At 61.9% G+C, this 447,272-nt stretch carries 436 protein-coding genes and 8 tRNA genes (2 of these 444 running past the window's edge); 242 read left to right on the plus strand and 202 right to left on the minus strand.

Annotated elements, in window-relative coordinates; translation table 11 throughout:
* Positions 1-1,320: the 5' portion of a serine protease gene (locus ACR3EL_RS05705; RefSeq protein ID WP_170337899.1), read on the minus strand. Its footprint begins 426 nt before the window's first position; 1,320 of the gene's 1,746 nt are visible here — the first part of the coding sequence; its start codon is at positions 1,318-1,320; its stop codon lies beyond the left edge, outside the window.
* Positions 1,321-1,526: 206 nt separating this feature from the next.
* On the opposite strand from ACR3EL_RS05705, the gene ACR3EL_RS05710 reads away from it, so the two are divergent.
* The 10 genes from ACR3EL_RS05710 to glmM all read left to right on the plus strand — a co-directional run bounded on the left by ACR3EL_RS05710 (position 1,527) and on the right by glmM (position 14,789).
* The gene (locus ACR3EL_RS05710; RefSeq protein ID WP_093962505.1) at positions 1,527-2,456 is read left to right on the plus strand and encodes a glycine--tRNA ligase subunit alpha; all 930 of its coding nucleotides are present in this window, start codon (positions 1,527-1,529) and stop codon (positions 2,454-2,456) included.
* A 31-nt stretch (positions 2,457-2,487) separates the two neighbouring features.
* Positions 2,488-3,012: a DUF6446 family protein gene (locus ACR3EL_RS05715; RefSeq protein WP_480720772.1), complete on the plus strand. Its 525-nt coding sequence runs from the start codon at positions 2,488-2,490 to the stop codon at positions 3,010-3,012.
* A 9-nt stretch (positions 3,013-3,021) separates the two neighbouring features.
* A complete protein-coding gene (gene gltS, locus ACR3EL_RS05720; RefSeq protein ID WP_480720774.1) occupies positions 3,022-4,233 on the plus strand; it encodes a sodium/glutamate symporter in 1,212 nt (403 codons plus the stop codon).
* Between the two features lie 9 nt (positions 4,234-4,242).
* Positions 4,243-6,477, plus strand: a complete 2,235-nt coding sequence (gene glyS, locus ACR3EL_RS05725) for a glycine--tRNA ligase subunit beta (RefSeq protein ID WP_480720776.1) — start codon at positions 4,243-4,245, stop codon at positions 6,475-6,477.
* Between the two features lie 66 nt (positions 6,478-6,543).
* On the plus strand, positions 6,544-9,105 hold the full coding sequence (locus ACR3EL_RS05730) for a putative PEP-binding protein (RefSeq protein WP_170337907.1): 2,562 nt from the start codon (positions 6,544-6,546) through the stop codon (positions 9,103-9,105).
* A 186-nt stretch (positions 9,106-9,291) separates the two neighbouring features.
* On the plus strand, positions 9,292-9,933 hold the full coding sequence (locus ACR3EL_RS05735) for a cell wall hydrolase (RefSeq protein ID WP_170337909.1): 642 nt from the start codon (positions 9,292-9,294) through the stop codon (positions 9,931-9,933).
* Positions 9,934-10,012: 79 nt separating this feature from the next.
* Positions 10,013-11,389 carry a multicopper oxidase family protein gene (locus tag ACR3EL_RS05740; protein ID WP_170337911.1) on the plus strand — a complete coding sequence of 459 codons (1,377 nt, stop codon included), beginning with the start codon at positions 10,013-10,015 and terminating at the stop codon, positions 11,387-11,389.
* Between the two features lie 102 nt (positions 11,390-11,491).
* Entirely contained in the window at positions 11,492-12,412 is a 921-nt protein-coding gene (locus ACR3EL_RS05745) for a dihydroneopterin aldolase (RefSeq protein WP_170337912.1), read from the plus strand.
* Positions 12,409-13,407 carry a dihydropteroate synthase gene (gene folP, locus ACR3EL_RS05750; protein WP_170337914.1) on the plus strand — a complete coding sequence of 333 codons (999 nt, stop codon included), beginning with the start codon at positions 12,409-12,411 and terminating at the stop codon, positions 13,405-13,407. The genes ACR3EL_RS05745 and folP overlap by 4 nt, the downstream gene beginning before the upstream one ends.
* Positions 13,408-13,442: 35 nt before the next feature.
* Positions 13,443-14,789 carry a phosphoglucosamine mutase gene (glmM, locus tag ACR3EL_RS05755; RefSeq protein WP_170337916.1) on the plus strand — a complete coding sequence of 449 codons (1,347 nt, stop codon included), beginning with the start codon at positions 13,443-13,445 and terminating at the stop codon, positions 14,787-14,789.
* Here glmM and ACR3EL_RS05760 read toward each other — a convergent pair.
* Positions 14,783-15,685, minus strand: a complete 903-nt coding sequence (locus ACR3EL_RS05760) for a DMT family transporter (RefSeq protein ID WP_170337918.1) — start codon at positions 15,683-15,685, stop codon at positions 14,783-14,785. The genes glmM and ACR3EL_RS05760 overlap by 7 nt on opposite strands.
* Positions 15,686-15,757: 72 nt before the next feature.
* Positions 15,758-16,780 carry a ketol-acid reductoisomerase gene (gene ilvC, locus ACR3EL_RS05765; RefSeq protein ID WP_093962496.1) on the minus strand — a complete coding sequence of 341 codons (1,023 nt, stop codon included), beginning with the start codon at positions 16,778-16,780 and terminating at the stop codon, positions 15,758-15,760.
* A gap of 131 nt (positions 16,781-16,911) precedes the next feature.
* Here ilvC and ACR3EL_RS05770 point away from each other — a divergent pair, with 131 nt between their 5' ends.
* Together ACR3EL_RS05770 and ACR3EL_RS05775 are read left to right on the plus strand one after the other, a co-directional pair.
* Positions 16,912-17,367, plus strand: coding sequence for an Lrp/AsnC family transcriptional regulator (locus ACR3EL_RS05770; protein ID WP_170337919.1), 456 nt, complete (start codon positions 16,912-16,914; stop codon positions 17,365-17,367).
* Positions 17,364-17,822, plus strand: coding sequence for an Lrp/AsnC family transcriptional regulator (locus tag ACR3EL_RS05775; protein WP_170337921.1), 459 nt, complete (start codon positions 17,364-17,366; stop codon positions 17,820-17,822). Before ACR3EL_RS05770 ends, ACR3EL_RS05775 begins: the two co-directional genes overlap by 4 nt.
* 3 nt (positions 17,823-17,825) lie before the next feature.
* Here the strand turns inward: ACR3EL_RS05775 and ACR3EL_RS05780 are convergent, their stop codons facing one another.
* Complete coding sequence (locus tag ACR3EL_RS05780) at positions 17,826-18,527, minus strand: GntR family transcriptional regulator (protein WP_170337923.1); 702 nt, start codon at positions 18,525-18,527, stop codon at positions 17,826-17,828.
* A 231-nt stretch (positions 18,528-18,758) separates the two neighbouring features.
* Here ACR3EL_RS05780 and ACR3EL_RS05785 point away from each other — a divergent pair, with 231 nt between their 5' ends.
* Positions 18,759-19,886 carry an aminotransferase class V-fold PLP-dependent enzyme gene (locus tag ACR3EL_RS05785; protein ID WP_170337925.1) on the plus strand — a complete coding sequence of 376 codons (1,128 nt, stop codon included), beginning with the start codon at positions 18,759-18,761 and terminating at the stop codon, positions 19,884-19,886.
* A 13-nt stretch (positions 19,887-19,899) separates the two neighbouring features.
* On the opposite strand, the gene ACR3EL_RS05790 is transcribed toward ACR3EL_RS05785, so the two are convergent.
* The 3 genes from ACR3EL_RS05790 to ACR3EL_RS05800 all read right to left on the minus strand — a co-directional run bounded on the left by ACR3EL_RS05790 (position 19,900) and on the right by ACR3EL_RS05800 (position 22,195).
* Positions 19,900-21,096 carry a UbiH/UbiF family hydroxylase gene (locus tag ACR3EL_RS05790; protein ID WP_170368694.1) on the minus strand — a complete coding sequence of 399 codons (1,197 nt, stop codon included), beginning with the start codon at positions 21,094-21,096 and terminating at the stop codon, positions 19,900-19,902.
* Positions 21,097-21,170: 74 nt separating this feature from the next.
* On the minus strand, positions 21,171-21,419 hold the full coding sequence (locus tag ACR3EL_RS05795) for a hypothetical protein (RefSeq protein WP_170337928.1): 249 nt from the start codon (positions 21,417-21,419) through the stop codon (positions 21,171-21,173).
* Positions 21,420-21,550: 131 nt separating this feature from the next.
* Positions 21,551-22,195, minus strand: a complete 645-nt coding sequence (locus tag ACR3EL_RS05800) for a pyrimidine 5'-nucleotidase (RefSeq protein WP_170337930.1) — start codon at positions 22,193-22,195, stop codon at positions 21,551-21,553.
* A 101-nt stretch (positions 22,196-22,296) separates the two neighbouring features.
* Here ACR3EL_RS05800 and ACR3EL_RS05805 point away from each other — a divergent pair, with 101 nt between their 5' ends.
* Positions 22,297-22,944, plus strand: coding sequence for a GntR family transcriptional regulator (locus ACR3EL_RS05805; protein ID WP_093962488.1), 648 nt, complete (start codon positions 22,297-22,299; stop codon positions 22,942-22,944).
* On the opposite strand, the gene ACR3EL_RS05810 is transcribed toward ACR3EL_RS05805, so the two are convergent.
* Complete coding sequence (locus tag ACR3EL_RS05810) at positions 22,901-24,820, minus strand: glycosyltransferase family 2 protein (RefSeq protein WP_170368691.1); 1,920 nt, start codon at positions 24,818-24,820, stop codon at positions 22,901-22,903. The two genes, ACR3EL_RS05805 and ACR3EL_RS05810, sit on opposite strands and share 44 nt — an antisense overlap.
* Before the next feature lie 89 nt (positions 24,821-24,909).
* Positions 24,910-26,076, minus strand: coding sequence for a glutamine-hydrolyzing carbamoyl-phosphate synthase small subunit (carA, locus tag ACR3EL_RS05815; protein ID WP_170337934.1), 1,167 nt, complete (start codon positions 26,074-26,076; stop codon positions 24,910-24,912).
* Positions 26,077-26,259: 183 nt separating this feature from the next.
* On the opposite strand from carA, the gene ACR3EL_RS05820 reads away from it, so the two are divergent.
* Complete coding sequence (locus tag ACR3EL_RS05820) at positions 26,260-26,745, plus strand: GatB/YqeY domain-containing protein (RefSeq protein WP_170337936.1); 486 nt, start codon at positions 26,260-26,262, stop codon at positions 26,743-26,745.
* Positions 26,746-26,751: 6 nt separating this feature from the next.
* Here the strand turns inward: ACR3EL_RS05820 and ACR3EL_RS05825 are convergent, their stop codons facing one another.
* The 3 genes from ACR3EL_RS05825 to ctaD form a co-directional block, all read right to left on the minus strand.
* Positions 26,752-27,243, minus strand: a complete 492-nt coding sequence (locus ACR3EL_RS05825) for a DUF2244 domain-containing protein (RefSeq protein WP_170363158.1) — start codon at positions 27,241-27,243, stop codon at positions 26,752-26,754.
* Between the two features lie 43 nt (positions 27,244-27,286).
* Positions 27,287-27,886, minus strand: coding sequence for a 2-hydroxychromene-2-carboxylate isomerase (locus ACR3EL_RS05830; protein ID WP_170358614.1), 600 nt, complete (start codon positions 27,884-27,886; stop codon positions 27,287-27,289).
* Positions 27,887-28,041: 155 nt separating this feature from the next.
* Complete coding sequence (gene ctaD / locus ACR3EL_RS05835; RefSeq protein ID WP_170337942.1) at positions 28,042-29,700, minus strand: cytochrome c oxidase subunit I; 1,659 nt, start codon at positions 29,698-29,700, stop codon at positions 28,042-28,044.
* A 292-nt stretch (positions 29,701-29,992) separates the two neighbouring features.
* Here ctaD and ACR3EL_RS05840 point away from each other — a divergent pair, with 292 nt between their 5' ends.
* The gene (locus ACR3EL_RS05840; RefSeq protein WP_093962481.1) at positions 29,993-30,412 is read left to right on the plus strand and encodes an HIT family protein; all 420 of its coding nucleotides are present in this window, start codon (positions 29,993-29,995) and stop codon (positions 30,410-30,412) included.
* Here the strand turns inward: ACR3EL_RS05840 and ACR3EL_RS05845 are convergent.
* Positions 30,393-30,839, minus strand: coding sequence for a MerR family transcriptional regulator (locus tag ACR3EL_RS05845; RefSeq protein ID WP_480722455.1), 447 nt, complete (start codon positions 30,837-30,839; stop codon positions 30,393-30,395). The genes ACR3EL_RS05840 and ACR3EL_RS05845 overlap by 20 nt on opposite strands.
* A 78-nt stretch (positions 30,840-30,917) precedes the next feature.
* On the opposite strand from ACR3EL_RS05845, the gene ACR3EL_RS05850 reads away from it, so the two are divergent.
* The gene (locus tag ACR3EL_RS05850) at positions 30,918-31,871 is read left to right on the plus strand and encodes a cation diffusion facilitator family transporter (protein ID WP_480720790.1); all 954 of its coding nucleotides are present in this window, start codon (positions 30,918-30,920) and stop codon (positions 31,869-31,871) included.
* A gap of 314 nt (positions 31,872-32,185) precedes the next feature.
* Here the strand turns inward: ACR3EL_RS05850 and lipB are convergent, their stop codons facing one another.
* Positions 32,186-32,842: a lipoyl(octanoyl) transferase LipB gene (gene lipB, locus ACR3EL_RS05855; protein WP_170368686.1), complete on the minus strand. Its 657-nt coding sequence runs from the start codon at positions 32,840-32,842 to the stop codon at positions 32,186-32,188.
* 39 nt (positions 32,843-32,881) lie between these two features.
* Positions 32,882-33,541, minus strand: a complete 660-nt coding sequence (locus tag ACR3EL_RS05860; RefSeq protein ID WP_480720792.1) for a DsbA family oxidoreductase — start codon at positions 33,539-33,541, stop codon at positions 32,882-32,884.
* A 142-nt stretch (positions 33,542-33,683) separates the two neighbouring features.
* Between ACR3EL_RS05860 and ACR3EL_RS05865 the strand changes: the two genes are divergently transcribed.
* From ACR3EL_RS05865 to ACR3EL_RS05910, 10 genes are all read left to right on the plus strand, one after another.
* A tRNA-Leu gene (locus ACR3EL_RS05865) sits at positions 33,684-33,770 on the plus strand.
* 139 nt (positions 33,771-33,909) lie between these two features.
* Positions 33,910-34,755 carry an arsenate reductase/protein-tyrosine-phosphatase family protein gene (locus ACR3EL_RS05870; protein ID WP_170337951.1) on the plus strand — a complete coding sequence of 282 codons (846 nt, stop codon included), beginning with the start codon at positions 33,910-33,912 and terminating at the stop codon, positions 34,753-34,755.
* A complete protein-coding gene (locus tag ACR3EL_RS05875; RefSeq protein ID WP_170337954.1) occupies positions 34,752-35,750 on the plus strand; it encodes an ArsJ-associated glyceraldehyde-3-phosphate dehydrogenase in 999 nt (332 codons plus the stop codon). The genes ACR3EL_RS05870 and ACR3EL_RS05875 overlap by 4 nt, the downstream gene beginning before the upstream one ends.
* Positions 35,747-37,024 carry an organoarsenical effux MFS transporter ArsJ gene (arsJ, locus tag ACR3EL_RS05880; RefSeq protein ID WP_254437748.1) on the plus strand — a complete coding sequence of 426 codons (1,278 nt, stop codon included), beginning with the start codon at positions 35,747-35,749 and terminating at the stop codon, positions 37,022-37,024. Before ACR3EL_RS05875 ends, arsJ begins: the two co-directional genes overlap by 4 nt.
* Positions 37,021-38,064, plus strand: a complete 1,044-nt coding sequence (gene arsB, locus ACR3EL_RS05885) for an ACR3 family arsenite efflux transporter (protein WP_170337956.1) — start codon at positions 37,021-37,023, stop codon at positions 38,062-38,064. Before arsJ ends, arsB begins: the two co-directional genes overlap by 4 nt.
* 108 nt (positions 38,065-38,172) lie before the next feature.
* Positions 38,173-39,210 carry a tRNA dihydrouridine(20/20a) synthase DusA gene (gene dusA, locus ACR3EL_RS05890; RefSeq protein WP_480720798.1) on the plus strand — a complete coding sequence of 346 codons (1,038 nt, stop codon included), beginning with the start codon at positions 38,173-38,175 and terminating at the stop codon, positions 39,208-39,210.
* A 33-nt stretch (positions 39,211-39,243) separates the two neighbouring features.
* Positions 39,244-40,068 (plus strand): sulfite exporter TauE/SafE family protein, encoded by an 825-nt coding sequence (locus ACR3EL_RS05895; RefSeq protein WP_170337959.1) that lies wholly within the window; start codon positions 39,244-39,246, stop codon positions 40,066-40,068.
* A gap of 59 nt (positions 40,069-40,127) precedes the next feature.
* Entirely contained in the window at positions 40,128-40,847 is a 720-nt protein-coding gene (locus ACR3EL_RS05900; protein ID WP_367646635.1) for a hypothetical protein, read from the plus strand.
* A 33-nt stretch (positions 40,848-40,880) separates the two neighbouring features.
* A complete protein-coding gene (locus tag ACR3EL_RS05905; protein ID WP_170337963.1) occupies positions 40,881-41,609 on the plus strand; it encodes a SpoIIAA family protein in 729 nt (242 codons plus the stop codon).
* Between the two features lie 352 nt (positions 41,610-41,961).
* Positions 41,962-42,180, plus strand: a complete 219-nt coding sequence (locus ACR3EL_RS05910; protein ID WP_170337965.1) for a hypothetical protein — start codon at positions 41,962-41,964, stop codon at positions 42,178-42,180.
* 3 nt (positions 42,181-42,183) lie between these two features.
* On the opposite strand, the gene ACR3EL_RS05915 is transcribed toward ACR3EL_RS05910, so the two are convergent.
* The 3 genes from ACR3EL_RS05915 to ccmI are packed head-to-tail and all read right to left on the minus strand — an operon-like array spanning position 42,184 to position 44,126.
* The gene (locus ACR3EL_RS05915) at positions 42,184-42,417 is read right to left on the minus strand and encodes a DUF1289 domain-containing protein (protein WP_170337967.1); all 234 of its coding nucleotides are present in this window, start codon (positions 42,415-42,417) and stop codon (positions 42,184-42,186) included.
* Between the two features lie 18 nt (positions 42,418-42,435).
* Positions 42,436-42,900, minus strand: a complete 465-nt coding sequence (ruvX, locus tag ACR3EL_RS05920) for a Holliday junction resolvase RuvX (RefSeq protein ID WP_170337969.1) — start codon at positions 42,898-42,900, stop codon at positions 42,436-42,438.
* Positions 42,897-44,126, minus strand: coding sequence for a c-type cytochrome biogenesis protein CcmI (ccmI, locus tag ACR3EL_RS05925; protein ID WP_170337971.1), 1,230 nt, complete (start codon positions 44,124-44,126; stop codon positions 42,897-42,899). The genes ruvX and ccmI overlap by 4 nt, the downstream gene beginning before the upstream one ends.
* A 175-nt stretch (positions 44,127-44,301) precedes the next feature.
* On the opposite strand from ccmI, the gene ACR3EL_RS05930 reads away from it, so the two are divergent.
* Positions 44,302-45,546, plus strand: a complete 1,245-nt coding sequence (locus ACR3EL_RS05930; RefSeq protein ID WP_093962465.1) for a sarcosine oxidase subunit beta family protein — start codon at positions 44,302-44,304, stop codon at positions 45,544-45,546.
* 2 nt (positions 45,547-45,548) lie between these two features.
* On the opposite strand, the gene ACR3EL_RS05935 is transcribed toward ACR3EL_RS05930, so the two are convergent.
* A complete protein-coding gene (locus ACR3EL_RS05935; RefSeq protein WP_170337973.1) occupies positions 45,549-45,710 on the minus strand; it encodes a hypothetical protein in 162 nt (53 codons plus the stop codon).
* Between the two features lie 50 nt (positions 45,711-45,760).
* Here ACR3EL_RS05935 and ACR3EL_RS05940 point away from each other — a divergent pair, with 50 nt between their 5' ends.
* From ACR3EL_RS05940 to ACR3EL_RS05950, 3 genes are all read left to right on the plus strand, one after another.
* Entirely contained in the window at positions 45,761-46,090 is a 330-nt protein-coding gene (locus ACR3EL_RS05940) for a sarcosine oxidase subunit delta (protein WP_170337974.1), read from the plus strand.
* 67 nt (positions 46,091-46,157) lie between these two features.
* Positions 46,158-49,172 carry a sarcosine oxidase subunit alpha family protein gene (locus ACR3EL_RS05945; protein WP_170337976.1) on the plus strand — a complete coding sequence of 1,005 codons (3,015 nt, stop codon included), beginning with the start codon at positions 46,158-46,160 and terminating at the stop codon, positions 49,170-49,172.
* Positions 49,165-49,731, plus strand: coding sequence for a sarcosine oxidase subunit gamma (locus tag ACR3EL_RS05950; protein ID WP_170337978.1), 567 nt, complete (start codon positions 49,165-49,167; stop codon positions 49,729-49,731). The genes ACR3EL_RS05945 and ACR3EL_RS05950 overlap by 8 nt, the downstream gene beginning before the upstream one ends.
* Positions 49,732-49,786: 55 nt before the next feature.
* On the opposite strand, the gene ACR3EL_RS05955 is transcribed toward ACR3EL_RS05950, so the two are convergent.
* Both ACR3EL_RS05955 and ACR3EL_RS05960 read right to left on the minus strand, forming a co-directional pair.
* The gene (locus ACR3EL_RS05955) at positions 49,787-49,951 is read right to left on the minus strand and encodes a hypothetical protein (protein WP_170337980.1); all 165 of its coding nucleotides are present in this window, start codon (positions 49,949-49,951) and stop codon (positions 49,787-49,789) included.
* Positions 49,952-50,281: 330 nt separating this feature from the next.
* The gene (locus ACR3EL_RS05960; protein ID WP_170337982.1) at positions 50,282-51,040 is read right to left on the minus strand and encodes an FkbM family methyltransferase; all 759 of its coding nucleotides are present in this window, start codon (positions 51,038-51,040) and stop codon (positions 50,282-50,284) included.
* Between the two features lie 97 nt (positions 51,041-51,137).
* On the opposite strand from ACR3EL_RS05960, the gene ACR3EL_RS05965 reads away from it, so the two are divergent.
* The 3 genes from ACR3EL_RS05965 (at position 51,138) to ACR3EL_RS05975 (ending at position 53,301) form a co-directional block, all read left to right on the plus strand.
* Positions 51,138-51,737 carry a superoxide dismutase gene (locus tag ACR3EL_RS05965; protein WP_093962459.1) on the plus strand — a complete coding sequence of 200 codons (600 nt, stop codon included), beginning with the start codon at positions 51,138-51,140 and terminating at the stop codon, positions 51,735-51,737.
* Between the two features lie 3 nt (positions 51,738-51,740).
* Entirely contained in the window at positions 51,741-52,622 is an 882-nt protein-coding gene (locus tag ACR3EL_RS05970; RefSeq protein WP_254437749.1) for a metallophosphoesterase, read from the plus strand.
* Between the two features lie 217 nt (positions 52,623-52,839).
* Entirely contained in the window at positions 52,840-53,301 is a 462-nt protein-coding gene (locus tag ACR3EL_RS05975; RefSeq protein WP_170337984.1) for a host attachment family protein, read from the plus strand.
* Positions 53,302-53,349: 48 nt separating this feature from the next.
* On the opposite strand, the gene ACR3EL_RS05980 is transcribed toward ACR3EL_RS05975, so the two are convergent.
* Positions 53,350-53,901 (minus strand): LOG family protein, encoded by a 552-nt coding sequence (locus ACR3EL_RS05980; RefSeq protein WP_170337986.1) that lies wholly within the window; start codon positions 53,899-53,901, stop codon positions 53,350-53,352.
* 126 nt (positions 53,902-54,027) lie between these two features.
* Between ACR3EL_RS05980 and ACR3EL_RS05985 the strand changes: the two genes are divergently transcribed.
* Together ACR3EL_RS05985 and ACR3EL_RS05990 are read left to right on the plus strand one after the other, a co-directional pair.
* Positions 54,028-55,443, plus strand: coding sequence for a LysM peptidoglycan-binding domain-containing protein (locus tag ACR3EL_RS05985; RefSeq protein ID WP_480720807.1), 1,416 nt, complete (start codon positions 54,028-54,030; stop codon positions 55,441-55,443).
* A gap of 76 nt (positions 55,444-55,519) precedes the next feature.
* Positions 55,520-57,325, plus strand: coding sequence for an ABCB family ABC transporter ATP-binding protein/permease (locus tag ACR3EL_RS05990; protein WP_480720809.1), 1,806 nt, complete (start codon positions 55,520-55,522; stop codon positions 57,323-57,325).
* A 61-nt stretch (positions 57,326-57,386) separates the two neighbouring features.
* Here ACR3EL_RS05990 and ACR3EL_RS05995 read toward each other — a convergent pair whose 3' ends face one another.
* Together ACR3EL_RS05995 and ACR3EL_RS06000 are read right to left on the minus strand one after the other, a co-directional pair.
* On the minus strand, positions 57,387-61,163 hold the full coding sequence (locus ACR3EL_RS05995; protein ID WP_170337992.1) for an efflux RND transporter permease subunit: 3,777 nt from the start codon (positions 61,161-61,163) through the stop codon (positions 57,387-57,389).
* The gene (locus ACR3EL_RS06000) at positions 61,160-62,386 is read right to left on the minus strand and encodes an efflux RND transporter periplasmic adaptor subunit (RefSeq protein WP_170337994.1); all 1,227 of its coding nucleotides are present in this window, start codon (positions 62,384-62,386) and stop codon (positions 61,160-61,162) included. The genes ACR3EL_RS05995 and ACR3EL_RS06000 overlap by 4 nt, the downstream gene beginning before the upstream one ends.
* Positions 62,387-62,612: 226 nt before the next feature.
* On the opposite strand from ACR3EL_RS06000, the gene ACR3EL_RS06005 reads away from it, so the two are divergent.
* The 5 genes from ACR3EL_RS06005 to ACR3EL_RS06025 all read left to right on the plus strand — a co-directional run bounded on the left by ACR3EL_RS06005 (position 62,613) and on the right by ACR3EL_RS06025 (position 67,927).
* Complete coding sequence (locus ACR3EL_RS06005) at positions 62,613-63,284, plus strand: hypothetical protein (RefSeq protein WP_170368667.1); 672 nt, start codon at positions 62,613-62,615, stop codon at positions 63,282-63,284.
* Between the two features lie 46 nt (positions 63,285-63,330).
* Positions 63,331-64,653, plus strand: a complete 1,323-nt coding sequence (locus ACR3EL_RS06010) for a PQQ-like beta-propeller repeat protein (protein ID WP_170337998.1) — start codon at positions 63,331-63,333, stop codon at positions 64,651-64,653.
* Positions 64,654-64,701: 48 nt separating this feature from the next.
* Entirely contained in the window at positions 64,702-66,156 is a 1,455-nt protein-coding gene (gene der, locus ACR3EL_RS06015; RefSeq protein WP_170338000.1) for a ribosome biogenesis GTPase Der, read from the plus strand.
* A 163-nt stretch (positions 66,157-66,319) separates the two neighbouring features.
* Positions 66,320-67,306: a fatty acid desaturase gene (locus tag ACR3EL_RS06020; RefSeq protein ID WP_170338002.1), complete on the plus strand. Its 987-nt coding sequence runs from the start codon at positions 66,320-66,322 to the stop codon at positions 67,304-67,306.
* A 90-nt stretch (positions 67,307-67,396) separates the two neighbouring features.
* Positions 67,397-67,927 carry a helix-hairpin-helix domain-containing protein gene (locus tag ACR3EL_RS06025; RefSeq protein WP_170338004.1) on the plus strand — a complete coding sequence of 177 codons (531 nt, stop codon included), beginning with the start codon at positions 67,397-67,399 and terminating at the stop codon, positions 67,925-67,927.
* Positions 67,928-67,984: 57 nt separating this feature from the next.
* Here ACR3EL_RS06025 and serS read toward each other — a convergent pair whose 3' ends face one another.
* Together serS and ACR3EL_RS06035 are read right to left on the minus strand one after the other, a co-directional pair.
* A complete protein-coding gene (gene serS, locus ACR3EL_RS06030; protein ID WP_170338006.1) occupies positions 67,985-69,277 on the minus strand; it encodes a serine--tRNA ligase in 1,293 nt (430 codons plus the stop codon).
* 85 nt (positions 69,278-69,362) lie between these two features.
* Positions 69,363-71,024 (minus strand): mechanosensitive ion channel family protein, encoded by a 1,662-nt coding sequence (locus ACR3EL_RS06035; RefSeq protein WP_170338008.1) that lies wholly within the window; start codon positions 71,022-71,024, stop codon positions 69,363-69,365.
* 203 nt (positions 71,025-71,227) lie between these two features.
* On the opposite strand from ACR3EL_RS06035, the gene yajC reads away from it, so the two are divergent.
* The 10 genes from yajC to ACR3EL_RS06085 all read left to right on the plus strand — a co-directional run bounded on the left by yajC (position 71,228) and on the right by ACR3EL_RS06085 (position 78,163).
* Positions 71,228-71,515 (plus strand): preprotein translocase subunit YajC, encoded by a 288-nt coding sequence (gene yajC / locus ACR3EL_RS06040; RefSeq protein ID WP_093962445.1) that lies wholly within the window; start codon positions 71,228-71,230, stop codon positions 71,513-71,515.
* A gap of 33 nt (positions 71,516-71,548) precedes the next feature.
* Positions 71,549-73,210: a protein translocase subunit SecD gene (secD, locus tag ACR3EL_RS06045; protein ID WP_170338009.1), complete on the plus strand. Its 1,662-nt coding sequence runs from the start codon at positions 71,549-71,551 to the stop codon at positions 73,208-73,210.
* 1 nt (position 73,211) lies between these two features.
* Positions 73,212-74,180, plus strand: a complete 969-nt coding sequence (secF, locus tag ACR3EL_RS06050) for a protein translocase subunit SecF (RefSeq protein ID WP_170338011.1) — start codon at positions 73,212-73,214, stop codon at positions 74,178-74,180.
* On the plus strand, positions 74,173-74,919 hold the full coding sequence (locus ACR3EL_RS06055) for a TSUP family transporter (RefSeq protein WP_480720815.1): 747 nt from the start codon (positions 74,173-74,175) through the stop codon (positions 74,917-74,919). The genes secF and ACR3EL_RS06055 overlap by 8 nt, the downstream gene beginning before the upstream one ends.
* Positions 74,920-74,927: 8 nt before the next feature.
* Positions 74,928-75,281, plus strand: a complete 354-nt coding sequence (locus ACR3EL_RS06060; protein ID WP_170338015.1) for an Mth938-like domain-containing protein — start codon at positions 74,928-74,930, stop codon at positions 75,279-75,281.
* 94 nt (positions 75,282-75,375) lie between these two features.
* Positions 75,376-75,990 carry a heme ABC exporter ATP-binding protein CcmA gene (gene ccmA / locus ACR3EL_RS06065; protein ID WP_480720818.1) on the plus strand — a complete coding sequence of 205 codons (615 nt, stop codon included), beginning with the start codon at positions 75,376-75,378 and terminating at the stop codon, positions 75,988-75,990.
* Positions 75,987-76,643 carry a heme exporter protein CcmB gene (gene ccmB / locus ACR3EL_RS06070; protein WP_093962439.1) on the plus strand — a complete coding sequence of 219 codons (657 nt, stop codon included), beginning with the start codon at positions 75,987-75,989 and terminating at the stop codon, positions 76,641-76,643. The genes ccmA and ccmB overlap by 4 nt, the downstream gene beginning before the upstream one ends.
* Before the next feature lie 59 nt (positions 76,644-76,702).
* Positions 76,703-77,476, plus strand: a complete 774-nt coding sequence (locus ACR3EL_RS06075) for a heme ABC transporter permease (RefSeq protein ID WP_005982368.1) — start codon at positions 76,703-76,705, stop codon at positions 77,474-77,476.
* The gene (gene ccmD / locus ACR3EL_RS06080; RefSeq protein ID WP_005982370.1) at positions 77,473-77,631 is read left to right on the plus strand and encodes a heme exporter protein CcmD; all 159 of its coding nucleotides are present in this window, start codon (positions 77,473-77,475) and stop codon (positions 77,629-77,631) included. The genes ACR3EL_RS06075 and ccmD overlap by 4 nt, the downstream gene beginning before the upstream one ends.
* Positions 77,624-78,163 carry a DsbE family thiol:disulfide interchange protein gene (locus tag ACR3EL_RS06085; RefSeq protein WP_093962437.1) on the plus strand — a complete coding sequence of 180 codons (540 nt, stop codon included), beginning with the start codon at positions 77,624-77,626 and terminating at the stop codon, positions 78,161-78,163. Before ccmD ends, ACR3EL_RS06085 begins: the two co-directional genes overlap by 8 nt.
* A gap of 8 nt (positions 78,164-78,171) precedes the next feature.
* Here ACR3EL_RS06085 and ACR3EL_RS06090 read toward each other — a convergent pair whose 3' ends face one another.
* Both ACR3EL_RS06090 and acnA read right to left on the minus strand, forming a co-directional pair.
* Positions 78,172-78,873, minus strand: coding sequence for an SDR family NAD(P)-dependent oxidoreductase (locus ACR3EL_RS06090; RefSeq protein ID WP_480720821.1), 702 nt, complete (start codon positions 78,871-78,873; stop codon positions 78,172-78,174).
* A 110-nt stretch (positions 78,874-78,983) separates the two neighbouring features.
* The gene (acnA, locus tag ACR3EL_RS06095; RefSeq protein WP_170338022.1) at positions 78,984-81,674 is read right to left on the minus strand and encodes an aconitate hydratase AcnA; all 2,691 of its coding nucleotides are present in this window, start codon (positions 81,672-81,674) and stop codon (positions 78,984-78,986) included.
* Positions 81,675-81,900: 226 nt separating this feature from the next.
* On the opposite strand from acnA, the gene ACR3EL_RS06100 reads away from it, so the two are divergent.
* A complete protein-coding gene (locus ACR3EL_RS06100; protein ID WP_170338024.1) occupies positions 81,901-82,602 on the plus strand; it encodes a DUF1223 domain-containing protein in 702 nt (233 codons plus the stop codon).
* An 8-nt stretch (positions 82,603-82,610) separates the two neighbouring features.
* Here the strand turns inward: ACR3EL_RS06100 and ACR3EL_RS06105 are convergent, their stop codons facing one another.
* The 5 genes from ACR3EL_RS06105 to purB form a co-directional block, all read right to left on the minus strand.
* Positions 82,611-83,534 carry a lysophospholipid acyltransferase family protein gene (locus ACR3EL_RS06105; RefSeq protein ID WP_170338026.1) on the minus strand — a complete coding sequence of 308 codons (924 nt, stop codon included), beginning with the start codon at positions 83,532-83,534 and terminating at the stop codon, positions 82,611-82,613.
* A gap of 118 nt (positions 83,535-83,652) precedes the next feature.
* Entirely contained in the window at positions 83,653-84,753 is a 1,101-nt protein-coding gene (locus ACR3EL_RS06110; RefSeq protein WP_170338027.1) for a flagellar motor switch protein FliG, read from the minus strand.
* A 66-nt stretch (positions 84,754-84,819) separates the two neighbouring features.
* Positions 84,820-85,359, minus strand: coding sequence for a tetratricopeptide repeat protein (locus ACR3EL_RS06115; protein WP_170338029.1), 540 nt, complete (start codon positions 85,357-85,359; stop codon positions 84,820-84,822).
* 101 nt (positions 85,360-85,460) lie between these two features.
* The gene (locus ACR3EL_RS06120) at positions 85,461-85,613 is read right to left on the minus strand and encodes an adenylosuccinate lyase (protein WP_141138470.1); all 153 of its coding nucleotides are present in this window, start codon (positions 85,611-85,613) and stop codon (positions 85,461-85,463) included.
* Between the two features lie 127 nt (positions 85,614-85,740).
* A complete protein-coding gene (purB, locus tag ACR3EL_RS06125; RefSeq protein ID WP_170338031.1) occupies positions 85,741-87,045 on the minus strand; it encodes an adenylosuccinate lyase in 1,305 nt (434 codons plus the stop codon).
* An 87-nt stretch (positions 87,046-87,132) separates the two neighbouring features.
* On the opposite strand from purB, the gene ACR3EL_RS06130 reads away from it, so the two are divergent.
* The 3 genes from ACR3EL_RS06130 to ACR3EL_RS06140 all read left to right on the plus strand — a co-directional run bounded on the left by ACR3EL_RS06130 (position 87,133) and on the right by ACR3EL_RS06140 (position 88,501).
* Positions 87,133-87,465 carry a hypothetical protein gene (locus tag ACR3EL_RS06130; RefSeq protein ID WP_480720825.1) on the plus strand — a complete coding sequence of 111 codons (333 nt, stop codon included), beginning with the start codon at positions 87,133-87,135 and terminating at the stop codon, positions 87,463-87,465.
* Between the two features lie 111 nt (positions 87,466-87,576).
* Positions 87,577-88,131, plus strand: a complete 555-nt coding sequence (locus tag ACR3EL_RS06135) for a hypothetical protein (RefSeq protein ID WP_254428878.1) — start codon at positions 87,577-87,579, stop codon at positions 88,129-88,131.
* Between the two features lie 10 nt (positions 88,132-88,141).
* The gene (locus tag ACR3EL_RS06140) at positions 88,142-88,501 is read left to right on the plus strand and encodes a hypothetical protein (RefSeq protein ID WP_170338034.1); all 360 of its coding nucleotides are present in this window, start codon (positions 88,142-88,144) and stop codon (positions 88,499-88,501) included.
* A 21-nt stretch (positions 88,502-88,522) separates the two neighbouring features.
* Here the strand turns inward: ACR3EL_RS06140 and ACR3EL_RS06145 are convergent, their stop codons facing one another.
* Positions 88,523-89,761: a bifunctional alpha/beta hydrolase/OsmC family protein gene (locus tag ACR3EL_RS06145; protein ID WP_170432047.1), complete on the minus strand. Its 1,239-nt coding sequence runs from the start codon at positions 89,759-89,761 to the stop codon at positions 88,523-88,525.
* Positions 89,762-89,998: 237 nt separating this feature from the next.
* Here ACR3EL_RS06145 and ACR3EL_RS06150 point away from each other — a divergent pair, with 237 nt between their 5' ends.
* Positions 89,999-90,193, plus strand: coding sequence for a hypothetical protein (locus tag ACR3EL_RS06150; RefSeq protein ID WP_170370681.1), 195 nt, complete (start codon positions 89,999-90,001; stop codon positions 90,191-90,193).
* Positions 90,194-90,196: 3 nt separating this feature from the next.
* Here the strand turns inward: ACR3EL_RS06150 and dddP are convergent, their stop codons facing one another.
* On the minus strand, positions 90,197-91,540 hold the full coding sequence (gene dddP / locus ACR3EL_RS06155) for a dimethylsulfonioproprionate lyase DddP (RefSeq protein ID WP_480720829.1): 1,344 nt from the start codon (positions 91,538-91,540) through the stop codon (positions 90,197-90,199).
* Positions 91,541-91,663: 123 nt separating this feature from the next.
* On the opposite strand from dddP, the gene ACR3EL_RS06160 reads away from it, so the two are divergent.
* Positions 91,664-92,407 (plus strand): heme-dependent oxidative N-demethylase family protein, encoded by a 744-nt coding sequence (locus ACR3EL_RS06160; RefSeq protein WP_170338042.1) that lies wholly within the window; start codon positions 91,664-91,666, stop codon positions 92,405-92,407.
* Between the two features lie 37 nt (positions 92,408-92,444).
* On the opposite strand, the gene ACR3EL_RS06165 is transcribed toward ACR3EL_RS06160, so the two are convergent.
* The 5 genes from ACR3EL_RS06165 to ACR3EL_RS06185 all read right to left on the minus strand — a co-directional run bounded on the left by ACR3EL_RS06165 (position 92,445) and on the right by ACR3EL_RS06185 (position 97,118).
* Positions 92,445-93,353, minus strand: a complete 909-nt coding sequence (locus tag ACR3EL_RS06165) for a hypothetical protein (protein ID WP_367646345.1) — start codon at positions 93,351-93,353, stop codon at positions 92,445-92,447.
* 198 nt (positions 93,354-93,551) lie between these two features.
* On the minus strand, positions 93,552-94,346 hold the full coding sequence (locus tag ACR3EL_RS06170; protein ID WP_170338044.1) for a lytic murein transglycosylase: 795 nt from the start codon (positions 94,344-94,346) through the stop codon (positions 93,552-93,554).
* A gap of 16 nt (positions 94,347-94,362) precedes the next feature.
* A complete protein-coding gene (locus ACR3EL_RS06175) occupies positions 94,363-95,199 on the minus strand; it encodes an amino acid ABC transporter substrate-binding protein (RefSeq protein WP_480720833.1) in 837 nt (278 codons plus the stop codon).
* A gap of 142 nt (positions 95,200-95,341) precedes the next feature.
* On the minus strand, positions 95,342-96,748 hold the full coding sequence (gene glnA, locus ACR3EL_RS06180) for a type I glutamate--ammonia ligase (protein ID WP_093962421.1): 1,407 nt from the start codon (positions 96,746-96,748) through the stop codon (positions 95,342-95,344).
* Between the two features lie 31 nt (positions 96,749-96,779).
* Positions 96,780-97,118: a P-II family nitrogen regulator gene (locus tag ACR3EL_RS06185; protein ID WP_093962420.1), complete on the minus strand. Its 339-nt coding sequence runs from the start codon at positions 97,116-97,118 to the stop codon at positions 96,780-96,782.
* 169 nt (positions 97,119-97,287) lie between these two features.
* Between ACR3EL_RS06185 and ACR3EL_RS06190 the strand changes: the two genes are divergently transcribed.
* The 3 genes from ACR3EL_RS06190 to tig all read left to right on the plus strand — a co-directional run bounded on the left by ACR3EL_RS06190 (position 97,288) and on the right by tig (position 101,828).
* Positions 97,288-98,880: an NAD(P)H-hydrate dehydratase gene (locus tag ACR3EL_RS06190; protein ID WP_480720836.1), complete on the plus strand. Its 1,593-nt coding sequence runs from the start codon at positions 97,288-97,290 to the stop codon at positions 98,878-98,880.
* A gap of 308 nt (positions 98,881-99,188) precedes the next feature.
* The gene (locus tag ACR3EL_RS06195) at positions 99,189-100,310 is read left to right on the plus strand and encodes a porin (RefSeq protein ID WP_170338049.1); all 1,122 of its coding nucleotides are present in this window, start codon (positions 99,189-99,191) and stop codon (positions 100,308-100,310) included.
* A gap of 186 nt (positions 100,311-100,496) precedes the next feature.
* On the plus strand, positions 100,497-101,828 hold the full coding sequence (tig, locus tag ACR3EL_RS06200) for a trigger factor (RefSeq protein WP_480720839.1): 1,332 nt from the start codon (positions 100,497-100,499) through the stop codon (positions 101,826-101,828).
* A gap of 226 nt (positions 101,829-102,054) precedes the next feature.
* Here the strand turns inward: tig and ACR3EL_RS06205 are convergent, their stop codons facing one another.
* The 6 genes from ACR3EL_RS06205 to rpsF form a co-directional block, all read right to left on the minus strand.
* Positions 102,055-102,918, minus strand: coding sequence for an acyl-homoserine-lactone synthase (locus ACR3EL_RS06205; protein WP_170366325.1), 864 nt, complete (start codon positions 102,916-102,918; stop codon positions 102,055-102,057).
* Positions 102,919-103,013: 95 nt separating this feature from the next.
* Complete coding sequence (locus tag ACR3EL_RS06210) at positions 103,014-103,715, minus strand: helix-turn-helix transcriptional regulator (RefSeq protein WP_170338055.1); 702 nt, start codon at positions 103,713-103,715, stop codon at positions 103,014-103,016.
* 226 nt (positions 103,716-103,941) lie between these two features.
* Positions 103,942-104,424 carry a lytic transglycosylase domain-containing protein gene (locus ACR3EL_RS06215; RefSeq protein WP_170338057.1) on the minus strand — a complete coding sequence of 161 codons (483 nt, stop codon included), beginning with the start codon at positions 104,422-104,424 and terminating at the stop codon, positions 103,942-103,944.
* A 149-nt stretch (positions 104,425-104,573) separates the two neighbouring features.
* Positions 104,574-105,194, minus strand: coding sequence for a 50S ribosomal protein L9 (gene rplI / locus ACR3EL_RS06220; protein WP_170338059.1), 621 nt, complete (start codon positions 105,192-105,194; stop codon positions 104,574-104,576).
* A gap of 12 nt (positions 105,195-105,206) precedes the next feature.
* Positions 105,207-105,434, minus strand: a complete 228-nt coding sequence (gene rpsR, locus ACR3EL_RS06225) for a 30S ribosomal protein S18 (RefSeq protein WP_005608650.1) — start codon at positions 105,432-105,434, stop codon at positions 105,207-105,209.
* A 28-nt stretch (positions 105,435-105,462) separates the two neighbouring features.
* Positions 105,463-105,816 carry a 30S ribosomal protein S6 gene (rpsF, locus tag ACR3EL_RS06230; protein ID WP_093962413.1) on the minus strand — a complete coding sequence of 118 codons (354 nt, stop codon included), beginning with the start codon at positions 105,814-105,816 and terminating at the stop codon, positions 105,463-105,465.
* A 280-nt stretch (positions 105,817-106,096) separates the two neighbouring features.
* Here rpsF and ACR3EL_RS06235 point away from each other — a divergent pair, with 280 nt between their 5' ends.
* Together ACR3EL_RS06235 and ACR3EL_RS06240 are read left to right on the plus strand one after the other, a co-directional pair.
* On the plus strand, positions 106,097-106,606 hold the full coding sequence (locus tag ACR3EL_RS06235; protein WP_244952357.1) for a hypothetical protein: 510 nt from the start codon (positions 106,097-106,099) through the stop codon (positions 106,604-106,606).
* Positions 106,607-106,733: 127 nt separating this feature from the next.
* Positions 106,734-107,306: a YceI family protein gene (locus ACR3EL_RS06240; protein ID WP_170338063.1), complete on the plus strand. Its 573-nt coding sequence runs from the start codon at positions 106,734-106,736 to the stop codon at positions 107,304-107,306.
* Between the two features lie 66 nt (positions 107,307-107,372).
* On the opposite strand, the gene ACR3EL_RS06245 is transcribed toward ACR3EL_RS06240, so the two are convergent.
* Entirely contained in the window at positions 107,373-108,602 is a 1,230-nt protein-coding gene (locus ACR3EL_RS06245; RefSeq protein WP_170338065.1) for a cytochrome b/b6 domain-containing protein, read from the minus strand.
* A gap of 172 nt (positions 108,603-108,774) precedes the next feature.
* Here ACR3EL_RS06245 and fabD point away from each other — a divergent pair, with 172 nt between their 5' ends.
* The 7 genes from fabD to mltG all read left to right on the plus strand — a co-directional run bounded on the left by fabD (position 108,775) and on the right by mltG (position 115,104).
* Positions 108,775-109,713 (plus strand): ACP S-malonyltransferase, encoded by a 939-nt coding sequence (gene fabD / locus ACR3EL_RS06250; RefSeq protein WP_170338067.1) that lies wholly within the window; start codon positions 108,775-108,777, stop codon positions 109,711-109,713.
* Positions 109,714-109,754: 41 nt separating this feature from the next.
* Entirely contained in the window at positions 109,755-110,492 is a 738-nt protein-coding gene (fabG, locus tag ACR3EL_RS06255; protein ID WP_170338069.1) for a 3-oxoacyl-[acyl-carrier-protein] reductase, read from the plus strand.
* Between the two features lie 210 nt (positions 110,493-110,702).
* A complete protein-coding gene (locus ACR3EL_RS06260; RefSeq protein ID WP_005982462.1) occupies positions 110,703-110,936 on the plus strand; it encodes an acyl carrier protein in 234 nt (77 codons plus the stop codon).
* A 138-nt stretch (positions 110,937-111,074) separates the two neighbouring features.
* The gene (locus tag ACR3EL_RS06265; RefSeq protein ID WP_480720845.1) at positions 111,075-111,614 is read left to right on the plus strand and encodes a GNAT family N-acetyltransferase; all 540 of its coding nucleotides are present in this window, start codon (positions 111,075-111,077) and stop codon (positions 111,612-111,614) included.
* Between the two features lie 124 nt (positions 111,615-111,738).
* A complete protein-coding gene (locus ACR3EL_RS06270; protein ID WP_093962407.1) occupies positions 111,739-112,482 on the plus strand; it encodes a 1-(5-phosphoribosyl)-5-[(5-phosphoribosylamino)methylideneamino]imidazole-4-carboxamide isomerase in 744 nt (247 codons plus the stop codon).
* 195 nt (positions 112,483-112,677) lie between these two features.
* On the plus strand, positions 112,678-113,943 hold the full coding sequence (gene fabF, locus ACR3EL_RS06275) for a beta-ketoacyl-ACP synthase II (RefSeq protein WP_170338075.1): 1,266 nt from the start codon (positions 112,678-112,680) through the stop codon (positions 113,941-113,943).
* A complete protein-coding gene (gene mltG, locus ACR3EL_RS06280) occupies positions 113,944-115,104 on the plus strand; it encodes an endolytic transglycosylase MltG (RefSeq protein WP_170338077.1) in 1,161 nt (386 codons plus the stop codon).
* Between the two features lie 115 nt (positions 115,105-115,219).
* Here mltG and ACR3EL_RS06285 read toward each other — a convergent pair whose 3' ends face one another.
* Both ACR3EL_RS06285 and ACR3EL_RS06290 read right to left on the minus strand, forming a co-directional pair.
* Positions 115,220-116,470 carry a DEAD/DEAH box helicase gene (locus ACR3EL_RS06285; RefSeq protein WP_480720848.1) on the minus strand — a complete coding sequence of 417 codons (1,251 nt, stop codon included), beginning with the start codon at positions 116,468-116,470 and terminating at the stop codon, positions 115,220-115,222.
* A gap of 309 nt (positions 116,471-116,779) precedes the next feature.
* A complete protein-coding gene (locus ACR3EL_RS06290; protein WP_480720850.1) occupies positions 116,780-117,079 on the minus strand; it encodes a hypothetical protein in 300 nt (99 codons plus the stop codon).
* A gap of 592 nt (positions 117,080-117,671) precedes the next feature.
* Between ACR3EL_RS06290 and ACR3EL_RS06295 the strand changes: the two genes are divergently transcribed.
* Entirely contained in the window at positions 117,672-119,042 is a 1,371-nt protein-coding gene (locus tag ACR3EL_RS06295) for a DNA-packaging protein (RefSeq protein ID WP_480722456.1), read from the plus strand.
* Here ACR3EL_RS06295 and ACR3EL_RS06300 read toward each other — a convergent pair whose 3' ends face one another.
* Complete coding sequence (locus ACR3EL_RS06300; protein ID WP_480720852.1) at positions 119,043-119,885, minus strand: SDR family NAD(P)-dependent oxidoreductase; 843 nt, start codon at positions 119,883-119,885, stop codon at positions 119,043-119,045.
* Between the two features lie 192 nt (positions 119,886-120,077).
* Between ACR3EL_RS06300 and ACR3EL_RS06305 the strand changes: the two genes are divergently transcribed.
* From ACR3EL_RS06305 to ACR3EL_RS06380, 16 genes are all read left to right on the plus strand, one after another.
* Entirely contained in the window at positions 120,078-121,250 is a 1,173-nt protein-coding gene (locus ACR3EL_RS06305; RefSeq protein WP_480720854.1) for a phage portal protein, read from the plus strand.
* The gene (locus ACR3EL_RS06310; protein ID WP_093962401.1) at positions 121,243-121,467 is read left to right on the plus strand and encodes a GTA head formation protein, RCAP_rcc01685 family; all 225 of its coding nucleotides are present in this window, start codon (positions 121,243-121,245) and stop codon (positions 121,465-121,467) included. The genes ACR3EL_RS06305 and ACR3EL_RS06310 overlap by 8 nt, the downstream gene beginning before the upstream one ends.
* 26 nt (positions 121,468-121,493) lie before the next feature.
* Positions 121,494-122,039, plus strand: coding sequence for an HK97 family phage prohead protease (locus ACR3EL_RS06315; protein WP_480720857.1), 546 nt, complete (start codon positions 121,494-121,496; stop codon positions 122,037-122,039).
* Between the two features lie 34 nt (positions 122,040-122,073).
* Positions 122,074-123,252: a phage major capsid protein gene (locus ACR3EL_RS06320; protein WP_170368637.1), complete on the plus strand. Its 1,179-nt coding sequence runs from the start codon at positions 122,074-122,076 to the stop codon at positions 123,250-123,252.
* Between the two features lie 177 nt (positions 123,253-123,429).
* The gene (locus ACR3EL_RS06325) at positions 123,430-124,029 is read left to right on the plus strand and encodes a head-tail connector protein (protein WP_170338091.1); all 600 of its coding nucleotides are present in this window, start codon (positions 123,430-123,432) and stop codon (positions 124,027-124,029) included.
* On the plus strand, positions 124,026-124,364 hold the full coding sequence (locus ACR3EL_RS06330) for a phage head closure protein (RefSeq protein ID WP_170338093.1): 339 nt from the start codon (positions 124,026-124,028) through the stop codon (positions 124,362-124,364). Before ACR3EL_RS06325 ends, ACR3EL_RS06330 begins: the two co-directional genes overlap by 4 nt.
* Positions 124,361-124,774: a DUF3168 domain-containing protein gene (locus tag ACR3EL_RS06335; protein WP_170338095.1), complete on the plus strand. Its 414-nt coding sequence runs from the start codon at positions 124,361-124,363 to the stop codon at positions 124,772-124,774. The genes ACR3EL_RS06330 and ACR3EL_RS06335 overlap by 4 nt, the downstream gene beginning before the upstream one ends.
* A 20-nt stretch (positions 124,775-124,794) precedes the next feature.
* A complete protein-coding gene (locus ACR3EL_RS06340; protein ID WP_170338097.1) occupies positions 124,795-125,208 on the plus strand; it encodes a phage major tail protein, TP901-1 family in 414 nt (137 codons plus the stop codon).
* On the plus strand, positions 125,208-125,528 hold the full coding sequence (locus ACR3EL_RS06345) for a gene transfer agent family protein (RefSeq protein WP_170338098.1): 321 nt from the start codon (positions 125,208-125,210) through the stop codon (positions 125,526-125,528). Before ACR3EL_RS06340 ends, ACR3EL_RS06345 begins: the two co-directional genes overlap by 1 nt.
* A complete protein-coding gene (locus ACR3EL_RS06350; protein WP_170338100.1) occupies positions 125,525-125,743 on the plus strand; it encodes a rcc01693 family protein in 219 nt (72 codons plus the stop codon). The genes ACR3EL_RS06345 and ACR3EL_RS06350 overlap by 4 nt, the downstream gene beginning before the upstream one ends.
* A complete protein-coding gene (locus ACR3EL_RS06355; RefSeq protein ID WP_480720861.1) occupies positions 125,721-126,383 on the plus strand; it encodes a phage tail tape measure protein in 663 nt (220 codons plus the stop codon). The genes ACR3EL_RS06350 and ACR3EL_RS06355 overlap by 23 nt, the downstream gene beginning before the upstream one ends.
* 15 nt (positions 126,384-126,398) lie before the next feature.
* A complete protein-coding gene (locus tag ACR3EL_RS06360) occupies positions 126,399-127,031 on the plus strand; it encodes a DUF2460 domain-containing protein (protein ID WP_170338102.1) in 633 nt (210 codons plus the stop codon).
* Positions 127,031-127,918, plus strand: a complete 888-nt coding sequence (locus tag ACR3EL_RS06365) for a DUF2163 domain-containing protein (protein WP_093962394.1) — start codon at positions 127,031-127,033, stop codon at positions 127,916-127,918. Before ACR3EL_RS06360 ends, ACR3EL_RS06365 begins: the two co-directional genes overlap by 1 nt.
* Entirely contained in the window at positions 127,918-128,361 is a 444-nt protein-coding gene (locus ACR3EL_RS06370) for a C40 family peptidase (protein ID WP_170338104.1), read from the plus strand. Before ACR3EL_RS06365 ends, ACR3EL_RS06370 begins: the two co-directional genes overlap by 1 nt.
* A complete protein-coding gene (locus ACR3EL_RS06375) occupies positions 128,361-132,326 on the plus strand; it encodes a baseplate multidomain protein megatron (protein WP_480720864.1) in 3,966 nt (1,321 codons plus the stop codon). The genes ACR3EL_RS06370 and ACR3EL_RS06375 overlap by 1 nt, the downstream gene beginning before the upstream one ends.
* 7 nt (positions 132,327-132,333) lie before the next feature.
* A complete protein-coding gene (locus ACR3EL_RS06380) occupies positions 132,334-132,630 on the plus strand; it encodes a DUF7742 family protein (protein ID WP_170338107.1) in 297 nt (98 codons plus the stop codon).
* On the opposite strand, the gene ACR3EL_RS06385 is transcribed toward ACR3EL_RS06380, so the two are convergent.
* Positions 132,611-132,949, minus strand: a complete 339-nt coding sequence (locus ACR3EL_RS06385; protein WP_170338108.1) for a TraR/DksA family transcriptional regulator — start codon at positions 132,947-132,949, stop codon at positions 132,611-132,613. The genes ACR3EL_RS06380 and ACR3EL_RS06385 overlap by 20 nt on opposite strands.
* A gap of 86 nt (positions 132,950-133,035) precedes the next feature.
* Here ACR3EL_RS06385 and cysE point away from each other — a divergent pair, with 86 nt between their 5' ends.
* Positions 133,036-133,845 carry a serine O-acetyltransferase gene (gene cysE / locus ACR3EL_RS06390; protein ID WP_093962389.1) on the plus strand — a complete coding sequence of 270 codons (810 nt, stop codon included), beginning with the start codon at positions 133,036-133,038 and terminating at the stop codon, positions 133,843-133,845.
* A 69-nt stretch (positions 133,846-133,914) separates the two neighbouring features.
* On the opposite strand, the gene ACR3EL_RS06395 is transcribed toward cysE, so the two are convergent.
* From ACR3EL_RS06395 to pdhA, 3 genes are read right to left on the minus strand one after another with little or no spacing between them, the layout of a single operon-like run.
* The gene (locus ACR3EL_RS06395; protein ID WP_480720868.1) at positions 133,915-135,222 is read right to left on the minus strand and encodes a pyruvate dehydrogenase complex dihydrolipoamide acetyltransferase; all 1,308 of its coding nucleotides are present in this window, start codon (positions 135,220-135,222) and stop codon (positions 133,915-133,917) included.
* A 14-nt stretch (positions 135,223-135,236) separates the two neighbouring features.
* Positions 135,237-136,610 (minus strand): pyruvate dehydrogenase complex E1 component subunit beta, encoded by a 1,374-nt coding sequence (locus ACR3EL_RS06400; RefSeq protein ID WP_170599510.1) that lies wholly within the window; start codon positions 136,608-136,610, stop codon positions 135,237-135,239.
* 15 nt (positions 136,611-136,625) lie between these two features.
* On the minus strand, positions 136,626-137,615 hold the full coding sequence (gene pdhA / locus ACR3EL_RS06405) for a pyruvate dehydrogenase (acetyl-transferring) E1 component subunit alpha (RefSeq protein WP_093962386.1): 990 nt from the start codon (positions 137,613-137,615) through the stop codon (positions 136,626-136,628).
* Between the two features lie 83 nt (positions 137,616-137,698).
* Here pdhA and ACR3EL_RS06410 point away from each other — a divergent pair, with 83 nt between their 5' ends.
* Positions 137,699-138,316, plus strand: a complete 618-nt coding sequence (locus ACR3EL_RS06410; RefSeq protein WP_480720871.1) for a hypothetical protein — start codon at positions 137,699-137,701, stop codon at positions 138,314-138,316.
* On the opposite strand, the gene ACR3EL_RS06415 is transcribed toward ACR3EL_RS06410, so the two are convergent.
* The 3 genes from ACR3EL_RS06415 to ACR3EL_RS06425 form a co-directional block, all read right to left on the minus strand.
* Positions 138,313-138,612: an FtsB family cell division protein gene (locus ACR3EL_RS06415; protein ID WP_170338112.1), complete on the minus strand. Its 300-nt coding sequence runs from the start codon at positions 138,610-138,612 to the stop codon at positions 138,313-138,315. The two genes, ACR3EL_RS06410 and ACR3EL_RS06415, sit on opposite strands and share 4 nt — an antisense overlap.
* 165 nt (positions 138,613-138,777) lie before the next feature.
* Entirely contained in the window at positions 138,778-139,122 is a 345-nt protein-coding gene (locus tag ACR3EL_RS06420; RefSeq protein ID WP_170599513.1) for a lysozyme inhibitor LprI family protein, read from the minus strand.
* Between the two features lie 59 nt (positions 139,123-139,181).
* The gene (locus ACR3EL_RS06425) at positions 139,182-140,372 is read right to left on the minus strand and encodes a phosphoglycerate kinase (RefSeq protein WP_480720874.1); all 1,191 of its coding nucleotides are present in this window, start codon (positions 140,370-140,372) and stop codon (positions 139,182-139,184) included.
* Positions 140,373-140,506: 134 nt separating this feature from the next.
* Between ACR3EL_RS06425 and ACR3EL_RS06430 the strand changes: the two genes are divergently transcribed.
* The 3 genes from ACR3EL_RS06430 (at position 140,507) to ACR3EL_RS06440 (ending at position 142,636) form a co-directional block, all read left to right on the plus strand.
* The gene (locus tag ACR3EL_RS06430; protein WP_093962382.1) at positions 140,507-141,013 is read left to right on the plus strand and encodes a peptidylprolyl isomerase; all 507 of its coding nucleotides are present in this window, start codon (positions 140,507-140,509) and stop codon (positions 141,011-141,013) included.
* Entirely contained in the window at positions 141,006-141,551 is a 546-nt protein-coding gene (locus ACR3EL_RS06435) for a peptidylprolyl isomerase (protein ID WP_170338115.1), read from the plus strand. Before ACR3EL_RS06430 ends, ACR3EL_RS06435 begins: the two co-directional genes overlap by 8 nt.
* A gap of 122 nt (positions 141,552-141,673) precedes the next feature.
* Positions 141,674-142,636, plus strand: coding sequence for a DUF3179 domain-containing protein (locus tag ACR3EL_RS06440; RefSeq protein WP_170338116.1), 963 nt, complete (start codon positions 141,674-141,676; stop codon positions 142,634-142,636).
* Positions 142,637-142,652: 16 nt separating this feature from the next.
* On the opposite strand, the gene ACR3EL_RS06445 is transcribed toward ACR3EL_RS06440, so the two are convergent.
* The 6 genes from ACR3EL_RS06445 to ACR3EL_RS06470 form a co-directional block, all read right to left on the minus strand.
* On the minus strand, positions 142,653-143,876 hold the full coding sequence (locus tag ACR3EL_RS06445) for an isoprenylcysteine carboxyl methyltransferase (protein WP_170338118.1): 1,224 nt from the start codon (positions 143,874-143,876) through the stop codon (positions 142,653-142,655).
* Positions 143,877-144,110: 234 nt separating this feature from the next.
* A complete protein-coding gene (aqpZ, locus tag ACR3EL_RS06450) occupies positions 144,111-144,800 on the minus strand; it encodes an aquaporin Z (protein WP_170338120.1) in 690 nt (229 codons plus the stop codon).
* Positions 144,801-144,979: 179 nt separating this feature from the next.
* Positions 144,980-145,483: a bactofilin family protein gene (locus tag ACR3EL_RS06455; RefSeq protein WP_170338122.1), complete on the minus strand. Its 504-nt coding sequence runs from the start codon at positions 145,481-145,483 to the stop codon at positions 144,980-144,982.
* Positions 145,473-146,798 (minus strand): DUF5930 domain-containing protein, encoded by a 1,326-nt coding sequence (locus ACR3EL_RS06460; protein ID WP_170358803.1) that lies wholly within the window; start codon positions 146,796-146,798, stop codon positions 145,473-145,475. The genes ACR3EL_RS06455 and ACR3EL_RS06460 overlap by 11 nt, the downstream gene beginning before the upstream one ends.
* Before the next feature lie 175 nt (positions 146,799-146,973).
* Positions 146,974-147,792 carry a ferritin-like domain-containing protein gene (locus ACR3EL_RS06465; protein WP_170339424.1) on the minus strand — a complete coding sequence of 273 codons (819 nt, stop codon included), beginning with the start codon at positions 147,790-147,792 and terminating at the stop codon, positions 146,974-146,976.
* A gap of 77 nt (positions 147,793-147,869) precedes the next feature.
* Positions 147,870-148,331, minus strand: a complete 462-nt coding sequence (locus tag ACR3EL_RS06470) for a peroxiredoxin (RefSeq protein ID WP_170338126.1) — start codon at positions 148,329-148,331, stop codon at positions 147,870-147,872.
* Between the two features lie 68 nt (positions 148,332-148,399).
* On the opposite strand from ACR3EL_RS06470, the gene ACR3EL_RS06475 reads away from it, so the two are divergent.
* The 4 genes from ACR3EL_RS06475 to ACR3EL_RS06490 all read left to right on the plus strand — a co-directional run bounded on the left by ACR3EL_RS06475 (position 148,400) and on the right by ACR3EL_RS06490 (position 154,941).
* Positions 148,400-151,786, plus strand: a complete 3,387-nt coding sequence (locus ACR3EL_RS06475) for a YhdP family protein (protein WP_480720878.1) — start codon at positions 148,400-148,402, stop codon at positions 151,784-151,786.
* Positions 151,787-151,830: 44 nt separating this feature from the next.
* Positions 151,831-152,877: a tRNA preQ1(34) S-adenosylmethionine ribosyltransferase-isomerase QueA gene (gene queA, locus ACR3EL_RS06480; RefSeq protein WP_170339427.1), complete on the plus strand. Its 1,047-nt coding sequence runs from the start codon at positions 151,831-151,833 to the stop codon at positions 152,875-152,877.
* A gap of 108 nt (positions 152,878-152,985) precedes the next feature.
* Positions 152,986-154,257: an MFS transporter gene (locus tag ACR3EL_RS06485; RefSeq protein WP_480720881.1), complete on the plus strand. Its 1,272-nt coding sequence runs from the start codon at positions 152,986-152,988 to the stop codon at positions 154,255-154,257.
* Positions 154,258-154,365: 108 nt separating this feature from the next.
* Positions 154,366-154,941 carry a DUF924 family protein gene (locus tag ACR3EL_RS06490; RefSeq protein ID WP_170368622.1) on the plus strand — a complete coding sequence of 192 codons (576 nt, stop codon included), beginning with the start codon at positions 154,366-154,368 and terminating at the stop codon, positions 154,939-154,941.
* On the opposite strand, the gene ACR3EL_RS06495 is transcribed toward ACR3EL_RS06490, so the two are convergent.
* The gene (locus ACR3EL_RS06495) at positions 154,938-155,369 is read right to left on the minus strand and encodes a hypothetical protein (protein WP_170368621.1); all 432 of its coding nucleotides are present in this window, start codon (positions 155,367-155,369) and stop codon (positions 154,938-154,940) included. The two genes, ACR3EL_RS06490 and ACR3EL_RS06495, sit on opposite strands and share 4 nt — an antisense overlap.
* A gap of 211 nt (positions 155,370-155,580) precedes the next feature.
* On the opposite strand from ACR3EL_RS06495, the gene lpdA reads away from it, so the two are divergent.
* Complete coding sequence (lpdA, locus tag ACR3EL_RS06500; protein WP_170338136.1) at positions 155,581-156,975, plus strand: dihydrolipoyl dehydrogenase; 1,395 nt, start codon at positions 155,581-155,583, stop codon at positions 156,973-156,975.
* A gap of 158 nt (positions 156,976-157,133) precedes the next feature.
* Here lpdA and ACR3EL_RS06505 read toward each other — a convergent pair whose 3' ends face one another.
* The gene (locus tag ACR3EL_RS06505; protein ID WP_480720884.1) at positions 157,134-158,519 is read right to left on the minus strand and encodes a dipeptidase; all 1,386 of its coding nucleotides are present in this window, start codon (positions 158,517-158,519) and stop codon (positions 157,134-157,136) included.
* A 341-nt stretch (positions 158,520-158,860) separates the two neighbouring features.
* Here ACR3EL_RS06505 and hemA point away from each other — a divergent pair, with 341 nt between their 5' ends.
* The 4 genes from hemA (at position 158,861) to ACR3EL_RS06525 (ending at position 163,303) form a co-directional block, all read left to right on the plus strand.
* The gene (gene hemA / locus ACR3EL_RS06510) at positions 158,861-160,084 is read left to right on the plus strand and encodes a 5-aminolevulinate synthase (RefSeq protein ID WP_170338140.1); all 1,224 of its coding nucleotides are present in this window, start codon (positions 158,861-158,863) and stop codon (positions 160,082-160,084) included.
* A 129-nt stretch (positions 160,085-160,213) separates the two neighbouring features.
* Positions 160,214-161,434, plus strand: coding sequence for a helix-turn-helix domain-containing protein (locus ACR3EL_RS06515; protein WP_093962367.1), 1,221 nt, complete (start codon positions 160,214-160,216; stop codon positions 161,432-161,434).
* Positions 161,435-161,506: 72 nt separating this feature from the next.
* Positions 161,507-162,628, plus strand: coding sequence for a flavodoxin-dependent (E)-4-hydroxy-3-methylbut-2-enyl-diphosphate synthase (gene ispG / locus ACR3EL_RS06520; RefSeq protein WP_170368617.1), 1,122 nt, complete (start codon positions 161,507-161,509; stop codon positions 162,626-162,628).
* A 279-nt stretch (positions 162,629-162,907) separates the two neighbouring features.
* Entirely contained in the window at positions 162,908-163,303 is a 396-nt protein-coding gene (locus ACR3EL_RS06525; RefSeq protein ID WP_170368616.1) for a hypothetical protein, read from the plus strand.
* 43 nt (positions 163,304-163,346) lie between these two features.
* Here the strand turns inward: ACR3EL_RS06525 and ACR3EL_RS06530 are convergent, their stop codons facing one another.
* Together ACR3EL_RS06530 and ACR3EL_RS06535 are read right to left on the minus strand one after the other, a co-directional pair.
* The gene (locus ACR3EL_RS06530) at positions 163,347-164,105 is read right to left on the minus strand and encodes a DsbA family protein (RefSeq protein ID WP_170338145.1); all 759 of its coding nucleotides are present in this window, start codon (positions 164,103-164,105) and stop codon (positions 163,347-163,349) included.
* Positions 164,102-165,484: a M48 family metalloprotease gene (locus tag ACR3EL_RS06535; protein ID WP_170368615.1), complete on the minus strand. Its 1,383-nt coding sequence runs from the start codon at positions 165,482-165,484 to the stop codon at positions 164,102-164,104. The genes ACR3EL_RS06530 and ACR3EL_RS06535 overlap by 4 nt, the downstream gene beginning before the upstream one ends.
* Here ACR3EL_RS06535 and ACR3EL_RS06540 point away from each other — a divergent pair.
* The 3 genes from ACR3EL_RS06540 (at position 165,483) to ACR3EL_RS06550 (ending at position 170,517) form a co-directional block, all read left to right on the plus strand.
* Positions 165,483-166,646, plus strand: a complete 1,164-nt coding sequence (locus tag ACR3EL_RS06540) for a pyridoxal phosphate-dependent aminotransferase (RefSeq protein ID WP_170338149.1) — start codon at positions 165,483-165,485, stop codon at positions 166,644-166,646. The two genes, ACR3EL_RS06535 and ACR3EL_RS06540, sit on opposite strands and share 2 nt — an antisense overlap.
* A 65-nt stretch (positions 166,647-166,711) precedes the next feature.
* Positions 166,712-167,932: an N-acetylmuramoyl-L-alanine amidase gene (locus ACR3EL_RS06545; protein WP_480720888.1), complete on the plus strand. Its 1,221-nt coding sequence runs from the start codon at positions 166,712-166,714 to the stop codon at positions 167,930-167,932.
* A 95-nt stretch (positions 167,933-168,027) separates the two neighbouring features.
* The gene (locus tag ACR3EL_RS06550; RefSeq protein ID WP_170338152.1) at positions 168,028-170,517 is read left to right on the plus strand and encodes a penicillin-binding protein 1A; all 2,490 of its coding nucleotides are present in this window, start codon (positions 168,028-168,030) and stop codon (positions 170,515-170,517) included.
* Here ACR3EL_RS06550 and ACR3EL_RS06555 read toward each other — a convergent pair.
* Positions 170,511-171,344 (minus strand): aminoglycoside phosphotransferase family protein, encoded by an 834-nt coding sequence (locus ACR3EL_RS06555; protein WP_170338154.1) that lies wholly within the window; start codon positions 171,342-171,344, stop codon positions 170,511-170,513. The genes ACR3EL_RS06550 and ACR3EL_RS06555 overlap by 7 nt on opposite strands.
* Before the next feature lie 78 nt (positions 171,345-171,422).
* Between ACR3EL_RS06555 and prfB the strand changes: the two genes are divergently transcribed.
* The 3 genes from prfB (at position 171,423) to ACR3EL_RS06570 (ending at position 174,884) form a co-directional block, all read left to right on the plus strand.
* Complete coding sequence (gene prfB, locus ACR3EL_RS06560) at positions 171,423-172,550, plus strand: peptide chain release factor 2 (protein WP_170338156.1); 1,128 nt, start codon at positions 171,423-171,425, stop codon at positions 172,548-172,550.
* Positions 172,551-172,655: 105 nt separating this feature from the next.
* Positions 172,656-174,056 (plus strand): amidase, encoded by a 1,401-nt coding sequence (locus tag ACR3EL_RS06565; RefSeq protein ID WP_170338158.1) that lies wholly within the window; start codon positions 172,656-172,658, stop codon positions 174,054-174,056.
* 24 nt (positions 174,057-174,080) lie between these two features.
* Positions 174,081-174,884, plus strand: coding sequence for a DUF2189 domain-containing protein (locus ACR3EL_RS06570; RefSeq protein ID WP_170338160.1), 804 nt, complete (start codon positions 174,081-174,083; stop codon positions 174,882-174,884).
* 10 nt (positions 174,885-174,894) lie between these two features.
* On the opposite strand, the gene ACR3EL_RS06575 is transcribed toward ACR3EL_RS06570, so the two are convergent.
* The 6 genes from ACR3EL_RS06575 to ACR3EL_RS06600 all read right to left on the minus strand — a co-directional run bounded on the left by ACR3EL_RS06575 (position 174,895) and on the right by ACR3EL_RS06600 (position 181,006).
* Complete coding sequence (locus ACR3EL_RS06575) at positions 174,895-175,116, minus strand: hypothetical protein (RefSeq protein WP_170338161.1); 222 nt, start codon at positions 175,114-175,116, stop codon at positions 174,895-174,897.
* Positions 175,113-176,270 (minus strand): aromatic ring-hydroxylating oxygenase subunit alpha, encoded by a 1,158-nt coding sequence (locus ACR3EL_RS06580; protein ID WP_170338162.1) that lies wholly within the window; start codon positions 176,268-176,270, stop codon positions 175,113-175,115. Before ACR3EL_RS06580 ends, ACR3EL_RS06575 begins: the two co-directional genes overlap by 4 nt.
* Before the next feature lie 111 nt (positions 176,271-176,381).
* Positions 176,382-177,098 carry a helix-turn-helix domain-containing protein gene (locus ACR3EL_RS06585; protein ID WP_254432897.1) on the minus strand — a complete coding sequence of 239 codons (717 nt, stop codon included), beginning with the start codon at positions 177,096-177,098 and terminating at the stop codon, positions 176,382-176,384.
* 278 nt (positions 177,099-177,376) lie between these two features.
* Positions 177,377-177,937 carry an acetolactate synthase small subunit gene (gene ilvN / locus ACR3EL_RS06590; RefSeq protein ID WP_093962354.1) on the minus strand — a complete coding sequence of 187 codons (561 nt, stop codon included), beginning with the start codon at positions 177,935-177,937 and terminating at the stop codon, positions 177,377-177,379.
* The gene (locus ACR3EL_RS06595) at positions 177,934-179,190 is read right to left on the minus strand and encodes a glycosyltransferase family 87 protein (protein WP_170338164.1); all 1,257 of its coding nucleotides are present in this window, start codon (positions 179,188-179,190) and stop codon (positions 177,934-177,936) included. The genes ilvN and ACR3EL_RS06595 overlap by 4 nt, the downstream gene beginning before the upstream one ends.
* Before the next feature lie 64 nt (positions 179,191-179,254).
* Positions 179,255-181,006: an acetolactate synthase 3 large subunit gene (locus ACR3EL_RS06600; RefSeq protein WP_170338165.1), complete on the minus strand. Its 1,752-nt coding sequence runs from the start codon at positions 181,004-181,006 to the stop codon at positions 179,255-179,257.
* Positions 181,007-181,424: 418 nt separating this feature from the next.
* Between ACR3EL_RS06600 and ACR3EL_RS06605 the strand changes: the two genes are divergently transcribed.
* Together ACR3EL_RS06605 and ACR3EL_RS06610 are read left to right on the plus strand one after the other, a co-directional pair.
* Positions 181,425-182,270 (plus strand): HalD/BesD family halogenase, encoded by an 846-nt coding sequence (locus ACR3EL_RS06605; RefSeq protein WP_480720895.1) that lies wholly within the window; start codon positions 181,425-181,427, stop codon positions 182,268-182,270.
* A 44-nt stretch (positions 182,271-182,314) separates the two neighbouring features.
* Entirely contained in the window at positions 182,315-182,689 is a 375-nt protein-coding gene (locus ACR3EL_RS06610; protein ID WP_480720897.1) for a bleomycin resistance protein, read from the plus strand.
* 30 nt (positions 182,690-182,719) lie between these two features.
* Here the strand turns inward: ACR3EL_RS06610 and ACR3EL_RS06615 are convergent, their stop codons facing one another.
* The gene (locus ACR3EL_RS06615) at positions 182,720-183,364 is read right to left on the minus strand and encodes a response regulator transcription factor (protein ID WP_170338171.1); all 645 of its coding nucleotides are present in this window, start codon (positions 183,362-183,364) and stop codon (positions 182,720-182,722) included.
* The gene (locus ACR3EL_RS06620; protein ID WP_170368605.1) at positions 183,364-184,797 is read right to left on the minus strand and encodes a cache domain-containing protein; all 1,434 of its coding nucleotides are present in this window, start codon (positions 184,795-184,797) and stop codon (positions 183,364-183,366) included. The genes ACR3EL_RS06615 and ACR3EL_RS06620 overlap by 1 nt, the downstream gene beginning before the upstream one ends.
* Positions 184,798-185,044: 247 nt before the next feature.
* On the opposite strand from ACR3EL_RS06620, the gene ACR3EL_RS06625 reads away from it, so the two are divergent.
* From ACR3EL_RS06625 to ACR3EL_RS06635, 3 genes are all read left to right on the plus strand, one after another.
* Positions 185,045-186,127, plus strand: coding sequence for a TRAP transporter substrate-binding protein (locus ACR3EL_RS06625; protein WP_170338175.1), 1,083 nt, complete (start codon positions 185,045-185,047; stop codon positions 186,125-186,127).
* Between the two features lie 124 nt (positions 186,128-186,251).
* Complete coding sequence (locus tag ACR3EL_RS06630) at positions 186,252-187,178, plus strand: TRAP transporter small permease subunit (RefSeq protein ID WP_170338177.1); 927 nt, start codon at positions 186,252-186,254, stop codon at positions 187,176-187,178.
* 17 nt (positions 187,179-187,195) lie between these two features.
* Complete coding sequence (locus ACR3EL_RS06635; RefSeq protein ID WP_170366234.1) at positions 187,196-189,550, plus strand: TRAP transporter large permease; 2,355 nt, start codon at positions 187,196-187,198, stop codon at positions 189,548-189,550.
* A 74-nt stretch (positions 189,551-189,624) separates the two neighbouring features.
* Here ACR3EL_RS06635 and ACR3EL_RS06640 read toward each other — a convergent pair whose 3' ends face one another.
* From ACR3EL_RS06640 to ACR3EL_RS06655, 4 genes are all read right to left on the minus strand, one after another.
* Positions 189,625-190,014: a VOC family protein gene (locus ACR3EL_RS06640; RefSeq protein WP_480720902.1), complete on the minus strand. Its 390-nt coding sequence runs from the start codon at positions 190,012-190,014 to the stop codon at positions 189,625-189,627.
* A 6-nt stretch (positions 190,015-190,020) separates the two neighbouring features.
* Positions 190,021-190,845, minus strand: coding sequence for an arginyltransferase (locus ACR3EL_RS06645; RefSeq protein WP_480720903.1), 825 nt, complete (start codon positions 190,843-190,845; stop codon positions 190,021-190,023).
* A gap of 74 nt (positions 190,846-190,919) precedes the next feature.
* On the minus strand, positions 190,920-191,351 hold the full coding sequence (locus ACR3EL_RS06650; protein ID WP_093962341.1) for an RDD family protein: 432 nt from the start codon (positions 191,349-191,351) through the stop codon (positions 190,920-190,922).
* 66 nt (positions 191,352-191,417) lie between these two features.
* Positions 191,418-191,837: a DUF2852 domain-containing protein gene (locus ACR3EL_RS06655; protein WP_170338185.1), complete on the minus strand. Its 420-nt coding sequence runs from the start codon at positions 191,835-191,837 to the stop codon at positions 191,418-191,420.
* A gap of 141 nt (positions 191,838-191,978) precedes the next feature.
* On the opposite strand from ACR3EL_RS06655, the gene ACR3EL_RS06660 reads away from it, so the two are divergent.
* From ACR3EL_RS06660 to ACR3EL_RS06680, 5 genes are read left to right on the plus strand one after another with little or no spacing between them, the layout of a single operon-like run.
* Positions 191,979-192,368: a nuclear transport factor 2 family protein gene (locus tag ACR3EL_RS06660; protein WP_170338187.1), complete on the plus strand. Its 390-nt coding sequence runs from the start codon at positions 191,979-191,981 to the stop codon at positions 192,366-192,368.
* Between the two features lie 13 nt (positions 192,369-192,381).
* A complete protein-coding gene (locus ACR3EL_RS06665) occupies positions 192,382-195,174 on the plus strand; it encodes a [protein-PII] uridylyltransferase family protein (RefSeq protein ID WP_480720907.1) in 2,793 nt (930 codons plus the stop codon).
* On the plus strand, positions 195,161-195,433 hold the full coding sequence (locus ACR3EL_RS06670; RefSeq protein ID WP_170338191.1) for a hypothetical protein: 273 nt from the start codon (positions 195,161-195,163) through the stop codon (positions 195,431-195,433). Before ACR3EL_RS06665 ends, ACR3EL_RS06670 begins: the two co-directional genes overlap by 14 nt.
* A gap of 52 nt (positions 195,434-195,485) precedes the next feature.
* Positions 195,486-196,694, plus strand: coding sequence for an RSP_2647 family RNA methyltransferase (locus tag ACR3EL_RS06675; RefSeq protein WP_170338192.1), 1,209 nt, complete (start codon positions 195,486-195,488; stop codon positions 196,692-196,694).
* Positions 196,691-197,233, plus strand: a complete 543-nt coding sequence (locus tag ACR3EL_RS06680) for an RSP_2648 family PIN domain-containing protein (RefSeq protein ID WP_170338194.1) — start codon at positions 196,691-196,693, stop codon at positions 197,231-197,233. The genes ACR3EL_RS06675 and ACR3EL_RS06680 overlap by 4 nt, the downstream gene beginning before the upstream one ends.
* A 54-nt stretch (positions 197,234-197,287) precedes the next feature.
* On the opposite strand, the gene ACR3EL_RS06685 is transcribed toward ACR3EL_RS06680, so the two are convergent.
* Entirely contained in the window at positions 197,288-197,974 is a 687-nt protein-coding gene (locus tag ACR3EL_RS06685) for a M48 family metallopeptidase (RefSeq protein WP_093962334.1), read from the minus strand.
* A 203-nt stretch (positions 197,975-198,177) separates the two neighbouring features.
* Here ACR3EL_RS06685 and ACR3EL_RS06690 point away from each other — a divergent pair, with 203 nt between their 5' ends.
* A complete protein-coding gene (locus tag ACR3EL_RS06690) occupies positions 198,178-199,662 on the plus strand; it encodes an inorganic phosphate transporter (protein ID WP_170358865.1) in 1,485 nt (494 codons plus the stop codon).
* 19 nt (positions 199,663-199,681) lie between these two features.
* Here the strand turns inward: ACR3EL_RS06690 and ACR3EL_RS06695 are convergent, their stop codons facing one another.
* The 5 genes from ACR3EL_RS06695 to ACR3EL_RS06715 all read right to left on the minus strand — a co-directional run bounded on the left by ACR3EL_RS06695 (position 199,682) and on the right by ACR3EL_RS06715 (position 203,833).
* Positions 199,682-200,866, minus strand: coding sequence for a vWA domain-containing protein (locus ACR3EL_RS06695; protein WP_170418393.1), 1,185 nt, complete (start codon positions 200,864-200,866; stop codon positions 199,682-199,684).
* A 4-nt stretch (positions 200,867-200,870) separates the two neighbouring features.
* The gene (locus ACR3EL_RS06700) at positions 200,871-201,041 is read right to left on the minus strand and encodes a hypothetical protein (protein ID WP_170338198.1); all 171 of its coding nucleotides are present in this window, start codon (positions 201,039-201,041) and stop codon (positions 200,871-200,873) included.
* A 26-nt stretch (positions 201,042-201,067) separates the two neighbouring features.
* On the minus strand, positions 201,068-202,417 hold the full coding sequence (locus ACR3EL_RS06705) for a DUF2927 domain-containing protein (RefSeq protein WP_480720912.1): 1,350 nt from the start codon (positions 202,415-202,417) through the stop codon (positions 201,068-201,070).
* Positions 202,414-202,863: a GNAT family N-acetyltransferase gene (locus ACR3EL_RS06710; RefSeq protein ID WP_170338202.1), complete on the minus strand. Its 450-nt coding sequence runs from the start codon at positions 202,861-202,863 to the stop codon at positions 202,414-202,416. Before ACR3EL_RS06710 ends, ACR3EL_RS06705 begins: the two co-directional genes overlap by 4 nt.
* Positions 202,864-202,987: 124 nt before the next feature.
* Positions 202,988-203,833: an AAA family ATPase gene (locus ACR3EL_RS06715; RefSeq protein ID WP_170368598.1), complete on the minus strand. Its 846-nt coding sequence runs from the start codon at positions 203,831-203,833 to the stop codon at positions 202,988-202,990.
* A 364-nt stretch (positions 203,834-204,197) separates the two neighbouring features.
* On the opposite strand from ACR3EL_RS06715, the gene dksA reads away from it, so the two are divergent.
* Positions 204,198-204,620, plus strand: coding sequence for an RNA polymerase-binding protein DksA (gene dksA / locus ACR3EL_RS06720; protein ID WP_093962986.1), 423 nt, complete (start codon positions 204,198-204,200; stop codon positions 204,618-204,620).
* A 71-nt stretch (positions 204,621-204,691) separates the two neighbouring features.
* A complete protein-coding gene (locus tag ACR3EL_RS06725; RefSeq protein WP_480720916.1) occupies positions 204,692-205,843 on the plus strand; it encodes an FAD-dependent monooxygenase in 1,152 nt (383 codons plus the stop codon).
* Between the two features lie 4 nt (positions 205,844-205,847).
* On the opposite strand, the gene xth is transcribed toward ACR3EL_RS06725, so the two are convergent.
* Both xth and ACR3EL_RS06735 read right to left on the minus strand, forming a co-directional pair.
* Positions 205,848-206,627: an exodeoxyribonuclease III gene (gene xth, locus ACR3EL_RS06730; protein WP_170432200.1), complete on the minus strand. Its 780-nt coding sequence runs from the start codon at positions 206,625-206,627 to the stop codon at positions 205,848-205,850.
* 242 nt (positions 206,628-206,869) lie between these two features.
* Positions 206,870-207,193 carry a HesB/IscA family protein gene (locus tag ACR3EL_RS06735; protein ID WP_093962326.1) on the minus strand — a complete coding sequence of 108 codons (324 nt, stop codon included), beginning with the start codon at positions 207,191-207,193 and terminating at the stop codon, positions 206,870-206,872.
* A gap of 76 nt (positions 207,194-207,269) precedes the next feature.
* Here ACR3EL_RS06735 and ACR3EL_RS06740 point away from each other — a divergent pair, with 76 nt between their 5' ends.
* The 7 genes from ACR3EL_RS06740 (at position 207,270) to ACR3EL_RS06770 (ending at position 214,161) form a co-directional block, all read left to right on the plus strand.
* A complete protein-coding gene (locus tag ACR3EL_RS06740) occupies positions 207,270-208,427 on the plus strand; it encodes a deoxyguanosinetriphosphate triphosphohydrolase (protein ID WP_170338720.1) in 1,158 nt (385 codons plus the stop codon).
* 95 nt (positions 208,428-208,522) lie between these two features.
* On the plus strand, positions 208,523-210,268 hold the full coding sequence (gene argS / locus ACR3EL_RS06745; protein WP_170338212.1) for an arginine--tRNA ligase: 1,746 nt from the start codon (positions 208,523-208,525) through the stop codon (positions 210,266-210,268).
* Between the two features lie 88 nt (positions 210,269-210,356).
* Positions 210,357-211,418, plus strand: coding sequence for an SPOR domain-containing protein (locus ACR3EL_RS06750; protein ID WP_170338214.1), 1,062 nt, complete (start codon positions 210,357-210,359; stop codon positions 211,416-211,418).
* The gene (gene nagZ / locus ACR3EL_RS06755) at positions 211,415-212,422 is read left to right on the plus strand and encodes a beta-N-acetylhexosaminidase (RefSeq protein ID WP_170338216.1); all 1,008 of its coding nucleotides are present in this window, start codon (positions 211,415-211,417) and stop codon (positions 212,420-212,422) included. Before ACR3EL_RS06750 ends, nagZ begins: the two co-directional genes overlap by 4 nt.
* A complete protein-coding gene (locus ACR3EL_RS06760; protein ID WP_170338218.1) occupies positions 212,412-213,206 on the plus strand; it encodes a segregation and condensation protein A in 795 nt (264 codons plus the stop codon). The genes nagZ and ACR3EL_RS06760 overlap by 11 nt, the downstream gene beginning before the upstream one ends.
* Positions 213,199-213,858 carry an SMC-Scp complex subunit ScpB gene (scpB, locus tag ACR3EL_RS06765; RefSeq protein ID WP_170338220.1) on the plus strand — a complete coding sequence of 220 codons (660 nt, stop codon included), beginning with the start codon at positions 213,199-213,201 and terminating at the stop codon, positions 213,856-213,858. The genes ACR3EL_RS06760 and scpB overlap by 8 nt, the downstream gene beginning before the upstream one ends.
* Before the next feature lie 63 nt (positions 213,859-213,921).
* Positions 213,922-214,161 (plus strand): hypothetical protein, encoded by a 240-nt coding sequence (locus tag ACR3EL_RS06770; protein WP_093962319.1) that lies wholly within the window; start codon positions 213,922-213,924, stop codon positions 214,159-214,161.
* A gap of 3 nt (positions 214,162-214,164) precedes the next feature.
* On the opposite strand, the gene ACR3EL_RS06775 is transcribed toward ACR3EL_RS06770, so the two are convergent.
* From ACR3EL_RS06775 to ACR3EL_RS06810, 8 genes are all read right to left on the minus strand, one after another.
* Complete coding sequence (locus ACR3EL_RS06775; RefSeq protein ID WP_480720925.1) at positions 214,165-215,244, minus strand: 2'-deoxycytidine 5'-triphosphate deaminase; 1,080 nt, start codon at positions 215,242-215,244, stop codon at positions 214,165-214,167.
* 61 nt (positions 215,245-215,305) lie between these two features.
* Positions 215,306-215,382 (minus strand) — tRNA-Pro (locus ACR3EL_RS06780).
* Between the two features lie 61 nt (positions 215,383-215,443).
* On the minus strand, positions 215,444-216,058 hold the full coding sequence (locus ACR3EL_RS06785; protein WP_170370614.1) for a MerR family transcriptional regulator: 615 nt from the start codon (positions 216,056-216,058) through the stop codon (positions 215,444-215,446).
* Between the two features lie 18 nt (positions 216,059-216,076).
* Positions 216,077-216,379, minus strand: a complete 303-nt coding sequence (ihfA, locus tag ACR3EL_RS06790) for an integration host factor subunit alpha (protein WP_093962316.1) — start codon at positions 216,377-216,379, stop codon at positions 216,077-216,079.
* A gap of 96 nt (positions 216,380-216,475) precedes the next feature.
* The gene (locus tag ACR3EL_RS06795) at positions 216,476-217,447 is read right to left on the minus strand and encodes a beta-ketoacyl-ACP synthase III (protein WP_093962315.1); all 972 of its coding nucleotides are present in this window, start codon (positions 217,445-217,447) and stop codon (positions 216,476-216,478) included.
* 23 nt (positions 217,448-217,470) lie between these two features.
* Entirely contained in the window at positions 217,471-218,556 is a 1,086-nt protein-coding gene (plsX, locus tag ACR3EL_RS06800; RefSeq protein ID WP_170338227.1) for a phosphate acyltransferase PlsX, read from the minus strand.
* A gap of 24 nt (positions 218,557-218,580) precedes the next feature.
* Complete coding sequence (rpmF, locus tag ACR3EL_RS06805; RefSeq protein ID WP_093962313.1) at positions 218,581-218,787, minus strand: 50S ribosomal protein L32; 207 nt, start codon at positions 218,785-218,787, stop codon at positions 218,581-218,583.
* A 205-nt stretch (positions 218,788-218,992) separates the two neighbouring features.
* A complete protein-coding gene (locus ACR3EL_RS06810; RefSeq protein ID WP_480720931.1) occupies positions 218,993-219,529 on the minus strand; it encodes a YceD family protein in 537 nt (178 codons plus the stop codon).
* Between the two features lie 83 nt (positions 219,530-219,612).
* On the opposite strand from ACR3EL_RS06810, the gene ACR3EL_RS06815 reads away from it, so the two are divergent.
* From ACR3EL_RS06815 to ACR3EL_RS06825, 3 genes are all read left to right on the plus strand, one after another.
* A complete protein-coding gene (locus tag ACR3EL_RS06815; protein ID WP_093962985.1) occupies positions 219,613-220,086 on the plus strand; it encodes an outer membrane protein assembly factor BamE in 474 nt (157 codons plus the stop codon).
* A gap of 98 nt (positions 220,087-220,184) precedes the next feature.
* Entirely contained in the window at positions 220,185-220,925 is a 741-nt protein-coding gene (locus ACR3EL_RS06820; protein WP_222456790.1) for a GNAT family N-acetyltransferase, read from the plus strand.
* A gap of 69 nt (positions 220,926-220,994) precedes the next feature.
* A complete protein-coding gene (locus ACR3EL_RS06825) occupies positions 220,995-222,803 on the plus strand; it encodes an ABC-F family ATP-binding cassette domain-containing protein (protein WP_480720935.1) in 1,809 nt (602 codons plus the stop codon).
* Positions 222,804-222,914: 111 nt separating this feature from the next.
* Here ACR3EL_RS06825 and ACR3EL_RS06830 read toward each other — a convergent pair whose 3' ends face one another.
* Positions 222,915-223,670, minus strand: coding sequence for a 3-hydroxyacyl-CoA dehydrogenase (locus tag ACR3EL_RS06830; RefSeq protein ID WP_480720937.1), 756 nt, complete (start codon positions 223,668-223,670; stop codon positions 222,915-222,917).
* Between the two features lie 76 nt (positions 223,671-223,746).
* Positions 223,747-224,697 (minus strand): GlxA family transcriptional regulator, encoded by a 951-nt coding sequence (locus tag ACR3EL_RS06835; protein WP_170528805.1) that lies wholly within the window; start codon positions 224,695-224,697, stop codon positions 223,747-223,749.
* Positions 224,698-224,809: 112 nt separating this feature from the next.
* Here ACR3EL_RS06835 and ACR3EL_RS06840 point away from each other — a divergent pair, with 112 nt between their 5' ends.
* The gene (locus tag ACR3EL_RS06840; RefSeq protein WP_480720941.1) at positions 224,810-225,511 is read left to right on the plus strand and encodes a GntR family transcriptional regulator; all 702 of its coding nucleotides are present in this window, start codon (positions 224,810-224,812) and stop codon (positions 225,509-225,511) included.
* Positions 225,512-225,558: 47 nt separating this feature from the next.
* Here the strand turns inward: ACR3EL_RS06840 and tyrS are convergent, their stop codons facing one another.
* Complete coding sequence (gene tyrS, locus ACR3EL_RS06845) at positions 225,559-226,809, minus strand: tyrosine--tRNA ligase (protein ID WP_170338239.1); 1,251 nt, start codon at positions 226,807-226,809, stop codon at positions 225,559-225,561.
* Between the two features lie 63 nt (positions 226,810-226,872).
* On the opposite strand from tyrS, the gene ACR3EL_RS06850 reads away from it, so the two are divergent.
* The 3 genes from ACR3EL_RS06850 to ACR3EL_RS06860 all read left to right on the plus strand — a co-directional run bounded on the left by ACR3EL_RS06850 (position 226,873) and on the right by ACR3EL_RS06860 (position 229,065).
* On the plus strand, positions 226,873-227,994 hold the full coding sequence (locus tag ACR3EL_RS06850) for an anhydro-N-acetylmuramic acid kinase (RefSeq protein ID WP_480720944.1): 1,122 nt from the start codon (positions 226,873-226,875) through the stop codon (positions 227,992-227,994).
* A 76-nt stretch (positions 227,995-228,070) separates the two neighbouring features.
* Positions 228,071-228,583, plus strand: a complete 513-nt coding sequence (locus ACR3EL_RS06855) for an aggregation factor core (RefSeq protein WP_170338243.1) — start codon at positions 228,071-228,073, stop codon at positions 228,581-228,583.
* Between the two features lie 29 nt (positions 228,584-228,612).
* Positions 228,613-229,065, plus strand: coding sequence for a TspO/MBR family protein (locus ACR3EL_RS06860; protein WP_170338245.1), 453 nt, complete (start codon positions 228,613-228,615; stop codon positions 229,063-229,065).
* Between the two features lie 12 nt (positions 229,066-229,077).
* On the opposite strand, the gene ACR3EL_RS06865 is transcribed toward ACR3EL_RS06860, so the two are convergent.
* Both ACR3EL_RS06865 and ACR3EL_RS06870 read right to left on the minus strand, forming a co-directional pair.
* Positions 229,078-230,619, minus strand: coding sequence for a phospholipase D family protein (locus ACR3EL_RS06865; RefSeq protein ID WP_480720947.1), 1,542 nt, complete (start codon positions 230,617-230,619; stop codon positions 229,078-229,080).
* 90 nt (positions 230,620-230,709) lie between these two features.
* The gene (locus tag ACR3EL_RS06870) at positions 230,710-231,129 is read right to left on the minus strand and encodes a cupin domain-containing protein (RefSeq protein ID WP_170338248.1); all 420 of its coding nucleotides are present in this window, start codon (positions 231,127-231,129) and stop codon (positions 230,710-230,712) included.
* A 66-nt stretch (positions 231,130-231,195) separates the two neighbouring features.
* Here ACR3EL_RS06870 and ACR3EL_RS06875 point away from each other — a divergent pair, with 66 nt between their 5' ends.
* From ACR3EL_RS06875 to ACR3EL_RS06905, 7 genes are all read left to right on the plus strand, one after another.
* Positions 231,196-232,614: a protein adenylyltransferase SelO gene (locus ACR3EL_RS06875; protein WP_480720949.1), complete on the plus strand. Its 1,419-nt coding sequence runs from the start codon at positions 231,196-231,198 to the stop codon at positions 232,612-232,614.
* 86 nt (positions 232,615-232,700) lie between these two features.
* On the plus strand, positions 232,701-233,405 hold the full coding sequence (locus ACR3EL_RS06880) for an endonuclease/exonuclease/phosphatase family protein (protein ID WP_170358914.1): 705 nt from the start codon (positions 232,701-232,703) through the stop codon (positions 233,403-233,405).
* 81 nt (positions 233,406-233,486) lie between these two features.
* Complete coding sequence (locus ACR3EL_RS06885; RefSeq protein ID WP_093962302.1) at positions 233,487-233,900, plus strand: Fur family transcriptional regulator; 414 nt, start codon at positions 233,487-233,489, stop codon at positions 233,898-233,900.
* A gap of 148 nt (positions 233,901-234,048) precedes the next feature.
* Positions 234,049-234,933, plus strand: coding sequence for a DMT family transporter (locus tag ACR3EL_RS06890; RefSeq protein WP_480720952.1), 885 nt, complete (start codon positions 234,049-234,051; stop codon positions 234,931-234,933).
* A 135-nt stretch (positions 234,934-235,068) separates the two neighbouring features.
* Complete coding sequence (gene eno / locus ACR3EL_RS06895; RefSeq protein ID WP_480720954.1) at positions 235,069-236,346, plus strand: phosphopyruvate hydratase; 1,278 nt, start codon at positions 235,069-235,071, stop codon at positions 236,344-236,346.
* Between the two features lie 45 nt (positions 236,347-236,391).
* Positions 236,392-236,934 (plus strand): GNAT family N-acetyltransferase, encoded by a 543-nt coding sequence (locus ACR3EL_RS06900; protein WP_480720956.1) that lies wholly within the window; start codon positions 236,392-236,394, stop codon positions 236,932-236,934.
* A gap of 134 nt (positions 236,935-237,068) precedes the next feature.
* Positions 237,069-237,239: a hypothetical protein gene (locus ACR3EL_RS06905; protein ID WP_170338259.1), complete on the plus strand. Its 171-nt coding sequence runs from the start codon at positions 237,069-237,071 to the stop codon at positions 237,237-237,239.
* Here ACR3EL_RS06905 and ACR3EL_RS06910 read toward each other — a convergent pair.
* The 3 genes from ACR3EL_RS06910 to mazG all read right to left on the minus strand — a co-directional run bounded on the left by ACR3EL_RS06910 (position 237,236) and on the right by mazG (position 239,542).
* Positions 237,236-237,685: a GNAT family N-acetyltransferase gene (locus ACR3EL_RS06910; protein WP_170338261.1), complete on the minus strand. Its 450-nt coding sequence runs from the start codon at positions 237,683-237,685 to the stop codon at positions 237,236-237,238. The genes ACR3EL_RS06905 and ACR3EL_RS06910 overlap by 4 nt on opposite strands.
* Positions 237,682-238,623: a nucleoside hydrolase gene (locus ACR3EL_RS06915; protein WP_170338262.1), complete on the minus strand. Its 942-nt coding sequence runs from the start codon at positions 238,621-238,623 to the stop codon at positions 237,682-237,684. Before ACR3EL_RS06915 ends, ACR3EL_RS06910 begins: the two co-directional genes overlap by 4 nt.
* A 61-nt stretch (positions 238,624-238,684) precedes the next feature.
* Positions 238,685-239,542, minus strand: coding sequence for a nucleoside triphosphate pyrophosphohydrolase (gene mazG, locus ACR3EL_RS06920; protein WP_170338264.1), 858 nt, complete (start codon positions 239,540-239,542; stop codon positions 238,685-238,687).
* Positions 239,543-239,608: 66 nt separating this feature from the next.
* Here mazG and ACR3EL_RS06925 point away from each other — a divergent pair, with 66 nt between their 5' ends.
* From ACR3EL_RS06925 to ACR3EL_RS06940, 4 genes are all read left to right on the plus strand, one after another.
* Positions 239,609-240,772, plus strand: coding sequence for a M20 aminoacylase family protein (locus ACR3EL_RS06925; protein WP_480720960.1), 1,164 nt, complete (start codon positions 239,609-239,611; stop codon positions 240,770-240,772).
* Between the two features lie 34 nt (positions 240,773-240,806).
* Positions 240,807-241,784: an agmatinase gene (gene speB / locus ACR3EL_RS06930; protein ID WP_170438999.1), complete on the plus strand. Its 978-nt coding sequence runs from the start codon at positions 240,807-240,809 to the stop codon at positions 241,782-241,784.
* Between the two features lie 69 nt (positions 241,785-241,853).
* Entirely contained in the window at positions 241,854-242,801 is a 948-nt protein-coding gene (speB, locus tag ACR3EL_RS06935) for an agmatinase (RefSeq protein ID WP_170358932.1), read from the plus strand.
* Between the two features lie 66 nt (positions 242,802-242,867).
* Positions 242,868-243,275, plus strand: coding sequence for a DUF1499 domain-containing protein (locus ACR3EL_RS06940; RefSeq protein WP_480720964.1), 408 nt, complete (start codon positions 242,868-242,870; stop codon positions 243,273-243,275).
* On the opposite strand, the gene ACR3EL_RS06945 is transcribed toward ACR3EL_RS06940, so the two are convergent.
* Positions 243,201-243,503, minus strand: coding sequence for a hypothetical protein (locus ACR3EL_RS06945; protein ID WP_480720966.1), 303 nt, complete (start codon positions 243,501-243,503; stop codon positions 243,201-243,203). The genes ACR3EL_RS06940 and ACR3EL_RS06945 overlap by 75 nt on opposite strands.
* 62 nt (positions 243,504-243,565) lie before the next feature.
* Between ACR3EL_RS06945 and prfA the strand changes: the two genes are divergently transcribed.
* The 3 genes from prfA to ACR3EL_RS06960 all read left to right on the plus strand — a co-directional run bounded on the left by prfA (position 243,566) and on the right by ACR3EL_RS06960 (position 246,275).
* Positions 243,566-244,621: a peptide chain release factor 1 gene (prfA, locus tag ACR3EL_RS06950; protein WP_170339442.1), complete on the plus strand. Its 1,056-nt coding sequence runs from the start codon at positions 243,566-243,568 to the stop codon at positions 244,619-244,621.
* The gene (prmC, locus tag ACR3EL_RS06955) at positions 244,618-245,463 is read left to right on the plus strand and encodes a peptide chain release factor N(5)-glutamine methyltransferase (RefSeq protein ID WP_170338276.1); all 846 of its coding nucleotides are present in this window, start codon (positions 244,618-244,620) and stop codon (positions 245,461-245,463) included. The genes prfA and prmC overlap by 4 nt, the downstream gene beginning before the upstream one ends.
* Before the next feature lie 239 nt (positions 245,464-245,702).
* Entirely contained in the window at positions 245,703-246,275 is a 573-nt protein-coding gene (locus ACR3EL_RS06960; RefSeq protein WP_170338278.1) for a DUF4167 domain-containing protein, read from the plus strand.
* A 68-nt stretch (positions 246,276-246,343) separates the two neighbouring features.
* Here the strand turns inward: ACR3EL_RS06960 and rsmA are convergent, their stop codons facing one another.
* The 5 genes from rsmA to lptG form a co-directional block, all read right to left on the minus strand.
* The gene (gene rsmA / locus ACR3EL_RS06965) at positions 246,344-247,186 is read right to left on the minus strand and encodes a 16S rRNA (adenine(1518)-N(6)/adenine(1519)-N(6))-dimethyltransferase RsmA (RefSeq protein ID WP_170368575.1); all 843 of its coding nucleotides are present in this window, start codon (positions 247,184-247,186) and stop codon (positions 246,344-246,346) included.
* Between the two features lie 84 nt (positions 247,187-247,270).
* Positions 247,271-248,236, minus strand: coding sequence for a 4-hydroxythreonine-4-phosphate dehydrogenase PdxA (gene pdxA / locus ACR3EL_RS06970; RefSeq protein ID WP_170338282.1), 966 nt, complete (start codon positions 248,234-248,236; stop codon positions 247,271-247,273).
* A complete protein-coding gene (locus tag ACR3EL_RS06975; protein WP_367646308.1) occupies positions 248,233-249,348 on the minus strand; it encodes a peptidylprolyl isomerase in 1,116 nt (371 codons plus the stop codon). Before ACR3EL_RS06975 ends, pdxA begins: the two co-directional genes overlap by 4 nt.
* A 128-nt stretch (positions 249,349-249,476) precedes the next feature.
* The gene (locus ACR3EL_RS06980; RefSeq protein ID WP_170338285.1) at positions 249,477-251,645 is read right to left on the minus strand and encodes an LPS-assembly protein LptD; all 2,169 of its coding nucleotides are present in this window, start codon (positions 251,643-251,645) and stop codon (positions 249,477-249,479) included.
* Positions 251,645-252,745: an LPS export ABC transporter permease LptG gene (lptG, locus tag ACR3EL_RS06985; RefSeq protein WP_170338287.1), complete on the minus strand. Its 1,101-nt coding sequence runs from the start codon at positions 252,743-252,745 to the stop codon at positions 251,645-251,647. The genes ACR3EL_RS06980 and lptG overlap by 1 nt, the downstream gene beginning before the upstream one ends.
* 228 nt (positions 252,746-252,973) lie before the next feature.
* Between lptG and ACR3EL_RS06990 the strand changes: the two genes are divergently transcribed.
* Genes ACR3EL_RS06990 through ACR3EL_RS07000 form a run of 3 tightly spaced genes read left to right on the plus strand, consistent with a single transcriptional unit; the run spans position 252,974 to position 256,009 of the window.
* Entirely contained in the window at positions 252,974-254,440 is a 1,467-nt protein-coding gene (locus ACR3EL_RS06990) for a leucyl aminopeptidase (RefSeq protein WP_480720971.1), read from the plus strand.
* Positions 254,441-254,444: 4 nt separating this feature from the next.
* Positions 254,445-254,906 carry a DNA polymerase III subunit chi gene (locus ACR3EL_RS06995; protein WP_170338291.1) on the plus strand — a complete coding sequence of 154 codons (462 nt, stop codon included), beginning with the start codon at positions 254,445-254,447 and terminating at the stop codon, positions 254,904-254,906.
* Positions 254,907-254,962: 56 nt separating this feature from the next.
* The gene (locus ACR3EL_RS07000; protein WP_170338293.1) at positions 254,963-256,009 is read left to right on the plus strand and encodes an aldo/keto reductase; all 1,047 of its coding nucleotides are present in this window, start codon (positions 254,963-254,965) and stop codon (positions 256,007-256,009) included.
* A 78-nt stretch (positions 256,010-256,087) separates the two neighbouring features.
* Here the strand turns inward: ACR3EL_RS07000 and ACR3EL_RS07005 are convergent, their stop codons facing one another.
* Positions 256,088-257,074: a GlxA family transcriptional regulator gene (locus ACR3EL_RS07005; protein ID WP_480720974.1), complete on the minus strand. Its 987-nt coding sequence runs from the start codon at positions 257,072-257,074 to the stop codon at positions 256,088-256,090.
* A gap of 133 nt (positions 257,075-257,207) precedes the next feature.
* On the opposite strand from ACR3EL_RS07005, the gene bcoG reads away from it, so the two are divergent.
* The 3 genes from bcoG to ACR3EL_RS07020 all read left to right on the plus strand — a co-directional run bounded on the left by bcoG (position 257,208) and on the right by ACR3EL_RS07020 (position 260,425).
* The gene (gene bcoG / locus ACR3EL_RS07010; RefSeq protein ID WP_170338297.1) at positions 257,208-258,122 is read left to right on the plus strand and encodes a 3-dehydrocarnitine:acetyl-CoA trimethylamine transferase BcoG; all 915 of its coding nucleotides are present in this window, start codon (positions 257,208-257,210) and stop codon (positions 258,120-258,122) included.
* A gap of 81 nt (positions 258,123-258,203) precedes the next feature.
* On the plus strand, positions 258,204-259,667 hold the full coding sequence (locus ACR3EL_RS07015; protein WP_170338299.1) for a carnitine 3-dehydrogenase: 1,464 nt from the start codon (positions 258,204-258,206) through the stop codon (positions 259,665-259,667).
* Positions 259,664-260,425, plus strand: coding sequence for an SDR family oxidoreductase (locus tag ACR3EL_RS07020; RefSeq protein ID WP_170338301.1), 762 nt, complete (start codon positions 259,664-259,666; stop codon positions 260,423-260,425). Before ACR3EL_RS07015 ends, ACR3EL_RS07020 begins: the two co-directional genes overlap by 4 nt.
* Here the strand turns inward: ACR3EL_RS07020 and ACR3EL_RS07025 are convergent.
* Both ACR3EL_RS07025 and ACR3EL_RS07030 read right to left on the minus strand, forming a co-directional pair.
* Positions 260,422-260,604: a hypothetical protein gene (locus ACR3EL_RS07025; protein ID WP_093962276.1), complete on the minus strand. Its 183-nt coding sequence runs from the start codon at positions 260,602-260,604 to the stop codon at positions 260,422-260,424. The genes ACR3EL_RS07020 and ACR3EL_RS07025 overlap by 4 nt on opposite strands.
* A 90-nt stretch (positions 260,605-260,694) precedes the next feature.
* Positions 260,695-261,561: a helix-turn-helix domain-containing protein gene (locus ACR3EL_RS07030; protein ID WP_170338303.1), complete on the minus strand. Its 867-nt coding sequence runs from the start codon at positions 261,559-261,561 to the stop codon at positions 260,695-260,697.
* A 109-nt stretch (positions 261,562-261,670) separates the two neighbouring features.
* On the opposite strand from ACR3EL_RS07030, the gene ACR3EL_RS07035 reads away from it, so the two are divergent.
* Genes ACR3EL_RS07035 through ACR3EL_RS07045 form a run of 3 tightly spaced genes read left to right on the plus strand, consistent with a single transcriptional unit; the run spans position 261,671 to position 263,693 of the window.
* Entirely contained in the window at positions 261,671-261,874 is a 204-nt protein-coding gene (locus ACR3EL_RS07035) for a DUF2061 domain-containing protein (protein WP_170338305.1), read from the plus strand.
* Positions 261,867-262,769, plus strand: coding sequence for a fatty acid desaturase (locus tag ACR3EL_RS07040; RefSeq protein ID WP_480720977.1), 903 nt, complete (start codon positions 261,867-261,869; stop codon positions 262,767-262,769). The genes ACR3EL_RS07035 and ACR3EL_RS07040 overlap by 8 nt, the downstream gene beginning before the upstream one ends.
* A gap of 21 nt (positions 262,770-262,790) precedes the next feature.
* On the plus strand, positions 262,791-263,693 hold the full coding sequence (locus ACR3EL_RS07045) for an EamA family transporter (RefSeq protein WP_170338309.1): 903 nt from the start codon (positions 262,791-262,793) through the stop codon (positions 263,691-263,693).
* Positions 263,694-263,752: 59 nt separating this feature from the next.
* On the opposite strand, the gene ACR3EL_RS07050 is transcribed toward ACR3EL_RS07045, so the two are convergent.
* The 3 genes from ACR3EL_RS07050 to ACR3EL_RS07060 all read right to left on the minus strand — a co-directional run bounded on the left by ACR3EL_RS07050 (position 263,753) and on the right by ACR3EL_RS07060 (position 267,961).
* A complete protein-coding gene (locus ACR3EL_RS07050) occupies positions 263,753-265,183 on the minus strand; it encodes a DEAD/DEAH box helicase (protein ID WP_170339444.1) in 1,431 nt (476 codons plus the stop codon).
* A gap of 185 nt (positions 265,184-265,368) precedes the next feature.
* The gene (locus ACR3EL_RS07055) at positions 265,369-266,310 is read right to left on the minus strand and encodes a glycosyltransferase family 2 protein (protein WP_170338311.1); all 942 of its coding nucleotides are present in this window, start codon (positions 266,308-266,310) and stop codon (positions 265,369-265,371) included.
* A gap of 43 nt (positions 266,311-266,353) precedes the next feature.
* Complete coding sequence (locus ACR3EL_RS07060) at positions 266,354-267,961, minus strand: peptide chain release factor 3 (RefSeq protein ID WP_170402693.1); 1,608 nt, start codon at positions 267,959-267,961, stop codon at positions 266,354-266,356.
* Between the two features lie 109 nt (positions 267,962-268,070).
* Between ACR3EL_RS07060 and ACR3EL_RS07065 the strand changes: the two genes are divergently transcribed.
* The 7 genes from ACR3EL_RS07065 to ACR3EL_RS07095 all read left to right on the plus strand — a co-directional run bounded on the left by ACR3EL_RS07065 (position 268,071) and on the right by ACR3EL_RS07095 (position 274,343).
* Positions 268,071-268,433 (plus strand): nuclear transport factor 2 family protein, encoded by a 363-nt coding sequence (locus tag ACR3EL_RS07065; RefSeq protein ID WP_170338820.1) that lies wholly within the window; start codon positions 268,071-268,073, stop codon positions 268,431-268,433.
* A gap of 75 nt (positions 268,434-268,508) precedes the next feature.
* Positions 268,509-269,288 (plus strand): SDR family oxidoreductase, encoded by a 780-nt coding sequence (locus ACR3EL_RS07070; RefSeq protein WP_170439025.1) that lies wholly within the window; start codon positions 268,509-268,511, stop codon positions 269,286-269,288.
* Between the two features lie 2 nt (positions 269,289-269,290).
* Entirely contained in the window at positions 269,291-270,403 is a 1,113-nt protein-coding gene (locus tag ACR3EL_RS07075; protein ID WP_480720980.1) for a hypothetical protein, read from the plus strand.
* Positions 270,404-270,489: 86 nt separating this feature from the next.
* Positions 270,490-271,575, plus strand: a complete 1,086-nt coding sequence (locus tag ACR3EL_RS07080) for an ABC transporter ATP-binding protein (protein WP_170338320.1) — start codon at positions 270,490-270,492, stop codon at positions 271,573-271,575.
* A gap of 123 nt (positions 271,576-271,698) precedes the next feature.
* Positions 271,699-272,481, plus strand: a complete 783-nt coding sequence (surE, locus tag ACR3EL_RS07085; RefSeq protein WP_170338322.1) for a 5'/3'-nucleotidase SurE — start codon at positions 271,699-271,701, stop codon at positions 272,479-272,481.
* On the plus strand, positions 272,478-273,128 hold the full coding sequence (locus tag ACR3EL_RS07090; protein WP_170338324.1) for a protein-L-isoaspartate(D-aspartate) O-methyltransferase: 651 nt from the start codon (positions 272,478-272,480) through the stop codon (positions 273,126-273,128). The genes surE and ACR3EL_RS07090 overlap by 4 nt, the downstream gene beginning before the upstream one ends.
* Positions 273,129-273,191: 63 nt before the next feature.
* Positions 273,192-274,343 carry a M23 family metallopeptidase gene (locus ACR3EL_RS07095; protein WP_170338325.1) on the plus strand — a complete coding sequence of 384 codons (1,152 nt, stop codon included), beginning with the start codon at positions 273,192-273,194 and terminating at the stop codon, positions 274,341-274,343.
* A 43-nt stretch (positions 274,344-274,386) separates the two neighbouring features.
* Here the strand turns inward: ACR3EL_RS07095 and ACR3EL_RS07100 are convergent, their stop codons facing one another.
* Positions 274,387-275,058, minus strand: coding sequence for a helix-turn-helix transcriptional regulator (locus ACR3EL_RS07100; RefSeq protein WP_170338327.1), 672 nt, complete (start codon positions 275,056-275,058; stop codon positions 274,387-274,389).
* 21 nt (positions 275,059-275,079) lie between these two features.
* Positions 275,080-275,385: a hypothetical protein gene (locus ACR3EL_RS07105; RefSeq protein WP_170338329.1), complete on the minus strand. Its 306-nt coding sequence runs from the start codon at positions 275,383-275,385 to the stop codon at positions 275,080-275,082.
* Positions 275,386-275,604: 219 nt separating this feature from the next.
* Here ACR3EL_RS07105 and ACR3EL_RS07110 point away from each other — a divergent pair, with 219 nt between their 5' ends.
* From ACR3EL_RS07110 to ACR3EL_RS07125, 4 genes are all read left to right on the plus strand, one after another.
* Complete coding sequence (locus ACR3EL_RS07110; protein ID WP_170338331.1) at positions 275,605-275,820, plus strand: twin-arginine translocase TatA/TatE family subunit; 216 nt, start codon at positions 275,605-275,607, stop codon at positions 275,818-275,820.
* 6 nt (positions 275,821-275,826) lie between these two features.
* Complete coding sequence (gene tatB / locus ACR3EL_RS07115; protein WP_170338333.1) at positions 275,827-276,285, plus strand: Sec-independent protein translocase protein TatB; 459 nt, start codon at positions 275,827-275,829, stop codon at positions 276,283-276,285.
* Entirely contained in the window at positions 276,282-277,163 is an 882-nt protein-coding gene (gene tatC, locus ACR3EL_RS07120; protein WP_480720986.1) for a twin-arginine translocase subunit TatC, read from the plus strand. The genes tatB and tatC overlap by 4 nt, the downstream gene beginning before the upstream one ends.
* Positions 277,164-277,278: 115 nt before the next feature.
* A complete protein-coding gene (locus ACR3EL_RS07125; RefSeq protein ID WP_480720988.1) occupies positions 277,279-278,121 on the plus strand; it encodes an ATP-binding protein in 843 nt (280 codons plus the stop codon).
* A 57-nt stretch (positions 278,122-278,178) separates the two neighbouring features.
* Here ACR3EL_RS07125 and ACR3EL_RS07130 read toward each other — a convergent pair whose 3' ends face one another.
* The 7 genes from ACR3EL_RS07130 to ACR3EL_RS07160 form a co-directional block, all read right to left on the minus strand.
* Entirely contained in the window at positions 278,179-278,826 is a 648-nt protein-coding gene (locus ACR3EL_RS07130; protein ID WP_480720991.1) for an SDR family NAD(P)-dependent oxidoreductase, read from the minus strand.
* Between the two features lie 42 nt (positions 278,827-278,868).
* Positions 278,869-279,117 (minus strand): hypothetical protein, encoded by a 249-nt coding sequence (locus ACR3EL_RS07135; protein ID WP_093962257.1) that lies wholly within the window; start codon positions 279,115-279,117, stop codon positions 278,869-278,871.
* 184 nt (positions 279,118-279,301) lie between these two features.
* Positions 279,302-280,762, minus strand: coding sequence for an amidophosphoribosyltransferase (purF, locus tag ACR3EL_RS07140; protein WP_093962976.1), 1,461 nt, complete (start codon positions 280,760-280,762; stop codon positions 279,302-279,304).
* Positions 280,763-281,259: 497 nt separating this feature from the next.
* A complete protein-coding gene (locus ACR3EL_RS07145) occupies positions 281,260-281,829 on the minus strand; it encodes a CvpA family protein (RefSeq protein WP_093962256.1) in 570 nt (189 codons plus the stop codon).
* Positions 281,830-281,869: 40 nt separating this feature from the next.
* A complete protein-coding gene (gene radA, locus ACR3EL_RS07150) occupies positions 281,870-283,234 on the minus strand; it encodes a DNA repair protein RadA (protein ID WP_170366113.1) in 1,365 nt (454 codons plus the stop codon).
* A 133-nt stretch (positions 283,235-283,367) separates the two neighbouring features.
* Complete coding sequence (locus ACR3EL_RS07155) at positions 283,368-284,150, minus strand: kinetochore Spc7 family protein (protein ID WP_170338343.1); 783 nt, start codon at positions 284,148-284,150, stop codon at positions 283,368-283,370.
* A 149-nt stretch (positions 284,151-284,299) separates the two neighbouring features.
* Positions 284,300-284,752, minus strand: a complete 453-nt coding sequence (locus ACR3EL_RS07160) for a paraquat-inducible protein A (protein WP_170338345.1) — start codon at positions 284,750-284,752, stop codon at positions 284,300-284,302.
* Positions 284,753-284,858: 106 nt separating this feature from the next.
* Between ACR3EL_RS07160 and ACR3EL_RS07165 the strand changes: the two genes are divergently transcribed.
* The gene (locus ACR3EL_RS07165; protein ID WP_170338348.1) at positions 284,859-285,281 is read left to right on the plus strand and encodes an acyl-CoA thioesterase; all 423 of its coding nucleotides are present in this window, start codon (positions 284,859-284,861) and stop codon (positions 285,279-285,281) included.
* 2 nt (positions 285,282-285,283) lie between these two features.
* Here ACR3EL_RS07165 and ACR3EL_RS07170 read toward each other — a convergent pair whose 3' ends face one another.
* The 9 genes from ACR3EL_RS07170 to ACR3EL_RS07210 all read right to left on the minus strand — a co-directional run bounded on the left by ACR3EL_RS07170 (position 285,284) and on the right by ACR3EL_RS07210 (position 294,047).
* A complete protein-coding gene (locus ACR3EL_RS07170) occupies positions 285,284-286,030 on the minus strand; it encodes an ABC transporter ATP-binding protein (RefSeq protein WP_170338350.1) in 747 nt (248 codons plus the stop codon).
* Positions 286,027-286,809: an MlaE family ABC transporter permease gene (locus ACR3EL_RS07175; RefSeq protein WP_170338351.1), complete on the minus strand. Its 783-nt coding sequence runs from the start codon at positions 286,807-286,809 to the stop codon at positions 286,027-286,029. The genes ACR3EL_RS07170 and ACR3EL_RS07175 overlap by 4 nt, the downstream gene beginning before the upstream one ends.
* A complete protein-coding gene (alr, locus tag ACR3EL_RS07180; protein WP_170338353.1) occupies positions 286,806-287,840 on the minus strand; it encodes an alanine racemase in 1,035 nt (344 codons plus the stop codon). Before alr ends, ACR3EL_RS07175 begins: the two co-directional genes overlap by 4 nt.
* Before the next feature lie 231 nt (positions 287,841-288,071).
* Positions 288,072-289,562 (minus strand): replicative DNA helicase, encoded by a 1,491-nt coding sequence (locus ACR3EL_RS07185; RefSeq protein WP_170338355.1) that lies wholly within the window; start codon positions 289,560-289,562, stop codon positions 288,072-288,074.
* A 201-nt stretch (positions 289,563-289,763) separates the two neighbouring features.
* A complete protein-coding gene (locus ACR3EL_RS07190; protein WP_170338357.1) occupies positions 289,764-290,441 on the minus strand; it encodes an orotate phosphoribosyltransferase in 678 nt (225 codons plus the stop codon).
* 146 nt (positions 290,442-290,587) lie between these two features.
* On the minus strand, positions 290,588-291,769 hold the full coding sequence (locus tag ACR3EL_RS07195; protein WP_093962246.1) for an ammonium transporter: 1,182 nt from the start codon (positions 291,767-291,769) through the stop codon (positions 290,588-290,590).
* Positions 291,770-291,949: 180 nt separating this feature from the next.
* Entirely contained in the window at positions 291,950-292,426 is a 477-nt protein-coding gene (locus tag ACR3EL_RS07200; RefSeq protein WP_170338359.1) for a CinA family protein, read from the minus strand.
* Entirely contained in the window at positions 292,423-292,920 is a 498-nt protein-coding gene (locus ACR3EL_RS07205) for a phosphatidylglycerophosphatase A family protein (protein WP_170338361.1), read from the minus strand. Before ACR3EL_RS07205 ends, ACR3EL_RS07200 begins: the two co-directional genes overlap by 4 nt.
* A complete protein-coding gene (locus ACR3EL_RS07210) occupies positions 292,917-294,047 on the minus strand; it encodes a bifunctional 2-C-methyl-D-erythritol 4-phosphate cytidylyltransferase/2-C-methyl-D-erythritol 2,4-cyclodiphosphate synthase (protein ID WP_170368556.1) in 1,131 nt (376 codons plus the stop codon). Before ACR3EL_RS07210 ends, ACR3EL_RS07205 begins: the two co-directional genes overlap by 4 nt.
* A gap of 152 nt (positions 294,048-294,199) precedes the next feature.
* Between ACR3EL_RS07210 and dusB the strand changes: the two genes are divergently transcribed.
* The 7 genes from dusB to ACR3EL_RS07245 all read left to right on the plus strand — a co-directional run bounded on the left by dusB (position 294,200) and on the right by ACR3EL_RS07245 (position 303,308).
* Positions 294,200-295,216 (plus strand): tRNA dihydrouridine synthase DusB, encoded by a 1,017-nt coding sequence (gene dusB / locus ACR3EL_RS07215; RefSeq protein WP_170338364.1) that lies wholly within the window; start codon positions 294,200-294,202, stop codon positions 295,214-295,216.
* Positions 295,213-296,292 (plus strand): two-component system sensor histidine kinase NtrB, encoded by a 1,080-nt coding sequence (locus ACR3EL_RS07220; protein ID WP_170338366.1) that lies wholly within the window; start codon positions 295,213-295,215, stop codon positions 296,290-296,292. Before dusB ends, ACR3EL_RS07220 begins: the two co-directional genes overlap by 4 nt.
* A gap of 16 nt (positions 296,293-296,308) precedes the next feature.
* Complete coding sequence (locus ACR3EL_RS07225; RefSeq protein ID WP_170338872.1) at positions 296,309-297,676, plus strand: response regulator; 1,368 nt, start codon at positions 296,309-296,311, stop codon at positions 297,674-297,676.
* Positions 297,677-297,775: 99 nt separating this feature from the next.
* A complete protein-coding gene (locus ACR3EL_RS07230; protein WP_480721001.1) occupies positions 297,776-300,064 on the plus strand; it encodes a sensor histidine kinase NtrY-like in 2,289 nt (762 codons plus the stop codon).
* On the plus strand, positions 300,061-301,470 hold the full coding sequence (gene ntrX / locus ACR3EL_RS07235) for a nitrogen assimilation response regulator NtrX (RefSeq protein WP_093962238.1): 1,410 nt from the start codon (positions 300,061-300,063) through the stop codon (positions 301,468-301,470). The genes ACR3EL_RS07230 and ntrX overlap by 4 nt, the downstream gene beginning before the upstream one ends.
* 40 nt (positions 301,471-301,510) lie before the next feature.
* A complete protein-coding gene (locus ACR3EL_RS07240; protein ID WP_254437751.1) occupies positions 301,511-302,083 on the plus strand; it encodes a helix-turn-helix domain-containing protein in 573 nt (190 codons plus the stop codon).
* Positions 302,084-302,126: 43 nt separating this feature from the next.
* A complete protein-coding gene (locus ACR3EL_RS07245) occupies positions 302,127-303,308 on the plus strand; it encodes an MFS transporter (protein ID WP_170338372.1) in 1,182 nt (393 codons plus the stop codon).
* Between the two features lie 10 nt (positions 303,309-303,318).
* On the opposite strand, the gene ACR3EL_RS07250 is transcribed toward ACR3EL_RS07245, so the two are convergent.
* Complete coding sequence (locus ACR3EL_RS07250) at positions 303,319-303,798, minus strand: hypothetical protein (RefSeq protein ID WP_093962235.1); 480 nt, start codon at positions 303,796-303,798, stop codon at positions 303,319-303,321.
* Positions 303,799-303,894: 96 nt separating this feature from the next.
* Here ACR3EL_RS07250 and trkA point away from each other — a divergent pair, with 96 nt between their 5' ends.
* The 4 genes from trkA to hflX all read left to right on the plus strand — a co-directional run bounded on the left by trkA (position 303,895) and on the right by hflX (position 308,453).
* Positions 303,895-305,271: a Trk system potassium transporter TrkA gene (gene trkA / locus ACR3EL_RS07255; RefSeq protein WP_093962234.1), complete on the plus strand. Its 1,377-nt coding sequence runs from the start codon at positions 303,895-303,897 to the stop codon at positions 305,269-305,271.
* Positions 305,271-306,809, plus strand: coding sequence for a TrkH family potassium uptake protein (locus ACR3EL_RS07260; protein ID WP_170338373.1), 1,539 nt, complete (start codon positions 305,271-305,273; stop codon positions 306,807-306,809). The genes trkA and ACR3EL_RS07260 overlap by 1 nt, the downstream gene beginning before the upstream one ends.
* 133 nt (positions 306,810-306,942) lie before the next feature.
* Entirely contained in the window at positions 306,943-307,182 is a 240-nt protein-coding gene (hfq, locus tag ACR3EL_RS07265; protein ID WP_005982826.1) for an RNA chaperone Hfq, read from the plus strand.
* A complete protein-coding gene (gene hflX / locus ACR3EL_RS07270; protein ID WP_093962232.1) occupies positions 307,182-308,453 on the plus strand; it encodes a GTPase HflX in 1,272 nt (423 codons plus the stop codon). Before hfq ends, hflX begins: the two co-directional genes overlap by 1 nt.
* Before the next feature lie 3 nt (positions 308,454-308,456).
* Here the strand turns inward: hflX and ACR3EL_RS07275 are convergent, their stop codons facing one another.
* The 4 genes from ACR3EL_RS07275 to hemB all read right to left on the minus strand — a co-directional run bounded on the left by ACR3EL_RS07275 (position 308,457) and on the right by hemB (position 313,292).
* A complete protein-coding gene (locus ACR3EL_RS07275; RefSeq protein ID WP_170338375.1) occupies positions 308,457-308,852 on the minus strand; it encodes a nuclear transport factor 2 family protein in 396 nt (131 codons plus the stop codon).
* A 108-nt stretch (positions 308,853-308,960) separates the two neighbouring features.
* Complete coding sequence (locus tag ACR3EL_RS07280) at positions 308,961-311,423, minus strand: penicillin acylase family protein (protein ID WP_480721006.1); 2,463 nt, start codon at positions 311,421-311,423, stop codon at positions 308,961-308,963.
* Between the two features lie 153 nt (positions 311,424-311,576).
* Positions 311,577-312,149, minus strand: coding sequence for a lipid-binding SYLF domain-containing protein (locus ACR3EL_RS07285; protein ID WP_093962230.1), 573 nt, complete (start codon positions 312,147-312,149; stop codon positions 311,577-311,579).
* Positions 312,150-312,293: 144 nt separating this feature from the next.
* The gene (gene hemB / locus ACR3EL_RS07290) at positions 312,294-313,292 is read right to left on the minus strand and encodes a porphobilinogen synthase (RefSeq protein WP_170338380.1); all 999 of its coding nucleotides are present in this window, start codon (positions 313,290-313,292) and stop codon (positions 312,294-312,296) included.
* Positions 313,293-313,411: 119 nt separating this feature from the next.
* On the opposite strand from hemB, the gene ACR3EL_RS07295 reads away from it, so the two are divergent.
* A complete protein-coding gene (locus tag ACR3EL_RS07295; RefSeq protein ID WP_170338382.1) occupies positions 313,412-313,936 on the plus strand; it encodes a component of SufBCD complex in 525 nt (174 codons plus the stop codon).
* Between the two features lie 21 nt (positions 313,937-313,957).
* Positions 313,958-317,416 (plus strand): transcription-repair coupling factor, encoded by a 3,459-nt coding sequence (gene mfd, locus ACR3EL_RS07300; protein ID WP_480721008.1) that lies wholly within the window; start codon positions 313,958-313,960, stop codon positions 317,414-317,416.
* A 9-nt stretch (positions 317,417-317,425) separates the two neighbouring features.
* Here mfd and ACR3EL_RS07305 read toward each other — a convergent pair whose 3' ends face one another.
* The 5 genes from ACR3EL_RS07305 to ACR3EL_RS07325 all read right to left on the minus strand — a co-directional run bounded on the left by ACR3EL_RS07305 (position 317,426) and on the right by ACR3EL_RS07325 (position 323,278).
* A complete protein-coding gene (locus ACR3EL_RS07305; RefSeq protein WP_480721010.1) occupies positions 317,426-318,103 on the minus strand; it encodes an SH3 domain-containing protein in 678 nt (225 codons plus the stop codon).
* Entirely contained in the window at positions 318,100-319,764 is a 1,665-nt protein-coding gene (locus ACR3EL_RS07310; protein ID WP_480721012.1) for a hypothetical protein, read from the minus strand. The genes ACR3EL_RS07305 and ACR3EL_RS07310 overlap by 4 nt, the downstream gene beginning before the upstream one ends.
* A gap of 55 nt (positions 319,765-319,819) precedes the next feature.
* A complete protein-coding gene (locus ACR3EL_RS07315) occupies positions 319,820-321,028 on the minus strand; it encodes a multidrug effflux MFS transporter (protein WP_170338390.1) in 1,209 nt (402 codons plus the stop codon).
* A 76-nt stretch (positions 321,029-321,104) separates the two neighbouring features.
* Positions 321,105-321,764: a DsbA family oxidoreductase gene (locus ACR3EL_RS07320; protein ID WP_170338392.1), complete on the minus strand. Its 660-nt coding sequence runs from the start codon at positions 321,762-321,764 to the stop codon at positions 321,105-321,107.
* The gene (locus tag ACR3EL_RS07325) at positions 321,761-323,278 is read right to left on the minus strand and encodes a class I adenylate-forming enzyme family protein (RefSeq protein ID WP_480721015.1); all 1,518 of its coding nucleotides are present in this window, start codon (positions 323,276-323,278) and stop codon (positions 321,761-321,763) included. The genes ACR3EL_RS07320 and ACR3EL_RS07325 overlap by 4 nt, the downstream gene beginning before the upstream one ends.
* Positions 323,279-323,343: 65 nt before the next feature.
* Between ACR3EL_RS07325 and ACR3EL_RS07330 the strand changes: the two genes are divergently transcribed.
* A complete protein-coding gene (locus ACR3EL_RS07330; RefSeq protein WP_093962221.1) occupies positions 323,344-323,967 on the plus strand; it encodes a helix-turn-helix domain-containing protein in 624 nt (207 codons plus the stop codon).
* Here ACR3EL_RS07330 and ACR3EL_RS07335 read toward each other — a convergent pair.
* Both ACR3EL_RS07335 and ACR3EL_RS07340 read right to left on the minus strand, forming a co-directional pair.
* Positions 323,964-324,191 (minus strand): hypothetical protein, encoded by a 228-nt coding sequence (locus ACR3EL_RS07335; protein WP_093962974.1) that lies wholly within the window; start codon positions 324,189-324,191, stop codon positions 323,964-323,966. The genes ACR3EL_RS07330 and ACR3EL_RS07335 overlap by 4 nt on opposite strands.
* Before the next feature lie 477 nt (positions 324,192-324,668).
* The gene (locus ACR3EL_RS07340) at positions 324,669-326,495 is read right to left on the minus strand and encodes an extracellular solute-binding protein (protein ID WP_480721017.1); all 1,827 of its coding nucleotides are present in this window, start codon (positions 326,493-326,495) and stop codon (positions 324,669-324,671) included.
* 314 nt (positions 326,496-326,809) lie between these two features.
* On the opposite strand from ACR3EL_RS07340, the gene ACR3EL_RS07345 reads away from it, so the two are divergent.
* Positions 326,810-327,583, plus strand: coding sequence for a 3-hydroxybutyrate dehydrogenase (locus ACR3EL_RS07345; protein ID WP_170338398.1), 774 nt, complete (start codon positions 326,810-326,812; stop codon positions 327,581-327,583).
* Between the two features lie 28 nt (positions 327,584-327,611).
* A complete protein-coding gene (locus ACR3EL_RS07350) occupies positions 327,612-328,640 on the plus strand; it encodes a patatin-like phospholipase family protein (protein ID WP_170338400.1) in 1,029 nt (342 codons plus the stop codon).
* On the opposite strand, the gene ACR3EL_RS07355 is transcribed toward ACR3EL_RS07350, so the two are convergent.
* The 3 genes from ACR3EL_RS07355 to ACR3EL_RS07365 all read right to left on the minus strand — a co-directional run bounded on the left by ACR3EL_RS07355 (position 328,641) and on the right by ACR3EL_RS07365 (position 331,193).
* A complete protein-coding gene (locus ACR3EL_RS07355; protein ID WP_093962217.1) occupies positions 328,641-329,318 on the minus strand; it encodes a DUF502 domain-containing protein in 678 nt (225 codons plus the stop codon).
* Positions 329,319-329,388: 70 nt separating this feature from the next.
* Complete coding sequence (locus ACR3EL_RS07360; RefSeq protein ID WP_170338402.1) at positions 329,389-330,303, minus strand: pseudouridine-5'-phosphate glycosidase; 915 nt, start codon at positions 330,301-330,303, stop codon at positions 329,389-329,391.
* On the minus strand, positions 330,300-331,193 hold the full coding sequence (locus ACR3EL_RS07365; RefSeq protein WP_093962215.1) for a PfkB family carbohydrate kinase: 894 nt from the start codon (positions 331,191-331,193) through the stop codon (positions 330,300-330,302). Before ACR3EL_RS07365 ends, ACR3EL_RS07360 begins: the two co-directional genes overlap by 4 nt.
* A 143-nt stretch (positions 331,194-331,336) precedes the next feature.
* Between ACR3EL_RS07365 and ACR3EL_RS07370 the strand changes: the two genes are divergently transcribed.
* On the plus strand, positions 331,337-332,473 hold the full coding sequence (locus tag ACR3EL_RS07370; protein ID WP_170338404.1) for a HupE/UreJ family protein: 1,137 nt from the start codon (positions 331,337-331,339) through the stop codon (positions 332,471-332,473).
* Here ACR3EL_RS07370 and ACR3EL_RS07375 read toward each other — a convergent pair.
* The gene (locus tag ACR3EL_RS07375; RefSeq protein WP_170338406.1) at positions 332,470-333,099 is read right to left on the minus strand and encodes a thiamine phosphate synthase; all 630 of its coding nucleotides are present in this window, start codon (positions 333,097-333,099) and stop codon (positions 332,470-332,472) included. The genes ACR3EL_RS07370 and ACR3EL_RS07375 overlap by 4 nt on opposite strands.
* A gap of 162 nt (positions 333,100-333,261) precedes the next feature.
* Here ACR3EL_RS07375 and ACR3EL_RS07380 point away from each other — a divergent pair, with 162 nt between their 5' ends.
* From ACR3EL_RS07380 to ACR3EL_RS07390, 3 genes are read left to right on the plus strand one after another with little or no spacing between them, the layout of a single operon-like run.
* Positions 333,262-334,005, plus strand: coding sequence for an RNA methyltransferase (locus tag ACR3EL_RS07380; protein WP_170338408.1), 744 nt, complete (start codon positions 333,262-333,264; stop codon positions 334,003-334,005).
* 60 nt (positions 334,006-334,065) lie between these two features.
* Positions 334,066-335,211 (plus strand): heme A synthase, encoded by a 1,146-nt coding sequence (ctaA, locus tag ACR3EL_RS07385; protein WP_170338410.1) that lies wholly within the window; start codon positions 334,066-334,068, stop codon positions 335,209-335,211.
* 4 nt (positions 335,212-335,215) lie between these two features.
* Positions 335,216-336,685 (plus strand): carboxypeptidase M32, encoded by a 1,470-nt coding sequence (locus ACR3EL_RS07390; protein ID WP_170338411.1) that lies wholly within the window; start codon positions 335,216-335,218, stop codon positions 336,683-336,685.
* 38 nt (positions 336,686-336,723) lie between these two features.
* Here the strand turns inward: ACR3EL_RS07390 and ACR3EL_RS07395 are convergent, their stop codons facing one another.
* From ACR3EL_RS07395 to gyrA, 3 genes are all read right to left on the minus strand, one after another.
* Positions 336,724-337,170 (minus strand): YqfO family protein, encoded by a 447-nt coding sequence (locus ACR3EL_RS07395; RefSeq protein ID WP_170442874.1) that lies wholly within the window; start codon positions 337,168-337,170, stop codon positions 336,724-336,726.
* Positions 337,171-337,262: 92 nt separating this feature from the next.
* On the minus strand, positions 337,263-337,952 hold the full coding sequence (locus ACR3EL_RS07400) for an ArsR/SmtB family transcription factor (RefSeq protein ID WP_480721024.1): 690 nt from the start codon (positions 337,950-337,952) through the stop codon (positions 337,263-337,265).
* A gap of 138 nt (positions 337,953-338,090) precedes the next feature.
* Positions 338,091-340,793: a DNA gyrase subunit A gene (gene gyrA, locus ACR3EL_RS07405; RefSeq protein ID WP_093962207.1), complete on the minus strand. Its 2,703-nt coding sequence runs from the start codon at positions 340,791-340,793 to the stop codon at positions 338,091-338,093.
* Positions 340,794-341,017: 224 nt separating this feature from the next.
* Here gyrA and ACR3EL_RS07410 point away from each other — a divergent pair, with 224 nt between their 5' ends.
* The 5 genes from ACR3EL_RS07410 (at position 341,018) to ACR3EL_RS07430 (ending at position 347,113) form a co-directional block, all read left to right on the plus strand.
* Positions 341,018-341,287 (plus strand): usg protein, encoded by a 270-nt coding sequence (locus ACR3EL_RS07410; RefSeq protein WP_093962206.1) that lies wholly within the window; start codon positions 341,018-341,020, stop codon positions 341,285-341,287.
* 293 nt (positions 341,288-341,580) lie between these two features.
* On the plus strand, positions 341,581-343,035 hold the full coding sequence (gene zwf / locus ACR3EL_RS07415) for a glucose-6-phosphate dehydrogenase (protein WP_170338419.1): 1,455 nt from the start codon (positions 341,581-341,583) through the stop codon (positions 343,033-343,035).
* Positions 343,032-343,703: a 6-phosphogluconolactonase gene (gene pgl / locus ACR3EL_RS07420; protein ID WP_170338420.1), complete on the plus strand. Its 672-nt coding sequence runs from the start codon at positions 343,032-343,034 to the stop codon at positions 343,701-343,703. Before zwf ends, pgl begins: the two co-directional genes overlap by 4 nt.
* Before the next feature lie 4 nt (positions 343,704-343,707).
* A complete protein-coding gene (gene pgi / locus ACR3EL_RS07425) occupies positions 343,708-345,318 on the plus strand; it encodes a glucose-6-phosphate isomerase (RefSeq protein WP_170338423.1) in 1,611 nt (536 codons plus the stop codon).
* A gap of 175 nt (positions 345,319-345,493) precedes the next feature.
* Positions 345,494-347,113, plus strand: coding sequence for a long-chain-fatty-acid--CoA ligase (locus tag ACR3EL_RS07430; protein WP_480721027.1), 1,620 nt, complete (start codon positions 345,494-345,496; stop codon positions 347,111-347,113).
* A gap of 21 nt (positions 347,114-347,134) precedes the next feature.
* Here ACR3EL_RS07430 and ACR3EL_RS07435 read toward each other — a convergent pair.
* A tRNA-Asn gene (locus ACR3EL_RS07435) sits at positions 347,135-347,209 on the minus strand.
* 256 nt (positions 347,210-347,465) lie between these two features.
* Between ACR3EL_RS07435 and ACR3EL_RS07440 the strand changes: the two genes are divergently transcribed.
* Positions 347,466-348,788, plus strand: a complete 1,323-nt coding sequence (locus tag ACR3EL_RS07440) for a metal-dependent hydrolase family protein (RefSeq protein ID WP_480721029.1) — start codon at positions 347,466-347,468, stop codon at positions 348,786-348,788.
* A gap of 258 nt (positions 348,789-349,046) precedes the next feature.
* Here the strand turns inward: ACR3EL_RS07440 and ACR3EL_RS07445 are convergent.
* Positions 349,047-349,121, minus strand: a tRNA-Asn gene (locus ACR3EL_RS07445).
* 74 nt (positions 349,122-349,195) lie between these two features.
* On the minus strand, positions 349,196-350,110 hold the full coding sequence (locus ACR3EL_RS07450; RefSeq protein ID WP_170338426.1) for an MBL fold metallo-hydrolase: 915 nt from the start codon (positions 350,108-350,110) through the stop codon (positions 349,196-349,198).
* Between the two features lie 44 nt (positions 350,111-350,154).
* On the opposite strand from ACR3EL_RS07450, the gene ACR3EL_RS07455 reads away from it, so the two are divergent.
* Positions 350,155-351,474 carry an ATP-binding protein gene (locus tag ACR3EL_RS07455; RefSeq protein ID WP_170338428.1) on the plus strand — a complete coding sequence of 440 codons (1,320 nt, stop codon included), beginning with the start codon at positions 350,155-350,157 and terminating at the stop codon, positions 351,472-351,474.
* Positions 351,475-351,487: 13 nt separating this feature from the next.
* On the opposite strand, the gene ACR3EL_RS07460 is transcribed toward ACR3EL_RS07455, so the two are convergent.
* Positions 351,488-351,564 (minus strand) — tRNA-Ile (locus ACR3EL_RS07460).
* Positions 351,565-351,670: 106 nt separating this feature from the next.
* Here ACR3EL_RS07460 and purM point away from each other — a divergent pair.
* The 3 genes from purM to rnd all read left to right on the plus strand — a co-directional run bounded on the left by purM (position 351,671) and on the right by rnd (position 354,581).
* Positions 351,671-352,717: a phosphoribosylformylglycinamidine cyclo-ligase gene (purM, locus tag ACR3EL_RS07465; RefSeq protein WP_480721032.1), complete on the plus strand. Its 1,047-nt coding sequence runs from the start codon at positions 351,671-351,673 to the stop codon at positions 352,715-352,717.
* Positions 352,714-353,310: a phosphoribosylglycinamide formyltransferase gene (gene purN / locus ACR3EL_RS07470; RefSeq protein ID WP_170338432.1), complete on the plus strand. Its 597-nt coding sequence runs from the start codon at positions 352,714-352,716 to the stop codon at positions 353,308-353,310. The genes purM and purN overlap by 4 nt, the downstream gene beginning before the upstream one ends.
* A 113-nt stretch (positions 353,311-353,423) precedes the next feature.
* A complete protein-coding gene (gene rnd / locus ACR3EL_RS07475; RefSeq protein WP_093962192.1) occupies positions 353,424-354,581 on the plus strand; it encodes a ribonuclease D in 1,158 nt (385 codons plus the stop codon).
* Positions 354,582-354,589: 8 nt separating this feature from the next.
* On the opposite strand, the gene ACR3EL_RS07480 is transcribed toward rnd, so the two are convergent.
* The gene (locus ACR3EL_RS07480) at positions 354,590-355,114 is read right to left on the minus strand and encodes a hypothetical protein (protein ID WP_170338433.1); all 525 of its coding nucleotides are present in this window, start codon (positions 355,112-355,114) and stop codon (positions 354,590-354,592) included.
* 137 nt (positions 355,115-355,251) lie between these two features.
* Here ACR3EL_RS07480 and ACR3EL_RS07485 point away from each other — a divergent pair, with 137 nt between their 5' ends.
* Positions 355,252-355,662: a SufE family protein gene (locus tag ACR3EL_RS07485; protein WP_170368495.1), complete on the plus strand. Its 411-nt coding sequence runs from the start codon at positions 355,252-355,254 to the stop codon at positions 355,660-355,662.
* Between the two features lie 25 nt (positions 355,663-355,687).
* Here ACR3EL_RS07485 and ACR3EL_RS07490 read toward each other — a convergent pair whose 3' ends face one another.
* Entirely contained in the window at positions 355,688-356,359 is a 672-nt protein-coding gene (locus ACR3EL_RS07490) for a DUF1638 domain-containing protein (RefSeq protein ID WP_170368494.1), read from the minus strand.
* A 175-nt stretch (positions 356,360-356,534) separates the two neighbouring features.
* Complete coding sequence (locus tag ACR3EL_RS07495) at positions 356,535-357,233, minus strand: corrinoid protein (RefSeq protein ID WP_093962188.1); 699 nt, start codon at positions 357,231-357,233, stop codon at positions 356,535-356,537.
* 277 nt (positions 357,234-357,510) lie between these two features.
* On the opposite strand from ACR3EL_RS07495, the gene ACR3EL_RS07500 reads away from it, so the two are divergent.
* On the plus strand, positions 357,511-358,581 hold the full coding sequence (locus ACR3EL_RS07500) for a PA0069 family radical SAM protein (protein ID WP_170338438.1): 1,071 nt from the start codon (positions 357,511-357,513) through the stop codon (positions 358,579-358,581).
* A gap of 38 nt (positions 358,582-358,619) precedes the next feature.
* Here ACR3EL_RS07500 and gltA read toward each other — a convergent pair whose 3' ends face one another.
* Positions 358,620-359,915, minus strand: coding sequence for a citrate synthase (gene gltA, locus ACR3EL_RS07505; protein ID WP_170338439.1), 1,296 nt, complete (start codon positions 359,913-359,915; stop codon positions 358,620-358,622).
* A 114-nt stretch (positions 359,916-360,029) separates the two neighbouring features.
* Entirely contained in the window at positions 360,030-361,436 is a 1,407-nt protein-coding gene (gene gltX, locus ACR3EL_RS07510; RefSeq protein WP_480721036.1) for a glutamate--tRNA ligase, read from the minus strand.
* A 78-nt stretch (positions 361,437-361,514) separates the two neighbouring features.
* Here gltX and ACR3EL_RS07515 point away from each other — a divergent pair, with 78 nt between their 5' ends.
* The gene (locus tag ACR3EL_RS07515; protein WP_480721038.1) at positions 361,515-363,557 is read left to right on the plus strand and encodes a ComEC/Rec2 family competence protein; all 2,043 of its coding nucleotides are present in this window, start codon (positions 361,515-361,517) and stop codon (positions 363,555-363,557) included.
* On the opposite strand, the gene lexA is transcribed toward ACR3EL_RS07515, so the two are convergent.
* The 6 genes from lexA to ACR3EL_RS07545 all read right to left on the minus strand — a co-directional run bounded on the left by lexA (position 363,541) and on the right by ACR3EL_RS07545 (position 368,368).
* On the minus strand, positions 363,541-364,239 hold the full coding sequence (gene lexA, locus ACR3EL_RS07520) for a transcriptional repressor LexA (protein WP_093962183.1): 699 nt from the start codon (positions 364,237-364,239) through the stop codon (positions 363,541-363,543). The two genes, ACR3EL_RS07515 and lexA, sit on opposite strands and share 17 nt — an antisense overlap.
* Positions 364,240-364,319: 80 nt before the next feature.
* Positions 364,320-365,492 (minus strand): molybdopterin molybdotransferase MoeA, encoded by a 1,173-nt coding sequence (locus tag ACR3EL_RS07525; protein ID WP_480721041.1) that lies wholly within the window; start codon positions 365,490-365,492, stop codon positions 364,320-364,322.
* Positions 365,489-365,962, minus strand: a complete 474-nt coding sequence (gene moaC, locus ACR3EL_RS07530) for a cyclic pyranopterin monophosphate synthase MoaC (protein WP_170338443.1) — start codon at positions 365,960-365,962, stop codon at positions 365,489-365,491. The genes ACR3EL_RS07525 and moaC overlap by 4 nt, the downstream gene beginning before the upstream one ends.
* Positions 365,962-366,774 carry an indole-3-glycerol phosphate synthase TrpC gene (gene trpC, locus ACR3EL_RS07535; protein WP_170338444.1) on the minus strand — a complete coding sequence of 271 codons (813 nt, stop codon included), beginning with the start codon at positions 366,772-366,774 and terminating at the stop codon, positions 365,962-365,964. Before trpC ends, moaC begins: the two co-directional genes overlap by 1 nt.
* Positions 366,771-367,790 carry an anthranilate phosphoribosyltransferase gene (gene trpD / locus ACR3EL_RS07540; RefSeq protein ID WP_170338445.1) on the minus strand — a complete coding sequence of 340 codons (1,020 nt, stop codon included), beginning with the start codon at positions 367,788-367,790 and terminating at the stop codon, positions 366,771-366,773. The genes trpC and trpD overlap by 4 nt, the downstream gene beginning before the upstream one ends.
* Positions 367,787-368,368, minus strand: coding sequence for an anthranilate synthase component II (locus tag ACR3EL_RS07545; RefSeq protein ID WP_170338446.1), 582 nt, complete (start codon positions 368,366-368,368; stop codon positions 367,787-367,789). Before ACR3EL_RS07545 ends, trpD begins: the two co-directional genes overlap by 4 nt.
* Positions 368,369-368,564: 196 nt before the next feature.
* Here ACR3EL_RS07545 and ACR3EL_RS07550 point away from each other — a divergent pair, with 196 nt between their 5' ends.
* Positions 368,565-370,028 carry a divergent polysaccharide deacetylase family protein gene (locus tag ACR3EL_RS07550; protein ID WP_170338447.1) on the plus strand — a complete coding sequence of 488 codons (1,464 nt, stop codon included), beginning with the start codon at positions 368,565-368,567 and terminating at the stop codon, positions 370,026-370,028.
* A gap of 45 nt (positions 370,029-370,073) precedes the next feature.
* Here the strand turns inward: ACR3EL_RS07550 and trpE are convergent, their stop codons facing one another.
* From trpE to fabI, 5 genes are all read right to left on the minus strand, one after another.
* Positions 370,074-371,585: an anthranilate synthase component I gene (trpE, locus tag ACR3EL_RS07555; RefSeq protein WP_170338448.1), complete on the minus strand. Its 1,512-nt coding sequence runs from the start codon at positions 371,583-371,585 to the stop codon at positions 370,074-370,076.
* 11 nt (positions 371,586-371,596) lie between these two features.
* Complete coding sequence (locus ACR3EL_RS07560) at positions 371,597-373,438, minus strand: peptidyl-prolyl cis-trans isomerase (protein WP_170338449.1); 1,842 nt, start codon at positions 373,436-373,438, stop codon at positions 371,597-371,599.
* 81 nt (positions 373,439-373,519) lie between these two features.
* Positions 373,520-374,695: an aminotransferase gene (locus ACR3EL_RS07565; RefSeq protein WP_170338451.1), complete on the minus strand. Its 1,176-nt coding sequence runs from the start codon at positions 374,693-374,695 to the stop codon at positions 373,520-373,522.
* A gap of 40 nt (positions 374,696-374,735) precedes the next feature.
* Complete coding sequence (gpt, locus tag ACR3EL_RS07570; RefSeq protein WP_170338452.1) at positions 374,736-375,245, minus strand: xanthine phosphoribosyltransferase; 510 nt, start codon at positions 375,243-375,245, stop codon at positions 374,736-374,738.
* 4 nt (positions 375,246-375,249) lie between these two features.
* Positions 375,250-376,056 carry an enoyl-ACP reductase FabI gene (gene fabI / locus ACR3EL_RS07575; protein ID WP_170338454.1) on the minus strand — a complete coding sequence of 269 codons (807 nt, stop codon included), beginning with the start codon at positions 376,054-376,056 and terminating at the stop codon, positions 375,250-375,252.
* A gap of 135 nt (positions 376,057-376,191) precedes the next feature.
* Between fabI and pdxH the strand changes: the two genes are divergently transcribed.
* The 4 genes from pdxH (at position 376,192) to ACR3EL_RS07595 (ending at position 378,040) form a co-directional block, all read left to right on the plus strand.
* Positions 376,192-376,797 (plus strand): pyridoxamine 5'-phosphate oxidase, encoded by a 606-nt coding sequence (gene pdxH, locus ACR3EL_RS07580; RefSeq protein ID WP_170338455.1) that lies wholly within the window; start codon positions 376,192-376,194, stop codon positions 376,795-376,797.
* A gap of 121 nt (positions 376,798-376,918) precedes the next feature.
* The gene (locus tag ACR3EL_RS07585; RefSeq protein ID WP_093962172.1) at positions 376,919-377,446 is read left to right on the plus strand and encodes a cold-shock protein; all 528 of its coding nucleotides are present in this window, start codon (positions 376,919-376,921) and stop codon (positions 377,444-377,446) included.
* 12 nt (positions 377,447-377,458) lie between these two features.
* Positions 377,459-377,920, plus strand: a complete 462-nt coding sequence (locus ACR3EL_RS07590; protein ID WP_170339450.1) for a DUF192 domain-containing protein — start codon at positions 377,459-377,461, stop codon at positions 377,918-377,920.
* Positions 377,921-377,963: 43 nt separating this feature from the next.
* A tRNA-Pro gene (locus ACR3EL_RS07595) sits at positions 377,964-378,040 on the plus strand.
* A gap of 6 nt (positions 378,041-378,046) precedes the next feature.
* Here the strand turns inward: ACR3EL_RS07595 and ACR3EL_RS07600 are convergent.
* Positions 378,047-378,487: a hypothetical protein gene (locus tag ACR3EL_RS07600; protein ID WP_367646342.1), complete on the minus strand. Its 441-nt coding sequence runs from the start codon at positions 378,485-378,487 to the stop codon at positions 378,047-378,049.
* Between the two features lie 522 nt (positions 378,488-379,009).
* Between ACR3EL_RS07600 and ACR3EL_RS07605 the strand changes: the two genes are divergently transcribed.
* A complete protein-coding gene (locus ACR3EL_RS07605; RefSeq protein ID WP_170338456.1) occupies positions 379,010-382,636 on the plus strand; it encodes a vitamin B12-dependent ribonucleotide reductase in 3,627 nt (1,208 codons plus the stop codon).
* Positions 382,637-383,178: 542 nt separating this feature from the next.
* Entirely contained in the window at positions 383,179-383,424 is a 246-nt protein-coding gene (locus tag ACR3EL_RS07610) for an EF-hand domain-containing protein (RefSeq protein WP_093962168.1), read from the plus strand.
* A 51-nt stretch (positions 383,425-383,475) separates the two neighbouring features.
* Here ACR3EL_RS07610 and ACR3EL_RS07615 read toward each other — a convergent pair whose 3' ends face one another.
* Positions 383,476-385,020 (minus strand): trimethylamine methyltransferase family protein, encoded by a 1,545-nt coding sequence (locus ACR3EL_RS07615; protein ID WP_170368482.1) that lies wholly within the window; start codon positions 385,018-385,020, stop codon positions 383,476-383,478.
* A 416-nt stretch (positions 385,021-385,436) separates the two neighbouring features.
* On the opposite strand from ACR3EL_RS07615, the gene ACR3EL_RS07620 reads away from it, so the two are divergent.
* The gene (locus ACR3EL_RS07620; protein WP_170338459.1) at positions 385,437-385,955 is read left to right on the plus strand and encodes an outer membrane protein; all 519 of its coding nucleotides are present in this window, start codon (positions 385,437-385,439) and stop codon (positions 385,953-385,955) included.
* A 17-nt stretch (positions 385,956-385,972) separates the two neighbouring features.
* Here ACR3EL_RS07620 and ACR3EL_RS07625 read toward each other — a convergent pair whose 3' ends face one another.
* Entirely contained in the window at positions 385,973-387,160 is a 1,188-nt protein-coding gene (locus ACR3EL_RS07625) for a pyridoxal phosphate-dependent aminotransferase (RefSeq protein WP_170338460.1), read from the minus strand.
* Between the two features lie 265 nt (positions 387,161-387,425).
* Between ACR3EL_RS07625 and cysS the strand changes: the two genes are divergently transcribed.
* From cysS to ACR3EL_RS07640, 3 genes are read left to right on the plus strand one after another with little or no spacing between them, the layout of a single operon-like run.
* The gene (gene cysS, locus ACR3EL_RS07630) at positions 387,426-388,826 is read left to right on the plus strand and encodes a cysteine--tRNA ligase (RefSeq protein WP_170338461.1); all 1,401 of its coding nucleotides are present in this window, start codon (positions 387,426-387,428) and stop codon (positions 388,824-388,826) included.
* A complete protein-coding gene (gene cimA, locus ACR3EL_RS07635) occupies positions 388,823-390,457 on the plus strand; it encodes a citramalate synthase (RefSeq protein WP_170338462.1) in 1,635 nt (544 codons plus the stop codon). The genes cysS and cimA overlap by 4 nt, the downstream gene beginning before the upstream one ends.
* Positions 390,458-390,459: 2 nt before the next feature.
* On the plus strand, positions 390,460-391,236 hold the full coding sequence (locus ACR3EL_RS07640) for a squalene/phytoene synthase family protein (protein WP_170339454.1): 777 nt from the start codon (positions 390,460-390,462) through the stop codon (positions 391,234-391,236).
* On the opposite strand, the gene ACR3EL_RS07645 is transcribed toward ACR3EL_RS07640, so the two are convergent.
* Positions 391,237-392,463 (minus strand): MFS transporter, encoded by a 1,227-nt coding sequence (locus tag ACR3EL_RS07645; RefSeq protein WP_170338464.1) that lies wholly within the window; start codon positions 392,461-392,463, stop codon positions 391,237-391,239.
* Between the two features lie 97 nt (positions 392,464-392,560).
* Here ACR3EL_RS07645 and ACR3EL_RS07650 point away from each other — a divergent pair, with 97 nt between their 5' ends.
* Together ACR3EL_RS07650 and ACR3EL_RS07655 are read left to right on the plus strand one after the other, a co-directional pair.
* Entirely contained in the window at positions 392,561-393,193 is a 633-nt protein-coding gene (locus tag ACR3EL_RS07650; protein ID WP_480721055.1) for a DNA-3-methyladenine glycosylase family protein, read from the plus strand.
* Positions 393,190-393,855: an alpha/beta hydrolase gene (locus ACR3EL_RS07655; protein ID WP_170368478.1), complete on the plus strand. Its 666-nt coding sequence runs from the start codon at positions 393,190-393,192 to the stop codon at positions 393,853-393,855. Before ACR3EL_RS07650 ends, ACR3EL_RS07655 begins: the two co-directional genes overlap by 4 nt.
* A gap of 10 nt (positions 393,856-393,865) precedes the next feature.
* On the opposite strand, the gene ACR3EL_RS07660 is transcribed toward ACR3EL_RS07655, so the two are convergent.
* Positions 393,866-394,291: a VOC family protein gene (locus tag ACR3EL_RS07660; RefSeq protein WP_480721058.1), complete on the minus strand. Its 426-nt coding sequence runs from the start codon at positions 394,289-394,291 to the stop codon at positions 393,866-393,868.
* A gap of 31 nt (positions 394,292-394,322) precedes the next feature.
* Positions 394,323-394,928 carry an rRNA large subunit pseudouridine synthase E gene (locus ACR3EL_RS07665; RefSeq protein ID WP_170338471.1) on the minus strand — a complete coding sequence of 202 codons (606 nt, stop codon included), beginning with the start codon at positions 394,926-394,928 and terminating at the stop codon, positions 394,323-394,325.
* Positions 394,929-395,141: 213 nt separating this feature from the next.
* Here ACR3EL_RS07665 and ACR3EL_RS07670 point away from each other — a divergent pair, with 213 nt between their 5' ends.
* Positions 395,142-395,726, plus strand: a complete 585-nt coding sequence (locus ACR3EL_RS07670) for an HNH endonuclease (protein ID WP_170338473.1) — start codon at positions 395,142-395,144, stop codon at positions 395,724-395,726.
* A gap of 5 nt (positions 395,727-395,731) precedes the next feature.
* Here ACR3EL_RS07670 and ACR3EL_RS07675 read toward each other — a convergent pair whose 3' ends face one another.
* The gene (locus ACR3EL_RS07675; protein WP_170338475.1) at positions 395,732-396,196 is read right to left on the minus strand and encodes a disulfide bond formation protein B; all 465 of its coding nucleotides are present in this window, start codon (positions 396,194-396,196) and stop codon (positions 395,732-395,734) included.
* Complete coding sequence (locus ACR3EL_RS07680; protein WP_093962156.1) at positions 396,193-396,771, minus strand: YqaA family protein; 579 nt, start codon at positions 396,769-396,771, stop codon at positions 396,193-396,195. The genes ACR3EL_RS07675 and ACR3EL_RS07680 overlap by 4 nt, the downstream gene beginning before the upstream one ends.
* A gap of 143 nt (positions 396,772-396,914) precedes the next feature.
* On the opposite strand from ACR3EL_RS07680, the gene ACR3EL_RS07685 reads away from it, so the two are divergent.
* From ACR3EL_RS07685 to ACR3EL_RS07705, 5 genes are all read left to right on the plus strand, one after another.
* Positions 396,915-397,000 (plus strand) — tRNA-Leu (locus ACR3EL_RS07685).
* A 573-nt stretch (positions 397,001-397,573) separates the two neighbouring features.
* A complete protein-coding gene (locus ACR3EL_RS07690) occupies positions 397,574-398,992 on the plus strand; it encodes a UbiA family prenyltransferase (RefSeq protein ID WP_170338476.1) in 1,419 nt (472 codons plus the stop codon).
* Positions 398,989-399,411: a GtrA family protein gene (locus ACR3EL_RS07695; RefSeq protein WP_170338477.1), complete on the plus strand. Its 423-nt coding sequence runs from the start codon at positions 398,989-398,991 to the stop codon at positions 399,409-399,411. The genes ACR3EL_RS07690 and ACR3EL_RS07695 overlap by 4 nt, the downstream gene beginning before the upstream one ends.
* Positions 399,408-400,733: an FAD-binding oxidoreductase gene (locus ACR3EL_RS07700; RefSeq protein ID WP_170338478.1), complete on the plus strand. Its 1,326-nt coding sequence runs from the start codon at positions 399,408-399,410 to the stop codon at positions 400,731-400,733. Before ACR3EL_RS07695 ends, ACR3EL_RS07700 begins: the two co-directional genes overlap by 4 nt.
* Before the next feature lie 2 nt (positions 400,734-400,735).
* Entirely contained in the window at positions 400,736-401,467 is a 732-nt protein-coding gene (locus ACR3EL_RS07705; protein WP_244952411.1) for an SDR family oxidoreductase, read from the plus strand.
* Between the two features lie 23 nt (positions 401,468-401,490).
* Here ACR3EL_RS07705 and ACR3EL_RS07710 read toward each other — a convergent pair whose 3' ends face one another.
* Entirely contained in the window at positions 401,491-402,561 is a 1,071-nt protein-coding gene (locus ACR3EL_RS07710) for a hypothetical protein (RefSeq protein WP_480721064.1), read from the minus strand.
* A gap of 392 nt (positions 402,562-402,953) precedes the next feature.
* On the opposite strand from ACR3EL_RS07710, the gene ACR3EL_RS07715 reads away from it, so the two are divergent.
* The 3 genes from ACR3EL_RS07715 to ACR3EL_RS07725 all read left to right on the plus strand — a co-directional run bounded on the left by ACR3EL_RS07715 (position 402,954) and on the right by ACR3EL_RS07725 (position 407,071).
* Positions 402,954-403,922 (plus strand): TAXI family TRAP transporter solute-binding subunit, encoded by a 969-nt coding sequence (locus ACR3EL_RS07715; RefSeq protein ID WP_170338481.1) that lies wholly within the window; start codon positions 402,954-402,956, stop codon positions 403,920-403,922.
* Between the two features lie 111 nt (positions 403,923-404,033).
* The gene (locus ACR3EL_RS07720) at positions 404,034-406,643 is read left to right on the plus strand and encodes a TRAP transporter permease (protein ID WP_480721067.1); all 2,610 of its coding nucleotides are present in this window, start codon (positions 404,034-404,036) and stop codon (positions 406,641-406,643) included.
* Entirely contained in the window at positions 406,640-407,071 is a 432-nt protein-coding gene (locus ACR3EL_RS07725; protein WP_480721069.1) for a universal stress protein, read from the plus strand. Before ACR3EL_RS07720 ends, ACR3EL_RS07725 begins: the two co-directional genes overlap by 4 nt.
* A gap of 6 nt (positions 407,072-407,077) precedes the next feature.
* Here ACR3EL_RS07725 and ACR3EL_RS07730 read toward each other — a convergent pair whose 3' ends face one another.
* Genes ACR3EL_RS07730 through ACR3EL_RS07740 form a run of 3 tightly spaced genes read right to left on the minus strand, consistent with a single transcriptional unit; the run spans position 407,078 to position 411,160 of the window.
* On the minus strand, positions 407,078-408,112 hold the full coding sequence (locus ACR3EL_RS07730; protein WP_170338485.1) for a lipocalin-like domain-containing protein: 1,035 nt from the start codon (positions 408,110-408,112) through the stop codon (positions 407,078-407,080).
* Positions 408,102-410,516, minus strand: a complete 2,415-nt coding sequence (locus ACR3EL_RS07735) for an ABC transporter permease (RefSeq protein WP_480721071.1) — start codon at positions 410,514-410,516, stop codon at positions 408,102-408,104. Before ACR3EL_RS07735 ends, ACR3EL_RS07730 begins: the two co-directional genes overlap by 11 nt.
* Positions 410,513-411,160, minus strand: coding sequence for an ABC transporter ATP-binding protein (locus ACR3EL_RS07740; protein WP_170338488.1), 648 nt, complete (start codon positions 411,158-411,160; stop codon positions 410,513-410,515). Before ACR3EL_RS07740 ends, ACR3EL_RS07735 begins: the two co-directional genes overlap by 4 nt.
* A gap of 171 nt (positions 411,161-411,331) precedes the next feature.
* Here ACR3EL_RS07740 and ACR3EL_RS07745 point away from each other — a divergent pair, with 171 nt between their 5' ends.
* Positions 411,332-411,766 carry an ion channel gene (locus ACR3EL_RS07745; RefSeq protein WP_170338490.1) on the plus strand — a complete coding sequence of 145 codons (435 nt, stop codon included), beginning with the start codon at positions 411,332-411,334 and terminating at the stop codon, positions 411,764-411,766.
* On the opposite strand, the gene cls is transcribed toward ACR3EL_RS07745, so the two are convergent.
* From cls to ACR3EL_RS07795, 10 genes are all read right to left on the minus strand, one after another.
* Positions 411,763-413,175 carry a cardiolipin synthase gene (cls, locus tag ACR3EL_RS07750; protein ID WP_480721075.1) on the minus strand — a complete coding sequence of 471 codons (1,413 nt, stop codon included), beginning with the start codon at positions 413,173-413,175 and terminating at the stop codon, positions 411,763-411,765. The genes ACR3EL_RS07745 and cls overlap by 4 nt on opposite strands.
* Positions 413,176-413,198: 23 nt before the next feature.
* On the minus strand, positions 413,199-414,173 hold the full coding sequence (locus ACR3EL_RS07755) for an HAD family hydrolase (RefSeq protein ID WP_170338493.1): 975 nt from the start codon (positions 414,171-414,173) through the stop codon (positions 413,199-413,201).
* 75 nt (positions 414,174-414,248) lie between these two features.
* Complete coding sequence (locus ACR3EL_RS07760) at positions 414,249-415,859, minus strand: arylsulfatase (RefSeq protein WP_093962145.1); 1,611 nt, start codon at positions 415,857-415,859, stop codon at positions 414,249-414,251.
* Positions 415,860-416,117: 258 nt separating this feature from the next.
* Positions 416,118-417,344 (minus strand): BatD family protein, encoded by a 1,227-nt coding sequence (locus ACR3EL_RS07765; RefSeq protein ID WP_170338495.1) that lies wholly within the window; start codon positions 417,342-417,344, stop codon positions 416,118-416,120.
* Positions 417,341-418,843, minus strand: a complete 1,503-nt coding sequence (locus ACR3EL_RS07770) for a vWA domain-containing protein (RefSeq protein WP_170338497.1) — start codon at positions 418,841-418,843, stop codon at positions 417,341-417,343. Before ACR3EL_RS07770 ends, ACR3EL_RS07765 begins: the two co-directional genes overlap by 4 nt.
* Positions 418,840-419,823, minus strand: a complete 984-nt coding sequence (locus ACR3EL_RS07775; protein WP_170338499.1) for a vWA domain-containing protein — start codon at positions 419,821-419,823, stop codon at positions 418,840-418,842. Before ACR3EL_RS07775 ends, ACR3EL_RS07770 begins: the two co-directional genes overlap by 4 nt.
* Positions 419,823-420,296 (minus strand): DUF4381 domain-containing protein, encoded by a 474-nt coding sequence (locus tag ACR3EL_RS07780; RefSeq protein ID WP_170338501.1) that lies wholly within the window; start codon positions 420,294-420,296, stop codon positions 419,823-419,825. Before ACR3EL_RS07780 ends, ACR3EL_RS07775 begins: the two co-directional genes overlap by 1 nt.
* Positions 420,293-421,240, minus strand: a complete 948-nt coding sequence (locus tag ACR3EL_RS07785) for a DUF58 domain-containing protein (RefSeq protein ID WP_480721079.1) — start codon at positions 421,238-421,240, stop codon at positions 420,293-420,295. The genes ACR3EL_RS07780 and ACR3EL_RS07785 overlap by 4 nt, the downstream gene beginning before the upstream one ends.
* A 20-nt stretch (positions 421,241-421,260) precedes the next feature.
* The gene (locus tag ACR3EL_RS07790; protein WP_170338505.1) at positions 421,261-422,238 is read right to left on the minus strand and encodes an AAA family ATPase; all 978 of its coding nucleotides are present in this window, start codon (positions 422,236-422,238) and stop codon (positions 421,261-421,263) included.
* Between the two features lie 141 nt (positions 422,239-422,379).
* Positions 422,380-423,456 carry an AI-2E family transporter gene (locus ACR3EL_RS07795; protein WP_170338507.1) on the minus strand — a complete coding sequence of 359 codons (1,077 nt, stop codon included), beginning with the start codon at positions 423,454-423,456 and terminating at the stop codon, positions 422,380-422,382.
* Between the two features lie 171 nt (positions 423,457-423,627).
* On the opposite strand from ACR3EL_RS07795, the gene ACR3EL_RS07800 reads away from it, so the two are divergent.
* The 3 genes from ACR3EL_RS07800 (at position 423,628) to ACR3EL_RS07810 (ending at position 426,717) form a co-directional block, all read left to right on the plus strand.
* Positions 423,628-424,494: a YihY/virulence factor BrkB family protein gene (locus ACR3EL_RS07800; protein WP_170338509.1), complete on the plus strand. Its 867-nt coding sequence runs from the start codon at positions 423,628-423,630 to the stop codon at positions 424,492-424,494.
* Positions 424,491-426,413 (plus strand): multiheme c-type cytochrome, encoded by a 1,923-nt coding sequence (locus tag ACR3EL_RS07805; protein ID WP_170338511.1) that lies wholly within the window; start codon positions 424,491-424,493, stop codon positions 426,411-426,413. The genes ACR3EL_RS07800 and ACR3EL_RS07805 overlap by 4 nt, the downstream gene beginning before the upstream one ends.
* A gap of 97 nt (positions 426,414-426,510) precedes the next feature.
* On the plus strand, positions 426,511-426,717 hold the full coding sequence (locus ACR3EL_RS07810; protein WP_093962135.1) for a hypothetical protein: 207 nt from the start codon (positions 426,511-426,513) through the stop codon (positions 426,715-426,717).
* Here the strand turns inward: ACR3EL_RS07810 and ACR3EL_RS07815 are convergent, their stop codons facing one another.
* The 3 genes from ACR3EL_RS07815 to ACR3EL_RS07825 are packed head-to-tail and all read right to left on the minus strand — an operon-like array spanning position 426,718 to position 428,951.
* The gene (locus ACR3EL_RS07815) at positions 426,718-427,434 is read right to left on the minus strand and encodes an RlmE family RNA methyltransferase (protein WP_170338513.1); all 717 of its coding nucleotides are present in this window, start codon (positions 427,432-427,434) and stop codon (positions 426,718-426,720) included. It abuts the gene before it with no gap.
* 52 nt (positions 427,435-427,486) lie between these two features.
* Positions 427,487-427,867 (minus strand): hypothetical protein, encoded by a 381-nt coding sequence (locus tag ACR3EL_RS07820; RefSeq protein ID WP_170538529.1) that lies wholly within the window; start codon positions 427,865-427,867, stop codon positions 427,487-427,489.
* Entirely contained in the window at positions 427,839-428,951 is a 1,113-nt protein-coding gene (locus ACR3EL_RS07825) for a Ppx/GppA phosphatase family protein (RefSeq protein ID WP_170338517.1), read from the minus strand. The genes ACR3EL_RS07820 and ACR3EL_RS07825 overlap by 29 nt, the downstream gene beginning before the upstream one ends.
* 237 nt (positions 428,952-429,188) lie before the next feature.
* Between ACR3EL_RS07825 and ACR3EL_RS07830 the strand changes: the two genes are divergently transcribed.
* From ACR3EL_RS07830 to ACR3EL_RS07890, 13 genes are all read left to right on the plus strand, one after another.
* Positions 429,189-429,485 (plus strand): virulence factor, encoded by a 297-nt coding sequence (locus tag ACR3EL_RS07830; RefSeq protein ID WP_093962131.1) that lies wholly within the window; start codon positions 429,189-429,191, stop codon positions 429,483-429,485.
* Between the two features lie 26 nt (positions 429,486-429,511).
* Positions 429,512-430,438: a methylenetetrahydrofolate reductase gene (locus ACR3EL_RS07835; protein WP_480721084.1), complete on the plus strand. Its 927-nt coding sequence runs from the start codon at positions 429,512-429,514 to the stop codon at positions 430,436-430,438.
* 9 nt (positions 430,439-430,447) lie between these two features.
* Positions 430,448-431,512, plus strand: a complete 1,065-nt coding sequence (locus tag ACR3EL_RS07840; RefSeq protein WP_170338520.1) for a methyltetrahydrofolate cobalamin methyltransferase — start codon at positions 430,448-430,450, stop codon at positions 431,510-431,512.
* Positions 431,513-431,621: 109 nt separating this feature from the next.
* Positions 431,622-431,695 (plus strand) — tRNA-Gly (locus tag ACR3EL_RS07845).
* 237 nt (positions 431,696-431,932) lie between these two features.
* Positions 431,933-432,115 (plus strand): Flp family type IVb pilin, encoded by a 183-nt coding sequence (locus ACR3EL_RS07850; protein ID WP_093962121.1) that lies wholly within the window; start codon positions 431,933-431,935, stop codon positions 432,113-432,115.
* A 162-nt stretch (positions 432,116-432,277) separates the two neighbouring features.
* A complete protein-coding gene (gene cpaB, locus ACR3EL_RS07855; RefSeq protein ID WP_480721087.1) occupies positions 432,278-433,102 on the plus strand; it encodes a Flp pilus assembly protein CpaB in 825 nt (274 codons plus the stop codon).
* 19 nt (positions 433,103-433,121) lie between these two features.
* Complete coding sequence (locus ACR3EL_RS07860; protein ID WP_170338524.1) at positions 433,122-434,603, plus strand: pilus assembly protein TadG-related protein; 1,482 nt, start codon at positions 433,122-433,124, stop codon at positions 434,601-434,603.
* Positions 434,600-435,091 carry a TadE/TadG family type IV pilus assembly protein gene (locus ACR3EL_RS07865; RefSeq protein ID WP_170338526.1) on the plus strand — a complete coding sequence of 164 codons (492 nt, stop codon included), beginning with the start codon at positions 434,600-434,602 and terminating at the stop codon, positions 435,089-435,091. Before ACR3EL_RS07860 ends, ACR3EL_RS07865 begins: the two co-directional genes overlap by 4 nt.
* A complete protein-coding gene (locus ACR3EL_RS07870; protein WP_170338528.1) occupies positions 435,088-435,726 on the plus strand; it encodes a TadE/TadG family type IV pilus assembly protein in 639 nt (212 codons plus the stop codon). Before ACR3EL_RS07865 ends, ACR3EL_RS07870 begins: the two co-directional genes overlap by 4 nt.
* A gap of 11 nt (positions 435,727-435,737) precedes the next feature.
* A complete protein-coding gene (locus ACR3EL_RS07875; RefSeq protein WP_093962116.1) occupies positions 435,738-436,943 on the plus strand; it encodes a CpaE/TadZ family protein in 1,206 nt (401 codons plus the stop codon).
* 46 nt (positions 436,944-436,989) lie between these two features.
* Positions 436,990-438,384, plus strand: coding sequence for a TadA family conjugal transfer-associated ATPase (locus ACR3EL_RS07880; RefSeq protein WP_170339076.1), 1,395 nt, complete (start codon positions 436,990-436,992; stop codon positions 438,382-438,384).
* Between the two features lie 11 nt (positions 438,385-438,395).
* On the plus strand, positions 438,396-439,424 hold the full coding sequence (locus ACR3EL_RS07885; protein ID WP_480721091.1) for a type II secretion system F family protein: 1,029 nt from the start codon (positions 438,396-438,398) through the stop codon (positions 439,422-439,424).
* 15 nt (positions 439,425-439,439) lie between these two features.
* The gene (locus ACR3EL_RS07890) at positions 439,440-440,426 is read left to right on the plus strand and encodes a type II secretion system F family protein (RefSeq protein WP_170338533.1); all 987 of its coding nucleotides are present in this window, start codon (positions 439,440-439,442) and stop codon (positions 440,424-440,426) included.
* A 75-nt stretch (positions 440,427-440,501) separates the two neighbouring features.
* Here ACR3EL_RS07890 and ACR3EL_RS07895 read toward each other — a convergent pair whose 3' ends face one another.
* The 4 genes from ACR3EL_RS07895 to ACR3EL_RS07910 are packed head-to-tail and all read right to left on the minus strand — an operon-like array spanning position 440,502 to position 445,023.
* Positions 440,502-440,996, minus strand: a complete 495-nt coding sequence (locus ACR3EL_RS07895) for a prepilin peptidase (protein WP_170338535.1) — start codon at positions 440,994-440,996, stop codon at positions 440,502-440,504.
* On the minus strand, positions 440,993-442,051 hold the full coding sequence (locus tag ACR3EL_RS07900; protein ID WP_480721093.1) for a helix-turn-helix transcriptional regulator: 1,059 nt from the start codon (positions 442,049-442,051) through the stop codon (positions 440,993-440,995). Before ACR3EL_RS07900 ends, ACR3EL_RS07895 begins: the two co-directional genes overlap by 4 nt.
* 47 nt (positions 442,052-442,098) lie before the next feature.
* Positions 442,099-442,956 carry a class I SAM-dependent methyltransferase gene (locus tag ACR3EL_RS07905; RefSeq protein WP_170338538.1) on the minus strand — a complete coding sequence of 286 codons (858 nt, stop codon included), beginning with the start codon at positions 442,954-442,956 and terminating at the stop codon, positions 442,099-442,101.
* Between the two features lie 24 nt (positions 442,957-442,980).
* A complete protein-coding gene (locus tag ACR3EL_RS07910; RefSeq protein WP_480721096.1) occupies positions 442,981-445,023 on the minus strand; it encodes an ASKHA domain-containing protein in 2,043 nt (680 codons plus the stop codon).
* 215 nt (positions 445,024-445,238) lie between these two features.
* Here ACR3EL_RS07910 and guaB point away from each other — a divergent pair, with 215 nt between their 5' ends.
* Both guaB and ACR3EL_RS07920 read left to right on the plus strand, forming a co-directional pair.
* Positions 445,239-446,687, plus strand: coding sequence for an IMP dehydrogenase (gene guaB / locus ACR3EL_RS07915; RefSeq protein ID WP_170338542.1), 1,449 nt, complete (start codon positions 445,239-445,241; stop codon positions 446,685-446,687).
* 28 nt (positions 446,688-446,715) lie between these two features.
* Positions 446,716-447,272 carry the 5' end (the start) of an RsmB/NOP family class I SAM-dependent RNA methyltransferase gene (locus ACR3EL_RS07920; protein WP_170338544.1) on the plus strand. The gene runs 604 nt beyond the window's last position, so 557 of the gene's 1,161 nt are visible here — the first part of the coding sequence; its start codon is at positions 446,716-446,718; its stop codon lies beyond the right edge, outside the window.

The following is a 447,272-nucleotide window of genomic DNA, read 5'->3' on the forward strand; positions in this document are numbered from 1 at the left end:
TGCCAGCGTTTTGTTGGGGCGCAGGACCGCCACGCCCAGTTCGGGATCGCTCCACGCGGTTTGCAGTTCCTGACCGTCCTCAAGGGTGACGCGGGTGCAGTTCTGCACAGCCTCGGCCACGGTCAGGACCAGACCGTTGGGATCGGCAAAAAAGCCCGACCGAGACAACCGTGGCCTTCTGAGTTGGAGACCGGACATCAAGTCGATGCTTTGCTCGGCATTGGCGCCAGCCGCAGCATCAAGAACACCATCGGTGGTTTCAAAGCTGGCAGTCATTGCGGCCAGAACCCGGGCGCGGCGTGCGTCATCGCCTTCGGGCCAGACAAGGGTGAAGCCCTTGATCTTGCCGTCGCTCAGATTGGCCTGTGTATAGGATACGATCCCGTTGCCGCGGCCTTCGATGGTAAACCTGTCGCCACGCAGCTCACGCGGGCCGTTCAGCGGCACGATCTCAAGCGATTGCATCGCCTCGAACAGCGCGCGCAAAGTGGTTTTGCTGCCCTCCTGGCTGATCAATACGACCCGTGCGTCCAGATCCCCGCTGGAATTGAAATGCGCGAACGGCGCCTCGTATCGGTCGAAGGCAATTACCCCAAGCGGCAGGTCGACGGAAATCCCGGCGCGATCATCGACGTGACGCGCCATGCCGACGCTGATCAGCGGGGCATTGTAGTCATCCATCAAAGCCTTGCGCTGTGCCGTCGTCAGGACACCGGTCGGTTCAAAGCCGTTGAACCGCTGCCATTCCGCCATCGACCGGCGTGTACCTTGGCCGAATGCCCCGTCAATGGTCGAACTGTAGAACCCGGCAGCCTGCAATGCGGTTTGCAGGTCTTTTCGTTCCTGTCCGCTCAGCAGCCGCTCGGACTGCAGGGCCTGTGATCTCGTCTCGTCCGAAGGTTGCGGTGTCAGACCGGCCTGAGGCTGCTCTGGCTGCGGCTCGGGCTGAACGGGCGCTGTGATTGCGCCGCGGTTCAGGACATTGGCGCCGATTGGCCAGAACTGCTGCCCCAGGGCGCCTGAAAATGTGATGAAACTGTCTGAGGGGATCTGCCGTTCGGCCCGGTAGACGCGCAGCACCTGCTCGGCGTCGGCCCGCAGATAGGGGCCGATCACTATGGCGTACCAGCCGCTGTTCAGGCGGAACCCGTTCACGTCGGGCAGGGCATTGGCATAGACTTGCGCCCGGTCCTGTGCCTCGCGCAGCGATGGCTGCGCTTCGACCTGAACCCAGACGCCTGCGTCAGCCCCCTGTTGAGCATACGCAGCGCGCATGCCGACTGTAATCAGTAAAAGAATTGCAACGAATATGCGTGTCATTTTCTGCCCGTTTTATGCAGTGTTTTGGCTTTGCCTCAACTTACGCGATTCAGGGGTGAAAACGCTATGCCCACGATACGGGGAATTTCTGGTGTGGCGGCACAGTGACAGCAGGCGGGCATTGGCCCGTTGACGCCCCTTGGCCCCTTGCATAGGAAGGGCAAAACCGACCGAAACCGGGCAAATCCGCGCCCAAAGGGAATGTCATGACCGAACCGTCCAGCGCACCACGTTCATTTCAGGAAATCATCCTGCGGCTTCAGAACTACTGGGCCTCGAAGGGCTGTGCCATCCTGCAGCCATACGACATGGAGGTCGGTGCCGGTACATTCCACCCTGCAACCACCCTGCGGGCTCTGGGGTCCAAACCCTGGGCTGCGGCCTACGTTCAGCCGTCGCGCCGTCCGACCGATGGGCGCTATGGCGAGAACCCCAACCGCTTGCAGCATTACTATCAGTACCAAGTGCTGATCAAACCCAGCCCTCCGGACCTGCAGGAGCTGTATTTGGGCAGCCTTCAGGCCATCGGCATCGACATGGACCTGCACGACATCCGTTTCGTCGAGGATGACTGGGAAAGCCCCACCCTGGGCGCATGGGGCCTGGGATGGGAGGTCTGGTGCGACGGCATGGAAGTCAGCCAGTTTACCTATTTCCAGCAGGTCGGCGGCCATGACTGCGCGCCTGTCTCGGGCGAGCTGACATATGGTCTGGAACGTCTGGCGATGTATGTGCTGGGCATCGACCACGTAATGGACATGCCCTTCAACGACCCGCAATCACCCAGCCCGCTGACATATGGCGACATCTTCAAGCAAACCGAAGAGGAATACGCCCGTTGGAACTTTGACGTGGCCAACACCGAGGTTCTGTTGCGCCACTTCGAAGAGGCCGAGGAAGAATGCGCCGCGATCCTGAGCCAGGAAAACGTTGACCCCAAAACGGGCAAGCGCATCATCATGGCGCATCCTGCTTATGACCAGTGCATCAAGGCCAGCCATATCTTCAACCTCCTGGACGCGCGCGGCGTGATTTCGGTGACCGAGCGGCAGGCCTATATCGGGCGGGTGCGCGCGCTGGCCAAGCAATGCGCCGATGCCTTCGTGCAGACCGAAGCCGCAGGTTTTGAGGCCTGATGGCCTGTCGCACCCCACAGGAGGATCGCGCATGACCGGGAAAATGCTGGCAATTCTGTTGGTCGCTTGCGCCGTCATCGCTGGCGTCAGCATGTATTACCTGCAGGTCTACGGCTACTACTACGAGGTCGAACCCTCACCCGGTCAGGATGTTGTTCTGACCGAAACCGCGACCGGCCAACCTGTGCCCATAGCCTACAGCGCGTTTCAGGCGATCGACGCCGACAGCTCTCCGATCCGGTATCGGGCGTGTTTCCAGACAGATCTGAAGCCGGAACAGCTGGCCGTCCGCTACATGAGCGCCGAAAAGGCCGAGCCGCTGACGGCCCCGGGTTGGTTCGACTGCTATGATGCGGCTGCTCTGGCCAAGGCGTTGGCGAACGGATCCGCCCGCGCGTTCATAGGGGTCAAGAACATCCACTACGGCGTTGATCGGATCGTCGCGGTGACGCAGGACGGCTCGGGCTTTGCCTGGCATGCCCTGAACAACTGCGGCGAAAAGGCCTATGACGGAACGGTTGTCGGCGAAGAGTGCCCGCCACGACCGGAAAACTGAGTGGGCGGGATGGGGTTCATCGTTGAAATCCCCGGATTTCTGACGGCAACGCTGGGCTTTGCCGTCTACCTGATGGGCGCCGAGATCAACGCCCGCGCCGAGGTTCTGCGCCGATTCAACATTCCCGAACCCGTGACCGGAGGTCTGTTGGCCTCGCTGGTGGTTCTGACGCTTTATCTGTTGTTCGGGATGGAACTGGAGTTCGACCTGACCGCGCGGGATTTCCTGCTGGTGCTGTTCTTTGCCGGGATCGGCCTGAACGCCCGGCTGTCCGACCTGATCGCAGGCGGAAAGCCACTGGTGCTGCTGCTGATCCTGACGTTGGTGACGATCGTGGCGCAGAACCTGATCGGCGCAGCGGGGGCGGCGGCCTTCGGCTATCCGGCGCAGGCCGGCGTTCTGTTCGGGTCGGCCGCCCTGATCGGCGGCCATGGCACCGCCATCGCCTGGGCGCCCGAGGTCGGGCAGGTGACCGGGCTTGAGGGTGCGACCGAACTGGGGGTGGCCGTTGCGACCCTCGGGCTTGTTCTGGCTGCACTGGTCGGAGGCCCCATCGCGCGTCTGTTGATCGAAGGGCGCGACCTGACGCCAAACCGACCGGACGAGGAACACACGATCGGCGTACCCGACGAGCCGTCAGACGCGGCCGCGAAGATCGACCACCTGACGGTGATGCGGGTGCTGCTGTACCTGAACATAGCCATCATCGCGGGCTATGCTCTGTCCGAGGTGATCCTGGCCGCGGGTTTGAAACTGCCGCTGTTCGTGCCTTGCCTGATCATGGGCATCGTAATTGGCAACCTACGCCCGCTGCTGGCCCCGCGCGCCGCGCCGGTGTCGCGCACACCGTCGCTGGCGCTGATCTCGGAATTCGCGCTGGGCGCGTTTCTGGCCATGTCGCTGATGAGCCTGCAGCTGTGGACCATCGCCGATCTGGGCCTGTCCATCGTGGTGATCATGACGGCGCAGACGTTGTTTGCAGTGGCTTTCGTGATCTGGGTTCTGTTCCCGGTCATGGGCGCCAATTACCGCGCAGCCGTCCTGGCGGCGGGGTTCGGCGGCTTCGCGCTGGGCGCGACACCGACCGCAATTGCCAATATGACCGCCGTAACCAAGCGATACGGGCCTTCGCCTATTGCCTTTATTGTGCTCCCCCTTGTATCCGCATTCTTCGTGGATATCGCCAATGCCATCGTCATCCAGACGATCGTCTATTTCTAAGGATCGAAAATGCCCGACCTGCTGATCGAACTGTTTTCCGAGGAAATCCCCGCGCGCATGCAGACCCGCGCCGGCGAGGATCTGAAAAAACGGATCACCGACGGTCTGGTCGAGGCCGGTCTGACCTATGCCCATGCCCACGCCCTGACCACGCCGCGCCGCCTGACGCTGGCGATCGAGGGGCTGCTGGCCGAAAGCCCCACCATCCGCGAGGAACGCAAGGGCCCCAAGGTCGGCGCGCCCGAAAAAGCCATCGAAGGCTTCTTGCGTGGCGCTGGGATCAGCCGCGACCAATTGGAAGAGCGCGAGACGCCCAAGGGCGCGGTCTATTTTGCCACCATCGAGAAACCGGGGCGCCCGGCGGCCGAGATCGTGGCCGAGGTTCTGGCCGACACGATCCGCAACTTCCCCTGGCCGAAATCCATGCGCTGGGGCAGCGGGGCCCTGCGCTGGGTGCGGCCGCTGCATTCGATCCTGTGCATCCTCAGCGATGAAAGCGGCGCGCAGGTCGTGCCGATGGAGGTCGACGGGATCACCGCCGGTGACACCACCGAGGGCCACCGCTTCATGACGCCGGGCCGGTTTGCCGTGACCGGGTTCGAGGACTACGCCGCCAAGCTGAAACGCGCCTTTGTCGTGCTGTCGCCCGAGGAACGGGCCGAGCACATCTGGAACGACGCACAGAACATGGCCTTTGCCGCCGGTCTGGAGGTGGTCGAGGACAAGGGCTTGCTGGCCGAGGTGGCCGGGCTGGTCGAATGGCCGGTGGTGCTGATGGGGCAGATCGACGATGAATTCCTGGACCTGCCGCCCGAGGTACTGCAGACCTCGATGAAAGAGCACCAGAAATTCTTCTCGGTCCGCAATCCCAAGACGGGGCGGATCGAGCGGTTCATCACCGTGGCCAACCGCGAGACCACCGACAATGGCGCTACCATTCTGGCCGGAAACCAGAAGGTGCTGTCGGCGCGTCTGGCCGATGCGAAATTCTTTTGGGAGAACGACCTGCGCGTCGCCAAGGCCGACATCACGCAATGGACCCGCGCGCTTGAGAACGTGACCTTCCACAACAAGCTGGGCACCCAGGCGCAGCGGATCGACCGCATCGCCGCACTGGCCCGCGAACTGGCCCCGGTGACGGGCGCCGACCCGGACCAGGCCGAGAAAGCCGCGCGGCTGGCCAAGGCCGATCTGAGTTCGGAAATGGTCTATGAATTCCCCGAACTTCAGGGGCTTATGGGGCGGTATTACATCGAGGCCGCTGGTGAAGACGCCGCCGTGGCCGCCGTGGCGCAGGAGCATTACTCGCCGCTGGGCCCGTCGGATGACGTGCCGACCGCGCCGCTCTCGGTGACCGTGGCGCTGGCCGACAAGCTGGACACGCTGACTGGATTCTGGGCGATCGACGAAAAGCCCACCGGCTCGAAAGACCCGTTCGCGCTGCGCCGCGCGGCGTTGGGGGTGACCCGATTGATCCTGAACAATGATCTGCGACTGAAGCTCGACCGTTTCTTCGACGCGCAACTGGTTCGGGCCGAAGCGGCTTCGAACGAGGCCTTGCACGACGAGCATGTCGCAGAGCTGTTGGATGAAATCGCCGATCACGGTGTTTTCGGAGCGGCGTTCCGCACGGTGAAGGAGAAGCTTGCGGGCGACGAGGCCGGGAAACACCAAGTGACGGACTTTATGCATCTTGAACGGAAGGTGCCCGATGCGTCGGAGGATCTGCTGACCTTCTTCCACGACCGCCTCAAGGTCTTCCTACGTGACGAGGGCATTCGCCACGACGTGATCGACGCCTGTATCGCGATGGACGGCAATGACGACCTGAACCTGCTGGTCAAACGCGCCCGCGCGTTGAATACGGTGATCGCGACCGAAGATGGCGAAAATCTGGTGCAGGGGTTCAAGCGCGCCAACAACATCCTGACCCAGGCCGAGGAGAAGGACGGGGTCGAATACTCGTTCGGTGCCGACCTGAAATTCGCCGATACCGACAGCGAAAAGGCCCTGTTCGCCGCACTGGATCAGGCACAGGCCAAGATTGCACCGGCACTCAAGGCCGAGGATTTCCCGGCGGCGATGGCGGCCATGGCCGCGCTGCGCGGGCCCATCGACGCGTTTTTCGAGGACGTGCAGGTCAATTCCGACAATGCCGTGCTGCGCCGCAACCGCCTGAATCTGCTGAGCCAGATCCGCCAGATCTGCTCGAGCGTCGCGGACCTGACCAAGATCGAAGGCTGACCCAAAGGGCGCGCTCTGGCGCGCCCACAAGGCCCTTGCGCGGAAGGCTGGGGCGCTTATGCTGCGGTGAAACCAAAAGGTGCCGCAGTGCAGAATAATCCGCATACCACGCTCATCACTCCTGATGCTCCTGTCGCCGCCGACACCCATGGCGGCCGGGCGAAATGTCTGCAGCGCCTCGTGCGGTTGGACCTTCCCGTACCGCGTACGGTGGCCCTGTCCTTCGATCAGGTGCGGCGGATCGCTGACGGCGATATCCCGGCAATCGAAGCTATACTTGAACAGTTCGACGCATCGGCGTTGCTGTGCGTGCGCCCCAGTTCCGAGGACCCTGACTGGGGTGGCCCCGGCGCGGTTCTGAACATCGGGATGAACGATGCCCGTTTCGTGGAATTGTCCGACAAGATGGGTCCCGAGGCCGCCGCCGCACTGTATCTGCGGTTCGTCCAAAGCTATGCGATTCACGTCGCGCGTCTGGACGCGGATGTTTTCGACGACATCGAAGCCGATGGCCGCGAAGGCCTGCGCCAGACCCTGCGCGCCTATGAAGACGAAACCGACGAAGCGTTCCCCCAGGATCGCGGCGAGCAGTTGCTGGCGGTCCTGCGCTCGATGGCGCGGGCGTGGGACGGTACGTCCGCCCGCCTGTTGCGGCAAGCCAAGGGCGCTCCGGCGGATGCCGGGTTGGGCCTTGTCATTCAGGAGATGATCCCGGGCGTCGGTCAGGGCGAATGCGGATCGGGGGTGTTGCAGCTGGTGGATTCCTCGACCGGCATGCCGCAGATCACAGGCCGCTACCTGAGCCAAAGCCAGGGGCGTGATGCGCTGGGCGAGGGGGTTGCGGCCCTCTATCTTGAAAAAGACCCGCGCGGGCAGGCGCTCGAGGATGTTGCGCCTCAGGCCTTTGCCGACCTTAAGGCCCATGCGGCGTTGATGCGGCGCAAATTGCGCGAAGAGATGCAGGTCGAATTCGTGATCGAAAACGGCAAGGTGCATATTCTGGACGGGGTCCGCGTTCAGCGCAGCGCCCGCGCCGCCATGCGGATCGCTGTTCGATTGGCCGAGGATGGCATCATCACCCCGCAGGAAGCCGTCATGCGGATCGACCCGCATTCTCTGAATGAGTTGCTGCACCGTCAGGTGCATCCCGAGGCCAAGCGTGACGTGCTGACCACGGGTATCGGGGCCAGTCCCGGGGCGGCCACCGGCCGGATCGTGTTCACTTCGGCCGAGGCACAGGCCAGCGCGGCGCGCGGCGAGCCCTGCATTCTGGTGCGCCGTGAAACCTCGCCCGAGGATGTGCGCGGCATGCACGCCGCGGTCGCCGTACTGACCGAAAAGGGTGGCATGACCAGCCATGCGGCCGTGATCGGGCGCGGGCTGGGGCTGCCCTGTATCGTCGGCGCGTCCGAGATGCGGTTCCAGACCAAGAAAAAGCAGCTTACCGTTCCGGACGGCCGCGTTTTCACCACAGGCGACATTCTGACGATTGACGGAAGCTCGGGCCAGGTGTTGGGGGGCGAGCCGGCGATGCTCGAAGCTGCACTGGATGACTGTTTTCAGACTTTGATGAGCTGGGCCGACGCCGAGCGTGACATATCAATTCGTGCCAACGCCGACACTCCTGCCGACGCGCAGGCTGCGCGGAACTTCCAGGCGCAGGGGATCGGGTTGTGCCGAACCGAGCATATGTTTTTCGACCCCGGTCGTCTGATCGTGATGCGCGAGATGATTTTCGCTCAGACTTCATCGGGACGCGCGGCGGTTCTGGAGCGGTTGCTTCCGATGCAACGCGATGATTTTGTGCAGCTTTTCCGGATCATGGAAGGGCAGCCCGTCTGCATCCGACTGTTCGATCCGCCTCTGCACGAGTTTCTGCCGACCACGCGCAGCGGGCAGCGCGAACTGGCCGAAGCGCTGGATCTTCCGGTTTCGGATGTGGAGCGTCGGGTGGACGAAATGAGCGAATACAACCCCATGCTGGGGTTGCGGGGCGTACGCCTTGGTATCACGGTGCCCGAGATCTATGACATGCAAGCCCGCGCGATCTTCGAGGCGACGCTCGAAGCCAGCAAAAATGGCGCGCCGGTGGTGCCCGAGGTCATGATTCCGCTGGTTTCGGCCAAGCGCGAGGTCGAACTGATCAAGGCGCGGGTGGACACGGTTGCCGCAGCCGTTGCGGCCGAGCGTGGTCAGGAGTTCGAATACCGGTTGGGTGTGATGGTCGAAACGCCCCGGGCCTGTTTGCGCGCCGAGGAAATCGCTCCTCATGCCTCGTTCCTGAGTTTCGGCACCAATGACCTGACGCAGATGACCTATGGTCTGTCACGCGACGACGCGGGACGCTTCATGTCAGCCTATGTTCGGCAGGGGGTGTTCACCGAGGATCCGTTCCATGTTCTGGACGCCGATGGGGTCGGCGAACTGCTCAAGCTGGGCTCGGAGCGGGGGCGTACAGCTCGGCCCGATGTCACGCTTTCGGTCTGTGGTGAACATGGCGGCAACCCCGAATCAATCGCCCTTTGTCGGGATTTGGGGTTCGATTATGTGTCCTGTTCACCCTTCCGAGTCCCGGTCGCTCGGCTGGCTGCCGCTCAATTGGCGATTTCGTCAAAACTTGGGGGTTGACAGGCCGTCAAAGCCCTAGGAATAGTGGTTTCGGGATGGACCTGTGGCTGATTAATTTTGGCCCCGCGGGCAAGATTTTTCTTGCTTTTTCCTCAGAACTGGACCTTTCGCGCCTTCTGCGTTAAGACCCCGTCGCGCCCGCCGGGGGAGGGTATGGCGCGTGAAGTGCCTGTGCGAGGTTATCTGATGCTACGATATATACTGGCTGTTGCCATTGCGGCGGCAACCGTGATGCCGAGTGCGTCCGTTGCCGAGAGGGAAGCCACCGAGACTGCCAAGCGCGAACTGGTGTCGCGCAACGAGGTGCCGGGACAAAGCTTTCGCGACTATCTGAAGCTGTTCCAACCTAGGAAAGAGGTCCAACCGGTTGAGATTTCCTACACCAAGGCCTGGCTGGACCAACAGCCCAAAGCCAGCGGTGGCGAAGATCTGAAATGCTTGGCCGAGGCCCTGTATTTCGAAGCGCGCGGAGAGAGCGTGCGCGGCCAATTCGCGGTTGCCGAGGTGATTTTGAACCGGGTGGAAAGCACCCGTTTCCCGAACACCGTCTGCGGCGTGATCCGTCAGGGAACAGGCAAGAAATATCAGTGCCAGTTTACCTATACCTGTGACGGCCGCAAGGAAGTCATTCACGAGAAGAAAGCCTATGAGCGCGTGGCCAAAGTTGCCAAGGCGGCGATCGAGGGGGTCAGCGATCCGCTCACGTCGGGGGCCACGCATTACCACACCAAGGCGGTGCGCCCGTCGTGGTCGCGCGTTTACAAGGAAACTGCGCGCATCGGTGTGCATATCTTCTACCGCCACAACTACCGCACTGCGAGCAACTAGCGCGCATTGACGCACCCGCGCTGGAACGTTGATGGCGCGGGTGAAACCAGGGGCTATATTGCGGGCAAGGAGACCCGCAATGAATCTGAGCCGCCGAAGCCTTTTGAAATCTGCCGCCGCGCTTGCGGTGTTTCCAACGCCAGCGCGCTCCGCGCCGCTGACCCTGACTGCGCGCGAGGGCGCTCAGTTGATTGCCCCTCCGGGGTTTCCGGAAACCGCTATCTGGGGCTTTGATGGGCAGGTGCCGGGCAGCCCCATCCATCTGCGGCAAGGCGAGCGTGTTCAACGCCGCTTGGTGAACGAATTACCGAAAGCCACTTCGGTTCATTGGCACGGTATCCGCATCGACAACGCTATGGATGGCGTTCCGGGGCTGACTCAGGATGCGGTTCCAGGCGGCGCGACCTTCGACTATGATTTCATCGTGCCGGACGCCGGAACCTATTGGTACCATGCGCATAACAAGTCAGTCGAACAGGTGGCCCGTGGCCTGTATGGCCCATTGATCGTGCACGAGTCCGAGGCGCCGGATGTGGAGCAGGATCTGGTGCTGATGCTGGATGACTGGCGACTTGATCCGGAAACGGCCCAGATTACCCAAGATTTCGACAACGGCCATGACCTCAGCCATGCTGGACGGTTGGGAAACCTCATCACGGTCAATGGTGCATTCGACCCATCCTTTCCTGTTCAACAAAACCAACGCCTGCGCCTGAGGTTGGTCAACGCCGCAAATGCGCGTGTCTTCACTGTTGGCCTGGACGGAATGACCGGATGGATCGTCGCGCTGGATGGAATGCCTTTGGCCGAGCCGATCCCGATTGAGGACACGTTCCCGCTGGCCCCGGCACAACGTGCGGATTTGTTGGTGGATGTGCTGGCTGCGAATGCGGAAACGGCCAGCCTGTTCAGTCAGGAACGTGACGGCGCCTTTGGTTTGGCCCGATTTTCAGTGGCGGGGCAGGCGGCTTCCACTCCCCGGTCGGGAGTTCGGCCATTGCCGCCGAACCCGCTTCCGGAATTGACGGACCTCAACAACGTACCGCGGCACGAGATGAGGCTGCAGGGCGGTGCCATGCGCTGGCTTGAAAGCGCGCGGATTGGCGAAACCGAGCTCTCGGGCCGGGAACTGGCTCAGCTGGGGCGGTTCTGGGCGCTGAATGGCTACGCCGAGCGACCGGATGACCCGTTTCTGGACGCGCCCTTGGGAAGCGTTCACCGGATTGCCTTCGTGAACGAAACGGTATTCCCGCACGCGATGCACCTGCATGGCCACCACTTTCGGCTGATCTTGCCGGACGGGACCCTTGGCCCGTGGCGCGACACGGTTCTGGTCGAACGCGGCGAAACCCGCGAGATCGCGCTGGTCACCGACAACCCGGGCAACTGGCTGCTGCATTGCCATATGCTTGGACACGCCGCATCGGGTATGATGAGTTGGTACCGCGTCACCTGACGCCGCATTCGGCGGCTGGAATGGCGTTTGCTTGAATGCTATAGCCGCGCGGAACCAATAATTTGGGCAAACCTGTCCAATCTGCCCGAAAAGGCCCGTGCCATGAGTACTGAAATCCGCCTTGCTTTTGCGCACCCGTCCGAACGGTCCGAGGCGACCGCGCCACGCGGGCCGCTGGATCGTATCTCGCTGCGCGACCACATTGTCGAGGTCGAGATCGGCGCTTTTCAGGCCGAGCGGGGCACCACCCAGCGCATCTGTTTCAACATCGTGGTCGAAGTGCGGCCGCTGACCGAAAACATCGACGATGATGTCGATCGCATCCTGTCCTATGACCGGGTGACCGAGGCCATTGCCTATGAACTGGCGGCCGAGCGTCTGAACTTGCTCGAGACGCTGGCGGATCGAATAGCCGAGCGGATCCTGCTTGAGCCTCAAGCGGTAAGGGCTTTCGTACGCATTGAAAAACTGGATCGTGGTCCGGGCGCTTTGGGAGTCGAGATCGTGCGTGGCAAGGATGGCGTCCATCACGATGTCATCGAGGAAGAGCGTCCACATCCCCGGCTGGTCTTTCTGTCGAATGCAGCGATTGAGTCGGCCAATTTGTCGGGCTGGATCGACCAGTTGGAAAACCGACAGCGACCGCTGATTCTGTGCGTGGGTGCTTCCGAACTACCGGTGCCGCAGACCGGGCATGCCATGACCCAGCGCCGGATCGACCTGCTGGCGATCGAGCAGAATGCCTGGGTGCTGGCCGCGCGTGATCATCGCTGCGTCGTCGTCTCGACCCGGACCGAACTGGACTGGGCCATGAAGAACGGTCAGATCTGTGTCTGGGCACCGTCCAAGATCGTGTTGGATGCGGTCGATGGGCCTTCGGCGGCGCCGTCCGATGCGGTGGCCTTGGCCGCCTGGTTCGCCGCCACCTTTGAGGCCAGCGAAATGCTGGTCATTGGCGGGGAACTGCCCGAGTCGCCCAAAACGCCGCTCCGTGCGGTTCCGGTGGAGCAGGCGCAACTTTGACCAGTTACTATCGCCCATTGGTGCAACACGGGCTTGTGCGCCCGGACGGGGCCTTGCCACTGGCCGGGCAGGGCCTGTGGTTCACCCATGCCGAATGCCTGCAACGTGACGCGGCACCCCGGATCGTTGCGGCCGCCGAAATCCCTGAATCGTGGCAGGACCGGCTGACACGACCGCGCGCCGCGATTGCCGGTCTGGACATGACACAGCCGCAGATCATGGGCATCCTTAACGCCACGCCCGACAGCTTCTCCGACGGTGGCCAGCACAACACCCCCGACGCCGCGTGTGCGGCGGCCCGGGAAATGGTCGCGCACGGTGCGACCATTCTGGACATCGGCGGTGAATCTACCCGTCCCGGTGCGGATTTCGTGCCCGAGGACGAAGAGATCGCCCGCACCCAGCCCTTGATCCGCGCGATCCGGGCCGAGACACCGGCGCTGATTTCGATCGACACGCGCAAATCCGCCGTGGCAAGGGCCGCGGTCGAGGCGGGGGCGGGGCTGATCAACGACGTTTCGGGCTTTACCTTCGATCCCGCGCTTGGCGCTTTCTGCGCCAAGATCAACGTGCCGGTCTGCGTGATGCACATGCAGGGCGACCCGGCCACGATGCAGGACAACCCGACCTATGATGACGTTCTGCTGGACGTTTTCGATTTCCTGTCGGGGCAAGTGGCCCGGCTGGAAGGCCTCGGGCTGAATCGGGGCCGGATCATCGTCGATCCGGGTATCGGGTTTGGAAAGACCGAGGAACACAACCTGACCCTACTACGCAATCTCAGCCTGTTTCACGGGTTGGGCTGCCCGATCCTTCTTGGCGTGTCACGCAAGGGCTTCATCGGCCGGATCGGCGCGGAACCGCGCAAGGATGCCCGCGCGCCGGGATCAATTGCCGTTGCGTTGGCCGGATTGTCGCAAGGTGTGCAGATCATCCGGGTGCATGACGTGGCAGAGACCGCTCAGGCCTTGCGCCTGTGGGCCGCTGTCCGGTAATCGGGTCGCAGGCAGGACTTTGTGGAGTAACAGGTATGCGCAAGCTGTTCGGAACCGACGGGGTGCGGGGCACCGCCAACACCTATCCGATGACGGCCGAGATGGCGTTGCGGATCGGCGCGGCCGTGGGGCGGTACTTCCGCCGGGATGGCTCGGGCGTTCATCGGGTGGTGATCGGCAAGGATACGCGCCTGTCGGGCTATATGCTGGAAAACGCGCTGACGGCGGGTCTGACGTCGACCGGCATGAACGTGCTGCTGCTGGGGCCGGTGCCGACACCGGCGGTCGGGCTGATGACCCGGTCGATGCGGGCCGATTTGGGTGTGATGATCTCGGCCAGCCACAACCCGGCCGAGGACAATGGGATCAAGTTCTTCGGCCCCGATGGATTCAAACTGTCCGACCAGGCCGAACTTGAAATCGAACAGCTGATCGAAGAGGGGGTCAAACCCGCGCAGGCGCAGAATATCGGGCGCGCCCGGCGTGTCGATGACGCCCGATTCCGCTATGGCGAGCGGGTCAAGTCATCTCTGCCGCGCGAGCTGCGTCTGGATGGCCTCAAGGTGGTGATCGACTGCGCCAACGGCGCCGCGCATCGCACCGCGCCCGAAGTGCTGTGGGAACTGGGGGCCGAGGTGATCCCGGTGGGAACCGCGCCCAACGGCAAGAACATCAATCTGGGCTGCGGCTCGACCCAGCCGCGCGTGGCGGCCGAGGCCGTCGTGGCGCATGGGGCGGATGTGGGCATCTGCCTCGACGGTGATGCCGACCGGGTGGTGATCGTTGATGAAACCGGACAGGTCGCCGACGGTGATCAGCTCATGGCCCTTTTGGCCACCGCCTGGGCCACTTCCGAACGGCTGAAAGGCGGCGCGCTTGTTGCGACCGTTATGTCGAACCTGGGGCTCGAGCGGTTTCTGGGCGCGCGCGGGCTGCGGCTGGAACGGACGGCGGTCGGTGACCGCTATGTGGTCGAGCGTATGCGGGAAGGCGGGTTCAACCTTGGCGGTGAACAATCCGGCCACATCGTCATGAGCGACTATGCCACCACGGGCGATGGCCTGATGGCGGGGTTGCACTTCCTGGCCGAGATGGTGAATTCGGGGCGCAAAGCCTCGGATCTGGCGCAGCAGTTCGAGACGGTGCCGCAACTGTTGAAGAACGTGCGCTATGGCGAAGGGCAGGCCCCGCTGGAAGCGGAAACGGTCAAGGCCGCGATTGCTGATGCCGAGGCGCGGCTGAACGGGCAGGGGCGGTTGCTGATCCGCAAGTCGGGCACCGAGCCCTTGATCCGCGTGATGGCGGAATGCGAGGATGACGCCCTTTTGGCACAGGTGGTCGATGGGATCGTGGCCGAGGTCGAAGCCGCCGCGCGTCAGTAGCCCAACAGCAACTTGCGCAGGCTGAACCATTGGCTGATGGCCATGCCTGTCAGGATCAGCGCCAATGCTATGTAGAACCGCAGCGGCAGTGCCTCGGACAGGATCCACGCGCCGAAGATCATCGACCAGACCGGCACCTGATAGTTCACCAGAGTCATGAAGACCGACCCGGCGCTGCGAATGATCGACACCCGCAGCAGGGTGGCAAAGGCCGTGGGCACAAGGCCCAGCACGATCAGCGCAAGCGTGGGGCGCAGGCCTTGCGGTGCGGGCACGCCCTCGGTCACCATCATGATCGGCAGCAGGATCACCGCACCCACCACCAATGTCAGTGCGGCCAGTACCACCGGGTCGATCGGCGGGCAGCGCCGGGTCAGGATCGACGCCACCGAATAGCAGAACGCCGCCCCGATGCAGGCCAGCTGTGCCAGCGGCTCGGCCCCGCTGCCCAGTTGCGCCAGCCCTGGGCCGATAAGCACCAGCGCTCCGGTGAAGCCCAGCGATACCCCGACGAAACGACGTGGGTTCAGGGGTTCATCCGAGAAGAAATGCGCCAGCGGAAGAACCATCAGCGGAATTGCGGCCATGGACAGCCCGGCAAAGGCCGAGGGTACATATTGCTGCCCCCAGCTGAGCAGCACGAAAGGCAGCGCGGTGGACAGGATGCCGATCAGGATTACCGACCACGCGAGACTTGGTGTCAGGCTGGGAATGCGCCGCCGGGTCAGCCCCATCAAGGCCAGCAGCATCACCGCGCCCAGCGTCGTCCGCGCCGTGGCCACCGTGATCGGGCCATAGCCTTCCAACGCCATCGCGACGACCATGAAGGTGCCGCCCCAGATCAGGCCCAGGGCAATGACGCCGCTCCAGTCGCGTATGTTGGGTTGAGGCACCATCGCTGGCCGTTCATCCGTTCTGCATGAAAAGGGCGGCCACCGGGGCCGCCCTTGGGTCCAAGCCGTTTGGGCTTAGTTCTTTTCCTGATCGACCAGCTTGCCGGCCGAAATCCAGGGCATCATGCCCCGCAGCTTTTTGCCGACTTCTTCGATCTGGTGTTCGTCATTGGCCCGGCGCGAAGCCTTGATCGTGGGCTGACCGACCTGGTTTTCCAGCATGAAGTCACGCACGAACTTGCCCTGCTGGATGTCGTTCAGAACCTCTTTCATCGCCTTCTTGGTCTGCTCGTAAGGCAGGATGCGCGGGCCGGTCACGTATTGACCGTATTCCGCGGTGTTCGAGATCGAGTAGTCCATGTTGGCGATGCCGCCTTCATAGATCAGGTCCACGATCAGCTTCACCTCGTGCAGACACTCGAAATAGGCCATCTCGGGTGCATAGCCGGCCTCGACTAAGGTTTCAAAGCCGCAGCGGATCAGTTCGACCAGACCGCCGCACAGAACGGCCTGCTCGCCGAACAGGTCGGTTTCGCATTCCTCGCGGAAGTTGGTCTCGATGATGCCCGAACGGCCGCCGCCGATGGCCGAGCAGTAGGACAAGCCGATTTCCAGCGCCTTGCCGGTCGCGTCGGTGTGGACCGCCACAAGGCAGGGCACGCCGCCGCCTTTGACATATTCGCCGCGCACGGTGTGGCCGGGGCCTTTGGGGGCCATCATGATGACGTCCACGCCCTCTTTCGGCTCGATCAGGCCGAAATGCACGTTCAGGCCGTGGGCAAAGGCGATGGCCGCGCCGGGCTTGATGTTGTCATGCACGTATTTCTTGTAGGTCTCGGCCTGAAGCTCGTCGGGCATGGTGAACATGATGACGTCGCACCAGGCCGCGGCCTCGGCAATGCCCATCACCTGCAGGCCTTCGGCTTCGGCTTTCTTGGCCGAGGGCGAGCCTTCGCGCAGGGCGACGACCAGGTTCTTGGCACCCGAGTCGCGCAGGTTCAGCGCGTGGGCGTGGCCTTGAGAGCCATAGCCCAGGATGGCCACTTTCTTGTCCTTGATCAGGTTGATGTCGCAATCGCGATCGTAATAGACGCGCATTTTGCCGGTCCTTTCTGTTTCGATTGCTGCGGTTCTATCTGCAGTGATTGCTATTGGCGAGAGCGATGACATTGGATATTGACGAAAGAAGTGAAGAATAATTCTTAGAAACCGGAAAACTTGAAAAAGTAATGCTTGACGACATCGACCGCCGCATCCTGCGCCATTTTCAGGCCGACCCAAGCCTGAGCACCGCCGAACTGGCCGAGCGGTGTCGGATCAGCAATGGCGTGTGCTGGCGGCGGATCGAGAAGATGCAGGCCGCCGGGATCATTCAGGGGCAGGAGGCCGTGATCGACTGGTCCGCCATGGGCTATGCGGTCGAGGTGTCGCTGCGGGTGACCTTGGACAAGACCCAGCCGCGCGCCTTCGACGAATTCACCGATGCCGCCCGCAAAGTGCCCGAGGTGATCGAGATCCAGACCTTTCTGGGGCGGGTGGATGTCCGCCTGTCCGTCATCGCGCGGGACATGGCGCATTATCAGCAGGTCTATCGCGACCGTATCCTGACCCTGCCGCATATCGCCGACATCGAGGCCCTGATGCACATCGCGCGGGTCAAGCGGGACGAGGTGCTGCCGGTATGATCGAGCTGGATGATCTGGACAGGAAGATTCTACGGGCCTTGGCTCAGGACGCGACGCAAAGCGCGGGGGCGCTGGGGCGGCGTTTCGGGCTGTCGCAGCCCGCGACATGGCGCCGGATCCGGCGGCTGGAGCAGGCGGGTGTCATCAAGGGGCGCCGGCTGCGCTTGAACGCCGAGGCGCTGGGGTTCGGCGTCACCGTATTTCTGGGCGTCAAGCTGGCGCGCAAAGGCCAGGTCAGCCTCGAGGATTTCGAACGCGCCGTCAGCGCCATTCCCGAGGTGCAAACCGTGGAACACGTTCTGGGCCTGTACGACTATCGGCTGCGCGTGGTCGCGCGCGACCTGGCGGACTTCGAACGCGTCCTGCGTCGGCGTATCATGACCCTGCCGGGGGCAGGGGATGTCGAAGCAAATGTACTGCTGAGCGAGGAACGCCTGCCCGGGCCGATTGGCTAGCGGTCAGTAGCGGGTACGGATGCAATAGCCCGGATGGTGGGTCAGGCGGGCAAACGAAACCGGCTGTCCGTCTTTCCATGTCATGCGCTCAAGCTGAATCATCGCGGCCCCGGTCGTTGTTCCCATGTAATCTGCCAGATGGCTGTCGGCGGAAATGGCGTAGAGTGCAAGCTCGGCGTCAATGAAGGGGTTCGCGTTCAACAGCCATTCATGCGGCCCGACCTCTTCCAGATTGGCATCTTCAACCTCGGGGACGGCCGAAATGTTGATCCAGCGTTCTTCGTGTTGAAACGGGCGGTTGTCGGCATAGTGCATACACACCAGATGCAGGATCTGCGACTGCGGCGGCAGACCCAGTTGCGAGCTGAGCCAGCCGGGGCTCGTGTCAACGCTGCGCTCGACCAGGGCATAGCGGTAGGTTTGGTTCTGGTCTTCGACGATCTGACGGGCCAGCGACAGTTCCAGCTTGGCCTGTTTGCTGGGTGATTTCTTGACCCGCGTTCCGCTCTTGCGCTTGCGCTCGACGAACCCTTGCTCGGCCAGTTCGCGCAGCGCACGGTTGACGGTTGCGCGCGCGCAGTTGAACTCTTCGGCAAGCTGGGTTTCGGTCGGCAGCAAGGAACCCTGGGGCCAGACCCGTGTCTCGATCCGCCGCTTCACTTCGTCCCGAACGAATTGAAAACTGATCCGCTTTTGAACGTTCACGGTCTAAAATATCCTTTCAAGCTCAAGATGTGCGTATCTGTTCAGAAACACGTCAAGGTGTAAAGAGAGAGGTGACACTAATTGGCGTCAATTCGGTCTCTCAGGCTGTTGAAACGGGTGTCCAGCCGAGCTTCTGACCGTTGACCTACGGGAAGCGCATGAGGGTCAATGAGCACTTTACCAACAGATGCAAAGCCTTCAGAAAGTGAGCAACCCAGAAAAGGAGACAACATGCCGGCATTGTTGAATACAGTCGATCCGGACGGGCTCGAAGAATTCTCGGTCGTGTTCACCGACCGCTCGCTCAACCACATGTCGCAGGCGTTCCAGCAGGTGATGCGCGACATCTCACGGATGCTGCGTGAGGTCTATGGCGCGGAAGGCGTAGCAGTGGTGCCAGGTGGCGGAACCTATGCGATGGAGGCCGTGGCCCGCCAGTTCGCCCGCGGTGCCGATGTGCTGGTGGTGCGCAACGGCTGGTTCTCGTATCGCTGGAGCCAGATCATCGAAACCGGGGGGCTGACGGCGTCAGCCACCGTGTTGAAGGCCCGTCAAACGGGGAATTCCAGCCCGTCGCCCTTTGCGCCAGCGCCGATCGACGAGGTGGTCGAAACCATTCGCAGCCAGCGACCCGGCGTGGTGTTCGCGCCGCATGTGGAAACCTCGGCCGGGGTCATTCTGCCGGACGACTATGTATCGGCGATGGCCGCCGCCGCGCACGAGGTCGGTGCGTTGATGGTGCTCGACTGCATCGCCTCGGGCTGTGCCTGGATCGACATGAAGGCCACCGGCGTGGACGTTCTGATCTCGGCCCCGCAAAAGGGTTGGAGCGCCTCGCCCTGTGCCGGTCTGGTCATGCTGTCCGACCGCGCCGAGGCGCGGCTGGCCGAGACCGCCTCGGACAGTTTCGCGCTGGACCTGAAGAAATGGCGCCAGATCATGCAGGCCTATGAGGGCGGCGGCCATGCCTATCATGCCACCATGCCCACCGATGCGCTGCGGGCGTTCCGGGACACGATGCTGGAGACCCGTGACTATGGGTTCGACAAGTTGCGCGATGCGCAATGGCGGCTGGGCAATGCGGTGCGGGCGATGCTGCGCGACAAGGGGGTCGTTTCGGTCGCGGCCGAAGGCTTTGGCGCACCGGGGGTGGTGGTCAGCTATACCGACGATCCCGAGGTGCAGAACGGCAAGAAATTTGCCGCGCTGGGCATGCAGATCGCCGCCGGGGTGCCGCTGCAATGTGACGAGCCCGAGGGGTTCAGCACCTTCCGCCTCGGCCTGTTCGGGCTGGACAAGCTGTATGATGTCGATGGCACGGTGGCCCGGCTGAAGCGGGTTCTGGATCAGGTGCTGTAGGCCGGTACGGGCCTCAGCGCACGCCGAGGCCCATCTGCATCAGCGTCTTGCGCACCACCGGCATCGAATAAAGCGCGTTCAGCCCCGCAGCGCGCGCATCGCGCAACGGCCGTGCCTCGACCATCGAGGCACGGTTCAGCAGGTCGATCCCTTTGACGCGCAGTTCGATTTCGGTGTGGCGGGCCATGTGATAGGCCTCGAGCATCTGGGCATCTCCCAGACCCTCGGGCCGGGCTTGGGCCAGGTCCAGCAGGCTGCGTAGATCCCCCAGTGACATGTTCAGCCCCTGCGCGCCGATCGGGGGCACCACATGGGCGGCCTCGGCCATCAGGGCCACGCGCTGCGCCGACAGGCGCTCGGCCGATTGGCTGATGATCGGCCAGATCGTCCGGCGCGAGGCCAGTTTCAGCGGCCCGAACAGGCCGCAGGACCGCTCGGTCATCGCGGCCTCGAATTCGGCCTCGGGCAGGTTCAGTAGTTCGACCGCGCACGGGCCGCGCTCCATCCAAACGATCGCCGACGAGGGCTGGCCCTCCCAGTCGGGCAGGGGGACCAGAGTGAACGGCCCGCCGGACCGGTGGATCTCGGTCGAGACGTTTTCATGGGCGATCGGATGCGTCACCGCAAAGGCCAGTGCCTTCTGCCCGTATCGCGTGGTGTGGACCTTGATCCCCGCAGCCTCGCGCATGGGCGAGTTGCGGCCGTCGGCGGCGATCACCAGCTTGGTGCGGATGCGCGTGCCGTCGGACAGGCCCACACGCGCCTCGGCGGTGCGGGTGAACAGGCTGACGGTGCCGGTGCCGGGGCGGAAATCGACATTCGGCAGTTCGTGCAGCCGGGCCACCATCTCGCGCCGCAGCAGCCAGTTGGGCAGGTTCCAGCCAAAGGGTTGATCCGAGATATCGGCGGCGTTGAAATCCCGCACCACGCGCGGTTCAGGGATGTCGCCGCCCGCGTCCACGATGCGCATGATCTGCAGCGGCGCGGCGTGGGGTTCCAGCCGGTCCCACAACCCGCAGTGCTGCAGCTGGCCGTGGGCCGGTTGCAGAAACGCGGTGGTGCGCAGGTCGGACCCGTCGGCGTCGCGGTCGGTGACGGGCGGGGTCGGGTCCACGCAGATCACGTCGAACCCTGCGGCGCCTAATACGGCCGCCGCAGTCAAACCGGCGATGCCACCGCCGGAAATCAGGATGTCACAACTGTCGGTCATCGCGTCACTCTCCGTTGCCTGCGGACCCTAGTGCGGTTCTGGGGCCTGCGCCAAGTGACATCCTGTCCCGTAGTCTAGCCGCGTGAAATCAGGACCAGAATCAGGAACATCACCGGCACCATCGCCAAGGCCGGCAGATACAGGCCCGGCAGGCCGAACAACAGGGCGGAACAGCCCCACATGCTGAGCAGTGCCGCAACGGTATAACCCAGATCCTCGGGCTTGCCATTGGCCGCATCGCGGGCCAGCCAGCCAAACAGTGGAATTGCAAAAAGCAGGCGCTGCCAGAAGGGCAGGCGGCCGGGCATCTCGATCGCGGTCATCGGGGTCTCCAGTTCTGTTCGTCGCTGAGCCTGATGTAGGAACGACTTTGCAGCTGCAGAATGCGCGGATCGTCGCAGTTTCAGGCTGCACGCAGGCGCATTTCGTCGCAGTCTTTCGGCGGAGGTCCGGTTCAGATCAGACGGGCCAGAAAGGCTGTCAGGTCATCGGTATGGTGGTGGATGTGATCCGCGTCATGCGGATCGGGCGCGACATGCACCGTACGCATGCCCATGTCATACGGGGCCTTCAGGTTGCGCGGCTCGTCCTCGAACATCGCGGCGCGGTCGGGGTGGATGCCATCGCGGGCAAACACCGTTTCAAACGCGGCCTTGTCCGGTTTGGGCCGATATCCCGCATGTTCGACCCCATAGATCGCGTCGAACAGCCCATCCAACCCGCGTGAGGCCAGAACCCGCTCGGCATAGGGCGCGCTGCCGTTGGTGTAGACGATACGCCGCCCGGGCAGGGCCCGGATATGCGCGGCCAGCGCAGGGTCGGGCTCCATGTGGCTCAGGTCGACCTGATGAACCGCGTGCAGATAGGGCTTGGGGTCCAGATCATGTTCGGCCATCAGCCCGGCAAGCGTGGTTCCGTGTTCGCGCCAATAGTGCTGGCGTAGCCGGTCAGCCTCGGCCCGGTCGACGCGCAGGGCTTCGACCACGTATTCCGTCATCAGCACCTCGATCTGATCGAACAGGCGCATCTGTGGCGGATAGAGGGTGTTGTCCAGATCGAACACCCATTGGGTGACATGTGAAAATGCAGGCTTGACCATACGCTTGGGTTTAGGCCGCGGCCACCCGGTTTTCAATGGCGCACTTGATTGCAGACCCATGGCCCGGATAGACAGGTCCGAACGAGGAGAGACCTGACCCAATGAACCAGTCCCGACAGCCCCAGACCGATGCCTACAGCCTGATCCTCGAAGCGATCGACGTGGGGGTGTACAAACCCGGCGACCGGCTGGTGGAAAGCGAACTGGCCGAGCGGTTCGGCGTGTCCCGCACCCCGATCCGTGAGGCGCTGCAGCGGCTCGAGACGCAGTCGCTGCTGGAACGTGACGGGCGGTCGCTGATCGTGGCCTCGCTGGACCACAACCAGATGGCCGAGCTCTATGTCGTTCGACGTGAATTGGAAGGGCTGGCGGCCCGGCTCGCCGCGCGGCATGCCACGGATGAGGAAATCAAAGTCCTGCAGGATATGGTCGAAGCCGATGACGCGCTTGTGGATGATCCCGTGGCGCTGTCCCGGGCCAACCGACGGTTCCACGAGCAGATCCACCTTGCGTCGCACAACCGCTACCTTGTGCAGCAATTGGACCTTGTCCATCGCACCATGGCTCTGATGGCAACGACTTCATTGGCCGCGCAGGGCCGCGGTGAAATCGCTCAGAGTGAGCATAAGGGGATCGTCGAGGCGATCGCGGCTCATGACGAAGAAGCCGCCGACCGGGCCTTGAAGGAACATATCTCGGTCGCGTTCATGACCCGGCTGAAGCAGGATGCAATCCGGCGCGAGAAATAGCTGCCTCATCTGGCTGCGCTTCTTCGCTGGCGTGCCCGTGCTGGGTCTTGTCCCAGAAGAACGGTCTGACCGCCAGTTCCCACAGCGCCTTGTATGCTGCTGCCACACCCAAGGGGTAGTAGAGTGCCATGGTCGGGACCCACGGCAACAGAAAGCGGCGCCCTCCGGCCACCACGCCCAAGCCTCCAACAAGGATGTTCGCGGCCTCGGCGGTCAGGAATAGGTAGACACAGGCGTTCAAGATCTGCGGCGCCAATACAGCTTCAAATGGGTTCATCAGCCCCAAAAAGGTCAGCCAGAAGACCCACAGCACCGGGGCAAGCAGGAATTGTCCGACCGTCCCCAGGAAAAAGGCTTGGACACCCAGAAAGCGCCACATCCCCAGATCGCGCATCAATGCCAGGGGCGAGCGCATGTGGACAAGGTATGTGACCATGAACCCTTTGAGCCAGCGCGAGCGTTGCTTCACCCAAGGCCAGGCGCGGAAATTGGCCTCTTCATACGTGGCGGTATTTACGATTTCGGTGCGATAGCCCGCGCGGCTGAGTCGAACCCCCAAATCCGCGTCCTCGGTCACATTGTGAGCGTCCCAGCCCCCCAATTCCAACAGCTTGTCCCTGCGGAAGAAGAACGTCGTCCCGCCCAGGGGCACCACAAGACCCAACCGTGCGATTCCGGGCAGGATCACGCGGAACCAACCGCTGTATTCGATGGTGAAGCAACGCGAGCGCCAGTTGGTGCGCGGGTTGTAGTAGTCCAGGACACCCTGCAGGCAGACCACATCATCGGGCGCGCGGGCGAATTGCTCCACCACGGTCTCGATTTGGTCTGGCAGAGGCGCATCCTCAGCATCCCAGACGCCCAAAATCTCTCCTCGGCAGAAATCCAGCGCATAGTTCATCGCCCGTGGTTTGGTGGTCAGGTTGCCAAGATCGGGCACCTCCAGCGTTCGGATCCAGCTGGGCAGGGTGGTCTGCGCAAGCGCTGACCGGGTGACGTCATCATGCTCTTCCAAGACCAGGATCACGTCCAACAGCGCCTTTGGATAGGTCAGGCGTGTCAGCCGTTGGATCAGCGCACCGGCGATTTCCCGTTCCTTGTGCAGCGGCACCAGAATGGACACGCAGGGCAGGCGGTGTTGCGCAAGCAGACCGTCTGGTTTCTCGGCCTTTTTGGGGAAGAGATACGATATCAACCCGGCCAGCCGAAGAATCAGGAAAAGGATCAGCGTTGAAACTGCTGCCCAGAACAGCAGGGATAGCCCGGCATTCGGTTGCAGACCCAGGCCCACAAGCGCGGCCAGCGCCAAGAGGGTCGGCAGGAGACGTGAACTCGCAGTCCATGAGCGGCAGCTTTGCGATAGCGGCGCCCGTGTTTCCGCCGCCTCAGCCAAAGGTTTTGCGTAATGTCGGGCAATGGCTTGGTCGATGTCATCGGGTGCGGCTAGCACCGGAAGGACTGTCTGGGCGCAATCCGCCAACCCGGACCTTATTTCATCAAAGCGGTCTGGGTAGGCTGTCGCGACCAAGAGCACGGGCCCGACTCGCAGCCACGGAATGGCGTTGTGCGTCAGCCAGAACTGCATTGGGCGCAGCGCGCAAAGGTCATCGGGTGGCGGCGTGCTTTCCAGATCGGCGATCTGCAGCCCATGTTGTTGACCCAGCGCCAACAGCACATCGCTGCGCGCGGCCATTTGCTCGCCAACCATAATTTCGCCCAGAGGAGCGTTCTGCCGCTCCTGTAGTTTCAGGGCGTGATCCAGTTGAGCGGGGGTGATCACCCCCAAGTCGATCAGGCAAGTGCCCAAAGGTTTGCGGGGGCCAATTCCGGAAACCGGGGTCGCGGGTCCGTGACCCAGAAAATTCAATTCAACCATAAGAAAACCCTGCCCGAAGTGTCGGGTCAGAGTTGCTCAATCAAGGTTAATTCCGGGTTAACGTTGACGCGGTCCGCAAACCTGCGGGATTAAGCGCGCACTTTTCGGTCGGCCATGGCCGCGGCAAACCGTTCAAAAAGGTAAAAGCTGTCTTGCGGGCCGGGCGAGGCTTCGGGGTGATACTGAACCGAATACACCGGGCGATCGGACATGCGGATGCCGCAGTTCGAGCCATCGAAGAGCGACCGGTGGGTTTCAACCACCCCGGCAGGCAACGATTGGGCGTCGACCGCAAAGCCGTGGTTCATCGAAGTGATTTCGACCTTGCCGGTTTCCAGGTCCTTGACCGGGTGGTTGGCGCCGTGGTGTCCGTGGTTCATCTTGATGGTCTTGCCGCCCAACGCCAGTGCCAGCATCTGGTGACCAAGGCAGATCCCGAAAATCGGCAGATCCGTGGTTTCAAGAATTTCCTTGATCATCGGCACAGCATAAGTGCCGGTAGCAGCCGGGTCTCCCGGGCCGTTGGACAGGAACACGCCATCAGGGTCGTGCGCCAGCACCTCAGCCGCGGTTGCGGTTGCGGGCAGTACCGTCACGTCGCAACCGGCCGAAGCCAGGCAGCGCAGGATGTTCCGTTTTGCGCCGTAGTCCAACGCGACGACCTTGTGCACGGGCGCTTCCTGACGCCGGTAGCCATCCGGCCAGGCCCAGCGCATCTCGTCCCAGCGGTAGCTCTGGGCGCAGGTCACATCCTTGGCCAGATCCATGCCCTCCAGCCCGGCGAAACCACGCGCCGCAGCAACCAGGGCTTCGATGTCGAAGTTGCCTTGCGGGTCATGGGCTAACGCGACATGCGGAGCGCCTTGCTGGCGGATCGCGCGGGTCAGCCGTCGGGTATCGACCCCACCGATGGCGATCCGGCCGCGGCGGGCCAGCCAGTCGGTCAGCCGCTCGGCCGAGCGCCAGTTCGACGGCTCGGTCGGATCCCACTTGACTACCATGCCCGCGGCGACAGGATCGGCGGTTTCGTCATCGTCGGGATTGACGCCGACATTGCCGATATGCGGGAAGGTGAAGGTCACGATCTGCCCGGCATAGGACGGGTCGGTCATGATCTCCTGATATCCGGTCATCGCGGTGTTGAAACACAGCTCGGCCACGGTTTGTCCCGTGGCGCCGAACCCGGTTCCGAAGAAGAGCGTTCCGTCGGCCAGAGCCAGACATGCGGTGGGCTTGGACGTGGCTTGATGGGCCATGGCGCGACTCTCCTATCGGGTAAATCGGCGCATAACTAAGGGGGTTGGGGTCTCGGGTCAACCCTGTTCAAATTTTGGGCTATTGTTGTTTTTCAATGATTTAGCCTTATGTGTCTCCTGTTGTGCCTCGGATTTTGTTTAGATATGTTCGGGGTTCCGTTGCCATGGGGATGGACAGAACAGATGGATATGCGAACTCGGGTGACCACTGCCCTGAAGCAAGCAATGAAGGACAAGGATGCCGAGCGTCTGTCGACGCTGCGGCTGGTCAATGCCGCGATCAAGGATCGGGACATCGCGCTGCGTGCGGTTGGAAACGAAGAGGCCAAGGGCTGTGATGACTCAGATGTTCTTGAGATTCTTGGGAAAATGAGCAAGCAGCGCAAGGAAAGCGCGCGGGCCTATGAGGAAGGTGGTCGTTTGGACCTGGCCGAGCGCGAACTGCGCGAGGTGAAGATCATCGAGGAATTCCTGCCCAAGCAGTTGGATGATGATGAGGTCGCAAAGGCCATCCAGACGGCGATCACGGCGACCGGTGCCGGGTCGATCCGGGACATGGGCAAGGTCATGGGCGAGCTCAAGGCCAACTACACAGGCCAGATGGACTTTGGAAAGGTAGGGCCGCTGGTCAAAGACCACCTGTGCGCCGCGTCGAACGGCGACTGCTGACGCACTTTATTCGGGTGCCGGTTCGCGCAGCCGCTTTACCAGATCATCATACAAGGCAATGCGTTCCTCCTCTGAGAGGAACGCGCCAATCTCGACCACCCGTCCTTCGCCCGACAGGGTCACATAGTTCGGAACCGGACCGCCGGCCTTGTGCATTTCCGGACGGGCCCAGTATCGATTGCAACTCCATTCCTGCTGCCCGGTCCGGGCGCTGTGATGGATCAGGCGTGCTTGGGTTCCGGTAAGGGTCAGTACCTCAAACACGTTTCGGGACCGATAGTTCGCCTGGATCGCAAGCCATAGGCCCGCCACCGTCAACAGAAGGAACGGCAATAGCCCCCACAGCAGAACCGATCCCAGAACTGCCAGCAGGGGTATCAGTCCAAACAGGAAAACCGATAGCACGACGGCTATCGCGCCGCGCGGTGGCAGTGAATTGTGCGGCCAAAGGCGCAATTCCTGTTCCGAGTTCGAGCTGTCGTTCCAATGGTAGGGCATATTGCAAAAATAGCGCCTGCTGATCCGGTGTCGATTGCCAATTTCAAACGACGTGTCCGACCCTCGCCCAGGACAGCGCATCCTCAAGCCGGTCGTCGCCCCAGAACACTTCGCCCCGCGTGACAAAGCTGGGCGCGCCGAATACGCCCAGGCCCACCGCCGTTTCGGTTTCAGCTTTCAACGCGGTTTCGATTTCGGGGCTGCGCGCGCGGGCTAGGACCGGCAGCGGGTCCAGCTGGCAGCGGAACAGAGCCTCGGACATGGCGGTTTCACTGCCGGCTTCGATACCGTCCTCAAACCAGATCCTGTAAAGGTTTTGGGTAAAGCTCTTGCCCCATCCTTCCCGGATTCCCAGCAGCGCGACCTGGTTGGCCAATTCGAGGTTCGAAATCGGATAGGGGGCCGGCAGCTTGGCGTGGATATGGTACTTGGCTGCCCGGCGTTCGATGTCGCGCCACATATAGGCCGACTTGACGGGTTTGCCCGCAAACGGAATGTTCTTCTGTTCAGACATGACCGCGCGCACGTCGAAAGGGCGCCAGTTAACCTGTGCCTGGTGTTCTGCGCACCAATCGTCCAGACGCATGATGGTCAGGAAACTGTAAGTGCTGCCGATGGAGTACCAGAAATCAATATCGGGCATGGTGACCTCGGAGATTGGCCGGACATGCGGCGCCCCAAGGATACCCGATTTTCAACGATATTGCGACCGCCCGCGGAATGCGATGGCCGATAGAGCGCGAACAGTAAAAGAAAAACCCCGCCGTGAAGGCGGGGTTTCCTGTTTTCGGGAAGGGATCAGTGCGCGTGGCCTTTGTCCCAGTCTTCCTGCTTGGGCAGCTGCTCGAACGTGTGCTCGGGCGGCGGCGAGGGCAGGGTCCATTCCAGCGTATCCGCGTATTCGTTCCACGGGTTCGGGCGTGTTTCCTTGGCGCCCCGGAACAGGGCGTAGAACACGATCCCGAAGAACAGCAGGAACGAAGCGAACGAGACGAACGCACCGATCGACGAGACGAAGTTCCACTGAGCGAAGGCTTCGGGATAGTCGATATACCGGCGCGGCATGCCCTGACGGCCCAGAAAGTGCTGCGGGAAGAAGGTTAGGTTTGCACCGATGAAGAACATCCAGAAGTGCACCTTGCCCCAGAACTCCGAGTACTGACGGCCCGTCATCTTCGAGAAGTAGAAGTACACCCCGGCAAAGATGGCGAAGACTGCACCCAGGCTCATCACGTAGTGGAAGTGCGCGACGACATAGTAGGTGTCGTGGTAGGCACGGTCGATACCGGCCTGCGACAGAACCACACCGGTCACACCGCCGACGGTGAACAGGAACAGAAAGCCGAAGGCGAACAGCATCGGCGTCTTGAACTCGATCGAGCCGCCCCACATGGTGGCGATCCACGAGAACACCTTGACCCCCGTCGGAACCGCGATGACCATCGTGGCCAGCATGAAGTACGCCTGCTGGCGCAGCGACATTCCGACGGTGTACATGTGGTGTGCCCACACGACGAAGCCCAGTGCGCCGATTGCGATGATCGCCCAGACCATCGGCAGATAGCCAAAGATCGGCTTGCGCGAGAAAGTGGCGATCACGTGGCTGATGATGCCGAAGCCTGGCAGGATCACGATGTACACTTCGGGGTGTCCAAAGAACCACAGGATATGCTGGTACAGGATCGGGTCACCGCCACCGGCCGGATCAAAGAAGGTGAAGCCGAAGTTGCGGTCCATCAGCAGCATGGTGATCGCGCCCGCCAGAACCGGCAGCGACAGCAGAATCAGCCACGAGGTGACGAAGATCGACCAGCTGAACAGCGGCACCTTGAACAGGGTCATGCCCGGGGCACGCATGTTCAGGAAGGTGGTGATCATGTTGATCGCGCCGAGGATCGAGGAGGCGCCCGATACGTGCACGGCAAAGATCGCCAGGTCCATGGACATGCCGCCTTCGGTCGTCGACAGCGGCGGGTACAGAACCCAGCCCACGCCCGAGCCGGCCTGGTCGTTGCCGCCGGGGGCCAGCAGCGACGCGATGCCCAGCGAGGTGCCGGCGACATACAGCCAGAAGGACAGGTTGTTCATCCGCGGGAACGCCATGTCCGGCGCACCGATCTGCAACGGCATGAAATAGTTGCCGAATCCGCCGAACAGCGCGGGGATGACCACGAAGAACATCATCAGAACACCGTGATAGGTGATCATCACGTTCCACAGGTGTCCGTTGGGCGTGCAGGGATCGGCCATGAAGCCTTCCAGGCACATGTACTGAACGCCCGGATGCATCAGTTCAAGCCGCATGTAGATGGTCATCGCGACCGAGATGAACCCGGCAAAGGCCGAGAAGATCAGGTATAGGATCCCGATATCCTTGTGGTTGGTCGACATGAACCACCGGGTAAAGAACCCGCGCTGGTCTTCATGATCGTGACCATGAATGGCTGCGTCTGCCATTTAGGTGCCTCCTGTTGCAAATAGACCGCGCAGCCGGACCTCTCCGGCGCGCGGGATTCCTGCTGGTTTTAGAATGCAAGGGGGCGGCCTTCAATGGCCGAGTTTGATCTGGATCAAGATTAATTGTCGCGGGGCAGGAGGACACCCGTGCGATTTCAGCCTTGGATGACCGGTATCTGGGGATGATCAGGCGAATTGCAAGGACAGGGGCTTCGCAAGGGCGGAATCACGCCTTGACCCGCTGCGGGCTTGGACGCAGAACAGCACGCAGCCCCTTTGTCGGAGACCCACCATGACCGCTTATGATCCCGAAAACATCTTTGCCAAGATCCTGCGGGGCGAGATCCCCTCGACCCGCGTCTACGAGGATGAGGACACGCTGGCTTTCATGGATATCATGCCGCGCGCGGACGGACACCTCCTGGTGATCCCGAAGACGCCTTGCCGCAACGTGCTGGATGCCACACCCGAGCAATTGGCCGCAGTCATGACCACGGTTCAGAAACTGGCGCGTGCGGTCATGCGCGCCTTTGACGCCGAAGGGGTGACCATCCAGCAGTTCAACGAGGCGGCCGGAGGGCAGGAGGTGTTTCACCTGCATTTCCATGTCCTGCCCCGGCACGAGGGCGTCTCTCTGCGCCCGCCCGGCAAGATGGGCGATTTCGACGAGATCGCCAAACACGCCGAGCGCATCAGGGCTGCGCTGGCGTGACGGGTGGGGGAGCCTGATGCGCCCCTGAACAGGCATCGTGATCCCCAAACGCCTGCAAGACTGAGCAGACGTGGTCGTGCTGCCCGTCGCAGGCGGCTGCGATCCGGGCAAGCTCGGTCTCGAGCCGACGCAGCTTTGCAATCCGATCCTGCAGGTCCGTCAGCTGCCGCTCGGCGATTTCGTGCGCCCGGTTCAGATCGGCGCCTTGGGCGCCTTCCAATGACAGCAGGGCCTCGACATCGGCCAATGGCAGTCCAAGATCGCGGGTGTGTTTGACAAAGTGCAGCCGCTCGAGCGCGGCGCGGTCATAACGCCTTTGGTTGCCAGCGGTCCGTTCCGGCGGTGGCAGCAGGTCCCTTTCTTCGTAAAACCGGATCGTGGCGACTTTGACGCCTGTGAGCCGGGACAAATCCCCGATCGAGAACACTTTCTGCAATCCTCCCTTGAACCTCTAGTCACTAGAGGAATTAGGTATGGACCATGACCCAGACAAGGACACTACATCATGGCGCATGATCATTCCCACGCCGGACACAAACACCACGCCCAAATCGACGCCGATGCCGGAGACGCGCGGGTGGCATGGGCCATCGCGGTCAACATGTTTCTGACGCTGGCACAGGTGGTCGGCGGAATCTTTTCGGGGTCGCTGGCGCTCATCGCTGACGCGCTGCACAATTTTTCCGACGCGATTGCACTGATCATCGCGTTCTTTGCCCGCAAGATCGCGCGACGCCCAGCCGACCCGCGCATGAGCTTCGGATACGGTCGGGCCGAAGTTGTCGCGGCGCTGGTCAACTATACCACACTGTTCGTCATCGCCGCGTACCTGATGTACGAAGGGGTGGCCCGGTTCTTTCAGCCCGAGCCGATTGACGGCTGGCTTGTGGTCTGGATAGCCATGCTGGCGTTGGTGGTGGATCTGATCACCGCGCTTTTGACCTATAGCATGGCCAAAACCAGCATGAATATCCGCGCGGCTTTTTTGCACAACGTTGCTGATGCGCTGGGATCGGTTGCAGTGATCGTGGCCGGGGTGGCTGTGATCCTGTTCAACTGGACCTGGGTCGACCCGGCCGTCACCATTCTGATTTCGCTGTACATCCTTTGGCATGTCCAAAGCGAAATCGGAGGAACGATCCGTGTTCTCATGCTTGGCGCGCCGCCCGATCTGGACCCCGAGGAGGTCGCCTCGGCCATTGAGGCAACGGACGGCGTGCGCGAGGTTCACCATGTCCACTTGTGGAGCATGCAGGAAAACCAGCCCGCTCTTACCGCGCATCTGGTGGTCGAAGACTGCGCCTGGTCGCAGGCTGAACAGGTGCGCGGTCTGGTGAAACAGGCAATGCGCGACAGTTTTGGGATCGGCCACCTGACGCTTGAGGTGGAAATGGCCGCTCGGTCCTGCCCAAAGACCATGCGGTTCGGCCATGCCGCGGACCAATCAGGCGAAAACTGAGGCCCCAAAAACGAGAATTGCCGTTCCGATATGGGGTCGGAACGGCAGACTCGTAACCAAACACTTGATCGATTTTCGCGGGCTGGCCGCGATCACCGGTTAACATACCACTCACTCTTGAACGGTATATTCATGATACCTCAAACTGCGGCTGTTGTGTGGAAGGAAGAAGGAGATTCCCTAAATTTTAAGGCAATTCGCGGCAATCTTCGGAAATTTGCGACCGTATTGAGAAACAGAAGAAGCCTGCATCGAGGATTGTCGTTCCGCAGGGTCAGATTCTGCGATTCGAGAACATGGTCGATGCGTGGGGGTCAGACCACCTCGGGGCCAAAAGCGTCAGTAAAGGTTTTGCGCAGAGCCACATCGACATCGGCCATTGTCACCGGCAATCCCAGATCCACCAACGAAGTCACGCCGAACTCCCGGATGCCGCAGGGAACGATGCCCGAAAAATGCTCCAGGTCCGGTTCCACGTTTATCGAGATGCCGTGGAAGCTGATCCATTTCCGCAAGCGGATGCCGATCGCAGCGATCTTGTCCTCGGCCGGTTCGCCACTGACGGTCAGCGGCTTGTCCTTGCGCGGCACCCACACACCGACACGGCCTTCGCGGATTTCTCCGTGGACGTTGAACTCGGCCAGTGCCGAGATCACCCAGGTTTCCAGCTGTTTGACAAAGCGGCGGACATCATGGCCGCGCTTTCCGACATCCAGCATGACATAGACGACCCGCTGGCCAGGTCCGTGATAGGTGTATTCGCCCCCGCGCTTGCTGGCATAGACCGGGAATCGATCCGGGTCGGTCAGGTCTTGGGGTTTGGCTGATGTTCCGGCCGTATAGAGCGGCGGATGCTCCAAGAACCAGATGCACTCGTCCGCGGTTCCGGCCGCAATCTCGGCCACCCGCGCCTCCATGAAGGCGACGGCGGTGTCATAGTCGGTCAGTCCGTCGGTGATCTTCCATTCCATGCGCGCCTCATAGCCGTCCTGCTGTCCAAGCGAAAGAGGTTAGGCGGCCTCGGCCCGGCATCGCTGCAGGACCTGAGCGTAGGTCTCGGTGCCCTGCGCACCCGCCAGCAGGTACTTGCCGCCAAAAACCATTGCCGGAACTCCGGTGATGCCTCGGCTGGTCCAGAATTGTTGCTTTTGCCTTACCGGGCCTGCATGCGCGCCCGATTCCAACGCCGCGCGGGCGGCGTCTGGGTCGAGGCCAGCCGTCTGAGCGGCATCCAGCAACACCTCAACTTTCGAAACATCCCGCTGATCTGTGAAATAGGCCTTGAACAAGGCCAGCTTCAGCGGGTGTTGCCTGCCTTGCGTTTCGGCCCAGTCCAGAAGTTGATGCGCAGCAAAGGTGTTCACTATACGGCTGTCATCATTGAAATTGAACGTGAAACCCAAATCTGCACCGAGCGCTGTCAACCGGTCTCGAGCCTGCTGGCTCTGCTCGGCGGTCGAGCCGTACTTTTCCATGATGTGCTCTCGCAGGCTCTGGCCGTCCGGCCCCATAGTGGGGTTCAGCTCGAACGGGTGCCACCGGAGCTGCGCCATCACGTTCTCCTGCTCCAGCGCCAGATCAAGCTGACGAAACCCGACGATGCACCACGGGCATACGACATCGGATACGATGTCGATTTGGATGACGGGGCGGGGATCGGGTGTGGGCATCGTATGCTCCTGCTGCGATGTGGCATCGGGTTTCGTGACCCCACAGATATGGTTGCGGGCCGGGAATTCCAATGCGGTTGCTTTTGCCTCTTCACATCCTTTTGCCAAGCGTCTATACGCCGCCTACCAAGTCACAGGCAGTGCGGCCGTGGCGGAATTGGTAGACGCGCAGCGTTGAGGTCGCTGTGGGGTAACACCCGTGGAAGTTCGAGTCTTCTCGGCCGCACCATTTTCTTCCTTGTCAATTCACCCGTCGTTCCGTTTTGGGCGAGGGGCGGCATTGTGGCTAATCGCGAATTCTTGCGAGCGGTTTCAGCACGCCAAACACGGGCACTTGATTCCGCTGTTAATTCGAATATCCATGAATTATGGAAAAAGTGATTCCCGACCGCCTGTCCACCTTGGGTCATCCGTCTCGGTTGGCCGTTTTTCGGCTGTTGATGCGCCGGTATCCCGATCGCATACCCGCGACCGAGATTGCCATCGCGTTGGACCTCAAGCCGAATACGCTGTCCAACTACGTGAATGCGCTGATGCAGGCGGGACTTGTGACGCAGGAAAGGGTCGGGACGTCCTTACGCTACTCGGTGGATATGAAAGCCGTGCGGGAGACGTTCGATTACCTTCTGCTGGATTGCTGCCGTGGGCGTCCGGAACTCTGCGCGCCCAGTCCGCTCAACGGCGTTGACGCGCATGCGGCCAATGCCGCGCGTACCTACAACGTTTTGTTCATATGCACCGGGAATTCCGCGCGCTCGATTTTCGCCGAGGCCCTTTTGAAGCAGCTTGGCGGCGACCGGTTCCACGTGTTTTCCGCCGGTACACGTCCTCAGTCCCAGTTGAACCCAGCGGCGCTTGAGGTGCTGCGGCAGAATGGGCACGACATCTCGGACCTGCGCGCCAAGAATGTAGGCGAGTTCCAGGCCCCGGGCGCGCCGAAATTCGATTTCGTGTTCACCGTATGCAATCAGGCTGCGAACGAAGATTGCCCCGCCTGGCCCGGGCAGCCGATCAGCGCGCACTGGGGTATGCCCGATCCGGTGAAGGCCGAGGGGACAGAGGCCCAAAAAAGCCTTGCCTTCCAGCAGGCCTACGGCGCGTTGCGCAACCGGATCCTGACCTTTTCCTCGCTGCCGTTCGAAACCCTTGACCGCATGTCCCTTCAGAAGGCCGTGGATGACATCGGCCAGATCCATACCGGAGAAATCGCATGACCGTTTATGCTCTCAACGGCCTTGGCCGCATCGGCAAGCTGGCCTTGAAACCCCTGCTTGAGAAAGGCGCGCAGATCGCCTGGATCAACGACGCGGTGGGCGACCCGGCCATGCACGCACATCTGCTGGAGTTCGACACCGTGCATGGCCGCTGGGACGCCGAGTTCCGCCATGATGAAAGCTCGGTCACCATCGACGGCGTGCGGCTGCCCTTCATCGGAACCCGCAACCTGTCGGAGCTGCCGCTTGAGGGCGTCGACGTCGTCATCGACTGCACCGGGGTCTTCAAGACCGATGCAAAGCTGGCCCTTTACTTTGACGCCGGTGTGAAAAAGGTGGTGGTCTCGGCTCCGGTCAAGGATGGCGATGCGGCCAATATCGTCTTTGGCGTGAACGAAGGCACCTATGACCCGGCCCGCCACCGCATCGTGACCGCGGCCAGTTGCACCACGAACTGCCTGGCCCCGGTGGTCAAGGTCATCCACGAGAGCCTGGGCATCCGGCACGGCTCGATCACCACGATTCATGACGTGACCAACACGCAGACGATCGTGGACCGTCCGGCCAAGGACCTGCGCCGTGCCCGGTCGGCGCTGAACTCGCTGATCCCCACGACCACCGGCAGCGCCACGGCGATCACCCTGATCTATCCCGAACTGACGGGGCGGCTGAACGGGCATGCGGTGCGGGTGCCGCTGCTGAATGCCTCGCTGACCGATTGCGTGTTCGAGGTTGAACGCGAAACGACGGCCGAAGAGGTGAACGCCATGTTCAAGGCCGCGGCCGAGGGGCCTCTGGCCGGCATTTTGGGCTATGAGGAGCGTCCTCTGGTCTCGACCGACTATACCAATGACACCCGGTCCAGCATCGTGGATGCACCCTCGACCATGGTGGTGAACGGAACGCAGGTAAAGGTCTATGCCTGGTACGACAACGAGATGGGCTACGCGCACCGTCTGGTGGATGTCGCGATGATGGTCGGGGTATCGCTTTGACAAGCGCTTCCCAGCGTCCGGACGGGTTGTCGGCCTATATGGCCGTCACGGCTGCCTATTGGGCCTTCATGCTGACCGACGGCGCCCTGCGGATGCTGGTGCTGCTGCATTTTCACACGCTGGGCTTTTCACCGGTTCAGCTGGCCTATCTGTTCGTGCTGTACGAGATCGCCGGGATGGTCACCAATCTGGCCGCCGGGTGGATCGCCGCGCGGTTCGGGCTGACCGCGACCCTGTATGCGGGGCTGACGATACAGGTGCTGGCATTGCTGGCGCTGGCGCAGTTGGATCCGGGCTGGACCATCGGTGCGTCCGTCGCCTTCGTGATGGTCGTGCAGGGCGCCAGCGGCGTGGCCAAGGACCTGACCAAGATGTCGTCGAAATCGGCGGTCAAGCTGTTGGCCCCCACCGAAGGCGGCGGGTTGTTCCGCTGGGTCGCGGTGCTGACCGGGTCGAAGAACGCGGTCAAGGGGCTGGGCTTCCTGCTGGGGGCGGCCTTGTTGGCCGGGCTCGGCTTCACGGGCGCCGTGCTGGGCATGGCGGGGGTTTTGTTCCTGATCCTGGTGGCGGTGCTGCTGGCGATGCCGCCGGGGCTGCCCAAGGGCCGCAAGGGCGCGAAGTTTTCCGAGGTCTTCTCAAAATCGGCAAATGTGAACTGGCTGTCCGCGGCGCGGGTCTTCCTGTTCGGGGCGCGCGACGTCTGGTTTGTCGTCGGCATCCCGATCTATTTCTACGCCGTGCTGTCGGATGGCAGCGAAGCGGGCAACCGCTCGGCCTTTTTTCTGATCGGCGGGTTCATGGCCTTGTGGATCATTCTGTACGGCATTGTTCAGGCTGCGGCCCCGCGCCTGCTGCGGGCAGGGTCGCGGGATGAGGCCGACCTGGTCGCGGCGGCGCGCAGTTGGGCCTGGGGGCTGGCCTGCGTGCCGGCCGTCCTGACGGTGGCCGCGCTGATGTCCTCTGGTCCGGCGCCGTGGCTGACGCTGACGCTGGTAGGTGGCCTGCTGGCCTTTGGCGCGGTCTTTGCGGTGAATTCCTCGCTGCATTCCTATCTGATCCTGGCCTTCACCCGGGCCGAGCGGGTGACGATGGATGTGGGCTTCTACTACATGGCCAATGCGGGCGGGCGGCTGTTGGGCACGCTGCTGTCCGGGCTGACCTATCAATGGGGCGGGTTGCCCTTGATGCTGGGGACGGCGGCCGCCATGGTCTCGCTGTCCGCCGTGGCGGCGGGGCGCTTGCAGCCCCAAACAACTTCGGAGATCTCGGCATGAGCGTATTTGAACGGTATCTGTCCCTGTGGATCGCGCTGGCCATGGCCGCTGGGATCGCCATCGGCTCGTTCGCGCCGGGTTTGGTTCAGGCCATCGCGGCGGCCGAGGTGGCCAATGTCAACCTGGTGGTGGCGGTGCTGATCTGGGCCATGGTCTATCCGATGATGGTAGGGGTGGACCCAGGCAGCCTGCGCGACGTGGTGAAACAGCCCAAAGGGCTGGCGATCACCCTGGTGGTCAACTGGCTGATCAAGCCCTTTACCATGGCGGCGCTGGGCGTGCTGTTCTTCGAATACGTCTTCGCCGACCTGATCGCGCCCGCCGATGCCCAGCAATATATCGCGGGGCTGATCCTGCTGGGTGCGGCACCCTGCACGGCAATGGTGTTCGTCTGGTCGCATCTGACCAAGGGGGACGAGAACTATACCCTGCTGCAGGTGTCGGTGAATGATATTGTCATGGTCTTTGCCTTCGCTCCGATCGTGGCCTTCCTGCTGGGCGTGACCGACATTTCCGTTCCCTGGCAGACGCTGGTCCTGTCGGTTGTCCTGTTCGTGGCACTGCCCCTGGCGGCGGGTGTCTGGACGCGCAACCGGCTGGGCTCGGCCGAGCGGATCGAGGCGTTCCGCGACCGGGTCAAGCCGTGGGGCGTTGTCGGCCTGATTGCCACCGTCGTCATCCTGTTCGGCCTGCAGGGGCAGGTGATCCTGGACCGCCCGATGGTTATCGCGCTGATCGCCGTCCCGATCCTGATCCAGTCCTACGGGATCTTTGCAGTGGCCTATACGGCGGCCTTTGCCCTGCGCGTGCCGCACCGGATTGCGGCGCCCTGCGCACTGATTGGCACGTCGAACTTCTTTGAACTGGCGGTGGCCGTCGCCATCAGCCTGTTCGGCCTAAATTCGGGTGCGGCTCTGGCCACGGTGGTGGGTGTTCTGGTCGAGGTGCCGGTGATGCTTTCGCTGGTGGCTTTCGCCAACCGGACGCGCGGCAGTTTTGCCGAGCGCTCGGAACAATCTCCAGAGGACGTCCGGGCCTAGCAATCCGACGGTGGATATCCGGCGTCAAACAGTGGTAGACGCCTAGCGCGGACCCGGCTTGGCCGGGCGCCGCAGATTTGTCTGGGCCACAAAAAGGAACGTGCACTGATGGCGGGGTCTCAATCTCGGGCACTTGCTGATCGCAGCGAAGTCACTCGCGCTGCGCGCTTGTCGGTTGCGCCGATGATGGATTGGACCGATCGGCACTGTCGGTATCTGCATCGTTTGCTCAGTGCTGAAACGCTGTTGTACACGGAAATGGTGACGGCCCCTGCTCTGGTACGGGGTGGAGCGCTGCATCTTCTGGACCACAGCCCCGAGGAACATCCCGTCGCTTTGCAATTGGGCGGATCTGACCCGCAGGAGCTGGCTCAGGCGGCCGCATTGGGGGCTGAGGCAGGGTATGACGAGATCAACCTGAACTGTGGCTGTCCGTCAGACCGGGTTCAATCGGGAACGTTTGGGGCCGTCCTGATGAAAGAGGCGGGCCGGGTCGCCGAATGCGTGGCCTCCATGCGGGAAGTTGTAGATGTCGATGTCACGGTCAAATGTCGGATCGGCGTGGATGACCAAAACCCCGAGGACGTATTGCCCGAGTTTCTGGATCGGATTCGCGCCGCCGGCTGTCAGCGCGTGACGATCCACGCCCGCAAGGCTTGGCTTCAGGGGCTTAGCCCCAAAGAAAACAGGGATATACCGCCGCTGGACTACGATCTGGTTCACCGGATGAAAGCAGATTTTCCAGATCTCCACATCTCGATCAACGGAGGCATCACGACACTGGCCGAAGCCCAGGTGCATCTGGACGCCGGACTGGACGGGGTGATGATCGGCCGGGCTGCTTATCATCAGCCAACCGATATTCTGGCCGATGCCGACCCGCTGATCTACGGGTCGGGGCAAAAGGCGGATCCGGTTGAAGTCGTGATGAAAATGCTGCCCTATATCGATCGGCATCTTGCCGGCGGGGGGCGGTTGCACCAGATCACCCGACATATGCTGGGATTGTTCGCAGGACGCCCGGGTGCTCGTGGTTGGAGGCGCGCTTTGTCCGAAGGCGCGGTCAAAGACCATGCCGGACCCGAGGTGGTTCTGGGCGCGCTGTCCCGCGTGACACCGGATGCCGAGGCGGCGCAGGTAGTTTAAGACGGCCCAAGGGCCGGGGACCAAGGGGGACGGATGCCCGATACGATGTTGCTGGCCCAGATGCTGGGCCTTTTGCTTGTGATCGGCGCGCTGGCCGGTGTTTTGGCTGGCCTTTTGGGAGTCGGTGGCGGGATCGTTCTGGTGCCGGCCTTCTTCTACGCTTTTCAAACGCTGGGATATGGTGGCCCGCAGCTGATGCAGCTGTGTCTTGCGACGTCACTTGCCACGATCATCGTGACTTCGGTTCGTTCGGTGCTGAGTCACAACAAGAAAGGCGCCGTCGATTGGGATATTCTACGCGGTTGGGGTCCGGGTATCGCAGTCGGTGCGATTGTTGGCGTACTGGTCGCCTCGGCCCTGCGCACGGAAGCGTTGCAGGCGCTGTTCGGTATCCTTGGAATGGTGATTGGCGCTTATCTGGGACTTGGCAAGTCCGAATGGCGATTGGGTGATGCCATGCCCGGCGGGCTGAAGCGGTTGGTGATTTCGCCGTTGGTCGGGTTTCTGTCGGTGCTGATGGGAATTGGCGGCGGCAGCTTTGGGGTGCCTCTGATGAGCCTCTACAACACACCGATCCATCGGGCCGTTGCGACGGCCGCGGGGTTTGGCGTGATCATCGCCGTACCCTCGGTACTGGGCTTTCTGTTTCTGCCGATCGCAGCTGAACACCGTCCGCCGCTGACAATCGGCGCCGTCAATCTTGTGGCCTTTGGTGTGGTTGTTGCGATGACGATGATCACCGCGCCCTGGGGGGTGAAACTGGCCCATGCGATGGACCCCAAGCCGCTCAAACGGGTGTTTGCCGTGTTCCTCACGCTGGTGGCCCTGAATATGCTGCGCAAGGCAGTAGGGTGGTAAGGCATTTCTGGTCGCGGGGTTGGGAAGTATTCCCCTACGACCAGCCCATAGCAGACTGGGTGGCCCACGCCCTACCACTGGCGCAGCAGGCCGCCAGTGACCCAGCCCACCGGCAGTGGTTGGATTGCGAAGGCACCTGGTTCATCGGCGTCGATGCTCTGCCCAATGACGGGGCAGGGCGTGTCGTCGCCTCAGCTCCGTTGAGCGGGCAGGCTGTCGCGTTTCTGGTTGAACACTATGGTTCGATCGAATTGCACAAGGGGCAGGTCTCGGTCGTCTATCCCGGCTATCCGCGCCCGCGCAGGGGCGAGAACGAGGCGGCGGCCCGATACCGGGCCAAGCGCGACGCGGCGCATGTGGATGGCCTGAAACCCGGCGGCCCGGACCGTCGGCGCAAGATCGACGAACCTCACGCATGGGTCCTGGGTATCCCACTGACACAGGCGAGCGCAGATGCTGCGCCTCTGGTTGTTTGGGATGGCAGCCACAGGACCATGGGCGCGGCATTCCGGGCTGCGTTGGCCGGTGTTCCTCGCGCTCAGTGGGCGCAGACCGATATCACCGAGGCCTATCAGGCTGCTCGTCGCGAAGTGTTCGAAACCTGCCCGCGTATCGAAGTGTCGGCTTCGCCCGGCGAAACCTACGTGTTGCATCGCCATTGCCTGCATGGGGTCGCGCCTTGGGGGGCAGGGGCAACGGCGGGGCCGGACGGACGGATGATTGCCTATTTCCGGCCCGAGCTGCCGGGCGGTGTGGCCGAATGGATCGAATCCCCGTAACCTTCTGCCATTCTTTGGCTTTGGAGGCTCAAAATGATTACGGTCCACAAGAATTCCGACGGTGCATTGATCGAAATCGAATTGTCGGGCGAAGTAACAAGCGCCGATTACACAAGCACTTTGGTTCCCGCAATCGAGGCTGCGCTGGCGGAACATGACGCCGTCCGCCTCCTGGTAATCGTCGGCCCCGAGTTCAAAGGCTATGATCTGGGCGCTGCTTGGGAAGATACCAAGCTGGGCCTAAGCCATTGGCGCGGGTTCGATCGCGCCGCGGTCGTCGCAGACAAGGGCTGGGTCCAGACCAGCGTGCGCCTGGCTGCGCCGCTGATGCCCTGTCCGGTGCAGGTGTTCGAGCTGGCCGAGCTGGAAGAAGCGCGCCGCTGGATCCGTGAATCCCTGGGCGCGATCCACATTGTGGATTTGGGCGGGCCATGCGTGCAGGTCAGCCTTATGGGTAAGCTGGACCCCGAAGAATACGAAAAGGCCGAAGCCGATTTGGATGCCATCCTGGGTGACAGGGATGCGTTCCGGTTGCTGATCGATCTGAGGGAGTTCGATGGCTGGCAAGGGCTGACCGCTCTGGCCGCGCATTTCCGTCTGGCCCGCGGTCACGTGGGAATGCTGGATCGGGCAGCCATCGTCGGCGACAAGGCATGGCAGAACATCGCGCAGCGCGTGGGTGGCCACATTCTGGGTACACGTACCCAGTTTTTTCCGTCCGAAGAGATTGAAAACGCCAAAGCGTGGCTGGCTGCCGGATGACGGTGGCGCGCGGCCCGAATGATTGGGCCGCGCTGCGCGTCCGGGGGTAAATCCTGGATTGACACCTGACGCTGTCGCGGGCCGGTCCAACTTGTTACGTTACGTCCTTTTCGCCCAGCCGCGGGGCGCGAAAGCATTGTAACTGTTGAGTCTCTCCGGCTAATTTGTCTAATTGGTAAAAAAATTGAAGCGCGACGGCAGGTTTTCCCCCTTTCTCAAAAGCCTGACTCCGGTATGCGCAAATCGTCGCTGCGGGCCGCCACTCACTCACGCATAGTCATACGGCTCGATCCCCCTTTTCCCGAGCTCTCGACCGGCCCGCAGCGACGCAGATTTATTCAGGAAGGCTCGTATGCGGCTGATCAAGTTTTTGAAAAGAAAATCCATGACCAGTGCGGCTGTCGAAGTTGATTTCCACGATTCTACTCTTCGACGCGCGCAGACCAGCAAGTCGGAAATCACCCGTTTGTTCCGCAGTGAATTGAAGGCCGGGAAACGGTCCGGTGTGAAGACATGCGCAGACACTGCGAAAGATGAAAAAGACGGTCGGAAGACCGACAAAGCCCTTTGAAAGTCAGGATTTGTCCAGACGGGCCGCGCGACCACCCCGTCTCTTGGCCAAGCGAGGCTTGCGGGCAGGCAGGTCATTCATGATTTCGGCGCGTTCCGAGCTGTCCATTTTCGACCAGCGCGTGATTTCGTCGATGGTGCGATAGCAGCCGGTGCAGATACGCTCGGTCGGATGCACGACGCAGATCTGGACACAGGGGCTTTCGACCTCGTTCCTTTTCCAAATCATGTTCGTCATCGCCGGTCTCCGGGCTCGTTAAAGAAAGCGCAGCCTGTCCAGCGCTCCTTGCAGGATATAACCCGCCGCGACGTGGTCGATAACCTGTCCGCGACGTTTTCGTGTCGTATCCGCCTCCAAAAGTGCCTTTTCTGCCGCAACTGTGCTCAGACGCTCGTCCCAGAACCCGATCGGGATGTCGGTCAGTTGGGACAGGTTGCGGGCAAACGCGCGGGTTGATTGGCACCTTGGACCCTCGGATCCGTCCATATTCATGGGCAGGCCAAGAACGATCCCTACGATCTCGCGGTCGGCAGCGATTTCCAGAATCCGGGCAGAGTCCAGCTTGAATTTCTTGCGGCGCACGGTCTCAAGTGGGCTGGCTACGCCGCGCATGCGGTCGGAAACAGCCACGCCGATCGTCTTTTCGCCCAGATCCAGACCCATCAACGCCTGCATCGGGGGCAGTGCGGCTGCGAAATCATCGAACACGTCCTGGATCATTGCGACAGGCCAGCCTGCTGCGCGGCCGAGTTGATCAGTTCAAGCGCGGCAGGGTCTTCGGCAAACTTGGTCGCGGCTTCATCCCGGATCGCGGCGGCCTGCTCGGTTTCTCCCAGCACCCCCAGCGCCGAGATCAGTCGGGCCCATTCCTGCGGAGAACCACCTTCGGTCGCCAGCCGGTCCGATAATCCGTCAACCATGCCGCGGATCATCTCCTGACGCTCCTCGGGCGTCATTTCTGCCGCGGCTTCCATATCCGACTGGCTGGGGCCCGCACCTGCCGGAGCAGCTGCCATTTCGGGCGCGTTGAAGACGCCGGCGCGCCAGGCAAGTTCGTCGATCTGGGCGCGAATGGCGTTGGCCCAAGGCGCCCCCGGTGGCGACGTGCGCAGCGTGTCCATCCAGACGCGATAGGCCTGGTCCGGCCGTCCGATCTGCAGCAGCATCTGGCCCCAGTAATAGCGCGCCGGTCCCGATTGCGGGTCGCGTTCCAGTGCCTGACGCAAGGCCGCTTCGGCTTCGGGCGAGACATAGCCCCCCGCCGCGAGGATCAGCATTTCTGCCAGGTTAGAATAGGCGTCCGCCGGGGCCTCGTCCCCCATCAATTCGATTGCACGGCGCTGGGCTGCATAACCGGCCTGAAAATTACCCGCGTTGGTTTCGTGCTGCGCCAATAGAATGTGACCCTGAAGATCGTCCGGTCGGTCTGCCACGGTCGTGCGCAGCTGGTTCAGAAGGTTGGCATAGCTGTCTTCAAGCTGAGGCGCTTCGACGGGCGGGGCCATCTGCTCGGCCTCTTCCTGGCCGGGCCTGCTCTCACGCAGTTCGGCGGCCATCTCCATGCGCGCTGAAAGCGGCTGATCAGGGTATCCGGCGGCACCCAGTTGGCGGTACAGAGCAAACGCTCCGCCGATCAGAACCAGGGCAACGAACCCGATGGCGGCCAACCGAACAGTGGTCGATGGCCCGGTCGTCGCGTCACCGGTACGGATTTGCGCGTCGGCGGCCAGTATACGGCGCGAAATCTCGGTCCGAACCCGCTCGGCGTCGGCCTTGGCGATCACTCCGCGGGCCAGATCGCGATCAACGCTGGCCAGTTGTTCCTTGTAAACCCGCAGATCGTAGGCCGCCGGATGTTCCTGTCGCCGGCGGGTTCGGGTCAGGCCAAAGGCCAGAAATGCGGTGATCGACAGCGCAAAGAGCAGAAGCAGAACCCAGAATGTCATGATCTCTCCGGAATTGTTGCCCTCACTTAGACCTGCGCGCGCCCGGAAAAAAGGGACAAATGGCCGCGAATGGCCTACATGTCGCAATAGTGCGATATTGCGGCGCTGTACGGCAGGGGTAATCTGTCGCCGCACGGCATATCTTCGGCCAATCACGAACCGGACGGATTCGCTCATGAAACACTATTCAGCCTTTGCCGTAGCGCGAGAGGCGCTGCGCTATCACACCGGATGGGAGCGCGCCTGGCGTTCGCCAGAACCCAAGAAACGGTATGACGTGATCATCGTCGGTGCCGGCGGACACGGTTTGGCGACGGCGTATTATCTGGGCAAGAATTACGGTATCCAGAACGTCGCAGTGATCGAAAAGGGCTGGCTGGGCGGCGGCAATACCGGGCGGAACACGACCATCATCCGCTCGAACTATCTGCAGGACCCGTCGGCGGCGATATACGAAAAATCGCGCAGCTTGTACGAGGATCTGAGCCAGGATCTGAACTACAACGTGATGTTCAGCCCGCGCGGCGTGATGATGCTGGCGCAAACCCAGCACGAAGTGCGCGGCTATCAGCGTACGGCGCATGCCAACGCCCTGCAGGGGGTCAAGACCGAATGGATCGAGCCCGAGCGCGTAAAGCAGCTGGTCCCGATCATCAACATCGACGGCCCGCGCTATCCGGTCCTTGGTGCGCTGTGGCAAGAACGCGGAGGCACCGCACGCCACGATGCGGTGGCTTGGGGCTATGCGCGTGCCTGTTCGAATATGGGTATGGACATCATCCAGCAGTGTGAGGTCACGGGCGTCCGGTCTGAGAACGGTCGCGTCACAGGGGTCGAGACGACTAAGGGCGCCATCGAATGTGACAAGTTGGGCATCGTTGTCGCGGGCCATTCGGGCCAACTGGCCGAGATGGCGGGCTTCCGCCTTCCGGTCGAGGCGCTGGCCCTGCAGGCGCTGGTGTCCGAGCCGATCAAGCCCTGCATGGACGTGGTGGTGATGGCCAACACCGTACACGGCTACATGTCGCAATCCGACAAGGGCGAGATGGTGATCGGGGGTGGCACCGACGGGTTCAACAACTACACCCAGCGCGGTTCGTTCCACCATATCGAGGAAACCGTCCGCGCCCTGGTCGAGACCTTCCCGATGATCTCGCGCCTCAAGATGCTGCGGCAATGGGGTGGGATCGTCGACATGACCGGCGACCGTTCGCCCATCCTGTCCAAGACGCCCTTGGGCGGTTGTTTCATCAACTGCGGTTGGGGGACCGGCGGGTTCAAGGCCATCCCGGGCTCGGGCTGGGGCATGGCGCAGCTGATGGCCACCGGGCATTCCCCGTTGACCGAGGCGTTCTCGCTGGACCGGTTCAAAGAGGGCCGCTTCATCGACGAAAGCGTCGCCGCCGGGGTCGCGCACTGATGTCAGTCGCCCCAATGTGCTCCGTGAATGGTTTCGGAACTGTTCGCCCTGTCGGATCTTGGTTTGATCGTTTTCCTTTCTTCCGATCGGAAAATGACGAAGGCGATCAGTCCAAAAACGGCAAGCGTGCCAGCAACGGTCAAAACAATGGTCAAAATATCCATGCGCTAAATCTGGGCGTGTGGTCCCTATTTTTCAAGCGAGGAGTGGCATCATGCTGATCCTGAGTTGCCCCTATTGCGGCGTCGACGCCGAAGAGACCGAACTGACTGCCGGCGGCGAAGCGCATATGAAACGCTTCGGTCCCGGCTCGACGGACGAAGAGTTCCATGACTATCTGTTCATGCGCGAAAACCCCAAGGGCGTGCACTTCGAACGCTGGCGGCACAGCAACGGCTGCGGCAAGTGGTTTCATGTCGCGCGGTGCACCGCGACGCTTGAGGTGTTCGGCACCTATTCGGCCCAGGTCACCGAGCCGCCAAAGGAAATCCGCGATGCGATTTCGGCCAAACGGCCGGGTTGGACGTGGAGAGAGTTCTCCTGATGCTTCGTCTTTTTAAGAACACATCTGCCGGAGGCCCTGACGCCTCCACTTGCGAAAGGTCCGCAAAATGAGCACCCGTCTCGCAAATCAAGGTCGCCTGATCGACAGGTCGAAACCGGTCACGTTTTCATTCAACGGTACCTCTATGCAGGGCTATCAGGGCGACACGCTGGCCTCAGCCCTGCTGGCTAACGACCAGATGATGGTCGGCCGGTCCTTCAAATACCACCGTCCGCGCGGCGTCGTCGCCAGCGGTGCCGAGGAGCCCAACGCTCTGGTCGGTCTAGGGCAGGGCAACCGGTTCGAGCCGAACCAGCGCGCCACCACGACCGAGCTGTTCAACGGCCTGACCGCGATCTCGCAAAACCACTGGCCCAGTCTGGAGTATGACATCGGCGCGGTGAACACGGCGCTGGCACGGTTCCTGCCGGCGGGGTTCTACTACAAGACGTTCATCCACCCCAAACCGTTCTGGAAACATGTGTACGAGCCGTTCATCCGCCAGTCGGCCGGTTTGGGCAAGGCGCCTGACAAGGACAGCCGCGACGCGGACACGTATGAACATTTCTATGGCTTCACCGACGTTCTGGTGATCGGCGGCGGTGTTGCGGGCCTGCAGGCGGCCAAGACCGCGGCGCAATCGGGTGCCAAGGTCATGTTGATCGAACAGACCGCCCATTGGGGTGGCCGCGCGCCTGTCGATGGCGGCACCGTCAACGACGAGCCTGTGGATAAGTTCGTGGAACAATTGGTTTCCGAACTCGAAACAATGGACAATGTCACCCTTCGGTCGCGCTGCATGGGGGCCGGGGTCTATGACCACGGTTACGTGCTGGGATACGAGCGTCTGACCGACCACAAACCGGGCACCCAGGGTCCGCGCCACCGCCTGTGGCGCATCCGAGCCAAGCAGGTCGTCACGGCCACCGGCGCAATCGAGCGCCCGTTGTCCTTTGCCGGCAATGACGTGCCGGGGGTGATGCTGGCCTCGGCCATGCGCGACTATGTGGTCAATTGGGGCGTGACCCCGGGCGAGCGCGTGATCGTCGCCACCAACAATGACGACGCCTACCGCACCGCGATCATCCTGAAACAGGCGGGCGTGGATGTGCTGCGCGTCGTCGATGCCCGTCCCTCGGCCGGGCCGCTGGCGGACGAGGCGCGCAGCCTCGGCATCCGGGTCGATCCCGGCAAGGCGATCGCCAATGTCAAGGGCGGCAAGCGGGTCAAGAAGGTCGCGATCTGCAATCAGGAAGGCATCGGCGGCGCTCGGGAAGAGGTCGAATGCGATGCGGTTGCCATGTCGGGCGGCTGGTCTCCGGTGGTGCACCTGTGGTCACATTGCGGCGGCAAGCTGATCTGGGACGAAGCCAACGCCCATTTCCGCCCCGACCCCGACCGTCCGCCGCTGGGCGCGGATGGCGCAGGCTTTGTTGTGGCCGCAGGCTCGGCAAGCGGGCCGATGGCGCTGGGCGAGGTTCTGGCGGATGCCCACGCCGCGGGCAAGTCCGCGGCCAAGGCAGCCGGGTTCAAGCCGAAGAACACCAAGGCACCGCAGGGCGAGGCCGAGACCGAAGCGCCCGTGCAGGCCGTTTGGCTGATGCCCGCCAAGGCCGACGTTCAGCTGCGCATGAAGTCGTGGCTGGACTTCCAGAACGATGTGAAGGTCTCGGATGTGCAACTGGCCGCGCGCGAGGGCTATGAAAGCGTCGAGCACACCAAGCGTTATACCACGCTAGGCATGGCGACGGATCAGGGTAAGCTGAGCAATATCAACGGCCTGGCGATCCTTGCTGATGCTCTGGAGTCGGAGATTCCCAAGGTCGGCACCACCACGTTCCGCCCGCCCTACACACCCATCTCGATGGGAGCCATCGCGGGCGAGGCGCGCGGCGAGGTGTTCCAGCCGATCCGCCGCACGCCGATGCATGACTGGCATGACCGGAATGGCGCGGATTGGGAGCCGGTGGGCCACTGGCGTCGTCCTTACGCCTATGTCCGAGCCGGGGAAACCGTGCATGACGCGGTGAACCGCGAGGTCCGGAACACCCGTGAAAACCTCGGGCTGCTGGATGCCTCGACCCTGGGCAAGCTGATCGTCAAGGGCCCGGACGCGGGCAAGTTTCTGGACATGATGTACACCAACATGATGTCCACGCTGAAGGTCGGCAAATGCCGCTATGGCCTGATGTGCTCGGAAAACGGCTTCCTGATCGACGACGGCGTCGTCGCCCGCATCGACGAGGACACCTGGCTGTGCCACACCACCACCGGCGGGGCTGAGCGCATCCATGCCCATATGGAGGAGTGGTTGCAGACCGAGTGGTGGGACTGGAAGGTCTATGTCGCCAACGTGACCGAGCAATACGCCCAGGTCGCCGTTGTGGGCCCCAACGCCCGCAAGGTGCTGGAGAAGCTCGGCGGCATGGATGTCCGCCGCGAGGCGCTGCCCTTCATGGAGTGGCGCGACGGCCAGATCGGCGGCTTTGATTGCCGGGCCTACCGCATCTCGTTCTCGGGCGAACTGTCCTATGAAATCGCGGTGCCCGCCAGCCAGGGCCAGGCCTTCTGGGATGCCCTGATGGAGGCCGGGAATGAGTTTGGCGTGATGCCCTATGGCACGGAATGTCTGCACATTCTGCGGGCCGAGAAGGGCTTCATCATGATCGGGGACGAGACCGACGGCACCGTGATCCCGCAGGACCTGGGGCTGCACTGGGCGATCTCGAAGAAGAAAGAGGATTTCCTGGGCAAGCGCGCGCAGGAACGCACTCACATGACCGACCCGGACCGCTGGAAACTGGTGGGTCTGGAAACTGTGGATGGATCGGTTCTGCCCGACGGTGCCTATGCGGTGGGCGAAGGCGTGAATGCCAACGGCCAGCGCAACGTGATCGGGCGCGTCACCTCGACCTATTACTCGGCCAACCTGGGCCGGGGCATCGCCATGGGGCTGGTCAAGAATGGGCCGAACCGCATGGGAGAAGTGATCGAATTCCCGGGCACCGACGACAAAAACTACAAGGCCAAAATCGTGGACCCGGTGTTCTACGACAAGGACGGGGAGAAGCAGAATGTCTGAACCCATCAGCGCACTGAACCACGCAAGCTTTGACGGCATCGCCCGGATTGAGGAATGCGGCCTGCAGGGGATGATCACCCTGCGCGGCGATCTGTCCGACAAGCTGGTGACCAAAGCGGTCAAGGATGCCACCGGCCAGAAGATGCCCGGCCAGCGCGAGGCTTTCGTCGATGGCGAAACCGGCGTCTGCTGGATGTCGCCGGACGAGCTGCTGGTGCTTGTTCCCTACGCCGAGGTCGAGGCCAAACTGGCCGCCATGCAGGGCGCGCTGAGCGGCGTGCATGCATTGGCGGTCAATGTCTCGGACGCGCGGGCGGTGTTCCGGGTCTCGGGACCGACCGCGCGTGAGGTGCTGGGCAAGGTTGCGCCCGTCGATTTCTCGTCCGATGTCTTCCAGCCCGGTCAGATCCGGCGCACGCGCCTGGCGCAGGTTGCGGGGGCGTTCTGGATGGACGACGAGGAATCCTTTCGCGTGGTGTGCTTCCGATCAGTTGCGGATTACGTTTTCAAGCTGCTGAAGGTTGCGGCGCAGCCCGGCAGCGAGGTCGGATACTACTGAACCCGACCCCACCTTGGCAGACAGAAAAAGCCCCGGACATCACCGGGGCTTTTCATTATTTGACGACCTCGCATCTGCCGGTTCCGTAGGGTTTGTTCGATGCCCCGACATTCACGAAACTGCCGCTCACCTTCAGCCCACCGTCTGTTGCAAGATTCGCCTGATAGCGCATGCGAATGGCCTGACCTTCGGTACTTTTGAGCGTCACGTTCCAGATCATCCGACAGCTCTTGGCCCCACGATCCCGAAGCTGCGCGTTGGTCCAGTCATGGTAGTTGCTGGCGGCTTGGGCCGTGCCGGCCTCGGGGTCGATTTGAAAGGCATATTCGGGCGCGATCTAGCCGTGGCTATCCCTCTTTGTGATCGTGCACTTGTAAGCCATGGGGGATGCGGCAGCCGCCTGTGCCGTCAGGGCCGCGGCGAGGAATAGAATAAGTCGCGAGTCAATTTTCCTGTGACTTCAGTGGTCAATACAGGAAAATGAACACCGCGTCGCTGGGTGTACAAGGGCAAATTCTCGTTTGAGTAGAGTTTCCGTGACGGAACTCTATTACGTGAACAGGACGCTGCGGTACTGGGTCAAAGCGCTCGGGCCCAGCAAGTCCTGGGCTGAGATTGGGCGCCCGGTTTCATCGTGCATGTTCGAGTATAAAGACAACGTCGCAAGCAGGGCTTCGACCCGTTCGGCGCGGTTGTTTTCGTCCAGCAGGGGCGCGTGCAGAGACAGATACAGGGCTGGCTTCTGATCCTGCAGCCAGTCGGCGAGCGTCGGCAGAACCGCAAACTCCGCTCCTTCGATATCCATCTTGACCAGCGAAATGCCTGACAGGTCCGTCGCTGTGGCGAACTGGTCCCAGGCGATGGTCAGGGCGTTGGTTCCATGCGCGCCGTCATGCAGCAGAGAACTGGTGGAGTCGCCGGGCTCGCCCCGGACAGAGGCCATGCGGGCCACGCCAAACCGGTCGGACAAAGCCACGCCAAAGGCCGAGACGTTGCGGATGTCGTTCAGGTCGAGGTTCCAAGCCAGATGGCGAAAGGCGGTGGGGTCGGGTTCGAAACACCAGACATGCCGGGCTTTGCGCGCGCCATACAGAACTGTCGGGCCGATCCACGCGCCGATGTCCAGATAGTCGCGGTCGGGCGACAGGTGCTGGTCCAGCACCGCGAATGTCTCGGGCTCCCAGTCGCCGGCCGAGGCCTTGCGCCAGAATTTCGAATGGTATGGGTCCAGCCGGAACGCCTCGCCATTCAGGTTGCCTGCATAATGACCGCGGGCACGGTAGAACATCTTGCGCGCCTGCGTCAGCATAGCGGACCTCCGGGTTTTCTGCGCTCGGGCCTTGACCTGCGGCGGTTGCCAAAGCATTTAACCTTGGGAACGCAACACAAATTTACAGGGGGCCGAGATGGCTTTTGAACTTCCTGATCTTCCTTATGCACATGACGCGCTGGCAGCCAAGGGCATGTCGGCGGAAACGCTGGAATATCACCATGATCTGCACCACAAGGCCTATGTCGACAACGGCAACAAGCTGATCGCCGGGACCGAGTGGGACGGCAAGTCGCTGGAAGAGATCATCGTCGGCACCTATGACAAGTCGGCCGTCGCACAGAACGGTATCTTCAACAACATCAGCCAGCTTTGGAACCACAACCAGTTTTGGGAAATGATGGGTCCGGGCGAGTCGAAGATGCCGGGCGAGCTGGAAAAGGCGTTGGTTGAAAGCTTCGGTTCGGTCGAGGAATTCAAATCGCAGTTCAGTGCGGCCGGTGCCGGTCAGTTCGGTTCGGGCTGGGCGTGGTTGGTCAAGAATGCCGACGGCTCGCTGGCGGTTACTAAAACCGAAAACGGCGTGAACCCGCTGTGTTTCGGCCAGACGGCGCTGCTGGGTTGCGACGTATGGGAACACTCCTACTACATTGATTTCCGCAACAAGCGTCCGGCTTACCTGTCGAACTTCCTCGACAACCTGGTGAACTGGGAAAACGTTGCATCGCGGATGTAAGACTTGACCCGACGAGGGTTTATCAAGGGCCTGCTGGCGGTGACGCTGGCAGGCCTTGTTGTTTCGCTGTACGGGTTCTTTATCGAACCGGCTATGCGGCTGCGGGTTCGCAAATGGAAGCTTAAGCGTGCGGACTGGACGGCGCCTCCGCTGCGGATCGCGGCCATCGCCGACCTTCATGCCGGCGAGCCATTCGTTACCATAAAGCGTATCAAGCAGGTCGTAAGGCGCACAAATGCGCTGGATGCCGATCTGGTCTTGCTGCTGGGGGATTTCACCGCCAGCCACAGGATGGTTTCGAAACCTGTCGCGATGGCGGACATCACCCCGGTTCTTGCCGGACTAACCGCGCGCCATGGGGTTTTCGCGGTGCTGGGAAACCATGACTGGTGGGATGATACGGCCGCTCAACGCCGGGGCGGTGGGCCCAACTTATATGCCGATGCGTTGGCCGCGAGTGGCATCCCGGTCCTATCCAATTCTGCGCAGAAACTCGATGACCCGGGAATCTGGCTGGCGGGCCTCGAAGACCAACTGGCGATTGTGGAGGGCAATGGGCGATACCGCGGCCTGGACGATCTGTCCGGCACATTGCGGCAAATTACAGATGATGCGCCCGTCGTCCTGATGGCGCATGAACCGGACATATTTCCCCAAGTGCCAGATCGCGTTGCCTTGACACTGTCCGGTCACACGCATGGTGGGCAAATCAGACTGTTTGGGTGGTCGCCCGTGGTGCCCTCGCGGTTTGGCAATCGCTATGCCTACGGCCCGGTGCGCGAAGGTGGGAAGGATCTTGTAATTTCCGGCGGCATCGGGTGTTCGATCCTTCCGGTCCGGTTTGGTGTTACACCCGAGATTACGCTTGTCGAAATTTCTGCCTGATCTGTGCCTCGGGTGCAAACTTGCCGAAACGTCAACTTTTGCGCGCATGCGCCGTTGCAAGACGCCAAAGAGTGATTAGCTGATATATGCGGGAGGAGAGAACCGCCAAAACCAAAACAATGAGGGAATAGCTGCCGAATTGTGCCGTGGGTGCACGAACTTTGGCTATTCTTGTCCGGGCGGGGGACGGCCACGAAAACCACAACGGGAGATCGCAATGGTCGCACTTGCACAGGGTACTTGGGTCATCATCGCCGACGGGGAAAAAGCACTGTTCACTGAAAACGTGACGGATGCCGAGAATCCCAATCTGGTGGTCGTAGCGGTTGAGGAACAGGATCATCTCGCCGCGCGGGGCAAGCCCTCGGATCGGGCGGGACGGCGAAATGATACCGGGCCGAACCAGAAATCTGCCGTGGAAGAAGACACCTGGCGCACCCATGCCAAATCCCTGTTTGTTCAGGATGTGGCCAACCTGCTCAACAAAAAAGGGCTGAAGGGCGCGTACAAACGGCTTGTTCTGGTCGCCAGCCCACAGGTCCTGGGCCTGCTGCGCCGGCGCCTACACAGCGAAGTTCTGGCCAAAGTCGTAGCCGAAGTCGACAAGACCCTGACCAATCATCCACTGCACAAGGTCGAAAAGGTGCTGCAACGCCAGCTGCGCAGCTCGACCGCCTGATCTTGCTGGTTCGGGACCCACGGGCGGGGAAGCCGCCCGTGACGTCTATTATTTCAATAACCTGCGCAATTCGTCCATCGCGGACTCGGCGTCGTCGACCCATGTGATGAAACTGGCCAAGGAGGCATCCGCAAAACCTGCGTCGATCACCTGATCCAAAAGAGTGTGAAGCGCGTCCCAGTATCCGTCCACATTCATCACCAGAATGGGTTTGTCATGCAGGCCCAACTGGCGCCAGGTCAGCGCCTCGAACAACTCGTCCAACGACCCGGGTCCGCCGGGCAGCACGACCACGGCATCCGCATTCATGATCATGACTTTCTTGCGTTCGTGCATCGTTTCGGTGACCACGAAACGCGTCAGATCTGTTTTTCCCACTTCCCGCCGCAGCAGATGAACCGGTATCACGCCGAAGGTTTCGCCTCCGGCGGCTTGCGTGGCCCGGGCGACTTCGCCCATCAGGCCCACGTCACCCGCACCGTAGACCAGCCGCCAGCCTTCGGCGGCCAGCAGCCGTCCAAAGGTGCCTGCGGCCTTTGTGTAGGCCGAATTCGCGCCATTGCGTGACCCGCAATACACACAGATCGATTTCTGGGACATCAAACAGCGACTCCGGGGTTGTGTCAGAGGTTTTGACCCGTGATAGCGGGATTGATAAATTGGCTCAACCGTTCGGCGGAAAGCTTTTGAGTGAAGGCATTTGCGCTGCGGAGTAAAGGAAAAAACATGGACGCCAAATCGGGAAGCGGTAGGTCGGGTGCATTCGTTTGGGGTATCCTTGCGGGTATCTTGGCTGTGATTGGCGCCGGGGGCTTGTATCTTTCGGGTGTCTTTGGTCCTGCGCCGCAATCTGAACAGTCCACTACGAAAGAGGTCGTCGCCGAAAGCGCCAGCGAAGAGACGACTGAGCCAGCCGCCGCACCGGCACCAAACCCCGATGCTGGGGACTCGCAGGTCATTGCGGAACCTGACAACGCGGATGAGGTTCATATTTCGACCGAGACCGAAGAAGCAACCGCGCCGGAAGCCGAAGAGACAACTGCGACCGACGAGCAGACTGCGCAGGACGCGACGGTTGAAGAACAGCCGGCGGAGGCGGCTCCCGCACCCGAGGCTACCGCGGCCGCAATTGCTCCGACGCTCGACCAGATATTCGTGGAGCCCGACGGCAATGCGCTGCTGTCCGGCAAAGGCGACCCGGGCAGTCAAATTCGTATCCTGCTGGATGGCGAGCCGATCCACAGCTTCACGGTCGATGGCAGCGGCCAGTTCGCCGAGTTCGTCACCATCCCCTTCAGCGAGGCCGCGCGAGGTCTGGTCCTTGAAGCCGGTGACGGTACCCGGTCTGCGCAATCGGATGACTATCTGATTGCCGCGTTGCCCAAGCCGCCTGCGCCACCCGCTACGGACGAGCAAGTCGCCAGCACGGACACCGAAGCGCAGGACGAAACGGCGGAACAGCCGTCTGCGGCCGCAGTCGCAGAGGACACCGAGGTCGCGCAAGCGGACGAGACCGTTTCCGGGGCGCAGGACGAAGAAGCAACCTCACCCGAGGCCACGACCGAGACTCAATCCAGCGAAAGCCAGCAGGTGGCCGTTTTGCGGTCCGGTGAGGAAGGGGTTGAGCTTGTCCAGTCGCCGTCGTCCGAAGACGCGTCGCCTGAGCAGGTTGCGCTTGATACGATCGGCTATTCCGACGCTGGCGATGTCCAATTGTCCGGCCGCGTATCCGAGGGTGCTGCGGTTCGGCTCTATCTGAACAACAAGCTGGTGGCCGACATCACGCCAGGACAGGACGGTGATTGGCGCGGGGAAATCCAGGAAGTCGATCCCGGTGTCTATACTCTACGCGTTGACGAAGTCGACACGGACGGAACGGTGCTGAGCCGTCTGGAAACGCCATTCAAGCGCGAACCGGTTGAAGTTTTGCAGGCGGCCGAGGCGCAGGATGCGGTGCCGGGTGCTGACCAGAGCACGCCGATCCGGTCTGTTACCGTGCAGAAGGGCGATACCCTGTGGGCGATCTCGCGAGAGCGTTTTGGCGACGGTGTTCTGTATGTCCGCCTGTTCGATGCGAACCGCGACCTGATCCGCGACCCTGACCTGATTTATCCAGGCCAGGTCTTCACCATCCCGGAATAAAGGCTTAGGTCTTGCGGGGCCGGGTTTTCGCCCGGCCTCGAAGCTTTCCGGGTCAGACATGAGAAGACTTGCGCCTATGCATTCCGCAGACATGCCACAGATGGACGAACGCAAGTCGGGTTGGCTGACCATCCGAAAAGTGGCTCCGTACCTGTGGCCCGAAGATGAGCCGTGGGTCAAACGGCGGGTGGTCTTCGCGATGGCCATGCTGGTTCTGGCCAAGCTGATCGCGGTCTATACGCCGATCCTGTACAAGGGCGCGGTCGATGCCTTGGCGGGCGAGGGCGTGCCGCCGCTGGCGCTGGGCGCCGTGGGGCTGACCGTGGCCTATGGCGTGGCGCGGATGTTGACCGTGGGGTTCCAGCAGTTGCGCGATGCGCTGTTCGCGCCGGTGGGTCAACGCGCGCTGCGGGCACTGGCGCTCGAGACCTTCCAGCACATCCACCATCTGTCGATGCGCTACCATGTGACCCGGCGCACGGGCGGCCTCAGCCGGATCATCGAGCGTGGGGTCAAGGGCGTGGAGTTCCTGCTGCGCTTTCTGCTGTTTTCGATCGGCCCGTTGATGCTGGAACTGCTGCTGGTTGCGGTGGTTCTGATGTGGCTGTTCGACGTCTGGTATCTGGTCGTGGTGGCCGTCACCATCGCGCTGTACATCTGGTTCACCTTCACGGTCACCGAATGGCGGGTGAAGCTGCGGCGCGAGATGAATGACCAGGACACCGAGGCAAACCAGCGCGCCATCGACAGCCTGCTGAATTTCGAAACCGTCAAGTATTTCAATGCCGAGCGGCGCGAAGCTGAACGATATGACGTGTCGATGAAGGCCTATGCGCAGGCCGCATTGAAAACGGCATATTCGCTGGCCTTCCTGAATTTCGGTCAGTCCTTCCTGATCACCTGCGGGTTGATCGGGGTGATGGTTCTGGCCGCGATAGGCGTGCAGAACGGGTCGCTGACGGTGGGCGATTTCGTGATGGTCAACGCCTACATGATACAGATCACCGTGCCGCTGAACTTTCTGGGCACCGTCTATCGCGAGATCCGACAGGCTCTGGTTGATATGGGCCAGATGTTTCAACTGCTGGAGCAACCCGCCGAAGTGGTGGACAAGCCAGACGCCAAGCTCCTGCAGATCACCGAAGGCCGGGTCGAACTGGACGATGTGCATTTCGGCTATGACCCGGACCGCGAGATCCTGCGCGGTGTCTCTCTGGTGGTGCCGGGGGGGCAGACCGTGGCCATCGTGGGCGCGACCGGCTCGGGCAAATCCACCATCGGTCGGTTGCTGTTCCGGTTCTACGACGTGACCGAAGGCGCGTTGCGGATCGACGGGCAGGACGTGCGCGACGTGACGCAGGAAAGCCTGCACGCCGCCATCGGGGTGGTGCCGCAGGATACGGTGCTGTTCAACGATACGATCCGGTACAACATCGCCTATGGCCGCGAGGGGGCCTCGCAGTCCGATATCGAAGCCGCCGCAAAGGCCGCCCAGATCCACGACTTCATCACCTCTCTGCCCGAGGGGTACGAGACCAAGGTGGGTGAGCGTGGCCTGAAGCTGTCAGGTGGAGAGAAGCAGCGCGTGGGCATCGCGCGGACGCTGTTGAAGAACCCGCCGATCCTGCTGTTGGACGAGGCCACCAGCGCGTTGGATACCGACACCGAGCAGGACATCAAGGATGCCCTGGCCCGCGCCGGCGAGGGGCGCACGGTGATCACCATCGCCCACCGCCTGAGCACGATCGCCGAGGCCGACCAGATCGTCGTTCTGGAAAAGGGCGAGATCATCGAGCGGGGCACCCACGACGAGTTGCTGCGCCGTGAAGGGCGTTATGCCCAGCTGTGGAACCGCCAGCAATCGGATACGCAGGCAGCCTGAAACCTCTGCGGCTAAGGTCTCAAACAAAAAACGGGCCGGCAGGACCGGCCCGTTTCCTTTGTTACTCTGCCGCTTTCAGCGGATGTCCCGGTGTGTCGCCCGGGCTTTCCTCGGCATCGGTGGCCTCGACCTCGGTCCAGATGATCACGGTTGCCTGCATCCGGCGGGCCGAGTCTCCGATCGCCATGTCCTGCGCGATCTGGCTGGACTTTCCTGCAGTGACCCGCGCCATCAGTTTGCCCAGCCATATGGCATAAGTGGTCACCCACACCCGCAACGCCAGGAACGAGGGCGTCACGATCAGGGTCAGAACCGTGGCGATGCCCAGGCCGAACACCACCGCCGTCGCCAGCTGTTTCCACCACAGCGCGGTGGGGCTATTGATCGAATAGCCGCCGTTGATGAAGTCCAGTGACAGGCCGAACATCATCGGCGTCAGGCCCGCCATCGTGGTCAGCGTGGTCAGCAGAACCGGACGAATCCGCGCCTCGGCCGTGCGCACGATGGCGTCGATCCGGGGCATGTAGCGGCTGTATTCCTGGTAGGTGTCGATCAGAACGATGTTGTTGTTCACCACGATCCCCGCCAGCGCAACGATGCCCGTCCCGGTCATGATGATCGAGAAGGGTTGTTGCATCACCATCATCCCGATCAGCACGCCAGTGGTGGACAGAACCACCGCCAGCAGCACCAGCACCGAGTTGTAGAACGAGTTGAACTGCGCCAGCAGGATCACGAACATCAGACCCAGCGCGGCCAGGAAGGCGCTGGAGAGGAAGGCCTGGCTCTCGGCTTGGTCCTCCTGGTCTCCGGTCCATTCCCAAGTGATCGTGTTAGCAAAGGGCTGAGTGTCCAGCCACTCGGTCAGTACCGCGATCCGCTCGTTCGGGTTGATCAGCGTCAGGCGGGCGTCGCCGTCATCAATGGCGGCCTGCACCTCCTGGAGGGTTTCGGCGCCGGTCAACTGAACCAGAGAATAGGCCGTACCATCGGCACCGTTGACCGTCGCACCTTCAGGTTCCGAGCCTTCGGTCACTTCGCGCACCACGGCCAGCCGCTGTTCTCCGTCCGGGGTGGCGATCACCACTTTGCTCAGGCTGGGTTCCACATCGGCCTTGACGTCGTAATAGCGCTCTTGATCCACACGGTTGATTTCGGCCAGCTTTGCCACCGGTTTGCGGGTGATGAAGTTCGACAAGGGCACCAGCCCGTCCGGTGTACGCACTTTGAGCGTATCCAACGTTGACAGGACCCGATCCTGATCGGGCAGGCGAACGCGGATCTCGATCTCTTCATCCACGCTTTCGGGGCGCATTTCGCCCAGCAGGATGCCACGGGTCACCAACTGCACCATCGCGCCCACGGTTGCCACGTCGGCCCCGAACCGGCCGGCCTTGGCCACGTCGACGTCGATCTGCCAATCGATGCCGGGCAAGGGCAGGGTGTCCTCGATCTTGATCAGGCCTGGGGTGTTTTCGAACACTTCGCGCGCGGTCAGCGTGGCGCCGGTCAGGTCGTCCCAGTTGTCGCCCTTGATCCGCAGGTGCACGGGCTTGGCCGATGCCGGACCCTGTTCCAACGGCAGGATCTCGACAACGAAACCCGGCAGCTTGGCCAGTTCGGCGTTCAACTGCTCGATCACGAAGTCGCCGTCATACTCGGGCGCGACGGTGTGCTTGTCGAACAATCCGCCTGCGACAGGTTCTGACACGTTCGGGCGATCCTCCCACGGGATGATCTCGAACTGCACGCGGCCCACCGTGTCCGCCGGAGCCTGCGCCCCGCCGTTGTTCTGGTTCAGGCCGCCTTCACCGGCGAACGAGAACACGTTGATCACCGCCGGATGCTGGCTGATCACCTGTTCAGCCTCAAAGACCAGCGCGTCTTTTTCGGCTAGAGACAGGTTGCCCCGCGCACGGACATAGGCGGTGGCCTGTTCCGGCTCGCTTTCGACGAAGAATTCAACACCGCGGTTGTTCTGACCGTACATGGTCATCACCGTCATCACCGCAAAGCCTACCGCCACGATCGAGACGATCGGCATGATCGGATTGCCGACCAGGAACTTGATGACATAGCCGAAGGGCGTATGCTCCTTGGCTGTGTGGACACGTTCGTCCGGCTTGCGCTCGATCCGGGCTGCGCTCAGCGTGACCGATCCGGCGAAGGCGCCGAACAGGAACAGAACCGCGCCCAGCAAGAACCCACCGCCTGCGCCTTCCGGCAACAGATACGTGGGGTTCAGCAGCTGCATTGCGCCCAGGAAGATCATGTAGACCGAGGGTGGAACCATGATGGCACGCACCCACCAGGGCGTCCGCGCGCGCAACCAATCCGAGCTGCGGTCGAACACGCGGCTCAACCGGCCCGAGACACCGCCCATCACCGGCAGGTAGATCAGCGCCACGATCAGCGAGGCCGACAGAACGAAGATCAGCGTGACCGGCAGCATACCCATGAATTCGCCCGGAATGCCCGGCCAGAACAGCATGGGAAGAAATGCGCACAGCGTCGTGGCGGTTGACGAGACGATGGGCCAGAACATCCGCTGGGCTGCCTCGACATAGGCGTGCATCGGGCCGACGCCTTCCTTGATGCGTTTGTCGGCATACTCCACGACCACGATCGCGCCATCGACCAGCATCCCCACAGCCAGGATCAGGCCGAACATGACGATGTTCGAGATGCTGACGCCCATGATGGCCAGGAACGCGAAGCACAACAGGAACGAGGTCGGAATCGCGAATCCCACCAGCAGCGCCGCGCGGGTACCCAGCGAAGCCAGTACCACGATCATCACAAGCGCGATGGCCGTCAGAACCGAACCTTCCAGCTGGCTGACCATCGAGCCGACGATGCGGCTCTGGTCATTAGAAGTGCCGACATTCACGGCAGCCTGCAGCTCGGCCGGCCACTTGGTCTCGGCCTTGGCGACGGTCTCTTTCACCTGGGCCACGGTGTCGATCAGGTTGAAACCCTTGCGTTTGACGACCTGCAGCGCCACGGTCGGTTCGCCGTTGAAGCGGGCGGTCCCTTCGCGGTCTTCGAAGGTATAGTTGATCTCGGCCAGTTCGCCCAAGGTCACGACCCGGTCGCCATTGACCTTGATCGGCAGTCCATAGACATCCTGTGCGGTCTTGAAGGACGAAGGAATCTTGACCGAAAACGCACCCTGTTCGGTTTCGACCTCACCAGCGGCGATCAGCTGGTTGTTGTTCTGCACGACGTTGATCAGCTCGGCCGCGGTGACGTTGTACGCCTCAAGCCGCAGCGGATCGATGACCACTTCCAGCATTTCATCGCGGTTGCCGGCGATCCCGGCCTCAAGGACCGAATCCAGCGCCTCGAGCTCGTCCTGAAGGTCCTTGGCGACCCGCGCCATCGTGCGTTCGGGCACGGCACCCGACAGGTTCACGATGACGATCGGGAATTCCGAGAAGTTGATCTCGGTCAGCGTGTATTGCTCGGCGCCTTCGGGGAAGTCGGCCTGCGCGCTGTTCATCGCGTCGCGCACGTCAGCGGTAATGGCTGTCTTGTCCCAGCCAAAGTCGAACTCCAGTGCGATCCCCGCATAGCCCTCGGCGGCGGTGGCGGTCATCTCCTTCAGGCCGTCCAGATCCGCAAGCTCGGTTTCCATCGGCTTGATCAGCAGGTTTTCACTGTCTTCGGCCGAAATGCCCGGAAACTGAACCGACACGAACAGGGCCGGAATCTCGATGTCCGGTTCACCTTCTTTGGGCAGGCTGACATAGGCAAACCCGCCGATGATCAGCGAGATGGCAATGAATGCCAGAACCATTCGGGCCCTGTCGGCGGCCCAGCTGACTATGCCCGTCATTGGGAAACGTCCTTATAGGTGGGCGCTACGACCACACCCGCAGTCACGAACTCTTGTCCGACCACGATAATGTCTACGGTTTCCGCAAGACCGCCGACCCAAACACCGTCGGCCGTATCGCGCAACAGGCGGATGGGTACGAAATCGACGATATTACCGGCTCCGACCGTCCGAACGCCTAGCTGGCCTTCGTTGTTCAGCGTCAACGCCGATTGCGGCAGCAGGTGAGCCTTGGCGCCTTCGGCCGCGATGCGGATGCTTGCGGTCTGCCCGTCCCGGATCAGAAGCTCGGGGTTCGGGATGGTAACTTCCACCTCGAATGTGCGGGTTGTGTCGTCCGCCGAACGGCTGAGGAAGGTCACACGGCCCTCGACCTGCAATCCGGTCACCAATTGTGCCTGCGCCGGAGCGCCGACGGTGACACGGTTCACTTCGGTTTCGGGAACAAAGCCAACCAGCTTGATCGGATCAAGCTGGATCACGGTCGCGCACAACGATCCGGGCTGCATCAGACTGCCCAATTCGGCGGCATCGCTTTCCAGAAGGCCCTGAAACGGGGCCTCGATGGTGATGCGGTCCAATTCCAGTTCGGCAGCCGCAACCGCCGCCTCCGCCGCCTCGATGCCCGCCTCCGTAGCCTTCAACTCGGCCTCGGCCGCCTTGATACCGGCCTTTGCGGTACTCATCTCGGCCTCGGCCGCGATCCGCCGGGTTTCGGAGCCGAAGCCAGTTTCCGACAGTTTGCGGGCTGCAATCAGGTTTATTTCGGCCTCGGCAACGCGCGCATGCGCTTCCTCCAGCCGTGCTTCGGCTTCGGGCACACGGCTTTCCGCCTCCAGCTTGGCCGCCTTGGCTTGGGCAAGCTGTGCCGGGCGTGAGCCGGGATCCAATTCGCACAGCAGATCGCCGGCCTCGACGAAGGTGCCCTTACGCTTGGGTTCCGAAATGACGGTTGACGTCGTTTCCGCCAGAACTTCGACCTGACGGATTGCTTTGGTTTCACCGCGCAGCAAAACCGCGCTGTCGATTTCGCGCGCAGTGGAGCGCAACGCAACAACCCCAACGGCCTGCACGGCCGAGGCGTCGTTTGCTTCAGCGCCAGCGTCAGACTGGCTCGCAGCATCTTCGCGACCGGCAAATGCAAACAGGGCATCGCGCTCGAAAACCACGAAATACAATGCAACGATGACCAATGCGGCGTTGACGAGGGATATCAATCGCATGCCGTCATTCTCCTTAAAATATTATGTCCGCACAAATGCCGATGAGCACGCAATGACATGGGGGCGTGCGTGCGCGAAGTCCATACTGAACTGAATAGTTCGGTTTGTTTTTTTTCGCAAGAGCGCCCTGACGCTGAGCAATTGTGCATTTCGGGTACTTGGCTTGCTGATGGTGCCGGGGTATGACATGGCGCCAGAAAGCTGAATGCAACGCCCGGGGGCAGGAATGAGCGACGTCGACAGTTTCATTGATGAGGTCACCGAAGAGGTGCGCCGCGACCGGCTCTACCTGCAGCTGCGTCGATGGGGCTGGGTCGGTGTTCTGGCCGTTGTTCTGATCGTGGGCGGCGCCGCTTTCAATGAATACCGCAAGGCGCGCGATGCCAGTCAGGCCCAGAAGCTGGGCGACGATATTCTGGCCGCGATGCAGCTTAACGACGCTGCCGAACGTGCGGATGCGTTGGCGCAGGTCACGGCCAATTCGGCCGGCGAACAGGCTGTTTTGGGCTTTCTCCTCTCGGGCGCATTGTCCGAGTCGGGATCGGTCGAACAGGCCGTTGAACAGCTGAACGCGATTGCGGTTCAGGGTGATCTTCCGGAAATCTACCGCTCGATCGCTGCCTTCAAGGCCCTATTGTTGCAGTCCGAAACCATGCCCGCCGCCGAGCGCCGGCAACAGTTCGAGGCACTGGCCGCTCCGGGCGCGCCGCTGCGTCTACTGGCAGAAGAACAACTGGCCCTGATCGACCTCACCGATGGTGACACTCAGGCCGCGCTGGAACGTCTGCAGTCCATCCGTCAGGATGCAGAGGTCAGTGCCGACATCCAGCAGCGTGCAACCCAATTGATCGTCGCGCTGGGCGGAACGCCCGAACCGATCACCGCACAGCAGGGTTGATACGCGGCCCATTTCAGTGAACCAAGACAGGCGAGTTCGGAGTTTCATGGCAAAAAGACTATTTTCCCGATTTGGTTTGCCGGTCGCAGCCCTGGCGCTGACGGCGCTGAGCGCCTGCGAGGAACCCGAAGTGATCCTGCCGGGCGAGCGTGAAGACATCCGCCCGGCCCAGGATCTGGAAACCGTTCAGACGACCGGTGCCAAACCGATCAGCCTGCCGGCCGCAAAGCGCAACGCCGAATGGGCGCAGAGCCCGGGAACCGCGGCTTTCCGTACCACCAACGCGGCGCTCAGCCCCGCGCCGCAGCGCATCTGGTCAACCTCGATCGGGGCCGGCGACGGGCGCAAACAAAGGATCACCGCTGATCCGGTCGTCGCAGGTGGCCTGATCTACACCCTGGACGCGGCGGCAACCGTTTCCGCTGTCTCTCCCCAGGGGCAACTGGTCTGGAGCACAAACCTCGTCCCCGCCACGGATGGCGAAGAGCAGGCAACCGGGGGCGGCATCGCCTATGCAGACAACACGCTGTACGTTTCGTCCGGTTTCGGGCGTCTGACCGCTCTGGATGCGCGCACCGGCGGAATTCGCTGGCAAAAGAAGCTGAACGCGACGGGTAGCGGAGCGCCGCTGGTTTCTGGCGGCCTGCTTTACCTTGTGGCGGGGGATCAGACTGGCTGGGCGGTTGATGCAAAGGACGGGCGCATTGCCTGGCAGATCGAGGGCACGCCCAGCGTGGGCAATGTTCTGGGCGCTCCGGCACCAGTATTGGCGAACGAGTTCGCAGTCTTTGCGTTTGGGTCCGGTGATGTGGCGGCCGCTTTCCGCAAAGGCGGTATCCGTCGCTGGAACGCGTCTGTCGCCGGCGGCCGCAGGGGGCGGGCCGCAGCGCAGATCGTGGATGTGACGGGCGGCCCGATCGTATCCGGAAACTCGATCTATATCGGCAACCACTCGGGACGCACGGTCGCCTTCGACGCCAGCTCGGGGGAACGGATCTGGACCGCTTTCGAAGGCGCGGTCGATACCGTCTGGCCAGTCGGCAACAGCGTTTTCCTGATCAGCGACCGCAGCCAGTTGGTGCGGTTGGACGTGTCAGACGGGTCTGTGGTCTGGGCCATCGACCTGCCGGGCTTCGTCAAGGACAAGCCCAACCGTCGCGGACCGATCTTTGCGCATTACGGCCCCATCATGGCGGGCGGACGTATCGTCATCGGCTCGAACGACGGTTATCTGCGGTTCTACAACCCAGTCGACGGCACGCTGGTGCATCAGGTCGAGGTTCCGGGCGGGGCGACAACGGCACCGGTCGTCGCGAACCAGACCCTCTACGTGGTTTCGACCAAAGGGCAACTGCACGCTTTCCGTTGACGACAAGATGCGTTAAAGGGCGCGTCTGAGTCTTGAAAGTTGAGTATCATGTCTTTGACCCTCGCCATCGTGGGGCGCCCCAATGTGGGCAAATCCACCCTGTTCAATCGCCTTGTGGGCAAGCGCCTTGCGCTGGTGGACGACCAGCCCGGCGTTACCCGCGATCTGCGTGAGGGCGAAGGGCGGCTGGGTGACCTGCGCTTTACCGTGATCGACACGGCCGGGCTGGAGGATGCCACCGACGACAGCCTGCAGGGCCGGATGCGGCGCCTGACCGAGCGTGCCGTGGACATGGCCGATGTCTGCCTGTTCATGATCGACGCCCGTGTGGGCCTGACCCCGACCGACGAGATGTTTGCCGAGATTCTGCGCAAGCGGTCCAAGCATGTGATCCTGGCGGCCAACAAGGCCGAGGGGGCGGCGGCGGATGCCGGTGTGCTCGAGGCGTACAACCTGGGTCTAGGCGAGCCGATCCGCCTGTCGGGTGAGCATGGCGAAGGCATGACCGACCTTTACGCGGCGTTGATGCCTTTGGCTGACGCCATGGAGGAAAAACAGCCAGAGGACGTTCCGCAAACGGATATCGATCTGGACGAGGATGGGGAAACCGAGGGCGAAGCCCCTGCAATTACGCCGGACAAGCCGTTGCAGGTGGCCGTTGTCGGGCGTCCGAATGCGGGCAAGTCCACACTGATCAACAAGATCCTGGGCGAAGATCGTCTTCTGACCGGTCCCGAGGCCGGCATTACCCGTGACGCCATCAGTCTGAAGTTGGATTGGGGTGGCACCCCCATGCGCATCTTTGACACCGCCGGTATGCGCAAGAAGGCCAAGGTACAGGAAAAGCTCGAGAAACTCTCGGTGTCGGACGGCCTGCGCGCCGTCAAGTTCGCCGAAGTCGTGGTTGTCCTGCTGGATGCAGCGATCCCGTTCGAACAGCAGGACCTGCGCATTGCCGATCTGGCCGAACGTGAAGGCCGTGCCGTGGTGATCGCGGTGAACAAGTGGGATGTCGAGGATAACAAGCAGGAGAAGCTGCGCGAGCTCAAAACCTCGTTCGAACGCCTGCTTCCCCAACTGCGCGGCGCACCTCTGGTGACCGTGTCGGCAAAGACGGGCAGGGGGTTGGAGCGGCTGCGTGATGCGATCCTGCGCGCCCACGATGTCTGGAACCGTCGGGTTCCCACCGCGGCCCTGAACCGCTGGCTGACCGCCATGTTGGAGCAGCACCCACCGCCAGCCCCCCAGGGGCGCAGGATCAAGCTGCGCTACATGACCCAGGCAAAGACGCGCCCGCCGGGCTTTGTCGTCATGTGCTCGCACCCGGACAAGATGCCGGAAAGCTACTCGCGGTATCTGGTCAACGGTCTGCGCGAGGATTTCGATATGCCCGGAACCCCGATCCGGCTGACGCTGCGCGGGCAGGGGGACAAGAACCCCTACAAGGGGCGCCGCAAGAAAAACGCGGGTGCGCTGGCCAAACATCTCAAGGGCAAGGCGTAACTGCGCCAATTTTCAGCATTTTCGGGCTTGGGGCGTGACAGCCCTCAAGCATCGCGCTAGCATTCGCATGCGTGCATTCATTTCGCGCGCGATTTGCGCGTGCCAGTGACGTGCAAAATTTCGCAAGGACTATTGAACCGGACCATCGTGGGGAGCGGGCTGGATGGACCTGAGAGAATATACGAGACAGTACGCGGTGCAGGACAATCGGCTGGCCGCGCTCAGCTATTTCGGGACGTTCGTGGTGTATTTCGCATCGCTGACGCTGGCGATCGTCTATGAGGATCAGTGGTTCATCATGATCCCGGCTGGGATCGTGTTCGCCTTTTCGGCAGTGCGTCTCTATGTTCTTCAGCATGATTGCGGTCATCATTCATTGTTCGAAACCCGACGGCAGAATGAATGGGCTGGCCACGTGCTGTCGCCGTTCACCTTCGCTCCGTTCGAAGTGATGAAACAGAACCACAATCTGCATCACGCGGGCATCGGCAATCTCGAGCATCGGGAGACCGGGGAAATCAACACGATGACCTTGCGGGAATGGAATGAAGCGGATTGGAAAACCCGTCTGTTCTACAGGCTTTACCGCAATCCCTTCATCCTGGTGCCGGTCGGGGCCCTGTTCACCTATTTCATCCGCTATCGCTGGCCCAAAAACACGGTGCGGTTCGGCGTCCGTGGGGTCGTGCTGCACAACTTGTCCATCGTGGTTTTCCTCGGGCTGTTGTATTGGATTGCTGGCATGACGGGCATACTCGTCTGGCTGGCCTTCTCGTTTCTCGGTGGAATGCTGGGTGTGTTTCTAGTGTATCTTCAGCACAATTTCGAGGACACCTACTGGGATCGCCGCCCGGATCTGGACCCGCAACTGGCTGCGCTTCAGGGCTCGTCAGCACTGGATTTCGGATGGTGGTTCGACAATGCGGTCGCCTGCATCACGCTGCATGACATCCACCATTTCAATGCCCGCATCCCGTCCTACCGCCTGCGCGCCTGTCACTACAACCTGCCACCTGAATACACACCCCGCCGGATCAAGTTTCCCGAGGCGGTGGCCGCGCTGAACCTGAAACTGTGGGATGAAGATGCCAAGCGGCTCGTTCCCTTTCCGCGGCAAGGTGAAACCGGTGAGCTGGCCCGGGGCAGTTAAAGGTGGTTTTCCGAAGGTTGTGCAGAGCAAAGCCTTGCCTTGCTGCCTGTCGGACGTAGTTTTTGAGTTGGATCGTTTAGGAGTTTTGGAATGACAGCGGTGACCAAGGTTCGCGGCATCGGAGAAGCACTTGGCCGCGCTCTCAACGACAATGGCATCAAGACGGCCGAGGAACTGGCCAAGGCCAAGCCGGCTGCGCTGGTCGCCGTTCCCGGTATCGGAGCGCGCCGGGCGCCCGGATTGATCGCCGCCGCCAAACAGGCCACCTCCGGCGCTGCGCCCGTCGCCAAAACCCGCTCGCAGAAGGCCCCTGCGCGGAAGGCGGCGCAACCTCGGACCTCAGCTGCTGCGCGCAAGGCCGACGCAGAAGCCAAGGTGGCAGCCGAGAAAGCCGAAGCAGAGGCCAAGGCCCGGAAGAAGGCCAAGGCCAAAGCCAAGGCCGAAAAGGCAGCGAAGAAAAAGAAAGAGATGGAAGCGGCGATCTCGAAGGCGAAGGAAAAGATAAAATCCAAGGCCAAGTCGAAAAAAGACAAGAAATCCAAGAAGGAAAAAGAGAAGGCCGGCGGTGAGTCCAACAAAGACAAAAAGGACAAGAAGGCCAAGAAAAAGGCAAAGAAGTAGTCACTTCTTTGCCTTGATCCGAAGCAATGCGGTCGCGGCTGGCGTGACCGCTAAAAGTTACGCCAGCGTGCCGTCAGCCTGCAGGGTCAGCTTGCCGCCAAGATACGGCGAAAGAACCTCGGGCAAGGTCACGGTGCCATCGGCGTTCTGGCCGTTTTCCAGAACCGCGATCAAGCAGCGCCCCACCGCCAGGCCCGATCCGTTCAGCGTGTGCACGAATTCAGGTTTGCCACCGCCCTCAGGCCGGAAGCGCGCATTCATGCGACGGGCCTGGAAATCTCCGCAGGTCGAAACCGAGCTGATCTCGCGATAGGTGTTCTGGCCGGGCAGCCAAGCCTCGATGTCGAAAGTCCGCCGCGCGCCAAACCCCATGTCGCCGGTGCACAAGACGACGGTACGGTAGGGAATGCCCAGCTTTTCCAGGATGCCTTCGGCACAGCGCAGCATGCGCTGCTGTTCGTCGTCCGATTTGTCGGGATGCGTGACCGAGACCATCTCGACCTTTTCGAACTGGTGCTGGCGCAGCATGCCGCGCGTGTCCTTGCCGGCCGAGCCCGCCTCGGAGCGGAAGCACAGCGAATGTGCCGTGTAGCGGCGCGGCAGATAGCTTTCCTCGATGACGCAACTGTTGACGATGTTGGTCAGCGACACCTCGGAGGTCGGGATCAGCCACCACCCCTCGCGGGTTTGGTAGCTGTCCTCGCCGAACTTCGGCAGCTGGCCGGTGCCCTGCATCATCTCGGAGAGCACCAGAACCGGACCATTCACTTCGGTCAGACCGTTCTCGTTGGTGTGCGTATCCAGCATGAACTGCGCGAGCGCCCGATGAATGCGCGCCACACCGCCCGACAGCAGCACGAAACGAGATCCTGCCAGCTTGGCGGCAGTCTCGAAATCCATGCCGTTCTGTACCGAGGCGATCTCGAAGTGTTCCTTCGGTTCAAAGTCATAGTCCCGCGGCGTGCCCCAGCGTTTGACTTCGACATTGTCATTCTCGTCTTTGCCGTCGGGTACGTCCTCGGCCGGCAAGTTCGGGATGCGAACCAACTGGTCAGTCAGAAGGGCGTCGATATCCTTGGCCTCGGTCTGCATACGGGCGATTTCGGCCTTTTTCTCGGCCACAAGTGCCCGAAGACGCTGGAACTCGGCTTCGTCGCCGCGCGCCTTGGCTGCGCCGACTTCCTTGCTGGCCTTGTTCTGTTCAGCCTGCGCCGTTTCGGCTGCCAGGATCTTGGCCCGACGGCTTTCATCCAGGCGCAGCAGGTCTGACGATACCGGAGCTTCCCCCCGGCGCGCGAGCGCGGCGTCGAAAGCTGCTGGGTTTTCGCGAATTGCGCGGATGTCGTGCATAGGTCAGATCCTTGGCAAGTGAATCACTAGGCCCGCTTATGCACCATCTGACCGGCAGGGTGTAGCACCGGGTTGGAAAATCGGCCTAGTTGTCGGTGTCTTCAACCGCTTCATGTGCCAGTCGACCGTCCCAGGGATGGTTCGGGATCTTCAGCGCGGGCGGGTCGGCAACGTAGGACGGCGTCATGATCTGAACACCGTTCTCGTTGAACACCTCGACGATGTTGCGGTGGAGGTCGGACTTGATCCGCGGGATCGAGTTGCCACGGGTCGTGTAGGCGTTGATCTGGTAGTTGATCGCGTAATCGGCCAGCGCGGTCCACAGGACAAATGGCTCGGGGCGGGCGCGAAGGCCATCGGTACGGCGGGCTGCCTCGATCAGCATGGCTTCGACCTTTTCGGGGGGCTCTTCATAGCCGATCCCGACCGTCGTGTGCAAAAGCAGGCCCTTGCCGTCGGTCTGCTTGGAAAAATTGACCACGTCCGAGTTCATCAATTGGGCGTTGGGAATCGAGATCAGCTCGTTCTTGATGGACTTCAGGTGGGTTTCCATAAGTTTGATCTGCACGACATCACCGATGTGGTCACCGATCTGGATGCGGTCACCGATCGACGTCGACCGGCGATAGATTACGAACAGTCCAGCCAGCATGTTGCTGACAACCGAGTTCGCGCCCAGCGAGAGCATTGCACCAACCAGGATGGTCAGCCCCTGAAAGGCCGCCGAGTCCGAGCCCGGGATGTACGGAACCGCAAAGACAAGGGCGATCAGGATCACCACGACACGCGCGATGTTGAACGTGGGATTGACCCAATGTTTCTCGAAATCGCCCATGTCGAAAGTGCCGGCCTCGACCGCGTCGAAGAACACCCGCATGCCCTTGATGATGTACATCGTCACCCAAGCGATCAACGCCAGCATGATCATGTTCGGGATATAGCTGAGAATACCCCGGAAAATCAGCAGAACCGGTTCGGTCAGGTAGGTCAGCAGCAGCTGCGCAAAGTACCGCGACTCGGCAAATGCCAGCAGGACGAACGACAGATAGTAATAGAAACCCAGAAAGAAGATGATCAGCAGGCCAAAATTCAGCCCGTATCGGATCAGTGCGGCAATCGCCTCGGCCTGTACGCTCTTGGCGGTAGCTTCCTCAACGTCCCTCAAGTATCGCCGGACAAAGATCAGCGTGCGTCGCCGAACGCGCCTGTGCAGCCACAGGATCACCAGGACGAAGACGATGAACCCCAACGTCCACGCCGCCGCTTCGATCGCACCCGACACACGCGCCTCGTCCGTGCGGTTTGCCCGGTAAGCCATGATCGCGTCCCTGATGGCGTCGCCATGCAAGACCGTCAGGACGCTCAGTTCCATCTGCTCCAGCTCGGCATCGGCCTCGGTGACGATGGTGACCATCTGCCCGTCCGCCAGAATGCGGGTGCCTATCTCGGTGTCCTGATAGGTGATGTCGACATCCGTGGCATCCGAGGATTCGGCGACCTTGATGATCGCGTCCTGAATGTTTTCGGCCCTTTCCGGAGCGGGCAGGGCGCTGGAGCCTCGAATGTGAAACAAGGTGTCGCCGTCAACGATGACCGGAGCCATGAAGGTCTCGGCGGCGGCGCTGTCGGCTTCGGGTACGTCCTGCGGGGCATCCTGTGCCATGACAGGCACCGAAAAGGCCCAAGCCGCAAACAGCATGGACAGCAAAACACCCAATGGAAATGGGGCCTTGACGAAACTCCGCATGGGTCCTCCCTGACTTTGACTATACCCAAAGCCCCGTACCATCCTAGTGGATATCTGCGGTGTAATTCATCATCTTCGGGGATCGTGACACTGTCGCACGGCATGCCAAGTCGGGCATCGCTTGCAAAGGTTGATTTCAAAGCATAGTTTCCCGGCAAATTCGCGGTGCTCACTCCGCGACCTCAAGAAAAAAGGAATGTCCCATGGAAGGTGGCGCAATCGCCCAGTTTCTCCCGCTCATCCTGATCTTCGCGATCATGTACTTTCTGCTGATCCGTCCGCAGCAGAAGAAGATGAAGGAACATCAGGCCATGGTCGAGGCAGTGCGCCGCGGCGATCAGGTCGTCACTCAGGGTGGCCTCATCGGCAAAGTGTCGAAGGTCAAGGAAGGCGAAAACGAGATCGAGGTCGAGATCGCGGACGGTGTCCGGGTTCGTGTGGTCAAGTCGACCATCGCTCAGGTGCTGAACAAGACCGAACCGGCGAAGTAATTTCGCGTCGCAACTTCCTGAAAAGGCAGGGTAATGCTGCAAATTGATACCTGGAAACGGGTCCTGATCTGGCTGGTCTGCGTGGTTGGCCTGCTGATGGCCCTGCCGAACGCGTTTTACACGCGGGTCGAACAATCGAACGACGCCAAGGCCGCCATCGAACTGGGCATCGACACGCCCGAGATGCAGGCGCAAGCAGAACAATGGCCCGACTGGTTGCCGTCGTCATTGGTCAACCTGGGGCTTGATCTGCGCGGTGGGGCGCATCTGTTGGCCGAAGTTCAGGTTGGCGATGTCTACGAGACACGGATGGAGGCCATGTGGCCCGAAGTTCGTGATGCCCTGCGGGACGAACGGGCGACGGTCGGAACCATCCGCCGTCAACCCTCGGCCCCGGATGAGATTCGCGTTCGCATCAGCCAGCCGGACGGGATGCCAAGCGCTCTGGAAGCGGTGCGCGGGCTGGCCCGTCAGGTGCAGACGCTGACCGGCGTCGGTGCCACGGATATCGAAGTCAGCGCCGACGGCGACACCCTGATCGTAAAGCTGTCCGAGGCGGAAAAACTGGCCTCGGATGATCGCACGGTGCGTCAGGCTCTGGAAATCGTGCGCCGCCGGATCGACGAGGTTGGCACTCGTGAGCCGACCATCCAGCGTCAAGGCACCGACCGGATCCTGATTCAGGTGCCCGGGATCGGCAGTGCCAGCGAGTTGAAGGACATCATCGGTACCACGGCGCAACTGACCTTCAATCCGGTCGTGGCCCGCGGCACCGATCCGGACGTCGTGCCCGGCGTCGGTGAAGAGGTCGTGCCGTCGATCGACGAAAACGGCGTGTACTACACCATCGAATCCGCACCCGTCGTGACGGGCGAGGAATTGGTCGACGCGCAGCCTTCCTTCGATCAGAACGGACGCCCGGCGGTCAGCTTCCGGTTCAACACATCCGGCGCCCGCAAATTCGGCGATTACACCCGTGACAATATCGGTGCCCCTTTTGCAATCGTGCTGGATGACGAGGTGATCTCGGCTCCGGTGATCCAAAGCCATATCCCTGGCGGTTCCGGCATCATCACCGGCAACTTCACCGTCGAAGAAAGCACGAACCTCGCTGTTCTGCTGCGTGCCGGCGCGCTGCCGGCGGGTCTTGAGTTCCTCGAAGAACGTACGATCGGCCCCGAACTGGGCCAAGACAGCATCGACGCGGGTAAGGTCGCGACCACCGTCGCTTTTGCAGCAGTCTTGATCTTCATGGCGCTCAGCTATGGTCTTTTTGGCGTCTTCGCCAACATCGCTTTGCTGATTAACGTCGGGCTGATCTTTGGGCTGTTGTCATTGATTGGCGCGACATTGACCTTGCCAGGCATTGCCGGGATCGTCTTGACGGTCGGTATGGCGGTGGATGCCAATGTGCTGATCTTCGAACGTATCCGCGAAGAGCTGAAATCGGCCAAAGGCCCCGCTCGGGCAATCGATCTGGGCTATGAAAAGGCCCTGTCGGCCATCCTGGATGCCAACATCACGACCTTCATCACTGCCGTCATTTTGTTCGCCATCGGCAGCGGCCCGGTTCGCGGCTTTGCCATCACTCTTGGCCTGGGCATTCTGACGTCGGTCTTCACCGCGATCTTCGTGACGCGGCTGATGATCATCATGTGGTTCGAACGGCGCCGCCCGAAAACGATCGAGGTTTGACATGAGACTGAAACTCGTACCCGAAAACACCTCGTTCGATTTTTTCAGCCGCTGGCAGCTGTGGCTGGGCATCTCGGGCCTGATGATGGTTATCGCATTCGCCTCGTTCATGCTGCAGGGTTTGAACTTCGGGATCGACTTCCGGGGCGGTACCACGATCCGGACGCAGAGCACGCAGGAACTGGACGTCGGAGTTTATCGCGACGCCATTGCGCCGCTGGGCCTCGGGGATGTCACCATCACCGAGATCTTCGACCCGACGTTCGGGCCTGATGAGAACGTGGCCATGATCCGCATTCAAGCGCAGGACGGTGCCGAGTCTGTCACGGCCGACACCATCGCGGCAGTCGAAGGCGCCTTGCAGGCGGTAATCCCAGATATCCAGTTCGTTTCGGTGGAATCCGTGGGCCCGAAAGTCTCGGGCGAGCTGATCCAAACAGCTGTGATTGCTGTGGTTCTGGCGATCGGAGCGGTGCTGGTCTACATCTGGCTGCGGTTCGAATGGCAGTTTGCGCTGGGAGCGGTCGCCGCGCTGGTGCATGACGTGTTGCTGACGATCGGTATTTTTTCCGAGCTGCAGATCCGGTTCGACCTCGCGATTATCGCCGCGCTTCTGACAATCGTCGGTTACTCGCTGAACGATACTGTGGTCGTGTTCGACCGGGTGCGCGAGAACCTGCGAAAATACAAGAAGAAGGACCTGAAAGAAGTTCTGAACATCTCGATCAACGAAACGCTCAGCCGAACCGTCATGACGTCGGTCACCACGTTGCTGGCACTTGTCTCGCTGTATGTGCTCGGCGGCGACGTGATCCGCGGGTTCGTCTTCGCGATGATCTGGGGCGTGATCGTAGGGACCTATTCGTCGGTTTTCGTGGCCTCGACCATCCTGCTGTGGCTGGGGGTCAAACGCGATTGGTCCAAGCCATCGAACACGGCCGGCAACCAGTTTGCCAATATTGATGCCTGATGTGTTCGGCCAATCCCCAACGGGATTGGCCGTCATCATTTTTGCAGCCCTCGCGGGTGGAATCGTTCGAGGGTTTTCCGGGTTCGGCACCGCGCTGATCTTTCTGCCGCTGTCGACGCCTTATCTTGGTCCGTTCGGGGCTTTGATCGCGTTGACCTGCATGGATGTCTTCGGGCCACTTCCCAATCTGCGCCGCGCCTGGGTTGATGTCGACAAACGCGATCTCGTGCGACTTGTCGTCGGGTGTGCACTTTTGCTGCCGGTCGGACTGTCGATATTGACCCGAGTCCAGCCTGAGGTTTTTCGCTACGCCGTCAGCCTCGTGACCCTGTTCATGCTGGTCGTGCTGATTTCGGGGCTGCGGTACAACGGCGAAGTCCGGCGCAACATGGTAACTGCCATCGGCGCTGCGGCCGGCTTTTTGGGGGGCGTTGCAGGCATCCCGGGTCCGGCGGTAATCCTGTTCTACATGTCTCGCCCGTTGCCTGTGGCAGTTGTTCGGGCCACGATCCTGATGTTCCTTCTGGCCTTTGATTTTCTGATCTTCGGATATCTCGCTGCGTTCGGGCAATTGACCTGGTCAACGGTTGGGTTGGGGCTGGCGCTTGCCGTTCCGAATCTGGCAGGAAATTGGCTGGGCGGCTGGATGTTTCAGCCTGCCAGGGAACGGGTCTACCGCGTGATCGCGTATGCAGTCATCGCTGCTGCGGCCTTGTCGGGCTTGCCGCTTTGGGGATAGAAGATCACATGCGTCTGAACGAGATCACATATACCAACGCAGTTCCGATTGATGGCTATGGGCCGGGATTTTTTCGGATAGGCGGCGAGGTTCACGAAGGCAGTGTTCTGACAGGCCCCGGAGGGACCGGACCTTGGGGCGGTTTTGCGGACAGCGAGAGCCTTCTAGGGCTGGCCAATCAGGTTGACGTTCTGTTCATCGGCACCGGCGCTGATCTTTCTCACATACCATCTGATTTGCGGTCGACCCTCGAAGAGGCCGGCATCGGGGTCGAGATCATGAACTCGCCCGCCGCCTGCCGCACCTACAACGTGCTTTTGTCCGAGGGGCGCCGTATCGCTCTGGCCCTGTTGCCGGTCTGACCGCTTCATCTGACCCCTAACATCCCACCCCGCCAAAAGGCCCTGCGGCAAATCCGTCCTTTTTCCCCCGCAACCAATCGGATAAGCGGGTCTCATGACACTGACCGTGACCGACCTTGCCATCGCCCGAGGGGGTGTGCCCGTGCTCGAAGGCCTCAGTTTCGCGCTGCCCCCGGGCAAGGCGCTGATCCTGCGCGGCCCGAACGGGATCGGCAAGACCACCCTTCTGCGCACGCTGGCCGGGCTGCAACCGCCGCTCTCGGGCCGGATCGAGGGGGCCGAGGACCGGATCGCCTATGCCGCCCATTCCGACGGGCTGAAACCCACCCTGACCGTAACCGAGAACCTGACCTTCTGGGCCTCGGTCTTTGGCACGCGCGACATCCAGCCCGCGCTGGAGGCCTTTGCCCTGAGCGAACTGGCCGATCGTCACGCAGGCAACCTGTCGGCGGGTCAGAAACGCCGGCTGGGCCTTGCGCGGATGCTGGTGACCGGCCGCCCGATCTGGATGCTGGACGAACCCACCGTGTCACTTGACAAGACTGCCGTGGCAATGTTCGCCGATGCGGTGCGGGCGCATCTGGGGCAGGGCGGCTCGGCCCTGATTGCCACTCATATCGACCTGGGTCTCGATGGTGAGGTCCTGGATGTCGGCCCCAACAAGGCGCGCCCGAAGGCGCTGGATGACTTCGACGGAGGCTTCCTGTGATCGCCCTGCTGTTGCGTGACCTGAAACTGTCCTTCCGCGCGGGCGGAGGGTTCGGCCTCGGGCTGGCCTTCTTCCTGATCGTCACCGTTCTGGTGCCGTTTTCGGTGGGTCCGCAATCCTCGCTGTTGGCGACCATCGCGCCGGGGGTGCTGTGGCTGGGCGCATTGCTGGCCTGCCTGCTGTCGCTGGATCGCCTGCTGGCACTGGATTGGGAGGATGGGTCGCTCGATCTGCTGGCCACCGCGCCGCTGCCGCTGGAATCGGTGGTCACGATCAAGGCGCTGGCGCATTGGATCACCACCGGCCTGCCGCTGGTGCTGGCCGCGCCGGTGCTGGGTGTGCTGCTGAACCTGCCCGGCCCCGGTTTTGGCTGGCTGGTCGTCTCGCTGCTGATCGGCACGCCCGCGCTCAGCGTGATCGGCACCTTTGGCGCAGCCCTGACCGTGGGGCTCAAGCGCGGCGGCCTGCTGCTGTCGCTGCTGGTGCTGCCGCTATATGTGCCCACGCTGATCTTCGGGGCCGAGGTCGCGCGCCGTGGTGCCACCGGGATGGAGGTCCAGACCCCGCTGCTGATGCTGGCCGGGATCACCGCCGCCACGGTCGCCCTTCTGCCTTTTGCCAGCGCGGCGGTGCTGCGCATCAACCTCAGATGATTGGGGCACGTTGACCGATGTCAATTGAGAACGCCCCCGACTCGGACTAGATAAGGCCCATGTCGATAGCAGCCAAAGCCAACGCCCTGTGGGAATACGCCAACCCGCGCAAGTTCCTCGCCACCAGCGAGCGGGTCCTGCCGTTCTTCTGGATCAGCTCGGCCCTGTTTCTGGTCGTCGGGCTGGTGTGGGGGTTCTTCTTCACGCCGGATGACTACAAGCAGGGGTCTACCGTCAAGATCATCTACCTGCATGTGCCATCGGCGCTGATGGCCATCAATTGCTGGCTGATGATGCTGGTCACCTCGCTGGTCTGGCTGGTGCGCAGGCACCATGTCAGTGCCCTTGCCGCACGCGCCGCAGCGCCGATCGGCATCGTGATGACCCTGATCGCGCTGGCCACCGGCGCCATCTGGGGGCAGCCCATGTGGGGCACCTGGTGGGCCTGGGATCCGCGCCTGACCTCGTTCCTGATCCTGTTCCTGTTCTATCTGGGCTACATCGCCCTGTGGGAGGCGATCGAAGACCCCGACACGGCGGCGGACCTGACCTCGGTCCTGTGCATCGTGGGCTCGGTCTTTGCCATTCTCAGCCGCTATGCGGTGAATTTCTGGAACCAAGGCCTGCATCAGGGCGCATCGGTGATGCGTGCAGGTGCGATCACCGGCACGGACACCACCGAGAAGGTCAGCAACGTGTTCTTCTACCCGCTGCTGACCTGCATCATCGGCTTCGTGCTGCTGTTCATCGCGCTGGTCCTGTACCGGACCGGCACCGAAATCCGCGCGCGGCGCATCAAGGCGCTGCTGGCACGGGAAAGGGTTAACGGATGATGCCTGATCTGGGAAAATACGCCGAAACGGTTCTGTCCTCCTACGCGGCCTCGATCGTTTTGCTGGTGGCACTGGTGGTTTTCAGCATCCTGCGTGGTCGCAAGGTCCGGGCCGAGATGGAAAAGATCGAACAGAGGATGTCGCGCAATGGCTAAGATCTCGCCGTTGATGATTGCTCCACCACTGATTTTCGGAGCCTTTGCAGTGCTGGCTGCCATCGGCATGTTCCGCGAAGACCCCAACGCGCTGCCCTCGGCCCGCGAAGGCCAGCCCGCGCCGCCCGTTGTCCTGACCGAGTTTCCGGGCAAGCAGGGGTTCGACGACGCAACCCTGCGCGACGGCCAAGTCAAGCTGGTGAATTATTGGGCCAGCTGGTGTGCTCCCTGCCGGGCCGAGCATCCGAACCTTGAGCAACTGGCGCAGGAAGGTATTCCGGTCTACGGCATCAACTACAAGGACAAACTGGCGAATGCCGATGCGTTCCTGGCTGAGCTGGGCGATCCCTATGCCGCCATCGGGCGCGATGAAAATGGCCGCATGGGGTTGGACTGGGGCGTCTACGGCGTGCCCGAGACCTACGTGATCGACGGTGACGGCACGATCATCCTGCGGTTTGCCGGCCCGATCACCCAGCGCGTGATCGAGAGTACTATCCGACCCGCATTGGAAAAAGCCGCCGCGCAGTAACGCCGAGGCTAAAGGCGATACCCGCCAGAGACGGTCAGCACCTCTCCGGTGATGAAGGACGCGTCTTCGGATGCGAGGAAGCGAACTGCGCGCGCGATGTCTTCGGGGGTGCCAACACGCCCCAGCGCGGTGTTCTGAACGAACAAGTCGGTCAGATCGTCGGGTCTGGGGGCTTCGGGGATATTGATCGCTCCGGGCGCCACCGCGTTGACGCGAATGCCGTCCGGACCCAATTCTTTCGCCATGGCGCGGGTCCAAAGGTTCAGCGCAGCCTTGCTGGCCCCATAGGTCGCGGCGTCGCGCGGGGGAAGCTGGGCATTGACTGACGAGATACTGACGATCGACGCTCCCCGCCGAAGGTGAGGCAACGCGGCAGCCAGAAGCGCGGCCGGAACCAGCAGGTTGAGATCAAGAATAGCCCTGTGGTCCTTTCGGCTGAAGCTGTCCTTCGGCGTGGCCTGAACCAGCCCGGCATTGTTGATGATCACATCCAGCCGCCCGAACCTGTCGATGACGCGGCGCACCACGTCTTCGGGCTGACCTTCTTGCGTGAGATCGCGTTGCAGGGTCAGGGCCGGTCGGTCATCGGGCAAGGGCTGCGGTTCGGTCCTGTGCCACGTCAGGGCGACGCGATGATCCACGGCCAGATCAACCGCGATGGCCCGGCCAATTCCGCGAGCACCACCAGTTATCAAGGCAACTTTTTCCATGTCCCCAGCAGACCGCTTATCTGCACGGAACACAACGCGATAGTGGCCAGACCTGAAACGAAAAAGGGCGCCCGTTCGGGGCGCCCTTGCGTTCTTGGCTTTGTGCCGGCTTAGCTGGCCTTGGCCAGGTTCCGCAGCACATAGTGCAGCACGCCGCCGTTTTCGATGTATTCGATCTCGGGTGCGGTATCGATGCGGCACTTGAGCGTGATGGTCTTCTCGGTCCCGTCTGCGTAGGTGATGGTGCATGGCAACTCTTGCAGCGGCTGGATCGTGTCCAGACCGTGGATCGAGAAGGTCTCGTCGCCTTTCAAGCCCAGCGTCTTGCGGTTGTCGCCGGCGGTGAACTCGAACGGGATGACGCCCATGCCCACCAGGTTCGAGCGGTGGATACGCTCGAAGCTTTCTGCGATCACGGCCTTGACACCCAGCAGCGCGGTGCCCTTGGCCGCCCAGTCCCGCGAGGAACCGGCGCCATACTGCTCGCCACCGATCACGACCAGCGGAGTGCCTTCAGCCTGATAGGCCATCGATGCGTCATAGATCGAGGTCTGCTGACCATCGGGGCCTTTGGTGTAACCACCCTCGACGCCGTCCAGCATCTCGTTCTTGATGCGGATGTTGGCGAAGGTGCCGCGCATCATGACCTCGTGGTTGCCACGGCGCGACCCGTACGAGTTGAACTCGCGCGGTTGCACCTGGCGCTCCAGCAGGTATTTGCCCGCGGGGCTGGTGGTTGCAAACGAACCAGCCGGCGAGATGTGGTCGGTGGTGACCATGTCGCCCAGAATGGCAAGAACCTTGGCGCCTTCGATGTTCGAGATGGTGCCCGGCTGTGCCCCCATACCCTGGAAGTAGGGCGGGTTCTGGATATAGGTCGACGTCGGCGGCCAGTCATAGGTCTCGGCATCGGTGGTTTCGACCGATTGCCATTTCTCGTCGCCCTTGAAGACATCAGCGTATTTCGACTGGAATGCCTCGCGGGTTACGGTTGCCTCGACCAGTTCGGCGATCTCTTTCTGGGTCGGCCAGATGTCTTTCATGTAGACGTCGTTGCCGTCCTTGTCCTGACCGATCGGTTCCGAGGTCAGGTCGATGTCCAGCGTGCCGGCCAGCGCATAGACAACCACCAGCGGCGGCGAAGCCAGGTAGTTGGCGCGCACGTCGGGCGAGATCCGGCCTTCGAAGTTGCGGTTGCCCGACAGGACCGAGGTCGCCACAAGGTCGCCCTCGGCGATGGCTTCCGAGATCTCTTTCTGGATCGGGCCCGAGTTGCCGATGCAGGTGGTGCAGCCATAACCAACGAGGTTGAAGCCGATCTTGTCCAGATCTTCCTGCAGGCCAGCGGCCTCAAGATATGCGGATACGACCTGCGATCCCGGGGCCAGAGAGGTTTTGACCCACGGTTGGCGGTTCAGGCCCAAAGCCGCCGCCTTGCGTGCGACAAGGCCCGCACCGATCATCACATAGGGGTTCGAGGTGTTGGTGCACGACGTGATCGAAGCGATCACGACCTTGCCCGATTCCATGGTGTAGTCTTCGCCTTTGACCGGCACTTCCTTGCCCATCGGGCGCTTGAAAGTGTTTTCCATTTCCTGGCGGAAGGCAGCCTTGGCGTTGGTCAGGGGCACATAGTCCTGCGGACGCTTGGGACCCGAGATCGCCGGAACGATGGTGCTCATGTCCAGCGTCAGGGTGTCGGTGTAGACCGGGGCATAGTTCTCGTCGCGCCAGAAACCGTTTTCCTTGGCGTAGGCTTCGACCAGCGCGATGCGGTCCTCGTCACGGCCAGTGTTGCGCAGGTAGCGCAGGGTTTCGTTGTCGATCGGGAAAAAGCCGCAGGTCGCGCCGTATTCGGGCGCCATGTTGGCGATGGTTGCACGGTCGGCCAGCGGCAGACGGTCCAGGCCTTCGCCGTAGAATTCAACGAACTTGCCCACCACGCCCTTGGCGCGCAGCATCTCCACGACCTTCAGAACCAGGTCGGTGCCGGTGGTGCCTTCGACCATCTCGCCGGTCAATTCGAACCCGATCACTTCGGGGATCAGCATCGAGATCGGCTGACCCAGCATCGCGGCCTCGGCCTCGATCCCGCCAACGCCCCAGCCCAGAACGGCCATGCCGTTGACCATGGTGGTGTGGCTGTCGGTGCCGACCAGCGTGTCGGGATATGCGACTTCTTCGCCGTTCTGGTCGGTGTCGGTCCAGACGGTCTGGGCCAGGTATTCCAGGTTCACCTGGTGGCAGATGCCGGTGCCCGGCGGTACCACGCGGAAGTTGTTGAACGCGCTCTGGCCCCATTTCAGGAACTGGTAGCGCTCCATGTTGCGCTCGTATTCGCGGTCCACGTTCATCTGGAAGGCGCGCGGGTTGCCAAATTCATCGATCATGACCGAGTGGTCGATGACCAGATCGACGGGGTTCAGCGGATTGATCTTCTGCGGATCGCCCCCCAGCGCCTTGATGCCGTCGCGCATCGCGGCCAGGTCGACAACGGCCGGAACGCCCGTGAAGTCCTGCATCAGCACGCGGGCAGGGCGATAAGCGATCTCGCGCGGGTTCTTCCCGTTGTTGGCACCCCATTCGGCAAAGGCCTTGATGTCATCGACCGAGACCGAAAAACCGCCGTCCTCGAACCGCAGCATGTTTTCCAGCACCACTTTCAGCGCGGCGGGAAGCTTGGAGAAATCGCCCAGGCCGGCCTCTTGCGCGGCGGGGATCGAGTAATACGAGATGGACTTGCCATTCACGCTCAGGCTGCGGCGTGTCTTGGCGGTATCCTGTCCGACTTTGATGGGCATCTGTGGCCTCCCTCTCAAATGACGTGGAATTGGGATTCGCTGAGCGGTATCTGCATCACCAAGGCCTGCGGTTCAAGGTCCAACAGGGCGGGTGCGGCAATTTTTGTATACCATTGCACACATTTTTGCGGATTGCCGCCGAAACCTGTCTCAAGAAACCTTGATTGGCGCTTGATCCGGTGGCGGAGTACACCGGTGCTTGCAGGCTCCTCAAACCGAGAGTGAAATGAAAAGATCAGCCCTGACCACATTTCTTGCGTCCGTGTTCCTGTCGGCGTCTTCGGCCTGGGCGGACGGCCCGGTAGTAGTCGAATTGTTTACCTCGCAGGGGTGTTCGTCCTGTCCGCCGGCAGATGCGATCATGCACGATCTCGCCATGCGCGACGACGTGATCGGCTTGGCGCTGCACGTGGACTATTGGGACTACATCGGTTGGAAGGACGAGTATGCCGATCCGGCGCATACGGACCGTCAACGAGCGTATGCGCGGCGCGGCGGCCGTTCGATGATCTATACCCCTCAGATGGTGATCAACGGACAGCAGGATGTCGTTGGCGCCAAATCCCGTGACTTGAACCGTTTGATCGACGCGCATTTGACCGCTGCGCCCACCGCGTCGGTTTCGGCGCAGAGGTCCGGGAACACGGTTACGGTCCGCGTTGCCCCGGTCGATCTCGCCGCCGCGGAAAACTATGACGTGGTGGTCGTACAATACACGCCGTTGCGCCACGCATCGATTCGACGGGGTGAATTGGCCGGACACGATCTGGACTACGCGAATGTCGTTGAGGAATGGCACAATGCGGGCGGATGGAGCGGGTCGGCTGAACAGGATTTTCAGATCGAACTGTCTTCGGACCTGCCTGCGGTGGTTCTGATTCAGGGCACCGGCAATGGCCCGATCATCGCCTCAACAAGGGTGAAGTAGAGGGCGGCTCAGGGCATGTCCTGAGGCTGCACACCCAGCCCATTCCAGGCTTTCCACCGTCGGTGAATCCAGAACCATTGGCCCATGTGTTTCCGCACCATGCCTTCCAGGTCATCGTTGATGAACTGGGTCATGGTCTTGGGGTCCGTATGCGGCACCGGATCATGCAAAACGATCTCGAAATCGATACCGTTGGCTTGGCGCACCGCATAGCAAGGAATGAGAACGGCATCGTATTTCATTGCCAATTCCGCGTTCAATACCGACGTGACTGCGGGTTTGCCAAAAAACGTCAATTCTTCACCGCCATGGGCGTGCAGGTCCGATACGATGGCGATGATGCCGCCCTTTTTGAGGGACCGAACCATTTCCACCATGCCGCGCCGACCTTGTTCGAACATCGGCTCGCCGGTTTTGTGGAAGGCGTCGACATACATCTCGTTGAAATACGGATTGGCCATGCGGCGGTACAGGCAGCCAATCGGCTTGCCGCTGCGCGCCTGCAAAGCGATCCGCGCAGCAAGGTAGTGGCCGAAATGTGCGGTGATCATCATCACCGGCCGACCTTCGGCCACCGCTTGTTCAAAGGCGGCGATTCCTGAACCTGATACTTTTGCGTTCTTCTGCCGTTCAGTGAAATCCTCGGGCGAGAAGTGTTCCATAATCGCGCGGCCTGCGTTGTCGGGCACCGCACGGCAAATGCGTTTGACTTCGGCTTCAGGCAGGTCAGGGCAGGTCAGTTTCAGGTTGCTTCGCACACGTTTGGTGAACCCAACCGCCGGGGCCAACCCGCGCACGATCGCCCCCATCGTCGCAATGCGCCGTTCATAGGGCAAAAGGCGCATTGCGCCGATCATGCCTTTCAGGAACAGGTTGGCGACATAGTATTGACCAAGCTCAAAGCGGCTCAGTTCCGACTTTTCGACGGGCATCGGGGGATCTCACCGGGTGTTGTGAATTGCGGATTCAGACATACAGCCGGCGCGCAACAACCACAAGCATTGTCCCGAGCCCTGGTTCTACGGCATCCGAGCCAGCGGCGGGCAGCCCTTAGTCCTCGTTGCCATCGGCGTCCGCTTCGACCAAGGTGATTGTGCCTGCGTCCACGAGTGTGCGGATCGCACCGACAATCTGGGTCATGGCCTCCTCTGCTTCGGCCTGCTTGACCTTGCCGCGTTCAGCAATTTCCTCGCGCAGGTTGTCGGCCATCCGTGCGGATATGTTGGACAGCAGATAGTCGACCGAGGCCTTGTCATCCTCGGTTCTTGCGCCAGCCAGAGCAGTTATCAAAACCGGCTGATCGACTTCGCGCAGGATGGCAGGCACATCCCGTGCAGCTATACGCGTGGCGATGTGCGCAAAGGTGAAGATGGACTTTCGAACAGCGCTGGCGAACTCAGTATCCTCCTCATCGAGCGCGTCCAGCAGTCCGTCACGCGTGGATGGGGGGGATTGGTTCAAGATCGCCCCGACGCGCGTGTCGGGTGAATCGGTGAAGGCCGGAACTGGGCGTTGATCGAGTTGCGCGGCCAGGGACCAGCCGATCCGCTCCACCGCCTCGGGCGTCACGTTGGCGGTTTTTGATACGGCATAGGTTATCCGTCTGGCCACCGGCCCGGGCAATTGCGCCAACAACTGTGCTGCCTTCGCCGTATCCAGCTTGGATAGCATGACGGCTGCAACTTCGGTGCTTTCGGCCTGAGCCATACGCGCAAGGTCTTCGGCAGGGGTGTCACGCAGGCGCAGCCATGGATCGCCGACCTGGCGCACACCCGCGACCTTGCGCAGCCGGGCGGCGGTCGCCGGGGCAATCTTGCCATTTACTGCGTCAAGCGCCCCAGCCAAGCCGTGCGGGAAGGCAAGTCCGACGCTGTCCAGCGCATCTGCGAATTCTTGCGCGACCGCAGCGAGGGTTACACGGTCAACCAGCCCCATCCGGCCCAGTTGGAGGGTCAGCCGTTCCTGCAGTTCGTCGGGCAACTCCTCCAACGGAAGATCGGCCCCCTCGTTCAACAGCAGGCGTACGATGATGGCGGCCTTCTGACCGGGCGTGAGTTGGCGAGGTATGACGCGAGGGGCGTCATCCGTCTGTTTCTCGGCCGGAGCAGAATTGCCCGGCGCGGTCTGTACCAAAGCATGTGAATCTTGCATCTGCCTGCGGTGTCAATTTTTGTTCCGCAGGCAGACTAGCGAGAGTCGAGTAAAGAAAGACTGAACCTAGTAGCTGTAAGTCAGCCCCGTGCGGATCGCCTCGCGCAGAGACGCTTCGGCCCAGGTGCCTTCGCCTCCGCGTGCCTTGATCTCGCGCCATTGCGCGATGGCCAGTTCGGTTTTCCCTTCGGTGACATATCCCTGACCCATGTAGCTGCGGGCCAGAATGTTGTCAGGATTGGTTTTGATTGCGCGTTGGTAATAGGTGTTGGCCAGCTCGGCTTCGCCCATTTTGCGGTAGGTGAAGCCCCAATACGTCAAAACGCGATCATCGTCTTGATCCATGACCCGCAACACGTTCTGCGCATTTTCGAACTGGCCGTCATAAGCAAGCTCGCGCACGGCCTGATACAATTGCTCTTCGCTGAAATTGGTCTTGTTCGGTTTGACGCACCGGCCGGCTGCTTCGTCATAGACGCGGCCGAACAGGCATTTCTTGGTGGTATTCGTCGGTTTTGGGGGGCTGCTGTCACCGCCGGCGGCACTGACCGCGGGGGCAAAGGCAAAGGTCTGCAGGGCTAGTGCCGTGGCCATCAAAAGGCGCATTGTCCTACTCCGTTCCAAGGGCTGCTCGCAAGAAGCATAGTGCGTTCTTCAAAAAAGCTAACAGCCAATGGCTCGCTTTTATTCACAAGTAGGACAAGAAATCAGCTGCTGGCGTTTTTCACGCAGCTTTCCGAGGCCGAATCCCAAGTCGTACCGGGCGCACAGGATTGCGATTGCTTGCTGTGGCCTTGGCATGCGAAAGCGGACGAGGCGGACAGGGCAAGGGCCAGTGCGCAGAGGGTCGTGCGGATCATGGTGGGCTCTCCTTGAACGGAAATTGCCCACCCAGCATAGCCGATTTCCGATGTTTCCGCAAAAGACAGGGGCCCGGATCGCGCTGTGCGACCCGGGCCCCGAAAAAAGCCGTTCCTGCGTCGAGGGTTACTCGCCGAACACCCGCTCGAAGATCGTGTCGACATGTTTGGTGTGATAACCAAGGTCGAATTTTTCTTCGATCTCTTCCTTGCTCAGCGCCGCGGTCACGTCCGGGTCGGCCAGCAGTTCGGTTTTGAAGTCCTTGCCTTCTTCCCAGACCTTCATCGCGTTGCGCTGCACCAGGCGATAGGCGTCTTCGCGGCTGACGCCGGCCTGGGTCAGGGCCAGCAGCACGCGCTGGCTCATGACCAGACCGCGGAACTTGTTCATGTTGGCCAGCATGTTGTCCGGATAGACCACCAGCTTGTCGATCACCCCGGTCAGGCGCGACAGGGCGAAATCCAGGGTCACGGTGGCGTCGGGGCCGATGTTGCGCTCGACCGAGCTGTGGCTGATGTCGCGCTCGTGCCACAGGGCCACGTTCTCCATCGCCGGGATCACGGTCATGCGCACCAGCCGGGCCAGGCCGGTCAGGTTTTCGGTCAGCACCGGGTTACGTTTGTGCGGCATCGCCGACGAGCCCTTCTGGCCTTTGGAAAAGAACTCCTCGGCCTCCAGAACCTCGGTGCGCTGCATGTGGCGGATTTCGATGGCGATGTTCTCGATGCTGCTGGCGATCACGCCCAGCGTGGCAAAGAAGGCCGCGTGGCGATCGCGCGGGATGACCTGCGTGCTGATCGGCTCGGGCACCAGGCCCAGCTTTTCGCAGACATGCTCTTCGACGCGGGGGTCGATATTGGCGAAGGTGCCGACCGCGCCGCTGATGGCGCCGGTGGCGATCTCGGCGCGGGCGTCGCGCATCCGCGACAGGTTGCGGTCCATCTCGGCGTAGAAGCGCGCGAAGGTCAGGCCCATGGTGGTGGGTTCGGCATGAATGCCGTGGCTGCGGCCGATGCGGACAGTGTCCTTGTGCTCGTAGGCGCGGCGCTTGAGCGCGGCCAGCAAGCCTTCGAGATCGGCGATCAGGATGTCGGCGGCGCGGGTCAGTTGCACGTTGAAGCAGGTATCCAGCACGTCCGAGCTGGTCATGCCCTGGTGGACAAAGCGGGCCTCATCGCTGCCGACATGCTCGGCCAGATGGGTCAGAAAGGCGATGACGTCATGCTTGGTGACGGCCTCGATCTCGTCGATGCGGGCCACGTCGAATTCCACGTCCTTGGCCTTCCAGACGGCCTCGGCGTTTTCGCGCGGGATGACGCCCAGATCGGCCATCGCGTCGCAGGCATGGGCCTCGATCTCGTACCAGATGCGGAACTTGGTCTCGGGCGACCAGACGGCAACCATTTCGGGGCGGGAATAGCGGGGAATCATGGGCGGCGGCACCTTTTTCGGTTGGCAATGGGTGTTGGCGCGGGTGATAGACTCGCCGGACCGTTGGGACAAGGCAGGAGACGCGGGATGAGACGGTTTGCCCTGATTTTGTTGGTTTGGCCCGAAATTCTGGCGGCCGACACGTTCCTACCGCTGACGGGCGCGCAGATTCTCGACGCCCTGTCAGGCCGGATGCTGGCCTATGACAACGGAGCCACACAGGTCTTCGAGCCGTCTATGGCCACGCAGTATTTCTCGGGTCGACCCAGCTCGGGGCGCTGGGCGGTGCGGGATGACCGATATTGTTCGATCTGGCCACCGTCTGACTTTTGGGCCTGTTACGATGTTCAGTCGGACGGTACGCGGATCCGATTTGTGGGAGAGGCCGGCGATGCGACAGTCGGCGTGTATGCAGACTAGGCGGCAACGCAGGTCGGGCGGGCCCCTGAGCAATACTCTTTAAAAACTGGACAAGCGCGGGTTGCATCGCTCATCCTCGGGACGATGACACCAACAAATAGAGATATCAGCTTGTTTAAGAAAAACCTTTTTGCCATCGGCGCGGCTTTTTGGGTCGGGATGGCGGGTGCGGGGCTGAGCGATACGCCGGTCACCTACACCGAAGGGGGGCGTGCGCTGTTTCAGTTCGATGTCCCGGATTTCTGGATGCTGCGCACGGGCGGCCCACGCGATCTTGAGGATACACAACTGGGCGATACCCGGTCCGTAAGCCGGGTGATGGCTGCGCGCCCGGTCACAGATGACTCGGTCTGGATCGGGTTCGTTTCGCCGTTCGGCGTTGCCAGCATCGAGGACGGGGTCCGTTACTTGCAGGATGTCGACAAGTTTCTGGTGAAAAACCCAGAGGTGACAAGTGATGCGAACATGCGCATCGGCGGTTTGCCGGCCCGGGTCATTCGCGGCACCGGCACCCGTGACGGGCGCGGGATCAACTTCACCGCGACGGTAATCGACCTGCCGCGCAACCGTGTTGCGGTTGTGGTGACCATCCTGCGCGACGGTGCAGATCCTGGCTATGTCGAGGATCTGAATGCCATCTTCGCGTCATTCCGGTCAGTGCAGTGAGGGCGTGAAAATGGCAGGAACATTTTTGAAGCGATCCGTCATCGTTCTGGGGCTTGGGGCCGGGGGATTCACCCTCTCGGGCTGTGAAGGCGTCACGGTCGGTGTAGGATACGGATATGACCCGTTCTATGACTCGATGCTGTGGAACGACTATTACCGCAACGTGAATGTCGACATTGACGTGGACCGCCCACCGCCGCCGGGTAAACCGCCGGGTGGAAAACCGCCGCCCAAACCCAAGCCGCCAATTGCGAAACCGCCTGCGCGGCCCAAACCTCCGATCGCCAAGCCGCCGGCGCGTCCTCGACCGCCCGTGGCCCGCCCACCAGCGGCACGGCCCCCGATCCACAGGCCTGCGCCTCGGCGATAGGTCGTCCGGAACCGGGGTTGGTTACGCCGGAGCCGCAACAGGTTCCGGCGGCAGCAGTTCGGTGGTGATATGCGCCGAATTTTCAAGCGTGCGGTGCACCGGGCATTTGTCGGCGATCTCAAGAAGCTTGGTCCGCTGGTCATTGTCCAGCGGTCCGTCCAGTCGGATCTTGCGGCGGAACTGGTCGACCTTTCCATCCCCCGCCAACCCCGCGTCCTGCGCGTGCACCTTGTTGTGACAGACATCCACGCTGATCCCGGTCAGGGGCCATTGCTTGCGTCGCGCATACATGCGGATGGTCATCGAAGTGCACGCCCCAAGCCCGGCAGAAACAAAGCCATAAGGCGACATGCCGCGATCAGTCCCGCCGTAAGAGGCCGGCTCATCCGCCACGGCATGATGGCTTGGACCTGATTGAATGTCCTGAAGAAAACCACCCGGGTCCACTTCGGTCACGCGCACAACGCCTTCGGGCGCGCCCGGCGGCGGGGCGGGCGGCGACAGCGGCACATAGCGCGATACCCAGGCGGCGATGACGTCGGCGGCGTATTCTGCATCCTTCGGACGGGTGATCAGGTGGTCTGCGTCGTCCAGCGTTACAAAGCTTTTAGGGTGCTTGGCGGCCAGAAAGATCGTGCTGGCATTGTCGATGCTGACTGTTTCGTCACGCGGCGCATGCAGGATCAGCAGCGCGGCCTTCAACTCGGCAATCGAGGGCGTCAGTTCGGATTCAGAGATGTCGCGCACAAACTCTCGGCCGATGCGGATGGGGCGCCCACCCAGCAGAACTTCGGCGCTGCCATCCTGTTCGATCTGGCCCCGCGCGTCTTCAAAGTGATGAGCCACATGGCCGGGATCGGCCGGGGCGCCGATCGTGACCACCGCCTTTACCGAGGGTATACCGGCCCGCGCCCGCAAGACCGCGGCCCCGCCCAAAGAATGCCCGACAAGCAGGTCAGGCGCCATGTTCCGACCCGCAAGAAACTGCGCAGCGGCGATCAGATCCTCAACGTTCGAAGTGAACGTCGTGTTGGCGAACTCGCCTTCGGAATGGCCCAGCCCGGTGAAGTCGAACCGCAGAACGGCAAATCCCATCGCTGCAAGCCGCGCGCTGATGCGCCGGGCCGCGGGAATGTCCTTGGAGCAGGTAAAGCAATGCGCAAAAAGCGCAGTTGCCAGCACCGGACCATCGGGGAGATCCAGCCGAGCAGCCAGCTTGCCACCATCGTGACCGGAAAATGTGACGCGTTCTGTGGGCATGTAGGGTCCTCAGGCTGTGATGCTAAGCGCAATACTGTGAATAAGGCAGTGCAGTCTCAACCCTTGTGACAGGACCGTCACGGGAAGGTGAGGGCGCAGGCGGTGATCGTGAGGCGCCCTTTGTCAGCGCGTTGATCACAATTTGTGAATTCTAGGCGAACAACAATTGGTTTTAATAATGAGTCAGAAGCTCCCATGTTCGGCCTAACCGAAACCAAAAGATCAAGGAGCGCGGAGATGACACATTCGACAGACGCAGCGCATTTCGAAGTTGCACAGGTCGGTAAGGCGGTTGCCGTTTTTCTGGCCACGGCCATCGGATTTGCCGCCGGACTGCACTGGCCCCAAGACACGTTTTCGCCGGGCGCATCGGCAGAGCCGGTGCTTGAGGATTGGCACGGAAATGTGCGTCGCTCTCACTGGGCGGATTGAGGCCTAGTCGAGCCCCATAAGCGCGGAATCGAACGGATAGCGGGTCAGGTTTTCATAGCCGTCTTCGGTGATCAGAACCTGATCTTCCAGCTTGATCGAGAAATCGCCGCCCACTTCGCCCACGGCGGCCTCGACGCACAGCACCATGCCGGGTTCCAGCGGATAATCATATGAGCCTGGCACTGCCTTGTCGGGATAGGCCACCAACGGCCATTCATCACACAGGCCCACGCCATGCATCAGGCAGCCGTATTTCTGTGATTGGAACTTGTCGTCCAGCCTGTGGCAGTTGGCGGTCAGGTCGGGGATCATCACGCCGGGCTTCAGCATCTCCATGTTGGTCATGATGTGCTCGTGCGCGTGCTGCATGGCATAGACCATGTCGGGGCGGGGTTTTTGATCCCCAATCCACCAGGTGCGCGAGATGTCGACGCAAATGCCGTAGCTGCCGATCAGATCGGTATCGAAGGCGATGATCTCGTTCCTCTGCGTGATCCGCGGCCCGCATTCCTGAAACCACGGGTTGGTACGCGGCCCCGAGGCCAACAGTCGGGTTTCGATCCACTCGCCGCCGCGCTTGATGTTCTCGGCGTGCAGAACGGCCCAGATGTCATCTTCGGACGTCTTGCCGTCGCCCACATGGGCACGGGCGAACTTCTCCATCTCGGCCACGGCGGTTTCGCAGGCGTGGCTGGCGCAGCGCATGGCCAGGATCTCGTCAGGGCCCTTGATGGCGCGGGTCTTTTCGGTGACCTCTTCGCCCTCCATGATCTCGAAGCCCTGCGCCTCGAGCGCGCGGAGGCCGTGCAGCATGATCTTGTCCACCGCCAGCCGGGTGTGGCCGGGGGCGTGGTCCTGCATCAGCCCGCGCACCTCGTTGGCGAACACGTCCGCCTGCACGTCCACCTTATCGCCCCGGTCGAAATAGAACAGGTCCGCGCCCGAGCGCTGCTCGCGCACCAGCGGGTTGAATTTCGACAGGAAGGGCGAGTTCTTGTAGTCCCAGATCACCATGTAGCCATCGGCGCACAGCAGCACGGCCCGGAACGGGTTGTGCGTGTTCCACAGCTGCATGTTGGTGCTGTCGGTGGCGTATCGGATGTTGAGCGGGTCGAACAACAGCAGCCCGCCATAGCCCCGGTCGACGATCGCCTGGGTCAGCCGTTTCCAGCGATATTCGCGCATCCGGTCCAGGTTGGGCAACTGCAAACCGGCGGCGGCCCATTCGTTGAATGCAAGTCGGGTGGGGCCGATCTCTATCCGGTCATTGTCGTTCGGCGTGCCGTCGCCCAGCGTCGCGCCGCGGCTGGGGTCGATCTTGCGGGTGTCTCGGTAGTGGTGGTTCACGGCGCGCCTCCCTGCTTACCGGTTCAGCCTGAAGGGGCAGGGCGGCCCCGTCTGGGTGAATTGCGACGATTTGCCAGTCGCTTTTTGACCGACATGGCCTGTTTTGAGTGCTAACCCAACGCCATGACAGTCATTCTGCAACAGACTCTGCCCTACGATCCGACCCAACAGCGCCCGCTGCCGGGGATCGCGCCGACCACGATGGAGGACTGGCTGCATCGCGATGATGCCTTTGCCGCGCAGATGCGCCACCGCCAACAACTGCTTGAAACCCGCCGGGACGACGTTCTGGCGCTGGACGCGCAGGCGCACCCGGCCGCCGTCGAACTGCTGGATCTGGTCTTGGCGCAGGCCTATCCCGAGGCGACCGACACCGCGCAGCGCCCGGACGGGGTCGCCGTGCCGATTGACCGCGACACCCCTTTGGATACGCTTTGCCTGCTGGCGCAGGAGGATTTCTGCATCCTGCAGAAACAGGGCGACCAGCATGTACTGACCGGGGCCATCCTGTGCTTTCCCGCCAGCTGGCGTCTGTCCGAGAAATTCATGCGCCCGCTGATTGCCATTCACGAGCCGGTCGACAGCTATGACCCCAACATCGCGCGCCGGGTTCAGCGCCTGTTCGACGGGATTCAGGTCGACCGGCCTTTGTGGCGCTTCAACGCGCTGTGGTACGACGACCCCGAACTGCACCAGCCCCGAAGCGCCAGCGCCCCGCGCGAGATCCGTGACCGTGGTACCACCCGGTATCTGCGCAGCGAGCGACAAACGCTTTTGCGGTTGCCCGAGACACGGGCCGTGGTGTTCTCGATCCACACCTATGTCGTGCCGGTCGAGCACCTGCCAGAAATGGAAAACCCCGCCTGATGGCGGGGCCTCCAAGGAGGGTCTTCTGGTAATTCAGTTACAGTCCGATCGCATTGGCGACATCGGCAAACGCACCACTTGAGTTCAGCGACACGATGGCGACCGTATAGGCCAGGACCTGAGTGTTCAGGCGAAAGTCTTCGCCCCGGATGAGGTTCACAGCGGCCATCGACAGAGCGATCGGGGCCGACAGGCTGGCAACGGCACCGGTCAGGGCCCAGCTGGTCAGTCGCAACGCGTCACTGGGCCGGTCGTCATCGCCATCCGTCGCGGCCGGTGCATCGGAAACGGGTGCGTTGGCCTCGTCGGAACGGAAGGCAATGCTGAGCAATTGCTCATCGGTCAATTGAATCGGGCGAGGCGGCTTTGCCGGTGCTTTGACGGCCTCGTGGTCATCAGTTGCTGCGGGCTCAAGGCCCGCAAAAGGTCCGCTGACCGCCTCGAACGCCTCGCGGCGGTTCCGCTGCTTGCGTGGCATCAACGAGTCAAACGCGCCCATGAACTGTTCGATCGTCAAAACGGTTTGCGGCGACAGCCATTCCACTCGTTGCGTCGAGCAGATGTCGACCATCCGATACAGCATGACGACAAGCATCAATTCGGAAATCTCAGGGTCATCCATCAGGCCTGAAACAGGCGAGACCGAAATCACCAATCGGTTGCGCGGGCGTGTCGCCGAGGGGCGCACCATGGTCTTCAGACCAACCGTACGGTCCAGACGCCCATAGCGGTCGCTGGTCTCCCGGGGTTCGGACTCGAGGGTCAAACGGACAAGGTACTGGCTGGACACGATGGTTGCCTCGGTCTGGCTCAGCAGGGTCTTTCGTTCCACAAGATGCCCGTAGTCCTCAAGAGTTGCCACCACGATATGGCCGAACCGCTCCAACGCGCCGTTCGTGTCGCCGTTGAATTGCAGGCCACCGTGGTATCTGTGCTTCGTGGTCACAGTCTTGCCCTCTGCCGTACGAATACTGAACCAACACTCTAGTCGGTGATGAGGGTCAAATTTTGACCATATTGCAAAAAAATGAATTTTTGCGACGATTGATTACGCTTTGGAAACCAAGAAATTAGAGCTTTCCACCCGACACTGTGGCAGCAATGTGGCGGAATTGAGTGCGGTGGCCCGGTGGCCAACAAAGCCTCAGTTGTCGATTCGAGCGGCCATGATCGCAATTGATTTTTGGTAAACCGATGCGGCGTTCCATTGCTGTATCACCGCAAAATTCGGTTCGCCGGGTTGATAGCCCCGGCCGGGTTTCCACCCTTTCTGCCGAAGAAAATTTGCGGTTGAGGCCAACGCATCCGTCATGTTGTAGAAGTCCACGCGCCCGTCACCCGTGGCGTCCACGCCATAGGTCAGAGCATTGCCGGGCAGAAACTGGGTGTGGCCCAACTCGCCATGTTTTGCCCCTTTTGTTGCCACCGTGATCGCCCCCTGATCGACCAGTTTCAGCGCCCCGATGGCATGGGGAACAAAGAAGTCGGACCGTCGACAATCGTAGGCCAATGTTGTGATTGCGGAAACAACCTGGCTGTCGCCCATGAAGTTTCCGAACCCGGTTTCCATGCCGTGAATGGCAATCAGAACGCCGGCCGGGACACCATACTGACGCTCCAGCGCCGCGTAGAATCCCGGGTTTCGGGCCTTGCGCTTGCGCCCCTGGACCACGATCGTATCCGCCCCTCGAACCTTCATGAACTTGTCGAGGGAATATTTGAAGCTTTTCTGCCCCCGATCCGCGGCGATGGTCCGTGTGGCATATTGGGTTTGCGCCAGAGCCTGCAGCCCTTTTTTCTTTACTCCGGCTTTGCGCGCCTGCTTGGCAAAGTCGGCCTTCCAGGCTTCAAAACCAGCGCCTGTGTTCCCGCAGGGAGCGGACTGCGCCGCCACGGGGGCACTCAGTGCAATGAAAACGGACAGGACCGTAAGGCGCATGGGGACCTCCTGGAAATCAGGGCAGGGTGGGTGCGATAACGTACAGGGCTTTTAGGGCCTCGCTGGGTTCAATCCCGGGCAGTGCGGCGCGAAAGATCTCTTCCATCGTGCCTTGGGCATACAGCTGCGACAGGATCTCATCGACCATCAGGCGAAAGTCATCGTCGCCGCGCGCAAGGGCCAGACCTTGCTTTTCAATCGTCAGAATCTCTTGCGAGATTTTGAAGTCGTCCTTCAATCCGGCTGCCAAATAGTTGACCAAAAGAATGGATTGGTCGGCGAAATAGGCGTCGATCTCTCCGTCCCTCAAAGCCTTGATCCCGTCGGGATGCGAGGCGAACCGAACAAGCTTTGCCTCGATCCCCGCTGATCCGAACGAGTTGAACACGGCTTCTTCGGTGGTCGTGCTGCTGCGCATGCCGACTTTCTTGCCGGAAAGCGACGCCATCGTGACATCCGCATCTATCGGCAGCAAAACCGATGTTCCGTCTACGAAGATCGGGATCGAGAAATCAACGGTTTCCCGCCGCGACAGGGTGATTGTCGCCGCGCCGCATAACAGGTCGATCTGGCCAGAGGCGACCATGTCAAAGCGCGTATCCGACTGCACCGGAATGAATTGTGCGGTCAGGTCATCCGCACCCAGTCGGCTGGCGATGGCTCGGGCAACCTGGTCGCAGATCATCACGGACAGCCCGTCGGGACGCTCCTTGTCGTTGATGAACGAAAGCGGGGCAGCATCCGTGCGAAACCCAAATCGGATTTCGCGCGTTTCTTTGATCCGGTCGATCGTCTGCGCCGCAGCGCCTGAAACAAGAAGTGCAGCGGAGAGGGTCAGGGCGAGAAGGCGCATGAATAATCCTGATAATTGAATTGATCTTCAGCCTAGCGGCAAAGGCGCCTGTCACAAAGGGAAATATGGGGACCGCGCAGCACTGAAAAGGGGCGCCCGACAGGACGCCCCCAAGGTCTTTTCATTGGACTTCCGACCGGGGTCAGCAGCTGTAGTACATGCCGTATTCGACCGGGTGCGGAGTGTGCTCGTAGGTTTCGACCTCTTCCATCTTCAGTGCGATGTAGCCGTCGATCTGGTCCTTGGTGAACACGTCGCCCTGCAGCAGGAAGTCGTGATCGGCCGCCAGGCATTCCAGCGCCTCGCGCAGGCTGCCGCAGACGGTCGGGATGCCGGCCAGCTCTTCGGCGGGCAGATCGTAGAGGTTCTTGTCCATGGCTTCGCCCGGATCGATCTTGTTCTTGATGCCGTCCAGACCGGCCATCAGCAGTGCCGCAAACGCCAGGTAGGGGTTTGCCGACGGATCGGGGAAGCGGGCCTCGACGCGCTTGGCTTTCGGCGATTCCGTCCATGGAATACGGACGCAGCCCGAGCGGTTGCGGGCCGAGTAGGCGCGCAGAACCGGCGCTTCGAAGCCCGGGATCAGGCGCTTGTAGCTGTTGGTCGACGGGTTGGTGAAGGCGTTCAGGGTCTTGGCGTGCTTGAGGATGCCGCCGATGAACCACAGAGCTTCGTCCGAAAGATCGGCATATTTGTCGCCTGCAAACAGCGGCTTGCCGTCCTTCCAGATCGACATGTTGACGTGCATACCGGTGCCGTTGTCACCCGCGATCGGCTTCGGCATGAAAGTGGCCGACTTGCCGTAGGCGTGCGCGACGTTGTGGATGACGTACTTGTATTTCTGCAGCTCGTCCGCCTGTTTGGTCAGGCTGTCGAAGATCAGGCCCAGCTCGTGCTGGCACGAGGCCACTTCGTGGTGGTGCTTGTCGACCTTCATGCCCAGACGCTTCATGGTCGACAGCATTTCCGAACGCAGGTCCTGCGCCTCGTCGATTGGGTTCACGGGGAAGTAGCCACCCTTGACGCCCGGACGATGGCCCATGTTGCCCATCTCGTATTCGGTGTCGGTGTTCCAGGATGCATCGGTTGCATCAACTTCGTAGGACACCTTGTTGATGCTGTTCGAGAAACGCACGTCGTCGAACAGGAAGAACTCGGCCTCGGGGCCCATGTAAGCCACGTCGCCAACGCCCGAAGACTTCAGGTAGGCTTCGGCCTTCTGCGCGGTGCCGCGCGGGTCACGCTCATAGGCTTCGCCGGTATCGGGTTCCACGACCGAGCAGTGCAGGCAGATTGTCTTTTCCGCATAGAAGGGATCGACATACGCGCTTTCAGTATCGGGCATCAGTTTCATGTCCGATGCTTCAATCGACTTCCAACCGGCGATGGACGAACCGTCGAACATGAAGCCTTCCTCAAGGAAGTCTTCGTCGACCTGGTCGGCCATGACGGTCACGTGCTGAAGCTTGCCACGCGGATCGGTGAAGCGGATGTCGACATACTCGGCACCCTCGTCTTTGATCAGCTGAAGAACTGCGTCCTTGCTCATTACTATGTTCCTCTAGATTGCAGAATTGGTATTACAGCGCGTCCGAGCCGGTCTCGCCGGTCCGGATGCGAATGGCTTGTTCAACGGACGAGACAAAGATCTTGCCGTCCCCGATCTTGTCGGTCTTGGCGGCCGACACGATGGCTTCGATGGCCGCATCGACCTGATCGGCATCCAGAACGACCTCGACTTTGACCTTGGGCAGAAAGTCCACCACATATTCCGCACCGCGGTACAGTTCGGTGTGTCCTTTCTGGCGGCCGAAGCCCTTGACTTCGATCACGCTGAGGCCCTGGACGCCAACGTCCTGCAGGGCCTCTTTCACTTCGTCCAATTTGAACGGCTTGATGATCGCTTCGATCTTTTTCATCCGGGCTCACCTCGCATGGTTGTCAGAATGGCAGTGATCACGTCTAAGATCGGGCGGCAATGCGATTGCCGAATTGACCGTCTGCTGGTGAAGGGATTCTGGGCGGCGGGCCAATTTTTAGGCAAGTTGCGCAAAAATTAATCAGATTTGAAACGTGCGAGGGTTTCGGATGCCAAAACTGCTGACTTCGTCCCAGATGAGGGCGGCCGAACGCGCCGCAATCGAATCCGGGTTTGTCACCGGCCTTGAGCTGATGGAGCGCGCAGGTCGCGGGGTGGTCGAGGCCGTCTTTGAAACCTGGCCTGACCTGGCGGCGGGGTCAGGGCGGGCCGTTGTGTTGTGCGGGCCGGGCAACAACGGCGGCGACGGTTTTGTAGTTGCGCGCATTCTGAAAGAGTGGGGGTGGGTCGTGGACCTTTTCCTGTTGGGCGACTCCGAGAAGTTGCCGGAAGACGCGCGGGCGAATTATGAGCGCTGGTGCGCGATGGGTTCGTGCCATGCGCTGTCCGATGACGCGCTTGATGCCTACGCCGCGGACCGTTTGGATACTGTTCTGGCGGTTGATGCCTTGTTTGGAACCGGGCTGACGAGACCGGTAGCCGGGCTGCCACGGACAATGCGTAAATTGGGCCAGTGGAAAGCGTCACAGTCGGAAGGTGGTTGCCCACGTGTGGTTTGTGTGGACATTCCCAGCGGCCTATGCGCGGACAGTGGTCGGCGTCTGGTGTCAGAGGGATTTGCCCCCGAAGATTGCGCCGCTTCGGCCAACCTGACGGTGACGTTTCATACCGCAAAGCCGGGCCATTATCTGGCCGAGGGACCAGAATGCTGTGGCAGGGTGTCCGTTGTCGATATCGGTCTGCCGGCTCTGTCAGTTGAAGAAACACCAGATGGCCGGCCGAGCGTGTTGCTGGGCCCCGAAAATCTGCCTGATCTGCGGAAATCGGCTTTCGATCACAAATACGGCCACGGTCATGCGCTGATCCTGACAGGCGACACAGGTAGAACAGGTGCCGCGCGATTGGCTGCCCGCGGAGCGTTGCGCGTGGGCGCTGGTCTTGTCACGCTGGGTGTCCCTCCCGCCGCATTGCAGGAAGTCGCCGGCCAAGTCACCGCGGTCATGATTGAGCAGATCGCAGGCGAGGATGGGCTGGCCATTGCATTGCGGGACCAACGCCTGAACGCGCTGTGCCTAGGGCCCGGATTGGGCCTGGACAAGGCCCGATCGCTGGTCCCCGTGGCATTGGAGTCCGGCAGGGCAACCGTGCTGGATGCTGACGCTCTTTCGGCATTTGCTGAAGATCCAGCGTCACTGATGGCGATCCTGCATAAAAACTGCGTCCTGACACCGCACGGCGGTGAATTCGCCCGTCTGTTCCCCGACATCTCGGCCAAGCTTTCCTTACATCCCAAGAATGGACCAGCTTTCTCAAAGGTTGATGCCGTGCGCGAGGCGGCCGGCAGGGCAGGGTGCGTGGTTCTTTTCAAGGGACCGGACACTGTGATTGCGGGGCCGGACGGTCGGTGCTCGATCCATTCAGCCCACTATGATCGGGCCGCGCCGTGGCTGGCGACCGCAGGCGCGGGCGACGTGTTGGCGGGTTTATTAACCGGGCTGCTGGCACGTGGATTGCACCCGCTGAAAGCGGCCGAAACCGCCGTCTGGCTTCACGTGGAGTGTGCGCGCGCTTTTGGCCCGGGATTGATCGCGGAAGACCTTCCCGAGCAACTGCCCGGTGTGCTCAAGCGTCTTCAGGTATGAAGTTCTTGCGTGTTCCCAAGGCGCAAGGCTAGAATATCGGCAGGTTTTTGCTGTCAAGACCGCGCAAATGCATAGCGAGTGTTTGCCAAACGCATGGCCGGATGGCAGAATTCTCTTGCGGGCCGTCTGAAGCCTGTGCACGTTTGTTGTTAAAATATTGATAACACGGACATTTTGCTTTGCTGCGACTTTGTCTTTGTGGCGGATTTGCAATGATCGAGCTGAATGGCGTAGGGGCCTCTGGAACCGGACAGTTCCACTGAACATCTGGGCAGTACCTGAAACCCGAACCTTTCATGGTGAGTGCTATGACATTGAATATCAAACTCTCCTCAGTCGCCGCTGTTCTTGCGGCCACCACGGCCATCCCCGCCGCGGCAGAGCTGAAATACGAGAACAACAGCGGTGGCTATGTTCTGCTGTATGGGCAGTTCAACCCGGCAATCATCTCGGTTGACGACGGCCAAGAAACCGATACCCGCCTGCTGGACAACGACCTGTCCAACAGCCGCGTCGGCCTGAGCCTGATGCAGCCGTTTGGCCAGAACGAATTCACCTTCCGCTTTGAAACCGCGCTGGGTCTTCCGAACTCCAGTGAGTGGAACCAGTTGGGCACCGATTTCAGCGGCTGGACCCGGGAAGACATTCGTCACGTGGATTTTGCGCTGAAAGGTGGCTGGGGTAAATTCTCGGCCGGTCAGGGCAGCATGGCGTCTGACGGTGCAGCGGAAACTGACCTGTCTTATGTCGGCACCGCGCTGTATTCGTTCACCAACGATGAAAACTCGGGCTTCTTCTACCGCGGAACCGACGGAACCCTCAGCGACATCACCGTCGGCGACTCCAGCAGCAACTTTGACGGCGCGCGCCGTGGCCGCGTGCGGTATGACACGCCGGATTTCAGCGGCTTTTCGGCCAGCTTCGCCTATGGTCAAAACATCCTGTCCAGCAGTGATGACGACGACTATTACGACGTTGCTCTGAACTACAACAACACCTTTGCCGGTGGCATCGAGTTCGCGGCAAGCGTGGCCTATGCGGTGCGTGATTTCGACGACGGTTCGGGCGACCGTGAAGACACGATCGGCTCGGCATCGGTACTGCTGCCCAGCGGCTTCAGCTTCACCGCTGCTGCCGGTACCCGAAACAACGTGTCAGGCGAAAGCGATCCCAACTTTTGGTACACCAAGATCGCCTACGAGGATAATTGGGTGTCCTGGGGCAAGACCGGTATCGGCATCGACTACTATGATGGTTCCGATTTCAACACGGACGGGTCCAGCACCGAGTCCTGGGGTATCGCAGTGGTGCAGCGCATCGACAGCATCAACACCGATGCCTACCTGAAATATCGCAACCACGACTTCAACGACGGAACGTCTTTTGACAAGAACGAAGCTTGGGTCCTGGGGGCCCGCTGGAAGTTCTGATCCTGATGTTGTTGTGAATTCATGGCGCCCCGGCTCTGTCCGGGGCGTTTTTTGTGGGGCAGGGTGGCAAAACAAGGCTAATCTGGCACCTTGCCCCTTGCCCTTCGGCGGCTAGGCAAATAGAAGGCGTCAAATTTGCCCGGCGCGCCCGTTTTGCGCGCCCCGAATCCTATGGGGACTACCAGAATGCAGGTTACCGAGACGCTGAACGAGGGTCTGAAACGCGGCTACAACATCGTTGTCACCGCCGCCGAGCTGGACGAGAAGGTCAATGAGAAACTGATCGAAGCTCAGCCGGAAATCGAGATGAAAGGCTTCCGCAAGGGCAAGGTTCCCATGGCACTGCTGAAAAAGCAGTTTGGCCAGCGCCTGTTGGGCGAAGCAATGCAAGAAACCATCGACGGTGCGATGAACAAGCACTTCGAAGACAGTGGTGATCGTCCGGCGCTGCAGCCTCAGGTCAAGATGACCAACGAAGACTGGAAAGAAGGCGACGACGTTCACGTCGAAATGTCCTATGAAGCCCTGCCGGAAATCCCCGAAGTTGACCTGAAATCGGTCGAGCTGGAGAAGCTGGTCGTCAAGGCGGACGACGCGGCCGTGGAAGAAGCCCTGCAGAACCTGGCTGAAACCGCTCAGGATTTCAAAGCCCGCCGCAAGGGATCAAAGGCGAAGGAAGGCGATCAGGTCGTCATCGATTTCGTCGGCAAGGTTGACGGCGAAGCCTTCGAAGGCGGTTCGGCCGAGGATTACCCGTTGGTGCTGGGCTCGAACAGTTTCATCCCCGGTTTCGAGGACCAGCTGGCTGGCGTGAAGGCCGAGGAAGTCAAGGACGTCACCGTTACCTTCCCCGAGGAATACGGTGCCGAGCACCTGGCCGGCAAAGAGGCCGTGTTTACCTGCACCGTCAAAGAGGTGAAGGAACCTGTTGCCGCCGAGATCAACGACGAACTGGCACAGAAGTTTGGCGCTGAGGATCTGGCTGCGTTGAAGGCGCAGATTGCCGAGCGTCTGGAAGCCGAATACGCGGGTGCGTCGCGCGCGGTGATGAAGCGCGCACTGCTGGACGCGCTGGACGAGAAAGTGTCGTTCGACCTGCCGCCGACCCTGGTCGAAGCCGAAGCCAAGCAAATCGCGCATCAGCTGTGGCACGAAGAAAACCCCGAGGTGACCGATCACAACCACGATGAGATCGAGCCGACCGAAGAGCACAACAAACTGGCTGAGCGCCGCGTGCGTCTGGGCCTGTTGCTGGCCGAGCTGGGCCAGAAGGCTGAAGTCGAAGTCACCGACGCCGAGATGACCCAGGCGATCATGAACCAGGCTCGCCAGTACCCGGGTCAGGAGCGTCAGTTCTTCGAGTTCGTTCAGCAGAACGGTCAGATGCAGCAGCAACTGCGCGCGCCGATCTTTGAGGACAAGGTTGTAGACTACGTGGTCGAGTTGGCCAAAGTGACCGAAAAGGAAGTCAGCAAGGAAGAGCTGCAGAAGGCAATCGAAGCCCTCGAAGAGGAATAAGCCGCGTTTTCAGGTCGGTCCGGGTGCCGCCGCACCCGGTCGGTCAAACGGCGAATGTCCGAACAGAAAGAAATGAAAACAGGCCCTCTTCGGAGGGCCTTTTTTGTTGCCGCCGAGAACCGGAACGTATGGCGCCAGCGGCGGATCGGTTGCCGAAATTAGAGCGGAGCCGCCTGGAATGAGACGGCTCCGCATGGGTGGCTTTTGGACTTATGAGGTGAGGGGGTCAGGCCTCATGAGCAAAAGCACGGGGGGTTTGCAACAAAGCGGTTTTCTGCTCTGGGGTGAAGCGGTCCGACAGGCTCTCGATCAATTTGAGTACGGCCTGGACTTCTTCTTTCGTCGTCGCAGCGTGCATCTGCTCGACGAAGTATTTCTCAAGATCGGTCAGTGGCTGGTGGTCAAGATTGGCGGCACCGGCCTGTGCAAGCTTGGCTTGCTGACCCGAATTAAACAGTTCGAGCGCCTGATCGTCGGTCAGGAACACGTCGTAGTCGATGCTCGAATACTCGCGGATCGATTGGATACGCTCGTCCGAACAATCCATCAGAGCGGCCATTGCGACCACTTTGCCCATCGGCTTGGCCGTTCCGACATAGTCGTACGGAGCATTTCCGGACCGTTGCAGCACCCGGTTCATAACCGGATCAATGACCGCGACCGAGTCGAGCACTCCAGCTTCCTGGGCGTATTCGAATGACCCAATCATGACCTCGCTGGTCACGTAGGATACGGAATTTTTGCCACGTCCCCGGCCGAGCCGTTTCGTGTCGACGCAGAACCGTGTGGCTTCCCAGACCTGGGCGCTGCGGATTGGCGGCTCGCCATCAAGGATCGAGCTGAACACATCGGCCAGCATGTGCGGGCCGGTCGTCTGCAAGAGGCGCATGCACCCAACGACGTCCCCCTCGTCGTTGATGCTGACCACGTGTGCAGGATTGAGCGAGTCGAACTGATCGAATTCGCGCCCGTCCTGGATGTTCACTTCCCAGCCCAAGCGATCCCCGAACACGCGTGCGCGCAGCTTGAACATCTCATCCAAGACGTCTTTGAACTTATGCTGGTTGATGCCATCAATAACGATGATCATTCCATCCCCCTACAGTTTGGTTACCGTAAGGAGCAGATTAACCAAGTTTCGAAACAAGACTATTGGGGATATCCCGTATTTTTCTGCCTTAATTGTTAACCGGGGTAAATTAACCCCAGACCAATGGCACGGCCGATCGCCTGGGCGGTCGTTAGTGCGCCCAGTTTCTCTCGCCCGGAACGCATGTGCACTTCGACCGTCCGGTGCGAAATGCACAGAATGTCCCCGATATCCTGCTGGGACTTGCCCTCGGCGACCCATTGCAAGATTTCTTTTTCGCGCGAGGACAGGGTCGGAAGGTATAGAGCCTTGGCCAAAAGGCCAGATTGCATGACGGTGTCATGCGCGTGAACCGCGGCCATCTGGAGGTCGCCCATCACGTGCTTTTTTAGCTTTTTCCATTCCTCGTCCGTGCAATCCTTGGTCACGCTGAGCAAGCCAGTTTCGCCATAAGGTCCCCGAACCGGAACCGTCAGGCCGCGGTCGGTGATCCCGAAGTCATGAGCGTCGCGGAAAACCGCGTTGAACTTGTCGTCGTGATTGAAGCGGCCCCAGTCCACCGGCGCGATGCTGAGCGCCGACTGATATAGGGTGGGATCAAGGTGATGGTAGCCTTGCGTGGCGTAGTGGATCTTCCACTCGTCCGGGTAGTTCGCGTAACCTTGGACGTCACCATTCACGGGATGGGTCGTCGCATAGGACGCATAGTCGAACCCAAGTTCGTTGCAGACAGAATTGATGATGTCGTAAGCCGACCGTTCATCATGATCAATTGTGGCCAAGTCAATAAGTTTCACTCGTCCAACCTTTGTCCCTACGGCATTTCCCCCGAAAAATGCCGTATCTGCCCGTATCACAGCCTACGTTGCGTCAATCTGAACAGATTGCGCAACCCATTTGTACATATCACATGGAGTTATTGAGTGCTAATGGCAACAGACAACCTCCGGATTATTTCGTCCTGTGAGGTATTCTCGGTCAAATTGAATGCTGTATAGACCGGGGTCGATTGCCCCGTTCAAGCTATTCGGACCGCAAGCCAGTTTCAACCAGCATTCCGCGAGCCTTGGCTTCGGGGTAGTACCCCTTTGCATAGAGGAAGATCGCGCGCTGCTGGTCGCCGTCGGCCAACATCCATGCGCCGCGAAGATACTTGCCCGCATACTCCAGGTTGGTGTCAGCATCCAGAAGACCTTTGGCGTCGCCCTTGTAGCCCATCGAACGAGCGGTGGCGGGAAGGATCTGCAGCAGGCCGTAATATGGCCGGTTCGTCGCCCAGGGGCGATGCGTGCTTTCGCGGATCGCCAGCTTATGGACCAACTCTCGCGGAAGTTCGTAGTGATCAGCCCATTTGTTGATCGATTCGCGCAATTCGGGCGTTTCGTTGGGGTGGAGCGGCGGCTCGAATGCCTGTTCCTTCGTCGCTTTGCCAGATGGGTCGCTGCAGGCGGCAATCGGGGCAGCCAGAAGCACTGAAAGCATTATTCGACGCAGGACCTTTGCCATGCAACTTCTCCGGATTGTTACGCGGCTGGATGATACGAAAGTGGCCCGGGGTCGCAAGTCCGGCGCGCTGTGGTGGCCAAAAATTGCCAGTCGAAAGAAAAAGGCCGCGCAATGCAGCGCGGCCTTTGAGATTAACAGACCTGATCGGATCAGGCTTTGGGTTCGTCTTCCTCGGTCGTAGCATCGGCGGCAACCAGTTCTTCGTCTTCCGAAGCGGCCGAGCCGATGTCGTCGAACAGTTCCGCGATTTCAAAATCTGCGGCGGCCTCTTCTTCAGCGGCCAGTTCCTGGATCGACTTGCCCGATGCCTGAAGTTCGGCTTCTTCTTCCGAGCGGGCAACGTTCAGTTTTATTTCGACTTCGACTTCGGGGTGCAGCTTGACGGAAACCGTGTGCAGACCCAGCTCTTTGATCGGCGAGACCAGAACGACCTGCTTCTTGTCAACAGTGAAGCCAGCAGCGGTCGCGGCATCGGCTGCGTCACGCGGGGTGACCGAGCCGTACAGCGCACCGGCGTCCGATGCCGAGCGAATCACGATGAACTGCTGACCGTCCAGCTTTTCAGCCAGAGCTTCAGCTTCTTTCTTGGTTTCCAGGTTGCGGGCTTCCAGCTGTGCTTTCTGGGCTTCGAACGAGGCGATGTTGGCCTCGGACGCGCTCAGCGCTTTGCCTTGCGGCAGCAGGAAGTTGCGGGCGTATCCGGGCTTGACGTCGACGACATCGCCCATCTGACCCAGTTTCGCAACGCGTTCCAGAAGGATAACTTGCATATCAGTCTCTCCTTACTTCACGGCGTAGGGCAGCAGGGCGAGGAAGCGGGCGCGCTTGATGGCGCGGGCCAGTTCACGCTGCTTCTTTGCCGAAACGGCGGTGATGCGCGAAGGCACGATCTTGCCACGCTCGGAAATGTAGCGCTGCAGCAGACGGGTGTCTTTGTAGTCGATCTTCGGCGCGTTTTCGCCCGAGAACGGGCAGACCTTGCGGCGGCGGAAAAACGGTTTTGCGGCCATGATTTGGTGTCCTTTCCTCAGGCGTTGATCAACGGCGCTCGCGGCGGCCATCGCGCTCATCGCGCTTCTGCATCTGGACCGAGGGGCCCTCGGGATGTTCGTCGACCTTGATGGTCAGAACGCGCATCACGTCTTCATGCAGGCGCATCAGGCGCTCCATTTCCTGAACGGCGCCCGACGGTGCGTCGGTCTTCAGGAAGGCATAGTGGCCCTTGCGGTTTTTGTTGATCTTGTAGGCCATCGTTTTGACGCCCCAGTACTCGCTGTCGACGATCTTGCCGCCGTTGTCAGCCAATACGGTGCCAAAGTGTTCGATCAGGCCCTCGGCCTGCGCGTTGGACAGATCCTGACGCGCGATCATTACATGCTCATACAGTGGCATGTTCACTCCTGTTTATATCAAGGCGCATTTCATAGGCGGGGCCAGCAACCCTTCGCGACCCTGCCACGAGAGGCTGCGCGGTTCATGCGTATTGCGAAGGATGGCCCCGTATACACGTTTCTGGATGGGGGGCAAGCCCTGCCATGAATGCCTTTCTCACGCCGCCCAATTACCTTTGGGCTGCCCAAATCCTGACGCTTTTCGGCTTGAGGTTGTTTGCAAGCCCGGCGTTACCCGGGGGGTCTAAAGAAACTTGGACAGGGCAAAAGCGATGGCCGTCATGAACACGAACACATTTCAACAGTCCGCAGCCGGCGCAGCATACGACAAATCCGTGCCCGTGCTTATTTCCTTTGCACCGAATTGGAAGGCCCGGTTGGTCCTGTTCCGTGTGCTGGGTGCATTTCTGATCGTATCGGCCTTTTCGATGTGGCTGATGCCGGGTTCGGTCATCGGGGCCGACGTCTGGACCATCAAGCTGGTCGCATCGCTGATGTTCCTGATCCTCGGGGTGAGCCTGCTGACCATCGAGGTTCTGGATCCGCGTCCCGACGCATATTTCGACCCGATCCGCCGCGAAGTTCGGGTGCTGCAGAAGAACGAAAACGGGCGTCCGCAGACCGTACTGCGCCGCAGCTACGATACGTTGGGCGGAGCCCGGTTCGTGGACGACCAGGTTGAACTTTTTGAAGTCGATGGCAGCCTTCTGATGAAGCTGCCGCTGGAATCGGCGGATGTCAGCCGAGCGCTGAAAGGGCAACTCAGCGGAAGCGTAACAATTTTCGCCTGAATTTTATTCTGTTCATTGAGGAACAGAATTTGTGAGAGAATGAAGGTTGTGTGCCGCCCATGGGCGGCACATCTTTGTTTTGGAGCAACCCAACCGGTTTGCGCTTTGAAAACTTTCGGAGATTGTCATGAAATCCACCCTTATTGCAGCAGCAATTGCCACGGCGGCGACCTCGGCCATCGCGGCCCCGGAAAAATACGTTCTGGACCCAAGCCACAGCCAGGTTGTTTTCAGCTACGACCATCTTGGCTTTTCGACCACCACCGGCATGTTCTCGGGTTTCGAGGGCGAAATCATGTTTGATCAGGAAGATCCAGCAGCGTCGAGCGTGACGGTTTCGATGCCCGTGGTCGAGATGATCACCGGCTGGAAACCCCGTGAAGATCATTTCATGTCCGAAGATTTCTTCGCGGCGACTGCCGAGGAAATGGTGACATTTACCTCGACCTCGATCGAGGTGACGGGTGAGAACACCGCAAAGATCACCGGGGACCTGACCTTGAATGGTGTGACCAAGCCAGTGGTTCTGGACGCCAAGCTGAATCAGGTCGGCGAGCATCCGATGGCGGGCAAGCCTTGGGCCGGGTTCGATGCCACCACCACCCTGGTGCGCAGCGATTTCGAACTGGGCAAGTTCGCGCCTTTCGTCGGAGACGAAGTTGCCATCGCGATTTCGATCGAGGCGCAGAAGGCCGACTGAGCCGGACTTCAGAACTACAGAAACCGCCGGTGGCCGATGCCCCGGCGGTTTTTTCGTGTCGTCGGCTTACTGAGCGTTGCGTGTTGCCGTCAACTCGACCGAAACGGTGACGGCGAAGGCCAGCGAATCCTCTTTCGGCATCGATTGGCCAACCCCGAAGTCGAGGCGGTTGAGGTCCACCGTGCCGGACATTTTGGCAGTCTCGCCTTGGATGTCCAAAGAGAAGGGCAATACAACGTCCAGTGTTTGATCGCGGATGGTCAGCGGTCCCCTTGCTTCATACCCCGTTTCGGTTTTGTAGATCTCGGCATCGAACTTGGCCGTCGGGAATTGCGCCTTGTCGAAGAAATCAGCCCCCATGGCCTGATCGGTCACGGTACCCAGGCTCAAAGATCCGATGGAGACCGTGACCTCTGCCGACCCGGCCGGACCGGGTTCGACGGGGTCGTCAAAGGTGATTGCGGCGGTCCAGTCTGAAAACTGACCGGTAACCGGGTTGCCCAGTTGTGTGATCGTGATGGCAAGCGTGCCTTCTTCCACCTGCCAATCCGATTGAACGGCCGCCAACTCGGCCGTTGCAACCTCGGCATCAGGCTTGTCTGAAAAACTGCCGGTCAGCAGGCCGGCTGACAGAACGCCAACCCAGACAAGCCCAGCAGCTGCGGCGGGAACCATCGAGTGCTTCTGTTCCGGCGGAACCGGCGCAGAGGACGCCCCGGGCAACATTCGCCGCAAAGTACTGTCCTTGTCGATGACGTGGTGTTTCAGTGCTCCGGCGATGTGCAGGGTCAAAGCTGCGACGAGAACCAGCATGAAAAGCCAGTGCAGCGTTGCCATCACCTCGGCCAGATGCTCGGACTTCGGCACCAGTGGCAGGTTCTGCCCAAATGGCCAAAGGATGGGCGCGAAGCCTTCGGTGGCAGCGTGGTCGATCCAACCAGACAGCGGAACCAAAACCAAGGACCCGTACAGCAGCCAATGGACCGTCTCGGCCGCAAAGGCCTCGGGCTTGTTGTCGGCGTTCAGCAGTCCAGGCTTGGTTTGGGTGAGCGACCAGAGAATGCGTGCCAGCGCAACGAAGAAGACGGTGATCCCAACGGTTTTGTGCAGGGAAAACAGCCGTGCGGCTTGGGCAAGATCGGCCTCGGTGGTGGGGATGGTCGGGTCATAGATTGCATGGGCCAGGTTGTTGGCGAACCACCCCAAGGGCAAGGCGGTGAAGATCAACAATGCGGTCAGCCAGTGGAATGTCTTGGTCACGCTGCCATAGCTGACATTGGTGTTGGTTAGGGACATCGATCTTGCGCTCCGGGTTTTCTGCTGTGGCCAAGGTAACCGTGTGACGCACATAGACAATAGCGTGTGGCGCACAGACCCGGTGCCGTCACGCAGAGTGCAGGCAGTGCTTGTGCCGGACCCTCACTCGGTTTACACCCCGGCGCAACCTAACGTCATCCAAGAGGTTGCAATGACACTTGCGTTCGTTTTTCCGGGGCAGGGCGCCCAGACCATCGGCATGGGCAAGGCGCTGGCCGACGCTTATCCGGCCGCCAAGGCCGTGTTTGACGAGGTGGACGAAGCGCTGGGCGAAAGCCTCAGCAGCCTGATCTGGGATGGCGATATCGAGACCCTGACTTTGACGCAGAACGCGCAGCCGGCGTTGATGGCCACATCGATGGCGGCGATGCGCGCGCTTGAGGCCGAAGGGGTCGATGTGACACGGGCCGCCTTCGTGGCCGGTCATTCGCTGGGCGAATACTCGGCCCTTGCCGCAGCCGGCGCGCTGAGTGTCGCGGACACTGCTCGCCTTCTTCGCACGCGCGGTCAGGCAATGCAGAGCGCCGTCCCAGTGGGCGAGGGTGCGATGGCCGCGATCCTGGGGCTCGACCTGGACGCCGTGCGAGCCGTGGCCGAAGAGGCCGCACAGGGTGAGGTCTGCCAGGCAGCCAATGACAATGACCCCACGCAGGTCGTGGTTTCGGGTGCCAAGGCCGCTGTTGAACGCGCCGCTGAAATCGCCAAGGAAAAGGGCGCCAAGCGCGCTGTGATGCTGCCGGTCAGCGCTCCGTTCCATTGTGCCCTGATGCAGCCTGCCGCCGACGTGATGGCCGAAGCTCTGGCGGGAGTCGAAATCAAGGCGCCGGCGGTTCCGTTGGTTGCCAATGTCCGCGCCGAGGCGGTGACCGATCCCGACCTGATCCGGCAATTGCTGGTCGAGCAGGTTACCGGTTCGGTCCGGTGGCGCGAATCCGTTCAGTACATGGTGGCGCAGGGTGTGACCGAAGCGTGGGAGATCGGTGCAGGCAAGGCTCTGTCGGGCATGATCCGCAAGATCGACCGGTCCGTGGCCTGCTCCGCCGTTGGTACGCCGGAAGACGTTCAAAAAGCGCTGCAGGCAGGCGATTAACTCAAAGCTGGTCCGACAGGACACTCGAAAAGGATACCGGTATGTTTGATTTGACTGGAAAATGCGCCCTTATCACCGGGGCTTCGGGCGGGATCGGGGGCGAGATTGCACGCACCTTGCACGCCGCAGGGGCCACTGTGGGCCTGTCGGGCACGCGCGTCGAACCGCTGCAGAAGCTGGCGGATGAACTGGGCGAGCGCGCTCATGTCCTGCCGTGCAATCTGGGTGACCCCGAGGCCGTGGCCGCGTTGCCGAAACAGGCCGCCGATGCCATGGGCGCTGTTGATATTCTGGTCAACAACGCAGGCATCACCCGCGACAACATCTTCATGCGCATGTCCGACGAGGAATGGCAGAGCGTGATCGACGTGAACCTGACCGCCACCGCCAAGCTGTGCAAAGGCGTTCTTCGCGGCATGATGAAGGCGCGTTGGGGCCGCATCATCAACATTTCGTCCGTTGTCGGTGCAACAGGCAACCCGGGTCAGGTGAACTATGCCGCGTCCAAGGCGGGCATGGTCGGCATGACCAAATCGCTGGCCTACGAGGTCGCGAGCCGTGGCATCACCGCCAATGCCGTCGCGCCGGGTTTCATCACGACCGCGATGACCGACAAGCTGACCGATGAGCAGAAATCCGGCATCCTGACGCAAGTTCCCGCCGGTCGGATGGGCGAGCCATCTGAAATTGCGGCGGCCGTTCTGTACCTTGCAAGCCCCGAAGCGGGCTATGTTACCGGAACCACCTTGCATGTGAACGGCGGCATGGCCATGTTGTAGGCGCAGCCAGGGGCAGATGCGAAAGCGTTTGCCTCTTGCGTCGTCTGTGCTATAGGCGGCGCATGTAATCAGGGGCCGGTCGTTCAGGTCGGCCTTCTACTTTCCCGGAGACCCGGGACCCAAACCGCCCGGATCGGGCAAACCAAGGCCACCCCGAGCGGGCAAGGGCAGAACCGGGCAGACCGCCCTGAAATGGAATGAGGAATAGACATGAGCGACGTCGCAGATCGCGTTAAAAAGATCGTTGTTGAGCACCTGGGTGTTGAAGAGGACAAAGTCACCGAGAACGCGTCCTTCATCGACGATCTGGGCGCGGACAGCCTGGACACCGTTGAGCTGGTCATGGCTTTCGAAGAAGAGTTCGGCATCGAGATCCCCGATGATGCAGCCGAGACCATCCAAACCTTCGGCGACGCCGTGAAGTTCATCAGCGAAGCTTCCTGATCGCTTTGAATTTGACCGAAAACGGCGCTTCCGGGCAACGGAAGCGCCGTTTTTTTTTGCCCGCTCGAATTCCCGCTTGCCTCGTGGAAAATCGGTTTGCACTGTTTGCGATGAGGCAACAAAACACCGGGTAAGGGCATGAAAAGATCCGCCCCGATGATCAACACCGCGCGCCTGATGATGTGCGCAATGCGTCCCGAGGACTTTGAAAGGTTCGCGGAGATTTGGCGCGACCCCTGCGTGGTGCGCCATATCGGCGGCAAACCCCGTACCCGTGGCGAGGCGTGGGACGCGTTCCTGCGCAATGCGGGACACTGGCAGATGGCTGGGTTCGGGCAATGGGCCGTGTTCTTGCAGGCGAATCGCAAATTGATAGGTCAGGCCGGGTTCTTTTACGGCAACCGCTGTCTGGGAGAGGATTTCGACACCTTCCCCGAGGCCGGTTGGGTGTTGGCGCCCGAGGCGCATGGCCTGGGATACGGGCACGAGGCCGTTCAGGCCGCGCATGACTGGTTCGACCGGATCATGCCCGGGCCCTTGGTGTCGATGATTGACACGGATCATGAGGCCTCGCAAAAGCTGGCGGCCAAGCTTGGATATAAATTGCTGCGCGAGACAGAGTATCGGGACAGCCCGGTGAAACTGTTTCGCCGCGACGGCCCTCCAGCCCGGAACTGAAACGCTTCTTTTTTTCGCGGTGCCGCAAACGGATCGCCGTTTGCCGAAACTGAGAAACGCGAACTTGCGCGCGACCAGTATGCTATCATGGATATCCGGAACGATTGAGCGGAGGAGTGTGCTCATGAGGGTTTATCCTACAATGGAATTGCAGAATGGCCGCTGTGTCACGCTGGACAAGGGCCGTCTGGACGAGCCGATGATCTGGCATGTCGATCCGGTGGAAACTGCCCAAGGCTGGGCCGCCGCAGGTGCCGAGTGGATGCACCTGACCGATTTCGACGCGATCGAGGGGCGGGACACGAACTCTGCGCTTGTCGAACGGATCATCCGCAGCGCCGAGCTGCCTGTTCAACTGGCGGGCGGGTTCCGCTCGCGCGAGCAGGTCGAGCGTTGGATCGACAAAGGGGCGGGCCGCATCGTGATCGGCACCCTGGCGGCGCGTGATCCTCATCTGTTCAAAGAGTTGGCCAAGCTATACCCAGACCAGATCGTGTTGGCCGTGGACGTGTGGCAGGGCTACGTGATGACGGACGGCTGGCGCACCCAAAGCGCGTTCACCCCGGAGGCTTTCATCGAAGCGTTTGCCGATGCTCCACTGGCTGCCATTCTGGTCACCGATATCGACAGCGACATGGTGGATGTCGAGGCGCAGCTGGGCCTGATTTCGGGGCTGGCCGCGCATTCGCGCACACCGGTGATCGCCAGCGGCGTCGTGCGCAGCAGCGACGACATCTCGCGTCTGGCCTACATTCCCAATATCTCCGGTGCGTTGGTCGGACGGGCGCTGTTCCGCAAGACGGTCGACCTGTCCGAGGCATTGGCGGTAGCCAAAACCGCCCATGAACCAGTGGCACAGTTCCAGTAACGCAGCCTAATCCATCCGAGCCGCCCCAGACAGGTCGTCGGGGGCGACCCGCGTAGTTCTCCTCTGGCCGGGCGCGGCGTATGGCGCGGGGGCAGGCGGCAAGCTGCCGGTGCGGAATACGCTGTTGCTCTTGCCCCCGGACCCCGGGCCGGGGTATGAGCGTTTCTCAAACAGGAAGCAGGCAAGAGGCATTTCATGCGCAGAGTCGTTGTAACCGGTCTGGGATTGGTCACTCCACTGGCCAGTGGGGTCGAGGAAACCTGGTCGCGGCTGCTGGCCGGAGAGTCAGGTGCCGGCCCGATCACCTTGTTCGATGCCGAAGCCGCAGGGGTCACCACGACCTATGCCTGCGAGGTGCCCCGCGGTGACGGGACCAACGGGACCTTCAACCCCGATGACTGGATGCCGCCCAAGGAACAGCGCAAGATCGAGGATTTCATCCTGTATTCGATCGCTGCCGCCGAGATGGCCTGCAAGGACGCGAACTGGTTGCCCGAAGACGAGGAAGAACGTCTGCGCACCGGCGTGCTGATCGGGTCGGGCATCGGTGGTCTGGGCTCGATCGCTGAAACCGCCAACCTGATCCGTGACAAGGGTCCGCGCCGTGTGTCGCCCTTCTTCATCCCGGGCGCGCTGATCAACCTCGCGTCGGGTCAGGTCTCGATCCGCTTTGGCTTCAAAGGGCCGAACCACTCGGTGGTGACCGCCTGTTCGACCGGTGCCCACGCGATCGGCGATGCCAGCCGTATCATCCGGTCGGGCGATGCCGACGTTATGATCGCCGGCGGCGGCGAGGGCTGCATCTGCGAGATCGGTATTGCCGGTTTCAACGCATGCAAGGCGCTGTCGACCAAATATGCCGACAACCCCAAGGCCGCCAGCCGCCCCTATGACGTCGACCGCGACGGTTTCGTGATGGGCGAGGGCGCCGGTATCGTTGTTCTGGAAGAATACGAGCATGCCGTGGCCCGCGGCGCCAAGATCTATGCCGAGGTTCTGGGCTATGGGATGTCGGGCGATGCCTATCACATCACCGCGCCGGCCGAGGATGGTGACGGGGCCGAACGTTCGATGAAGGCAGCGCTACGCAGCGCAGGGCTCGAGCCGAAGGATCTGGACTATATAAACGCGCATGGCACCTCGACCATGGCCGACACGATCGAGCTGGGTGCCGTTGAACGGCTGCTGGGCGAACATGCCAGCAAGGCGACGATGAGTTCGACCAAATCGGCCACAGGACACCTGCTGGGGGCCGCGGGCGCGATCGAGGCGATCTTCTCGATCCTTGCGATCCGCGATCAGGTCGCCCCGCCGACGATCAACTTGGACAATCCGGCGGTGGAAACACCGATCGACCTTGCGCCGAATGCCAAGCGCGAGCGGGAAATCAACGTGGCGCTGTCGAACTCGTTCGGTTTCGGCGGCACCAATGCCAGCGTGATTTTCGGGAAAGCATCATAAATGTGGCGGGCTCTGGCATCCAATGCGCTTACCTTTCTTGTGGTCGCCATGTTTCTTCTTGGCGGTGTGATCCTTTGGGGGCAATCGCAATATAAGGCCGAGGGCCCGCTCGATACCGCCATTTGCCTTCGGGTGAAGGGTGGCTCGAACATGAACAAGGTCAGCCGTGACCTGGAAGATCAGGGCGCGATCAGCAGCGCAACGATCTTTCGTATGGCGGCAGACTACACCGACAAGTCGCAGCAGCTGAAGGCGGGTAGTTTCCTGATCCCCGAAGGCGCATCGATGGCGGAAATCATCGACGAAGTCACCCGCAGCGGCGCCAGCACATGCGGAACCGAGGTCGAGTACCGCATCGGTGTGACCCGCACTCAGACACGCGTACGTGAGCTGGACCCTGCAACCTTGAATTTCGTCGAGGTCGCGTCTTTTGTCGTTGGTGAGGACGAAGTTCCTGAAGTCTATCAGGAAAAGCGGAATCAAGCCGATACGCGATACCGTGTGTCCTTGGCCGAAGGTGTCACCAGTTGGCAGGTCGTTGAGGGGCTGAAGGCCGTGGATGCCCTGACCGGAGAGGTCTCGGAAATTCCGCCGGAAGGCATGTTGGCCCCGGACAGCTACGAAATCTCACCCGGTGATGAGCGCACGGCTTTGTTGCAAAAGATGCAGGACCGGCAGCAAGAGCGGATTGCGCGGGTTTGGGAGACGCGTCAAGAGGGGTTGCCCCTGTCCAGCCCTGAAGAAATGCTGATCCTCGCCTCGATCATCGAGAAGGAGACAGGCATTCCGGAAGAGCGCGGTCAGGTTGCCAGTGTCTTTGTTAACCGCCTGAAGCAAGGCATGAAGCTGCAGACAGATCCCACGGTGATCTATGGCGTGACCAAGGGTCAGGGTACGCTGGGCCGAGGCCTTCGCCGCAGCGAGCTTCGGCGGAACACGCCTTGGAACACCTATTTGATCGACGGGTTGCCGCCCACGCCGATTGCCAATCCGGGCCTGGCCAGCTTGCAGGCTGCCGTGACTCCAGACGAGACCGACTTCGTGTTCTTCGTCGCAGATGGAACCGGCGGCCATGCCTTCGCCAAGACGCTGCAGGAACACAACCGAAACGTTGCCAAATGGCGTGAGATCGAAGCCGAGCGGAACAATTCGGGTAACTGATCCGCTCGCTGGTTGAAATCAGAGCCAGCAAAAATCAGGCGGACGACCCACCTGATTTATGAAAAGGCAAAATCTTGGAAAAAGACTGCGCGCATGGAGACATGCGCGCAGTTTTTTATGCGGCCGATTTGCGGCGCGGATGGCGCCGGCGGTTGGCGGGGCCGTTTGTGCCCTGCGGTTTCGGGCCACGGCGTCGATTGCGCTGGCGACCGCCGGGCTTGGCGGCTTCTGCGGCTTCGGGTGCCGTTCCACTGGCGACCGGGATCTCGATCTTCATCAATTTTTGAATCTGACGCAGCAGATCAAATTCATCCGGTGCGCAGAAGGCGATGGCTTCGCCTTCACGGCCGGCCCGAGCGGTGCGGCCAATGCGGTGCACATAGTTGTCAGGAACGTCCGGCAGGTCGTAGTTGATGACATAGGCCACCCCAGGAATGTCGATGCCACGGGCTGCCACGTCGGTGGCAACCAGAACTGTGATTTCGCCGGCGCGGAAGGCCTTGATGGCGCGATCCCGCTGGCCCTGGCTCTTGTTGCCATGGATCGATGCTGCGTTGTAGCCGTCAGCCACCAACCCTTTCATCAGCTTTTCCGCACCATGCTTGGTCCGGGAGAACACAAGCGTCAGGGCGTCGGTATCACGCGAAAGGATCTCGCGCAGCTTGGCGGGTTTTCCCGGCTTTTCAACGAAATGCACCGACTGGGTGATCTTGTCGGCCGCCTTGCCCGGGGGCGAGACCTGCACCCGTTGCGGGTTGGTCAGGTAGGCGCGGCTGAGTTCCTCCATCTGCTTCGGCATGGTGGCCGAGAACAGCATGGTCTGGCGCGGAGTGCCCAGTTGCGGCGCGATTTTGCGCAGAGCGTGGATGAAGCCGAGGTCTAGCATCTGGTCGGCCTCATCCAGAACTAGGTGCCGAACCGAGCCGAGATCGACCGCGCCACGCTCCATCAGGTCGATCAAACGACCGGGGGTCGCGACAAGAATATCGGTCCCGCGCGACAGAAACATGATCTGTTTGTTGATCGACTGTCCGCCGACAACTGTGGCCACACGCAGTTTCGTCTTTTTGGTAAGCGTGCGGAGGCTGTCAGCGATCTGGTTCACCAGTTCGCGAGTGGGAGCCAGGATCAACGCCTTGGCGGTTTTGGGCGCCGGTTTGCCGGGTTGCGCCAGAAGGTGGTCGATCAACGGTAGGCCAAAGGCCAGCGTCTTGCCGGTGCCGGTCTGTGCAAGGCCCAGAATGTCGTGTCCTTCCAGAGCCAACGGGATGGCCTGGTTCTGGATCGGTGTGGGTTGTGTGAAATTTGCGCGCTTGAGCGCGTCGTTCAGAGCCGGCGCGAGGCCGAGCATGTCGAAATCGAACAAGTCGTCTTCCTTTGTGATCCGCGCCGGCATTGGCCGTGCGCGAACAAGAGTAGCTGGCCGTGCGGATTGCACGACCGGCAGGGAGTGTGCGCAGCCTCAGGATTTGCGGGCGAGTCCCGCAACATCCGGCTTTTGCGTCAAGAACCCTGCGTGAATGGGAACTGGGAAAATTGGGCGCTATCTCGGACCTCGGTTCGGTCCGCGTGCTCACGCGGCAGCGCTGTGGCGTAAATGAGCGCTGCTGAGGCGAATGTCAAGCCGACACCGGCAGTCAAGGCTGCCGGTGTCCTATTCGTTGCAAATGGATGTTCAACGACGAGGCGGTGGGGCGGCGGCAGCCAGCGCCTTTTCGACTGCCTGTGCGGTGGAGGGGTGCCCGGCCTTGGACAGGCACGAAGCAATTATACCCGCGTCAGGGCGCTCGGGGCGCTTGCCGGGCTTGGGACGATCGCCCAGGCAGCTTTGGAGCGCAGATTGCGGAACGCCAATCTCGCTGGCGATCTTGCCAAGATCAGGTCCGCGGTGCCCTGTCTGAGCCTGCGCCACTGTGCCGAAGAGCATCAGGCCTCCCAGACAGATTACCGAGACATAGCTGAGGGGATGGTACATTTTTTGTCCTTCAGAAGTTTTTCGTATGTTTGCGGTTCTTGGTGTTTATGCAGATTGCGTGTGCAATCCGTTTTTGAAACGCACGACGGGAATTACTCCGTCGCGGAAATCTTGCCGATCACAGAATTGGTTGCGGTCCCTGATCTGGATTAGGATTTTGTTAACACTGGCAGTGCGTTACTTGTTGCGCGCTGTTGCGTCGGAGCTTGACTGAGCGCCCGATTTCGCGTATAAGTTGTGTCATGCTAGAAGAAGTGGGCAACGGCCCCGGGGCGACCCGGCGGCCGTTTTTCATTTCTCTCGTGCGGAGATCACTCACGCATGAGGTCACAGGCAAACATGACTTTGATTACCCCGGAAGAGCGGATGTCCCGGACGGCCGAGCTGTTGCAGTCGTTGGAGGTGTCCATTCGCGGTTTGCGGCAAGCGGCGGAAGACCTGCGCAAGCGGATCGAGACCGGGGAGGATGCAGACCTGGCGAGTTCAGCCAGACAACTCGGGCAGCTAGAGGGGCTGATCCGGAGTTGCCAGAAAGTGGAGACAAGCTTTGTCGAACAATGTCACAGACAAGCGGGAATTGCCCAAGGGGGCTATGCGCTCGACCTGGAGCGGGCCCGATCTGAGATCGGGTGCCGATTGGCTCGCCTCCGCGCCTGCTGCGGTGCGGGACATATTTCTGAGTGAGATCGGGGAGGGGGGGCTATGTGCCCTCCCTTTCCTGTTCGAGTTCTGGGCGCTGCCGCATCAGCTGCCGCCCGAGGGCGACTGGCGGTCATGGGTGATCATGGGCGGGCGTGGCGCGGGCAAGACGCGGGCCGGGGCTGAATGGGTGCGATCCATGGTCGAAGGGGGCAAACCTTTCGACGAGGGTGAGGCCCGGCGCGTGGCGCTGGTGGGCGAGACCTTTGACCAGGTGCGCGACGTGATGATCTTTGGCGACAGCGGGATCATGCAGTGCTCTCCGCCCGACCGGCGGCCGCAGTGGAAGGCGTCGGAACGCAAGCTGGTCTGGCCCAACGGGGCCGAGGCTCAGGCCTTTTCGGCGAATGACCCCGAGGGGCTGCGAGGGCCGCAGTTCGACGCGGCTTGGGTCGATGAACTGGCCAAGTGGAAAAAGGCGGGCGAGACCTGGGACATGCTGCAATTCGCGCTGCGACTGGGCGAGCGGCCGCGGGTCTGCGTCACCACGACGCCGCGCAACGTGAAGGTTTTGAAAGATCTGCTGGCGGCGCCGTCCACGGTGATGACCCATGCGCCGACGGAGGCGAACCGGGCCAACCTGGCGGAGTCCTTTCTGGAGGAGGTGCGCGCGCGCTATGCCGGCACGCGGCTGGGGTGGCAGGAATTGGACGGTGTGCTGCTAGCCGATGCCGAGGGGGCGTTGTGGACCGGCTCGATGCTGGATGCGGCGCGGGTCAAGGCGCTGCCCGAGCTGGACCGCGTGGTGGTGGCGCTGGACCCCGCGGTGACCGGCGGTTCGGGGGCCGATGCCTGCGGGATCGCGGTGGTCGGCGCGCAGGTGCAGGGGGCGCCCGAGGACTGGCGCGCCTATGTGCTGGCCGACCGGACGGTGCAGGGTGTTGGCCCGGCGGGCTGGGCGCGCGCGGCGATTGACGCGATGGACGAATTCGGGGCCGAGCGGCTGGTGGCCGAGGTCAATCAGGGCGGGCAGTTGGTCGAAGAGGTGGTGCGGCAGGTGGACCCTCTGGTCCCGTTCCGGGCGGTGCGGGCCTCGCGCGGGAAGGTGGCGCGGGCCGAGCCGGTGGCGGCGCTGTATGAGCAGGGGCGGGTGTTCCATGTGGCCGGGCTGGAGGCGCTGGAGGAGCAGATGTGCCAGATGACCGCGCGCGGGTTCGAGGGGCAGGGCTCGCCCGACCGGGTCGATGCGCTGGTCTGGGCGTTGCATGAGCTGATGGTGGGGCCGGCGGCGGATTACCGGCGGCCCCGGGTGCGGGTTTTGTGATCAGCCCTTAGGTTTTTCGAACTTTGCGAAGCCCTCGGCATAGTCGGGGTGCCAGCGCGAGAGGGCGGGGCGGTTGTGGATGATGTCCTCGGCAGCCCATTGAACGCGACGGCGGTCGCGTTCGGCGTCGACGTCGTTGTCGGGGCAGAGGATGTAGAAATCGCCCTGGGCCATGCGGTCCAGGAAATAGTCGACGGTCTGCTCGCTGGTCCAGGCGGCGGCGGGCTTTTCGGGTAGGAATGACGCGACCATGCCAGTATAGGTAAAGCCCGGAACGAAGAGATGCGCGGTGATCGGCGCGCCGGCCTCGCGAAGCTCGTGCGCGAGTTGTTCGGTCAGTGTTTTGACGGCGGCCTTGGAAACGTTGTAGCCGGGGTTGCCCGGCGGGGTGGTGATCCCCTGCTTTGACCCGGTGTTGATGACGACCGCCGGGCGGTCAGCCTCGATCATGCGGGGCAAAAAGGCTTGGACGCCGCGCAGGACCCCCAGAAAGTTCACGTCGAGAATTTTCTGCCAGTTGTCGAATGACTCCCACGCTTTCGTCGGCAGGCTGATCCCTGCGTTGTTCATCAAAACGGCGACCCGCCCAGCGGCGAAAGCTGTGTCGGCCAGGTTTTCGATGTCGGCTTGAGAGGTGACATCCGTCGGCACCGCAGTGATGTTTGCCGCGTGAAAGCCAGCTTTGAGGTCTTTCGTTGTTTCGTCGAGCGCCTGTCCGGGCAGGTCGGCCAGTATCAAGTCCAGCCCGGCTTGGGCAAAACGCTGTGCCGCGACGCGCCCGACTCCGCTGGCGGCGCCGGTCACGACGGCGATCCCGCCGGTTTCAATTGCACGTTTGTACATGACTGGTCCCTCCTGACAGACTGACGACGAGGGTAGCGCATTTCTGGTTGATGCCGAGGTAAAACCTGAAGGCATAGGCTCCGACGCCGTTGCGCAACCGCCGTACGCCCCATTCCCGAGGCTTAAAGACCTTTCCGTCATAACTCCTTTCAACAAGCCGGGCAGAGCGGCGGCAGAAAGGAGCATCTGGACATGGTATTCGATTTCTTGCGTCGTGGATCGGCTGAGAAGGTCCCCGAGGCAAAAGCAAGCGCGGCAGGGCCGGTGGTGGCCTGGCAGACCGGCGGACGCGTGGCCTGGAGCCCGCGTGACACCGCCTCGCTGACGCGCACGGGGTTCTCGGGCAATCCGGTGGGGTTCCGGTCGGTCAAGCTGATTGCCGAGGCCGCGGCGGCGCTGCCTTTGGTTCTGCAGGACGACGCGCAGCGGTACGAGACGCACCCGGTTCTGCGCCTGATGCGCCGGCCGAACGCGGCGCAGGGCAAGGCCGAGCTGCTGGAGGCGCTGTTCGGGCAGCTGCTGCTGTCGGGCAACGCATATGTCGAGGCGGTGCAGGCCGAAGGCGGGTTGCCGGTTGAACTGCACGTGCTGCGCTCGGACCGGATGAGCGTGGTGCCGGGCGCCGATGGCTGGCCCAGGGCATATGACTATACCGCCGGGGGCAAGACGCATCGTTTCCCGGCCGAAGCCATCTGCCACATCAAGTCGTTCCACCCGCAGGATGACCATTACGGGTTCTCGCCCCTGCAGGCGGCGGCGATGGCGATCGACGTACACAACAGCGCCTCGCGCTGGTCGAAATCGCTGTTGGACAACGCTGCGCGGCCCTCGGGCGCGCTGGTGTGGAAGGGCGGCGACGGACAGGGCGTGATGGCCGAAGAGCAGTTCCGCCGCCTGAGCGACGAGATCGAGGCGAACTATCGCGGGGCGCGGAATGCCGGGCGTCCGATGGTTCTGGAAGGGGGGCTGGATTGGAAACCGATGGGCTTTTCCCCCTCGGACATGGAGTTTCAGAAGACCAAGGAAGCCGCCGCCCGCGAGATCGCGCTGGCCTTCGGTGTCCCGCCGATGCTGCTGGGGATCCAGGGTGACGCGACCTATTCGAACTATCAGGAGGCCAACCGGGCGTTCTATCGCCTGACCGTTCTGCCCCTGGTGACGCGGGTGGCGGCGGCGTTGTCGGACTGGCTGTCGGACTTTACCGGCGAAGACCTGATGCTGAAGCCCGATCTGGACCAGGTGCCGGCGCTGGCGGCAGAACGCGATGCGCAATGGGCGCGGGTGGCCAATGCCGATTTCCTGACCGATGCCGAGAAGCGTACTCTGCTGGGCCTGCCGGTGCTGGCGGAGACGGCGGATGGCTGACACGCCGGGATATCCGCCCTTTGACTGCGCGCCGGGTCTGCGCCTGGCCGCGCATGAAAGGGTGGCCGAGATCCAGCACGCGCATCTGTGCAGGCGGCTGGATCAGATCGAGGAGATGATGGAGCGGCTGGAGCGGCGGTTGTGGCTGACGGTCTATGGCGTGGCGGCGGTGATCCTGGCGCAGGCGTTCCAGTCATTCCTGACGGTGGCGCCATGAATTCAGCGGCTTACGAGGAGTATTTCATGAAATTGGAACGCAAGTTCGCGCGGTTCGGCGATGGGCTGTCGGTGACCGAGGACGCGGTGATCGAGGGCTATGCCAGCCTGTTCGGCCAGGTCGATCAGGGCCGCGACGTGGTGCAGAAAGGCGCCTATGCCGCGTCGCTGGCCGGGCTGAAGGCGGCCGGGCAGCGGGTCAAGATGCTGTGGCAGCACGACCCGGCCCAGCCCATCGGCGTGTGGGACGAGGTGCGCGAGGACGAGCGCGGCCTGTGGGTCAAGGGGCGGCTGCTGGAAAGCACCCAGAAGGGCCGCGAGGCGGCAGAGCTGATCCGCGCCGGTGCGCTTGACGGGCTGTCGATCGGCTATCGCACCAAGCGGGCCGTGAAGGATGACAAGGGCCGGCGGCTCTTGACGGAACTGGAGCTGTGGGAGGTGTCGCTGGTGACCTTCCCGATGCTGCCCAGTGCGCGGGTGGCGGCAAAGGGGTCGGACCTCGATGCCGAGGACACCTGGCGCAGTATTGCCGAGGTGTTCCAGAACGCCCGGCAGGAGCTGGCGCGAACCTAGCGCGCCTCAACCCCCACCCAGAAAGGAAGTGCTGATGAGCAAGACCGAGACCGCGGCCTTGACCGGAGAGGGTGTGCCCCTGGTTCAGGAGGTGAAGCAGGCGATGGCTGGATTCGTCATCGAATTCAAGGGCCTGAAGGCTGAAGTTCAACAGAAACTGCAACAAACAGAAGAGCGACTGACCATGCTGGATCGTAAATCAACCATCGCGGCGCGCCCGCATCTTGCGGCCTCGACCCTGGAGGAAGCGCCGCACCAGAAGGCCTTTGACGCCTATGTGCGTTCGGGCGATGACGATGCCCTGCGCGGGCTGGAGATCGAGGCCAAGTCGCTGTCGACCGCCGTCAACAGCGATGGCGGCTATCTGGTCGATCCTCAGACCGCCGAGATGATCAAGTCGGTGCTGAAATCCACCGCTTCGATCCGCTCGATCGCGTCGGTCGTGAATGTCGAGGCGAATTCGTTCGACGTGCTGATCGACCACACCGATGTGGGCGCGGGCTGGGCCGATGAAACAGCGGCGGCCACCGAGACCGGCACCCCGTCTATCGACCGCATCTCGATCCCGCTGCACGAGCTGAGCGCGCTGCCCAAGGCCTCGCAGCGGTTGCTGGACGACAGCGCATTCGACGTCGAGGGCTGGCTGGCCGGCCGTATCGCCGACAAGTTTGCCCGCGCCGAGGCGGCGGCCTTTGTCAACGGTGACGGCATCGACAAGCCGAAGGGCATCCTGAGCCATCCGGCGGTGGACAACGACGTCTGGACCTGGGGCAACCTGGGCTATGTGCCCACCGGTGTCGCGGGCGGCATCGACGCGGATGCGATCGTTGACGTGGTCTATGCGCTGGGCGCGCAGTACCGCGTGAACGGCACCTTCGTGATGAACTCGAAAACCGCGGGCGTGATCCGCAAGCTGAAGGATGCCGACGGCCGCTTCCTGTGGTCGGATGGCCTGGCCGCGGGTGAGCCCGCGCGCCTGATGGGTTATCCGGTGCTGATCGCCGAGGACATGCCCGATCCGGGCACCGACAGTTTCTCGATCGCGTTCGGTGACTTCTCGGCCGGCTACACCATCGCCGAGCGCCCCGACCTGCGCGTGCTGCGCGATCCGTTCAGCGCCAAGCCGCATGTCCTGTTCTATGCCACCAAGCGCGTGGGCGGCGACATCAGCGACTTTGCCGCGATCAAGCTGGTGAAATTCGGCACCGCCTAAGTGGTGACGGATCCGGGGGGCCGGTGGGCCGGTCCCTCGGGCGGCGGGCGCGGGCCGGGGTGAGATCCCCCGCGTTGTCTAGCTGCTCCCCTCCGTCCGAGCAACGTGGGGCGGCGCGTGCCCGCCATTTTCCAAGGATGCGGCACCCGGAGGGGTCCGAGATTGCGGAGTGAATGGATGATGTTGATCGAAGAAACCGCCATCGCGGATGCGGCGCTGCCGGTGGATCAATTCAAGGCGCATCTGCGGCTGGGCACGGGATTTGCCGAGACCGGCCTGCAGGACGACGTGTTGAAAGGGTTCCTGAGGGCGGCGATGGCCGCGATCGAGGCGCGCACGGGCAAGGTGCTGATATCGCGCAGTTTCACCTGGACCCTGAGCCGTTGGCGGAACGACGCGGGCGAGGTTCTGCCGGTCGCGCCGGTGACGAGCATCGACGCGGTGACGCTGACCGACGCGCGGGGCACCCAGCAGGTGGTGGCGCCCGGGACTTACCGCCTGGAGCGCGACAACCAGCGCCCCTGCCTGCGCCCGCTGGGGGCTTGCCTGCCCGCCAATCCCACCGGTGGAGAGGTGACCATCGCGCTGACGGCTGGGATGGCGGCGGATTGGGGCGGGCTGCCGGCGGATCTGGGGCAGGCGGTGCTGCTGCTGGCGGCGCATTACTATGAGTATCGCAACGAGACCAGCCTGAGTGACGGCTGCATGCCCTTCGGCGTGACCAGCCTGATCCAGCGCTATCGCATGGTGCGCTTCGGCGCGGGGGTGATGCAATGAGCGCTCCCCGCCTGAACCGGCAGCTGGTGCTGGAGGCCCCGGTGCGGGTGGCCGATGGCGCGGGCGGCTATGCCGAGACTTGGGCGCCTCTGGGCACGCTGTGGGCCGAGGTGACCGCCCGGACAGGCACCGAGCGCGCGGTCGCGAATGTGGCGGTCTCGCGCGTGAGTTACCGCATCGTGGTGCGTGGCGCGCCCGAGGGGTCGTCGATGCGCCCGGCACCCGATCAGAGGTTTCGCGAGGGCAATCGGCGCTTCGTGATCCGCGCGGTGGCCGAATACGACGCGGCCGGGCGCTATCTGACCTGTTTCGCGGATGAGGAGGTGGCGGCATGAGCTATGGCGTTTCGGCGGCGCTGCAGGCGGCGGTGTTCCAGCAATTGGTGGCGGATGCCCAGGTGGGCGCGCTGAGCGGCGGCGCGATCTATGACGCGGTGCCTTCGGGGACGGTTCCGCAGACCTACGTGACGCTTGGCCCCGAGGAGGTGCGCGAGGCCTCGGACAAGACGGGGCAAGGCACTTTGCATCGCTTCACGGTGTCGGTGGTGTCCGAGGCGGCCGGGTTCGGCGCGGCCAAGACGCTGGCCGGGGCCGTGTGCGACGCGCTGGACGGGGCCGCGCTGACGCTGGATCGGGGACGGCTGGTGGGGCTGTGGTTCGAGCGGGCCTCGGCCCGGCGCACCGGGACCGGCGGCGCGATCCGGCAGATCGACCTGAGATTCCGCGCCCGCGTGGAAGACAACTAAGCAATCAATGGAGAGAGCATATGGGTGCCCAGAACGGTAAGGACCTGCTGGTCAAGGTGGACATGAATGGCACAGGCCTGTTCCAGACCATCGCGGGGCTGCGTGCCACGCGGATCAGTTTCAACGCGGAAAGCGTGGATGTCACCTCGTTGGAGAGCCAAGGCGGCTGGCGCGAGCTGCTGTCGGGGGCGGGGGTCAAGTCGGCCTCGATTTCCGGATCGGGCGTGTTCAAGGACGCCGGCACGGATGAACGCGCGCGGCAGTTGTTCTTTGACGGCGAAACGCCCGCCTTTCAGGTGATCATCCCCGATTTCGGCATCGTCGAAGGACCGTTCCAAGTGACCGGGATCGAGTATGCCGGCTCGCATAATGGCGAAGCGACCTATGAGATGAGCCTGGCCAGCGCCGGTGCTCTGACCTTCGTGGCGTTGTGATGGTCAATCCGTGGGCGGGAGAAGTGGCGCTGGTGGTCGATGGCCAGCGCCGGGTGCTCAAGCTGACACTGGGCACGTTGGCCGAGCTGGAGCAGGAGCTGGGCGCAGGGTCTTTGGTGGAACTGGTGCAGCGGTTCGAGAGCGGCGCCTATTCCAGCGGTGACGTGCTGGCGCTGATCTTGGCGGGGTTGCGCGGTGGCGGGATGGATGTGACCCGCGCCGACATGTTGCGGGCCGAGATAGAGGGCGGCCCGATGGCGGCGGCGCGGGCGGCGGCCGAGCTGCTGGCGCGGGCCTTCATGGTGCCGGGTGAGTCATGAGCGGCTTTGACTGGCCCGGCCTGATACGTGCCGGGCTGCACGAGCTGCGGCTGACGCCGGATCAGTTCTGGCGTCTGACCCCGGCCGAACTGCGGCTGATGCTGGGGCAGGGCCGCGGGATGCCGGCGATGAACCGGGCGCGGCTGGACAGGTTGCTGGCCGCCTGGCCCGACAAGATACAAGGAGAGCGTGATGACGGATCGGGACGGGTTTGACGACCTGCAGGAGCGCGGCGAGGCGCTGGGCGATGCCCTGGGCGATGCCGCCACGATGGCGGCGGCCTTCGATGCCCAGATGAAGCGGATCAGCGCCGCTTTCGAAGAGACCGGGAAGGATGTCGCCACCCTGGAGCGGAGCATGTCGAGCGGGCTGCGCAAGGCCTTCGACGGCGTGGTTCTGGACGGAATGAACCTGTCGGACGCGCTGGACGTGCTGAAGAACTCCATGATCCGCACGGCCTATTCGGCGGCGATCAAGCCGGTGACGGATCATTTCGGCGGCATGCTGGCCAATACGGTCGGCGGCCTGGTGCAGGGGCTGCTGCCCTTTGCCGACGGCGGCAGTTTCGCCCAAGGACGCGTCATGCCTTTTGCCAATGGCGGAGTGGTCACCGGGCCGACCACCTTTCCGATGCGCGGTGCGACCGGGTTGATGGGCGAGGCCGGCCCCGAGGCGATCATGCCGCTGGCGCGCGGACCCGACGGCAAACTGGGGGTGCGCAACTCGGGCGGCGGACGGGCGGTGAACGTGGTGATGAACATCACCACACCCGACGTTCAGGGCTTTCGCCGCAGCCAGGGCCAGATCGCAGCCCAGATGAGCCGCGCCCTGGGGCGCGGCAATCGGAACCGCTAGTTTGGGGAGCAGGACATGAATTTCCACGAAGTCAGATTTCCCGCCAGCCTGAGTTTCGGCTCGGTCGGCGGACCCGAGCGGCGCACGGATATCGTGACGCTGGCCAACGGGTTCGAGGAACGCAACACGCCCTGGGCGCATTCGCGGCGGCGATACGACGCCGGTTTGGGGATGCGGTCGCTGGACGACATCCAGACGCTGATCGCCTTTTTCGAAGCGCGTCAGGGTCAGATGTACGGGTTCCGCTGGAAGGACTGGTCGGACTACAAGTCCTGCGCCGCCACTGCCGAGTTCGACAAGGGCGACCAGGTGATCGGGCAAGGCGACGGGGTCACGACCGAGTTCCAGTTGGTCAAGATCTATGCCTCGGGCGGGGTCAGCTATGTCAGGCCCATCGTCAAGCCGGTACTGGGTACGGTCAAGATTGGGCTGGATCAGGATGAGGCCCGAGAAGGCGTCGATTTCGAGGTGGACCTGAATAGCGGTCTGATCCAATTCGTCGTCCCGCCATCCGAGGGGGTCGACGTGACCGCCGGGTTTGAATTCGATGTGCCGGTGCGGTTTGACACCGACAGGATCCAAGTCAGCGTGGCCAGCTTTCAGGCAGGCGACGTACCCAATGTTCCGGTGGTGGAGGTGCGGGTCTGATGAGCGGCGACAAGCAGGCATTGCTGACCCATCTTCAGTCCGGCATGACCACGGTCTGCCGCTGTTGGGTGATCACTCGAACCGATGGCGTGTCCTTCGGGTTCACCGACCATGACCGCGAACTGGCCTTCGAAGGGCTGGTGTTCAAGGCAAGCACCGGCCTCACAGCCTCGGCGATCGAACAAGCGACGGGCCTGTCGATCGACAATTCCGAGGCCATGGGGGCGCTGTCTGATGCGGCCGTGTGCGACGAGGATATCGAAGACGGCCGCTTTGACGGTGCCGATGTCCGAGCATGGCTGGTCAACTGGGCCGCGCCGGAACAGCGCATGTTGCAGTTCCGTGGCTCAATCGGCGAGCTGCGCCGCGCTGGGGGCGCGTTTCATGCCGAGTTGCGCGGGCTGACCGATCTGCTGAACCGACCCTTGGGGCGGATCTACCAAAAACCCTGTACGGCCGTTCTGGGTGACAAAGCCTGCGGCTTCGACAGGTTGACGCCCGGCTACTGGGCCGAGGCCGAGATTGCCGAGATCGACGATGGGCCGATCCTCAGACTGCAGGGTGCCGAGGCGTTTGAGGACGGCTGGTTCGAACGTGGCCGCGTCGATGTGTTGACCGGCCGCTCTCAGGGGCTTTGGGCCTCGGTGAAGACGGACCGGAGCATCAAGATCGGGCGGGAATTGCACCTTTGGACTGCTCTGGGCTCGGGTCTGGCCACAGGTGACCGTGTGCGGGTGCTGGCGGGCTGCGACAAGCGGATGGAGACCTGTCGGTTGAAATTCAACAACGTCATAAATTTCCAAGGTTTTCCGGATCTGCCGAGCGAAGACTGGGTGATGGCCGTGCCGAAACAGGGCAACGCGAACAATGGAGGCAGCAGGCGGTGATGGTGACGGCTCAGGATATCGTGGACGAAGCGCGAGGCTGGCTGGGAACGCCCTATGTGCATCAGGCCTCGGTCAAGGGAGCGGGAACCGATTGCTTGGGATTGCTGCGCGGCGTCTGGCGTTCCGTCATCGGCCACGAGCCCGAGGCGGTGCCTACCTACAGCATGGACTGGTCTGAACCGCAGGGCGAAGAGCGCATGTGGGCGGCTGCGCGGCGCAATCTGGTTGAACGTCCGCGCAACTTTCTGGCCCCTGGGTGCGTGCTGCTGTTCCGGATGCGCGATGCCGGTGTGGCCAAACACCTTGGTATCGTGAGTGAAGCGGGCGCCGTGCCACGCTTCATCCATGCCTATTCCGGACATGGCGTTGTCGAGAACACTCTGAGCGACCCCTGGCGCCGCCGGGTGGTCGCCTGCTTTGAATTTCCTTTGGAGGGCAACTGATGGCGACGATAGTTTTATCTGCGGCGGGGGCTGCGCTGGGCGGCTCCATCGGTGGAACCGTTGCAGGGTTGTCAACGGCCATCGTGGGGCGGGCAGTCGGCGCGACGCTCGGGCGGGTTATCGACCAGCGATTGATGAGCCAGTCGGTCATGGGCGCCGGAAGCGAGGTGGTCGAGTCCGGCCGGCTGGACCGGTTCAGACTTACGGAAACAGGCGAGGGCGTGCCGTTGTCCACTGTGTTCGGCCGAATGCGGGTCGGTGGGCAGGTGATCTGGGCGTCGGATTTCCTTGAGACCCGCAAAACCACGACGTCTACGCAGTCTGCTGGCGGCAAGGGAACTCCAAAACCTGCCGAAGTCACCACGACCACCCATAGCTACAGCTATTCGATATCACTGGCGATTGCTGTCGGCGTCGGAGAGATCGCGGACATCGCGCGGATATGGGCCGATGGGGAAGAGCTTGAGCGCAACAGCCTGAACATGCGGGTTTATACGGGTAGCCAGGATCAGCTGCCGGATCCCCTGATCGAAACGATCGAAGGTGACGGGACGGTTCCGGCCTATCGCGGCACAGCGTATGTGGTGATCGAAGATCTGCCGATGGCGCAATTTGGCAATCGCGTTCCCCAGTTCTCCTTCGAGGTTGTTCGGCCGGACCAGAAATCCGCACCAGACTACGAGTTCGAATTGCAACGGATTGTCCGGGCCGTGGCCCTGATGCCTGGCACCGGGGAATACACGCTGGCCAGCACGCAGGTAAACTACTCCAAAGGGTCGGGTCAAAGCTGGGCCGCCAACGTCAATGCGCCCTCGGGCGAGCCCGATTTGGTGGCCTCGATGCGTGCCCTGAGCAAAGAACTTCCGGGCTGCAAGGCTGCGTCGCTGGTGGTCTCGTGGTTCGGAGATGACTTGCGTTGCGGCGCTTGCAGCATTCGACCCAAGGTGATCCCCCAAGACGTGGACGGCGCCAACATGCCGTGGAAAGTCTCTGGGCTAAAGCGCAAATCGGCTCAGGTCGTGCAACAGGTGGACGGGCGACCGGTCTATGGCGGTACCCCGGCCGATGCGTCGGTGGTTCAGGCCATTCAACACCTCAAGGGCTCCGGCAGCCGGGTAATGTTTTATCCTTTCATCCTGATGGATCAGATGCAGGGTAATGGTCTTCCAGACCCATGGTCGGATGCCGGCGATCAGCCGCATCTGCCGTGGCGCGGCCGGATCACGCTGGACGTGGCTCCGGGGCGTCCGGGGTCGTTGGACGGAACCGCAGGTGCGGACGCTCAGGTGGCAAGCTTTTTTGGTGCAGCCCAAGCCTCGGATTTCATCATCGGTAATGGCAGCGTGACCTATACCGGCCCGGAAGAATGGAGCATGCGCCGTTTCATTCTTCACTACGCGGCGTTGTGCAAGGCAGCAGGCGGGGTCGAGGCGTTTTGCATCGGTTCGGAAATGCGTGGTCTTACCCAGATACGCGGCGCGTCCGGGTTCGCGGCCGTCGCTCAGCTGAAGGCATTGGCGGCGGAAGCGCGGCAGATACTGGGGCCAGACACCAAGATAGGCTACGCTGCGGATTGGACAGAGTATTTCGGGTACCAGCCTGCCGACGGCAGCGGTGACCGATACTTCCATCTGGACCCACTGTGGGCAGACGAAAACATCGATTTCGTCGGGATCGACAACTACATGCCGGTCTCGGACTGGCGGGATGGCGACGATCATCGTGATGCGATGGATGGTGCCCGGTCAATCTACGACCTGGATTATTTGCGCGGCAACATCGAAGGCGGTGAAGGATACGACTGGTACTATCCAACGCCGGAGGAACAGGACGCGCAGATAAGGTATCCGATCGAGGACGGCCAACATTCAGAGCCATGGGTGTGGAGATATAAGGACATCCGCAACTGGTGGTCGAACTTGCACCACGAACGGATCGGAGGAGTGCGCCAAGCTGACCCGACCGATTGGGTTCCGGGATCAAAGCCGATCTGGTTCACGGAATTGGGCTGTGCGGCCATAGACAAGGGAACGAACCAACCCAACAAGTTTTTGGATCCGAAATCCTCGGAATCCGATCTGCCCAAATACTCAAACGGTCAACGCGACGATTTCATTCAGGTTCAGTATTTGAAGGCAGTTCTGGGATATTGGGCCGATCCGCAGATTAACCCGGTTTCGGATATCTACGATGGTCCGATGGTGGACGTTTCGAATGCCTACGTGTGGGCGTGGGACGCGAGACCTTACCCGACATTTCCGAACCTGCGTTCGCAGTGGAGCGACGGCGAAAACTACGCCCGTGGTCATTGGTTGAACGGACGTTCTGGTGCCAGGACACTGGCCTCGGTGGTGGCCGAGATTTGTCAGGCTGCAGGCGTTTCCGATTTTGATGTGTCTGCGCTGGACGGAGTTGTCCGTGGATACGTGATCGAAGATGTTTCGGACGCGCGGGCGGCCCTGCAACCGCTGATGCTGCGCTACGGATTTGATGCGATCGAGCGGGACGGTGTTCTGACATTCCGCATGAGGGCCGGGCGCCGGGCATTCGATCTGTCGCTGGATCAGGTCGCGGAAAGCCCCGAGGTCGATGGCAGGGTCCAGTACCAGCGCGAAGCCGAGGCCGAAATGGCTGGCCGCGTGCGTCTGCGCTTCGTGCAGTCGGATGCGGACCACGATGTGGTATCAGAGGAGGCCGTGCTGCCCGATGATCGGACACATTCTGTTGCCGTGAACGAAATGCCTCTGTCGATGACCCGCGCCGAAGGGAGGCAGACGGTCGAACGTTGGCTGGCCGAGGCCCGCGTCGCGCGCAACACCGCTCGGTTTGCGCTGCCGCCGTCGCAGATGCATCTGGGCGCCGGCGACATTGTTCGACTTCCATCTTGGAATGGGGGAGCCGATGCGCTGTATCGCATAGACAGGTTGGAACAGGCTGACATCCAGCTGGCGGCTGCCGTGCGGATCGAGCCCGGGGTCTATTCGCCGTCCGACATGGCGGATGATGGGTTTGTCTCACAACCCTTTGTGGCCCCAGTCCCGGTTCTTCCGATTTTTCTGGATCTGCCACTCATTACCGGCGCCGAAGAGCCGCACGCCCCTTATCTGGCCGTCACGGCCGATCCTTGGCAAGGCAGCGTCGCCGTCTATTCCTCGGACAGCGACGAGGGCTACGCGCTGCGCGATCTGGTGACAGGTCAGGCTGTGATCGGGTTCACCGAATCCGCCTTGCTGTCCGCGAGCGCAGGGGTTTGGGATGAAGGTGAGCCGCTGCGCGTGCGCCTTGTTGATGGCGTCTTGCAGTCGCGGTCGCGTGACTCGCTTTTGACAGGCGCCAACTTGGCGGCGATCGGAGACGGCACGCCCGGAAATTGGGAAGTGTTTCAATTCGCGGATGCCGTCTTGCAGGAACCCGGGGTCTATGCCTTGTCTGGCCGCCTGCGCGGCCAATTGGGTACGGACGCAGTCATGCCTGAAAGCTGGCCGGAGGGTTCTGTGTTCGTGTTGCTTGACGAGAGGGTTCTTCAGACCAGCCTGCTGCGGACCGAACGCCGAATTGCCCGGCACTACCGGATCGGGCCTGCCACCCGCGGATACGACGACGATTCCTATGTCCATAAGGTCGAGGTCTTTGATGGAAACGGTCTGCGCCCCTACGCGCCAGTTCATCTGAAGGTCGAGAGACACGGGGGCGATGACCTGTTCACCTGGGTACGCCGAACCCGGATCGACGGCGACGATTGGGACGTGCTGGACGTGCCGCTGGGCGAGGAGTCCGAGACTTATCTGATCCGGATTCGGTCAGGTGGCACCCTTGTTCGGGAAGAGATCGCCACGACGCCAAGTTGGACCTATTCCGCGGCGGCACAGTCTTCGGACGGGGTCACGGGCCTCTACGAGGTCGAGGTGGCGCAGGTTTCGGCCAGCTACGGGCCGGGCGCGGCCGCGCGGCTGAGTGTGGGGTAGGGAGACCATGCGCCCTGTTTTGCACGGCGATGTCAGTTCTGCGGCGCGGGTTTTGCTGACCGTGCCGCAAGCCCAGCGTGAGCGGCTGTGCGCGCGCATGATCGCCGAGGCCGAGTTGGCTGACCGTCACGTAACCGCGACGGGTCGTTTGCATCCTGTTTACGGGAACGGAGCATTGATGGCAGCGGCACGCAGCCGCCCGCTGGCAGATGAGCCGAGCTTTAGCGACACCGAGTATTGCCGGTATTTCGAGGCGGTACTGCGCCAACTTATCCGGTTTCAACTCAACCGGCCGCGCAGCTGACGCACTTGCTGGCGGCCGGGTCCAGGTCCAGCCGCCTGCGCGGAATGTCGTCACCGCAATCCTCGCAATACCCGAATTCGCCCTCGGCTATCCGGTCGAGGGCGGCTCTCAGCCGTCGGGCTGCGAGATCTCGTCGCGTTTGTTGCGCCTTGGCCATGGCCTGATTCTGCAACGCATCCATTCGGCTGAGCCGCCCGACCGCCTGCTGGTCAAGCTCGACCACGGATTGAGCGTCCTGACCGGCCAGGGAATTGCGTTCCAATTCCTCCAGCCGGGACAGGATAAGTGTTTCAAATTCCCTGAGTTCGGACCGGTTCATTTTCTGTTGTGTTGCACATCAAGGGTTTGCGTTTGGCCTTTTTGGGCCTAGATGGCTATTCTAGGCGCAGCAGAGGATCAAAAGCCATGTTTGAAACGCGCACCCAAGTTACGTCAGTTGACCCCGTCTGGGACCGGATCACGGCCGAAGCACAGGCCGCCGTCGAAAAAGAGCCTTTGATGGGCGGACTGGTGCATGCCTGTATCCTGCACCACAAGTCTCTGGAACGTGCGTTGTCCTATCGGATCTCGGCCAAGCTGTGCTCGAACGAGATGTCGATGATGGTTCTGCGTGAAATCGTCGAAGAGGCATATGCCGATGACAAGGCGCTGATGAATGCAGCCCGCGCGGACCTGATGGCCGTGTACGAGCGCGACCCGGCCTGCCATCGTCTGCTGCAGCCGATCCTGTATTTCAAAGGCTACCAAGCCATGCAGGCCTATCGCGTGGCACACTGGCTGTGGCAGAAGGGCCGGCACGATCTGGCCTATTTCTTCCAGATGCGCAGTTCGGAAATCTTCGGGATCGACATTCACCCCGCCGCGAAGATCGGCAAGGGCATCATGATCGACCACGCGCATTCCATCGTGATCGGTGAAACTGCGGTCGTGGGCGACAACGTCTCGATGCTGCATTCGGTGACTCTGGGCGGGACCGGCAAGGAAGAAGAGGATCGTCATCCCAAAATCGAGGATGGCGTCCTAATCGGGGCCGGGGCCAAGGTTCTGGGCAACATCCGCGTGGGTCATTGCAGCCGCATCGCCGCCGGTTCGGTGGTGCTGCAGGATGTGCCGCCCTGCAAGACCGTAGCGGGTATCCCCGCCAAGATCGTGGGTGAGGCGGGATGCGACCAGCCCTCGATCTCGATGGATCACATGCTGGGCAAGGATCAGTAAGCCTGTTCTCAGGTGCGAAAAAAGCCGCCTCGGGGTCCGAGGCGGCTTTTTTGATTTTTGTGACTTGGATCAGGCCAGCATGACCATCGGATTTTCCAGGTTGTCCACGATGGCCTGCAGGAGCTGTGCTCCAAGCGCGCCGTCGATCACCCGGTGATCGACCGACATGGTTACCGACATCACGGTCGCCACGGTCAACTCGCCGTCTTCGCCCACGACCGGCTTCTTGGCACCGGTGCCGACGGCCAGGATGCCCGCATGCGGCGGGTTCACGATGGCGTCGAAATTGTCGATGCCATACATGCCCAGGTTCGAAACCGCGAAGGTGCCGCCTTGATACTCGTGCGGGGCCAGCTTGCGTTCGCGCGCACGCGCGGCCAGGTCCTTCATCTCGGTCGAAAGGGCCGACAAAGATTTGGTGTCGGCGTCCTTCAGGACCGGGGTGAACAGGCCGCCTTCGATCGCCACGGCCACGGCCACGTCCGAAGGTTTCAACTGCAGCACCCTGTCGCCCGCCCATACGGCGTTGCACTCGGGCACCTGCTGCAGCGCGTTGGCGACGGCCTTGATTATGAAGTCGTTGACGCTCAGCTTCACGCCGCGGGCTTCCAGCTGCTTGTTCAGCTGGCTGCGGAATTTCAGCAGCGCGTCCAGCTTGATGTCGCGGCGCAGGTAGAAATGCGGGATGGTCTGCTTGGCCTCGGCCAGACGGGCGGCGATGGTCTTGCGCATGCCGTCCAGCTTGACCTCTTCGTACTCGCGGCCTTCGTACATGCGGGCCACCATGTCGGCCGAGGGGCCTGCAGGAGCAGCAGCAGGGGCGGGCGCCGCGCTTGCCGAAGCAGCCGGTGCCGCTGTCGGAGCGGTTGCGCCTTCGACATCCGCTTTGACTATGCGGCCATGCGGGCCCGAGCCCTTGATCTGCGCCAGGTCCAGACCCTTTTGGGCGGCAATGCGACGGGCCAGCGGCGAGGCAAAGATGCGTCCGCCATCGGCTTTGACCGGGGCCGCCGGTGCCGGGGCAGGGGCGGGCGCCTCGGATGCCGCAGAGGCGGCAGCCTCGTTGCCCGCGTCGGCTGCGGGCGCAGCCTCGGGTGCCTTGGTCGGGGCTTCGGCGATGTCATCGGCGCTTTCGCCTTCTTCCAGCAGCACGGCGATGGGGGTGTTCACCTTGACCCCCTCGGTGCCTTCAGGAACCAGGATCTTGCCGACGACGCCTTCGTCGACAGCTTCGAACTCCATCGTGGCCTTGTCGGTCTCGATCTCGGCCAGCAGGTCGCCGGAGGAGACGGTGTCGCCTTCCTTGACCAGCCATTTGGCGAGGGTGCCTTCCTCCATGGTCGGCGAAAGGGCGGGCATCAGAATTTCGGTGGGCATCTGTCAGTCGCTCCTTACCGATAGGTCACTTGTTTGACGGCGGCGATCACTTCGTCGGTGGTAATCAGCGCCAGCTTTTCCAGGTTCGCCGCATAGGGCATGGGCACGTCCTTGCCGGTCAGCGTGATGACGGGCGCGTCCAGATAGTCGAACGCTTCCTGCATGACCACGGAGCTGATGTAGCTGCCGACCGAGCCTTGCGGCCAGCCTTCTTCCACTGTGACCAGACGGTTGGTTTTCATCACCGAGTTGATGATCGCACCGGTGTCCATCGGGCGGATGGTGCGCAGGTCGATCACCTCGGCGCTGATGCCATCCTCAGCCAGCTTGTCGGCGGCTTCCAATGCGTATTGCATACCGATCCCAAAACTGACGATGGTCACATCGGTGCCTTCGCGCCAGATGCGGGCCTTGCCCAGCGGCACGGTCAGATCATCGACCTGCGGCACGTCGAACGAGCGGCCATAGAGGATTTCGTTTTCCAGGAACACGACCGGGTTGGGATCGCGGATGGCCGATTTCAGCAGACCTTTGGCATCGGCTGCCGAATAGGGCATCACCACCTTCAGGCCCGGGATCTGCATGTACCAGGCGGCATAATCTTGGCTGTGTTGTGCGGCCACGCGCGCGGCGGCGCCGTTGGGGCCGCGGAACACGATCGGACAGCCCATCTGACCGCCGGACATATACAGCGTCTTGGCGGCAGAGTTGATGATCTGGTCGATCGCCTGCATGGCGAAGTTGAATGTCATGAACTCGACGATCGGCTTCAGGCCGCCAAAGGCGGAACCCACGGCAATGCCGGTAAAGCCATGCTCGGTGATTGGCGTGTCGATCACGCGTTTTGCGCCGAATTCGTCCAGCAGGCCCTGGCTCACCTTGTAGGCGCCTTGGTATTCACCGACTTCTTCGCCCATCAGGTAGACGTCTTCGTCCGAGCGCATTTCTTCGGCCATAGCGTCGCGCAGAGCCTCACGGACCGTCATCGATTTCATCTCGGCATCTGCTGGCCAGTCCGGCGACAGGTCCACGGTTGGCGCGGCCGGTGCAGCAGGGGCAGGAGCGGGGGCCTCAACCGCCGCCGGGGCGGCTTCGGCCTCCGCTGCGGCTGCGGGGGCAGCCGCGGTCACGGTCGAGGCGTCTTCGCCCTCTTCGACCAGGATCGCGATCGGCGTGTTGACCTTCACGCCTTCGGTGCCCTCGGCAATCAGGATTTTGCCGACGATGCCTTCATCGACGGCTTCAAACTCCATCGTGGCCTTGTCGGTTTCGATCTCGGCCAGAATGTCGCCAGAGCTTACGGTGTCGCCTTCCTTGACCAGCCACTTGGCCAGCGTGCCTTCCTCCATGGTCGGCGAAAGGGCGGGCATGAGAATTTCGGTTGCCATGTCTTATTCGTCCTCTCAGGCGTAAATGTCGGTCCAGAGCTCGTCCAGCGACGGCTCGGGGCTTTCCTTGGCGAACTCGGCGGCCTGGTTGACGACCTCCTTGATTTCCTTGTCGATCGCCTTCAAGTCATCCTCGGTGGCATGCTTGCCGGTCAGCAGCAGCTCGCGCACGTGTTCGATCGGGTCGCTCTGCTCGCGCACCTTCTGCACCTCTTCGCGGGTACGGTACTTGGCGGGGTCCGACATCGAGTGGCCGCGGTAGCGGTAGGTTTTGACCTCGAGGATGTACGGGCCCTTCCCAGCCCGGCAGTGCGCCACGGCCTTTTCGCCGGCCTCTTTCACCGCCAGAACGTCCATTCCGTTGACGATTTCGCCGGGGATGCCGAACGCCTCACCGCGGTGATAGATGTCCTTGGTCGAGGTTGAGCGCGATTGCGCCGTGCCCATCGCGTACTGGTTGTTCTCGATCACGAAGACCACCGGCAATTGCCAAATGGCCGCCATGTTGAAGGTTTCATAGACTTGACCCTGGTTCGCTGCGCCGTCACCGAAATAGGTAAAGGTCACGCGGCCGTTGTCTTTGTACTTGTCTGCAAAGGCCAGGCCTGCACCCAGCGGAACCTGTGCGCCGACGATCCCATGGCCACCGTAGAAATGCTTTTCTTTCGAGAACATGTGCATCGAGCCGCCCTTGCCCTTGGACAGGCCGCCTTCGCGTCCGGTCAATTCAGCCATGACGCCGCCCGGATCCATCCCGCAGGCCAGCATATGGCCGTGGTCGCGGTAGGAGGTGATGCGCTTGTCGCCATCCTCGGCCGCAGCTTCGAGCCCCACGACGACGGCTTCCTGACCGATGTAGAGGTGGCAGAAACCGCCGATCAGACCCATGCCGTACAGTTGACCGGCCTTTTCCTCGAATCGGCGGATCAACAGCATCTCGCGGTAGTAGGTTTTGAGTTCTTCCGCAGAAACATTTGGTTTCTTTGTGGTTTTTCGCGCAGCCATCGTGGCGACCTCTCCCTTCCGGCAAGATAGTTTAGCGTTAAACTATCTCATAAAGCATTTCGCGCTTTCTGGCGAGCGGAAATGTGACGCAGCGTCCTGGACGGGGTGGGGTATCTGTTTCTACCCGAAATCCGGCAGGTTTTCGCCTTTCAGATAGGCAGTTAACAGACCGAGCCAAGGGCGAAGTGCAGGCTCGGTATCCCCACAATGGGATCGGCGTGGTCAATCGGTATCTGTCTGATATTGCGGAGGGCTGCAGCAGCATTTGCGTTGAGAGAAACCCTTGGGACAAGGCTGTCTCAGCGTTCTATTTCTGGATGCATCAGCGCAGAACACAGATCAACGACGCAAATGCACTATTCCTGAGCTTTTGCCGGACTCGCCTGAAGTTCTTCTCTGACTTCCATCTTTATTCTGAGGGCGGCGAGATCGCGGTTGATCGGGTGTTGCGATACGAAAGCCTGGACAGCGATCTGGCGCAGGTGCTGGATGACTTCGGCCTTGGCGATGTCAGTCTCGACGACAAGCGTTTGAATTCCGGCATTCGGAAATCAAAGCAGTTCGATGTCTTCTACGGTGAAAACTGGGACGGCGAAGCCGTGGACCTAGTGGCTGACCTGTTCCGAAGGGAAATCGATGCTTTCGGGTATCAGTTGCCAACTGCAGAGGAACCCGGGGCGGTCGGGCAAACAGCTAGTTAGCGGATGACGATTTCATCAGCCCGGATCATTCCCAAAACGGTTCGGGCCTGCTGATCCAGAAGGTCGAGATCCAGGTAGGTGTCTGAAAGGCGTCGGGTCAGGTTTTCCATCCGAGCTATGTCGGCGTTCAGCGCCGCAAGGTCGCGTGACAGAGCGTCCCGTTCCGCTGAAATCTCGATCCGTCGGAACAGGCCGTAGTCGCCCTGAACGGCAGCAAAGGTGAAATAGACACCCAGCATGAAAGCCACCGAGAAGAATGCGACTGCGCCCAGACCGGGCCGATTGGAACGGGACACTCTGTTAACCGCCGTATGAATACTGCCTCAAAAAAACGTGCCCTTTGCGGGCATCTGTCGGCACTATGTCACAGGTGATTCGGGTTGTGAATCCCCCGATTCGCACTTTTTGCAATTCGACGAAAAAAGTGATGCTCGAAGAGCCATGACCACGTAGGTATCCGCTCAACGCAAAGCGGTCAGTTCCCTATTTCGCTTCAGGGTCTGTTCTTCCATGCAGGACCAATAGAACATTTGCGCGGCACTGCCATCGCTTTTGAGTTCGGGGTCACAAGTTGCATCCCTGCGTTTCAACCAAGTACGCTGTTCGTTCAACAAAGCCTCGCCGTTTCCGCGCCTGTCCGCCGCTGATTTGACCTCTTTCCAGAGGCGGTTCAGTTCTTTGTCAGCGATTTCCCATTTCTCTTTGGCACAGAAAGTGGCGTCGATCTGAGTTTGCCCGGCGCAATGGGACTGCGCGCCAGAAACACTGGGCAGGAGGATAACAGCAAACGTGGCAACGGCTTTCATGGCCCGTCTCCCGGTCTGTGAGAGAATACCACGAATGCCGATCGCCAACTAGAATGGGGTTATTGGGCCAGCGCTGCCACACCGGGCAGGGTTTTGCCTTCCATCCATTCCAGGAACGCACCGCCGGCGGTCGAGATGTAGGTGAAGTCCTGCGCGGCGCCCGACGCGTTGAGGGCTGCAACCGTATCGCCGCCACCGGCGACCGACACAAGTTTGCCCGCCTGCGTCAGTTCTGCGGCTTTCAATGCAGCGGCATTTGTCGCCGCGTCGAAGGGTTCCAGTTCGAATGCCCCCAATGGGCCGTTCCAGATCAGAGTCTTGCTCTGTTCGAAGATGGTGCAGATTGCGGCGACGCTGTCCGGCCCGGCGTCCAGGATCATCGAATCTGCGGGGCACTTGTTCGCGGGGACGACCTTGTGTGGGGCGTGTGCTTCGAATTTCTCTGCAACGACAACATCGCTGGGCAGGACGATCCGGCAGCCTGCCTTGTCTGCTTTTGCCATGATTTCGACTGCAGTATCGGTCATCGCGTGCTCGGCCAACGATTTGCCAACGTCCAGCCCTTTGGCCAGCAGAAAGGTGTTGGCCATGCCGCCGCCGATGATCAGGTTGTCGACCTTCTCGATCAGGTTGCCCAGCAGATCCAGCTTGGTTGATACCTTGGCCCCACCGACCACGGCGGTCACCGGACGCTGAGGGTTGCCCAGAGCGGCTTCGAGTGCGCTGAGCTCTGCCTGCATCAGGCGCCCGGCGCAGGAGGGCAGAAGGCGCGCCAGTGCCTCGGTCGAACTATGCGCCCGATGAGCCGCCGAGAAAGCGTCATTGCAGTAGATGTCTCCCATCTTGGCCATACCTTCGGCCAAGGTCATGCTGTTCTGTGTCTCTTCGGCGTGAAAGCGGGTGTTCTCCAGCAGCAAGACCTCGCCGTCACCCTGGTTTGCGGCAGCGATTTCAGCCTCGTATCCGACGCAATCCTCTCCGAAGCGGACCTTGGTTCCAAAGGCGGCTTCCAGCGCGGGCACCAGCTGTTTCAGCGACAGGTTCTGCCGACGCTCACCGCCGGGCCGGCCGAAATGGGCCAGCAGGATGGGTTTGCCGCCAGCGGCCAGAATGTCGCGCACCGTGGGCACGATCCGCTGGATCCGCGTGTCATCGGTCACGGCGCCATCCAGAACCGGGACGTTGATGTCTACGCGCACAAGAACGCGTTTGCCCTGCAAATCCATGTCGTCCAGAGTTTTCCAGCCCATCGTGTCATCCTCGCCGTTGTCACCACGCTTAAGCGGTTCTTTTCCTGCATTTTGCCCTCAGGTCAATGCGTCACTTGGCTTTCGCGCGTCCGGCGCATAGGTATTTGCGCAAATCAATTCCACAGGAGGGCCCCATGGCCGAGATCAAGGATCCCGAAAACACCATCATCATCGAGCTGAAGGACGGTAACGTCGTCATCGAACTGCTGCCGGACGTGGCGCCTCAGCACAGCGAGCGCATGAAGGAACTGGCGCGCGCGGGCGAGTATGACAACGTGGCCTTTCACCGGGTGATCGACGGCTTCATGGCGCAGACCGGCGACGTGCAGCACGGCGACATGGAAGACGGCTTCAACATCCGCATGGCAGGCACTGGCGGGTCGTCCTTGCCGAACCTTCCGGCCGAGTTTTCCAAGTTGCCGCATGACCGGGGCACCCTGGGTGCCGCTCGTTCGGCCAACCCGAACTCGGCCAACTCGCAGTTCTTCATCAACTTCAAGGACAACCACTTCCTCAACGGTCAATACACCGTTTACGGCCGCGTGATCGAGGGGATGGAGCATGTCGATGCCATCACCCGCGGCGAGCCGCCTGCGAACCCCGACCGCATGATCAGCGTCAAGGTGGCCGCCGATGTATAAGCTGGCCGCCGTTTTTACCTTGTTGGCCAGCCCCGCGCTGGCCGCAGGCCTGCAGATCGAAGTCGAGGGCGAGGCCAACGGCACGATCACCATCGACCTGTTCGAGGACGTCGCGCCCAAGCATGTCGAGCAGATCACCGCTCTGGCCGCCGAAGGCAAGTATGACGGGGTGGTGTTCCACCGCGTGATCGAGGGGTTCATGGCACAGACCGGGGACGTGGAATACGGTAAACTGGGCAGCGACATGCGTCGTGCCGGCACCGGCGGTTCAAGCCGTCCGGACCTACCAGCCGAGTTTTCCGAAGTCCCTTACGAGCGCGGCATTGTCGGAATGGCTCGCGCCAGCAATCCGAACAGCGCAAATTCGCAGTTCTTCATCATGTTCGAACCGGCCCCGACCCTGAATGGCCAGTACACGGTGGTGGGCAAGGTGACCGACGGCATGGATGTTGTTGATGCGATCAAACGCGGCACAGGCCCGAACGGCGCGGTGGTCGGCCAACCGGACGTCATGACCAAGGTGACCGTCACCGAATGATCCCTAGACCCGGCGCGGATTGCGCGCCGGGTTGTCCGCGCACGGCGCTTCACGTCCCTGTGTAAGGGGCTTGGCCTGGCCGCACTGCCTGACGCACGATGGCAGCTAGCCAAAGGTGCCTCATGCGATGCCGTCTGTTTGCCCTTCTGCTGTTCTGCGCAACCGCGGTGTCCGCGGACCCGAACCTGTGGCGCGACGAATGGCCCAAAACCGATTTTTCGGTCACCTCGATCGGTGACTGGTCTGAAGTCCGGTCCGGCGGACCGCCGAAAGACGGCATCCCGGCCATCGACAAGCCCGAGTTTGTCCCAGCTACGGCGGAAACCGGGCTGGGGCTGACCGAGGCCGTGATCACGGTGGAACTGCCCGGTACGCGCCCGCGCGCCTATCCCCTGCGTTACCTGATCTGGCATGAAATCGTGAATGATCGGATCGGTAACCGTCCAGTCGCGGTTACCTATTGTCCACTGTGCAATTCGGGGCTGGTTTTTGATCGGCGTATCCCGGGACGGGTTCTCAGTTTCGGCGTGTCCGGCAAGCTGCGAAATTCGGACATGATCATGTATGACCGCGAAACCGAAAGCTGGTGGCAGCAAGCCACCGGCGAGGCGATTGTGGGCCAGTTTACCGGTGCTCAGTTGACAGCGCTGCCAGCGTGGATGGAAGGGTGGGATCAGTTCCGCAAGCGCAATCCCGACGGTCTGGTGATGGCCGAGCCGAATTTTGCGCGGGACTACGGGCGCAACCCTTATCGAGGGTATGACAGCGCGCGCAGACCGTTCCTGTATGACGGCGCGCTGCCTCCGCATGGTATTCAACCGCTCGAACGGGTGGTGCGTGTCGGAGAGCGGGCCTGGCCTCTGACGCGATTGCGTGCGGCTGGGCGATTGTCAGAAGCAGGCGTTGTCATCGTTTGGTCGGCGGGGCAGGCTTCGGCTCTGGACGCCGGGCGCGTCGACAAGGGACGCGACATAGGATCGATCCGCGTCACGGATGGTGCCGGACGGGATGTCGTGCATGATGTGATGTTCGCGTTTGCCTTCCACGCCTTCTGGCCCGACGGTATCTGGATGACAGGGCGCTGACCCGCGCGCCGCGCGATCAATTCACCTGTCTGGCAACGCTCCGGGTCCAGCCGCTCAGGCCGCGTCGGATGCGGGCCAGAAGACCGTATTCGTTCACGTGCTTTTTGTAGGCTCGGTAGGACGGCGCGCGTGACAGGCAGCGCTCTTCGTGCCAGGCCCGTGCGAAATAGATCAGGTTCACACCCAGGAGGGCCAGACAGTTGGCCAGGCCTGCCCAGAAGTCGACCGCGATGAACGGGATCGAAATCATCCACCAGGTGATGTTCTTGCTGATGTAGGACGGGTGTTTGCTGATGTTGTAGGGAAAGTCGCAGGCCAGCCCGCGATAGGTCAGGTTCGAGAACCGCAGACCCATGCGCGCGGCGGTCAGGCAATAGACCGCCAGGAAGAACAGGATGGTGCCGCCCCACAATCCGTAGAGGACAGGGTAATCCCACAGCCAGACACCCCAGGCGAAGCCATCCTCGACATAGTTGAAATAGCTGCGTGACAGCAGTTGCCAGAACGGGGCATAGCAGATCACGCAGACCAGCCATCCGCTCACCGTCGTCTCGGTCCAGCGAATATGAGAGGTCAGAAGCCGGGTGGCGGTGGCATAGCCGATGGTGACGATTGTCAGGTCCAGAAAGAAGGCAAAGCGGTAGAGATATGCGTAGATCTGCTGAAAGTCCTGCGCGTCCCACAGCGAACGGGTCTGCAGAAAGCTCCAGTCATAAACCAGATAGCAGAACATCAGTGGCAGAAAGAACCCTTTGACGCCCAGCCCAAGAAGGAAGGATTTCAACTCGCGGGCCCCGGTGGATTGGCGACCAAAAGACAAAACCACACGTCCCAGATGCCACATGCCGTCGCGAGGATGCCGCATCGAGAAATGAACCGCCGTGACAACGGAAAGGACAATCGCAAGGATCAGCGGCCAGTAGTCGCCGAACAGCGAAAAGAACGGCTGATACCATTCATCCCGGTAGAGGTCGGCGGTGGAGTAGAACAGCGCAAGCAGCGCAAGACTGGCCGCCAGACCAATAAGTTTGATCCAGAAATCAGCCAGATACGCCGGGTTTTTGAAGTTTTCCGGGTTGTAGACCAAACCGCTGCCCGGCTTGCGATGGATTCTGGCGATGAAAATCTCGGATAGGGCCAGAATGGCAAAGATCGTCAGAGCGAACAGAACAGTCTGATCCCGATCAGAGACCGCGCCGAGGTCTGGCCAGAAATAATGAACCAGCGGAATACTGGCCATCGCAATCCATGCGGTGGATGCGGGAATTGCGGAAGCGGGGCGCCGGAACTTTGGCCAGGAAATCATGATCAGGTCTTTCACAGAGTTCTGCGAATTCTGGCGGTTCGTTCCGGAAATTCAACCACCCTGATCCGACCGGTCGAATTCTTGCCGCGGGTGTGGCCCACGCAACCGTATAACAGAGTCACCTCCCGGCGTAGGCCGGGAGGGGGTTTGCATTAGTAGGACGGGTTTCTATTCGTCCGAGGCCATCATTTTCCAGATCGCGGCTCCCAAAGCGCCACCGATCAGCGGGGCGACCCAGAACAGCCACAGCTGCGCCAAGGCGGGGCCATCGGCAAACAGCGCCACCCCAGTCGAGCGGGCCGGGTTCACCGACGTATTGGTGACCGGGATCGAAATCAGGTGGATCAGTGTCAGCCCAAGACCGATGGCAATGGGCGCGAACCCGGCCGGAGCCTTTTCGGATGTCGCGCCCAGAATGATGATAAGGAAGAAGGCGGTCAAAACGATCTCGATCACCAGCGCCGACATCATCGAATATCCTTCGGGCGAGGCCTCACCATACCCGTTCGAAGCAAAACTGCCAACGCCTTCGAAGCCGGGTGCGCCGCTGACGATCACGTACAGAACGGCTGCGGCCAGTATCGCTCCAAGCACCTGCGCAGCCCAGTAGGGCAGCAGATCCTTGGACGGGAAACGCCCACCGATCATCAGCCCGAGGCTGACGGCGGGGTTGAAGTGACCACCCGATATGTGGCCGACCGCAAAGGCCATGGTCAGGACCGTCAGGCCGAAGGCGAACGACACGCCCAGCCATCCGATGCCCACATCGGCGACCCCGGCAGCCAGCACCGCGCTGCCACAACCGCCGAGAACCAGCCAGAACGTGCCGAAGAATTCGGCCATCAGTTTTGCTCGCATGATAAAACCTCCCAATTTCAACGAGGTGAAGTTTAATTCAAAAAACACCTTTTGTGAAAATGTATCGCGCGTGCAGGGCTTTGCGGTCTTGATAGGGGGACGGATTGTTGCCTGATGGGCATAGAAAAACGCCGCGGACAGTGGCCGCGGCGTTCTTGGAACTCGGTACTCGGAGCGGTTTACTGGCTGACTTCAGCCGCCGGATTGGCTCCGGTTTTGCCGCTGCGTCCCGGGTTCAGCGGATCGTCCTGACGCTGAACCGAGCCTTCGAAATGCGCGCCGCTTTCGATGGCGATGGTCTTGTGGATGATGTCGCCCTCAACCCGGGCGGTCGAGGTCAGACGTACTTTCAAACCCCGTACACGACCCACGATGCGGCCGTTCACAACCACGTCGTCCGCGGTCACTTCGCCTTTGATGGTCGCGGTTTCGCCGATAGTCAGCAGATGCGCGCGGATGTCGCCTTCGACGGTTCCTTCGACCTGGATGTCACCGGTGGTCTTGATGTTGCCGGTGATATGCAGGTCCGACGACAGAACCGATGCCGGCGGCTTGGGCTTGGGCGCGGTGCTTGCGGCCTTCTGTTCGGTCGGGGCAGGGGTCGCCTGAGGCGCCGGGGCTGCCGGCTTGGCCGTTTCGGATGCCTTGGGTGCGGGCTCGTTGATTTTGCTTTTAGAAAACATTGTTCGCAGCCTTGATGAAGTCCATTGGGTTTACAGGTTTTCCGTTCACGCGCACCTCGTAGTGCAGATGCGTTCCGGTCGACCGTCCGGAATTACCCATATCAGCAATGTGATCCCCGCGCGAGACCCTTTGGCCGACCTTCACGCGGATCTTCGAGTTATGGGCATAAAGTGTCTCAACCCCGAAGGCGTGCTTTATCTTGATCAGACGGCCATAGCCGGATTGCCAGCCCGCATGGGTCACGACACCGTCGGCGGTGGCGAAGATATCCGTGCCCGTCGGGGCCGCAAAGTCGGTGCCCTTGTGCATCCGGCGCCCGCCGGTTTTGGGGTCGCGGCGATAACCATATCCGCTGGTGAACCGGAACGCCGATTTGACCGGTGTGGCAAACGGGGCCTTTTCGGCCGCTATGCGATACAGATTCAGCTGGTCCATCTGCTGCAGAAGCTGATTTGCGCGCACCTCATCTGCCGAAAGCTCTTCGCCGCGGGTGCTGAAGGAAATCGGCGTCAGCGGGCCGCCCATGCCGCTGTAGCCGCGCCGCACTTCGTCAAGCATCCGGTCGGTGGGCATTCCGGCCTCGCGGAACATCTTGTCCAGCGGTTCAACCGAGATCACCATGGCTTCTTCCAACTGGCGGAAGATCTCGTCATTGCGTTCCTGCATCAGCAGGATTTCCAGCTCAAGCTCATCGCGCTGGTCCAGTGCCGCCTGTGCATCAGTTGCGATCTGGTCCCGCTGCTGTGCTGTCCGGGTCAGGGCGTCAGCCATGAATTCGATCTGTGCCGGAGCGGCAGAGGCGAACATCGCAACCGATGCGCCATCGGATTTCTCCTGAAGCTCGGCGAGTTGCGCCCGGGCTTCCTCACGTTGCTTCATGGTCGACCGCAGGGTGGTCTGAATGACCTCGATGCCGGTTTCCAGCTCGCGTCGACGGTTTTCGGATTCCAGCAGTTCCGACTGCATCGCCGAGATCTGCTGAAGCGCCGAGTTGAACCGGGCGTGCGCGGCCAGTGCTTCCTGGGCCCGCGCGTCGCGTTCCTGCGACAGGATGTTCAGCCGTTCCTGATAGGTCGCCTGATCGCGTTTGGCCTGTTCACGGAAATTGCCCGACCCGATGCTGTCCATCAGCAGGATCGCCGTGGCGACCGCCGTCCAGCCGACCATGATCGAAACGCCAAGTGCGGCCACGATCTGCGTCTCCGAGCTGAGCCGGATGAAGCGTGTGTCATTGTCGGATTTCAGGAAGACCCGGCGTTCCGGGAAGTGCCGTTCGAGCAGTGAGTGTAGTTTGATTGCCAGACGTGTTCTCACGCGCCTTACCTCTCATCCCCAATGTCGGGACCGGTCGTGAGTGGATCGCCGCCCCTTGGGCCGATTGCTTAAAGGGCCGGTCCCGGTTGGGCAAGTTTGTTAACCGATTGGTCGACAATTACGGTGTTTTCCCGCACGTCATCGGCAGAAAATTGCCGAAAGCGGCACGTTTCCGTCAGCGTTTCCCGTCTCCCGGGGGCGGCAGATCCTCGGTCAAAGGCCAGTAGAAATCGGGCGGCAGGCCGGCTTCGGCCCGCTTTTCCTCGTTGAAGGGCGGCTTGAGCGCGCCATGAAAATAGCGCCGGACCAGTTGATGGAACACGTCCTTGGGGTCGGCATTCTCGCGGCCGCACAGAAAGTGGAACCATTTCGAGCCATAGGCCACATGCCCGACTTCTTCGGCGTAGATCACCTCAAGCGCGGCCACGGCCTGATCGGCCTTTGCCTTGCGGAAGATGTCGATCATGCCCGGTGTCACATCGAGGCCGCGCGCCTCGAGCACCATGGGCACCACCGCCAGCCGGCCCATCAGGTCTTCGGCGGTGTCCTCGGCCGCACGCCACATCCCGGCATGGGCGGGGAGGGCGCCGTAATAACTGCCCATCGCCTCCAAGCAATCGCAGACCATTTCGAAATGGCGCGATTCCTCCTCGGCGCATTTGACCCAGTCGTCGTAGAAGCCAACCGGCATCGGCACATGTCCAAACCGTGCGATGATGTCCCAGTGCAGGTCCACGGCATTCAACTCGATATGGGCCACAGCGTGCAGCAGCGCGATGCGTCCAGCCTCCGAGCCGGGGCGACGGCGCGGCACGTCGCGCGGCGACAGCAGCTCGGGCTTGTCAGGACGCGACGGATGCAACGGTGGCGTGGCTGTTCCGACTTCGATCGCGGGGGTGTCGCCGTTGCGCGCCGCAAACCATTCGGCGGCATAGCGTTTGGAAAGGGCGGTCTTGGACCGCCCATCCGCAGTGGTCAGAACCTCGGTTGCCATCTGGGTCAGGGTTTTGGCCACGGTAATCCTCGGGTTGGATGAAAACTGCCGCCTCTTAGACCGGATGGCCCGCAGCGTCAAAGCGCGCGTACGGCCTCCAGCACCTCATCCACATGGCCGGGAACTTTGACCTTGCGCCACACGCGGGCGATCTTTCCGTCGGCGTCGATCAGGAAGGTCGAGCGCTCGATCCCCATCGACTTCTTGCCATACATGTTTTTTTCGACCCAGACGCCGTAATCCTCGCACACGGTCGAACCTTCGTCGGACAGCAGCGGAGTGGTCAGCCCGTGCTTGGCGACGAACTTGTCGTGCTTGGCGACACTGTCGCGAGAGATGCCGAAAACCTGTGCACCGGCGTCGGCAAAGGATTGAAGCTGCTCCGAGAAACCGATGGATTCCTTGGTGCAGCCCGGCGTATCATCGCGGGGATAAAAGAACAGAACAACGGGACGACCGCGCAGGTCCGACAGGGTAACCGTGCCGCCGCCATCGCGGGGCAAGGTGAAATCGGTGGCGATGTCTGCAACGTCAGGCATTTTGAACTCCGGTCAGGATTTGTAGGTGATGCCGCGTATCATAGGGCGGCTCGGGCAGGTTGAAAGACGTGGACGGCAAATTGGCGCAAGACGAACAGGACGAGGCTGAGAAGGGCGGGAAACCGCCGCGCCGCCGATCCCGTCGGCGGACAGCCGGGCTGTGGGCCTTGCGCGGGGTGTTCCTGCTGGTGTTTCTGGCCGTCCTGTCCGGGGTCATGGTGTTCGGCCATCGGATCCATGCGCCGGAATGGCTGCGCGACCGGGTCGAAACGCGGCTGGAAAACGTATTGGGCGGTTTGCAGATCCGGTTCGGCGATGTGAGCTTTATCATCAATCAGGAATGGCGCCCGCGTCTGCGGCTCAGCGATGTTTCGATCAGCGACGCCGAGGGGCGCCAGATCGCTCAGGTCTCAAGCATGCAGGCCAGCCTGGCGATGCGTCCGCTGCTGCGCGGCCATGTCCGGCCCAAGCGGATCACACTCAACGGAGCGCAGATCGCACTGACCCGAGCCGAGGACGGATCGCTCTCGCTGACCGTCGGTTCCGGCAGCGCGCCCGTGCAGAATGCGCCAACCTTGGCCGAATTGATCGAACAGTCCGATCAGGTGTTCCTGTCACCGGTCCTGTCGTCTCTGACCTCGGTCGAGCTTGACGCCATTACGCTGGATTACCGCGACTTGCGCCTTGGGCGGTCCTGGGTTCTGGACGGCGGGCATATTCTGGCGACGCGGAGCGAAGGCGCCCTGCGCCTGGCGACCGGGTTTTCGGTGCTGGCGGGCCGTGACTATGTCAGCATGATCGAAGCGAACTACACCAGCACGCTCGGCTCACCCGAGGCGCAGTTCGGGATTTCGATCACCGATCTTCCGGCGACCGACGTGGCGGCGCAAACCCCGGCACTGGCCTGGTTGCAGGTATTGGACACGCCGATCTCGGGCGCATTGCGCGGCAGTATCGACGGGGCCGGCGCGCTCGGGCCGGTATTTGCAACCTTGAACCTTGGGGCCGGGGCCGTTCAGCCCAACCCCGAGACCCGACCGGTTCCGTTCGACTCGGCCCGCACGTATTTCACCTATGACCCGGCGCAGCAGGTTCTGGATTTCAACGAGGTTTCCGTGGTGTCGGGCTGGGGCAGCGTACAGGGCGAGGGCAAAGCCTATCTGAAGGGTGTAGAGGCCGGCGCGCTGGAAAGCATGGCGGTGCAGTTCCGTCTGAACGGTATCCGGGTGAACCCAGCCGACCTGTTCGTTGATGCGCTAGAGGTCAAGCAGGCCGATCTGGACTTTCAAGTGCGCCTGAACCCCTTCCGGCTGCAGCTGGGGCAGGTCGTGGTCGAGGATGGCGAAGACCTATTGCGCGCTTCGGGCGAGCTTGTGGGCCTGCCGGAGGGGTGGAGCGTGGATCTGAACGCGCGGCTGGGGCACATGGCATCGGACAAGCTGCTGCATTACTGGCCGCCCCGATTGGCTCCGAAGCCGCGCAAATGGGTTACCGAGAACCTGTACGAAGGCAATCTGTCGGACATGGACTTCGTTCTGAGGCTGCGGCCCGGAGACTCCAAGCCCGAACTGTATCTTGATTTCGATTTCGATGATGCGCTGGTTCGGTTTGCCAAGACCTTGCCGCCGATCCAAGGCGGGCGTGGGCAGGCCACGCTGATTGGCCGTCGATTCACGGTGACCGCCCGCAAGGGCGTGGTGATCGCCGATGACGGTGGCGCGGTTGATGCCTCTGGGACGTCGTTCATCATCCCGGATACAGACATCAAAAAGAATACACCGGGCATTGTGCGTGTTCAGGCCAGTGGCAGTGTGACCTCGGCCTTGTCGTTGCTTGACCGGGCGCCGCTGCAATTGCTGACCAAGGCAAACCTTCCGGTTGATCTGGCTTCGGGCAGCGTGCGACTGGGCGGCACTCTGTCTCTGCCCTTGATCAAGGGGTTGAAATTCGAGGACACGCAATTTCACTTTCTGGGAGAATTGATTGATCTGGATACGGAAAAACTGGTTCCGGGCTTCCGCATCAGCGCCGCCAAACTGCGCCTGAGCGGGGATCAGACCCAGGTGGCCATAGACGGAGACGGTCTGTTCGGTGAGGTGCCGATACAGGCGACTTGGCGACAACCGATCGGCGGCAAGACAGCACAACGCAGCACACTCAGTGGGCAGATCGAACTGTCCCCGTGGTTGATGGATGAACTGAAGGCCGGATTGCCGTCCGGTATGCTGACCGGGCAAGGCGTGGCTGAGATCAGTCTTGGAATTGGAGGGGGAGAGCCGACAAAGCTGACCGCGACCTCTGATCTGGTCGGCGTCGGAATGGCAATTCCCGAACTGGGGTGGCAAAAATCCGCAGCCACTGCCGGGACGTTGGCCACCGAGGCGACGCTGGGCGATCAACTGCGAGTGGACAGCCTGCGGATTGATGCCGCCGGATTGCGCGCGGTGGCCTCGATCTCGATCGCAAATGGCGCTTTGGATCGGGTTCAGTTCAGTTCTTTTGAACTGGGCGATTGGTTGGCTGTTCCGGCCGAGTTGATCGGCCGTGGTGCCGCGGCGCCGGATATCCGCGTTTTGGGCGGCGTTCTCAACCTGGGCAAAGCGACGTTCGGCAGCGGCAGCGGCGGCGGCGCGTCATCGGGTCGAGGTCCGAACCTTGACGTGGCGCTGGACCGGCTGCAGGTGACCGAGGAAGTGGCCCTGACCGGTTTGAAGGGCAATTTCGAAACGACCGGAGGGTTGAAAGGTGGATTTTCCGCTCAGGTCAACGGAGGCGCCCCGGTCCAGGGGCAGGTTGTGCCCAGCGGATCGCGCAGTGCGGTCAGCCTGCAATCCGTGGACGCCGGTGCGGTACTGCGGTCTGCCGGTTTGTTGACCCAGGCCAGAGGAGGAAAGCTGCAACTCCGGTTGAATCCGGTGGCTGGCCCGGGCAACTACGATCTGACCCTGAAAATCACGGACACGCGGATCCAGGATGCTCCGGCCATGGCGGCGTTGCTGAATGCCATCAGTCTGGTCGGTCTACTGACCGAGATGGCCGGGCAGGGGATCTACTTCTCATCAATCGACAGCGAGATGCGGATCACGCCGACCGAGGTCAAGATTCTCAGCGGCAGTGCGGTTGGACCGTCGATGGGGCTGTCCTTCGACGGGACGGTGGATACCGAACGAAAGTTCCTGAACCTGCGCGGCGCGATCTCTCCGATCTATATGGTGAACGCGATTGGCAGCGTCCTGACAAAGAAGGGCGAGGGCGTTTTCGCGTTCAACTATACGCTGGTGGGCCCGATCTCGGCCCCGCAAGTGTCCGTGAACCCGCTGTCCGGTCTGGCGCCACTGTTTTTGCGCAACTTGCTACGAGAACCTGCCCCAACCGTTTCCGACGGCCCAAATGCAACGCCTGTCGCACCGGAAGGACCGAGCCCTTCGGTGGGAAGCCGGGGCGAGGACCGCTGACGCAGAGTGTGGCCGAATCTGTTCGGGCGATGTATGGCGCGGCCATGAAGCTGAGTGATTTCGATTTCTACCTGCCTGATGACCTGATTGCCACGCGGCCCGCCAGTCCGCGGTCTTCGGCGCGCCTGCTGGTGGCACAGGGTGACGCGATCTCGGATGATCGGGTGTTCAACCTGCCCGACTGGCTTAGCCCCGGTGATCGGCTGGTGCTTAACGACACGCGCGTCATCCCGGCCCGGCTGAGCGGCCGGCGTCATCGCGACAGCGCCCAGGGTCCGGTCTCGGCCGCGATCGAGGCCACCTTGCTGGAGCCCCGCGCCGACGGGACCTGGGGTGCATTGCTGAAACCGCTCAAGAAGATCCGGGTGGGCGAAGAAATTGTGTTCTCCGACGACCTCAGCGCGGTTCTGGAAGGGGTCGCTGACGGCCAGGCCCATCTGCGCTTCAATCTGAAGGGCGATGATTTCGACCAGGCGCTCGAGCAGGCCGGAGCAATGCCTTTGCCCCCCTACATCGCGGCCAAACGGCCCGCGGACGAGCGTGACAAGACTGATTATCAGACCGTTTGGGCGCGGCAGGCCGGGGCTGTGGCGGCACCGACCGCCTCTCTGCACTTTGACGAGCCATTGTTGCAGGCCCTTGCGGATCGGGGAGTCGAGTTCACCCATGTTACCCTGCACGTCGGGGCCGGAACGTTCCTGCCGGTCAAGGTCGAGGATGTGACGACCCACAAGATGCACGCCGAATGGGGACAGGTCAGCCCGCAGGCCGCAGCCGAGATTCAGGCGACCAAAGCCTCGGGTGGTCGCGTCATCCCGGTCGGCACCACCGCCTTGCGACTGATCGAAAGTGCCGCGCGCGATGGATCGATCCAGCCTTGGGAGGGGGAGACCGACATCTTCATCTACCCCGGCTTCCAGTTTCAGGTCACCGACGCGCTGATGACCAATTTCCATCTGCCGAAATCGACGCTTCTGATGCTGGTTTCGGCGCTGATGGGACCGGACAGGATGCTGCGGGTCTATGATCATGCGATCAAAAGTGGCTATCGCTTCTTTTCTTATGGTGACGCGTCGCTTTTGATCCCTTAGAGGGCGGGATCGCGGGATCGAATCTGGTCAATGTCGTAGACAAGCGCGACCGGGACATCGTTTGATCCTTTAACGAAAGCCATTGTTCAGCGGATTTGGAGTGCAAACATGCTTCAGGTACTTGCCAGCGCGTGGGCGCTTCTACTCGGAATGGGTCTGCTGATGATCGGCAACGGCCTGCAGGGCACCTTGTTGGGTGTCCGGGGCGAGATCGAAGGGTTTTCGACCCTGCAGATGTCGTTTGTCATGTCCGCGTATTTCCTCGGTTTTCTGGGCGGATCCCGACTTGCACCCGAGATGATACGGAGGGTCGGGCACGTGCGGGTCTTCGCTGCGCTGGCGTCGTTCATCTCTGCCGTGATGATCAGCTATCCGATGCTGACCGATCCGATCGCGTGGTCGCTGGGCCGTGTGGTCATCGGGTTCTGCTTTTCCGGCGTGTACGTGACCGCCGAAAGCTGGCTGAACAACGCTGCGAGCAACGAAAACCGTGGCCAGGCTTTGTCGCTATATATGATCGTCCAGATGATCGGCATTGTCAGCGCGCAGGCACTGATGCTTGCAGGGGACCCGGCCGGGTACGAAACCTTTGTGATTGCCTCGATCCTGGTTTCCGTTTCCTTTGCTCCGATCCTGTTGTCGATTTCTCCGACCCCGGCTTTTGATACGACCAAGCCGATGACGCTCAGGCAACTGATGGACACGTCGCCCTTGGGCTGTGTCGGCATGTTCCTCTTGGGCGGCATCTTCTCGGCTCAGTTCGGCATGGCCGCGGTTTACGGTGCGCGGGCCGGGCTGACACTGGTCGAGATTTCGACCTTCGTGGCGTCATTCTATATCGGCGCGTTGGTCCTGCAGTATCCGTTGGGCTGGTTTTCGGATCGCATGGACCGGCGCCTGTTGATCCTGCTGGTGTCGGTCGTTGGCGGCATTAGTGCGGCGGTGGGCATGGTTTTCGGGGTCGACTTCCCGGTTTTGCTGGCTGCGGCCTTTGTCATCGGTGGCATGTCCAATCCGCTGTATTCCCTGCTCATCGCCTACACCAACGACTACCTCGAACACGAAGATATGGCGGCCGCGTCCGGCGGGCTTATTTTCATCAACGGGCTTGGCGCAATTGCCGGCCCGCTGATCACCGGCTGGTTGATGGGGGATGCCGTGTTCGGGCCGCCCGGCTTTTTCCTGTTCATTGCCGCACTACTGTTTGTCATGGCAGGCTATGCGGTCTACCGGATGACCCAGCGGGCCTCGGTGCCCGTGGACGAGACCGGCACCATGTCGCCGCTGTACCCGACGGCATCGCCGGTCGCACTGGAAGTTGCTCAGGAAGTCGCGATCGAAGCGGCGCAGGACGAAGAGGAGGAGCACCAACCCGCTTGACCGCCGGATTTGTGTCGTCACTGTTGCAATATGTTACTGTAACAAGTCTGTAAAACCGACTTAAATGACGTTACGTCCCTCGGGGGGGAACAGACGGAGACAAGGGCAATGGTTGGTCCTGAAGAAGTACTGAGTTTCTGGTTAGATGAAGTAGGCCCCGAGGGGTGGTACCGCGAAGATGAAGCGCTGGATGCGCAGATTCGGGACCGCTTCCTTGAGACATGGCAAGCCGCGTGCGAGGGTAAGTTCTCTCTGTGGTTGACCTATCCCAGCGGATCGCTGGCCTACATCATCCTCATGGACCAGTTTCCGCGCAACATGTTCCGAGGCAGCGGCAAAGCCTTCTCATCCGACAAGGCGGCACTGGCAGCAGCGAAATGTGCCGTCGACAAGGAATGGGATCTGAAGATCGACGAGCCCGCCCGACAGTTCTTCTACCTGCCGATGATGCATTCAGAGAACCTGTGCGATCAGGAGCGCTGTGTGCGCCTGATGTGCCAGCGTATGCCTGAACATGGTTCAAGCAATCTGCTGCATGCCCGGGCCCATCGTGAGGTGATCCGCCAGTTCGGGCGTTTCCCGTACCGCAACGCGGCGCTTGCCCGTCAGACCACGGCACCCGAAGCCGCATATGTCAGCGGCGGTGGATACGGCACTACGGTTCGTGAGTTGCAGGCGGGTTAGGCCGCCTCTCCACATCCGCGCAATTCGATCAGCCTGGCCGTTGTGGCATCGACGGTCGTGGTGACTGCATAATCAATCAGCATCTGAGGATTTTCGACCAGTTCGTTGAGGCGGGCCTGCGTGGTTTCCAGCTTAGCTTGAACCTCGTCCAATCGCACCAGCGCCTGCTGAAGCTTCTGCTTCAACTCCGGCTCATCATCTCCCAGGATGCGAATACCGGACAGATCAGCGCGCAGACTTGCAAGATCCTCTCGGACGCCCTGCGCCTGTTCACGCAGCGGCTGAACGATTTGCAGGCTTTCTCTGAAGTTGTCCTGAATATTCTCGACGCTTCGCGCCAGCTTCCAACCAAGGAACAGACACAGAGCTACAAGGATCAGTGTGGCGTTCAAAAGGGCAAGCAACAAGTCTTTGAGGGTCTTGGCCATGATTGGTTTCCCTAAAATCTGTAGATCCGAAATTCGAACATGGTTGCAGGTCTTTTCTAGCCTTCGAGGGACGCGGGGTATAGGCTGAATAGCGCGCACTCTTGTTTTGATGACCCTGCGTCACATATGTCGCGGGGCAGCATATTGATGCGTTCAAAAAAATAGTTTAACGGTAAACTAGTTTTCAATCGACCTGCGCCGAGAGGTAAACATGGCTGCACAATCCTTTGATCTGATCGTAATCGGTGCGGGCCCCGGCGGCTATGTGGCTGCCATTCGTGCGGCCCAACTGGGCCTCAAGACCGCCGTGGTCGAGCGCGAGCATTTGGGCGGCATCTGCCTGAACTGGGGTTGCATCCCGACCAAGGCCTTGCTGCGGTCGGCCGAAGTGTTCCATCTGATGGAGCGCGCCAAGGATTTCGGTCTGAGTGCGGACAAGATCGGTTACGATCTGGACGCGGTCGTCAAACGCTCGCGCGGGGTTGCAAAGCAGCTGACCAGCGGTGTCGGGCATTTGCTGAAAAAGAACAAAGTCACCGTCGTGATGGGCGAGGCGACAATCCCGTCGAAAGGTAAAGTGACGGTCAAGACCGACAAGGGCACCGAGGAACTGACGGCGAAGAACATCGTCTTGGCCACCGGTGCCCGTGCGCGCGAGTTGCCGGGCCTGGAGGCAGATGGCGATCTGGTCTGGACCTACAAACATGCGCTGCAACCGGCGCGGATGCCGAAAAAGCTGCTTGTTATCGGGTCCGGAGCGATCGGGATCGAGTTTGCCAGCTTCTACAATACGTTGGGCGCAGACACGACCGTGGTCGAAGTGATGGACCGGGTCTTGCCGGTCGAAGACGCCGAGATCAGCGCGTTCGCCAGGAAATCCTTTGTCAAACAGGGCATGAAGATCATGGAGAAGTCCATGGTCAAGCAGCTGGATCGCGGCAAAGGCAAGGTGACGGCTCATATCGAAACCGGTGGCAAGGTCGAAAAGCACGACTTCGATACCGTCATCTCCGCCGTTGGGATCGTCGGAAATGTCGAGAACCTCGGGCTTGAGGCGCTGGGCGTCAAAATTGACCGCACCCATGTGGTGACGGATGCATACTGCCGGACCGGGGTCGATGGCCTCTATGCCATCGGCGACATCGCCGGAGCGCCTTGGCTTGCGCACAAGGCCAGCCACGAAGGCGTGATGGTCGCAGAACTCATCGCTGGCAAACATGCCCATCCCGTGAAACCGGAAAGCATCGCGGGATGTACCTATTGTCATCCCCAGGTCGCGTCGGTTGGCTATACCGAGGCCAAGGCCAAGGAGCTTGGCTTTGATGTGAAAGTTGGCCGCTTCCCGTTCATCGGCAATGGCAAGGCAATTGCATTGGGCGAGCCGGAAGGCATGATCAAAACCGTATTCGACGCGAAAACCGGCGAGTTGCTGGGCGCTCATATGGTTGGCGCGGAAGTGACCGAACTGATTCAGGGCTATGTCGTAGGTCGCCAGTTGGAGACCACCGAAGAGGACCTGATGAATACAGTCTTCCCGCACCCGACCTTGTCGGAAATGATGCATGAATCGGTTTTGGACGCCTACGGGCGCGTGATCCACATGTAAGACGGTCTGTCCGCGGGCCGCGGCTTAAGGGGGCGCTGCCCCCGGCCGCGTTGCCCGCGACACACCGGGATACCGCCGGCCGGATGAAGTTCGCATCCGCGCTTCACCCGGCTCGGAATATCCCGGAGCGCAAGGCTGCGCCTTGCGATAAAACGCGGCTATCGGCTCAGAGCGTCCAGAATTCGGGCCCACGAGCGGATCCCTTTATGAAAGCTTTTCACGTCGTATTTTTCATTGGGCGAATGGATTGCGTCATCGTCGTTGGCATAGCCGACCAACATTGAATCCAAGCCCAGGACCGTATTGAAGTATCCCACCACCGGGATCGATCCTCCCATGCCGGTGAAAACGGCTTCGCGCCCCCATTCGTCGGACAGTGCGGCGCGTGCCGCTTCGAATTCCGGGCGATCCAGGTTCATGACCGACGCAGGGGAGCCCTCGAGATCATTGTCCCAGACGACTTTGGCGTCAGGAGAGAGCCGGTCTTCAACATGCTTACGGATCTTGTCGCGCAGTTTGTCCGGGTCCATTTCACCGACCAGGCGACATGTGATCTTGCAATGTGCCTGGCTGGGGATCACCGTTTTCGAACCGGCGCCGTTGTAGCCGCCCCACAGCCCGTTGATCTCCAGCGTCGGGCGCGCCCACTGCTGTTCAAGGGTCGAGTACCCTTTCTCACCATGAGGTTGCGTGTAACCCACCGAGTTGAGATATTCGGCCTCGTCGAAACCACAGTTCTCCCACTGGCGCAGCTGCTCGGCGGGAACTTCGTGGACCCCTTCGTAGAAACCTTGCACAGCGACCCGTCCGGTTTCCTCATCGTAGAACGATGCTACGATCCGCGAGATTTCACGCAGCGGGTTCAAGCCGGGGCCGCCGTAATGGCCGGAATGCAGGTCGATGCGCGGACCGATGATGGTGAATTCGTCCTTGAGCATGCCGCGCAGTTGCGATGCGATCGAGGGCACACCGCGTGATACCATCGAGGTGTCGCAGACCAGCGCCAGATCGGCCTTCAAATCTTCCTTGTTGGCCTCAAGAAATGGGACCAGCGAAGGTGAACCGGATTCCTCTTCGCCTTCGAAGAAAAACGTGATGCGGCAAGGCAGCTTGCCGTTGACCGCCTTCCAGGCGCGGCAGGCTTCGACAAATGTCATCAACTGGCCCTTGTCATCCGAAGAGCCCCGTCCGCGGATGACCTGACCGTGTTCTGTCTCTTCCAGCGCCGGGTCGAACGGGTCACGGTTCCACAGGTCCAAGGGATCAACGGGCTGCACATCGTAATGGCCGTAGAACAGCACGTGCGGGGCGTCCGCATCGTCGCCGACATGGCCTACGACCATCGGGTGGCCCGGGGTCGGGTGCTTTTTCGCATCGATCCCGATGCTTTTGAGGTCGTCGACCAACCAGTCAGCCGCCTTGTCCACGTCTTTCTTGAAGGCCGGATCGGTGGAAATCGACGGGATTCGCAGAAACTCCATCAGCCGCTCGATGGAGGCTGAGAGGTCAGAGTCGATTTTGCTCAGAGTGGCGTCAAGCGACATGGGTGTACTCCTGAATGGATGAGATATTGCGGCGGACCCTAACAGCGCTGGCAGCGCCGTCCAGCCCGTAGCGGCGGGAAAACGCGCGTCTGATCGGAAACATTCTGCGCGAAACGGGACGTAACCTGCGTCGTTTCCTCGCGCCTTATGGTCTCAACTTTACTTGTCGCTGCGGGTTCAAGGCGATAATTGATGCAAATCAAAGTTGCGACCCCTGTCTGGGCGTTAGGCAGGAAACCTGAAAATAGGCGCGGATGCGGCCGAAAAATCGGTTATGATACGCATCGGAACACAGCCTTGCCGTGCAATCACCCTGCGGCGGGGTCACGAAGGAGGGTCCTTTGGACTACACTGCTCAGCTCGACTCAGCGATTGCCAGGCTGCACGACGAAGGCCGTTACCGGACCTTCATCGACATCGAACGCCGCAACGGACATTTTCCCCATGCCGTGCGTACGCGTCCCGACGGGTCACAGCAGAACATCACCGTCTGGTGCGGCAACGACTACCTTGGCATGGGGCAGCACCCCGTCGTGCTGGAGGCGATGCACGAGGCGATCGACGCGGCCGGAGCGGGCTCTGGCGGGACGCGCAACATCTCGGGTACGACCGTATACCACAAGCGGCTCGAGGCCGAGCTGGCCGATCTGCACGGCAAGGAAGCGGCCCTGCTGTTCACCAGCGCCTACATCGCCAATGACGCCACGCTCAGCACGCTGCCCAAGCTGTTTCCCGGGCTGATCATCTATTCCGACGAACTGAACCACGCGTCGATGATCGAAGGCGTGCGCCGCAATGGCGGGGCCAAGCGGATCTTCCGCCACAATGACGTTGAGCACCTGCGCGAGCTGCTGCAAGCCGACGATCCGGCGGCGCCGAAGCTGATCGCGTTCGAGTCGGTCTACTCGATGGATGGCGACTTCGGTCCGATCGAACAGATCTGCGACCTGGCCGACGAATTCGGCGCGCTGACCTATATCGACGAAGTGCACGCAGTTGGCATGTATGGCCCGCGCGGTGGCGGTGTGACCGAGCGGGACCGCCTGGCGCACCGGATCGACATCATCAATGGCACTTTGGCCAAAGCCTACGGCGTGATGGGGGGGTATATCGCAGCAAGCGCGAAGATGTGCGATGCTGTCCGCTCGTATGCGCCGGGCTTCATCTTCACCACCTCGCTGCCACCATCGGTCGCGGCCGGTGCTGCGGCCTCGGTGGCGTATCTCAAGACAGCGCCCGAACTGCGTGAGCAGCATCAGACCCAAGCCAAGATCCTCAAGCTGCGACTGAAGGGCCTGGGCTTGCCGCTGATCGATCACGGCAGCCACATCGTTCCGGTGATCGTTGGCAACCCGGTGCACACCAAAAAGCTCAGCGACATGCTGCTGGACGACTACGGGATCTACGTGCAGCCGATCAATTTCCCGACCGTTCCGCGGGGGACGGAGCGTCTGCGCTTTACGCCTTCGCCGGTCCATGGACCCAACGAAATGAACCGTCTGGTCCAGGCCATGGACGAACTTTGGTCACATTGTGCGCTAAATCGCGCCGAACTTGCTGGTTAACCTAACGCCGACATGTGCAACTTGTTTGCCGCGTGTTAAGCTTACGCTAACAAAAGTAGCGGACGAATCGTTATGGGGACGATTCGCCGTTAGCGTGAAACACGCGATGGGCAGAATGGGGCAGCAGGAATGATTGGGCGCAGGACACAGCGCAATTCCGAAGAAGACGTGGACGTCAGGCCCAAGGGGTTCGACGACTACGAAGTACGGCTTGGCGACGTCATGCGCGGTGAGCGCGCGACGATGGGCAAGTCTCTTCTCGACGTACAGCGCGAACTGCGGATCAAGGCCAACTACATCGCTGCCATCGAGAATGCCGATCCCGACGCATTCGACACACCCGGCTTCATTGCCGGGTATGTGCGTTCTTACGCCCGCTATCTGGGGATGAACCCTGACGACACTTTCGCCGCGTTCTGCAAGGAAAGCGGGTTCGAAGTGGCACATGGAATGTCCGCACAGGCATCCGTGGTCAAAAAATCGGTCGGGGACCTTCCGAACCGTGGCCCGATGGGGCGCGATCCGTTCATTTCGCCGAACACGCCCTACGTTCCCGGCCGCGAGTCCGTGTTCAGCCAGATCGAGCCGCGCGCCGTAGGCTCGTCGCTTGTCCTCCTCGCGCTGATCGCCGGGATCGGATATGGCGGCTGGTCGGTTCTGAACAAGATCCAGCAGGTTCAGGTCTCGCCCGTCGAACAGGCCCCGGTCGTGTTGTCCGATCTTGACCCGCTGTCGGCCATCCGGACCGAGTCCGGAACGACCGAGGTTGCGGCCGCTGAAATTCCCAGCCCCGAAGCGCTGGACCGTCTTTACCGCCCCCAAGCACTGGATGTGCCGGTGATGGTTGCGCGGGATGCCCCGATTTCCACCCTTGATCCGCGGACCGTTGGAACGTTCCGTCCGCCGGAAGTTCCGGAAATCGCGCTGGCTGAGATTCATACCGTCGAAAGAACTGCCGCGACCCTTCCGCAGGTGGTCGAGAAGGTCGACACGTCGCTGAAAATCGTCGCGGTCGAACCGGCCTGGATGCGGGTCACCGCAGCGGATGGCAGCGTGATCTTCGAGGGCACGTTGGGAACCGTCGAAAACGGCAAGAGCTTTGAGGTTCCCCTGACGGAAGAGCCGCCGCAATTGCGGGCCGGAGCGTCGGGCAACGTGTATTTCTCGATGAACGGCGAGCTCTATGGGCCGGCCGGTGCACCGGGAACCGTCGCCAAGGGTGTGGTTCTGTCCAAGGACGCTGTGGCCGAGACCTATGCCGTGGCGGATCTTGAGGCTGAGCAAAACATTGCGCTCAAACAGCTGGTGGCCGAGCTTCAGACACAATCCGCCGAGGTGCCGGCAGAGTGATCTTGCCATTGCGGCGGGCTTGCCCCCGGACTATCTAAAGGCCAGACCCCAGGCTGACGCGGATCCGTTTTCATGTCTCTGAACCATGTGCGCCCTTGGCGCGACATCTATCGCCGCAAATCCCGCCAGATCATGGTGGGCAACGTTCCGGTGGGCGGCGACGCGCCGATTGCCGTTCAGACCATGACCAACACGCTGACGACCGATGTTGCCGCAACCGTGGCGCAGGTACAAGCTGCGGCAGAGGCGGGGGCTGATATCGTGCGCGTCTCTGTTCCTGATGAGGCGTCGTCGAAGGCGTTGAAGGAGATCGTGCGCGAAAGCCCGTTGCCGATCGTGGCCGACATTCATTTCCACTACCGCCGCGGCATCGAGGCCGCCGAGGCTGGTGCCGCCTGCCTGCGCATCAATCCCGGCAATATCGGTGACGAGGCGCGGGTGAAAGAGGTCATCAAGGCCGCACGCGACCACAATTGCTCGATCCGCATCGGCGTGAACGCGGGAAGTCTGGAAAAGCACCTGCTCGAGAAATACGGTGAGCCGTGCCCCGAAGCGATGGTGGAAAGCGGGCTGGAACATATCCGTATCCTGCAGGACAACGATTTCCACGAATTCAAGATCAGCGTGAAGGCCAGCGACGTGTTCCTGTCGGCCGCCGCCTATCAGGGCATCGCCGAGGCCACCGACGCACCGATCCATCTGGGCATCACCGAGGCCGGAGGGCTGGTCAGCGGCACGATAAAATCGGCCATCGGGCTCGGCAACCTGCTGTGGATGGGGATCGGCGATACGATCCGGGTCAGCCTGTCCGCCGATCCGGTCGAAGAGGTGAAGGTCGGGTTCGAGATCCTCAAGTCTCTTGGCCTGCGCCACCGGGGCGTGAACATCATCTCGTGCCCGTCCTGCGCGCGGCAGGGGTTCGACGTGATCAAGACGGTCGAGACGCTGGAGCGGCGCTTGGAGCACATCAAAACACCGATGAGCCTGTCGATCATCGGCTGCGTCGTGAACGGCCCCGGTGAGGCGCTGATGACCGATGTCGGTTTTACCGGTGGCGGCGCGGGCTCGGGCATGGTTTATCTGGCGGGCAAGGCCAGCCACAAGATGTCGAACGAACAGATGATCGACCACATCGTCGAGCAGGTGGAAAGGAAAGCGGCCGAGCTGGACGCTGCTGCAGAGGCGGCTGAATAGTACTTTAACTTCGATCCGGAACTAATTCTTCATAAGATATTTTTTGGCCCATATTCGCAGTATCAATCGCGATATCTACTGACATGGACCGGAGTTCGATTCTTTGAAACCAATGCCTTTCGTGACGGCGTTTGCCGTCGTCCTTCTTTCTGCGTGCAGCAGCCCCTCTACCGGGTCGGACAAACGCCCCGGTTTTTTAGTGTTCCAGTTCCGCAGTCTGCACCGGGGACGCAACTTGGGTATATGTCGGTGCATGTGTCCGGGTTCAGCAATGACGGAATGACGACGCGCGCAGACGTCCGGCTCAGCCCGGGTGGAACCGGCAAACCGCGGGGCCGTTTGACCCCGATCATGAATGTCGACCCGCAGCTGGCGTCTCGGGTCGCGGTATCGTTCAAAACCGGTCAGGATGCCCAGGCGGCCTATGCTTTGGCGAAACAAATCGCCCGGGCGACCTATTGTTCAACCGGCCCCATTTCTGAAAACACCGGTATTCGCAAGTACGATGATCCACAGGATCTGCAGACAATTCTGGCTGAAAGCAAACGGCACGGGCGTGGCGTCATTCCATCGGGAATTCGTGGCAAATCCGTGCCCGCGACCCAATTCAGAAAAACTGGAACTCCGACATGGGTCGTGTCGATGAAATGCGACGCCCCGTATCCATACGACTAGGGCGTCGTTTCAACGGGGCGGCGATCAGGCCGCCCCAGCTGCTTCAGCCGCGTTCAGCCCGCACACCGTCAGCGATCTGTTTCATCTGATCTGCGGGCAGGAAGCCCCGCAGCATCTCGGTGCCCAGAACAAAGGATGGGGTGCCCGAAATCCGCATGCGCTGCGCCAGTGCCCGCGTCTTGGCAATTTCTTCGGTCACTTCGTCGCTGTCCATCGCCGCAAGGATGGCGTCACTGTCCAGTCCCAGCCCGTCCGAGATACGGCGCAGCGTCACTTCGGAAGGCTCACCCGTGAATTCCAGCAGGGCGTCATGGACTTGCTTGTAGGCGTCATCCCCGGCGACCTGCTTGGTGGCGATGGCAAAGCGCGACGAAAGAACCGACGCATCCCCCAGAATTGGGAATTCCTTGATGATCAGGCGGATGTTGCCATCCTCGGCCAGCAGCGCGTCCACTTCGGGGACCGCGCGGCGGCAGTATCCGCAACGATAGTCCATGAACTCGACCAGGGTGATGTCGCCGTCCGGGTTGCCACCGACCCAGCTATAGCCGTCATTGAACAGCTCGTCGGCGTTTTCTGCGATCAATTGCTGGTCGGCCTGTGCTTCGGCGGCAGCGTTACGTTGCTCCAGGATGTTGATCGCCTCGAGAATGACTTCGGGATTTTCCAAGAGGTATTCCCGCACTTGCGCTCCGAACTCTGCTCTTTCGGATTCGGTCATCGAGGACAGATCCAGCGCATTGGCCGGACCGGCAATCAGGGAAAGCCCCAGAAGGGCAGGTGCTGCGTGTCTGAGGATCATTTCCGGTTCCTTTTCGATTTCTCAGCTTGTTCTGCGGCAATCAGCACATCCTGTGCCCGTTGCCAACCCGTCGAGCCTTCGGGCAACTGACCGATGGCTCGTCTTGCGTGAATTCCGGCATCCAGCAGGCGCCCCTCAAGGGCGAAACGCTCGGCAGTGACGGCGGATGCCATACCGTTGTTGCCGACCTTGGAATAGGCCATTCCCAGATCCTGCATCAGGCGGCCGTTCCGGTAGTCCCGGGCGCGTGCGCTTTCCAGCACCTGCAGGGCCTTTTTCGTCTGTCCGTCAGCAAGCAGCGCGCGCCCGTAGCCTGCCATGATCAATGCGTCGGTCGGAGCCAGCTCGGACGCCTTGGCATAGGCCGAGACCGCCTCCGAGACCCGAAGGTTCTCCAAAAGGATCTGCCCCTTCAGTTCGTTATAGAACGGATCGTCGGGGCGGATGGCCAGCGCACCATCGATGGCTGCCCGGGCAGCCGAAAGGTTGCGGTTCTGATGATGGGCGGCGGCCTCGCGCATCAGGCGAATATCCTGCGCTGTTTCTTCCTTGGCCCGCCGCAGGGTCCAGCCGGGAGAGCGCAGAAACGCGGACAGCTTGCCCTTGACCCGCGCAAACCAGTAGTCGGCATTGGGGTTAGATTTCGCCCGATCCCCGAATTGGTACAGAAATTCCTCGGCAGCGCGCAGGCGTTCACGGCTGGTCGGGTGCGAGCGCATATAGGGATCCTGATTGATCTCGCTCAGCAATTCCTGGCCTGCGAATTTGCGGTGCAGTTCGACCATGCCAATGGGCGAAATCTCGGCCCAACGCAGGTAGCTGGCGGCGCTGCGATCCGCCGAGGATTCTTCGGCGCGCGTGTGGCCCAGAAAACTGCGGATTGCAGCCCCTTGGGTGCCGGCGGCAATGCCTGCGGCGGCCTCTCCGCCGCCCGCAGCGGCGGCAATCAGAGCCAGCGCGGTACCGAAACCGGCCGCGCGTTGAGCGGCCCGAAGGTTCTCGGCCCGACGGGCGAGGTGCCCGTTGGCGATATGCGCCGCCTCATGCGCGATCACGGCCTGCAGCATCTCGGGGCTGTCGACCGTCAGGATCAGTCCGTGGTTCAGGTAAATCGTGTTGTAGTCGATGACGAACGCGTTGAACGTTCCGTCCTTGACGACCATCACCCGCACGCGGTTGGTGTTCAGGCCGGCGGCGCGCAAGATCGGAAAGGCCAGTTCGCGCAGCCCGTGTTCGATATCGGGGTCGCGGATCAGGCTTTGCGCGTGGCTTTGCGCGGTCGACGCCATCCACAGCGTCACCGCCAGCAGAATTGCCGGGATTGACGCCAGCCGGGATCCGCGTTCAAAAGCCATGGTCGCAACATGGGAGATGGGCATGCGAAACTCAACCCGGTCGGGCGTTGATCCCTTCATCGTGATGGACGTGATGGAGGCCGCGCGCCGTGCTGAAGAGGCCGGGCGCCACATCATCCACATGGAGGTCGGCCAACCCGGAACCGGCGCCCCGCAAGGCGCGCTGGATGCGCTGGCCAAGGCGATGCGGCAAGGTCCGCTGGGCTATACGGTCGCGCTGGGTCTGCCGGCGCTGCGGCAACGCATCGCACGGATGTACGGCGAGTGGTACGACGTTGATCTGAACCCCGAACGGGTGGTCATCACTCCCGGATCTTCGGGCGGATTCCTGCTGGCCTTCACCGCGCTGTTCGACAGCGGTGACCGTGTGGGGATCGGCGCGCCGGGCTATCCGTCCTATCGTCAGATCCTCCGGGCGCTGGGTCTAGTGCCGGTCGATCTGCCGACTGCGCCGGAAAACCGCCTGCAACCCGTGCCACAGGACTTTGCCGGACTCGACCTGCAGGGGCTGATGGTGGCCTCGCCCGCAAACCCGACCGGAACCATGCTGGACCACGCCGCCATGGGCGCGCTGATCGAGGCTGCGCAGGGGCAGGGGGCCTCGTTCATCAGCGACGAGATCTATCACGGGCTGGAATACGAGGCCAAGGCCGTGACCGCGCTGGAGCTGACCAACGAGTGCTATGTCATCAACTCGTTTTCCAAGTATTTCTCGATGACCGGCTGGCGCGTCGGCTGGATGGTGGTGCCCGAGGATCAGGTGCGGGTGGTCGAGCGCATCGCCCAGAACATGTTCATCTGTGCGCCCCATGCCAGCCAAGTCGCCGCGCTGGCCGCGATGGATTGCGAGGACGAACTGCAAGGCAACCTGGCCGTCTATCGCCGCAACCGCGACCTGATGCTGAAGGGCCTGCCCGAGGCCGGGTTCACCAACATCGCGCCCCCGGACGGGGCGTTCTATGTCTATGCCGATGTCTCGGACCTGACCCAGGACAGCCGCGCCTTCGCCGCCGAGATCTTGGACAAAGCCGGCGTCGCCGTGACGCCGGGGCTGGATTTCGACCCGGTGCGCGGCCACACGACCCTGCGCTTTTCATACGCCCGGTCGACCGAGGACATCGAGCAGGGCCTTGAACGGCTGCGCAGCTTCATGGCGGATCGCCAGACCCCGCAGAAGTCGGCCTGAGGCGTTCACAAACCGGCCACGCTGCGATAGGCTGCTGCCAAACGATCTCGGGAAAACTTGAGGCCATGAGCAGGATCTTCTTCGTATGTGCGCTGATTTGGGCGCTGGCCGGAGCCGTTTGGGCGCAGGACTTCAACGCCTTGGCGCGGGTCCTGCCCGAGCAGAGCCGGATCACTGACGGCAAGGGTGCGGGGGTGACGCTTGAGCTGGGGCTCAGCCAAGGCGTCCCGTATCGCGTTTTCACGCTTCGAGACCCGTACCGTATGGTCATCGATTTTCAGGAGGTCGACTGGAGCGGGCTTGACCGGGCCAAGCTGTTGCAGACCCGTCGCATCAGCGGGGTCCAGTTCGGCGCTTATGTGCCCGGTTGGTCTCGGATGGTGCTGGATTTGGGGGCGCCCCTTGCTGTCGATACGGCGGCCATGCGCGTGGACCCCGACGGCGGGGCCGCGGTTCTGACGCTGAATCTGAAAGGTACGGATTTCGACAGTTTTGCCGCCAGCGCGGGTGCGCCGCGCAATCCGGGCTGGGATTTGCCTGCGCCTGCCGTCACGCCCCCGGTCGTGCCGCGAGATGGCGAAAGACCGCTGCGCGTGATGCTGGACCCGGGGCATGGTGGCATCGACCCCGGCGCGGAATCGGGTGGCGTTAACGAAAAAACCCTGATGCTCACGTTTGCGCGCGAACTGCGGGAACACTTGCTGCGCGCTGGCGGATACGAGGTCGTGATGACCCGGGTGGACGATCACTTCGTGTCGCTCGAACGCCGAATATCTCTGGCCCATCGGGCCAGCGCCGATGTGTTCATTTCGTTGCACGCGGATGCATTGTCCGAGGGGCAGGCTCATGGGGCCACTGTCTATTTCCTCTCCGATGAGGCCTCGGACGTGGCCAGCCAGAAACTGGCCGAACGGCACGATCGCAGCGACCTGATCGCGGGTATCGACCTGAGCGGCTCGGACGACCAGATCGCCGACGTTTTGCTGGACATGGCACGGCAGGAGACCCAGCCGCGCTCAGAAGCTTTGGCCCATGCGCTGGCGCACGGCATGGGGCAGCAGGGCGGCCCCATGAATCGGCGCCCGATCCGCAGTGCGTCGTTTTCCGTCCTCAAGGCTGCCGACATTCCCTCGGTTCTGGTCGAGATCGGATTCATCTCCAGCCCCAGAGACCTGAAAAACCTCGTAAATCCCGAGTGGCGCATCGGAATGGCGCAAGGAATTCACCAAGGTCTTGAAGCCTGGCGCCAGCAGGATCTGATCCGCCGCGGCTTGATTGGGCAGTGACCCTGCGGCGCAAAGTGGCTAGAATGCGCCCGTGTGTTTTGACCCTTGGGTGCAGCGACACTATATAGTCGTCACCGCGAACAAAAGGCAGCAACGTGATCCGGTTCATTCTTTCGATTTTCGGGGCGGTTTTCAGCCTCGTCACCTTGGGTATTTTCATGGTCGCGCTGGTGATTGGCGCGGTCTTCTGGATGTATGGCCGTGACCTGCCCAGCCACGAGTCGCTGGCCCAGTACAAGCCGCCCACCATCAGCCGTATCTATTCGGGCAAGGGTCAACTGATCGACGAATTCGCGCAGGAGCGCCGCCTTTTCACCCCGTCCGAGGAAATCCCGGACCTCGTTAAGCACGCGTTTATCTCGGCGGAAGACAAGAACTTCTATTCGCATCAGGGGTACGACCCACGCGGGATCATCGCAGCCGGGATCGAAGCGGTCCAATCCAAGGGCGAGACGCTGCGCGGCGCGTCGACCATCACCCAGCAGGTGATGAAGAATTTCCTACTGTCCGGCGACCGGCGGGTCGAACGCAAGATTCAGGAAATCATCCTCGCGACCAGATTGGAAAAAACGCTGAACAAGGAACAGATCCTTGAGCTGTATCTCAACGAGATCTTCCTTGGCCAAAACTCCTACGGCGTGACCGCCGCTGCACAGACGTATTTCAACAAGACTTTGCAGGAACTGGCCCCGCATGAAGCCGCGACGCTGGCTGCGATGCCCAAGGCGCCTTCGGACTATCACCCGGTGCGCCAGAAACAGCGTCTGTTGGATCGCCGCAACTACGTGCTGCGCGAGATGTATCAGAACGGATATATCGATCAGGCAACCTATGAGACTGAAGTGGCGCAACCGCTGCGTTCGGTTCAGAACGGTGATTTCGAAAGCTTCCGCACCGCACTGCCACCGCGCGACTATTTCACCGACGAAATCCGCCGCCAGCTGAGCGAGGACTTCGGCGAGGGTGAGTTCTTTACCGGTGGTTTCACCGTCCGGGCCTCGGTTGACGAGGAGATGCAGGTTGAAGCCGCACGCGCCCTGCGCGAGGCGCTTCAGAAATATGACCAGTCGCGCGGCAAGTGGCGCGGCACGGGTGAAACCATCCCCGAGGAAAAACTGGCAGACGAAGCCCAGTGGCGCGAAGCTCTGGCGATCATGGAAATCCCGCGCGACGTGGTGCTGCCCACGCAATGGTACCCCGCGGTCGTGCTGGATGTGGCCGATCAGCAGTTGACGGTGGGGATCGAGAACGGTCCCGCCGACGGCATCATCCCGCGCAGTGACATCAAATGGATGCAGGGCGACTTCAAGGCAAACTTCAAACGCGGCGACGTGATCCTGGTCGTTGCCGGGGAAGAGGGCCAGTGGTCCGCCCGTCAAATCCCCGAGGTCCAAGGCGGCTTCGTGGCGATGGACGTGAACTCGGGCCGCGTTCTGGCGATGCAGGGCGGGTTCTCGTACCAGGACTCGGTGTTCAACCGGGCAACCCAGGCGCAGCGCCAACCGGGATCGGCCTTCAAGCCTTTCGTCTATGCGGCAGCACTGGACAGTGGCTACAGCCCAGCGACCATCGTCGTGGACGCCCCGATCGAGGTGAACACACCGCAGGGTCTGTGGACCCCGAAGAACTCGACCAACAAATTCTACGGGCCGACGCCCCTGCGCACCGGGATCGAGCAGTCGCGAAACCTGATGACCATCCGACTGGCGCAAGAGGTTTCGATGCCGGTGGTTGCGGGATACGCGGAGCGGTTCGGTGTGTATGACAACATGGGTCCCTACCTGGCCAATGCGCTGGGGGCCGAGGAGACGACGCTCTACAAGATGGTGGCGGCCTATGCGATGTTCGCCAACGGCGGCGAGCGGGTCGAACCGACTCTGGTCGACCGGATCCAGGACCGGTTCGGCAAAACGATCTATCGGCATGATGACCGGCAGTGCCTGGATTGCAACTCCAGCTGGCTGGAGCCCGACGCCTCACCCACGATCGTGACCGACCGAGAGCAGGTGATGGATGCAATCACGGCTTATCAGCTGACGTCGATGATGAAGGGCGTGGTTGATCGCGGCACCGCGTCACGTGTGGTCAATCTGCCGGTTCCGACGGCTGGCAAGACCGGTACGACCAACGAATCCAAGGACGCCTGGTTCATCGGCTTCACCTCGAACATCGTTGCCGGGTGCTACATCGGGTATGATCGCCCGCGCCCGATGGGGCGGGGTGCTTACGGCGGCACGCTGTGCGGTCCGGTCTTCCAGAGCTTTATGGAAAAGGCCGTCGAGAAATACGGCGGCGGTCCGTTCGAAGTGCCGCCGGGTGGGCACTTCATCAAGATCGACCGTTTCAGCGGTGCCCGTCTGCCGGATGACGCATCGGGTGACTATGTGGTGGCCGAGTATTTCCGTGATGGCGTCGACGGGTTCATCGACCGTGTCTATGACGGTGGTTTTGCGATGGGGTCCGATCTGCCGTTGTTCGAAGAAGTGACCAATGGCGGGCGCCAGGTCCAGACCTCGACCGGGCAGACCATCATCGTGGGGCCCAAGGCCAGCCAGGGCGACCTTCAGGGCGGCGGACTTTACTGATCTGCAGCGCTTAGAAACAGGCGCAGCAGATCGGCCTCCGGGTCACTCTCGACCGATCCGCCGGACCGCCAGCATATGGACAGGGCGCATTTGGCCGCCGCCCATCGGGCCAGACGCGCCCGCGAAACATTCATCGCCGCGGCGTATAGATCCAGGCACGCGGAAATCTGCCCGACTTCGCGCACAAGGTCCGGCATGCCTTTTGGGTGCCGCAGCGCATTTGCCATTTCAAACGCCGGATCCCCGATATAACCCTTGGCATCGATCACGCGCGGGCCGGACGCGGTCAGGATGACATTGTCGGGGTGCAGGTCTCCATGCAGGGGGAGATGCACGGGTTGCGTCTGCAGCAGATCCTGAGCCAAAGCTATGGCGCGCCGCATATCGGTTTGCAGGGGCCGCGTACATTGATCGGTAAATCCGACGTCGAAAAGCGGTGCAAACACTTGCTCCAAAGGCCTCAGCCCGCTCACTTCGACAATCGGATCAGCATGCAGGTTCCGCGCCGTTTCAGCCAGTAGCGTCAGGGCGTCGGCCACGTTGCCTGCCCGTGCATGATCGCCGAGGGTCGGACCCTCGAGCCACTCCATCATGACCGCCCGGCGGTCTTCGGCCAGGATCGCGACGGCGCCCCGGTTGCGCCAGGCGGCCAGCAGGCTGCATCCCGGCGCCTCGTTTCCGCGACCGGCGCGGCGATAGAGTTTGAGCGCGACTTCAGACCCGTTATCACGTTTGGCCCGCCAGACACGTGCCGCGCCGGTATCAGCCACCAGCCGCGGGTCGGCCAGATGCCATTTCTTCAGGAACTGCTCCGGTCCGTGCTGCATTTGCCTTTCGGGTCATCTTGTGGTGGCCTGAACCTCTTGCTATCACGCAGGCCTGATTGAGCAAGTTGGGACCTGACCATGCGCGCCGAAATCCAGAACATCGTGGCCGAGATCCAAAAATCGCTGGAGCTGCTGGCCCAGCGTATGGACTATGAAACCGCGCCGCACCGGCTGGAGGAATTCAACGCCCGCGTCGAGGACCCCAACCTGTGGGACAACCCCGAAAACGCGCAGAAGCTGATGCGCGAACGGCAGGTTCTGGTCGATGCCATCGAAACCTACGAGTCGATCAAGACCGATCTGAACGACAACGTCGAACTGATCGAACTGGGCGAGATGGAGGGCGATGAAGAGGTCGTCAAGGATGCCGAAGAGGCCCTGAAGAAGCTGCGCGACAAGGCGGCCGAAAAAGAGCTTGAGGCGCTTCTGGACGGCGAGGCCGACGCCAATGATACCTTTTTGGAGATCAATGCGGGCGCCGGGGGCACCGAAAGCTGCGACTGGGCTTCGATGCTGGCGCGGATGTATGTCCGCTGGGCCGAGAAGAAGGGCTACAAGGTCGAGCTGCAGTCGGAAACCCCGGGCGAAGAGGCGGGGATCAAGTCGGCGGCCTACAAGATCTCGGGCCACAACGCCTATGGCTGGCTGAAATCCGAAAGCGGCGTGCACCGGCTGGTGCGCATCTCGCCCTATGACTCGGCGGCCAAACGGCACACGTCGTTCAGCTCGGTCTGGGTCTATCCGGTGGTGGACGACAATATCGAGATCGAAGTGAACCCGGCTGACATCCGCGTCGATACCTATCGGTCTTCGGGGGCGGGCGGTCAGCACGTAAATACCACAGACTCGGCGGTGCGGATCACCCACATCCCGACCGGCATCGTGGTGACCAGTTCGGAAAAATCGCAGCACCAGAACCGCGACATCGCCATGAAGGCGTTGAAATCGCGCCTGTACCAGATGGAACTGGACCGCCGCAACGCCGAGATCAACGCCGCGCACGAAGCAAAGGGCGATGCGGGCTGGGGCAACCAGATCCGGTCCTATGTCCTGCAGCCCTATCAGATGGTCAAAGACCTGCGCACCAGCTACGAGACGTCGGACACCAAAGGGGTCCTGGACGGTGATCTGGATGCATTCATGGCAGCCACTCTGGCCCTCAAGGTCTCGGGCAAAAGCCGGGCCGAGGCGCAGTCGGACGACTGATGCCGCGCAGTTGAACTGCGTGGAAAAGATATATCCAAAACACCGGGTTTAAATGCACACATGGGGTCGCTAGGCTGAGCGCAAGCAAAGCTCGGACGTAACCCCATGAACCTAAGCGATACTTCAGCCGCTGATCTTCTCGAGAAACTCGCGACAGGGCATTTGTCAGCCGCTGAGTTGATGCGCGCGACGCTCGACCGGATTGCCCAGGTGAACGGGCAGGTCAATGCAATCGTCGCGCTGCAGGACGAGAATGTGCTTATGGCACAAGCCCGGGCCGCCGACGACAAGTCGGGCCGCGGGTCGCTGCATGGGCTTCCGATTGCCGTCAAAGACCTGGTCAATGTGGCTGGCATCGCGTCGACCCAGGGGTCGCCGGTTTTTCGCAATCACGTCCCAGCCGTCGACGACCTGATCGCAGCACGGTTGCGGGCTGCCGGGGCTATTCTGATCGGAAAGACGAACACACCGGAGTTCGGGTTGGGCTCGCACACCTTCAATCCGGTCTATGGCGCAACCCGGAACCCATACGATCCGGCCCGGTCCTGCGGTGGGTCGTCGGGTGGCGCAGCGGTGGCCTTGGCCACTGGGATGGTCGCGCTGGCGGATGGGTCGGACATGATGGGCAGCCTGCGCAATCCGGCCGCGTGGAACAACGTGTACGGTTTCCGGCCCAGCTGGGGCCGGGTTCCCTCGGAACCACAGGGCGATTTGTTCCTGCACCAGCTCTCGACCTTGGGGCCGATGGCCCGCAGCCCGCAGGATATCGGGCTATTGCTGGATGTGATCTCAGGCCCCGATCCGAGGCAGCCTTTGAGCATTTCCTGCGACCCCGTCACCCCATTGTCCGTCGAAAGCCTGGACGGCATGCGGATCGGATGGCTGGGAGATTGGGGCGGCGCATTCCCGACTGAGGAAGGGATTTTGACCCAATGCAGCAACGAGTTGGCGATTTTTGAGGGACTTGGCGCAACCGTCGAGGACGTACCGCCGCCCTTCGATGCCGAACGCCTGTGGAACAGCTGGATCACCCTGCGGTCGTGGAGCGTAGCAGCAAGTCTGCTGCCTTTGGCCGACCGAAAAGACGTCCTTAAGGACACCGCGCAATGGGAGCTGGAGCGAGGTCTGGCCCTGACGGCGATGGAGGTCCATGCAGCCAGCGTCACCCGTTCGGATTGGTACCGTCGGGCGGTCGAACTGTTTGCCGAGTATGATGCGCTGGTGTTGCCGGCGGCTCAGGTGTGGCCGTTCCCTGTGGATCAGCCGTATCCGCGCAGCATTGGTGGGGTCGCGATGGACACCTATCATCGCTGGATGCAGGTGGTCACACCGGTCAGCCTGATTGGTCTGCCCTGCCTTTCGATACCGGCGGGGTTTGGCCCCGGAGGACTGCCGATGGGAATGCAACTGTTCGGGCCGCGCGGTAGCGACGCGCAACTGCTGGCTTTGGGGGCCGCCTATCACGCCGTGACGCATTGGCCGCAAAAACGCCCGGCCATGGCCTGAGGGCAAGGGGAGGAGAAACGGAACATGGAAAAGCCATTCGGAGTGCCAACGCTGAAACCGGCGGATATCGGCATGTTGCGCACGGCGCTGCGTCGCGCCTGGCAGGATTATCGCCGCGCACCGGTCTTTGGCCTGCTGTTCGGCGGCTTCTACGTTCTGGTCGGGTGGTTGATGGCCTGGGTAACCGTACAAACGGGCACCTCGTTCTGGCTGGTGCTGGCCGCCATCGGCTTTCCGCTGATCGGGCCGTTCGCCGCCGTGGGTTTGTACGAGGTATCGCACCGGCTCGAGCGGAATGAGCCGTTGGACTATGGCGCCATCTTCGGTGTCGTGATCCAGCAGAGCCGCCGTCAGTTGCCATCGATCTGCGCGATCATCGTCGTGATGTTTCTGTTCTGGTTCTTTCTCGGTCACATGATCTTTGCGCTGTTCATGGGGCTGTCGACAATGACAAACGTGTCGTCATCGCTTGAGGTATTTCTGACGCCCAACGGTCTGGCCATGCTGGCTGTCGGCACTGCTGTAGGCGCGATCTTTGCCATCCTGCTTTACATGATCACCGTGTTGTCGATCCCGATGCTGCTGGACCGGGAACTCGACTTCGTCACTGCCATGATCTCGAGCTATGCCTATGTCAGCGTGAACAAGCGGGTCATGCTGTGCTGGGGTGCCTTCATTGCGGTCACGACCTTTGTCGCCATGGTGCCCTGGTTTTTGGGATTGCTGATCGTGTTGCCCCTGTTCGGTCATGCCAGCTGGCACCTGTATCGGCAGATCACCGAAGACGACGCAGCGGCAGAGCCGGTCGCCGAGCCGGCCCAAGCCTAGGTTCTCGGGGTCAGGAATCGGGCACTTCGCGGCCCATGTCGACCAGCATCTGACGCAGACGTCCCGCGCCGGGCATGTTGGCTTCAAGCGCATGGACATAGGCGTGGGTCAGAAAAAAGCTCCGGGCGTCGTCGTCCTGCTGGCTGGCGGCGGCCAGTTCGTACAATTCAGCCAAAGCCGCGATGTCACACGCCGCATGCGCCTGCAGAAGGCGGGTGTGCAGGTCGGTCATTCAGCGGCCAGTTCGGTGCGATGTGCCATCAGACGCTGCGCCACCCAGTCGTGGAACAGATGGGTCGGCCCGTCCATCGCCGGCGAGAAATGTCCGCCGTCAAACCCCGGCGCCGCGCGGCCACGCTGCATCCCTTCGACGACGAACACATCCTCTTCAAAGACCACTTTCCACTGCTCGGCATTGCGGGCGCGCAGATCCGCATCGGTATCCGGCGCCGAATAGAACAGGTGGATGTGCTCCGAGGTCCGGTTCTGGGCCTCGGGCCGCAGAATGATGGCGAAGGCGTGGTCCCGGTGCACGCCCAGTAGCACGTTAGGGAAGGCGGCAATGTACTCGGCTGCGGTGTCCCATTTCTCGCTGAGACCTTCGAAATCGGGAAAAACCCGACCGTCCTCAGTTTTCAGTTGCCGATAGACCAAGGTTCCCTGACCTGAATAAAGGCTGGGCTCCTGGATGTGATAGTGATCCTCAAGCCGCGAGTAACTGTTCAACCCGGGATGCACCCACGGTAGGTGATAGCTTTCGCAGTAGTTCTCGACCGCGAGCTTCCAGTTGCAATTGACGTCCAACCGAAAGGAACTTTCCGGGCCGCCGTGGTACAGCGGTTTGTCGAACTCGGCCCACCGCTCGATCAGCCTGGCGTTGGCATCCACGAAGGCTGGCGCGTCGCCCGAGACGTTGATCCACACCACGTCGCGCCAGATATGGCTGCGCACCTCGATCAGGCCAAGTTCCGATTTGCTGACCGCGTCATGTGCGTTCTGGCCCGGACCGCCCACATGCGGCGTGGCGACCAGCCGGCCTTCGGTGGAATAGCACCAGCTGTGATAGGGGCAGCGAATGGCGCCTTCGATCTTGCGGGGCTCTTCGACCAGGATCATGCCGCGGTGACGGCAGATATTCTGAAACACACGGACCGTACCGGAACGGTCACGCAGCAGCAGGAGCGGAATACCCATGAACTCCAGCGGAACCGCGTCCCCGGGCTCGGGGACATCGGCGGTTACCGCGAAACCGGCCCAGCCAGCCAGCAGCAGGGCCCGAGTTTCTTCGGCGTGCAGGGCAGGGTCCGTATAATGTGCATTGGGCAGGCCCAGAGCGGTTTCAATGCTCTGACGAACAGCCGACAGATCGGTTGGGGTGCTGGCCATCTGGTTCTCCTCGCTTCACCACCAGCCTAGGCATCCGGGACCAGCCCTCGCTTACACTTCTGCGACTCCGGCTTTTCTCACAACGACATGCACGGGATTTTAGGCGGTTTCCTATGTCCGGCGCGCCAGCCGCGCTGCCCCCAGCGTTGCCCGGAAGTCGTGGCCCAGATGGCGGATTTCCAATCTGTAGATGTGCGGAGTAGCCGCAGAGTGCTCCATGCACGAACCGATCCATACGCCGTTGCCATCGGTCATGTCTTTGCGGATCACGATCGTCTTGCTGTCACGACCAGCCTCGCGCGACAACACTGCGTAGATATTGGGCCCGGCGCAGGCGGCGAAGCCACGAAGCTCACGACCCGTGGCGGAACGCGTGCCTGCCATGGCCGGCGGCAGGAAGCCGCGCAGGACAGCACACTGATGCAGGTGCCGGGTTTGAACCAGCCAATGATGGGCGCGTGGATCGTCTTCGCCGCCATGTTGCGTCACAAGATAGACGCCGCTTGGAAACGCGTCCTCGGTCAAGGCTGACAGTCCGGGCCGAAGGAACTGGACCACGCTTTCAGGCAGGTCACAGCGCCGGGGCGCGGGGATTTCCTCAAGCGGTTTCAGCAGAATGCGGGCATCCACGTCAAAGAACCGGCAGATCCGGTCCAGAACGTCCGGGCGTGGAAAACTCTCGCCAGAAAGATACCGGTTGAACTGCGTGCGGTTGACGCCCAGCTGTCTGCACAGCTCGGCGACCGAAGGATAGCGGTCGGCAAGTTGCCTGAGATTCGCCCCCAGCATGCTGCGCAGCTCGGCGGGCGTGCGAGTGTCTACGGCCATGTCTCACTCTGGTTTGCAAAGGTTTGGGAAACACGACCGGAAGGGCCAGAAAGGCCGGTCGCCAGTCAAGAAATCGTAAAATTGACCCCATGGAACACGCGGGTTGCATGTTCTTGGTCAAGCGTAACGCGCTCAGGCGCGAACGCAATAGGCATTAAGCCCATTTGTATGGTCTTTTTCTTGTGATTGCTCAGTTATGTACCTGCGGAAATCGATCCGAAAACGCAAAACGCCCCGTCGACAAGGGCGACGGGGCGTTTTGATGGGTTCGCGGAAAATCAGTTGCCGCGCAGCAGGGCCGCGACGCCTGTCCGTGCAACCTCGACAGAGCCCAGCGGGCGCATCAGATCGGCAAATGCATCAATCTTGTCCGGCGCGCCGGTAATTTCGAAGATGAACGAGTTCAACGTGCTGTCCACGACATTGGCCCGGAAAATGTCTGCAAGACGCAACGCCTCGACCCGCTTGTCGCCTTCGCCAACGACCTTGATGATCGCCAGTTCTCGCTCGACTGAGGGGCCTTCGACAGTCAGGTCATGCACGTCATGCACCGGGACAATGCGGCCCAGCTGAGCCTTGATCTGCTCGATCACCTGCGGTGTACCGGTGGTGACGATCGTGATTCGGCTGAGGTGTCCGGTGTGATCGACCTCGGCCACGGTCAGGCTTTCAATGTTGTAGCCGCGCCCCGAGAACAGCCCGATGACCCGGGCTAGAACCCCCGGTTCGTTTTCGACCAGAACAGCGATCGTGTGGCGTTCCTGCACGTCCGAGAAGGTCGGGCGCAGGTTGTAGGCCGAGTGGCGGGTGGAACCTTTTCGGATCTTGAGTGCAGTCATTGGAAGACCTCATCGTTGGCAGAGGAATAGTCTGGCGCCCGCAGCCGTTGAACAACGGCGCCGATGCAGACCAGACAGGAAAGATACAAAAGCGGTGCAAAAAGCAGGCGGATCGAGATGTCGGCTTCGCCGCGGAACAGAAAGGCGAAGAAAGCGGGGGCGGCACCCAACCACATCGCTCCGGCCAGCGCCAGGCCCCATGGGCTGTTCGTCAATACACCTGCGCGCAAGAGGAATAGTCCCGCAGCGGCGATCAGGGCAGATTCGTAGAACCACAGGTATGGGGTGGACAGCATGACCGCCAGCGCAAGCACAGCGGCACGCAGGTCAAAACCGATGCGGGGGCTGCGCCAAGTGATCGTGACCATGATGGCCGCGCAGGCTGTGATCGTCCACTGAACAGCCAAGGCGACAGGCTCGGGTAGCCCAAAACTGGCGAGCGTCGAATAGGGGCTGAGCATTAGATTGTTTTCGACGATGGTTTCACGCACCACCGAAAAGTGGACCGCCATCATGTTGCGCATTTCCAGCCAGTATTCCGGACCGTAGAGCGCGGTCGCCAATCCCGAGATAACCAGGGTCGTGACGCCGGCCGAAATGATGGTCGGCCACGCCCGGCACGCCAGCAAAGCAAAGGGGATCAGGATGCCCAGCTGAGGTTTGAGGGTCAGAAGGCCGATGAAAAAGCCGGCAAGGACCAAACGTTGGTTCTTGAGCGCCGCAAGCGCCGCCAGCAAACCGGCCATCCACAGGGCAGCGGTCTGCCCCATGAACAGGGTCGGCAGTATCGCGGGCGGCAGCGCAAACGCAAACCAGACCGGTGTGATGCCTTCCGCGAACGGCCGGGCTGCGAATATCATCGCAACGATCGACGCGATCGAGAAGACCAGCCAGGCAATGGGGAAGGGAAGGGCGCCCAAGGGTTGCAGCGTTGCAAGAAACGCCGGCGGGTAAGACCAGGGCATCCAGTCATCTTCCTTGATGACGTTGTGCATGGCGGTCAGGCTGTCGACACTGAAGGCCGACAGAGGCTCACCCAGATGGGCCAGACGCCCAGCGGCCCAAAAGACCCGAAAGTCGATCGGAAAGCCGGCGCTGCCATTGGCCGCGATCTCGCTCCAGCTGAGGCCGAGCCAGATGACAAAGACCCCAAGCACCAGCGCCGGGACAAGAATGCCCAGCTGCCAGCCGCGACGCCCCGCAAAAATCTGCAGGTTCTCGCGTGGAGTTGTCTGAGTGGGGATGCCGGGCATATTCCGTCCTGTCCTGTGCGCGTCCATCAGGGCCAACAGTTTGGCCCTGTGTCCGCAAGCAATATCAAACCAGCACCGCGCCGCCAGCCTGAATGACACCCTTCGTTTCAGCCTCGCCCAGCAGCATCTCGTTATGGGCCTTGCCCGACGGGATCATGGGGAAGCAGTTCTCGTGCTTTTCGACGAGGCAGTCAAAGATCACCGGACCGTCATAATTGATCATCTCCATGATGGCGTCATCCAGATCGGCGGGGTCCTTGCAGATGATCCCCTTGGCCCCGAAGGCCTCGGCCAGCTTGACGAAATCGGGCAGGGCCTCGGACCAGGAATGCGAGTAGCGTTCGCCGTGCAGCAGTTCCTGCCACTGGCGCACCATGCCCAGGCGTTCGTTGTTCAGGATGAACTGCTTCACCGGCAGGCGGTATTGGACAGCGGTGCCCATCTCCTGCATGTTCATCAGCCAGCTGGCCTCGCCCGCGACGTTGATCACCAGCGCGTCCGGGTGCGCCATCTGCACACCGATCGAAGCCGGGAAGCCATAGCCCATGGTGCCCAGCCCGCCCGAGGTCATCCAGCGGTTGGGGTCTTCGAACCCAAGGAACTGCGCGGCCCACATCTGATGCTGGCCCACCTCGGTACAGACATAGCGATCGTGGTCCTTGGTCAGCGCCTCGAGCCGTTCCAGCGCGTATTGGGGTTTGATCGCCTTTTCGCTGTTGGTGTAGGCAAGGCAGTTGACCTTGCGCCAGTCCGAGATCTGGGATTGCCACTTGGCGATCGCTTCGGTGTTGGTTTTGCGGCCACGCGCCTTCCAGACCTTCAGCACGTCTTCCAGAACATGCGCCACGTCCCCCACGATGGGGATGTCCACCCGGATCACCTTGTTGATCGAGGATGGGTCGATGTCGATATGTGCCTTTTTCGACTTGGGCGAGAAGGCGTCGATACGCCCCGTTATCCGATCGTCGAACCGGGCGCCGACATTGATCATCAGATCACAGTCATGCATGGCCATGTTCGCCTCGTACAGACCGTGCATGCCCAGCATTCCGATCCAGTTCTTGCCCGATGCGGGGTAGGCGCCCAGGCCCATAAGGGTCGATGTGATGGGGAACCCGGTCGCGTCGACCAGCTCGCGCAGCAGTTGGCTGGCAGCGGGGCCTGAGTTGATCACGCCGCCTCCGGTGTAGAACACGGGTCGCTTGGCGGTTTCGATGGCGGCGACCAGTTCGGTGATCTCTTCGATGTCGCCCTTGAGTGCCGGCTGATAATGCGAGGTCGAGGGTTTCGGCGCGGTGTATTTGCCGGTGGCAAACTGGACGTCCTTGGGGATGTCGATCAACACAGGACCGGGACGACCCGCGGTAGCGACGTGAAACGCCTCGTGCATGGTTTCCGCCAGCGAGTTGGTGTCCTTGACCAGCCAATTGTGCTTGGTGCAGGGTCGGGTGATGCCCACCGTGTCCGCCTCTTGGAACGCGTCCGAGCCGATCATGAAAGTCGGCACCTGTCCGGTCAGAACCACGATCGGGATCGAATCCATCAGCGCGTCGGTCAGGCCGGTCACCGCGTTGGTCGCGCCGGGCCCCGAGGTCACCAGTGCAACACCGGGTTTGCCGGTTGAACGGGCGTAGCCCTCGGCCGCATGTATCGCGCCTTGTTCATGCCGCACCAGGATGTGACGGATGTCATTTTGCAGAAAGATCTCGTCATAGATCGGTAGCACGGCGCCGCCGGGGTACCCGAATACCGTGTCCACGCCCTGATCCTTGAGGGCCTGGACCACCATCTTTGCGCCGGTCATCTCACGTGTCATCTGCTTTGCTCCGTTCGCGACATGTGTCTTGCGTTTGACAAAAAAAAGCCCCCGAAGTTTCGGAGGCGCATGGGTTCGATTATGGCTTACCGTTACCGGCCCATGCGCGTGTTTCCTACGATTACGACTAGCGCTCTCATCGCCAGAGGCTCCTTTTTGCGTGGGGCAGACATTATGGGCGGCGCGAAGGGGCGTCAACAGGCAATCTAGCCAATTTCCTGACTCTGATGTCGAATTTTGCGACATTTTGTTGCGCAGATTGCCGCATGTCGAGAAATTTCCGGAAATACTGGTCGGGTTTTGCCGAGTCCCGGGCGGTGGTCGAGGTCAGAATGCGTCAGAGCGATGTCTGAAACGGGCATGATGCGGGGTCCGGGCTGGGTCAGGCTGGAGCTGCGAACAAGTCAGGGAGGACGGCATGCTGGTGGATCTGGTGGACCTAGGGCGCTATCCGATAGATCGTCCGAATTCGGCGGCCTATGATCGGTTGATCGATGACATTCGTCGTGACCTCGACAAAGATGGTTGCGCAGTTTTGCCCGGATTTGTCCACGAAGACGGGTTGAGCCAGTTGCTGACCGAAGCCGAAGCCGTCGCGCCGAGCGCGCATCGCAATTTCAACCGGACCAACGCCTATTTCACCAAGGACGATCCCCGCTTTGGTATCGCCCACCCGATCCGTCGGTTCTATGACCGGTCGAACGCCTTTGTTCCGGCCGACAATTTCCCGTCAACCGGTCCCCTGCGCAGAATCTACGAGTTCGAAGGATTTCTGCCCTTCATCCGCGAAGCGCTGAATGAACCCGAGGATCGGTTCTTTCGCTACGATGATCCATTGGCGGATGTGATCATCAACGTGGTCGAAGAGGGGCAGGGCTTTCCGTGGCATTTCGACACGAACAACTACACGGTTACTCTGGCGATCCAGAATGGCGAGCATGGCGGCGCCTTTGAATACGCGCCGAACCTGCGCACCGCCGAGGAGGAGAACTTTGACAAGGTGGCCTCGGTTCTAGACGGCAATATGGGAATGGTACGCCAGTTGGAGCTCAATCCCGGTGATCTGCAGATCTTTCGGGGGCGCTATTCCTTGCATCGCGTGGCGCCTGTGTCGGGTGCACGGCCGCGCTACGTGGGGATATTCTCCTTTGTCGAGGCCGAAGGCATGTGTGGCGGGGTCGAGCGTACCCGGCAGCTCTATGGCCGTGTGCTGCCGTGTCATCACGACAGGGAGGGGTTGCGAAACGATGAGCTTCTGGACTGACCCGTGCTAGGGTGGAGCAGTCAGATCCTGCCAGGGAGTGCAAGGTGCCACGTATTCTTCAGCTGACCCCTTTTGTCCTGTGTTCCTCGCTGAGCCGGCAAATTGCATTCTACTGCGATCGTCTGGGTTTCGCGTGTGGGTTCACGCAAGACAACTATGCTTTTCTCAGGCTTGGCCCGGTTGCAATTCGCCTGCTGGAATGCCCGCCGCGCGCGGATGGCCTGCCGCTGGGTCACGAGCAATCCTTCTATATCGATGTCGAGGATATAGACGACTTGTATGAAAGCCTGCGTCCCAAACTCGAAGATCTCCCCGAAAGGCGGGTTCGTGCGCCATTCGATCAGCCATATCATCAGCGAGAGTTTCACGTTCTGGATGAGGACGGCACGCTGGTCTTTTTCGGCGAGGGAATCCGCTAAAGCGCGGAAGCTGCGCTGATGGCGCGGCCGTCAGAAGGCCACGCCGGTTCCTTGCAAAACGCCATGTTCCAGCGCGTATCGGGTCAGACCGGCAGTTGATGAGATGCCCAGCTTGCGCTTGATGTTTTTGCGATGGGTTTCGACCGTGCGAACCGAGATATCCAGCGCCAGCGCGACTTCCTTGTTCGACTTGCCCTGCGCCAATTCCAGAAGGATCGTCTGTTCACGCCCGGTGAGCGCTTCGCGCGCCGCATCCTCTTTCGGTTCCAGCGATCCGATCGCCCCGGTGCACAAATAGCGCTCTCCACGCATGACCGCGTCTATGGCCTGCTTGATTTCGTCCGTCGGCACATCCTTGAGAACGTAGCCCTTGGCCCCATGGCTCAATGCGGTCGAGATGTATTCCGGGCTGTCATGCATCGACAGAATGAGAATGCGGGTGTCGGGCAACCGTTCGAGGATCAGTTCCGTGGCGCTGAGCCCCCCGAGCCCCGGCATGTTCAGATCCATCAGGATGACATCGGGCTGCAGGCGCGCGGCCTGATCAACCGCGTCACGGCCATTGCCCAACGTGCCGACCACCTTGATGTCGTCAAAGCTCTCGAGGATCGACTGGATGCCCTCGGCGACCATGGGGTGATCGTCGACGATAAGGACTCGGATCGTTTCGGTCATCAGGAACCGGCCTTTCCTTTGGGTGTCGCGTCTTCCTGCGGCGGCAACAGGTGGCTCAGCGGCAGGCTGACTTCGATCACTGTACCACTTTGTGCGCCGCGTGATGACAGGATACGCAAGGATCCGTCAAGCTGTTCTATGCGCTCTTGCATGTTGCGCAGCCCGATCCCGGTGCTGACCCGGCCCGGTCGTGACCGAAGGCCACGGCCGTTGTCGGTGATGCGCATGGTCGCGCCCTTCTTGTGGCCGCGCAGGTCGATCGTGACGCGGGTTGCGCCAGAATGGCGTTCGATATTCGTCAGCGCCTCTTGCGCGATACGGTAAAGGGCGATCTTGCTGTCCTGGTCCAGACGATTGCGGAACACGACCGTCGAGAACTCGGTCTCGATCCCGGTCCGTTCGCGGAAATCGTCGGTCAGCGCCTTCAGGGCCGGGCCAAGTCCCAAGTCATCCAGAACGCCGGGCCGCAGATCGCGACTGATGCGGCGCACTTCGGTAATCGCGGTGCCCAGGTTGTCGATGCCCTTGTCCAGCGGCGCACGTGCGCCATCATGATCGCCCTTGGACAAGCGCCGCCGGGCATTGTCCAGCGCATAGCGCACCCCGACCAGGATCTGGCTGATCCCGTCATGCAGCTCACGCGCCACCCGGCCGCGCTCTTCTTCCTGCGCGTCGATGACCCGCTTGGTCAGTTCTTTCAGCTTGGCATCCGCGAGCCGGCGTTCGCGGATGTTCAACAGCATCCCCGAGGCGAAGACGATCAGAACCGCCGCCAGAACGATGCCGCCGATGTACAGGAACGTGCGTTGCACCCGCGCTTCGACCTCGGCGCGGGCATTTGCAACGGTGGCCACGATGTCGTCGATGAATACACCAGTGCCCACGGCCCAGCGCCAATCCTGCAGGCCGACGACATAGGCGATCATCATCGCCTCTTCCCCGGTCGAGGGCTTCTGCCACATGAAACTGTGCCATCCGGCACCCTGCCGGGCCAGGCGGATGAACTCGTCGACCACCGGAACACCCTCGCTGTCCGTCAGGCCCTCCCAGTTCTGATTGATGAACTCGGTCTGGCGCGGGCTGACAAGGTTGTTGCCGTCATAATCATATACGAAGAAGAACCCGTCCTTTCCGTAAATCATCGCCGACAGTATCTGGGTCACCAGATTCTGGGCGACCTTGTCATCCGGAGACGCGCGTCCGTAGATATAAGCGAACCCGTTTCGGGCCTGTGTCACGTAATTGCGCAGCTCTTCCTTCTTGGCCTCGATCAGCCGACGCTCCAACGCCTTGATCTCGCGTTCAGCCGTCGCGCGGGATTCGTAGGCCACCATGACCGCGATCGCGGCCACGGCCACGACCAGCGGAATGGCCGCCACCAGCGACAGCTTCTGAGCGTAGGTCAGTGAAAGCAGAGCGCGGAGTTTCCCCATGGTCGAATCGATACGCAAGCGGGGGTGAAATTGCAAAGAGATTGGGCATTCCGGTGTTCGAAACGCCCAGGACTGGCGGTTTGCGGGTCAAAATGAGCCCCTCAATTGAGCGTTCCGCAGAAAAAACCATCTGATCTACGTAGTAATAGGTATTCCTTTTCAAACGGCCTTCATTAGGGTGACGCTACCGTAAACGACTGGCTCGGGCGCTGCCCGAGTCGTGACTATGAAGGGGAGGATTACTCTTATGGATCGTCGTAAGTTTCTAAAGACGTCGGCACTGGGCGGCTCGGCCGCAGCGGCAACCGCACTGGCGGCACCCGCCTATGCGCAGGGCAAGCGCACGCTGACCATGGTTACCTCGTGGGGCCGCGGTCTGGCTGGCGTGTTCGACAGCGCGCAGCGTTGCGCCGACAGCATCACCGCAATGTCCGACGGCAACCTGACCGTTGACATCAAGGCCGCGGGCGAGCTGGTGGGTGCGTTCGAAGTGTTCGACGCCGTCTCGTCGGGTCAGGCTGACATGTATCACGCCGCTGACTATTACTTTGTCGGTCAGCACCCGGGCTACGCGTTCTTCACGGCCGTTCCGTTCGGCATGACCGCGCAGGAACTGGTGAACTGGTACTATTTCGATGGCGGCATGGAGCTGCATGACGAACTGGGCCAGATCTTCGGCCTGAAATCGTTCCTGGCAGGCAACACCGGTGCGCAGGCCGGCGGCTGGTACTCGAAAGAGATCAACAGCCCCGAAGACTTCAACGGCCTGAAGTTCCGTATGCCGGGTCTGGGCGGCAAGGCTCTGGGCAAACTGGGCGCATCGGTTCAGAACATTCCGGGTTCGGAAGTGTACCAGGCGCTGTCCTCGGGTGCCATCGACGGCACCGAGTGGATCGGTCCCTGGGCCGACGAAAAGGCTGGTTTCCAGGAGATCACCAAGATCTACTACACCGCCGGTTTCCACGAGCCGGGCGCAGGCCTGTCGCTGGCCACCAACCGCGACGTGTTCGAAAGCCTCTCGCCGGCGCACCAGAAGATCATCGAAATCGCTGCCGGCGAAGCGCACCAGTGGAACCTGGCACAGTTCCTGGCCAACAACGGCGCGGCGCTGCAGCGTCTGCAGGCCGGTGGCGTAAAGGTCATGGAATTCCCCGACAGTGTCTGGGATGCCTTCGGACAAGCCAGCCAGGAAGTTCTGGCCGAGAACATGAGCGACGAGCTGTTCAAGAAGATCCACGACAGCGCGATGGCATCGATGAAAGCCTCGTCGTCGTGGCTGAACATGTCGTCGGGCGTCTACACCGCGCAGCGCGACCGCGTTCTAGGCTAACTGGCCGTCTAGCAATCAAACGGTTTCCCCGCCACGTGCGGGGAAACCTTTCCTGTTGCAGATGCGCGGATCGCACGGTTTTCCGCTATAATCAGCGTCGCAACCAACGGGACCTGGGGACATTATGCAGGACGAAAACGGTATCTCGTTCTTCGGCGCCCTGTGGAACGGACTGGTCTGGTTCGTTCAGAGCATCGCCGAAGCCTTTTATAATTTCGGATACGCCATCACGCATCCGCAGCTGTGGCTGAACTGGTCGGACAAAGAAGCAATCATGCGCTTTGTCTACTACGGCGGGTCGGTCGAGTTCTTTTTCGTGGTCTTCACGATCTTCCTCGTGCTGACCGCGATCGGGCTTTACTTCCGTGGCTTCATGTGGGGCATGGTGCGCGTTCTGGAAGGGTTCGCCAACACGACCGGGCGTTTCTTTGCCTGGGCGGGCCTGCTGATGGTGATCCAGCAAATCGTCATCGTATTCATGCAGCGCGTGTTCGCGCGGCCTGACATGGCGTTTGGTCTGGGTATCCCGTTCCAGATGGATATCAGCTGGTACGCCGAAGAGCTGAAGCTGTACAACGCGCTCGTCGTCTGCCTGTGCTGCACCTACACCTTCGTGCAGGGCGGCCACGTCCGCGTGGACCTCGTTTATGCCGGCATTTCACACCGGGCCAAGCGTGTGGTCGACATGCTGGGCTCGATCCTTTTCATGATGCCCATCGCCGTGCTGACCTGGATGTATGGCTGGTACTTCATGTGGCGTCACCTGATCGTGCCGAAGCCCTCGGCCAGCGACACGCTGGACCGGCTGGTGATGAAATCCCGCGCGCTGCGTTGGAACGTCGAAACCATCGGCTTCAGCCCCAACGGCTTCAATGCCTACTTCCTGTTCAAGATCCTGCTTGTGGCCTTTGCCGCGATGGTGTTCCTGCACGCGATCGCGTTCTTCTACCGGTCCTATCTCGAATATGTCGAAGGCCCGGAAAGCGCTGGAAAATACCTCGACAAGGACAGCCTTGGTGAGGGTGAAGAAGCCTACGAAGGCACACATTAAGGACGGAGACCAAGACAATGCTATTCGGACTTGATGGCGTCGAGATAGGCCTCATTATCGTATTCCTCTGCCTGTTTGGCGGGATTCTCAGCGGCTTTCCGGTGGCGTTTGCCATCGGCGGGGCCGGTATCATCTCTTTCGGGATCATCGCCGCGCTGGACAGCGCCGGGTTGCTGATCCACCAGGCGATCGACACAAGCTCGCAAGCCTATCGGGACATCGTGAATTCGGGTGTGAAACCCGATGTGATATCCGTGTTCCGATACCCGGACCTGCCAAGGATCGCCGAGCCGGTCTTTGTTCAGGGTTGGGAAACCGCGTTGGACCGCAACGTGTCCTTCATCGTGAACCGTATCAACGAACGGGTTCTGGCCGGTCAGTCGATCGAGACTCTGCTGGCGGTGCTGATGTTCGTGCTGATGGGCATCACGCTGGAACGCTCGAAAATCGCCAACGATCTGCTGACCACGATGGCGCGCGTCTTTGGCCCGTTGCCGGGCGGTCTGGCGGTGTCGATCGTGGTTGTGGGGGCATTCCTTGCGGCCTCGACCGGTATCGTGGGCGCGACCGTGGTGACGATGGGCCTGCTGGCCCTGCCGACCATGCTGCGCAACAACTACTCGCCAGAGCTGGCGACGGGTGTGATCGCGGCCTCGGGCACGCTGGGGCAGATCATTCCGCCCTCGATCGTGATCGTTCTGCTGGGCACGCTGGCGGGTGACCTGTATTCGACGGCGCAGGAGACACGCGCGGTCGAAGCGGGCTGTACCGACGCGCTGACCTATCTGGGCGAGCCTGCCGTGGTTTCGGTGGGGACGCTGTTCCAGGCGGCGCTGCTGCCGGGGATCATGCTAGCGCTGCTCTATGCGCTTTATGCCTTTGGATACGCGCTGCTCAACCCGCACAAGGCACCTGCGGTCGAACTGTCAGGGGGCAGCGGCGAGACCATCACCCGCTCGGAAGGCCTGACTTGGCTGCTGGGTGCCCCGGTCGCACTGATCGTGGGCGCGGTTCTGCTGGGAAGCGCCGGTGTCATCGGAAGCCAGAACATCACGGTTTCCGGCTTCTCGGATATCGGTGAGGCGGCCTCGTTGCGCACCAACGTATCCGAGGAGTGCAAGGCCTCGATGATCGACCTGCATGGTCAGGCGGCCTGGGACAAGGCCGTGGCCGAGCAGGAAGCCATCGATGCTGCCGGCGGCGCAACCGAAGCGCAACGACTGAGCGAAGAAGAACTGGCTTCGGCCCGTGAAGCCAAGATTGCGGCTGCCGCCCCGATCGGCACCGGTGTCGCGGTCATGGTCGTACTGCTGGGTCTGACGCTGGTTCTGGGTCGCGGCATTGCGCCTTCGCAATCGCCGCAGCCGCTGATCGTGGGTGCAATCGGGCTGATCCTGATGCTGCTGGTCGATGTGCTGCTGATTGCGCCGACCACCTCGTCGGGGGCCACCTTCCTGCTGCTGGCGCTGCCTTTCGGGCTTGCCATGTATGGCTGCAAGGAAGCGGCGGCGCGCTGTGCGACCAATGATCTGATCCGCGTGGTATTCCCGCCGCTGGTTCTGATCATCGCGGTTCTGGGATCGATCCTGGGTGGTGTGACCAACCCGACTCCGGCAGCAGCGCTGGGGGCAGGCGGGGCCATCATGCTGGCGGCCTATCGCAAACTGCAGGATCAGGGACGGTCGGGCAAAGTGATCATCTGGTCCACCTTCGCTGTCATCATCTGCCTTCTGCTGGGTGTCAACTTTGACCTCCGCGTGAACCAAGGCGATGTAAGCGTCGAGACCTGGATTGCGTTCATCCTGGCCTATGCAACCTACCTCTATGCGCTGTTCGGCCTGCTGTTCGCCTGCTGGGTGCTGTATGCCAGCGGTGTTCTGACACCGGTGGTGCGGGAAACCGCCAAGGTGACCTCGATGGTCTTCACCATCCTGATCGGATCGCAGCTGCTGAACCTGGTGGTGATCTCGTTCGGCGGGGAACACTATATCCAGCAGTTCCTCAAGAGCTTTGACAACGAGTTCACGGTCTTCCTGATCGTGATGCTGGTGCTGTTCATCCTGGGCTTCGTGCTGGACTTCCTCGAGATCATCTACATCGTGATCCCGATCGTGGGTCCGGTGATCTATGGCGGGTCGTTCGACCCGAAATGGGTGACGATCATGGTGGCGGTGAACCTGCAGACCTCGTTCCTGACGCCGCCATTTGGCTTTGCGCTGTTCTATCTGCGCGGCGTGGCGCCGAAAGAAGTGACGACGGGCCATATCTACCGCGGGATCATCCCCTTCGTGCTGATCCAGGTGGTTGGCATCGGAATCCTGTGGTTCTTCCCGTCGATCGTGACGATCGTGCCGGACCTGATCCCGAACTGATCGGTGATGGCGTTATCAAAGTGAAAAGGGGGCCGCGAGGCCCCCTTTGCTTTGGTCCCGGCTGACGCCGGTTGTCAGGTGAACTGGATCAGGTCCCAACGGTTCCCGAACGGATCCTGCCAGACGGCAACGATGCCATAGGGTTCATGGCGGGGCTCTTCCTTGAACCGGACCCCGTTGGCCAGCATGTCTGCGTGATCGCGGGCGAAATCATCGGTTCTGAGGAAAAACCCGACACGACCACCGGTCTGATTACCGATTGCGGCCCGTTGGCTGTCTCCGTCAGCCTTGGCCAACAGCAGAGCAGCCCCATCGCTGCCGGGGGGCTTGACCAAAACCCATCGTTTGCCTTCGCCAAGATCGATGTCCTGGGTCAGCCGGAACCGAAGCGTCTTTGTGTAGAACGCGATCGCGTCATCATAGTCCGGCACCACCAGGGTGACGGCGTGCAAACCTTGCTGCATCAGAATTCAACCTTTGGTGGGGTGGCGATCGGGAAGTTGGATATTCGCGACCTGCTCGGCAATCGGAGCGGTCGAAAGCGGGTGATGCGTTGAGTCGGTGAACGCCTCCGGGTCGTCCACACGCTGCCACCCGCCTTTCACATAGACCTCGAGCCCGGCGAATTTCACCTTGTAGCCCATCTTGGGGCTGCCGGGGACCCAATAGCCCAGATATACATATGGCAGACCGGCCTCGCGCGCGATGTCGATATGATCGAGGATCATATAGGTTCCCAGCGAGCTTTGCGGCTGGTTCGGATCATAGAACGAGTAGACCATGCTCAACCCGTCATCCAAAACATCGGTCAGGCTGACGGCGATCAGGTCTCCGGTTTTGGGGTCGGCATATTCAACGACGCGGCTACGGATCGGGGTCTCTTCGATCATCGCGGCGAATTCGAACACGTCCATATCCGCCATGCCGCCATCGGCGTGTCGTGTGTCCAGGTAACGCCGAAACAGCTCGTACTGGTCGTCGGTGGCCCAAGGTGAGGTCGCGCGTCGCTGAAGATGCGCATTGCGCCGCGCCGCGCGTTTCTGGCTTTTGGTCGGAGAAAACGCCGAGACGTCGATCCGGGCCGACAGGCAGGCCGCACAATCGGTGCAGGAGGGCCTGTACAGGACGTTTTGAGACCGGCGAAAACCCTGCTGCGACAGAGAGTTGTTCAGCTGATCCGCGCCTTCGCCCTGCAGGGCGGTGAACAGCTTACGCTCGATCCTGCCCTCAAGATAAGGGCAGGGCTGTGGTGCAGTCACATAGAACTGCGGCGCAATCGGCAGCGTGTGTCGCATGAAGGCCCCGTGTTTCCTCGGGGCCGATGATAGCAACCGTTTCTGGGGTCGCCAAGTCCCAGAAACGGGCCGTGTCAGGCGCGCTGGTTCAGCATCACGGTGCCGAGGAATGCATCGGTCAGGCCCTGGTTGCGGGCACTGGTCAGCATCATGATGACCGAGATGATCTGCAGGATCGGAAACGCCATGCTGACAAAGTATCCGGCTGTATGTGCGACTGCCTTGCCGGTATCCATGCGTTCGCCAAACGCGTCGCGCAGCTCGATCCCCATAAAGCGCATGCCCAGCGTGGCAGACCCGTTTGCGATGGTGACGACACGGTAGATGAAACTGACGACCGCATAGATCAGCGCGATGACGAACAGGCCCATGCCGAAGGTCAGCAGAATGGCAACCGTACACAGCAGCGAAATGAAGGCGATATCGAACAGCCACGCGAAGAAGCGTTTGATCGCCACGGATTTGTAGAAGTCCGGCTGACGATCCGGGTCGGGCAGATGAGACATGAAGGAATTTCCGGTCGGTTGTTGAGGTTTGCCCTGTCCCACAGAGAGGGGCAGGGCGGTAGGGTATTAGGCGGTTTCGTCCTTGTCGTCCGCCGTATTCTCCTGAGCGCGTTCGTTCATGAACTGGTCGAACTCGGCCTTGTCCTTGGCTTCGCGCAGGCGGTGCAGGAAGGCTTCGAAATCCTGTTGTTCCCGTTCCAGGCGGGCCAGCGTGTCGGCCTTGTAGGCGTCGAACGCACTGTTGCCCGAGGGCTTCATCGCGCTCATGTGACTGTGCCAGGAATGGCGGCGGCTGCAGGATTTGCTGAACATGCGTTTGCTCCAGATCATATAGGCCAGAAGGGCCAGGCCGACGGGCCAGAAGAAGATGAAACCAAGGACCATGGCAGCGATCCAGGCGCCTTTGCCCTTGTCGTCAAGCCAGGCCTCTGCACGGTGCAACCATCCCGGGTTGCGGGGGACGGCGTGTTCGGACAATGCGGTCATTTGTGCTCTCCAGGTTGATGTAAATTGTGTTCACATTGATCTAGATGGGGTGGCCCGGCCCGGATGCAAGGGGCGATGTGAAAAAGATTTACATTTAGGGGCCCGGTTGACGACGGTTCTGATCCTGCGCAACGTGCGGGCATGAACACGCACAACGACAAGCCCGCCCCGACGCTTGAAGAAATCCTGAACCTGGAGCAGCAGGTCTGGACCGCTTTGGTCGAGGGTGATGCGCAGGCGGACCGGGCGTTGCTGAGCGCCGATTTTCTGGGCGTCTACCCATCCGGTTTCGCCAATCGCGAGGATCATGTGGGTCAGTTCGCAGACAGCCCGACCATGGAGTCATATGAGTTGAGCGCGGCGCAACTGCGCGTTCTGACCGCGGATATCGTCCTGTTGTCCTACCGGGCGGACTATCGGCGGCCCGGTGCGTCCGCGCGCGAGGCGATGCTGATCTCTTCGTTGTGGGAACGCCGGGATGATGGCTGGATCAATACCTTCAGCCAGGACACTCTGGTCGACGTTAACTGACCGGAATTCGCCCATGACCGACATTTTCACCATCCGCCGCGCCCCGCGTCCCTACGATCCCGAACTGGGGCGAGAGGCCTGCGCCGCAGTGCCGGATCTGACCGCTGATCAGTCCGAACTGGTGACCGGTGCCGCAGGCAGCAGCCCGTACCTCAAGAGCCTGATCGACCGTGAGCGCAATTGGCTGGCCCCGGCGCTGGATCGGCCACAGCACGCCCTTGCGCAGATCATGGAGGACGCGCGCGCGTTGGCTCCTGACCAGTTGAAACCGGGCCTGAGGCAGGCCAAGCATCGGCTTGCCTTGCTGACGGCCCTGGCCGACCTGTCCGGAGCCTGGAACCTCGAGCAAGTCACGACGGCACTGACCGACTTTGCGGCGCTTGCCGTCGACATCGCTACCAAGGCAGAGATCGCGGCGCTGATCCGGCGCAAGAAGCTGCCCGGCATGACCGAAGACGACGTCGAGACCGCCGCCGGGATGGTGATCCTGGCGATGGGCAAGATGGGCGCGCACGAACTGAACTACAGCTCGGATATCGACCTGATCGTGCTGTTCGACGAAACCCGGTACGATCCGGATGATTTCTATGAGGCGCGGCAGGGCATGGTGCGGGCCACGCGCAATTTCTGCGCCACGCTCAGTGACAAGACGGCCGATGGGTACGTGTTCCGCACCGATCTGCGCCTGCGCCCCGATCCTGCGGTTACTCCCGTCTGCATGGCGACCGAAGCGGCCGAGCGCTATTACGAAAGCCTGGGCCGCACATGGGAGCGTGCCGCCTATATCAAGGCCCGCCCTTGCGCCGGCGACATCGCCGCCGGGCAGCGGTTTCTGGAAACCCTGCGGCCCTTTGTCTGGCGCCGCCATCTGGATTTCGCCGCCATCCAGGACGCTCACGACATGCGCCTGCGCATCCGCGAGAACAAGGGCACCGGGGGGGCTCTGACGATCCCCGGCCATGACATGAAGCTGGGGCAGGGCGGCATTCGCGAAATCGAGTTCTTTACCCAGACGCGGCAGTTGATTGCCGGGGGCCGCGACCCCGACCTGCGCGTGCGCGGCACGGTGCCGGGACTGGCCGCGCTGGCAGCCAAGGACTGGGTACCGCAGGACGTGGCCGACAAGTTGACCGACCATTACCGCGCACATCGCGAGGTCGAGCACCGCATCCAGATGGTGCATGACGCGCAGACCCACAAGGTGCCGCAGTCGTCCGACGGGATCGAGCGCATCGCCTGCCTGATGGGCACCACCAGCGCCGACCTGACAGCCGATCTGACACGCCGCCTAACCGAGGTGCACGAGCTGACCGAGGGCTTTTTCGCGCCCGGCGCCGGCCCCGCGCCGACCGCAGCGCCCCCGGTCGAGTTCGACGCCGGCGTTCTGGCCCGGTGGACAACCTATCCCGCGCTGCGTTCGCAACGGGGCGCGCGCATTTTCGAGCGGCTCAAACCCGAATTGCTGGCCCGGCTGGCCAAGACCGCCCGTCCCGACGAGGCGCTGCTGGCGCTGGATGGGTTTCTGGCCGGATTGCCCGCTGGTGTGCAGCTGTTTTCGCTGTTCGAAGCCAACCCGCATCTGATCGACCTTCTGGTCGACATCGTCGGAACCTCGCATGCACTGGCCGCGCACCTGTCGCGCAATGCCCAGGTGTTCGACGCGGTGATCGGTGGCAGCTTCTTTGCCGATTGGCCCGGTCAGTCCGCCTTGCAGGCTGAACTGTCCCACGCGTTGGCGGCTGAGTCGGACTATGAAACGCAGCTGGATCTGGCGCGGCGCTGGTGCAAGGAATGGCATTTCCGTATCGGTGTGCACCACCTGCGCGGTCTGATCGACGGGTTGCAGGCGGGGCGGCAATACGCGGACCTCGCGCAGGTTGTCATCGCCGCGATCTTACCCTGCGTAGAGCGGCAGTTTTCGCAGAAGCACGGCTCCCCCCCAGGGCGTGGCGCTGTGGTGCTGGGCATGGGATCGTTGGGGGCCGCTCGGCTGAACTCGCAATCCGATCTGGACATGATAGTGATCTACGACCCGCAAGCGGTGGACATGTCCGACGGCCCCAAGCCACTGGCCACGCGCACCTACTATGCGCGCTTTACACAGGCGCTGATTACCGCCCTGTCGGCACCGATGGCGCAGGGACGATTGTACGAGGTCGACATGCGACTGCGGCCGTCCGGCAATCAGGGGCCAGTCGCCACAAGCTGGGCCAGCTTCACTCATTACCAACAGGAGGAAGCCTGGGTTTGGGAGCATCTGGCCTTGACCCGCGCGCGTGCAGTTGCAGGCAACACGGATCTGGCAGACGATTTCGAAGCTTTCCGAATGCAGTTCCTGTCTCGCCCGCGCGACAAGGATCAGGCCCTGCGCGAAGTGTCCGACATGCGCGCACGCCTCGCGGCCGCGAAATCTCCCGCCGGTGTCTGGGATGTCAAGAACGGCCCCGGCCGTCTGCTGGATATCGAACTGATGGCCGAAACCGGCGCACTGTTGTCCGGAGCGCCACAGCGCGACGTCGACTCGGGCTTGGACGGAGCGGTCGCTGCGGGTCTTTTGGATGTCGCTCAGGCGCAGGTGTTGAAGGACGCATATGACCTATGCTGGTCGGTGCAATGCGCGGCGCGGCTACTGTCTGGCAAGGTGATCGAGGCCGACAAGATCGGGCAGGGGGGCACGGCCTTTCTGTGCCGGGCGACCGGGTTCGAGCAGGTCGAACAGTTACAGTCCGCCTTGCAGGACAGCTATGCCGCCGCAGCCGAAGTGATCGGCGCGGTGATCGAGGAGAGTGCGGATGGCGCGCAGTGACGACCCGAACGACCCCAAGGGCCTGATCCGCGAGGCCTATCGCATCGACGGAATCACGCTGCCCGAGTGCCGCAGCATCTTTCTGGATTGGGCGCTCAGCCTGCCGGAGGGGCGCGACCAGAAACAGGCGCTGACCGTGCTGCACGCCGCCTATGCCGCACAGGATGCCGACCACCCCATGACACAGGTTCTGCGCGAAGGGCTGGACACCGCGCAGACTCCGCGCCGGCGCGGCGGTTGGCGGGCGCGCCAACGCTGACGGATCGCCGGAGGGGCTTTTCTGCCCGCGCAATCGCGACTATGAGGGCGCCATGACCCATGCCGACATGCCCGACCGCCCCAGAATCCGTTTGAAACCCAAAGCCAATGCGCGCGGTCTGCGCCACGGCTTTCCCTGGGTCTATGCCAATGACATCGTCACCGACCGGCGCACCCGCAAGATCGCGCCGGGTGCGCTGGCCGTGCTTGAGGATGACAAACGCGCCCCGATCGCGTTGGTGGCAGTGAACCCGGATTCCAAGATCATGTGCCGGGTGCTGGATCGTGACCTGTCGGCACAGCTGGACGCCGGGTGGTTCGAAACCCGCCTGCGCCGGGCACTCGACCTGCGCGAACGGCTGTTCGATGCGCCCTTCTACCGGCTGGTCCATGCCGAGGCCGACGGTTTTCCCGGTGTCATCATCGACCGCTTTGGCGATGCCTGCGTGATCCAGCCCAACGCCGCCTGGGCCGAGGCGCATCTGGACCTTCTGACCGACGCGCTGGTCTCGGTGACGGGGGTGACGACCGTGCTCAAGAACGCCTCGGGCCGCACCCGCGGGCTGGAAGGTCTGGATGACGTGAACCAGACACTGCGCGGCACCGCGCCCGATGCTCCGTTGCCCGTCCCGATGAATGGCGCGACCTACATGGCCGACCTGACCGGGGGCCAGAAAACCGGGCTGTTCTACGACCAGCGCCCCAACCACGCTTTTGCCGCCCGGCTGACGGGCCCCGGCGCGCATGTGCTGGACGTGTTCAGCCACGTGGGCGGATTTGGCCTGGCCATGCTGGCCGGTGGGGCAGATCATGCGCTGTCGGTCGATGGCTCGGCCGCCGCGTTGACTCTGGCCGAGCAGGGCGCCGCCGCATCGGACTTCGGTGACCGCTTTGAAACCCGACAGGGCGATGCCTTCGACGTTCTGACCCAGCTGGGTGAGGAGGGTGCGCAGTTCGACGTGGTCATCTGCGATCCGCCGGCCTTTGCGCCGTCGAAACAGGCGCTGGATGCCGGGCTGCGGGCCTATGAGCGGATCGCCCGCCTGGCCGCGCCGCTTGTCAAACCGGGGGGGTATCTGGGCCTGTGTTCCTGCTCGCATGCCGCCGACCTGACCCGCTTTCGCGAGGCCTGTGCCCGCGGTATCGGTCGGGCCGGGCGTCAGGCGCAGATGATCCACACCGGCTTTGCCGGACCCGACCATCCGCAACTGCCGCAGTTGGCCGAGAGCGGCTATCTGAAATCCGTGTTCTACCGGCTGTGAAGGCGGTTCTTGACACCTGCGTCATCTATCCGACGGTGATGCGCGAGATGCTGCTGGGCGTGGCCACGCGGGGCCATTTCACCCCGCTCTGGTCGGCTCGCATCCTCGAGGAATGGGCCCGCGCCGCCCGCAAACTCGGACCCGAGGGCGAGGCGCAGGCCCGGGCCGAAATCGCGCTGGTGCAGGCACATTGGCCGCAGGCCGAACGCCCCGAGGCACCCGGCCTCGAACAGCGACTCTGGCTGCCCGATCCGGCCGACACCCATGTGCTGGCCACCGCGGTCGCCGCTTCGGCCGACACGATCATCACCGTGAATGCCAAAGACTTTCCAAGGAATATTCTGGCGGAAGAGGGCCTTGCGCGTATCGACCCCGACAGCTTCCTTCACGGCATCTGGCAGAGTGACCCGAGCAGTGTCGAAGAGATGGCTCAATCGGTCCTGACCGAAGCCAACCGTCTGTCGGGCGACAGATGGACTCTGCGCGCATTGATGAAAAAAGCCCGCCTGCCGCGTCTCGGCAAGGCTTTGGCGGCCTGACCTCTTCCCCTGGCTCCAAATATCGCGAGAGTGTGGCCTCTCGCACTCTGACCCTCAGCCACGCTCCCAACGTTGTTCAAGGGCCTCCAGCGCGGCAATCCGCTCGTCCGTCTTGGGATGGCTCATCAGCCAGGCCGGAACCACGCCCGCCCGCTGCTGGGTCAGATCCTCAAGCTTGTGAAACAGGGATTTCTGCGGCCCGATCCCGATTCCGGCCTTGGTCAGCAGGGCGGCTGCGTATTCGTCCGCCTCGTATTCGTCTGCCCGCGACAGGCGCGAGGCCAGCAGCGCGGTCAGCGCATTTGCGATCCACGCGCCGATGAAGGGAATGAACCGGTTGAGCAGCATCATCAGCGCTGCCCGCATCGCGTTCTGACCGGAAAAATCGATCATCCGCCGCCGGGCGTGGCCCAGCGCAACATGCCCCAGCTCGTGCGCGATGACGCTGGCCATCTCCTCGGCCGAAACCTCGCCGTTGCGGAACTTGCGATAGAAACCACGGGTGATGAAGATGCGCCCGTCCGGTGCGGCCAGCCCGTTCACCGGGTCGATTTCGTAAATATAGACCGGCACGCGCGCCACATCCAAGGCGGCGGCCAAGCGGTCGGTCATGCGTTTCAATTCGGGATCGGCCAGCTCGGTCGACTTCGCATCCAGCTCGCGATGCGTGCGCCAGACGGAAATCCGATACATCACAATGGCATAGGCGATCGCCAGCAGAATTGGGGTCAGACGCAACATATCTCAGATATGGGCGGATCGGGATGCGGGGGCAAGTCGTTCCTCATCACTTTCGGGCAACATGGGCGACTTGGGGCAGTTCATGAGACGGAAATCGCGCGGCGTCAGATCGCAAATTCCATATTTCAAAGGTTGAAATGAAGGCAAAAGCCTTCTAGGGCACGGCGCACGCTGTGCGAGCGCGCGCTATGCAAGAGGGACAAATGGCCAACAATGATTTAGAAGCCCGGCACCTTGAAACACTGGATCGTGACCTGCGGCGGTTTTCCCGCCTCGAGGTTGCAACGGCGCAGGTCGGGCGGCCGTTCGTCGGATCGGGCATCGCCTTCGTGTTCATCGTGATCGCCGGGATCACGGCTGCTTTGTTGTTCGGACAGGCCAGCAACACGATGATCGTCGTGATTGCGGCCATGTTCGGAGCCTACATGGCGCTCAACATCGGGGCGAACGATGTGGCCAACAACATGGCCCCGGCGGTGGGCGCGAACACCCTGACCATGGGCGGCGCCATCGCGATTGCCGCAGTTTTCGAAAGCGCCGGCGCCCTGATCGCGGGTGGAGACGTGGTCTCGACCATCGCCAAGGGCATCATCAATACCGAAAGCATGGGAACGGCAACCGTCTTCATCTGGGCCATGATGGCCGCGCTGTTGTCTGCTGCGCTTTGGATCAACCTGGCCACCTGGGTTGGCGCTCCGGTCTCGACCACGCATTCGGTCGTGGGGGGCGTCATGGGGGCAGGGATCGCGGCGGCGGGGTTCGGCGCGGTCAGCTGGGTCAAGATGAGCCAGATCGCTGCAAGCTGGGTCATCTCGCCGCTTCTGGGCGGCATCATCGCCGCCGGATTCCTGTGGTTCATCAAGGCGCGGATCATCTACCAGGACGACAAGATCGCCGCTGCGCGCAAATGGGTTCCAGTTCTGGTCGGCATCATGGCCGGGGCGTTTGCCTCGTACCTTGCGCTGAAAGGCCTGAAACACCTGTTCAAGATCAACCTGCAGACGGCCCTGGTGATCGGTCTGGTCAGCGGAGTGCTGATCTGGATGGTGACGATTCCTGTCATTCGCCGTCAGGCCGAAGGGCTGGAGAACCGCAACAAGTCGCTGAAGATCCTGTTCGGCATCCCGCTGATCATTTCGGCGGCGCTGCTCAGCTTTGCGCATGGGGCCAATGACGTGGCAAATGCCGTCGGACCTCTGGCCGCCATCGTTCAGGCTTCGGCGGTGGGTGATTTCACCCATGCGGTGAACATTCCGCCCTGGGTCATGATCATCGGCGCCTTCGGCATTTCGTTCGGTCTGTTCTTGTTCGGGCCCAAGCTGATCCGGGTGGTCGGCAGCCAGATCACCAAGCTGAACCCGATGCGCGCCTATTGTGTGGCGCTGTCGGCGGCGATCACCGTGATCGTGGCCAGCTGGCTTGGCCTGCCGGTCAGTTCGACCCACATCGCCGTGGGCGCAGTGTTCGGTGTCGGGTTCTTCCGGGAATGGGACGCCGAGCGGCGCCTGATCAAGGCGCGCGGCGCTGTGCCGGAACGCCCGGTGCTGGCCCCCGAAGAGCGCCGCCGCCGCAAGCTGGTGCGCCGGTCGCATTTCCTGACGATCATCGCGGCCTGGGTGATCACCGTGCCCGCGGCGGCCCTGCTGTCAGGTCTGCTGTTCCTGGGAATTCAGGCAATCGCCGGATAAAAGCAAAGCCGGGCTGGCGCTATCGCGTCAGCTCGCGCATGCCGCGTTCCAGCCCGGCCAGCGTCATCGGCACCATCCGGTCTTCGAAGATCTCGCGGATCATGCCGATGGAATGGGTGTATTCCCAGTATTTCTCGGGCACCGGGTTGATCCACAGGTTCGACGTCCACTGTTCGCGCGCGCGCTGCAGCCAGACCTGCCCGGCCTCGGCGTTCCAGTGCTCGTTGGCGCCGCCGGGATAGGCGATCTCGTAAGGCGACATCGACGCATCACCCACGAAGATGCACTTGTAGTCGGGGCCGTAGGTCCGCAGCACCTCATGCGTGGGGGTCTGCGCATCCCACCGGCGGCGATTGTCGCGCCAGACGCCTTCGTACAGGCAGTTGTGGAAATAGAAATATTCCAGGTGCTTGAACTCGGACCGCGCGGCCGAGAACAATTCCTCGACCACCTTGATATGCGGGTCCATCGAGCCGCCCACATCGAGGAACAGCAGCACTTTCACCGCATTGTGCCGCTCGGGCCGGGTCTTGACGTCCAGGTATCCGTGCTCGGCGGTGGCGCGGATGGTGCCGTCCAGATCCAGCTCTTCGGCGGCGCCCTCGCGGGCCCAGCGGCGCAAGCGTTTCAAGGCGACCTTGATGTTGCGGGTGCCCAATTCAACCGTGTCGTCCAGATTGCGGAACTCGCGCTTGTCCCAAACCTTGACCGCGCGCTGGTGGCGGCTTTCCTTCTGGCCGATGCGCACGCCCTCGGGGTTGTAGCCATAGGCGCCGAAGGGCGAGGTGCCCGCCGTTCCGATCCACTTGTTGCCACCCTGGTGGCGGCCTTGCTGATCCTTCAGCCGCTCGCGCAGCGTCTCCATCAGCTTGTCGAACCCGCCGAGCGCTTCGATTTCGGCCTTTTCTTCGTCCGAGAGATGCTTCTCGGCCATTTTTTCAAGCCAGTCGGCCGGAATATCCACGGCCTCTAGCACCTGATCGAAGGTGATCTCGGACAGCCCTTCGAAGCTGGCGGCAAAGGCGCGGTCGAACTTGTCGATGTTGCGCTCGTCCTTCACCATTGAGACACGGGCGAGGTAATAGAACGCCTCAATGTCGTAGGTGGCCAGCCCCTTCTTCATCCCCTCCAGAAAGGTCAGGTATTCCCGCAACGAAACGGGGATACCGGCTTTTCTGAGGTTTTCGAAAAAGGGGATGAACATCGGCTCAGCCTATCACCCGCACCAGAACAAGCGAAATGGCCAGTCCCGCCAATGCAAATGCAATGCCGTAGCCGGCTGCATATTGGGCGATGTCCGCGCCGCTGCCTTTGCGTTTTCGTGCCGTCAGCGCGCCCAGAGCCGCCCCGAGGACCGCCATTCCCACAACCACTAGCATGTGTTCGTCATCCGCCTTTTGCGATGTTACGGGGCCCCCAGCGCGACGTCCTGCATCAACGAGCTGACCACCAATTCCGAGCCAAACCCGTAGCGCGCCCACCCCAGACTGTCCAGCCTGACGGAGCGTGCCTGTTCGGGTTTGCCGGCCTGCTTCAGGGCCTCGGCCTTCAGCAGCAGCAGCGTCGCCAACATCGAGGCGTTTTCGGCCCGCGTCATCGTCGCAATGGCCCGGTCGAGGTCCGGCAGGGCTGCGGGACCGCGCCCCTGGGTCAGGGCATAGGCCGCCGTCTGAACCGAGATATGCGCGCGCTGAAGCTCGGTTCCGGGGGTCGCGCGCAGGTATTTCAGGGCGATGGCATATTCGCGCTGCGCTTCCTCGGGGGCGTCGAATTCACCCAAACGGGCCTTCAGATAATGGGGGTACGCCCGGCGGTGATCGGTCCAACCTTGCTCTCGGCCGATCCGCATCGCGCGGTCGATGGCCCGCATTTGCCGCGGCGAGGCTCGGCCCTTGCCGACCGCCAGTTGCACGGCGTCGATCCATTCACGCGGGGTTTCCGAGATTGGCTGAACGGGCAGGTTGGCGCCAAGCGGGTTCAGGCGTGCGATGACCCCGGGTATAACCTGCGCCACCTGTTCCCGGGCCATTCCGGTCTGTAGTTCCGGCGCATAGGTCGCGCGCAGGATCAGCATGTCGAACCCGGTCAGGACAGTGTGGAAATTATCGTCGTTGAAGACCGAATCCGGCAGGCGGTACATGTCGTTCAGAGGCCCGATCGCCTGTGCAAGCTCTTCGTGAAGGCAATCCCGCATTTCCTGGGGACTGACATCGTTGGGAATGAAGATCGCCAATCGCTCGCGGCTGCGCAGTGCGCGCCAACTGCTTTTGGTCTTGCGCTTGTCGCGATTGTATTCCTCGAGGCTGGACGCGTTGGGCACGACGAAACACGCCGCTTGCGGCAGCAGCCGCTGGATCTGGCGCTGGGTCACTGCTTCGATCGTGATGTTGGCCTGCCCATCGTTGACTTGGCGGATGTCGATCCGCGCTTCGCGCTGCAGTCTGGTCAGCAGACGCGTCAGGTCGGATTGCATCGTGGGGGCAGGGGCGCCCGTCAGCCGAACTGTGATCGGACCCTCGAACCGCGTAAACACGGGCAGGGCAGTGCCGCTTTCCAGCGAGAAATGCAGGTCCACAAAATCTGCCGCGATGTTCGTATTTGACCGGGCCGGCGGGAAAGGACGTGGCGAGCCGAAAGTCTGAGTCACCGGTGCTGCGGCCTCGGTCACCTTGATTTCATCGGGCAACTCAATCCGGTCGACTGAACTGCATCCGGTAAGGACAAAGCCAAGAAATATGCCGGCCAGACGTTTCATGGACGCCGATACTTGAGGAAAGGCGTCAGTTGGCCGACGCGATCATAAAGCTGGCGCGCCGTGTGGTTGAACTCCTGCGTCAGCCAATAGACATCGGGCGCGCCTTTTCGGTCGGCTTCGGCATAGACGGCCTCGATCAACGCCCGACCGACACCGGTACCGCGTACATGCGGGCTGGCATAGAGATCCTGCAGATAGCAGACGTTTTCGATCTTCCAGGCATGGCGATGAAACAGGAAGTGGGTCAGCCCGATCAATTCGCCGTCCAACTCGGCCACTAGGCATGAAAAGTCCTGCGGATCATCCCCCAGCAGGCGCGCAAACGTGCTGTCGTAGACCTCGTCGGGCAATACCGTTTCGTAGAATTCAAGATACGCCCGCCACAACAAGTCCCAGCTCGGCCGGTCTTCGGGCTTGAGGGGACGAATGCGCGGCGCTTGGGTCAATTCGGGTGGTCCTGCTCTACAGCGTGCTCGGTGTCGTGTTCTTTGATCTTTGTTGCAGCAATGCTGGCATCAGGCTTGCCGCAAGGCAAGCCGTGATCACCAAGTATTCATGAATGGGCGGGCTTCAGCGCTTGGCGCGCGCCATGAAGGCCAGCCGTTCGAACAGATGCACGTCCTGCTCGTTCTTCAGCAGGGCGCCGTGCAGCTTGGGCAGGGCATTGACCCCGTCGCGCTTCAGGTCTTCGGCATCCAGATCCTCGGCCAGGAGCAGCTTGAGCCAGTCCAGCACCTCGGAGGTCGAGGGTTTTTTCTTCAGCCCCTGCGTCTCGCGGATCTCGTAGAACTGGGTCAGGGCGGTGGTCAGCAACGCCTCTTTGATGCCGGGGTGATGCACTTCGACGATGCGGCGCATCGTGGCTTCGTCGGGGAAACGGATATAGTGGAAGAAACAGCGGCGCAGGAAGGCGTCTGGCAGTTCCTTTTCATTGTTCGAGGTGATGATCACGATGGGGCGGTGTTTGGCCCGGATCGTTTCGCCGGTCTCGTAAACATGGAACTCCATCTTGTCGAGTTCCTGCAGCAGGTCGTTGGGGAACTCGATATCGGCCTTGTCGATCTCGTCGATCAGCAGCACGACCTTTTCATCGGCGTCGAAGGCCTGCCACAGCTTGCCCTTCTTGATGTAGTTGCGGACGTCGTTCACGCGCTCGTCGCCCAGCTGGCTGTCGCGCAGACGGCTGACTGCGTCATATTCGTAGAGACCCTGCTGCGCGCGGGTGGTCGACTTGACGTTCCACTCGATCATCCTGAGACCCAGCGCGCCGGCGACCTGTTTGGCCAGTTCGGTTTTGCCCGTGCCGGGTTCACCCTTGACCAGCAGCGGTCGTTCCAGCGTGACGGCTGCGTTTACGGCAATGGTCAGGTCGTCGGTGGCAACGTATTCGGCTGTGCCTTTGAAACGTGCGGTCATGGGGCCCTCGTATGATGGTCGCAGCAACAGGAGACGGGAACCGGGTTACCTAGGGCGGGGCCGAATGACAAGCCGGGCCGCAGCGTCGCAGGCTGCCAACGACGGGCGCGAGGGACGAATCGCACCGATTCCATCATCCGCTCGCGGGTGTTCTGCCGCAAAATAGTCTTTTCGCTTTCACAGAATGGCAACGATTTGGTGCCCAAAGTCTCATGTTTATACCGGTTCTCATAACGGCGCGTCGGGGTTGCGTTTGGATAGTGACATTCCCCGTCCCGTCAGTTAAACGCTGCGCAGAAGGGGGTGCCAAATGTCAGGCGACACGACCGCAAAAGACGTTTCTGGCCATACCGAGGGAGCCAATATGAAGCAGGAAGTTTTTCTGCCGGAGGACTATCGTCCGGCCGAAGATGAACCTTTCATGAATGAACGCCAGCTTGAGTATTTCCGCCGCAAGCTGCTGAACTGGAAAAACGAACTTTTGGCAGGCAGCCGGGATACGATCGAGGGGCTGCAGGACAGCACCCGTAATATTCCCGACGTTGCAGACCGCGCCAGCGAGGAAACCGACCGTGCGCTGGAACTGCGCACCCGGGACCGGCAGCGCAAACTGGTTGCCAAGATCGACGCCGCTCTGCGCCGGATCGACGAGGGCGAATACGGTTACTGCGAAAAGACCGGTGACCCGATCTCGCTCAAGCGTCTGGATGCGCGTCCGATCGCGACCATGACGCTGGAAGCACAAGAGCGTCACGAGCGTCGCGAAAAAGTTCACCGCGACGATTGATCGCTGGGGTCTTTCAAAAAAGACAAGCGCCGGGGCCTGTGGCTCCGGCTTTTTTGCGTTAAGCCCGTGCCATGAAGATCGACGGTTTGCAAATCGGTGTCATCGGCGGCGGGATCGGCGGAATGGCCGCTGCGCTGGCCTTGCAGCAACGCGGCGCACGGGTGACCGTTCTCGAGCAGGCCGAGGCCTTGACCGAGGTCGGGGCCGGTCTGCAAATCAGCGCCAACGGCATGGCCGTCCTGCGCGCGCTGGGTGTTGTGGATGATCCCGGTCGGGTCGCACAACTCTCTCACGGCACTGTCCTGCGCGATTATCGGCGGGGCCGCGTCGTCAGCCGTCTTCCGGCACCCGCGGCCGGACCCACGTGGTATTTCCACCGTGCTGACCTTCTGGAAACGTTGCAAATGGCGGCCGAGCGCGCAGGGGTGTCGATCAGGCTGAATGCCCGCGTCTCCAATGTTCGGAAGCATCCAGCCGACGCCGAGATTGCGCTGCAGGATGGCACCCGGCTGCGCGCGGAATTCGCCGTTGCAGCGGATGGCGGGCGCAGCGGTATCCGGCCCATCCTGAACGGAACCGAAGCGCCCGCGTTCACGCATCAGGTGGCCTGGCGGGCAACGGTGCCCTGGATCAACCACGAAGCCGAGCCCATGGCATCGCTGACAATGGGCCCCGGGCGTCATGTCGTGACCTATCCCCTGCGAAAGCAGTCCATGTTGAACATCGTGGCGGTCGAAGAGCGGTCCGACTGGCGGGAGGAGGGCTGGCGTCTGCGCGGTGACCCCGAGGACCTGCGGGCGCGTTTTGCCGATTTCGGCGGTCCTGCAGGTGCCGCGCTTGCGCAGGTGCAAGATGTTCACCTGTGGGCTTTGTTTCTGCGCCCGGTGGCACAGAAATGGCAGAATGGTCGCGTTGCCCTTTTGGGGGACGCCGCGCATCCCACATTGCCGTTTATGGCTCAAGGGGCGTGCCTCGCGCTTGAGGATGCTTGGATCCTGGCCCGATCTTTTGACGAACAGTCGGGTGTCCGCCGCGCACTCGAAGCCTATGAAAGCACGAGGAAACCCCGCGCGCGCAAGGCGGTCGCAGCTGCCGGTGCCAACGCGCGGAACTTTCATTTGCGCGGTCCTGCACGACTGGCCGCGCAGGCGGCCTTGGCCCTGATCGGTCCGCGCCTGACGCGTCGATACGACTGGATCTACGACTACGATCCGACGGCCTGACGGGTCAGATGTCGAGGTCCACCCAGACAGGGACGTGATCGGACGGTTTTTCATGTCCGCGCACTGCGGCGTCGATCTGGCAATCGCGCATCAGGTCCGCCGCTTGTGGTGTCAGAAGGAAATGGTCAATGCGAATGCCGTCATTCCGGTTCCACGCGCCGGCCTGATAATCCCAGAACGAATAGTGGCCCGGGCCTTGTGTCCGCGCGCGGAACGCTTCGGTGAAGCCAAGGTTCAGCACCTTGCGAAACGCCGCGCGGGCTTCCGGCCGAAACAGGGCGTCTTCGCGCCAGGCCTCCGGGCGTTTCGCGTCCTCGGCTTGCGGAATGATGTTGTAGTCCCCGGCCATGAGGGCCGGCTCTTCCGTGGCCAGAAGATCACGGGCGCGCTCATACAGCCGCTCCATCCACGCAAGCTTGTAGTCGAATTTCGGCCCCGGAGCGGGGTTCCCGTTGGGAAGATAAAGCCCGCAAATACGCAGTGCCCGCGTGCCGATGACGGTTGCCTCGATCCATCGCGCCTGCTCGTCCTCTTCATCCCCGGGCAGCCCGCGCGAGACGTCTTCGAGCGGATACTTCGAAAGTATCGCCACGCCGTTGAAGCTTTTCTGACCATGGGTTTCGACGTTGTAACCGCGTTCCTCAAAGATCTCGCAGGGAAAGTTTTCGTCGACGGATTTGATTTCCTGCAGCAGGACCACATCGGGCTGGGCTTCGTCCAACCAGCGGGGCAGAGCCTCGGCCCGCGCCTTGATGCCGTTGATGTTGAATGTTGCGATTTTCATCCCGGTCCCTCCGAAGCTCTGCCGAAACCTATCGCCCAGAACGGATGCCATCACAAGGTGTCAGTCAGGTCTGCCGCGGGTGCCGGGGCGTACGGGGACCGATGACGCCATGACGAACTGGCCCATTTGGCACGGGGCCCAACACGGTAAACCGCGCCCTAAGGCCTGATCGCGGGACGGCGGGCGCTCCTGCAGATCATAGAGATATTCAGAGGACGGGGCCGCAACGCCCCCACGATTGATCACATCGAAAAAGACGTGCCGCACCCACAGGAAGAGGTTGCGTTGGGGTTGTCGATCACGAACCGGGCGCCGATCAGTTCTTGCGTGAAATCAATCGTCGCATTTTCCAGGAACGGCAAAGAAATTTCGTCGACGACAACCTTCTGGCCTTTGCCTTCCAGTACCAGATCATCGTCCTTGGGCTCGTCCAATGCGATTTCGTACTGAAAGCCTGAACACCCTCCGCCTTCAACGGCGATGCGCAGGGCCTTGCCGTTGTCGGCGGCGCCGATCTCGGCAAGCCTCTCGAAGGCGCGTTCTGTGACTCTCGGAGGCAGATTCATGCCATGCTCCAAAGGTTTATTTCCTCGTTGGTCTACAATATAGAAACCCCGGAGACAGGCGACAAGGACAAGACCATTGGAGCGAGCAGGATTTGCTGCCGATCCGGGCCGGGCGCGCGGGCGGCTGGTGCCAGAGGAAGAAAGCAGTTTCCGGTCGTGCTTTCAGCGGGATCGGGACAGGATAATACACGCCAGCGCGTTCCGACGTCTGAAGCACAAGACGCAGGTTTTTGTCGAGCATGAGGGCGACAGCTATCGCACGCGCCTGACCCATTCGATCGAGGTGGCGCAGGTCGCGCGCACGATCTCGGGGGCATTGGGGCTGAACCCCGAGCTGACCGAGGCCGTGGCCCTGGCGCATGATCTGGGCCACACGCCGTTTGGCCATACGGGCGAGGACGCTCTGCATGCGCTGATGGCGCCCTACGGGGGCTTCGACCACAACGCTCAAGCGATCCGCATCGTCACCAAGCTGGAACAGCATTACGCGGATTTCGACGGGTGCAACCTGACATGGGAATGCCTTGAGGGCATCGCCAAGCACAACGGCCCGGTTACGGGCGAGCTGCCCTGGGCGCTGGCCGAGTGCAATGCCGATTTTGACCTTGAACTGCACACCCATGCCAGCGCAGAGGCGCAGGTTGCGGCACTGTCCGACGACATCGCCTACAACAATCATGACCTGTTCGACGGCCTGCGGGCCGGACTTTTTACCGACGACGAGATCGCCCAATTGCCGATTGTCCGGGAGTGTTATGCCGAGGTGGATCGCAAGTATCCCGGGTTGGATTTCTACCGGCGTCGTCACGAGGCGCTGAGGCGGGTGTTCGGCGTGATGGTTTCGGATGTAATCGACACCTCGCGCGAGGTTTTGGAGAGATCGGGCGCGCAAACAGTCGAAGATGTTCGTCACCTCGGGGCTCCTGTCATCCGCTTCTCGGATGATCTTTGGGCGCAGCTCAACGATATCCGGGCGTTTCTGTTCACCCGCATGTACCGGGCGCCCAGCGTCATGGAGGTGCGCGCCAAGGTCAGTCGCGTAGTCGAGGAGCTGTTCCCGATCTATCTGAGCGACCCGCGCCAGATGCCTCGGCATTGGCATTCGGATATCGAAGCGGCGCCGGACGAGACCGCGCTGGCCCGGATCGTATCAGACTATATTGCGGGCATGACCGACCGGTTTGCCTTGCAGGATCATGCCCGCCTGACCGGCACGCAGCCCCCGCAGGTTTAGGGCTGCATGCTGCGAATGCTGGTTTGGACCGCTTGCCCGCATTGACCTTGCCGCCTTGCGTGGTAAACCGCTGCGCAAGCAAAAGGACATCCGAAATGAACCTGTTCTCCGAGATCCGCGGCCTTGTTCTGGACGCGCTGACGCAGATGCAGTCCGAAGGCGCGCTGCCCGAGGGGCTGAGCTTTGACAACGTTGCGGTCGAACCCCCGCGCGACGCCGCCCATGGAGACATGGCGACCAATGCCGCGATGGTGTTGGCCAAGCCTGCCAAGATGAAGCCGCGTGACATTGCCGATGCGCTGGCCGCGAAACTGGCTTCCGATGAGCGGATCACGAGTGCCGAGGTTGCAGGTCCGGGCTTTCTCAACCTGCGGCTTGCTCCGCCGGTCTGGCAGGGCGTTCTGGGTGCGGTGTTGGAACAGGGCACGGATTATGGTCGCTCGAACATGGGGCAGGGGCTGAAGGTGAACGTGGAATACGTCTCGGCCAACCCTACTGGACCGCTGCATGTGGGCCACACACGTGGCGCAGTGTTCGGCGACGCGCTGGCCAGCCTTTTGGCCTATTCCGGCCACGACGTGACCCGTGAATACTACATCAACGACGGCGGTGCGCAGGTGGATGTGCTGGCCCGGTCCGCGTTCGAGCGGTACCGCGAGGCCAACGGCCTGAGCCCGGAGATCGCCGAAGGCCTTTACCCGGGCGACTACCTGATCCCGATCGGCGAGGCGCTGAAGGAAAAATACGGCGACAGCTTGCTGGACAAGCCTGAAAGCGAATGGCTGGCCGAGGTCCGCGTTTTTGCAACCGACGCGATGATGGATCTGATCCGCGCCGATCTGAAGGCGCTGGGCGTCGAGATGGACGTGTTCTTCTCGGAGAAGTCGCTGTACGGAACCGGCAAGATCGAGGCCGCTCTGAAGTCGCTCAGCGACAAGGGTCTTATCTATGAAGGCGTTCTTGAGCCGCCCAAGGGCAAAACCCCCGAAGACTGGGAGCCGCGCGAGCAGACCCTGTTCAAGTCTACCGCGCATGGCGACGATGTGGATCGCCCTGTCAAGAAATCCGACGGCAGCTGGACCTATTTTGCTCCGGACATCGCTTATCACTACGACAAGGTGAGCCGCGGGTTCGACGCGCTGATCGACGTGTTCGGCGCAGATCACGGCGGCTACGTCAAGCGGATGAAGGCCGCTGTTTCGGCTCTGTCAGACGGCAAGGTGCCGCTGGACATCAAGCTGACCCAGTTGGTGAAGCTGTGGAAAAACGGCGAGCCGTTCAAGATGTCCAAGCGGGCCGGCAATTTCGTCACGCTGCGCGATGTGGTCGACCAGGTCGGCCCGGACGTGACCCGGTTCGTGATGCTGACCCGCAAGAACGATGCGCCGCTGGACTTCGACTTCGACAAGGTGCTTGAGCAAAGCCGCGAGAACCCCGTGTTCTACGTGCAATACGCCCATGCCCGGGTCATGAGCGTGCTGCGCCGGGCCGCCGAAGCGGGCATCGCCGCGGACGACGCGACCCTCAAGGCTGCCGATCTGAGCAAGATCGACCACGCGGCCGAGCTGGGTGTTGCCAAAAAGCTGGCCGAATGGCCACGGCTGGTCGAGATCGCTGCGCGTACCAACGAACCGCATCGGGTTGCCTTCTATCTGTATGAACTTTCAGGGGATTTCCACGCATTGTGGAACAAGGGCAACGAAGAAATGTCGGTGCGCTTCCTGCAAGATGGTGACGCGGCAACAAGCCAGGCAAAAATAGCACTGGCCCGGGCCGTTTCTGTTGTGATTTCAGCAGGCTTGGGTATTCTTGGTGTCACGCCGGCGCAGGAGATGCGGTAACCAACACTGCCCGAACCGCCGGCCCGAGGTAGGCAAGAAATGACCCGCGCGCCCCAATTTCAGGCGCGAAACGGGCAGTGAGGCGGATATGACCAGTTACGATTTCTCGGGGCAGACCAGCCCCGAGCACGCGCATTACTCGAATCAGTTCCACCCCGAAGATGGGTATGAATATCCCGACGACATGATGGACCAGGCAGAGGGTGCGCCGGCGGGCGCGGGCCTTGGGCGCGTCGTCAACCTGCTGGGTGCTGCCGCGTCTCTGGCGCTTGTCGCTGGCGTCGCGATCTGGGGGTACAAGCTGGTCATGCGCGATGTGAGCGGCGTACCGGTCGTACGCGCGGCCGAGGGACCGATGCGGGTGCAGCCGGAAACTCCCGGGGGCACACCCGCCGATCACCAGGGTCTTGCGGTCAATGCAGTTGCCGCGGTTGGAACCGCGGCGCCTCCGGCCGACCGGCTGATCCTTGCGCCGCGGCCCGTTTCCCTGACGGATGAAGACGTGGCGATGGGCGAGCTGAAGCCGACCCCCGCCGTCCATGTTGTCGAACAAGAATTCTCGAACCAGGAAGCGGCCGAACTGCGTCAAGGCGCAGTTGACGCCGTGGTTGCCGAACTGTCCGGCGTGCCTGCCGCTGAGACACCGCAGACCGAAGCGGGGGTGCAGCTTGCATCCCTGAACTTGGCCGATGACGAGCCAGCCATTGATCCGGCCGATCTCGCCGCTCAGTTGCCGGATCCCGAAATCGCGGCCCTGCCGGGCGTGCGCCGGTCCCTGCGTCCGCTCCGCCGCCCGGCGCGCGCGGCTTCCGCTGTGCGCCCTGCGGTCAACGAAGACGCGATCAACGCCGCGGTCAAGGCTGCTGTAGGGTTGGATGTCGACCCGAACACCTTGACCAAGGGTACCCGGCTGGCGCAGCTGGGTGCGTTTGAAAGCCCCGAGGTCGCGCAGGCCGAATGGGACAGGCTGTATCGTCGGTTTGGCGAATATATGGATGGAAAGCAGAGGGTTATCCAGAAAACCTCAAGTGGAGGCCGCACGTTTTACCGTCTGCGGGTCCTGGGGTTCGATGACCTGAGCGACTCGCGCCAGTTCTGCGCCGCCCTTGTCGCACAGGACGCTGACTGTATCCCGGTTGCCGTGCGGTGAGGTTTGGCGCCACGATCACGGATGCGGCCGGGCTGCGATTGACACCCGAAGAAAAGGCGTTGTTTCGCCAAATGAACCCGTTCGGGTTCATACTGTTTGCCCGCAACATCGAAACCGCGGATCAGGTCCGTGCCTTGTGTGGCGACTTTCGAGAGGCCGTCGGTCGAAACTGTCCGATCACCATCGACCAAGAGGGCGGACGGGTCCAACGTTTGCGCGCGCCATTGGCGCGGCAATGGATGCCCCCATTGGATCATGCGGAACGTGCCGTCGACCATGCCGAGCGGGCCATGTACCTGCGGTACCGCCTGATCGCGCATGAACTGTATTCCATGGGCATCGACAGCAATTGCGCACCGATGGTGGATCTGGCGCGTCCGGACACCCACGCCTTTTTGCGCAACCGGTGCTACGGTAGCGATGCTGCTACGGTCGCGAAAATCGGCCGGGCTGTTGCGCAGGGTCATTTGGACGGTGGCGTCTTGCCCATCGTAAAGCATATTCCCGGCCATGGACGGGCGACCTTGGACAGCCATTTCGACCTGCCGCACGTCGATGCGCCGTTGGACGATCTGTTGCAGACCGATTTTGCCCCGTTTCGCGCCTTGAACGACCTGCCGATGGGCATGACGGCCCATTTGGTCTTTGAGCAGCTGGATGAACGACCGGCAACGATCTCTCCGCAGATGATGGCTGTGATCCGGGATCAGATCGGGTTTGACGGCCTGATCATGACCGACGACATCTCGATGAAGGCGCTCAGCGGGTCTTTGGCCGACCTGTCACGTCAGGCGCTGGCCGCAGGATGCGATGTTGTGCTGCACTGCAACGGCTCGCTTGCCGACAGGGCGGCGGTCATGGAAGCTGCGGGCGAGATGTCGGAGGCGGCACAAGCCCGCGCAGACAAGGCGCTGGCACAGCGGCAATCGCCCGAGGAACTTGACATCCGTGCCGCCGAGACGGAACTATCCCGTCTGATGGGCGGGCAGGTATATGACGGATAACCTTTTCAGCGAAGACCCGGTTTCGGTCGCCGATCGGCTGGCCGCCGAGGCGCTGATCGTGGACGTCGACGGGTTTGAAGGCCCGCTGGACGTGCTGCTGACCCTGTCGCGGACGCAAAAGGTCGATCTGCGCAAGATCTCGGTTCTGGCGCTGGCGCAGCAATATCTGGCCTTTGTAGAACGGGCCCGCGCCCTGCGGATCGAACTGGCCGCCGACTACTTGGTGATGGCGGCGTGGCTGGCCTTTCTGAAATCCCGGCTGCTGCTGCCGCCTGACCCCGATGAAGAGGGGCCGACGGGCGAAGAACTGGCCGCGCACCTGGCCTTTCAGTTGGAACGCCTGCAGGCGATGCGCGATGCGGCCGCCCGCCTGATGGCGCGCGACCAGTTGGGGCGCGATTTCTTCGGGCGTGGGCAGGGCGAGGACGTGACCCGCATCCGCACGGTCACCTATTCCGCGACCTTGCTGGACCTGATGCAGGGATATGCCCGCATCCGAACCCGCGACGAGTTCCGGCCCTTCGTGATGGACCGCGACGCCGTTTTCACGATGGAACAGGCGCTGGAACGGATGCGCCCGCTGATCGGATTTGCCGGAACCTGGACCGACATGGAAACCTACCTGCCCGACGGATGGGACGTTGACCCGGTGCGGCGGCGCTCGGCCACGGCGGCGACGTTTGCGGCCTCGCTGGAACTGGTCAAGGAAGGACATATGGAGATCAAGCAAAGCGAGACCTTTGCTCCGATCCAACTGCGCAGAAGGACTGACAAACGTGACTGACGCCCCCGAAGACGACGGCACCGGCACCCTGTTCGAAGCGCCTCCGCTGGCTGAGCAGGAGCGTATGGTCGAGGCGGTACTGTTCGCCAGCGCCGAACCGGTGACGGTGGCCGATCTCGAGGCGCGGATGCCGCATGGCTGCGACGCCGCGCAAGCGCTGGAACTGCTGCAGAAACGTTATGAAGGGCGCGGGGTCCGCGTGGTCAAAGTGGGCGAGGCGTGGGCCATCCGCACGGCCCCCGATCTGGGCTTCCTGATGCAGAAGGAAACGGTCGAGACCCGCAAGCTGAGCCGTGCCGCCATCGAGACCTTGGCGATCGTGGCCTATCATCAGCCCTGCACCCGCGCCGAGATCGAAGAAATCCGCGGCGTGTCCGTGTCGCGGGGAACCATCGACCAGCTGCTGGAGATGGAGTGGATCCGGCTGGGCCGTCGCCGCATGACGCCGGGCCGTCCGGTGACCTTTGTCGTAACGCCTCAATTCCTGGACCATTTCGGTCTGGAAAGCGCGCGTGACTTGCCGGGCCTTAAGGAACTGCGCGCTGCTGGCTTGCTGGAAAATCGGCCGCCGCCGGGGGCGATGCCGATCGGCGAGGCCAACGAAGATGAAACGGGTGACGAAGATCAGTCCGAACTGTTCGAGGAAGATTGATTGCGTCGCCCATTTGTCGGCGCATATCGCCGTTAGGTTCGGCGCAGAGGAACGGAGACCGAAATGAACGCAAACCGCATCATCGACATGATCGTTCGGCAAGTCATGCGCAGGCTGGTCACGCGCGGTGTCGACAAAGGTTTTGACCTTGCCGATCGTGCGACCCGCAAACCGGGCCAACAGAGCCAGGCGCGCGATCCTCAGACCGACCGGCGCATGGCGCAAAGTGCAGGCGGACAGAGCCCGAGCATGAAGCAGGCCAAGCAGCTGACCCGCCAGATGCGGCGGTTCATGCGCTTCTGAGGTTCACTTTACGGACTTGAAATGCTTCGACAATTTCAGGCCCTGGCCCTGATAGTTCGAAGCAATTCCTGCCCCGTACAGCTGTGTCGGCATCTCGGCCATACGCTCATAGACCAGCCGCCCGACGACCTGTCCATGCTCCAGTACGAAGGGCGCTTCGTGACAGCGAACTTCCAGAACTCCACGTGACCCGGCGCCTCCGGCTTCGGCATGACCGAAGCCCGGATCGAAAAAGCCCGCGTAGTGCACCCGGAATTCGCCCACCATCGCCAGATAGGGCGCCATTTCGGCCGCGTACATCGGTGGGATGTGAACTGCCTCTCGGCTGACCAGGATATAGAATGCGCCCGGATCCAGAATGATCCGCCCGTCCTTGGTACGCACCTCTTCCCAGTATTCCTGTGGGTCGTATTCGCCGATCCGGTCAAGGTCGATCACGCCGGTATGCGGTTTCGCGCGATAGCCAACAAGGTCAGTGTTGGGCAGGCGCAGGTCGACCGAAAACCCCAGACCGTCCTGAATGACGGCCGGACCATTGACCAATGGTGATTCCGCATGCAGAGCGGTCAGGTCTGCATCGGACAAAACCGCCTGGCCTTGCCGGAAACGGATCTGGTTCAGCCGCATGCCCGGACGCACCAGAACAGAAAAGGACCGCGGGCAGATTTCGGCGTAGAGGGGCCCCGAATAGCCTGCGGGCATCCGGTCGAACTCGGTTCCGCCGTCGGTGATGGTACGGGTCAGAAGGTCCAGACGCCCGGTCGAGCTTTTGGCGTTGGCGACAGCGGTCACGTCACCGGGCAGGGACAACGCTTCCATCAGGGGCACAAGGTAGACGCAACCTTTTTCGAGAACGGCGCCGTCGGTGATGTCGATCCGGTGCATTTCGAACTCGGCCAGCCGTTCGGACACCGAACGGCTTTCGCCCGCCAGAAATGACGCACGGACGCGGTAAGCAACTGTTCCCAAACGAAGATCAAGGCTGGCGGGCTGGATCTGAGCGGGCAGAATGGCCGGCTCGGCGGAGATCTCACCGCGCGCGATCATCGCCTCGATTTGCTGGTTCGGGCATACACCTGTCATTCCGATCCCCCCTGGTGCCAGAGCGGGATCTGGCCTGTCTGCCATAAACGTCGGTGTGATTTGGTCGGGCTAGCAGGACTCGAACCTGCGACCTTCCGTCCCCCAGACGGACGCGCTACCAGGCTGCGCCATAGCCCGACGTTGGGCTGTTCATAATGATTTTCCCGGCAGGGGCAAGAGGAAAACATTGCCTTTCTTCTTATCCCGCCTTTTGACCTTCGACCCGGCTGAGCCATGCCCTGAGGTCCCTCGCGATCGGGGCGATCTGGCGCAGCGCCTCAGCGTCAAAATCCGTAGTCTGCCAAGCTTTGGAGGCGATGCCGCCGAACAGCGGGGCAGGGCTGATGCCATCGTCCCCGTTGACCGCAGCGGGCGCGGGCGCCGGCTCGGGGTCTGGGGAACTGGGTGTTTCCTGAGGCTCTGGCGATCCGGGACCATCAGTGCCGGCCTGCAGATCGAGGTCGATTTGCTGACCGGTCGATTTGGGCGGAAAGGACACCACCACGTCCTGTGGCGTCTGTGGTGATTCTGCGCTGACATCGATGTCGGGTGACAGCGCCGCCACATGGGCCACGCCCTGTTCCCTCAGGATGCGTTGAACGCCTTTTATCGTGATGCCGTCCTCGTGCAGCAGCTTCTTGATGCCGCCCAGCAGGCGCATGTCGTTGGGGCGGTAGTAACGGCGACCGCCAGCCCGCTTGACTGGTTTGACCTGTGCAAACCGGCTTTCCCAGAATCGCAGGACATGGGCTTGAACACCGAGCCAATCCGCAACTTCACTGATGGTGCGAAACGCGTCGGGTGACTTGCTCATATCCTCCTGGCCCCGGGTTTACTTGCGATTCCCGGCGGCGACGCGATCCTTCATCAGATGCGACGGGCGGAAAGTCAGCACGCGGCGCGGCTGGATCGGAACCTCTTCACCGGTTTTCGGGTTGCGTCCAATACGGGCTGATTTGTCACGAACGCTGAAAGTGCCGAAGGACGAAATCTTGACCTGTTCGCCACGCACCAGCGCGTCCGACATGTGGTTCAGAATGCTTTCGACAAGCTGTGCACTTTCGTTGCGTGACAGCCCAACTTCGCGAAACACGGCTTCGCTCAGATCCATTCGCGTCAGTGTATTATCGCCCATGACATTTCCCCTATTGATTTTCGAGCATAGGGGTAGCGCAAATTCGCTGTCAATATCAATGAATTGCGGGCGGCTGTGTAAGCCGGAATGCGCCGGTTACCAGCGCAGGACCACCGAGCCCCATGCCAAACCGCCGCCAATCGCCTCGGTCACGATCAAATCACCTTGCTTGATCTGGCCCCGTTCCTTGCCCACCGACAGGGCCAGAGGAATCGAGGCGGCCGATGTGTTTCCGTGGTCCTGAACGGTCACCACAACGTGATCCATGGGCAGGCCCATCTTCTTTGCGGTGCCCTGAATGATGCGGATATTGGCCTGATGCGGCACGATCCAGTCGACGTCCTGGCTGTTCAGTCCGGCGCGTTCCAGGGCGGTTTCGGCCGTGGCGGTGAGCTTTTCGACCGCATGGCGGAACACCTGGTTGCCCTGCATACGAAGATGGCCCGTCGATTGCGTCGACACCCCGCCGTCCACGTACAGAAGGTCCTTGTAACGTCCATCCGAATGCAGATCCGTGGACAGGATACCCCGATCATCGCTTGTTCCGGCACCGTCCTGCGCCTCGAGCACGAGGGCACCGGCCCCATCCCCGAACAACACGCAAGTCGATCTGTCGGTCCAGTCCATGATCCGCGAAAAAGTTTCAGCGCCGATCACCAGCACCCGCTTGGCCTGACCCGAAAGGATCAGGGCGTTGGCGTTGCTTAGCGCAAACACGAAACCGGCGCAGACGGCCTGAACATCAAAGGCAAACCCCCGGGTCATGCCCAGATTGGCTTGAACCATGGTTGCGGCCGACGGGAACGTCAGATCCGCGGTCGAGGTCGCCAGTACGATTGCGTCAATGTCATCAGCTGTAAGGCCGGCGTCCTGCAAAGCGGCTTTGGCCGCATAGGTTGCCAGATCGGACGTGGTTTCATCTTCGGCCGCAAAGTGCCGACGTTCGATACCGGAACGGGTGCGAATCCATTCATCGGTCGTATCAAGCGTCTTTTCGAATTCGGAGTTCGGAACCACCCGCTTGGGCAGGTAATGCCCGACACCTACAACGACTGAACGGCCTGCCATCTGGGGTACTGCCTTCTTTGTTCTTATTTGGTCTGCAGCGCAGATTGCGCTGCATCTTGTTCAAGCTCAGCCGTGGATGCAACCCGTGCTGCCAATTTTTCCGCAAAGCCGGACTTGGCCAGGGTGAAAGCCAGCTTGATCGCGGCAGACACGCCGGTGGCGTCGGCGCCTCCGTGGGATTTGATGACAGTGCCGTTCAGGCCAAGAAAGACCCCGCCGTTGACGCGGCGCGGGTCGATGCGTTTCTTCAATCGCTGCAGAGAGGTGATGGCCAGAACCGAGGCCAGGCGAGATAGGGGCGAATACTTGAAGGCCTCGCGGAGCAGGTCACCGATCAGGCTGGCCGTGCCTTCTCCGGTCTTGATGGCGACGTTTCCGGTAAACCCATCCGTAACAATGACATCCGCCTTGTCGCCTGGAATGTCGCTGCCTTCCACGAAGCCCACGAAATCAAAGTTTGCCTGATCCGCGAATTCGGTGATCAGGGCATGGGCTTCCTTGAGTTCGGCGCGGCCTTTGTGCTCTTCGGTGCCGACGTTCAGCAGTCCGATACGCGGGCGGGTCAGTTCCATGCCGTTGCGCGCATAAGAAGCGCCCATCAGTGCAAACTGCAGCAGATCCTTGGCGTCGGCCCGCACATCCGCGCCCACGTCCAGCATGACGTTGAAACCCTGAGGGTTGCGGGATGGCCACAGAATCGCGATGGCGGGGCGGTTTACCCCGGGCAGTTTGCGCAGTCGCATCATCGACAGCGCCATCAGCGCGCCGGTATTGCCGCAGGACACGGCACCATGGGCCTCGCCCTGACGCACGGATTCCAGCGCCGACCACATCGAGGTGTTCTTGCCGCTGCGCACCACCTGGCTGGGCTTGTCCTGCATCGTGACCACGTCCGGGCAATCACGAAAAACGACGCGTCCGTCGAGGACACGCCGTTTCGATACAAGCCTGCTCAGCACATCTTCCGGGCCGTGCAGAAGAAATCCGATCTCGGGGTTCTTCTTTGCTGACTTCGCGATTCCAGCCACGACCACGCCGGGACCTGAATCCCCGCCCATTGCGTCAACCGAGATGATGATCTTTCCGGTCTGCGTGGGCTGCGCTGTCATGCCAGAACCTGCGTTCAATCAGGCTTAGGCCGCGTCTTCGTCCAGGTCGATGTCGTCGGCCTGAGCGACGACTTCACGATCGTCATAGTGGCCGCAGGCTGCGCAAACGTGGTGCGGGCGCTTCAGCTCGCCGCAGTTCGCGCATTCGTTCGGGTTTGCAGCAACCAGAGCGTCGTGTGCGCGGCGGTTGTTGCGACGCGACTTGGAAACTTTGTTCTGTTGGACGGCCATGGTCTCAACCTTTGTCTACTAAGGGCCAGCAGATTCGCTGCAGGCCGGGTTTCATTCTTCGTTTTCTCGTGGTGTGACGTGCGTTTAGGGAACAAGCCCCGCGATGTCCAACCCAAATTCCGATGAGCGCGCGAAAATACTGCGATTCTCGACATGTTCAAGCGATTTTTCTGAGCGCCTGCTATGACAGGAAATCGATCCCCTGTCACTCGTCTTTTTTAAGTGCGTCACGCAGGGACGCCAGCCCGGCAAAGGGTTTGGCATCCTCGTCGGTCATCGCCTGTTTGCCCGGTTCGGTATAGTTCGCGTCGCCCAGATGTGCACCGTCTTTCCGGGGGTATTGGGGTAACGCAAGGGACAATGCTTCGCGCATCACCTGGTCCAGATCGATTTCCGGGCCCAAGGCTTCGGTCTCGTCATCTTCGGGCATTTCGAACTCGGGTTCGTCCGGTTCGGTCCAATTGGCCAGGAAAACGCGCCGTACCGGGGCCTCGATCCTGGTCGTGACCGGGTCCAGCGTCACCACGCAGGGCTGAATGACGGTTGCGCCCAGCTTGGCGGTCAACACCCAATCACGCTTGCCCTTCGCGCGCAGCTCGCCGACAAAACTCAGCTTGCGCAGCCCGAGCAGGCCCAACGCATCACGAATTTCCTCGAGTTGCCGGGCAGGGGGGCGCAATTCGAACGCGGTCGGGCTGTTTTGCGGCAGATCGGCGACGCGCAATGTTGAGAGGTCGGACATTGTGACCCTTTCCTGTGTTGAACCGGGGCATGGGTTTCTGTAATCGGATAGAAGCCGCAAGGGACCAAGGCAAGAGGGTGAACATGTTGAAAGTACTGAACAGGCTGAAACCGGCGTCCAGGGCGGTTGCCTGCACGCTTGTTCTGGCCACCGCTGTTGCCTGTACCCCGGTCTACAAGAAACACGGCTATATCCCCACCCCGGAAGAGCTGGCCGAGATCAAGGTTGGCGTCGATACCCGCGACACGGTTCTGGAAAAGGCTGGCGCGCCCAGCTCGTCAGGTGTGTTGAAGGATTCGGGTTTCTATTATGTGGCGTCGCGCGTTCGCCACTATGGCCCCAAACGCCCCGAGGTCGTCTCGCGCGAATTGGTGGCGATCAGCTTTGACCAGCGTGGCGTCGTCCGCAATATCGAGAAATTCGGTCTCGAAGACGGCTATGTCATCGTGCTGGATCGCCGTGTGACGGACTCCAGTGTTCAGGACAAAGGCTTCCTGCGGCAACTGCTGGGCAACATCGGCCAATTCAGCCCGTCGAACATCCCGGGAGCCAGCTAATATCCGGCCGCCGGTTGAAAGCTTCACACGGCGGTCACACTATTGGTGCATGGGATCAGGCAGATCGCAATCGGTGAGAAACCGTGGAGGGTGCGACCATGGCCGATGATATTTTGCTGGACAAGGGCCGCTACCGCGCGCGCCTGGCGCGGTGTCCCGAGGACGTGCGGGCGGCCCAGAATCTTCGTACACTTGCATTCCGAACAGCCGAGACGGATCAGGACGACTTCGACGTTTCCTGCGCCCATGTTCTGGTCGAGGATTCGCAGGCAGGCGGCCAGTTAGTCTGCTGTTTCCGGATGCTGGTCATGGACAGCGGCAGAGAAATCAGCCGCAGCTATTCGGCCCAGTTCTATGACCTTTCCGCTTTGCAAAGCTTTGATGGGCGCATGGTGGAAATGGGGCGGTTCTGCATCCATCCCGATTGGACGGATCCAGATATCCTGAGGGTGGCCTGGGGCGCGATGACGGCCTTCGTCGACCGCAACGGCGTCCAGTTGCTGTTTGGATGCTCGTCCTTCGCAGGGACTGAGACCGCGGAATACCTGGATGCCTTCGCGATGCTCAAACATCGCCACCTTGCGCCCAAGCGCTGGTTGCCGCGGGTCAAGGCGCCGGACGTGTTCCGCTTTGCCGCGCGGCTGCGGCGACGCCCGGATGCCAGAAAGGCCATGCTGCGGATGCCACCGTTGCTGCGTACCTATCTAATGATGGGCGGTTGGGTCAGCGATCATGCGGTGGTGGACCGCCAGCTGAACACCCTGCATGTCTTCACCGGCGTTGAGATCGGCGCGATTCCCGCGGCGCGGAAGCGCCTCTTGCGGATGATCGCGGGCTGAAGCCGCGCTGCTGTCAAAAGGTGAGGCAGGGGCGTTGACGCCCAATGCCTGCCGGTTTAGCTGGCGCTTATGGCACGTATTCCTTTGTTGCAGATGTCCGCTATCTCGCTGACCTTCGGGGGCGAGCCGGTGTTTTCCGACCTGGACCTGGTGGTTCAGCCCGGCGACCGCGTTGCGCTGGTCGGGCGGAACGGCTCGGGCAAATCCACCCTGATGAAGGTCATGGCCGGTCTGGTCGAACCGGACCGGGGCGACATTGTGGTGCCGCCCGGCAAATCCGTGGGTTACATGGAGCAGGACCCGACGATGGAGGGCTTTGCCACGCTGGGCGATTATGCGGCCAGCGGGCTGGAACCCGGCGAGCTGTACAAGGTGGAACGGGCCGGGGAAGGGCTGAAATTCGACCCCTCGCGCGCGGTTCAGACTGCCTCGGGCGGGGAACGGCGCCGCGCGGCGCTGGCCAAGCTGATGGCCGAGGCCCCCGATTTGATGCTGCTGGACGAGCCGACCAACCATCTGGACATCGAGGCCATCGGTTGGCTCGAACGTGAACTGGGCGCGACGCGGGCGGCTTTTGTCCTGATCTCGCATGACCGCGCATTCCTGCGGGCGCTGACCCGGGCGACATTGTGGATCGACCGCGGTGTGGTCCGCCGACAGGAGCAGGGGTTCGAGGCCTTCGAGGCCTGGCGCGACAAGATCTGGGAAGAGGAAGACCAGCAACGCCACAAGCTGGACCGGCTGATCAAGTCCGAGGCGCGTTGGGCGGTCGAGGGGATCAGCGCCCGCCGCAAGCGCAACCAGGGCCGGGTGCGGGCGTTGCAGGCCCTGCGGGCCGAACGCGCGGCGCAGATCAAGCGTCAGGGGTCGGCGGCCATGTCCTTGGAGACCGGTCCGAAATCCGGGCGCAAGGTGATCGAGGCGCGCGGCATCAGCAAGGCGTTCGACGGCAAGCCTATCGTGCGTAACCTGGACCTGCTGGTGCAGCGCGGCGATCGGGTGGCCTTTGTCGGGCCGAATGGTGTGGGCAAGACGACGGTTCTGAAGATGCTGCTGGGCGAAGTGGAGCCGGACGAGGGGGCGGTGACGCTGGGCACCAACCTCGAAATCGCGGTTTTCGACCAGACCCGCGCGCAGCTGGACCCCGAGATGACCCTGTGGGACAGCCTGACCGGCGACCCCGAGATGCGCGTCTCGGGCAAGGCCGATCAGGTGATGGTGCGCGGCCAGCCCAAGCATGTGGTCGGCTACCTCAAAGAGTTCCTGTTCGACGAACGGCAGGCAAGAGCGGCCGTCAAGTCCTTGTCGGGCGGCGAAAAAGCGCGGTTGCTGCTGGCCAAGCTGATGGCGAAACCGTCGAACCTGCTGGTGTTGGACGAACCGACCAACGACCTAGATATCGAGACGCTGGACCTGTTGCAGGAGTTGCTGGACGACTATGACGGCACCGTGCTGCTGGTCAGTCACGACCGGGATTTCCTGGATCGCGTGGCGACCACCACGATCGCGATGGAGGGCAACGGCCGCGCGACCGTCTATGCGGGCGGCTGGTCGGACTATGTCGCGCAGCGCGGCGATCTGGTCGAGAAAAAGCCTGAGAAAACAAAAGAGAACAAGCCGAAGGTCAAGCAAGAATCCAAGCCGAAAACCGGCCTGTCCTTTTCCGAAAAGCACCGGCTCGAGAAACTGCCCGCCGAGATCGCGCGGCTGGAAGCCGAGATCGCCAAGCTGGAGGAACTGATGTCGGACCCCGAGCTATTCACCCGCGAGCCGGTGAAATTCCAGAAGGCGACCGAAGCCCTTGTCGAGCGGCAGGAGAAGCTGGCCGCCGCCGAGGAGGAATGGCTGGAACTGGAAGAAAAGGCCGAGGCGGGCTGAGCCAATTCGTCTGTTTTGTACCGGCCCCGGGACGGAGGTCTTCCGTTTTGTACGAAACGAAAATGGCCGGCCCGGACGAAGATCGACCGGGCCGGAAATCGTCAGTGAGGGTCAGCGCATCCGCAGGGCGCCGTCGATGCGGATGACTTCGCCGTTCAGATAGCCCATCTCGACGATGAATCCGGCCAGCCGGCCATATTCGCGCGGGTCGCCCAGGCGGGCGGGGTTGGGCACGTCGGCGGCCAGCTGCTGCTGCACCTCTTCGGGTAGGCCGGCGAGCATCGGCGTCATGAAGATGCCGGGCGCGATGGTCATCACCCGGATCCCGGTCGAGGCCAGGTCGCGCGCCATCGGCAGCGTCATGCCCACAACACCGCCCTTGGACGCCGCATAGGCCGCCTGACCCTTTTGCCCGTCAAACGCGGCAATCGAGGCGGTGTTGATGATCACACCGCGCGCGCCATCCGACTCGGGGTCATTCTTGGCCATTTCGACGGCGGCCAGACGCGACACGTTGAAAGTGCCCACCAGGTTGATGTCGATGGTGCGCTGAAAGGCGTCCAGCGGGTGCGGGCCGTCCTTGCCGACGGTCTTGATGCCATAGGCGATGCCGGCACAGTTCACGCAGGCGGTGATCTTGCCCATCTTGTCCATCGCCAGCGCAATGGCCGCGGCCACCGAAGCCTCGTCCGTCACGTCAGTCTGGGCAAAATGTCCGCCGATCTCGGCCGCGACCTGGGTGCCGCGCTCGGCATCGCGGTCCAGGATGGTGACCTGCGCGCCGTTCTCGGCAAAATAACGGGCGGTGGCCTCTCCGAGGCCCGAGGCGCCGCCGGTGATGACGGCGGCGGTGGTGGACAATTGCATGGCGGGCTCCTCCCCAGTGATCTGAACGTTTGTTCAAATAATCCGAGATGGCACGTCCTGTCCAGTCGGCAGTGACTCAGTCCAGCCGGCTGCGCTGCTGCATCGGGGTGACGCCGAAGGCGGCGCGGTACACGCGTGAGAAATGGCCTGGGCTTTCAAAGCCGCAGGCAAAGGCCACGTCGGTGACCGAAGATTCGGTCTGCAACAGCAGGTTTCGCGCGCGGTCCAGCCGAAGCTCCATGAAGTATTTCTTGGGCGAGGCGTTGAGGTATTTGCCGAACAACCGCTCCAGCTGGCGGGTCGAGATGCCGATCTGTTCGGCGATCACCGCCGGCGAGATCGGGTTGTTGATGCGGTCGGCCATGATCTGGATCGCCTTGGCCAGATGCGCGTTGCGCATGCCGTTGCGCGATTGCAGCGACACACGCTGATCGGCGGTCGCGTTGCGCACGGCGTTATAGACCATCTGGTCTGCCACCGCGATTGACAGGTCCTGCCCGTGGTCGCGCTCGATCAGGTGCAGCATCAGGTCGGCCGTTGCGGTGCCGCCCGAGGCGGTCATGTGCTTTTCATCGGCCACGAAGACGCTGCGCACCAGATTCACGTCCGGGAAAGCCTCCATGAAGGCGTCGTGATATTCCCAATGGATCGCCGCCTGCATCCCGTTCAGGAACCCGGCCTCGGCCAGCAGCCACGCACCCGAACACAGCGCCCCGATGGCCGTGCCGCGCGCCCGTTCGCGGCGCAGCGCGGCCAGCAGGGGTCGGCTGACGTGATCGCGCATGTGAATGCCCGACAAAACAAAGATCTGGTCGCATTTCGGCAGGTCCGCCAACCCGCCATGCACCAGTGTCACGGACCCGTTCGAACACACCGCCTGCGCGCCGTCCTCCGAGGCGAAGGACCAGCGGTACAGTTCCTCGCCGCTGACCCAGTTGGCGATCCGCAGCGGCTCGACCGCGCAGGAGAAGGCCAGGTGCGAGAACTCGGGAACGAGGATGAAACAGAAATGTTGCGGGCGGGTCATGCGCTCAGTCTATCACGGGCGGTCAGACTGATTGTGTACAAGTTGCATTTTATCGGGCAAGAGCAGGGGCGACATCCTGGGTGTCGCGATTCGACCAAAGCGAAGGTTGGGGATGAAAGACGACACGAAAAGCCGCAAGGCGGCGCTGGCCGCGCATCTGAAGGCGGCGGTGATGACGCTGAAACTGCGCCCTGGCGATGATCTGGACGAGGCGCAGCTGTCCGAGGCGTTCGGCCTGTCGCGCACGCCACTGCGCGAAGTGTTCCGGCATCTGGCCGGGCTGGGCTATCTTGAACTGCGTGAAAACCGGGGCGCGCGGGTGTCGCAGATGTCCTATGCCACGCTGCGCGATTTCTTCCTGGTGGCGCCGATGATCTATGGCGCGGTGCTGCGGCTGGCGGCGCAGAACGCGACAGGTGACCAGATCGATTGGTTGAAGGCGGCGCAGGCGGCGTTTCGGGAAACGTTGCGGGCGAGCTCGGCCGAAGATCGCGCGCTGGCCAACAACCAGTTCCACGAGATCACCGGCGAGATGGCGGCGAATGTCTACCTGCTGCCGTCGTTTCAGCGGCTGCTGATCGACCATGCGCGCATCGGCATGACCTTCTACCGCCCGGGTCAAGACGGGATGGGTGAAAGCCTCGATCTGGCCTGCGCCCAGCATGACGCCATCATCGCCGCGATCGAGGCGCGCGACGAGGCGGCGGCGGGGCAGCTGGCGGCCGATCACTGGGCGCTGTCGCGCGATCAGATCGAGCTGTTCGTGACGCCGGCCGGTCTGGACCTTCCGCTGGGCTTGGTCGAGCGCGGATAGAAAAACGGCCGCCCTAGGGCGGCCGTCGTGTTCAGGGTCAGGCCGGTTCAGCCCAGTTGCACCAGCGCGTGCCGCTTCTTGCCCGCGCTCAGCTTGATGGGCGAGGAAAGGGCCGCTGCGTCGATCATCAGCCCGGCATCGGTCAGCGGTGCGTCGTCCAGACGGGCGCCGTTTTCGGAAATCAAGCGCTTGGCCTCCTTGCCCGATTTCGCCAGGCCCGACTTCACGATCAGCTGCACGACCGAGATGCCGTCGCCCAGATCCTCGGCTGTCAGGGTCAGGGTGGGCAGGTCGCCGCCCACGCCGCCCTTTTCGAACACCTCGCGCGCGGTGGCCTCGGCCTTGGCCGCGGCCTCGGAACCGTGCAGCAGGGTCGTGACCTCGTTGGCCAGACGGATCTTGGCCTCGTTGATTTCGGACCCCTGCAGCGCGCCCATGCGGTCGCATTCGTCCACCGGAAGTTCGGTGAAGATCTTCAGGAAGCGGCCCACGTCGGCGTCAGTAGTGTTGCGCCAGAACTGCCAGAACTCGTAAGGCGACAGCATGTCGCCGTTCAGCCAGATGGCGCCGCCCTGGCTTTTGCCCATCTTGCGCCCGTCGCTGGTGGTCAGCAGGGGCGTGGTCAGGCCATAGATCTCATGATCCAGCACTCGGCGCGTCAGGTCGATGCCGTTGACGATGTTGCCCCACTGGTCAGATCCACCCATCTGCAGGATGCAGCTGTAACGACGGTTCAGTTCCAGAAAGTCATAGGCCTGCAGGATCATGTAGTTGAACTCGAGGAACGACAGGGATTGTTCCCGGTCCAGCCGCGATTTCACCGATTCAAAGGACAGCATCCGGTTGACCGAAAAATGGCGCCCGATGTCCCGCAGGAAATCGAGATAGTTCAGATCGTCCAGCCATTCGGCATTGTTCAGCATCAGCGCGCCGGTGTCGCTGTCGTCATAGGACAGGTACTTGTCGAACACCTTCTGCATGCCGGCGATGTTGGCGTCGATCTGCTCGGGGCCCAGCAAGGGGCGTTCGTCCGAGCGGAACGAGGGATCGCCCACCTTGGTGGTGCCGCCCCCCATCAGGGTGATCGGCTTGTGCCCCAGCTTCTGGAACCAGCGCAGCACCATGATGTTCATCAGATGCCCGACATGCAGGGACTGGGCGGTGGCGTCATACCCGATATAGGCTGTCTGCACCCCGCTTGTCAGAGCATCGTCAAGGCCCTGATAATCGGTGCAATCGGCCAGAAAGCCGCGCTCGATCATCGTGGCGATGAAATCCGATTTGGGGTGATACGTCATGTCTTGCCTCGGGGTTGAATTGCGGGGCACGTTATAGGCGGCGAACGAGGGAAGGAAAAGGCCATGAATAAGGCCCGAGGCAAAGTTGGGGCAGTGCGGGCACTGGGGGCCATGTCGGGCACCTCGCTCGATGGGGTCGATGCGGCGGTGGTGGAAACCGACGGGCGGCAGATCCTGCGGTTCGGCGACAGTGCCTACCGGCCCTATACCGAGGACGAGCGCAAGCTGCTGCGCGCCGCGCTTGGCAAATGGAGCGGACCCGAGGTGCACGCCGCCGAAGATCTGGTGACCCGCGCCCATGCCGAGCTGCTGTCGGAATTCGAGGACGTGGAACTGATCGGCTTTCACGGCCAGACCCTTGCGCATGAGCCGCGCGGCAAGGGCACGTTGCAGGTAGGCGATGGCGAGGGGCTGGCGGTTGCGCTGGGTGTGCCCGTGGTCTGGGATTTCCGCAGTGATGACGTGGCCATGGGCGGCGAGGGCGCGCCGCTGGCGCCGTTTTTCCACTTTGCCTGCGCCAAGTATGTCGGGGCCACGGCGCCCTTGTGCTTTCTGAACCTGGGCGGTGTCGGCAACCTGACCTATGTGGACCCGTCCTTTGACGGACCCGAGGCGCCAGGTGCGCTGTTGGCCTTTGACACCGGCCCGGCCAATGCGCCGATCGACGACCTGGTGCAGGCGCGTCTGGGCCTGCCGATGGACCGCGACGGCGCGCTGGCCCGGCAGGGAACGGTCGAGACCGGAGCGCTGGAGCTGTTTCTGGCCGAGCCGTATTTCAACCGTCTGCCGCCCAAATCGCTGGACCGCAACGATTTCGCCGAAATGATCGGCCTGGTGAAGGAATTGAGTGACGCCGACGCCGTCGCCACCCTGACTGGCATGAGCGCCGCCGGGGTGGTGCAGGGGATGGAGCATTGCCCCAAACCGACCGCGCGGGTGCTGGTCACCGGCGGCGGGCGCAGGAACCCGGTCTTGATGGAGATGCTGCGCGTGGCGATGGACTGCCCGGTCGATCCGGTCGAGGCCGTAGGTCTGGATGGCGACATGCTTGAGGCGCAGGCCTTTGCCTATCTGGCGGTGCGCGTGGCGCGGGGGATGCCGACCTCTTGCCCCGGCACCACCGGTGTCAAGGCGTTGGTCGGCGGGGGCACGGTCAGCCGGGTGTCGCCGGGCGCACCGCGCTGAAACGCGGCGAAAAATGATCCTGCCAAGGCGCTCGGGCGTAATTGTAGCAGTAGCCACAACAATGCCGGAGATGAAGATGATCGGTTCCCTTGTCAAAAATGCGGCCGGTTGTGCCGCCGCGTTCATGCTCGCAGTGCCTGCCATGGCCGACGTGCAGGTTGAGTTCGTCGAGGGAGCGCCAAAGGACCGCTTCGTTCTTCGCAACGCCAGCGATTGCAGCCTGTCTGCTGCAACGGTGCGTCTGGATTTGTCCTCGTCGCAGGGCGGGCTGATCTTTGATGTCACCGGTGCGGGGGCAGGGGTTGAAGTATTTCAGCCCTTTGAAATGGTTTCGGGGTCCGAGTTTCTGAACGGGTTGCCTCAGGTTCAGGACGGGCAGTCAATGGTCGATCTGGACATCCGTGCCATGCCGCCCGGTGCGGAAATCGCCTTTACGATCGACGTGGATGACACGGGCGGCGGACGCGAGATCACCGTGTCGGGGGCCGAGATTCAGGGCGCGACGGTCTCTCTGGAAGGCGCGCAAAACCCGCCGCGTGGCGTCTTTTCCTCGGCGGCCCGCGCGGCTATACCGGTAGGGACCTGCTGAGCGGCAGTGCACCTGCGGATGGAACCGGCATGACCAAGACCCTGACACGTATCGCATTTCTGGTTCTGGTAATGGGAGGCGGCATACTGATAGGCACTCTGACGGGGCCGGGGGAGTGGTATGCAAACCTGAACAAACCGGTCTTCAACCCGCCGGGCTGGGTGTTCGGCCCGGTCTGGACGGTTCTGTACGTGCTGATCGCGATGGCGGGATGGCGGCAGTTCGAACGCGACCGGGGATCGCCCGCGATGCGCCTGTGGTGGGCGCAGCTGGGCCTGAACTTCTTGTGGTCGCCCGCATTCTTCGTGCTGCACCAGCCTTGGCTGGCATTGGTAGTGATCCTGGCGCTGCTGGTGGTGATTGTTCTGTTCATCAAACACGTCCGCCCGGTGGATCGCGTTTCGGCATGGGCGTTCGTGCCCTATTTGGCATGGGTGGCGTTTGCGACTGTTCTGAACCTGTCGATCGCGGTCCTTAACTGACGCCAGCGGTGGTCAGAGCATCCACTCGACCGGCAGCCACCTGACGACGGCGGCAAGGCCGCGCTGGAACCGAGAGGTGTTCGGGTCGGTCTCAAAGGTCGTGGTCGTCCCGTCCTTGGTCTGCTGAACCCAGACCAGCCCACCGTCATCGTCCATCTCGACGCGATAGGCAAATTCCGGCTTGTCCAGTTGCCGGGCAAGATCTGTCGCGATCGTGGGGCTCTCGATCAGCAGGCCCATCTCGGTGTTCAGCCGGGCCGAACGCGGGTCCAGATTGTATGAGCCGATGAAGATCCTTTTGCCATCCGAGCCAAACACCTTTGCATGCAGGCCCGACGCGGAACCTGCAAGAATCTCGGGCAGGCTGCGTTCCTTGTGCTCGTCGCGCAACGCGCGCAGCTCCAGCAACTGAACCCCGCTTGCCAGCAGGTCGTCGCGATAGGCCATGTAAGCGGCATGAACCGGCATCACATCGGTCGCATCCAGTGAATTGGTCAGGACCCGGACTTTGACCCCGGATGACGCCAACCGCTCAAGCAACTCGGCCCCGCGGGGACCGGGAATGAAATAGGCCGAGACCAGATCGAGCGATATCTCAGAGCTTTCGGCAAAGGCGATGAGACGCTCGACCATGAGGTTCTCGTCCTCCACCTGGCCAAGCCCCTTGGCCGGGTCATCGACAAAAAGTTCGACCGCGCTCCATTCGAACGGCAGATCGCGGGCGGCGATGCGGTCGGCCAGTTCATTGTCGCGGATCGCCTTTTGGTATCCGGCCCCGGCCGCGGTCTGACGCGCGGCCTCGGCCAGCGCTTTCAGGCTTGGGTCGGTTGCATCGGGCAGGAACAACGCGGCATCATAGGCCGAGCCGCTGTTCCAAAAGGCATCGAACGACTCGGCTACCTCGTCCACGATCGGACCGATCGCGATGGTATCGACATCCAGATAGTGCGTCCCGGCCCCATAGTCGAAGTAGATGTCGCCGATGTTTCGGCCCCCGACAATCGTGGCCACGCCGTCCACCGTCATGGACTTGTTGTGCATGCGACGGTTCAACCTTCCGAAATCGAACAGATAGGACAGCAGCTTGGGATTGCGCAACGTGAACGGGTTGAAAATGCGGACATGGGCCGTTGGCATGGCATCCAGTTCAGCCAGAAGCGGGTCCAGCCCCGAGATGCCGTTGTCATCGACCAGGAGGCGCACGCGCACGCCTCGCTCCGCCGCCGCACGCAATTCGTCCAGCAGCATCAGGCCAGTCACGTCATCCTGCCAGATATAGTATTGGGCATCGATGGACGAGACCGCCTCACGCGCGAGAATGGCGCGTGCGGCAAATGCGGTATGCCCCTGACCGAGGGGGCGGACGCCATCCAGCCCGGGATTGCGCTGCATCGCCGGCTCGATGGCTTGGCCCAGCGGACCAGTCCAATCCGCGGGTTGGCTGTATGTCCGCTCCGAGAAATTGGTCTTGGGTAGCGGAAAGGCCAGTCGCAGCCCAAGCACGCCCAGGCCGAGGATCACGGCCACGGTCACCAAAGTCTTGATCAGCCGCATCGCGCCCTCATCTATGCCCAATCATTCACAAGCGAACCTTGCCGCATCGGGCAGGGCAAGTTCAAGCATGGTTCAGCAAGGACTGAAGGTTTAGCCTCTGGGAATGTCGAACTCCGGAGGCGCCAGTTCGAACCCGTCGAACTGGAACCCCGGCGAGACGGTACAGCTGACCAATGTGTAGTCCCCGGTGCTGCGGGCGGCCTGCCAATGCCCGGCGGGTACGATGACCTGAGGCGTACCTTCGCTCAGGTCAGGGGACAGCATGTGATCGCTTGCAGGCCCGGTATCGGTTTCGCTGATCGACAGGATCAGCGGCGCGCCGGCGTGAAACAGCCAGATCTCGGTCGCATCGACCCGGTGCCAGTGGCTGGCCTCGCCCTGTTTCAGCAGGAAATAGATGCAGGTCGCGGTGGGGCGGCCGTTGTTGTCCGCGCGCCAGGTCTCGGCATACCAGCCGCCTTCGGGGTGGGGCTGCAGTTGCAGGTGGTCGATGATCTGGTCGGCGGTCATGGCGAGCCTTTCACGGCGATGGGATTTGGTGCTGGCAATACTGCGCACAGATCATATGTTTGCGCCATGACCCTGACGATCCCCTTCGACAATTCCTATGCCCGGCTGCCCGGCGCCTTTTATGCGCGCCAGTCGCCCGAACCCGTGCGCGCGCCACGGCTGTTGGCTTTCAATGATGATCTGGCGCGGGTGCTGGGCATCTCGCCCGGCGACGCGCAGGACATGGCCGAGGTTTTTGCAGGCAATACCCTGCCTGACGGGGCCGAGCCGCTGGCGCAGCTGTATTCCGGCCACCAGTTCGGCAACTACAACCCGCAGCTGGGCGACGGGCGCGCGGTGCTGTTGGGCGAGGTGGTGGGCACGGACGGGATCCGCCGCGACATTCAGCTCAAGGGCTCGGGGCGCACGCCGTTTTCGCGGCAGGGCGACGGGCGGGCCTGGCTGGGGCCGGTTCTGCGCGAATATGTCTTGTCCGAGGCGATGCACGCGCTGGGTATTCCCACCACGCGGGCGCTGGCGGCGGTGGAAACCGGCGAGGTCGTGCTGCGCGAAGGCCCGATGCCCGGCGCGGTACTGACCCGCGTGGCGCAAAGCCATCTGCGGGTGGGTACGTTTCAGGTGTTCGCCGCACGCGGCCAGATCGCCGACCTGCAGCGGCTGACCGACTATGCCATCGCGCGCCACTACCCGGACGCCGTCGGGCCGATGGGCCTGCTGCGCGCCGTGCGTGACGCGCAGTCCGCGCTGATCGCGCAGTGGATGGCGGTGGGCTTCATCCACGGGGTGATGAACACCGACAACTGCGCCATCTCGGGCGAAACCATCGACTATGGCCCCTGCGCCTTCATGGACAGCTATCACCCCAACACCGTCTACAGCTCGATCGACCGGATGGGGCGCTATGCCTATTCTAACCAGCCCGAGATCGCAGTCTGGAACCTTGCACAGCTGGCGACGGCGCTGATCCAGCAGATCGAGGACAAGCAGGCCGCCGTGGAAGAGGCGACCGAGATCGTACATGCCATGCCCGATTTGATGCAGAAGCACTGGCTGCGCCGGTTCCGGGCCAAGATCGGCCTGACCACCGAGGAGGACGGCGACCTTGCGCTGATCTCGGACCTGCTGACGCGGATGGCGCAGAGTCAGGCCGATTTCACCAATACCTTCCGCGCGCTGGGCAGCGATGCGGCGCGGGACCAGTTCACCGATCCGGCGGCTTTCGACGGCTGGGCCGTGGGGTGGCGCGCGCGACTGACGCGCGAGGCGGACCCGGCCGCGGTGATGCACGCGGCCAACCCCGCCTTCATCCCGCGCAACCACCGGGTCGAACAGATGATCCAGGCCGCCGTTCAGGGCGACTATGCCCCGTTCCACCGGCTGAACGCAGTGCTGGCCCGGCCCTATGACGACCAGCCCGACGCCGCCGACTTGATGCGACCGCCCACGCAGGACGAGGTGGTGCATGCCACCTTTTGCGGCACCTGAGCGGGTTTCGGCAACTGTGCTGAACTATCGGCTTGCGTCCGGGCGCGATCCTGCGAATCCTGACGGGGTACAACCGTAGAAAACCGATGACCACTTTGCCCAAGCTGCGCCTTGCCAGCTACAACATCCAGAAATGCGTCGGACTGGACCTGCGACGCCAGCCGCAGCGCATCCTGCAGGTGCTGGACCGGCTGGGCGCCGATATCGTGGTGCTTCAAGAGGCCGACAAACGCCTGCCGCCGCGCCCGGCGGCGCTGCCGCATTTCATGCTGGACGAGGCCGGGTGGAAGATCGTCGATCTGGGCGGTGCGGGCAGTCTGGGCTGGCATGGCAACGCGGTGATCTGGCGGGGAGACCACATCCGGGTGCGCTGCGCCGCGCATCACGATCTGCCGGGGCTGGAGCCGCGCGGGGCGGTCCGGGTCGAGTTCGACACCCATATCGGGCCTTTGCGGGTGATGGGGATGCATCTGGGGCTGTTCTCGGCGTGGCGCCGTCAGCAGATCATCCACCTGCGGCAGGACGGCCGCGCGCTGGACCGGATGCCCACCGTCTGGGCAGGGGATTTCAACGAATGGTCACGCCAACCGATTCTTGACCGTCTGGCTCCCGACATGCGGTTCCTGCCGCCTGTGCCCAGCTTTCCCGCCGCGCAGCCTCTGGGCGCGCTGGACCGGATCGCGCTGGGCGGTGGGCTCGAGGCGCTGGCCCACGGCGTGCACGGGGAACGGCCCGCGCATATCGCCTCGGACCACCTGCCGGTCTGGGCCGATCTGCGGCTGGCGGGCTAAGGCGCAGCGGGCGCAAATCACAGTGGCGAAATCTGCGCGGACGTACTAAGACAGAAACCCGAACGGATTCTGGGGGATGACATGGCGGACACGATCATCGCGCGTTGCGAAGCCAAAGGCCTGCGCATGACCGGCCAGCGTCGAACCATCGCGCAGGTACTGCAGGACAGTGATGATCATCCCGATGTCGAGGAACTGTACGCACGCGCCTCGGCGCTGGATGCGGGCATTTCGATCGCAACCGTCTATCGCACCGTCAAACTTTTCGAAGAGGCCGGCATTCTCGAACGGCTGGAATTCGGCGACGGGCGTGCGCGCTATGAGGACGCCGAGCGCGACCACCACGATCACCTGATCGACATGAACTCGGGCGAGGTGATTGAATTCGTGGACCCCGAGATCGAAGCCCTGCAGGAAAAGATCGCCTCGAAGCTGGGCTATCGCCTGAAAGGTCATCGGTTGGAGTTGTACGGAGTTCCGCTGGACAAGGATTGATCCGGCCGGGACACATCACCAAAAGCGATTGGTCATCTAAAATCTATTCATGATTCCAAGCCCTCTTCGCGCTTGCCACGGCGGCGCGATCCGGGTCTTCTGCGTTGCGACGCGGCAATTAGGCCCTCCGAAATCAATAGGCAACGACATGAACAACGCGAACGGCATCCTGCTGGTCATCGGCGCTATGGCCGCCTTCACGCTTGAGGACATGTTCATCAAGCATCTGTCGGTCACCGTGCCGACTGGTCAGGTCATGATCGTGCTGGGGCTGTTCTGCGCGCTAGTCTTTGCCGCCATGGCCATCGTGACACGCAAACCGATCTTTGACTCGGCCGCTTGGCAACCGCTGCTCGTGATCCGCGCGTGCACCGAGGCGGTCGGGGCGCTGAGTTTTGTCACCGCCTTGTCCTTGGTCGACCTGTCGACCGTTGCGGCCGTGTTCCAGGCGATGCCGCTGGTGGTCACGATGGGGGCCGCTCTCTTCCTGCGCGAGCAGGTCGGCTGGCGCCGTTGGAGCGCAATCGGCGTTGGGTTCATCGGCGTTCTGATGATCATCCGCCCCGGTCTGGACGGGTTTCGGCCCGAGGCTCTGTTCGTGGTGGCCAGCGTCATCGCCATTGCCGCGCGGGACCTGATCACCCGCCGGCTGGACGCGCGCGTGGCCTCGGCCGTGGTGGCGTTGCAGGCCTATGCGGCGGTCGCCATTGCCGGCGGCGTGCTGATGCTGACCTCGGCGCAGCCTCTGGCGCCGCTGCAGATGGGGCAGATCGGACCCTATTTCGGTGCCGTTGGTTTTGGTGTTCTAGGCTATCTGGGGATCGTGACCGCAATGCGCGTGGGCGAGGCCTCGGCCCTGACGCCGTTCCGCTATACGCGGCTGCTGTTTTCGATCTTGGCAGGGATGTGGATGTTCGGCGAACGGCCGGACCTGATGACCATGATCGGCGCGTCGCTGATCATCGGGTCGGGCATGTACACGTTCATCCGCGAACGGCGCATCGCGCGGTCCATGGCCCCGGCGGTCTGCTGACCTGTTGGCGCAAACACGCCGCTGTTGGCGCTAAAGGCCAGAAAATATGCGTGTTAGCGATAACGGACCCGGTTTACTTTTCCCCGCGTGCTGGTATGAGGCATGCAACCGAACGCATTTTCAGGGACCGGTATCATGAGCACCATCATCGACATCCACGCACGCGAAATCCTGGACAGCCGGGGCAACCCCACCGTCGAGGTGGACGTGGTTCTGGAAGACGGCACCATGGGCCGGGCGGCCGTGCCTTCGGGCGCATCGACCGGCGCCTATGAGGCGGTTGAAAAGCGCGATGGCGACAAGTCCCGTTACATGGGCAAGGGCGTGCTTGAAGCCGTGGCCGCCGTGAATGGCGAGATCGCCGAAGAGCTGGTGGGCTTTGACGCGACCGAGCAGGTGGCGATCGACGCCGCGATGATCGAGCTGGACGGCACCCCCAACAAGGCCCGCCTGGGTGCGAACGCAATTCTGGGCGTCTCGCTGGCGGTGGCCAAGGCGGCCGCGGATTTCACCACCCAGCCGCTTTATCGCTACGTGGGTGGTACCTCGGCGCGCGTCCTGCCGGTGCCGATGATGAACATTATCAATGGCGGCGAACATGCCGACAACCCGATCGACATCCAGGAATTCATGATCATGCCCGTGGCCGCCAGCAGCATCCGCGAGGCGGTGCGCATGGGTTCGGAAGTGTTCCACACCCTGAAAAAGGAACTGTCGGCCGCCGGGCTGGCCACCGGTGTCGGCGACGAGGGCGGGTTTGCCCCCAACATCGCCTCGACCCGAGAGGCGCTGGATTTCATCCTCAAGTCGATCGAGAAGGCGGGCTACAAGCCGGGCGACGAGATCTATCTGGCGCTGGACTGCGCCGCGACCGAATATTTCAAGGATGGCAAATACGTTCTGGCGGGCGAGGGCAAGACGCTCAGCAGCGACGAGAACGTGGCCTATCTGGCAGCCCTGGTGAACGACTATCCGATCATTTCGATCGAGGATGGCATGTCCGAGGATGACTGGGACGGCTGGAAGGCGCTGACCGACGAGCTGGGCGGCAAGGTGCAGCTGGTGGGTGACGACCTGTTCGTGACCAACCCGGCGCGCCTGGCCGAGGGGATCGAGAAAGGCTGCGCCAACTCGATGCTGGTCAAGGTGAACCAGATCGGTTCGCTGACCGAAACGCTGCGCGCCGTGGATATGGCGCACCGGGCCGGCTACACCAACGTGATGAGCCACCGCTCGGGCGAGACCGAGGACGCCACCATCGCCGATCTGGCCGTGGCGACCAACTGCGGTCAGATCAAGACCGGCTCGCTGGCGCGGTCGGACCGGCTGGCCAAGTACAACCAGCTGATCCGCATCGAGGAATCGCTGGGCGAGGTCGCGGAATACGCGGGGCGTTCGATCCTTCGCAAGTAAGCCGCAAGCTGCTAGGCTGCCCCCGACATTGGCCGGGGGTCCTTTATGCTGAGTATCGTTGAACCAAAAACGCCGGACCAGTTTGATGCTGTCCGGCGTTTGTGTTGGGATTATCACGCCTATCTGCTGAGGCTGGATGAACGGTCGCGGCAGGTCGTGAACACGTTCTATCCACCCGAGAAATATGCGGCTGTTCTGTCCGCCATCGAGATCGAGCATATGCCGCCCAAGGGCGGGACCCGGCTGGCGATGCTGGACGGGCAGGCGGTGGGCTGCGGGATGTTCCAGACGATCGGTCCGGGTATCGCCGAGATCAAGCGCGTGTTCGTGACCGATGACGCTCGGGGCACTGGTGCGGGGTGTGCGATCATGCAGGCGCTGATCGCTCAGTGCCGCAAAGACGGGTTTGAGTTGATCCGGATGGACACCGGGAAACCGCTGGAAGCGGCGACTCGGCTGTATCTGTCTCTGGGGTTCAAGCTGCGCGATGCCTATTCGGATATACCCGAAATCGCCGAGGGTCAGCTGTTATTCTTCGAAATGTCGCTGACGGGTGACCCCGCTGAACCCAATGGAATTGCAGGGTAATCTCCCTTTAACCCGGAGTTCGGGGCAGGCAGGGAGAAAAAATGCAAACATAAATGTGATTATGTGTGAACTTGTTCCTACAAGTGCGACGTTGTCGGGCGTAGTTTGACGGTACAGCAGAAAAGGAGAACGTGATGTCCGCTTCAAGAATCCTTCTCGTTATTTCCGTGCTTTCCGTCGGGGTTCTGGCGGCCTGCGCAGGTCCTGACACTTACCCGATCACCGGCGAGCCGGTGTCGCAGAACGATCCGGTGCAAGAAATGTACTACAATCCCGGGCTGATCTTCCGCGGTGAATCACGCTAGAGCTTTTTGCTCATCAACATGTAACGGTCGCGCGGTTTGAAACCGGTCCGAAGGTAGAGTTTCTGCGCGGCCTCGTTGGTTCGATCCACTTCCAGATGCAGGGTCGTCAGGCCGGCCCCGGCCAGTGCTTTGGGCAAGTCCAATAGAACCTCGGTGGCAATTCCGCGGCCGCGAATGGCCGGCCGGATGTAGATTTCGTCCACGAACCCGTCCATCCCCCCGAACTCGACCGACCAACCAAAGGTCAGTATGATATAACCCAGCGGCGCGCGCGACGGGCCGATCAGATAGATACAGCCGTGCGGGATGCCTTCCAGCAGAGGCATCAGCGCATCGCGCCTTTGGTCGGGGTCCTGCTGGATCCCGGCCTCAGCGTGAAAGGCGGCGACCAGGCCCATCAGGCGATCAAGGTCCTCGGGGCGGGCAAGGCGCAGAGCGGCGCTCATAGCCGCGCCAGCCGTTCGGTCAGCAGGGCAAAGAACCCGTCGGCATCCACGTCGCCGATGAACAGCGCGTTGGGCGTGCGGTCGGTGACGCCCCACCAGTCGGCGACGGTCATGCCGAGCGTAAGGTCCGACTGGGTCTCGATTTCCACGTTCACATGGCGGCCCGAGAACAGCTCGGGCCGGATCAGATAAGCGGTCACGCAGGGATCGTGCAGGGGCGCACCTTCGCTGCCGTATTTTTCCTTGTCGAAACGTTCAAAGAAATCGGTCATTTCGGCGACAGCAATGCCGACCTTGGCGCCAAGGGCCCGGAACGCGTCATTGCGCGGTTTGGTGACCAGCGCCTTGTGCGTCACATCCAGTGGCATCACCACGATCGGAACGCCGGATTTGAACACGATATCAGCGGCCTCGGGGTCGACATGGATGTTGAATTCAGCGGTGGGTGTGATGTTTCCGACTTCGAAGTAAGCGCCCCCCATCAGCACGATTTCCTGTATGCGTTCAACAATGTCGGGCGCCTTTTGAAAGGCCGTGGCGATGTTTGTCAGCGGCCCCAGCGGGCAGAGTGTTACGGTGCCGGGATCCTGCGCGCGCAGAGTGTCGATGATGAAATCGACGCCATGCCCCTCGGCCAACGGCATCTGCGGGTCAGGCAGTACGGGGCCGTCCAGCCCGGTCTTGCCATGCACGTGCTCGGCGGTGATCAGCGGGCGTTTCAGCGGTCGATCGCAGCCCGCATGGACCGGAATATCGGTGCGACCGGCCAGTTCGCAGACGATGCGCGCATTCTTGGCCGTCAGTTCCAGCGGCACGTTGCCGGCGACGGCGGTGATGCCCAGCACCTCGATTTCGTCGGGGCTGGCCAGCGCCAGCAGGATGGCGACGGCGTCGTCCTGTCCGGGGTCGGTGTCGATGATGATCTTGCGCGCGGTCATGGGGCCTCCGGGGTCTTGAAGGGCGGAGACTGGCAATCCGCGCGCCGCTTGTCCAGCGGTTTCAGGCCCCTGTTCCGGTGGCCACCGGCGGGAGTTTGCCATTTGCCCGGTGTTCTTCGGTTTTCACCGCGTCCCACAGGGCGTCCATCTCCTCCAGCGTGCTGTCCGAAGGGGTCTTGCCACGCGCGGTCAGACGGGCCTCGACCTGCTCGAAGCGGCGGGTGAACTTGGCGTTGGCGCGGCGCAGCGCGGCCTCGGGCTCGATACCCAGATGGCGGCCGAGGTTGACGATCACGAACAGCAGGTCGCCAAATTCATCCTCAAGCGCGTCGGCGTCCCTCTGGTCGCGCGCCTCTGCCAGTTCGGCGGCCTCTTCTGTGATTTTGGCCAGCACATGGCTGACATCGGGCCAGTCGAAACCCACCCGCGCGGCGCGTTTCTGCAGCTTGTAGGCGCGCAGCAGGGCGGGCAGGTTCGCGGCCACGCCGTCCAGCGCACCTTTCTGCTCTTTGCCGGCGCGCTCGGCGGCCTTGATCGCCTCCCAGTCGCGGGTCTGTTGTTCGGCAGACTTGTCGCGGGATTCGTCGCCGAAGACATGCGGGTGGCGGGCCACCATCTTGTCGGACATGGTGCGCACCACGTCCTGAAAGGTGAAATGCCCGGCCTCTTCGGCCATCTGCGCGTGAAAGACCGACTGGAACAGCAGGTCGCCCAGCTCGCCCTTGAGCTCGTCCCAGGCCTGCCGTTCGATGGCGTCGGCGACCTCGTAGGCCTCTTCGATCGTGTAGGGGGCGATGGTGGCGAAATCCTGTTCGATGTCCCACGGGCAGCCGGTGTCCGGGTCACGCAGGCGGCGCATGATTTCCAGCAGCCGCTCGATTCCGGCGTCAGTATCGTGGATCAGTGGATTTTCAGCCATTGCGAAGCCCCTTGTTCCGGTGTCAGATGCATCCATCCCGCAGCTTGGATCAGGAGTCCACCCCCGATGCCCGTCGTCAACCGAATTGCCGATTACGCCGCCGACATGGCCGAATGGCGCCAGCACCTGCACACGATCCCGGAACTGGAGTTGGACTGCCATCAGACCGCCGCCTTCGTGGCCGAACGGCTGCGCGAATTCGGCGTGGACGAGCTGCACGAAGGGATCGCCCAGACCGGGATCGTGGCGATCATCAACGGGCAGGGCGACGGTCCCACGATCGGGCTGCGCGCCGACATGGATGCGCTGCCGATCGCTGAGGAAACGGGTGTGGACTATGCCTCGAAGACTCCCGGCATGATGCATGCCTGCGGGCATGACGGGCACACGACCATGCTGCTGGGCGCGGCGCGGTATCTGGCCGAGACGCGGAATTTCCGGGGCCGCGTGGCGTTGCTGTTCCAGCCCGCCGAGGAAGAGGGCGGCGGCGCCGATATCATGGTCAAAGAGGGTGTGATGGACCGGTTCGACATCGCTCAGGTCTATGCGCTGCACAATGCGCCGGGCTTTGCCGAGGGTGCTTTCTATACTACGCCCGGGCCGATCATGGCGGCGGTCGACACGTTCGACATCCACATTCAGGGCGTCGGTGGCCATGGCGCCATGCCGCACGAGACGCGCGACCCGGTCATGGCCGCCTGCGGAATCGCACAAGCGATCCAGACCATCGTCAGCCGCAACCATTATGCGCTGGACGACCTGGTGATCTCGGTCACCCAGATCCACACCGGGACCGTGAACAACGTGATCCCCGACACCGCCTATCTGAACGGCACCGTCCGCACCTTCGATCCGGCGGTGCAGCAGATGGTGATGACCCGCCTTGAGGAAATCGTGCAGGGGCAGGCGGCGTCCTACGGCGTTACGGCGACATTGGATTATGTCGTCGGCTATCCGGCCACGGTCAACGATGCGGACAAGACCGGTTTCGCCGCCGAGGTGGCGCGCGAAGTGGCAGGCGCCGATCGGGTGATCGCAAATTCGGGCCGCGAGATGGGGGCCGAGGACTTCTCGTACATGCTGCAGGAACGCCCGGGCGCCTATCTGTTCCTTGGGCAGGGCGACGGTCCGGGGCTGCATCACCCGAAATACAATTTCAACGACGAGGTCGCACCGGTGGGTGCCTCGTTCTTTGCGCGCATCGTCGAAAAGGCGCAGCCGTTGACCTGACGGTCCGGACAATACAGGGAGGAAACGGGCCACAATGGCATTGGAAGACGCAAAAAATCAGGTCGATGAGGCCTTTACCAACCCCGACCTGAAGGGGTTGAGTTATGAAAACACCTTTGGCGGGGCCACATCCTTTCTACGGCGGCTCTACACCAAGAACCTGAAAGGCGTGGATATCGCCGTGACCGGCGTGCCGTTTGATCAGGCGGTAACCAATCGCCCCGGCACCCGTCTGGGCCCGCGCGCGATCCGCGAGGCCAGCGCCCTGCAATCGCCCGATGCGCCCTATGGCTGGCCCTTCGATGCGCTCAGCGAGCTGGCGATCATCGACTATGGCGACATGGCCTATGACTATGCCAACATCCCGGCCTTTCCCGACACGCTGACCGACCATATCCGCACCATTCTGGCGGCGGATGTGGCTTCGGTCACGCTGGGGGGCGACCACTATATCAGCTTTCCCATTCTCAAGGCCTATGCCGAGAAATACGGCCCGATGTCCCTGTTGCAGTTCGACGCCCATACCGACACCTGGGCCGATGACGACATGAGCCGGGTGGACCACGGCACCATGTTCTACAAGGCGGTGAAGTCGGGAATCGTGGACCCGAAACGCTCGGTCCAGGTGGGGATCCGCACCACCAACGAGGACACGCTGGGCGTCAACATCATCGACGCGCGCGAGGTCTATGAATCCGGCCCCGCCGCCGTGGCGCAGAAGATCAAGGGCATCCTGGGCGACAGTCCGGTCTATCTGAGCTTTGACATCGACGGGCTGGACCCGGCCTTTGCCCCCGGCACCGGAACCCCGGTCTGGGGTGGGCTCAGCTCGATCCAGGCGCAGATCATCCTGCGTGACATCGCCGGGATCAACATCAAGGGCGGCGACGTGGTCGAGGTGTCTCCGCCGTTTGACACGTCGGGGGCCACGGCGATCGCGGGGGCGCATGTGGCGACCCAGATCATCTGCCTGCTGGGATGGACCAAGCTGGCGAAAGACGGGCGGCTTTAACCATTGGTTAGCCATGGTTTTGCTATGGCCGGTATCAGGTGAACCAACGGGACAGGGGGCGCGCACGCCATGAGCCAATTCAACCAACCCATCAGCGGCAATGATCTGGCGCGGTTTTCGGGGCCGAACACCTTCATGCGGTTGCCCGCGGCCGATACGCTGGCGGGGCTGGACGTGGCGGTGCTGGGCGTGCCGATGGATATCGGAACCTCATGGCGGTCGGGCACCCGGTTCGGCCCCAAGCAGATCCGCGCCGAAAGCGCGATGATCCGGCCCTACAACATGGCTACCTTCGCCGCGCCTTTCGACAGCCTCCAGATCGCCGATATCGGAGATCTGGCGATCAACACCTTCTCGCTGGCCGACAGCCTTCGGATCATCAAGGAAAGCTATGACGCGATCCTGGCGCAGGGCGTGATCCCGGTGGCGATGGGGGGCGATCATTCGATCACCCTGCCGATTCTGCGGGCCGTTGCCGCAAAACATGGGCCTGTTGCCCTGGTGCATGTGGACGCCCATGCCGACGTCAATGACGAGATGTTCGGTGAGCGTGAGACCCACGGAACCGTCTTCCGCCGCGCGTATGAAGAGGGGCTGATCGTGCCCGACAGGACCTTTCAGGTCGGTATCCGCGGCTCGGGCTATGCGGCCAGCGATTTCACCGAGGCAAAGGGCTGGGGGTTCCGGCAGTTTCCTGCGTGGGAGTTGTGGCAACAGAACCTGACCCAGATCGGGGCGTTGATCCGCAAGGAAATCGGCAAGCATCCGGTTTATGTCACCTACGACATCGACAGCCTGGACCCGGCCTATGCCCCCGGCACCGGCACGCCCGAGATCGGAGGGCTGACCACGCCGCAGGCGCTGCAGCTGATCCACGCGCTTGGGGGCATGAACGTGGTGGGCTGCGACCTGGTCGAGGTCTCTCCACCCTATGATCCGTCGGGCAACACCGCGTTGACGGCAGCAAACCTGCTGTTCGAGCTGCTGTGCATCCTGCCCGGTGTGACGTCACGGTAAGCGGGGCCGGCAGGCCTTGCCCCGTACCGGCGGGCGGCTAGGGTTCTGTCGGAAGGTCTGATTGGAATGAAACGCATGGTTGTTTGGTTGGTTGTCGCCGCGGTTGTCGGGCTTGGCCTCTTTGTGCGGCTGGCACCGTCCGATCCCGCGCGCTGGCATGTGCAGGTCGTGGCCGAGGCAGATCGTGACCTGCCCGGAGGCGTGATCCGCGTGTTGCAGACCGGACCGGACGGCCTCGCGCGGCTGGACCAAGTGGCGCGGGCGACGCCGCGCACGACGGTGCTGGCCGGATCGGTGGATGAGGGCCTGATCACCTATGTCTCCCGCAGCCGGGTGTTCGGCTTTCCCGACTACACCACCGCCCAGCAGGACGGCGACACGCTGCGCATCTTCGGGCGGTTACGATTTGGCCGACGGGATTTCGACGTCAACCGTACCCGGGTCGACGGTTGGCTGGCGGCTCTGCAGTCCTGAAGACAGGCACCCCTCGGACACCTCGCGCCACATCGGCACGTTCAGCGACATCTGGCACTGAGCCATGAACATGCGGCCATCGACCTGCAGGCAGACCATCTCGCCCAGTTCGACGCGGCTGCCGGATGTGTCGGTGCAATAGCAATCCTGCACTTTGCCACCGGGGCCGATGACATCGGCCAGACCGGGCGTTGCGCAGACAATCAACAGGGCAATGATCCGTTTCATGCGCATAGCTTAGCACAAGCCGGGGCCTTGACCAAAGCCGTCGGATGATAGACACCGCCCCAATGATCCCCGAAGAACGTCTTGAACAGATCACTCAGCGATTCCAGTACCTCGAAGCGGCCATGTCCGATGGCGCCTCGGGCGGGGATATCGCGGCTTTGGCCAAGGAATATTCCGACCTCAAGCCGGTGGTCGAACAGATCGCAGCCTGGCGTCAGCTGCGGGCCGATCTGGCCGAGGCCGAGGCGATGCTGGGCGACCCCGACATGAAAGAGCTGGCCGAGGAGGAGATCCCGCAGCTCAAGGCGCGCATCCCCGAGGTCGAGCATGCGCTGCAACTGGCGCTGCTGCCCAAGGACGCGGCCGATGCGCGGCCGGCGATGCTGGAGATCCGCCCCGGCACCGGCGGCGACGAGGCGGCTTTGTTCGCGGGCGACCTGCTGCGGATGTATCAGCGCTATGCCGAGGCGCGCGGCTGGCAGCTAGAGATCATCGAAGAACAGCAGACCGAACTGGGTGGTATCAAGGAAGTGGTGGCCCATATCAAGGGCGACAACGTTTTTGCCCGGCTGAAATACGAATCCGGCGTGCACCGCGTTCAACGCGTGCCCGAAACCGAAAGCGGTGGGCGCATCCACACCTCGGCGGCGACCGTGGCGGTTCTGCCCGAGGCCGAGGACGTGGACATCCAGATCGACCCCAATGACCTGCGTATCGACACGATGCGAAGCTCGGGCGCAGGCGGACAGCATGTGAACACCACCGACTCGGCGGTGCGGATCACGCACCTGCCCACGGGAATCGTGGTGACCAGTTCCGAGAAGTCGCAGCACCGCAACCGCGAGATCGCGATGCAGGTGCTCAAGACGCGTCTCTATGACCTCGAACGTCAGCGGATCGACAGCGAACGCTCGGCCGACCGGGCCAGCCAGGTGGGGTCGGGCGACCGCTCCGAGCGCATCCGTACCTATAATTTCCCGCAGGGCCGGATGACCGATCACCGGATCAACCTGACGCTCTACAAACTCGACCAGATCATGCAGGGCGATCTGGACGAGGTGATCGACGCGCTGACCGCCGATGATCAGGCGCGCCTGTTGGCGGAGATGGCGCAATGATCGCGGCGCTGACAGCGGCACAGGCCATGGTGGCCGCCACCGCGCGCCTGCGGGCCGCAGGTGTGGACGACCCGGCGCGGGACGCTAGGGTCCTGCTGGCCCATGCCGCCCGGATCGAGGCCAGCCGCGTGACCCTGATCGCTCCCGAAGAGCTCTCGCCCGAGATCGCCGAACGCTATGAGCAACTGGTGTCGCTGCGCGCGATCCGGGTTCCGGTTTCCCATCTGCTGGGTGAGCGCGAGTTTTACGGCCGACGCTTCCGCGTCAGCCGCGACGTGCTGGACCCGCGCCCCGAAACCGAGGCGCTGATCGAAGCGGCCCTGAGCCAGCCGTTTGACCGCGTGCTGGACCTGGGCGTCGGCTCGGGCTGCATCCTGATCACCTTGCTGGCGGAACGCACCAGCGCAACCGGGCTGGGCGTCGATCTGAGCGAGGCCGCCTGTCTGCAGGCCAGCGCCAATGCGGTGGCCCATGGGGTGCAGGATCGGGCAGAGATCCAGCGCTCGGACTGGTTTGAGAACATTGGCGGGTATTTCGACCTGATCGTTTCCAATCCGCCCTATATCGCGCTGGATGAGATGGATGGCCTGTCGCCCGAAGTACGCGAGCACGAGCCGCGTCTGGCTTTGACGGATGAAGCGGACGGGCTGGACGCCTATCGTCGGATTGCGGCCGGCGCCCCGGACCACCTTGTTCCCGGCGGACGACTTCTGGTGGAAATCGGCCCGACACAGGCGCAGGTGGTCAGCGCGTTGTTCGACGCGGCGGGGCTGGCGGATATCCGTGTCGTTCCTGATCTGGACGGGCGGGATCGGGTGGTAAGCGCTAGAATGCCGGGCTAGCCGCGGATTCTGAGGCCGATTTACGCCGGTCGGGGTAAAAAACCCGGCATTTGGTGTATTAACCCCTTGTCTGCGCCGTCAGGACATGCTTACTCAGAGTAGTCAGCGCGGTTGACGCCCCTTCGGCGCACCCCTGACGCCAAGCCCAAAAAAGTCGACATCCCGTGACGGCACAGGCCACAGAGCAGCGCAGAATACGGGTGGATCGACAGTGCAAGACAAGGCTGACGTACAGTAAGATGAGATCCTCCAAATCCCGCTCGCGGGCAAAGAACAACCGCAATCGTCCCTCTGGTGGAAACGTCGTTAACCGGGTTTTCGACAGCTCGGGGCCCGAGGGCAAGGTGCGCGGCACGCCGCAGCAGATCATTGACAAGTACAACCAGCTGGCGCGCGATGCACAGCTGGCCAATGACCGCGTCGCTGCCGAAAACTTTCAGCAACATGCCGAGCATTACCTGCGCCTGCTGAGCGAGGCGCAACGCGAAATGGAAGCGCGTCGGGAAGAGCAGGAACGCCAGAACCGCGAGCGTCAGGCCGAGCGCGATCGGGAGCGGGCGGAACGGCAGGAACGTGAAGCCGCACGCCAAGCGGACCCGGCCGAGGCTCCGCAGCCGGACATCGTTGATCTGAACGCCGATTCGGATACTCCTGAATCCGGGCTTGTCGAGACGCCCGAAAGCGCGGGCGCCAAGGCCGAAGCGGCCGAGCGCAAGGACAAACCTGCCCGGAGACCGCGCGCACGCAAGCCTAAGGCCGTAGAAGAGCAGGCCCCCCAAGGCGGCGGTGATGCACCAGAGGCTGCCGAATAAGCCATAGCGGTTGCGCACAGAGTTCAAAGGCCCCGGTCAGAGATGTCCGGGGCCGTTTTCGTTCGGGATCAGGTTTTCTGCAGTTCCCGTGCCAGCGCACAGAAGGCCTCGAGCGAGACCTGCTCGGCGCGTTCGGTGGGTTTTATGCCGGCGGCTGTCAGACGGTCTTCGATATCGGGGGCCAACCCCTTGAGCGCTGCGCGCAGCATCTTTCGGCGCTGATTGAACGCAGCGGCCACGACGCGGGACAGGGTGTCGGCATCCGCCGGAAAGCGGGGTTCGGGCCGGGCGGTCAGGTGGACCACGGCGCTGCTGACTTTGGGCGGCGGGGTGAACGCTCCGGGGGGCAGGGACATGGCGATGCGCGCCTCGGCCCGCCACTGGGCCAGAATCGCCAGTCGGCCATAGGCCTTGGAGCCGGGCTGCGCCACGATGCGCTCGGCCACCTCGCGCTGGAACATCAGGGTCAGGCTCTGCCAGAAGGGTGGCCATTCCGGCGGGGTCAGCCAGCGCACCAGCAGTTCCGTGCCCACATTGTAGGGCAGATTGGCCGCCACGCGGATGGGCGGGGTCAGATGTTCAAGCGGATCGATTTCAAGAGCGTCGCCATTGATGACCTCGAGCCGCCCGGGATAGGCAGCGGCGATTTCCTGAAGCGCGGCGATGCAACGGATATCTTTTTCCACCGCCACCACCTTGCGCGCACCTTCGGCCAGCAAACCGCGGGTCAGGCCTCCGGGGCCGGGGCCGATCTCCAGCACGTCGCATTGGCTCAGGTCGCCGGCCTGCCGGGCGATCTTGGCCGTCAGGTTGAGATCGAGCAGGAAGTTCTGGCCCAGCGACTTGCGGGCCGAGAGCTGGTGCTTGGCGATGACCTCGCGCAGCGGGGGGAGGGTGTCGATTGCGCTCATGATCCGGTTACCGTGGCGCGAGGGGCAGGCGGTGCGCCAGAGAATTTTTGCCTCCGGCGGGGATATTTGGCGCCAGATGAAGGATCAAGTGCTTTGTGCCATGCGTTGGGCGAGTTTCAGCGCCTCGATCAGGCTGGTGGGGTTTGCGATGCCCTGTCCGGCGATGTCGAGCGCGGTGCCATGGTCGGGCGAGGTGCGGATGAAGGGCAGGCCCAGGGTCACGTTCACGCCACGGTCGAAGTCGAGGGTCTTGATCGGGATCAGCGCCTGATCGTGATACATGGCGATGGCGGCGTCATAGCGGGCGCGTGCGGCGGCGTGGAACATCGTGTCTGCCGGGTGCGGGCCGGTGACGGTGTAGCCCTCGGGGGTGAGATCGGCCAGCAGAGGGGCGATCCAGTCCAGTTCCTCGCGGCCCATCTTGCCACCCTCGCCGGCATGGGGGTTGAGCCCGGCCACCGCGATGCGAGGATGCGGGATGCCGAATTGGCGGCGCAGGCCGTCGGCGGTGATTGCGATCGTGTCGCGCAGCAGGTCGGGCGTGAGGCGCGAGGGCACCTGCGACAGTGGGATGTGGATCGTGGCGGGTACCACGCGGAGTTGCTCGCTGGCTAGCATCATCACCACGCGGGAACGGCCTGCCAGCGCCGCCAGAAATTCGGTATGGCCAGGATAGGCGAAATCGGCGCCGTCGATCAGGGCCTTCTTGTGGATCGGTGCCGTGCAGAGGGCCGAGGCCGCGCCCGATTGCACCAGTGACACGCCGGTTTCGATGGCGTCTATCACCGAAGGCGCATTGGCTGGATCGGGGTGGCCGGGCAGGTTCGGGGCCGGAAAGGTCAGCGGCAACACCGGCAGCGCCTCTGCGCAGATGTCAGCCACTTGGGCCGGGTCTACGATCTCGGTCGTGGGGATGTCGTCGGGCAGGTGACCGGCGTCGCCGATGTAAAAGAATGGGCAGCTGTCGCGCAATGCGGTCCAAGCCTTGGCGGCGATCTCCGGACCGATGCCCGAAGGTTCTCCGCAGCTGAGCGCGATGGGCGCGGTCATTGCTCGATGATGGTGGCGTCGGCGCGCAGTTGTTCGACGAGGCTGTTGGCGAATGCCTGCAGGCGTTGCTGCGTCAGCGCGTTGGCCACGTCCTCGCGCGACGTGTCCTCACCCAGATCGCGCGTCCGATTGCACAGCATGAGGAACACCAGCGTCTGGCCGTTGTTTCGGGTCAGAGAGGTCGACACCTCGTTTGGGTCCAGCTTGGCGAGTTCCAGCGCGATGTCGCGCGGGATTTCGGACGGACTTGCCGAGACCCGGTCGAGTACCTCGGGCGGTTGCCCCTTGGCGATGCCGTACAGGTCGTCGCAGGTATCCACCGTTTCCTTCAGTTCGGCGGCTCTTTGCAGTGTTTCGGGGCTGAGTCCGCCAGGCAGGTAATAGGCCGCATAGTCGATCTTGGAGAACCGCGGCGTGCTGGCGGCCACTTCTCGCAGGCCGCGCATCTGGAACAGGGCTACGGCGTTGGGCAGGCTCAGCGGGGCCGTGACCTCGCCATTCTTCAGGCCAAGGATAACCGGTTGCAGCGCCGGAGGCAGGTTGCTGACGTTCAACCAGTCCAGGCGTCCGCCATTTTCGCGTGTCGGCGCTGCCGAGTACTGCGTGGCGGCGGCCGAAAATGCATCGATGGTTTCGACACGGGCGATCTCGTCGGCCAAGGCTTCGGCCTGTGCCAAGGTTTGCGCATTCACGGGGATGATGATTTCGGACAGCAAAACCTGGAGACCGCCACCGCCGGTCTGACCCATTGCACGGTCAATTTCGTCGTCCGTCGGACGGGCCTGAGAGATAAAGCGGGCGCTGACATAGTCGCGCCATGCCAGCTGACTGGATACGTAATCCCGCACGGTTTCCCGGTCGATACCCGCGTCAGCCAGCGCCTTCAGGAATTGATCCGGGGTCAGCTGACCACGCGAAGCGAATTCGTCGATCGCAACCTGAATGTCTTCGGGTGTGGGCTGGATGCCGGCTTCGCGCATGGCCTGTTTGCGCAGGCGCTCGTCGATCAGCGCCTTGCGGACTTCGGCCTCCGAGCTGCCCGGGATACCCAGAATTTCGAGAAACCGCTGGCGCTGATCCAGTTCGTACCAGGTGACGATATCCTGATTCACGCGGATAGCCGGTGAAAACAAGCTTTGCGCGGGGGCTTGCTGAGGCGCAACTGTCAGCATGGCGACCGCGAGGCTGGGCGCAAATGCCGTCAGCCAACGGGAACGAAAGAACCTGGAAAAACCTGAAATCAGCTGCATTTTCTTTTATACTTCTTGCCCCCGCCTTCAACGGCGTATCCTGTCAGTGCAACGGTAAAGCCGAATTCCGTCGAAGGCTCAATACTTGATGTCGAAGTATATCGCCGGCTGACGGACATGTTAACCTGCACACATTCATTTTCATACGTCACACCCAAGCCCAGCCGCAGCGGTTCGGATTCTGCCAGATCATAGCGGGCCAGGGCGTTGGCTCTCCAGTTTTCATCCAGTCGTTGACGTGCGGTCAACCGTATCTCGGATGTTTCCATGTCAAGGTTTTCGGCCGGGTCCGGCTGCTGCCAGATATAGCTTCCGCCCAGTTGGGTCCCCTCGTTGGCCCAGGTTCCGCGCAATTCAGCCTTGGTAAAGCTGAAATCGCCATCCATCAATCCGCGTGCGGCCAGCGTCAGGCCATTGTTCGTCTTGATCTGCCCTGCCAGCAGCAGGTCGGAGGAAGTTCCCTGCAGGCCGGACGTAGCGGTGAAGTTCGGATCGGCGGTCGAGCGGAAGACCTGGCCGACCGTGGCCAATGCCCGCCAGCCGCCCGGGGCATACCGAGCCCAGTTCACGCCCACGACCGCGGTCGTGCCGTCTTCGCGTCGGTCCTCGGCCGGAAAGCGTGACAGGGACAACAGGTTGCCCTGGTCAAATTCCTGGAAGGTGCTTTCGTCATCGGGCACATCGGTGTCCGAAACATGGGTCCAGCCAAACTGCGCGATCGGCTCCAGAAACTGGGTCGCACCAGAGGCTTCGCGCCGGGTCATCGGGTAGCGCAGCGTCAAAGCCGCGCGCGGGGTCGACCGGGTGATCTGGTCGGGGTAGGCGCTGTCGTTGCGAATGTCGAACGTGTCGACCGAAGCCCCCAGTTCCGCATCCGCGCGCAACCCGGAGGCAAAGGTCCAGCTGCGCAGCCACTGGGCGTCGAATGTGGCGCGGGCCACATCGCGCCCGATGATATCCTCGTCGCTGGTCCGGGTGTGGGTGTGGGTGACGAAGCCCAACCGCACCTCACCGCCGACAGCGGAGGCGGGAAAATAGCGTTTCTGGTAGAACAGATCGAAGACCTGCGACGGGATCTCATCCTGTTCCTCGCTGTCGCGCAGGGTCTTGTAGTGAATGAAGCTGGTCCGAAACGCCGTGTCGCGTTTGATGCGCTCGAGCGCGATCTCGCTGCGCAGGCGGTCATAGTCAGGCAGCCCGTAGTCCGCCAGGTACGAGTCGTCCGATGCGGTCTGGACGTCAAAGGTCAGCCGGAAATCGTTCGGCAGATTGAACCAGCCATTTGCAAAGAAATAGCCCCGATCCTGCTCCTGCTGGACGTCGTCGCGGGTATAGGCCCCTTCAAACTGGATGCGGCCGTTCTTGAAGGCCTGCCGGTAGCGATAGCCAAGCGTCGTGGTCTTGGACGACAGGTAGGGGGTCAGCGTCAGATCCTTGTGATCGCCCAGTTTGAAGAAATACGGCGTCTTGACGCCAGTACCCAACTGCGAGGTCGTGCGGATTGACGGCACAAGAAATCCGGTTGCCCGATCCAGTGTCGGGTCCGGCAGTCGCAGGGTTGGAAAGTAGAAAACCGGCACATCCAGAATGCGGAACTGGGCGCCCTCGAAATACAACTGCCGTTCGAGCTGATCATGCGTGACCTTGCGCGCCCGGATCTGCCAGAGGGGCGGCCGACCGTCGGCGCAGACATGGCAGGACGTGGCCGAGACCTTGCTGAACTGCGTGTATCGTCCTGCCGCGCGGGTCGCCTGAACCGACGCGATCTGTACCTGCTGATCGAAGACCAGCCGTGCGCCGGTCAGCAACCCGTTCTGGATGCCGTCATCCAGTTGCGCTGAGTCCGCAAGGACGGTCGAGCGTCCGCCCTGATCGATCCGGATCGGACCTTCCAGCGTCAGCTCGCCCGACTCGCGGTCGAACACCACGCGCTGTGCGGACAGTTTGACGTCGCCCTGAAAAGCTTCGACGTTGCCCTCGGCCACCAGTTTGCGATCCGGGGTGATGAAGATCCTGTCGGCGACCAGCAGGGCAGGCTGATCCTGTTGTTGTGCCGTGTCAGACGCGGGCGTACTGGTCTCCGAGGTCTGGGCCAATGCCAGCCCCGGACCGGAAAAGAACACGGCACTGGACAAAAGAAGGGGCAGAAGGCGCCGCATCAACCGTCCTCCGCGTGCAGCAGAAGGCCGAGCGACAGCAATATGGCCGCAAACGGTGGTGCCCAGGCCGCAATCACAATCGGCAATTGGCCGTTCTCTCCCAAAATCTGAGCGAAATTGCGCACGAAGTACACGCCGAACCCCAGCAAAACAGCAGTCAGCACGGCGACGCCGGTGCCGCCGAACCGCACGTGCCGCATGGTGAAGGCCGCGCCGATCAACACCATCGAAATCAGGAAGAATGGGCGCGCCAGCTGCACCTGCAGCCAAACCTCGTATTGCTTGGTTGAAAAGCCCGCCTCGCGCAGGTCGCGGATCAGCTGGGGCAGGTCATAGACCGAGACGCTGTCCTGTTGGCCCAAGGTTTCCAAGATGCGCTGACGGGTCAGCGAAGTGGGCAGCCGCAGAGTCTCATGCGTAACGGCGTGGGTCTCGGGGTTGGTGTCGCTGGACAGGGGCCATTCCTTGGTGTTGCGCAAGATCCAGGCCCCGTCCTCGAGGCGAGCGCCGTCGGCGATGATTTGACGGGTCGGAAGACCTTCGGGCGAAAACGTGATGATGGTCACGTCGATCAATTCAAGCTCGGCGTCGTTGGTCGATGCGCGGGCATGAATCACCGATTGGCCCTGCGGTGAGCCCTGACGCAGCCAAAGCCCGTCGCGGCTGATCGAGAGGGCGGAATTGCCACCGTTTTTGTATAGATCCGAGAAATGCCGGTACTGCTCGGACGTGGCCGCCGCAATCGGGTTCAGCAGGGCCACCGCCAGCGTTCCGATTAGCAGCGCCAGAAGGACCGGTGCCACCAGCGCGCGGATACCCGAGCGGCCGATCGCCCGGGTCACCACCAACTCCGAGCTTCGGGCGAGGCCGACAAACAAAGCAATGGTCGACAGGATCATCAACAGCGGCAGCATCTCGCTGATCGCAGCGGGCGTGTTCAACAACGTCAGCTGCAGAACCTGGCCAAAGGACAGGTCGGCGTCATTGAACCGACGGGCCTGTTCGATCAGGTCGATCAGGATCATCAGTGTCAGGAAGATGGCCCCAATCACCAGAAAGCTCTGCAAAAAGCGGCGGGCGAAGTACCGGTCCAGAATCACGGCCGCATCCCCGGCACGGGGCGTCCAGCAGGCCTGTTGCCAGAATCGCCAAGGCACAAAAACATGCGCGACGGCCTATGCCTGCCGAATGATGCCAAGTTTTCTCCCCCGAGCCTGCCGGTCATTTTGGCGCGACCTTAATGCAATTGGCGGGCGGGGAAAACTGCTATCTGGTCAATGGCGGCGGCGCGGGCTAGGTCTGTGGGCAGAGTTTTTCAGGAGCAAGAAATGAGCAGTCTGGTACCGATCCGTTTTCAAGCCTTCGAACTGGACCTGATGGCACAGGCCCAAGGCCGAGTGGCCATTCTCATACCGGCCGATGGCAAGATGAACCCCGCCGCGCGCCGCGCAAACCGCTTGACCCGTGGTGCCGTGGCCCGGCTGGTGGAAAGCGACCGTTTCGCCAAGGTCAAGACAGGCGACGTGATCTCGTTGGCTTGGCCCGGCGGGATGGAGGCCGAGGCATTGGACATTCTGGTCCTGCCACGCCGCCCGGAACCGGACGAAGCCCGCAAGGGCGGAGCCGCGCTGGCCAAGCTGGCAGGTGGCAAGGACCTGCTGGTCATGGCGGGCAACCAGGTCCGGACCGAGGAACTGGCCCTGGGCATTGCTTTGCGCAGCTATGATTTCGACGCACACAAAACCAAGGACGATGACGCAGACGGCACGGTGACCATCTGCCACGCCAAGCCCGAAGACGCCGAGGCCGCCTTCGCACCGCTCTATGCAGTGGCTGATGGTGTGCGCATGACCCGCGACCTGACGAACGAACCCGCCAACATCCTGACGACGACCGAATTTGCCAACCGTTTGAAAGAGATGGAGGAGTTGGGCCTGAAGGTCGAGGTGCTGGACGAAGACAAACTGGCCGAGTTGGGCATGCGGACTCTGCTGAGCGTCGGGCAAGGCTCGGACAGCCCCTCGAAAGTCGTCGTGATGCAGTGGAATGGCGGCGATGCCGATGACGCGCCGCTGGCTCTGGTCGGCAAGGGGGTCGTTTTCGATACTGGCGGTATCTCGATCAAACCGGCCGCGGGCATGGAAGAGATGACCATGGACATGGGCGGCGCAGGCGTCGTTGCGGGAACCATGCGCGCATTGGCCAAGCGTAAGGCCAAGGCCAATGTCGTGGGCCTGGTCGGGCTCGTCGAGAACATGCCCTCGGGCAGTGCCACGCGGCCGGGCGACGTCGTCAAGTCGATGAAGGGCGATACGGTCGAGATCATCAACACCGATGCCGAGGGACGTTTGGTGCTGTGTGACGTCATGTGGTACGCGCAGGAGCGGTTCAATCCGGTCGGCATGATCGATCTGGCCACCTTGACCGGCGCGATCATCATCGGGCTGGGGCATGAAAACGCAGGCGTGTTTTCCAACAACGACACCTTCTGCGACGCGTTCCTGAAGGCGGCCCGGGCCGAGGATGAAGGCGCGTGGCGTATGCCGCTGGGGCAGGCTTATGACGATCTGCTGAAGTCGCGCATCGCGGACATGAAGAACGTGGGCGGCCGGCCGGCCGGTTCGATCACCGCAGCGCAGTTTCTGCAGCGTTTCGTCAAGGAAGAAACACCCTGGATCCATCTGGACATCGCGGGCGTGGCCTCGGTTGCGGCGGAAACGTCCTTTGCGCCCAAGGGCGCCACGGGTTGGGGTGTTCGTGCGCTCAGCCGTTTCGTGCAGGACAATTTCGAGTAGGTCGATGGGCGCCGTCTACTTCTACCACCTGACCCGCCAACCACTTGAGCAGACCTTGCCGGTGTTGCTGGACAAGGCACGACAGGCCGGGTGGCGGATTGCGGTGCGAGGTACTGACCCTGCGCGGATGGACTGGCTGGACGAAAGGCTTTGGCTGGGCCCCGAAGACGCGTTTCTGCCGCATGGGCAGGCAGGTGGGCCGTATGACGCGGTTCAGCCGATTCTGCTGACTACCGAGGCGGACGCTGCCAACAACCCGTCTTGCCTGATGGCGGTGGACGGGGCCGAGGTGACGCCGGATGAGGTGACCGCCTCAGAGCGGGTTTGCATCCTGTTCGACGGCAACGATCCAAGTGCGGTGGATCATGCGCGTGGTCAATGGAAGACTCTGACCGCGGCGGGTTGCGCGGCGCAGTATTGGTCGGAGGAATCCGGCCGTTGGGAGAAAAAGGCCGAATCCGGCTGACTCGGGACCGAAATCAGATTGCAGGCGTGGCGATCCGCGCGACAGGAGATTGATTGATGAAAATGAAACCGTTGGGCCGCACGGGCATCCAGGTCTCGGACCTGTGCCTCGGAACCATGACATTCGGCACGCAGACCCCCGAGGCGGACGCGCATCGTCAGATCGACACGGCGCTGGCGGCCGGGATCAATTTCCTTGATGCCGCCGAGATGTACCCGGTCAACCCGATCACCAAGGAGACCGTGGGCAAGACCGAGCAGATCATCGGCAACTGGAATGCGGCACACCCGGCCCGCCGCGGCAGCTATGTTCTGGCGACCAAGCATTCGGGCGCCGGCTTCGCGCATGCGCGGGACGGAGCACCGATCTCGGCCAGCACGATCCCCGGGGCCATCGAGGGATCGTTGCGGCGTCTGCAGACCGACTACATCGACCTGTACCAATTCCACTGGCCCAACCGCGGAAGTTACATGTTCCGGCAGAATTGGGACTACGACCCGTCGGGCGGTGATCGGCAGGCGGTTCTGGACAACATGCGCGAATGCCTCGAGGCGCTGCAGGTGCAGGTGGACAAGGGCAATATCCGCGCCTTCGGCCTGTCGAACGAAAGCGCCTGGGGTACCGCTCAGTGGTTGCGCCTGTCCGACGAGTTGGGGGCACCACGGGTCGCGTCGGTCCAGAACGAGTATTCCCTGCTGTGCCGCCTGTATGACACCGACATGGCCGAGTTGAGCGCCTATGAGGATGTGGGCCTGCTGGCCTTCTCGCCGCTGGCCGCCGGATTTCTGACCGGCAAGTATCAGGGCGGGGCTGTGCCCGAGGGATCGCGCATGTCGATCGTGCCGCAGATGGGCGGGCGCAAAGGCGACCGGGTTTTCGACGCGGTCGAAGCCTATCTGGCGATTGCCGCTAAACACGGGCTGGACCCGGTGCACATGGCGCTGGCCTGGTGCCAGGCGCGGCCGTTCATGACCTCGGTCATCTTCGGCGCGACCACGCAGGCGCAGCTGGAGCGGATCCTGGAGGGGCGGGATGTCGTGCTGTCCGATGAGGTTATGGCCGAGATCAACGCGGCCCATCGCGCGCATCCGATGCCGTATTGAGGGATGGGGGCGCTGCCCCCGTCGCCCTTGGGCGACTCCCCCGGGATATTTTTTTTGGCCAGATGAAGTGTGCGCCCGTCAGTGATGGGTGGGCTGCGTGCGGTCTTGTCTGAGGTCGCGGGCGGACTGCCCGTGCGCGGTGCGGAAGGCGCGGGCGAAGCTGGATTGTGACGTGAACCCCGTGGCCTGCGCCACGTCCATCAGCGGCATGTCGGTGTCGGTGACCAGGCGGTGGGCCTCGGCCAGGCGCAGTTGCAGGTAGTGGTCCTGCGGCGTGGTGTTGAGGCGCAGGCGGAATTGCTGCTGCAGGGTGCGCGGGCTGGTCCCAAGGGCTTTTGCGATCTCGGCCAGGGGCAGCGGGTCGTCCAGCGCGGCCTGCATGATCGCGTTGGCGCGGGCGGTCAGGGCACTGTGGCGGTGTGGCGCCCCAGTACGGCTCTGTGGTCTGCCGGGTTCGGGGGCGCCTTCGTAGAGGAACAGGCCCGAGACACGGGCCGCGAAGCCGGCGCCGTGGCGTGCCGCGATGATTTGCAGCATCATCTCGACCGCGGGGATCGCGCCGCCCGAGGTCAGGCGGTTGCCCGACACGGTGAACCGGTCGGGGCGCACGTCGACTTCGGGGAAGCGGCTGGCGAAGGTCTCGAGATCTTCCCAATGGGTGGTGGCGGCGTGACCGTCAAGCAGCCCCGCTTCGGCCAACAGCCAGGGGCCTCCGTCGATGCCCGCCATCGTGGCGCCGGTATTGGCGACGCGGCGCAGTCCGGCCAGAAGGCTGGGGGTGGCGTGGCGCACCAGGTTGAACCCCGCGATCACGATCATCAGGTCGCAGTGGTCGAGACGCGCCAGGGGGATGCCCGGCACTTGCAACGCGCTGGTCAGCGTCGCCGGCTCGGGCGTGGCGGTCACGTAGTCCCAGTCGAAGGCCGGGCGGTCGGCCAGCCGGTTGGCGGCGCGCATCGGGTCCACGGCCGAGGCGAAGCTGAGCGTGTTGCACTCGTCCAGCACCAGAACGGCGGTTTTCAGCGCGCGGTGCTCGGGCTGGAGGATGTTTTTTGCGGATTTCATCAAGTCTGATTCGCATTCTGGCAAGTTGTCTGGTCAAGGCTGCGCCAGAGTCGGGGCCAGACGCAAATCGGAATCCGGGGAGAAGCCTGGGGAAAACCCATGGCGAAGCCGTGTATAACTTGGGGATAACACCATGCCTTTGGAAATGAACCGCGAAGTATTCATCACTTGTGCCGTGACCGGCTCGGGTGGGACGCAGGATCGCAGCCCGCATGTGCCGCGTTCGCCCAAGCAGATCGCCGACAGTGCGATCGCGGCCGCCAAGGCCGGGGCGGCGGTGGTTCATTGCCATGTGCGTGACCCCGGAACCGGCGCGCCCAGCCGCCGTCTGGACCTGTATCGCGAGGTGACGGACCGCATCCGCGACGCCGAGGTGGACGTGGTTCTGAACCTGACCGCCGGCATGGGCGGTGACATCGTGTTCGGCGGGGTCGAAGCCCCGTTTCCCGTGGCCGAAGGCACCGACATGATCGGTGCCTCGGAACGCGTGGCCCATGTGGCCGAGTGTCTGCCCGAAATCTGCACGCTGGATTGCGGCACCATGAACTTTGCCGAGGCCGACTATGTGATGACCAACACGCCCGGCGCCTTGCGGGCGATGGGGCAGATGATGACCGATCTGGGCGTGAAGCCCGAGATCGAGGCTTTTGACACCGGCCATCTGTGGTTTGCCAAGCAATTGGTGAAAGAGGGCGTTCTGGCCCCGAATGCGCTGGTGCAGCTGTGCATGGGCGTGCCGTGGGGCGCGCCGGATGACCTGAACACCTTCATGGCGATGGTGAACAACGTGCCCGACGACTGGACCTTCAGCGCGTTCTCGCTGGGGCGGCATCAGATGGCCTATGTGGCGGCTTCGGTTCTGGCCGGCGGCAACGTGCGCGTGGGGCTCGAGGACAACCTGTGGCTGGACAAGGGGGTGCTGGCCGAAAACTGGCAACTGGTCGAGCGCGCAGGCACTATCATCGAGAACATGGGCGCGCGGGTGATCGGGCCGCAGGAAGTGCGTGAGAAGCTGGGATTGGTCAAACGGGCGCCTGTGGCGTCCTGACGGGCGGGGCGACCCTCGCAAAACCTGTCGAATAACGATGGCCCCCGGTGCGGCCTGGACGTTCGGGGCGAAGGAGAGAAGATGAAAACGGCAGCGATCATCGGTGGTGGCGTGATCGGCGGCGGATGGGCCGCGCGGTTTCTGCTGAATGGCTGGAACGTGCGGGTGTTCGACCCGGACCCCGAGGCCGAGCGCAAGATCGGCGAGGTCTTGGACAACGCGCGGCGGTCGCTGCCCGGGCTGAGCGATGTGCCGCTGCCGCCCGAAGGCGCGCTTAGCTTTCATGGCGACATGGCCGACGCGGTGCAGGGGGCCACTTGGATACAGGAGAGCGTGCCCGAGCGGCTGGATCTGAAGCTGAAGGTTTACCAGGGGCTGCAGGAGGCCTGTGATCCGGGGGCGACCATTGGGTCCTCGACCAGCGGGTTCAAACCATCCGAGCTGCAGGAAGGCGCGCTGCGGCCCGAACAGATCATGGTAACGCACCCGTTCAACCCGGTCTATCTGCTGCCGCTGGTCGAACTGGTGCCCTCGGCCGCCAACCCGCCCGAACTGCTTGAGCAGGCCAAGAACGTGTTGCGCTCGGTCGGATTCTTCCCGCTGCAGGTCCGTAAGGAGATCGACGCGCATATCGCCGACCGGTTCCTCGAGGCCGTCTGGCGCGAGGCGCTGTGGCTGGTCAAAGACGGCGTGGCCACGACCGAGGAGGTAGACGAGGCGATCCGCATGGGCTTTGGCATCCGCTGGGCGCAGATGGGCCTGTTCGAGACCTATCGCGTGGCCGGGGGCGAGGCCGGGATGCGGCATTTCATGGCCCAGTTCGGTCCGGCGCTGAAATGGCCCTGGACCAAGTTGATGGATGTGCCCGAGTTCACCGACGCGCTGGTCGACATGATCGCCGACCAGTCGGACGCGCAATCGGGGATGCACTCGATCCGCGAGCTGGAGCGGATTCGTGACAACAATCTGGTGGGCATGATGCGGGCCTTGAAGGCGCGCGACTGGGGTGCGGGGGCAGTGCTGAACCAGCATGACGCGCTGCTGAAGCCGGGTGCCCTGCCGACGCTGGAGCAGGCGGATCTGAGCCAGCCGATCCTGACACTGGCCCGCGCGGTGCCGCTGGACTGGACCGACTACAACGGCCACATGAACGAGGCGCGGTATCTTGAGGCCTTTGCCGCTGCGACCGACCGCTTCATGGAGATCGTCGGCTGCGATGCCGACTACATCGCCTCGGGCGGCAGCTATTTCACCGCTGAGAATCACATCCGGTATCTGGACGAGGCCCGTGCCGGGGCGAAAATCGAGGTGCGCACGCAGATGCTGTTGGGGCAGGGCAAGAAGCTGCACCTGTTCCACAGCATGTACGAGGGCGACAAACTGCTCGCCACGGGCGAGAGCTTTCTGCTGCATGTCAGCCTGGAAACCCGTCGACCCTGTGCGCCGTCGCCGCGGATCGAGGCCGCGATGGCCCGCATCGCCGAAGCTCAGGCCGGGTTGCCCTATCCCGAGGGCGCGGGGGCGGCGATCCGCAAACCGGCATGACAGGGCGGGTTCTGATCACCGCCGGTGCCTCGGGCGTGGGGCGCGCGATGGCCGAGGCGTTCGACGCCGCGGGCGCGCAGGTTTGGGTGGCCGATGTGGACGCGGCTGCGCTTCAGGCCTGCCCGGATCACTGGGGGCGATCGCAGGTCGATGTGTCGGATGAGGCCGCCGTCGCAGCGCTGTTCGGCAAGATCGCGGCGCAGTGGGGCGGTCTGGACGTTCTGTGCGCGAATGCGGGTATCGCGGGGCCGACCGCATTGGTCGAAGATGTTGCGCTAAGCGATTGGCAAAAATGTATTTCCGTCAACCTGGACGGGGCGTTTTTGTGCGCGAAATACGCGGCGCCGATGCTCAAGCGGCAGGGGCGCGGCGCGGTGCTGATCACATCCTCGACCGCCGGGCAGTACGGCTATCCCAACCGTGCGCCCTATGCGGCGGCGAAATGGGCGGTGATCGGGCTGGGCAAGACCCTGGCGATGGAGCTGGGGCCGCACGGCGTGCGGTGCAACGTCATCTGCCCCGGCGCGGTGGAAGGCCCGCGGATGGAGGGCGTACTGCAGCGCGAAGCGACCGCCAAGGGCATGACCCGCGATCAGGTCTATCAGGGCTATGCGGCGGGTACTTCGATGGGCCGCTTCGTCGAAGCGCATGACATTGCCGCCATGGCGGTGTTCCTGGCCTCGGATGCGGCACGGCTGGTGTCGGGGCAGGTCATCGCCGTCGATGGGCACACCGTGAACCCCGACCCCAAGCTTTAGCCCTGGTTGGGGCCGCGCATCTGACGGATCGAGGCGCGAACGGCCTGCCAGTTCTGTGCCTCTTCCACGTTTCCGGCGGCTTCGAATTCGCGGGCTTTCTGGGCGGCTTCGGCCTCGGCCTTGTCGCCATGCGCCGAGTAGAGGGCGCGCGCGTATTGAGCGGTTTTGAGAGCGTCCATTCCTGATATCCTCCTTTTGGTCGGATCGTTCGGATTTTCGCGCACCTCAATATAGGGGATCGGGTGGGAAATTGCACCTGTTGGCTTGTGTTACCCTGCCGAAATGGCCGCGCGCAGTTGGCGCAGGTGGGTCGGGAAATGCCGGGCAGTCAGATCAGCTTCGCGGACCAAGGTATCGAAATGGCGTGTAAAAACTTCAATCCTATCCCGGTCGCGAAAGGCCATGTAATGGCTGCCGGCATAGAACACGCAGAGCAGCGGACCGAAGATGGTGACCGGCGCGGAATAGAGCCGCTTGGCATCGAACAGGTAAATACGCATGCGCGGATACAGCTGTTCGCACAGCTCCAGCATATGATCGATCTGGTCCAGCCGCACCTGCAGGGGCAGCCCGTCATAATAGCCGGTGCCATGGGCAAAGCTGTAAATCTCATACAGTGGCATGGCGATTTCATAGTCGGACTGGGCACCACGCATCCAGGTCAGGCGGTCCTCGGAGGCGCCGATGGCCTGGTCGGCGGTTCGGCCCAGATGCGGCGCGTATTCCCATTCCAGCACGGCGCGGGTTTTCAGCATGTCGGGCAGGGTGGCCGGAACATAGCGGATTTTGTAGCCGGCGGCCTCCTGATGCCATTCAAAGATGCGCTCGTCGACAAGGGCGCGGGGTGCCTCGGTCATGCTCAGTGAACTGGCCAGCAGCTCGGCCGCGCTCTCGGGTCGGTTCGAGAGGCTGAGCAGCCAATCCGCCGACACCCCCAGAGCCGAGGCGCAGCTGCCCACCACATGGGCGTTGGGCAGGCGTGCGCCCGTATCGGTCAATAACTGGGAAACGGTTGAGCGATCGACCCCGATGGTGCGCGCCAGCGCGCTTTGGCTCATCTTCCGCTGTTCCATGGCGCGGGCCAGGCGCAGGCGGAACTGCGCGGCGCGGTCTCGTTTGTCGAAAATTACCTGCATGTGATGATAATTATCACGAACGCTGAGATTTGTTAATCATATTCGGAATTCTCGACAGGGCCACTGGCAGGTAACGCTTGTGTGAAAAGCAAAAAGACTGGGGACCGGAATGGAAACGCGGCGAAGATCTGTCGTGAAAGCAATCATTTGGAATGCGATGGGCCTCGCGGTCATGACCGTGGTGGGGCTGTTCGCCACCGGCTCGGTCGCTATCGGTGGAGCATTGGCGGTGGTGAACACGGCGATTGGCCTGACGCTCTACGTGATTTACGAGCGCATCTGGGCCGGTATTTCTTGGGGGCGGCATGGCTGAGGCGACCACCCCCAAAACCCCCGAATGGCCGACCTTTGCCCTGATCTTTGCCTGCTATACCCTTTGGTTGGTCGCGATTTTCGGTGTGGCTGCGTGGTCGCTCTGGCTGGCGGTGCCGATGATGGGTGTCGTCGCGGCGCTGCATTCATCGCTGACGCATGAGGCGCTGCACGGCCATCCGTTCCGCGCAAAGTGGCTGAACGAGGTGCTGATGGCGCTGCCGCTGACCCTGTTCATCCCCTACAACCGCTTCCGCGATCTGCATCTGGCGCACCATCAGGATGCCAACCTGACAGACCCCTATGACGATCCGGAGTCCAACTATCTGGACCCGGCTGTCTGGGCCAGGTTGCCTCGGTGGCAGCGGTGGGTCTATCAGGCGAACAACACGCTGTTGGGGCGTATGGTGCTGGGCCCGATCATCGGCCAGCTGGCCTTTCTGCGCGACGACTGGCGGGGCGCAGTGCGCGGGGACCGCGACATCTGGCTGGCCTGGGCCTTGCATCTGCCGGGCGTAGCGACGGTTCTGTGGATCGTGGCGCAATCAGCGATGCCGGTCTGGGCCTTTGTTCTGGCGGCCTATCTGGGGCTGGCGCTTGTCAAGATCCGCACCTTTTTGGAACACCGCGCGCACGAGAAATCGCGCGCCCGCACGGTGATCGTCGAAGACCGCGGACCGCTTGCCTTTCTGTTTCTGAACAACAACCTGCACGTCGTTCATCACATGAACCCGGCGGCGCCATGGTATCGGCTGCCAGCGCTCTATCGCCGTGGGAAAGAGCGCTATCTGGCCTGCAACGAGGCCTATGTCTATCGCTCGTACGGACATGTTTTCCGGCAGTATTTCTGGCGTGCCAAGGATCCTGTAGAACATCCGCTCTGGCCAAAACCCTGATTTGACGACAGAAGGGAAGCCATGAGTTTGTGGATTCCCGTAACCTTGGCCGCCGCCACCTTTCAGACGGTGCGCTTCATGCTGCAGAAATCGCTGAGCAGCGTGAAGCTGTCGGCGACCGGCGCGACCTTTGCGCGCTTTGCCTATTCGATGCCTCTGGTGCTGCTGGGTCTGGTGGTGGCGATGCGTCTCAGCGGTCTGCCGCTGCCTGCGCTGCCGCCTCTGTTCTGGCTCTATGCCGCCATCGGTGGGGTGTCCCAGATCCTCGCCACGATCTGCGTCGTGGCGCTGTTCAAACAGCGCAACTTTGCCGTTGGCATCACCTTCAAGAAAACCGAGGTGATCCAGACCGCCATCGTCGGTTTCGTCGTGCTGGGCGACCGGGTTTCGGCCGGTGCGTTCGGGGCCATCCTGCTGGGGCTTCTGGCGGTTCTGCTGTTGTCGAAAACGCCGGGCGGCAGTGGGGCGTGGTGGCGTCACCTGACCAACCGCGCCTCGCAATTGGGGTTGGGATCGGGTGTCTTGTTCGCCTTTTCCGCGGTCAGTTATCGCGGCGCATCGCTGCAACTGGGCGATGGCGAGGCCTGGTTTCGGGCGCTGGTGACGCTGGCAGTCGTAGTCTCGATCCAGTTCCTGTCGATGGCGCTGTGGCTGGTTTGGCGCGACCGGGCCGAGCTGCGCGCGGTATGGGACACGCGGCGCACCGGCATCTTCGTCGGGCTGACCAGCCTGGGCGGGTCGTTCTGCTGGTTCTGGGCCTTCAGCCTGCAGAACGCGGCCTACGTCAAGGCGCTGGGGCAGGTGGAGCTGATTTTCAGCCTCATGGCCTCGGTCCTGGTCTTCCGCGAGACGGTGACGCGGCGCGAGACTATGGGGATGGTCCTGCTGGGTCTCTCGATCCTGATCCTGGTCGCCGCGATCTGAGATGCAAAAAGGCGCGCGGAGGTCCGTGCGCCTTCTGATCTTTTTGCCATGCAGGCGAGTCAGCCCGCGCGGCGTTCGTCAAAGCTGAGAGCGATAAAGCTGGGCAGGTGATCGCCCATGCCGACGACGGCTGGTCCGCCATCGTCGCGGCGTCCACGGCTTTTGCCGCGTTGGCCCTTTTCTCGTGCCGGCTTGTCCTTGGGGGCTGTTTCCCTGGGCGTAGCGTCCTTGGCGGGCTTGTCCTTCCCGGTGTCCTTGGCCTCGGATTTGCCCTCGCCCTTGCGGGTCGACGCGCGCGATCTCTTCTCGGGCTTTTTGTCCTCGTCCCCGGCCGGTTCGGCCTGAACCGGGTTGTCCAGACGTGGGATTTCCTTCTGGATCAGCTTCTGGATCGCGTCCAGCGCCTTTTCATCGCGGGCCGTGCACAGAGTGATGGCCTTGCCTTCGCGCCCGGCGCGGCCGGTACGGCCGATGCGGTGCACGTAATCCTCGGGGTGGCTGGGCACATCGAAGTTGAACACATGGCTGACCGACGGAACGTCCAGTCCCCGCGCGGCGACATCGGACGCCACCAGGAAACGCAGCGTTCCTTCGCGGAAGCCCTCAAGGGTCCTGGTGCGCACGGACTGGTCCAGATCGCCGTGGATCGCGGCCGCGTCATAGCCGTATTTCTTCAGCGATTTCGCGGTGATATCCACGTCGGTCTTGCGGTTGCAGAAGACGATGGCGTTGGTGCATTTGTCACCTTCGGCATCGATCAGTGCGCGCAGGACCTTGCGCTTGGTGCTGCCCTCACGGTCACGGCGGCCGCCTTTGACCATTACGACACCCTGTTCGATGGTCTCGGACGCGGTGGCCTGACGGGCCACTTCGATCCGGGCCGGGGCCGACAGGAACGTGTCGGTGATCCGCTCGATTTCGGGCGCCATGGTGGCCGAGAAGAACAGCGTCTGCCGGGTAAAGGGCGTCAGCGAGAAGATGCGTTCGATATCGGGAATGAACCCCATGTCCAGCATCCGGTCAGCCTCGTCCACGACCATGATCTGCACGCCGGTCAGCAACAGCTTGCCACGTTCGAAATGGTCCAGCAGACGGCCGGGCGTGGCGATCAGCACGTCCACGCCGCGGTCTATCAGGGCATCCTGTTCCTTGAAGCTGACGCCGCCGATCAGCAGCGCCTTGGTCAGCTTTAGATGCTTGGTATAGGTGTCGAAGTTTTCGGCCACCTGCGCCGCCAGTTCCCGCGTCGGGCACAGCACCAGCGAACGCGGCATCCGCGCCCGCGCACGACCGCGCGCCAACAGGGTGATCATGGGCAAGACGAAACTGGCCGTCTTGCCGGTTCCGGTCTGGGCGATGCCCAGAACGTCACGTCCCTCCAAGGCTGGCGGGATGGCGCCTTCCTGGATCGGGGTCGGGGTTTCGTAGCCGGCTTCCTCAATAGCTTTGAGGACCTTGGGGTTCAGATTCAGATCGGTGAATTTCGTCATGTATGTCCGGTTCATGCGGACACTGACCTGGCCCGCGCGTATGAAAAATGCCGGGCCCGGATGGCCATGCGCACCATGCGCGTTTCGGCTTGGATGCGGACATAACAAAAAGGTGTGGCAGGGTCAAATGAAGACAGTTTCATCTGTACCGCTACATCGCGTCACTGGCGATTTCGTGCAACAATTCAGCAGCTTCCGGGAAAGTGTTTCTGCAGCTTTTCCTCAAGATCAAGCGGTCGGTGCTTGATCAGACCCCGTTCCTGCAGGCGCGCGCGGACCTGCGGGTCGGTGGCGCTGAGTTCGTCAAAGAACTTGCGCAGACCTTTCTCGCCTTCTTCGGCCTCGATCCAACTGAGCAGTTCGTTCATGTTCAGCCCACCCCGATCGCGATGTACGTTCGGAGCCATGCCGGGCTGGTACGAGCCGCGCTCCAGCCGAAACCGATAGTGTGACCACCAATGCTCCCAATCCGGGGCATGGCGGTGGCACAGGTCGATCTGCGGCATTTCGGTCTTGCAGGGCAAGATGACCTTGTTCTGAAACAGGTTGTGGATGCGATAATTGAGGTTCTCCATCCCCGTACGCACGAACAGCTTGCCCTGTACGTGGCTCAGAAAGCCGCCCAGAACGAAGGCGCCGTAGTTTGGATAGATCGTCTCGACAAGCGCTTCTCGTTCGGGGCCCTGGGGGATGAACGCCTTGTAGAGATCGTCGCCGCAGGCCAGGGCTTCGATCGGACGAATCCGAACTGCGTGTACCGTTTCGGGCACTTCGCCCAGCAAGTCCGCGATAGGGGCCGTGGGCCACAGGAACTCGTCCACATCTATATGCGCCAGCCAATCGAGATCGGTGTGGCGATAGGTATAGGTCGCATGAACGGTCTGGCGGACCTGGTGGCGCTCGGGCTTGTCCCGTTTGCGCGCCGCCCAGAACGCATCGTCGCAGATGCGGACGGTCACCTTGGGGTGGCGGCGCAGGGGGCGAAAAGCCCGCCGGTTGGGCTCGTCAAGGTAGAGGTAGAGGTGATCCGCGCCCAGATCCAGGTGGTAGGCCGCAAAACTCAGAATGTCGCAGGCCGATCCACGCACCGTCGAGACGATGCCCCAGCTCGGCCCCGCTGCGGTCATGCGATGACGGCCTCTGATGCTTTGACGGGGGGCAGGGTCAGCATCACGTCATCATTTCCTTGGTCGCGGTAAGCGTCAGTTTGGGATAGTCGCGCACCACGCGGTCGATGTCCCATTGCAGGCGGGTCAGATAGACGATGTCGCCGTCGTGATCGTGGGCAATGTGCTGCTTGTTCGCATTGACGAACTTCTCGACCTCGGCCTTGTCGCCCGACACCCAGCGCGCACTGGTGAATTGCGAGGCCTCGAACCGCACAGGCAGGCCGTATTCCAGCTCGATCCGGCTGGCCAGCACTTCGAACTGCAGCGCGCCCACCACGCCGACGATAAAGCCCGAGCCGATTGAGGGTTTGAACACTTTGGCAGCACCTTCCTCGGCAAACTGCATCAGCGCCTTTTCCAGATGCTTGGCCTTCATCGGGTCGCCCGCGCGCACGCCCTGCAACAGCTCGGGCGCGAAGGATGGAATTCCGGTAACGCGGATCGCCTCGCCCTCGGTCAGAGTGTCACCGATGCGCAGCTGGCCGTGGTTGGGGATGCCGATGATATCGCCGGCCCATGCCTCGTCGGCCAGTTCCCGGTCAGAGGCCAGAAACAGAACCGGGTTCGTGATCGCCATGGGCTTCTTGCTGCGCACATGGGTCAGCTTCATGCCGCGCTTGAAGTGGCCGCTGGCCATGCGGACAAAGGCCACCCGGTCGCGGTGCTTGGGGTCCATGTTGGCCTGCACCTTGAAGACAAAGCCCGCCACCTTTTTCTCGTCCGGCGAAATCTGGCGCGGTTCGGCCGATTGCACCTGCGGCTGCGGTCCATAGGCACCGATGCCTTCCATCAGTTCCTTGACGCCGAACGAGTTGATGGCCGAGCCGAACCAGATCGGGGTCATGTGGCCTTCAAGCACCGCCTGCGGGTCCAGCGCAGGCAGCAATTCGCGCGCCATCTCGACCTCTTCCAGCAGCTTGTCCAGCAGTTCTGCGGGCACATGCTCGGCCAGTTTGGGGTCGTCCAGCCCGTTGATCTCGATGCTTTCGGCCACCTTGTTGCGGTCGGCGCGGTCCATGAGTTCCAACCGGTCACGCAGCATGTCGTAGCAGCCGATGAAATCGCGCCCCACGCCGATGGGCCAGCTGGCCGGGGTCACGTCGATGGCCAGCATTTCCTGGATCTCGTCGATGATTTCGAACGTATCGCGGCTCTCACGGTCCATCTTGTTGCAGAAGGTCAGGATCGGCAGATCGCGCAGGCGGCAGACCTCGAACAGCTTCTGCGTCTGGCTTTCCACGCCTTTGGCCCCGTCAATCACCATGACCGCGGCGTCAACGGCGGTCAGCGTGCGATAGGTGTCCTCGGAAAAGTCCGAGTGGCCGGGTGTGTCCACCAGGTTGAACCGGTAGGGGCCATAGTCAAACGACATGGCCGAGGCCGAGACCGATATACCCCGGTCCTTTTCCATTTGCATGAAGTCCGACCGCGTACGCCGTGCCTCGCCCTTGGCGCGCACCTGTCCGGCCATCTGGATAGCACCCCCATACAGAAGGAACTTTTCGGTCAGGGTCGTCTTGCCCGCATCCGGGTGCGAGATGATGGCAAAGGTCCGGCGCCGCGCGATCTCGGGCGGCAGGGTGGGTTGGTTCGAGGCGGTATCAAGCATGAAGGCGCGTATAGGCGGGGAATCCTGCCGAGGCAAGACAAAGGGGGTGGTTCGAATCAGGTGGATATGCCAATAAGAACATATAGTGAACAAATAATGGAGTGGATCAATGAATTTGAAAGAAATCGCCCAGGAACTGGTGGCAGGTTGCCGCGAAAACCGCGCCAAGGAGAATCTGGAGAAGTTGTATGCAGCCGATGCCGTCTCGGTCGAGGCGATGGACATGCAGGGCATGGGCCGCGAGACCCACGGCATTGAAGGCATCCGCGGCAAGCATGATTGGTGGGAAAGCGCGCACGAGGTTTCGGGCGCGTCAGTCAGCGACCCGTTCCTGCATGGTGAAAACAGCTTTGCCGTGATTTTTGAAGTGCAGGGCAAGGTGAAGGAAAGCGGTGAAGCTTTCGACATGCGCGAGGTCGGAGTCTATCACGTGGTCAACGGCAAGATCGTGCGGGAAGAGTTCTTCTACTGATTTGCCGACGCCAATCTGGTCTTCCCTGTCTGGCCGGTGCTAGACATGCGGGTAACAAATGACAGGGGGGATCACATGGATCTGGGACTACAAGGAAAACGCGCGCTGGTCTGTGCCAGCAGCAAGGGCTTGGGGCTGGGCTGCGCCGAGGCGCTGGCCGCCGAGGGTGTCGATTTGGTGATGAACGCACGTGGGCCTGACGCGCTGGAGGCGCAGGCCGACCGGTTGCGCGCCGATTACGGTGTCGAGGTGCAGACGGTCGCCTGCGACGTGACCACGCCCGAAGGCCAGGCGCAGGTGATCGAGGCCGCGCAGGGCGTTGATATCCTTGTGACAAACGCCGGTGGTCCGCCGCCGGGCCTGTGGTCCGACTGGGACCGCGAGGATTTCATCAAGGCGCTGGATGCCAATATGCTGACGCCGATCGCCTTCATGAAGGCGCTGTTGCCGTCGATGATGGACAAGGGTTGGGGCCGGGTGGTGAACATCACCTCGCAATCCGTGCGGGCGCCCATCGCGGTACTGGGCCTGTCGAACGCGGCGCGCACCGGGCTGACCGGCTATGTGGCCGGAACCGCGCGGCAGGTTGCGCCCTACGGCGTGACCATCAACAACCTGTTGCCCGGCATTCATGCCACCGACCGGGCGGACTCGCTGGATGCCGGGGTTTCGGCGCAGAAGGGCATCTCGCTGGACGAGGCACGGGCCGAGCGCGCGGCCACGATCCCGGCGCGGCGCTATGGTACGCGGCAGGAATTCGGCGCGACTTGCGCGTTTCTGTGCTCGCAACATGCCGGGTTCATCGTGGGGCAGAACATCCTGCTGGATGGTGGCGCGACCAACCTGACGATGTGACCGTGGCGCAGGGGTTTTCGCTGAAGGATCAGCTGTTCAACGCGGAAAAGACCCGTTACCTGGCCGGCCTGTTCACGCAGGCCGACGCCGGGTTTGACGGCGACGCATTCGTGGCGCGGGTCATGTCGCGCCTGCCGGAGCTGGAGCTGAAGCAGCGGATCGCGTGGATTGCCGATTGTTTGCAGACGGCCTTTCCTGGCGCGCTGCCCGACGTGGCCCCGGTGATCCTGCGCGCCTTGCCGCCGCCTCTGGACCCGTCCCTGAGCGATGATGATTTTGGTGACTTCATCTTTGCTCCGCTGGGTGACTGGGTGGCGCAGGTCGGCGCGGACCATCCAGAAATGGCGCTAGATGTCCTTGCAGAGCTGACCCAGCGGTTTTCGATGGAATGGGCGATCCGGCCTTTTCTGAACAGCCATCCCGATCTGGTGCTGGACCGGATGCAGGACTGGTGCGGGCATTCCAGCTATCACGTCCGGCGGCTGGTCTCCGAAGCCACACGCCCGCGGCTGCCGTGGGGGCAGGCGGTCGGGCTGGACCTGTCTGACCCGCTGCCGCTGCTGGATCGGTTGCGCTCGGATCCGACACGTTATGTCACGCGGTCGGTGGCGAACCATCTCAACGACATCACCAAAAAAGACCCCGACCTGGCATTGAACCGCCTGAGGGAGTGGCACGCCTTGGGCGCGCAAAACAGCGACGAGATGCGGTGGATCACCGCACATGCGCTGCGCGGGCTGGTCAAGTCCGGCCATGGCGGGGCGATGGCGCTGCTGGGTTATGATCCCGACGCACCGCTGGAGGTGAATGTTGAGGTGATTGGCGAGGCCTGCATCGGCGGGGTTCTGGAGTTCGCCGTCTCGGTTTCAGGCCCCGAAGATCAAGCGGTCTTGATTGACTATATCGTGCATTTTCAGCGACCTGGCGGGAAAATTTCACCCAAGGTTCACAAGCTCAAGCAAGCTAATCTGTCAAATGGCCGCCTGCGGCTGAGCAAGCGGCATAAACTCAAGGGCGACGCCACGACGTTTCGGTTGGTGCCGGGGCCGCACAGGCTTGAGATTCAGGTCAACGGCAAGGTCCGCGCGGGTGTGCCGTTCGAGCTGCTGGCCTAGCGCCTCTCTTGCGCCCGATGGGCGGGGTTGTTATCCCGGCGCAAGCCCGATGAAATTGATCGGGAAAAGGCAATTGGGGTCCGTCGGTGGCAATCAACACAGCTCCTCCGCGATTGGAAATCCGCAATCTGGTCTGCCGGTTCGGCGGGCGCACGGTGGTGGATGATGTCTCGCTGACCGTTCAGGCGGGCCAGGTGACCTGTCTGCTGGGCCCGTCGGGCTGCGGCAAATCCACTACGTTGCGGATGATTGCCGGCGTCGAAATGCAGGACTCGGGCGAAATCTACGTCGATGGCAAGCTGGTCTGTGACACGGTGTTCCGAGTCCCGCCGGAACGTCGCGAGATCGGACTGATGTTCCAGGATTTCGCTTTGTTTCCGCACCTCAGCGTGGCTGACAACGTAGCTTTTGGACTGAAGGGGGCCAAGGAGCAAAAGCGGGAACGTGTCGAAGAGTTGCTGAGAAAGGTCGACCTGATCCGCCATATCGACGGGTTTCCGCACCAGCTGTCAGGGGGTGAGCAGCAGCGGGTCGCGCTGGCCCGCGCGCTGGCTCCGCGTCCGCGGATTATGCTGATGGACGAGCCGTTCTCGGGCCTCGACAATCGTCTGCGCGACGGCATCCGTGACGAGACCCTGGCCATCCTCAAGGAAGAGGACGCCGCCGTGCTGCTGGTCACGCACGAGCCCGAAGAGGCGATGCGTATGGCTGACGAGATCGCACTGATGCGCCGCGGCAAGATCGTCCAGCAGGGTGCGCCCTACAATGTCTACACCCGACCCGTGGACAAGGCTGCCGTGGCATTTTTTAGTGATGTCAATGTGTTGCAGTCCCAGGTGAATGGAGCATTGGCGCAAACGCCATTTGGTCAATTCCTGGCGCCGGGTGTCCCCGATGGCACTGACGTCGAAATCGTTTTCCGCCCTCAGCATGTGCGGTTGGACTTTGATCGCAATGGCAAGGGACCGCTGCCGACGGCGACCGATGGCGTTGCGGCCCGCGGCGTGGTCGAGCGCGCTCGCTTTCTGGGCAACGAAAGCCTGATCGAGTTTCGGATGGACTATGACGGCTCGATCCTCAAGGCGACCGTCCCGAACGTGTTCGTGCCCAATCCGGGCCGGGTGATGTGGTTGACCATCCGGCGGGATCGCTGCTTCGTTTTTCCGGCCTAGACGCTGCAGCAGGTCGATTTCCCGGCGAGTGGTGCGCGAATGCCGCAGAATGCGCCGGGGCATCGCTTGCCGCATCCTTTGGGGCCGTCTATCAAGGGCGAAACGCGGGGGCACAGGCAGGCAATGCGCATACTTCTGACAAATGACGACGGGATCAACGCCCCGGGCCTGATCGCGCTCGAGGCGATTGCTGCGGATGTGGCCGGCCCGGATGGTGAGGTCTGGATCGTGGCTCCGGCTTTCGAACAGTCGGGGGTCGGGCATTGTATCAGCTATACCCATCCCATGATGGTCGCCAAACTGGGCGAGCGTCGTTTCGCGGCCGAAGGGTCGCCGGCCGACTGCGTTCTGGCCGGGCTGCATGACGTGATGAAGGTCGCGCGGCCTGATCTGGTTCTTTCTGGTGTGAACCGGGGCAACAATTCGGCCGAGAACACTTTGTATTCGGGCACGATCGGCGGGGCGATGGAGGCGGCGCTTCAGGGCATTCCGGCGATCGCCTTGTCGCAGTATTTTGGTCCGCGCAATCTTGGGCTGGACGACCCGTTCGAGGCCGCCACGCGGTTCGGTGCGGATCTGGTACGACGCATTCTTGAGGCCGATCCGCCCGCACAGGAAGACTACCGCCTGTTTTACAACGTAAATTTCCCTCCGGTGCCTGCCGATGAAGTTCTTGGCACACGCGTCGTGCGTCAGGGATTCCGACGAGACACGCATTTTGGGGTGGAACCGCACAGCTCGCCCTCGGGTCGCCGTTTCCTGTGGATCAAGGGGGGCTATCAGCACAACCCGACGGCTCCGGGAACGGATGCGGCGGCGAACCTGGACGGCTATATTTCGGTCACGCCGATGCGGGCCGACCTGACCGCCGATGATGCGCTGGAGGCATTGAAGACGATCGAATGACCGGACTGGACCCCGAAACAAAGATGCAGTTCCTGTTCGCCCTGCGGTCGCGCGGGGTGACGGATGCGCGTGTTCTTGACGCGATGGAGCAGATCGACCGCGGCAAGTTCGTGCGGGGCCTGTTCGCCGAGCGTGCCTACGAGGACACGCCACTGCCGATTGCATGCGGCCAGACGATCAGCCAGCCCTCGGTCGTAGGTCTGATGACGCAGGCGCTGCAGGTCACGCCGCGCGACAAGGTGCTCGAGGTGGGGACGGGTTCGGGGTATCAGGCTGCGGTGCTGTCCAAGCTGGCGCGGCGGGTCTACACCGTGGAACGCCACAAGCGTCTGGTACGCGAAACCGGAGAGCTGTTTCGAGAGTTGGGGCTGACGAATATCACGGCGATGCTGTCGGATGGATCTTTCGGGTTGCCCGAACAGGCTCCTTTTGACCGCATCATCGTCACCGCCGCGGCCGAGGACCCGCCGGGCCCGCTCTTGGCGCAGCTCAAAATCGGCGGTATCATGGTCTTGCCCGTTGGGCAGTCGGATGCGGTTCAGACCCTGATACGGGTCACCAGAACCGAGACCGCGCTGGAATATGACGAACTGTTGCCTGTTCGGTTCGTGCCCTTGCTGGAAGGGCTTGGAAAGGACGAGGCGTAACGTAGGTTTAGGAATTGGGCGCCAGAACCCCGGCAAACAGGGGCAGGTGTTGAGGACAGTGATATGAGAGCAGTTTCCAAGTCAGTCTTGGGTCGTGGAACAACGGCGATGGTGGCCGCGCTGGTGCTTGCCGGTTGCGAAGGCCCGCTGGATTACGACCTGCGCGGTCAGGTCGGCGGTTTTTCGACCACTCCGGCCGCACAATCAGCCACCACGAACCGGCCGGCGCCGGACAGCCGTGGCGTGATCACCTATCCGACATATCAGGTTGCCGTCGCGCAACGGGGTGACAACGTCGCCGCCGTGGCTGCGCGGGTCGGTCTGCCCGAGGCCGAGCTGGCCCGGTTCAACGGTCTCAAGCCCACCGACCAGCTGCGCGAGGGCGAAGTGCTGGCCTTGCCACGGTCCGTCGGCGCCGGAGCGGGGAATGTCGATATCGCCTCGATCGCCACGACCGCGATTGATCAGGCGCCGGACACGGGCGGCGTGCGGGTCACGAACCTTGAGCCGGCCAAACCGGCGCCCGTCACCTCGACGGACGAGCCGATCCGGCACAAGGTCAAGCGGGGTGAGACGGCTTATACCATTTCGCGCCTGTATCAGGTTCCGGTCGATGCGCTGGCTGAATGGAACGGTTTGGGTTCGGATTTTGCCGTGCGCGAAGGGCAGTTTCTGCTGATCCCCGTCAAAAATCAGGCTGCACCGCGCCAAGCTGCCGCCGCAGCGCCCACGGCGACCACCGAACCGGGGCAGGGATCGCCCACCCCGACGCCGCCCAGTGCAACGCAGCCGCTGCCGGACGAAAAAGTTGCGCCGTTGACGCCCGCTCCGGACGTGACGGCCGAGGCCCCGACGAATTCCAGCTCGTCAGCCTTGGCTCTGCCGGTAACCGGCAAGATCATTCGCCCGTATGCCAAGGGCAAGAACGAAGGGATCGACATCGCCGGATCGCCCGGTGCATCGGTCAAGGCGGCCGAAGCCGGTACCGTGGCGGCCATTACGGCGGATGCGGATCAGATCCCGATCATCGTCGTCAAGCACACCAACGATTTGCTGACGGTCTACGCGAATGTCGAGAACATCTCGGTCAAGAAAGGCGACCGGGTCAGCCGCGGCCAAAGCATTGCCAAGCTGCGCGGGGGTGAGAATGCCTATGTGCACTTTGAGGTGCGCAAAGGGTTCGAATCCGTCGACCCCGAAACCTATCTGCGCTGAGGCTCAGAGTGCGGTTCCAAGTAGCCTTGGGTGAAAAACGGGATCAGGCGGTCGGGTCGTAGTCGGCCAGCCGCTTTCCGGGCTCGTCGGCAAAGATCTCGGGCAGGGGCGTGACGCTTTCGATCAGGTCGATGCGGAACACGCGGAAGGCGTCGCGCAGCTCGCACCAAGCGGTCAGGGTCCAGACCCGTCCCCAGTATTCCATGTGCAGGGGGCGGATCGTGCGTTCGGTCAGGGTTCCGTCGATGCGCCGGTAGGTCAGCCGCAGTTTCTGGCGCGATTTGATGGCCGCCCGGATCGGCGCCATATGCGCCAGCCCGCGCGCGGCATCGGCAAAGGGATAGACGGCGAATTTCCAGGCATCCGCCTCGGCCACCACCTGGGTGGGCAGCACCGCGTCGATCTTGGCGGCCAGCGAGTCGGCGGCGGCCTTAAGGTCGGGGTCGGCGGCCTCGGCCACGATCGCCATCCCGAGGTTCAGGGCCTCAAGCTCGCCCGGGGTGAGGTTCAGCGGGGGCAGGGTGATCTGCTCGCGCACCATATAACCCACGCCGCGTTCGCCCTCGACCGGGACGCCCGACGCCACCAGCGTATCCATGTCGCGATAGATCGTACGGACCGACACTTCGAGCCGGTCCGCGATGTCCTGCGCGCGGTGCAGTTTGCCGTCGCGCAGGATCTGGATGATGTCGAACAGGCGGTCAGTGCGGCGCATGACACGCCGTCCGGACCGCGATCAGGCGGTCATGTTCCATAGCACTTTCTCGTGGCGCATCTGGATGCTGGCGGGGTCGATGGCCGCCATCAGACCGGCGGCAAAGTCCTGCTGCGGGAACTGCGCGGCGGCGTCCTGCGCGGCCGTCATGTCGGTCCAGATGACATAGTCGGTCCAGCGGCCATCCTCACCCTGGCTCAGCTGGCGGTGGGCAAAGCCCGGGGCCGCGCGCACGAAGGCCTCGGTCGTCTGGCTGAGCCTGACGAACGCTTCCGGCGTGGTGCCATCAGCGAGGGTGAAGGTGACGATTTCAGCAACATGGGTCATGTGAGTCTCCGTTGACCAGGTTTCGATGCCCTGTTCCTAGCCGCCTGCAACTGACATAAACCTGTCAGTTGGAAATTGCCAGCCCGCAAAAACCACCTGACCAGCGCGGATTTGAACGCGGATTTGACTTGCGTCACTTTTTTCGACGGCCCGGTGGGCGTAGACAGGCTTCCAGATCACATTCCCGGCGCAACGCGCCGACGTTGAAGGAGAAGAGACATGCTCAACAATATCGGCCTTCCCGGCCTGCTGCTGATCGCCGTCGTGGTGCTGGTGCTGTTTGGCCGCGGCAAGATCAGCTCGTTGATGGGTGAAGTGGGCAAGGGCATCACCGCATTCAAGAAAGGCGTCAAAGAAGGCGGCGAGGAGATCGAACAGGACGCGTCCGAACTGGCCAAGGATGTCACGCCCGAGTCCGACAAAGACAAGGTCTAATCGCCCATGTTTGATCTGGGCTGGACCGAGCTTCTGGTCATCGGCATCGTTGCCCTGATCGTCGTGGGGCCCAAGGACCTGCCGGTTCTGTTCCGCAATGTCGGACGGTTCGTCGGCAAGGCCCGCGGAATGGCGCGCGAGTTCTCAAGCGCCATGAACGAAGCGGCCGACCAGGCGGGCGTGAACGACATCAAGAAAGGTCTGGACGCGGCCACCAACCCGGTGGGCAGTGCGATGGACGGCGTCAAGCAGGCGGCCCAGGACATGGCCAAGAGCATGGACCCGACCAAGTTCGACCCCGACAGCGAAACCGGCAAACTGGCCGCTGAGCGGGCCGAGCAGGCGAAGAAGATCCAGGCCTCAACCGCCCGTGCCGCCGCCGAGCGCAAAGCGAAAGAAGCCGCCGAGGCCTTGGCCAAGGCCGAAGAGGCCGAAGCCGCGCTGAAAACCGAAGGCAAGACATGAGCAAGACCGACGAGATCGAAGATACCTCGGCCCCCCTGATCGAGCATCTGGCCGAGCTGCGCACGCGTCTGATCCACAGCGTCGTGGCCTTTTTGATCGGTATGATCATCTGTTTCACGGTTGCCACGCCGATCTTCAACTTTCTGACCCAGCCTCTGTGCGATGTTCTGTCCGAGCGCGGACAGGACTGCGACCTGATCTTCATTTCGCCGCAGGAGGGCTTCTTCGTGGCGATCAAGGTCTCGCTCTTGGGTGGGTTCATTCTGGCCTTTCCGTATATCGGTATGCAGATGTGGCGGTTCGTGGCGCCGGGGCTCTACAAGTCGGAAAAGAACGCCTTTCTGCCGTTCCTCGTGGCCTCACCTTTCATGTTCCTGTTGGGCGCCAGCTTTGCCTTTTACGTGGTCACGCCGCTGGCCTATGACTTCTTCCTTGGGTTCCAGCAATTCGGGGCCGAGGGTGAGGCCTTAGCGGATGGTGCCACTGCGCCGCTGAGCGTGGTTTTCCAGGGTTCGGCACAGGAATACCTGAACCTGACGATCAAGTTCATCGTGGCCTTTGGCCTGTGTTTCCAGCTGCCGGTTCTGTTGACCCTGATGGGCAAGGCCGGGCTGGTCAGCGCCGAAGGCTTGGGCGCGGTGCGCAAATATGCCGTGGTGGGCATTCTGGTTCTGGCCGCCATCGTGACCCCGCCGGACGTGATCACCCAGATCATCCTGTTCGTCGTGGTCTATGGCCTGTACGAGATCTCGATCTTCCTGGTGGCCCGGGTCGAGAGAAAGCGTGAAGAACAGCTGCGGGCCGAAGGCTACTATGACGATGAAGAAGCCGCCGATGATGCGATGATGGACGAGTTTGACGCAGAAGACGGCAAATAAACCCGAGCAGTAAATGGGGAAGGGCGTGCCTTGGCGGGTGCGCCCTTTCTTCATCCGGGTCTTGTTGGCGGCCCGTGAACGTGGTTGAAATCGGCCGCAAGACTTCGGAGGACCCATGGACGACCAAGCCCTGAACCGCATCGCCGACGCCTTGGAGCGCATGGCCCCTGCGCCGTTGGCCGCGCCCGATTTCTCGGCCGCGCCCGCCTTTGTCTGGCACATCGGGCCCGACCGGCTTGAGCCGGTGCACAATGTCAACCGCGTCGATCTGGATCTGCTGGTGGGCATCAACCGGTCGCGCGATACGCTGCTGGACAACACGCGCCGCTTCGCTGCCGGGTACAAGGCCAACAACGCGCTGTTGTGGGGTGCCCGCGGCATGGGCAAGTCCAGCTTGGTCAAGGCGGTGCATGGGACCCTTCAGCCCGAGTTTCCCGACCTGAAGCTGGTCGAACTTCAGCGCGAGGACATGGGCTCGGTCGCGCGGTTGCTGAACCACCTGCGCGCCGCACCTTACCGGTTCATCCTGTTCTGCGATGACCTGTCGTTCAGCCATGACGACCAGCACTACAAATCGCTGAAGGCCGTGCTGGGCGGCGGGATCGAGGGCCGGCCCGAAAACGTGGTGTTCTATGCCACGTCAAACCGCCGCCACCTGATGCCGCGTGACATGATCGAGAACGAGCGCTCGAGCGCGATCAACCCGTCCGAGGCGGTCGAGGAAAAGGTTTCGCTGTCCGACCGGTTCGGCCTGTGGCTGGGGTTCCACCCCTGCGATCAGGACGAATACCTTGCGATGATCGACCGGTATTGCGCGGCTTATGGCGTCAGCGTCGATGCCGACGTACTGCGGGCCGAGGCGATCGAATGGCAGGCCACGCGCGGCGCGCGTTCGGGCCGGGTGGCGTGGCAGTTCTTTGTCGATCTGGCGGGCCGGCAAGGCGTTCACATCGAATGAAAACGGCGCCCGCTTGGGGCGCCGCAACATCTTTCCGGTCGATCTGACCGAAAGGTCTCAGCCCAGCATGGCCAGCAGGCGCGCTGCCTCGTCCGAGGGACTGGCCAGCTTCGACCGGTCCTCACCCGGGAAGAAACGCGCGCGCAGGGCTGTGGCCATCGGCTCGGGCTGCAACACATGAACCTTCGGCCCGGTGCGCACGGTTTCGGCGGCCCAGCTGCGCGCCATGGCGATCTGCGCGGCCTTGGTTGCGCCATAGGTGGCGCAGAACTTCTCGCCCGCGCGGGGGTCATCAAAGAACACGGCCTTTCCAGCCTCACCTAGCAAGGGCGCGACATAGGGGATCAGCACCGAAGTTGCCGAGGCGTTCACGTCCACGGACTTTTGCCAATCCTTGGGGTCGATGAAATTTGCGGGCGTCAGCGGTGCGGTGTGGATGGCCGTATGCAGCCACAGATCCAGCTTGCCCCAGCGGTCATGGATGCCCCGGCAGAGCGTGGCCATGGCATTGGGGTCGGCGATGTCCATCGGCGCCAGGGTGGCCGCGCCCCCTTTGGCCTTGATGCGGTCATCCAGGTCTTCCAGCCCGCCGGTGGTGCGGGCAACGGCGACGATGTGATACTCGGGCGCCAGCGCCTCGGCCAGAGCGGCACCAAGGCCGCGCGACGCGCCGGTAACAAGTGCGATTTTGGTCTGATCGGTCATGCGCGGGGTTTGAACCCAAGCGCGCAGCCCGTCAAGCCCGGATCAGCTTCCGGGGATGGCGATGCGCTGGGTCCGGCCGCTTTGTCGCAGCATGATGCCGTCTTTGTCGATGGCCACGATCGTGCCCGAACCAAAACGGCTGCCGGTCTTGACCTCTTTCACCCGTCCAGACGATGAGCGCATCAGGGCGCGCATGTCGTTCTGCGGGCCAAAGACGCCCAAGACGGTCGTACCATTCTTGCTGAGCGCGCCCTTTTGGGTGGCCGCGCTGTCGACTCTGGGATTTGCCATGTAAACTGGCCGGCCCGGTGGCCCGGCCTCCGTGTGATTGCGTGAGTGAGCAGCCGGTTGGCTAGCAGAGCCAAAGGGGAAGGAAAAGCCGGTGCAGCAGGTTTCGGCCATGTTTCGCCACGCCGATCCGGCCCATGAAAAAAGGGGCCCTGCGGCCCCTTGGAGAAGTCTCTGAATTTCGGCCTTATTCGGCCGCCGGTTGCATCTTGAACCCTTGTTCAACCATGTCCGCCGGAGTGACAGGATACTCGCCCGAGAAGCATGCATCGCAGTATTGCGGGCAGTCCTTGCTGCGGCCCTGCGATTCGCCGACCGCCCGGTACAGCCCGTCCAGCGAGATGAACTTGAGGCTGTCGACCGCCAGATGCTTGGTCATTTCTTCCTCGGTCATGGTGGCGGCCAGCAGCTTTTCGCGCTGTGGCGTGTCCACGCCGTAGAAACAAGGCCAGGCCGTGGGCGGCGAGGCGATGCGGAAATGCACCTCTTTCGCTCCGGCATCCAAGATCATTTCCTTGATCTTGCGGCTGGTCGTACCGCGCACCACCGAGTCGTCAACCAGAATCACCCGCTTGCCCTCGATCAGGGCGCGGTTCACGTTCAGCTTGAGGCGTACGCCCATGTTGCGGATCTGTTCGGTGGGTTCGATGAAGGTGCGGCCCATGTATTGATTGCGGATGATCCCCATCGCATAGGGGATACCCGACTCCAGCGAGTACCCAATGGCCGCGGGCGTGCCGCTGTCGGGCACGGGGCAGACTAGATCCGCCTCGACCGGGCTTTCCTTGGCCAGCTCGCGTCCGATGGCTTCGCGTGTCTCATAGACCGAGCGTCCACCCAGAATCGAGTCTGGGCGCGAGAAGTAGACATGCTCGAAAATACAGAACTTGCTGGGTTGCCGGCGGAACGGGAAGTGGCTTTCAACGCCGTTCTGGGCATTGATCACCACCATTTCGCCGGGTTCGATCTCGCGCAGGAATTCGGCACCGATGATGTCCAGGGCACAAGTTTCCGAGGCCAGGCACCAGCCATCGCCGATTTTGCCCAATACCAGCGGGCGTACACCCAAAGGATCGCGGACGCCGATCAGCTTGGTGCGGGTCATGGCGACCACCGAGAAGGCCCCCTCGACCCGGCGCAGCGCGTCCTCCATCCGTTCGGGGATGTTGCGCTGTAGCGAGCGGGCCATCAGGTGGATGATGCATTCGCTGTCGGACGAACTCTGGAAGATCGAGCCGCGCTCGATCAGCTCGCGCCGCAGGGCGTTGGCGTTCGTGATGTTGCCATTGTGCGCAATCGCGGCGCCGCCCATCGAAAACTCGCCGAAGAATGGCTGTACGTCACGGATGGCGGTCTGGCCCTTGGACCCGGCCGTGGAATAGCGCACATGGCCGATCCCGATCGGCCCGGGCAGGCTTTCCATCACGTCGGACGAGGTGAAATTGTCGCGCACATAGCCAAATCGACGGGCCGAGTTGAAGCCGAGTTCGGGATCATGGGTGACGATCCCGCCGGCTTCCTGCCCGCGGTGCTGCAGGGCATGCAGACCAAGAGCAACGAAATTGGCGGCATCCTTGACGCCGACGACCCCGAAAATCCCGCATTCCTCGCGGAGCTTGTCATCATCGAACGGGTGGGCGGGGGGCATCTGCGGGCTATGCAAGACAGGCAGCTCCGATTCCATGGCGAGTTGGCCCTCACATAATGCCTAATGCCCCCCATGTCACCAAAGGATCATAATTCGTTTTGCCGCAGGCCGGGTTTCTGGTTTGATGGGGCCGCGAACATGAGTGTTTCCCGTGTTTTGAACGCGCTGCATGGTATGACGCCGGCAGCATTTGACCGAGGGCAAAACAGGTATGTGGCAGGGACGACCGAGCCAGAAAAAGGACGAGCACGTCAAACGCCGGTGCCATCGGTGCCGCGGAATGGGACGTGCACCTTGCCAGATATGCAATGGCAAGGGCGAAGTCCTGAAGGGTCGAGATCACTTGGGCAAGCCCCAGTTCAGCCGGTGCGACGGATGCTTTGGCCTGAAAACCAACCGCTGCTCGGTTTGTGGGGGCGAAGGGTTCGTCTGACCCTCTGACAAAAGAAAAGCCCGGCTGGCCGCCGGGCTGCTTCGTTTTACTTGGCTTAAAGCTGTTACTGGCCCTGAGAATCCGCTGTGCAGGATGCAACAAGCTCTTCGTACTGGGTGGTCACCCAACCCAGGGCGGCCTCGGGGTTCTGCTCTTCGATCCTGTCGCTGAACTGCTCGAATACCTTGGCCGAGCGGCTTTCATCGACGATCGTGTAGGACTGGCCGGTCATCACGGTGTCGTAGACAAAGAAGGCGATGGCAACCAGCAGAATGCCGCGGGCGATGCCGAAGAAGAACCCCAGCGCCTGATCCAGCCCACCCAGCGCCGAGCGCTGTACCAGGGACGAGAACAACGGGGTGAAGATGCTGACCACGATCAGCGCAATGGCAAACACCGCGGCAAAGCCCGTAATCACCGACAATTCGCAGCTGTCACGCAAGAAGTCTCCGACCACCGGGATTTCCTTGACCAGCGGCACGGCTTGCGGTGCAAAGATGAAGGCCAGAACTGCGGCGGCGACCCAACCTGCAATGGCCATGACCTCGCGCATGAAGCCGCGCGAATAGGCCAGAATCCCCGACAGCACGATGATCAGGGCAACGAGCCCGTCAATTATTGTAAAACCTTCCATGGCCCTCGCCTGTTCTTTTTGTGCCCCTCGAGGCGCGACTTTAACCTGCTCCGAAGGTTTCGCCAACAAACCCAACCAAATCAGAGGGTCGGGTGAGTGTCAGACCTGCCACAGTACCGGTTTTGCCGCCTGCCGGAGCAATTGCTGCTGTGAAACCAAGTTTTTGCGCTTCTTTCAACCTGTTTTCGGTCTGCGGCGCTGGTCTAAGTGCCCCGGATAGCGAGATTTCTCCGAAAACCACGGTGTCGGCGGGCAGGGCGGTGTCCTCGCGCGCGCTCAGCAGGGCGGCGGCCACGGCAAGGTCAGCTGCGGGCTCGCTGATCTTCAGGCCCCCGGCCACGTTCAGATAGACGTCGAGCCCGGCAAAGGGGATGCCGCAGCGCGCTTCGAGCACGGCGAGGATCATCGCAAGTCGTCCGCTGTCCCAGCCGACGACCGTGCGGCGGGGCTGTGAATGGGGCGAGGGCGCGACCAGCGCCTGCAGTTCGACCAGCACAGGCCGGGTGCCCTCGATGCCTGCGAAAACGGCCGAGCCGGGGCTGGGTGTGCCGCGTTCCGACAGAAACAGGGCCGAGGGGTTGGTGACCTGTGCCAGACCCTTGCCCGTCATCTCGAACACGCCGATCTCGTCGGCGGGGCCAAAGCGGTTCTTGACCGCGCGCAGGATGCGGAACTGGTGGCCGCGCTCGCCCTCGAAATAGAGGACGGTATCGACCATGTGTTCGACCACGCGGGGGCCGGCGATCTGGCCTTCCTTGGTGACATGGCCGACCATGATGATGGACACGCCGTGGCGCTTGGCAAAGCTGGTCAACTCGTGCGCGGCGGCGCGGACCTGACTGACTGATCCCGGCGCGCTGTCGACATTGTCCGCCCACATGGTCTGGATCGAGTCGATGATGGCAAGGCCGGGTTTCTCGGCCTCGAGCGTGGTGAGAATGTCGCGCAGGTTGGTCTCGGCCGCCAGTTGCACCGGCGCGTCCTCGAGCCCCAGGCGGCGCGCGCGCATGCGAACCTGGGCGCTGGCTTCCTCGCCCGAGACATAGATGGTTTTCAGGCCCGACCGGGCAAATCGCGCGGCGGCCTGCAACAGCAGGGTGGATTTGCCGATGCCCGGATCGCCGCCCACCAGCAGGGCCGAGGCAGGGACCAGCCCGCCGCCCAGGACACGGTCCAGTTCCTCGACGCCGCAGACTGTGCGGGGCGGCGGGGCCTCCTCGGTGGAGAGGTCCGTCAGGGTGACGGCCTGGCCCCGTTTGCCGCCCAGCGATTTCCTGGCCGGGCCTGCCGACAATGGGGCCTCTTGAACTATGGTGTTCCACTCGCCACAGCCGTCGCAGCGGCCGGACCAGCGGGATTGCGAGGCGCCACAGGCCGAGCAGATGAAAGTCGTCGTCTTTGCCATGGCGCAATTCGTGCCCGAGCTTGCGCGGTTCTTCAAGCCCTTCCGGTGTTCAATCCGGACTGACGGGCCGCGGCGTCAGGCCCGGGCGGGCCATCCTTCGCGGCGGGTGCTGGCGCACCTGGTGAGTGAGTGGCTATTCGGCGGCGCGGGGCGGGGGCATGGCGATGACGCTCGACGCGGTCGGGTCGCTGTCGTCCGGCGGTGTCTGCAACTGGGCGGAAAGCTCGGGCAAAAGCTCGAACAATTCTTCGCGCAGACGGGCCAATTGCGCCTTGGCGATGGATTCCTCGATCTCGATGTCGCGGGTCCACTGGCGCAATTCATGCTGTATGGTCTGGGCGTCTTCGATCCGTTGCTGGAACAGTTCGACCTCTTCCTGCCGCTGTTGCAGGAACGCCCGCGCTCGGGCGACTTTGGCCGCGCCGTAGGTCTCGGCCAGTTCGTGGCTGACCTGGCTCATCTGCGCGGCCAGTTCAAGGATCTCGGGCTCCAGCGATTGCAGGTCGGGGTGATCGCGCAGGAAGGCCATGCGTTCCTTGACCGCGTCAAACTCCGAGGCCAGCGCGAACACGCCGCTGCGGTCGGCCGCATGGGCGATCTGGTAGGCATCGACCACGTCCTGCATCTGCAGCGAGAACTTCCGATGCGCGTTTTCCAACGCCATCATGCGCGCGCTGGAGGGCAGATAGAAGGCGAGCATCAAAACCAGAGCGGTCAGGCCGATCTGGATGTAGATGCCTGCGTTCGGGATGTCCTGCCCGCCCAATCCAGCCTGCATCGTCAGCCAGGGCCAGACATTCACGGCGGCAAGCAGGGTGGCGGATACGGCAAACAGAGCGGCGGCGCAGATCAGGAAAAAAGTCAGTCGCAGGAATACGTTCTGGAAATGAATTGAAATCGAATGGAGGGCGGCCATGGCAGTCCTACTCCTTTGGAAACCGGCAAAACCGGGCCCGGGCGGAGTATCCATCAAACGTGCAAGACGGTCCGCGTCGGACCCCGAAACAAAAATGACTTGGCTGCTCGAATACTGGCCATCATAGCCAGAAATGCGTTTTCAATCAATCAGGTCCGGGGATTTCGTGAACCAAGTTTCACTTCGGTAACGTATCCCAGCGCGATCGAGGCAAGGATGCAGCCGGTGAACAGGTACAGGCCCCACGCTGTTTCGATCGTTGCGTATGAGATGCCCTTGGCCAAGGTAATGTAGAGTGCAATGAGGAAGATATCGGCCATGGCGAGCTTGCCCATGATGTTCAGCGCGGGTTGGACGCGCGGGTCCAGCAGGTCCCATTGGACCAGCGCGGTTCCGATGGTTTTGATGTACGGCGCAAACAGGGCAAAGACGGTGACGACCAGCGCGAGGAATATGTCGGATTTCCAGAGGGATTGGAGGCCGGTGATGACGCTGATCTCGCTGAGGCCGAAGATCGGCAGCAGGCCCGCGCGCATCAACGGGGCGAACCACGCGATGGGGTAGAGGATCAGCAGCGAGAGGGTGGCGAGGCGGAGGGTCATTATGCTTAAATCGTAGGGTTTATGGACGACGCTTTCTTCGACTGAATGATGTGATAACGTGTACAAGTGAAGTCATGTAAAGTCATTCGGCAAGGAGATAATTTCTATGCCCGCCTATTTGGCGTTCAAGTCGGTGGTTGATCCTTCCGATTGCGATTTCCTTGGGCACATGAATGTATCCAGGTATTTTGCAGCATGTTCAGATTCCGTTTTCGCCATGCAGGCCGAAATGGGCTTGACGGCAGACGATATGCGGAGCGGTAGGCGGCTTTCCTTCGCAGTGGTGAATATCAACAGCGACTTCCGGCAGGAACTTGGTTCAGGCGAAGCGATCCAAATGGAGAGCGAAATTCTGGAAATTGGAAAGAAATCCATGACTTTCCGCCACACGCTTAGAAAAGTAGCGGACGGTGAAACGGCTTTCATCGCTGTGTTTAAATGTGTTTTGCTGAACTTGGAAACACGCCGGGCTGAGGTGTTGCCCGGTGATGTTTCAGAAAAAGCGAAACTGTGGATGGATGTAGAATAGACCTACCGCACCGCCTCGATCGGTCCCTCGGCACTCCCACTGATGAACTGCTCGACGAAAGGATCACCCGAGGAATCCATCTGGCTGACCGGGCCGGTCCACTGGATCACCCCGTCATGCAGCATCGCCACGTTGTCAGCAATCGCGCGGACCGAGCTCATGTCGTGGGTGATGGTCATCGCGGTGGCGCCCATTTCGGTCACGATCTCGCGGATCAGGTCGTTGATGACGCCCGACATAATCGGGTCCAGGCCGGTGGTGGGTTCGTCGAAAAAGATGATCTCGGGCTCGGCGGCGATGGCGCGGGCCAGACCCACGCGTTTCTGCATGCCGCCCGACAGCTCGGAGGGATACAGATCTGCCACCTTGGCGCGCAGGCCCACGCGGCGCAGTTTCTCGATCGCGATTTCACGTGCCTCGTCCGTCGGTCGTTTCAGCGAGCCGCGCAGCAGGCGGAAGGCCACGTTCTGCCAGACGGGCAGCGAGTCAAACAGGGCCGCGCCTTGAAACAGCATACCGAACCTGGCCAGAAAGGCGTCTCGGTCGCCGGTCCGGGCGTCCTGCCCATCGACAAAAATCTTGCCGCTGTCGGGTTTGATCAGGCCAAGGATGCATTTCAGCGCCACGGATTTTCCGGTGCCCGAACCACCGATGATCACCATGGACGTGCCTTTGGCAATCTCGAGGTTCATGCCCCTGAGAACATGGTTGTCGCCGAAGGCCTTGTGTACGTTCTCCATTCGGATCATAGCGAGAAGAACACCCCCGTGAGAACGAAGTTGGCGGCAAGGATCAGGACTGCGGCGGCCTCGACCGAGCCCTTGGTTGCGCGGCCCACGCCTTGCGCGCCGCGTCCCGAATGCATGCCGAAATAGCAGCCCATGATCGCCGCGATCATCCCGAACGCCGCCCCTTTGACCAGCGAGGACAGGATGTCGAGCGGCTCGAGGAAATCGACCGTGTTTTTCAGATAGGCTGCCGGGTTGAAACCGAGGTTCTGTGTCGCCACCGCATAACCGCCTGCGATGCCGATGATGTCGCCCACGGCAACCAGAACAGGGACGGTGATCAATGCGGCCAGAACGCGCGGGGCCGCCAGGTATTTCATCGGGTGGGTCGACAGGGTGACCAGCGCGTCGATCTGCTCGGTCACCTTCATTGTGGCGATCTCGGCGGCGATCGACGAGGTGACGCGCGCGGCAATCATCAGGCCGACCATGACAGGACCCAACTCGCGGACCATGCCGATGGCGACGATCTGGGGCACCACGGCCTCGGCGTTGAAACGCGCGCCGCCGGCGTAGATCTGAAGCGCCAGCGCGCCGCCGGTGAATATGGTCGTCAGGCCTACGACCGGCAGCGACAGCCAGCCGATGTTCAGCAGAGCCATGCCCAGTTCACGCGGGTAGAACGGCGGTCGAAAGATGTGTGACAGAGCATCCAATGCAAACAGCGCCACGCGGCCGAACGCCGCCAGCAGGTTCAGGACCGCGCGGCCCAGTTCGCCAAGCCATGCGAGTGGGTTCATTCGACATAGCCCCGCGAATAGCGGCTGCCGAGTGAGGTCAGGATCTCGTACCCGATGGTGCCCGCGGCCTCGGCCAGGTCGTCCACCGTCTGGTGGCCGTTCAGAATGCGCAGACGTTCGGGCGTGTGCGGCAGGTCGGTCACGTCGACGGTGATCAGATCCATCGAGATGCGTCCGACGACGGGGCAGGGCAGGTCACCGGCGAAGGTGTCGATGCCGCCACCGATGGCGCGGTGCAGCCCGTCGGCATAACCCGCAGCCACGGTTGCGATCCGCGAGGGGCGCCGGGCTTTCCACGTGTTGCCGTAGCCGACGGTTTCTCCGATCGCCAGCTCGCGCACCTGTATCACCGGCAGATCGACGGTGACCACAGGTTTGGCGCCCGCAAAGGGCAAGCCGCCATACAGGCCGATGCCGGGCCGACAGAAATCAAAGTGGAATTCCGGCCCCAGCAGCAGGCCACCGGTGGCCGCCAACGAACGCGGAGCCGATACGCCATCGGTCATCTCGCGGAAGGTTTTCAGCTGTTGCCGGTTCATGGGATGGTCCGGTTCGTCCGAACAGGCCAGGTGCGACATGACCACGACAGGGTTCAGCGCCTCGGCCCGGCTGCGCAGAGCGGCCCAGTCGGAAGGCTCCAGCCCGAGGCGGTTCATGCCACTGTCCAACTGAATCCCGAACGGATGGACCGGTAGCGCCTGCAGGTGGCGTTGGAATTGCTCGGGCGAGTTGATCAGCGGCACAAGGTCGTGATCGCGCAACAGGTCGGCGTCGCCCTCCATATGGCCTGAAAAGACGCAGATCAGGGGGCCGGGGCCAATCGCTTGGCGGACGGCGGCTCCTTCCTCGGCAACGGCGACAAAGAACTTGCGGACGCCTTCTTCGGCCAGCGTGTTGGCCACAGGTCCGGCGCCCAGACCATAGGCGTCGGCCTTGACCACGGCGCCGGTCTCGACATCGGTTTTTGCGTCCAGCGCCCGCCAGTTACTGGCCAGCGCATGAAGGTTGATCGTCAAACGTGCAGTACTCATGACCCGTTCATGACATTGCGCCGCACGAGGTCAAGGGGGAATGCGCTGCAAACGCGCGTAAAGTCCTTGCCATGGGCGGCTTGTAGCCGGGTTGCGCAGGTCCGGGCGGGCTTGAACGCGGGCAAGACAGCCTGCCAGCATTGTCCGCCTATCCGGGCCAAAACCGTTGGCTGATCCAGATCGTTCATCCGGCGCATTGGGCCGCGGCACATGGATTCGGGCCTGATAGGCTTAGTAGCCTTCGATCTGGCTACCCTGCTGCCAGGGTTTGACAAGGTTGCCAAATCGGGTGAACTGCGCCTCGAAGGACAGCTCGACCGTGCCGATGGGGCCGTGGCGCTGCTTGCCGACGATGACCTCGGCCTTGCCGTGCAGGCGTTCCATGGCCTGCTTCCACTCTTCCATCTTCTCCAGCTCGTGATCTCCAGGCTTTTCGCGCTCTTTGTAGTACTCTTCGCGGAACACGAACATCACCACGTCGGCGTCCTGCTCGATCGAGCCGGATTCGCGTAGGTCGGACAGCTGCGGGCGCTTGTCGTCGCGGTTCTCGACCTGACGCGACAACTGCGACAGGGCGATGACGGGAATATTCAGCTCTTTCGCGATAGCCTTCATACCCATCGAGATCTCGGCGATCTCGTTCACGCGGTTGTCGGACATGCCTCGGCACAGCTGCAGATAGTCGATGACCAGCAGGTCCAGCCCATGCGTCCGCTTGAGCCGCCGCGCCCGGGCCGCCAGCTGGCTGATCGGCAGAGCCGGCGTGTCGTCGATGTAAAGCGGACAGGCTTCCAGCGCCTTGGCCGCATCGACGAAACGGCGGAACTCGTCCTCGGTCATGTCCCCTTGGCGGATCTTGTGGCTGGAGATCTCGGACGCCTCGGCCAGAACCCGTCCGGCCAGCTGCTCAGCGCTCATTTCCAGCGAGAAGAAACCGACGACGCCGCCGTCCACCGCACCCTCGGTGCCATCGGCGCGCTGACCCCGCTTATAGGCTTTGGCCACGTTGAACGCGATGTTGGTCGCCAGCGAGGTCTTACCCATCGACGGACGCCCGGCAAGGATGATCAGGTCCGACGGGTGCAACCCGCCCAGCTGTTTGTCCAGATCGGCCAGCCCGGTCGAAATCCCGGCCATGCCGCCGCCGCGCTGATAGGCCTCGTTGGTGACATTCACCGCCTCGGTCACAGCCTTGAGGAAAGATTTGAACCCCTGTTCGGTCTGGCCCTGTTCGGACAGCTTGTAGAGCTTCTGTTCGGCCTCGACGATCTGTTCCTTGGGTTCGCTGGCCACTTCGACCCGCGCGGCCTTGTCCGAGATGTCGCGGCCAAGCCGGATCAGTTCGCGCCGGATCGCCAGATCATAGATCATCTGGGCATAGTCATGCACGGCGAAGGCGCTGATCGAGGCCCCGGCCAGCTTGACCAGATAGGCCGGGCCGCCGAGTTCCTTCAAACCCTCGTCCTCGGCCATGAAGGATTTCAGAGTCACCGGCGATGCCAGCGCGTTCTTGGCGATGCGCGCGGCGGCGACCTCATAGATACGGGCATGGACCGGGTCATAGAAATGCTCGGGCCCGATGATCGAGGCGACCCGGTCATACAGGTCGTTGTTGGTCAGGATCGCACCCAGAAGCTGCTGTTCGGCCTCGATGGAATGCGGCATGGTCTCGGCGTTCTGAATCTGCGCCGCTGCCTGCTCGATACTGCTGATCTCGTTCATTGCTGCTCTCGCTGTCCCCATGGGACAAAGGTCATATCTCGGCCCCGTGAGTCGGGGCAAATTGTATGTTTTCTGGGGATATGCTGTGCATATCTTCCGCTCCTGCATCTTGCCGCAGGGACTGGTCATTCGTCAACATCTTGTGGATAGGCAGCAAGGCTGACGGCCAGTGTTTCCCGGCCGTCAACAATGGCCAGATAGTCAGCTCTTGTTGGCCTCCTGCCAGCCGCGCGGGTCGTTCAGGAAGGCTTCGACCCCGTCCAGCGTTTCCGCGTCAAAGGTGCCCTGCGCCTTGGCCTCGGCCAGAACGTCCCACCAGGTGCACAGGTGGTGCAACTGCACGCCATGATCGCCGAGCGTCTTTTCGGTTTCGGGGAAGATGCCATAGTAGAAGATCACCGCCGTATGCCCACAGGTGGCGCCCGTTTCGCGGATCGCGTCCACAAAGGACAGTTTCGAGCCGCCATCAGTGGTCAGGTCCTCGACCAGAAGCACGCGCTGGTCTTCGGTCATGACCCCTTCGATCCGGGCGTTGCGGCCATAGCCCTTGGGCTTTTTGCGCACATAGGTCATCGGCAGGGCCATGCGCTCGGCAACCATCGCGGCGAAGGGAATGCCCGCGGTTTCACCGCCGGCGATGTTGTCGAAGGCTTCGAAGCCGGCATTCCGCATGACGGTGACCGTCAGGAAGTCCATCAGGGTCGACCGGATGCGCGGGTACGAGATCAGCTTGCGGCAGTCGATATAGGTGGGGCTGGGCAGGCCACTGGCCAGCGTGAACGGCTCGCGCGCGTTGAAATGCACCGCCTTGATCTCCAGCAGCATCCGCGCGGTCAGGCGGGCGATTTCCGTGCTGTCGGGAAAGGAACTGGGGATCATGGCGGGACCTCGGTGCTGAAATGACGTTGCGGGCTGATAGCCTGCCGACCGGCCCGATGTCGAGAGGGGTTGGCCCAAAAGAAAAGCGGACCTCGCAAGAGGTCCGCTTGATGCCCGGATGGGCAGTCGAGCCAGCCAAGGTGGGCTTAGCTGCTCATGTCATAGGCCCGTTCGCCGTGGACCGACAGGTCGAGCCCGTTCGTCTCGGTCTCGGCGTCTACGCGAAGCGGGGTGACAAGCGCAACCACCTTGATCAGCACAAATGTGACAACTGACGTAAAGACACCCACGATCACCAGCCCGCCCAGCTGCGCGGTCCAGGCGCCCAGGCCGAAAACGGCGATCATGATGGTGCCGAAAATGCCGCCCACGCCATGCACGGCGAACACGTCCAGCGTATCGTCGATGTTCAGCACGTTGCGGACCACGTTTACCGCCTCTTGGCACAGGATGCCGGCGACCGCGCCGATGATCAGCGCCTGAACCGGATCGACATAGCCCGAGGCCGGCGTGATCGAGGCCAGACCCGCGATGGTTCCGGTGACCAGACCGACCAGCGAGGCCTTGCCGTACTTGATCCGCTCCCACAGCGCCCAGCTGAGCGATGCGGTGGCGGCCGAGATATGCGTGACCGTCAGCGCCATGGCCGCGCCGCCATCCGCGGCCAGCTGCGAGCCGCCGTTGAAGCCGAACCAGCCGACCCACAGCATCGCGGCCCCGATCATGACGTATCCGGGGTTGTGCGGCGGGGTGGTGCGGTTCCTGCGCGGCCCCAGGACCCACGCGATGATCAGAGCGGCCAGACCGGCGGTTTCGTGCACCACGATGCCACCGGCGAAATCGCGCACGCCGATTTCGCCCAGAATGCCGCCATCGGTCAGGATGCCGCCGCCCCAGATCCAATGAACCACCGGCGCATAGCACAGCAGCATCCAAAGGCCCGAGAAGACCAACACGAAGCCAAAGCCCACGCGCTCCACATAGGCGCCTACGATCAGAGCCGGAGTGATGATGGCAAAGGTCATCTGGAAGGCAAAGAACAGCACCTCGGGCAGGGTGCCTGACAGGCTGTCGGCATCGACGCCGTTCAGAAACGCCTTGCCCAGCCCGCCCCACAGGCCCGAACCGCCGTCACCGAAGGCGATCGAATACCCGGCGACCAGCCACAGGATGCTCATCAAGCAGGCGATCGCGAAACAGTGCATGAAAACGCTCAGCACGTTGCGGGCGCGCACCAGCCCGCCATAAAACAGGGCGAGGCCCGGCAAGGTCATGAACAAGACCAGCGCCGTCGCGACGATGATCCAGGCGGTATCGGCTCCGTTCATTGGGCCGTTCTCCTCTTTCCTGTAGCTGCGCCAAGGGGCGCGGTGTGAGTGACGTGCCGAGGGTTCAACCGAACGGCGGCCGAGGAAAAAAGAGGCAGGCTGTGAAAAAGGTGCCTGTTTTGGCGTCCTTTTTCCAAGTGGTGACAAAAAGTGCGCCTTGTCCGGGTGGGTGCCAAAAATTTAGGCGACTTCGGAAAGGCCGTTTTCCAGCAGCTTAAGCGCATGATCCCGCGCCGCGCGTCGGACATTGGCGCGGCCCGCGGCGCCGAACTCGACGGTTTCGGTCAGGGTGGGCTGGCCTGTGACGGCGAGGCCGAAACAAACCCGGCCCTCGGGTTTGAACTCGGACCCGCCGGGCCCCGCGATGCCGGTGATCGAGACCGCAAGCTGCGCCTGAGAATGCGCCAGCGCACCCTCGGCCATTTCGCGGGCGACCTCTTCGGAGACGGCCCCATGGGCCGCCAGCGTGTCGGCGCGCACGCCCAGTATGTCCTGCTTGGCGGCGTTGGAATAGGTGACGAAGCCTCGGTCAACCACGGCCGAACTGCCGGGAATGTCGGTCAGCGCGGCGGCAACCATGCCGCCCGTGCAGCTTTCGGCGGTGGCGATCATGACGTTCAGCGCCTTGGCGCGGTCGAGCAGTTCGGCGACGGTCATAGGCCCAGTACTCCATGTGCGATCCCGGCCAGGATCAGAACCCCCGCGGCGGCGAACGCGCCCGCGATCACGTCGTCCAGCATCACGCCCAAGGGGTCGCCGCGCCGGTCGGCCCAGCCGATGGGGCCGGGTTTGGTGATGTCGAACAAGCGGAACAGCAAAAACGCGGCGATCCAGCCCGGCCACAGGGCGGTGATCGCGATGTCATGCGCCCAGGCTGGATAGGACACGGCCCAGATGGCGATGAACTGGCCCGCGACCTCGTCGACGACGATCTCCGAAGGGTCGTGATCGTCCTGCCCGGCGGTCATGACACCTGTGGCCCAGGTGCCGGCCACAAAGACGGCGACGGTTGCGACGGCCAGCAGCGGGAAGCCACCCAGCAGGTGCAGCGCCAAGGCCAAAGGCAGTGCGGCCAGCGAGCCCCAGGTGCCGGGGGCAGGGCGCAGGTAACCGACCCCGCCCACGGTTCCGATCAGGCGCGCCAGGGTCATGGTTTCACCAGACAGGCGGTCGCGATAGCGGCGATGCCTTCCTTGCGCCCGGTAAAGCCCAGACGCTCGGACGTGGTGGCCTTGATCGACACGCGGTCGGCGTCCAGCCCCATGATTTCGCTCATTTTCTGCCGCATCGCCGCAGCGTGCGGGCCGATCTTGGGGTATTCGCAGACCAGCGTGCAGTCGACGTTCGAGATGCGAAAGCCCATGTGCGCGGCCAGATCCACCGCATGGCGCAGAAAGATCTCGCTGGCGGCGCCCTTCCATTGCGGGTCGGACGGGGGAAAGTGCTGGCCGATATCGCCCTGCGCCAGCGCGCCATAGATCGCGTCGGTGACGGCGTGCATGCCCACATCCGCGTCGGAATGGCCCTGCAGCCCCCGATCATGCGGGACCTCAACGCCGCACAGGATCACGTGATCGCCCGGCCCGAACCGGTGCACATCATATCCGTTGCCCAGCCTTACATCCATGTCTGACCTCAATATGCGTTCGGCCCGGGCAAAATCCTCGGGCCGTGTGATTTTCAGATTGTCCGCGTCGCCCGGCACGATGGCCACGTCAATCCCGGCGGCGCGGGCAACCTCGACATCATCGGCGGCCCCGCCGGGATGCGCCGCATGCGCGGACACGATGGCGTCATAGCGGAACCCCTGCGGCGTCTGCGCGGCAAACAGGCCCGCGCGATCTCGGGTGCCGGTTACCTGGTCGTTCTCTCCGGTCCACAGCGCATCGGTGACGGGCAGCCCCGGCGCCGCGGCGGCGTGGGTGTCGAGGGCCGCCAGCACGTCACCAATGACCCGCGCGCTGACACAGGGCCGAGCTACGTCATGAATCAGAACCTTGCTGACGCCGCGATCGGCCAGCGCCTGCAGCCCGTTGCGCACGGATTCGGCTCGGTCTGCGCCGCCGGGCGCAAGAATCAGGCCGCTGTCGGCGAAGTCCGCCCAAGCCTCGGGGTCATCGGGGGACAGGACCAGCACGACCAGTGGCACCTGCGCCCTGATCCGCTCGATCGTCCAGTCGGCCACACGCCGCTCGGCCAAGGGGCGCCACTGCTTGGGCTGGCCCCCTCCGGCGCGCAGGCCGCGCCCGGCGGCGACGATGATTGCGGCGGTTGTCATGTCTGAATTTCCGACCTTCGTTTGGCTTCCGTGTTTAGGCGGCGGTGAAAGCAGAGGCAATCACTCGCGGTAAGTCGATTAAAAATTAGGCACATGATGATTTTGCGGGCTTGTTGGTCGCGGATTTGTTGTTCATATGCCCCGGATTCGATATGAAACCCGCAATTGCTCAAGGATTAGGCACGTTGACGCTGCGAATTGCCGAGAAAACTTTGACCCCGCCGGTTCTGCTGGCGCCGATGGCCGGAATCACCGACCGGCCGTTTCGCGACCTCGTCATGCGGTTCGGCGCCGGGATGGTGGTCAGCGAGATGGTCGCCAGCCAGGAAATGGTGCAGGCCAAGCCCGGCGTGCGCGAACGGGCCGAGCTGTCGGCGGATGTGGAAAACACCGCCGTACAACTGGCCGGGCGCGACGCCTATTGGATGGCCGAGGCCGCGCGGCAGGTTGCCGACCGGGGCGCGCGTGTGATCGACATCAACATGGGCTGCCCGGCCAAGAAGGTGACGAACGGTTATTCCGGCTCGGCCCTGTTGAAGACGCCCGACCACGCCCTGACCCTGATCGAGGCGGTTGTGGGTGCGGTAGATTTGCCGGTGACGCTCAAGACCCGACTGGGGTGGGACGACACGCTGCTGAACGCGCCGGACGTGGCGCGGCGGGCGCAGGAGGCCGGCGTCCAGATGGTGACGATCCACGGGCGCACGCGCTGTCAGTTCTACAAGGGCGAGGCGGATTGGGCCGCGATCCGCGCCGTCAAGGATGCCGTCAGCATTCCCGTCGTGGCCAATGGCGACATCACCAGCCCCGAGCGTTCGCAGGCGGCGCTGGAACAGTCGGGCGCGGATGGCGTCATGGTGGGCCGTGGCGCGCAGGGCAAACCGTGGCTGCTGGCGCAGATCGCGCACGAGTTGTGGGGGACGCCGGCGCCAGAGGTTCCCGAGGGCGACGATCTGGCCGACATGGTGCGGGCGCATTATGAAGCGATGCTGGGGTTCTATGGCACCGATCTGGGGCTGCGTGTCGCACGCAAGCATCTGGGCTGGTACATGGACGAGGCCGGAACGCCGGCGTCGCTGCGCCGCGCGGTCCTGACCGCGCGCGATCCGGCCGAAGTTCTGCGGCTGATCGGCGACGCGTTGGCGGAAAATGCCGAGGTGGCAGCATGATTTCGGATCAGGTCATCTGGGCATCGCTGCCGGTTCCCGCCTTCATCATCGACCCCGAGGATCGCATCGCGGATGTCAATTCCTCGGGTGAGGGATTCCTGAACGCCTCACGCAAATCGGTGGTCGGGCATCCGGTCTGGGACCAGATCGCCGTGGACGCGCCGTTGGAAGAGGCGTTCACGCGCGCCCGCGAGCAGGGCACGCCGCTGTTCGTTAATGACGTGGACGTGGGCTCGGGCAATCGCGCGCCGCTGCAATGCGCGCTGCAGATCGCGCCTTTGCTGGGGCACCCGGGGTCGATGATCATGATCGTCTCGCCGCGCGAACTGGCCAGCCGCATGACCCGCGGCAACACGGTCAAATCGGCGGCGCAGTCGGCGATCGGCATGGCCGAGATGCTGGCCCATGAAATCAAGAACCCGCTGGCCGGGATCACCGGTGCCGCGCAGTTGCTGAGCATGAATATCGGCCCGCAAGACCTTGAGCTTACAGATCTTATCGTGGCCGAAAGTCGCCGGATCGTGAAGCTGCTCGAGCAGGTCGAGCAGTTCGGAAACCTCTCGCGTCCCGAGTTCAAGCCCGTCAACATCCACGATGTCCTAGACCGCGCGCGCCGCTCGGCGCTGTTGGGCTTTGGCGCGGACATGACCATCATCGAGGATTACGACCCGTCGCTGCCACTGGCCTATGGTGACCCGGATCAGCTGTTACAGGTGGTTCTGAACCTGCTCAAGAACGCGTCCGAGGCAGCAGGCCCCGAGGGCGGAATTATCCGCCTGCACACCTATTTCGAACATTCCTTCCGCCTGCGGCGCAGTGATGGCTCGGGCCACTCGTTACCGCTGCAGATCGAGATCATTGACGATGGCCCGGGCCTGCCCGAGGACATCCGCGGCGACATTTTCGACCCGTTCGTATCCGGCAAGGAGAACGGCACCGGCCTTGGCCTGGCGTTGGTCAGCAAGATCGTGTCCGACCACGACGGTTGGATCACGGCCGAGTCGGTTCCGGGGCGGACAGTCTTCCGGCTGTCGCTGCGCCGCGCACCGCGCGAGGCAGGGCAGGGCAAAGAATAATAAAGGAGAACACCAGATGGATGGCACGGTACTGGTTGCAGATGATGACAGAACGATCCGGACGGTTCTGACCCAGGCCCTCACGCGGGCGGGCTGCAAGGTGCATGCGACCTCGTCCCTGACGACGCTGATGCGTTGGGTCGGCGAGGGCAAGGGCGACGTGGTGATTTCGGACGTGGTCATGCCCGATGGCAACGGGTTGGAAATGCTGCCCAAAATCGCGCAGGACCGGCCGGGCCTGCCGGTGATCGTGATCTCGGCCCAGAACACGATCATGACGGCGATCCAGGCGGCCGAGGCGGATGCCTATGACTATCTGCCCAAGCCGTTCGACCTGCCGGATCTGATGAAGCGCACCGCCCGGGCTCTGGACCGCAAGCAACGTGTTCAGATCGAACCCGCGGACACATCCGAAGACCGCCCCGACGAGCTGCCATTGGTCGGCCGGACCCCGGTGATGCAAGCCCTGTACAGATTGGTCGCCCGGGTCATGAACACCGATCTTTCGGTAATGATTTCAGGTGAAAGTGGAACGGGCAAGTCTCTGATTGCGCGGGCAATTCACGATTTCTCAGACCGGCGGACACTGCCCTTTGTGACTGCTACTGCAGCAGACCTGCGCGACCTGGAGGGTCCGGCCCGGGTCATGGCACGGGTGCGCGGCGGTACGTTGCTGATCGACGAAATTGCAGACCTGGACGATGAAATCCAGGCTCGGATCGTGCGGATGATGGACACGCCCGGCGACCACGTTCCGCGCTTCATGGCGACCAGCCAGTCGGACTTGACCGAGGCGATGGAAAGCGGGCGGGTGCGGCAGGACCTTTACTACCGCCTCTGCGGTGCCACCATCCATGTGCCAGCCCTACGCGAGCGGGTCGACGACATCCTGTTGCTGGCCGAGCATTTTCTGGCCCGCGAAGAACGCGAAAACGGCACAAAGCGGCGGTTGGGCCCTGACGCGATCGAACTTGTGCGCCGGTATTCCTGGCCCGGCAACGTGCGGCAACTGGAAAACGCTATCCGGCGGCTGAGCCTGACCAGCCGATCCGACGAAATCACCAAGTCCGAGGTCGAGGCCGTCTTGGGCAGTCAGCCCGAGGCCGAACCACTGCTGAGCGGGAGCGAACGAGAGAAGCTGTCTTCGTCGGTTGCGCGGCATCTACGTCGTTACTTCGACCTTCATGGAAACATGCTGCCGCCACCGGGTCTGTACCAGCGCATTCTGCGCGAGGTCGAGGCTCCGCTGATCGAAATCGCGCTGGATGCGACCGGAGGAAATCAGGCAAAATGTGCCGATTTGCTGGGGATAAATCGGAATACGCTGCGCAAAAAAATCACTGATCTCGATATTCAGGTGACACGTCGGCGCAAACTGATGTAATCTCGCCACACAAACCGTGGCATCCGGGCACAGCCCCGGAAAAGACCACGACATATGGCGGTACGCCGCGAAAGCGGCACATCAGGATGAGGGCAGACGGTGGTATCCCGGGCACAGAAACGGCCGGCATTATCCCTGAATCGGTGGCGTAAGTCCCGGAAACTGCGCAATTTCGGCACCTTGGGGCTGGTTGTGTTGGGGCCGGTCCTGACCCTTGCGACCTACCTTGTTATCGGGCCGTTTGACCTAGGTGCGAATGCGCCCACGCTTCGGCTGATTCTGCTTGCAGACCTTGTTTACATTCTGGTCGTTGCGGCCCTCGTTCTGGGGCAGTTGGGCAATCTGGTTGCGGCGCGCCGGGCCAAATCGGCGGGCTCTCGCCTACACCTGAGGCTGATCGGGGCGTTCACGCTGTTGGCGCTGGTGCCCACGGTGACGGTTGCGATTTTTGCCGGTCTGACCGTGAATATCGGGCTTGAGGGATGGTTCTCGGACCGGGTCAGGCAGGTGGTCGGATCTTCGCTGACGGCGGCCGAGGCCTATGAACAAGAGCACGAACAGGGTCTGACGCAGGATGCCTCGGTTCTTGCGCGGTTTCTGGACAATGCACGCAAGCTGGACTTCTACATCTCGGATGCCGAGCTGCGCGAGGTGCTGGCCCAGGGGCAGGCACAGATTCAGCGCGGACTGCGCGAAGCCTACGTGATTGACGGCAGCGGTGAAATCCGGGCCCGCGGAGACAGGTCTTATCTGTTCAACTACGAACCGCCGACACCCGAGCAGTTGGAGCAGGCCCGAGACGAGGGGCTGTTGATCATCGCGGACTGGCCCAACAACGAATTCCGGGCTCTGGTGCCGCTGCGCGCCTATCTGGACCGATACCTGTATGTCAGCCGCGCCGTAGATGGCCAGTTGTTGACCCTTTTGGATGACACCAAGGAAACCGCGCAGTTCTATCAACAGTTGGAAAACGAACGGGGCAGGGTGCTGTTCGAGTTCGGGCTGCTGTATCTGGGGTTCGCGGTAATCCTCATCTTGGCGGCCGTTTCGCTGGGCATGTGGTTCGCCGAGCGGCTCTCGCGCCCGGTTGGTCGTCTGACCACGGCCGCGCAGCGGGTCGGGGCCGGTGATCTGGACGTGCAGGTCATCGAGGAGGCCAGCGACGACGAAATCGCCATGCTGGGGCGGTATTTCAACCAGATGACCCGGCAATTGAAGGCGCAGCGGGGTACGCTGCTGGAAAACACCCGCCAGATCGAAAGCCGCCGCCGGTTGTTCGACTCGGTGCTCAGTTCGGTGACTTCGGGCGTTGTCGGGGTGGATCCGGATGGTCAGGTGACATTCGTCAACCGCTCGGCCGAGCGCTTGCTTGACTGGAAAGGCCATGAGCAACAACTGGCTATCGGCATCGCCGTGCCCGAGTTCCTGCCTTTGTTCGAAGCGCTGAAAGAAGGCAACCAGGAAGCAATTCAGGACGAAATCAAGGTCACCCGCAAGGGACAGTTGGAAAACCTGCTGGTCCGGATGGCGACCCGACGCGGCGAGGACGGCAGGCTGGAAGGTTACGTGGTCGCCTTTGACGACGTTACCGATCTGGTCAGTGCCCAGCGTATGGCGGCCTGGGGGGACGTAGCCCGCCGCATCGCGCATGAGATCAAGAACCCGCTGACCCCCATTCAGCTGAGCGCCGAACGCATCCGGCGGAAGTTTGCGCGGAAGCTGGATGAAGAGGACAGCGCCAGCCTGGAATCCATGACCGACGTGATCGTTCGCCAGACCAACGATTTGCGCCGGATCGTTGACGAATTCTCGAAGTTTGCGCGCATGCCCGAGCCCGACCGGCACGAGGAAGACATCGCGGGCTTGGTGCGTGAGGCGGTTCTGCTGCAGCAGGCCGGTCAGCCAGACGTTCAGATCGATGCGGAGATCCCGGACCAGCCAGTATTGGCTGATGTGGACGCGACGATGTTGAACCAAGCGCTCACGAATCTTATCAAGAACGCCGGAGAAGCCATCGAAACCCTGAAAAAGAAGGGTGCGCCCGACAACCTCAGCCCGCAGATTAAGGTGCGCCTGTCCACGAATGACGACGGAACACTGATTACCATCGCCGACAACGGCATCGGGCTGCCCGAAGACCGGGCGCGGCTGTTCGAGCCCTATGTGACCACGCGCGACGAAGGGACTGGCCTGGGCCTGCCCATCGTCAAGAAAATCATTGAAGAACACGGCGGTACGCTGACCCTTGAGGATGCGCCCGTGTTCGACGGACAGGACCATTTTGGCGCAATGGCCGTGATCCGGTTGCCGAAGGCCAACACGGCCCCGGTCGCAGCGCCGCAAAAGCAGGCAATTAAAACCAAAACACTGAAAGCAGGCCAAAGATGAGTGACATTCTGATCGTAGATGACGAGCGCGATATTCGCGAACTGGTGTCCGACATTCTGGAGGACGAAGGATATTCCACCCGGCTGGCCGGAAACTCGGACGAGTGCATGGCCGCGATCAACGCAGAACCACCCGGGCTGCTGATCCTGGATATTTGGCTCAAGGACAGCCGCATGGATGGGATCGACATTCTGAAGGCGGTCAAACGCGACAATCCGGATGTTCCGGTGGTGATCATATCGGGGCACGGAAATATCGAAATCGCCGTCGCAGCGATCAAGCAGGGGGCATATGATTTCATCGAAAAGCCCTTCAACATCGACCAGTTGATGGTGGTAATCCGCCGCGCGATGGAAACTTCGCGCCTTCGTCGCGAGAATGCCTCGCTCAAGCGCAAGGAAGTCAGCAATTCCGACATGATCGGCAAGTCGGCTGCGTTCCGCGCGATGCTGAGCCAGTTGGACAAGGTGACCAAATCCAACGGTCGGGTGATGCTGCGTGGTCCTGCTGGATCGGGCAAGGAAATCGCCGCGCGCTACATTCATGCGCACTCGAACCGGGCGAACGCGCCCTTTGTCACGGTCAACTGCGCAGGGGTCGAGCCCGAACGCATGGAAGAAGTGCTGTTCGGCCGTGAATCCGCCGAGCGTGGCGTTGAGTCCGGTCTGCTCGAACAGGCCCATGGCGGTGTGGTCTATTTCGACGAGGTTGCCGACATGCCGTTGGGCACGCAGTCCAAGATCCTGCGCGTTCTCGTCGATCAGCAGTTTCAGCGGGTGGGTGGCTCGGACAACGTGCGTGTCGATTTGCGGGTGATCTCTTCCACCAACCGCGACCTTGAATCCGAGATTGCCGCGGACCGGTTCCGCGAAGAGCTGTATCACCGCCTCAATGTCGTCCCGATCGCAGTGCCGTCTTTGGAAGAACGGCGCGAGGATATTCCTGTTCTCGCCAAGCATTTCATCGAGATGTGCAACGAAACCCAGGGCCTCCCTGTGCGCGAGTTGTCGGAAGAGGCCGTGGCCCTGCTGCAGACCATGAGTTGGCCCGGCAACGTGCGCCAGTTGAAGAACCTGGTCGAGCGGGTTTTGATCCTTGGTGATGGCACCGGACCGATCGAAGCGCGGGAATTGCCGAATGAAGAGGAAAAAGCCGACGATTCCGGCCGGGTCGTGCTGTCGGGCGCTCTGGCAACGCTACCACTGCGCGAGGCGCGCGAAGCGTTCGAGCGTGAGTATCTGCTGACCCAGATCAATCGCTTTGGCGGCAATATCAGCCGCACGGCCAGTTTCGTGGGAATGGAACGCAGCGCCTTGCACCGCAAACTGAAATCGCTGGGTGTGGTGACGTCGAACAAGTCGGGCGCGCGGGTGGCGCAACTGGACGAGCCTGAACCGGCGGAGTAGGGGTCGGCCATACCGGCAGGACAACGGGAGGTGCCCGGCCATGACGCTATCGATGATCCAGCGGGGATTTCCCGCCTTTGGTCGTCGTCTCAAACGGCTTCGGCGGGCCACCGGGATGAAGCAGGCGGCGCTTGCACATGTGATGCGGGTAGATCAGGCCTCGGTGTCGCGCTGGGAAAACGGGGTCCAGACGCCAAGCCCCGAACAACAGGCCGCGGTTTTCGCGGCGCTTTCGGATCACCGCGCCGACGATGCAGCACTGAAGCGGCTTGTCGGCAGTTCGCAAGCCTGTCTGCATCTGGTGGACGAGGCGAGCCATGTTTGTCTGGCCTATTCACCCAGCCGCGCACGGGATTGGTCAGCCAGCCAGCACTCGTTGTTGGGGGTGTCGCTGTGGCAGTTTGCCACCGACGAGATCCGCCAGGCCGAAATGGAGTTGACGGACGAGGGTTGGTGGGACCTGCAGGCGCCAAATCCCAAGGCTTTCATCACTTCCCAGGCCGTGCACGACCAGATCACCATCAGCGCAGGCCAAATCGTATGGGAGCGGCTGTATCTGGCCGATGGAACCCCAGTGCGCCTGGTCAGTGGCACGCGCGTACGCGCCGCATAATATATGCGTTCACCTTGCCTGGGGGCGAGGGTAGAACGCGGGTGTGACTCAATCGTTTCGCATATTCCTGCAGGTGATCCTGTTGTGGCTGGCCGGACTGGGCGCGGCCACGCAGTTCGCCAAGATCGCCGTCGCCTTTGACGCGGTCGGTGCATTGTATCCAGGCTATGGGGATGCGATCGGCTGGTTGTTGTCGATCATCAGTTTGATGGGCGCCGTGCTGGGGGCCATGTCAGGCGCCATTACCGCGCAGTTCGGACCGGTCCGCCTGCTGGTGTTCGGTTTGCTACTGGGCGGCGTTGTATCGGTGTTCCAGTCCACTATACCCGGCTTTCACGTGATGCTGGGCAGCCGGATCATCGAGGGCGTTTCGCATCTGGCGATCGTGGTTGCCGCTCCGACGCTGATCGCACAGATCACACGCGGAGCCGCGCGCAATGCCGCCATGGTTTTGTGGAGTTCTTTCTTTGGAGTTGCTTTTGCGCTGAACGCTTGGTTCGGCCTGCCGATGATCCAGCGTTTTGGATTGGCGGATTACTTCATGGGCCACGGTTTCCTGATGGCGCTGATTGCAGGACTGGTCGCCCTGTTTCCGCCAAAGGTTCCGCCCATCGCGACGGAACGGCAGGGGTGGGGGCTGGGGTCCATCCTGCAGACGCATCTTGAAACCTACCGCTCGCCCCGCATGGCAGCACCGGCGATCGGATGGTTCTTCTACACTCTGACCTTCGTGTCGTTGCTGGCGATCCTACCCGGCCGTATGCCCGAGGATCAGTCGATTCTTGTAGCCAGTCTGATGCCGCTGGCGGGTATCGTGCTGTCGTGGGTCGCGGTGCCCGTGCTCTTGACGTTCGTGTCTGCGGTCACGGTTGTAAATCTTGGTTTTGCGGCCGGGATGGTTGCCTTGGCTCTGCTGTTTTTCGGAGCGCCTCTGCCCGTTGTCGGCATTGTGCTGTTTGCGGTGTTGGGCCTGGTGCAGGGCGGCAGTTTCGCGGCGGTTCCTCAACTGAATGGCTCGGCCCGGGATCAGGCGCTGAGCTATGGGGCGATGGCGCAGATGGGAAATGCGGGCAACCTGCTGGGCACACCTGTTCTGCTTGCAATCCTTTGGCGTGCCGGAGAGGGCTCGATGTTCGTGGCCGTACTTGTATTCTATGCAGCCGCCATCGCAGCACATCTGCTCCTGTCACTCCGCCGGCGACCGTCACCCGGCGATCTGGGCTGAGTTCAGTCGGTCAGCCCGGCAACCCCGGGGTGATGATCTGGAATGACCCGTCGTCGAATTTGACGAAACAAGACGCCGTGCCCAATGGCGGCAGGACGGTTGTTCGGGTCGGCGGAACGCCCGATTTGACCGATTGTTTACAGGGCGGCAGGCTGATGGGGCGGTATCCCTTTTTAGCCATGCACTGCGCCTCGACCGTGTTTCGCAGTCCCTGATTTACATCCACGGTGTAGACGCGGCCCGGCTCCCACCAACCTCCGGTGCGGTAGCATCGCCCGCGCCCGTCGCAATAGGTGCGGCCCGGCCAATAGGTGGGCGGGCTTTGGCGCACCTGATTTGCAACCGGTGCATCCTTAAGCGCCTGCACTTGGCATTCGGTCGTTTCGGCCTGCATCCGCGAGACGCTTTCGCCTTCGCGATAATACATCGACAACGGACCGCAGCCGGCCAGCAGGGCAAGGGGAACAAGCAATCGAAGCACTGTTTTCATTCGCTTATCTTGCATCACACAGGCCGTCATGACAATTCGATTGACCGCTTTGTGGGCATCTGTCATTCAAAACGCTCAGGCAGAAAGGCCAAAGGCATGAAGGTCATCATTTGTGGCGCCGGCCAGGTGGGCTGGCAGATCGCTCGGCACCTTTCGGGCGAATTGAATGACGTCACCGTTGTGGACAACAACCCTGACCTGGTACGCCGGGCGACCGAGACGCTGGACGTTCAGGGCATCGCCGGCTTCGCCAGCTATCCCGACGTGCTCGAGCGGGCCGGAGCCCGTGACGCCGACATGATCATCGCCGCGACCCATTCGGACGAGGTGAACATGGTCACCTGCCAGATGGCGCACTCGGTGTTCTCGATCCAGCGCAAGATCGCGCGGTTGCGGTCGAAATCCTACCTCGAAGCGATCCATCGCGACCTGTACCGCCGCGACCATCTTCCGATCGACGTGGTGATCAGCCCCGAACGTGAAGTGGCCGCAGCAGCCATGCGCCGCCTGTCGGCGCCTGCGGCTTTTGACACGGAACTGTTCATGGATGGCAAGGCGCAGCTTCTGGGTATTCGGATCGCCGAGGATTGCCCGATCGTCAACACGCCCCTGCGCCAACTGACAGACTTGTTTTCAACGCTCAGCGCCATCGTGGTGGGTATTCGCCGCGACGGAACACTTTTCGCGCCGGAATCCGAGGACCAATTGTTCGTCGGTGACGAATGTTATGTCTTTACCAGCGTCCAAGACGTTGATCGTACGATGGAAGTCTTTGGTAAATCGCAGAAAAAGCAGGATCGCGTGGTTATCGTGGGCGGCGGGAACGTCGGCCTCGAAGTTGCCCGGACGCTGGAAGAACGCGAGGGCCGCATCCGTGCAAAGGTTATCGAGCGTGATCGGCGCTGTGCGGAACTGGCCGCCGAGTCGCTGGAGCGTACGATCGTTCTGAACGGCGACGGTCTGGATTCCGCCCTGTTGAGCGAAGCGGGGATCGAGCGCGCGGACGCGATGCTGGCCGTCACCGATGACGATCGGACCAACATGCTGGCTGCGGTCCGAGCCAAGGCCGAAGGTTGTCCGCTGGCGATTGCGCTGATCAACGACCCCAGCATGGTGGCCTTGATGGGGCCATTGGGGATTGACGCCTATATCAACCCGCGGGCCACGACCGTCAGTTCGATCCTTCGCCATATCCGGCATGGCCGGGTGCGACAGGTCTATTCGATCGGCGATGCCGAGGCCGAAGTGATCGAGGCCGAAGTGCTGTCGACCTCGCCAATGGCCGGGCAGAAACTGCGCGACATCGACTTTCCCGAAGGCGTCTTGGTCGGCGCCGTGCGCAAGGGCGACGAGGTCCTGCGGCCCACTGGCAGTCTGCGGATTGACGAAAAGGACGTGGTTGCGATTTTCGCAATGGCCAATGATGTACCCGAGGTCGAACGCCTGATGCAGGTTTCGATCGACTTTTTCTGATGGCTGTCGCCCGCGCACCCAAAATCAGCGTAATTCGGCGGCTGCCGCTGTTTCTGTTGATCACGGCGGTTGTGTCCTTGGCGATGTGGGTCCCGGCGATCTACGCCCTTGCCTTGGATGACCATCCAACGTCGCGGTCGTTCTTTTATTCGGGTTTGGTTGGGCTGTTTCTGGTCACGATCGTAGGTCTGGCGACGGCCAGCCGGCAACCGCGGCGCGGAACCTTGGGGCAGTTGGCTGTCCTGCTGGGCTCGTTGACGGTATTGCCGCTGTTTCTGGCCGTTCCGGTCCATGACGCGTTGGGGAACACGACCTTTCTGAACGCCTATTTTGACATGGTCAGCGCCATCACCACCACCGGAGCGGACCTGTTTCCCGACCCCGAGCGCCTGTCGGCGCCGGTTCACCTGTGGCGGGCACTCGTCGGCTGGATGGGTGGGCTGCTGATGTGGATCTCGGCGGCTGCGATCCTGGCGCCTCTGTCGTTGGGCGGGTTCGAGATTACCGCGCGCGGACAACCGGGCCGCCCGGTTTCTGGCGTAGCCCAGAGCGAAAGGGTCGACCCGCGGGGGCGACTGCTCCGTGTGACGGCGACATTGACCCCGGTTTATGCCAGCCTCACAGCGGTAATCTGGGTCTTGCTGTTGATCGCCGGAGAAAAGGGCCTGACGGCCATTTGCCACGCAATGTCGGTGATGGCCACGTCCGGCATATCGCCAGTGGGCGGGTTGGAAGGATCCACCGCCGGGATCACCGGCGAGGCCATCCTGTTTCTGTTCCTGTTCTTTGCCTTGTCCCGCCTGACGTTTTCAAAGGACACCGCAACAACGGGTTATTCCCGGCTGGACCACGATCCAGAATTCCGGATCGGCCTGATGATCGTCGTCGGCGTGGCGGCACTGTTGGTCTTCCGAGTGCTGGCGGGGGTTGCCGAGATCGGCGGGCAGGTGACGGGCCTGCAAACGCTGAACGTCATCTGGGGCATGTTGTTCACGGTGATGTCGTTCCTGACGACGGCCGGGTTCGAAAGCGCTTATTGGAACGACGCGCAACAGTTGTCCGGCCTGGGAACACCGGGGCTTGTGTTGATGGGGCTTGCGCTTATCGGGGGCGGGGTCGCCACCACCGCCGGCGGGGTCAAGCTGTTGCGGGTCTATGCGCTTTACCTGAATGGCGCGCGTGAACTGGACAGGCTGATCCACCCGTCATCGGTCAGCGGGGCGGGCGGTGGCAACCGCCGCATCCAAAGCCAGGGTGCCTTTATCGCGTGGGTCTTTCTGATGATGTTCGCGCTGACGCTTGCGTTGCTTGATGTCGTTCTCGCTGCCGAAGGGGTTGGGTTTGAACGCGCCATGGTGCTGAGCGTCGCGGTGCTGAGCACGACCGGTCCGTTGATCGAACTGGCCACCGATCTGCCGATCCGTCTGATCGATCTGTCGGCCGGAGCCAAGCTGACCATGTGCGCCGGCATGGTGATCGGCCGGCTAGAGACACTGGCGATCATCGCGTTGATCACTCCGGCCCTGTGGCGGGATTGAACCGCCAATTCGGGCCTTCACGTTACTGCCTGATTTTTCATCTGGAATATCTCTGCGCGTCACTCCATACTCGCGCGGAGGGAGCGCGTTGGTCCGCAGCGCGTAAGCAAGAACAACGGCGAGATAACAAAATATGGCTTCGGACAGACAGAATCTTCAGGATGCCTTCCTGAACAATGTACGGAAAGCAAAGGTTCCCGTTACAATTTTCCTGATCAACGGTGTGAAATTGCAGGGTGTCATCACCTGGTTCGACAATTTCTGCGTATTGTTGCGCCGCGACGGACAGTCGCAGCTTGTCTACAAGCACGCGATCTCGACCATCATGCCGTCGCAGCCGATCAACCTGTATGAGGGCGAAGACGCCTCTTGATGGAACATGACCGGAGGCGCACCCGGGCTTGGGTGCTGCATCCCGATATCAAGTCAGATGACCAGCGCCGCGACCCCGTTCCGGCGTTGGAAGAGGCGGTGGCACTGGCTGCCGCTTTGCCCGATCTGGATGTGATCGGGTCCGAGATTGTGCGCCTACCGCGGGCGCAGCCCGGCCTGCTGTTCGGCAGCGGCAAGATCGAGGAATTGGGCGCGCGTTTTGCGGAAAACGAGATCGAGCTGGTTCTGATCGACGGGCCGGTCACCCCGGTTCAGCAGCGCAACCTGGAAAAGGCGTGGAAGGTCAAGATCCTCGACCGGACGGGGCTGATTCTGGAAATCTTCTCGGACCGCGCCCGCACGCGCGAGGGTGTGCTGCAGGTCGAGATGGCCGCGCTGAGCTATCAGCGGACGCGGCTGGTGCGAGCCTGGACCCACCTGGAACGTCAGCGCGGTGGGCTGGGCTTTGTCGGCGGACCGGGGGAAACCCAGATCGAGGCCGACCGGCGTGCGATCGACGATCAACTGGTGCGGCTGCGTCGTCAGCTGCAGAAGGTCGTGAAGACACGGACGCTCCACCGGGCCGCGCGGGCCAAGGTGCCGTATCCGATCGTGGCGCTGGTCGGCTACACCAACGCGGGCAAATCCACGCTGTTCAATCGCCTGACCGGGGCTGAAGTCATGGCCAAGGACATGCTGTTTGCCACGCTGGACCCGACCATGCGCCGGATCGAACTGCCCGACGGGCCCGAGGTGATCCTGTCAGACACGGTGGGTTTCATCTCGAACCTGCCGACCGAACTGGTCGCGGCCTTCCGCGCCACGCTCGAAGAGGTTCTGGCCGCCGACCTGATCGTGCATGTGCGCGACATCAGCCATGCCGAGACCGAGGAGCAGGCCGAGGATGTGCGCACGATCATGGCCTCGCTGGGTGTGGACAATACCCGCCCTCAGCTTGAAGTCTGGAACAAAATCGACCTGCTGTCCGATGAGGACCGCGATGCCGTGCAGGCCCGGGCCGAGCGCGATCCGGCGGTGTTCCCGATATCGGCCGTGACCGGCGAGGGGATCGACCCGCTGTTGACCGAGATCGCCACGATCCTGCAGGGCGTGCGCCGGGAAGAGGTTTTGAAGCTGGGCTTTGCCGACGGCGACAAACGCGCCTGGCTGTTCCGTCAGGACGTGGTGCGCGATGAAAAACAGACCGAGGACGGGTTCGAGATCACCGTTCTGTGGACCGACAAGCAGGCCAATCAGTTCGCGGGCCTCTGACGATCAGGCCCCGTCGATCTGGCGCTGATGGTCGTCGGCATCGAACCAGCACAACGACGACCGGATCTTGTACTCCGCGTCCAGCTCCCATTCTTCCCAGCCGCGCGTGATCACCGCATTTCCGGTCTGTGCATGGTGCCCTTCCAGGGTCCAGACGAAAATGGCATGGGGACCGGCCCATCGCAGCATATCGCAGCGCACTTCAAGATCGGGAAAGTCGGTATGAATCCCGCGCGCCATTTCCGCGATGGCCGCCCGCCCGACGATGGGCGCGCCGCGATTGATCGTGATCTGCCCGTCCGACGTAAAGAAGTCGGCCACGGCATTGGCGTCACCCGAGCTCCAGGCGATGGCATAGTCGCGGGCTAGATTGTTCAGGGTATCGCGCAAACTGGCCATGATCTTCCCCCTCGCGCTGCGGTCCGGGCGCTCCGGAATGGTAGGCCAAGCCACGGGGCCACGTCCACGGGGCGACAAAAAAGGGGCGGGGGTCCGCCGAAACCCCGCCTATTGCGGCATCAGGCGGGTGGTCCCGACGGCGGCGGCGCGCGCCAGATCCAGATCCAGCGACATCGGAATGTACTCACCCCGGCGCCACAGTTGCGCCTGATCGTCATAGTAGCGCGACAGGAAGTGGCCCGATTGCCCGGTGGCCGTGATGAAGACCGAGCTGTCGGGGTCGGCAAAGTCATAAACCCCACGATAGCCCGCGCCGTGCACGTTCTGGAACGGGTCCGGCCCTTCGCCCGAGGTGCGTCCGCGCTGCAGGGTGTTGTCGCCGCCGCTGGTCGATTGGCGGATGTTAACAAAATAGCGCAGCACCGGAACCTCACCCAGCACCGGGTGATCATGGGTGGCCTGGTGGGCATCGCCCCAACGCAGGGATTCCAGTTGGCTGCCATAGCGCTCGGAAATCCAGACCAGTGCATCGTCAAGGGCCAGCCGGGCCATGTCGGTGCAGCTTTCCACCGGTGCGCTCTGCCGGACGTCGCACCAGGTCGAGGCCCCGTCGATGTCGCGAAAGACGCGTTCGATGAACAAGGGCTCGACATGCTTGAATTCCTTGGCCAGCGGCCCGAGGTCATCGGCGATCAGTCGTTTTTGCAGCGCGCGGACCCAGGCCGCATAGATCAGCGGCTCGGGCAGGTGCTCGTTCATCTCGCCGTTCCATTCGGCCAGCAGGGTCAAGGCGATCTGGCGCTGGCGTTCGGGGGTGCCTTCGGGCGCGGCCTCGCCGGTGAACCAAAGGTCGGCCCCGATCAGCGGCAGCAGTGACCGCGCGGTGAAGCTGACCGTGTCCAACTGCGCCTCGATGAAGCTGTCGCGGGTGTGCACCTCGCGGGATTGCATCAGGAATTCCCAGCGGTGGACGCGCTGCGTATCGCCCCATTCATAGGACACATGCAGGGGGAAGGGCCGGTCGATGATCTTGTTGTTGGTGTTGCCCAGTACGCCGCCGGCCGGAGCCACGAATTCGGGGTTGTCGGAATAGGGCAGACGGCCCTGCCAACGGTTGGCAGCGATCCAGCCCGGGGTCGGGATGCGCCCACGGCTCTGGTTGTTGAGGTCGCGGCTGGGCATTGCGCCGATGAGTTTCATGCCGACGGTCGTCTTGTCGACCACCGACAGGTTTTGCGACGGCGCGATGAACAGCTCGGCGGCTTCAATCGCTTCACGTACGGTATCCGCGTTCATCAGCGCCATCGACGCGCTGATCGAGGTGTCGCGCGGACTGAGCGCCGTCCAGGACAGCGAGGCGACATGCCCCGGCGGTGTGATGGTTTCCAGGTTGAAATGGGTGCCTGGCAGGACGGGGCCGTTCTCGGTCCAGCGCAGGGTCAGGGTGATTGGGGGGGCGTCCTTGATCTCGATGATTGAAGGGCGCGACTTGAAGGGTTTGAAGCCTTCGGGCGTCAGATATTCCTCGGGGTTGTCGGGATTCACTCGTTCGATATGCACGTCCTGATCGTCCAGATAGGACGAGGTCAGGCCCCATCCCAGCCGGTCACTACGGCCGGACATAACCGCCGGAATGCCGGGGATGGTGGCGCCGATCACGCCGCCCTTGGTCAGTTCAAGACGCGCCAGATACCAGATCCCCGGCGCAGTCAGGCCCAGATGCGGATCGTTTGCCAACAGGGTTCCACCGGTTGCCGACCGCGAAGGAGCCGCAGACCATGCATTCGAGGCACCCGCCAACCCGCGCTGCGGGACCGGGTTCAGCCATGAGGCCGCGGGTTCCGAATTGGCGGCATAGCGGGGCAGGTTGGGAAACAGCGCCGCATATTCGGGCAGCGCTGCAATGCCCGCGCCAGGCACGTCCGGCAGAATATCTGAGAGCCGCTGCGGATCGTTCAGCATCAACGAGGTGCGCGCCCGCAGCACTTCGTCCTGCAAATGCCCGGATAGCTGAACCGCCATCAGCTTGATCATGGCTATGCTGTCACCCGGTTGCCAAGGAGCAACCGGTGCGTTGAACAAGAACATTTCGGGCGCGCCGCGGCCCAGGGCGTTTTCGTTGATTTCGTCCAGCCGCGCATTGACACCGGCGGCATAGGCGCGAAGAGCGGCCTTTGTGTAATCGTCCTGAACCTCGAAGGACTGATGCGCCAGCCCGTATAGATCCAGCCGACGCATGAGCTTGTCGATATGCACGGTCCGCTGGCCAAAAACCTCGGACAGGCGCCCCTGCACGGTCCGGCGCATGACCGTCATCTGCCACAACCGGTCCTGGGCATGCGCATAGCCCAGACCGAAGAACACGTCGGGGTCGGTCTGCCCCAGGATGTGAGGCACGTTGGCTGTGTCGCGCACGATCTCGACCGGGGCATTCAGGCCTTTGACCTGCAGCGTTTGATCGTAGTCAGGCAGCGACTGGCTGGCCAGGAAATACACCAGACCGATCGCCGCGAGGGTCAGCAGGACCAGACCCGAGGCGATACGCATCAACCAGCGAAAGACGACACCCATCAGCAGCGCACCATTTGAATTTGCAGATCAGGCGAAGGTTAATTCATGGCTCTGGCGACCGAAAGAGGCCGCGCCGCGGAATCTGCGTCTGAAACGAAAAACTCCGCCACGGCATTGGCCAGTGACGGAGTTTTCTTGAGGGGGGTCAGGGGGTCAGGGAATAATGCGCGTGTATTTGATGCCTTCGACCGTCGCGCCCAATTGCAGCCCAGCCTGACCGAAGACCGCCGCCAGCACGGGTTTGCGCAGGGTGGTCAGGTCGGTCGACAACTGGTCCGCCTGGTCGCTGACGACATATCCAATGTCCGCGCCGGCGGTCCATCCGCTTGAGCGGCGGAAATCGTTCAGGGCGTCTTCGGTCATGAAGAATAGGACATGGGCGTATTGCTGGGCGCCAATCTGAAGCCCCGCAGTGCCCTTTACGGCGGAGTAGTAGTCGACCGTGGCGCCATTGATGCGCAGTGCGCCTTTTCCGTAGCCGCCTCCAAAGACGAACCCCGCCTCGGTGATCAGCGGCATGACCAGCATCCCGTTGGCCTTGTTGGCGATTTCCTGGGTGTTCGGGTAGCGGGTATACATCTCGGTCAGCGTGGCATCGACGCGGGCATCGATCGTTGCCGCGTTCGAGTTTCCGACGCCGTTGCCGCAGGCGGCGGTCAGGGTCAGTCCGGCCATGCCAAAGGCAAAGCCGCGACGGCTCAGTCGTGGTGTGTTGGAACTGCTCATGTTTGTTTTTCTCTGTCTATGTGCCTGAAAAGCCGGGTGGTCCCGGTCTTGTGTGCAAGAATACGCCGAGCCGCCTCGGGTGTCACGGGAAAACCGGCAGGCCAAGGCCGGCCGATCGGCGAAAAATCGCGGAGTCCCGCGGGATTAGCCGTGCAGAAGCCGGGCGACCTGCGGTGCGAAATAGGTCAGGATGCCGTCACAGCCCGCGCGTTTGAAGGCCAGCAGGCTTTCCAGCATCACCTTTTCGCCGTCGATCCAACCGTTCTGCGCCGCGGCCTGGATCATCGCGTATTCACCCGACACCTGATAGGCATAGGTGGGTGCGCCAAACGTGTCCTTGACCCTCCGGCAGATGTCCAGATAGGGCATGCCGGGCTTGATCATCACCATGTCGGCGCCCTCGGTCAGGTCGCGTTCGATCAAGCGCAGCGCCTCGTTCGAGTTGGCCGGGTCCATCTGATAGGTCTTCTTGTCGCCGGTCAACGCGCCCGAGGCGCCCACCGCATCACGGAAGGGTCCGTAGAAGGCGCTGGCATATTTCGCGGCATAGCTGAGGATCATGACGTCGTGATGGCCGACGGCCTCGAGCGCCCGGCGCATCGCGCCGATCCGGCCGTCCATCATGTCGGATGGGCCGATGATGTCGGCTCCGGCCTCGGCCTGGGCCAGCGTCATCTTGACCAGCGCCTCGACCGTTTCGTCATTCACGATCTTGCCGTCCACCACGTATCCGTCGTGGCCGTTGATGTTGTAGGGGTCCAGCGCCACGTCGGTCATCACCGCGATCTCGGGCGCGGCCTGCTTGATCGCGCGGATGGCGCGGTTCGACAGGTTGTCGGGGTTCCACGCCTCGGCACAATCCTGAGTCTTGAGGCTGGGATCGGTGTAGGGAAACAGGCAGATCGCCGGGATGCCCATAGCCTGCGCCTCGGCTGCGGCCCTGGCGATCAGATCGACCGAGCGGCGCACCACGCCGGGCATCGAGGGCACGGGCTCTTCGATGCCCTCGCCGTCGCGCACGAAAACCGGCCAGATCAGGTCATCCACGGTCAGGGTGTTCTCGCGCACCAAGCCCCGGATCGCCTCGGACTGGCGGGCGCGACGAAAGCGGCCGTGGGGGTAGGGGGCGATTGTCGGTTTCATGGCGCGTTCTCCTTGAACAGTCGCGCATTGGGTGGCATGAATTTGCACAGGTCTCAAGGGTACCAATGGCCGCGCCGTTGCGATAGAACCGCCTGAGAATTTTGAACAATGAGGCAAGTTTGGACTGGTACTCCACGATCTTCGAGCTCATCGACATGCGCAGTTTCTCGAATCTGTGGTACTGGATCGCCCTTGCGGTGCTGTGGTCGACAGCCAGCCATTGGGTGATGGGCGTTCCCTATGATCTGGTCGTGCGCGCCCGCCGCGTCGGAGGCCAGGCCGAGACCGACCTGCTGGACATCGTGCGGATCAACACCAATCGCATCCTCTACATTGCCGACGTTTCGGGGGTCGTAATCTTGGCGCTGTGCTGTTTCCTGTTCGCAGGGCTGGCGACGCTTGGGTTTTACTATCAGGTCGAGTTCGCCCAGGCCGTGTTCCTGCTGTTGTTCCCGATGGTTCTTGTCGGCGCAAACAGCCTGCGGGTGGCCCGGAACCTGCGGCGGCAGGAGTTGACGATTGAAGCTGTGTCCAAGGCGCTGCATCGATGCCGGCTGGCGACGCAGGTCATCGGCATGTTTGCGATACTGGTCACTTCGATGTGGGGCATGTATCAGAACCTTTCGATAGGCGTTCTGGGATAGCAGATTCAGAAAGGCAGCGTGATGAAGGCTCCGAACCACGTGACAGTCGGCGGCGCCCCCGAGGGGTTTGACGCGCAGCTGGTGCTGAACGAAGTCGCCCGCTCGGGCGGGCCGGTTCTGCATGTGGCGCGCGACGACAAACGTGCCGAGGCGATGCGCGCCGCGCTGCGTTTCTTTGCGCCCGACATGCCGGTGATCCTGTTCCCCGGTTGGGATTGCCTGCCTTATGACCGGGTGTCGCCCAACCCCGACATTGCGGCGGCGCGGGTGGCGACCCTGGCGGCGCTGGTGCATCAGATGCCCGAGCGCTTTGTTCTGCTGACCACGCTGAACGCCGCCACCCAAAGCGTGCCGGCGCGCGACGTGCTGCGGCAGGCGGCGTTCACCGCACGGGTCGGCCAGCGCATCGACGAGGCCGCGCTGCGCGATTTTCTGGTACGCATGGGGTTCAGCCAAAGCCCCACGGTGATGGAACCTGGCGACTATGCCGTGCGCGGCGGGATCATCGACATCTTCCCGCCGGGCGAGGCAGGGCCGGTGCGGCTGGACCTGTTCGGTGACGTGCTCGACGGCGCGCGCCGGTTCGATCCGGCCACCCAGCGCACTACCGAAAAACTTGATCTGGTCGAACTGGCCCCGGTCTCCGAGGTGATACTGGACGAGGCCGCCATCACCCGGTTCCGTCAGAACTATCGCATCGAATTCGGTGCGGCCGGCACGGATGATCCGCTGTACGAGGCGGTCAGCGCCGGGCGCAAGCATCAGGGCATGGAGCACTGGCTGCCCCTGTTCCATGAAAAGCTGGAAACGCTGTTCGACTATCTGCCGGACGCGACGATCACGCTGGACGATCAGGTCACGCCCGCGCGTCTGGCCCGGTGGGACAGCATCGCCGATCAATACGAAACCCGGCGTCTGGCGCTCGAGAACCGCTCGCGGATGGATTCGGTTTATAAACCCACGCCGCCGGGTCTGCTGTACCTGGATGACGACACCTGGACCCGAGCTGTGGCGCAGCGGCGGGTGCTGCAATTCAGCCCTCTGCCGCAGACCAGCGGCCCCGGGGTGATCGACGCGGGCGGTCGGATCGGGCGCAACTTTGCCCCCGAGCGCCAACAGGAAAGCATCAGTCTGTTCGGCGCGCTGGCCAGCCACATCAAGGACAAGCTGGAGAAGGGGCCGGTTCTGGTCGCCTCGTATTCCGAGGGCGCGCGCGAACGCCTGACCGGGTTGATCGAGGATGAGGGTCTGGCCGAGGCGATCCCCGTTTCGGATGGCTCGCGCATGGGCAAACGCGGCCTGCACCTGGCGGTCTGGGCGCTGGAGCATGGGTTCGAGACGCCCGACATGACGATGATCTCGGAACAGGACGTGCTGGGCGACCGGCTGATCCGTCAGCCCAAGAAACGCCGTAAGGCCGAGAATTTCCTGACCGAGACCCAGTCGCTCAGCCCCGGTGATCTGGTCGTGCATGTCGATCACGGCATCGGCCGCTACATGGGCATGGAGGTCGTGACCGCCCTGGGCGCCGCGCATGAATGCCTGCTGCTGGAATATGCCGAGGGCGCCAAGCTGTACCTTCCGGTCGAAAACATCGAGCTGCTGTCGAAATACGGGCACGAGGAAGGCTTGCTCGACAAGCTGGGCGGTGGTGCGTGGCAAGCCAAGAAGGCTAAGCTCAAGGAACGCATCCGCGAGATGGCCGACCGGCTGATCCGCATCGCCGCCGAACGCGCCCTGCGCAAGGCCCCGATCATGGACCCGCCGCCCCACGCGTGGGAAGAGTTCAGCGCCCGCTTCCCCTATCAGGAAACCGAGGACCAGTTGCGCGCCATCGCCGACGTGATGGAGGACCTGCACTCGGGCACGCCGATGGATCGCCTGATCTGCGGCGACGTGGGGTTCGGCAAGACCGAGGTCGCCATGCGCGCGGCCTTCGTTGCGGCCATGTCCGGCCTGCAGGTGGCGGTGATTGCGCCCACAACGCTGCTGGCGCGCCAGCACGCCGCCAGCTTCAAGGACCGGTTCCGGGGCTTCCCGCTGGAAGTCCGACAATTGTCGCGTTTCATCTCGGCCAAAGAGGCGCAGCAGACCCGGGAGGGGCTGGCAAAGGGCACGGTAGACATCGTGATCGGCACTCATGCTCTGTTGGCCAAGGGCATCCGGTTCCAGAACCTCGGGCTGTTGATCATCGACGAAGAGCAGCATTTCGGCGTGGCCCACAAGGAGCGGCTCAAGCAGTTGCGGTCCGACGTGCATGTGCTGACGCTGACCGCCACACCGATCCCGCGCACGCTGCAGTTGAGCCTGACCGGTGTGCGCGACCTGTCGATCATCGGCACGCCGCCCGTCGATCGCCTGGCGATCCGCACCTATGTCAGCGAGTTCGACGCAGTCACCATCCGCGAGGCGCTGCTGCGCGAGCACTATCGCGGCGGGCAGAGTTTCTATGTGGTGCCGCGCATCTCGGACCTGCCCGAGATCGAGGAATTTCTGAAGGAACAGCTGCCCGAACTGACCCATGTGGTGGCCCACGGCCAGATGGCGGCTGGCGAGTTGGACGATCGGATGAATGCCTTCTATGACGGCAAGTATGACATCCTGCTGGCCACCACGATCGTGGAAAGCGGGCTGGACATTCCCACCGCGAACACGATGGTCGTGCACCGGGCCGACATGTTCGGGCTGGCCCAGCTCTATCAGATCCGGGGCCGGGTGGGGCGGTCCAAGACCCGCGCCTACGCCTATCTGACCACCAAGCCGCGCGCGCGGTTGACGCCGGCCGCCGAAAAGCGGCTGCGGGTTCTGGGCTCGCTCGATACGCTGGGGGCCGGGTTCACGCTGGCCAGCCAGGACCTGGACATTCGCGGCGCGGGCAACCTGCTGGGCGAGGAACAGTCGGGCCAGATGCGCGACGTGGGCTATGAACTCTACCAGTCGATGCTGGAAGAGGCGATCGCCAAGATCAAGGCCGGTGAGATGGAGGGGCTGAGCGAGGCCGACGACCAGTGGGCGCCGCAGATCAACCTGGGCGTTCCGGTACTGATCCCCGAAGACTATGTGCCCGATCTGGACGTGCGGCTGGGCCTCTATCGCCGCCTGTCGTCGCTGTCGACCAAGGTCGAGCTTGAGGGTTTTGCCGCCGAACTGATCGACCGGTTTGGCCCGCTGCCGAAAGAGGTGAACACCCTGCTGCTGGTGGTGCGGATCAAGGCGATGTGCAAACGCGCGGGCATTGCCAAGCTGGACGGCGGACCCAAAGGGGCCACGATTCAGTTCCACAACGACAAGTTCGCCTCACCGCAAGGTTTGGTCGAGTTCATCCAGAACCAGCGCGGGCTGGCCAAGGTCAAGGACAACAAGATCGTGGTGCGGCGCGACTGGAAGAAGGACAGCGACAAGATCAAGGGCGCCTTTGCCATTGCCCGCGATCTGGCCGAGAAGGTCGCCGCCGAGAAAAAGAAGAAGGCCAGCGCCTGAGGGCGCGGCCTAGTCCCCGGCCACGAATGTACACAGCTGCCAGTCACCGCTGTCCGATTTTACGAAGGCCGCGCGATAGCCGACCATCGACCATAGGAAATCGGAATAGATATAGCCGCGCGTTCCGTCGGTCAGGATGACGCCCTGATAGTCAGCCTCTTCCAGATAGTCCCGCACGATCACCACTTCATGGCTGATCAGGTCCAGAATGGGCGCGCCACGGTTGGGGGCCTGGCGCAGGGTGACATCCTGACCGGTCACGAAATAGGCGGCGAACGGGTCTAGCTTCGCTGGCAGGGTAAGCCGCCACTGATACGGCGTCCAGAACTCGCCATCCTCGTCGAAATAGCCGGGCTGGGCCAGCGTGGTCTCGAGGTCGCGCCAGTAGTCCTCGCGGATGTTGTCGGCATGGCGGCGGTCGGACTCGGGCAGGGTCTCGGGATCGACCGTCAGGTTGGCGCGGAACGTCTCGGAGCCGTCCGGGTCACCGTGGCTGGTATAGATCTCGGGGCAGGTGGCGGCCATGACGCCCTCGAGGTCGCGGGCGGCGACTTTGGCGCGCAGGTCCGCGCGAAAGGCTTCCAGCGTCGGGTCCTGGCTGGCCTCGTCCACAGGCGAAAAGGTCTGGCGGTCGGCCCAGGCGGGCCCGCAGAACAGCGCGATCAGCGCAGCGTTCAACAGTTTCATTCAGCGGCTCTCATCGCGGCCTGGGCGCAGAAGCACGAGGCGCCGACGCTGCGGTCGGCCCGCGCCAGGGCCAGGTCAAGTCGTTGTCGGATCAGCTGCAATTCCTCTACCGCGCCGCGCGCCTTGAGGCAATCGTGCAAGCCCTTGAGGCTCCAGACATTGTCGGGATGGATCGAGGCACGGCTGAGGGTGCCGCCCAGACCCAGATCCTCGCGATAGACGGCTTCGGCTTCGGCCACGTGACCCTGTTCGAACAGCAACGCCCCCAGCGCGTGGCGGGTGGGCTGCATCCAGCCCCAAGGCTCGTCATAGGGCAGATTGTCGTCCAGTTCGACCGAGCGCCGGAGATGGTCGAAGGCCGTGTCGAAATTGCCTTTGCGGTACTCAATCTCGCCCCGCAGCATCTCGCGCGCGATCTCCAGCAGGTCGATGACGCGGTTGTTGTGCAGCAGGCGGGTTTCGGGCACGCGGTCTTTGGCGGCGAGGAACAGCTGCTCTTCGGCCTCGGCCTCGGCTACGTCGCCGGTGGCGGCATGGGCGATGGCGCGGGCGTAGTGCGTGGTGGCCGTCACCGTCAGATACAGGTCGGGATCCGGGGGCAGGGGCACGGCCTTGGCTTCCTCCCACCGGCCGAAACGGATCAGGATATGCGGCCCCATGGCCATGTAGCTTTCGAAGTAATCCGCCATCGGCGGGCTTTCGATGCGAAGCATCTCCTCGGGCGTGGTGTCCCACAGGCCCTTGTTGGCACGCAGGGCGGGCTCCATCTGGCCCAAGAACAACGCGCCATAGATAACGAAGTGGTAGTTGTGCTGGCGATAGCCGGTATAGATGTTGAACGCGCCTTCGCGCTGGTAATATTTCAGATCGGCGATGACGGCCTGTTCGTTCCAGTGGACGACGTTCTGGTAGTGGCCGCACAGCACGTCGATATGGGTGGGCATGTGCACCAGATGCCCGGCATCCGGCACCAGCGTGCGCAGCACGTCACCGGCCTTCAGTGCCTTTTCGGGCGTGGGCGACATCTCCATCAGATGCACATAGAGGTGCAGCAGACCCGGATGCGACATCGCCGCCGGATCGTGAGCCATGGCCCATTCCAACGCCTCCTGCGCTTCAAGCGTGGCGGCGCCTTCGGCAGGCTGGCCTGTCCTCAGATCCCACATCTGCCAGGGGGTCAGGTTCAGCAGCGACTCGACATAGATGGTGCGCAGGTCCAGATGATCGGGCTGGGCCGCGAAGGCGGCGCGCATGGCGTCGGCGAAGTCGTCGTCCCAGCGGTGCATGTCGGGCGCCGGGTCACGCTGGGGATAGCGGGCGGGCAGGGCGCGGATCAGTTCGCGTTCGACGGGCGTGCAGCGATCCAGCAGGGCCTGTGCGCATTGGGTTGCGTCATAGGCGCAGTTCAGGGCCTTGGCCTTACCGCGGTCGTCCAGCAGATCCCAGGGCAGGTTGTAGTTGGGCCCGGCGGCATAGGCCACGCCCCAATGGGCCATGGCGCAGTCGGGGTCATGCTCCAGCGCGCGCTGGAAACACACGACCGCCTCTTCATGGTTGTAGCCGTAGGTCCAGACAAGGCCCCGGTCGAACCACAGCTGCGCCTGATCCGAGGACGTGGTGACGGGGCAGCTATGCGTGCCCAGATCGTAATAGTCGCTCATGCCGAACTCTCCCTGACTGGGGCGAGCCTAGCGCAGTTCGGGTGCGCTGCACAGGTCAGGCGGGAACGCGGTCTTCGATCCGGCCCATGTGGACCATCAGCCCGAAGGCCAGCGCGCACATGGTCAGGATGCCGATGGTCAGCGGCCCCAGCGTGCCGTCGAACAGCAGCCCCACCGGCGCGGCGATCGCGGCGGCCAGCACGGTCGAGATCGACCCGATGACCGAGGCCGCCATGCCGGCGATATGGCCCATCGGCTCCATCGCGATGGCATTCAGGTTACCCATGGTGACGCCGGCCATGAAAAAGACCGTGGTCTGCCAGAACACGAACAGCGCAAACGAGGCCTGCGGCGACAGGTTCGACATGTTCAGGGCAATCACCAGCGAGGTGATCAGGATCTGTCCGGCCAGCGCCCAGGTCACCATACGGCGCATCCCCACGCGCACCACGACGGCAGCGTTCAACAAGCTGGCCGAGCCGGACATCAGCGCCACGAATCCGAACCAGAAGGGGAAGCTGTCGGCGCGGTGGTGGATCACGTCATAGACCGGCTGCACCATGGTCAGCATGGTGAACAGCATGCCCATGCACAGGGTCTGGACAAAGATCGACAGGCGCACGGTGGGGTGGGCAAACATCTCTTTCACCGCACCGACCATCAGCGGCAGGCGGAACGGGCGGCGGTTTTCCGGCGCAAGCGACTCCGGCAGTCGGAACCCCATCCAGACAATGATCACCAGCGCGAACAGGATGAACGACATGAACACACCGCGCCAACCGGCGAAGGCAATCACGGCGGCTCCGGCCATGGGCGCGATGGCGGGCACCAGGGTGAAGATCATCATCGCGATGGACACGATCCGCGCCATTTCCCGGCCCGAGAACAGATCGCGGATGATCGCCATGGCGACCACGCGGGGCCCGGCGGCCCCCAGCCCCTGAACCACCCGGGCGGCCAGAACCAACTCTAGCGACGAACTGGCCCAGGCCACGGCCGATGCCAGAATATAGACTGCTGCTCCGGCAAAGATCACCGGCCTGCGTCCGACCGCATCCGAGATCGGGCCGGTGAAGAACGTGCCGATTCCCATTCCCAGAACAAAGCTGGTCAGGATCAACTGCGCCCGGTTCACGTCATCAGGGCTGAGCTGCGCGCCGATCTCGGGCAGGGCAGGCAGCATTGAATCAATCGAAAATGCGATGGTGGCAAACATCATCGCGATCAGCGCGATGAATTCGGCCTTGGAAATACGGTCAGCCATGCGGGGACTCCTTGCTCCAACGCGCTAACACGACAGGGCAAGGTGGGCTAGGTGCAATCGCGCACAGAACTCTGTGCTATTCTGCAGAGGAAGGCTCAAGCTGAGACATTATTTCGCCGATCACTTGCGCCCACAATTCCGGTGGTTGCGCCCCAGGGACCGCGTGCTGGTTGGCGACGATGAAGGTGGGGACCGAGTTTACGCCCATTTCACGCGAGTGCGTATCCCGCTGACGAATGTCGTCCCGGTCGGCGTCGGATTTCAGCAGCTTCAGAACAACTGCGGCGTCCATGCCCACGCTGTCGGCGATGTCGGCCAAAACCTCGTGGTCGCCGATGTCGCGGCCCTGCACGAAATACGCAGTGAACAGCGCATCCACCACCTGGTTCTGCTTGCCCTCGATCCCGGCCCAATGGATCAGGCGATGGGCGTCCAGCGTGTTCGGGGTGCGTTTCATGGCCTCGAAATCGATGTTCAGGCCGGCCTTTTCGGCATGCTCCACCACCGGCGCATAGGCGCGAACCGCACCCTCCTTGCCACCGAATTTGCGTTCCAGGTATTCGCGCCGGTCCATGCCGCCTTCGGGCATGTCGGGGTTCAGCTGGAACGGATGCCATTCGATCACGAACGGATGATCCGGGACCGAGGCCAGCGCCTTGTCCAGGTTGGTCTTGCCGATATAGCACCACGGGCAGATCGGGTCGGACAGGATATCAAGCTTGACGGTCTGGGTCATTCTTCGGGTGCCTTGAAATAGGCCGGCAATGCGCGGCGCAGGAGTTTTCCGTTGCCCCCGGTGGGCAGTTCGGGAAGATGGATGAAGGCGCGGGGTTGCTTGTAGCGCGCCAGGTTGGCCTCGACATAAGCGCGCAGGGCGGTTTCGTCCAGTTTTTCCGGCCCGGAATAAAAGGCGGCGATCACGAAGGTGTCCGGTTTGACCTCGACCGCCGCCGCGCCGACCTGAACGATTCCGGGAAAGCGCGACAGGACGGATTCGACCTCGACCGGGGATACCCGATAGCCACCGGCGTTCATCATGTCGTCGTCGCGCCCCAGATAGGTGATCTGCCCATCCACGGCTATCGCCCCCTGATCGCCGGTCAGGAACCAGTCGCCCTGCATGCGCGCGCGGGCCTCGTCCGGGGCGTTGAGATAGGTCAGCATCAGCCCCGGGTCCGAGCGGTGAATGGCGATGGTGCCTTCCTGCCCCTGCGGAACCGGCCCGTCAGGCCCCAGGATCGCCACGCGGCGCCCCGGTTGCGGCTGGCCCAGAGAGTCTCCGCGCGCGGGGTGGGATGGGCTGGATGAGATGAAGGTCGAACATTCCGACATTCCATAGGCCTCGTACAGCTCGGTCCCGGTGGCCTGAACCCAGCGTTCGTGCAAGGCGCGCGACAGTTTCTCACCGGCGCTCAGGCCGTGGCGCAGATCGGGCAAGGACAGCGTGTCCGCCGCATTCAGCATCTTGCGGTAGACACCGGGGGCGGCCGCAAAGATCGAGGCGCGGTGGCGGCGCAGCAACTCAGGCAGGGCTGCCGGGTCGGTTCCGGGTTCGGGGATCAGCGCGGTGGCACCGATGGTCCACGGGTCCATCAAGCCGGTGCCCAGCGTGTAGGTCCAGTTGAACGCGCCCGCGTGGCACAGGCGGTCGGCCTCGCGCAGACCGTACCAGCCATCGACCATCATCTGCCGCGCCCAGATCGCGCGATGCGCATGGGCCACGGCGCGTGGTTTGCCCGAGGTGCCCGAGGTATAGACGACATAGGCCATGCGTTCCGGATCGCCCATGTCGAACGCCGCGGGCGGCAGGTTGCGCATGGCGGCAAGGTCGGCCAGGCAGATCTGGTTGGGGTGCGCGGCACAGGCCACGGACGGATCGCGCAGAATGGCGGCTGGAGACAGTTCCCGGATCATCCGCTCCGTTTCCGGCTCGGTCAGTTGCGAGGAGGTGGGCACCGGGACCAGCCCGACCGCGATTGCCCCAAGATAGGCGATGGGAAAATCGACCGTATTGCCCAGACGCATCAGCACGATGTTTCCGGGCACGAGGCCTGCACGCAGCAGCCCGGTTCCTGTGCCCAGAACTGCAGATTTCAACTTCGCAAAGGTCCAGTCGTTCGAACCGTCAGGGCGCAGCACGGACAGGGCCACCTTGTCGGGCGTGGCATCGGCGCGGCGCAGCACATGGGCGGCCAGGTTGAACGGCGCGGGGCAGGGCGTCGGCGGCCCCTGATCGAAAATCGACAACATGCGCCTTGGCTATTGCCGTTTGTCATGCGTTGCAAGCGCTCGGCGCTGGCCCTATAGAATGACGCATGACGAGCAAAGACCACAAATCCATCGTACGCATCGCCCGCGACAACGGTTCCCGCACCGAGCTGGAGCCGGTGGATCTGGGTGCCCGAGTGCGTGAACTGCGCAAGGCACGGAAATGGACCCTCGAGCAGGCGGCGAACCAGGCCGGGTTGGCCCGGTCCACGCTTAGCAAGATCGAGAATGGCCAAATGTCGCCGACCTATGATGCGCTCAAGAAGCTGGCGATCGGTCTCGAAATCTCTGTACCGCAGCTGTTCACCCCGCCCGAGCGGGATCAGGTTATCGGTCGCATGGCAGTGACCAAGATGGGTGAAGGCACCGCGCACGCCACCACGACCTACGAGCACGAGTTGCTGGCCGAAACGCTGACCAAGAAGCAGATGCTGCCCTATCGGGCCCGTGTGCGCGCCCGGTCAATGGACGAGTTCGACGGCTGGGTGCGTCACGATGGCGAAGAATTCCTGTATGTGCTGACCGGCGTGATCCGCCTGTACACCGAATTTTATGAACCGGTTGAGATGCGTCGGGGCGACAGCGCCTACTACGACGGCAGCATGGGGCACAACGTGATCTCGGTAAGCGATGAGGACGCGACCATCCTGTGGGTCACGTCGCTGGCCTAACGCCGGGCTAGCTCGCGGTTCAGGCCTTCGGTGTAAAGGAAATCCTCGACCTCTTCATGGGCCTCGTTCACCGTCAGGTGGTGCCGCTCGGCCAGATAGGCCTCAAAGCGTTTCCTGTCCGTCCTCACGCGCGCCATATCCTGATCGCGCAGGTTCGGAAAACGGCGCTTGGCACGTGCGTAGGACGCGCTCCAGTCTTGTGTCAAATCAGTCCAGTTCAACATCTGCGAGCCTTCCGTGGTTCGGGTTTCAGGACTGCTCTTCCCCAGACCAGCGTACGGAGCGCGCAGCCCGCGCGAAGACATGACAAAATGTCGCAGGTCAGGGCGCTGGAAAATCAAAGCGGTTTTTCACGCCGTGCTCGGCCCGTTTTCCCACTCACTGTCGGTTTTGGCGATCGTTCAAATGCTCGCACTCTGGACTGCGCCGAATACAGGGCTTTGTTCTATCTAAGAAATCTGTTTTCGGTGCAGGTGTCCGTTGCGTCGATCCTCACTTGGATTGCGAGATATCGTGGTAACAAGCGTTCCACCCGCAAAAAGTAGTCAAATGCTCTAGAAATAGCGGCCAGCGGATTTGTTTGATCGCCTTTTGGTGTTTGGTCACATGTGCCGAAAATTGCCGACGCCCGCGCGGCGTCCGATCCGAGCTAAGTGCATCACTTGAAATGGGCCGGGGCACAAGCCCCTGCCGGTTGCCTGCTACTCCTCGTACCACCAGACGTCGGGCATGAACTGCGGCCCGTCGCCGTAGATTGGCAAGATCTGAGGATGCTTCATTTCCTTCACATGGGCGATGCGGCCAACATCAAAGCTCCAGATTGGAATGACATACCGTCCGGCGGTCAGAACCCTGTCAAGCGCGCGGGTGGCGGCCACGAAATCCTCACGGCTTTCCGAGGCCAGCATCGCATCGATCAGCCCATCCACTGCCGGAGAGGTGACCCCCATCAGGTTGCGTGTCCCTGAAGCATCCGCGCCTTCGCTGCCCCAGTAGAGGCGTTGTTCGTTGCCCGGCGACAACGACAGTGCGCGGCGGAACGGGGTCATGTCGAAATCCAGCTCGGACACTCGCTGGGTGTATTGTGCGTCATCCACCTTGTCGACGGTCAGCTCGATCCCCAGCCGTTCCAGCGCGCGGGCATACATCTCGGCAATCGCATCCACGTTCTGAACCACATTCAAGCTTCCCTGACTGATGACCAGGGTTATCTTGAGCGGCTCTCCCGCTGCGTTCTTCAACACGCCGTCCTGGATTGTCCATCCGGCTTGCTCCAGCAGATCTGCCGCCTTGCGGATGTCCTTTCGGTTGCGAACCGAGTCGTCGCCTTCGGGCAGAACATACCCTTCCAGAGTTCCCGGAGGCAGATCAGCCGCGTAGGGCTGCAACATCTCAGCCACCCGGCCGGTTGCCGGTCCGGGTTGCATCGCCAGTTCAGACCCCGAGAAATACGAGGTGATCCGAGGCTGAGCACCGCCAGTGATCGTGCCGTTGATGAACTCAAAATTGAACGCAAGCGTCAGCGCCTCGCGCACGCGCCAATCGTCAAAAGGCGCTTTGCGCGTGTTCATGACCAGACCTGTCATGCCCGAGGGCTTTTTATGCGGGATCTCGGTTTTGATGACATCGCCGCGCTGAACGGCCGGGAAATCGTATTGTGTGGCCCATTTGTCGGCGTTGAACTCGCGGACGGCCGAAAGCGCGCCGGCCTTGAAGGCCTCGAACAGAACCGTCTGGTCGCCGTAGAACTCCAACCGCATCTCGTCGAAATTCATGGTACCCCGGCGGAACGCGACATCGTTGCCCCAATAATCCGGATTGCGTTTGAGGTTCACGAAACGCCCGGCCTCGTAGTCATCGATGACATAGGGGCCGGTGCCGATCGGGACATCTTGCAGCGCTGCCTCGGCGAAATCCTTGCCCTCCCATTGGGCCTTCTTGAGGATCGGCCGCAGCCCTGCGATCAGGGCCAGCTCGCGGTCTGGCTCGTTGAAGATGATCCGGACCGAGCGTGGTCCGGTCTGCTGAATGCTGTCGATCTTGGACCACAAACCGCGATAGCGCAGATGCCCCTGCGTTCCGAGGGTTTCGTAAGACCAGATCACATCGTCTACCGTGACCGGCGATCCGTCAGAGAATCGGGCAGTCTCACGCAGGGTGAATTCGACCCAGGATCGGTCCGGCGCGGTGTCGATTGATTCGGCCAAAAGCCCGTAAAGAGTGAAAGGTTCGTCCCACGAACGGCCCATCAACCCCTCGTGGGTCCAAAATCTCAGCTGCCAAGGGGCGGTGCCTTTTTGCACAAACGGGTTGAGACTGTTATAGCCGCCGGTATTGCCGAACACGACCTTGCCGCCCTTGGGCGCGTCGGGGTTGGCATAAGGCAGCGACACAAAATCCGGTGGTAGGGCCGGGTCTCCATACATAGCTATGCCATGGGTCGATTCTGCTTGCGCTAACGTGGCGACAACCGAGGCAGCGATTCCCGCGATCAACGGGCGGATGGGACGGAGAATATCGGGGCTCATTTTGGAAACAATCCTGCTCTGGCCTTATTTTGTTGGGATTCACCGTACCGATGATTTTTCTTATTATCAAACTTTTAGCTTGGATGACGGCGCGGAATTGCTTATAAAGGTTCCACTGCTCGATAGGTTTCTTGCCTGTATGAAACCTGCCTCAATAACTTAACGCCCGCTTCGTGCGGGCGTTTTTTTCTGCCTCGAGCTCCGAACTTCCCGCCCATAAATTGACCGTATCCGCAACCGGGTCTTTCCCCGTTTATTTTGCAGGTGCAGCATGGCACTGTGTCTCCAAATCATGAGTCTGTGGGAGACCCAAAATGAACCTGTCGGGAAAAACAGCAATCATCACCGGATCGAACTCGGGCATCGGGTTGGGCATTGCGCGCGAATTGGCCAAGGCGGGGGCCGACGTGGTTCTGAACTCGTTCACCGACCGCGATGAAGATCACGCGCTGGCGGCCGAGATCAGCAAGGAGACCGGAACCAACGCGCGCTACATCAAGGCCGACATGTCCAAGGGCGAGGAATGCCGGGCGCTGATCGAACAGGCCGGAGCCTGCGATATCCTGGTCAACAATGCAGGCATTCAGCACGTCGCGCCGATCGACCAGTTCCCGGTCGAGAAATGGGACGCGATCATCGCCATCAACATGAACTCGGCCTTTCACACGATGGCGGCGGCGCTTCCGATGATGCGCAAGGCCGAGTGGGGGCGGATCGTCAACATTGCCTCGGCGCATGGGTTGACTGCATCGCCCTACAAGGCGGCTTATGTGGCGGCCAAGCACGGGGTTGTCGGCATGACCAAGACCGTTGCGCTGGAAACCGCGCAGGAGCCGATCACCTGCAACGCCATCTGTCCGGGCTATGTGCTGACGCCGCTGGTCGAGGCGCAGATCCCCGACACGATGAAGGAATACAACATGAGCCGCGAGGACGTGATCAAGAACGTCATGCTCGAACGGCAACCCTCGAAAGAGTTCGCGACCGTCGAACAGCTGGGTGGAACCACCGTGTTCCTGTGCTCGGACGCCGCGGCCCAGATCACCGGCACCACGATCTCGGTCGACGGCGGCTGGACCGCGTTGTGATCCGCGGCGCGTGCCGGGGCTGGCCGATATGGTAAAGCGTATCAATCTTGCCCTGCAGGGCGGCGGCGCGCATGGCGCATTCACCTGGGGCGTGCTGGACCGTCTGCTGGACGACGAAGACATTGAGGTTGCGGCGATTACCGGAACCTCGGCCGGGGCGCTGAACGGAGCCGCGTTCAAGGCCGGCATGGTTCATGCCGGTCGCGATGGCGCGCGCGAGACCCTGAACGCCCTGTGGGAGAGGATGGGCGCGGTGGGCGACATGCGCATCGCCAACTGGCTGGCCGGGACGGAGCCCGCTCAGATCGCGCAGGCGATGGAGTATTCCTTGCCGTTCTCGGTGGCTGATACCTGGTCGCGGATGGTGTCGCCCTATGCCTATGGACCGTTCTACCGCAATCCGCTGGCCCCGGTGGTCGAGGCGTTTGATTTTGGCGAGGTCTGCGCCGATCAGGGGCCACGCCTGTTCGTCTGCGCCACCTGTGTGCGCAGCGGCAAGATCCGTGTTTTCACGGGCGATGAGGTGACGACTGACGCGATTCTCGCCTCGGCCTGCCTGCCGAACCTGTTCCAGGCGGTTGAAATCCACGACCCCGAAACCGACCGGACCGAAGCCTATTGGGATGGCGGCTATACCGGCAACCCGGCGCTGTTTCCGCTGTTCAACGCGGGCCTGCCCGAAGATGTTGTGATCGTGAACATCAACCCGCTGGAGCGCGACGAGGTTCCCAAGACCCCGCAGCAGATTCAGAACCGGATCAACGAGATCAGCTTCAATTCTTCCCTTCTGCGCGAGCTGCGGGCGATCAACTTCGTGCAGCGCCTGTTGGCCAAGGGCAAGCTGAAGGCGGGTGAAATGAGCCGGGTCTTCGTGCACATGATCGCCGATGACGCGCTGATGAACAGCCTGTCGGTGGCGACCAAGACAGTGCCCAACCCGGTGGTTCTGCACAGCCTGAAACAGGCGGGACGGGCCGCGGCCGACCAGTTTCTGGCCGATCACAAACCCGATCTGGGTGCGCGAAGCTCCGTTGATCTGCCCGCGATGTTCGGCTGATCACTCAGGCGGCTGCGTGGGGTCTTTCTGGTTCGGATAGACCAGCCCGGCCGAAATCACCAGCTTGGCGGCATCCTCGATCGACATGTCCAACAGGATTACGTCTTCCTCGGGGAAGAACAGCAGAAAACCCGAAGTCGGGTTCGGTGTGGTTGGGATGAACACGCTCAGCAGACCGCCGCCGGTTTCGGCGCGTTTGTTGATTTCGCCCTTAGCCTCGGTCGAGACGAAGCCGATGGCCCAGATGCCGCGGCGAGGATACTGCACCAGGCAGGCTTTCTCGAACGACCGCTCGGTCTGGGCAAAAACGGTTTCCGAGATCTGCTTGATCCCGGAATAGATCGACCGGACGACGGGCATCCGGTTGACCAGGCTTTCGGCAAAATGGATCAGTGACCGGCCCAGGATACCTTTGGCGATCCAGCCGACCAGAACCGTGAAGATCAGGAAGAACAGCACGCCCACGCCGCGCAGGTTGATGCCAACATATTGCTCGGGGCGGAACTGGTGTGGGATCAGGGGCAGGACCGCGCTGTCGATCCAACCGACCACCGACAGGATCAGCCACAGCGTCAGCCAGACCGGTGCGATGACGACGATACCCGTCAGAAACGACGCGCGTAGCCGCGACAGCAGGCCGGGGCGGCGGTGTGGTTCTTCATCAAACGGTGTGTTCATCGCGGTTCCGAGCGGTTTGCCGGACTAGTTAATCAGTCCGGCGCCTTGGTACAATAGGTCCGTTTGACGTTCAGCCAGCCTGAGCCTTCAAAGCCTTGGCGATACCAGCCGCAAGGCGCGCATTGTTGCGCACCAGGGCGATATTGGCGATCAGCGATCGGCCTTCGGTCCGCTCGTAGATGCGCTGCAGAAGATAGGGCGTGACGGCTTTGCCGGTGATGCGATGCGCTTCGGCGTCTTGCTGGGCCGAGGCGATGATGGGGTCCAGTTCCTCGGACGGGATCTGGTCGGCCAGCGGGATCGGGTTGGCTACCAGTTGTCCGCCGGGCAGACCCAGCGCGCGGCGCGTCGCATGGGCCTTGGCGATCTGCTCGGCCGTGTCCATCCGCAAGGGCGCGGCAAAGGGCGACTTGGCCGACCAGAAGGCCGGGAATTCATCCTGCCCATGGGCGATGACCGGCACGCCCAGCGTCTCAAGCACTTCGAGCGTTTTGGCCAGATCGAGGATCGCCTTGGCCCCTGCGGCCACGACCGTGACCGGGGTCTGCGCCAGTTCGTGCAGGTCGGCCGAGATGTCAAAGCTGGTTTCCGCGCCGCGATGCACCCCGCCGATGCCGCCGGTGGCAAAGACCTCGATCCCCGCGAAATGGGCCGCAATCATCGTGGCGGCAACAGTCGTTGCCCCGGTGCCGCCCGAAGCGATACAGGCGGCCATGTCCGCGCGCGAGATCTTGGCCACGCCCTGCGCCTGTCCCAGATCCTTCAGCTGATCGGGCTCCAGCCCCACATGCAGCCTGCCGTCGATCACCGCAATGGTGGCCGGAACGGCGCCCGCGTCGCGGATGTCCTGCTCGACCTGGGCCGCCACCTCGATGTTCTGCGGGTAGGGCATGCCGTGGGTGATGATGGTGCTTTCCAGGGCAACGATGGGGGTTCCGTCGTTCTTGGCCGCGCGCACTTCGGCGGAATACTGGATGTCGATCACAGGGGGGTCTCTCCGGATACATAGGTTGCGGCGGCATGCAGGGCGCGGGTCAGAGCCTCGTCGATGCTGGCGCCATTGGCTTCGGCGGCGATATGCGCCGCCATGAAGGTGTCGCCTGCGCCGGTCACGCGCGTGACCAGAACCGACGGGGGTTTCTGGGTGATCACCGCCTGGGCACTGGCCACGGTGGCCGAGTTGCCCCCGTCGGTAACAAGCGCACGCAGCGCGCCCCGGTCCAGCAGAGCGCGGGCGGCGGTTTCGGAATCGGCGAACTCGCGCTGGCACAGCAGCCCGGCTTCTTCGAGGTTCACGTACAGCGTGGCCCGGCCGTGCTTGAGGAAGGGCGACAGCCGTTCGGCCTTGCCGGGCGAGGCCGGGGCCACGCGCAGGTCGGCACGGGCGAAGGCCGGGCTGACGGCGATTTCTTCCAGAAGGTCCAGCGTGAGGTTGCCGTCCAGCGCGATCTGGCCCTCGAACGGGGTGTTTTCATAGCCCAGCGGGCCATGGATCAGCGGGCGCAGGATCTTGGCGCCGGCAGCCTCCAGCGAATGGGCGTCGGCGATGGCGGCGATCAGGCCGTTTGCGCCTTCGACCGCCATGTACCGGTCGGTGGGCAGGTCCTGCGAGCGGTAGACATGGGTCGTGTCCATGCCCAACCGCTTGCAGGCATGGACCAACTCGTCGCCTTCGGGGTCGCTGCCGATGGCGGTCAGCAGGGTCGGGGTCATGCCAAAGCGCACAAGCGTCATGGCGATGTTCATCGCAACGCCACCGGGCAGGCGCGTGATGCGGCCGGGCACGTCCGACCCTTGCCGCATGTGGCTGGCGGATCGTCCGATCACGTCCCACAGGACGGATCCGATACACAGGATGTCGCTGTTCTGAGTCATTTCCTCGTCATGCCGCAGGCGCAGGGCGCGCGCAAGCCGGAAGCTGCGCGGGCTGGGTCCACGTCGGCGATTTGGCTTGCCAATTGTTTGGAAGGACGAAACACTCGGACACAGTGTTTTTTGGTTCTTTTGGATATTTTCGGATGGGTCTCAATATCCGTTTGCTGACCTTCCTGCGGTTTCGCGCCTGGATAATTGCGCCATTGCTGGCATTTATGTTTTTGGCAATGCCTGCATGGGCGCAACAAAGCGGACGGACAATCGTTGACTTTCAGGTCCGGGACGGTCGGCTTCTGGTCGAAATCGCCTTGAACGCCGAGGCCGTTCTGGCCGGGGTCGATCCGCAAGAAGTCGCGAAGGGCGGCGACGGCGGGAGCGCGCGTTACGCACAGCTGCGCCGGCTTGTCTCGTCCGAGCTTGAGGAACACGTCCACGATTTTGTAACGGATTGGAAGCAATCCTTGCAGATCGACGTGAACGGGCCGGTTGCGTTGTCCTATGAAGGCGCAAGTATTCCGGTGGTCGGCAACCCGGACGTTCCGCGAATTTCCCGAGTGCTTTTGGCCGGTCCTCTGCCACCCGATGTAAGCAGCCTGCGCCTGACGTGGCCCGAAGGGATCGGCCCCGTGGTCTTGCGCCAGCAAGGGGTCGAGGCGCCCTATACCGGGTTTCTGAGTGGCGGCGAGGTCAGTCCTCGCATTCCCTTGGCAGGCGGAGCCGGGCTGGGTGCCCAGCAAGCGGCCGAGGCTTTTTTCCGGGCCGGGCTGCTGCATGTCGCGGGCGCGGGGGCACAGCTTCTGGCGCTGGCCTCGGTTCTGGTTTTCTTGTCACTGAAGTTGCGCCCGGTCCTTGTTCAACTTGCCGCGCTGGGGCTGGGCGTTCTGGTGACGCTGCCGCTTGGGATGTTCGACGTGTTGAATGCGAGGCCGTTCCTGCCGTGGCCGGTTGTGCCGGCGGCCATCGCCTTGTTGGCGCTTTGGAACCTCGTCACCGACCGGTTGGGGGTCTGGCGCGTGCTGTTCCTTTTGGCGACCGGTGCGGTCCTTGGCCTGACACTGTCAGAAACATCGTCGCGCCTGGGTGTGCCGCCGCACCATGTCGCGCCGGCGGTGCTGGGTTTTGCCGCTGGCATCCTGTTGGCGCTGAGCGGTGTCGCGATCCTGATCCTCGCCACCCTGACCGTGCTCTTGCCGGATTCGCCCAGGCTGCGCGGCCGTATCTCCACAGTCGCCTCGCTGTTGTTGGCGGGCTTAGGGCTGTACTGGGCGGTTGTGTCCTAACCGCCGGTTTTCATCGGCGCGATCAGCGTGTGCAGGGCGCTGAGCGGGTCCTCTGCGGTCCAGATCTCGTCTCCGATACCGAAGAAGTCGGTGCATTCAGCCAGTTCGGCAACCAGTTCGGGTGTCAGGCCGCCTTCAGCGACAACCGGAACCTCGATCATCTCGGACCACCATTGGAACAGATCACGCTCGGCGCGGGTCCCTTTGCCCAAGGACACATCTCCAACGGGCCCAAAGGCCACATAGTCGGCCCCGGCTTCGCCCGCGGTCATCCCGTCATGGCGCGAGGTTCCGCAGAAACTGCCGACGATGGCATCCGCCCCCAGCTCTTTGCGCGCGGCCCGGACCGAGCGGGCCGCATCCTCCAGATGCACCCCGTCCAGCCCCAGCCGTTGCGCCAGCAGGACATGGTTCGAGATCACCAGCGCCACGTCGCGCGCATGGGCCACCTCGCGGCAGGCGTCGGCCGCGCGGGCGATGGCGTCCTCGTCGCTGCCGGCCAGCGCCAGCCGGATGCAGGCGATCTCGGTCCCGTCCAGAACGCGGGCCAGCCGGTCGGGAAAGGTGGCCGGGTCGATGGTCGGCGGGGTGATCAGATAGATCTGAGGCTGCTCGGGGGTGTCCATTGGCGGATCCTTCGCGGTTGGTCTTTGGCGCGGTTTAGCCGATTGCGGCGGCGAAGCAAACTTTATTGCCCGCAGACCGCGTGATTTGCAATCGGGCAGGGCGGCCGGGCTTGCCCTGTGCCAGCGGCGGCAGTATGGCAGGCGCAACTTTCGGAGATCAGAATGCCCATCGACAGACCCCAGCCCTCATTCGTGCTTGTCCGCCCGCAGATGGGCGAAAACATCGGCGCCGCGGCGCGGGCGATGTGGAATTTCGGTCTGGACCGTATGCGCATCGTCGCCCCGCGCGACGGCTGGCCCAACCCCAAGGCCGTGGCCATGTCGAGTGGTGCCGGGCGGCTGCTGGACGAGGCGCAGTTGTTCGACGATCTGGCCGGCGCGTTGGGCGACCGCACATACGTTTTCGCCACCACCGCCCGTCAGCGTGGCCTGACCAAACCCGTCTACAGCCCCGAACGCGCCATGCAGATCGCGGCCCAAAAAGTGGCGGCGGGCGAAAAAGTGGCCGTGCTGTTCGGGCCCGAGCGGGCCGGGTTGGAGAATGAAGACATCGCCAAGGCCAATGCGATCATCTCAGTGCCGGTGAACCCCGAATACGCCTCGCTAAACCTGGGGCAGTGCGTGTTGCTGACCGCCTATGAGTGGATGCGCCAGACCGGCAACTTGGTGCACGAGGCCACCGATCTGGGCAAAGGCGACTGGGCCACCGGCATCGAGGTCGAGAAACTGGTCGAACACTACGAACAGCGGCTGGACGAGGCCGGGTTCTTCTACCCGCCGGAAAAGGCCGAAGGGATGAAGGTGAACCTGCGCAACCTTTGGTCGCGCATGCGGATGACGCGGGCCGATGTGCAGATGCTGCACGGGATCATGCGTCAGATGGTCCGCTGGAAGGACAAGGGCTGAGGCTGGACCTTCCCGGGCACTGGCCCTAGCTTGCGGGAAAATCAAGGACATGAGGACGGCATGAGCGGCAAGCGCAGCATCTTCGAAGAAGTCTCGGGTGAACAAAAGCAGGAAACGGTCCAGCCCGGCATGATCGACCGCGGCCGGGGCGGCGCGCGCAAGGCCATCCGTATCTGGCTGATGATCCTGTTCGCGCTTGTCGTCATGATGATCGCGGTGGGCGGGTTGACGCGTTTGACCGACAGCGGCCTGTCGATCACCGAATGGCGACCGGTCACCGGGGCGATCCCGCCGATGTCCGAGGCCGACTGGCAGGCCGAGTTCGACAAGTACAAACAGATCGACCAGTGGCGCATCATGAACCAGTGGATGGAGTTGGAGGACTTCAAGACCATCTACTGGTGGGAATGGGGCCACCGGCAGCTGGGCCGGGTGATCGGTCTTGTCTGGGCGCTTGGCTTCTGTGGCTTTCTGGTGCTGCGCAAGATCCCCGCAGGCTGGACCGGGCGCCTTGCGATCCCCGGACTGCTGGGCGGCGTTCAGGGCGCCGTCGGTTGGTGGATGGTGGCTTCGGGCGTGACGCAGGGCGAGGGGATGACCGCAGTTGCCAGTTATCGTCTGGCTACCCATCTTGGCCTCGCGTTCGTGATCCTCGGCTTTCTGGCCTGGTACATCTTCATGCTGGGGCGCGAGGAACGCGACCTGATGCAGGCCCGCCGCGCGAAAGAGGCGCGGCTGTTCTCGCTGTCGACCGGGCTGCTGCACTTTGCCTTTCTGCAGATTTTGATCGGCGCATTGGTGGCTGGCATCGACGCCGGCCGGTCCTATACCGACTGGCCGCTGATCGGCGGGCAACTGCTGCCGCCGGACGCCACCGCGCTTGAACCGCTGTGGCGCAATTTCTTCGAAAGTCCGGGACTGGTGCAGTTCATCCACCGCTGCGTAGGCTATGCACTGTTCGCCTTCGCCATTTTCGTCTGGCGGCGCGGCAGCAGCAGCGCCCACCCGCAGACTCGGTTCGCCTTCAACGCCATGTTCGCGGCGCTTTCGCTGCAGGTGGTCGTGGGCATCCTCACCGTGGTCTATGGCGCGCCCTGGCAGATCGCCATCTTCCACCAGTTCATGGCCGTGGTCGTCTGGACCCTGATCCTGCGCGCCCGGTTCCTGACCGCTTATCCCATTGCAACCTCGCTGCGCGGAGCTTGACCCAATGACTGCATTCAACGACCTGATGGCCTTTCAGCGGGAAACCTCGGCACTGGCACAGATCGCCGGGCGTCTGGGCTGGGACCAGGAGACTGTCATGCCGCGCGGGGCCGCCAACCAGCGCGCCGAGGAGATGGCCGCGATCGAAGCAGTCCTACATGCGCGCCGTTCGGATCCGCGCGTGGCCGAGTGGTTGGAAAACGCCCATGCCGACACTGAGGTCGGTCAGGCGCAGTTGCGCGAAATCCGTCGCACATACGAGCGCACGGTCAAGGTGCCCGCTGATCTGGCCACGGCTATCGCCCGCGTGACCTCGGCCGCGCAGGGCAAGTGGGCACAGGCCCGCGCCGACGAGGATGTTGCCGCGTTTCTTCCGGTTCTGGAGGAAGTCGTGGCTCTGCGGCGTGAGGAAGGGGCGGCTCTGGCGCAAGGCGGCGATGTCTATGACGCGCTGGTCGAGGATTACGAGCCCTACACGACCTCTGCCCAGATCGGTGCGATCTTCGACGCCATGCGCCCACGCCTGGTTGCGCTGCGCGCGGCTGTGCTGGACCGGCCGTCCCCGGCGGGGGTGACCGGCACGTTCGACGAAGCGGCGCAGATGAAGCTGACGCAAAAGCTGGCCGTGACTTTCGGGTACGACTTGAATCGGGGGCGGGTGGACAAGGCTGTTCACCCGTTCAGTTCGGGCAGCGGCGATGACGTGCGGATCACTACCCGCACCAGCGAAACCGACCCGTTCAACTGTTTCTATTCGACCATCCATGAGGTCGGGCACGCCTGCTATGAGCAGGGCATCGATCCGGCTTACGCTCTGACTCCGCTGGGTGAGGGCGTTTCGATGGGCGTCCACGAAAGTCAGAGCCGCATCTACGAAAATCAGCTGGGCCGCTCGCGCGCCTTCACGGGCTGGCTGTTCCGGCAGATGACGGCCACCTTCGGTGACTTCGGTATCGCGGATGAAGATGCCTTCTATGCCGCCGTCAACCGGGTGCACAACGGATACATCCGCACCGAGGCGGACGAAGTTCAGTACAATCTGCACGTCATGCTGCGGTTCGATCTGGAACGCGCATTGATGTCTGCTGATCTGCAGGTGCGGGACCTTGAGGCCGCTTGGAACGACCGCTTCCATGCCGATTTCGGCTATGCGGTCGACAAGCCGTCGAACGGGTGTCTGCAGGACGTGCACTGGTCGGTTGGCCTGTTTGGCTACTTCCCGACCTATTCGCTGGGCAATGTGTACGCAGGCTGTCTGTATCAGGCCCTGCGGGCGGCAGTTCCAAGCCTGGACGACCAATTGGCGCATGGCGATACCTCCGCGGCAACCGGATGGCTGCGCGAGCATGTTCAGCAGCATGGCGGTCTGTATGCCCCACGCGACGTCATCCGCCGCGCTAGCGGCATGGAGCCCGGACCCGAGCCGTTGTTGGCTTATCTCGAAGACAAATTCGGCACGCTCTACGGTCTGTGACCTGGAAAGATGACCGCTATGGGTATGATAGGGGTCATCTAGCTGCGGTGTGCATCAGGCACCCAGTCTTCCAGAGGCCGGTTCCAGAACCGGTTCGGGTTGTCTTCGTCCTGCCCGCGGATGTGCAGCGTTCGAAAACACGGGTGCAGAAAGATCACCGGTTCTTCATAGGGATGGGCCGCGTAGATTGCGCGCAGCACCTTTGAACGCACGCCGTCCGACACATCCAGAAAGAACGAGACTTCGACGCAGGGAACATCCACCGTGTCGCAGGTGACGGCATTGCGTCCGGTCCCGAGTGACCGAAAGCTCTGCGTTCCGGGCGTCGACCGGAAGGTGACGCGATCATAATCGCCGTAAACAAGGTTGGCTTCGGCCAGAACAGCATCAATCACCGCCTGCGCGCGGTCCTCGGGAACCTGAACGATCACGCGCCAACCTTCGTCTGTCAGATATCGTTCGGTGTCCTGTGGTTTTTGGGTCATTCCAGTCTCCTAACCAAGCAACTTCAGAATGACCGGGTTTGCGTCTCAAGTGTGACTTATCGCTTCGCCATCGACCGAACTGACGACTCGATTCAATCAAGCGCGGAGTCCGACAGGCCGAAATGGCGAGTCAGTGCGATCTTGCCGTCCGGCGTGATGGTCAGGGCGCGACTGGACCTTTGGCGCGCCAACCATTTGTCTTTCAGAGCTTTTTCAAGAATCGAGATTCCCAAGGGACCTGAGATGTGATGGCGGCGCTCCGTCCAATCCAGACAGAATTTGGCGACCGGCCGGTGGGCGCTGACCCGCGGTGGGTTCAGGTCGAGATCGGTCAGAAACGCGTGATATCGCGGACCCGGCGCCAGTGCCCCATGTGCCAGCTGCAGAACACCCGTATCCAGCAGGTTGTCCGTGATCCAGACACCGAGACGCCCGGCAAGATGGTTATAGCAGCAACGGGCCAACAGGACTCCCGAGTCCGGTTTCGCGGCCCGCCGGACATGATCGCTGGGAGTTAGCGTCGACAGTTTTTCCAAAGCCGATGCGACCTGTTCGTTTGTGATCCGGTGATAGACATGCCTGCCGCTGCGCATCGATGTGGTCAGGCCGGCCTGCTCCAACTGCTTGAGATGGGCCGTCGCAGTTGGCGGCGTTATGTTGGCAGCGCAGGACAACTCCTTGTTGGTGAACGCCCGCCCGTCCATCAGTTCGCACAGGATGCGTGCACGGGTTGGGTCGGCGAGGGCGGCGCCGATGATGTCCAGCCTGGGTTCGGGTCTCATTGGATGAGCCTAACGCAAAACCCGGCTTGACCCCAGAAAGAACGCTTCGAGATCCACCGAAACGAAAAGGAGCGGCTGCTGTTGCAGAGCCGCTCCGTCGTCGTTGAGGTGAGAGCCGCCGATCTGCGGCGGCCATCCTTACGTTTCGCTATCGTCTTCTTCGTCACCCTGGTCTGCGATCCAGGCGACGCTGACGACTTCCTCGCCTTTGCCGGTGTTGAACACCTTGACCCCGCCCGCGCTGCGGGACCGGAACGAGATACCGTCGACCGGAACCCGGATCGACTGCCCCTTGGACGTGGCCAGCATGATCTGGTCGTCGATTTCGACGGGGAACGAGGCCACCAGCGCGCCGCCCCGCATCGCCTTGTCCATGGCCATCACGCCCATTCCACCGCGGCCGCGCACCGGGTAGTCATGCGACGAACTCAGCTTGCCCGACCCGCCGGCCGTGATGGTCAGGATCAGGTTTTCCGCCGCAGACATCTCGGCATAGCGCTCCTGAGGCAGGATGCTGTCTGCGTTGCCTTCGTCTTCGTCGGTTTCGGTCTCTTCGGTGACGCCTGCCATCAGGCGGCGCATCTTGAGGTAGGCGGCGCGCTCGTCCGCCGTGGCCTCGAAGTGGCGAATGACGGACATCGAGACGACCCGATCGCCATTCGTCAGCTTGATGCCGCGCACACCGGTCGACTTGCGGCCCTTGAACACGCGCACGGCAGTGGTCGGGAAGCGGATCGCCCGGCCGGAGTTGGTGACCAGCATCACGTCGTCATCCTCGGAACAGATGCGCGCATTGACCAGTTCCACACCCTCGGGCAGGTCCATCGCAATCTTGCCGTTGCGCTTGACGTTGGTGAAATCGCTCAGCGCGTTGCGGCGCACGTCGCCGGCGCTGGTGGCGAAGACGATCTGCAGGTTTTCCCATTCTTCATCCGGCACATCGACCGGCATGATCGCCGCAATCGAAACACCGGTGGGAATCGGCAGGATGTTGACGATGGCCTTGCCCTTGCCGGTGCGACCCGATTGGGGCAGGCGCCATGTCTTAAGCTTGTAGACCATCCCATCGGTGGTGAAGAACAGCAGTTGCGTATGCGTGTTCGCCACGAACAGATTGGTGACGACGTCCTCTTCCTTGGTCTGCATCCCTGACAGGCCCTTGCCGCCGCGCTTCTGCGCGCGGAAGTCGGCCAGCGGCGTACGCTTGATGTAGCCGCCAGAGGTCACGGTCACGACCATGTCCTCGCGTTCGATCAGATCTTCGTCTTCCATATCGCCGGACCAGTCGACGATTTCAGTGCGGCGCGGCACTGCGAACTGCTCTCGAACCTCGCGAAGTTCGTCGGCGATAATGCTCATGATGCGCTCGCGCGAAGACAGAATGTCCAGGTATTCCTTGATCTTGGCGGCCAGGTCTTCCAGCTCGTCCGTGACCTCTTTGACACCAATCTGGGTCAGGCGTTGCAGGCGCAGATCAAGGATCGCGCGGGCCTGAACCTCGGTCAGGTTGTAGGTGCCGTCGTCGTTCATCTTGGACAGCGGATCGTCGATCAGCCGCAGATAGCTCTCGATCTCGGCTGCGGGCCAGCGGCGGGTCATCAGCTTTTCGCGCGCCTCTGCCGCGTCGGCCGAGGACCGGATCGTGGCAACGACCTCGTCCACGTTCGAGACCGCCACGGCCAGACCGCACAGGATATGGCTGCGTTCCCGCGCCTTGCGTAGGTCGTATGCGGTGCGGCGGGCGACCACATCTTCGCGGAAGTCGATGAAGCTGGTCAGGAACCGGCGCAGGGTCAGCTGCTCGGGGCGGCCGCCGTTCAGCGCCAGCATGTTGCACCCGAACGAGGTCTGCATCGGGGTGAACCGGTACAGTTGGTTCAGCACCACCTCGGGTGTTGCGTCGCGCTTCAGCTCGACCACCACCCGCACGCCGTTGCGGTCGGATTCGTCCTGAACATGGCTGACGCCTTCGATGCGCTTTTCACGCACGGCTTCGGCGATCTTCTCGATCATCGAAGCCTTATTTACCTGATAGGGGATCTCGTCCACGATGATGGCATACCGGTCCTTGCGCAGCTCCTCGACGCGGGTCTTGGCGCGGATGATGACGCTGCCACGGCCTTCCAGATAGGCCTTGCGCGCGCCGGACCGGCCCAGCATCACGCCGCCCGTGGGGAAATCGGGGCCGGGGACGTATTCGATCAGCTGTTCGCTGGTCAGGTCCGGATCGTCGATCAGCGCCAGCGTCGCGTCGACCACTTCGCCCAGGTTGTGCGGCGGGATGTTGGTGGCCATGCCCACCGCGATACCGCCGGCGCCGTTGACCAGCATGTTCGGGAACCGCGCGGGCAGGACGGTGGGTTCCTTGTCCTTGCCGTCGTAGTTGTCCTGGAAATCGACCGTCTCTTTCTCGATATCCGCCAACAGGGCGGCGGCTGGCTTGTCCATGCGGACCTCGGTGTAGCGCATGGCCGCCGGGTTGTCGCCGTCCATCGAGCCGAAGTTGCCCTGACCGTCCAGCAGCGGCAGCGACATCGAGAAATCCTGCGCCATCCGCACCAGCGCGTCATAGATCGCGCTGTCACCGTGCGGGTGGTATTTACCCATCACGTCGCCCACGGGACGGGCCGATTTGCGGTAAGCTTTGTCATGGGTGTTCCCGGTCTCGTGCATCGCATAGAGGATGCGCCGATGCACCGGTTTCAAGCCGTCGCGCAGATCGGGGATCGCACGGGACACGATGACCGACATCGCATAGTCCAGATAGGACGTGCGCATCTCGGATTCGATGGATACCGTCGGGCCGTCGTAAACCGGGCGCTCGGGCGGGGTTTCATCCATGTTTTTGGGGATTTCTGGCGTATCGCTCACGTAAACTGCCCGTTTATTGTGCTGGGTCTATATCTTGTGGATGCATCTTATCAGACCCGGCACATAGGGTGCAAGCAAGCAACCCGGAAGTGGCCAGAAACCGCGGTGTTTTTCGGGTAACACATTGTTTTAATACGGATTGAAAAGGAATCATGTTACCCTGAAGGGACCTTTGAGGAAATCTGGAGGTCTGAATGGAGAAAAACGAAACCGAATTGATGCTGAAGGGGTATGGCCTGACAACGGCTGAAATCTTCTATCGCATGCCGGATTACATCCATGTTCTGAACACGTTCATCTGGCAGGATTACGACTTGGCGCCGGATCATCCCAAGCTGTTCAATTTCATCGAGTTCTGGCAGCGCGAAATAGAGGGGCCGCTGCATTCGGTGCGCTTTACCCACCGCAAGATGATCGCGCCCGGAGAATGGCGAAATGTCGTCGGAGAATACCGGCTGAACTAGCGTTTCGGCTAGGTTGCGCTCAAGGCCAATGCGCCTTGATCCGGCCGATGGATCATCGAATGAATGCCGACCTGCGTTTCGGCGCAGGTTACTCACTCTCTTAATTTCAAAACACAACCTGATCTTGGGAATCCTTTGACGGCGGACGCGCTGAGCGGTTGAATATTCTTCTGCGTTTCGGTCGCAATTCGGCGCAGCGCATACGATTGGCACAGATTGGAAAATCAGAGAAAGTCCACGATATGATTGCGCTAACATTGGACATGCCGGCGATGGCGCGTTAAGGACGGCTCATGGTTTCTCGAGTTATACCCGTCGACCCATTTGATCTGGTCATTTTTGGTGGCACCGGGGATCTGGCGCAGCGCAAGATTTTGCCTGCCTTGTTTCGCCGTTATTGCGCGGGACAGTGGAATGACGATGTTCGGATAATTGCCGCAGCAAGATCCGCGCATGACCAGGCGGGCTATCGCGCGATCGTGGCCGAGTCGCTGGCCCAGCACGCACCTCCTCAAGCGGCGGATCCCGTCAACATTGATGGGTTTCTGAACCGGCTGCAGTATCTGCGGTTGGATGCCAGTTCTGATGATGGGTGGGAAAACCTTTCAGGGCAGTTGACGGATTCGCGGATCCGCGCCTTCTATTTCTCTGTCGGACCCGGGTTGTTCGCCCCGTTGGCGGAGAAAATCCGCCAGCACGGTCTGGCAAACGAGCAGACGAGGATCGTTGTCGAAAAACCATTCGGTCACGACCTGGACAGCGCGCGGGCGTTGAATTCCACGCTGGCCTCGTATTTCAGCGAAAGCCAAGTCTACCGGATCGATCATTACCTGGGCAAGGAAACCGTCCAGAACCTGATGGCCGTCCGGTTCGGCAACATGCTGTTCGAGCCGCTGTGGAACAGCCAGTATGTCGACCATATCCAGATCACCGTCGCCGAGACCGTCGGCGTGGATGGTCGCGAGGAATATTACGAGCGCGCCGGGGCCATGCGCGACATGGTGCAGAACCACCTGATGCAGCTGTTGTGCCTGATCGCGATGGAACCGCCCGCCAAGTTCGATTCGGACGCCGTGCGCGATGAAAAGCTCAAGGTAATCCGCGCGCTGGACCCGGTGCAGCCGCACCACATCGTGCGTGGGCAGTATTCGGGTGGTCCCGACGGGCCGGGCTACCGCGAAGCGGTGGGCAATCCGCGCTCGACCACCGAAAGCTATGTGGCGCTGCGGGCGCATGTCAGCAATTGGCGGTGGGCGGGGACTCCGTTTTACCTGCGCACCGGCAAGCGGCTGGTGGCAAGGTCCTCGGTCATCAACGTGATTTTCAAGGACGCCCCGCATTCCATATTTGGGGCCGAGGCCGGTCGGCATGCCAACACGCTGTCGATCCGGCTGCAGCCGAACGAAGGCATCACGTTGAAAGTCACGATCAAAGAACCGGGGCAGGGTGGCATGCGCTTGATCGACGTCCCGTTGGATATGAGCTTTGCCGAAGCGCTCGGGCCCGAAAACCAGGAAGCGCCGGATGCTTATGAGCGTTTGGTGATGGACGTGATCCGGGGCAACCAAACCCTGTTCATGCGCGGAGACGAGGTCGAGGCCGCTTGGGCCTGGACCGACCCGATCATTGCAGGGTGGCAGGCGCGCGGCGACGTGCCAAAACCCTACGACAGCGGCAGTACCGGTCCCGGCGACGCCGAACTGCTGATGAAACGCGACGGTCGCCATTGGCAAGGGATCAAGCCATGAAGATTCAGGAATACGCTGACAGGGACATGCTGGCCATTGATGTTGCCAACGTTCTGGCCGGAGAGTTGGAGGCCGCGCTGCTGCACAACGATGTTGTGGCTTTTGCGGTTCCCGGCGGCACCACGCCCGGACCGATCTTCGACAGCCTGTGCGCCGCGGACCTTGAATGGGAGCGTGTCCGTGTGCTGCCCACTGACGAGCGCTGCGTCCCGGCAGACAGTGACCGGTCGAACGAACGCCTGATCCGCGACCGACTTCTGACCAACCGGGCGGCGGCGGCGGACTATGTCCCGCTCTATGTTCCCGGCAAGGCGCCCGAAGAGGTTCTGCCCCAAATCGAAGCTCTGATCGAGCCGCTGCGCCCGTTGGCGGTGCTGGTTCTTGGAATGGGCGACGACATGCATACGGCCTCATTGTTTCCGGGGATGGAGGGGCTGGCGCAGGCATTGGCCAGCAACGCACCGGCGTTGGCCGTTGCTCGCCCGCAGACGCAGCCCGAGACGCGCATCACCCTGACGGGTCCGGTTCTGGATGGCGCCCTTTCCAAACACTTGGTCATCTATGGTGAAAAAAAGCGCGCAGCGCTCGAGCGTGCCATGAGCCTGCCGCCCGAGGAGGCGCCAATTGCGGCAGTCTTGGATGGAATGACGGTACACTGGGCGGATTGATCTCATGCAACTGGACACTCTAAGAACTCTAGCGGCCAAAGGCGCCGACACCCGAATCCTCGATCTGTTCGCGCAGGATCCCGGCCGGGCGCAGAGCTTCTCGGCCTCGACAGGCGATTTGCTGTTCGACTATTCGAAAACCCTGATCGACGCGGATATCCGTGCGGCGCTGATTGACCTGTGCGATCAGGCCGCTCTGGCCGAGCGGCGCGACGCGATGTTCCAGGGCGACAAGATCAACGAGACCGAGGGCCGCGCGGTGCTGCATACGGCGCTGCGCAATCTGGATGGCGGCCCGGTCGAGGTTGATGGCCAGGACGTGATGCCCGACGTTTTGGACACCCTGCAGCGCATGCGCGTGTTCGCCGAAGAGGTCCGGGGCGGAACGGCCCAGGGGGCCGGGGGCAGCTTTACCGACGTGGTGAATATCGGCATCGGCGGTTCGGACCTTGGGCCGGTGATGGCGACGCTGGCGCTGGCGCCCTATCACGACGGGCCGCGCCTGCACTATGTCTCGAACGTGGATGGTGCGCACATCGCCGACACACTGCGAGAACTGGACCCGACGCGGACGCTGGTGATCGTGGCGTCCAAGACCTTTACCACCATCGAAACCATGACCAACGCGCGGACTGCGCGGGCCTGGATGCTGGACGGCGGCGGCGACCCGGGGCGGCAGTTCGCGGCCGTGTCCAGCGCCGTGGACAAGACGGCCGATTTCGGCATCCCGTCTGACTGCGTATTCGGCTTTGCCGATTGGGTCGGTGGGCGCTATTCGGTCTGGGGTCCGGTGGGGCTGCCAGTGATGATCGCGGTGGGCTCGAACGCCTTTGACGCGTTCCTGCGCGGCGGGCAGGCGATGGACGTGCATTTCCGCGCCGCGGACTGGGCCGAGAACATGCCGGTAATGCTGGCGCTGGTGGGCATCTGGCACCGTCAGGTGCTGGGCCATGCCAGCCGCGCGGTGCTGCCCTATGATCAACGGCTGCTGCGGTTGCCGGCCTATTTCCAGCAGCTCGAGATGGAATCGAACGGCAAATCGGTGGCTATGGACGGCTCGGCGCTGAGCGTGCCTTCGGGGCCCGTGGTCTGGGGTGAACCCGGCACCAATGGACAGCACGCGTTCTACCAGCTGATCCACCAAGGCACCGACGTGATCCCTTGCGAATTCATGGTGGCCGCGGAAGGGCACGAGCCCGAGCTGGCCCATCATCACCGTCTGCTGCTGGCAAACTGCCTGGCCCAGTCCGAGGCGTTGATGCGCGGCCGGTCGTTGGAGGAAGCGCGGGCGCGCATGGCCGAGAAGGGCCTGCAGGGCGACGAGTTGGAGCGTCAGGCCCGGCATCGCGTGTTCCCGGGCAACCGGCCCTCGACCACGCTGATCTATCCGCAGCTGACGCCCTTCGTTCTGGGGCAGATCATCGCGCTCTATGAGCACCGGGTGTTCGTCGAAGGCGTGCTGTTGGGCATCAACTCGTTCGACCAGTGGGGGGTGGAGCTGGGCAAGGAGCTGGCCACCTCGCTGGGGCCGATCGTCGATGGCGATGCGGGCACCGAGGGCAAGGACGGCTCGACCGCCGCACTCGTGGCCTATGCGCTGCGGCACCGGAGCTGAAGCCCTGCAAATCTGACGACCTGCCGCTGCGGCAGGTCGCATTCTTTTATTGTCAGACAATTAAATGATTGGCAGGATCGGCCCCGAGGAGAAGCCCCGGGGCCGGCCATGTCGCCGTGCCGCCGGGCCGCAACAGACGCCGCATCAAGGCGGCGCGATGAATGGGAGGATGTCCATGCTGGGACAGATGATGACGCAACCGTTGTTGATTTCGTCACTGATCGATCATGCTGCGCGCTATCATGGTCAGACCGAGATCGTGTCGGTCGAAACCGACGGAACCGTCACCCGGACGAACTGGGGCGAGATCGGCGCCAACGCCCGGCGCATGGGTTCGGCGCTGACCAAGCTGGGCCTGCAGCCGCAGGATCGGATCGGCACCCTGGCCTGGAACAACCGCCGGCATCTTGAGATCTACTATGCGGCCTCGGGCGCAGGGTTTGTCTGCCACACGATCAACCCGCGCCTGTTCCCCGAACAGCTGGTTTACATCATCAACCACGCGCAGGACCGGGTGCTGTTCTTCGACGCCACCTTCCTCCCGCTGGTTGCCGCGATCCGCGATCAACTGATTGAGGTGAAGCATTTTGTCCTGATGGGGCCGCGCGACGAGGACGCACTCCAGCAGATTCCCGGCCTGGAATTCTATGACGAGTTGATCGAGACCGGCGACGCCGATTTCGAATGGCCCGTCTTCGATGAAAACACGGCCTCGAGCCTGTGCTACACCTCGGGCACGACCGGTCACCCCAAGGGGGTTCTGTATTCGCACCGTTCGACCGTTCTGCACAGCTTTGCCTCGAACACCCGCGACGTCATCGGGTATTCGGCGATGGATGTGGTGATGCCGGTGGTGCCCATGTTCCATGTCAACGCCTGGGGGTCGCCCTATGGCTGCGCCATGTCCGGTTCGCAAATGGTGCTGCCCGGGCCGGACCTGCATGGCGAGGCGCTGGTGAACCTGATCGACACCTATGGCGTGACGCTGGCGATGGGGGTTCCCACGATCTGGCAGGGACTGCTGGCCCACGCCGCCAAATGCGGCACCAAGCTGGAAAGCCTCGAACGTACGGTGATCGGCGGCGCGGCCTGCCCGCCCTCGATGATCGCGACCTTCCGGGAAAAATACGGCGTCGACACCGTGCATGCCTGGGGGATGAGCGAGATGAGCCCGCTGGGCACTGCCAACATTCCGCTGGCCAAGCATCGCAAGCTGCCGATCGAGGAACAGCACAAACTGCGCGAGAATCAGGGTCGTCCGCCCTTTGGGGTCGAGCTGAAGATCGTCGATGACGACGGCAACGACCTGCCGCATGACGGGGTCACGCAGGGCGACCTGATGGTGCGCGGCCATTGGGTGTTGGACAGCTATTTTCAGCTGCAGGATCAAGATCTTCTGCAGGATGGCTGGTTCGCCACCGGCGATGTGGCGACGTTGGACCCCGATGGCTACATGACCATCCGCGACCGCTCCAAGGACATCATCAAGTCGGGCGGTGAGTGGATCAGCTCAGTCGAATTGGAAAACATCGCCGTAGCGCACCCGAAACTGGCCACCGCGGCGGTGATCGGCGTGCCGCATCCCAAATGGGACGAACGCCCGCTGCTGGTGGCCGTCAAGGCCGAGGGCGAAGATCCGTCCGAGGCCGAGCTGCTGGAGTTTTTCGACGGCAAGATTGCCAAGTGGCAGGTGCCGGACAAAGTGGTCTTCGTCGACGCGCTGCCACTCAATGCGACGGGCAAGGTCCTGAAACGCAAACTGCGGGATGAATTCAAGGACGCCTTGGCAGGTTAATGCTTGATTTCTAAGGATTTTTGGCTCCGGCGGTAGGGATCGAACCTACGACCAATTGATTAACAGTCAACTGCTCTACCGCTGAGCTACGCCGGAACTGAGGGGCGTGTACCAATCTGCAAAGACGAGGTCCAGACGAAAATTGCTTTCTTTGGACGAATTGCGCGCCCCAGGTTTCCGTTTCGGATTTCAATCGGGGTGAACAGGTTTGTTGTTTCGTGCGGCAGTGAAACGTTGCGTTGATCTACGCACCGGCCGCGACGTGATCGTTTCATCCGGATCAGAAAGAGACTAGCCTCTCGATAATGCACCATTCTTCGGTGAACCTGTTGAAATCGGAAAGGAACCCAAGATGCGGACAGCTTGCAGGATTGCAGCGAAGCTTTTCTTCTTTGTTCTCGCCGCGCCGGGGATCGCCCAAGAGGCCGGAACCCTGATCACCGGCGCTCGGATTTTCGACGGTGTCCGTTCCGACCTGATCGAGGGTCAGGACGTTTTGATCCAAGACGGCATGATCACGGCCATTGGCCCTGATCTGGATGCGCCGGAGGGGGCGACGGTGATCGATGCGCAGGGTCGGTTCCTGATGCCCGGATTTGCCGACATGCATGCGCATCTGATGTTTCAGATGCCGTTCGGTATCGCATTCAATGCCGATCGCGAATACTGGGCCTATGTTGCCGCAACCGTCGCCGAACAATACCTGATGCAGGGGTTCACGACGGTCCGCGATGTCGGCGGGAACTCGTTTTCACTGAAACGCGCCATAGACGAGGGCATCCTGTCGGGGCCTCGGGTCTATCCTTCGGGTCCCATGATCTCGCAGAGCTCGGGCCACTCGGATCATCGGACGGACGCAAACGAGCCCGGTTCATTGGTGTTCGAGCCCAGCATTCCGATGAAATACTTCCATGTCGCAGTTGCCGATGGGCGTGACGAGGTTCTGAAAACCGTACGCGAGGTGTTGCGCCGCAGGGCCTCGCAGATCAAGATTTCGGTCGGTGGCGGCACCGGGTCATTTGCTGATCCATTGGACACCACGCAGTACACGGAAGACGAAATCCGTGCAGCCGTCGAGGCGGCCGAAGACTGGAACACCTACGTTACCGCCCATGTCTACAACTCGGATGGCATCATCCGCGCCGTCGAGAATGGGGTGAAGTCCATCGAGCATGGCAATCTGATGAGCGAAGAGGCCATGCGCGTGATGATGGAGCATGATGCCTGGCTGTCGCCGCAGGTCATCGTCTACACATTCCATCCGGCAGGCTACAACGACGAACAAAAAGCCAAGCATGACGAAGCCTATGACGGCATCAACCAGATGTTCACCATGGCCAAGGAGCTTGGATTCGAGAATATCGTCTTCGGCACGGACGTGATCACTTCTCCTGAGATGATCAAGCGCGCAAACGAGGAGTTCGTTCTGAGAACGGAATGGTTCGACAATGCCGAAATACTCCGTCAGGCAACCTCGAAATCAGCCGAGTTGCTTGCCTTGTCGGGGCCGCGCAATCCTTATCCCGGGGCGCTGGGTGTCATTGCGGAAGGTGCTCATGCGGATATCCTTTTGATCGACGGCAACCCCCTTGAGGACATGTCTGTCATGACCGAATACGAAGAGCGCTTCGATCTGATCATGAAGGGCGGGGTGATCTACAAAAACGAACTGTAGCGGACGATCTGCTGTGCAAATGCATGGCGGACCAAACTTGCGTCACAGGCGCTGAAAAATTCTCTGATGTTTCGCGGGTGTGATTGACAGGATTGGGCTGATCGAAAGACCAACTCCAGACTAACGGCGCCGGTCCTTGGGGGCAGGCTGATTGTATGCCTGGAACTAGCTGAAAACCCGGCCTGTCGGATCGGCAACCGACCATACACGGGACGCGAGCGGTTGGGTGCGCCACAAACTTCTGAAATCAGAGGATTTTGGCTCCGGCGGTAGGGATCGAACCTACGACCAATTGATTAACAGTCAACTGCTCTACCGCTGAGCTACGCCGGAACTGAGGCGCATATAGCAATCCGGTTTTTCGGCGTCCAGAGGGGAAAAGCACCGAGGGCGAATTTTTTGTGCGTTCAGGAGATGCGATGAAAACTGGTCTGCACCGACAGCGCGCCCCGGGGGGCGACGCGGTCTTTTCCGGTCAGGTCCACCAGATGGGCAAACACGTTGCGCTCGGCCGCTGGAAGCAGGGCAGGCGGGGTTTCGACATAGATCCGCTGGGCCAGATCCCGGGCTGTGCCCGGGCGCTCGGCCAGCGCGTCGAGTATTTGTGCCTCACGTTCGAGCCGGTGGCGGATCAACCAGTCAAGCCGACCCGAAGGGTCTGTGATCGGCGCGCCGTGTCCGGCATGGAAGACGGACCAGTCGCGTGCGCGTAGCCGGTGGCAGGCTTTCATGAAGTCTGTCAGATCGCCATCCGGAGGCGAAACCAGCGAACTGGCCCAGCCCATCACGTGATCGGCGGTGAAACACACGTCTCCCCAGGCCAGCGCGATGTGATTGCCCAGATGACCCGGCGTGTGAATGACCTCAAGGCCCCATCCGTTCCCCTCGATCCTGTCGCCGTCCGCCAACTCGATGTCCAGGCGGAATTCCGAGTCGATTCCCTCGCCGCCGCCGGCGAGGCCTTGCTCGGCCAGTTGGGACATGATCGCGCTGCGCCCTGCCTGTGGCCCGCCAAAGGCGTAGATCGGGGCACCTGTCCGCTCTGACAGCGGAGCAGCCAGCGGCGAATGGTCCAGGTGGCTGTGGGTGACCACGATATGGCTGATCTTTTGCCCGGGCTGCAGCGCATCCAGAATGGCTTGCATGTGACTGTCGCTCAACGGTCCGGGGTCGATTACGGCAAGGTCGCTGGTGCCCAGGAGGTATGTATTTGTCCCCAGATAGGTCATCGGCGACGGGTTTGGGGCCAGCAAGAGCCTGAGGCCCGGCTGCAGGGCGACAGGGATCCCCGGTTTCGGGTTGAAATCGTCTGCTTGCAGCATCTTGGCCTCTTTCTCTTGGCGGAGCAGCCCGCTAGGTTTAGCGCATGTCCTCGCGCTGGCTCAAACCCTATTTGCCCCGCAGCTTGTATGCCCGGGCGGCCCTGATTCTGGTGCTGCCGGTGATCGTGGTTCTGTTGGTGGTGTCGGTGGCATTCGTGCGTGAACACCTCGAGGATGTGACCGGTCAGATGACCCGCGCAGCGTCGCGCGAAGTGCGGCTGGTTCTGGAAGATATTCAGGGTGCCGAAACCCAACAGCAGGCGTTGGCCGCGGTGCGCCCGGATCTGAGGGTGCTGGACATGCAGGCCCGGTTTCTGGGGATCAACGAAACGCCTACGATTGAACCTCGGCGCTGGTATGATTTCATCGCACCGCAGATCGACGCTGATCTTCGAGAGCTGCTGCCGAACCTCGTAGCGGTATCGTTGCCGGACAGTCAGGTCGCGACTTTGTTCTTGAACACCCATCTGGGTGTTTTGGAGCTTGGCTTCGATCGCCGGCGTCTGTCGACGGTCGCCCCGCACCAGTTGATCGTCACGATGCTGTTCTTTGCGGTGATCATGACCTCGATTTCGTTCTTGTACATGCGCAATCAGTTGCGGCCGATCACTCGGCTGGCCGATGCGGCGCAGGCTTTTGGTCGCGGTCGGGTCGTGCCGTTCACCCCCGGAGGGGCCGTCGAGGTGCGGGCCGCTGGCAGCGCGTTTCTTGACATGCGCGCCCGGATCGAGCGGCAGATCGAGCAGCGGACCCTGATGCTGTCGGGTGTCAGCCATGACCTGCGAACACCTCTGACCCGGCTCAAGCTTGGCCTGTCGATGCTGCCCGAGGAAGATGCAAAGCCGCTGCTTCAGGACGTGAACGAAATGCAGTCACTCCTGGATGCCTTCCTTGATTTCTCGCGTGGCGCGTCCGAGGGCGAGCAGGTCGAGGTTCGTCCGGATGAGCTTTTGCGCTCGATCGTGGATGATGCGCAACGGGCCGGGCAAAGTGTCGAGTTGCTGCCGCTCGAAGGGCAGGGTGCAGTGATGCTGCGTCCGACTGCGATCCGCCGCGCCGTGGAAAACCTGATCGGCAACGCGGTGCGCTACGGGTCGCACGCGATGGTCAGCATGACTCTGACCGACAAATCGCTGCGCATTCGGGTTGAGGATGATGGCCCCGGCATCCCGCCTGAACAGCGGACCGAGGCGGTGAAGCCGTTCAGCCGGTTGGACCCGTCGCGGAACCAGAATCAGGGCAGCGGGGTGGGCCTCGGGCTGGCGATCGTTGCAGATATTGCTCGTGTCCACGGCGGTGTTTTACGCTTGGGACAAAGCGAGCGCTTGGGCGGTTTGTGCGCAGACATCATCATCGGGCGGTGATTTCGGCCGAATATGGTAGGCCCGGAGGGACTCGAACCCCCAACCAAAGCGTTATGAGCGCTCTGCTCTAACCAATTGAGCTACAGGCCCGCCTGAGCGCTTGGGTACCACGCAGAACAGCCGCGTCAAGCCTGACCGTTGCAACGCGGCGCACAATCGACTAACCCGCGCTGAAAGCATTCATGAGGGAACGGCCATGACAGCGGGCAAGAACGGCATCACCTATGCAGATGCGGGTGTGGACATCGATGCGGGCAATGCCCTGGTTGACCGGATCAAGCCCGCCGCCAAGCGGACGAACCGCCCCGGCGTCATGAGCGGCCTTGGCGGGTTCGGCGCGCTGTTTGACCTGAAGGGGGCAGGGTTTTCCGACCCGATCCTGGTGGGGGCAACCGATGGCGTGGGCACCAAGCTGCGGATCGCGATCGACACGGGCGTGGTCGATGGTGTGGGCATCGACCTGGTGGCCATGTGCGTGAACGACCTGATCTGTCAGGGGGCCGAGCCGCTGTTCTTCCTGGATTACTTCGCAACAGGCAAGCTGGACACTGACACTGCCGCGCGGATCATCGAAGGCATCGCCGAGGGCTGCGTCCGCTCGGGATGTGCCTTGATCGGGGGTGAGACCGCCGAAATGCCGGGGATGTACCCCGATGGCGATTTTGACTTGGCCGGCTTTGCCGTCGGCGCGATGGAGCGCGGCAGCGATCTGCCTGCCGGTGTGCAGGCCGGGAATGTTCTGCTGGGGCTGGCCTCGGACGGGGTGCATTCCAACGGCTATTCGCTGGTGCGTAAGCTGGTTCAGATCTCGGGCTTGGGATGGGACGCGGACTCGCCCTTCTGCGACGGGCCTTTGGGAGAGGCGCTGCTGACGCCCACGCGGCTCTATGTCAAACCCGCCTTGGCCGCGATCCGGGCCGGTGGTGTGCATGCGCTGGCGCATATCACCGGCGGCGGGCTGACCGAGAACCTGCCGCGCGTGCTGCCCGACGATCTGGGTACGCAAATCGACCTGAATGCCTGGGACCTGCCGCCGGTGTTCAGGTGGATGGCGGAAACCGGGGGCATCGCCGAGGCGGAAATGCTCAAGACCTTCAACTGCGGGATCGGCATGATCGTCGTCTGTGCCGCCGACCGCGCAGATGACCTGGCCGCCCTGCTGACGGATGCCGGCGAGAGCGTCGCGCGCATCGGATCGGTCACCGAAGGGGCGGGCGTCAGCTACGCAGGCAAGCTGCTGTGAGCCACAAGCGCGTCGCCATCCTGATTTCCGGGGGCGGGTCGAACATGGTGTCGCTGGTCGACAGCATGACAGGCGACCACCCGGCGCGGCCTTGTTTGGTTCTGTCGAACAATGCAGATGCTGGCGGACTGGCCAAGGCTGCGGATCGCGGGATTGCCACGGCCGTGGTCGATCACCGGCCGTTCGGCGGCGACCGCGCCGCATTTGAGGCCGAGTTGTGCAAGCCGCTGCTGGAAGCCAAGCCCGACATCATCTGCCTGGCGGGGTTCATGCGCGTGCTGACTGGCGATTTCGTGTCCCGGTTTCAGGGGCGGATGCTGAATATCCACCCCTCGCTGCTGCCCAAGTACAAAGGGCTCAACACCCACGCCCGCGCCATCGCCGCCGGGGATGCCGAACACGGCTGCACCGTCCACGAGGTCACCGCGGCGCTGGATGACGGTCCGATCCTGGGTCAGGCGCGGGTTCTGGTCGAACCCGGCGACACCCCGGATTCGCTTGCTCGGAAGGTGCTGGCCTGGGAACACAAGCTGTATCCGGCGGTTCTGGAGCGCTTTGCCCGTGGCGATCGCGCACCGGTGTTACTCCCCTGATCTTGCGCCAGAGATTTACATGAGCGGCCAATTCGGCCTATGGTCTGGCCAAGCGCTCGGGGCAGAAGAAACCAACGGGCAATGACCAGAGCAAGAGCAAGAATAGCAAGCGCATGAAGACCCTCAAAACCACGCGAGAGTTGGCTGACTTCTGCAAGGCTGCCGCCCAACACCCCTATGTGACCGTCGACACCGAATTCCTGCGCGAGCGGACCTACTACTCCAAGCTATGTCTGGTGCAGTTGGCTGTGCCCTCTGAAGACGAGGACAGCGCGGTATTGGTCGATCCGCTGGCAGACGGGTTGTCGCTGGAGCCGCTTTACGAATTGTTCCAAAACGAAAACGTCGTCAAAGTGTTCCATGCCGCCCGCCAGGACCTTGAGATTTTCTGGGTAGAAGCCGGCATTTTCCCCAAACCGCTTTTCGATACGCAGGTCGCTGCGATGGTTTGCGGTTTCGGCGAACAGGTTGGCTATGAAACGCTGGTTCGCAAGATCTGCAAACAGGGTCTGGACAAGACCTCGCGGTTTACCGATTGGTCGCGGCGCCCGCTGAGTGAGGCGCAGCAGACCTATGCGCTGGCGGATGTGACGCATCTGCGCAAAATCTATGAACATCTGGCCGCCGAGCTGGAAAAGTCCAAACGCAGCCATTGGGTAGCGGAGGAGTTGCGCGTTCTGACCGATCCCGCAACCTATGACATCCGCCCCGAAGAGGCATGGCGGCGGGTCAAGACCCGGACCAACTCGGCCAAGTTCCTTGCGGTGGTGCGGGAGCTTGCCCGGTTCCGCGAGGAATATGCCCAACAAAACAACGTGCCGCGAAGCCGTGTATTCAAGGATGATGCGCTGGTAGAACTGGCGTCGACCAAACCACGCACGCATGCTGATCTGGGCGGCTCGCGTTTGCTGCTGCGCGAAGCGCGCAAAGGTGCCATCGCCGACGGGATTCTGGCCGCCGTGCAGGCAGGTGTGAATTGCCCGCCAGAGGATCTTCCCAAAGTGGACAACAGCCGGGACAAGATCAAGGTGAACCCTGCGCTGGCTGACTTGCTGCGAGTTTTGCTGAAGTCAAAGACGGAAACCGCAGGGGTCGCGGCCAAGCTCATCGCGACCAGCTCGGAGCTGGATCAGATCGCGGCTGGGGACCGTGACGTTGCTGCGATGTCCGGCTGGCGGTTCGAGGTCTTTGGCGAGGACGCGCTCAAACTTTGCAGAGGCGAGATTGCCTTGGCAGCGAAGGGGCAAACTGTTCAGGTCGTCCCCCTGTAAGATTGATTTCAGCGCCGACGCGATTCCAAGGCGTTCTGCTGACCGACCACGCGGATCAGACGAATGCCTTCAAGGTCCTGACGGCTGACATTGACTGCATCGGTCACTTCACGCGTACGTTCGGGCCCCTGCGCAGTGGCATAGGTCGGGTAGTTCACGCGGAAAACGAACTCCATAACGCCGTTCTTCCGGTTTTCCTCGGATTCGACGAAGGTGAGCTTTGCGTCATAGGCGCCCTGGCGGAAGGCGGTGCCTTGCGCGACAACGATGGCACCCGAGGCGTTCGGCTCGATCCGCAGCTCAGTGATGGTGGTGATCGGTACGCTGGTATCTTCGGGTTCAGGGCGCGCGAACAGTCCCCGGCCCGAGCTTTGCTTCGGCACCAGCGCATCTGCGTCGCTGGCCGATGTCTCGACCGGGGCAGGGGTGCTGTTCCCGAACCAGTTCGACGGGTTTGCCCGGGAATCGCGCCAGCTGCTGCAGGCGGACAGGGTCAACAGGGTGACGAGAAGGACGGAAACAGTTTTTTGCATGGACCCAAAGCTTTGCAAGGTATTACTCGCACTGGGTAGCCTACTTTGGGTCGTTTGAAAAGCCGCCCATAGGGGTGGACACCGGACATCGGGCGACTTAGGTCAGAACCAGAACCGCAACCAGAGGACCCACGTTCATGGCCACGCCTGCCTTTGAGGAGATTGTCGAGGATTTCGAGTTCCTTGAGGACTGGGAAGACCGGTACCGCCACGTGATCGAGCAGGGCAAGGCGATGGCTCCGCTGGATGACGCCTTGAAGGTGCCGGCAACCAAAGTCCATGGCTGCGCCAGTCAGGTCTGGCTTCATCCGGTGATCGAAAATGGTGTTTTTCGGTTTGACGGCGACAGCGATGCGCTGATCGTGCGTGGTCTGATTGCTGTATTGCGCTCGCTTTACAACGGTTTGCCCGTTGCCGAAGTGGAGAAGGTCGACGCCGCGGCCGAGCTTGCCCGATTGGGGTTGAATGAACATCTGTCGGCCCAGCGGTCAAACGGTGTGCGTGCGATGATCGACCGAATCCGAGACGTAGCGCGCGAAAACGCCTGAGCCGGGTTCGCCACTCGGGGGCCAATCAGGAAGATTTGGGGCGTGCGCCGGCCCAGTCTGTCAGCGTGGTCTGGAGATCGCCATATCCGGTGAAACGGCGTTCGAACTCCAGCCCCATCCGCTCCGCGCATTCCTGTGCCCGACGGGTCAGTTCGGGGTCATCTGTCTGCGCCTGGTAGATCAGCTTGGTGTAATTTCCGAAATACATGTCGCGCAGTTCCGGGTGCCGATCCAGCCCCAGCGGCTTCCAGACGAACGCATCGAATTGTCTGGCCAGAAAGTCGGTCAGGTAGAAGGCCGTAGTCTCATCGTCGCCGCGTTCGGCGAATTTTTCGTTTCCTTCGAAGAAGGAATAGCAGTGCGGCCCCCGCACCATTTCGACACCCAGCCGTTTACACGCCTGCTCCAACAGTCCGCCGGTCCCGCAATCGGCATAGACGACAAAAATCCGGTCATACTGGTCGCGATGCTTGGCGACGGCATCCTCGACAGCCTGAGTGATCCGTTCGGGATAGACATGCAGGATGGCAGGCAGGCACGTCAGTGCAAGGTGGTCCCAGCCGTTGCGTGTCTTCAGATCCAGAATCTCGCGCGCCAACGCACCGCAGGCGATCAACAGGATGCTTTGCTGTGAATCCATTTCGTCAAACCCCTGTTCCGTCAGGCATTTGTCGTCAGGTATGTCATGCTGCGGCATGTGTCGCCTCCGCAAGGTTCCAATGTCAAATGACTGCGAAAAAGCCCCGGATGCAAGTTCGCGGCCTTTGGGATCACACACTCGGCACCTGAGTTTCGATCTCGTTGTGATGCCACGGCCCGGAAATGAAAAAGCCGCCCGGACAGGCGGCTTTGACAAAACAAGGCGTGCAGGATCAACCCGCCAGTTGGTTGTGCTTGCGCGAGACGAACTCCTTGGCGGTTTCGACCGCAACCGCCGCGTCCCGGCAATAGGCGTCAGCGCCGATCGCCTTGCCGAACTCTTCGTTCAGCGGGGCGCCGCCTACCAGCACGATGTAATCGTCACGCTTGCCCTGTTCGACCAACGTGTCGATGACCACTTTCATGTACGGCATGGTCGTCGTCAGCAGGGCCGACATGCCCAGAATATCAGGCTGCTCGGTTTCAAGCGCTTCCAGGTAGTTTTCGACCGGATTGTTGATGCCGATATCGACAACCTCGAAACCGGCGCCTTCCATCATCATCGAGACGAGGTTCTTGCCGATGTCGTGGATGTCGCCCTTGACGGTGCCGATCACCATCTTGCCAACGCGCGGAGCGCCGGTTTCCGCCAGCAGAGGCTTGAGGATGGCCATGCCGCCCTTCATCGCGTTGGCGGCCAGCAGAACTTCGGGCACGAACAGGATGCCGTCGCGGAAATCCTGGCCGACGATAGTCATGCCGCCGACAAGCGCCTTGGTCAGAATGTCATAAGGTGCCCATCCACGTTCCAGCAGGATGTTCACGCCTTCTTCGATCTCTTCCTTCAGACCATCGTAGAGGTCATCAAACATCTGTTCGACGAGTTCGTCGTCGTTGAGTTCCGACAGGACGATGTCTTCTTCATCGGACATGGGTCATTTCCCTGAGCTGGCGGGCCTTGCGCCCTTGGTGGCTGTTTTTCCCGTTTTGGCCATTTCGCCGCAGTTAGACTGTGACGATTGCGACCTCGGCGGTTCCGAGACCGACCTATAGGTGAAAATCTTGCCGCGCTCGACGCCAAATTTCACATGATCTTTCTGAGCGGTATTCATGGGTTCTGTGCTTGAGACAAGGCCGGCAACTGTGATGGCAGACTTGCCGCGGAAACCCGCAGATGCTAGGAATTACGTGAACAAAGAGGGAACAAATATGCCGTTGCGCCACACTATTTCCGGGCGAGGTGCCGTATCGAACGATGCTGGTCGGTACGAGGCGTATGCGCACGAAGCGGTCGATGACGGCTGGGAGGATCCCGAGCCTCTGCCTCCCTTGCGAACCTCGGTTCGGGACGAGGTCGCGAAGTCTCTGATCACCTACAACAAGTCACCCGATCTGCCATTTGACCGGTCGATCAACCCGTATCGCGGGTGCGAACACGGTTGCGTCTACTGCTTTGCCCGACCCACACATGCATATCTCGGTCTATCTGCCGGGTTGGATTTCGAAACGCGACTGATCGCACGTCCGAACGCGCCTGATGTGCTTGCGCGCGAGCTTTCGTCCGCGCGGTACAAGGTGGCGCCGATTGCGCTGGGTACAAATACGGACCCGTATCAGCCGATCGAAAAAACACGTTCAATCACAAGGGCCTGCCTGGAGGTTCTGAGAGATTTCAACCACCCGGTTGCGATCGTGACCAAGGGTGCTTTGATCGAACGGGATATCGACATTCTCGCTTCGATGGCCGCCCTCGGGCTGGTCAGGGTCGGCATCTCGCTGACCACGTTGGATGATGGCCTGTCGCGGCGGATGGAACCGCGTGCCCCTGCACCAAAACGTCGGCTGCGCACGATCCGAAAGTTGACCGAGGCCGGGATTCCCGTGCGCGTCATGACGTCCCCGATCATTCCGGGACTGACCGATCACGAGCTTGAAGCGCTGTTGGAGGCGGGCCGCGACGCAGGCGCGGATGCGGCCAGTTGGATCATGCTACGGTTGCCCCGCGAAGTCTCTCAACTGTGGCAGGAGTGGTTGTCCGAGCACGAGCCCGGTCGCGCCGAAAAGGTCATGGCGCGGTTGCGCGAAATGCACGGGGGCAGGGACTACGACCCGCGGTGGGGGCATCGGATGCGCGGCGAGGGGGTCTACGCCGAAATGGTCGCCAAGCGGTTCAAGTCTGCGATTGCGCGATTTGGATTGGCGACCACAACTCCCAAACTGCGTTGCGACCTCTTTGCCCGGCCTGCGCGGGCCGGGGATCAATTGTCACTGTTCCAATAAGAAAAGACCCCGCTCGATGGCGGGGCCTTTTGTCTGTCTCAGCGGTTTTCGATGTCGACGTAGTCGCGCAGAGTTTCGCCCAGATACAGCTGGCGCGGGCGGCCAATCTTGTTCTGAGGATCGGCGATCATTTCTTTCCACTGGCTGACCCAGCCAACGGTGCGCGACAGGGCGAAGATCGGGGTGAACATCGAGGTCGGGAAACCCATCGCCTCGAGAATGATGCCCGAGTAGAAATCGACGTTCGGGAACAGCTTCTTGTCGACGAAATACGGATCTTCCAGTGCCTGTTTCTCAAGCGCCTTGGCGACCTGCAGTTTCGGGTTGTTCTCGATGCCCAGCAAGTCCAGAACCTCATCGGCCGACTGCTTCATCACTTTGGCGCGCGGGTCAAAGTTCTTGTACACGCGGTGACCAAAGCCCATCAGGCGGAACGGATCGTTCTTGTCCTTGGCGCGTTCGATGAACTCGGGGATGCGGTCGACGCTGCCGATCTCTTCCAGCATCTCGAGGCAGGCCTGGTTGGCGCCGCCGTGCGCCGGGCCCCAGAGGCAGGCGATACCGGCCGCGATGCAGGCGAACGGGTTCGCGCCCGACGACGAAGCCAGACGCACGGTCGAAGTCGAGGCGTTCTGTTCGTGATCGGCGTGCAGGGTGAAAATCCGGTCCATGGCGCGGCTGAGGATCGGGTTGACGACGTAGTCCTCGGCCGGAACGGCGAAGCACATGTACAGGAAGTTCGACGCGTAGTCCAAGTCATTGCGCGGGTAGATGAACGGCTGACCGATCGAGTATTTGTATGCCATCGCCGCAATTGTCGGCATTTTGGCGATCAGGCGGTGCGTCGCGATTTCGCGCTGGCGCTCGTCGCCCACGTCAGTCGAGTCGTGATAGAAAGCCGACATGGCTCCGACCACGCCCACCATCGTAGCCATCGGATGCGCGTCGCGGCGGAAGCCACGGAAGAAATAGTGCATCTGCTCGTGGATCATCGTGTGGCGGGTGATGGTCGTTTCGAACTCTTCCAGTTCGTCGGCCTTGGGCAGGTACCCGTACAGAAGCAGGAAGCACACTTCGAGGAAGTGCGATTTCTCGGCCAGTTGGTCGATCGGATAGCCACGGTGCAGCAATTCGCCCTTTTCACCGTCGATATAGGTGATGGTGCTGTCGCAGCTTGCGGTCGAAGTGAAGCCCGGGTCGTAGGTGAACACGCCGGCCTGACCGTAGAGCTTGCGGATGTCGACTACGTCGGGTCCGGCCGTTGGCGAATGAACCGGCAACTCATAGGTTTTTCCGTGGACGGTCAGAGTCGCTGTCTTGTTGCTCTCGGTCATGTTTTCCCTTCCTCAATCATACGAATGCCGGCTCGCTGACCGACAAAACGGGCGGTGATCGCGCAAGTCTGCGCGAGTCAGGTCGTAGCGGAGCAGCGTTACCCGAATGTGAAGTCAGGACTGTGCCGCTGCATCAGAAATCCGTGCAATGGTCTCATCCCGACCCAGCACGAGCATCATGTCAAAAACCGAAGGTGTGACGGCCCGACCCGCCAACGCAGCCCTGAGGGGGCCAGCCAGCTTGCCGAACTTCAACCCGTTTGCCTCGGCAAACGAATTGAGGGTCTCCTCCAGTTCGTTCCGGGTCCAGCTAGCATTTTGCAGCTGCGGCGTCAATTGATCCAGTATACCGTCGGATACAGAACTCAGCGCCTTTTCTGCCTTCTCATCGCGCTCGATCGGTCGCGAAGTCAGTGCAAAATTCGCCTTTTCAAGGAGTTCCGGAAATGTACGCGCCCGATCCTTGAGGCAATACATCGCACGTTCCAAATCACCCGATTGTGTTTCTGTCAGCGCAGGCAGGCCAGCGGCGTCCAGATATTCTTCGATTTCTTGCCGCAATGCAGCATCATCGGATATGGCGATGTGCTGTCCGCACAAGTTCTCGAGCTTTTTCAGATCGAACCGCGCCGGGCTTTTCCCAATTCCGTCCAGGTCGAACCATTCCTTGGCCTGTTCATCTGTAAAAAACTCGTCGTCCCCGTGGCTCCAGCCCAGGCGCGCCAGGTAGTTTCGCATACCGGCGGCAGGATAGCCCATGGCCTGATACTCCTGCGCGCCCAACGCGCCGTGCCGCTTGCTGAGTTTCTTGCCGTCAGGGCCGTGGATCAGCGGGATGTGCGCCCAAACCGGAACCTTCCAGCCCATGGCTTCATAGATCATCATCTGCCGCGCCGCGTTGTTCAGGTGGTCGTCGCCGCGAATGACATGCGTCACACCCATGTCGTGGTCATCAACGACCACCGCCAGCATATAGACCGGTGTGCCGTCCGAACGCAGGAGGACCATGTCGTCCAGCTGATCGTTTCGGATGGTCACGTCACCCTGGACCTTGTCGCGGATGACGGTTGTGCCGTCCTGCGGAGCCTTGATCCGCACAACGAAGGGGCGATCGGGGTGGGTGCTGGGATCGGCGTCGCGCCACGGGCTGCAGAACAAGGTCGACTTGCCTTCGGCCCGGGCCTGTTCACGAAAGGCCGCGATCTCTTCCTGGGTTGCAAAGCACTTGTATGCTTTGCCTTCTGCCAGCAGCTGGTGGGCGACTTCGGCGTGACGAGCTGCGCCCTCGAACTGGCTGATGACATCTCCGTCGTGGTCGAGCCCGAGCCAGCTCATGCCCTTGAGGATTGCCTCGGTCGCTTCGGGCGTTGACCGTTCGCGGTCCGTGTCTTCGATCCGCAGCAGGAACTTTCCGCCACGACCGCGGGCGTAAAGCCAATTGAACAGCGCAGTACGGGCTCCGCCAATGTGCAGATAGCCGGTGGGCGAGGGTGCAAATCGGGTGACGACCTGATCGGACATTGTAGTGATTAACCTTTTGGTAACCGCGTTGAGCGTAGAGTTGAGCCTGTCTAACGAGCCTCAAGGACGGGGGCAACCATGCGTGTTGTGGCGTGGGTCGAAGGTGCGTTGCTAAACCAGCGAGGGCACCTTTTGCCTTGGTCTCCGGTTTGTCTGGCCATCGGCATAGGCCTGTATTTCGCAATCCGGTTCGAGCCGGATGCGCGGATTTATTCCGGCCTGTCCGGGTTGGTCCTGCTTGCCATTTGGGCCAGCCGCCGGATGTCGTCTGCCTGGGCTCCGTTGGCAATAGGGGGGGCGCTGGTCGCCGTTGGGTTCATCCTGGCGGGTGCTCGCGCTCACATGGTTGCAGAGCCGGTTTTGAAATGGCGCTATTACGGCCCGGTTGAGGGGAGGGTCGTGGCGTTGGATCGCTCTGCTTCGGATGCGCTGCGGGTTACGCTGGACCAGGTACGGATCGGGGACGTGCCGTCGGACCAAGCCCCGCGGCGCATCCGACTTTCGTTGCATGGCGACCATGTACCGATTGTGCCAGGGCAACGCGTTATGACGACGGCCCATCTGTCACCGCCGCAAGGTCCCGTCGAACCCGGCGGCTTTGATTTTCGCAGACACGCCTGGTTTCAGCGCTTGGGCGCGGTCGGATACGCGCGCACGCCAGTGGTCACCGCCGCTCCGTCCCGCTTTGAGGCCGGGGTGCGTATCGCTGCCGTGCGCATGGCCATTTCCGACAGAGTGAGAGAAGTGCTGCCAGGTGATGTCGGCGGCTTTGCCGCAGCTGTTTCGACCGGGGATCGCAGCGGCATCAGCGCCGCCGCTTTGGACAATTTGCGTGCGTCGAACCTTGCCCATCTGCTTGCAATCTCCGGCCTGCATATGGGGTTGTTGACGGGGTTCGTCTTTGTGACTTGCCGGGTACTGCTTGCGGCCTTGCCCGCCTTGGCGTTGCGGTGGCCGGTTCGCAAGGTTGCCGCGGTCTGCGCGCTGATCGCTGCAACGCTCTATCTGTTGCTTTCTGGGGGCAATGTCGCGACCGAGCGCGCCTTCGTGATGGTATCGGTTCTGTTTGGGGCAGTTTTGATCGATCGGCGTGCCATATCCTTGCGGGCCGTCGCGGTTGCCGCGCTGTTGGTGCTGTTTCTTCGCCCTGAATCATTGCTCAGCCCCGGTTTTCAGATGTCCTTTGCCGCCACGACAGCACTGGTCGCGGTTTTCGGTGCCCTTCGCGACGTCGAGGTTCCAAGAGCGCCCAAGTGGTTGCGCCCGGTGGGTGGGCTTCTGTGCTCCTCGGCGGTCGCTGGTTTGGCGACCGCCCCAATTGGTGCGGCGCATTTCAACATGGTTTCGCACTACGGCTTGCTGGCCAACACCCTGTCCGTGCCGGTTATGGGATCCGTCGTGGTTCCCTCGGCAGTTCTGGCAGCGATCCTCGCGCCTTTCGGGATCGAGGCCGTGGCGATCCATGTGATGGGTTTCGGGCTGGCGTGGATCCTGGCCGTTTCGGACTGGGTGTCCGGCCTGGATGGTGCGCGGAGCTTTGTTGCCAGCTCGCCCGGTTTTGTCCTGCCGCTGTTTTCCTTGGGTGCGCTGTGGGTCGTTTTGTGGCAGGGACGCAGCCGCTGGGTCGGAGTTTTTCCGATGGCGTTTGCCGCCGTATTCTGGGGACAAGGCCAGCGACCCGAGGTGCTGATCGCCGATTCAGGTGGTTTGGTTGGGGTGATGACCGAGCGGGGCCGCGCGTTGAGCAAGGAAAAGGGCGCTGGGTTCGTCGCTTCGGTCTGGCTTGAAAACGATGGAGACGGAGCAACCCAGCCGGAGGCTGCAGGCCGGTGGCCATCGGCCCCAGATCTTGTTCAGCGATACCCTTTCGAGAAATTCCAGCTGGTCCACATCACGGGCAAGCGCGCGGCCCAGCAGGTCACCGTTTGCCACCCGGGCGAACTCGTGGTCTCTGCTGTGCCGATCAAGCTGACTGGTGACTGCGCCGTTTTTGATCCAGATCGACTGCGAAAGACCGGAAGCCTTGCGATCCGCCAAGGAAAGCTGTTCAGCAGCGCTGATGCGACGGGGCCGCGCCTTTGGTCACCGGCTCGGCCCGACGGCTTCAGTAAGTCCGAATAAGTCCGACCAGACGCCCTTGGACCTTGACCTTGTCCTCGGGCAATACCCGCGTTTCGTAGGCGGGGTTGGCAGCCTCGAGCGCGATCGCCTGGCCGCGCCGGAAGAACCTTTTGAGGGTTGCTTCCTGGTCTTCGACCAAGGCCACGACAATGTCGCCATTGTCTGCCGAAGATGTTTCGCGGATCACGACCACGTCCCCGTCATTGATACCGGCGTCGATCATGGAATCTCCGCGCACCTCAAGGGCATAGTGTTCGCCACGGCCCGATACCATCGTGCCCGGTACCGCAACATGATGGGAAACGTGGCTGATCGCCTCGATCGGAACACCGGCGGCAATTCTGCCCATCACCGGAAGTTCGAGAGCGTCCACCGACACAGGCTCGACATTGGCGGGGCGGGGCACGCTGGGCTTGTCACCTTCGATCACGCGGGGCGTGAAGCCGGCGGTCGGCTCGCCCCCCAGACTTTCGGGCAGTTTCACGATCTCGATCGCGCGCGCCCTGTGGGCGAGACGCCGAATGAACCCACGCTCTTCCAGCGCGGTGATCAACCGATGGATGCCGGATTTGGATCTCAGGTCCAACGCCGTTTTCATTTCGTCAAAGCTGGGTGGAACACCGTCCGCCTGAACGCGTTTGTGGATGAATTCCAGCAAATCCAATTGCTTCTTGGTCAGCATCGCTCACACCTCGTTGCCCATACGTTTTCTTTTGTTCTACGCATGTTCACGTTTTGTGTCAATGGATTTGCCGACTGAACCTAGATGGCCAGGTAGGACACCGTTTCCCCCGCAGCCCGCGCGGGATCGTTTGGAGGGCGCATCAGCAAGGCGTTCGACCGCGCCAGAACGCTGAGCAGCGAACTGTCCTGATCCTCGAATGCGCGTATCCCATTGCTTTCCAATCGAGCGCGCATGTAATGCTCGCGCGGGCCGTTTGGTGGAAGGGCATCCGACAAGATGGCCTGATGGAGAATCGGGTCAACAGTCTGGATGCCCAGCATCTTTTTGACCAAGGGGACCAGGAAGAGATATCCGCAAACCATCGCGCTGACCGGGTTGCCGGGCAACCCGATCATCGTCGCATCACCCAGCCGCCCGGCCATCAGCGGCTTGCCGGGGCGCATCAGGACCTTGTAGAAGGATTGCTTGAGCCCCAGCCGATGCGATGCTTCGGCCACAAGGTCGTAGTCACCCACCGACGCTCCGCCAATTGTCACGACCAGATCGGAGCCTTCGGCCAAGCCAAACGCGGTTTCCAGCGATGACAGGGTGTCCTGTGCCACTGGCAACATGCGAACATTTGCGCCAGCATTCTCGAGCAACGCTTTGATGCCAAACGAGTTTGAGGCAATGATCTGGTCAGGTCCCGGAGTTTCGCCCGGCATGACCAGCTCGTTTCCCGTAGCGATCAGCGCGATCTGAGGTTTGCTGGCCACTGAGACGGTTGGAACATTCATCGCCGCCAGCAATGCAAGATCTTCGGGCGAGAGAACTCGCGGTGCACTAACCGTATCGCCGATGGTAAAATCCACGCCTGCCGGTCGGATGTTGGTTTTTTGGCCGGGTTCTTCCGTGATCGTCAACAGATCGCCGCGCCGGTCGGTATCTTCCTGGATGACGACGAAATCTGCCCCCTCGGGGACCGGAGCCCCGGTGAAGATCCGAACCGCCTGACCCGGGCCCAGCGTACCCGTGAAACGCTGGCCAGCGGCGGCCTCACCGATGACCTTGAACATCGCGTGACGTTCAACCTCGGCCGACTTCAGCGCATATCCATCCATTGAAGAGGCGGCAAACGGGGGTTGGTCCCGCTCGGCTTTGACATCCCGCATCAGCACTCGGCCGGCCGCGTCAGCCAGCGCAATCTTCTCTTCGGGCATGGTGGCTACCAGGCCGAACAGCAGCTGTCGGGCTTCTTCAACCGTTATCATTTCGCCTCGTAACGACCGGATTTTCCGCCATCTTTCAGCAGAACATGGATGCCGCCGATTTCCATCCCCTTGTCAACGGCCTTGGCCATGTCATAGACGGTCAGCGCTGCGGTAGACACGGCTGTCAGGGCCTCCATCTCGACGCCAGTCTGTCCGGTGGTCTTGACCGTCGCTTCGATCTGCACGCCGGGCAGGTCAGGGTCCAATGTCAGGTCGACCGACACTTTGGTGACAGGCAAGGGATGGCACAGCGGAATCAGGTCCGGTGTTTTCTTTGCCCCCATTATTCCGGCCAACCGGGCAACCCCGAGAACATCGCCCTTCTTCGCGCGGCCTTCGGAAATGATTTCAAAGGTTTGGTGCGCCATTTTCACGTGGCCCGCGGCAACGGCGACCCGGTTTGTCGTGTCCTTGTCCGATACATCGACCATATGGGCCTGGCCGTCGCTGTCAAAATGCGTCAGGGGCATCACATGACCCCCGGCACCAGCGGGTTCGACAGGATGTGACGGGTTGCGGCGGCGACGTCCTGCTGCCGCATGAGGCTTTCTCCGATCAGGAAACACCGGGCACCATAGCGGGCGATATCCGCTAGGTCTTCCGGAGTGTTCAGCCCGCTTTCGCACACGATCATGCGGTCAGCGGGAACCAGCTTGGACAAGCGTCGAGTGGTATCAAGCGAAGTTTCGAACGTCTTGAGATTGCGGTTGTTTATCCCGATGAGGGGGCTTTTTAGATCGGCCGCGCGCTCAAGCTCGGCCTCGTCATGTACCTCGATCAGGACATCCATGTCCCAGTCAAACGCGGTCTGTTCCAGTTCGGCGGCTTGCTGGTCGTCCACCGATGCCATGATGATCAGGATACAGTCGGCGCCCAGTGCGCGCGCTTCGACCACTTGATAGGGATCATACATGAAGTCCTTGCGTAATGCCGGAAGCGAGCATGCAGCCCGGGCCGCGGTCAGGAATTCCTTGGCACCCTGAAAGCTTGGTGTGTCGGTCAAAACCGAAAGGCAGGCGGCGCCGCCTTCTTCGTAGGCCTTTGCCAGCGCGGGCGGATCGAAATCCTCACGGATCAACCCTTTGGACGGGCTTGCTTTCTTGATTTCGGCGATCAGACCATACCCGCGGCGACTGGCCGTGCGCAGTGCCTCCACAAAGCCGCGCGTCTCAGACGCTTCGCGGGCTTGTTGCTCAACCTCGTCCAGGGGAACTTGGGCTTTGTCGGCGGCGACTTCTTCCAGCTTGTAGGCCTTGATCTTATCCAGAACGGTTTCGGTCATGCGGCTTCCTGTGTGAGTTGTGCCAAAGCAGCAATCTTGTCTTTTGCCTTGCCGCTGTCGATGCTTTCGGCGGCCATTTCGACGCCTTCTTTCAGGTCTGGTGCAGCTTCGGCGACCACAAGGGCCGCAGCCGCGTTCAGCAGGACCGCATCCCGATAGGCCGACGGCCCGCCATCCAGTAACGCGCGGAACGCGACGGCGTTTTCCTCGGGTGTGCCGCCCAGAATATCTTCAAATGGATGAACCGGCAGGCCCGCATCTTCGGGATGCAGTTCAACCTCTTTCACCCGTCCGTCCTCAAGCGACGCAACCCAGCTGATGCCAGTAATCGTCAACTCGTCGGTCCCGTCCGAGCCATGTACCAGCCAGGCGTGCTCGGCCCCAAGCAGGCCAAGGGTCTCGGCCATCGGTCGGATCAGGTCACGGCTGAAGGCTCCGGTCAGCTGCCGCTTGACGCCGGCGGGGTTGGTCAGGGGGCCAAGGATGTTGAAGATGGTTCGGGTGCCAAGCTCTTGCCGGGTGGGCATGACATGGGCGATGGCCGGGTGATGCATGGGGGCCATCATGAAACCAATGCCGACGGTCTGCAAAGCATTTTCAACGACTTGCGGCCCGACCATCACATTGATTCCCATCTGTCCCAATGCATCGGCGGCCCCGGATTTCGAGCTGAGATTCCGGTTGCCGTGCTTGGCCACGGTCACGCCCGCGCCAGCAACGACAAAGGCCGTTGCGGTCGAGATATTGAGTGTGCCTTTCCCGTCGCCGCCGGTCCCCACGATGTCAATCGCGCCCGCTGGTGCTTTGACCGCGTTGCATTTCGCTCGCATCACGGCGGCGGCGGCGGCATACTCCTCGACCGTTTCGCCGCGCGTCCTCATAGCCATCAACAGACCGCCGATCTGGCTGGGCGTCGCGCGACCCTCAAACAGGATCTCAAAGGCCTGTTCGGCTTCGGCACGGGTCAGGGCGCGATCGGCCGCAGCTCCGATCAACGGTTTCAGCGCGTCACTCATGCGGGGACTTTCATTTCGTTCAGGAAATTCTTCAGCAGAGCGTGGCCGTGTTCCGAGGCGATCGATTCCGGGTGGAATTGAACACCATGGATCGGCAGCTCCTTGTGTTGCAGGCCCATGATGGTGCCGTCTTCCAACTCTGCCGTGATTTCGAGGCAATCGGGCAGGGTATCCCGATCGACGACCAGTGAGTGGTAGCGGGTCGCCTCAAACGGTGACGGCAGGCCGGCGAACAGGCCATTGCCAGTGTGATGCATGGTTCCCATTTTGCCGTGCACGATTTCGTGGCACCGCACAACCTTGCCGCCGAAGGTCTGACCAATGGTCTGGTGACCCAGACATACACCCATCAAAGGCGTGCGCGTTTCCGCAGCTGCCTCGGTCAGCGCGAGGCAGATCCCGGCCTGGTCCGGATCACAAGGGCCGGGGCTCAGCAAGATGCCGGCAGGGTTCATGGCCATTGCTTCCTGCACATCCAGCGCATCATTGCGGCGCACGACCATTTCCGCGCCCAATTCGCCCAAATAGTGGACAAGGTTGTAGGTAAACGAGTCGTAGTTGTCGATCAGCAGCAGCATTTGGCACTTGTCTTGTGTTTGGGCAATTCGGACTGGCGATACAGCCCCGCGCCACGGTATAGTGTTGGGACATACATGCTCAGGCTTGTGCGGCAGCGTCAAGGGGACAACCTCTACAAGACGACCGGACGGGTGAGTGCCGCAGAGACGGTGCACGGGCTGCCGAGGCAGGATGAAAGACGAGAGGCAAGAACAGATGGGCGGATTTATCGGTGGAATGATCGCCGGCGCGGTCGTTGTGTTGGTTCTGGGCGCAGTGCTTTCCCTGAACACGCCACTTGGCAGCAAACCGGATATTCAGACAGCGGCGCCAGCCGCGGCGGAAGCCGATCTGCCCAAGGCGGATACGGAAGTACAGGGCGCTGGTCCGGATTCCGATCTTGTCGAAATCGCACCACGAGCGCTCGAGGCGCTGGACGATACGTCGGATGGGGCCACTGGACTGGATGGCATTCAGGCCGAGCCGGATGATCGTCCGCAGGTCGGTGACACCGTGGCAGGCTTGAACGACCCGGGTGCGGGAGACGCCGCGTCGGTCGATGTGACGACCGACGCGCCAGCCGCGCCCCCGGCGCCCGGACCGGTTCCGTCCAGCCCGGACGAAGAGGTCCAGCCTGTCACTGTGGACGCGACGCCGCCGACCGCACCGCAGCCACCGGCGCAAGAGGTCACGGCCGTCGAGCCCGAGACCGCCGAACCAGAGACCACGGCAAATGCGGAACCCGAAGCGACCCCCGAGCCGGAAACAGCCGCGCTGCCATCGACGCCTGAGCCGGATCAACCGACCGGAACCGGCGACAGCCCGATCGCGGTCGAGGGGGACGAAGACACGCAGCCTCGCAAACGGGCCCGGATCGCGGCCTTGCCCCAGATCGGCGGCGAACAGGCAACGGCCTCATCCTCGATTGCCGGCAAACGCGTGATCCCGCTGACCGAACGCGATGATGCCCCGGCCGATCAGCCGGCAGAGGGTGAGGGCATGCCCGGCAAGCCGATCGATGCTTATGCGGCTGCCTTTGACAACCCGGATGCCAAACCGCTGATGTCGATCATCCTGATCGATGACGAAGGTGCGTTCGGGGCCGAGGCGCTGAAGGATTTTCCGTATCCACTGAGCTTTGCGGTCAGCCCTTCGGATCCGCAAGCGGCGGAGAAGATGAAGCGCTATCGCGAGGCTGGGTTCGAGGTTCTGGCCTTGACCGACCTGCCAAAGGCGGCCAGCGCGCAGGATGCCGAAGTTTCGCTGGCGGTCTGGCTTGAAACCTTGCCTGAAACCGTTGGCCTGCTTGAGGGCGTGAACACCGGGATACAAGGCAACCGAAAGTTGGCCGATCAGGTGGCTGCCATCGCGGCAGGAACGGGCCGTGGGCTGGTCGTGCAGGACAACGGGCTGAATACCGTTCAAAAGCTGGCCGCGCGGGCCGGTATTCCATCCAGTGTGGTGTTCCGCGACATCGACGGTGCGCGTCAGGATCCAACGGTCATGCGCCGGTTTCTGGACCAGGCCGCTTTTCGTGCCGGGCAGGAAGGCGCGGTTGTGATGCTGGGCCGATTGCGGCCCGAGACAATTTCGGCGTTGTTGCTCTGGGGGCTTGAGGATCGCGGCAACCGAGTTGCCCTGGCCCCGATCTCGGCGGTGATGAAAAGCCAGATCCAGTAATCAGTGTAGAAAAAGAAGAAAAGGCGGCCAGGTTAGCCGCCTTTTTTATGAATTCCCGGATCCGGTGAACCGCGCCGCATCCGCGGCGGCCCGCCTGATCGCATTCGATTTGTGCACGGTTTCCATATATTCGGCCTCGGGGTCGCTGTCATAGACGACACCACCGCCGGCCTGGATATATAGTTTCTGGTCCTTCACGATGGCCGTACGCAGCGCAATGCACATGTCCATGTCGCCACCGGCGCTGAAATAGCCGACACCGCCACCGTAGACACCGCGCTTTTCGGGTTCCAACTCGTCGATGATCTGCATCGCCCGGACCTTAGGTGCGCCTGACACCGTGCCCGCCGGCATCCCGGCAAAGAAGGCGTCCAGGGCATCCTTGTCGTCGGCCAACTCGCCCACAACGTTCGACACGATGTGCATCACGTGGCTGTAGCGCTCGATGATGAATTCCTCGGTCGGGCGGACGGTGCCGATTTTGGACACGCGACCTGTGTCGTTGCGGCCCAGGTCCAGCAGCATGAGGTGCTCGGCCAGTTCCTTTTTGTCGGCCAGCAAATCCAGCTCGTTCGCCTTGTCCTCTTCGGGGGTCGCACCACGGGGACGTGTTCCGGCGATCGGCCGGATGGTCACTTCGTTGCCGAACACGCGCACAAGTATCTCGGGGCTGGCGCCGATCACCTGAAAGCCACCGAAGTTGAAATAGAACATGAACGGCGACGGATTCGTGCGGCGCAAGGAACGATACAGTGCAAAGGGCGGCAGCGGGAAATCCTGCGTCCAGCGTTGTGCCGGAACCACCTGGAAGATGTCACCAGCCTGGATGTACTCCTTGGCCTTTTCCACGGCTTCCATGTAGCCCGATTTGGTGAAGTTGGATACCGGCGGCGCGATCTCGTGCGCTTCGCCCAAATCCCGCGATTCCGAGGGCATTGCGCGTTCCAGGTCGCGCACCGCGTCCATCACACGCTCGGCCGCTTGTGCGTAGGCGGCCTTAGCTGACTGCCCGTCGCTGGCCCAGGCCGGAGACACAATGGTGACTTCGCCTTTCACACCGTCCAAGACCGCAACCACCGACGGGCGCAGCAGTATCGCATCCGGCAGGCCCAAAGGATCGGGGTTAACATCCGGCAGGTATTCGACAAGGCGCACCATGTCGTATCCCAAATAACCGAACAGGCCGGCCGCAGCCTGGGGCAGGTCATCGGGCAGGTCGATGCCGCTTTCGGCGAGCAGCGCGCGCAGGTTGTCCATCGGGTTGCCATCTTGCGCGTCGAACGCATCCGCATCAAACCGCGCCGAACGGTTCAATTCCGAGGTTTCGCCCCGACAGCGCCAGATCAGATCCGGCTTCATCCCGATGATCGAATACCGCCCGCGAACTTCGCCTCCGGTCACCGATTCAAGGACGAAGGCGTCCTTCTGGGCGCCCGTCAGCTTGAGCATCAGCGAAACCGGTGTGTCCAGATCCGCGGCCAGACGGGTATAAACGACTTGGTTCTGTCCGGCCTCGTAGGCGCGGGCAAAGCTGTCGAAATCGGGTGTCAGAGCCATTTTCGTTCCGGTCAGAAGTTGGCCTGAACCGCGTTCAGCGCGCGCTGGTCCAGGGTCGGCCGCGCGCGTGTCTGAGCGTCGCGCACATAGATGTCGAAGATGTTTTGGGCCAGTGCCTGGTTCAGCTGAGCGGCAGCGGCTTCCTGCATCAGGCGCTGTTCGTCGGTTTCCGCAGGCGGAAGAACCTCGTCCAGCCGAACGATGAATGCCGCATCCGGTCCCGCGATCACGCGCAGCTCATTGGGCTCCATCTCAAAGATCTGGGTCATGAAGTCGGCCGGTACGTTATCCAGAAACGCGGTACGGGTCAGCGCGTTTTCGACACGGAATGGCAGACCGGTCGCCGTGAAATCACCGTCGACGGCCAATTGAGTCACGATGCCGTTGGCCTGTTCCTCAAGCGCCTTGGCCGTCTGTTCCTGTACCCATGCGGCGGCGACGCGGTCGCGAGCGGACTCCAGCGGCTCGGGGCGCGGCGGCAGAACCTCATCCAGCCGCAGGGCAAAGATCGAACCATCCTCGAGGAATCCGATTTCCGGGAAATCATCTTCGCGGACGGCCTGAGCGGCCTGGCGGAAGCCGTCATACGCGGCGATGCCGTCGTCGCTTTGGCGGGTCCAGTCAATCTTGCCAAGCTCCATTTCGGTTTCGTTGGCCAACTCTTCCAGCGTGGCGCCGCCGGCCAGCATGTCGTTGATATCTTCGGCCTGGCTTTCGATCAGGCGCCGGGCGCGTTCGCCGGCCAGCTCTGCGCGCAGTTCCGGTTCGGCGTCCTCAAAGCTCACGTTCTGTTCGGCCAGCGATCCGTTGACCCGGAACAGGGCCGGACCAAAGACCGAGGGCAGGGGACCCACGACCTGATCAATCTCCGCGGCAAAAACGGCATCCGCGGCCTCGCCCAGATCTTCGCGGGTCACATCACCCAGATCGACGCTGCTCAGTTCAAGTTCGCGTTCGCGTACCAGCTGCTCAAAATCCGCCCCGCCGACTTCCAGCTGCGCCATCGCCGCAGTCGCCTCTTCTTCCGAGGGGTAGACCAGCCGCTCAACCAGACGACGTTCGGGTTGCTGATACTGGTCCTTGCGCTGCTCATACAGACGCTTGAGCGCGTCTTCGTCGATTTCGACCGTATCCTGCAGCATCTCCGGCGACAGAACGGCGTAGGTGATCTTTTTGGTGCGCGGCAGAGTGAACCGATCGGTATTCGCGCCGTAATACGCTTGAATCTCGGCGTCTGTCGGCTCGGGGATCGGGGTCGTCAGAGCGTCCGGCGACAGAGTTGCGACGGTAAAGCTGCGGCGAGCGAGAACATAGTCGGCCAAGGCTTTGGTCATGATTGCGGGCATTTCAACACCGTCCATCATCGCGCCTTGGACAATTGTCCGTGCTGTTTCCTTTCGCAGGTCTTCCTCGAACTCGGTTTCGGTCATGCCGATCTGTTCCAGCTGGAACCGGTAGGCTTCGCGGTCAAAAGATCCGTCAGGGCCCTGAAAGGCCTGAATGCCGACGATTTCCTTCTGCAGGTTGGCATCACCGATCGAAACACCCAGCTGTGCGACCTCGTTGTTCAGGGCTGCCAGCGAAACCAGACGCGCCAAGGCCCGCTGATCCAGCCCCAGCTCGCGGGCTTGTGACATCTGCATCGGTTGACCGGTCTGCGCCTCGACCGCGCGGATTTCCCGCTGCAGCTCGCGGACATAGGCATCGACCGAAACGTCCTCATCCCCGACCTGGGCGACAGTGCGTACCGTTCCGCTGAGGTTGACGGCGCCAAAACCGGCAAGACCCAGCATCAGCATGCCCATGAGAATCCAAACGAAGGTTTTGGAGAGTTTATTAATGCCTGCGGCCATAGTGCCCTCTTGGATCTTGCGGCAGGGTTCTGCCGTGACTGTTGCGGCCCTGAATACGACGCGGGATGCCGGGGGGCAAGCTCAGAAGGACAGAGCCTGCAAGCGGTCGAACAATAGCCCGATTCCGGCACGGTCTAGATTGGCAAAAGCAATGCGCACCTGGCGTTTCCCGGCGGGGTCGTGATCGGGCATGAACATCGTACCCGGCAACAGCAGAATACCGGCCTGGGAGACCAATCTGCGCGCCAGTTCGTCCGACGGCATGTCGAACGGATGTTCGAGATAGGCGAAGTAGGCCCCCAGACCCAGCAGCCGCCAGCCCTTGTCGGTCAGGCGGGGCATGTTCTGCGTGATTGCGGCGCGGCGATCGAGAATCTCGGCGCGTTCGCCCGCCAGCCACTGCGACAGGTTCCGCATCCCCCACAGCGCCGCGAACTGGCCCATCTGGCCGGGGCAGATGGCGACGGTGTCGAGGAATTTCTCGACCTCGGACAGCAGCGGCGCACCTGTGGCGATCGCGCCCACGCGGTGGCCGGTCAGGCGGTAGGCCTTCGAGAAGGAATAGAGATGCACCAGCGTCCGGTCCCAGTTGGGCTGCTGGAACAGCGCGTGTGGCGGGCCGCTGCGGCTGTCGAAATCACGATAGGTTTCATCGACCAGCAGGCGCAGGCCATGCTGTTGCGCCAGGTCATAGAAGGCACGGACCAGATCCGCCGGGTATTCGACGCCACCCGGGTTGTTGGGTGTGACCAACGCGATCGCGCGCGTGCGCTTGGTGATCAGCGCGCGCGCCTGTTCCGGATCGGGCAGCAGGTCCGACCCGGTCGGCAGATCAACCGTTTTGACACCGGCCATGTCCAACCACATTTTATGGTTGAAATACCAAGGCGTTGGCAGGATGACCTCATCCCCCTGATCCGTGATCGCCGAGATGACCGAGGCAAAGGCCTGATTGCAGCCCGAGGTGATGGCTGTCTGCTCCGGCCGAACCTCGGCAGCGTAGTGATCGCCGATCTCACGCGCGAGCTCCGCGCGCAGATCGGGGTTGCCCAATACCGGGCCGTAGAGATGTGCGGCGTCCTGATTGATCGCGAAATCGGCCATCGCCTGCCGCAGCGCCAGAGGCGGCGGATCGACCGGCGCCGCCTGGCTGACGTTGATCAGCGGGCGGTCATCCGAGAACGTGACCCCTTCGAGCCAACGCCGCGCCTCCATCACCGGAGGGGCGAAGGTGGCGGCGGTGCGGGTCAATGTCATCGGGTGTCCGGTCTTGCTGATTTGTGGTGGTTAAGTGGGATCAGTCGGTGCCGCGATAGGGCTCGACATATTGCAGGGCCATATCCCAAGGGAAGAAGATCCAGGTGTCTTGGCTGACCTCGGTGATGAAGGTATCGACCATCGGGCGGCCCTTGGGCTTGGCATAGACCGTGGCGAAATGGGCCTTGGGGTACATCTTGCGCACCAGTTCCAGCGTCTTGCCGCTGTCGACCAGATCATCGATGATCAGCACGCCCTCACCATCCCCCATCAGATCGGCATCGGGGGCCTTGAGCACCTCTGCCTCGCCACGTTCCTGATGGTGATAGGATTTGACGCTGATGGTATCGACGGTGCGGATGTCCAGCTCTCGGCTGACGATCATCGCCGGTGCCATGCCGCCGCGCGTGATCGCGACGACGGCGCGCCAAGCACCGTCATCGGGGCCCTGACCGTCCAGCCGCCAGGCCAGCGCGCGCGAGTCGCGGTGAATCTGGTCCCAGCTGATATGAAAGCCTTTTTCGTGGGGCAGGCGGTCCTTTGCGCTCATGGTCTTATCCCTTTTCCACATCCGGCGCGTCGACGGCTTTCATGCCGACGATGTGATAACCCGAGTCAACGTGCAGGTTTTCACCGGTTACGCCGCTGCTGAGATCCGACAGAAGATAAAGGGCCGATTTGCCCACGTCATCGATGGTCACGTTGCGGCGCAGGGGAGAGTTGTACTCGTTCCACTTCATGATGTAGCGGAAGTCGCCGATGCCGCTGGCGGCGAGGGTCTTGATCGGCCCGGCCGAGATCGCGTTGATGCGGATGTTGTCCTTGCCCAGGTCCTCGGCCAGGTATTTCACCGACGCCTCGAGCGCAGCCTTGGCAACACCCATGACATTGTAATGCGGCATGACCTGCTCAGCACCATAATAGGTCAGGGTGATGGCGCTGCCGCCGTCAGTCATCAGCTTCTCGGCGCGTTGCATCACCGCGGTGAAAGAGTAGACCGACACGTCCATCGTCAGCTTGAAATTCGCGCGCGACGTGTCGACATAACGGCCGCGAAGTTCGTTCTTGTCGGAGAAACCAATGGCGTGGACGACGAAATCCAGCTTGCCCCATTTCTCTTTCAGCGCTGCGAACAGTTCATCGATCGACTCTTCGTTGCTGACGTCACACGGCAGGACGATTTCGCTCCCCAGTTGAGCCGCCAACGGGTCGACCCGTTTTTTCAGTGCATCCCCCTGATAAGAGAAAGCCAGTTCGGCTCCGGCTTCGGACAAGGCGCGGGCGATTCCCCATGCGATTGATTTGTCATTGGCCAGTCCCATGATGAGGCCGCGCTTGCCGGCCATCAACTGATTTGACATGTTCGGTTCTCCGCCTGTCGTCGCGATGTGTTGCGTTGGTTTATGCCATTGATTGCGCTGCATCAAGGCCATGCACTCTTGCCCGGGGCGGGTTCTCGCCGTAGGGTCATGTTCAATTCGTTCCAGGGGATGGACATGAGTGAGCGAAACGGCATCTTTGCCGGTGACGATCCGTTCGTGATCGCGGCCCGTTGGTTGGCCGAGGCCGAAAAGACGGAACCGAACGATCCGAACGCGATTGCCCTGGCGACCGTGGACCCCGATGGTATGCCGAACGCACGGATGGTGTTGCTGAAGGATATCGAGGCGGACTCCTTCGTTTTCTATACCAACTATCACAGTGCCAAGGCCCAAGAGCTGGATGCGGCCGGCAAAGCCGCCTTTGTGATGCACTGGAAATCACTGCGGCGTCAGATCCGGGTTCGTGGTACAATCACCAAAGAAGACGGTCCCTTGGCCGACGAATATTATGCGTCACGCTCGCTGAAAAGCCGGCTGGGTGCCTGGGCATCGCGACAGTCGGAACCTCTGAGCAGCCGGGCTGCCCTGATGGCCGAAGTTGCAAAGGTGACGGCAAAGCTGGGATCCAACCCGCCGAGGCCCGAATTCTGGGGTGGCTACAGGCTGACGCCGGTTGAAATCGAGTTTTGGGCGGATGGTGCCTTTCGGCTGCACGACAGGTTCCGCTGGCGGCGCGACCCGTCCGAGCAAAAGTGGAACGTACAGAGGTTGAATCCATGACGTTCGCGTATCGTGAAATGCAACACCCGGAAATGTCTGAATTTTTTCAGCTTGAATTTGCCCGACGTTTCCATACACATCAGACCCCTAACGACCCTTTGAATCTCGTGATGGGAACACCGTGCCAGAAGACCTGAACAGCATGTACCGCGTTCGTGGACACGTAAAATGGTTTGACCCCGCAAAGGGGTATGGCTTTGTCGTGTCCGACGATGGCGGTCCTGATATCCTGCTGCACGTGAACGTTCTGAGGAACTTCGGGCAAAGTTCGGTCGCGGATGGCGCGGGCATTGAGATCATGACTCACCGCACCGATCGTGGGGTTCAAGCGGTTGAGGTCGTGAGCATCGATCCGCCCGAACGGGCCGACTCGGTGATGCTGGCGGATTTCGCCGAAATGGATCCCAATGAGATCGCGCATGCGCCGCTCGAGGCTGCGCGGGTCAAGTGGTTCGACAAGAGCAAGGGTTTCGGCTTTGCCAATGTCTTTGGCCGCAGCGAGGACGTGTTTCTGCATATCGAAGTTCTGCGCCGGTCCGGGTTGGCCGATCTCCAGCCGGGCGAGGCGCTGGCGATGCGGGTCATCGACGGCAAGCGGGGGCGCATGGCCGCGCAAGTGCTTGCGTGGGAATCCGCGCTCAATGACTGAGCGCTGCGCGTGATGCGGATTCTGGCCGGTCTTCTTCTGAGTATTTTTCTGTCACAAGGCGCCTTTGCCGAATGCCGGCCTGACCGGGTGGACCTTCGCAATGACAAGGCACAGGTCCGGTTTCTGGTCGAATTGGCCGTTTCTCCGCAGGAGCGGGCAAAGGGTTTGATGTTCCGCGAAAGCATGCCTCAGGGCGAAGGGATGCTGTTCGTGTTCGATCCGCCCCAGCCGGTCGCATTCTGGATGAAGAACACCTTGATCCCGCTGGACATGATCTTTCTGGATCGCACTGGAGTGGTGACCCGTGTTCATGCCGACGCCGTACCGGGGGATCTGACCCCAATCGAGGGCGGCGATTCGGTCTTTGCGGTCCTTGAGGTCAATGCGGGACTGGCCGCCCGTTACTCGATCGCACCAGGTACGGTCATGCGCCACGAAATTTTTTCGCAAGGCTCTGCAATCTGGCCCTGTTAGGGCTTTTCAAATCCGAATGACGCCGTTAGGAAGGCGCACGGTCCGGGGCGTGGCGCAGTCTGGTAGCGCACCTGTTTTGGGTACAGGGGGTCGTGAGTTCGAATCTCGCCGCCCCGACCACTTTCCTTACAACGGAGTTCCACCGAAATAACGGTAGAGCCGTGTCAATTCATCATCCAGAACCGAGCTTTCGACGGGAACCTTGATCGTCGCTCCGTCCTTCTGGGGGACCAGGAAAAACAACTCGGCATCGACCCGGTAACCGGCCTGATTGCGGGTTGAAGACATGCGGCGCACCCCTTTGGGCAAGTCCTGCGGGTAACCGTCATAGTTGAGGATCAAGAACGCGGTGGTTTCCGGAGGCAGAGAGGAACGGCACTCGAAACTGCTGCGCTCGGGGCGTGTGAACCGTTCCTCCGGACCTTCGCAGCTGATCTCGAACGTGCTGAACAATTGATCGGGGTATTCGGCGAACTGAGCGCTGCGTGAAGACTTTTCCGGCTCCGGCGTCGCGCAAGCGGCCAGCAAGGTAAGAACCGGTAACAAACGGATAATCGAGGTTTTCACGGCGCACTCCGTCTTTTGTGTGTCGTGATGCGTCGCGTTGCGCTGCCACGAAGATTGGTGATTCTCCTCCCAGTATGGGGCACGGGCGGGCGGGTGACCATTTTCTCGTAACCGGGCCGGGAAAAAAGAAAATCCGATTTGACCGAACTGCACGGTTTTGTGGACAGCGTTGTGGAGGAATCGGCGCGTTCTGTCTTGGCCCATCCTGCGGTTTTGCGGTCAACAGAAAAGTTTTGGTTCGGAGCCAAAAAATGCCGTTGACCAACTATGGGTAGATACGCCAGATTGTATGAGCCGAGTGAGTTGCCACTAAATCTGGTAGGAATAGCCGGAGTTGGCATAGGGCGAGGGTCGGAAAGCACTCCAAACTGACGTGCAACCGTGCGAACGGGTTTGCGCTGCCAAAGGCAGCGCCCGGTCCTTAGCGTCCCTGATCGGCGGTCAAGGCGGGCGGCACCCCGCCAAAAAATGGAATTGGTGCCGGACAACCGAATTTGGGCTGATTGATCTAGGGCGGCGGACATGAAGATTGAAAGAACATTTACCAAGGCAGGGCAGGACGCATACGCAGAGTTGGACTTCGTGTCCGTCACGTCCGAGATCCGCAATCCGGATGGAACGATCGTGTTCCGCCTTGATAACATCGAGGTCCCCTCTCGGTGGAGCCAGGTCGCCAGCGATGTGATCGCTCAGAAGTATTTCCGCAAGGCCGGCGTTCCCAGCAAACTGAAAAAAGTCCGTGAGAAGGACGTGCCCGAGTTTTTGTGGCGCTCGGTTCCGGCCGACGATGCCGAATTTGGCGGCGAGACGTCTTCGAAGCAGGTGTTTGACCGCCTGGCGGGGGCGTGGGCCTATTGGGGCTGGAAGGGCGGTTACTTCTCGACCGAGGAAGACGCGCGCGCCTATTTCGACGAGATGCGCTACATGCTGGCGACCCAGCGCGCCGCGCCGAACAGCCCGCAATGGTTCAACACCGGTCTGCACTGGGCCTATGGGATCGACGGCCCGGCCCAAGGTCACCACTATGTGGACTACAAAACCGGCAAGCTGACCAAGTCGAAATCGGCCTATGAACATCCGCAGCCGCACGCGTGCTTCATCCAGTCGGTCGATGACGACCTGGTGAACGAAGGCGGCATCATGGATCTGTGGGTGCGCGAGGCGCGCCTGTTCAAATACGGCTCGGGTACCGGGACCAACTTCAGCCATCTGCGTGCAGAAGGCGAAGCGCTGTCGGGTGGCGGCAAGTCCTCGGGCCTCATGGGCTTTCTCAAGATCGGCGACCGCGCCGCTGGCGCGATCAAATCAGGCGGGACAACCCGTCGGGCAGCAAAGATGGTGATCGTCGATGCAGATCACCCTGACATCGAGCAATTCATCGAATGGAAGGTGATCGAAGAGCAGAAGGTGGCCTCGATCGTTGCTGGATCGAAGATGCACGAGAAGATGCTGAACGGCATTTTCGAGGCCATCCGCGCTTGGGACGGCGCACAGGACGACGCCTATGACCCCAAGAAAAACGACGCGCTGAAAGCGGCGATCCGCGAAGCGAAAAAGGTCGCGATCCCCGAGACTTATATCAAGCGCGTGCTGGATTATGCCAAGCAGGGCCACGACAGCATCGAGTTCCCGACCTATGACACCGACTGGGACTCTGAGGCCTACAGTTCGGTCTCGGGGCAGAACTCGAACAACTCGATCCGTGTGACCAACGCTTTCCTGAAGGCGGTAGCAAAAGATGCCGATTGGGAGCTGATCAACCGTACCGACGGCAAGGTTGCCCGGACGGTCAAGGCACGGGATCTGTGGGAAAAAGTCGGCCACGCGGCCTGGGCCTGCGCCGATCCGGGCATTCAATTCCACGACACGGTCAATGAATGGCACACTTGCCCTGAAGACGGCGAGATTCGTGGCTCGAACCCGTGCTCAGAGTACATGTTCCTGGATGACACGGCCTGCAACCTGGCTTCGATGAACCTGTTGACCTTCCTGAAGGATGGCGAGTTCCAGGCGGCCGACTACATGCACGCGGCCCGTCTGTGGACGCTGACGCTGGAAATCTCGGTGACGATGGCGCAGTTCCCGTCGAAAGAGATCGCACAGCTGTCTTACGACTTCCGTACGCTGGGTCTGGGTTATGCCAACATCGGCGGGCTGCTGATGAATATGGGCTATGGCTACGACTCGGACGAGGGTCGGGCGATCTGTGGCGCCCTGACCGCGATCATGACCGGCGTTGCCTACGCCACCTCGGCCGAGATCGCCGGAGAGCTGGGGCCGTTCGCCGGCTACAAGCGCAACGCCGAGCATATGCTGCGGGTCATCCGCAACCACCGTCGCGCTGCGCAGGGTGTGACCGAGGGCTATGAGAAGCTTTCGGTCAAGCCGGTGCCGCTGGATCACGCCAACTGTCCGGACAAACGCCTTGTCGATCTGGCCATGAGTGCCTGGGACGAAGCGTTGAGCTTGGGCGAGAAGAACGGCTATCGCAACGCGCAGGCCACGGTGATTGCGCCGACCGGCACGATCGGTCTGGTGATGGACTGCGACACCACCGGGATCGAGCCCGACTTTGCGCTGGTGAAGTTCAAGAAACTGGCCGGGGGCGGCTACTTCAAGATCATCAACCGCTCGGTGCCGTCGGCGCTGGAAAAGCTGGGCTATTCCTCGGCCCAGATCGAAGAGATCGTGTCCTACGCGGTGGGTCACGGCACCTTGGGCAACGCGCCGGGGATCAACCACACCTCGCTGACCGGTCACGGGTTCGGCCCGAACGAGCTGGCCAAGATTGACGCCGCGCTGGAAAGCGCGTTCGACATCCGGTTCGTCTTCAACCAGTGGACGCTGGGCGAGGATTTCTGTACCGGTGTTCTGGGCATCCCGGCCAGCAAGCTGAACGATCCGACCTTTGACATGCTGCGCCATCTGGGCTTCAGCAAGTCGGATATCGACGCGGCCAACGACCATGTCTGCGGCACCATGACCCTGGAAGGGGCCCCGCATCTGAAGCCCGAGCACTATGCGATCTTCGACTGCGCCAACCCCTGCGGCAAGAAGGGCAAGCGGTTCCTGGGTGTTGACAGCCACATCACCATGATGGCTGCGGCGCAAAGCTTCATCTCGGGCGCGATCAGCAAGACGATCAACATGCCCAATGACGCCACGATCGAAGATTGCCAGAAGGCCTACGAACTGTCCTGGAGCCTGGGCGTCAAGGCCAACGCGCTGTATCGCGACGGGTCCAAGCTCAGCCAGCCGCTGGCGGCGGCGTTGGTCGAGGATGACGACGAAGCGGCTGAAATCCTCGAAAGCGGCTCGATCCAGGAAAAGGCCGTTACATTGGCCGAGAAGGTCGTCGAGAAGGTGGTGGTCAAAGAGATCATCCGCAGCCACCGCGAAAAGCTGCCGCACCGTCGCAAGGGGTATACCCAAAAGGCGATCGTGGGCGGGCACAAAGTCTATCTGCGCACCGGCGAATTCGAAGATGGGCAACTGGGCGAGATCTTCATCGACATGCACAAGGAAGGCGCTGGCTTCCGAGCGATGATGAACAACTTCGCCATCGCCGTCTCGGTCGGTCTGCAATATGGCGTGCCGCTGGAAGAGTTTGTCGACGCCTTCACCTTCACCAAGTTCGAACCCGCCGGGATGGTTCAAGGCAACGACTCGATCAAAAACGCGACGTCGATCCTCGACTACATCTTCCGCGAACTGGCCGTGTCGTACCTCGATCGCACCGACCTGGCGCATGTGAAGCCCGAGGGCGCAACATTCGACGACCTGGGTCGTGGCGAGGAAGAGGGTGTATCGAACGTCTCGGAGATCAGCGACAGCGCGGCTTCGAAATCCCTCGAGGTGCTGAAACAGATCAGTTCGACCGGTTATTTGCGCAAGCGTTTGCCGCAGGACCTGATGATGTTCAACGGTGCCGCCGAAGCGACCGGACTGTCCGAAGCGGCTGTGACCTTTGAAACCAAGAGCGAAACCACCGTCGTCACCGAAACGGCTACGGGGATGGATGCCCGGACAAAGGCCAAGATGCAGGGATACGAGGGTGATCCTTGTGGCGAATGCGGAAACTACACGCTGGTGCGCAACGGCACCTGCATGAAATGCAACACCTGCGGGGCAACCAGCGGGTGTAGCTAAGGCAAACGCCCCGCCAGGCGGGGTGTAGGGACCTGGATTTCCCCCCGGACTTCCGGTCCCGACGAATTCGGAGCAGGGCAAAACCTGAGACTTACCCTAGGTTGCCCTGGTCCACTCGGCCGGCATGCCCGTGCTGGCCGGGAACAGGGTGGGGCGGAATATCGGTCCTTCCCACTCTCTCACGGGGCGGGTGCGCTCGTCCCATGTGCAGTCCAGGCCGCAGGCAAAAAAACACCGGGCGGTCAACGAATTGAGCCTGGACGGCAAAACTGACAGGGGGCTTCGGCCCCCTTTCTTTTTTTGCGACTCGGTCAGGCTGAGCGGCGGATTGCCGGGAACAGGGGTACCGATGAGGGAAGTTGTGCCGATGCGCTGGCGGACGGCTTGGCGCAGCGAAAGCTTGCGAATCCAAATGGCCCAAACGGGCAGGGATTGGCGCGAATTGCGGGAAAATCTCTTCGGCCGATGACAGTGCGGCTGAGCGGGTGTTTGGTGTGCCTGTCCGGACAGACTACCACAAACCCCCTATCAGGAGACTGACAATGAACTCTCAGAAACTGGCCGTTCTGGCCGCAGTTGCCCTCGGGTTCCCTGCGCTTGCATTCGCGCAGAGCTCGGCTGACGCAAATGGCGACGGTGTTCTGACCATCGAAGAGGTTCAGGCCGTTGTGCCCGACATGGATGCCGATGCGTTCTCGCTTTTGGACGCGAATGGTGACGGCGCTTTGGATGAAGCCGAAATTGCAGCCGCGCAAGAAGCCGGTCTGCTGCCGCCCAGCAACGGTTAACAGCTTGAAGCACGAGGCAGCCCAGAGTGATCTGGGCTGCTTTTCAATTTGTTATGCAGGCAAGTGAATGTTGAACCTGCTTCTGAGTTCCGCATCCAGCACCGGATCGAAACGCGCCGGAGACGGGGCGCCAAGGATCTCTTCTTTGCGTGCGGTGGCCTTTTCGACTAGGTCCGGCTTGCCCAGCTCGGCCCATTCCTTGGGCGAGGTCCGGTCGCCAAGCGCCGGATAGACATAGTCAGCCTGCATACGGCTGAGTGTTGCGTCGGTACCCAGGTAGTGACCCGGGCCACCGAGACAGACCGACACGATCTGGTCCAGCGCCAGCGTGTCGTCCGTGACCTCGATCCCACGAACGCATCGCAGGGCTTGACCGATCAGATCGTCACCAAGGATCAGGCTTTCAAAGCAGAAACCCAGCAGCGAAGCGTGCATGCCCGCTGCTTCGTAGACCATGTTCAGGCCGGACAGCCCGGCCATGACGTTGGAACACATCTGCTCCCATCCGGCTTGCATGTCGGGCAGTTTGGAGTCCGAAGCACCTGCTGCAGCGCCGCCGGGCAGGTCATAGAATTTGTGCATCTGGGCGCAGCCTGCCGTCAACAGGGCCTGCTCGCCAGACCCGACGCTCATCGCACCGGTCCTGAGATCAAGGCCAAAGGGCCAAGTGCCAAAAACCGCCGGAGCGCCTGGGCTTACGGCGTTTACATAAACCAGACCGGCCAAGCATTCCGCCGTAGCCTGGACAATCGCACCAGCCACCGTTGACGGGGCCGTGGCGCCCGCCATCCCAGCGGATAGCAACAGGACGGGCATCCCCGCCTTGATACATTCTTCCATCACCTGGCAGCTCTCGGTCGCGAATTTCATCGGTGGCACGACAAAGCAGTTCGAGTTCGAGACGAAGGGCCGCTCACGCCATTTGTCCTCGCCGCCAGCGATCATATGCAGCATTTCCATGGCCGGAGCTACATAGCTGGGGTCTGTGAAGGATGTTCCGATATGCTTGTAAGTTCCAGAACAACAAGCATAAATCGTGTTCAGATCCATTTCGCGGTTGTCGGTGATGTCGCGGCAGACCATGGGGCGCTGCACGAAATGGATATTGTCCAGTTGTTCGCAAATCCGCGCGGCATCGTGCAAGTCCTGCACTGTCGAGTCGCGGTAATTGCGTCCCTGGGCGTCGACCATGCTGACGGCTGCTCCGGCGGTTCCATAATGAACACGTCCCCCGGTCAGTTCGAGATCGGTTTTGCCGTCGCGGCTGTACAACGTGACCGAGCGGTTGGCGCGGGCGATCGTGTCCTCGACCAGCGCACGGGGAAAACGGATGCGTCCGTCATCGCCCAGCGTACAGCCGGCATTGACCAGGTAATCGATCCCGCTGGGTGGTGCGTCGGCCAGACCGATGGTTTCGAGCGCATCGAGCGCGGCGGAGTGAATACGCTCCATGTCCTGTTTGCTGAGCGGTTTGTAGGTGCCGCCCTCAAGCCCCGGGCGGACGGGGCGCAGATGTTCGGGCAAGGCCGCGGCACGGGCGGCCCGACGGGCGGCGCGGCCGCCACTGCGGGACGTTGAGCGGGATTGGTCGTTCATGGTGAGGATTCCAAATTGAAAGTCAGGTCAAAAGGGGGAAGCTTCAACCCGTCACGGCCGCCCTCGAGCCGCACGCCCCCGATCGGCACCGATGGTGCGGCTGATCAGGCAGATCTTCCAGATATCGTTTGGCATGTGGTCCTCAACTCCTGCGACGAATGGTGTCAGGGTCCGCGCAAGCAATCTGTCCTGTTTGCGACCGATGTCGCTTTTGACCTCGAAAACTTGGAAGTTCGATGAACGCCGCAGGAAATCCTCACGCAAAGGGCGAAATATGTTATGCTTCCATTACTTATTGTTAAGAATTGCGTGACTTGAATTGATCTGACGGCACCAAAGCACATGTTTAATTGAGGTGCACATCACCGCATCTGTTGCAATCGCAAAGGGTGCTGAATGAAAACTCGGAGGGCTGCATGAAACTGATCCGCGCCTTGCTGTCGGTCCTGCTGATTCCAGCGGCGCAGGTGGCGTTGGCCGAGGATTGGACGGGTGCTTATGCCGGGTTCACCTTCGGTTATACCGACGCGGACGGTCCTGGCGGCAGCGGTGGCAATTCGGGCAGCATCGGTGCGAATATCGGATACGATCTGGATCTGGGCAGCTTCGTCGTCGGGGGTGAGTTGGAATATGACCGGCTGAATCTCGACTTAGGAGCCTCGGAGGGCAGTTTGGACAGCGTGTCCCGCGTGAAACTGCGCGGAGGGTACGAGTTCGGGCCCGCTTTGGGCTACGTCGTGGTGGGTGCCGCGCGGGCGAATACTTCGGGCGACAGCGACACGGCGGCCGTCTACGGGATCGGCGTAGCCTATCCTCTGAGTGACCGGCTGATCATCAGTGGCGAAGCCTTGCGGCAGAATTTCAACGATGTCACGCGGTCGCGCGGCGATCTGGACACCAACACCTTCAATCTGCGCACGACCTTCCGGTTCTGAACGAAACCCGTCTGCAGTTACTCGGCCGCTGTCTGACCCGCTAGCCGGGCGGCGAAATCGCATAGGGTCTGAAGGGCGGCGGCGAACCGGTCATCGTCAATGGTCATGGCCACACGCACATGCCCTGCGGCGGCTTGGCCAAAACTTTCTCCGGGCATGACCGCGATGGCGTGGGTGTCCAGCAGCGCATTGGCGAAGTCTTCGCCGCTTTGCCCCGTCGCGCGGATGTCCAGCATCAGATACATCGCGCCTTGGGCCGGGATCAGGCCCACGGTGTTCTGTCGGGCCAGAACCTGCATCGCCAAGGCGCGGCGGCGGCGGAAGGGAGCCGCGACCTCTTCCTCCAGTTCGTCCCCGGCGGTCAGCGCAAAGCTGGCAGCGTCCTGAATGAATCCCGGAACCCCGTAGGTGGTGTGCGTGGCGAGGTTGATCAAATGGTCGATGGCCTCTTCGGGGCCGACGATCCAACCGCAGCGTGATCCGGTCATGGCGTGGGATTTCGACATCGAGCCCACGACAAGGGTGCGGTCGGCCATACCGGGCAGGGCGCGGGGCGACAGGTGCGCGCCGTCCCAGACCTGCGTGTCATAGACCTCGTCCGAAATCAGCCAGATGTCGCGTTCGCGGCACAGATCGGCGATCTCGGTCAGGGTCTCGCGGGAATAGACGACCCCGGTCGGGTTGTTCGGCGTGTTGATCAGCAGCGAAGCGGCACCCTTGGCCTGTTCCGCGATCATGGCCGCGTCGGGTTGAAAGGCGTCCTCGGCTCGGGTCTGAACCGCGCGCGCGATCGCGCCGGCCCCGCGGATCGTGCCGGGGTAGGTGGCGTAGAACGGATCGAGATAGAGGCCCACATCGCCCGGGTCGCACACGGCCATATGCGCGGCGAACAGCGCGGCCTGTCCGCCCGGGGTGATCAGCACGTTGTGGCGCGTGGTGGGAACGCCCGTCCGGGTCTGCACCCGCGCGGCCACGGTATCGCGCAGCAGATCGGTGCCTGGAACCATGGCGTATCCGGTATGGCCCGCGCGCGCCGACCGGTCCATCTCGGCCAGGATCGAGGGGTGGGTGCGGATGTCATGCTCGCCGATGGTCAGCTCGGTCACGGCTTGGCCTTCGGCGATCATGCGGCGCGCACGATAGAACACGTCCCACCCGTCCGAACCTCCTCCGGTCAGATGCGTGATGCGGTGCGAAAGTTTCATGGCGCGCCTCCGTTGCAGCAAGCCCGCCGAATGGGTCAGAGCCGCGGTGATTTGTCAATCAGCTTCCCCGGTTGGCAACAGAAGTCTTGGCGCGCGGGACCGGGCGTGCTATGCGATGGGCCATGAACCGGAAGACCTGCATCATTATCTGCTGCATTCCCTGCTGAACTTTCACGCGGGCCGGTTTCTTTCGTTTTCTTCCCTGAGACAAGTTGCTAAGCCCGCGTCAACGCGCACGCTATTGCTGTATCCAGGAGCCAGACGCATGACGACGATCAAACTGCACAACACGTGGACCCGGACGAAGGAAGATTTCGTTCCGATCGATCCCGACAACGTGCGGATGTATGTCTGCGGACCCACCGTGTATGACCGGGCGCATCTGGGCAACGCGCGGCCGGTGGTGGTGTTTGACGTGCTGTATCGCCTGCTGCGTCATGTCTACGGGCCCGAGCATGTGACCTATGTGCGCAACTTCACCGACGTTGATGACAAGATCAACGCGACGGCCCTGGCGCGCAAGCAGGCCGGGGCCGAAGGAACGCTCGAACAGTTGGTGCAGGAGCGGTCGGACGAGACGATCGGCTGGTACCTGCATGACATGGGCGCGCTGGGGGCGCTGGAGCCCGACCAGATGCCGCGGGCCACGCGGTACATTGACCAGATGATCGCCATGATCGAGGACCTGATCGCCAAGGGTCACGCCTATGAGGCCGAGGGGCATGTTCTGTTTGCGGTGGACAGCTGGCGCGACGACTATGGCAAGCTGTCGGGCCGGTCGGTCGATGACATGATCGCAGGCGCGCGAGTCGAGGTGGCGCCCTACAAGAAGAACCCGATGGATTTCGTGCTGTGGAAGCCCTCGGACGATGAACTGCCCGGTTGGGAGTCGCCCTGGGGCCGGGGGCGTCCGGGCTGGCATATCGAGTGCTCGGCCATGAGCTATGAGTTGCTGGGCGAGAGTTTCGACATCCATGGCGGCGGCAATGACCTGATGTTCCCGCACCACGAAAACGAGATCGCCCAGAGCAAATGCGCCCATCCGCACGGCGAATTTGCGCGCTATTGGCTGCATAATGAGATGCTGCAAGTCGAAGGCAAGAAGATGTCCAAATCGCTGGGCAATTTCTTCACCGTGCATGACCTGCTGGATCAGGGCGTGCCGGGCGAGGTGATCCGGTTCGTCTTCCTGCAGACCCACTATCGCAAGCCGATGGACTGGACCGAGAAGAAGGCACGCGAGGCTGAGGCCACGTTGCGCAAGTGGCGGGCGCTGACTGCGGGCATTGAACCCGCAGCCAGCGCGGCGCCCGCGGTGATCGCGGCGCTTGCCGATGACCTCAACACTGCGGGCGCCCTGGCCGAGCTGCATCGCCTGGCCTCGGACGGCGACGCCGCTACCTTGCTGGCCAGTGCGCGGGTCTTGGGCCTGTTGGAATCCGAGATGGGGGGCTGGGCCGAAACCGACGGCGTGGATCTGTCGGCCCATGCCGACAGGCTGGCCCGTGTTCGGGCCGAGGCGATGCAGACCAAGGATTTCTCGGAAGTGGATCGGTTGAAGGCCGTCTATCTGGCGGCTGGTCTGGAAGTGCGGATGAGCAAGGACGGGGTCGAACTGGTGCCCGGCGCGGGCTTTGACGCCAGCAGGCTGGAGGGCGTGGAATGAGCAAAGAGCGCCTGTACCTCTATGACACCACGCTGCGCGACGGGCAGCAGACGCAGGGCGTTCAGTTCTCGACCGCCGAAAAGGTCCAGATCGCGCAGGCGCTGGATGCTTTGGGGGTGGACTATATCGAAGGCGGCTGGCCCGGCGCGAACCCCACCGACAGCGCGTTTTTCGATACTGCGCCAAAGACGCGCGCCCGCCTGACCGCTTTTGGCATGACCAAGCGGGCCGGGCGCTCGGCCGAGAATGACGACGTGCTGGCCGCCGTCATGAACGCCGGCACGCGGGCGGTCTGTCTGGTGGGCAAGTCGCATGACTATCACGTGACCGACGCGCTGGGGATCTCGCTGGAGGAGAATGTCGAGAACGTCCGCGCCTCGGTCGCGCATATCGTGGCGCAGGGGCGCGAGGCGCTGTTCGATGCCGAGCATTTCTTTGACGGCTACAAAGACAACCCCGCCTATGCGATGCAGGTCTGCCAGGCGGCGCTGGAGGCCGGTGCCCGCTGGGTGGTGTTGTGCGACACCAATGGCGGCGCGCTGCCGGCCGAAGTGGGGCGGATCGTGTCCGACCTGGTCGCCGCGGGCTTCCCCGGCGACCGGCTGGGCATCCACACCCACAACGACACCGAAAATGCTGTGGCCTGTTCCTTGGCGGCCGTGGATGCCGGCGCACGCCAGATCCAGGGCACGTTGAACGGGCTGGGTGAGCGTTGCGGCAACGCCAACCTGACCGCCCTGATCCCGACGCTGCTGTTGAAGGAGCCCTATGCCTCGGCCTTCGAGATCGGCGTCAACCGCGACGCGCTGACCGGTCTGACCCGCATCAGCCGCATGCTGGATGACATCCTGAACCGGGTGCCCAGCAAACAGGCGGCCTATGTCGGGGCCTCGGCCTTTGCGCACAAGGCGGGGCTGCACGCCAGCGCGATCCTCAAGGATCCGTCGACCTATGAACATGTCGATCCGGCCACCGTGGGCAATGCGCGGATCATTCCGATGTCGAACCAGGCGGGCCAGTCGAACCTGCGCAAACGCCTGACCGAGGCTGGGTTGCAGGTAGAGCCGGGCGACCCGGCGCTGGGGCGCATTCTGGAACGGATCAAGGCGCGCGAGGCCGAGGGGTATTCCTATGATACCGCGCAGGCCAGTTTCGAGCTGCTGGCCCGCGATGAACTGGGCCAGCTGCCGCAATTCTTCGAGGTCAAGCGCTACAAGGTCACGGTCGAGCGGCGCAAGAACAAGTACAACCAGATGGTCAGCCTGTCCGAGGCGGTCGTCGTGGTGAAGGTGGATGGCGAGAAGAAGCTGTCGGTCAGCGAGTCGATGGACGAAAACGGTAGCGACCGTGGCCCGGTGAACGCGCTGGCCAAAGCTTTGGCCAAGGATCTGGGGCAGTACTCGCCGATCCTGGACGATATGCACCTGGTGGACTTCAAGGTGCGCATCACCCAGGGCGGGACCGAGGCGGTGACCCGCGTCATCATCGACAGCGAAGACGGGCAGGGACGGCGCTGGTCCACGGTTGGGGTCAGCGCGAACATCGTTGATGCTTCGTTCGAGGCGCTGCTGGATGCGATCCAGTGGAAGCTGGTGCGCGATTGCAGCCCGCAATCGGTGGTGGCCGAGTGAGCGTGCCCTTCGACGACGACGTCAAGGCCTGCGCGGCGCTGGTCCACCGGGCCGACCCCGATCGGTTCATGGCCGCGATGGCGGCGCCGGTGCCGGCGCGGGCCGTGCTGTTTCCGATCTATGCGATGAACATCGAGGTCGCCCGCGCGCCGTGGGTCACCCAAGAGCCGATGATCGCGGAAATGCGCCTGCAATGGTGGCGCGACGCACTGCAGGAGATCGCCGAAGGGCCCTCCGTGCGGCGGCACGAGGTGGTCACGCCCCTGTCGCGCGTCCTGTCCCCGCATCTGGCGGCGATGCTGGATGAATTCGTGGCCGTAAGGCGTTGGGATATCTACCGGGATCCGTTCGAGGATGAGGAACACTTCGAGGCCTACCTCACCCACAGCGCAGGGTCGCTCATGGTCGCCTCGGCGCAAGCCCTGGGTGCCGCCGACGAAACGGTCCTGCGCGACTTTGGCTACGCGGTCGGTGTGGCGAACTGGTTCCGCGCCATCCCCGAGCTTGAAGCCCGCGGGCGCATTCCCCTGTTGGACGGGACGCCGAACGGGGTGCGCCAGTTGGCCGAGCGCGCGCTGGACAGGATGTCCGCGGCGCGAGCACGGCGCGCCGATGTTTCGGATCAGGCGCGCCCTGCGCTTTTTGTCGGCTGGCAGGCAGACCGTGTCCTGCGTCGTGTGCTGGCTGAGCCTGGTCGGGTCGCTGCTGGTGCGCTGGACGTGGGCGAAATCCGACGGCGCGTGTCACTGATCTGGACGGCTTCGACCGGTCGGTGGTGATCAGGAGAGTTTGGCCTCGCGGGGTCTGAGCACCAGCCACAGCAGCGCGCCGCCCGCCAAGGTCAGTAGCGGCACCATCGCCAGGTTGACGGCGGTCCATCCCTCGACCGGGGATCCGCCCGAACAATTCATCAATCCGCCCGAGGCCAGCGACGCTATCGTCACGCCGCCGAACACCAGCAGGTCGTTCAGGCCCTGCACTCGGCCGCGTTCATGCACCTCGTGCTCGGCCGCCAGCATGCTGGTGGCGCCGATAAAGCCGAAGTTCCAGCCGATGCCAAGCAGCACGAGGGCCAGAAAGAAGTTCTCGACCTCAACGCCTTGCAGGGCCACAACGCCCGCACCGCCCAAAACCGCCAAACCGATGGCGACCATCTTCTCGGCCCCGAACCGGGCGATCAGATGGCCGGTGAAGAAACTGGGAACATACATCGCTAGAACGTGGCTGGTGACCACATCCGCCGCATCACCTTCGGAGAAGCCGCAGCCGACGACCGCCAGCGGCGTCGAGGTCATCACCAGGTTCATCAGCGCGTATGAGACCATGGCACAGATGATGGCCACGGCGATGCGCGGAGTTTTCAGCAGTTCGAGCCGCGACCGGCCTTTGGGTGCATCCTGTGACGGACGGTCGGGGGTCGGAATGTCCAGAAACAGGAACAGGACCGAACCGATGACGTTCACCGCGATCACCGCGAAATAGGTGCCCAGGAACGGAATGACATAGGCCTGCGAGGTCAGTTTGACGATCTGCGGCCCGATGATGGCCGCAGCCAGACCGCCGGCCATGACGTACGAGATCGCCTTCGGCCGGAACGCGTCCGACGCGGTATCAGCGGCGGCAAAGCGATAGAAGCCATGTGCGCTCATGTAGATGCCGGTCAGCAGGCTGCCCAACAGGAACACGGGAAACGATCCCAGGTACAGGCCATAGGCGCCTACGGCGCCGCCCACCGCTCCGGCGGTGGCGCCGACGAGGAACCCAGCGCGGCGGCCCCAGCGCTGCATGATGGCCGAGACCGGCGTGGCCGCCAGCATCGAACCCAGAACGATCAGCGAAATCGGCAGCGTGGCGAGGCAAGCGTTGCTGGCCAGCGACTGGCCCGCCAATCCGCCGACGATGAAGATCATCGGCATCTGCGCGCCCAGAATCGCCTGGGCCGCCACCAGAACGGCAACGTTGCGCTTGGCGCGGGTATCGTCGGGGGCGGTGCTGGTCATCGTCATGCGCAAATGGGTATCGGCGAACCGACAGACATACAAGCGGGTTGCATATGCGACAAAGCAGCCTAACCTGCGCCCCGAACCGCCACCCGGAGCCGCCATGACCGTTGGTCGAATTATCGAGACACCAGAATGCGTTGCGGAAGGGGCCGAGTGGCTGTCTGACGCCTGTCCGCGCATGGCGCACGCGATCGAACTGACCCGCCCGTTGCCCTTGCGCCGCCGGCCTGACGGCTTCGCGCAACTGCTCAGCGCCATCGTCAGCCAGCAGGTCAGCGTGGCCTCGGCCAACGCGATCTGGAGGCGGATGCAGCAGGCGGGCCTGACCGGGCCACGCAAGATCAAATGGGCCACCGACGACGATCTGCGTGCAGTGGGGCTGAGCCGCCAGAAGATCCGGTATGCCCGGGCGCTGGCCGAGGCGCGGATCGACTACAAGGCCCTGCGCGAGGCACCCGATGACGTGGTCATTGCGGCCCTGACACAGGTGCCGGGCATCGGGGTTTGGACGGCCGAGATCTATGCCATGTTCTCGCTGGGGCGGGCGGATGTGATCGCGCCGGGCGACCTGGCCCTGCAGGAGGCCGCGCGGATGCTGTACGGCCTGCCGGATCGGCCGACCGACAAGGCGCTGCGGCAGATGGCCGAAGTGTGGTCGCCGTGGCGGTCGGTTGCAGCCCGGGTTCTGTGGGCCTATTACCGCGTGGCCAAGGATAGGGAAGGGATCAGATGACACGGGTTTTGAACGCGCTCCGCAAAGAGCCGGTTTCGGGCGACACGCGCTCGGTCGTGGTGTTCGTGCATGGCTATGGCGCCAACGGGGCCGATCTGCTGGGCCTTGCGGATGTTTTGGGCGAACACCTGCCCGACACGCTGTTCGTGGCCCCCGACGCGCCCGAGCAGATCCCCGGCATGCCCAACGGGTTCCAGTGGTTTCCGATCCCGTGGATCGACGGCTCGTCCGAAGAAGAGGCCCGGCGCGGCATGGAAATGGCAGTCGAGGATTTCAACGCCTTCCTGGACGCCCTGATGGTGGACGAAGACGTGCTGCCCGAGCAGGTGGTGCTGTTCGGCTTTTCCCAGGGCAGCATGATGAGCCTGCACGTGGCCCCGCGTCGCGAAGATCCGGTGGCTGGCGTGATCGCGTTTTCCGGCCGCCTGCTGGAGCCTGACCTGCTGGCCGACGAGGTGGTCAGCCGGATGCCGGTGCTGCTGGTCCATGGCGATGCCGATGACGTGGTGCCGCCGCAATCGCTGCCCGAGGCCGCCGAGGCCCTGCAGCGTGCGGGCTTCAAGGAGGTCTATGCCCACATCATGAAGGGCACCGGCCACGGTATCGCACCCGACGGGCTGGGCGTCGCGTTGGCCTTCATGCGGGACAAGCTGAGCCTGTAACGCGGCTGGGTCACCCCCACAGGTGCCCCTCGGCAAACTCCACCGAATTTCCGGCTGGATCGCGTACATAGAGCGACCGGGCCCCGTTGGGCCAGTCGAATTCGGCCTCAATCGGGACGTTCCAGTCCAGCAGATGCTTGCGCATCGACGCGATCTGGTCGCGGGTCAGGATGAGGCACACATGCCCCGGACCGCGCGCACCATGCGGCGGCACCGGCAGGTCAGGATTGGTCGCAGGCTGTTCCGTCTGGTCCGGGTTGAACAACAGCAACACCGAGGTGCCGACCCGGAAGAACACGTGCCGGCCCTCGACGCGCTGAATGCGTTCCAAGCCCAGAACCTCGCCATAGAACCGTTCGGCGGCGTCCAGATCATCGACATACAGCGCGGCCTCGAGAATGCCCGAAGGCGACGGGATTCCGGCTGCTACTTTCATGACGCTATTATAACGGACATCGCTGAAATAGTCACCGCCGCGGACGCCGGTCCCGCTTGCGTTGGGGGGCGGTTTCCAGAACGGGCATCGGCAGGCTGTCCCAGCTGCCGGGGGCGAGGTCGTCCAGCGTCCAGTCTCCGATCCGGGCGCGGATCAGGCGCAGGGTGGGGTGGCCCACAGCGGCCGTCATGCGGCGCACCTGACGGTTGCGCCCCTCGCGCAACGTCAGTTCCAGCCAGCAATCCGGCACCGACTTGCGTTCGCGGATCGGGGGCGTGCGTGGCCACAGGCCCTCGGGTTCGTCGATCAGCCGCGCCTTGGCTGGGCGGGTCATGCCGTCATTCAACTCGACCCCGTCGCGCAGGGCCCGGATGGCCGCCGCATCCGGGATTCCTTCGACCTGAACCCAGTAGGTTTTGGGCATTTTGTGCTTGGGGTCCGAGATCTGGGATTGCAGCCGCCCATTGTCGGTCAGCAGCATCAACCCCTCGCTGTCACGGTCCAGCCGCCCGGCCGGATAGACCCCCGGCAGGTCGATGAAATCCGACAGGGTGCTGCGGGGCGACTCGGCATTTTTCCGGTCGGTGAACTGCGGCAGCACGTCAAAGGGTTTGTTGAAGCGGATGAACCATGACATGAGCTCCGCCTTACTCTCAGTTCCGGACCTGCGCAAGCTGTGGATAACTGTCACGTGATTGTTACGGATTCGGAATAGTCCGTTACCGAGATGTTGTGGAAAAACAGGACTTGTCAGAGTTTTAACACGATATATAGTTAAGTTAAGACCGGGGCGGGTGCTCCCCGCTCTGGTGTCCCATACAGGCAGCCGAGAGCGAGGAGCGATTCAGCCATGGACGGAGATTTCAGGACCGAATTTGTCAGGGAGCCAGGTGCCCTCAAGCACCATCCGGCATTGGTTTTGAACGCCGATTACCGCCCGCTTTCCTACTATCCGCTGTCGCTGTGGCCCTGGCAGGAGGCGATAAAGGCCGCCTGGCTGGACCGGGTCGATATCGTCGCCGAGTATGACGAAGTGGTCCGCAGCCCGAGTACGGTGATCCGAATACCGTCGGTGGTTGTCCTGAAAGACTATGTGAAACCCAGAAAGCGCGTGGCCTTCACGCGCTTTAATTTATTTCTGAGGGATGAATTCCGCTGCCAGTACTGCGGCAGCCGGGGCGAACTGACTTTCGACCATGTCGTGCCGCGTGCAGCAGGGGGCGTCACCAGTTGGCAGAACGTGGTGGCCGCCTGCAGTCCATGCAATCTGCGCAAGGGGTCGAAATCGCTGCGTCAGGCGGGGATGAGCCTGCGCAAGCCGCCTCGGCAGCCTGACGCCATAATGCTGCAGAATATCGGACGGAAATTTCCGCCGAACCACCTGCACGAAAGCTGGATCGACTTTCTGTACTGGGACGCGGAACTGGACGCCTAATAGGGTCAGCGCGCGCGCCAGGCGGCCAGCCACACCAGAACCAGACCTGCGGACAGCAGTGCGTTCCACCCAGCCATGGACAGCCCGAACATTTCCCACGGGATATCATCGCACCGTACCAACGGGGCGGCCATGATCTGCTCCATCAACTCCTCGGCGGACAGACCACTGATACTGCCCGATGTGCAACTGGACGGGCCTTCCAACAGCCCGCGCTCGACCCCGGCGTGATAGACGCCGATGCCGGACGTGGCGGCGGCAGCGGCTGCGCCGAGGAGGGGCAGCAGGCGCACGCCCGGAAATGCAAAAGCCAGCACGCCGAGCAGCACAGCCGCACCATGCGGGTAGCGTTGCCAGATGCACAATTTACACGGGGCCATGCCGCCCAGATATTGGAACCCCCAAGCCGCAAGAAGCAATGCTGCAGACCCACCCGCGGCCAGCAAAATGAGTGTCCGTTTCCGCGTCATATGTATTTCACCACCAGAAATCCGCCGATCAGAAGAATGATGAACAAGGTGAACATCAGCCCAAGCCGCTTTTCGATGAAGTCCCGGATAGGCTCGCCAAAGCCCCAAAGCAACCCGGCGACGATGTAGAACCGCAAAGCGCGGGCGAGAATCGAAGTGGCGATGAAAGTTCCCAGCGGCATTCCCGTCCAACCGGACATGATCGTGATGACCTTGTACGGGAAAGGCGTGACACCGGCGGTCAGAACGGCCCAGAACCCGAAATCGTTGAACCTCTGGTTGAATTCCTGCATCGCGTGACCCTTGCCCATCGCTTCGAGGATGGGTTGTCCGATGCTGTCGTAGAAAAACGCGCCGATTGCGTATCCCAAAAGCCCGCCCAGGACCGAGAACACCAGCGCGACGGTGGCAATCAGCCATGCCCGCGATGGGCGCGCCAGAATCATTGGGATCATCAGCACGTCGGGTGGAATCGGAAAGACCGAGCTTTCGATGAATGCCACAAATGCCAACACCCACAGGGCGTGTGGGTGGTCGGCCAGTCGGATCGTCCGATCATAAAGCGATTGCAGCATCAGCGCGAGTTCCCAAGCTTAGTCATGACGAGGCAAACCACGCGCCCGACGGGGCGTCAACCGATCTGTCTCGGGCTGATCGTCGATTGACCGATTTTTGCCTCTGGACCTTCGGCCAGATGGGCGGTAATTCAATGCGCGTGGCCCAAGTGGCGGAATGGTAGACGCAGGGGATTCAAAATCCCCCGCCTTCACGGGCGTGAGAGTTCGAGTCTCTCCTTGGGCACCACCACCGCACCCGTTTTGGTATAGTGTTCAGGGCATTTGCTCTGTCAATTGTGGCGTGTGCGGTTGACTGCGACTCGGGCATCCAGCCTCGAATTGGGCGACGAAACTGTACGCGGACTAGCGGGATCTGGACCGTCTTCGATGCAATATCGGGGGCGGCGGTAGAGTTTCCAGATCGTCAACTATAGCTACAACAAGGGTCGTCTGTGTCTCCGCTGCACGGTGTCTCTGGCAGCGTATCCGCGCGCGACTGGGCGCTGAAGTGGGCGCATTCCAGAGTGACGTGATCCTTAAAGCTCGCGCAATATGAATACGGCCGCTTTGGGTGCAGAGCTGTCAAACACTTGAAAGAACGCGATTATGGTACAGCGTCACCGGGACAGGCCGTGACGCCATCATTTGGCCATAGAAATTGGTGAAACAAAGAGCCGTGACAGGCACTGACGTGATATCAAAGCAGGCTATGACGAGAAGAGTTGGCGGGCACGGCTGTGCAGTTGCCATGCCTTTTGAGCTTTGCAATAACGGACCTCATAGTTCCCCGTCCCGGGTAATGATTATAGTTGGTTGATTTATGTGCAAAATCCTTGTGGTAGATCTGGATGGCACTCTTTTGAAGAGTGACATGCTGTACGAAAGCTTTTGGTCGGCTTTCGGACGGAACTGGCGCAGCCCGTTTCACTCCGCCGCGGCTCTGTTGGGTGGACGCGCTTCATTGAAACGTTACCTGGCCGAAGAGGCCGAAATTGACGTCACCTCGTTGCCCTATGATCCCAAGGTGGTGGAATACGTCGAGAAATGGCGCGCTGATGGCGGCAAGACCGCTCTTGTGACGGCCTCGGATGAGGGCATTGCCCAAAGCATCGGAGCCCATCTGGGTATTTTCGACGAGGTTTATGGCTCCGACGGGTCGCTGAACCTGAAAGGTGAAAACAAAGCCGAGTTTCTGGACGAACGCTTTGGTCCGGGCGGATACGCCTATATGGGCGATTCCCACGCCGACCTTGCGGTGTGGCGAAGGGCCAATCTGGCGGTTTCCGTGAACGCGGGGCCGGGACTGGCGAAACAAGCGGAAGCGGTCGCACCCAAGGTCGAGCATCTGCACACACACGAAGTGACCGCCAAGTCCTACCTCAAGGCCTTGCGTCCGCATCAATGGATGAAGAACCTTCTGGTCTTTTTGCCGATGCTGGCGGCCCATCAACTAACGGGGCAGGTGTTTTGGTTGTCGTTGCTGGCTTTCATATCGTTCAGCCTGATCGCATCCAGTGTCTATGTCCTGAATGACTTGCTGGACCTTGCAGCAGATCGGGCGCATCCGCGCAAACGCGCGCGGCCGTTTGCTTCGGGCAGCATTCCGATTTCGTCTGGAACGTGGATGGCTGCCGGTCTGCTGATTTCAGGCTCGGTCATTGCAGCCATGGTCGGGCTGGAGTTTTTCCTTGTGATGGTGGCGTATTATGCACTGACGACCGGGTATTCATTGTATCTAAAGCGCCAGTTGGTCATCGACATCTGTGTCTTGGCCGGCCTTTACACGACCCGGATCGTGGCGGGTGGAGCGGCAACAGGGTTGGAGCTTTCAGTCTGGCTCCTGGCATTTTCGATGTTTCTGTTCCTGTCGCTTGCGGCGGTCAAAAGGCAGGCCGAGTTGGTGGACTATGCGGCACGCGGTAAATTGTCGGCAACCGGGCGCGGTTATCACGTGGATGACCTTCCAATCATCTCCATGATCGCCGTCAGCGCGGGTTATGTCGCCGTACTGGTGATGGCACTTTATGTCAGCTCGCCGGCGGTGGTGCAGCTCTACTCCTACCCGCAGGCCCTGTGGGGCGTGTGTGCTGTTCTGCTGTTCTGGATCACCCGGGCCGTCATGATTACGCATCGTGGCAACATGCACGATGATCCCGTGATCTACGCGGCCAAGGACCAGGTCAGCCTGCTTTGCTTTGCCATAATTTTGCTGTTCGTCGTCGCGGGGTCAATGCTGTGACGGTTCAGGGATTGATTCTGCGCTATTCCGCCTTTGCCATCGTGGCGATGGCCTTGAACCTGGCCGCGCAGCGCGCAGTCCTGTCGCTTGGCGAGGGTGGCTGGTACTTCGCGGCTGCAGTGTTTGCGGGTACTCTGGTCGGCCTTGTGGTCAAGTATACCCTCGACAAGCACTGGATTTTCTATGACCGGCAGACGGGACTGAAGGCCCACGGTCAGAAATTCTCGCTGTATACGGCGATGGGTGTGGTCACCACTGCAATTTTTTGGGGCACCGAGACGGCCTTTTGGGTGGTTTGGAAAACCGATCTCATGAGGGAGGTTGGCGCGGTTATCGGGCTGACAGTGGGTTACGTGATAAAGTACCATCTCGATAAGCGCTTCGTATTCAACACCGGCTCGGCGGAGGCGCGGGCATGAGGCTTTCCGGCTGGGGCAGGTACCCCGTTCTTGAGACCAGCGTGATCGCGCCGCGCAGCGTCGAAAGCCTTCGATCGGTCGTGCGGGAGGGACCCGATGTGATCGCGCGCGGTAATGGACGTGCCTACGGGGACAGCGCAATTGGGCGCACGACAACCGTACACACCCGGCATCTGAACAGGATGGTGTCCTTCGACAACCAGACCGGAGTGCTGGTTGCCGAGGCGGGAGTTCTGCTAGGCGACGTGATCGCAGCGTTTCTGCCCCGGGGTTGGTTTCCGATCGTTACACCGGGCACCAAATTCGTCACGATCGGCGGTGCCATCGCCGCAGATGTTCATGGCAAGAACCACCACCGTGTCGGTAGTTTCCGCCATTGCGTCGAATGGGTTGAGGTCATGGGCGATGATGGGGAAATCACCCGATGCAGCCGCGCCTCGAACAGCGCATTGTTCGACCACACCTTGGGCGGCATGGGCCTTACCGGGATCATCGTACGGGCCGCGGTTCGGCTGCAGCCGGTCGAGACAGGTTGGATCAAGCAAAAGACCATAGCCGCACCCAGCCTTCAGGATGCGATGAATGCATTCGAGGCCGCACAGGATGCAACATACTCGGTCGCGTGGATCGACTGCTTGTCCACTGGCCGAAACCTGGGGCGGTCTCTGGTGATGCTGGGAGAACACGCTGCGGTCTCGGACCTGCCGGGGCGGTATGCCCGGCAACCCCTGATCTGCCCGACCAAGCGAAAAAAATCCGTGCCGATGGATCTGCCGTCGTTTGCCTTGAATCGCCATTCGGTTCGGGCGTTCAACGCCGGTTACTACTGGATGGGGGTTCGAAACGGCGACACCAAGCTGGTGAACTGGGATACGTTCTTTTATCCGCTGGACGCCATATTGGGGTGGAACCGTATCTACGGTCGCAGCGGCTTTGCCCAGTTTCAATGCGCGTTGCCTATCCACCGTTCACGCGCCGGTCTGACCGAGCTTTTGCAAGCTATCGCTGGCAAAGGCATGGGTTCGTTTTTGTCCGTGCTGAAACGGTTCGGTCCACAGGACAGTCCGTTTTCCTTCCCCATGGAGGGATACACGCTGGCGCTTGATTTCCCGATTTCCGACAAAACGCTCATCCTCATGGACAAGCTGGATCGGATTACTCTGGAACATGGTGGACGGTTCTACCTGGCCAAAGACAGCAGAATGTCGGCCAATACTTTGAACAGATCAGACGATCGCGTGACCCGATTCCGCGAGGCGCGCAACGTCAATGGGTGGCGGGACCGGTTCCGCTCGGCCCAGTCAGAAAGGCTTGAAATATGACAATGGAACACGTTCTCGTTCTTGGTGCCCGGTCGGATATCGGCAAGGCCATCGCTCATGAGTTTGCCGAGCGGGGGCACCCGGTCCAGCTGGCCGCCCGGAATGCTGAGACGCTCGAGGCCGACAAGGCCGATATCGAACTGCGCTATGGTGTCGGGGCAACGTTGCACGAGTTCGACGTTCTGGAAACCGGCAGCTTCGATGGGTTCATCGATGCGTTGCCTGATTTGCCGGGGATCGTCGTGTGCGTTGTCGGGTACATGGGCGAGCAGACCGAGAATGAAGGGGACGCTGCCGCGGCTTCTCTGGTGATGCGCAGCAACTTCGAAGGGCCGGCTCAGATCCTCGGAGCGTTTGCCAACCGGTTTGAAGAGCGCGGATCGGGTACGATTGTGGGTGTCAGTTCCGTGGCCGGTGATCGGGGCCGGGCGACCAACTATGTTTACGGATCGGCCAAGGCCGGCCTGACTGCTTTTCTGTCCGGCTTGCGCAACCGGCTCGCCAAGAAAGGCGTGCATGTCGTGACGGTTCTTCCGGGATTCGTCGACACACAAATGACCGAAGGAATGGACTTGCCCGAGCGTCTGACGGCGCAGCCGTCCGAAGTTGCCGCCGCAACGGCCCGGGCGGTCGAGCGCGGTCGGAACGTGATCTACGTTAAGCCGATTTGGCAATTGATCATGGCGATCATCCGAAACATCCCCGAGCCGGTGTTCAAGAAGCTCAGCATCTGACCTCGCGTTGCCGGGTGAACCGGTCACCCACTACCGTCTCTGGGCGTAGTCGCGCGCTGGCTGTCGCTGGCTGCGAGGGCCTGAATGCAGCCCACGACAAAAAACGGCATGAAATACGTGACCAGACGACCGATATTGAACTGTACGTTCAACATGGCGATGAGCGAGAAAAACGCCACCAGCGCCAAAACGTCCGTCCGGCGCAGGACCTGATTTGCAGCCTGACCGGTTACGGCAATCCACCAGCAGGCGGTCAGAACCAACAACGGCCAGACATTCAGATACAGTCCTTTGACACTTGTGCTGCCTTTCAGCGTGGACAGCGCGCTGGTGATGAATTGCCCAACCTGTCTCTGATTGTCGTTCACGCCGGGAAACGGAAATGCGGTAATGACAACCAGAAATCCAACGAACAGGCAGAACAGGGCGGCCGTGACCCTGGCCTCGTCGCTGCGCAAGGACATCATTACCAATGCGCGCAGACCAAAGATCAGCAGCGTCACGATGATGATCTTTTCATTGATGAACGCGCCAAGAAACACGGTAAGAACAAACCACTTCCATTTCTTCTCGGCAGCCAACAAAAGGGCCACCGTCAATGGAAAGACCGATATGCCGTCATTGCCTTCCAGCGCCAGAAACTGCCCCAGAAACAGAACTGACGCGGCGCCGATGAATGCCCATTGCGCAGTGGTTCCAACACGCCGCAGCAAATAGGCGTAAACCAGAAGCGCCGTCAGGACCAGGTAGAAGACGTTGGCGGCACACATCGCGGCCAGAGCCTTGGCGTCGGCAACGCTGTCAGGAAGAAAGACTTCTCCTGACCCGGTAGACAGTGACACGAACGGCAGATTGTAGAACGGCAGCGCAAGTATGACCGAGCCTATGCGGTAAACATGCGGCGAAGGGGGAACGCGGCCACGCTCTTCATCCAGAAGATACAGCAGGTAGTGGGAATAGTCGTCGAAAGAGACCGCGCCGAAGTAAACGACGCGATATGTGTCGAAAAACATCTCTCCGGCGGCGACCGTAAAGACCAGCGCCAGAAACAAATGCCAGCGGAACTCGCTGATTGATGACGATTTGCTTTGCAAAGAAGAATAACCAATCACGCTGTGAACTCACACGAACAGGAAAAAACAAATAACCGATTGTCAGAAAACAAAAAATCTTCGAACTCAGCGACCTGATAGATCATACTTGACGCGCCGCGGACCGGTCAACACGGTGCGACACACATAGTTGCGGGGTCAAGCCGGGGAAATTTTCGGGTTCTACGTCATATGTGCGTCCCGGCGCCGGGGTCGGGCGCATAACGCTTGACAACAGCGGTACGGGCAACAAACCATCGTGACTGTTGGGAGAATTCGGGAAAATTTGAGCTCATCCGTTGCCTGCTCATGCGGATTGTCATAATGGCTCGTCCCCCGGACAAGGGGCCTTTGGCCTGTCTTCCGTCCACAATAAGAATCTTGGGAGTTCCTAAATGATCAAGAAAAGCAAGCTCAGCCTCGGCGCGGTCGTGACCGCTGCCCTCATGGCTCCGGCGGCTTATGCCGAAGAATTCATCACCATCGGCACCGGCGGTGTGACCGGCGTGTACTATCCCACCGGTGGCGCGATCTGCCGTCTGGTGAACAAGGGCCGCAAAGAACATGGCGTGCGTTGCTCGGTCGAATCGACGGGTGGATCGGTCTACAACATCAACACCATTCGCGAGGGCGAGCTGGAATTCGGTGTGGCCCAGTCCGACTGGCAGTACCATGCCTACAACGGCACCTCGAAATTCGAGGAAAACGGCCCGTTCGAAGAGCTGCGCGCCGTATTCTCTGTTCACCCCGAGCCGTTTACCGTGGTGGCCCGTGCCGATTCCGGCATCAAGAACTTCGAAGACCTGAAGGGCAAGCGCGTCAACATCGGCAACCCCGGTTCGGGTCAGCGCGGCACTATGGAAGTTCTGATGGAAGCCCTGGGCTGGACCACGGATGACTTCGAACTGGCAACCGAGCTGAAGGCCGCCGAACAGTCGGCCGCGCTGTGTGACAACCAAATCGATGCGATGGTCTACACCGTCGGCCACCCGTCCGGTTCGATCCAGGAAGCCACCACTGCGTGCGACTCGGTTCTGGTGAACGTCAGCGGCGAAGCCGTTGACAAGCTGGTTGCCGACAACTCGTTCTACCGTACGGCCACCATCCCCGGCGGCATGTATCGCGGTTCGGACGCTGACACCCAGACCTTCGGTGTCGGCGCGACCTTCGTGACTTCGGCAAACGTGTCTGACGATGCGGTGTACGCGGTTGTCAGCTCGGTCTTCGAGAACTTCGACGACTTCAAAAAGCTGCACCCGGCCTTCGCCAACCTCAAGCCTGAGGAAATGATCAAGGACGGTCTGTCGGCTCCGCTGCATCCGGGCGCCGAGAAGTACTACAAAGAAAAAGGCTGGATCCAGTAATCCACCTTCAAGTCCAGAAACGAGGCGCTGTTCGCGCCTCGTTTTCACCGGTGAGAGGCCGGTAATACCAAAACTGCGCCGGAAACCGGCCGTTGGACGGGGAGACATTTGATGAGCGCTGATCAACAGGGCAATCGTCCGTTATCCGAAGAAGAACTACAGGAACTGGTCGCATCCTCGGATGCGGGGGCGCGGGACCCGGCTGGCAATGTCGGCTTGTTCCTGGCGATCGTGGCCGCGATTTGGTCGATCTTTCAAGTCGTTCTGGCGTCACCGATTGCCAACTATGTGCTGCCCGGCAGCGTTGTGAACAACGCGCGTCAGTTTCATTTGGCCTTCGCGATGTTCCTGGCCTTCGCGGCTTATCCAGCGCTTAAATCCAGTCCGCGAAACTACATTCCGATCCAGGATTGGATCATGGGTGTACTGGGGGCCGGTGTCGCCCTTTACGGCTATTTCTTCTATGACAAGATCGTCAATGCGGGCGGTCTGGCGGATGATGTCGACAAGTGGATCGCCCTCGGTGGTTTGATCCTGCTGTTCGAAGCCGCGCGGCGCGCGCTTGGCCCCGCCATGGCGATCATTGCGACGATCTTCCTGGCCTATGTGTTCTTCGGCTCGTCCGAGTGGGTGCCCGAGGTGATCCGCTGGAAAGGCGCCAGCCTGAAAAAGGCGATGAGCCACATGTGGATCACGTCCGAGGGTGTGTTCGGTATCGCCTTGGGTGTTTCGACGAAATTCGTGTTCCTCTTCGTTCTGTTCGGCGCTTTGCTGGATAAGGCCGGGGCAGGGAATTACTTCATCAAGATGGCCTTCGGCGCGCTGGGTCACCTGCGCGGCGGTCCGGCCAAGGCCGCCGTTGTCGGCTCGGCCGCAACCGGCCTGATTTCGGGCTCGTCCATCGCCAACGTCGTCACCACCGGCACCTTCACCATCCCGCTGATGAAGCGCGTAGGCTTTACCAGCGAGCAGGCCGGCTCGGTCGAGGTTGCAAGTTCGGTCAACGGCCAGATCATGCCGCCCGTGATGGGCGCCGCCGCCTTCCTGATGGTTGAGTACGTGGGCATCTCGTATGTCGAGGTCATCACCCACGCCTTCCTGCCGGCGGCGATTTCCTACATCGCGCTGGTCTACATCGTCCATCTCGAGGCCGTGAAGCGGAACATGCCCACTCTGGGCGACCGCGACGTGCATCTGGCGCGCACGGTCGTGGGGATGCTGATGTTCTTCCTGGTGTTTGCGGGGCTCTGCTATGGTTCGCAGTTCCCGGTGGATGCCGTCACAAGCTGGGCGCCGTCCAGCGCTGGTCTGATCCTGAGCGTGGCGGTGTGCGCCGTCTATGTTGCTCTGCTGTACCTGGCGGCTCAGGTTCCCGACCTTGAGCCCGATGACCCGAACGCGACCGAAGTGAAGCTGCCGGTGATCTCCGAGATCTACAAGGCCGGCCTGCATTACCTGCTGCCGATCATCGTTCTGGTCTACTTCCTGATGATCGAACAGAAGTCGCCGGGTCTGTCGGCCTTCTGGGCAACCGCGCTGCTGTTCGTGATCCTGCTGACGCAGAAACCGCTCAAGGCGATTTTCCGGGGTCAAAGCGATCTGGCAAACTCCTTTGTCGATGGAGTTGCCGATCTGTGGCAGGGCCTGATCGACGGCGCGCGCAACATGATCGGCATTGCTCTGGCCACGGCCACGGCCGGTGTGATCGTCGGCACCGTGACCCTGACCGGCGTGGGGCAGGTGATGGCCGATCTGGTCGAGTTCCTGTCCGGCGGCAACCTGATCCTGATGCTGGTGATGGTCGGGCTGCTCAGCCTGATCCTCGGCATGGGGCTGCCGACCACGGCAAACTATATCGTCGTCAGCTCGTTGATGGCGGGCGTTGTGGTGGAACTGGGCGCGCAAAGCGGCCTGATCGTGCCGCTGATCGCGGTCCACCTGTTCGTGTTCTACTTCGGTATCATGGCCGACGTGACGCCTCCTGTGGGTCTGGCCAGCTTTGCTGCGGCCGCCGTTTCGGGAGGTGATGCGATCAAGACCGGCTTCACCGCCTTCTTCTACAGCCTGCGTACCGTGGCGCTGCCTTTCGTGTTCATCTTCAACACCGACCTGCTGCTGATCGATGTCACCTGGGTTGAGGGGATCATAGTGGCCATATTCGCCACGATTGCGATTCTCGTGTTCACGGCCGGCACGATGGGCTACTTCCTGACCCACAGCCGCATCTACGAAAGCGTTGCGCTGATCGCGATCGCTTTCGCGCTGTTCCGGCCGGATTATTTCATGGATCGCATCTCGCCCTCGCACCTCGAAGTTGAGCCGGCCGGATTCGTTCAGGCCATTGGTGACGCTGAAACCGGCACCGACGTGCGGGTCGTGGTCGGCGGGCCGGATTTCGACACCGGCAACATGACCGAGACCACGGTCGTCGTCACCGTGGGGTCCGAACCTGATGGTGCGGCGCGTGTTGATGCCATGGGCTTTTTGTTGATCGAGGAAGATGGCCTGGTGAAGATGGACGAACCTATGTTCGGCTCGCCCATCGCCGATGACCTGGCCAATTTCGACTATTACGCGGACGAGCCGGTGCGTATCGCATCCGCCGATCTGCCGGTCAGCCAGCCGCCAAAACAGTTGATCTATATCCCGGCCATGCTGCTGCTGGGGTTGATCGCCTTCCTGCAACGCGGCCGTGCCGCCAGACAAGAGGTGCCCGCATGACAAAGTCCGTCCTGTGCGCCGTTGATATCAGCAACGGCAATATCGATGCTCCTGTCCTGAAAATTGCCGCGAAACTGGCCGATCTCGACGGGGCGCAGCTGGACGTGGTGACCGTTCTGCCGGATTTCGGTGAAAGCTGGGTGTCCGGCTTTTTCCGGCCCGACTTCCACGACAAGGCGCAGCACGAAGCGCATGACAAGCTGATTGAGCTGTGTGTCGATGCGGTCGGGTCGGAGCGCAACGCCACGATCCGCCATGTCGTTGCAACCGGCACGGCCTATCAGGAGATCCTGAAGACCGCCGAAAGCGCCGGCAGCGATTTGATCGTGATTGGTGCGCACAAGCCGGATTTCAAGGACTACCTGCTGGGGCCGAACGCGGCGCGAGTGGTGCGCCACTCGAACGTCTCGGTCTACGTGGTCCGCTAAGTCCCGCTAATACCCGGTCATCTCAAGGTAGCCGCGCCCGTTGTGGCTGCCTGACACGGTGACCGGTCCCTCCCAGTATTGAAAGCGCGTTCCCATCCAGGCTTGGGAGTTCTGAGCTCGGACGCGAATGTCCAGATCCTCGCCCGGGATGGACACGCGCCAATCTGTCGGAACATCGCGGTCCGCCACCCGGCTGGTTTCCAGTGGCGTGAAGATAACCGATCCGTCCGGCAGACTGCGGCTGGAACCGTCCGCGTTGATCCAGGTGGCCGAGGTATAGTCCCCACGTCCGCCGCGCAGGCGAAACGCCATCAACTTGTCGCCGTCCTCGAAACTGAGTGAGAACCAGTCCCACCCGGATTGATCGGCGGCCAAAGGCTGCGAAGACCACTCGCGGTCCAGCCATCCGCTCCCAGTGACCGCCACATCGCCGTCGGGCAGATGTAGCGTGCCTTGGACGGCGTAGCCCGGCTGGGAATAATAGTAGCTGGCCTGCCCATCAGCGGATTTCACGGAAAACCCATTCTCACCATGAAAAACCAGCGGCCCCGAAGCAGACAGGTTCAGGTCGTACCCGAAATCGGCTCCGTTTGCAGTCAGGGTCAGGGTCTGGAGCGTTGGTCCTGCCATGCGCCATTCGTCGATCCATGCTTCGAACGGGTCGGCTGTGACACCGGCCTGACCAATTCCACCACGAGACAGGCGCTCGGCAAAAAAGTGGCGTTCCGGAGTTGTCAGCGCGGCATGGCCCATCCAGATCTGTGGGCTTTGCCAGCTGGCGGTTTCAAATGGCTTCAAGGCAGAGCGAAACAGAGTCCACTGTATGCCGTAGTCCCGACCGTCCTCTCCGGTCAGGTTGGCCGTCAGGTACCACCATTCGATCCGATAGGATGGATGCGGGCCGTGGTCGGTGGGAAAATCGAACTGGTACTCTGGCTGTGGTACGTCAAACCCGTCGGCAGAACCGCCCAAACCGGCAAACCCCTGCGCCATTGCCGCAAGTGGCCAGAACAGTGCACACACAAGTAGTTTAGCGTTCATTGGCAAAGACCCTCAGCAAATCGGCCGGCGGCACCCGCCGAAGCCGCCAGGCAGGCAGCGCCGCGGCAAGGGCGGCGGCCACAAGTGTCCACAGCATGAGCTGCACCCATGACAACGGGAAAAGGTGCATGGGTAGCCGCCATCCGAACGCCTCGACATTGATGACAGCCAGCAGAATCCACGCCAGCGCCAGGCCCAGCGGCAAGGCGAGGCAGGCGGTAAGGAAAGCCAGAACCATGCTGCGCGCCAGTTCCAGTTTGGACAAATGCGACAGCGTCAGCCCCATTGCCCAGACCGGAGCGATCTGAGGCAGCCGCTGGGTCCAGAGCGTCAGCAAGCTGGTCAGAATGGCAAAGCCGGCCACGCCAAGCGTCAGGATGTTCAGCGCGGATGTCACGACAAATGTCTTTTCGAAGATCGCCATGGACTGTGCCTTCAGCGCGGCCTGCCGGATGATCGCGCCGGGGTCCAGATCAAACCTGTTCTGCAGATCCGCCGCCAGCTCATCTGAGCGCTCCGGAGCGATGCGAATACCAAACTGTCGGTTTTCGGCATTTGGCGCGATCCTGCCGAACAGGTCCATTGAGACGATCGCTTGCCCGGTCGGATTGCCGTAGTCGGAATAGACCCCAGCGATTGCCAGAGTGTGATCGGCGGTGAGCGCAATCGAATCCCCAGGCCACAGATCAGCACGGCGGGCAAGCTGTTCGTTTATCAGGATGGCGCCGTCGGACAGAACCTTGGTCCATACGTCCGGGGCCGCGGCGACAAGGGGCCAGTTGTCCCGGTAGGTCGCATGATCGACCACTCCGTACAGAAACAGCGGGCCTGTGGGATGATCCAGCTCCACATTGCGTATCGGCAGGACTGCGTCCACGCGCGGGGTCAGCCATGTCTCGATCTCGCGTCCTTGATCCGAGTCCTTTGCCGTGATGTACAGCTCGGCCATCAGGCGCTGGTCCAGCCAACCGACGAAGGTAAGCCGGAAGCTGGAAACCATGGTTCCGACACCGATATTGGCGGCCAGGGCCAGCAGCAGGGCCATCAGCGCAAGCGACAGGCCCGGCAGCTGGGCCTGCATGTCGGCCAGCACCCACTGCCGCACCGGGTCACGGACGCGCCCTGCACACAGGTGCAATATGCTGGACAAAACCAAAGGTAGCAAAAGGGCGCTGCCGGTCAGAATGCCTGCCATCAGAGCGAAACCAGCGACCAATCCGTCAAAGAGCAGAAAGATCACGACCCCGCCAAGAGCGAGCCCCACACCCGCCAGTCCGGTCACGACGGCTCGTGTGCTGCGTCCACGCCATGCCTGCAGGCCGGGGCCGGACAATATCGGCATTCGGCTCAGACGCCACAGGGCGTATCCGCTGGCCGCCAGGGTCCCTGCGATGGACATACCCAGCCCGGCCAGCACCCAACCGCCCCTCAGTTGCAACTGGCCATCCACCGGAGCCCCATAGAGCCCGCGCAGGGTTGCGGCGACATCGGGCAACAACGCTCCGGCCAGGAAAAAACCCAGCAGCAGGCCCATGGATCCACCGATCAAAGCCAGACCTACAAGTTCGGCCAGAATGATGCGGGAAAGCGTCCCCATCGGGACACCCATCGCACGCAGACTGCGCACCATTCCGCGGCGCTGCGCAAAGGCCAGCCCAACCGTTCCATGTACAATGAACAGCCCGACGGCGAAGGACAGCAGGCCGAACGCGGAAAGGTTCAGGTGGAAGCTGTCGGTCAGGCGAGCAGTGTCGACGCTGTTTCCGGGGGGCTGGCGATTCAGCTCTGGCGCAACCTGGGACAGGGGCGCAACTCCGCGAGGCTGATCTGGCAGGATGGCAAGTCGCGAAATCTCACCCGGTTTGTTCAGCAACGTCTCAGCCACGCCGATATCGGTCAGAACCACATTGGGGGGAAGCGCAGTGCTGGCGATCGCCGGTGGAAGATCGGGCCGATCCTCCAGCATCGGCACCAAGTCGGGTGGCGCCAGCAGTCGGCCGGGCGCGGTCAGCATGGCCGCCGGGTCGGGTGGGGCTTCTTCCTGTTCCAGTTGCGTTACCGCCGGAAGCGGGGGGTAGGAGACAAGGTCCACTCCGGTCAAAAGAACCGACCGGTCCCCAACCCTGTACCGACCTTCCAGAACGGCCGCGACCTGCCATCCGGCGCGACGCATATTTACGTATGTTTCCAATGGAATGTGGCCGGACGGATGCCGCAGCATCTCCATCTGCCCAAGCGCCAATTGTTGGTTGGCACGCGCATAGCTGGCACGGGCTTCGGCGTTGATGGCCTGGACCGCCGACCAAAGGCCTGTCGCAAGCGCGATTCCGATCAGCAGCGTGGCCAGTTGGATACGGTGCCAACGCCAATGCGACCAGAGGGCCTGGATCACGGTGCGCGTCATGCGATCCGCCCGTTTGCAAGGTGCGCCGTTCGGTCAAGCCGGGCTGCGATCACGGGCGAATGCGTCACCAACAGCAGGGCTGCCCCGGTATCCGCGACCAAGGACAGCATAAGGTCCAGAACCGCCGCGCTTGCAGTCTCGTCCAGGTTTCCCGTCGGCTCGTCCGCCAGCAGCAGCTTGGGCCGGACGGCAAGGGCCCGGCCAATCGCGACCCGCTGTTGCTGGCCGCCCGACAGATGTTCGGGATAGCGTTGGGTCAAATCGGCGAGACCGAGCGTCGCGGTCAGATGCGCGAGCCACTCGGGGTCAACGCGATTTGCCAGCCGGGCATGAAATGACAAGTTCTGCGCAACCGTCAGCGACGGGATAAGATTGAATTGCTGGAACACCAGGGACACGTCTTCGCGCCTTAACAAGGCGCGGCCGCGATCGTCCAGTCGCGACAACGCCGTGCCATCCAGAACGATCTCACCGCTGTCAAAACTGTCCAGCGCGCCGGCAAGGTTCAGCAACGTGCTTTTACCGCTGCCACTTTCGCCGGTGATGGCAAGCGTCTGACCGCGTTCCAGCGACAACGATACGTCGTTCAGGACAGGCCGCCCGCGCGGGTAGGTTTTGTGGATATTCTGTATTTCCAACAACATGATCAGTTCCACTTGGTGCGCTCTACAATGTGCGGCGCGCCGATCCGCTGTCCAGCCTTCAAAAAGTTTCGGTTCTTTTCGTCGCATGACCGCCCGCTGTCCGGCCTTGTGCCTAGAGGGCAGAGCCGCCATTGTGCAGTTTCAGTTTCCGGGCCGATGCAGGGTATCACCATGACATTGTCGCAGCAGATCCTTTGGGGCAGCTTCTATCTGGGGCTGTGTTTCCTGATCGAGATCGGGCTGCTCACATGGTGCACCATCATGGTGCGCAAGGTGATCGACAGGTGGGAAGGGCAGGGAACCTTTCTGCCCACGGCAGGCCCGATCGCCTTGGCGCTGGCCGTCATCGTGGCGACGCACACGATCCAGGTGTGGATCTGGGCGATCGTCTGGGTGATGGGAGATGTCCTGCCGGACTGGAACTCGGCCCTGTACTTCTCGCTCGTGACCTTCACGACACTGGGCTATGGCGACATTGTATTGGGCGAGGGGTTGCGGATTTTCGGGGCCTTCGCCTCGGTCACCGGATTGTTGGCCTTCGGTCTTTCCACGGCATTCATGGTCGCGCTGATGACGCGCGTGTTCCAAGAACGATTCCTGACCTAGAGGATCGGCGAGAACAACCGCGCCAAAGGCGCGCCATAGCGGATATGCGGCGGTTGCTGGGCGAGGCTTCTGGTCATTTCGTAGCTGGCTTCGAAATCGGTCTTCAGCATGTCCTCGGTGGCAGCGGCTGCCCGGCTGTCGAAGAACAGCGCCATCGCTTCGAAATTCAGACGGAACGAGCGGTTGTCCAGGTTGGTGGTGCCAACTGCGGCCAACGTATCGTCCACCAGAATGACCTTTTGGTGCATGAACCCGTCGGTGTAGCGGAACACACGTACGCCGGAATCCCGGATTTCATCGAAATAGGCAAAGGCGGCCAACCAGGGCAGGCGGTGGTCGATCATGTCCGGCACCAGAATGCGGACATCGACGCCGCGCAGCGCGGCATGTTCCAGTGCCGTCATCACGTCGATATCCGGCACGAAATAGGGTGATGCGATCCACAGCCGCTCCTGTGCCGCAGCGATCGTGGAAAAGAACATCAACGACCCCGTTTCAGTCGCGTCGCCCGGTCCGGTGGCGACCAGCAGCGCGTTCATGTCCTGATCGGATTCCGATCCGGCCCAGTCCAGCACGTCAATCAGGTCTTCTCCGCGGGCCCAGTGCCAGTCCTCGGTGAAAATCAGCTGCAACTGACGAACGATATGGCCGGTCATCTTGATGTGGGTGTCCCGCCAGCGGCCAAAATACGGATCCTGCCCCAGGTATTCGACGCCCACATTGTGCCCGCCGATGAACCCGGTTTCGCCGTCGATGATCACGGTCTTGCGGTGGTTGCGGTAATTCAGCTGAAACCGGAACTTCGGCCCGCGCTGGTCCCGTGGATCAGCGACATCCACACCGGCCGAGCGCAGATCCTCCAGGTATGAGGACGGCAGGCCATAGCTGCCCAACGCGTCAGTCATGAACCGGACGCTGACCCCGCGTTTGGCCGCATCGATCAGCCTGTCTTGCAGTTCCAGCCCCAGCGCGTCATCGCGCACGATGTAGAACTGAATGAGGACGTAGTTTTTGGCCGCATCGATCGCGCGGAAGATGGATTGGAACGTCGCCTGTCCGTCGATCAACAGTTCGGCCCCGTTGCCGCGGGACAGGGGCAGGTGAGCCAGCGCCTCAAACGGGCGCGGATTGACGGTCAGCGTCGCGGGATCGGGTTTTGAGTGATCGGCAAAGCTGCGGATCCCTTCGACCACGCGCTCACTTTCCTTGCGGGCGATCCGATACCCTTTGAACCGGTGATGTCCCAGAAACAGGTATAGCGGCACCGCCAGAAACGGTGCCGAAAGCAGAAACACCACCCATCCCACGGCACCCTGCGGGGTGCGCGCCGTCTGGGCGGCCCGTACTGCGAAAAACACCGCGACACAGTAGATGGCAAAGACGGACAGCGAGGCGATGAATGTCCACATGTGTGTGCCGACCTTTCCGCGCTTTAGTTCGAGCCGGTGAAAACCCGGGACCAGTCTTTGGCCATATCCACGATAACCCAGCCCATTTCAGGGCCTTTGTCCAGCCCGTCGACAAGCCGCCCGATGTGGCTGTCGCGATCATAGGCCCATTCCCGTTCGGCATCTGTGTGGTGGATCAGAACGCCCATCCGCGGCCCGTCGCCGGCGGTGGTCCATTCCAGCATGGCAAAATCACCGTCCGAGTTGCCGACCGCCAGGATCGGGCGTTTCCCGATCGTACGCTCGATGTTGATTGGCTTGCCCTCCTTGTCGTCGATGAACGCCAGCGCGGGCGCCTTCATGATCGTGGGAGTGCCGTCGACAAGTTCGTAGGTGCTGTCCGCATAGGTACCCAAGATCTGGTTGGGCGGTATCCCATAGGCGTCCTCGGCGAACACGCGCATGAAATGCAGGCCTCCACCCGAAACTATGTAGGTCGTGAATCCCTCGTCGCGCAGATACCTGAGCAGTTCGACCATGGGCTGGTACGTCATCTGGTCATAGGCCAGCCCCGTATCGGGATGGCGTTCCGTATGAAGCCATTCGGCGACGGAAGCCTGGAACGCATCGACGCTGAGCCCCGAATGCGTGGCGCTGACGACTTCGATCAAGGCATCTTCACCGCCCTTCAGAACGGTTTCGGCGTCGCCCTTGGCCGCGGCCTCCAAGGTCGGCGTGGTCAGGATCGAGGGATCGTCCTGCGCCATCTCGGCCAACTCATCCATGGCGTATATGAACTGGAAATAGACCGGCTGCTCGGCCCAGAGCGTTCCGTCATTGTCAAACACCGCCACCCTGTCTGCGGGGGTGACATAGTCGTCCGAGTTCGGCGTCGTCACCGTATCGACAAAGGCGATGATCCGTTCCTTGGCCGGACTGTCGGTCCAACTGGGCAGAGGGTCCGCCGCAAGGCCCGCAGGCAACGCGAAAACGGCGGCTGAGAAGATCAGGCGGAACATGAAATATCCTTTCGCATCAAAGAAATGAGGGTCGCCGATCAAGCCGGCGACCCTCGAGAGTAGAACCGACCTTTATCAGTTGTTGGTCGGCGTCAGCATCTTTTCCATCACCTGATCCAGGCTGAAGCTCGCCGCCTTCTGGCGCGGCGGGAACTCCTGGAAGGTTGCGAGGAAATTCGCCACGTATTGCTGCGCGGGCACCAGGAAATACACGCGGTCGATCATCCAGTCATAGTACGTGTTGGACGTGCGATATCCACGCTCATAGGGATCGCGGCGCAGGTTCACGATGATCGGAACGCGCAGTTCGGTCCACGGCTCCATCCAGGCGCGCAGGGTGGCCCAGGCCTTCTGCTCCAGGAAGATCAGCTTCCAGTCTCCGAAGCGAAGCGCCGTCATGTCGCCGTCATCCGAAAAATAGAAGATCTCCTTGCGCGGGCTTTCTGTGGTTTCACCCGTCAAGAGCGGCAGGATGTTGTAGCCGTCCAGATGCACCTTGTAGTCGCGACCCATCCCCGAGGACGAATAGCCTGCTTTCAGCTTGTCCTTGATCTCGGGATCTCCGGCCGCCGCCAGATAGGTCGGAAGCCAGTCCATGTGATGCACGATCTCGTTTGTGACCGAGCCGGGTTCGATCTTGCCGGGCCAACGCACCATCGAGGGCACGCGCCAGCCGCCTTCCCAGTTGGTGTTCTTTTCGCCCCAGAACGGTGTGGACGCAGCATCAGGCCATGTATTGTAGTGCGGTCCGTTGTCTGTCGAGTAATGGACGATCGTGTTGTCGGCGATGCCCAACTCGTCCAGCAGATCGAGCAACTGGCCCACATGCATGTCATGTTCGATCATGCCGGCCGAGTATTCGTCCATCACACGACCGGTCATGTCATTGGCCTGCTGGCGCATCTCGTCTTTGACGTGAGTGCGGAAGTGCATGCGCGTTCCGTTCCACCAGACATAGAAGGGCTGGCCTTGCTCGTGGGCCCGCTTGATAAAGTCGATCGCCGCAGCCACCGTTTCCTCATCCACGGTTTCCATCCGCTTCTTGGTCAGCGGTCCGGTATCTTCGATGGTTCCGTCGGCCTTGGACTTGATGACGCCACGGGGACCGAAGGCTTCGCGGAAAGTCCGGCCATCGGGCAGAACGGTGTCACCCGGATAGTCTTCGTTCTCGGGCTCCTCTTCCGCGTTCAGGTGATAGAGATTTCCGAAAAACTCGTCAAATCCGTGGTTTGTCGGAAGATGTTCATCTTTGTCTCCCAGGTGGTTCTTGCCGAATTGACCGGTGGCATAGCCGTGGTCCTTCAACAACCCAGCAATGGTCGGATCTTCGACCTGCATACCAAGATCGGCACCTGGCAGGCCAACCTTCGACAGCCCTGTGCGGAACACTGACTGACCCATGATGTAAGACGACCGCCCTGCGGTACAGGACTGCTCACCATAATAGTCGGTGAAGATCATACCTTCATTCGCGACCCGGTCGATATTGGGCGTACGGTATCCCATCATGCCTTTGGTATAGGCCGAGATGTTCGACTGACCGATGTCGTCGCCCCAGATGACCAGAATGTTGGGTTTCTGATCTTGCGCCCAGGCCGGCGCGGCCAGCGCGACAGAAACCGTAGCAACTGCCAATCGTCGCAGTCCTCTGCGCCATAGATGCGTTAAATTTCCCTGTGATGACATCTTTTTCTCCTTATGTGGTCAGGCAAAAACGGCCTTGCAGGAAAGTCAAAAAGGGGAAAATGCGTCCCCCGATCCGTCAATCATTCAACACGCCCTTCGCAGGTCAGGCGGTTCGGCAAAAAGGGGGAATCAAGACAAGCCCCTCTAGGCAATTGATAACTATCACAAAGACCAATCTAAAAATACTTATGTTTGAAGATAGCGCCCTGGGATTTGGCTCAGATTGGGTTGACGTAAGGTAAGTAATTGGCAGCCGCGTCAGGGATTGAGCTGAGGCAAAGCGGATTGAGAGTGGCCTAGGGGGCGGGCGATACGGTCAAGGCAATCTCGGACCTTGCTCCAGTTTTCCGCTTGCTGATCGCCGCCGCCATATCTGGACGCGCCGATTTCGGCCAGAGAAGCCTCGAATTCAGCAGTGTCTGGCGGGTCGGCCAGTCGCCGTTTCCAGACTTCCAACTTTTGATAAACACGGGCCAAGTCTTGTTGGCGCACAGCCTGCTTGAGTTCCGAAAAGGCATGCGCTGCCGAGGCCAGCCTGCGTTGCCTGGCCGCTGCCCAGCGTGCTTTGATAACCGGATGTAGCCTAAGAAACACAAGCCATAATATCGCGATCCCAATGATGAAATAGCCTGCCAGCCGCAGGACGGTTTCTCGGTCGGGAGGCCGCCAAGGCGGCGGCGCAAGAACGAGGTCGACAGGATCGGCGCGCGCAGTTTCGACCTTGTTGGTCTTGAGATTGAACCAATCGATCTCGACAGCCGGCAATTGAGTTTGTCCGCCGTCCTGGGCCACATAGGTCACCCGGTCGGTTCGTTGGCCGGACAGAACGCCCCGGTCTTCGGTTTCCGACAATCGGGGTTCATTGGGATAGGCTCGCAACAACGGGCCCTCGATCTCGGGTAACAAAGGCGGGATCATGATCGGGGTCGTTCCAGTGATTTTGGCCGTCAGGGTGCGGGTCAGCGCGTCGCCGGTTTGAAGGCTGGTATCGCCCTCAATCTCCTGGGTCAGCTCGAACCCGTGAGCGATTATCAGGGGATCCAATCCTTGGGCTGCGTCAGGAACCTCGACTGTCAGGCGAACGGCGGGCAGGGGAACCGAGACCTGAACGGGATCATTGGTTTCCGGATCCGCAAATGTCACCTGCACCTCGGCAGCGGCGAAATCATACGTGCCGGGAGCCAGCGGATACAGCCGATAGCTACGCTGAACCCCTGACCATGTTTCGCCCTCAACGCTCTCGCTGACCGGCCCAGAAGCGCGATCGGGCAGGCGTACCAGAAGGTTTTCCTGTTCAAGCGATGGAAAGACCGGCGGATCTGGCATGTAGGTCGGCACCAGCACCTTCAGGCGAACGATGGCGGGTTGGCCGACGATTGTCGGATCCTCAGGCACTTCGATCGTGACGCGGGGCTGGATGTCTGTTGCTTGCGCCAAAACCTGGACTGGGCATAGAAGCAGCATCAAGAGCGCCAGGTACCTCATTGGGACCTCTCCTGATTTTCAAGAACAAACCGGCTGCGCAGGAAGTCCTGCATGTCTGTGTCGATGGCGCTGATCCACTGGTCGGCAGACAGGGGCGCGGCGTCCCCGGTCTCGGCCTGTTGCGTGGTGTCCGCGCCCAGACCGGCTTCGTTGTCGAACACCACGTCATCAGCCCCGATGCCCGCTTCCTCGCCGGTATCGGATTGCTCGCGGGTGGATTCGACTTCGGCCAGAATGGCTTTGGCGACGGCCAGATTGTACGCGGCCTCCGGCCAATCCGGGCGGCGCTCAAGCGCGGTTTCAAAGGCTGCGATGGCCGGACGATACTCTCGATTTCGGATGCGGGCCATGCCTTCGGCAAACGCCGCTTCGGGCGTTGAAAGCTGAGCAAAGGTCTCGGAGGCTTCCGCATATTGCCCGGCCTTTAGCTGCGCATACCCTCGGTGATACGGATCCTGAAACAGGGTGCTGGCGGCGGCGTAGTCCCTTTGGTTCATGGCGATGTGGCCCTGCTGGTCCGGGGTCAGGAACCAGTCCCGCCAACCGTCTGCGCGCGCGCCGGTCGGCGGCAGAAACAGCAATGCCACAAATCCCCAGCGAATGACCCAGCCACGTCGGAACCACAGAAGCGCGATCAAGGCGACGGGCCAGGCCAAAATCCAGGCCCGGTCCTGCCAGTCGACGCGATCATCCTCGCCCAAGGCTGCAGAAAAACTGCGGGTGATCCCGCGGTTCAGCCGGGTGATGTCGCGGTCGTCGCCCGAGAAGGGAACGATCGTGGCGCTGCGCAGGCCGTCCAGTTGCGGAATCTGGCGGCCATCCGGAAGCATTGTCAGAAAAAACAACGGGGTATCAGATTGTCCCAATGCGGAAACCTGTTGCGGATCGATGTCGTCGAGTACGAAGAGAACCGCGCCTGTGCCCATCTGATCGCCAAGAATGTCCTGCGCCAGCGTCAGTGCGTCACCGGCGGCATCGCCCGAAACCGGCATGACCGCCGGGGTCAAGCCTTCCAGCAAGGGGCGCAGGATGTTGGCGTCTTCGGTTAGCGGCGCGACCCGGTGCGCGGATCCGGCATAGGCGATCAGGGCGGTGGGCGCGCCTGCGCGGGTGTTGATCAGATCGGTGATCTTCAACTTGGCACGGTCCAACCGTGACGGCGCAAGGTCCGCCTCCTCCATGCTGTCGGTGACCTTGAGCGCGATCACCAGCGGCGCGGTGTCCGCGATCAGAGGGTTTGGCGCCCGTGACCATGTCGGCCCTGCCACGGCAAGGGTGAGAAGACCGGCGGCGAGCGCGGCGAGGTCCAGCGGACCGACTCGCCTTTGATCTTCGGCCCCCAGACGCAGTGCCTGCGCCAGGTGGGGCGCGATGCCCGCAGGCAGGTCCGAGCTGCCCGATCTGCGCGGCCGGGTAAGCCACCAGGCGGTGGCAATCGGCAGCAAAAGCAGCAACCAGTAGGGGCGCAGGAAATGGAACTGGGCCAGAGCGTCGATCATGCCGCGCGCCTCCGACCCTGTGAAAGGTAAAAGCCCAGGGTACTGGCGAGGATGAGCAGCAGCGCCGCCGCCAGCGGATAATGCGCAAGGCTGACCCTCGGGCGATAACTTTGGGTTTCCACCACGCGGGGGTTCTGGGCGTCGATCTGTTGGTAGACCTCGGTCAGAGCGGCCTCATCATCGGCAAAGAAATACTGGCCTTGGGTTTTGTTGGCGATGTCCTTCAGCGCGTCCAGATCGACCCGGTCTTCGCCCGTGGCATCCGGGTCGCCGACGCCGATCGTGTAGATCACGACACCCTTGTCCGCGGCAATCGATGCGGCATTGACCGGCGTCATGCGGCTTGAGGTGTCGGCACCGTCCGACAGCACGATCATCAGGCGTTGGTCCACCTCGCTCGACTCGAAGGTTCGGATGCCCAGCCCGATCGCATCGCCCAGCGCCGTGTTCGGACCGGCCATGCCGACGGCGGTCTGGTCCAGAAAGCCGGTGAGGCTTTGCAAATCCTCGGTGAACGGGGCCTGAACGAAAGCGCGGGTGCCAAAGATGATCAGCGCCATCCGGTCGCCGTCGCGCGCGGCGATGAAGGCGCGCAGAACGTCCTTGACGGCCTCCAGCCGCTGCTTGGGCGTGCCATCTGCGGCCTTGAAATCGCGCTGGTCCATCGAACCCGAGATGTCCACGGCCAGCACCACGTCGCGGGCGGTTTTTTCGATGACGATCGGGTCGCCCAACCGTTCGGGCCGTGCCATTGCCAGAACCAGAAGCACCCAGATCAGGATCGCCAGACCGGTTTGCAGCCGCCTCCGTCTCAGGGTTACCGAGCCGGATTGCGGCTCGGCCCCGGCCGCCTGGGCGACGTGGCGAAAGAACGGGATGCGAATGGCATCGACCCGCTGCCGGTGCGGCGGAGCATAGAAATAGACCAGTGCCGGCAGCGGCAGCAGAAGAAACACCCAAGGCGCGGCGAAACTGAACATCAGACCGCCCCCTTGGACCGATGCGACTTGATCCAGTGCCGCGCCAGTTCGGTGGCATCCGGATCGGTGACCCCCTTGCGGTAGGGGGCGGCCGCCAGATTGCCGAGGGCAGAGGCGGAAAACCCGGACAGATCAGCGGTTTGGCCCAGAAAATTCGTCCAGTCGTCACCGGTCAAACTGGCCACCTGAGACCGGTGAAAGGCGGCAAGGGCGGCACGGCGCACGATCTCCGCGGCTTTGGCCGGGTCATTCTGACACCGGTCCAATTCCTTCAGCGCAAGCCGCCGATAGGCATTTGCCCGCCGGTGCCGCCAGATCGTAACGAGGATCAGACCAAGCACGAGCAACAGCGCCACCGCCAGAACAACCCAGCCCCAGGTCTGCGGCACCATGGAAATCGGAGCCGGCTCGGGCGCGGGTTCCAGCATGTCCAGAAGCTCGACCAGCGATTTGCCTTCGGTGTCCGGGGTCATAACCGCCCCCCTTGATGGCCGAACAGCCTCAGGATCTGGGCCAATGCGGGCTCGGCGGTGGTCAGCGGGACGATGGGAAACCCGTATCGGCGCGACCAGGATTGCAGCTGCGCCAGTCTTTGCTCCATCGCTTGGGTCACGCGGTCCGACATTTGGCGGTCTGACGCATCCAGTTCGATCTGCTGGTCGCCGTCCGAGACCGTCAGCCGCAGCTCGGGCGGCATATGGCGCGAGATTGGGTCGGAGATGTCGAACAGGATCAGGTCATTGGAATGGGCCAGGCGGCGCAGCAGCCGTTCGGACCCGTCGGTCAGGCCGTCAAAATCCGAGAATACACAGACCAAGGCATTGGTATGTGCGATGCGCGCAGCCTGTTGCAGCACCTGGTTCAGCGTGACCGAGGCTTGTGGGCGCAGCCCGGCATCCAGGCTGCAATTGAGCGCACCGAGCGAGGACAGAAACCGCCGCAAGGCCGCTGGGCGGCGCTGTGGCCGATGTTCGGCCAGGTCGGTATCGCCGAACACGATACCGCCGACGCGGTCGCCTTGCGCCAGAACCCGATGAGCAGCGATGGCCGCGGCCTCGGCTGCCACTACCGATTTCATGTAGACTTGTGTGCCGAAGAACATCGAAACCCGCTGATCCACCAGCAGCAGCGCCGGGCGGTCACGCTCTTCGGTATAGACGCGCACATGCGGCTCGCCCGTTCGGGCCGTCACTTTCCAGTCGATCGTGCGGATGTCGTCGCCGGGCAGATAGGTGCGCAGTTCCTCGAAATTCAGGCCGCGCCCGCGCAGGCGCGAGGCATGGCGGCCGTTCAGCACCGAACAGGCAGGCTGTCGCGGCAAAAGGCTGAGTGCGCCGCTGCGTCCGCCGAGGCTCAGCAGGTGGCGGGCATCGACGTGGATGCGTGGGTCGCGGGATGTCGCTGCGGTCGGGGACACGCGGCTCTCCTTTGTTGCGATCAGGGCAGGGCGACGAGCTTCAGGATCTCGTCGATCACGTCATCGGCGGTCTTGGCGTCCCCCTGCGCTTCGAAACTCAGCGTGACGCGGTGGCGGAACACGTCATGGGCAATGGCACGGATGTCGGCCGGGTCGACATAGTCGCGCCCGTTCATCCAGGCATGGGCCCGGCCGCATTTGTCCAGCGCCAGCGACGCCCGCGGACTGGCGCCGATCTCGATCCACGCGGCGAGGTCATCGCTGAGCGCGGACGGCGTCCGGGTCGCCTGAACCAGATCGGCCATGTACCGATCCATCGCATCCGAAACATGGATCTGCCCGATCTGCTGCCGGGCGGCAAAAACGGCATCCTGCGGGATCGGTGAGGGTTTCTCGGCAGTGGTTCCGGAATTGGCGGCGGTGTCCTCGCCGCGGACCAGACGGATCACCAGCACCTCGTCCTCGACCGGGGGGTAGGTGATCTGCACATGCATCAGGAACCGGTCCATCTGCGCCTCGGGCAGCGGATAGGTACCTTCCTGCTCGATCGGGTTCTGGGTGGCCATCACGATGAACAGCGGCTCCATCTTATGGGTGGTGCCGGATACGGTGACCTGCCGTTCCTCCATCGCCTCAAGCAGCGCGGCCTGAACTTTGGCCGGCGCGCGGTTGATCTCGTCCGCCAGGACGATGTTGGCGAAGATCGGGCCGGGCTCGAACCGAAAGGTGCCGCCCGCGTCGGTCTGGGTATAGACTTCGGTTCCGGTCACGTCGGACGGCAGCAGGTCCGGCGTAAACTGGATGCGGCTGAATTCGGCATCAAGATTGCGCGCCATCGCCTTGACGGCACGGGTTTTGGCCAGGCCGGGCAAACCTTCGATCAGCAGGTTCCCGTTGGCCAGCAGCCCGATCAGAAGGCGGTCGATGACCTGTGTCTGTCCAATGATCGATTGGGCCATCCGGGCTTTCAGATCGTTGATTTGGTCAAGCGGTGTCATGGCGGTCCAATCATCAGAAACGGTCAATCATGCGTTTGCGCCGGACCCGCTGGATCTTTTCGGTCAATCCATTGCAATATTTGAAAGTTAGCAGCGCACCTCGGGCCGATCCACCCCCGATTTCAGGGTGTTCAGCCCTGATCAGGGCCGTGCCGACTTGACGTCGTCGGCCAGACGTCCGTCCAGCGACATCAGGACGGCGATCGGGCGCAGGGCCGGAATGTGGCTGAAGATGATCAGAATGCACACGGTCAACGGAACGCTGAGAAACGCGCCGATCAGGCCCCAGACCGTGGTCCAGAAGGTCAGCGCCAAAATCACAAGAAAGGTCGACATGTTCAGCGAGCGGCCCAGCAGGGCCGGATCAAGGAAGTTGCCGATCAGGAATTGGATGGTACCGCACCCGAAGACGATGATCAGGAACGGGCCGATCGTCTCGAACTGAACAAGGGCGATCATCGCGGGAAAGATCACAGCGATGATCGACCCGATTGATGGGATGAAGTTCAGGGCAAACGTCAGAACGGCCCAGGTTTCCGCGTATTCCAAACCCAACACGCGAAAAACCGAATAGCTGATTCCAGCGGTAACGAGGCTGATGAAGGTCTTGACCCCGACATAGCGCTGCAAGCTGAAGGTTATCGCATCCAGTACCGAGGAAAGCTCAGCTCCGGTGACGGGGTTGCCGGCTGCAATCCGCAGCTTTTTGCGGAAGGCCAGCCGCTCGGCCATAAGGAAGGCCACATAAAGGCTGATCAGGAAGAACTGGTTCAGCATCGAGGTGGCGCTGCCCAGCAAAATCCGGGCGACTGAAGTCATGTCGATGCTGATCAGGTTGTCCCGGACAAAAGAGGTGACATCATTCCCGACCAGACCGGTGACGCGGTTGATCACGCCGTCGAACTGGCTTTCATAGGTGCCCGCGGTTCGCGCGAACTGCGTGGCCTGACTGCCGAGGATGTAGGTGATCATGAACAGGCCTGCCAGAACCACTGTGACTGCGGCCAGGTTGGCAAGCCAGACCGGAGCACGGGTCAGCGCGATAACCCGATCGCTGAGTGCGATGATCAGCACGTTGATCAGCAAGGCCATGGTCAGCGGAATCAGAAAGCTGGCGCCTGCGTAAAGCCCCAGAACCACAAGCGTCAGCACGATGGTGACGTCGCGTACGACACTCAACCTCAGCGGTGTGCGGGTGGGGGGCTCTGATGGCGTCATGCGGGGCCTCAGCTATACCGGCGCAAGCCGGCAGCGATTGGAGTTTTGTGGGGCAATCCTGCACAGGCGGCGGGCTTTATGCAATCGGGCCAGACAGTTATTCGGAAGAATCTCGTGCAATTGGCACATTGGCTGGTTCTTCCAACGCGGATTGCAGGCTAGAGTTTCCCAATGACACGTCTTTCGATTCCCGTTTTTGGCCGGTTTGGCCGGGCGCTGTGGCTGGCGGTCCAACGCTTCGGCGACAAAAACGGTTTCGTCATGAGCAGCCATGTGGCGATGTCGCTGATGCTGGCGCTGTTTCCGTTTGTTCTGTTCACCGTCGCTTTGGCCGGATCGTTGTCGCAGGGATATGTGACGGACGAACTGATCGAGTTGATTTTCGGTGCGTGGCCACAGGACGTGGCCCAGCCCATCGTGGCAGAACTGCGCGCGGTTCTGGACGGGTCGGGTTCGGGTGTGATCACGCTGGGCGGTCTGCTGGCCGTCTACTTCGCCTCGAACGGAGTGGCGGCGGTACGAGCCGCCATGAACCAAGCCTATCATGACAATGACAGCTGGCCATTCTGGAAGACGCGCCTGCTGTGCCTCGGGTTGGTCATTTTGGGCGGAACCGCGATCCTGCTGATCGCGGCGGTTGAACTGGTGCTGCCGGTCTACACACGTCTGGTGTCCGAGAATACTGCCGTGGACGTGGGCGAATGGCTGTCGGTTGACCGTTTGCGGTGGACCTTTACGGTGGCGGTGCCGGCGGGAACGGTTCTGCTGGCCCATTTGATCCTGCCGACCAAGCGTCACCGCATCATGCAAATCCTGCCCGGCGTGGCGCTGACCCTTCTGTTGTGGGCGGCCGGAGGGTGGGGGTTCTCAGTCTATATCGCGCAGTTCGCGACGTACAGCGCCACCTATGCTGGCCTGGCCGGGGCCATGGCCGCGTTGATTTTCATGTATCTGTGCGCCGCCATCCTAATTTTCGGCGCAGAGTTCAATGGCGCGCTGATGGACATCGACAACCAGGGTGAGGTCGGACCTTCATGAGAAATTTGCACCGCATCGCCCGGATCATCGCATTTTCCGGATGCGCCCTGTTGCAAAACGGCGGTTGGGCTTGGGCGCAGGACTATGTCGGCTCGGACGCTTGTCGTGATTGTCATGACGAACAGGTGCAAGCCTGGGCGGGATCCCACCACGCCTTGGCTTGGACAGAACCCACGCCAGACACCGTTGTGGCCGATTTTGATGAAACGACCTTTTCTCATGACGGCATGTCCGTCACGTTTCGGCAGGAGGGGTCGGACTATCTTGCCGACGTGACCGAGAAGGACGGCCAAAGCCAGCAATACAGGGTTCATTCCGTCGCGGGGATTGAGCCGTTGCAGCAATATCTGTTTGAAACCGAGCCCGGCCGATTGCAGAGCTTTGATGTGGTCTGGGACACGCAGGCCGAGCGCTGGTACCACCTGTATCCCGATCAGGACTTGCCGCCAGACGATGGGTTGCACTGGACCGGCCCCTACAAGAATTGGAACGGCCGCTGCGCGGAGTGCCACGCGACAGGGTTCGAAAAAAACTTTCAGCCGCAGACCCAGTCCTTTGCTTCCGAGCAGGTTGAGATCGGCGTGGGCTGTGAGGCCTGCCATGGCCCCGGCTCGGCCCATCTGGATTGGACAAAAGGTCAGCCCGCGCCTGCCGGGCTGAACGAGTTTGGCTTCCCTGCCATCTGGGGTACGGGCGACACCGAGGTCGAGATTCAGCAATGCGCCGGCTGTCATTCCCGCCGCGAAGCGCTGGAGGACGGAAACCCGCTGCCTGGCACGCCATTTCACGATGCCTACAATCTGGCGCTTCTGCGTCCGGGTCTGTACCAGCCCGACGGCCAGATACTGGACGAGGTCTATGTCTATGGATCGTTTCTGCAGTCCAAAATGTATGCACAAGGCGTCGGCTGCCTGAATTGCCATGAGGCGCACAGCGCAACTTTAAAGGCCAAGGGCAATGCGGTCTGTACGCAGTGCCATTCTCCGGCCGGCAATCCCGATTTTCCATCACTGCGAAAGGCGCAATACGACGATCCCTCACACCACCACCACCCGGAGGGAGGCGAGGGGGCGCAGTGCAAAAGCTGCCACATGATCGAACGCCTCTATATGGGCGTGGATGGTCGGCGCGATCACAGTTTCCGTGTGCCGCGCCCCGATCTGGGCTTGGGAGAGGATGCCTGCACTGATTGCCACACGGATCAGGATCAGCCGTGGGCCGCCGCCGCCATCAATGACTGGTTCCCGGAATCGGATCACCGTACGCCCCATTTCGGTACGGCATTCGCCCCCGCATTCGCCGGAGAGGTCGAGGACCCGGCCGCGTTGCTAGCAGTTGCTCAGGACGGTGCGCAACCCGGCATCGTGCGGGCGACGGCCGCCTATCTGCTGCAACCCTTCGCGACCCCCGAAATGGCCGAGCAAACAGCAGCGATGCTGACCGATGAAGACCCGTTGGTCCGCGCCAACGCGGCAGTGTTGCAGCGGGCGGCAGGGCTGGACAACAGGGTGGCCCGGCTGTCGCCGCTGTTGTCCGACCCAGTGCGAAGCGTACGCCTTGCCGCTGCCAAAGAGTTCCTGCCCATTCCCGCCGCGGCTTTGACGCCCCTGCAGCGCAACAACGCGCGTGAGAACATGGCGGATTGGCAGCGCTCCTTGTCAAACCGTCTGGATTTCCCGGAAACTCATCTGGTCCTTGGGGGGATGGCGCTTACGCTGAGAAACCCTGTCGCCGCCGAACAGGCCTTTCGTCAGGTGGTATCGATGGATCCCCAGCGCGAAGATGCTTGGCCAATGCTGATCCAACTGGCCCAAATCAACCGCGGCACGGATGCAGCCCGCCAGGTATTGGAGGAGGGTCTTCGGACTCTGCCGGACAGCCCAGCACTTCAGGATTTTGCGCGGCAGCTAGGCCGGTAGGCCGGCATCGAAGCGACGCAGTTGCGCCATTTTGCAGTCCCATTTACGGGTCAACATCCATGGTCAAGGCATTGACCAGTTCAGGATGTGGTAATCCATGTTGTATTTGAAACGCCCGTCGACCAAGCTCGACCAACCTGTGGCCACGCGCCGGGTCTCGCTGGATCAGCGGATCGACGAGTTGCGCAACAAGCCGGCCACGTATCTCAACCATGGCGAGGCGTTGCTGCTGCAGGGGATGGCGGCGGCGTCGTTGCGGCCGCAGCGGATTGTAGCCGACAAGATCGCGTTGGACGACGACTGATCAGCCCCGAAAACCGGTTGCCACCACGAATTTTTCCGAACTGTCCGACCGTGAAGCTGGCGGTTTGACGTTTGCCACTTTGTCGAACTTCTGCTTCAGCAGTTTCTGCAGATCACCCTCGGCGCCACCGGCCAGGACTTTTGCGACAAAGGTTCCTCCGACCTCCAGCACGTCAAAGGCGAAATAGGCGGCGGTTTCGCACAGCGCCATGATCCGCAGGTGGTCGGTCTGCTTGTGCCCGGAGGACGCGGCGGCCATGTCCGACATGACAACATCAGCCTTGCCGCCCAACCACTGTTTTACCTTCTCGTCGGCATCGTCTTCCATGAAGTCCAGAACGTGGGTTTCGGCACCCGCCACGGGCTCGACCTCTTGGAGGTCGACACCCAGAACCGTCCCGATCCGCTTGCCCGATTTCTCGCCCAGCGCATTCACGCGTTTGACCGCGACCTGGCACCAGCCACCGGGTGCGCAACCAAGGTCGACCACGCGTGCGCCCGGAACCAAAAAGCGGAACTTGTCGTCCAACTCCAGAATCTTGTAGGCCGCGCGACCCCGATACCCCTCGGCCTGCGCTCGCTTGACATACGGGTCATTCAGCTGCCGCTCGAGCCAGCGGGTCGAGCTGAGCTTGCGTCCGCGCGCGGTCTTGACCTTGACCTTCAGGTCACGCTGCCCGCGTCCCGAAGTGTTTTTGCCGCTGGGTTTCTTGGCCATTGAAAAGGTCTCCTGAAGACTGCGAGGCCTTTACCCGCTTGTTCATGTGGCATCAAGCCGATGATATCGACCGCTCCATCAATAGCAGATCGGGCCAGGGCGTAGAAATACCAAATGCCACCCATCCAAGACCGTTCAAGAGCTTCCCGCCGAGGGTGCCAGATGTCGGCGGTGGGCTCGAAAAACTGTGCAACAGTTCTAGCGCCTCTGCCGAGTCGACCGCTGGCACGGCGATCCCAATGCCGCCAATCGCCAAAGCATAGTGCGGAACGGTGTTGGCGATGTGAAAACCCGGGCTGAACACCTTGAACCCGGCAGCCTCAAGCGCACAGATCGTTGTTGCAGCCGTCGAAACCCGGTAGGCGATCGCTATGGTCGCAAGCGGCATGCAGCGCAGAGCTTTCTCAAAACGGCCCGTCTTCCAGGACGCCATCGGCGCTCATCTGTGCATAAAGCAAACCCTCGCGCAGCCCGCGGTCCGCCACCGAGAGGCGGTCGGTCGGCCAGCAGCGCAACAGCGCCTGCAAGATGGCAGATCCGGACATGATCAGGGCCTGCCGGTCCTCGCCGATGCGTGGATCGCGACGGCGGCCTTGAGGGCCAAGCTCCAGATAGCCGCGAATGACCTTGTCGATCTGATCGCTGGTCATGCGCAGGCCGTCCACCTTGGTCCGGTCATAGCGTTTCAAGCCCAGATGAGAGGCAGCAACGGTTGTGACGGTGCCGCTGGTGCCAACGATCTGAAACCCCTCACGGGCCTGTTCGTCCTTATACGGCGCAAAATCGGCGAGGTTTTCTTCAAAAAACCAACTCATCAGGGCAAAGCGGGCAGCATCGTCTTCGACATCGTGGAACTGATCGCGCAGTGTGGCGACGCCCAGTGGAACGCTGATCCAGTCCACCACCTTGGCGGCGGGAAAGGGACTGTCGACGGTGTGAAACCCGTTATGCAGCCGCATGATCGCCGTTGAACGGTCGCGTCGCGGAACCGAGGACAGGTCAATCCAGACCAGCTCGGTCGAGCCGCCGCCGATATCGACGACCAACAACTGCTCGGTCTTGGTGCTGACCAGCGGAGCACAGGAAATGACCGCCAGACGGGCTTCTTCCTCGGGTTGGATGATTTCAAGGTTCAGGCCAGTCTCACGCTTCACCTGACGTATGAAGTCGCGTGAGTTTCGGGCGCGGCGGCAGGCCTCGGTCGCCACCAGCCGCATGCGCTTGACCTTGTTGCGCTTCAGCTTCTGCTGACAAATGCGCAAGGCTTGAATGGTTCGCGCCATGGAGGACCGCGACAGCCGTCCGGTCCTTTCAAGCCCCGAGCCCAGTTGCACGGACTTCGAGAAGCTGTCCACCACATGAAACCCGCTGCCCTTGGGCTGGGCGATCAACATGCGGCAGCTATTTGTTCCCAGATCCAGCGCAGCGTACAGGGCGTCTGGATCGGGTCTTGCCGGCGCGGGGCTTTCGACCACCTTCGGGAACGCGCCCGCACCTTTGGGACGCTTGGGCGCCATCGTCACGCCCTCCGATTTTCGAGTTACCCCGACCTTAGGTCGCGGGCGCGCGTCGTGCAAGACGCTCATTAAAGTCATGAGGATTTTGATGGACCCCGACACTGGAGAAACCGGTGCAGGGCCTGTATCCCGAACTGCAAAACGTCGCTGTAAAAGCCCCGGGTGTCGAAATCCGACCGACCCGGCCCCACATAGCCGTTTAGAACCGGATCATCTGGTTAGGAGGAATCAAGATCAATGCCTGACGTCACCATCGTTTACTGGCGCGACATCCCCGCTCAGGTCATCGTGGGCAAGGGCCGCCGTGGCGCAAAACGACAGTTGGATGTGCGGTTCGAGCAAGCCATCGATCGCGCAGCCATGAAGGTGAACGCCAAGGACAGTGATGCCTATCTGGCCGAGTGGCGCAAAGCCGAGCCGTTCGAGGTTGAGGGTGACCCGACCGAGATCGCCGAGGCTGAAGCGCTACGCCTGGAAACGGAATACGATCAGGACCGCATCAAGGCCCTGATCGCAAATGACGGTTGGGCATGAGCCCCAGATCTTTATGGGAGGCCGCAATGGCTTTGCTGAACTTCAAGAAACGTGATGCGGCCGACAAGGCCCCGGTGAACCCGACCGTCGAAGCCTTTTTGAAGGGTTATTCGATCGAAGTCATGCCGCGCACAGCCGAGAAGGTCGAGGATTTCCGCGACCTGCTGCCCGAAGGCACGCGCGTGTACATCGCCCATATCGAGGGCACACCCATCGAGGACATGGTCAAGACCGCCAAGCGGATCGCGGCCGAGGGATATCCTGTCATGCCGCATTTTCCGGCCCGCATCATCAAGGACGCGGCGACGTTGGAAAACTGGATCGCCATGTATCAGGGCGAGGCCGGCGTCGAGCAGGCGTTGCTGCTGGCAGGCGGCGTGGACAAGCCGCATGGCGACTTCGACAGCTCGATGCAGTTGCTGGAAACGGGGCTGCTCGACAAGGCGGGCTTCAAGCGCCTGCACGTCGCGGGTCACCCCGAGGGCAACAAGGACATTGACCCGGACGGTTCGACCAAAAACGTGGACGAGGCGTTGCGCTGGAAGCAGAAATTCAGCGAAACCACTGACGCTGAAATGGCGCTGGCCACCCAGTTTGCCTTTGACGCCAAGCCGATCATCGCTTGGGCCGACGGCCTGAAGGCGGCCGGGATCGAACTGCCGATCCACATCGGCATCGCCGGTCCGGCCAAGCTGCAGACCCTGATCAAATTCGCGATCGCCTGCGGTGTGGGCCCGTCGCTGAAGGTGCTGCAGAAGCGCGCCATGGACGTGTCCAAGCTGCTGCTGCCCTACGAGCCGACCGACGTGATCACCGCGCTGGCCGAGCACAAGGCGGCCAACCCCGACTTCAACATCACCAACGTGCACTTCTTCCCGCTTGGCGGCATCAAGACCAATGCCAACTGGGCCATCGAAAACGGCGGCGCCTCGGCGAAGCCTGCAAACTCCTAAGGACCCGACATGACCCGTACAGTCGTAGAATCAAAGACGAAAACCGCGATCATCGGCTTCGATCAGCCGTTCTGCGTGATCGGCGAGCGGATCAATCCGACCGGCCGCAAGAAGCTGGCCGCCGAGCTGGAAGCGGGCGATTTTTCGACCGTCGAGCAGGACGCGCTGGCACAGGTCGCGGCCGGGGCGACCGTGCTCGATATCAACGCGGGTGTGGTCTACAACTCGAACCCCAACCCCAATGAGACTGAACCGCCGCTGATGCGACAGATCGTCCAGCTGGTGCAGGGTCTGGTCGACGTGCCGCTGTGCATCGACAGCTCGGTTCCGGGTGCGTTGGAGGCCGGGCTGGAGGCCGCCGAAGGCCGTCCGCTGCTGAACTCGGTCACCGGTGAGGAGGACCGCCTGGAACTGGTTCTGCCGCTGGTCAAGAAATACAACGTGCCGGTCGTGGCGATCTCGAACGACGACACGGGCATTTCCGAAGACCCCGACGTGCGCTTTGAAGTTGCCAAGAAGATCGTTCAGCGCGCAGCTGACTACGGCATTCCGGCCCACGACATCGTTGTGGACCCGTTGGTAATGCCGATCGGCGCGATGGCTACTGCCGGCCAGCAGGTCTTTGCCCTGGTACGCCGCCTGCGCGAGGAGCTGGGCGTGAACACCACCTGCGGTGCGTCCAACATCTCGTTCGGTCTGCCGAACCGTCACGGCATCAACAACGCCTTCCTGCCGATGGCGATGGGCGCGGGCATGACGTCAGCCATCATGAACCCGGTGGCGCTGCCGGTGACGCAGAAGAAGATTGCCGAGAAAAAGGCCGAGGTTGCGGCGGCGGGCATCATCCTGCCCGACGGCATGGACGACGAAACCTTCGTTCAGATGTTCGGTCTGGGTTCGACCAAGCCGCGCGCCGGCAAGGAAATGGAGGCCATCCGCGCCGCCAACCTGCTGACCAACAATGACCCGCATGGCGGCGAGTGGATCAAGTTCAACAAACCGGCCGATGCTGCAGGCGCCGAAGGCGAGAGTGCACGCGGCCGCCGGGGCGGTGCTCGACGTCGCCGGGCCTGAGCAGGCTGCTTTGTCAACGGGCCGGGCAATCTGCCCGGCCTTTTTGTTTGCCGCGCTGGTCGAAGCATCTTGAATTCGGCGAAGGACGGGTGATATTCAGCACCGAGCGGCGGGTATGATGTAATGGTAGCCTGTCAGCTTCCCAAGCTGAACGTGCGGGTTCGATTCCCGCTACCCGCTCCAAAACACTTTGATATTGGCCCGCTTGAAGCTCAAAAGCTGAGGTGGACTGGGGCCATTTCGCGCCAAAATCCCGCCACAAAAAAGCCTAAATGAACGAATTCTCGCGTTATACGGGAAATCCTTTTCGTTTGTGGGGAGGTTTGCCAGATGCGGGCTCGCTACGATTTGAACTGACGGGGGAACCCTCGTTCCTGTGCGAAATTCGCACATTAATGAGTACAAACTGGAGTTCAAATCATGTCGAAGGCAATTCGTAGTCTTTTTATTCGTCTGCGCCGTGACGAGCGTGGCGCCACTCTTGTCGAATACGGTATCGCACTGTTCATCGCGATCGCTGTTGGCGGGACCCTGCTGACCGGTCTGGGCGGCACAACCAACACCAACTTCAATGACGCCAACACGGCTGCAACACGGCCGTAATCCTGCTGTTTTGGCCTGAAAAGCAACTGGTTTTCCGCCGCGAAGACGGCGGGAAGCCAGAACCAGCCCAGTCTCGGCATTCGGCGTCCCGCGTGACGCAGTTTGGGCCTAGAACTGGCTCCACGTTTTCAGAATGACCGGCCCGGCTATTTGGAGGGACCTATGCGATTGAAATCCTTGATGATGACTATTCTTGGCGTGGGTCTGGCGGGTGGCGCCGTGATGATTGCGCAGGAGCAGCTGAGACGCAGCCAGGCCGCCGCTGATCCGACGATCGTTCGCGTGGTCGCCGCAGCAGAAGAGATCCCGTTCGGATCTCCGATTGAAGGTCACAAGTTGACCGCCATCGACTGGCCGGCGGATTCCGTGCCGGCAGGGGTATTTACAAGTTTCGAAGATGTTCTGCCCACAGCAGGTGCCGATCCGCGGCGCGCCAAGCGCGCGTTGGCGCAGGGTGAAATCCTGTTGGCGTCAAAGGTTTCTGACTTCGGTGAGAAGGTCACCATCGTTCAGACCTTGGGCGAGAACAATCGTGCAATGGCCATCAATGTGGATGCGCAGACCGGTGTTGGCGGGTTCGTCACACCAGGTGACTTTGTTGATATCGTGCTGACGCAGGGCAAGAACGAGTCGCTGCGGGCGGTAACGATCCTGCAAAATATCCGTGTCATTGGTGTTGATCAGACGGCTGATGAAGATGTCGACCAGCCCGGGATTGCCCGAACGGTGACTGTCGAAGTCACTCCGGACCAGGGACAGCGGTTGGCATTGGCTCAGAAGGCCGGGCAACTCAGCCTGTCGCTTCGGTCGCTGCAAACCCAGGAAGACAAGCCATTGGAGGCCATCCGCCTCAGCGACATTCTGCTTGAAAAGTCGCCGGTTGCCGAGGGCGCGCCCAAGCCGATCGTGAAGGTGCGTCGGGGCACCACGGACGTCCAGGAAGTTCCTGTTGCCGGCAACCCCTCGAATGCAACCGTGTCCAACTGATCGCTCTCGAGGTCTGTTCATGCCCACGCTGCGCAACATAAAGGACGACGAACAGGGGACCATTCTGGTTTTCGTCGGAATTTGCATGACCGTGATCGTTGGCATGGCGGCGCTGACCTTTGATCTTGGGCGACTGGCTTCTACGCAGACCGACCTGCAGGCTTATACCGATCACGTGGCTCTGGCCGCCGCCGGAGAACTGGATGGCGGTAGTGATGCGATCACACGCGCCACGGCCGCTGCAGCCGGAATGATCGAAGACTCCCAGTTCTTTGCCGAGGGCAGCCAAGATCTGGGGACGGCCGCAGATTATTCGCTGCGGTTTCTGTCGGGACTGCCCGATCCTGCCGCCGATCCGGATGACAATGATCCAGTCGATGGGTTTGTGACGACCGATCCCGCTCTGGCCGTTCTGGTTGAGGTGACCGCGACCCCTAGAACCGTTTTCCTTCCGTTCGGTCGGGCGCTCGCTGACTTGTTGGGCGTCACGCGTCCGGATGAGGATGTCGAGGCTGTCGCGATTGCGGGTTACACCCAATATGCCTGTGATGTGACGCCGTTGATGTTCTGCATCCCTCCCGGCTGGACGGCGAATGCAAACAAAGGGTCAACCATCAAGTTGCGCACTGGAGGTAACGGTGCCGCTTGGGGGCCGGGGAATTTTGGTTTCCTCGACCCGACGGACATCGGCATAAACCCCAACGGTCCTTGCGCGGGGCAGACCGGATCAAAACTCTATATCTGCCTGATCGCGGCGCATGGAAACCTGACGCAATGCGTGTCTCAGCGCGGGGTCGATACCGAACCCGGTCAGCGCAATGGCATTGGCAGCGCAATCTACAATTCACGGTTCGATATTTTCCACTCGACGATGAGCAACCTCAAGAATGATGAAGATTATGCGCCCGGACCGCAGGTCATCGCGGGCTGGGAAAACTCTGGCGGAAGCTGTCTGAAGAACAATCCCGAGGTTTCGACCGACTCGATGCCGTTTCCGCCCGACGATTGCTTTGCCGCCGGCACCTGCGCGCATGGCGGCCGTTTTGGAAACGGTGTCTGGACCTCCGGCAAAGCGGCTTATTTGGACATGAACTATGGCGACGGTCCGGCCAATGATCTGACGCCGCACCCGCTGGGTAACCCGACGGGTAATACGCGATACGAAATGTATCTCGACGAGATCGCCAGGGCTGGTACGGGTGATGTGCTGTTCGGGCGCAGCGAGTCCGGCCGCCCGCAATGCGCGAGCACAACGCTGGACGACCCTGACCGCCGCACATTTATCGCAGCCGCCATAAACTGCGGTGCCAATCCGGTCGCGGGACGCGCGGAGAACGTTCCGGTGCAGGAGTTTGTAAAGGTTTTCCTGATCCAGCCGCTCGAAGAATCCTCGGGGACTGATTTTGACATCTATGTCGAGGTGGTCGAGCAGGTCGGCGGTGGAGTAGGTGGCAGCAGCGATGATGGCATTTTTCGCGATGTCGTGAGGTTGTATCGATGACTCGGCTCGTTCGACATATCCGACGGTTGCGGTCGTGCGAGGCCGGCGCCCCGATGGTCGAGTTCGGGATCGTACTTCCGTTGATCCTGCTGTTCTTTGCCGTGATCATCGAAGGTGGGCGTATCACTTGGATTCATCAGGCAACGTCGGCCGGTGTGCGTGACGCCTCGCGTATGATCGCGCGGATCGCGCCGTTGGACTTGTGCGCAGCGGGCGGAGTCGGCAGCTATGACGCTCTGGCCACGGACATCGTCCAGAACCAGTTGGGCGGTTCGTCGATCATGCCGCATGGCACAACCGTCATCGACGTCACGCCGCGCTGTATCTCGCGGGCTGGCGTGTACCGGATCAATCCGACTTCGGTGGTCGAGGTCACGGCTCAGATCCGGATCGAGTACCTGTTTGGAAATGTTTTCAGCCTTTTCGGGGCAGCGCTGGGGCCTCTCGACACCGAGATCTCGGACCAGAGCCGGGTGTTTGGGGTATGACGGGTAATCTGCATATGCTGCGCGCTTTCTGGCGCCGTGAACATGGATCGGCACTGGTCGAGCTGGGCATGGTCGTTCCGTTGTTCCTGGTGCTCGTGTTTGGAATTCTCGAGTACGGACGGCTCTACTGGTCCACGACGATGGCGCAGAAAGCGATGCAAAAAGCCTCACGGCTTGCCACGGTCGGGCCGCCCCTGTGTGGCGCGATGCCGGCCACGCACACGCTGGCCGGTGGCGCCCCCGCAACAACCAAGTTCGGCGCGCTGTGCCGCAGTGGCAGCATCTGCGCCACTCCGAACCTGCCGGCGCCGTGTCAGCTTGACGCATCAACCGCCTATGGCAGCCGGATCTGGGACGAGATCGAAATGCTGCTGCCGCCCGGAGCCACCGCGGCAAATGTGCAAATCACCTATTCGCACGATCCTCGTCTTGGTTTTCTTGGTGGACCCTATACGCCGGTAGTTACAGCCGAACTGGTAAACCTGGACTACGATTTCGCGCTGCCAATTGGGCCGCTGGTCGCCCTTGCTGCTGGCAACCCTGCCATATCCGCCAGCAGCCCCAACACCATTTCAATCCCAACGATGAGCACATCCGTCCCGGCCGAGGATCTTGCCATCGGTGCCGTTGAGTAAGGAGAAGAGTCATGAGTGCCAAGCAGATTTCAGTGCTGTTGATTTCACCGGACGAAGAGATTTTCGCGGCAATCGAAACCTCGTTGGAGGGGCTGAGCAATTGCCGTTTTACGGGCCGCAAGGACACTGTCGCGCGGGTCAACGGGACGGCTGTTGCATTGTCAGCGCGTCATGACGTGGTTCTGTTCGATGTGGATGACAGTTCGCCAGAGCTGCTGCAGACCGCACAGCAGATTTGTGATGCGCGCATGCCCAATGCGATCATTATCGCCTTGGCGTCCGAAGATCTGCCGCTTGAGAAGGCCCGACAGCTCAAAAAGCTTGGAGTTGATGACGTGCTGCCGCGCAATGCAATCCATGAGGAAATCATTCCGCAGGTGGATGCGATCCGTGCCCGGCGGCAGGCGCAGCTTCCCGCCGTTTGGGGTGGGCAAGCCACACTTGGCAAGTTGATCGCGGTTGGCAAATCTCGTGGTGGCGTCGGATCGTCCTTGGTTGCCGCCAATATGGCGAACGAGCTTCAATCCAAGGCCGGATTCCTGAAAAAGACGGCGTCGAACTCGGTTGCGCTGGTGGATCTGGACTTTCAGTTCGGCTCGATTGCGGCCTTGATGGATGTCGCCGAAAGCGACGCGATGTGGCGTATGGCCATGGAAGGCAGCATTCCCGACAGTGCCTTTTTGGAGCAGGCGATGGTCAAGTCGCCCTGCGGGGTCGATATCCTGGCGGCTCCGTCGCGCTATGGTCCGTTGACTGCGATCAAAGAAGAGCAGATATCGGCCATTCTGGATTCCCTGAAACGTACCCATGACTACGTCGTGGTAGATTTGCCGCGGGCGCTGGTGGAATGGATTACGCCCGTCCTGACGCAAGCGGACCGCCTATATTTGGTGACGGACGTTGCTGTTCCGTCTGTTCGCTCGGCCCGCAAGCTGATGGATTTCTACCAAGCGGAAAATCCAGCACTGGAAATTCAACTGGTCGCCAACCTTGAAAAGAAACCCATCATTCCGGCGGCGCACCACAGAGCGGCGGCAAAACTCCTTGAAAAGGACTTTGCATTTTGGGTGCCGCGCGACGAGCGCACAGTACGCGAGTCAGTCGATCGGGGCGTGCCGTTGGAAGATGTTTCATCCCGCGCACCCATGACACGCGCAATCCGAAAGCTGGCACACGAGACATGCCTGTCATTGCCGCCCCGGGTCGGCCAGCACTGAGGCAGAGTGTTTCGGAATAGTTAAATATTTGCAGAAGGTTAAGTAGATGTTTCGAGAATTCGACCGACCAGGCCAGGAAAAACCGGACGCTTCGAAAGTCGTGCCGTTGGACACCAAGCAGTTTGCTCAAATCGGCAAGCCGGTTCATGGCTCCGGCGATGACCTCGTATTGATGCATGACATCCAGAACGATCGGATAGATCTCAAGGCACGACTGCATAACTCGTTGCTGGACAAGCTTAACCTCGCCGTTATCGAAAAGGTCGAGGAAGAAACACTGCGGGGTGAAATTGGGCGACATGTCACCGAACTGCTGCGCGCCGAAGGCCGGGCGATGCGCAGCGAGGAGGTCAAGCAGCTTGTCGAAGAGCTGATGCACGAGGTGCTTGGCCTGGGGCCGCTGGAGCCGTTGTTGGCTGACCCCACGATCAACGATATCCTCGTGAACGGCCACACGCAGATTTTTGTCGAGCGCTCCGGCATCCTCGAAAAGACATCGGCACGTTTCCGGGACGAACGTCATCTGCTGCGGATCATCGACAAGATCGTCAGCCGGATTGGTCGCCGTATTGATGAACGGCAACCGTGGGTGGATGCGCGGTTGGAAGATGGCAGCCGCGTCAACGCGATCATTCGGCCCTGCGCACTGGACGGGCCGGCGCTTTCCATTCGAAAATTCTCGCGGGTTCCGCTGACGATGGAACGCCTGATCAAGAACGAGGCCTTGAACGAAAGCGCAGCCAAGCTGCTGCGGGGATTGGTTGAAGCCAAGATGAACGTGCTGATCTCGGGCGGAACCGGATCGGGCAAGACCACGATGCTGAATGCATTGTCGTCGTATATCAGCCCTCGGGAGCGGATCGTCACGATTGAAGACGCGGCAGAACTTCAGCTTCAGCAGGAACATGTCTTGCGCATGGAAACTCGGCCTGCTGGACTCGACGGTACTGGCGCCGTTGTCCAACGAGACCTTGTGCGAAACGCACTGCGGATGCGTCCGGATCGGATCATCATCGGCGAGGTGCGCGGCTCCGAAGCATTCGACATGTTGCAGGCAATGAATACCGGCCATGACGGGTCGATGACGACGGTACACGCCAACAGCCCACGCGATGCGCTTTCCCGGGTCGAGCAGATGGTGCAGATGGGCGGGCTGGAGCTGCCGCATGCAGCAATCCGCGCGACCATCGCTTCGGCAATTCACTTTGTTCTGCAATTGAACCGCCTGTCTGATGGTACCCGCCGTGTCACCTCGATTGCCGAGATCACCGGCATGGAGGGCGATATCGTGACCATGCAGGACATCTTCGTCTTCAAACGTGAAGGCAAAGACGAGGCCGGCAACATCCTCGGGCGCTTCATGCCGACCGGTATCCGACCGAAATCCAGCGATGCGCTGGCGGCGGCGGGTGTCGACCTTTCATCGATCAAGTTCAACTGAGGGACCCGGCCATGTTGGAAGATCTCAGATCCTTCTTTTCGACGCACAGCATAGACTCGTTGATCGGACCAGAGATGGAAGTGGGCGGTTACGATGTCCGGTTTGTTCTGTCACTCTTAATATTTCTCGGCGCCCTGATTGCCTTCGAAGGGGTCCGTCAGCTTTTGAAGCGCGGAGAAAACCGGGAAGAGGCGATAAACCGGCGCATCCAGATGCTGAACCAGGGAAAGACTGGCGAGGACGTTCTGGAATTGCTCAAACCGCGGGAGAGCAAACCTCTCATGAAGTCGTTTCCGCTGGTCGGCGACTTGCCGGGTGCCCTTGCGGCATCGGGCCTGCACATGGTGCCGGAAATGTTCCTGTTGGGATGTGGCGGTGCTTTTCTGGTTTCGGCGACAGGAGGCTCATTGGTGGCCAACCCACTGACGGTCATACCTGTAAGCGCCGTGTGCTTCCTGTTGGCCCCGTTGGTCTACCTTGGCGCCAACCTCAGACGGCGCAAGGCTGCGCTGATCAAGCAGTTGCCGGATGCGTTGGACCTGATGTCGCGTGGGTTGAAGGTCGGACATCCGTTGAACACGACCTTGCAGAGCGTGGCAAACGAAATGCCCGATCCGATCGGAACTGAATTCGGTCTGGTCGTGGACCAAGTCGCTTACGGAGAAGAGTTAACGACCGCCATTCGCAACATGGCAGACCGAGTAGATGAAGAGGATATCCAGTACCTCTCGGTCGCGCTGACGATGCAGCACGGCACTGGCGGCGATCTGGCCGGCATTCTGCGGACATTGGCGCGCGTCATCCGTGCCCGAATGTCCTTGCGGCGCAAGATCAAGGCCATTTCTGCCGAGGGTCGGATGACCGCCTATATCCTGTCGTTCATTCCTGTCGGGATTGCCCTCGTGATGACGGTCATGACGCCGGACTATTACGGAAGCGTGGTGCAATACCCGATTTTCTGGCCCGTCATGAGCGTCATTTCTGCGGCCATCGTTCTGAATGCCATCGTTTTGTTCAAGCTTGTCAATTTCCGGATCTGAGGGAGGGTTGTCGAAATGGAAATCGTGAACTCGGTACTCGACACTGGTCTTTTTTCCCAACTCATGATCTTGGGCTTTGTTGCCGCCGGCGCGATCGTTGCGTTCTTTGGGATATCATCGTCGCTCGGCGATCGGTCTACAGCGGCCGAACGGATGCTTCCCAAACGAACAAGGGGCCAGAGCCTTGCACGTCTTGTGCCGGAAAAGGTGGAGGGCGATACACCGACCGGGCTGAGCGCCGCACTTATACCCAGTGATGCAAGTGTCAGGTTCGAAGTTGGCCAAGTGCTTGCGCGCTCGGGGTTTCGCGGCCGGAATGCAATCGCCAATTTCTATCTGATCCGTTTGGGCTTGGCGACGTTTCTGCCGCTTGTCTTTCTCGTCCTCATGTCGTGGCAGCCTTCGTCCAATATCGGCGCCACGATCAACGATTATGTGTCTGGCCTGAATTCATTTCAGATATTGCGGAACCTTGGCATCCTCTGCGGCATCGGGTTCTTCATCCCCCAACTTTGGATGAGCGCCCGGATCAAGGAGCGTAAACGTCGGATGGAAAACGCGTTCCCGAACATGCTGGACTTGCTCCAGATTGGGATCGAGGCGGGAATGGGCTTTGACCAGGCGCTTCTCAAAGTTGCAGTGGAAATGCAGACTGTATCGCCCGAAATGTCCGAGGAAATTCTAATTGCCCTGAGCGAGATTCAGGCCGGGCGCGACCGTGAAGTCGCGTTGATGAGAATGGCGCGCCGGACGGGCATCGACGAAATGAGTTCGTTCGTGAGCGTCGTCCTCCAGTCGTCCCGGTTCGGTGTCCCGTTGTCGGCTGCCTTGACTACGTATTCCGAAGAAATGCGCGAACTGAGAGAGCTTCGCGCGCAGGAAAAAGCCAACAAGTTGCCGGTGCAGATGTCCGCCGTCATGGCGAGCCTGATGTTGCCCTCGATCGCTGGGCTGATCCTTGCACCGATCATCATTCGATACGTCGAAACCTTCGTGAAATGACGCTGTTTTTGTAGGTGCGGCGCTCCCGGGTCTGCACGAGGTCAACTGTGCGTCCCCGACTTGGGTTGCGCTCTTTCAGGCGCCGTAAAGCAGCATCGACCAGCCGGCCAGGATCAGGCCTGAAAGGCCTATGGCAATCCCGAGGGGAAACTCGCGTCCGCTGAGCGTTGCTGCAAGCTTTCCTGTCGGTTGTCGGACGAACAGGCGCAGCAGGGTCAAGCTGGTCAGTCCAAACGCCATCGCGGCAGATAACAGCAGCATGTATGTCGAAAGGGCTTGGGTCGGTATCGCCAGAAAAACCACCGGTAGCATTTTGGCATCTCCGCCCCCAAGCCAACCGGCGGCGAAAAGGGCAAAACAGATCCCAAAGCAAAGCCCGGCGGCGATCAATCGCAATCCAACTTCATGCAAGCCGAGGGCAGGGGACCCGACCAGAAACAGGGTAACCCCTATCAGGCAATACAGGTTCGGTATCCGGTATTCGGTTAGGTCCGTCCACGCCACCGCCACAAACAGCGGCACCATCAACCACAGAGGTACCCAGATATGCCAAGGCAGATCGATCATCATGCGCGTGCCTGATTGTGTCTGCCGTGCAAGGCTTCGCGTTCTTCGATCGAAACCAGCCGTCTGGCCAACATGTGGAAGTTCTCCATTCCTGTCTTGCCGTAGATATGCTTGAGATGCGTTCTCACAGTCGCGGGACCAATCTCGAGCTCGGATCCAATGGACTGTTGCGACAGTCCCCGGGAAATCAGAACGCAGACCCGCCATTCGGCCCGTGTCAGGCCCGCTGGGTTTTCGAGGCTCATCAGCGGCGCGTCATTCACCGCCCTTTGGATGGTCGTTACGGATTGGCGGGAAATTGCTTCGGTAATCAGACCGGCGCGTCTGTTGCGGTAGATTTCGGAAATTTCGGGTGCAACTGTCTCTATCGCTTCGCGCCAGCCGGGTTCGAGACCTTTGGCGAAATGCAGCTCCAGAAAATCGATTTCGCAGCCTTGGTTGTCGAGACAGACGAACAGGATATCGTGCAGCTTGCGGTGCGAGATCCAGTCCAGAACAACGGCAGAAAGCTCGTTTACGGGTTTCCCATGATCCTTGAGGCTGAAGACGACGCCTTTCTTTGGCTTGCTCGCAAACGGACCAATCACGTCATTCGTGAAGGAAAGGAAAAGCGGCCGACTTATTGTCTGGTCACGGGTATCTGCGCGCGCAGCTATTCGGCTGCCAACTTTATTGAGCCAGACACGGCTGAGGGTACCGCAATCGGCTCCAAACGCGTTGACAACTTCGGTCAACGCAGCGTCCAGAACCACTCCGCCCTGGCTCCATTGAATGAAATTGATCAATGCGCGTGTGTGTTGCGTGTTCGGTAGCCACGCACCTGCACGGCCCATCCCCCTGTCCATATAGCACCAACTGGTAAACGTCTTACTCACTAAAGCGAGCCGGTTCAGCGGCTTCTGCAGATTTGAATTACTCTGCCCAATACATTCATATTTTACGATTTTTACGCAAAAATCACCAAGAATCTTATTAAGTTTCCGGATGTGGAGAAAAACACACGTAAAACGCAGACAATTCGGCCCAAAAGGCTGCAAAGAGCAGGCGGTCAGAAACAATGGCTGTCAGCGGGTATGATTGGTCAAGGGCGACACGCTCTGGTGTGTCAGGAGGGCTTGCGGGCCTGAAAGACGTTGATGACCGCCGGGATGCCAAACCCATCTGCCGTTTGAAAACTCGAAAACTCTTGGGCCACGGCGCTCTGGATTTTTCGTTCGTCGGTCTCATCGCCTTCAAAATGCGCTATCACGCGCGCGGCCGGCCCGACCCGGGTGCATAGCTCGGCGGTGGCCTCCACCGATCCAAGGCCCGGCAGTCGGAGGCTTACTGGGTTGGCGAAGATGTCATCCAAACCTGCCGTTTCCATCATCCCGGTCACTTGATCGATATCATGAAAGGCCAGTGGCCCGGGTGCGAACCGACCGTATTTTGGCGGTTGGCCCAGATGCGCTGTGGCGGCCATGTGGGGAATCCTGAACCAGGGATTGTCCGCCAGCGGTCCCCACGCGGCAAAGGTCATCCGTCCGCTGGGGGCCAGAGCCTTGGCGATGTTGGCGAACGCCGCAACCGAATCCTGAAAGAACATCACACCGAAGCGCGATATCGCAGCGTCGAACGCGCCCACGGGGAACGGGGCGACCTGAGCGTCGACGCATTGGAAATCGACGTTTTCAACACCTGCGGACAAGGCCCTTTCCCGCGCTCGATTGAGGAACGGCTCAGAAATGTCGCCGCCAAGAACATGGCCCTGCGGTCCGACACGCTGGGCGGCCGCGATGGTGCTGGCGCCGGTCCCGCAGCCGATGTCCAGCACGCGCATTCCAGAATCCAGCTCGGCCTGTTCCAGAACGAGGTCCAGAACCGGGGCCAGCATGTGATCCAGTTTGTCCTCAAAAGTCAGCCACTTGGTGCCGGATTCGGAGTTGCCCCAGTACTCAGCCTGATCTTCGTTTGCTGTTTGCATGGGGGTCCTCCGCAGTTTTTCGGACTATGCCTTTCTGCGGCGGCGGCGGCCAGTTTTTTCCGCGTCGCCGCCGGTGTTGAAGGACGGGGCGGGCAGGGTGACGATCTTGGCCAGTTCCGGGAACGGATCAGTCTTGTGCGGGATCGCGTTGGCGGCGACGAAATGCTCTTGAAATTTCGGCTCGATCGCGGTTTCGACCTTGGTGATCTCGCGTACCACACGTTCGATCTCGCCCCGGGCGGCGATGTTGCACAGCGCGATGCGTGCGCCGGTGCCGGCGGCGTTGCCCGCGCTTTGGACCTTGTCCAGCGGCGCGTCGGGGATCATGCCCAGAACCATCGCATGTTTGGTCGAGATATGGGCGCCGAACGCCCCGGCCAGCACCACGCGATCCACCTTGTCCACGCCCATCTCATCCATCAGCAGCCGCGCCCCGGCATAGAGCGCGGATTTCGCCAGCTGGATCGCCCGGATGTCGCCTTGGGTCACGGTGATGCGCGGGCCGCCCTCGGCGCTGGCGTCATGGATCAGGTAGGAATGAGTGCGGCCCTCGGGGATGCAGCGGCTGGTGCCGGTCTGCTCGGCCGAGCCGATCAGGCCGCTGTCGTCCAGCAGGCCGGCCATGCGCAGTTCGGCCACCGCCTCGATGATGCCCGACCCGCAGATGCCGGTGATGCCGGTGGTGGCGATGTCGGCCTCGAATCCGTCTTCGTCCGACCACTTGTCCGAGCCGATCACCCGGAAACGGGGTTCTTTGGTCACCGGGTCGATCTGAATGCGCTCGATCGCGCCCGGGGCTGCGCGCTGGCCCGAACTGATCTGCGCACCTTCGAAGGCCGGTCCGGTGGGCGAGGAACAGGCCAGCACGCGGGTCGTGTTGCCCAGCAGGATCTCGGCGTTGGTGCCGACGTCCACGATCAAAACCAGGTCCTGCGACTTGCCCGGCTCTTCGCTTAGCGCCACGGCGGCGCAGTCGGCTCCCACATGGCCCGCGATGCAGGGCAGGATGTAGACCTGCGCGCGCGGGTTCATCGTGGTCAGATCCATCTCACGCGCGGGCAGCGAGACGCTTTCCGACGTGGCCAGCGCAAACGGCGCCTGGCCCAGTTCGACCGGGTCCAGGCCCAACAGCAGGTGGTGCATGACCGGGTTGCAGACGAACACGGTTTCCACGATCAGGGCCGGGTCGATCCCGGCCTCGTCGGCGATCGAGGTGACCAGATCGTTGATCGCCTCGCGTACGGCCCGGGTCATCTCCCGGTCACCGCCGGGGTTCATCATCGCGTACGAGACGCGGCTCATGAGGTCTTCGCCGAACCGGATCTGCGGGTTCATCAGGCCGGACGAGGCCTTGACCTCGCCGGTTTCCAGATCGGTCAGATGCGCGGCAATGGTGGTCGAGCCCAAATCGATGGCCAGCCCGTATAGCCCGTTTTCGTGCAGGCCGGGCCAGATTTCGACGATGCGCGCCACGCTGTCCTTGTGGCCCTTGTGCAGGGCGACCGTGACCTCCCACTTGCCTTTGCGCAGGGTCGGCTGCAGTTTGGACAAAAGCGACAGGTCGGCGGTGACGGCGTCGATCTGCCACTGCTCGCGCAGGGCGCGCTCCAGACGTTCCAGATCGCCGGTGGGCGAGTGCATATCGGGTTCTTCGACCACCACGAAATAAAGGCGCGTGGCCGGGTCCATGGTGATGGCGCGCGCGGCGGCGGCCTTGCGCACCACCTGGCGGTGCACCTGGCTTTCAGGCGGGACGTCGATCACCACGTCGCCCTGAACGGTGGCCTGGCAGCCCAGACGCCGGCCCGGTTTCAGACCGCGTTTGTCGTCATAGCGCTGCTCAACCGCGTTCCATTCGCTCAGCGCGTCTTCGCGGACCGTGACGCCGTGTTTGGGAAACTCGCCATAGCTGGGCGTGATCTGGCATTTCGAGCAGATCCCGCGCCCACCGCAGACCGAATCCAGATCGACCCCCAGTTGCCGGGCCGCCGTCAGGATCGGAGTGCCAACGGGGAAATGTCCGCGTTTGCCCGAAGGGGTAAAGACGACAAGGGGATCGGTGGTCATGACGGATGCCTTTTTGGTGTTCGCGCGTATGGCGGCAAGATATGGGTTTCGCGGCAAAGGGAAAGGCCAATCCGCGGCAGGTTTTGCGCGGCTTGCGTCGTTTTCCGCGCCATCACGGCGGTTTGTGGGCGAACAAGTTGGGGCAGGGGCTTTTCCTTTGGTCGAAACCATGCAATAGGGTCACCGCCAAACGGGGTTTTGCATGGGGTTAGCAGATGCAGATTCGTGAGGCACTCACCTTTGATGACGTTCTTTTGGTTCCGGCGGCCTCGTCGGTGCTGCCGGCAACGGCGGACACGTCCACGCGCGTGACGCGCGCGATCACCATGAACATACCGCTGCTCAGCTCGGCCATGGACACGGTGACCGAGGCGCGGATGGCCATCGCAATGGCGCAGGCCGGGGGCATCGGGGTCATCCACAAGAACCTGACCGTCGAGGAGCAATCGCGTGAGGTGCGCCGGGTCAAACGCTTCGAATCCGGCATCGTCTACAACCCCGTCACCCTGCGCGCCAATCAAACGCTGGCCGATGCCAAGGCCCTGGTTGAACGCTACAACTTCACGGGGTTCCCGGTGGTGGATGACGACGGCCGCGTCGTGGGCATCGTGACCAACCGCGACATGCGTTTTGCCACGTCGGACGACCAGCCGATCCGCGCGATGATGACCACGGATAATCTGGCGATGCTGCAGGAGCCGGCCGACCTGGAAGAGGCAAAGAGCCTGATGAAGGCTCGCCGGATTGAAAAGCTGCTGGTCGTCGACGGATCGGGCAAACTGACCGGTCTGCTGACCTTGAAGGATACGGAACAAGCGGTGCTGAACCCCACGGCCTGCAAAGACCATCTGGGTCGGCTGCGGGTTGCGGCGGCCACGTCGGTTGGCGATGCCGGCTTTGAACGATCCGAGCAATTGGTCGACTCTGGCGTCGACATCATCGTGGTCGACACGGCGCACGGCCATTCCCAAGGGGTGCTGGACGCGGTGAAGCGGATCAAGGCCCTGTCGAACGAAGTGCAGATCATCGCGGGCAACGTCGCAACGGGCGACGCAACCAAGGCCCTGATCGACGCTGGCGCCGATGCGGTCAAGGTCGGGATCGGGCCGGGCTCGATCTGCACCACGCGCATGGTGGCCGGTGTCGGCGTGCCCCAGTTGACGGCAATCATGGATTGCTCGGCTGCGGCTGGCGACGTGCCGGTCATCGCCGATGGTGGTATCAAGTTTTCGGGCGATTTCGCCAAGGCCATCGCGGCGGGGGCGTCCTGCGCCATGGTCGGCTCGATGATCGCCGGCACCGATGAAAGCCCGGGCGAGGTCATTCTGTACCAGGGCCGCTCTTTCAAATCCTACCGCGGCATGGGCAGCTTGGGCGCGATGGCGCGCGGCTCAGCCGATCGTTATTTCCAGAAGGACGCCGCGAATGACAAGCTGGTGCCCGAGGGGATCGAGGGACAGGTGCCCTACAAGGGCTCGGCCAGCGCCGTTGTTCACCAACTGGTCGGCGGTCTGCGTGCGGCCATGGGCTATACCGGCTGCGCGACCGTTGATGAAATGCGCCGCAATTGTCAGTTCGTGAAGATTACCGGAGCGGGTCTGAAGGAAAGCCACGTGCATGACGTACAAATCACACGCGAAAGCCCAAACTATCGCGTGATGTGACGGTTTCCGTCGGACTCAGGACCTCGACATGACCCCAGGCGCGCGCGTTCAGGCCGCTATCGAAATCCTAGACGATTTTCTGGGCGGAACTCCCGCCGAGAAAGCGTTGACGGGCTGGGCGCGGCGCAGCCGTTTTGCCGGATCGAAGGACAGGGCAGCGATCCGCGACCATGTCTTTGACGCGCTTCGGCATCTTCGGTCTTACGCTGCGATCGGCGGCGCAAGGACGGGGCGAGGCCTGATGTTGGGCGCTCTGCGGTCGCAGGGTCAGGACCCGGGCGATCTGTTCACCGGAGATCGTCACGCCCCAGACCACGTCACGGCGGACGAGGTCGGTCGCCTATTCGAAACGGAAGCCGAGCAGTTTGACATTCCCGAGTGGCTTTGGCCGGTTTTCGAGCGGTCGCTTGGTGAAAATGCCAGAGAGGCCGCCGCCGCGCTGCAATCGCGCGCTCCGGTTCACCTGCGGGTCAATTTGGCCCGCACGAGCTTGCAAGAGGCGGTGGACGCGCTGACGCGGGAAGGGATTTCCACTGCGCCGCACCCGGCCTGCGAGACAGCGCTTGAAGTTGTCGAAGGTGCCCG

Source organism: Ruegeria sp. BJ3 (genome assembly GCF_056535665.1).

What these genes read in the sequence shown, in the direction of transcription:
- ACR3EL_RS07025 (WP_093962276.1), bottom strand. Translation starts at nt 260,604, where the DNA reads ATGGACGCTCTCAAAACCGCTCAATACGCGCGCGCCCTCTACTCGGCG.
- ACR3EL_RS07525 (WP_480721041.1), bottom strand. Translation starts at nt 365,492, where the DNA reads ATGATAACGGTTGAAGAAGCCCGACAGCTGCTGTTCGGCCTGGTAGCC.
- ACR3EL_RS07250 (WP_093962235.1), bottom strand. Translation starts at nt 303,798, where the DNA reads ATGAAAACAGTGCTTCGATTGCTTGTTCCCCTTGCCCTGCTGGCCGGC.
- ACR3EL_RS06205 (WP_170366325.1), bottom strand. Translation starts at nt 102,918, where the DNA reads ATGATCATCGTTATTGATGGCATCAACCAGCATAAGTTCAAAGACGTC.
- ACR3EL_RS07175 (WP_170338351.1), bottom strand. Translation starts at nt 286,809, where the DNA reads ATGAACCCACTCGCATGGCTTGGCGAACTGGGCCGCGCGGTCCTGAAC.
- ACR3EL_RS07155 (WP_170338343.1), bottom strand. Translation starts at nt 284,150, where the DNA reads ATGGCCGCCCTCCATTCGATTTCAATTCATTTCCAGAACGTATTCCTG.
- ACR3EL_RS05745 (WP_170337912.1), top strand. Translation starts at nt 11,492, where the DNA reads ATGAGTACTGAAATCCGCCTTGCTTTTGCGCACCCGTCCGAACGGTCC.
- ACR3EL_RS06505 (WP_480720884.1), bottom strand. Translation starts at nt 158,519, where the DNA reads ATGTCGCTTGACGCCACTCTGAGCAAAATCGACTCTGACCTCTCAGCC.
- ACR3EL_RS06770 (WP_093962319.1), top strand. Translation starts at nt 213,922, where the DNA reads ATGAACGCAAACCGCATCATCGACATGATCGTTCGGCAAGTCATGCGC.
- ACR3EL_RS06835 (WP_170528805.1), bottom strand. Translation starts at nt 224,697, where the DNA reads ATGACCCGCCCGCAACATTTCTGTTTCATCCTCGTTCCCGAGTTCTCG.
- ACR3EL_RS07875 (WP_093962116.1), top strand. Translation starts at nt 435,738, where the DNA reads ATGAGTGCCAAGCAGATTTCAGTGCTGTTGATTTCACCGGACGAAGAG.
- ACR3EL_RS06900 (WP_480720956.1), top strand. Translation starts at nt 236,392, where the DNA reads ATGCTGAGTATCGTTGAACCAAAAACGCCGGACCAGTTTGATGCTGTC.
- ACR3EL_RS07100 (WP_170338327.1), bottom strand. Translation starts at nt 275,058, where the DNA reads ATGCGCCGCACTGACCGCCTGTTCGACATCATCCAGATCCTGCGCGAC.
- purM (WP_480721032.1), top strand. Translation starts at nt 351,671, where the DNA reads ATGACAGCGGGCAAGAACGGCATCACCTATGCAGATGCGGGTGTGGAC.
- cls (WP_480721075.1), bottom strand. Translation starts at nt 413,175, where the DNA reads ATGTGGACATTCATCGCCTCGCTGTCCGTCTTTGCCATCTACTGTGTC.
- ACR3EL_RS06000 (WP_170337994.1), bottom strand. Translation starts at nt 62,386, where the DNA reads ATGCGATTGATATCCCTCGTCAACGCCGCATTGGTCATCGTTGCATTG.
- ACR3EL_RS07765 (WP_170338495.1), bottom strand. Translation starts at nt 417,344, where the DNA reads ATGAGGTACCTGGCGCTCTTGATGCTGCTTCTATGCCCAGTCCAGGTT.
- glmM (WP_170337916.1), top strand. Translation starts at nt 13,443, where the DNA reads ATGCGCAAGCTGTTCGGAACCGACGGGGTGCGGGGCACCGCCAACACC.
- ACR3EL_RS06140 (WP_170338034.1), top strand. Translation starts at nt 88,142, where the DNA reads ATGGCAGGAACATTTTTGAAGCGATCCGTCATCGTTCTGGGGCTTGGG.
- ACR3EL_RS06350 (WP_170338100.1), top strand. Translation starts at nt 125,525, where the DNA reads ATGAGCGGCTTTGACTGGCCCGGCCTGATACGTGCCGGGCTGCACGAG.
- ACR3EL_RS06105 (WP_170338026.1), bottom strand. Translation starts at nt 83,534, where the DNA reads ATGCCCGTCGAAAAGTCGGAACTGAGCCGCTTTGAGCTTGGTCAATAC.
- ACR3EL_RS06455 (WP_170338122.1), bottom strand. Translation starts at nt 145,483, where the DNA reads ATGTTTTCTAAAAGCAAAATCAACGAGCCCGCACCCAAGGCATCCGAA.
- ccmA (WP_480720818.1), top strand. Translation starts at nt 75,376, where the DNA reads ATGACACTGACCGTGACCGACCTTGCCATCGCCCGAGGGGGTGTGCCC.
- ACR3EL_RS07800 (WP_170338509.1), top strand. Translation starts at nt 423,628, where the DNA reads ATGACACGTCTTTCGATTCCCGTTTTTGGCCGGTTTGGCCGGGCGCTG.
- ACR3EL_RS06485 (WP_480720881.1), top strand. Translation starts at nt 152,986, where the DNA reads ATGCTTCAGGTACTTGCCAGCGCGTGGGCGCTTCTACTCGGAATGGGT.
- ACR3EL_RS06345 (WP_170338098.1), top strand. Translation starts at nt 125,208, where the DNA reads ATGGTCAATCCGTGGGCGGGAGAAGTGGCGCTGGTGGTCGATGGCCAG.
- ACR3EL_RS06585 (WP_254432897.1), bottom strand. Translation starts at nt 177,098, where the DNA reads ATGGCCGTAGACACTCGCACGCCCGCCGAGCTGCGCAGCATGCTGGGG.
- ccmD (WP_005982370.1), top strand. Translation starts at nt 77,473, where the DNA reads ATGATGCCTGATCTGGGAAAATACGCCGAAACGGTTCTGTCCTCCTAC.
- ACR3EL_RS06425 (WP_480720874.1), bottom strand. Translation starts at nt 140,372, where the DNA reads ATGGGCTGGAAAACTCTGGACGACATGGATTTGCAGGGCAAACGCGTT.
- ACR3EL_RS06960 (WP_170338278.1), top strand. Translation starts at nt 245,703, where the DNA reads ATGAGATCCTCCAAATCCCGCTCGCGGGCAAAGAACAACCGCAATCGT.
- ACR3EL_RS06495 (WP_170368621.1), bottom strand. Translation starts at nt 155,369, where the DNA reads ATGGCCAAGACCCTCAAAGACTTGTTGCTTGCCCTTTTGAACGCCACA.
- ACR3EL_RS07040 (WP_480720977.1), top strand. Translation starts at nt 261,867, where the DNA reads ATGGCTGAGGCGACCACCCCCAAAACCCCCGAATGGCCGACCTTTGCC.
- ACR3EL_RS06705 (WP_480720912.1), bottom strand. Translation starts at nt 202,417, where the DNA reads ATGAAACGTCTGGCCGGCATATTTCTTGGCTTTGTCCTTACCGGATGC.
- ACR3EL_RS05910 (WP_170337965.1), top strand. Translation starts at nt 41,962, where the DNA reads ATGCGGCTGATCAAGTTTTTGAAAAGAAAATCCATGACCAGTGCGGCT.
- ACR3EL_RS07825 (WP_170338517.1), bottom strand. Translation starts at nt 428,951, where the DNA reads ATGGCGCCCAAGCGTCCCAAAGGTGCGGGCGCGTTCCCGAAGGTGGTC.
- argS (WP_170338212.1), top strand. Translation starts at nt 208,523, where the DNA reads ATGAACCTGTTCTCCGAGATCCGCGGCCTTGTTCTGGACGCGCTGACG.
- ACR3EL_RS06655 (WP_170338185.1), bottom strand. Translation starts at nt 191,837, where the DNA reads ATGACCGCATTGTCCGAACACGCCGTCCCCCGCAACCCGGGATGGTTG.
- pdxH (WP_170338455.1), top strand. Translation starts at nt 376,192, where the DNA reads ATGAGTGAGCGAAACGGCATCTTTGCCGGTGACGATCCGTTCGTGATC.
- eno (WP_480720954.1), top strand. Translation starts at nt 235,069, where the DNA reads ATGAGCACCATCATCGACATCCACGCACGCGAAATCCTGGACAGCCGG.
- ACR3EL_RS07625 (WP_170338460.1), bottom strand. Translation starts at nt 387,160, where the DNA reads ATGAAACTTTCGCACCGCATCACGCATCTGACCGGAGGAGGTTCGGAC.
- rnd (WP_093962192.1), top strand. Translation starts at nt 353,424, where the DNA reads ATGAAGACCCTCAAAACCACGCGAGAGTTGGCTGACTTCTGCAAGGCT.
- ACR3EL_RS06370 (WP_170338104.1), top strand. Translation starts at nt 127,918, where the DNA reads ATGGTGACGGCTCAGGATATCGTGGACGAAGCGCGAGGCTGGCTGGGA.
- ACR3EL_RS07895 (WP_170338535.1), bottom strand. Translation starts at nt 440,996, where the DNA reads ATGATGATCGATCTGCCTTGGCATATCTGGGTACCTCTGTGGTTGATG.
- ACR3EL_RS06715 (WP_170368598.1), bottom strand. Translation starts at nt 203,833, where the DNA reads ATGACCGCACGTTTCAAAGGCACAGCCGAATACGTTGCCACCGACGAC.
- ACR3EL_RS05790 (WP_170368694.1), bottom strand. Translation starts at nt 21,096, where the DNA reads ATGACCGACAGTTGTGACATCCTGATTTCCGGCGGTGGCATCGCCGGT.
- ACR3EL_RS07720 (WP_480721067.1), top strand. Translation starts at nt 404,034, where the DNA reads ATGAGCGCTGATCAACAGGGCAATCGTCCGTTATCCGAAGAAGAACTA.
- ACR3EL_RS06190 (WP_480720836.1), top strand. Translation starts at nt 97,288, where the DNA reads ATGCCAAAACTGCTGACTTCGTCCCAGATGAGGGCGGCCGAACGCGCC.
- ACR3EL_RS05990 (WP_480720809.1), top strand. Translation starts at nt 55,520, where the DNA reads ATGCATTCCGCAGACATGCCACAGATGGACGAACGCAAGTCGGGTTGG.
- ACR3EL_RS06420 (WP_170599513.1), bottom strand. Translation starts at nt 139,122, where the DNA reads ATGAAAGCCGTTGCCACGTTTGCTGTTATCCTCCTGCCCAGTGTTTCT.
- lipB (WP_170368686.1), bottom strand. Translation starts at nt 32,842, where the DNA reads ATGGAATGGAAGATCACCGACGGACTGACCGACTATGACACCGCCGTC.
- ACR3EL_RS07440 (WP_480721029.1), top strand. Translation starts at nt 347,466, where the DNA reads ATGCGGACAGCTTGCAGGATTGCAGCGAAGCTTTTCTTCTTTGTTCTC.
- ACR3EL_RS06130 (WP_480720825.1), top strand. Translation starts at nt 87,133, where the DNA reads ATGAGACGGTTTGCCCTGATTTTGTTGGTTTGGCCCGAAATTCTGGCG.
- hflX (WP_093962232.1), top strand. Translation starts at nt 307,182, where the DNA reads ATGGAACATGACCGGAGGCGCACCCGGGCTTGGGTGCTGCATCCCGAT.
- fabG (WP_170338069.1), top strand. Translation starts at nt 109,755, where the DNA reads ATGTTTGATTTGACTGGAAAATGCGCCCTTATCACCGGGGCTTCGGGC.
- ntrX (WP_093962238.1), top strand. Translation starts at nt 300,061, where the DNA reads ATGAGTGACATTCTGATCGTAGATGACGAGCGCGATATTCGCGAACTG.
- lpdA (WP_170338136.1), top strand. Translation starts at nt 155,581, where the DNA reads ATGGCTGCACAATCCTTTGATCTGATCGTAATCGGTGCGGGCCCCGGC.
- ACR3EL_RS06535 (WP_170368615.1), bottom strand. Translation starts at nt 165,484, where the DNA reads ATGCCCATCTCCCATGTTGCGACCATGGCTTTTGAACGCGGATCCCGG.
- speB (WP_170438999.1), top strand. Translation starts at nt 240,807, where the DNA reads ATGGCATTGGAAGACGCAAAAAATCAGGTCGATGAGGCCTTTACCAAC.
- ACR3EL_RS06010 (WP_170337998.1), top strand. Translation starts at nt 63,331, where the DNA reads ATGGCAAAAAGACTATTTTCCCGATTTGGTTTGCCGGTCGCAGCCCTG.
- ACR3EL_RS07050 (WP_170339444.1), bottom strand. Translation starts at nt 265,183, where the DNA reads ATGACGAAATTCACCGATCTGAATCTGAACCCCAAGGTCCTCAAAGCT.
- rpsF (WP_093962413.1), bottom strand. Translation starts at nt 105,816, where the DNA reads ATGCCACTGTATGAGCATGTAATGATCGCGCGTCAGGATCTGTCCAAC.
- trpC (WP_170338444.1), bottom strand. Translation starts at nt 366,774, where the DNA reads ATGACCGAAACCGTTCTGGATAAGATCAAGGCCTACAAGCTGGAAGAA.
- ACR3EL_RS06150 (WP_170370681.1), top strand. Translation starts at nt 89,999, where the DNA reads ATGACACATTCGACAGACGCAGCGCATTTCGAAGTTGCACAGGTCGGT.
- ACR3EL_RS05985 (WP_480720807.1), top strand. Translation starts at nt 54,028, where the DNA reads ATGGACGCCAAATCGGGAAGCGGTAGGTCGGGTGCATTCGTTTGGGGT.
- ACR3EL_RS07015 (WP_170338299.1), top strand. Translation starts at nt 258,204, where the DNA reads ATGAAAACGGCAGCGATCATCGGTGGTGGCGTGATCGGCGGCGGATGG.
- trpE (WP_170338448.1), bottom strand. Translation starts at nt 371,585, where the DNA reads ATGGCTCTGACACCCGATTTCGACAGCTTTGCCCGCGCCTACGAGGCC.
- ACR3EL_RS06575 (WP_170338161.1), bottom strand. Translation starts at nt 175,116, where the DNA reads ATGACCGACCTGCACACCCGCCTTCTGCAGGCGCATGCGGCGTGTGAC.
- ACR3EL_RS06675 (WP_170338192.1), top strand. Translation starts at nt 195,486, where the DNA reads ATGACCCATGCCGACATGCCCGACCGCCCCAGAATCCGTTTGAAACCC.
- ACR3EL_RS07195 (WP_093962246.1), bottom strand. Translation starts at nt 291,769, where the DNA reads ATGAACGGAGCCGATACCGCCTGGATCATCGTCGCGACGGCGCTGGTC.
- rpmF (WP_093962313.1), bottom strand. Translation starts at nt 218,787, where the DNA reads ATGGCCGTCCAACAGAACAAAGTTTCCAAGTCGCGTCGCAACAACCGC.
- ACR3EL_RS07070 (WP_170439025.1), top strand. Translation starts at nt 268,509, where the DNA reads ATGGATCTGGGACTACAAGGAAAACGCGCGCTGGTCTGTGCCAGCAGC.
- cysE (WP_093962389.1), top strand. Translation starts at nt 133,036, where the DNA reads ATGTTTGAAACGCGCACCCAAGTTACGTCAGTTGACCCCGTCTGGGAC.
- ACR3EL_RS06640 (WP_480720902.1), bottom strand. Translation starts at nt 190,014, where the DNA reads ATGCAGCAAGGTTTGCACGCCGTCACCCTGGTGGTGCCGGACTATGAT.
- ACR3EL_RS06725 (WP_480720916.1), top strand. Translation starts at nt 204,692, where the DNA reads ATGAAGATCGACGGTTTGCAAATCGGTGTCATCGGCGGCGGGATCGGC.
- ACR3EL_RS05930 (WP_093962465.1), top strand. Translation starts at nt 44,302, where the DNA reads ATGAAACACTATTCAGCCTTTGCCGTAGCGCGAGAGGCGCTGCGCTAT.
- ACR3EL_RS06360 (WP_170338102.1), top strand. Translation starts at nt 126,399, where the DNA reads ATGAATTTCCACGAAGTCAGATTTCCCGCCAGCCTGAGTTTCGGCTCG.
- ACR3EL_RS07545 (WP_170338446.1), bottom strand. Translation starts at nt 368,368, where the DNA reads ATGCTGCTGCTGATCGACAACTACGACTCGTTTACCTACAACCTTGTC.
- ACR3EL_RS07660 (WP_480721058.1), bottom strand. Translation starts at nt 394,291, where the DNA reads ATGAAAGTAGCAGCCGGAATCCCGTCGCCTTCGGGCATTCTCGAGGCC.
- ACR3EL_RS07370 (WP_170338404.1), top strand. Translation starts at nt 331,337, where the DNA reads ATGGGTCTCAATATCCGTTTGCTGACCTTCCTGCGGTTTCGCGCCTGG.
- ACR3EL_RS05895 (WP_170337959.1), top strand. Translation starts at nt 39,244, where the DNA reads ATGCCCGATACGATGTTGCTGGCCCAGATGCTGGGCCTTTTGCTTGTG.
- ACR3EL_RS06760 (WP_170338218.1), top strand. Translation starts at nt 212,412, where the DNA reads ATGACGGATAACCTTTTCAGCGAAGACCCGGTTTCGGTCGCCGATCGG.
- ACR3EL_RS06300 (WP_480720852.1), bottom strand. Translation starts at nt 119,885, where the DNA reads ATGTACAAACGTGCAATTGAAACCGGCGGGATCGCCGTCGTGACCGGC.
- purB (WP_170338031.1), bottom strand. Translation starts at nt 87,045, where the DNA reads ATGATTCCCCGCTATTCCCGCCCCGAAATGGTTGCCGTCTGGTCGCCC.
- ACR3EL_RS06445 (WP_170338118.1), bottom strand. Translation starts at nt 143,876, where the DNA reads ATGGCCAGTATTCCGCTGGTTCATTATTTCTGGCCAGACCTCGGCGCG.
- ACR3EL_RS07645 (WP_170338464.1), bottom strand. Translation starts at nt 392,463, where the DNA reads ATGACGATGACCAGCACCGCCCCCGACGATACCCGCGCCAAGCGCAAC.
- ACR3EL_RS06145 (WP_170432047.1), bottom strand. Translation starts at nt 89,761, where the DNA reads ATGCCCACAGAACGCGTCACATTTTCCGGTCACGATGGTGGCAAGCTG.
- ACR3EL_RS07275 (WP_170338375.1), bottom strand. Translation starts at nt 308,852, where the DNA reads ATGGCCAGTTTGCGCGATACCCTGAACAATCTAGCCCGCGACTATGCC.
- gltX (WP_480721036.1), bottom strand. Translation starts at nt 361,436, where the DNA reads ATGTCCGATCAGGTCGTCACCCGATTTGCACCCTCGCCCACCGGCTAT.
- ACR3EL_RS06430 (WP_093962382.1), top strand. Translation starts at nt 140,507, where the DNA reads ATGGCCGAGATCAAGGATCCCGAAAACACCATCATCATCGAGCTGAAG.
- ACR3EL_RS06335 (WP_170338095.1), top strand. Translation starts at nt 124,361, where the DNA reads ATGAGCTATGGCGTTTCGGCGGCGCTGCAGGCGGCGGTGTTCCAGCAA.
- ACR3EL_RS06035 (WP_170338008.1), bottom strand. Translation starts at nt 71,024, where the DNA reads ATGCGGAGTTTCGTCAAGGCCCCATTTCCATTGGGTGTTTTGCTGTCC.
- rpsR (WP_005608650.1), bottom strand. Translation starts at nt 105,434, where the DNA reads ATGGCCGCAAAACCGTTTTTCCGCCGCCGCAAGGTCTGCCCGTTCTCG.
- ihfA (WP_093962316.1), bottom strand. Translation starts at nt 216,379, where the DNA reads ATGGGCGATAATACACTGACGCGAATGGATCTGAGCGAAGCCGTGTTT.
- rplI (WP_170338059.1), bottom strand. Translation starts at nt 105,194, where the DNA reads ATGCAAGTTATCCTTCTGGAACGCGTTGCGAAACTGGGTCAGATGGGC.
- ACR3EL_RS06660 (WP_170338187.1), top strand. Translation starts at nt 191,979, where the DNA reads ATGAACACGCACAACGACAAGCCCGCCCCGACGCTTGAAGAAATCCTG.
- ACR3EL_RS07605 (WP_170338456.1), top strand. Translation starts at nt 379,010, where the DNA reads ATGAAGATTGAAAGAACATTTACCAAGGCAGGGCAGGACGCATACGCA.
- ACR3EL_RS06355 (WP_480720861.1), top strand. Translation starts at nt 125,721, where the DNA reads ATGACGGATCGGGACGGGTTTGACGACCTGCAGGAGCGCGGCGAGGCG.
- ACR3EL_RS07840 (WP_170338520.1), top strand. Translation starts at nt 430,448, where the DNA reads ATGACCCGTACAGTCGTAGAATCAAAGACGAAAACCGCGATCATCGGC.
- ACR3EL_RS05980 (WP_170337986.1), bottom strand. Translation starts at nt 53,901, where the DNA reads ATGTCCCAGAAATCGATCTGTGTGTATTGCGGGTCACGCAATGGCGCG.
- dksA (WP_093962986.1), top strand. Translation starts at nt 204,198, where the DNA reads ATGAAGCAGGAAGTTTTTCTGCCGGAGGACTATCGTCCGGCCGAAGAT.
- ACR3EL_RS05955 (WP_170337980.1), bottom strand. Translation starts at nt 49,951, where the DNA reads ATGATCTGGAACGTGACGCTCAAAAGTACCGAAGGTCAGGCCATTCGC.
- cpaB (WP_480721087.1), top strand. Translation starts at nt 432,278, where the DNA reads ATGCGATTGAAATCCTTGATGATGACTATTCTTGGCGTGGGTCTGGCG.
- gpt (WP_170338452.1), bottom strand. Translation starts at nt 375,245, where the DNA reads ATGAGCGCAAAGGACCGCCTGCCCCACGAAAAAGGCTTTCATATCAGC.
- ACR3EL_RS07090 (WP_170338324.1), top strand. Translation starts at nt 272,478, where the DNA reads ATGACCGGACTGGACCCCGAAACAAAGATGCAGTTCCTGTTCGCCCTG.
- ACR3EL_RS06525 (WP_170368616.1), top strand. Translation starts at nt 162,908, where the DNA reads ATGACGACGCGCGCAGACGTCCGGCTCAGCCCGGGTGGAACCGGCAAA.
- ACR3EL_RS06555 (WP_170338154.1), bottom strand. Translation starts at nt 171,344, where the DNA reads ATGCAGCACGGACCGGAGCAGTTCCTGAAGAAATGGCATCTGGCCGAC.
- ACR3EL_RS06595 (WP_170338164.1), bottom strand. Translation starts at nt 179,190, where the DNA reads ATGCCCGGCATCCCCACTCAGACAACTCCACGCGAGAACCTGCAGATT.
- moaC (WP_170338443.1), bottom strand. Translation starts at nt 365,962, where the DNA reads ATGCCCCTGACGCATTTTGACAGCGACGGCCAGGCCCATATGGTCGAT.
- ACR3EL_RS06270 (WP_093962407.1), top strand. Translation starts at nt 111,739, where the DNA reads ATGAGGGTTTATCCTACAATGGAATTGCAGAATGGCCGCTGTGTCACG.
- queA (WP_170339427.1), top strand. Translation starts at nt 151,831, where the DNA reads ATGAAGCTGAGTGATTTCGATTTCTACCTGCCTGATGACCTGATTGCC.
- ACR3EL_RS07705 (WP_244952411.1), top strand. Translation starts at nt 400,736, where the DNA reads ATGGAACACGTTCTCGTTCTTGGTGCCCGGTCGGATATCGGCAAGGCC.
- ACR3EL_RS07870 (WP_170338528.1), top strand. Translation starts at nt 435,088, where the DNA reads ATGACGGGTAATCTGCATATGCTGCGCGCTTTCTGGCGCCGTGAACAT.
- ACR3EL_RS07675 (WP_170338475.1), bottom strand. Translation starts at nt 396,196, where the DNA reads ATGACGCGGAAACGGACACTCATTTTGCTGGCCGCGGGTGGGTCTGCA.
- ACR3EL_RS07320 (WP_170338392.1), bottom strand. Translation starts at nt 321,764, where the DNA reads ATGACCCAGACCGTCAAGCTTGATATCCTGTCCGACCCGATCTGCCCG.
- ACR3EL_RS06020 (WP_170338002.1), top strand. Translation starts at nt 66,320, where the DNA reads ATGGACCTGAGAGAATATACGAGACAGTACGCGGTGCAGGACAATCGG.
- ACR3EL_RS07665 (WP_170338471.1), bottom strand. Translation starts at nt 394,928, where the DNA reads ATGTCATGGTTCATCCGCTTCAACAAACCCTTTGACGTGCTGCCGCAG.
- mazG (WP_170338264.1), bottom strand. Translation starts at nt 239,542, where the DNA reads ATGGCTGAAAATCCACTGATCCACGATACTGACGCCGGAATCGAGCGG.
- ACR3EL_RS07770 (WP_170338497.1), bottom strand. Translation starts at nt 418,843, where the DNA reads ATGATCGACGCTCTGGCCCAGTTCCATTTCCTGCGCCCCTACTGGTTG.
- ilvC (WP_093962496.1), bottom strand. Translation starts at nt 16,780, where the DNA reads ATGCGCGTCTATTACGATCGCGATTGCGACATCAACCTGATCAAGGAC.
- ACR3EL_RS07880 (WP_170339076.1), top strand. Translation starts at nt 436,990, where the DNA reads ATGTTTCGAGAATTCGACCGACCAGGCCAGGAAAAACCGGACGCTTCG.
- ACR3EL_RS06810 (WP_480720931.1), bottom strand. Translation starts at nt 219,529, where the DNA reads ATGTCCGACCTCTCAACATTGCGCGTCGCCGATCTGCCGCAAAACAGC.
- ACR3EL_RS07455 (WP_170338428.1), top strand. Translation starts at nt 350,155, where the DNA reads ATGTCCTCGCGCTGGCTCAAACCCTATTTGCCCCGCAGCTTGTATGCC.
- aqpZ (WP_170338120.1), bottom strand. Translation starts at nt 144,800, where the DNA reads ATGCGAGCAAAACTGATGGCCGAATTCTTCGGCACGTTCTGGCTGGTT.
- ACR3EL_RS06750 (WP_170338214.1), top strand. Translation starts at nt 210,357, where the DNA reads ATGACCAGTTACGATTTCTCGGGGCAGACCAGCCCCGAGCACGCGCAT.
- ACR3EL_RS06310 (WP_093962401.1), top strand. Translation starts at nt 121,243, where the DNA reads ATGGCTGACACGCCGGGATATCCGCCCTTTGACTGCGCGCCGGGTCTG.
- ACR3EL_RS06060 (WP_170338015.1), top strand. Translation starts at nt 74,928, where the DNA reads ATGCGTCTGAACGAGATCACATATACCAACGCAGTTCCGATTGATGGC.
- ACR3EL_RS07375 (WP_170338406.1), bottom strand. Translation starts at nt 333,099, where the DNA reads ATGGACACCCCCGAGCAGCCTCAGATCTATCTGATCACCCCGCCGACC.
- ACR3EL_RS07835 (WP_480721084.1), top strand. Translation starts at nt 429,512, where the DNA reads ATGGCTTTGCTGAACTTCAAGAAACGTGATGCGGCCGACAAGGCCCCG.
- ACR3EL_RS06820 (WP_222456790.1), top strand. Translation starts at nt 220,185, where the DNA reads ATGGCCGATGATATTTTGCTGGACAAGGGCCGCTACCGCGCGCGCCTG.
- ACR3EL_RS06395 (WP_480720868.1), bottom strand. Translation starts at nt 135,222, where the DNA reads ATGCCCACCGAAATTCTGATGCCCGCCCTTTCGCCGACCATGGAGGAA.
- pdhA (WP_093962386.1), bottom strand. Translation starts at nt 137,615, where the DNA reads ATGGCTGCGCGAAAAACCACAAAGAAACCAAATGTTTCTGCGGAAGAA.
- ACR3EL_RS06855 (WP_170338243.1), top strand. Translation starts at nt 228,071, where the DNA reads ATGATCGGTTCCCTTGTCAAAAATGCGGCCGGTTGTGCCGCCGCGTTC.
- ACR3EL_RS07350 (WP_170338400.1), top strand. Translation starts at nt 327,612, where the DNA reads ATGGTAAAGCGTATCAATCTTGCCCTGCAGGGCGGCGGCGCGCATGGC.
- ACR3EL_RS07700 (WP_170338478.1), top strand. Translation starts at nt 399,408, where the DNA reads ATGAGGCTTTCCGGCTGGGGCAGGTACCCCGTTCTTGAGACCAGCGTG.
- ACR3EL_RS06850 (WP_480720944.1), top strand. Translation starts at nt 226,873, where the DNA reads ATGAATAAGGCCCGAGGCAAAGTTGGGGCAGTGCGGGCACTGGGGGCC.
- ACR3EL_RS06160 (WP_170338042.1), top strand. Translation starts at nt 91,664, where the DNA reads ATGACAGTCATTCTGCAACAGACTCTGCCCTACGATCCGACCCAACAG.
- serS (WP_170338006.1), bottom strand. Translation starts at nt 69,277, where the DNA reads ATGCACGACATCCGCGCAATTCGCGAAAACCCAGCAGCTTTCGACGCC.
- radA (WP_170366113.1), bottom strand. Translation starts at nt 283,234, where the DNA reads ATGGCAAAGACGACGACTTTCATCTGCTCGGCCTGTGGCGCCTCGCAA.
- cimA (WP_170338462.1), top strand. Translation starts at nt 388,823, where the DNA reads ATGAGCAAAGAGCGCCTGTACCTCTATGACACCACGCTGCGCGACGGG.
- ACR3EL_RS05775 (WP_170337921.1), top strand. Translation starts at nt 17,364, where the DNA reads ATGATCGAGCTGGATGATCTGGACAGGAAGATTCTACGGGCCTTGGCT.
- pdxA (WP_170338282.1), bottom strand. Translation starts at nt 248,236, where the DNA reads ATGACCGCGCCCATCGCGCTCAGCTGCGGAGAACCTTCGGGCATCGGT.
- ACR3EL_RS07135 (WP_093962257.1), bottom strand. Translation starts at nt 279,117, where the DNA reads ATGGCAAATCCCAGAGTCGACAGCGCGGCCACCCAAAAGGGCGCGCTC.
- ACR3EL_RS07565 (WP_170338451.1), bottom strand. Translation starts at nt 374,695, where the DNA reads ATGACATTGACCCGCACCGCCGCCACCTTCGCCCCTCCGGTGATGGAG.
- ACR3EL_RS07850 (WP_093962121.1), top strand. Translation starts at nt 431,933, where the DNA reads ATGTCGAAGGCAATTCGTAGTCTTTTTATTCGTCTGCGCCGTGACGAG.
- ACR3EL_RS06540 (WP_170338149.1), top strand. Translation starts at nt 165,483, where the DNA reads ATGCGAAACTCAACCCGGTCGGGCGTTGATCCCTTCATCGTGATGGAC.
- ACR3EL_RS07200 (WP_170338359.1), bottom strand. Translation starts at nt 292,426, where the DNA reads ATGACCGTCGCCGAACTGCTCGACCGCGCCAAGGCGCTGAACGTCATG.
- ACR3EL_RS05715 (WP_480720772.1), top strand. Translation starts at nt 2,488, where the DNA reads ATGACCGGGAAAATGCTGGCAATTCTGTTGGTCGCTTGCGCCGTCATC.
- ACR3EL_RS05810 (WP_170368691.1), bottom strand. Translation starts at nt 24,820, where the DNA reads ATGGTTGAATTGAATTTTCTGGGTCACGGACCCGCGACCCCGGTTTCC.
- pgi (WP_170338423.1), top strand. Translation starts at nt 343,708, where the DNA reads ATGCAACTGGACACTCTAAGAACTCTAGCGGCCAAAGGCGCCGACACC.
- ctaD (WP_170337942.1), bottom strand. Translation starts at nt 29,700, where the DNA reads ATGGCAGACGCAGCCATTCATGGTCACGATCATGAAGACCAGCGCGGG.
- alr (WP_170338353.1), bottom strand. Translation starts at nt 287,840, where the DNA reads ATGAGTACTGCACGTTTGACGATCAACCTTCATGCGCTGGCCAGTAAC.
- ACR3EL_RS07345 (WP_170338398.1), top strand. Translation starts at nt 326,810, where the DNA reads ATGAACCTGTCGGGAAAAACAGCAATCATCACCGGATCGAACTCGGGC.
- ACR3EL_RS07805 (WP_170338511.1), top strand. Translation starts at nt 424,491, where the DNA reads ATGAGAAATTTGCACCGCATCGCCCGGATCATCGCATTTTCCGGATGC.
- ACR3EL_RS07145 (WP_093962256.1), bottom strand. Translation starts at nt 281,829, where the DNA reads ATGGAAGGTTTTACAATAATTGACGGGCTCGTTGCCCTGATCATCGTG.
- ACR3EL_RS07340 (WP_480721017.1), bottom strand. Translation starts at nt 326,495, where the DNA reads ATGAGCCCCGATATTCTCCGTCCCATCCGCCCGTTGATCGCGGGAATC.
- ACR3EL_RS07035 (WP_170338305.1), top strand. Translation starts at nt 261,671, where the DNA reads ATGGAAACGCGGCGAAGATCTGTCGTGAAAGCAATCATTTGGAATGCG.
- ACR3EL_RS06175 (WP_480720833.1), bottom strand. Translation starts at nt 95,199, where the DNA reads ATGCGCCTTCTCGCCCTGACCCTCTCCGCTGCACTTCTTGTTTCAGGC.
- ACR3EL_RS07490 (WP_170368494.1), bottom strand. Translation starts at nt 356,359, where the DNA reads ATGCCGCAGCATGACATACCTGACGACAAATGCCTGACGGAACAGGGG.
- ACR3EL_RS06385 (WP_170338108.1), bottom strand. Translation starts at nt 132,949, where the DNA reads ATGAACCGGTCCGAACTCAGGGAATTTGAAACACTTATCCTGTCCCGG.
- ACR3EL_RS05940 (WP_170337974.1), top strand. Translation starts at nt 45,761, where the DNA reads ATGCTGATCCTGAGTTGCCCCTATTGCGGCGTCGACGCCGAAGAGACC.
- ACR3EL_RS06085 (WP_093962437.1), top strand. Translation starts at nt 77,624, where the DNA reads ATGGCTAAGATCTCGCCGTTGATGATTGCTCCACCACTGATTTTCGGA.
- ACR3EL_RS05860 (WP_480720792.1), bottom strand. Translation starts at nt 33,541, where the DNA reads ATGCCCACACCCGATCCCCGCCCCGTCATCCAAATCGACATCGTATCC.
- speB (WP_170358932.1), top strand. Translation starts at nt 241,854, where the DNA reads ATGAGCCAATTCAACCAACCCATCAGCGGCAATGATCTGGCGCGGTTT.
- ACR3EL_RS05965 (WP_093962459.1), top strand. Translation starts at nt 51,138, where the DNA reads ATGGCTTTTGAACTTCCTGATCTTCCTTATGCACATGACGCGCTGGCA.
- ACR3EL_RS06990 (WP_480720971.1), top strand. Translation starts at nt 252,974, where the DNA reads ATGAGCAGTCTGGTACCGATCCGTTTTCAAGCCTTCGAACTGGACCTG.
- ACR3EL_RS06090 (WP_480720821.1), bottom strand. Translation starts at nt 78,873, where the DNA reads ATGGAAAAAGTTGCCTTGATAACTGGTGGTGCTCGCGGAATTGGCCGG.
- ACR3EL_RS06120 (WP_141138470.1), bottom strand. Translation starts at nt 85,613, where the DNA reads ATGATCCGCACGACCCTCTGCGCACTGGCCCTTGCCCTGTCCGCCTCG.
- ACR3EL_RS05735 (WP_170337909.1), top strand. Translation starts at nt 9,292, where the DNA reads ATGCTACGATATATACTGGCTGTTGCCATTGCGGCGGCAACCGTGATG.
- ACR3EL_RS07890 (WP_170338533.1), top strand. Translation starts at nt 439,440, where the DNA reads ATGGAAATCGTGAACTCGGTACTCGACACTGGTCTTTTTTCCCAACTC.
- ACR3EL_RS07775 (WP_170338499.1), bottom strand. Translation starts at nt 419,823, where the DNA reads ATGTTCAGTTTCGCCGCGCCTTGGGTGTTTCTTCTGCTGCCGCTGCCG.
- ACR3EL_RS06925 (WP_480720960.1), top strand. Translation starts at nt 239,609, where the DNA reads ATGCCCGTCGTCAACCGAATTGCCGATTACGCCGCCGACATGGCCGAA.
- ACR3EL_RS07325 (WP_480721015.1), bottom strand. Translation starts at nt 323,278, where the DNA reads ATGTTGTCGATTTTCGATCAGGGGCCGCCGACGCCCTGCCCCGCGCCG.
- ACR3EL_RS05840 (WP_093962481.1), top strand. Translation starts at nt 29,993, where the DNA reads ATGACCGCTTATGATCCCGAAAACATCTTTGCCAAGATCCTGCGGGGC.
- ACR3EL_RS07725 (WP_480721069.1), top strand. Translation starts at nt 406,640, where the DNA reads ATGACAAAGTCCGTCCTGTGCGCCGTTGATATCAGCAACGGCAATATC.
- ACR3EL_RS05945 (WP_170337976.1), top strand. Translation starts at nt 46,158, where the DNA reads ATGAGCACCCGTCTCGCAAATCAAGGTCGCCTGATCGACAGGTCGAAA.
- tyrS (WP_170338239.1), bottom strand. Translation starts at nt 226,809, where the DNA reads ATGACGTATCACCCCAAATCGGATTTCATCGCCACGATGATCGAGCGC.
- ACR3EL_RS06665 (WP_480720907.1), top strand. Translation starts at nt 192,382, where the DNA reads ATGACCGACATTTTCACCATCCGCCGCGCCCCGCGTCCCTACGATCCC.
- ACR3EL_RS07030 (WP_170338303.1), bottom strand. Translation starts at nt 261,561, where the DNA reads ATGCAGGTAATTTTCGACAAACGAGACCGCGCCGCGCAGTTCCGCCTG.
- ACR3EL_RS07830 (WP_093962131.1), top strand. Translation starts at nt 429,189, where the DNA reads ATGCCTGACGTCACCATCGTTTACTGGCGCGACATCCCCGCTCAGGTC.
- ACR3EL_RS07590 (WP_170339450.1), top strand. Translation starts at nt 377,459, where the DNA reads ATGCGGATTCTGGCCGGTCTTCTTCTGAGTATTTTTCTGTCACAAGGC.
- ACR3EL_RS05870 (WP_170337951.1), top strand. Translation starts at nt 33,910, where the DNA reads ATGGAAAAAGTGATTCCCGACCGCCTGTCCACCTTGGGTCATCCGTCT.
- surE (WP_170338322.1), top strand. Translation starts at nt 271,699, where the DNA reads ATGCGCATACTTCTGACAAATGACGACGGGATCAACGCCCCGGGCCTG.
- ACR3EL_RS07380 (WP_170338408.1), top strand. Translation starts at nt 333,262, where the DNA reads ATGCCCATCGACAGACCCCAGCCCTCATTCGTGCTTGTCCGCCCGCAG.
- ACR3EL_RS06565 (WP_170338158.1), top strand. Translation starts at nt 172,656, where the DNA reads ATGAACCTAAGCGATACTTCAGCCGCTGATCTTCTCGAGAAACTCGCG.
- ACR3EL_RS06570 (WP_170338160.1), top strand. Translation starts at nt 174,081, where the DNA reads ATGGAAAAGCCATTCGGAGTGCCAACGCTGAAACCGGCGGATATCGGC.
- ACR3EL_RS07210 (WP_170368556.1), bottom strand. Translation starts at nt 294,047, where the DNA reads ATGACAACCGCCGCAATCATCGTCGCCGCCGGGCGCGGCCTGCGCGCC.
- ACR3EL_RS07395 (WP_170442874.1), bottom strand. Translation starts at nt 337,170, where the DNA reads ATGACCCAAAAACCACAGGACACCGAACGATATCTGACAGACGAAGGT.
- ACR3EL_RS06600 (WP_170338165.1), bottom strand. Translation starts at nt 181,006, where the DNA reads ATGACACGTGAGATGACCGGCGCAAAGATGGTGGTCCAGGCCCTCAAG.
- ACR3EL_RS07330 (WP_093962221.1), top strand. Translation starts at nt 323,344, where the DNA reads ATGACGAGCAAAGACCACAAATCCATCGTACGCATCGCCCGCGACAAC.
- mltG (WP_170338077.1), top strand. Translation starts at nt 113,944, where the DNA reads ATGTGGCGGGCTCTGGCATCCAATGCGCTTACCTTTCTTGTGGTCGCC.
- ACR3EL_RS07430 (WP_480721027.1), top strand. Translation starts at nt 345,494, where the DNA reads ATGCTGGGACAGATGATGACGCAACCGTTGTTGATTTCGTCACTGATC.
- arsB (WP_170337956.1), top strand. Translation starts at nt 37,021, where the DNA reads ATGAGCGTATTTGAACGGTATCTGTCCCTGTGGATCGCGCTGGCCATG.
- ACR3EL_RS07355 (WP_093962217.1), bottom strand. Translation starts at nt 329,318, where the DNA reads ATGAACACACCGTTTGATGAAGAACCACACCGCCGCCCCGGCCTGCTG.
- ACR3EL_RS06700 (WP_170338198.1), bottom strand. Translation starts at nt 201,041, where the DNA reads ATGCTAGTGGTTGTGGGAATGGCGGTCCTCGGGGCGGCTCTGGGCGCG.
- ACR3EL_RS05820 (WP_170337936.1), top strand. Translation starts at nt 26,260, where the DNA reads ATGGATATGCGAACTCGGGTGACCACTGCCCTGAAGCAAGCAATGAAG.
- ACR3EL_RS06785 (WP_170370614.1), bottom strand. Translation starts at nt 216,058, where the DNA reads ATGAGCAAGTCACCCGACGCGTTTCGCACCATCAGTGAAGTTGCGGAT.
- ACR3EL_RS06860 (WP_170338245.1), top strand. Translation starts at nt 228,613, where the DNA reads ATGACCAAGACCCTGACACGTATCGCATTTCTGGTTCTGGTAATGGGA.
- pgl (WP_170338420.1), top strand. Translation starts at nt 343,032, where the DNA reads ATGAAGATTCAGGAATACGCTGACAGGGACATGCTGGCCATTGATGTT.
- ACR3EL_RS06185 (WP_093962420.1), bottom strand. Translation starts at nt 97,118, where the DNA reads ATGAAAAAGATCGAAGCGATCATCAAGCCGTTCAAATTGGACGAAGTG.
- ACR3EL_RS07670 (WP_170338473.1), top strand. Translation starts at nt 395,142, where the DNA reads ATGGACGGAGATTTCAGGACCGAATTTGTCAGGGAGCCAGGTGCCCTC.
- ACR3EL_RS06580 (WP_170338162.1), bottom strand. Translation starts at nt 176,270, where the DNA reads ATGGCCAGCACCCCAACCGATCTGTCGGCTGTTCGTCAGAGCATTGAA.
- ACR3EL_RS06645 (WP_480720903.1), bottom strand. Translation starts at nt 190,845, where the DNA reads ATGCGACACACGCTGCCGATTGCGCCGCAGTTCTATGTGACTGCACCA.
- tig (WP_480720839.1), top strand. Translation starts at nt 100,497, where the DNA reads ATGCAGGTTACCGAGACGCTGAACGAGGGTCTGAAACGCGGCTACAAC.
- ACR3EL_RS06690 (WP_170358865.1), top strand. Translation starts at nt 198,178, where the DNA reads ATGGCCAACAATGATTTAGAAGCCCGGCACCTTGAAACACTGGATCGT.
- ispG (WP_170368617.1), top strand. Translation starts at nt 161,507, where the DNA reads ATGTCTCTGAACCATGTGCGCCCTTGGCGCGACATCTATCGCCGCAAA.
- ACR3EL_RS07125 (WP_480720988.1), top strand. Translation starts at nt 277,279, where the DNA reads ATGGACGACCAAGCCCTGAACCGCATCGCCGACGCCTTGGAGCGCATG.
- acnA (WP_170338022.1), bottom strand. Translation starts at nt 81,674, where the DNA reads ATGCCCATCAAAGTCGGACAGGATACCGCCAAGACACGCCGCAGCCTG.
- ACR3EL_RS06910 (WP_170338261.1), bottom strand. Translation starts at nt 237,685, where the DNA reads ATGAGCGCCGCTCTGCGCCTTGCCCGCCCCGAGGACCTTGATCGCCTG.
- ACR3EL_RS07790 (WP_170338505.1), bottom strand. Translation starts at nt 422,238, where the DNA reads ATGACACCGCTTGACCAAATCAACGATCTGAAAGCCCGGATGGCCCAA.
- cysS (WP_170338461.1), top strand. Translation starts at nt 387,426, where the DNA reads ATGACGACGATCAAACTGCACAACACGTGGACCCGGACGAAGGAAGAT.
- ccmI (WP_170337971.1), bottom strand. Translation starts at nt 44,126, where the DNA reads ATGACATTCTGGGTTCTGCTTCTGCTCTTTGCGCTGTCGATCACCGCA.
- ACR3EL_RS07795 (WP_170338507.1), bottom strand. Translation starts at nt 423,456, where the DNA reads ATGACGCCATCAGAGCCCCCCACCCGCACACCGCTGAGGTTGAGTGTC.
- ACR3EL_RS07190 (WP_170338357.1), bottom strand. Translation starts at nt 290,441, where the DNA reads ATGATCCCCAGTTCCTTTCCCGACAGCACGGAAATCGCCCGCCTGACC.
- ACR3EL_RS06315 (WP_480720857.1), top strand. Translation starts at nt 121,494, where the DNA reads ATGAAATTGGAACGCAAGTTCGCGCGGTTCGGCGATGGGCTGTCGGTG.
- ACR3EL_RS07810 (WP_093962135.1), top strand. Translation starts at nt 426,511, where the DNA reads ATGTTGTATTTGAAACGCCCGTCGACCAAGCTCGACCAACCTGTGGCC.
- ACR3EL_RS06695 (WP_170418393.1), bottom strand. Translation starts at nt 200,866, where the DNA reads ATGTTCATCCCCTTTTTCGAAAACCTCAGAAAAGCCGGTATCCCCGTT.
- ACR3EL_RS07650 (WP_480721055.1), top strand. Translation starts at nt 392,561, where the DNA reads ATGACCGTTGGTCGAATTATCGAGACACCAGAATGCGTTGCGGAAGGG.
- ACR3EL_RS07205 (WP_170338361.1), bottom strand. Translation starts at nt 292,920, where the DNA reads ATGACCCTGGCGCGCCTGATCGGAACCGTGGGCGGGGTCGGTTACCTG.
- ACR3EL_RS06110 (WP_170338027.1), bottom strand. Translation starts at nt 84,753, where the DNA reads ATGCAAGATTCACATGCTTTGGTACAGACCGCGCCGGGCAATTCTGCT.
- ACR3EL_RS06795 (WP_093962315.1), bottom strand. Translation starts at nt 217,447, where the DNA reads ATGGCAGGCCGTTCAGTCGTTGTAGGTGTCGGGCATTACCTGCCCAAG.
- ACR3EL_RS06635 (WP_170366234.1), top strand. Translation starts at nt 187,196, where the DNA reads ATGCTATTCGGACTTGATGGCGTCGAGATAGGCCTCATTATCGTATTC.
- ACR3EL_RS06470 (WP_170338126.1), bottom strand. Translation starts at nt 148,331, where the DNA reads ATGCCTGACGTTGCAGACATCGCCACCGATTTCACCTTGCCCCGCGAT.
- ACR3EL_RS07560 (WP_170338449.1), bottom strand. Translation starts at nt 373,438, where the DNA reads ATGGCCGCAGGCATTAATAAACTCTCCAAAACCTTCGTTTGGATTCTC.
- gyrA (WP_093962207.1), bottom strand. Translation starts at nt 340,793, where the DNA reads ATGGATGAAACCCCGCCCGAGCGCCCGGTTTACGACGGCCCGACGGTA.
- ACR3EL_RS07165 (WP_170338348.1), top strand. Translation starts at nt 284,859, where the DNA reads ATGCCCGCCTATTTGGCGTTCAAGTCGGTGGTTGATCCTTCCGATTGC.
- ACR3EL_RS07225 (WP_170338872.1), top strand. Translation starts at nt 296,309, where the DNA reads ATGGATGGCACGGTACTGGTTGCAGATGATGACAGAACGATCCGGACG.
- gltS (WP_480720774.1), top strand. Translation starts at nt 3,022, where the DNA reads ATGGGGTTCATCGTTGAAATCCCCGGATTTCTGACGGCAACGCTGGGC.
- ACR3EL_RS05935 (WP_170337973.1), bottom strand. Translation starts at nt 45,710, where the DNA reads ATGGATATTTTGACCATTGTTTTGACCGTTGCTGGCACGCTTGCCGTT.
- ACR3EL_RS07480 (WP_170338433.1), bottom strand. Translation starts at nt 355,114, where the DNA reads ATGCAAAAAACTGTTTCCGTCCTTCTCGTCACCCTGTTGACCCTGTCC.
- ACR3EL_RS06530 (WP_170338145.1), bottom strand. Translation starts at nt 164,105, where the DNA reads ATGATCCTCAGACACGCAGCACCTGCCCTTCTGGGGCTTTCCCTGATT.
- ACR3EL_RS06945 (WP_480720966.1), bottom strand. Translation starts at nt 243,503, where the DNA reads ATGAAACGGATCATTGCCCTGTTGATTGTCTGCGCAACGCCCGGTCTG.
- ACR3EL_RS06875 (WP_480720949.1), top strand. Translation starts at nt 231,196, where the DNA reads ATGACCCTGACGATCCCCTTCGACAATTCCTATGCCCGGCTGCCCGGC.
- ACR3EL_RS05760 (WP_170337918.1), bottom strand. Translation starts at nt 15,685, where the DNA reads ATGGTGCCTCAACCCAACATACGCGACTGGAGCGGCGTCATTGCCCTG.
- ACR3EL_RS07130 (WP_480720991.1), bottom strand. Translation starts at nt 278,826, where the DNA reads ATGACCGATCAGACCAAAATCGCACTTGTTACCGGCGCGTCGCGCGGC.
- ACR3EL_RS05830 (WP_170358614.1), bottom strand. Translation starts at nt 27,886, where the DNA reads ATGCCCGATATTGATTTCTGGTACTCCATCGGCAGCACTTACAGTTTC.
- der (WP_170338000.1), top strand. Translation starts at nt 64,702, where the DNA reads ATGTCTTTGACCCTCGCCATCGTGGGGCGCCCCAATGTGGGCAAATCC.
- ACR3EL_RS06215 (WP_170338057.1), bottom strand. Translation starts at nt 104,424, where the DNA reads ATGGCAAAGGTCCTGCGTCGAATAATGCTTTCAGTGCTTCTGGCTGCC.
- ACR3EL_RS06320 (WP_170368637.1), top strand. Translation starts at nt 122,074, where the DNA reads ATGAGCAAGACCGAGACCGCGGCCTTGACCGGAGAGGGTGTGCCCCTG.
- fabD (WP_170338067.1), top strand. Translation starts at nt 108,775, where the DNA reads ATGACACTTGCGTTCGTTTTTCCGGGGCAGGGCGCCCAGACCATCGGC.
- ACR3EL_RS07730 (WP_170338485.1), bottom strand. Translation starts at nt 408,112, where the DNA reads ATGAACGCTAAACTACTTGTGTGTGCACTGTTCTGGCCACTTGCGGCA.
- ACR3EL_RS07820 (WP_170538529.1), bottom strand. Translation starts at nt 427,867, where the DNA reads ATGGCGTCCTGGAAGACGGGCCGTTTTGAGAAAGCTCTGCGCTGCATG.
- ACR3EL_RS06115 (WP_170338029.1), bottom strand. Translation starts at nt 85,359, where the DNA reads ATGCGCCTTTTGATGGCCACGGCACTAGCCCTGCAGACCTTTGCCTTT.
- ACR3EL_RS07515 (WP_480721038.1), top strand. Translation starts at nt 361,515, where the DNA reads ATGCGTGTTGTGGCGTGGGTCGAAGGTGCGTTGCTAAACCAGCGAGGG.
- ACR3EL_RS07310 (WP_480721012.1), bottom strand. Translation starts at nt 319,764, where the DNA reads ATGAGCGACTATTACGATCTGGGCACGCATAGCTGCCCCGTCACCACG.
- ACR3EL_RS06685 (WP_093962334.1), bottom strand. Translation starts at nt 197,974, where the DNA reads ATGTTGCGTCTGACCCCAATTCTGCTGGCGATCGCCTATGCCATTGTG.
- ACR3EL_RS07060 (WP_170402693.1), bottom strand. Translation starts at nt 267,961, where the DNA reads ATGCTTGATACCGCCTCGAACCAACCCACCCTGCCGCCCGAGATCGCG.
- ACR3EL_RS07610 (WP_093962168.1), top strand. Translation starts at nt 383,179, where the DNA reads ATGAACTCTCAGAAACTGGCCGTTCTGGCCGCAGTTGCCCTCGGGTTC.
- tatB (WP_170338333.1), top strand. Translation starts at nt 275,827, where the DNA reads ATGTTTGATCTGGGCTGGACCGAGCTTCTGGTCATCGGCATCGTTGCC.
- ACR3EL_RS05995 (WP_170337992.1), bottom strand. Translation starts at nt 61,163, where the DNA reads ATGACGGGCATAGTCAGCTGGGCCGCCGACAGGGCCCGAATGGTTCTG.
- ACR3EL_RS06380 (WP_170338107.1), top strand. Translation starts at nt 132,334, where the DNA reads ATGCGCCCTGTTTTGCACGGCGATGTCAGTTCTGCGGCGCGGGTTTTG.
- ACR3EL_RS06630 (WP_170338177.1), top strand. Translation starts at nt 186,252, where the DNA reads ATGCAGGACGAAAACGGTATCTCGTTCTTCGGCGCCCTGTGGAACGGA.
- ACR3EL_RS06245 (WP_170338065.1), bottom strand. Translation starts at nt 108,602, where the DNA reads ATGTCCCTAACCAACACCAATGTCAGCTATGGCAGCGTGACCAAGACA.
- ACR3EL_RS06605 (WP_480720895.1), top strand. Translation starts at nt 181,425, where the DNA reads ATGCTGGTGGATCTGGTGGACCTAGGGCGCTATCCGATAGATCGTCCG.
- ACR3EL_RS06490 (WP_170368622.1), top strand. Translation starts at nt 154,366, where the DNA reads ATGGTTGGTCCTGAAGAAGTACTGAGTTTCTGGTTAGATGAAGTAGGC.
- ACR3EL_RS07045 (WP_170338309.1), top strand. Translation starts at nt 262,791, where the DNA reads ATGAGTTTGTGGATTCCCGTAACCTTGGCCGCCGCCACCTTTCAGACG.
- ACR3EL_RS07495 (WP_093962188.1), bottom strand. Translation starts at nt 357,233, where the DNA reads ATGTCCGATGAAGAAGACATCGTCCTGTCGGAACTCAACGACGACGAA.
- glyS (WP_480720776.1), top strand. Translation starts at nt 4,243, where the DNA reads ATGCCCGACCTGCTGATCGAACTGTTTTCCGAGGAAATCCCCGCGCGC.
- ACR3EL_RS06615 (WP_170338171.1), bottom strand. Translation starts at nt 183,364, where the DNA reads ATGACCGAAACGATCCGAGTCCTTATCGTCGACGATCACCCCATGGTC.
- ACR3EL_RS05975 (WP_170337984.1), top strand. Translation starts at nt 52,840, where the DNA reads ATGGTCGCACTTGCACAGGGTACTTGGGTCATCATCGCCGACGGGGAA.
- ACR3EL_RS07735 (WP_480721071.1), bottom strand. Translation starts at nt 410,516, where the DNA reads ATGACGCGCACCGTGATCCAGGCCCTCTGGTCGCATTGGCGTTGGCAC.
- ilvN (WP_093962354.1), bottom strand. Translation starts at nt 177,937, where the DNA reads ATGACTGCACTCAAGATCCGAAAAGGTTCCACCCGCCACTCGGCCTAC.
- ACR3EL_RS07905 (WP_170338538.1), bottom strand. Translation starts at nt 442,956, where the DNA reads ATGCAAACAGCAAACGAAGATCAGGCTGAGTACTGGGGCAACTCCGAA.
- ACR3EL_RS06290 (WP_480720850.1), bottom strand. Translation starts at nt 117,079, where the DNA reads ATGTACCATCCCCTCAGCTATGTCTCGGTAATCTGTCTGGGAGGCCTG.
- ACR3EL_RS07055 (WP_170338311.1), bottom strand. Translation starts at nt 266,310, where the DNA reads ATGACCGCAGCGGGGCCGAGCTGGGGCATCGTCTCGACGGTGCGTGGA.
- ACR3EL_RS06670 (WP_170338191.1), top strand. Translation starts at nt 195,161, where the DNA reads ATGGCGCGCAGTGACGACCCGAACGACCCCAAGGGCCTGATCCGCGAG.
- ACR3EL_RS07105 (WP_170338329.1), bottom strand. Translation starts at nt 275,385, where the DNA reads ATGACCCATGTTGCTGAAATCGTCACCTTCACCCTCGCTGATGGCACC.
- ACR3EL_RS06330 (WP_170338093.1), top strand. Translation starts at nt 124,026, where the DNA reads ATGAGCGCTCCCCGCCTGAACCGGCAGCTGGTGCTGGAGGCCCCGGTG.
- ACR3EL_RS07715 (WP_170338481.1), top strand. Translation starts at nt 402,954, where the DNA reads ATGATCAAGAAAAGCAAGCTCAGCCTCGGCGCGGTCGTGACCGCTGCC.
- ACR3EL_RS07160 (WP_170338345.1), bottom strand. Translation starts at nt 284,752, where the DNA reads ATGACCCTCCGCCTCGCCACCCTCTCGCTGCTGATCCTCTACCCCATC.
- ACR3EL_RS07285 (WP_093962230.1), bottom strand. Translation starts at nt 312,149, where the DNA reads ATGAGCAGTTCCAACACACCACGACTGAGCCGTCGCGGCTTTGCCTTT.
- ACR3EL_RS06995 (WP_170338291.1), top strand. Translation starts at nt 254,445, where the DNA reads ATGGGCGCCGTCTACTTCTACCACCTGACCCGCCAACCACTTGAGCAG.
- guaB (WP_170338542.1), top strand. Translation starts at nt 445,239, where the DNA reads ATGCAGATTCGTGAGGCACTCACCTTTGATGACGTTCTTTTGGTTCCG.
- ACR3EL_RS07260 (WP_170338373.1), top strand. Translation starts at nt 305,271, where the DNA reads ATGGCTGTCGCCCGCGCACCCAAAATCAGCGTAATTCGGCGGCTGCCG.
- ACR3EL_RS06545 (WP_480720888.1), top strand. Translation starts at nt 166,712, where the DNA reads ATGAGCAGGATCTTCTTCGTATGTGCGCTGATTTGGGCGCTGGCCGGA.
- ACR3EL_RS06025 (WP_170338004.1), top strand. Translation starts at nt 67,397, where the DNA reads ATGACAGCGGTGACCAAGGTTCGCGGCATCGGAGAAGCACTTGGCCGC.
- ACR3EL_RS06830 (WP_480720937.1), bottom strand. Translation starts at nt 223,670, where the DNA reads ATGCAATTGTCCACCACCGCCGCCGTCATCACCGGCGGCGCCTCGGGC.
- mfd (WP_480721008.1), top strand. Translation starts at nt 313,958, where the DNA reads ATGAAGGCTCCGAACCACGTGACAGTCGGCGGCGCCCCCGAGGGGTTT.
- ACR3EL_RS07910 (WP_480721096.1), bottom strand. Translation starts at nt 445,023, where the DNA reads ATGACCACCGATCCCCTTGTCGTCTTTACCCCTTCGGGCAAACGCGGA.
- secD (WP_170338009.1), top strand. Translation starts at nt 71,549, where the DNA reads ATGCTGCAAATTGATACCTGGAAACGGGTCCTGATCTGGCTGGTCTGC.
- ACR3EL_RS06980 (WP_170338285.1), bottom strand. Translation starts at nt 251,645, where the DNA reads ATGCGGCGCCTTCTGCCCCTTCTTTTGTCCAGTGCCGTGTTCTTTTCC.
- ACR3EL_RS06515 (WP_093962367.1), top strand. Translation starts at nt 160,214, where the DNA reads ATGATTGGGCGCAGGACACAGCGCAATTCCGAAGAAGACGTGGACGTC.
- ACR3EL_RS07170 (WP_170338350.1), bottom strand. Translation starts at nt 286,030, where the DNA reads ATGATCCGAATGGAGAACGTACACAAGGCCTTCGGCGACAACCATGTT.
- ACR3EL_RS05800 (WP_170337930.1), bottom strand. Translation starts at nt 22,195, where the DNA reads ATGGTCAAGCCTGCATTTTCACATGTCACCCAATGGGTGTTCGATCTG.
- ACR3EL_RS05850 (WP_480720790.1), top strand. Translation starts at nt 30,918, where the DNA reads ATGGCGCATGATCATTCCCACGCCGGACACAAACACCACGCCCAAATC.
- ACR3EL_RS07410 (WP_093962206.1), top strand. Translation starts at nt 341,018, where the DNA reads ATGGAGAAAAACGAAACCGAATTGATGCTGAAGGGGTATGGCCTGACA.
- ACR3EL_RS06325 (WP_170338091.1), top strand. Translation starts at nt 123,430, where the DNA reads ATGATGTTGATCGAAGAAACCGCCATCGCGGATGCGGCGCTGCCGGTG.
- ACR3EL_RS07000 (WP_170338293.1), top strand. Translation starts at nt 254,963, where the DNA reads ATGAAAATGAAACCGTTGGGCCGCACGGGCATCCAGGTCTCGGACCTG.
- ACR3EL_RS06620 (WP_170368605.1), bottom strand. Translation starts at nt 184,797, where the DNA reads ATGGGGAAACTCCGCGCTCTGCTTTCACTGACCTACGCTCAGAAGCTG.
- ACR3EL_RS07305 (WP_480721010.1), bottom strand. Translation starts at nt 318,103, where the DNA reads ATGAAACTGTTGAACGCTGCGCTGATCGCGCTGTTCTGCGGGCCCGCC.
- ACR3EL_RS07615 (WP_170368482.1), bottom strand. Translation starts at nt 385,020, where the DNA reads ATGAACGACCAATCCCGCTCAACGTCCCGCAGTGGCGGCCGCGCCGCC.
- xth (WP_170432200.1), bottom strand. Translation starts at nt 206,627, where the DNA reads ATGAAAATCGCAACATTCAACATCAACGGCATCAAGGCGCGGGCCGAG.
- ACR3EL_RS07655 (WP_170368478.1), top strand. Translation starts at nt 393,190, where the DNA reads ATGACACGGGTTTTGAACGCGCTCCGCAAAGAGCCGGTTTCGGGCGAC.
- ACR3EL_RS06840 (WP_480720941.1), top strand. Translation starts at nt 224,810, where the DNA reads ATGAAAGACGACACGAAAAGCCGCAAGGCGGCGCTGGCCGCGCATCTG.
- ACR3EL_RS06915 (WP_170338262.1), bottom strand. Translation starts at nt 238,623, where the DNA reads ATGACCGCGCGCAAGATCATCATCGACACCGACCCCGGACAGGACGAC.
- ACR3EL_RS06825 (WP_480720935.1), top strand. Translation starts at nt 220,995, where the DNA reads ATGGCACGTATTCCTTTGTTGCAGATGTCCGCTATCTCGCTGACCTTC.
- trpD (WP_170338445.1), bottom strand. Translation starts at nt 367,790, where the DNA reads ATGAGTGACGCGCTGAAACCGTTGATCGGAGCTGCGGCCGATCGCGCC.
- ACR3EL_RS06940 (WP_480720964.1), top strand. Translation starts at nt 242,868, where the DNA reads ATGAAACGCATGGTTGTTTGGTTGGTTGTCGCCGCGGTTGTCGGGCTT.
- ACR3EL_RS06885 (WP_093962302.1), top strand. Translation starts at nt 233,487, where the DNA reads ATGGCGGACACGATCATCGCGCGTTGCGAAGCCAAAGGCCTGCGCATG.
- plsX (WP_170338227.1), bottom strand. Translation starts at nt 218,556, where the DNA reads ATGACAGCGCAGCCCACGCAGACCGGAAAGATCATCATCTCGGTTGAC.
- ACR3EL_RS06870 (WP_170338248.1), bottom strand. Translation starts at nt 231,129, where the DNA reads ATGACCGCCGACCAGATCATCGACCACCTGCAACTGCAGCCCCACCCC.
- purF (WP_093962976.1), bottom strand. Translation starts at nt 280,762, where the DNA reads ATGCCCCCCGCCCACCCGTTCGATGATGACAAGCTCCGCGAGGAATGC.
- ACR3EL_RS07005 (WP_480720974.1), bottom strand. Translation starts at nt 257,074, where the DNA reads ATGAAATCCGCAAAAAACATCCTCCAGCCCGAGCACCGCGCGCTGAAA.
- ACR3EL_RS07110 (WP_170338331.1), top strand. Translation starts at nt 275,605, where the DNA reads ATGCTCAACAATATCGGCCTTCCCGGCCTGCTGCTGATCGCCGTCGTG.
- bcoG (WP_170338297.1), top strand. Translation starts at nt 257,208, where the DNA reads ATGCCTTTGGAAATGAACCGCGAAGTATTCATCACTTGTGCCGTGACC.
- prmC (WP_170338276.1), top strand. Translation starts at nt 244,618, where the DNA reads ATGATCGCGGCGCTGACAGCGGCACAGGCCATGGTGGCCGCCACCGCG.
- trkA (WP_093962234.1), top strand. Translation starts at nt 303,895, where the DNA reads ATGAAGGTCATCATTTGTGGCGCCGGCCAGGTGGGCTGGCAGATCGCT.
- ACR3EL_RS06435 (WP_170338115.1), top strand. Translation starts at nt 141,006, where the DNA reads ATGTATAAGCTGGCCGCCGTTTTTACCTTGTTGGCCAGCCCCGCGCTG.
- ACR3EL_RS06295 (WP_480722456.1), top strand. Translation starts at nt 117,672, where the DNA reads ATGCGCTCGACCTGGAGCGGGCCCGATCTGAGATCGGGTGCCGATTGG.
- ACR3EL_RS07020 (WP_170338301.1), top strand. Translation starts at nt 259,664, where the DNA reads ATGACAGGGCGGGTTCTGATCACCGCCGGTGCCTCGGGCGTGGGGCGC.
- ctaA (WP_170338410.1), top strand. Translation starts at nt 334,066, where the DNA reads ATGAGCGGCAAGCGCAGCATCTTCGAAGAAGTCTCGGGTGAACAAAAG.
- ACR3EL_RS07220 (WP_170338366.1), top strand. Translation starts at nt 295,213, where the DNA reads ATGATTTCGGATCAGGTCATCTGGGCATCGCTGCCGGTTCCCGCCTTC.
- ACR3EL_RS05740 (WP_170337911.1), top strand. Translation starts at nt 10,013, where the DNA reads ATGAATCTGAGCCGCCGAAGCCTTTTGAAATCTGCCGCCGCGCTTGCG.
- ACR3EL_RS05795 (WP_170337928.1), bottom strand. Translation starts at nt 21,419, where the DNA reads ATGACCGCGATCGAGATGCCCGGCCGCCTGCCCTTCTGGCAGCGCCTG.
- ACR3EL_RS06650 (WP_093962341.1), bottom strand. Translation starts at nt 191,351, where the DNA reads ATGTCTCATCTGCCCGACCCGGATCGTCAGCCGGACTTCTACAAATCC.
- ACR3EL_RS06170 (WP_170338044.1), bottom strand. Translation starts at nt 94,346, where the DNA reads ATGCGCCTTACGGTCCTGTCCGTTTTCATTGCACTGAGTGCCCCCGTG.
- ACR3EL_RS07240 (WP_254437751.1), top strand. Translation starts at nt 301,511, where the DNA reads ATGACGCTATCGATGATCCAGCGGGGATTTCCCGCCTTTGGTCGTCGT.
- ACR3EL_RS05905 (WP_170337963.1), top strand. Translation starts at nt 40,881, where the DNA reads ATGATTACGGTCCACAAGAATTCCGACGGTGCATTGATCGAAATCGAA.
- carA (WP_170337934.1), bottom strand. Translation starts at nt 26,076, where the DNA reads ATGGCCCATCAAGCCACGTCCAAGCCCACCGCATGTCTGGCTCTGGCC.
- ACR3EL_RS06055 (WP_480720815.1), top strand. Translation starts at nt 74,173, where the DNA reads ATGCCTGATGTGTTCGGCCAATCCCCAACGGGATTGGCCGTCATCATT.
- ACR3EL_RS06365 (WP_093962394.1), top strand. Translation starts at nt 127,031, where the DNA reads ATGAGCGGCGACAAGCAGGCATTGCTGACCCATCTTCAGTCCGGCATG.
- ACR3EL_RS06890 (WP_480720952.1), top strand. Translation starts at nt 234,049, where the DNA reads ATGAACAACGCGAACGGCATCCTGCTGGTCATCGGCGCTATGGCCGCC.
- ACR3EL_RS06815 (WP_093962985.1), top strand. Translation starts at nt 219,613, where the DNA reads ATGTTGAAAGTACTGAACAGGCTGAAACCGGCGTCCAGGGCGGTTGCC.
- ACR3EL_RS06195 (WP_170338049.1), top strand. Translation starts at nt 99,189, where the DNA reads ATGACATTGAATATCAAACTCTCCTCAGTCGCCGCTGTTCTTGCGGCC.
- ACR3EL_RS05960 (WP_170337982.1), bottom strand. Translation starts at nt 51,040, where the DNA reads ATGCTGACGCAGGCGCGCAAGATGTTCTACCGTGCCCGCGGTCATTAT.
- lexA (WP_093962183.1), bottom strand. Translation starts at nt 364,239, where the DNA reads ATGCTGACCAAGAAGCAATTGGATTTGCTGGAATTCATCCACAAACGC.
- ACR3EL_RS07065 (WP_170338820.1), top strand. Translation starts at nt 268,071, where the DNA reads ATGAATTTGAAAGAAATCGCCCAGGAACTGGTGGCAGGTTGCCGCGAA.
- ACR3EL_RS06235 (WP_244952357.1), top strand. Translation starts at nt 106,097, where the DNA reads ATGAACACGAACACATTTCAACAGTCCGCAGCCGGCGCAGCATACGAC.
- dusB (WP_170338364.1), top strand. Translation starts at nt 294,200, where the DNA reads ATGAAACCCGCAATTGCTCAAGGATTAGGCACGTTGACGCTGCGAATT.
- ACR3EL_RS05875 (WP_170337954.1), top strand. Translation starts at nt 34,752, where the DNA reads ATGACCGTTTATGCTCTCAACGGCCTTGGCCGCATCGGCAAGCTGGCC.
- ACR3EL_RS07885 (WP_480721091.1), top strand. Translation starts at nt 438,396, where the DNA reads ATGTTGGAAGATCTCAGATCCTTCTTTTCGACGCACAGCATAGACTCG.
- ACR3EL_RS07755 (WP_170338493.1), bottom strand. Translation starts at nt 414,173, where the DNA reads ATGTTCCGCCTGATCTTCTCAGCCGCCGTTTTCGCGTTGCCTGCGGGC.
- ruvX (WP_170337969.1), bottom strand. Translation starts at nt 42,900, where the DNA reads ATGATCCAGGACGTGTTCGATGATTTCGCAGCCGCACTGCCCCCGATG.
- ACR3EL_RS06905 (WP_170338259.1), top strand. Translation starts at nt 237,069, where the DNA reads ATGTCCGCTTCAAGAATCCTTCTCGTTATTTCCGTGCTTTCCGTCGGG.
- ACR3EL_RS07550 (WP_170338447.1), top strand. Translation starts at nt 368,565, where the DNA reads ATGGGCGGATTTATCGGTGGAATGATCGCCGGCGCGGTCGTTGTGTTG.
- ACR3EL_RS07620 (WP_170338459.1), top strand. Translation starts at nt 385,437, where the DNA reads ATGAAACTGATCCGCGCCTTGCTGTCGGTCCTGCTGATTCCAGCGGCG.
- secF (WP_170338011.1), top strand. Translation starts at nt 73,212, where the DNA reads ATGAGACTGAAACTCGTACCCGAAAACACCTCGTTCGATTTTTTCAGC.
- ACR3EL_RS06075 (WP_005982368.1), top strand. Translation starts at nt 76,703, where the DNA reads ATGTCGATAGCAGCCAAAGCCAACGCCCTGTGGGAATACGCCAACCCG.
- ACR3EL_RS06400 (WP_170599510.1), bottom strand. Translation starts at nt 136,610, where the DNA reads ATGGCAACCGAAATTCTCATGCCCGCCCTTTCGCCGACCATGGAGGAA.
- ACR3EL_RS06880 (WP_170358914.1), top strand. Translation starts at nt 232,701, where the DNA reads ATGACCACTTTGCCCAAGCTGCGCCTTGCCAGCTACAACATCCAGAAA.
- tatC (WP_480720986.1), top strand. Translation starts at nt 276,282, where the DNA reads ATGAGCAAGACCGACGAGATCGAAGATACCTCGGCCCCCCTGATCGAG.
- ACR3EL_RS07400 (WP_480721024.1), bottom strand. Translation starts at nt 337,952, where the DNA reads ATGAGACCCGAACCCAGGCTGGACATCATCGGCGCCGCCCTCGCCGAC.
- hfq (WP_005982826.1), top strand. Translation starts at nt 306,943, where the DNA reads ATGGCTTCGGACAGACAGAATCTTCAGGATGCCTTCCTGAACAATGTA.
- ACR3EL_RS06340 (WP_170338097.1), top strand. Translation starts at nt 124,795, where the DNA reads ATGGGTGCCCAGAACGGTAAGGACCTGCTGGTCAAGGTGGACATGAAT.
- ACR3EL_RS07365 (WP_093962215.1), bottom strand. Translation starts at nt 331,193, where the DNA reads ATGACTCAGAACAGCGACATCCTGTGTATCGGATCCGTCCTGTGGGAC.
- ACR3EL_RS07500 (WP_170338438.1), top strand. Translation starts at nt 357,511, where the DNA reads ATGCCGTTGCGCCACACTATTTCCGGGCGAGGTGCCGTATCGAACGAT.
- ACR3EL_RS06735 (WP_093962326.1), bottom strand. Translation starts at nt 207,193, where the DNA reads ATGAATCTGCCTCCGAGAGTCACAGAACGCGCCTTCGAGAGGCTTGCC.
- glnA (WP_093962421.1), bottom strand. Translation starts at nt 96,748, where the DNA reads ATGAGCAAGGACGCAGTTCTTCAGCTGATCAAAGACGAGGGTGCCGAG.
- ACR3EL_RS05710 (WP_093962505.1), top strand. Translation starts at nt 1,527, where the DNA reads ATGACCGAACCGTCCAGCGCACCACGTTCATTTCAGGAAATCATCCTG.
- prfA (WP_170339442.1), top strand. Translation starts at nt 243,566, where the DNA reads ATGATCCCCGAAGAACGTCTTGAACAGATCACTCAGCGATTCCAGTAC.
- ACR3EL_RS06265 (WP_480720845.1), top strand. Translation starts at nt 111,075, where the DNA reads ATGAAAAGATCCGCCCCGATGATCAACACCGCGCGCCTGATGATGTGC.
- ACR3EL_RS07095 (WP_170338325.1), top strand. Translation starts at nt 273,192, where the DNA reads ATGAGAGCAGTTTCCAAGTCAGTCTTGGGTCGTGGAACAACGGCGATG.
- ACR3EL_RS06775 (WP_480720925.1), bottom strand. Translation starts at nt 215,244, where the DNA reads ATGACAGGTGTATGCCCGAACCAGCAAATCGAGGCGATGATCGCGCGC.
- ACR3EL_RS06440 (WP_170338116.1), top strand. Translation starts at nt 141,674, where the DNA reads ATGCGATGCCGTCTGTTTGCCCTTCTGCTGTTCTGCGCAACCGCGGTG.
- ACR3EL_RS07860 (WP_170338524.1), top strand. Translation starts at nt 433,122, where the DNA reads ATGCCCACGCTGCGCAACATAAAGGACGACGAACAGGGGACCATTCTG.
- ACR3EL_RS05785 (WP_170337925.1), top strand. Translation starts at nt 18,759, where the DNA reads ATGCCGGCATTGTTGAATACAGTCGATCCGGACGGGCTCGAAGAATTC.
- ACR3EL_RS06865 (WP_480720947.1), bottom strand. Translation starts at nt 230,619, where the DNA reads ATGCGGCTGATCAAGACTTTGGTGACCGTGGCCGTGATCCTCGGCCTG.
- ACR3EL_RS06305 (WP_480720854.1), top strand. Translation starts at nt 120,078, where the DNA reads ATGGTATTCGATTTCTTGCGTCGTGGATCGGCTGAGAAGGTCCCCGAG.
- ACR3EL_RS06375 (WP_480720864.1), top strand. Translation starts at nt 128,361, where the DNA reads ATGGCGACGATAGTTTTATCTGCGGCGGGGGCTGCGCTGGGCGGCTCC.
- ACR3EL_RS05825 (WP_170363158.1), bottom strand. Translation starts at nt 27,243, where the DNA reads ATGCCCTACCATTGGAACGACAGCTCGAACTCGGAACAGGAATTGCGC.
- rsmA (WP_170368575.1), bottom strand. Translation starts at nt 247,186, where the DNA reads ATGAGCGCAATCGACACCCTCCCCCCGCTGCGCGAGGTCATCGCCAAG.
- ACR3EL_RS07780 (WP_170338501.1), bottom strand. Translation starts at nt 420,296, where the DNA reads ATGACCCCGGACACCGAAGGCAAATCGCTGGTCGAGCTTCTGGACATG.
- ACR3EL_RS06465 (WP_170339424.1), bottom strand. Translation starts at nt 147,792, where the DNA reads ATGGCAACCGAGGTTCTGACCACTGCGGATGGGCGGTCCAAGACCGCC.
- ACR3EL_RS06005 (WP_170368667.1), top strand. Translation starts at nt 62,613, where the DNA reads ATGAGCGACGTCGACAGTTTCATTGATGAGGTCACCGAAGAGGTGCGC.
- ACR3EL_RS05915 (WP_170337967.1), bottom strand. Translation starts at nt 42,417, where the DNA reads ATGACGAACATGATTTGGAAAAGGAACGAGGTCGAAAGCCCCTGTGTC.
- dusA (WP_480720798.1), top strand. Translation starts at nt 38,173, where the DNA reads ATGGCGGGGTCTCAATCTCGGGCACTTGCTGATCGCAGCGAAGTCACT.
- ACR3EL_RS07745 (WP_170338490.1), top strand. Translation starts at nt 411,332, where the DNA reads ATGACATTGTCGCAGCAGATCCTTTGGGGCAGCTTCTATCTGGGGCTG.
- ACR3EL_RS07680 (WP_093962156.1), bottom strand. Translation starts at nt 396,771, where the DNA reads ATGCTGCAATCGCTTTATGATCGGACGATCCGACTGGCCGACCACCCA.
- ACR3EL_RS07335 (WP_093962974.1), bottom strand. Translation starts at nt 324,191, where the DNA reads ATGTTGAACTGGACTGATTTGACACAAGACTGGAGCGCGTCCTACGCA.
- fabI (WP_170338454.1), bottom strand. Translation starts at nt 376,056, where the DNA reads ATGTCAAATCAGTTGATGGCCGGCAAGCGCGGCCTCATCATGGGACTG.
- ACR3EL_RS07760 (WP_093962145.1), bottom strand. Translation starts at nt 415,859, where the DNA reads ATGTCATCACAGGGAAATTTAACGCATCTATGGCGCAGAGGACTGCGA.
- ACR3EL_RS07280 (WP_480721006.1), bottom strand. Translation starts at nt 311,423, where the DNA reads ATGGGTGTCGTCTTTCGCTGGTTGATGCGTATCGCCTCGGGTCTGGTC.
- ACR3EL_RS05770 (WP_170337919.1), top strand. Translation starts at nt 16,912, where the DNA reads ATGCTTGACGACATCGACCGCCGCATCCTGCGCCATTTTCAGGCCGAC.
- ACR3EL_RS07815 (WP_170338513.1), bottom strand. Translation starts at nt 427,434, where the DNA reads ATGGCCAAGAAACCCAGCGGCAAAAACACTTCGGGACGCGGGCAGCGT.
- hemB (WP_170338380.1), bottom strand. Translation starts at nt 313,292, where the DNA reads ATGAAACCGACAATCGCCCCCTACCCCCACGGCCGCTTTCGTCGCGCC.
- ACR3EL_RS06625 (WP_170338175.1), top strand. Translation starts at nt 185,045, where the DNA reads ATGGATCGTCGTAAGTTTCTAAAGACGTCGGCACTGGGCGGCTCGGCC.
- prfB (WP_170338156.1), top strand. Translation starts at nt 171,423, where the DNA reads ATGCGCGCCGAAATCCAGAACATCGTGGCCGAGATCCAAAAATCGCTG.
- ACR3EL_RS07865 (WP_170338526.1), top strand. Translation starts at nt 434,600, where the DNA reads ATGACTCGGCTCGTTCGACATATCCGACGGTTGCGGTCGTGCGAGGCC.
- gltA (WP_170338439.1), bottom strand. Translation starts at nt 359,915, where the DNA reads ATGACCGAGAGCAACAAGACAGCGACTCTGACCGTCCACGGAAAAACC.
- ACR3EL_RS07390 (WP_170338411.1), top strand. Translation starts at nt 335,216, where the DNA reads ATGACTGCATTCAACGACCTGATGGCCTTTCAGCGGGAAACCTCGGCA.
- fabF (WP_170338075.1), top strand. Translation starts at nt 112,678, where the DNA reads ATGCGCAGAGTCGTTGTAACCGGTCTGGGATTGGTCACTCCACTGGCC.
- zwf (WP_170338419.1), top strand. Translation starts at nt 341,581, where the DNA reads ATGGTTTCTCGAGTTATACCCGTCGACCCATTTGATCTGGTCATTTTT.
- ACR3EL_RS06260 (WP_005982462.1), top strand. Translation starts at nt 110,703, where the DNA reads ATGAGCGACGTCGCAGATCGCGTTAAAAAGATCGTTGTTGAGCACCTG.
- ACR3EL_RS07485 (WP_170368495.1), top strand. Translation starts at nt 355,252, where the DNA reads ATGGCCACGCCTGCCTTTGAGGAGATTGTCGAGGATTTCGAGTTCCTT.
- ACR3EL_RS06100 (WP_170338024.1), top strand. Translation starts at nt 81,901, where the DNA reads ATGAAAAGATCAGCCCTGACCACATTTCTTGCGTCCGTGTTCCTGTCG.
- ACR3EL_RS06240 (WP_170338063.1), top strand. Translation starts at nt 106,734, where the DNA reads ATGAAATCCACCCTTATTGCAGCAGCAATTGCCACGGCGGCGACCTCG.
- ACR3EL_RS07690 (WP_170338476.1), top strand. Translation starts at nt 397,574, where the DNA reads ATGTGCAAAATCCTTGTGGTAGATCTGGATGGCACTCTTTTGAAGAGT.
- ACR3EL_RS05805 (WP_093962488.1), top strand. Translation starts at nt 22,297, where the DNA reads ATGAACCAGTCCCGACAGCCCCAGACCGATGCCTACAGCCTGATCCTC.
- yajC (WP_093962445.1), top strand. Translation starts at nt 71,228, where the DNA reads ATGGAAGGTGGCGCAATCGCCCAGTTTCTCCCGCTCATCCTGATCTTC.
- ACR3EL_RS07740 (WP_170338488.1), bottom strand. Translation starts at nt 411,160, where the DNA reads ATGTTGTTGGAAATACAGAATATCCACAAAACCTACCCGCGCGGGCGG.
- ACR3EL_RS05950 (WP_170337978.1), top strand. Translation starts at nt 49,165, where the DNA reads ATGTCTGAACCCATCAGCGCACTGAACCACGCAAGCTTTGACGGCATC.
- ACR3EL_RS07185 (WP_170338355.1), bottom strand. Translation starts at nt 289,562, where the DNA reads ATGAACGAGATCAGCAGTATCGAGCAGGCAGCGGCGCAGATTCAGAAC.
- ACR3EL_RS07315 (WP_170338390.1), bottom strand. Translation starts at nt 321,028, where the DNA reads ATGGCTGACCGTATTTCCAAGGCCGAATTCATCGCGCTGATCGCGATG.
- ACR3EL_RS07450 (WP_170338426.1), bottom strand. Translation starts at nt 350,110, where the DNA reads ATGCTGCAAGCAGACGATTTCAACCCGAAACCGGGGATCCCTGTCGCC.